General features: G+C 39.0%; 363 protein-coding genes, 2 tRNA genes, 1 pseudogene and 1 CRISPR repeat array (1 of these 367 only partly in view). Of the genes and pseudogenes, 180 read left to right on the top strand and 186 right to left on the bottom strand.

Annotation, left to right across the window (positions count from 1 at the left end; all coding sequences use genetic code 11):
* Window positions 1-73 precede the first annotated feature (73 nt).
* The 12 genes from WAE64_RS03570 to WAE64_RS03625 form a co-directional block, all read right to left on the bottom strand.
* Window positions 74-1,510, bottom strand: a complete 1,437-nt coding sequence (locus WAE64_RS03570; RefSeq protein WP_340234690.1) for a TolC family protein — start codon at window positions 1,508-1,510, stop codon at window positions 74-76.
* Between the two features lie 3 nt (window positions 1,511-1,513).
* Entirely contained in the window at window positions 1,514-4,672 is a 3,159-nt protein-coding gene (locus WAE64_RS03575; RefSeq protein ID WP_340234692.1) for an efflux RND transporter permease subunit, read from the bottom strand.
* A gap of 12 nt (window positions 4,673-4,684) precedes the next feature.
* Complete coding sequence (locus tag WAE64_RS03580; protein WP_340234694.1) at window positions 4,685-5,770, bottom strand: efflux RND transporter periplasmic adaptor subunit; 1,086 nt, start codon at window positions 5,768-5,770, stop codon at window positions 4,685-4,687.
* 209 nt (window positions 5,771-5,979) lie between these two features.
* Window positions 5,980-6,384, bottom strand: a complete 405-nt coding sequence (locus WAE64_RS03585; protein ID WP_340234696.1) for a hypothetical protein — start codon at window positions 6,382-6,384, stop codon at window positions 5,980-5,982.
* A gap of 198 nt (window positions 6,385-6,582) precedes the next feature.
* The gene (accC, locus tag WAE64_RS03590) at window positions 6,583-7,926 is read right to left on the bottom strand and encodes an acetyl-CoA carboxylase biotin carboxylase subunit (protein WP_340234698.1); all 1,344 of its coding nucleotides are present in this window, start codon (window positions 7,924-7,926) and stop codon (window positions 6,583-6,585) included.
* 97 nt (window positions 7,927-8,023) lie between these two features.
* Entirely contained in the window at window positions 8,024-8,500 is a 477-nt protein-coding gene (gene accB / locus WAE64_RS03595; protein ID WP_340234700.1) for an acetyl-CoA carboxylase biotin carboxyl carrier protein, read from the bottom strand.
* 197 nt (window positions 8,501-8,697) lie between these two features.
* Window positions 8,698-9,267, bottom strand: coding sequence for an elongation factor P (gene efp, locus WAE64_RS03600; RefSeq protein WP_340234702.1), 570 nt, complete (start codon window positions 9,265-9,267; stop codon window positions 8,698-8,700).
* Window positions 9,268-9,311: 44 nt separating this feature from the next.
* Complete coding sequence (locus tag WAE64_RS03605; protein ID WP_340234704.1) at window positions 9,312-9,980, bottom strand: hypothetical protein; 669 nt, start codon at window positions 9,978-9,980, stop codon at window positions 9,312-9,314.
* A gap of 39 nt (window positions 9,981-10,019) precedes the next feature.
* Window positions 10,020-11,006, bottom strand: a complete 987-nt coding sequence (locus WAE64_RS03610) for a beta-ketoacyl-ACP synthase III (RefSeq protein WP_340234706.1) — start codon at window positions 11,004-11,006, stop codon at window positions 10,020-10,022.
* 144 nt (window positions 11,007-11,150) lie between these two features.
* On the bottom strand, window positions 11,151-12,095 hold the full coding sequence (gene plsX, locus WAE64_RS03615; protein WP_340234708.1) for a phosphate acyltransferase PlsX: 945 nt from the start codon (window positions 12,093-12,095) through the stop codon (window positions 11,151-11,153).
* 91 nt (window positions 12,096-12,186) lie between these two features.
* Entirely contained in the window at window positions 12,187-12,378 is a 192-nt protein-coding gene (gene rpmF / locus WAE64_RS03620) for a 50S ribosomal protein L32 (protein WP_101726835.1), read from the bottom strand.
* 64 nt (window positions 12,379-12,442) lie between these two features.
* On the bottom strand, window positions 12,443-12,997 hold the full coding sequence (locus WAE64_RS03625; protein WP_340234722.1) for a YceD family protein: 555 nt from the start codon (window positions 12,995-12,997) through the stop codon (window positions 12,443-12,445).
* Window positions 12,998-13,059: 62 nt separating this feature from the next.
* Between WAE64_RS03625 and WAE64_RS03630 the strand changes: the two genes are divergently transcribed.
* Window positions 13,060-13,698 carry a phosphatase PAP2 family protein gene (locus WAE64_RS03630; RefSeq protein WP_340234724.1) on the top strand — a complete coding sequence of 213 codons (639 nt, stop codon included), beginning with the start codon at window positions 13,060-13,062 and terminating at the stop codon, window positions 13,696-13,698.
* 44 nt (window positions 13,699-13,742) lie between these two features.
* Here WAE64_RS03630 and rsgA read toward each other — a convergent pair whose 3' ends face one another.
* The gene (rsgA, locus tag WAE64_RS03635) at window positions 13,743-14,651 is read right to left on the bottom strand and encodes a ribosome small subunit-dependent GTPase A (protein ID WP_340235283.1); all 909 of its coding nucleotides are present in this window, start codon (window positions 14,649-14,651) and stop codon (window positions 13,743-13,745) included.
* 600 nt (window positions 14,652-15,251) lie between these two features.
* The gene (locus tag WAE64_RS03640; protein WP_340234726.1) at window positions 15,252-16,232 is read right to left on the bottom strand and encodes a bifunctional heptose 7-phosphate kinase/heptose 1-phosphate adenyltransferase; all 981 of its coding nucleotides are present in this window, start codon (window positions 16,230-16,232) and stop codon (window positions 15,252-15,254) included.
* Between the two features lie 230 nt (window positions 16,233-16,462).
* Here WAE64_RS03640 and WAE64_RS03645 point away from each other — a divergent pair, with 230 nt between their 5' ends.
* A complete protein-coding gene (locus tag WAE64_RS03645) occupies window positions 16,463-18,088 on the top strand; it encodes an OmpA family protein (RefSeq protein WP_340234728.1) in 1,626 nt (541 codons plus the stop codon).
* A 127-nt stretch (window positions 18,089-18,215) separates the two neighbouring features.
* Here WAE64_RS03645 and purU read toward each other — a convergent pair whose 3' ends face one another.
* The 6 genes from purU to WAE64_RS03675 all read right to left on the bottom strand — a co-directional run bounded on the left by purU (window position 18,216) and on the right by WAE64_RS03675 (window position 22,552).
* A complete protein-coding gene (gene purU, locus WAE64_RS03650) occupies window positions 18,216-19,055 on the bottom strand; it encodes a formyltetrahydrofolate deformylase (RefSeq protein WP_340234730.1) in 840 nt (279 codons plus the stop codon).
* Window positions 19,056-19,100: 45 nt separating this feature from the next.
* On the bottom strand, window positions 19,101-19,508 hold the full coding sequence (gene ruvX / locus WAE64_RS03655; protein WP_340234732.1) for a Holliday junction resolvase RuvX: 408 nt from the start codon (window positions 19,506-19,508) through the stop codon (window positions 19,101-19,103).
* A gap of 22 nt (window positions 19,509-19,530) precedes the next feature.
* Complete coding sequence (mazG, locus tag WAE64_RS03660) at window positions 19,531-20,346, bottom strand: nucleoside triphosphate pyrophosphohydrolase (protein WP_340234734.1); 816 nt, start codon at window positions 20,344-20,346, stop codon at window positions 19,531-19,533.
* A 101-nt stretch (window positions 20,347-20,447) separates the two neighbouring features.
* Window positions 20,448-21,101 carry a thioredoxin family protein gene (locus tag WAE64_RS03665; protein WP_340234736.1) on the bottom strand — a complete coding sequence of 218 codons (654 nt, stop codon included), beginning with the start codon at window positions 21,099-21,101 and terminating at the stop codon, window positions 20,448-20,450.
* Window positions 21,102-21,312: 211 nt separating this feature from the next.
* Complete coding sequence (locus WAE64_RS03670) at window positions 21,313-21,831, bottom strand: DinB family protein (RefSeq protein WP_340234740.1); 519 nt, start codon at window positions 21,829-21,831, stop codon at window positions 21,313-21,315.
* Between the two features lie 163 nt (window positions 21,832-21,994).
* On the bottom strand, window positions 21,995-22,552 hold the full coding sequence (locus tag WAE64_RS03675; RefSeq protein ID WP_340234743.1) for a TetR/AcrR family transcriptional regulator: 558 nt from the start codon (window positions 22,550-22,552) through the stop codon (window positions 21,995-21,997).
* A gap of 299 nt (window positions 22,553-22,851) precedes the next feature.
* Between WAE64_RS03675 and WAE64_RS03680 the strand changes: the two genes are divergently transcribed.
* Window positions 22,852-24,132 carry a metallophosphoesterase gene (locus WAE64_RS03680; RefSeq protein ID WP_340234745.1) on the top strand — a complete coding sequence of 427 codons (1,281 nt, stop codon included), beginning with the start codon at window positions 22,852-22,854 and terminating at the stop codon, window positions 24,130-24,132.
* Window positions 24,133-24,188: 56 nt separating this feature from the next.
* On the opposite strand, the gene WAE64_RS03685 is transcribed toward WAE64_RS03680, so the two are convergent.
* The gene (locus WAE64_RS03685; RefSeq protein WP_340234747.1) at window positions 24,189-24,929 is read right to left on the bottom strand and encodes a glycosyltransferase family 2 protein; all 741 of its coding nucleotides are present in this window, start codon (window positions 24,927-24,929) and stop codon (window positions 24,189-24,191) included.
* 201 nt (window positions 24,930-25,130) lie between these two features.
* Between WAE64_RS03685 and WAE64_RS03690 the strand changes: the two genes are divergently transcribed.
* Together WAE64_RS03690 and WAE64_RS03695 are read left to right on the top strand one after the other, a co-directional pair.
* Window positions 25,131-26,195: a TerC/Alx family metal homeostasis membrane protein gene (locus tag WAE64_RS03690; RefSeq protein WP_340234749.1), complete on the top strand. Its 1,065-nt coding sequence runs from the start codon at window positions 25,131-25,133 to the stop codon at window positions 26,193-26,195.
* A 43-nt stretch (window positions 26,196-26,238) separates the two neighbouring features.
* Complete coding sequence (locus tag WAE64_RS03695) at window positions 26,239-26,880, top strand: transposase (protein WP_340234752.1); 642 nt, start codon at window positions 26,239-26,241, stop codon at window positions 26,878-26,880.
* Between the two features lie 49 nt (window positions 26,881-26,929).
* Here the strand turns inward: WAE64_RS03695 and WAE64_RS03700 are convergent, their stop codons facing one another.
* Both WAE64_RS03700 and WAE64_RS03705 read right to left on the bottom strand, forming a co-directional pair.
* A complete protein-coding gene (locus tag WAE64_RS03700) occupies window positions 26,930-30,763 on the bottom strand; it encodes an AAA domain-containing protein (protein ID WP_340234754.1) in 3,834 nt (1,277 codons plus the stop codon).
* 79 nt (window positions 30,764-30,842) lie between these two features.
* Complete coding sequence (locus tag WAE64_RS03705) at window positions 30,843-31,640, bottom strand: hypothetical protein (protein WP_340234756.1); 798 nt, start codon at window positions 31,638-31,640, stop codon at window positions 30,843-30,845.
* Window positions 31,641-31,870: 230 nt separating this feature from the next.
* Between WAE64_RS03705 and WAE64_RS03710 the strand changes: the two genes are divergently transcribed.
* A complete protein-coding gene (locus WAE64_RS03710; RefSeq protein WP_340234758.1) occupies window positions 31,871-34,723 on the top strand; it encodes a M16 family metallopeptidase in 2,853 nt (950 codons plus the stop codon).
* A 100-nt stretch (window positions 34,724-34,823) separates the two neighbouring features.
* On the opposite strand, the gene WAE64_RS03715 is transcribed toward WAE64_RS03710, so the two are convergent.
* Window positions 34,824-35,465, bottom strand: coding sequence for a TetR/AcrR family transcriptional regulator (locus tag WAE64_RS03715; RefSeq protein WP_340234760.1), 642 nt, complete (start codon window positions 35,463-35,465; stop codon window positions 34,824-34,826).
* 105 nt (window positions 35,466-35,570) lie between these two features.
* Entirely contained in the window at window positions 35,571-36,812 is a 1,242-nt protein-coding gene (locus tag WAE64_RS03720) for a PQQ-dependent sugar dehydrogenase (protein ID WP_340234762.1), read from the bottom strand.
* 260 nt (window positions 36,813-37,072) lie between these two features.
* On the opposite strand from WAE64_RS03720, the gene WAE64_RS03725 reads away from it, so the two are divergent.
* Window positions 37,073-37,417, top strand: a complete 345-nt coding sequence (locus WAE64_RS03725; protein WP_340234764.1) for a hypothetical protein — start codon at window positions 37,073-37,075, stop codon at window positions 37,415-37,417.
* Between the two features lie 224 nt (window positions 37,418-37,641).
* Window positions 37,642-40,665 carry a PVC-type heme-binding CxxCH protein gene (locus WAE64_RS03730; RefSeq protein WP_340234768.1) on the top strand — a complete coding sequence of 1,008 codons (3,024 nt, stop codon included), beginning with the start codon at window positions 37,642-37,644 and terminating at the stop codon, window positions 40,663-40,665.
* Between the two features lie 45 nt (window positions 40,666-40,710).
* Here the strand turns inward: WAE64_RS03730 and WAE64_RS03735 are convergent, their stop codons facing one another.
* Both WAE64_RS03735 and smpB read right to left on the bottom strand, forming a co-directional pair.
* Window positions 40,711-41,514, bottom strand: a complete 804-nt coding sequence (locus WAE64_RS03735; protein ID WP_340234771.1) for an HpcH/HpaI aldolase family protein — start codon at window positions 41,512-41,514, stop codon at window positions 40,711-40,713.
* A 48-nt stretch (window positions 41,515-41,562) separates the two neighbouring features.
* Entirely contained in the window at window positions 41,563-42,018 is a 456-nt protein-coding gene (smpB, locus tag WAE64_RS03740) for an SsrA-binding protein SmpB (RefSeq protein WP_340234773.1), read from the bottom strand.
* A gap of 858 nt (window positions 42,019-42,876) precedes the next feature.
* On the opposite strand from smpB, the gene hflX reads away from it, so the two are divergent.
* The 3 genes from hflX to WAE64_RS03755 all read left to right on the top strand — a co-directional run bounded on the left by hflX (window position 42,877) and on the right by WAE64_RS03755 (window position 48,414).
* On the top strand, window positions 42,877-44,112 hold the full coding sequence (hflX, locus tag WAE64_RS03745; protein WP_340234775.1) for a GTPase HflX: 1,236 nt from the start codon (window positions 42,877-42,879) through the stop codon (window positions 44,110-44,112).
* A gap of 98 nt (window positions 44,113-44,210) precedes the next feature.
* Window positions 44,211-46,622: a ribonuclease R gene (rnr, locus tag WAE64_RS03750; protein WP_340234777.1), complete on the top strand. Its 2,412-nt coding sequence runs from the start codon at window positions 44,211-44,213 to the stop codon at window positions 46,620-46,622.
* Between the two features lies 1 nt (window position 46,623).
* Window positions 46,624-48,414, top strand: a complete 1,791-nt coding sequence (locus WAE64_RS03755; RefSeq protein WP_340234779.1) for an acyl-CoA dehydrogenase — start codon at window positions 46,624-46,626, stop codon at window positions 48,412-48,414.
* Window positions 48,415-48,442: 28 nt separating this feature from the next.
* On the opposite strand, the gene WAE64_RS03760 is transcribed toward WAE64_RS03755, so the two are convergent.
* The gene (locus WAE64_RS03760) at window positions 48,443-48,859 is read right to left on the bottom strand and encodes a DoxX family protein (protein ID WP_340234782.1); all 417 of its coding nucleotides are present in this window, start codon (window positions 48,857-48,859) and stop codon (window positions 48,443-48,445) included.
* 301 nt (window positions 48,860-49,160) lie between these two features.
* Here WAE64_RS03760 and WAE64_RS03765 point away from each other — a divergent pair, with 301 nt between their 5' ends.
* Window positions 49,161-49,613: a hypothetical protein gene (locus WAE64_RS03765; RefSeq protein WP_340234784.1), complete on the top strand. Its 453-nt coding sequence runs from the start codon at window positions 49,161-49,163 to the stop codon at window positions 49,611-49,613.
* An 83-nt stretch (window positions 49,614-49,696) separates the two neighbouring features.
* Here WAE64_RS03765 and WAE64_RS03770 read toward each other — a convergent pair whose 3' ends face one another.
* Entirely contained in the window at window positions 49,697-50,443 is a 747-nt protein-coding gene (locus WAE64_RS03770; protein WP_340234786.1) for a porin family protein, read from the bottom strand.
* A gap of 240 nt (window positions 50,444-50,683) precedes the next feature.
* Between WAE64_RS03770 and WAE64_RS03775 the strand changes: the two genes are divergently transcribed.
* Window positions 50,684-52,057: a TlpA family protein disulfide reductase gene (locus WAE64_RS03775; RefSeq protein WP_340234789.1), complete on the top strand. Its 1,374-nt coding sequence runs from the start codon at window positions 50,684-50,686 to the stop codon at window positions 52,055-52,057.
* Here WAE64_RS03775 and murB read toward each other — a convergent pair.
* Complete coding sequence (murB, locus tag WAE64_RS03780; protein WP_340234791.1) at window positions 52,054-53,070, bottom strand: UDP-N-acetylmuramate dehydrogenase; 1,017 nt, start codon at window positions 53,068-53,070, stop codon at window positions 52,054-52,056. The genes WAE64_RS03775 and murB overlap by 4 nt on opposite strands.
* A gap of 602 nt (window positions 53,071-53,672) precedes the next feature.
* Between murB and sucD the strand changes: the two genes are divergently transcribed.
* The 9 genes from sucD (at window position 53,673) to WAE64_RS03825 (ending at window position 63,850) form a co-directional block, all read left to right on the top strand.
* Window positions 53,673-54,548, top strand: coding sequence for a succinate--CoA ligase subunit alpha (gene sucD, locus WAE64_RS03785; protein ID WP_340234793.1), 876 nt, complete (start codon window positions 53,673-53,675; stop codon window positions 54,546-54,548).
* A gap of 87 nt (window positions 54,549-54,635) precedes the next feature.
* Window positions 54,636-55,790: a DUF4271 domain-containing protein gene (locus WAE64_RS03790; protein ID WP_340234795.1), complete on the top strand. Its 1,155-nt coding sequence runs from the start codon at window positions 54,636-54,638 to the stop codon at window positions 55,788-55,790.
* Between the two features lie 94 nt (window positions 55,791-55,884).
* Entirely contained in the window at window positions 55,885-56,673 is a 789-nt protein-coding gene (locus tag WAE64_RS03795; protein ID WP_340234797.1) for a uroporphyrinogen-III synthase, read from the top strand.
* Window positions 56,674-56,784: 111 nt separating this feature from the next.
* A complete protein-coding gene (locus WAE64_RS03800; protein WP_340234799.1) occupies window positions 56,785-57,738 on the top strand; it encodes a PorP/SprF family type IX secretion system membrane protein in 954 nt (317 codons plus the stop codon).
* Window positions 57,739-58,343: 605 nt separating this feature from the next.
* Window positions 58,344-59,435, top strand: coding sequence for a T9SS ring complex lipoprotein PorK/GldK (gene porK, locus WAE64_RS03805; protein WP_452124570.1), 1,092 nt, complete (start codon window positions 58,344-58,346; stop codon window positions 59,433-59,435).
* A gap of 264 nt (window positions 59,436-59,699) precedes the next feature.
* A complete protein-coding gene (porL, locus tag WAE64_RS03810) occupies window positions 59,700-60,518 on the top strand; it encodes a type IX secretion system motor protein PorL/GldL (RefSeq protein ID WP_340234803.1) in 819 nt (272 codons plus the stop codon).
* 98 nt (window positions 60,519-60,616) lie between these two features.
* Window positions 60,617-62,218, top strand: coding sequence for a type IX secretion system motor protein PorM/GldM (porM, locus tag WAE64_RS03815; RefSeq protein ID WP_340234805.1), 1,602 nt, complete (start codon window positions 60,617-60,619; stop codon window positions 62,216-62,218).
* A 21-nt stretch (window positions 62,219-62,239) separates the two neighbouring features.
* The gene (gene porN / locus WAE64_RS03820; protein WP_340234807.1) at window positions 62,240-63,139 is read left to right on the top strand and encodes a type IX secretion system ring subunit PorN/GldN; all 900 of its coding nucleotides are present in this window, start codon (window positions 62,240-62,242) and stop codon (window positions 63,137-63,139) included.
* A gap of 357 nt (window positions 63,140-63,496) precedes the next feature.
* Window positions 63,497-63,850, top strand: a complete 354-nt coding sequence (locus tag WAE64_RS03825) for a hypothetical protein (protein ID WP_340234809.1) — start codon at window positions 63,497-63,499, stop codon at window positions 63,848-63,850.
* Between the two features lie 103 nt (window positions 63,851-63,953).
* Here the strand turns inward: WAE64_RS03825 and WAE64_RS03830 are convergent, their stop codons facing one another.
* The 6 genes from WAE64_RS03830 to WAE64_RS03855 all read right to left on the bottom strand — a co-directional run bounded on the left by WAE64_RS03830 (window position 63,954) and on the right by WAE64_RS03855 (window position 69,182).
* Window positions 63,954-65,246, bottom strand: a complete 1,293-nt coding sequence (locus WAE64_RS03830; protein WP_340234811.1) for a serine hydroxymethyltransferase — start codon at window positions 65,244-65,246, stop codon at window positions 63,954-63,956.
* 147 nt (window positions 65,247-65,393) lie between these two features.
* Window positions 65,394-66,605, bottom strand: coding sequence for a hypothetical protein (locus WAE64_RS03835; RefSeq protein ID WP_340234813.1), 1,212 nt, complete (start codon window positions 66,603-66,605; stop codon window positions 65,394-65,396).
* 108 nt (window positions 66,606-66,713) lie between these two features.
* On the bottom strand, window positions 66,714-67,214 hold the full coding sequence (locus WAE64_RS03840; RefSeq protein ID WP_340234815.1) for a hypothetical protein: 501 nt from the start codon (window positions 67,212-67,214) through the stop codon (window positions 66,714-66,716).
* A gap of 23 nt (window positions 67,215-67,237) precedes the next feature.
* Window positions 67,238-67,489, bottom strand: coding sequence for a phosphoribosylformylglycinamidine synthase subunit PurS (gene purS / locus WAE64_RS03845; RefSeq protein WP_101726793.1), 252 nt, complete (start codon window positions 67,487-67,489; stop codon window positions 67,238-67,240).
* Window positions 67,490-67,534: 45 nt separating this feature from the next.
* Window positions 67,535-68,290, bottom strand: coding sequence for a CDP-alcohol phosphatidyltransferase family protein (locus WAE64_RS03850; RefSeq protein WP_340234817.1), 756 nt, complete (start codon window positions 68,288-68,290; stop codon window positions 67,535-67,537).
* A 169-nt stretch (window positions 68,291-68,459) separates the two neighbouring features.
* Window positions 68,460-69,182 (bottom strand): GNAT family N-acetyltransferase, encoded by a 723-nt coding sequence (locus WAE64_RS03855; protein ID WP_340234819.1) that lies wholly within the window; start codon window positions 69,180-69,182, stop codon window positions 68,460-68,462.
* Between the two features lie 330 nt (window positions 69,183-69,512).
* On the opposite strand from WAE64_RS03855, the gene WAE64_RS03860 reads away from it, so the two are divergent.
* The 6 genes from WAE64_RS03860 to WAE64_RS03885 all read left to right on the top strand — a co-directional run bounded on the left by WAE64_RS03860 (window position 69,513) and on the right by WAE64_RS03885 (window position 74,178).
* Window positions 69,513-70,139 carry a hypothetical protein gene (locus WAE64_RS03860; RefSeq protein WP_340234821.1) on the top strand — a complete coding sequence of 209 codons (627 nt, stop codon included), beginning with the start codon at window positions 69,513-69,515 and terminating at the stop codon, window positions 70,137-70,139.
* An 89-nt stretch (window positions 70,140-70,228) separates the two neighbouring features.
* Window positions 70,229-70,837 (top strand): RNA polymerase sigma factor, encoded by a 609-nt coding sequence (locus tag WAE64_RS03865; RefSeq protein ID WP_379976944.1) that lies wholly within the window; start codon window positions 70,229-70,231, stop codon window positions 70,835-70,837.
* Window positions 70,838-70,886: 49 nt separating this feature from the next.
* Window positions 70,887-71,474 carry a hypothetical protein gene (locus tag WAE64_RS03870; protein WP_340234823.1) on the top strand — a complete coding sequence of 196 codons (588 nt, stop codon included), beginning with the start codon at window positions 70,887-70,889 and terminating at the stop codon, window positions 71,472-71,474.
* The gene (locus tag WAE64_RS03875) at window positions 71,449-72,534 is read left to right on the top strand and encodes a DUF4097 family beta strand repeat-containing protein (protein WP_340234825.1); all 1,086 of its coding nucleotides are present in this window, start codon (window positions 71,449-71,451) and stop codon (window positions 72,532-72,534) included. The genes WAE64_RS03870 and WAE64_RS03875 overlap by 26 nt, the downstream gene beginning before the upstream one ends.
* A 227-nt stretch (window positions 72,535-72,761) precedes the next feature.
* Window positions 72,762-73,280, top strand: a complete 519-nt coding sequence (locus tag WAE64_RS03880) for a cupin domain-containing protein (RefSeq protein ID WP_340234827.1) — start codon at window positions 72,762-72,764, stop codon at window positions 73,278-73,280.
* 85 nt (window positions 73,281-73,365) lie between these two features.
* On the top strand, window positions 73,366-74,178 hold the full coding sequence (locus tag WAE64_RS03885; protein WP_340234833.1) for an SDR family NAD(P)-dependent oxidoreductase: 813 nt from the start codon (window positions 73,366-73,368) through the stop codon (window positions 74,176-74,178).
* Here WAE64_RS03885 and WAE64_RS03890 read toward each other — a convergent pair whose 3' ends face one another.
* The 5 genes from WAE64_RS03890 to WAE64_RS03910 all read right to left on the bottom strand — a co-directional run bounded on the left by WAE64_RS03890 (window position 74,179) and on the right by WAE64_RS03910 (window position 79,799).
* Window positions 74,179-75,333 (bottom strand): endonuclease/exonuclease/phosphatase family protein, encoded by a 1,155-nt coding sequence (locus WAE64_RS03890; protein ID WP_340234837.1) that lies wholly within the window; start codon window positions 75,331-75,333, stop codon window positions 74,179-74,181. It abuts the gene before it with no gap.
* 56 nt (window positions 75,334-75,389) lie between these two features.
* Window positions 75,390-76,343 (bottom strand): hypothetical protein, encoded by a 954-nt coding sequence (locus WAE64_RS03895; RefSeq protein ID WP_340234838.1) that lies wholly within the window; start codon window positions 76,341-76,343, stop codon window positions 75,390-75,392.
* Window positions 76,344-76,496: 153 nt separating this feature from the next.
* Entirely contained in the window at window positions 76,497-77,867 is a 1,371-nt protein-coding gene (locus tag WAE64_RS03900) for a HAMP domain-containing sensor histidine kinase (protein WP_340234839.1), read from the bottom strand.
* Window positions 77,867-78,547, bottom strand: a complete 681-nt coding sequence (locus tag WAE64_RS03905; RefSeq protein ID WP_340234840.1) for a response regulator — start codon at window positions 78,545-78,547, stop codon at window positions 77,867-77,869. The genes WAE64_RS03900 and WAE64_RS03905 overlap by 1 nt, the downstream gene beginning before the upstream one ends.
* Window positions 78,548-78,665: 118 nt before the next feature.
* The gene (locus WAE64_RS03910; protein ID WP_340234841.1) at window positions 78,666-79,799 is read right to left on the bottom strand and encodes a glycoside hydrolase family 88/105 protein; all 1,134 of its coding nucleotides are present in this window, start codon (window positions 79,797-79,799) and stop codon (window positions 78,666-78,668) included.
* Between the two features lie 250 nt (window positions 79,800-80,049).
* Between WAE64_RS03910 and trxA the strand changes: the two genes are divergently transcribed.
* Window positions 80,050-80,349, top strand: a complete 300-nt coding sequence (trxA, locus tag WAE64_RS03915) for a thioredoxin (protein ID WP_340234842.1) — start codon at window positions 80,050-80,052, stop codon at window positions 80,347-80,349.
* Between the two features lie 83 nt (window positions 80,350-80,432).
* On the opposite strand, the gene WAE64_RS03920 is transcribed toward trxA, so the two are convergent.
* Together WAE64_RS03920 and WAE64_RS03925 are read right to left on the bottom strand one after the other, a co-directional pair.
* Window positions 80,433-80,585: a hypothetical protein gene (locus WAE64_RS03920; RefSeq protein ID WP_340234843.1), complete on the bottom strand. Its 153-nt coding sequence runs from the start codon at window positions 80,583-80,585 to the stop codon at window positions 80,433-80,435.
* A gap of 215 nt (window positions 80,586-80,800) precedes the next feature.
* Complete coding sequence (locus tag WAE64_RS03925) at window positions 80,801-82,129, bottom strand: 4Fe-4S dicluster domain-containing protein (protein WP_340234845.1); 1,329 nt, start codon at window positions 82,127-82,129, stop codon at window positions 80,801-80,803.
* Window positions 82,130-82,328: 199 nt separating this feature from the next.
* Between WAE64_RS03925 and WAE64_RS03930 the strand changes: the two genes are divergently transcribed.
* Together WAE64_RS03930 and WAE64_RS03935 are read left to right on the top strand one after the other, a co-directional pair.
* Window positions 82,329-82,404: transfer RNA gene (locus WAE64_RS03930), tRNA-Phe, on the top strand.
* 515 nt (window positions 82,405-82,919) lie between these two features.
* Window positions 82,920-83,303 (top strand): NHL repeat-containing protein, encoded by a 384-nt coding sequence (locus WAE64_RS03935; protein WP_340234846.1) that lies wholly within the window; start codon window positions 82,920-82,922, stop codon window positions 83,301-83,303.
* Between the two features lie 73 nt (window positions 83,304-83,376).
* On the opposite strand, the gene WAE64_RS03940 is transcribed toward WAE64_RS03935, so the two are convergent.
* From WAE64_RS03940 to WAE64_RS03965, 6 genes are all read right to left on the bottom strand, one after another.
* Complete coding sequence (locus tag WAE64_RS03940) at window positions 83,377-84,075, bottom strand: M15 family metallopeptidase (RefSeq protein WP_340234847.1); 699 nt, start codon at window positions 84,073-84,075, stop codon at window positions 83,377-83,379.
* A gap of 25 nt (window positions 84,076-84,100) precedes the next feature.
* Window positions 84,101-84,796 (bottom strand): ABC transporter ATP-binding protein, encoded by a 696-nt coding sequence (locus tag WAE64_RS03945; protein WP_340234848.1) that lies wholly within the window; start codon window positions 84,794-84,796, stop codon window positions 84,101-84,103.
* 14 nt (window positions 84,797-84,810) lie between these two features.
* Window positions 84,811-86,172, bottom strand: a complete 1,362-nt coding sequence (locus WAE64_RS03950) for a DUF3526 domain-containing protein (protein ID WP_340234849.1) — start codon at window positions 86,170-86,172, stop codon at window positions 84,811-84,813.
* Window position 86,173: 1 nt separating this feature from the next.
* Entirely contained in the window at window positions 86,174-87,622 is a 1,449-nt protein-coding gene (locus WAE64_RS03955) for an ABC transporter permease (RefSeq protein ID WP_340234850.1), read from the bottom strand.
* Window positions 87,623-87,659: 37 nt separating this feature from the next.
* The gene (locus WAE64_RS03960) at window positions 87,660-90,164 is read right to left on the bottom strand and encodes a TonB-dependent siderophore receptor (RefSeq protein WP_340234851.1); all 2,505 of its coding nucleotides are present in this window, start codon (window positions 90,162-90,164) and stop codon (window positions 87,660-87,662) included.
* 126 nt (window positions 90,165-90,290) lie between these two features.
* Entirely contained in the window at window positions 90,291-91,502 is a 1,212-nt protein-coding gene (locus WAE64_RS03965) for a GTP-binding protein (RefSeq protein WP_340234852.1), read from the bottom strand.
* A gap of 465 nt (window positions 91,503-91,967) precedes the next feature.
* Here WAE64_RS03965 and WAE64_RS03970 point away from each other — a divergent pair, with 465 nt between their 5' ends.
* Together WAE64_RS03970 and WAE64_RS03975 are read left to right on the top strand one after the other, a co-directional pair.
* The gene (locus tag WAE64_RS03970; RefSeq protein ID WP_340234853.1) at window positions 91,968-92,696 is read left to right on the top strand and encodes a DoxX family protein; all 729 of its coding nucleotides are present in this window, start codon (window positions 91,968-91,970) and stop codon (window positions 92,694-92,696) included.
* A 168-nt stretch (window positions 92,697-92,864) separates the two neighbouring features.
* Window positions 92,865-94,367, top strand: coding sequence for a cytochrome c peroxidase (locus WAE64_RS03975; protein WP_340234854.1), 1,503 nt, complete (start codon window positions 92,865-92,867; stop codon window positions 94,365-94,367).
* A gap of 79 nt (window positions 94,368-94,446) precedes the next feature.
* On the opposite strand, the gene WAE64_RS03980 is transcribed toward WAE64_RS03975, so the two are convergent.
* Window positions 94,447-95,277, bottom strand: coding sequence for a fumarylacetoacetate hydrolase family protein (locus tag WAE64_RS03980; RefSeq protein ID WP_340234855.1), 831 nt, complete (start codon window positions 95,275-95,277; stop codon window positions 94,447-94,449).
* 328 nt (window positions 95,278-95,605) lie between these two features.
* Between WAE64_RS03980 and WAE64_RS03985 the strand changes: the two genes are divergently transcribed.
* On the top strand, window positions 95,606-97,588 hold the full coding sequence (locus WAE64_RS03985) for an ATP-binding protein (RefSeq protein ID WP_340234856.1): 1,983 nt from the start codon (window positions 95,606-95,608) through the stop codon (window positions 97,586-97,588).
* Window positions 97,585-98,208 (top strand): response regulator, encoded by a 624-nt coding sequence (locus tag WAE64_RS03990; protein ID WP_340234857.1) that lies wholly within the window; start codon window positions 97,585-97,587, stop codon window positions 98,206-98,208. Before WAE64_RS03985 ends, WAE64_RS03990 begins: the two co-directional genes overlap by 4 nt.
* A 3-nt stretch (window positions 98,209-98,211) precedes the next feature.
* Window positions 98,212-107,453: a CRISPR direct-repeat array (repeat unit 30 nt; unit sequence GTTTCAATTCCTAAATGGTGCGATTGAGAG).
* Between the two features lie 192 nt (window positions 107,454-107,645).
* Here the strand turns inward: WAE64_RS03990 and cas2 are convergent.
* From cas2 to WAE64_RS04060, 14 genes are all read right to left on the bottom strand, one after another.
* Entirely contained in the window at window positions 107,646-107,909 is a 264-nt protein-coding gene (gene cas2 / locus WAE64_RS03995) for a CRISPR-associated endonuclease Cas2 (RefSeq protein WP_340234858.1), read from the bottom strand.
* A gap of 50 nt (window positions 107,910-107,959) precedes the next feature.
* Window positions 107,960-108,964 carry a type I-B CRISPR-associated endonuclease Cas1b gene (cas1b, locus tag WAE64_RS04000; protein WP_340234859.1) on the bottom strand — a complete coding sequence of 335 codons (1,005 nt, stop codon included), beginning with the start codon at window positions 108,962-108,964 and terminating at the stop codon, window positions 107,960-107,962.
* 8 nt (window positions 108,965-108,972) lie between these two features.
* Complete coding sequence (cas4, locus tag WAE64_RS04005) at window positions 108,973-109,515, bottom strand: CRISPR-associated protein Cas4 (protein WP_340234860.1); 543 nt, start codon at window positions 109,513-109,515, stop codon at window positions 108,973-108,975.
* Between the two features lie 3 nt (window positions 109,516-109,518).
* The gene (gene cas3, locus WAE64_RS04010) at window positions 109,519-111,765 is read right to left on the bottom strand and encodes a CRISPR-associated helicase Cas3' (RefSeq protein WP_340234862.1); all 2,247 of its coding nucleotides are present in this window, start codon (window positions 111,763-111,765) and stop codon (window positions 109,519-109,521) included.
* A gap of 35 nt (window positions 111,766-111,800) precedes the next feature.
* Entirely contained in the window at window positions 111,801-112,478 is a 678-nt protein-coding gene (locus WAE64_RS04015; RefSeq protein ID WP_340234864.1) for a Cas5 family CRISPR-associated protein, read from the bottom strand.
* On the bottom strand, window positions 112,471-113,493 hold the full coding sequence (cas7i, locus tag WAE64_RS04020; RefSeq protein WP_340234866.1) for a type I-B CRISPR-associated protein Cas7/Cst2/DevR: 1,023 nt from the start codon (window positions 113,491-113,493) through the stop codon (window positions 112,471-112,473). The genes WAE64_RS04015 and cas7i overlap by 8 nt, the downstream gene beginning before the upstream one ends.
* Before the next feature lie 9 nt (window positions 113,494-113,502).
* Window positions 113,503-115,521, bottom strand: coding sequence for a hypothetical protein (locus WAE64_RS04025; protein ID WP_340234868.1), 2,019 nt, complete (start codon window positions 115,519-115,521; stop codon window positions 113,503-113,505).
* A 391-nt stretch (window positions 115,522-115,912) separates the two neighbouring features.
* A complete protein-coding gene (locus tag WAE64_RS04030; RefSeq protein WP_340234870.1) occupies window positions 115,913-116,836 on the bottom strand; it encodes a helix-turn-helix transcriptional regulator in 924 nt (307 codons plus the stop codon).
* Between the two features lie 12 nt (window positions 116,837-116,848).
* The gene (gene cas6, locus WAE64_RS04035; RefSeq protein WP_340234872.1) at window positions 116,849-117,658 is read right to left on the bottom strand and encodes a CRISPR-associated endoribonuclease Cas6; all 810 of its coding nucleotides are present in this window, start codon (window positions 117,656-117,658) and stop codon (window positions 116,849-116,851) included.
* A 175-nt stretch (window positions 117,659-117,833) separates the two neighbouring features.
* Complete coding sequence (locus WAE64_RS04040) at window positions 117,834-118,070, bottom strand: hypothetical protein (protein ID WP_340234874.1); 237 nt, start codon at window positions 118,068-118,070, stop codon at window positions 117,834-117,836.
* 520 nt (window positions 118,071-118,590) lie between these two features.
* Entirely contained in the window at window positions 118,591-119,202 is a 612-nt protein-coding gene (locus WAE64_RS04045) for a TetR/AcrR family transcriptional regulator (protein WP_340234876.1), read from the bottom strand.
* A gap of 132 nt (window positions 119,203-119,334) precedes the next feature.
* Window positions 119,335-120,495: a Gfo/Idh/MocA family protein gene (locus tag WAE64_RS04050; protein ID WP_340234878.1), complete on the bottom strand. Its 1,161-nt coding sequence runs from the start codon at window positions 120,493-120,495 to the stop codon at window positions 119,335-119,337.
* Between the two features lie 16 nt (window positions 120,496-120,511).
* Window positions 120,512-121,885 (bottom strand): putative oxidoreductase C-terminal domain-containing protein, encoded by a 1,374-nt coding sequence (locus WAE64_RS04055; RefSeq protein ID WP_379976931.1) that lies wholly within the window; start codon window positions 121,883-121,885, stop codon window positions 120,512-120,514.
* A gap of 16 nt (window positions 121,886-121,901) precedes the next feature.
* Complete coding sequence (locus tag WAE64_RS04060; protein ID WP_340234882.1) at window positions 121,902-123,308, bottom strand: Gfo/Idh/MocA family protein; 1,407 nt, start codon at window positions 123,306-123,308, stop codon at window positions 121,902-121,904.
* A 716-nt stretch (window positions 123,309-124,024) separates the two neighbouring features.
* Here WAE64_RS04060 and WAE64_RS04065 point away from each other — a divergent pair.
* From WAE64_RS04065 to WAE64_RS04075, 3 genes are all read left to right on the top strand, one after another.
* Entirely contained in the window at window positions 124,025-125,932 is a 1,908-nt protein-coding gene (locus WAE64_RS04065) for a YgiQ family radical SAM protein (RefSeq protein ID WP_340234884.1), read from the top strand.
* 189 nt (window positions 125,933-126,121) lie between these two features.
* Window positions 126,122-126,631 carry a hypothetical protein gene (locus WAE64_RS04070; RefSeq protein ID WP_340234886.1) on the top strand — a complete coding sequence of 170 codons (510 nt, stop codon included), beginning with the start codon at window positions 126,122-126,124 and terminating at the stop codon, window positions 126,629-126,631.
* Between the two features lie 144 nt (window positions 126,632-126,775).
* A complete protein-coding gene (locus tag WAE64_RS04075; RefSeq protein ID WP_340234888.1) occupies window positions 126,776-127,417 on the top strand; it encodes an MBL fold metallo-hydrolase in 642 nt (213 codons plus the stop codon).
* 1 nt (window position 127,418) lies between these two features.
* Here WAE64_RS04075 and WAE64_RS04080 read toward each other — a convergent pair whose 3' ends face one another.
* Both WAE64_RS04080 and WAE64_RS04085 read right to left on the bottom strand, forming a co-directional pair.
* Complete coding sequence (locus WAE64_RS04080; RefSeq protein WP_340234890.1) at window positions 127,419-127,808, bottom strand: iron chaperone; 390 nt, start codon at window positions 127,806-127,808, stop codon at window positions 127,419-127,421.
* A gap of 97 nt (window positions 127,809-127,905) precedes the next feature.
* The gene (locus WAE64_RS04085) at window positions 127,906-128,553 is read right to left on the bottom strand and encodes a YIP1 family protein (protein ID WP_340234892.1); all 648 of its coding nucleotides are present in this window, start codon (window positions 128,551-128,553) and stop codon (window positions 127,906-127,908) included.
* Between the two features lie 223 nt (window positions 128,554-128,776).
* On the opposite strand from WAE64_RS04085, the gene WAE64_RS04090 reads away from it, so the two are divergent.
* Window positions 128,777-131,233 (top strand): TonB-dependent receptor, encoded by a 2,457-nt coding sequence (locus tag WAE64_RS04090; RefSeq protein WP_340234894.1) that lies wholly within the window; start codon window positions 128,777-128,779, stop codon window positions 131,231-131,233.
* A 100-nt stretch (window positions 131,234-131,333) separates the two neighbouring features.
* Window positions 131,334-131,720, top strand: coding sequence for a DoxX family protein (locus WAE64_RS04095; RefSeq protein WP_340234896.1), 387 nt, complete (start codon window positions 131,334-131,336; stop codon window positions 131,718-131,720).
* 95 nt (window positions 131,721-131,815) lie between these two features.
* Here the strand turns inward: WAE64_RS04095 and WAE64_RS04100 are convergent, their stop codons facing one another.
* Complete coding sequence (locus WAE64_RS04100) at window positions 131,816-132,898, bottom strand: aminotransferase class V-fold PLP-dependent enzyme (RefSeq protein ID WP_340234902.1); 1,083 nt, start codon at window positions 132,896-132,898, stop codon at window positions 131,816-131,818.
* A gap of 105 nt (window positions 132,899-133,003) precedes the next feature.
* On the bottom strand, window positions 133,004-134,233 hold the full coding sequence (locus WAE64_RS04105) for a M16 family metallopeptidase (protein WP_340234906.1): 1,230 nt from the start codon (window positions 134,231-134,233) through the stop codon (window positions 133,004-133,006).
* Between the two features lie 97 nt (window positions 134,234-134,330).
* Here WAE64_RS04105 and WAE64_RS04110 point away from each other — a divergent pair, with 97 nt between their 5' ends.
* Entirely contained in the window at window positions 134,331-135,458 is a 1,128-nt protein-coding gene (locus tag WAE64_RS04110) for a glycosyltransferase family 4 protein (RefSeq protein WP_340234908.1), read from the top strand.
* A gap of 90 nt (window positions 135,459-135,548) precedes the next feature.
* Here WAE64_RS04110 and WAE64_RS04115 read toward each other — a convergent pair whose 3' ends face one another.
* Window positions 135,549-136,535: a ribonucleotide-diphosphate reductase subunit beta gene (locus WAE64_RS04115; RefSeq protein ID WP_340234910.1), complete on the bottom strand. Its 987-nt coding sequence runs from the start codon at window positions 136,533-136,535 to the stop codon at window positions 135,549-135,551.
* A 263-nt stretch (window positions 136,536-136,798) separates the two neighbouring features.
* Between WAE64_RS04115 and WAE64_RS04120 the strand changes: the two genes are divergently transcribed.
* From WAE64_RS04120 to WAE64_RS04140, 5 genes are all read left to right on the top strand, one after another.
* Entirely contained in the window at window positions 136,799-137,947 is a 1,149-nt protein-coding gene (locus WAE64_RS04120) for a serine hydrolase domain-containing protein (protein WP_340234912.1), read from the top strand.
* 118 nt (window positions 137,948-138,065) lie between these two features.
* Window positions 138,066-138,878, top strand: coding sequence for a M48 family metalloprotease (locus WAE64_RS04125; protein WP_340234914.1), 813 nt, complete (start codon window positions 138,066-138,068; stop codon window positions 138,876-138,878).
* A gap of 167 nt (window positions 138,879-139,045) precedes the next feature.
* Complete coding sequence (locus WAE64_RS04130) at window positions 139,046-139,573, top strand: CvpA family protein (RefSeq protein ID WP_340234916.1); 528 nt, start codon at window positions 139,046-139,048, stop codon at window positions 139,571-139,573.
* Between the two features lie 267 nt (window positions 139,574-139,840).
* Entirely contained in the window at window positions 139,841-140,311 is a 471-nt protein-coding gene (locus tag WAE64_RS04135; protein ID WP_340234918.1) for a YbjN domain-containing protein, read from the top strand.
* Between the two features lie 107 nt (window positions 140,312-140,418).
* Complete coding sequence (locus tag WAE64_RS04140; RefSeq protein ID WP_340234919.1) at window positions 140,419-140,901, top strand: hypothetical protein; 483 nt, start codon at window positions 140,419-140,421, stop codon at window positions 140,899-140,901.
* 184 nt (window positions 140,902-141,085) lie between these two features.
* Here the strand turns inward: WAE64_RS04140 and WAE64_RS04145 are convergent, their stop codons facing one another.
* Window positions 141,086-142,681, bottom strand: coding sequence for a SusD/RagB family nutrient-binding outer membrane lipoprotein (locus WAE64_RS04145; protein ID WP_340234920.1), 1,596 nt, complete (start codon window positions 142,679-142,681; stop codon window positions 141,086-141,088).
* Between the two features lie 18 nt (window positions 142,682-142,699).
* Window positions 142,700-146,092, bottom strand: a complete 3,393-nt coding sequence (locus WAE64_RS04150; protein WP_340234921.1) for a SusC/RagA family TonB-linked outer membrane protein — start codon at window positions 146,090-146,092, stop codon at window positions 142,700-142,702.
* A gap of 686 nt (window positions 146,093-146,778) precedes the next feature.
* On the opposite strand from WAE64_RS04150, the gene WAE64_RS04155 reads away from it, so the two are divergent.
* From WAE64_RS04155 to WAE64_RS04185, 7 genes are all read left to right on the top strand, one after another.
* Window positions 146,779-148,014: an ROK family protein gene (locus WAE64_RS04155; protein WP_340234922.1), complete on the top strand. Its 1,236-nt coding sequence runs from the start codon at window positions 146,779-146,781 to the stop codon at window positions 148,012-148,014.
* A gap of 46 nt (window positions 148,015-148,060) precedes the next feature.
* The gene (locus WAE64_RS04160; protein ID WP_340234923.1) at window positions 148,061-149,482 is read left to right on the top strand and encodes a glycoside hydrolase family 125 protein; all 1,422 of its coding nucleotides are present in this window, start codon (window positions 148,061-148,063) and stop codon (window positions 149,480-149,482) included.
* Window positions 149,483-149,575: 93 nt separating this feature from the next.
* Window positions 149,576-151,009, top strand: a complete 1,434-nt coding sequence (locus WAE64_RS04165) for an alpha-L-fucosidase (RefSeq protein WP_340234925.1) — start codon at window positions 149,576-149,578, stop codon at window positions 151,007-151,009.
* Between the two features lie 122 nt (window positions 151,010-151,131).
* Window positions 151,132-152,175 carry an isoaspartyl peptidase/L-asparaginase family protein gene (locus WAE64_RS04170; protein WP_340234927.1) on the top strand — a complete coding sequence of 348 codons (1,044 nt, stop codon included), beginning with the start codon at window positions 151,132-151,134 and terminating at the stop codon, window positions 152,173-152,175.
* Between the two features lie 90 nt (window positions 152,176-152,265).
* Window positions 152,266-153,642, top strand: a complete 1,377-nt coding sequence (locus WAE64_RS04175) for an alpha-L-fucosidase (protein WP_340234929.1) — start codon at window positions 152,266-152,268, stop codon at window positions 153,640-153,642.
* Between the two features lies 1 nt (window position 153,643).
* Window positions 153,644-155,812 carry an alpha-galactosidase gene (locus WAE64_RS04180; RefSeq protein ID WP_379976922.1) on the top strand — a complete coding sequence of 723 codons (2,169 nt, stop codon included), beginning with the start codon at window positions 153,644-153,646 and terminating at the stop codon, window positions 155,810-155,812.
* A gap of 24 nt (window positions 155,813-155,836) precedes the next feature.
* Window positions 155,837-156,796, top strand: a complete 960-nt coding sequence (locus WAE64_RS04185; RefSeq protein WP_340234931.1) for a glycosyl hydrolase family 18 protein — start codon at window positions 155,837-155,839, stop codon at window positions 156,794-156,796.
* 63 nt (window positions 156,797-156,859) lie between these two features.
* On the opposite strand, the gene WAE64_RS04190 is transcribed toward WAE64_RS04185, so the two are convergent.
* Together WAE64_RS04190 and WAE64_RS04195 are read right to left on the bottom strand one after the other, a co-directional pair.
* Entirely contained in the window at window positions 156,860-158,038 is a 1,179-nt protein-coding gene (locus WAE64_RS04190; RefSeq protein WP_340234932.1) for a DUF5009 domain-containing protein, read from the bottom strand.
* A gap of 46 nt (window positions 158,039-158,084) precedes the next feature.
* Window positions 158,085-159,200: a family 20 glycosylhydrolase gene (locus WAE64_RS04195; protein ID WP_340234933.1), complete on the bottom strand. Its 1,116-nt coding sequence runs from the start codon at window positions 159,198-159,200 to the stop codon at window positions 158,085-158,087.
* A gap of 218 nt (window positions 159,201-159,418) precedes the next feature.
* On the opposite strand from WAE64_RS04195, the gene WAE64_RS04200 reads away from it, so the two are divergent.
* The 3 genes from WAE64_RS04200 to WAE64_RS04210 all read left to right on the top strand — a co-directional run bounded on the left by WAE64_RS04200 (window position 159,419) and on the right by WAE64_RS04210 (window position 161,943).
* The gene (locus tag WAE64_RS04200) at window positions 159,419-159,973 is read left to right on the top strand and encodes an RNA polymerase sigma factor (RefSeq protein WP_340234934.1); all 555 of its coding nucleotides are present in this window, start codon (window positions 159,419-159,421) and stop codon (window positions 159,971-159,973) included.
* On the top strand, window positions 159,951-160,733 hold the full coding sequence (locus tag WAE64_RS04205) for a hypothetical protein (RefSeq protein WP_340234936.1): 783 nt from the start codon (window positions 159,951-159,953) through the stop codon (window positions 160,731-160,733). Before WAE64_RS04200 ends, WAE64_RS04205 begins: the two co-directional genes overlap by 23 nt.
* A gap of 109 nt (window positions 160,734-160,842) precedes the next feature.
* Window positions 160,843-161,943: a hypothetical protein gene (locus WAE64_RS04210; RefSeq protein ID WP_340234937.1), complete on the top strand. Its 1,101-nt coding sequence runs from the start codon at window positions 160,843-160,845 to the stop codon at window positions 161,941-161,943.
* Window positions 161,944-161,997: 54 nt separating this feature from the next.
* On the opposite strand, the gene WAE64_RS04215 is transcribed toward WAE64_RS04210, so the two are convergent.
* The 4 genes from WAE64_RS04215 to WAE64_RS04225 all read right to left on the bottom strand — a co-directional run bounded on the left by WAE64_RS04215 (window position 161,998) and on the right by WAE64_RS04225 (window position 166,396).
* A complete protein-coding gene (locus tag WAE64_RS04215) occupies window positions 161,998-162,981 on the bottom strand; it encodes a pyruvate dehydrogenase complex E1 component subunit beta (protein WP_340234938.1) in 984 nt (327 codons plus the stop codon).
* Window positions 162,982-163,463: 482 nt separating this feature from the next.
* Window positions 163,464-164,138: a hypothetical protein gene (locus WAE64_RS04220; RefSeq protein WP_340234939.1), complete on the bottom strand. Its 675-nt coding sequence runs from the start codon at window positions 164,136-164,138 to the stop codon at window positions 163,464-163,466.
* 67 nt (window positions 164,139-164,205) lie between these two features.
* On the bottom strand, window positions 164,206-164,526 hold the full coding sequence (locus WAE64_RS24770) for a LytR/AlgR family response regulator transcription factor (protein WP_379976917.1): 321 nt from the start codon (window positions 164,524-164,526) through the stop codon (window positions 164,206-164,208).
* 259 nt (window positions 164,527-164,785) lie between these two features.
* Window positions 164,786-166,396 (bottom strand): CsgG/HfaB family protein, encoded by a 1,611-nt coding sequence (locus WAE64_RS04225; RefSeq protein ID WP_340234940.1) that lies wholly within the window; start codon window positions 166,394-166,396, stop codon window positions 164,786-164,788.
* A 387-nt stretch (window positions 166,397-166,783) separates the two neighbouring features.
* Between WAE64_RS04225 and WAE64_RS04230 the strand changes: the two genes are divergently transcribed.
* On the top strand, window positions 166,784-168,022 hold the full coding sequence (locus WAE64_RS04230) for a hypothetical protein (protein ID WP_340234941.1): 1,239 nt from the start codon (window positions 166,784-166,786) through the stop codon (window positions 168,020-168,022).
* A 6-nt stretch (window positions 168,023-168,028) separates the two neighbouring features.
* Here the strand turns inward: WAE64_RS04230 and WAE64_RS04235 are convergent, their stop codons facing one another.
* The gene (locus WAE64_RS04235) at window positions 168,029-168,622 is read right to left on the bottom strand and encodes a hypothetical protein (RefSeq protein ID WP_340234942.1); all 594 of its coding nucleotides are present in this window, start codon (window positions 168,620-168,622) and stop codon (window positions 168,029-168,031) included.
* 539 nt (window positions 168,623-169,161) lie between these two features.
* On the opposite strand from WAE64_RS04235, the gene WAE64_RS04240 reads away from it, so the two are divergent.
* The gene (locus WAE64_RS04240; protein ID WP_340234943.1) at window positions 169,162-169,821 is read left to right on the top strand and encodes an ATP-binding cassette domain-containing protein; all 660 of its coding nucleotides are present in this window, start codon (window positions 169,162-169,164) and stop codon (window positions 169,819-169,821) included.
* 16 nt (window positions 169,822-169,837) lie between these two features.
* Here WAE64_RS04240 and WAE64_RS04245 read toward each other — a convergent pair whose 3' ends face one another.
* The 5 genes from WAE64_RS04245 to rseP all read right to left on the bottom strand — a co-directional run bounded on the left by WAE64_RS04245 (window position 169,838) and on the right by rseP (window position 174,972).
* The gene (locus WAE64_RS04245) at window positions 169,838-170,527 is read right to left on the bottom strand and encodes an SAM-dependent methyltransferase (protein ID WP_340234945.1); all 690 of its coding nucleotides are present in this window, start codon (window positions 170,525-170,527) and stop codon (window positions 169,838-169,840) included.
* 64 nt (window positions 170,528-170,591) lie between these two features.
* Window positions 170,592-171,866 (bottom strand): DUF5690 family protein, encoded by a 1,275-nt coding sequence (locus tag WAE64_RS04250; protein ID WP_340234947.1) that lies wholly within the window; start codon window positions 171,864-171,866, stop codon window positions 170,592-170,594.
* 230 nt (window positions 171,867-172,096) lie between these two features.
* On the bottom strand, window positions 172,097-172,996 hold the full coding sequence (locus tag WAE64_RS04255; RefSeq protein ID WP_340234951.1) for a 3-keto-disaccharide hydrolase: 900 nt from the start codon (window positions 172,994-172,996) through the stop codon (window positions 172,097-172,099).
* Between the two features lie 57 nt (window positions 172,997-173,053).
* Window positions 173,054-173,575: a DUF6702 family protein gene (locus WAE64_RS04260; RefSeq protein WP_340234952.1), complete on the bottom strand. Its 522-nt coding sequence runs from the start codon at window positions 173,573-173,575 to the stop codon at window positions 173,054-173,056.
* A gap of 62 nt (window positions 173,576-173,637) precedes the next feature.
* Entirely contained in the window at window positions 173,638-174,972 is a 1,335-nt protein-coding gene (gene rseP / locus WAE64_RS04265; RefSeq protein WP_340234953.1) for an RIP metalloprotease RseP, read from the bottom strand.
* Between the two features lie 251 nt (window positions 174,973-175,223).
* On the opposite strand from rseP, the gene WAE64_RS04270 reads away from it, so the two are divergent.
* Window positions 175,224-176,207: a YpdA family putative bacillithiol disulfide reductase gene (locus WAE64_RS04270; protein WP_340234954.1), complete on the top strand. Its 984-nt coding sequence runs from the start codon at window positions 175,224-175,226 to the stop codon at window positions 176,205-176,207.
* A gap of 42 nt (window positions 176,208-176,249) precedes the next feature.
* Here the strand turns inward: WAE64_RS04270 and WAE64_RS04275 are convergent, their stop codons facing one another.
* From WAE64_RS04275 to WAE64_RS04375, 21 genes and pseudogenes are all read right to left on the bottom strand, one after another.
* Window positions 176,250-178,346, bottom strand: a complete 2,097-nt coding sequence (locus WAE64_RS04275; RefSeq protein WP_340234955.1) for a penicillin-binding transpeptidase domain-containing protein — start codon at window positions 178,344-178,346, stop codon at window positions 176,250-176,252.
* A 30-nt stretch (window positions 178,347-178,376) separates the two neighbouring features.
* Complete coding sequence (locus WAE64_RS04280) at window positions 178,377-178,769, bottom strand: FtsL-like putative cell division protein (protein WP_340234956.1); 393 nt, start codon at window positions 178,767-178,769, stop codon at window positions 178,377-178,379.
* A 198-nt stretch (window positions 178,770-178,967) separates the two neighbouring features.
* A complete protein-coding gene (locus WAE64_RS04285) occupies window positions 178,968-179,783 on the bottom strand; it encodes a phytanoyl-CoA dioxygenase family protein (protein WP_340234957.1) in 816 nt (271 codons plus the stop codon).
* Between the two features lie 86 nt (window positions 179,784-179,869).
* Entirely contained in the window at window positions 179,870-180,847 is a 978-nt protein-coding gene (locus tag WAE64_RS04290; protein ID WP_340235286.1) for a glycoside hydrolase family protein, read from the bottom strand.
* Between the two features lie 6 nt (window positions 180,848-180,853).
* Window positions 180,854-181,222: pseudogene (locus tag WAE64_RS04295) on the bottom strand (endonuclease domain-containing protein); the annotation flags it as partial.
* A 45-nt stretch (window positions 181,223-181,267) separates the two neighbouring features.
* The gene (locus tag WAE64_RS04300; protein ID WP_340234958.1) at window positions 181,268-182,155 is read right to left on the bottom strand and encodes a class I SAM-dependent methyltransferase; all 888 of its coding nucleotides are present in this window, start codon (window positions 182,153-182,155) and stop codon (window positions 181,268-181,270) included.
* Between the two features lie 133 nt (window positions 182,156-182,288).
* On the bottom strand, window positions 182,289-182,651 hold the full coding sequence (locus WAE64_RS04305) for a helix-turn-helix domain-containing protein (protein ID WP_340234959.1): 363 nt from the start codon (window positions 182,649-182,651) through the stop codon (window positions 182,289-182,291).
* Window positions 182,652-182,662: 11 nt separating this feature from the next.
* Complete coding sequence (locus tag WAE64_RS04310; RefSeq protein ID WP_340234960.1) at window positions 182,663-182,962, bottom strand: type II toxin-antitoxin system HigB family toxin; 300 nt, start codon at window positions 182,960-182,962, stop codon at window positions 182,663-182,665.
* A gap of 85 nt (window positions 182,963-183,047) precedes the next feature.
* Window positions 183,048-183,713: an acetyltransferase gene (locus WAE64_RS04315; protein ID WP_340234961.1), complete on the bottom strand. Its 666-nt coding sequence runs from the start codon at window positions 183,711-183,713 to the stop codon at window positions 183,048-183,050.
* A gap of 17 nt (window positions 183,714-183,730) precedes the next feature.
* Window positions 183,731-184,429, bottom strand: coding sequence for a WbqC family protein (locus WAE64_RS04320; protein WP_340234962.1), 699 nt, complete (start codon window positions 184,427-184,429; stop codon window positions 183,731-183,733).
* A gap of 7 nt (window positions 184,430-184,436) precedes the next feature.
* Window positions 184,437-186,476, bottom strand: coding sequence for a hypothetical protein (locus tag WAE64_RS04325; protein WP_340234964.1), 2,040 nt, complete (start codon window positions 186,474-186,476; stop codon window positions 184,437-184,439).
* A gap of 60 nt (window positions 186,477-186,536) precedes the next feature.
* Window positions 186,537-187,763 carry a threonine ammonia-lyase gene (gene ilvA, locus WAE64_RS04330; protein ID WP_340235287.1) on the bottom strand — a complete coding sequence of 409 codons (1,227 nt, stop codon included), beginning with the start codon at window positions 187,761-187,763 and terminating at the stop codon, window positions 186,537-186,539.
* A gap of 375 nt (window positions 187,764-188,138) precedes the next feature.
* Entirely contained in the window at window positions 188,139-189,182 is a 1,044-nt protein-coding gene (gene ilvC / locus WAE64_RS04335) for a ketol-acid reductoisomerase (protein ID WP_340234966.1), read from the bottom strand.
* A gap of 171 nt (window positions 189,183-189,353) precedes the next feature.
* Window positions 189,354-189,749, bottom strand: coding sequence for a GxxExxY protein (locus WAE64_RS04340; protein WP_340234968.1), 396 nt, complete (start codon window positions 189,747-189,749; stop codon window positions 189,354-189,356).
* 170 nt (window positions 189,750-189,919) lie between these two features.
* Window positions 189,920-190,459 (bottom strand): acetolactate synthase small subunit, encoded by a 540-nt coding sequence (gene ilvN / locus WAE64_RS04345; protein ID WP_340234970.1) that lies wholly within the window; start codon window positions 190,457-190,459, stop codon window positions 189,920-189,922.
* Window positions 190,460-190,628: 169 nt separating this feature from the next.
* Window positions 190,629-192,389 carry a biosynthetic-type acetolactate synthase large subunit gene (gene ilvB / locus WAE64_RS04350; protein WP_340234972.1) on the bottom strand — a complete coding sequence of 587 codons (1,761 nt, stop codon included), beginning with the start codon at window positions 192,387-192,389 and terminating at the stop codon, window positions 190,629-190,631.
* Window positions 192,390-192,434: 45 nt separating this feature from the next.
* A complete protein-coding gene (locus tag WAE64_RS04355; RefSeq protein WP_340234974.1) occupies window positions 192,435-193,163 on the bottom strand; it encodes an FkbM family methyltransferase in 729 nt (242 codons plus the stop codon).
* A gap of 9 nt (window positions 193,164-193,172) precedes the next feature.
* Window positions 193,173-194,852: a dihydroxy-acid dehydratase gene (gene ilvD, locus WAE64_RS04360; RefSeq protein ID WP_340234976.1), complete on the bottom strand. Its 1,680-nt coding sequence runs from the start codon at window positions 194,850-194,852 to the stop codon at window positions 193,173-193,175.
* Between the two features lie 319 nt (window positions 194,853-195,171).
* The gene (locus tag WAE64_RS04365) at window positions 195,172-196,071 is read right to left on the bottom strand and encodes an MBL fold metallo-hydrolase (RefSeq protein ID WP_340234978.1); all 900 of its coding nucleotides are present in this window, start codon (window positions 196,069-196,071) and stop codon (window positions 195,172-195,174) included.
* Between the two features lie 35 nt (window positions 196,072-196,106).
* Window positions 196,107-196,919, bottom strand: a complete 813-nt coding sequence (locus WAE64_RS04370; protein WP_340234980.1) for an MBL fold metallo-hydrolase — start codon at window positions 196,917-196,919, stop codon at window positions 196,107-196,109.
* 45 nt (window positions 196,920-196,964) lie between these two features.
* Window positions 196,965-200,168: a serine hydrolase domain-containing protein gene (locus WAE64_RS04375; protein ID WP_340234983.1), complete on the bottom strand. Its 3,204-nt coding sequence runs from the start codon at window positions 200,166-200,168 to the stop codon at window positions 196,965-196,967.
* Between the two features lie 361 nt (window positions 200,169-200,529).
* Here WAE64_RS04375 and lon point away from each other — a divergent pair, with 361 nt between their 5' ends.
* On the top strand, window positions 200,530-203,016 hold the full coding sequence (lon, locus tag WAE64_RS04380; RefSeq protein WP_340234985.1) for an endopeptidase La: 2,487 nt from the start codon (window positions 200,530-200,532) through the stop codon (window positions 203,014-203,016).
* Between the two features lie 58 nt (window positions 203,017-203,074).
* Here lon and WAE64_RS04385 read toward each other — a convergent pair whose 3' ends face one another.
* A complete protein-coding gene (locus WAE64_RS04385) occupies window positions 203,075-203,953 on the bottom strand; it encodes a DNA-3-methyladenine glycosylase family protein (protein WP_340234987.1) in 879 nt (292 codons plus the stop codon).
* 338 nt (window positions 203,954-204,291) lie between these two features.
* Between WAE64_RS04385 and WAE64_RS04390 the strand changes: the two genes are divergently transcribed.
* Window positions 204,292-206,541, top strand: coding sequence for a GEVED domain-containing protein (locus tag WAE64_RS04390; RefSeq protein WP_340234989.1), 2,250 nt, complete (start codon window positions 204,292-204,294; stop codon window positions 206,539-206,541).
* An 87-nt stretch (window positions 206,542-206,628) separates the two neighbouring features.
* On the opposite strand, the gene WAE64_RS04395 is transcribed toward WAE64_RS04390, so the two are convergent.
* Entirely contained in the window at window positions 206,629-207,900 is a 1,272-nt protein-coding gene (locus tag WAE64_RS04395; protein WP_340234991.1) for a hypothetical protein, read from the bottom strand.
* Between the two features lie 127 nt (window positions 207,901-208,027).
* On the opposite strand from WAE64_RS04395, the gene WAE64_RS04400 reads away from it, so the two are divergent.
* The gene (locus tag WAE64_RS04400; protein WP_340234993.1) at window positions 208,028-209,092 is read left to right on the top strand and encodes a 3-keto-alpha-glucoside-1,2-lyase-like domain-containing protein; all 1,065 of its coding nucleotides are present in this window, start codon (window positions 208,028-208,030) and stop codon (window positions 209,090-209,092) included.
* 82 nt (window positions 209,093-209,174) lie between these two features.
* Here WAE64_RS04400 and WAE64_RS04405 read toward each other — a convergent pair whose 3' ends face one another.
* From WAE64_RS04405 to WAE64_RS04420, 4 genes are all read right to left on the bottom strand, one after another.
* Window positions 209,175-209,681 (bottom strand): hypothetical protein, encoded by a 507-nt coding sequence (locus WAE64_RS04405; protein WP_340234998.1) that lies wholly within the window; start codon window positions 209,679-209,681, stop codon window positions 209,175-209,177.
* Window positions 209,682-209,916: 235 nt separating this feature from the next.
* Entirely contained in the window at window positions 209,917-210,621 is a 705-nt protein-coding gene (locus WAE64_RS04410) for an outer membrane lipoprotein-sorting protein (RefSeq protein ID WP_340235004.1), read from the bottom strand.
* A 106-nt stretch (window positions 210,622-210,727) separates the two neighbouring features.
* On the bottom strand, window positions 210,728-213,301 hold the full coding sequence (locus tag WAE64_RS04415; RefSeq protein ID WP_340235007.1) for a TonB-dependent receptor: 2,574 nt from the start codon (window positions 213,299-213,301) through the stop codon (window positions 210,728-210,730).
* A gap of 979 nt (window positions 213,302-214,280) precedes the next feature.
* Window positions 214,281-214,913: a hypothetical protein gene (locus tag WAE64_RS04420; protein ID WP_340235009.1), complete on the bottom strand. Its 633-nt coding sequence runs from the start codon at window positions 214,911-214,913 to the stop codon at window positions 214,281-214,283.
* A gap of 144 nt (window positions 214,914-215,057) precedes the next feature.
* On the opposite strand from WAE64_RS04420, the gene WAE64_RS04425 reads away from it, so the two are divergent.
* Both WAE64_RS04425 and WAE64_RS04430 read left to right on the top strand, forming a co-directional pair.
* Window positions 215,058-216,362 carry a hypothetical protein gene (locus WAE64_RS04425; RefSeq protein ID WP_340235011.1) on the top strand — a complete coding sequence of 435 codons (1,305 nt, stop codon included), beginning with the start codon at window positions 215,058-215,060 and terminating at the stop codon, window positions 216,360-216,362.
* A gap of 20 nt (window positions 216,363-216,382) precedes the next feature.
* On the top strand, window positions 216,383-216,685 hold the full coding sequence (locus WAE64_RS04430; protein ID WP_340235013.1) for a DUF1330 domain-containing protein: 303 nt from the start codon (window positions 216,383-216,385) through the stop codon (window positions 216,683-216,685).
* Window positions 216,686-216,756: 71 nt separating this feature from the next.
* Here WAE64_RS04430 and WAE64_RS04435 read toward each other — a convergent pair whose 3' ends face one another.
* Window positions 216,757-217,626 carry an alpha/beta hydrolase gene (locus WAE64_RS04435; RefSeq protein ID WP_340235015.1) on the bottom strand — a complete coding sequence of 290 codons (870 nt, stop codon included), beginning with the start codon at window positions 217,624-217,626 and terminating at the stop codon, window positions 216,757-216,759.
* 146 nt (window positions 217,627-217,772) lie between these two features.
* Between WAE64_RS04435 and WAE64_RS04440 the strand changes: the two genes are divergently transcribed.
* The gene (locus WAE64_RS04440; RefSeq protein WP_340235017.1) at window positions 217,773-218,618 is read left to right on the top strand and encodes a UbiA family prenyltransferase; all 846 of its coding nucleotides are present in this window, start codon (window positions 217,773-217,775) and stop codon (window positions 218,616-218,618) included.
* 186 nt (window positions 218,619-218,804) lie between these two features.
* On the opposite strand, the gene fusA is transcribed toward WAE64_RS04440, so the two are convergent.
* Window positions 218,805-220,892: an elongation factor G gene (gene fusA / locus WAE64_RS04445; RefSeq protein ID WP_340235019.1), complete on the bottom strand. Its 2,088-nt coding sequence runs from the start codon at window positions 220,890-220,892 to the stop codon at window positions 218,805-218,807.
* A 453-nt stretch (window positions 220,893-221,345) separates the two neighbouring features.
* Here fusA and WAE64_RS04450 point away from each other — a divergent pair, with 453 nt between their 5' ends.
* A complete protein-coding gene (locus tag WAE64_RS04450) occupies window positions 221,346-222,407 on the top strand; it encodes a serine hydrolase domain-containing protein (RefSeq protein ID WP_340235021.1) in 1,062 nt (353 codons plus the stop codon).
* 205 nt (window positions 222,408-222,612) lie between these two features.
* Here the strand turns inward: WAE64_RS04450 and WAE64_RS04455 are convergent, their stop codons facing one another.
* Window positions 222,613-223,701 carry a carboxypeptidase-like regulatory domain-containing protein gene (locus tag WAE64_RS04455; protein ID WP_340235023.1) on the bottom strand — a complete coding sequence of 363 codons (1,089 nt, stop codon included), beginning with the start codon at window positions 223,699-223,701 and terminating at the stop codon, window positions 222,613-222,615.
* 129 nt (window positions 223,702-223,830) lie between these two features.
* Here WAE64_RS04455 and WAE64_RS04460 point away from each other — a divergent pair, with 129 nt between their 5' ends.
* The 9 genes from WAE64_RS04460 to WAE64_RS04500 all read left to right on the top strand — a co-directional run bounded on the left by WAE64_RS04460 (window position 223,831) and on the right by WAE64_RS04500 (window position 230,615).
* Window positions 223,831-225,174: a flavin monoamine oxidase family protein gene (locus WAE64_RS04460; RefSeq protein WP_340235024.1), complete on the top strand. Its 1,344-nt coding sequence runs from the start codon at window positions 223,831-223,833 to the stop codon at window positions 225,172-225,174.
* Window positions 225,175-225,668: 494 nt separating this feature from the next.
* Window positions 225,669-225,917, top strand: a complete 249-nt coding sequence (locus tag WAE64_RS04465) for a hypothetical protein (RefSeq protein WP_340235025.1) — start codon at window positions 225,669-225,671, stop codon at window positions 225,915-225,917.
* Between the two features lie 159 nt (window positions 225,918-226,076).
* On the top strand, window positions 226,077-226,718 hold the full coding sequence (locus tag WAE64_RS04470) for a Crp/Fnr family transcriptional regulator (protein WP_340235026.1): 642 nt from the start codon (window positions 226,077-226,079) through the stop codon (window positions 226,716-226,718).
* Between the two features lie 241 nt (window positions 226,719-226,959).
* The gene (locus WAE64_RS04475; RefSeq protein ID WP_340235027.1) at window positions 226,960-228,384 is read left to right on the top strand and encodes an MBL fold metallo-hydrolase; all 1,425 of its coding nucleotides are present in this window, start codon (window positions 226,960-226,962) and stop codon (window positions 228,382-228,384) included.
* A gap of 97 nt (window positions 228,385-228,481) precedes the next feature.
* Window positions 228,482-228,808, top strand: a complete 327-nt coding sequence (locus WAE64_RS04480) for a rhodanese-like domain-containing protein (protein WP_340235028.1) — start codon at window positions 228,482-228,484, stop codon at window positions 228,806-228,808.
* 12 nt (window positions 228,809-228,820) lie between these two features.
* Window positions 228,821-229,027 (top strand): YgaP-like transmembrane domain, encoded by a 207-nt coding sequence (locus WAE64_RS04485; protein ID WP_340235029.1) that lies wholly within the window; start codon window positions 228,821-228,823, stop codon window positions 229,025-229,027.
* 12 nt (window positions 229,028-229,039) lie between these two features.
* Entirely contained in the window at window positions 229,040-229,255 is a 216-nt protein-coding gene (locus tag WAE64_RS04490) for a hypothetical protein (RefSeq protein WP_340235030.1), read from the top strand.
* Between the two features lie 44 nt (window positions 229,256-229,299).
* Entirely contained in the window at window positions 229,300-229,500 is a 201-nt protein-coding gene (locus WAE64_RS04495) for a YgaP family membrane protein (protein ID WP_340235031.1), read from the top strand.
* Window positions 229,501-229,844: 344 nt separating this feature from the next.
* The gene (locus WAE64_RS04500) at window positions 229,845-230,615 is read left to right on the top strand and encodes a serine aminopeptidase domain-containing protein (RefSeq protein ID WP_340235032.1); all 771 of its coding nucleotides are present in this window, start codon (window positions 229,845-229,847) and stop codon (window positions 230,613-230,615) included.
* A 13-nt stretch (window positions 230,616-230,628) separates the two neighbouring features.
* Here WAE64_RS04500 and WAE64_RS04505 read toward each other — a convergent pair whose 3' ends face one another.
* Window positions 230,629-231,492: an alpha/beta hydrolase gene (locus WAE64_RS04505; RefSeq protein WP_340235033.1), complete on the bottom strand. Its 864-nt coding sequence runs from the start codon at window positions 231,490-231,492 to the stop codon at window positions 230,629-230,631.
* Window positions 231,493-232,102: 610 nt separating this feature from the next.
* Between WAE64_RS04505 and WAE64_RS04510 the strand changes: the two genes are divergently transcribed.
* From WAE64_RS04510 to WAE64_RS04520, 3 genes are all read left to right on the top strand, one after another.
* Window positions 232,103-235,075, top strand: a complete 2,973-nt coding sequence (locus WAE64_RS04510; RefSeq protein ID WP_340235034.1) for a 3-coathanger stack domain-containing protein — start codon at window positions 232,103-232,105, stop codon at window positions 235,073-235,075.
* A gap of 624 nt (window positions 235,076-235,699) precedes the next feature.
* Entirely contained in the window at window positions 235,700-238,801 is a 3,102-nt protein-coding gene (locus WAE64_RS04515; RefSeq protein WP_340235288.1) for a SusC/RagA family TonB-linked outer membrane protein, read from the top strand.
* A 73-nt stretch (window positions 238,802-238,874) separates the two neighbouring features.
* A complete protein-coding gene (locus tag WAE64_RS04520; protein ID WP_379976965.1) occupies window positions 238,875-240,386 on the top strand; it encodes a RagB/SusD family nutrient uptake outer membrane protein in 1,512 nt (503 codons plus the stop codon).
* A gap of 92 nt (window positions 240,387-240,478) precedes the next feature.
* Here WAE64_RS04520 and WAE64_RS04525 read toward each other — a convergent pair whose 3' ends face one another.
* Together WAE64_RS04525 and WAE64_RS04530 are read right to left on the bottom strand one after the other, a co-directional pair.
* A complete protein-coding gene (locus WAE64_RS04525; protein ID WP_340235036.1) occupies window positions 240,479-241,534 on the bottom strand; it encodes a serine hydrolase domain-containing protein in 1,056 nt (351 codons plus the stop codon).
* Between the two features lie 195 nt (window positions 241,535-241,729).
* Window positions 241,730-242,386 (bottom strand): class I SAM-dependent methyltransferase, encoded by a 657-nt coding sequence (locus tag WAE64_RS04530; RefSeq protein ID WP_340235037.1) that lies wholly within the window; start codon window positions 242,384-242,386, stop codon window positions 241,730-241,732.
* A 176-nt stretch (window positions 242,387-242,562) separates the two neighbouring features.
* Between WAE64_RS04530 and WAE64_RS04535 the strand changes: the two genes are divergently transcribed.
* Window positions 242,563-243,009: a GNAT family N-acetyltransferase gene (locus WAE64_RS04535; RefSeq protein ID WP_340235038.1), complete on the top strand. Its 447-nt coding sequence runs from the start codon at window positions 242,563-242,565 to the stop codon at window positions 243,007-243,009.
* 57 nt (window positions 243,010-243,066) lie between these two features.
* On the opposite strand, the gene WAE64_RS04540 is transcribed toward WAE64_RS04535, so the two are convergent.
* On the bottom strand, window positions 243,067-245,811 hold the full coding sequence (locus WAE64_RS04540) for an Ig-like domain-containing protein (protein ID WP_340235039.1): 2,745 nt from the start codon (window positions 245,809-245,811) through the stop codon (window positions 243,067-243,069).
* A 206-nt stretch (window positions 245,812-246,017) separates the two neighbouring features.
* Between WAE64_RS04540 and WAE64_RS04545 the strand changes: the two genes are divergently transcribed.
* The 3 genes from WAE64_RS04545 to WAE64_RS04555 are packed head-to-tail and all read left to right on the top strand — an operon-like array spanning window position 246,018 to window position 248,021.
* Window positions 246,018-246,536: a 3'-5' exoribonuclease domain-containing protein gene (locus WAE64_RS04545; RefSeq protein ID WP_340235040.1), complete on the top strand. Its 519-nt coding sequence runs from the start codon at window positions 246,018-246,020 to the stop codon at window positions 246,534-246,536.
* Between the two features lie 32 nt (window positions 246,537-246,568).
* The gene (locus WAE64_RS04550; protein ID WP_340235041.1) at window positions 246,569-247,444 is read left to right on the top strand and encodes a WGR domain-containing protein; all 876 of its coding nucleotides are present in this window, start codon (window positions 246,569-246,571) and stop codon (window positions 247,442-247,444) included.
* Between the two features lie 10 nt (window positions 247,445-247,454).
* Window positions 247,455-248,021, top strand: a complete 567-nt coding sequence (locus tag WAE64_RS04555) for a DUF1572 domain-containing protein (protein ID WP_340235042.1) — start codon at window positions 247,455-247,457, stop codon at window positions 248,019-248,021.
* Window positions 248,022-248,049: 28 nt separating this feature from the next.
* Here the strand turns inward: WAE64_RS04555 and WAE64_RS04560 are convergent, their stop codons facing one another.
* A complete protein-coding gene (locus WAE64_RS04560) occupies window positions 248,050-250,458 on the bottom strand; it encodes an ABC transporter permease (RefSeq protein ID WP_340235043.1) in 2,409 nt (802 codons plus the stop codon).
* 375 nt (window positions 250,459-250,833) lie between these two features.
* On the opposite strand from WAE64_RS04560, the gene WAE64_RS04565 reads away from it, so the two are divergent.
* The gene (locus WAE64_RS04565) at window positions 250,834-251,397 is read left to right on the top strand and encodes a DUF4136 domain-containing protein (protein WP_340235044.1); all 564 of its coding nucleotides are present in this window, start codon (window positions 250,834-250,836) and stop codon (window positions 251,395-251,397) included.
* A gap of 192 nt (window positions 251,398-251,589) precedes the next feature.
* A complete protein-coding gene (locus WAE64_RS04570; protein ID WP_340235045.1) occupies window positions 251,590-252,486 on the top strand; it encodes a UbiA prenyltransferase family protein in 897 nt (298 codons plus the stop codon).
* Between the two features lie 21 nt (window positions 252,487-252,507).
* Here the strand turns inward: WAE64_RS04570 and WAE64_RS04575 are convergent, their stop codons facing one another.
* Window positions 252,508-252,906, bottom strand: a complete 399-nt coding sequence (locus WAE64_RS04575; RefSeq protein WP_340235046.1) for a GNAT family N-acetyltransferase — start codon at window positions 252,904-252,906, stop codon at window positions 252,508-252,510.
* A gap of 483 nt (window positions 252,907-253,389) precedes the next feature.
* Between WAE64_RS04575 and WAE64_RS04580 the strand changes: the two genes are divergently transcribed.
* The 17 genes from WAE64_RS04580 to WAE64_RS04660 all read left to right on the top strand — a co-directional run bounded on the left by WAE64_RS04580 (window position 253,390) and on the right by WAE64_RS04660 (window position 271,720).
* Complete coding sequence (locus WAE64_RS04580; RefSeq protein ID WP_340235047.1) at window positions 253,390-254,634, top strand: c-type cytochrome; 1,245 nt, start codon at window positions 253,390-253,392, stop codon at window positions 254,632-254,634.
* A 101-nt stretch (window positions 254,635-254,735) separates the two neighbouring features.
* On the top strand, window positions 254,736-257,792 hold the full coding sequence (locus WAE64_RS04585; protein WP_340235048.1) for a TAT-variant-translocated molybdopterin oxidoreductase: 3,057 nt from the start codon (window positions 254,736-254,738) through the stop codon (window positions 257,790-257,792).
* A gap of 61 nt (window positions 257,793-257,853) precedes the next feature.
* Window positions 257,854-259,233, top strand: a complete 1,380-nt coding sequence (nrfD, locus tag WAE64_RS04590) for an NrfD/PsrC family molybdoenzyme membrane anchor subunit (protein ID WP_340235049.1) — start codon at window positions 257,854-257,856, stop codon at window positions 259,231-259,233.
* A 29-nt stretch (window positions 259,234-259,262) separates the two neighbouring features.
* A complete protein-coding gene (locus tag WAE64_RS04595) occupies window positions 259,263-259,784 on the top strand; it encodes a DUF3341 domain-containing protein (RefSeq protein WP_340235050.1) in 522 nt (173 codons plus the stop codon).
* Window positions 259,785-259,896: 112 nt separating this feature from the next.
* Window positions 259,897-260,511 carry a c-type cytochrome gene (locus WAE64_RS04600; protein WP_340235051.1) on the top strand — a complete coding sequence of 205 codons (615 nt, stop codon included), beginning with the start codon at window positions 259,897-259,899 and terminating at the stop codon, window positions 260,509-260,511.
* 88 nt (window positions 260,512-260,599) lie between these two features.
* Entirely contained in the window at window positions 260,600-261,940 is a 1,341-nt protein-coding gene (locus WAE64_RS04605; RefSeq protein WP_340235052.1) for a quinol:cytochrome C oxidoreductase, read from the top strand.
* Between the two features lie 90 nt (window positions 261,941-262,030).
* Window positions 262,031-263,155 (top strand): cytochrome c oxidase subunit II, encoded by a 1,125-nt coding sequence (locus WAE64_RS04610; protein WP_340235053.1) that lies wholly within the window; start codon window positions 262,031-262,033, stop codon window positions 263,153-263,155.
* A gap of 40 nt (window positions 263,156-263,195) precedes the next feature.
* A complete protein-coding gene (locus WAE64_RS04615; protein ID WP_340235054.1) occupies window positions 263,196-265,073 on the top strand; it encodes a cytochrome c oxidase subunit I in 1,878 nt (625 codons plus the stop codon).
* A gap of 64 nt (window positions 265,074-265,137) precedes the next feature.
* A complete protein-coding gene (locus tag WAE64_RS04620) occupies window positions 265,138-266,115 on the top strand; it encodes a COX15/CtaA family protein (RefSeq protein WP_340235055.1) in 978 nt (325 codons plus the stop codon).
* Window positions 266,115-266,996, top strand: coding sequence for a heme o synthase (cyoE, locus tag WAE64_RS04625; protein ID WP_340235056.1), 882 nt, complete (start codon window positions 266,115-266,117; stop codon window positions 266,994-266,996). Before WAE64_RS04620 ends, cyoE begins: the two co-directional genes overlap by 1 nt.
* Window positions 266,997-267,019: 23 nt before the next feature.
* Entirely contained in the window at window positions 267,020-267,619 is a 600-nt protein-coding gene (locus WAE64_RS04630) for a cytochrome c oxidase subunit 3 (RefSeq protein ID WP_340235057.1), read from the top strand.
* A 67-nt stretch (window positions 267,620-267,686) separates the two neighbouring features.
* Window positions 267,687-268,433: a cytochrome c oxidase subunit 3 gene (locus WAE64_RS04635; RefSeq protein WP_340235058.1), complete on the top strand. Its 747-nt coding sequence runs from the start codon at window positions 267,687-267,689 to the stop codon at window positions 268,431-268,433.
* Between the two features lie 68 nt (window positions 268,434-268,501).
* Entirely contained in the window at window positions 268,502-268,834 is a 333-nt protein-coding gene (locus WAE64_RS04640; protein WP_340235059.1) for a cytochrome C oxidase subunit IV family protein, read from the top strand.
* The gene (locus WAE64_RS04645; RefSeq protein ID WP_340235060.1) at window positions 268,831-269,535 is read left to right on the top strand and encodes an SCO family protein; all 705 of its coding nucleotides are present in this window, start codon (window positions 268,831-268,833) and stop codon (window positions 269,533-269,535) included. Before WAE64_RS04640 ends, WAE64_RS04645 begins: the two co-directional genes overlap by 4 nt.
* A 39-nt stretch (window positions 269,536-269,574) precedes the next feature.
* Window positions 269,575-270,078 carry a DUF420 domain-containing protein gene (locus WAE64_RS04650; RefSeq protein ID WP_340235061.1) on the top strand — a complete coding sequence of 168 codons (504 nt, stop codon included), beginning with the start codon at window positions 269,575-269,577 and terminating at the stop codon, window positions 270,076-270,078.
* Window positions 270,079-270,082: 4 nt separating this feature from the next.
* Window positions 270,083-270,340, top strand: a complete 258-nt coding sequence (locus WAE64_RS04655; protein WP_340235062.1) for a hypothetical protein — start codon at window positions 270,083-270,085, stop codon at window positions 270,338-270,340.
* 177 nt (window positions 270,341-270,517) lie between these two features.
* Window positions 270,518-271,720: a Gfo/Idh/MocA family protein gene (locus tag WAE64_RS04660; protein WP_340235063.1), complete on the top strand. Its 1,203-nt coding sequence runs from the start codon at window positions 270,518-270,520 to the stop codon at window positions 271,718-271,720.
* Window positions 271,721-271,759: 39 nt separating this feature from the next.
* Here the strand turns inward: WAE64_RS04660 and WAE64_RS04665 are convergent, their stop codons facing one another.
* Together WAE64_RS04665 and WAE64_RS04670 are read right to left on the bottom strand one after the other, a co-directional pair.
* Window positions 271,760-272,800 carry a DNA/RNA non-specific endonuclease gene (locus WAE64_RS04665; RefSeq protein ID WP_340235064.1) on the bottom strand — a complete coding sequence of 347 codons (1,041 nt, stop codon included), beginning with the start codon at window positions 272,798-272,800 and terminating at the stop codon, window positions 271,760-271,762.
* A 144-nt stretch (window positions 272,801-272,944) separates the two neighbouring features.
* Window positions 272,945-273,298, bottom strand: a complete 354-nt coding sequence (locus WAE64_RS04670; RefSeq protein WP_340235065.1) for a low molecular weight protein tyrosine phosphatase family protein — start codon at window positions 273,296-273,298, stop codon at window positions 272,945-272,947.
* Window positions 273,299-273,586: 288 nt separating this feature from the next.
* Here WAE64_RS04670 and WAE64_RS04675 point away from each other — a divergent pair, with 288 nt between their 5' ends.
* Window positions 273,587-275,428 (top strand): 3-keto-alpha-glucoside-1,2-lyase-like domain-containing protein, encoded by a 1,842-nt coding sequence (locus WAE64_RS04675; protein ID WP_340235066.1) that lies wholly within the window; start codon window positions 273,587-273,589, stop codon window positions 275,426-275,428.
* A gap of 26 nt (window positions 275,429-275,454) precedes the next feature.
* The gene (locus WAE64_RS04680; RefSeq protein WP_340235067.1) at window positions 275,455-277,380 is read left to right on the top strand and encodes a c-type cytochrome; all 1,926 of its coding nucleotides are present in this window, start codon (window positions 275,455-275,457) and stop codon (window positions 277,378-277,380) included.
* 6 nt (window positions 277,381-277,386) lie between these two features.
* Here the strand turns inward: WAE64_RS04680 and WAE64_RS04685 are convergent, their stop codons facing one another.
* On the bottom strand, window positions 277,387-278,265 hold the full coding sequence (locus WAE64_RS04685) for an AraC family transcriptional regulator (protein ID WP_340235068.1): 879 nt from the start codon (window positions 278,263-278,265) through the stop codon (window positions 277,387-277,389).
* Window positions 278,266-278,404: 139 nt separating this feature from the next.
* Here WAE64_RS04685 and WAE64_RS04690 point away from each other — a divergent pair, with 139 nt between their 5' ends.
* The 11 genes from WAE64_RS04690 to WAE64_RS04740 all read left to right on the top strand — a co-directional run bounded on the left by WAE64_RS04690 (window position 278,405) and on the right by WAE64_RS04740 (window position 294,194).
* Window positions 278,405-280,057: a UxaA family hydrolase gene (locus WAE64_RS04690; RefSeq protein ID WP_340235069.1), complete on the top strand. Its 1,653-nt coding sequence runs from the start codon at window positions 278,405-278,407 to the stop codon at window positions 280,055-280,057.
* 40 nt (window positions 280,058-280,097) lie between these two features.
* Entirely contained in the window at window positions 280,098-280,958 is an 861-nt protein-coding gene (locus WAE64_RS04695; protein WP_340235070.1) for a fumarylacetoacetate hydrolase family protein, read from the top strand.
* A 5-nt stretch (window positions 280,959-280,963) separates the two neighbouring features.
* Window positions 280,964-281,737 (top strand): L-fucose dehydrogenase, encoded by a 774-nt coding sequence (locus WAE64_RS04700; RefSeq protein ID WP_340235071.1) that lies wholly within the window; start codon window positions 280,964-280,966, stop codon window positions 281,735-281,737.
* Window positions 281,738-281,747: 10 nt separating this feature from the next.
* Window positions 281,748-282,086 (top strand): L-rhamnose mutarotase, encoded by a 339-nt coding sequence (locus WAE64_RS04705; RefSeq protein WP_340235072.1) that lies wholly within the window; start codon window positions 281,748-281,750, stop codon window positions 282,084-282,086.
* 95 nt (window positions 282,087-282,181) lie between these two features.
* Window positions 282,182-283,642 carry a sulfatase family protein gene (locus WAE64_RS04710; protein ID WP_340235073.1) on the top strand — a complete coding sequence of 487 codons (1,461 nt, stop codon included), beginning with the start codon at window positions 282,182-282,184 and terminating at the stop codon, window positions 283,640-283,642.
* A gap of 277 nt (window positions 283,643-283,919) precedes the next feature.
* On the top strand, window positions 283,920-285,293 hold the full coding sequence (locus WAE64_RS04715) for an SWIM zinc finger family protein (protein WP_340235074.1): 1,374 nt from the start codon (window positions 283,920-283,922) through the stop codon (window positions 285,291-285,293).
* A gap of 12 nt (window positions 285,294-285,305) precedes the next feature.
* A complete protein-coding gene (locus WAE64_RS04720; RefSeq protein ID WP_340235075.1) occupies window positions 285,306-286,514 on the top strand; it encodes a DUF5691 domain-containing protein in 1,209 nt (402 codons plus the stop codon).
* Window positions 286,515-286,559: 45 nt separating this feature from the next.
* Window positions 286,560-287,654: an ATP-binding protein gene (locus WAE64_RS04725; protein WP_340235076.1), complete on the top strand. Its 1,095-nt coding sequence runs from the start codon at window positions 286,560-286,562 to the stop codon at window positions 287,652-287,654.
* A 7-nt stretch (window positions 287,655-287,661) separates the two neighbouring features.
* Entirely contained in the window at window positions 287,662-289,989 is a 2,328-nt protein-coding gene (locus WAE64_RS04730) for a DUF5682 family protein (protein ID WP_340235077.1), read from the top strand.
* Between the two features lie 16 nt (window positions 289,990-290,005).
* Window positions 290,006-292,996, top strand: coding sequence for a DUF4132 domain-containing protein (locus WAE64_RS04735; protein ID WP_340235078.1), 2,991 nt, complete (start codon window positions 290,006-290,008; stop codon window positions 292,994-292,996).
* Between the two features lies 1 nt (window position 292,997).
* Complete coding sequence (locus WAE64_RS04740) at window positions 292,998-294,194, top strand: VWA domain-containing protein (RefSeq protein ID WP_340235079.1); 1,197 nt, start codon at window positions 292,998-293,000, stop codon at window positions 294,192-294,194.
* Window positions 294,195-294,280: 86 nt separating this feature from the next.
* Here WAE64_RS04740 and WAE64_RS04745 read toward each other — a convergent pair whose 3' ends face one another.
* The 10 genes from WAE64_RS04745 to WAE64_RS04790 form a co-directional block, all read right to left on the bottom strand.
* Window positions 294,281-297,109: a hypothetical protein gene (locus WAE64_RS04745; RefSeq protein WP_340235080.1), complete on the bottom strand. Its 2,829-nt coding sequence runs from the start codon at window positions 297,107-297,109 to the stop codon at window positions 294,281-294,283.
* 137 nt (window positions 297,110-297,246) lie between these two features.
* Window positions 297,247-297,774 carry an ABC transporter permease gene (locus WAE64_RS04750; protein WP_340235081.1) on the bottom strand — a complete coding sequence of 176 codons (528 nt, stop codon included), beginning with the start codon at window positions 297,772-297,774 and terminating at the stop codon, window positions 297,247-297,249.
* Window positions 297,775-298,008: 234 nt separating this feature from the next.
* Window positions 298,009-299,493, bottom strand: a complete 1,485-nt coding sequence (locus WAE64_RS04755) for a tetratricopeptide repeat protein (protein ID WP_340235082.1) — start codon at window positions 299,491-299,493, stop codon at window positions 298,009-298,011.
* A gap of 198 nt (window positions 299,494-299,691) precedes the next feature.
* Entirely contained in the window at window positions 299,692-302,430 is a 2,739-nt protein-coding gene (locus tag WAE64_RS04760; RefSeq protein ID WP_340235083.1) for a family 78 glycoside hydrolase catalytic domain, read from the bottom strand.
* 162 nt (window positions 302,431-302,592) lie between these two features.
* Entirely contained in the window at window positions 302,593-303,189 is a 597-nt protein-coding gene (locus WAE64_RS04765) for a hypothetical protein (RefSeq protein ID WP_340235084.1), read from the bottom strand.
* Between the two features lie 135 nt (window positions 303,190-303,324).
* Window positions 303,325-304,953: an FAD-dependent oxidoreductase gene (locus WAE64_RS04770; protein ID WP_340235289.1), complete on the bottom strand. Its 1,629-nt coding sequence runs from the start codon at window positions 304,951-304,953 to the stop codon at window positions 303,325-303,327.
* Window positions 304,954-305,154: 201 nt separating this feature from the next.
* Window positions 305,155-306,006 carry a carboxylating nicotinate-nucleotide diphosphorylase gene (gene nadC / locus WAE64_RS04775; RefSeq protein WP_340235085.1) on the bottom strand — a complete coding sequence of 284 codons (852 nt, stop codon included), beginning with the start codon at window positions 306,004-306,006 and terminating at the stop codon, window positions 305,155-305,157.
* Window positions 306,007-306,041: 35 nt separating this feature from the next.
* The gene (locus WAE64_RS04780; protein ID WP_340235086.1) at window positions 306,042-306,815 is read right to left on the bottom strand and encodes a type III pantothenate kinase; all 774 of its coding nucleotides are present in this window, start codon (window positions 306,813-306,815) and stop codon (window positions 306,042-306,044) included.
* Between the two features lie 128 nt (window positions 306,816-306,943).
* On the bottom strand, window positions 306,944-307,318 hold the full coding sequence (locus WAE64_RS04785) for a VOC family protein (protein WP_340235087.1): 375 nt from the start codon (window positions 307,316-307,318) through the stop codon (window positions 306,944-306,946).
* A 5-nt stretch (window positions 307,319-307,323) separates the two neighbouring features.
* Window positions 307,324-308,961 (bottom strand): ArnT family glycosyltransferase, encoded by a 1,638-nt coding sequence (locus WAE64_RS04790; RefSeq protein WP_340235088.1) that lies wholly within the window; start codon window positions 308,959-308,961, stop codon window positions 307,324-307,326.
* Window positions 308,962-309,098: 137 nt separating this feature from the next.
* Here WAE64_RS04790 and WAE64_RS04795 point away from each other — a divergent pair, with 137 nt between their 5' ends.
* Window positions 309,099-309,890 carry a response regulator transcription factor gene (locus tag WAE64_RS04795; RefSeq protein WP_340235089.1) on the top strand — a complete coding sequence of 264 codons (792 nt, stop codon included), beginning with the start codon at window positions 309,099-309,101 and terminating at the stop codon, window positions 309,888-309,890.
* A gap of 305 nt (window positions 309,891-310,195) precedes the next feature.
* Here WAE64_RS04795 and WAE64_RS04800 read toward each other — a convergent pair whose 3' ends face one another.
* Complete coding sequence (locus tag WAE64_RS04800; RefSeq protein ID WP_340235090.1) at window positions 310,196-312,613, bottom strand: alpha-ketoacid dehydrogenase subunit alpha/beta; 2,418 nt, start codon at window positions 312,611-312,613, stop codon at window positions 310,196-310,198.
* A gap of 468 nt (window positions 312,614-313,081) precedes the next feature.
* On the bottom strand, window positions 313,082-313,822 hold the full coding sequence (locus WAE64_RS04805) for an SDR family oxidoreductase (RefSeq protein ID WP_340235091.1): 741 nt from the start codon (window positions 313,820-313,822) through the stop codon (window positions 313,082-313,084).
* Between the two features lie 188 nt (window positions 313,823-314,010).
* Here WAE64_RS04805 and WAE64_RS04810 point away from each other — a divergent pair, with 188 nt between their 5' ends.
* The 6 genes from WAE64_RS04810 (at window position 314,011) to WAE64_RS04835 (ending at window position 321,178) form a co-directional block, all read left to right on the top strand.
* Complete coding sequence (locus WAE64_RS04810) at window positions 314,011-315,495, top strand: aminotransferase-like domain-containing protein (protein WP_340235092.1); 1,485 nt, start codon at window positions 314,011-314,013, stop codon at window positions 315,493-315,495.
* A gap of 199 nt (window positions 315,496-315,694) precedes the next feature.
* Window positions 315,695-316,120: a DUF1573 domain-containing protein gene (locus WAE64_RS04815; protein WP_340235093.1), complete on the top strand. Its 426-nt coding sequence runs from the start codon at window positions 315,695-315,697 to the stop codon at window positions 316,118-316,120.
* 312 nt (window positions 316,121-316,432) lie between these two features.
* Entirely contained in the window at window positions 316,433-317,638 is a 1,206-nt protein-coding gene (locus tag WAE64_RS04820; protein WP_340235094.1) for an ATP-grasp domain-containing protein, read from the top strand.
* A 75-nt stretch (window positions 317,639-317,713) separates the two neighbouring features.
* On the top strand, window positions 317,714-319,063 hold the full coding sequence (locus tag WAE64_RS04825; protein WP_340235095.1) for a glutamine synthetase family protein: 1,350 nt from the start codon (window positions 317,714-317,716) through the stop codon (window positions 319,061-319,063).
* 12 nt (window positions 319,064-319,075) lie between these two features.
* A complete protein-coding gene (locus WAE64_RS04830; protein WP_340235096.1) occupies window positions 319,076-320,410 on the top strand; it encodes a GntP family permease in 1,335 nt (444 codons plus the stop codon).
* A 75-nt stretch (window positions 320,411-320,485) separates the two neighbouring features.
* Complete coding sequence (locus tag WAE64_RS04835; RefSeq protein ID WP_340235097.1) at window positions 320,486-321,178, top strand: molybdopterin-dependent oxidoreductase; 693 nt, start codon at window positions 320,486-320,488, stop codon at window positions 321,176-321,178.
* 81 nt (window positions 321,179-321,259) lie between these two features.
* Here WAE64_RS04835 and WAE64_RS04840 read toward each other — a convergent pair whose 3' ends face one another.
* Window positions 321,260-322,132 carry a T9SS type A sorting domain-containing protein gene (locus WAE64_RS04840; RefSeq protein WP_340235098.1) on the bottom strand — a complete coding sequence of 291 codons (873 nt, stop codon included), beginning with the start codon at window positions 322,130-322,132 and terminating at the stop codon, window positions 321,260-321,262.
* A gap of 123 nt (window positions 322,133-322,255) precedes the next feature.
* On the bottom strand, window positions 322,256-322,972 hold the full coding sequence (locus WAE64_RS04845) for a pyridoxine 5'-phosphate synthase (RefSeq protein WP_340235099.1): 717 nt from the start codon (window positions 322,970-322,972) through the stop codon (window positions 322,256-322,258).
* Between the two features lie 251 nt (window positions 322,973-323,223).
* Here WAE64_RS04845 and WAE64_RS04850 point away from each other — a divergent pair, with 251 nt between their 5' ends.
* Both WAE64_RS04850 and WAE64_RS04855 read left to right on the top strand, forming a co-directional pair.
* The gene (locus tag WAE64_RS04850) at window positions 323,224-323,673 is read left to right on the top strand and encodes a GatB/YqeY domain-containing protein (RefSeq protein ID WP_340235100.1); all 450 of its coding nucleotides are present in this window, start codon (window positions 323,224-323,226) and stop codon (window positions 323,671-323,673) included.
* A gap of 74 nt (window positions 323,674-323,747) precedes the next feature.
* Window positions 323,748-324,905 carry an iron-containing alcohol dehydrogenase gene (locus tag WAE64_RS04855; RefSeq protein ID WP_340235101.1) on the top strand — a complete coding sequence of 386 codons (1,158 nt, stop codon included), beginning with the start codon at window positions 323,748-323,750 and terminating at the stop codon, window positions 324,903-324,905.
* 74 nt (window positions 324,906-324,979) lie between these two features.
* On the opposite strand, the gene WAE64_RS04860 is transcribed toward WAE64_RS04855, so the two are convergent.
* From WAE64_RS04860 to WAE64_RS04875, 4 genes are all read right to left on the bottom strand, one after another.
* Window positions 324,980-327,514 carry a S8 family serine peptidase gene (locus WAE64_RS04860; protein WP_340235102.1) on the bottom strand — a complete coding sequence of 845 codons (2,535 nt, stop codon included), beginning with the start codon at window positions 327,512-327,514 and terminating at the stop codon, window positions 324,980-324,982.
* Window positions 327,515-327,766: 252 nt separating this feature from the next.
* Window positions 327,767-331,456, bottom strand: coding sequence for a PVC-type heme-binding CxxCH protein (locus WAE64_RS04865; RefSeq protein ID WP_340235103.1), 3,690 nt, complete (start codon window positions 331,454-331,456; stop codon window positions 327,767-327,769).
* A gap of 77 nt (window positions 331,457-331,533) precedes the next feature.
* Window positions 331,534-332,658, bottom strand: coding sequence for a Gfo/Idh/MocA family protein (locus WAE64_RS04870; protein WP_340235104.1), 1,125 nt, complete (start codon window positions 332,656-332,658; stop codon window positions 331,534-331,536).
* Between the two features lie 40 nt (window positions 332,659-332,698).
* Window positions 332,699-333,544: a sugar phosphate isomerase/epimerase family protein gene (locus WAE64_RS04875; protein ID WP_340235105.1), complete on the bottom strand. Its 846-nt coding sequence runs from the start codon at window positions 333,542-333,544 to the stop codon at window positions 332,699-332,701.
* Between the two features lie 154 nt (window positions 333,545-333,698).
* Here WAE64_RS04875 and WAE64_RS04880 point away from each other — a divergent pair, with 154 nt between their 5' ends.
* Together WAE64_RS04880 and WAE64_RS04885 are read left to right on the top strand one after the other, a co-directional pair.
* The gene (locus WAE64_RS04880) at window positions 333,699-334,574 is read left to right on the top strand and encodes an AraC family transcriptional regulator (RefSeq protein ID WP_340235106.1); all 876 of its coding nucleotides are present in this window, start codon (window positions 333,699-333,701) and stop codon (window positions 334,572-334,574) included.
* A 151-nt stretch (window positions 334,575-334,725) separates the two neighbouring features.
* Window positions 334,726-336,069 (top strand): flavin monoamine oxidase family protein, encoded by a 1,344-nt coding sequence (locus WAE64_RS04885; RefSeq protein WP_340235107.1) that lies wholly within the window; start codon window positions 334,726-334,728, stop codon window positions 336,067-336,069.
* On the opposite strand, the gene WAE64_RS04890 is transcribed toward WAE64_RS04885, so the two are convergent.
* The 3 genes from WAE64_RS04890 to WAE64_RS04900 all read right to left on the bottom strand — a co-directional run bounded on the left by WAE64_RS04890 (window position 336,066) and on the right by WAE64_RS04900 (window position 338,020).
* Window positions 336,066-336,854 carry an SDR family oxidoreductase gene (locus WAE64_RS04890; RefSeq protein WP_340235108.1) on the bottom strand — a complete coding sequence of 263 codons (789 nt, stop codon included), beginning with the start codon at window positions 336,852-336,854 and terminating at the stop codon, window positions 336,066-336,068. The two genes, WAE64_RS04885 and WAE64_RS04890, sit on opposite strands and share 4 nt — an antisense overlap.
* A gap of 81 nt (window positions 336,855-336,935) precedes the next feature.
* Entirely contained in the window at window positions 336,936-337,541 is a 606-nt protein-coding gene (locus tag WAE64_RS04895; RefSeq protein WP_340235109.1) for a YceI family protein, read from the bottom strand.
* 80 nt (window positions 337,542-337,621) lie between these two features.
* Window positions 337,622-338,020 carry a hypothetical protein gene (locus tag WAE64_RS04900; protein WP_340235110.1) on the bottom strand — a complete coding sequence of 133 codons (399 nt, stop codon included), beginning with the start codon at window positions 338,018-338,020 and terminating at the stop codon, window positions 337,622-337,624.
* Window positions 338,021-338,162: 142 nt separating this feature from the next.
* Between WAE64_RS04900 and WAE64_RS04905 the strand changes: the two genes are divergently transcribed.
* The 4 genes from WAE64_RS04905 to gmk all read left to right on the top strand — a co-directional run bounded on the left by WAE64_RS04905 (window position 338,163) and on the right by gmk (window position 341,057).
* Window positions 338,163-339,050 (top strand): winged helix-turn-helix domain-containing protein, encoded by an 888-nt coding sequence (locus WAE64_RS04905; protein WP_340235111.1) that lies wholly within the window; start codon window positions 338,163-338,165, stop codon window positions 339,048-339,050.
* Window positions 339,051-339,301: 251 nt separating this feature from the next.
* Window positions 339,302-339,913: a sigma-70 family RNA polymerase sigma factor gene (locus WAE64_RS04910; protein WP_340235112.1), complete on the top strand. Its 612-nt coding sequence runs from the start codon at window positions 339,302-339,304 to the stop codon at window positions 339,911-339,913.
* A gap of 163 nt (window positions 339,914-340,076) precedes the next feature.
* Window positions 340,077-340,343, top strand: coding sequence for a hypothetical protein (locus tag WAE64_RS04915; RefSeq protein WP_340235113.1), 267 nt, complete (start codon window positions 340,077-340,079; stop codon window positions 340,341-340,343).
* 111 nt (window positions 340,344-340,454) lie between these two features.
* Window positions 340,455-341,057, top strand: a complete 603-nt coding sequence (gmk, locus tag WAE64_RS04920) for a guanylate kinase (RefSeq protein WP_340235114.1) — start codon at window positions 340,455-340,457, stop codon at window positions 341,055-341,057.
* An 81-nt stretch (window positions 341,058-341,138) separates the two neighbouring features.
* Here gmk and purH read toward each other — a convergent pair whose 3' ends face one another.
* The 4 genes from purH to WAE64_RS04940 form a co-directional block, all read right to left on the bottom strand.
* Window positions 341,139-342,659 carry a bifunctional phosphoribosylaminoimidazolecarboxamide formyltransferase/IMP cyclohydrolase gene (gene purH / locus WAE64_RS04925; protein WP_340235115.1) on the bottom strand — a complete coding sequence of 507 codons (1,521 nt, stop codon included), beginning with the start codon at window positions 342,657-342,659 and terminating at the stop codon, window positions 341,139-341,141.
* 367 nt (window positions 342,660-343,026) lie between these two features.
* Complete coding sequence (locus WAE64_RS04930; protein ID WP_340235116.1) at window positions 343,027-343,578, bottom strand: cob(I)yrinic acid a,c-diamide adenosyltransferase; 552 nt, start codon at window positions 343,576-343,578, stop codon at window positions 343,027-343,029.
* Window positions 343,578-346,091: a hypothetical protein gene (locus tag WAE64_RS04935; protein ID WP_340235117.1), complete on the bottom strand. Its 2,514-nt coding sequence runs from the start codon at window positions 346,089-346,091 to the stop codon at window positions 343,578-343,580. Before WAE64_RS04935 ends, WAE64_RS04930 begins: the two co-directional genes overlap by 1 nt.
* Window positions 346,045-347,067, bottom strand: coding sequence for a hypothetical protein (locus WAE64_RS04940; RefSeq protein WP_340235118.1), 1,023 nt, complete (start codon window positions 347,065-347,067; stop codon window positions 346,045-346,047). The genes WAE64_RS04935 and WAE64_RS04940 overlap by 47 nt, the downstream gene beginning before the upstream one ends.
* 168 nt (window positions 347,068-347,235) lie before the next feature.
* Between WAE64_RS04940 and WAE64_RS04945 the strand changes: the two genes are divergently transcribed.
* The 7 genes from WAE64_RS04945 (at window position 347,236) to nusG (ending at window position 352,187) form a co-directional block, all read left to right on the top strand.
* A complete protein-coding gene (locus tag WAE64_RS04945; RefSeq protein WP_340235119.1) occupies window positions 347,236-347,742 on the top strand; it encodes a hypothetical protein in 507 nt (168 codons plus the stop codon).
* Between the two features lie 26 nt (window positions 347,743-347,768).
* Window positions 347,769-348,962: an S-adenosylmethionine:tRNA ribosyltransferase-isomerase gene (locus WAE64_RS04950; RefSeq protein WP_340235120.1), complete on the top strand. Its 1,194-nt coding sequence runs from the start codon at window positions 347,769-347,771 to the stop codon at window positions 348,960-348,962.
* Between the two features lie 66 nt (window positions 348,963-349,028).
* On the top strand, window positions 349,029-349,733 hold the full coding sequence (locus tag WAE64_RS04955) for a porin family protein (protein ID WP_340235121.1): 705 nt from the start codon (window positions 349,029-349,031) through the stop codon (window positions 349,731-349,733).
* A 149-nt stretch (window positions 349,734-349,882) separates the two neighbouring features.
* On the top strand, window positions 349,883-351,202 hold the full coding sequence (tyrS, locus tag WAE64_RS04960; RefSeq protein WP_340235122.1) for a tyrosine--tRNA ligase: 1,320 nt from the start codon (window positions 349,883-349,885) through the stop codon (window positions 351,200-351,202).
* Window positions 351,203-351,332: 130 nt separating this feature from the next.
* Window positions 351,333-351,403, top strand: a tRNA-Trp gene (locus WAE64_RS04965).
* A gap of 26 nt (window positions 351,404-351,429) precedes the next feature.
* Window positions 351,430-351,612 (top strand): preprotein translocase subunit SecE, encoded by a 183-nt coding sequence (gene secE, locus WAE64_RS04970; RefSeq protein ID WP_340235123.1) that lies wholly within the window; start codon window positions 351,430-351,432, stop codon window positions 351,610-351,612.
* A gap of 23 nt (window positions 351,613-351,635) precedes the next feature.
* Window positions 351,636-352,187: a transcription termination/antitermination protein NusG gene (gene nusG / locus WAE64_RS04975; protein WP_340235124.1), complete on the top strand. Its 552-nt coding sequence runs from the start codon at window positions 351,636-351,638 to the stop codon at window positions 352,185-352,187.
* A 55-nt stretch (window positions 352,188-352,242) separates the two neighbouring features.
* Here the strand turns inward: nusG and WAE64_RS04980 are convergent, their stop codons facing one another.
* The 6 genes from WAE64_RS04980 to WAE64_RS05005 all read right to left on the bottom strand — a co-directional run bounded on the left by WAE64_RS04980 (window position 352,243) and on the right by WAE64_RS05005 (window position 358,600).
* Window positions 352,243-353,484: an RNA polymerase sigma factor gene (locus WAE64_RS04980; RefSeq protein ID WP_340235125.1), complete on the bottom strand. Its 1,242-nt coding sequence runs from the start codon at window positions 353,482-353,484 to the stop codon at window positions 352,243-352,245.
* 50 nt (window positions 353,485-353,534) lie between these two features.
* Window positions 353,535-353,888 carry a YciI family protein gene (locus tag WAE64_RS04985; protein ID WP_340235126.1) on the bottom strand — a complete coding sequence of 118 codons (354 nt, stop codon included), beginning with the start codon at window positions 353,886-353,888 and terminating at the stop codon, window positions 353,535-353,537.
* Window positions 353,889-354,001: 113 nt separating this feature from the next.
* Window positions 354,002-354,703, bottom strand: a complete 702-nt coding sequence (locus WAE64_RS04990; RefSeq protein WP_340235127.1) for a hypothetical protein — start codon at window positions 354,701-354,703, stop codon at window positions 354,002-354,004.
* Between the two features lie 327 nt (window positions 354,704-355,030).
* Entirely contained in the window at window positions 355,031-355,426 is a 396-nt protein-coding gene (locus tag WAE64_RS04995) for a hypothetical protein (protein ID WP_340235128.1), read from the bottom strand.
* A gap of 6 nt (window positions 355,427-355,432) precedes the next feature.
* Window positions 355,433-357,553, bottom strand: a complete 2,121-nt coding sequence (locus WAE64_RS05000) for a hypothetical protein (protein ID WP_340235129.1) — start codon at window positions 357,551-357,553, stop codon at window positions 355,433-355,435.
* A gap of 126 nt (window positions 357,554-357,679) precedes the next feature.
* Window positions 357,680-358,600 (bottom strand): alpha/beta hydrolase fold domain-containing protein, encoded by a 921-nt coding sequence (locus tag WAE64_RS05005; RefSeq protein WP_340235130.1) that lies wholly within the window; start codon window positions 358,598-358,600, stop codon window positions 357,680-357,682.
* Window positions 358,601-358,830: 230 nt separating this feature from the next.
* Between WAE64_RS05005 and WAE64_RS05010 the strand changes: the two genes are divergently transcribed.
* The 4 genes from WAE64_RS05010 to WAE64_RS05025 all read left to right on the top strand — a co-directional run bounded on the left by WAE64_RS05010 (window position 358,831) and on the right by WAE64_RS05025 (window position 366,642).
* Window positions 358,831-361,551, top strand: a complete 2,721-nt coding sequence (locus WAE64_RS05010) for a DUF1553 domain-containing protein (RefSeq protein WP_340235131.1) — start codon at window positions 358,831-358,833, stop codon at window positions 361,549-361,551.
* A 12-nt stretch (window positions 361,552-361,563) separates the two neighbouring features.
* A complete protein-coding gene (locus tag WAE64_RS05015) occupies window positions 361,564-363,030 on the top strand; it encodes a DUF1501 domain-containing protein (protein WP_340235132.1) in 1,467 nt (488 codons plus the stop codon).
* A 96-nt stretch (window positions 363,031-363,126) separates the two neighbouring features.
* On the top strand, window positions 363,127-365,127 hold the full coding sequence (locus tag WAE64_RS05020) for a TIM barrel protein (protein ID WP_340235133.1): 2,001 nt from the start codon (window positions 363,127-363,129) through the stop codon (window positions 365,125-365,127).
* Between the two features lie 21 nt (window positions 365,128-365,148).
* Window positions 365,149-366,642, top strand: a complete 1,494-nt coding sequence (locus WAE64_RS05025) for a T9SS type A sorting domain-containing protein (RefSeq protein ID WP_340235134.1) — start codon at window positions 365,149-365,151, stop codon at window positions 366,640-366,642.
* Window positions 366,643-366,668: 26 nt separating this feature from the next.
* On the opposite strand, the gene WAE64_RS05030 is transcribed toward WAE64_RS05025, so the two are convergent.
* Complete coding sequence (locus tag WAE64_RS05030; RefSeq protein WP_340235135.1) at window positions 366,669-367,838, bottom strand: glutathionylspermidine synthase family protein; 1,170 nt, start codon at window positions 367,836-367,838, stop codon at window positions 366,669-366,671.
* Between the two features lie 53 nt (window positions 367,839-367,891).
* Window positions 367,892-368,572 (bottom strand): Cj0371 family chemotaxis-regulating polar lipoprotein, encoded by a 681-nt coding sequence (locus tag WAE64_RS05035; RefSeq protein ID WP_340235136.1) that lies wholly within the window; start codon window positions 368,570-368,572, stop codon window positions 367,892-367,894.
* A gap of 200 nt (window positions 368,573-368,772) precedes the next feature.
* Here WAE64_RS05035 and WAE64_RS05040 point away from each other — a divergent pair, with 200 nt between their 5' ends.
* The gene (locus WAE64_RS05040) at window positions 368,773-370,533 is read left to right on the top strand and encodes an ABC transporter ATP-binding protein (protein ID WP_340235137.1); all 1,761 of its coding nucleotides are present in this window, start codon (window positions 368,773-368,775) and stop codon (window positions 370,531-370,533) included.
* A 232-nt stretch (window positions 370,534-370,765) separates the two neighbouring features.
* On the opposite strand, the gene WAE64_RS05045 is transcribed toward WAE64_RS05040, so the two are convergent.
* The 5 genes from WAE64_RS05045 to WAE64_RS05065 all read right to left on the bottom strand — a co-directional run bounded on the left by WAE64_RS05045 (window position 370,766) and on the right by WAE64_RS05065 (window position 374,284).
* A complete protein-coding gene (locus WAE64_RS05045; protein ID WP_340235138.1) occupies window positions 370,766-371,335 on the bottom strand; it encodes a precorrin-2 dehydrogenase/sirohydrochlorin ferrochelatase family protein in 570 nt (189 codons plus the stop codon).
* Window positions 371,336-371,338: 3 nt separating this feature from the next.
* The gene (locus WAE64_RS05050; protein WP_340235139.1) at window positions 371,339-371,830 is read right to left on the bottom strand and encodes a GAF domain-containing protein; all 492 of its coding nucleotides are present in this window, start codon (window positions 371,828-371,830) and stop codon (window positions 371,339-371,341) included.
* Window positions 371,831-371,851: 21 nt separating this feature from the next.
* Window positions 371,852-372,892 carry an Atu2307/SP_0267 family LLM class monooxygenase gene (locus WAE64_RS05055; protein WP_340235140.1) on the bottom strand — a complete coding sequence of 347 codons (1,041 nt, stop codon included), beginning with the start codon at window positions 372,890-372,892 and terminating at the stop codon, window positions 371,852-371,854.
* A gap of 25 nt (window positions 372,893-372,917) precedes the next feature.
* Window positions 372,918-373,424, bottom strand: a complete 507-nt coding sequence (locus tag WAE64_RS05060; RefSeq protein ID WP_340235141.1) for a hypothetical protein — start codon at window positions 373,422-373,424, stop codon at window positions 372,918-372,920.
* 65 nt (window positions 373,425-373,489) lie between these two features.
* Window positions 373,490-374,284 carry a (Fe-S)-binding protein gene (locus tag WAE64_RS05065; RefSeq protein WP_340235142.1) on the bottom strand — a complete coding sequence of 265 codons (795 nt, stop codon included), beginning with the start codon at window positions 374,282-374,284 and terminating at the stop codon, window positions 373,490-373,492.
* Between the two features lie 222 nt (window positions 374,285-374,506).
* Here WAE64_RS05065 and WAE64_RS05070 point away from each other — a divergent pair, with 222 nt between their 5' ends.
* The 5 genes from WAE64_RS05070 (at window position 374,507) to WAE64_RS05090 (ending at window position 379,974) form a co-directional block, all read left to right on the top strand.
* Window positions 374,507-375,250: a LytR/AlgR family response regulator transcription factor gene (locus tag WAE64_RS05070; protein ID WP_340235143.1), complete on the top strand. Its 744-nt coding sequence runs from the start codon at window positions 374,507-374,509 to the stop codon at window positions 375,248-375,250.
* Between the two features lie 23 nt (window positions 375,251-375,273).
* On the top strand, window positions 375,274-377,172 hold the full coding sequence (locus WAE64_RS05075; RefSeq protein ID WP_340235144.1) for a histidine kinase: 1,899 nt from the start codon (window positions 375,274-375,276) through the stop codon (window positions 377,170-377,172).
* Window positions 377,173-377,293: 121 nt separating this feature from the next.
* Window positions 377,294-378,181 carry a hypothetical protein gene (locus tag WAE64_RS05080; protein WP_340235145.1) on the top strand — a complete coding sequence of 296 codons (888 nt, stop codon included), beginning with the start codon at window positions 377,294-377,296 and terminating at the stop codon, window positions 378,179-378,181.
* A gap of 58 nt (window positions 378,182-378,239) precedes the next feature.
* Window positions 378,240-379,076, top strand: coding sequence for a C1q-like domain-containing protein (locus WAE64_RS05085; RefSeq protein ID WP_340235146.1), 837 nt, complete (start codon window positions 378,240-378,242; stop codon window positions 379,074-379,076).
* 4 nt (window positions 379,077-379,080) lie between these two features.
* Window positions 379,081-379,974: a hypothetical protein gene (locus tag WAE64_RS05090; protein ID WP_340235147.1), complete on the top strand. Its 894-nt coding sequence runs from the start codon at window positions 379,081-379,083 to the stop codon at window positions 379,972-379,974.
* Here WAE64_RS05090 and WAE64_RS05095 read toward each other — a convergent pair.
* Complete coding sequence (locus WAE64_RS05095; protein ID WP_340235148.1) at window positions 379,964-380,608, bottom strand: deoxyribose-phosphate aldolase; 645 nt, start codon at window positions 380,606-380,608, stop codon at window positions 379,964-379,966. The two genes, WAE64_RS05090 and WAE64_RS05095, sit on opposite strands and share 11 nt — an antisense overlap.
* A 151-nt stretch (window positions 380,609-380,759) precedes the next feature.
* On the opposite strand from WAE64_RS05095, the gene WAE64_RS05100 reads away from it, so the two are divergent.
* From WAE64_RS05100 to WAE64_RS05110, 3 genes are all read left to right on the top strand, one after another.
* Window positions 380,760-381,650, top strand: a complete 891-nt coding sequence (locus WAE64_RS05100) for a helix-turn-helix domain-containing protein (RefSeq protein ID WP_340235149.1) — start codon at window positions 380,760-380,762, stop codon at window positions 381,648-381,650.
* Window positions 381,651-381,781: 131 nt separating this feature from the next.
* The gene (locus WAE64_RS05105) at window positions 381,782-381,913 is read left to right on the top strand and encodes a hypothetical protein (protein WP_340235150.1); all 132 of its coding nucleotides are present in this window, start codon (window positions 381,782-381,784) and stop codon (window positions 381,911-381,913) included.
* 53 nt (window positions 381,914-381,966) lie between these two features.
* Window positions 381,967-384,399 (top strand): TonB-dependent receptor, encoded by a 2,433-nt coding sequence (locus WAE64_RS05110; protein WP_340235151.1) that lies wholly within the window; start codon window positions 381,967-381,969, stop codon window positions 384,397-384,399.
* A 68-nt stretch (window positions 384,400-384,467) separates the two neighbouring features.
* Here WAE64_RS05110 and WAE64_RS05115 read toward each other — a convergent pair whose 3' ends face one another.
* From WAE64_RS05115 to WAE64_RS05140, 6 genes are all read right to left on the bottom strand, one after another.
* Window positions 384,468-385,913, bottom strand: a complete 1,446-nt coding sequence (locus tag WAE64_RS05115; RefSeq protein ID WP_340235152.1) for an efflux transporter outer membrane subunit — start codon at window positions 385,911-385,913, stop codon at window positions 384,468-384,470.
* Entirely contained in the window at window positions 385,900-389,052 is a 3,153-nt protein-coding gene (locus WAE64_RS05120; RefSeq protein WP_340235153.1) for an efflux RND transporter permease subunit, read from the bottom strand. The genes WAE64_RS05115 and WAE64_RS05120 overlap by 14 nt, the downstream gene beginning before the upstream one ends.
* 11 nt (window positions 389,053-389,063) lie before the next feature.
* Window positions 389,064-390,203, bottom strand: a complete 1,140-nt coding sequence (locus WAE64_RS05125) for an efflux RND transporter periplasmic adaptor subunit (RefSeq protein ID WP_340235154.1) — start codon at window positions 390,201-390,203, stop codon at window positions 389,064-389,066.
* Between the two features lie 270 nt (window positions 390,204-390,473).
* Window positions 390,474-390,821, bottom strand: a complete 348-nt coding sequence (locus tag WAE64_RS05130; RefSeq protein ID WP_340235155.1) for a hypothetical protein — start codon at window positions 390,819-390,821, stop codon at window positions 390,474-390,476.
* A 224-nt stretch (window positions 390,822-391,045) separates the two neighbouring features.
* Window positions 391,046-392,692: an alpha-glucan family phosphorylase gene (gene glgP, locus WAE64_RS05135; protein ID WP_340235156.1), complete on the bottom strand. Its 1,647-nt coding sequence runs from the start codon at window positions 392,690-392,692 to the stop codon at window positions 391,046-391,048.
* A gap of 113 nt (window positions 392,693-392,805) precedes the next feature.
* Window positions 392,806-394,056 (bottom strand): glutamate-5-semialdehyde dehydrogenase, encoded by a 1,251-nt coding sequence (locus WAE64_RS05140; RefSeq protein WP_340235157.1) that lies wholly within the window; start codon window positions 394,054-394,056, stop codon window positions 392,806-392,808.
* A gap of 102 nt (window positions 394,057-394,158) precedes the next feature.
* On the opposite strand from WAE64_RS05140, the gene WAE64_RS05145 reads away from it, so the two are divergent.
* Complete coding sequence (locus WAE64_RS05145; protein WP_340235158.1) at window positions 394,159-395,643, top strand: DUF4301 family protein; 1,485 nt, start codon at window positions 394,159-394,161, stop codon at window positions 395,641-395,643.
* A gap of 4 nt (window positions 395,644-395,647) precedes the next feature.
* Window positions 395,648-396,742 (top strand): phosphotransferase family protein, encoded by a 1,095-nt coding sequence (locus WAE64_RS05150; protein WP_340235159.1) that lies wholly within the window; start codon window positions 395,648-395,650, stop codon window positions 396,740-396,742.
* A 119-nt stretch (window positions 396,743-396,861) separates the two neighbouring features.
* Here the strand turns inward: WAE64_RS05150 and WAE64_RS05155 are convergent, their stop codons facing one another.
* The 3 genes from WAE64_RS05155 to WAE64_RS05165 all read right to left on the bottom strand — a co-directional run bounded on the left by WAE64_RS05155 (window position 396,862) and on the right by WAE64_RS05165 (window position 400,017).
* Entirely contained in the window at window positions 396,862-397,959 is a 1,098-nt protein-coding gene (locus WAE64_RS05155; RefSeq protein ID WP_340235160.1) for an SO2930 family diheme c-type cytochrome, read from the bottom strand.
* Between the two features lie 14 nt (window positions 397,960-397,973).
* Window positions 397,974-399,155 carry a parallel beta-helix domain-containing protein gene (locus WAE64_RS05160; protein WP_340235161.1) on the bottom strand — a complete coding sequence of 394 codons (1,182 nt, stop codon included), beginning with the start codon at window positions 399,153-399,155 and terminating at the stop codon, window positions 397,974-397,976.
* 283 nt (window positions 399,156-399,438) lie between these two features.
* Window positions 399,439-400,017: a Crp/Fnr family transcriptional regulator gene (locus tag WAE64_RS05165; protein WP_340235162.1), complete on the bottom strand. Its 579-nt coding sequence runs from the start codon at window positions 400,015-400,017 to the stop codon at window positions 399,439-399,441.
* A gap of 109 nt (window positions 400,018-400,126) precedes the next feature.
* On the opposite strand from WAE64_RS05165, the gene WAE64_RS05170 reads away from it, so the two are divergent.
* From WAE64_RS05170 to WAE64_RS05180, 3 genes are all read left to right on the top strand, one after another.
* The gene (locus WAE64_RS05170; RefSeq protein ID WP_340235163.1) at window positions 400,127-401,044 is read left to right on the top strand and encodes an alpha/beta hydrolase; all 918 of its coding nucleotides are present in this window, start codon (window positions 400,127-400,129) and stop codon (window positions 401,042-401,044) included.
* A gap of 127 nt (window positions 401,045-401,171) precedes the next feature.
* Window positions 401,172-401,393, top strand: a complete 222-nt coding sequence (locus tag WAE64_RS05175; protein ID WP_340235164.1) for a hypothetical protein — start codon at window positions 401,172-401,174, stop codon at window positions 401,391-401,393.
* The gene (locus WAE64_RS05180; protein ID WP_340235165.1) at window positions 401,390-401,683 is read left to right on the top strand and encodes a type II toxin-antitoxin system RelE/ParE family toxin; all 294 of its coding nucleotides are present in this window, start codon (window positions 401,390-401,392) and stop codon (window positions 401,681-401,683) included. The genes WAE64_RS05175 and WAE64_RS05180 overlap by 4 nt, the downstream gene beginning before the upstream one ends.
* A gap of 10 nt (window positions 401,684-401,693) precedes the next feature.
* On the opposite strand, the gene WAE64_RS05185 is transcribed toward WAE64_RS05180, so the two are convergent.
* The 5 genes from WAE64_RS05185 to WAE64_RS05205 all read right to left on the bottom strand — a co-directional run bounded on the left by WAE64_RS05185 (window position 401,694) and on the right by WAE64_RS05205 (window position 405,905).
* Window positions 401,694-402,260: a hypothetical protein gene (locus WAE64_RS05185; RefSeq protein WP_340235166.1), complete on the bottom strand. Its 567-nt coding sequence runs from the start codon at window positions 402,258-402,260 to the stop codon at window positions 401,694-401,696.
* Between the two features lie 68 nt (window positions 402,261-402,328).
* Entirely contained in the window at window positions 402,329-402,502 is a 174-nt protein-coding gene (locus WAE64_RS05190) for a hypothetical protein (RefSeq protein WP_340235167.1), read from the bottom strand.
* A 109-nt stretch (window positions 402,503-402,611) separates the two neighbouring features.
* Window positions 402,612-403,757, bottom strand: coding sequence for a MalY/PatB family protein (locus WAE64_RS05195; protein ID WP_340235168.1), 1,146 nt, complete (start codon window positions 403,755-403,757; stop codon window positions 402,612-402,614).
* Window positions 403,758-403,773: 16 nt separating this feature from the next.
* Window positions 403,774-404,586 (bottom strand): 5'-methylthioadenosine/adenosylhomocysteine nucleosidase, encoded by an 813-nt coding sequence (locus tag WAE64_RS05200; RefSeq protein WP_340235169.1) that lies wholly within the window; start codon window positions 404,584-404,586, stop codon window positions 403,774-403,776.
* 11 nt (window positions 404,587-404,597) lie between these two features.
* Entirely contained in the window at window positions 404,598-405,905 is a 1,308-nt protein-coding gene (locus WAE64_RS05205; RefSeq protein ID WP_340235170.1) for an NCS2 family permease, read from the bottom strand.
* 86 nt (window positions 405,906-405,991) lie between these two features.
* On the opposite strand from WAE64_RS05205, the gene WAE64_RS05210 reads away from it, so the two are divergent.
* The 3 genes from WAE64_RS05210 to WAE64_RS05220 all read left to right on the top strand — a co-directional run bounded on the left by WAE64_RS05210 (window position 405,992) and on the right by WAE64_RS05220 (window position 409,449).
* On the top strand, window positions 405,992-407,284 hold the full coding sequence (locus WAE64_RS05210) for a Gfo/Idh/MocA family protein (protein ID WP_340235171.1): 1,293 nt from the start codon (window positions 405,992-405,994) through the stop codon (window positions 407,282-407,284).
* Between the two features lie 180 nt (window positions 407,285-407,464).
* Window positions 407,465-408,865 carry an AAA family ATPase gene (locus WAE64_RS05215; RefSeq protein ID WP_340235172.1) on the top strand — a complete coding sequence of 467 codons (1,401 nt, stop codon included), beginning with the start codon at window positions 407,465-407,467 and terminating at the stop codon, window positions 408,863-408,865.
* Window positions 408,866-408,966: 101 nt separating this feature from the next.
* On the top strand, window positions 408,967-409,449 hold the full coding sequence (locus tag WAE64_RS05220) for an LURP-one-related family protein (protein ID WP_340235173.1): 483 nt from the start codon (window positions 408,967-408,969) through the stop codon (window positions 409,447-409,449).
* Between the two features lie 96 nt (window positions 409,450-409,545).
* On the opposite strand, the gene WAE64_RS05225 is transcribed toward WAE64_RS05220, so the two are convergent.
* The 3 genes from WAE64_RS05225 to WAE64_RS05235 form a co-directional block, all read right to left on the bottom strand.
* Window positions 409,546-410,403 carry a helix-turn-helix domain-containing protein gene (locus WAE64_RS05225; RefSeq protein ID WP_340235174.1) on the bottom strand — a complete coding sequence of 286 codons (858 nt, stop codon included), beginning with the start codon at window positions 410,401-410,403 and terminating at the stop codon, window positions 409,546-409,548.
* 109 nt (window positions 410,404-410,512) lie between these two features.
* Window positions 410,513-411,421 (bottom strand): alpha/beta fold hydrolase, encoded by a 909-nt coding sequence (locus WAE64_RS05230; RefSeq protein WP_340235175.1) that lies wholly within the window; start codon window positions 411,419-411,421, stop codon window positions 410,513-410,515.
* 45 nt (window positions 411,422-411,466) lie between these two features.
* Window positions 411,467-411,877, bottom strand: coding sequence for an OsmC family protein (locus WAE64_RS05235; RefSeq protein ID WP_340235176.1), 411 nt, complete (start codon window positions 411,875-411,877; stop codon window positions 411,467-411,469).
* A 367-nt stretch (window positions 411,878-412,244) separates the two neighbouring features.
* On the opposite strand from WAE64_RS05235, the gene WAE64_RS05240 reads away from it, so the two are divergent.
* Window positions 412,245-414,227: an autotransporter outer membrane beta-barrel domain-containing protein gene (locus tag WAE64_RS05240; protein ID WP_340235177.1), complete on the top strand. Its 1,983-nt coding sequence runs from the start codon at window positions 412,245-412,247 to the stop codon at window positions 414,225-414,227.
* Window positions 414,228-414,229: 2 nt separating this feature from the next.
* Here the strand turns inward: WAE64_RS05240 and WAE64_RS05245 are convergent, their stop codons facing one another.
* Window positions 414,230-414,937 (bottom strand): NUDIX hydrolase, encoded by a 708-nt coding sequence (locus tag WAE64_RS05245; RefSeq protein WP_340235178.1) that lies wholly within the window; start codon window positions 414,935-414,937, stop codon window positions 414,230-414,232.
* A 146-nt stretch (window positions 414,938-415,083) separates the two neighbouring features.
* Here WAE64_RS05245 and WAE64_RS05250 point away from each other — a divergent pair, with 146 nt between their 5' ends.
* The 3 genes from WAE64_RS05250 (at window position 415,084) to WAE64_RS05260 (ending at window position 418,089) form a co-directional block, all read left to right on the top strand.
* Window positions 415,084-416,040 (top strand): ABC transporter ATP-binding protein, encoded by a 957-nt coding sequence (locus WAE64_RS05250; protein ID WP_340235179.1) that lies wholly within the window; start codon window positions 415,084-415,086, stop codon window positions 416,038-416,040.
* Window positions 416,041-416,130: 90 nt separating this feature from the next.
* Window positions 416,131-417,246, top strand: coding sequence for a bifunctional histidinol-phosphatase/imidazoleglycerol-phosphate dehydratase HisB (gene hisB, locus WAE64_RS05255; RefSeq protein ID WP_340235180.1), 1,116 nt, complete (start codon window positions 416,131-416,133; stop codon window positions 417,244-417,246).
* A 21-nt stretch (window positions 417,247-417,267) separates the two neighbouring features.
* Window positions 417,268-418,089 (top strand): polysaccharide deacetylase family protein, encoded by an 822-nt coding sequence (locus WAE64_RS05260; RefSeq protein WP_340235181.1) that lies wholly within the window; start codon window positions 417,268-417,270, stop codon window positions 418,087-418,089.
* A 57-nt stretch (window positions 418,090-418,146) separates the two neighbouring features.
* Here the strand turns inward: WAE64_RS05260 and ruvC are convergent, their stop codons facing one another.
* Window positions 418,147-418,707, bottom strand: coding sequence for a crossover junction endodeoxyribonuclease RuvC (gene ruvC / locus WAE64_RS05265; protein ID WP_340235182.1), 561 nt, complete (start codon window positions 418,705-418,707; stop codon window positions 418,147-418,149).
* Between the two features lie 2 nt (window positions 418,708-418,709).
* Between ruvC and WAE64_RS05270 the strand changes: the two genes are divergently transcribed.
* From WAE64_RS05270 to WAE64_RS05295, 6 genes are all read left to right on the top strand, one after another.
* Window positions 418,710-419,702, top strand: coding sequence for a lysylphosphatidylglycerol synthase domain-containing protein (locus WAE64_RS05270; protein ID WP_340235183.1), 993 nt, complete (start codon window positions 418,710-418,712; stop codon window positions 419,700-419,702).
* Between the two features lie 31 nt (window positions 419,703-419,733).
* Window positions 419,734-420,885: a glycosyltransferase gene (locus tag WAE64_RS05275; RefSeq protein ID WP_340235184.1), complete on the top strand. Its 1,152-nt coding sequence runs from the start codon at window positions 419,734-419,736 to the stop codon at window positions 420,883-420,885.
* Window positions 420,886-420,908: 23 nt separating this feature from the next.
* Window positions 420,909-422,135, top strand: coding sequence for a dipeptidase (locus WAE64_RS05280; protein ID WP_340235185.1), 1,227 nt, complete (start codon window positions 420,909-420,911; stop codon window positions 422,133-422,135).
* 789 nt (window positions 422,136-422,924) lie between these two features.
* Entirely contained in the window at window positions 422,925-426,182 is a 3,258-nt protein-coding gene (locus WAE64_RS05285) for a SusC/RagA family TonB-linked outer membrane protein (protein WP_340235186.1), read from the top strand.
* A gap of 24 nt (window positions 426,183-426,206) precedes the next feature.
* The gene (locus WAE64_RS05290) at window positions 426,207-427,928 is read left to right on the top strand and encodes a RagB/SusD family nutrient uptake outer membrane protein (RefSeq protein ID WP_340235187.1); all 1,722 of its coding nucleotides are present in this window, start codon (window positions 426,207-426,209) and stop codon (window positions 427,926-427,928) included.
* 81 nt (window positions 427,929-428,009) lie between these two features.
* Complete coding sequence (locus WAE64_RS05295; protein ID WP_340235188.1) at window positions 428,010-431,564, top strand: VCBS repeat-containing protein; 3,555 nt, start codon at window positions 428,010-428,012, stop codon at window positions 431,562-431,564.
* A 131-nt stretch (window positions 431,565-431,695) separates the two neighbouring features.
* On the opposite strand, the gene WAE64_RS05300 is transcribed toward WAE64_RS05295, so the two are convergent.
* Window positions 431,696-432,055, bottom strand: coding sequence for a winged helix-turn-helix transcriptional regulator (locus tag WAE64_RS05300; protein WP_340235189.1), 360 nt, complete (start codon window positions 432,053-432,055; stop codon window positions 431,696-431,698).
* An 83-nt stretch (window positions 432,056-432,138) separates the two neighbouring features.
* On the opposite strand from WAE64_RS05300, the gene WAE64_RS05305 reads away from it, so the two are divergent.
* From WAE64_RS05305 to WAE64_RS05355, 11 genes are all read left to right on the top strand, one after another.
* Window positions 432,139-433,017, top strand: coding sequence for an NmrA family NAD(P)-binding protein (locus WAE64_RS05305; RefSeq protein ID WP_340235190.1), 879 nt, complete (start codon window positions 432,139-432,141; stop codon window positions 433,015-433,017).
* 850 nt (window positions 433,018-433,867) lie between these two features.
* Entirely contained in the window at window positions 433,868-437,044 is a 3,177-nt protein-coding gene (locus tag WAE64_RS05310; protein WP_340235191.1) for a SusC/RagA family TonB-linked outer membrane protein, read from the top strand.
* A gap of 48 nt (window positions 437,045-437,092) precedes the next feature.
* A complete protein-coding gene (locus WAE64_RS05315; protein WP_340235193.1) occupies window positions 437,093-438,889 on the top strand; it encodes a RagB/SusD family nutrient uptake outer membrane protein in 1,797 nt (598 codons plus the stop codon).
* 97 nt (window positions 438,890-438,986) lie between these two features.
* A complete protein-coding gene (locus tag WAE64_RS05320) occupies window positions 438,987-442,592 on the top strand; it encodes a CRTAC1 family protein (RefSeq protein ID WP_340235194.1) in 3,606 nt (1,201 codons plus the stop codon).
* Between the two features lie 834 nt (window positions 442,593-443,426).
* Complete coding sequence (locus WAE64_RS05325) at window positions 443,427-445,088, top strand: carboxylesterase/lipase family protein (RefSeq protein ID WP_340235195.1); 1,662 nt, start codon at window positions 443,427-443,429, stop codon at window positions 445,086-445,088.
* 258 nt (window positions 445,089-445,346) lie between these two features.
* Window positions 445,347-446,222 (top strand): alpha/beta hydrolase, encoded by an 876-nt coding sequence (locus WAE64_RS05330; RefSeq protein ID WP_340235196.1) that lies wholly within the window; start codon window positions 445,347-445,349, stop codon window positions 446,220-446,222.
* Between the two features lie 12 nt (window positions 446,223-446,234).
* The gene (locus tag WAE64_RS05335; RefSeq protein WP_340235197.1) at window positions 446,235-447,113 is read left to right on the top strand and encodes an alpha/beta hydrolase; all 879 of its coding nucleotides are present in this window, start codon (window positions 446,235-446,237) and stop codon (window positions 447,111-447,113) included.
* A 221-nt stretch (window positions 447,114-447,334) separates the two neighbouring features.
* Window positions 447,335-447,865: a gluconate 2-dehydrogenase subunit 3 family protein gene (locus WAE64_RS05340; protein WP_340235198.1), complete on the top strand. Its 531-nt coding sequence runs from the start codon at window positions 447,335-447,337 to the stop codon at window positions 447,863-447,865.
* 38 nt (window positions 447,866-447,903) lie between these two features.
* A complete protein-coding gene (locus tag WAE64_RS05345; protein ID WP_340235199.1) occupies window positions 447,904-449,622 on the top strand; it encodes a GMC oxidoreductase in 1,719 nt (572 codons plus the stop codon).
* Window positions 449,623-449,872: 250 nt separating this feature from the next.
* Window positions 449,873-451,405: an FG-GAP repeat domain-containing protein gene (locus WAE64_RS05350; RefSeq protein ID WP_340235200.1), complete on the top strand. Its 1,533-nt coding sequence runs from the start codon at window positions 449,873-449,875 to the stop codon at window positions 451,403-451,405.
* Window positions 451,406-451,411: 6 nt separating this feature from the next.
* A complete protein-coding gene (locus WAE64_RS05355) occupies window positions 451,412-452,950 on the top strand; it encodes a carboxylesterase/lipase family protein (protein ID WP_340235201.1) in 1,539 nt (512 codons plus the stop codon).
* 249 nt (window positions 452,951-453,199) lie between these two features.
* On the opposite strand, the gene WAE64_RS05360 is transcribed toward WAE64_RS05355, so the two are convergent.
* The 5 genes from WAE64_RS05360 to WAE64_RS05380 form a co-directional block, all read right to left on the bottom strand.
* Complete coding sequence (locus WAE64_RS05360) at window positions 453,200-453,907, bottom strand: hypothetical protein (protein WP_340235202.1); 708 nt, start codon at window positions 453,905-453,907, stop codon at window positions 453,200-453,202.
* 217 nt (window positions 453,908-454,124) lie between these two features.
* A complete protein-coding gene (locus WAE64_RS05365; protein ID WP_340235203.1) occupies window positions 454,125-454,829 on the bottom strand; it encodes a hypothetical protein in 705 nt (234 codons plus the stop codon).
* 130 nt (window positions 454,830-454,959) lie between these two features.
* Complete coding sequence (locus WAE64_RS05370) at window positions 454,960-456,678, bottom strand: GMC oxidoreductase (RefSeq protein ID WP_340235204.1); 1,719 nt, start codon at window positions 456,676-456,678, stop codon at window positions 454,960-454,962.
* A 188-nt stretch (window positions 456,679-456,866) separates the two neighbouring features.
* Window positions 456,867-457,988: a DmpA family aminopeptidase gene (locus WAE64_RS05375; RefSeq protein WP_340235205.1), complete on the bottom strand. Its 1,122-nt coding sequence runs from the start codon at window positions 457,986-457,988 to the stop codon at window positions 456,867-456,869.
* Between the two features lie 29 nt (window positions 457,989-458,017).
* A complete protein-coding gene (locus tag WAE64_RS05380) occupies window positions 458,018-459,316 on the bottom strand; it encodes a hypothetical protein (protein WP_340235206.1) in 1,299 nt (432 codons plus the stop codon).
* 143 nt (window positions 459,317-459,459) lie between these two features.
* Between WAE64_RS05380 and WAE64_RS05385 the strand changes: the two genes are divergently transcribed.
* Both WAE64_RS05385 and WAE64_RS05390 read left to right on the top strand, forming a co-directional pair.
* Window positions 459,460-459,984, top strand: a complete 525-nt coding sequence (locus tag WAE64_RS05385; RefSeq protein WP_340235207.1) for a DUF2911 domain-containing protein — start codon at window positions 459,460-459,462, stop codon at window positions 459,982-459,984.
* Between the two features lie 355 nt (window positions 459,985-460,339).
* Window positions 460,340-461,373, top strand: partial view of an ELWxxDGT repeat protein gene (locus WAE64_RS05390; protein ID WP_340235208.1) — the 5' portion only. It continues 3,985 nt past the right edge of the window; 1,034 of the gene's 5,019 nt are visible here — the first part of the coding sequence; its start codon is at window positions 460,340-460,342; the stop codon falls past the right edge of the window.

Below are 461,373 nucleotides of genomic sequence, written 5' to 3' on the forward strand. Positions count from 1 at the left end.
GAGTCTTGGTAAACCCATTTTACAAATCTTTTGGCTCTTATCAAACTTTTGACATATACTCAGGGTCAGCATATTACTTCCAACCACCACCAAGTGCTCGATAGGTATTTACCAAAGCATTCATTTGTTTCATTCGGGTTTCTACAAGCTCTATTCTTGAATCTAATACATCACGTTGGGTCAGCAATACTTCCATATAGTCGGCACGGGCTGATGTAAATAATTTAAGCGATATATCGTTCGATTTTGTCAGTGCTTCAACCTGTTTGCTTTTCATTGCATAGTTTTTTTCCAGATTATCAATGTTCGATAACTGATTAGTAACCTCAATGTAAGCATTCAGAATGGTGCGCTCATAATCATAAACGGCTTGTATCTGTTTGGCGCTGGCATTTTTGTAAGTAGCCGTAATAGCTCTTTTGTTTACTAATGGGCCAATCATATCTCCTGCCAAGGAAGAAACCAAAGCTGCTGGAATATTTGCCAGAAGCAAAGGGTTAAAAGCTCTGATACCCACAAAAGCAGATAAGCCCAAAGACGGATAAAAATTTGCTCTGGCTACGCTTATATCTAGCTTAGCAGCCTCTAGCTTTAATTCAGCCTGACGTACATCGGGGCGATTTTCTAACAATTGAGACGGAAGCCCTGCAAGAATTTTATTAGGTACCAGGCTGTGAAATTGTTGAGAATCTCTCTGAACTCTTTGTGGAAATCTACCAACCAGAAAATTAATACGGTTTTCGGTTTCAACAATTTTCTGCTGAATTTCGTATTGAAGGCTTTGCGCTTTAAATACCTCAGCTTCAAATCTACGTACAGCTAGCTCAGTTACCTTTGCAGCTTCTTTTTCTTGTTTAATGATAGACAAGGCACTATTCAGAATCCCGATATTCTTCTGCACTATTTCTAACTGATTATCGAGTGCCATTAATTCATAATAAGAATTGGCTATTTCAGATACAATGTTCGTGACCAGAAAATTCTTCCCTTCAATACTAGCCAGATAGTTCATTACTGCTACTTTTCGGGCATTGCGCAATTTATGCCAGATGTCAACTTCCCAACTGGCCGAAGCACCAAAATATACATCGGGTAAAATCTCAGGTGTTCGTTTGCCGGGTTTTATTTCTGACATATCGTCGCTGGCGCCTTTGCTGGTGTATCTTGATACTTTCTCTACGCCTGCACCACCACCCAAGCGCACAAAAGGCAGGTATTCTCCTTCTCTGGCTTTGATTTCATTTTGTGAAATCTCAATTTCCTGTAAGGTAATATTTAACTCCTGATTATTGCTTAAAGCCGTTTCGATAAGGCTAGCCAGATTCGGGTCGGTAAAATAATCTTTCCACTTGGTTTTAGCGGTATTAGTAGAATCCTGAGAGTTGTTGAAACTCTCAGGTGTATTTTTACTAGCGTTTTTCTCAACTACTTTAACCGGAACAACACAAGCCGAAAGACATGATGCCAGGAAAGCTACTCCTAAGCATTGATATATTATTCGTTTAGACATATACTAATGGATTTCTTCAGTTAATGGTTCAAAATCTTCGCCTTTTATTAACTTCCGGCCTTCTGCCAACTTAGCGAAAATGTAATACAAACCGGGTACTACAATTACCCCGAATATTGTTCCGAGAAGCATACCTCCTAAAGCAGAAGCCCCGATAGTACGGTTACCAATGGCACCCGGACCAGTAGCAAATACCAATGGTACTAAGCCTGCAACAAAAGCAAAAGAGGTCATTAAAATAGGGCGGAAACGCACTTTAGCTCCTTCGATGGCCGCTTCAAGGATTGTTGCTCCCTGCTGATTTTTCTGCACTGCAAATTCAACAATCAACACGGCGTTTTTCCCTAGCAAGCCCACAAGCATTACCAAACCTACCTGTGCATAAATATCATTTGCCAAACCCATTGATTTAAGCAACAAAAACGAACCGAATACCCCGGCAGGTAATGAAAGAATAACCGCCAAAGGAATAATGAAACTCTCGTATTGGGCAGCTAATACCATGTAAGCAAAGATTAATACAATAATGAAAATGAAAATGGCTTCATTTCCACGGGCAACTTCATCTTTTGATAAACCTGCCCAGTCTATATCAAACCCACGTGGAAGTGTTTTTTTAGCTACTTCTTTGATAATCTCAATGGCTTGTCCACTACTGTAACCTTTAGCAGGAGCCCCTCTGATGGCGGCTGTAGAGTACATATTATAGCGGTTGATTTCGTTTGGCCCTTGGGTTTTCTTGATTTTCATGAAGGCCGAGTACGGAACCATTTCGCCGTGGTCGTTTTTCACATAAAGATTTAATATATCTTCAGGTAATTTTCTGTATTCTGGCGAAGACTGCACAAATACTTTAAAGAAACGCCCGAAACGGATAAAGCCCAGCTCATAACTACTACCAATCAGAATAGAGAGGTTGTCCATGGCTTTACCAATCGAAACCCCCTTCTGCATAGCTACGGCATTATCAATTTCCAGCTCATATTGAGGATAGTTAGCACTAAAGAAAGTAAACAAACCAGTAAGTTCTTTGCGCTTGCCAAGTTCTTTCATAAACTCTTCGTTTACCTCTTCCAATTGTCGGTAGTCGCCTGAGTTGGTTTTATCTAACAATTGTAGTGAGAATCCACCAGCAGCACCATAACCTGGTACAGCCGGAGGGTCGAAGAATTCTATGACAGCACCCGGAATTTCATGGCTTTTTTCTTCTAACTCCATAATAATATCCTGCACATTATGCTTCCTTTCCGACCAGTCTTTTAGGTTAATCAAACAGGTTCCGGCATTTGAGCCACGACCTTCAGTAAGAACTTCATAACCTGCTAGTGCTGATACCGATTTTACACCTTCAACGTGCTCGCATATTTCTTGTAATTTAATTGCTACATCATTGGTTCTTTCTAGCGTTGAGCCCGGAGGTGTCTGAATAATGGCGTAAATCATACCTTGGTCTTCAGAAGGAATAAAGCCTGATGGTAGTATTTTGGTTATGCCAAATATACCTGCACAAAAACCTATGAGCATAGCAAACGTAACTACCCTGCGGTTAACAATGAGCCTCAGTAAACCTGCATATTTGCCTGTTACTTTTTCAAAACCTCTGTTAAAGGCATCAATGCCTTTGTTCAACCATGTTTTCTTCTTCGGATGCTCATGTGGATTCCTCAGAATCATGATACAAAGTACCGGTGTAAGTGTAAGCGCAACAAGCCCCGATAATACGATAGAGGTTGCCATTGTGATAGAGAATTGTCGGTAGAATACCCCCACAGGCCCGGTCATAAAGGCAACCGGAACAAACACCGCTGTCATTAATAAAGTAATAGCAATTACAGCACCGCTGATTTCATTCAATACTTTCTTAACGGCATTGTAGGGCGAGAGGTGTTCTTCTTCCATTTTGGCATGCACGGCTTCTACTACTACAATAGCGTTGTCGACCACGATACCAATAGCCAACACGAGTGCAAAGAGAGTAATAAGGTTAACCGTGAGGCCAAATAACTGCATAAATATAAACGCACCAACCAACGACACCGGAACCGCCAACGTCGGAATAAGTGTCGAGCGCCAATCGCCTAAGAAAATAAATACTACCAAGGCCACTAACACAAAGGCTTCAACTAAGGTGTGTAATACTTTTTCTATCGAGGCATCAAGGAAGTTAGATACGTCATAACTGATTTCGTAATCCATACCCGGAGGAAACGAACTCTCTTTTAATTGGTCGAGTTTTTCCTTTACTTCTTTAATTACATCGGTTGCATTACTACCATAAGTTTGTTTTAAGACAATAGCCGCCGACGGATAACCATTCAGATTGGAATAAATATCATAGTATTCACTTCCCAGCTTTATGTCGGCTACATCTTTCAGATGCACTATTTCACCATTTGAATTGGCTTTTACGATAACGTTTTCGTATTGCTCAGGTGTGCTGAACCGCCCCTGATAAGTAAGCACGTATTCGAGCGACTGCGAGCGCATACCATCACCCCGACCAATACGCCCGGGCGACCCAATCACACTTTGCTCGTTCAGTGCTTCCATTACATCTTCTGTGCCTATGTTGTAGGCACGCATTCTATCTGGTTTAAGCCATATACGCATAGCATATTGTCTACTACCAAGAATACTTGCTTGCCCTACACCATTGATACGCTGTAACTCTGGTATCATGTTAACCCCTGCAAAGTTGAACAAAAACTTCATGTCGGCGTTTTTGTCTTTGCTATAAAGGTTAACATACATAAGCATGTTAGGCATTTGTCGATTCACGATAACCCCTTCTCGTTGAACCAGAAGCGGGAGCCGGTTAAGCACCTGAGCAATCCGGTTATTTACGTTTACAACGGCCTGATCGGGGTCGGTGCCTAGGTTAAATACAATCTGTATGTTGGCTTCTCCGGCACTGGTGGCGTCAGAAGTCATATATTTCATGCCCGGTACACCATTGATGGCCTGTTCCATCGGAATCAGAACTGAGGTAACTAAAACGTGCGCACTAGCACCGGGGTATGATGCCCTAACGATTACCATCGGGGGCGATATTTCAGGGAATTGCGATTTAGGTAGGGTGTTTATTACTAAAGCACCCATGAAGACGATGGCCAGTGATAGTATGATAGCTAACACAGGCCTCTGTATGAATTTATTAAACATATTCTATTCGATTTATTCAGCGTAAACTTTTAAATGTGCCAATACTGACTCAGGTTTTTCGAAATGATAAGTTATCTTATCATTGTTGTGTACTTTTCGAATACCTTCAAGTAGTATTTTCTCATTTTCTGCCAGCCCTTCGCTGATAGCATATAAATCCTGCATCTCGGCCGCTATAGTTACTTGTCTTTGGTGTACTACATTTTTATCGTCTACAACAAATACATATTTTTTATCCAGAATTTCGAAAGTAGCTTTCTGAGGAATAATCAAGGCGTTTTTCAAAGGCTTATCAACAATGATATTGCCGGTTTCGCCATGTCTTAAGAGTCGGGCCGGATTCGGGAAAGTAGCCCTGAAAGCGATATTTCCAGTTTCGTTATTAAAGTCGGCTTCTATTGTTTCAACTATACCCGGAAACTGAAACATTTCGTGGTTAGCCATTCTAAGCTTTACTTTCAATGGTGCATTTGCCGCACTACCTGTTTTATAATTCAGGTATTCGGCCTCTGGCACATTAAAGTATATCCACATTTTGCTGTTGTCTGATAGAATCGTTAGCAAATCGCCTTCTGATAAAAGGCTACCTTCTCGAACATAGAAATGGTCCATGATACCATCAAAAGGTGCTCTTATTTCTGTAAAGCCAAGATGCACCTGTGCTACTTGCACTTCGGCTTTTGCTTTATCTAATTTTGCTTTAGCCAGAGCTAATTCATTGCGAGATACAATGTTGCTATCAGCCAACGACTTGGTGTTTTTGTATTCAAGCTCAGCATAATTGGCTTCTGCTTGTGCTTTTTGAAGCTCTGCCTGATATTGTACCGGAAGAATCTGGAACATTAATTGTCCCTTTTTAACGAGTTGCCCCTCATCTACATAGATTTTGCTTAGATAGCCACGCTCCAAAGCTCTTAGCTCGATGTGCTGAATTGAGCGAATCTGGCACACGTAGTCACTTGCAATAGTGGTGTCTCTCCTTATTGGGTTTGTAACCAGAAGTTTAACATCTTCTTTTTTTTCTTCTTTTTCTTCTGATTTACAGCCTGCGTTGTAGAGCAAAGCGCACAGGCTCGCAAGCATGATAATTTTCTTCATTTTCTTTAGAGTTAATAATACCTAAAACTTTAGAGTAGTGGATAAGGTATGCCAATACCAGACCCAAAGAGGCAGTTGCCTGTTAGCCGAATTTAATATTTGATTTGGATACGCCAGAAGTACTACCATAAACAGACTGATAGCTACTTGGTGAGTATTTGAGATTGAGGCAAAACAAAAATAAACACTGCCTCAAAAGGAGTGGGGTGTCATATTATATAGACACAGAATACAATAAATAACTTATTGTGAAAAAGCTTTAAAGAGTGATTATCAAAAAGTGAGGATTGAGAGGATTCAAAGTGGAGTCCTTTAAAAAAAAGAAGATGAGCGTTGTTGTTTTCTAAATATTTATTGTGCTTGTCGGTATCATCTTCTTCTTCTATTTCTGCTTCTCGCGAATCGAGTAAGGTATTTTCTTCATCAGATAAAGAATAAAAACAGGCAGTATTGTGGCGTTCTTGTTGGGTATATGTGCTTGTATGTTCTACTGCGCTAGTCCTTTCTAAAACAGAAACATAATTTGTGCTGTAGCTGTGCGCAAGTAATTGACCGCTGGCGCCCAGTAAGATAATCCACAGAAGTAGAAGATATTTTTTTAGTCGTTTTATCATTCTAATACAAATGTATTCGAGAACATCTATTAAAATAAAAAAAAAGTCTTAAAATGTGATTAAAATAATAGAACAAACTTTTTGTTTTTATCAATATGTGCTTTTAAAGGTATGAAAATGAGCACATTTAACTATTTTTTTGAAAAATAATATTATAACTTTTCCAATAAAAAAAGCCCTCGTTTTGAGGGCTTTTCATTATAAATCACTGAAATCGAAGGTTTCTAAGAATTTTGTCGTGAAATGACCTGATTTGAATTGCTCGTCTTCCATTAGTTTAATGTGGAAAGGAATAGTGGTTTTTACTCCTTCAATTACAAACTCTTGCAAGGCGCGTTTCATACGGGTAATCACTTCTTCTCTCGATTGCCCTGTTACAATTAATTTGGCAATCATAGAGTCGTAGTTTGGCGGAATAGTATAGCCTGCATACACGTGGCTATCAACCCTTACACCATGCCCACCCGGTAAGTGCAGATTAGTGATTCTACCTGGTGACGGACGGAAACCATTGCGTGGGTCTTCGGCGTTGATACGGCACTCCATTGCATATAGTTTCGGGAAATAGTTTTTGCCTGAAATAGGCACGCCCGCTGCTACTTTTATTTGCTCTTTTATAAGGTCAAAGTCAGTAACTTCTTCAGTAATAGGGTGCTCAACCTGAATACGGGTGTTCATTTCCATAAAGTAGAACTTTCCGTATTTGTCTACCAGAAACTCAATAGTACCTGCGCCTTCGTATCCGATGGCAGCAGCTCCTTTGATAGCCGCTTCACCCATTTTCTCACGCAATTCCTGCGTAACAATAGGAGATGGGGTTTCTTCAACCAATTTCTGGTGGCGGCGTTGAATAGAGCAGTCACGCTCTGATAAATGGCATACTTTGCCGTATTGGTCGCCTACTACCTGTATTTCAATATGACGAGGCTCTTCTACAAATTTTTCAAGGTATAAACCATCATTACCAAAAGCTGCGCCTGATTCCATCTTGGCATCATCCCATGCTTTTTCAAACTCGCTTTCGTCTTTAATGATACGCATACCACGGCCACCGCCGCCGGCTGTTGCCTTAACAATAACCGGATAGCCGATTTCTTTAGCTATTTTTTTGCCTTGTTCAACCGACTCTAACAAGCCTTCTGAACCCGGAATAACCGGTACGCCAGAGTTTTTCATGGTAGCTTTTGCCGTAGCTTTATCGCCCATGTAGTTGATTTGCTCGGCTGTTGCTCCAATAAATTTGATACCGTATTCGGCACAAATTCTTGAAAACTCGGCATTTTCTGATAAGAAACCATAACCCGGATGTATTGCATCGGCATTAGTGATTTCGGCAGCAGAAATAATATTTGGTATATTCAGATACGATTGCTTGCTTATAGCGGGCCCAATACAAACGGCCTCGTCAGCAAAACGTACATGTAAACTATCGCGGTCGGCAGTTGAATAAACAGCCACCGTTTTTATGCCCATCTCACGACAAGTTCTGATGATTCGAAGGGCAATTTCGCCACGGTTGGCTATGAGTATTTTCTTGAACATATAGTTTCAATTAGGTATTATAAGCGTTTCGGCTATTGAATCAAATAACAATTTTCTGTAAAAATTGTTATGAATTGCATTTGGTCAATAATGCTTCTTAAGGTTCTACCAAGAACAACGGTTGGTCGAACTCAACAGGTGTAGCATTCTCAACTAATACTTTCACGATTTTTCCAGAAATTTCTGATTCAATTTCATTGAAGAGTTTCATTGCTTCAATAATACAAACTACTTTGCCTGGTGCAATTTCATCGCCTACCTCTACAAACGACGCCTTATCCGGGCCTGCAGAACGATAGAATGTACCAATCATCGGAGACTTAATAGTGATAAGATTGCTTGCAGCAGGTTGGGCAGCAGGAGTAGCAGGTTGCGCCGCAGGAGCTACAGCCGCAGGAGCCGGAGCAGCAACCGGAGCCTGAGCAACCGGAGCTGGTGCTTGTTGAACCGCTACAGGTGCTACATTTGAATATCGTTTAATGGCTAGTTTTAACTCCGAGGTTTCGATATTAACTTCATCTAATCCTGATTGAGCAATAAAGTCTATCAGTTTTTGAATGTCTTTTGTTTCCATGAAAGGTAAAAATTTGTCGTTTGTAATTGAGTATTTATTTGGTTTCGGGCTTATTAAGCTACAAAATTAACGCATAAAGACGACACCCACAAAGAAACCGGGAACGGATACGCTTGACTTGAGAATTAAAAAACTCTTAAATCAATTTATTTCACTCCATATTTCTGCACAAATGCGATGTCGTCTTTACTAATATTTTATTTCTCTTTTACTCTTGAATCGTACTCATAAGAAGTCGTGTTTACACGAATCAACTCGTCGTTTTCAATAAAAAGAGGCACTTTTATAGTTGCTCCGGTTTCAACAGTAGCTGGTTTCGAAGGGCTGTTTGCAGTATCGCCTCTTACACCTGGCTCTGTATAAGTTACTCTTAATTCAACATAAGCAGGTAACTCTACGCTCAGAATCGTTTCTGTTTCGGCGTGTACCAAAATATCCACTTGTTGGCCTTCTTTCATTAAATCAGCCTGCGGAACCAGTTTATCTTCTATGTTTACCTGTTCGAATGTTTCGGTTTCCATAAAGTTGAAACCTGTTTCGTCTTTATAAAGAAACTGATATTGTCTTTTTTCTATTCTGGCAGTAGTAACTGTTACGCCAGAGTTAAAAGTATTATCTATAACTCTGCCTGTACGTAGGTTTCTGAGTTTTGTTCTAACAAAAGCCGGGCCTTTACCAGGTTTTACGTGTTGAAACTCTACGATAGAATAAAGGTCATTATTCCAATCTAAACAAAGGCCGTTTCTAAAATCTGCTGTTGTTGCCATTACTAATTAGTATTAACTAAAATAAAGCTTAATTATCAAATATATTATTTCTCAAAATTAAAGATTATGCTCACAAAAGGCATAATCGGCGCATCGTACTTAAAGCGACCGAAGTCAACATCCTTATTGTTTCTACGATAGCGTGCATTATACTGTGTAAACAAAAAGCTTATGCCAACTTTCACGGTTAGTTCTTCCTGAGGCCTGAAGCCAACATACACTTCGTTGTTGGTGAGGCCACGGCCACCAAAAGCCAGATTGAGGCGTGGTGGAGTAAAGCTTAGTGAATCTAAACGCTGTGTTGTTGTATTATTTACAGTAAGCGAATCTCTTTTTCCGCCAAAAGCAAAACCAATTAAATCAATGTTTGCACCTATTAACACTTTTTTGCTTTTAAATTCGACGATAAGCGGAATATTGATTGCATTTATGTTTGCTCTCGGATGCGGAATCACGCTCACACCTTTATTTTGCGACGTTGCACCTGTATAGGATTTATCTTTAGCAAAGAAAGTAGTTAATCTGAAACCTGTTCCGATAGCAAAATTACTCTTTTTGCCCATTACCAGAGTCTGGCTATACATAAACGATGGCACCGAGGTTTTTTTATCAAACCCATAACCTAACGAATAATGTTCAATTACACGCATTTGCTGTGCAAATGAGGTATTGAGCCCAAATAGAGTTAATGCTAAAATCAGTAATTTTTTCATTTTACTGCGTTGTATAGATAATGTTTTATGTTTACTTTTTTAGTAGGCCCACTTAATATAAGCCGACCCCCACGTGAAACCACCACCAAAAGCAGCCAGAATCAGGTTGTCACCTTTTTTTAGCTGTTTTTCGTAGTCGAACAAACAAAGAGGGATAGTTCCGGCAGTGGTATTGCCGTAGTTCTGAATATTAAGCATTACTTTTTCGTCGCCAATGCCCATACGGCGAGCCGTAGCATCAATAATACGTTTATTGGCCTGGTGCGGTACCAACCACGAAATGTCGTCACCGCTAAGGCTATTACGTTCCATGATTTCAGCCGATATATCAGCCATATTGGTTACTGCAAATTTGAATACAGATGGTCCTTCCTGATGAATATAGTGTAGGCGTTGGTCAACTGTTTCATGCGATGCAGGGAAGCGGCTTCCGCCACCTTTCATGATTAAGTGGTTTTCTCCTGTTCCGTCTGAACGCAACAGAAAATCCATCAATCCGTTTTCTTCGGTAGTAGGTTCTAGCATTACTGCACCTGCACCATCACCAAACAATACACAAGTGGTGCGGTCGGTATAATCAATAATGGCCGACATCTTATCTGCGCCAATAACAATTACTTTTTTGTATCTGCCTGATTCAATAAACTGCGAACCGGTAGATAAAGCATATAAAAAGCCAGAACAAGCAGCCAGAATATCGAAGCTGCCAATAGACGGAATACCGCATTGGGTACATACCAGATTGGCTGTTGAGGGAAACATGTAGTCGGGGGTTACCGTCGCACATATTACTAAATCTACTTCTTCGGGCTGTGTGTTTGTTTTTTTAAGGAGACCCTTTACGGCTTCAGCTGCCATGTGAGATGTAGCAAGACCTTCTCCTCGTTGAATATGGCGTTGTTTGATACCTGTTCGGGTGGTTATCCACTCATCACTGGTTTCCACGATTTTAGATAAGTCGTCGTTTGTCAAAATATCTTCAGGCACGTAGCCATGAACACCTGTGATAGCTGCTCTGAGTTTCATTTTACAATTTTTTCCAACCCCTTAAACAGATAGGAGAAATTAAGTTTTCTTTTCTATTACTGGGGTTAGTTTATCAGTAAGAAAAGTATTGATTATTAACAAAAATAAGCCCGTAATGTTGTTTTGAGGCTTTACATTACAGGCTTATCTATTTTCGTATGCTTCTACAATTTGTTCTGTTACCTTTGATTCAACCTGGCGTTTTGCCAAGAAAATCATGTTTTTGATGGCTTCAGGACTAGATATGCCATGCGCAACAATTACGTTGCCTTTGATACCGATAATCGGGCTACCGCCGCCTACTTCGTAGTTCATGCGGTCAATCAAAGGGTCTTGTATACCTTGCTCTGCAGCATATTCATACAGCGATTCACCCATTTTAAAAATTACGTTTCCTGTAAACCCTTCTGTAACAATTACGTCGGCTTTGCCATCAAACAAATCACGACCTTCAACGTTACCGATAAAGTTTATTTTCTTGTTGATTTTTAACAACTGGTAAGCTGCCTGTGCAACAGTTGAGCCTTTTTGTTCTTCTTCGCCAATGTTAAGCAAAGCTACTTTCGGGCGTTCAATGCCAAACGAAAACTTGGCGTAAAGCGAGCCTAACTCGGCAAACTCGGCCAATACCTCTGGTTTACAGTCGGCATTTGCGCCTATGTCGAGCATAAGGCTGTATCCGCCATTTTTTAAAGGGAAAAAACCGGCAATGGGTGGGCGTTGAATATTGCCTACGGTTTTAAGCGTAAACAACGAGCCAACCATCATAGCACCTGTGTTTCCGGCACTACAAAAGGCATCTACTTGCTTTTCTTTTAAAAGTTTAAACCCAACTCCAATGCTGGAATTGGGTTTTTGAGAAAATGCCCTAGTAGGATGCTCACTCATCTCGATAATGTCATCTGCATTAACCATTTCAATAGCATGGGCAGGATATTTTAACGTTCGTAAAATATCTAACATTACTCCCTGCTTACCCACCAATACAATTTTTGTACCTTCAGGCAAATGGTTAGCAGCTAATACGGCACCTTCGACAATGGCTTTGGGAGCATAATCGCCTCCCATAGCATCAACGGCAATTTTCATACAAGGAATGGCTTTAGTGAATAAATATGGTCTTGTTTCTGAGTACTTAACTTACACAAGAGCAAATCAGAACCAAGTATTTACTTGAGTATTAAGCTTTTTCGTAGCTTTCAACCACTAATTTACCTTTGTAATACAAATTTCCTTCGAATACGTGCGCGCGGTGACGTAGGTGAATCTCACCTGTTGTTGCATCTACCGACAATGCTTTTGTTGACAAAGCATCGTGCGTTCTACGTTTATCTCTTCTTGTTGTCGAATGTCTTCGTTTTGGATGTGCCATCTTTAAATCTAATTTAACTAATACCTACTTCCCGGTATTAATATTTTTTGTACTTATGTTTGTCTTAATTTTGTCCGTCTTTTAAGTTCTTCAGCGATAGTAGAGCTGCCCAACGTGGGTCTATAACCTCATTCTCTTTTTCTTCTTCTACTGTGTCTTCGTCTGTCGAGTATATAAACTTATCATCTTCTTCCTGCTCTTCTTCATTTCTGAATCGTGGGTGGAGCTTCTTCATCGGAAGCGAAACCGCGATAAAGTCATAAATGTGTTGAGCGAGATTAATAGTTGCGGTATTTTGTGGAATCATCTCTATTTCGTCGGTGATTTCTTCATGTCGGTCACCAAACTTATAGATATATCTTTCTTTTACATGAATAGGTTCATCGAAGGGTTCCAGGCTTCGGTCACAAGTTAATCCTATTACGCCTTCAATGTCAAAAAACAATTGCAATAGTGCCGAGTTTTTGTCAAGAATTACTTCAGCCTTAAACTGGCCGCTTGTAATAATATCTTGTTCAAAAAACTCAAAAAATTCATTACCTCCTTCAAATTCATAAGTATAACGCTTATTTTCGAGGCCCTGAATGTGAATGTCATATTTTGATACTACCTTGCTCACGTTTTTACAGAAAGGTTGCAAATTTACTGCTAATTTTGGAATTAAGAAAGTTTTTAGAGAAAATGCTTAAAATTCTTACAAATCACCGAATATTTTTTAGTTTATTCTTTTTATGGTTCATCATTCTGGCTTGTTTACAGATAGCTTTTACACCAACCGAAATGATGTTTTGGGTAAACGAGCACAATAATCCGATTCTTGATACTGCTTTTGGTTTAATTACCCTCCTCGGCGAAGATGGTATCTGGTTGGTGCCGCTACTGGTTTATTTGTACCAATACTTTAAGCAGCGGAAAGATGTGAAAAACAAAGCAATAATGCTCATAATTATTTGGATTACCAAAGGAATTATATCTATTGCCCTGAAAAATCTTTTTAACCTGCCCCGACCAATGGAAGTTTATGAGTTGTCAGGCAGGTTTATTCATGTTATTAAAGGGCTTGAAATACACCACTGGCAGAGCTTTCCGTCGGGGCATACATTTACTGCTTTTGCTTTTGCCTGTTTTTTTATGTTGGTAGCCCGCAACAATGCGCTTGGTTTTTTATGGTTGGGGCTGGCTATGCTGGTGGGGTACTCAAGAGTATATTTATTTCAACATTTCCCGAGAGATGTTTTCACCGGAAGCATACTAGGCGTGGCAGTGGTGCTTGGGGTTGTGCTATTTAGTAAGGGTAAAAAATGGGAAGTTGCTTTCTGAAAATAAAGCATTGAAAAAGAAAAAAATTGTATAAAGCTAACAGCCTACTTTCTGTTGTCTTCTCCCAAGGCCATGCTCAGGTAACTTGCGTAACGGCTTTCAGCAATGGTGCCTTCTACTACGGCTTCTTTTACGGCACATTTGGGCTCATCTATGTGCATGCAGTTATGAAAGCGGCATTCGCCTAGCAATTCTCTCATTTCGGGGAAATAATGGCTAATTTCTTCTTTTTCGATGTCGGCTAACCCTAGTTCTTTGATACCTGGTGAATCGATAATGAAAGTGCCGGTAGAGATTTCAAACATTTCGGCAAATGTAGTGGTGTGTACACCTTTATTGGCGAAAGTAGAGATTTCGGAAGTAGGCAAATCTAAATCAGGTGCAATGGTATTCACTAAAGTTGATTTGCCAACGCCTGAATGCCCTGCTATTAGAGACACTTTCCCTTCAAGTATTTCTTTAAAGGCTGCTACGCCTATGTTGTTGGTAGCCGATGTGAACAAACAGCGGTAACCCATGCTTTCGTATAGGTCGGCAAGTTCTTCCTGATATGCTACTTGCTCTTCGGTAAGTACATCTAATTTATTAAATACCAGAACGGTTGGGATTCGGAACGATTCGGCTGAAACTAAAAAACGGTCGATAAACCCAAGCGAGGTTCTCGGAAAAGTAAGTGTTACAATTAATACGGCTTGGTCTATATTCGATGCTAATAAGTGTCCATGCGCTGTTTTATGCACCGATTTTCTGATAATATAGTTGTCTCGGGGCAGAATATCATAGATAATGCCCGTGTTTTCGGTCTCATTTTCTATGTCATACGCTACTTTGTCGCCTACGGCAATAGGGTTGGTTACCTTTAAATCTTTGATTTTAAATTTCCCCTTTAAACGACACTGCAAAATGCTCCCTTCGGTAGTACGAACCTCATACCACGAGCCTGTAGAACGCATAACTAAGCCGATTGTCTGACTCAAAATTTATTGATTTTTAGTGAATTTAATGTTTTCTTAAAAATTTAAGATTAATCTTAAATTAATCTTAAAAATATTATATAAATGTCTGTACTAGTCTTAAATATAACACTATAAGAGATTTGTACAAATCGTAGAACCAAATTTAGTATTTATGTGTTTTTATTTGCTGATTCTTAATTATTGCTACAAAAGAAAAATAATTTACCGTTTAATAAAAAATTAAGATTTTTTTAAGTATTTGTCGCAACATTTTACTCAATTCTTACGTTTATTAGGTATCAAACAATCTCTATTATTTAAACAAATCTGATACAACAATGAAAAAGGGAGTATTATTCGGACTAGCCGCTGTAGCTGTGGGAGTTGTAGTTATTTCTTTGACTAAGAAAACCAAACCAACATTACCTTATTACAGACCTTATGTAAGATAATTTTGCAACATGAATTGTAGCCAAAAAAGTTTTACTCACATATCAGATTCTCTTTATTGCTTGTATTTACGTGAAACAAGTACAGAGGCTCTGTTGTCTATAAAATATTGCTAGTAGGGCGTATTAGCTGCGCCCTACGTATTTTTTATTTGTTGTTTTTCTGGTACTCTGCTCTAAGCTTTTCTTTTTCAATAGGTACTACCCCTACGTATTCGCAAACAAGACCACCGCCCAGATTTGATAACTCTGCAATAGCTTTTGGCGATAGTTTTAAGCCTAAACAAATGGCTGCAATACTTACTACTGTATCGCCGGCGCCCGATACATCGGTTATGCTTCTAAGGTGCGCAGCTATGTGGTGTACTTCGTTCTGAAAATCGATAAAAACGCCTCTTTCAGAAAGCGTCAGAAAAATACCGTTTACACCTAGTGTTTTTTTAGCTTCAGCAACTACTTTTTTTAAGTCTTCCAGGTTATCGGCATTAAAATCTATTTTTAAGCCCTCTTTTAACTCTTTCAGATTCGGTTTGAATAAATCGGTGCCCTGATAATGCGTAAAATTACGCTTTTTAGGGTCAACAATTGTTGGAATATTATGCTGCTTGGCAAATGCCACAATTTGCTGAATACTCTGTTGGTCTAAAACACCTTTGTCGTAATCTTCAAATATTACTACCTGACACGACGGAATCAGCGATTTCGCTTTTTCAATCAATGAAGTTCTTTCATCAGCATTGATAGGCGTATCCATTTCTGAGTCTATTCTTACTACATGCTGCGAGCCCGCCATAATACGTTGCTTTACTGTTGTTACACGGTTTGGGCTTTGTATGATACCCTCAACAGGTAAAGTATTATTATTCAATAACTCGATTAAATCTTTTGCTTCGGGGTCGGTGCCTACAACCGAACACAAAACGGGTGTGGCACCAAGCGATTTTATATTCATGGCCACGTTTCCGGCACCTCCAAGGCGTATCTCCTTACGTTTTACATTTACAACAGGTATGGGAGCTTCAGGCGAAATTCTTTCTACTTTTCCGAATATGTAAGAGTCAATCATTACATCGCCTATGATTAAGACCCGAAGATTATCGAAAGAATCGAAAATTTGATTTACAGTCATTCAAAAATGGATTTCTTATTATCGAATGGATTATTTATTGCTTGTTTCTAGTCTGAAGATGCAAAACTACGGATTATTAAACGATTTTTTTAAAAAATCATACATTTTGGCAGAGCGATTGCGTTATCAATAAGCAGATATTTTTTTACATCAGCCGGATTTAGTATCAATGAAACGCAATAATCTGACAGATAAAGATTACATTTGCCATACCGACTACCAACAAAACTATGCGTTATAGTATCTTTTTATTAGCTGTATTTACTTCCTTTTTTGCAAAGTCGCAAACAATTGAGCAACTTGGCTCGGCTATTAATACTGAGTTTAGCGAGTTGAACCCTATTATTTCGCCTGATGAAAAGACCTTGTATTTTATAAGAGTGAGCCATCCGTCAAATAATTTTGGTACAAAAAACAGCCAGGATGTATGGTATTCAGAGCAGCGGGATAATGGCAACTGGACGATTGCCCGCCGTATGCCTAATACCATTAATAAAGACCAGTACAACGACCTATTCAGTATCACGCCTGATGGCAATAAGATTCTGATTTCGGGCGTGTATCATAATGGCCGTAGAGAAGATATGGTTGGGATTTCTATCTGCAAAAGAACCAAAACCGGTTGGTCGGAGCCTGAGCAAGTGGTGATTCCGAAGTTTGATGATATTTGTAAAGGACAGTATCTGACGGCTTGTTTGTCGAACGATGGCAAGACTTTGATATTGGCTTTCAGTGAAAAGAAAAACTCGAAAGAAGATAATTTGTATGTGAGCTTTTTAGGTAGAGACGGTAAGTGGTCAAAACCCGAAAGCCTTGGGTCTGATATTAATACATCAAGCACAGAAACAACGCCCTTTCTGGCGTCAGATAATTATACTTTATATTTTGCCTCAGACCGGAAAGATGGCCTGGGCGGTACTGATATTTGGGTAACCAAACGCAAAGACAGAAGCTGGACGAAATGGTCAAAGCCTGTAAATCTGGGCGATAAAGTAAATAGCGATGCCAATGAGTATTCGTTTTCGGTAGCGGCCTCGGGTGAATATGCCTATATGAGCACCAAGAAAAACTCGGTAGGAAAAAATGATATAGTACGCCTTAAATTGCGTGATACAAAGAAAGAAGCCCCAACTACGGCAGCTTTGCAAACGTCAACCGATAAATCGGAAGAACAGAAGAGTCTGGATAGTGGCGGCACACCAATTGATGCCAACAGCATAGCTCCCACGCCTGTAGTAATTATGAGTGGGAGAGTAGTTGACGATAAAACAGGAAAGCCGATTCCTGATGCCAAAATTATCTATAAGTCTTTATCGAACGGTGAAGAAGGTGAAGCTTATACGAATCCATCGACTGGAGAATGGAAAATTGTATTGCCTTATGGTGCTAAATATAGCTATAGAGCCGAGGCAAAAGAGTTTATTGGTATCGAAAAATCGCTTGACCTTACAGAGATTAAAGAATATAAAGAATACAAAAACGATTTGCTGAAACTGGCACCAATAGAAGTTGGGGTTGATGTTCCGCTAAACAATATCTTCTTTGAGTATGCTAAAGCTGTTTTACAGCCAACGTCTTTTCCGGAGCTAGACAGAATTGCCGATACGATGAAAGAAAACCCTAATCTGGTAATAGAGATTCAGGGGCATACAGATAATGTAGGGTCTGACGAAAGCAACCAGAAACTATCGCAGGATAGGGCAGAGGCTGTAAGGAAATATTTACTTTCGAAGAAAATTCAAACCGCACGCATAACAAGCGTAGGCTATGGAGAAACCAAACCAATTGCTACTAACGATACCGAAGAGGGCAGGGCTCAAAACCGCCGGGTGCAATTGGCTATTGTAAGAAAATAGGTTTTTCGTCTTGAACTTTGCCGGGGCGGCGTACCGTTTTAACTGATTAACCTGATTTTTATGATTTTCACTTACAAGTCAGCGCAATCACATAAATCAGTTAAATCAAAGTTCAAGATAAAATACTCTACAATATCACAGTCCTATTTCCATAGATAAACACCCTATCATTAAATACAAGTTTCAGAGCTTGGGTCAGTACAGATTTTTCTACTTCCTTGCCGTCTCGTGCCATATCCTGATATGTGTATCGGTGGTCGACATTCTTTATATTCTGGGCAATTATTGGGCCTTCATCTAAATTGTTATTCACAAAATGGGCGGTTGCACCTATTATTTTCACACCTCTTTCATAGGCTTGTCGGTATGGGTTTGCGCCTATAAAAGCAGGTAAAAAAGAGTGATGAATATTAACAATTTTGCTCGGATAATGTGCCACAAACTCAGGCGACAAAATGCGCATATATTTGGCCAACACTACATATTCGGGCTGGTAAATCTCTAACGTTCGTAGAATAGCCTCTTCATGCTGCTCACGGGTTTTGTGTTCGTGGCTCACATAATGAAACGGGATACCAAACTTGCTTACCAGTGGTTGAAGAATGTTATAATTGCTTACCACAGCCAGAATATTGGCATCGAGCTCATCGAAATTATAGCGGATAAGCAAATCAGATAAACAATGATGCTCTTTGGTACAAAGCACTATAACATCTTTTTTCTTCTTAGGGCTGATACGTAGGTTGATAGCCGTAGAAAGAATATTCTCTCTCAGGTCTTTCAATACTTTTTCTGGGTCTAAGTGCTCAGGCGCTTCAAACTCTGTACGCATAAAAAACTGCCTGTCGGGGCTTACGTATTCGTCTTGCGCCAGAATATTACATTCGTTTTTATACAATACACTCGTAACATGAAAAATAAGCCCTTTGGCATCAGGCCCGTCCATTAAAAGAATATGTTTTATCATGGTGTTATCTCTGCTGAAAATACTCGAAAACTAAACTATAGAGGCTTAGATGCCCATAAAACCCTGCAATATAATTACTGCGCTTATTTTATCAACATTGCCTTTTATCTGGCGGTCTTTTTTCTTCATTCCTCCGGCAATCATGGTTTGTACGGCCATTTTTGAAGTAAACCTTTCGTCTTGTAGGTGTACGGGTATGGTCGGGAAATTGGCTTTGAGTTCTTCAAGCAATCGTTTAACATAAACGGTGCCGTCGGTCTCAGAGCCATCCAGGTTTTTAGGCATCCCCACAATAAATGCCTCTACAGGCTCTGACTGAATGTATTTTTTCAGATACTCAATCAGTGTATTGCTTGGTACTGTTTCCAATGCCGAGGCTATAATTTGAAGAGGATCGCTTACAGCTATGCCCGTGCGTTTGGCTCCGTAGTCGATGGCAAGTAATCTTGGCAATGGCTTATAATTTTAGGTTTAATTAAATACGTTTGGCTTCTTCCCAATAAACATCCATTTCGGCCAATGTCATATCTTTCAGGTTTTTATTGGCCTCTTTGGCTTTTTGTTCAAGGTACTGAAAACGCTTGATAAACTTTTTGTTGGTACGCTCTAAAGCCGTTTCAGGATTCAGATGAATGAATCGGGCATAATTTACCAAAGAGAATAGCAAATCGCCAAATTCAGCTTCGGCTTTTTCGGCATCAATCACTTCTTCGTTTTCGGCATTAAACAACTCTCTGAACTCCTGCATTTCTTCTTCTACCTTGCCCCAAACCTGGCTTTTCTCTTCCCAGTCGAAACCCACGCCACGGGCCTTTTCCTGTATACGCATGGCTTTTACCAAAGCAGGTAATGATTGAGGTACGCCTCCTAAAACTGATTTATTCCCTTCTTTTAGCTTGAGTTGTTCCCAGTTTTGTTTTACCTGTTCCTCGTTTTCTACCTTTACATCGCCATAAATATGCGGGTGGCGAGAAATTAATTTATCACAAATGCCGTTCAGTACGTCAGCTATGTCAAAATCTCCGGTTTCAGAGGCAATGCGGGCATAAAACACCAAATGAAGCATTACGTCTCCTAATTCTTTCTTTACTTCTGGTAGATTTTTCTCCAGAATAGCATCAGATAACTCATAAGTTTCCTCAATAGTCAGGTGTCGAAGCGTATCCATTGTCTGTTTTTTATCCCACGGACATTGTTCTCTTAGCTCATCCATAATAGTAAGCAAGCGGTCAAAAGCCATGAGTTTCTCCATACGTTCGGGAGGAAATACTAAAGGGAGTTTATTGCTCATAAGTTTCTTATCTCTTGAAATTTTTGTAAAGGTCGCTAATAAAAAACAAAAAAGCCACCTGAAATAGCAGATGGCAAAATATTACTTAATCGAAATCTTTATCAGGTTTTCCATTTTATGGCACAGCCAATAGCCTTGGTGCTAGGGGTTACTACGGGCTTGCCAAGCAACAAACTATTTACGGCATCGGCTACATAATGTTTGGTTACATTTACAGGGTCTTGGGCATTGTCGTCAATAGCGCCAATGTATTGTACAATAATTTTACCGTTTTCTTTATTCAGCACAAAGGCGTGAGGCGTGCGTGCCGCACCAAATAATTTCGTAACAGCCTGGGTGTTGTCGGTCAGATAGGGGTAAGTATAGCCTTTATCTTTGGCTCTTGCCTGCATATTTACAAACGAATCTTCTTCATAAGCTTCGGGGTCGTTTGGGTTGATAGCAATAACCGGATACCCTTGTGAGGCATATTTTTTATCGAGGGATATCACCCGGTCTTCGTAAGATTTCGAAAACGGACAATGGTTTGAAATGAAAATAACAATGAAACCCTTAGCCGATTGAAAATCTTTTAAAGATACCATTTTTCCATCTACATTTTTAAGCTTGAAATCAGCCACGGCATCACCAACGCCATAGCCAGCTACTCTGCTTCGGGTTAACTCAGGAAACTCATCATTCATAGCTGTTGCATGGAAAGAACAAATGCTCAACCCTGCCAACAAACTCAAAATAAACCCAATTTTCTTCATCATGTCATGTGATTTTTGTCTAAAATCTGCTGAATTAAACGCACGTATATTAGATTTATTTTAATACTGATAGTTTAATTTTAATCAGCAAACAAATATAAAGAACTTTTGGCAGATAAGCACTTAGTTATGTCATATAGTGTTTTAACGGTTAAATTTTATGAAAAATGAAAAAAAATAACCGGATTGCTACCTAAAACTGCCGAAAATTATTTCACATTGCCCGATGAATAGCTTTCTGGTGATGCTCCAGATGATAGTACATAAAATAATACATTTCTCTGGTGCTGAGTAATTTTAAAACAGGGTGAGGAATCGTAACTTGGTCTAGTTCTATTTCAGAAAACTCGTTGAGATAATTAACTAGTGTTTTGTGGTGTTTCATAAAACTGTTGAGCAGCATTTCTTTCGACGGGTTTTCTGGTAACACTGGCACAAAAGCACCTCTTGCTTTAAGACCTGTCGCTAAAACAGCCAGATAGTTGCTAACTATTTCATCGTATTCCATTATGGGCCGCTCAAGCTTTTTAAATTGTGTAATGAGCACATCTTTGGGCATAGCAAGTGCCTGGTTGAGAACTTTAGCCGATTGTGTAAGGTGTAGTAAATTTTCGGCAATAGACCATTTTTCTCCAATAGGAGCAAAAAACAGGCTCTCGTCGATACCTTCAATTTCTTGCGCAATATTCATGAAACGTGCTTGTAATGCTGATTCGAGTTCTGGTTTTCTCATGATTTTGTGATTTAATGATGGATAAAAATCATGGGAACGTACATGGCACGTTCCCTGACCTGTTACCTGTTAACGCACTATTAAAATTCTTTGAATTGTATATTATACCAAACGTTCGTTTTTTAATTAATAATACTATTTTCTATCATTTCGACTTTGCTAATTATTGTAATCTTGAAATGGTACGGGTGAAGGCATCGTAGAGAAACTGCTTGTTGCCATATAGTTTCGAAAACATAACTGCTCCTTCAAACTCCATTATGGTTTGCTGTGCTAGTTTAAACGATATTTCAGGGGTATTCAGGGTCATGAAAATCTGCTGAAGTGCCGCTGTCCAATCGTTCATGATGGTTTTTAGTACTTCATGAAATTCGGGTATTACACCTACCGTTTCGAGTGTTGTATTACCAACCAGACATCCACCTTCTTTTTCTAGCAATAGCCTGCCCATTTTTTTCAAGAGTTTATCCATACGCTCCTGGGGGCTAAGACTAAGGTCATCAGCAATCGGAAAAACTCTTTCTTTCAGATAAGTATGAATCCAAAGCAAGAGGTCTTTCATCAACATTTCTTTACTCGAGAAATAATGATAAAGGCTTCCTTTCAGCAAACCACAGCTTTTGGCAAGGTCTTGCATTGAAGTATTGTGGTATCCCTTGGTGCGGAAAATATCTGACGATTTAATTAGTATTTCCTCTTTTGTAACTTTCTGAATTGGCATTTAAAATCGGGTATGTGAACACAAATTATTGCTAGCCTTACAAATGTACAAAGGTTTTTTGTTTTACCAAACGGTTGGTTGGTAAAATTGATGTAGATTTTAGAGTAATTGTGCTAGCATAGCTCACTTGTTAGCACTACTAAAAGCATGGAATAATGTTGTTTTGCAATAAATATACTGTTCTTACTCAAAATCAGCCTTTCATCATATAAGCAGATTAAAAAATTGCCTGATGAAACCATCTTTTTAATAAAACCGTTTTGTCTTCATGCAGTTTTTACAAACACTATCATAACGATATGAACAGAATTTTTGGACTTGCCTTAGGGGCAGTTGTAATGGTGCTGATAGACTTATATGTCTGGCAGGCCGTTAAGCTTGTGATGCGTTCGTCGAGTGCGCTTACGCAACGAATAGTTGGAATTGGCTATTGGGGCTTAACTATCTTTTCAATAATAGCATTAATTGGAGTCTTCACTTATACGCCTGCTACTGCACCTGTTAAAGCGAGTTTTCGTACTTTTTTAATGGCGGGCATTTTTATGTTCTATATATCAAAGGTATTTTCGGTATTGGTATTATTTATTGATGATATTATCCGCTTTTTTAAATGGATTGGGCCGTTTTTTCAGAGTGCTCAAACGCCAACATCGCCTGCTGTTACCGACAACCTAGAGCCTGTAGCTACGGGTATTAGTCGCTCTGATTTTTTGGCTAAATCGGCCTTGGCTTTAGGTGGTTTGCATCTGGGTGGTATGACCTGGGGAATTTTGTCAGGTGCACACGATTATCATGTAAGACACGTAACACTTCGCCTGAAAAATCTACCGAAACAGTTTGACGGGATGAAGATTGCTCAGCTTTCTGATATTCACTCGGGCAGTTTCTTTAATAAAACTGCCGTGAAAGGTGGCGTGGAGATGTTAATGAAAGAAAAACCGGATATGTTTTTCTTTACCGGAGACTTGGTGAATAACATTGCACCCGAGGTGAAAGATTACATTGATATTTTCTCTAAAATAAAGGCCCCCCTGGGTACTTTCTCTACACTAGGTAACCATGATTATGGTGATTATACAGAATGGATATCGGCAGAGAAAAAACGTCAGAATCTGGCCGACCTGATGGGTGCTCATAAAACAATGGGCTGGGATTTATTGATGGACGAGCATCGTGAGATAAAAGTTGACGGCGAAAAACTGGCGATTCTGGGTATTCAGAACTGGGGTGCAGGTGGATTTGCCAAATATGGTAATCTGGAAAAAGCCCATGCTAATACACAGGATTACCCGGTTAAATTATTGCTTTCGCATGACCCAAGTCATTGGCGTAACCAGGTACTGCCCAAATATAAAGATATTGATGTGGCTTTTGCCGGCCATACACATGGTATGCAATATGGGGTAGAGTTGGGCAGTTTCAAGTGGTCGCCGGTACAGTTACGTTATAAAGAATGGGCGGGGCTTTATGAACAAGACGACCAGAAGCTATACGTTAACCGTGGATTTGGCTACATCGGTTATCCGGGACGCTTAGGAATATATCCTGAAATCAGTATTTTTGAACTGAAATCGGTGTAAAATAAAAGGGCGGGTATTTATCAGATACCCGCCCTGCTTATATACTAAGGGTTGTTTTAGTGTAGTAAATCCCACTTGTAAATGCCAATTTTGTTCAGCATATATAGCGTAGAAACTCTTAATACGCCTAAACCATATTTTGAGCTTCTGGTAAAGTTGATAGACGAAGCTTCTTCAAAATATTTGGTAGGGCAGGTAACTTCTGCTATCTCGAAATTTTTCCAGAATATCTGGGCTATCATTTCGTTGTCGAAAATAAAATCATCATCACATTTCTTAAAAGGTACAGTTTCAAGTACTTGTTTAGAGAACGCTCTGTAACCTGTATGATACTCAGAGAGTTTTTGGCCAATAAGCAAGTTTTGTGTAAATGTCAGAAAACGGTTAGCAATGTATTTATACATAGGCATGCCACCTTTCAATGCGCCTTTGCCTAAAATTCTTGAACCAAACACCACAGGATAAAGGTCTTCGCCAATGATACTTACCATAGCTCTGATTAATTTCGGGGTATATTGGTAGTCAGGATGAACCATCACCACTATATCTGCTCCTATTTCGAGTGCTTTTGTATAGCAGGTTTTTTGGTTACCGCCATAGCCTTTATTTACGTCATGTCTGATAACGTGCTGAATCCCCAGCCGCTTAGCAACTTCTGCTGTATCGTCGGGGCTATAGTCATCTACTAAAATTACTTCATCAACAATATCAAATGGAATTTCTTTGTAAGTTCGTTCAAGTGTTTGCGATGCCCTATAGGCTGGCATGACAATTACTACTTTTTTATCATTATACATAAATTATTCGAGTTTTCGGTGCAAATTTGCAACCGATTTGCGGTGGGGTAAAGCCCATTTTAGAATTTGGCTGTAAAATAGGGTATGTTTCTTTTGATTTCCAAGAATAAATTATTTTATACCTTATAATAAACGGGTAAACAATTGCCCAATAGCAACAATTAACATTCGAGATACAATTTCAAATTAGCAATTTTTATCATGTCATTATCAAGTGAGACTATATTTTTTATAGGATTTTCGATTTTCGTAGCGTTCGTGATGGCTCTTGATTTGGGTGCATTCAGCAAATCAAAAAGCCATGTAGTAAGTTTTAAAGAAGCAGGTATCTGGAGTGCCATCTGGGTTACTTTGGCTATTGGCTTTTTCTTTTTCTTACGCCAGTATGGATACCTGATTCATGATATTAGTGACATGGCGCATTTGCAACATGTAAAGTCGCAATATTATGAAGCCCTGAAACTGCCACCTAATTTTGAGGCGGCCCTGAGAGCATTTCAGAATAGCATGGCTATCGATTACCTGACGGGGTATCTGACCGAGTATTCGTTGTCTGTTGATAATATCTTTGTATTTATCCTTATCTTCAATTCTTTTGGTGTGCAACCACGCTACTACAAAAAAGTATTGGTATGGGGTATTTTAGGCTCTATTATTCTGCGTTTTATCTTCATTTTCGTAGGTGCGGCACTTATCCAAGAGTTTGAGTGGATTTTGTACATTTTTGGCGCTTTCTTGATTTACACAGGGGTTAATATCTTACGTAATAAAGAGGAAGATGAAGAAATAGACCCGGCGCACCACCCGATTGTGAGGTTTGCTTCAAAATATTTTAATGTTTATAAACGTAATGTAATAGATCACTTTCTGGTATATCATCGCCGATATAAAAAATGGTACATTACGCCCTTATTTCTGGTAATGTTGGTTATTGCAGGTACCGACGTAGTTTTTGCGGTTGACTCTATTCCGGCTATTTTCTCTATTACCAAAGATCCTTACATCGTTTTCTTCTCTAACGTATTTGCTATTATGGGGCTACGCTCTATGTTTTTCTTCCTGGCAAGTATCATGGGGCTTTTCCGCTTCCTGAAAATCGGTTTGGGTATTTTGTTGACATTTATTGGTGTAAAAATGCTTTTGCATCACCAACTTGCAGCAGTTGGCTTTACAAATGTGCATTCATTAATAGTAATTGTGGGTATTCTGGTTGTGAGTATCGGAGCAAGTGTGGCCTTCCCTGAGAAGAAAGGTAGCACGGAGTGATACTCCGTGTGATGTTTCACGGAATGCTATTCCGTGTTTCACTATGAAAACACATTATAAAAGATATTTACCGCATATTCTTCCGCCAGATGAAAGGCTTTTTATAACCTTTCGTCTGGCGGATTCTTTGCCTAAAGACGCAATATTTAAGCTAAAAGTCGAGAAAAATAAGGCAGATGAGCTGATAATGAAAACCATTTTTGATGAAACAATCAGAAAGGTAGAGCTATATAAAAACCATAAAAGATACTTCGCTAAGTTTGATACTTACTTACACCAGTGCTTAAATGGTGTTCAACACCTAGGCATAGATGCTGTGGCAGAAGTGCTAGCTGAGGCACTTCATTATCGTGACACTAAATACTATCACCTACATGCTTTTTGTATTATGCCTAATCATGTGCATGTGTTATTAACTTCAACAATTCATAAAGACGGGTTTTTCAGAGTTCTTCAATCTTTAAAAAGGCATACTGCACGCAAATCGAACGAGTTACTGGATTTAACAGGCAAGGCTTTCTGGGGTGAAGAAAGCTATGACCACGTTGTGCGTGATGACGAGGAATTTGTACGAATTATAGATTACATTGTTGAGAATCCGGTGAAAGCTGGTTTAGTTGATAAATGGCAGGGGTGGAAGTTTACTTATCTTTCGAAAGAAATTCAGAGTTGGTATTTGATGTAGTCAATATAGAACCCCGGAGTGCCACTCCGGGGGACTTTTTCACGGAATATCATTCCGTGTTACGGTTACGGCTCCAAAGTCTTTTAAAGTTCCAGCCTTTTGCTTTCAGGCTTATTGGTAAGTAAGCGTGCGCATCTTTGGGTGAGATACTTTCGTAGTATAAATCATCATCAGTTAATATTAACGATTCATAGCTGCCCGCTTCTTTTACTGTAATATCTGCAAAAGGTAATTCCAGATAAAAGCCACTATTATTGCTTACCAATTGATGTTTTAATAGCCATCGGGTATTAAATTTTTCGGTTGAATGCGGCTCAGGCAAGTAATTCCCTTGTGATACCTCAAGTGCGTATTCCAGATATTTTTTCAGTAATTTAGGCCCCAGATTCTGCGCTTGCTCTACCTGTAATTGATAAGGTAAAATACTACTCACAATATAAATAAACTCCCGGGCACGAGTAACAGCCACATTCAGGCGGTTTTCACCACCCTGCTGGTTCAGGGTGCCAAAGTTCATCAGCAATTTGCCATGGATGTTAGGGGCATAGCCTACCGAAAAAATCACGATGTCAAATTCATCGCCTTGTATATTTTCGATGTTCTTAATCACACCCCAACCTTCGCCCAAAATAGGAGAGACCGTCTGATAAATTAAGTCGGCTTGCTTGAAGTTGAACGTAACAACCCCGATAGTTTTATTTGGTGCTTTCTGCTTTAAATCCTGTACAATTTCAAGCACTTTCTGCGCCTCAGTAGGATTTGTATTATTCTCCCAGAAACCATCGAGTTTTATGTAACTGATAGCAGGTTTATTTTGACGAATTTCGGCAAAATGCGGCAGTAATTGAAGTGAATTTTTGTAGAAATGCTGATTAGAAAAATCAATAAGGTCTAGCGAATGACTACGGTAATGCCCTTTCAGCCAAGCCTGTGGCAGGTACTGTGCTGCTAAATCGAGCAAAGAATCAATTTCTAATATTGGTTCGTCTTCTACCTCTTCATCATACCTAATCTGGTACAGGTCGGTTGGTTGTAGCTGTTTCGAATCTCCGGCAATTACTATCTGTTTACCTCTATATATAGCCGGAATCCCGTTTTCGGCAAAGCATTGTGAGGCCTCATCGAAAATCACCAAATCAAAAAGCGAATCTGTCGGGTTCTCACCTGATAAAGGGAAAATGGCAGAAACCGATTCAGGCGAAGCCATCCAGCAAGGAATAAGTTTGAATATTTCTTCCGAATGATTCTCGAGTACTTTACGAACCGACCATAACTTCCGTTTCTTGGTGGTCTGGTGTTGTAATTCACGGTAGGTAACCACATTTTGCAGACGGTTAACAACCAGTTCTTGATACGTTTGTTCACGCAATTTCAGCAACAATATTTCCTGACTTAATTCCTGTTTTTTTATCACGCTTTCCTGTAGTTCGGCCTCTAGTTGTTCTACTTTTAAAGAACTTACTCCTCGCAAAATCGGATATATTGTTTCGATATATTCTCTCCATGCTAAACGCAGCGAATTTTGGAAGACATCTGCTAAGTCAGTAATACTAAGGTTTGAGTTTTTGTAACTTAATAATCGTTGTACTACTTCTAATTCTATTGAGCGGAAAGATTCTTTCAGCTCGTCTGCTTCTACCAGCAAATCAAAGTTTTGTTTCAGATAAGTAATTATCTCTTGCTTTGCGTCTGGCGCAGCAACTAGGCTTCCTATTTGTGGGTAAGATAAATACGCTTGCCATTGTACAAACATTCGTTTAGTTTCAGCAATTGATTTTTCTAATTCTTTAAAAGGTTTGAGAGAGAATGATTTTGTGCCACTAATTATATCATCTGTCTGGCGTTGGATAAACTCTTCTTTCTGATAAACTGAATAGGCTTTATTAGCTGAAATATAATTTTGTAAATGCCCTTTGGTAGTTTCCCAATTATCTTTTTCATCAATTTCAATTCCTTTTTTGCCTAGTTTTTCTTTAATATCTTCAAAAACAATGCGCTGATCAATTTTTTTACTCAGTAAACTCAAACCTGTTTCATTGAGGGGCAGTTGGTTTTGAGCTAATAATAATTCAATTTCTTTTTTATCTTTTGAGAAGAGTTTCCAGAAAAACCAGTTTATGCCAGATTGGCTTGCTGAATGTGCTTTTTCTATTTGTGCTTTTCTATACAACAAATCCCGGGTTGCAATGCTCTGTTCAATACCATCATTTGCAAAGAGTTGTTCAATCTCGGCATAGATTTTCTCTAAATCGAACTGGCGATTGCTAATAAATTTTTTGTCCTGAACAATTGCTTTAAAAATCTCTCCAACCTCTGAATTAGTAAAGAATTGAATAAAGCGTTGAACAGTAGCCTCATCAAATTGATTAAGTTCAACGATAGAAAATAAACTGCCATGTTTTTGCTGAAAAGCAATAACTGCCTCTATGGTATCGGTAATTTTTGTAAGGTCGGTAAAAGTTTTTTTGCTAAACGAATTGCGTAACTGCCAAAACTCATAGCTTGCGCTAGCTTGTAGTTTAGCCTCATATTGCAGATAACGGCTTAGTTTTCCTTCAAATTCAGACAGCTCATCAAGCCGAAAAGAACGATATAGGTCTTGTAAGTTAATAGTCGGTTTATTAAGGCTACTACTCAGATACAACTCTTTTACTGACACACCAGCTATAGACTCATCAAAAAGAGCATCTTTCAAACTCTGTAATTCTTCCGAAATTTTATCAATTCTACGGCTGATTTGAGTAAAATTTCTTTCCAGGAAAATAGCATCAAGCCCTTTGTTCTTTTTCTGATAATCCTCAATGCGCTCTATCTGTCCGGCAATTTTTTCAAATAAGGCTTTTCTATCATTTTTAAAATCATGAATCAGTGCCACAAAATCGGTCATCTGTACTTTTTGTAAGCGTTGATAAACAGTATCTAAAGCTACCCGTTTCTGACAAACTACCAGTACTTTTTTACCTCGTGCCGTAAAATCGGCAATCAAATTAGCAATTAATTGAGACTTGCCCGTGCCCGGAGGACCCTGCACTACAATCGAATAACCCTCTTTTACTTGTTTAATGGCTTCTTCCTGCGAGGCATCAATGGCAAAAGGCAAGAAAGCGGTTTCTTCCTTAAACGAAGGCTGGTTTGTAGGCGGTGTTGCATGTTGAAACAACTCCTCGAAAGTATCTAATTCATAATGCCCTTCTTCGGCGTTTTTAATGAGTTCTTCGTAATCAGGTACAAGGTATGAGCCTGCCTGCGGAAAAATACCTAATACAGCCTGAGGATACAATTTTAACTCGCCATTCCGTTCGGTAGTTTCCAAATCAGCTTTAGCCAACTTTTCAAAATCAATTAATTGGTTCTGGAAAAGGTCCTGATTGAAATTAATCTCAAACGGACTGTCTTTCAGTAATTCATACAATTGTGTACGAAAAGCCAGACTATCTTTGTCAAAATCTTCAAACGATTTCTCAAGCCATTCGTCCGGTAATTTTATATGATTAAAATAAGAATAAGCCAGTAAAAAACTCCTGTTCAAACTCACAGGTTCGTCTCGTTGTTCCAGAATCCACTTTTTACCATTGGTTTTTAACGTAACCGGAAAGAAAAGCAAAGGACAACGCACCGCAGTGCCGTCAGAAAACTTGCCTTTTACAAACGGATAGGCCACGTATAAATCCTTAGCCCCTCGTTCTTCTTCAATAAAGCCTTCGGTGCGTGCCACTTTCCGCAGGCGTTTGCTAACCTCGTTTACTTTTTCGAAGCGGCTATCCTGCACATCGCACAAAGGAATCTGGTTTTTCTGGCTAATTAATTGCAGAATATAGTCGAACGAGGGTTTGTTGTCTAAAAAATTCAGACTATGTAAGTCAATAAACTGTTCTTGTGACAAACTTAACAGTAAAAGAGACCTGTTACGTGAAGTGAGGTTCGTCAGCCGACGAAGATATGTTTTTAGTAATTTTTGCAATTTATTTCGTAATCCCAGGTATTTCTTCTATAATTTTTTTCGTCTTTTCTGAAACGATTTTTACCGCATTTATAGTATCTGCATTTAAATCATTCCAAGTTAATGAAGACCAGTGATTATTATCTTTAAAATAAATTCGATAATGTTCGTGGTCATCGACTCCACCTGCTTCTCTGACAAAGCCTTGTGTATGAATAATTCTTGAAATATCATTATAATTATAGCTAACATTTTTCCAAGTCGGAAAGTCAAAAAACTCAACCCTGTCAGGGTAAAAATAAGCTTGTGATTTTATCTGTAAAAATAATATGCCAACAGTGATAATTGATAGAAAAACAAACAATCCATTATTGAATTTTTTGTAATTAATACCAGATTCATATTCTCTATAAGCAATCAGCTTTTGGTATTCATTGTACCGATTCTTTAGAATAGTTTTTAAGAACGAATCTGATGGCTTACAAGCAAGAGTATATACTATAAGCAGAGTTGAAGAGTAGAAAGTTATAAAAGGAGGGAAAAGCACTATTTGTGCATCTGAAAAATAATTTTCAGTAAATAAAACTAGTTTTTCGAAAAGTATAGCAAAAGGGTAAGCAATAGCAGGAAGTATTATTAGCATATAAAGCAAAAATAAGAAATCCCATTTTGAAGCTTTTTTAGGGTTATCAATAAATTCTTCAAAATCTATTTCTTTAGGCCTTGATTTGGCAGGTATAAATTTAGTTAATAAATGTACAACAATAGCCAGTACTGTTGCTTCAGTAATTTTTATTAATGCATCAAATAACCAATCCATATTTTCTTTTTTAATGTCACAAGCAATTATCAATGCTAAATTGTATAAGACAAATATACAACCATTCATCAACGTTTAACACTCCTTAACATTTTCTGTTTGGTTTAAATTATTTGTTTGAGTTATTTCGTTTTAACAAAATTAAAGCGAGAAAATAAGCATAAGTTAAAGACTTATGCTTATTTTGGCGTTTATTAGTATGTAAATATTCCTTAATACACCTCAAAATTATGTTAAAAACCTACCGAAATTTACCGTTCAGGCAAATTGCTATTACTTTGCTTGTGGGGCTTTTCTTGTTTGGTGGCGATGCTTTTGCCCAGAAAAAAGAAAAGAAAAAAAAGAAGAAAAAAGGCGATGTTTCGGCCGTAGCACCCGTGATTCCGGATCCGGTGAAAGTTACCTCAGTAGAAGGTATTACAGAATATCTGTTAGGTAATGGTTTAAGAGTATTGATGTTTCCTGATGCATCAAAGCAGACCATTACAGTAAACATTACTTATTTGGTTGGTTCACGCCACGAGGGTTATGGCGAAACAGGTATGGCTCACTTACTAGAGCACATGGTGTTTAAAGGCTCAACCAAACACCCGAATATTCCGCAGGAGCTAACCGACCACGGCGCTCGCCCGAACGGTACTACATGGCTTGACCGTACCAATTATTTTGAAACTTTCTCGGCTACAGAAGAAAACCTTAAATGGGCTTTAGACTTAGAGGCCGACCGTATGGTAAATTCATTCATCAAAAAAGAAGACCTTGAAAAAGAGTTTTCGGTAGTAAGAAATGAGTTTGAAATGGGGGAAAATGACCCTGAAAGCGTATTGAGCGAAAGAGTAATTGCAACAGCCTATTTGTGGCATAACTATGGTAACTCTACTATTGGTTCACGCGAAGACATTGAGCGTGTGCCTATCGAAAATCTACAGGCATTCTATAAAAAATATTATCAGCCAGATAACGCTGTTTTGTTGGTAGCCGGAAAGATTGACGAGGCAAGTACACTTAAATTGATAAACGAATATTTTGGTGCTATTCCTCGCCCGACACGTGTATTACAACCTACTTATACAGTTGAACCTGTGCAAGACGGTGAGCGTTCGGTAGTATTACGTCGTGTAGGCGATGTACAGGCCGTTGGTGCAGCTTACCATATATGTGGCAATGCTCACCCAGATTACCCTGCATTAGACATTCTTCAAGGTATTCTTACCAGTGAACCTTCAGGTACAATTTATAAAGCATTGGTTGAAACCAAAAAAGCTTCGGGTCAATATGCTTATTCGTTCACAAACAAAGACCCTACGTTCTTGTATTTTGGTGCTTCAGTACTAAAAGATAAAGATTTAGAAGATGCTAAAAAGACCCTGTTGGCTACGCTAGATGCCGTACCAACGATGCAAATTACCAAAGAAGACGTAGAGCGTGCGAAAAACGAAGTATTGAAAAACCTTGAACTGACTTTACGCAATTCTGAGAGAACAGGTATGCAGTTAAGTGAGTACATTGGCGCAGGCGACTGGCGTTTGGTGTATATCTATCGTGATGCTATCGAGAAGGTAAAACCGGAAGATGTGGTGCGTGTAGCGAAATTTTATTTCAAGCCATCTAACCGTACGGTTGGTACTTTCATACCGGAAGAAGCACCTGACCGTGTAAGAGTACCTGAATCACCGAATGTTGATGAACTGGTTAAAAACTACAAAGGCCGTGCTGTAATAGCACAAGGCGAAGTATTTGACCCGTCGCCGGCTAATATTGAAAGCCGCACAAAACGTGGACAAGAACCTAATGGTTTAGAGTATGCTTTGTTACAAAAATCGACACGTGGTAATACTGTAAGAGCTAATATTACGCTAAGAATTGGTGACGAGCAAAGTTTGCAAAACAAACAAACGATTGCCTCGTTTACTGCTTCAATGTTGAATAAAGGAACTAAAAACCTGACACGTCAACAAATTAAAGATACGCTCGATAAACTTAAATCACAGGTATTTGTTGGTGGTGGCGGTAACTCAATTGTTATAAATATCGAATCAAGCAAAGATAATTTACCTAAGGCTTTGGCTGTGGTAAACGATATTCTGAAAAATCCGACATTTGATAGCAACGAGTTTGAGAAACTAAGACAAGAAAGCATTGCACAGATAGAAGCACAAAAAAGCGACCCACAAGGCCTAGCATTTACGGCATTCCAACGTACAATGAACCCATATCCGAAAAGTGATGTGCGCTATGTAGGTACGCTTGATGAGCAATTAGAAAATGCAAAAAATGTGAAGCTGGAAGATGTAAAGAAATTCTATACTGATTTCTATGGTGCTTCTGCAGCTACAATTTCGGTAGTAGGTGATTTTGATGAACCAACTGTTAAAAACATTATCAGCACGTCGTTCGGTACCTGGAAAAGCCCGATTCCGTTCAAGCGTATTAAGGCAGTTTACCAGGAAATTGCACCAAGTGCCAATGCTATCAAAACGCCAGATAAAGCAAATGCACTGTTTTTGGCTGGTGTAAACTTGCCATTACAAGATACTGATGTTGATTACCCTGCGCTTATCTTGGGTAACTATATGTTAGGCGGTGGCTTCCTGAGCTCACGTCTGGCTGTAAGAATCCGTCAGAAAGAGGGTATCAGCTATGGTGTAGGTTCGCAGCTATCAGGTGCGCCATTTGATAAGTCAGGTAGTTTCATGACTTACGCTATCTATGCCCCTGAAAACGCCGAAAAACTTGAAAAAGCTTTCTACGAAGAGATGGAGAAAGTAGTTACAGAAGGCTTTACAGAAGAAGAGCTAAAAGCCGCTAAAACAGGTTGGTTACAAAGCCGTAGTGTATCTCGTTCGCAAGATAACGAGTTATCAAGCCGCTTGAACAACTACTTGTATTACGACAGAACTTTGGCTTTTGATGCAGACTTCGAGAAAAAAGTAGAAGCTTTAACGGCAGCACAGGTTAATGCAGCTATGAAGAAGCATGTTGACCCTAAGAAAATCACAATCGTAAAAGCAGGCGATTTCGATAAAAAAGCAGCAACCGGTACAGGCTCAGCAGCTGGGGTATCAGGCAGCGGAAAGAATTAATATTTGTAGGGTGAACTAAGTTCACCTACCATATATTTCTTTAGTAGTAAAAACGAACAGAGGCTTTGGAAACATAGCCTCTGTTTGTTTTTATATCAGGTTATAGATAGTTGTTTGTCTGTTTTATGGCTAATAACTCTTTGTACTCATTAAGTCCCTTTTCAGTCAGGTAAGGTACAATTAGTGTAAAAGCTGTATTAAGATATGTGGGTAGTTTATCTTCTTCTTGGCCTTCATACAAGATTTCGGCACTTGCCAGCCAGAAATCGCCGATAATAAAAAGTTGATTGAAAAAGTTTTCGTATTGCCCTTCAATAATATCTGGTTTTAAAAATCCTGCCTGTATACCTGCTTCAATGCTTATCTTGAAAAATACCCTACGGCTTCTTATCAGGTTACGGTGTTTGTGCTTGAGGTTTTCATTTCTGCGTGTAAGACTCGTGAAATCTTGTATGATAAATTTATATTTATAAAGTTTCCCGAAAACAAAGGCACAAAGCTTATAAAATGCTTGCAGATTTATATCTGTAAGTACTGCGGGTTCGCCAAGTACAAAGTTCATTTCTTCTATCAATTGTTCATAAAGGGTTTCGGCAATGGCATCGGTATTCGGAAAGTGATAACACAAATTACCATGACTCATGCCGAGTTCTTTGGCAATTTGCCGAACCGTAACCGCATCAACTCCGTGTTGATTAAATAATTGTAGCGATGTTTGAAGAATCCTTTGTTTAGTGGTCATGAAGAATCAAGAAAATTTTAGCGAAGATACAAAAAACCTCAATTAGAACAAGTGTTCTAATTGAGGTTTTGATCTGAATAAATCTCCGTATGTTTTATTCAAAAACTATTTCTTATCTATTCTGTATAATCTGCCTTCGTCGGTAACGGCATATAAAGCACCATCAGCGCCTTGAGCAATATCACGGAAACGTTGTTTTTCCGTTGCTAACAGACGTTCTTCTCCTGTTACTTTATTGTTTTCAATTACTAATCGTGCGATATGTTGAGAACTCAAACAAGCAAGAAACAAATTGTTTTTCCACTCGGGTACACCGTTACCTGTGTAGAAAGTCATACCACTGGCTGACACAACAGGGTCCCAATAATACACTGGTTGCTCGAGCCCCTCTTTTTGTTGAATGCCATCGCCAATCACGCCACCTTTGTACTCAATACCATAGGTAATAGTTGGCCATCCGTAGTTTTTTCCGGTTTGAATAATATTCACTTCATCGCCACCTCTAGGGCCAAATTCATTTTCCCATAATTCGCCCGTTGTTGGGTGCAATGCCAGCCCTTGCACGTTTCTGTTACCATAAGCATAAATTTCAGGTTTACTGTCGGCCTTTCCTACAAAAGGGTTACCACTTGCCGCTTGACCGTCTTTCGTAATTTTTAATATTTTACCCAATGCCGAGTTTAATTGCTGTGCCTGCGGTCTGGTTTCGAGGTCAGAGCGTTCTCCGGTACTTACAAACAAATCACCGTTTTTATCAAATACAATTCTTCCGCCAAAATGTTTGTCTCCATCATAGGCAGGCAAGGCTCTGTAAATAACTTTAGCGCCTTCAATTCTTTTCTCATCGGCCGATAGTTTTCCTTTGGCTACGGCGGTCAGGTTACCATTAGAGAGTTTTTCAGAGAAAACCCAGTAAATCATGCGGTTGATTTTAAAATCAGGGTCGATAGTTAAACCCAGTAAGCCACCTTGGCCTTTATCATCTACTTTCGGCACACCCGTTATTGCATCGCTCAATGTGCCTGAGGCTGTGGCAATGCGCATTGTGCCTTCTTTTTCTGTAATAAGCAAGCGGCCATCAGGTAGCCCTACAATTCCCCAAGGTTTTTTCAGGTCTTTAGACAGAATTGTTCCTTGGTAAGGCGTTTGTGTTTGCACGGCTGCTATCCTTGTTTGTCCGGCAAATGCCGGTTTATAGTCGGTATTAGGTTTTTCGGTTTCTACCGAAGCTGCCGTTGAGATGCTATCTCCGTCGGCAGTAGTTTCGGGTGCTTTGTTCGAACTGTTTTTGCATGAAGAGAGGCCAAGCAGTACAATTGCAAGGCTAGCAAGAATTTCTTTTTTCATTGTTGTGTTATTATTTGTGTGATTAATTTATATCTATCTCTAAAATTTAATGCCAGCTAATAGAAAGCATACATTTAAGACGATTAGAGTTTATAACTAAATTGAACATATGAAAGTTTTCAAGTATTATCTGATTAGACTGTAGTAGTAGACTGATAGCTGTCTTTAGTTTTGAAACTTTTTTTAAAGATTTCAATTAGAACATTTGTTCTAATTGAAATCTGCTAGTACATTTGTTCTAAATTTCAACGATTACTCAAATGACGGCCAAAACAAATAAATCGTATCTGGTTTTAATAAGAAATATAGGTATTACTATCTGTACAGCATCTTTTATTGCATACATAAATTTTAATGTTGAGAATGGGTACTATTCTATGTCAGTGATTGCATTATCAAGTTTTCTTATTGGTTTTCTTGAGCCTCGCAGAGGTTGGATTCTAGCTTTAGTACAAGGAGCTATTGTGCTTGGTTTTTATTTAATTAAACCAATAAAACCAGTGAGCGAAGACCTGGCTATGTTTGCGTCATATCTAACTCTGGGAATTTCATTGGTATTTGGTTTTGTGGCAGGCGGATTAGGAAGACTATTTGAAAAAAAATAAGGCATAACATATTAAAATGTGTATTTATAAGGGCTAGGAATAGCCCTTTTTTTGTGCTTTAGTGTATATAAAAAAATAGGCAGGGGCGTAAGAGACAGATTGAAATTCAGTAGTGACAATAATTTATACTATCGTAACCCAAAATTCTGATTTCTATCTACACATATAAGAACTTAATTTTTATTAATTTACCGACAGACTCTAACATCCTGAATATTGCTTCTATGCGTTACCTTTCTCTCATTCCGCTATTATTGCTTTTTTCATGTCAGCAACAATCAAAGCAGGTATTATCTGCCGAGCACCAGAAGGCACTTGAGTCACTGTCGGTGATGGATGGCTTTAAAGTTGAAATGGTAGCCGCTGAACCATTGGTTGCTGACCCCGTAGCAATGGAGGTAGACGAAGACGGAAATATGTATGTAGTTGAAATGCACGGCTATCCGCTTGATTTGAGCAACAGCGGAAAAATAAAACTGCTTAAAGATACCAATAACGATGGTCTGCCTGATACAAGCATTGTATTTGCTGATAGCCTTAAATTACCCACAGGTATAATGCGTTGGAAAAACGGCTTTCTCGTTACCGATACTCCCGACGTAATTTATCTCGAAGACACCAACAACGATGGCAAGGCAGATATTAGAAAAGTAATGCTAACAGGCTTTGCGCTTTCAAATCCCCAGCATAACCTCAACACCCCGCGTTTTGAATTAGACAACTGGATTTATCTGGCACACGAGGCCGTAGTTACGCCTTTTGTGTATAAAAAAGAATTTGGTGACGAAGGCCGAAACATTCATTTTCCTGATAGACCTAATGGACAGCAATTAGGCAAAAATGCCAATGGCCGTGCTGTAAGATTTAAGCCAGATAGTTATGAAGTAGAAGAAGTATCGGGCGAAACACAGTTTGGCCATACAATTGATGCCTGGGGGCACCGATTGTACACCAGCAATGCCGACCACCTGTTTCATGAAGTATTGGCTAGTCAGTATCAGAAAAACAACCCGAATTTACTACTCTCAAATGCTAGTCAGGATATTTCTGACCACGGCAATGCTGCGGAGATTTACCCGATTACCGAAAATCCCAACCACCAATTATTGACTGACGTTGGCGTAATAACTTCTTCTTGTGGAGTTACATGGTATCTGGGTGGAGCGTTCGGTGATAAGTTTAAAGATGTAACCTTTGTGGGTGAGCCGGTTCATAACCTTGTGCATGCAGATGTGATTAAGCAAGCAGGTGCAAGCTTTACAGCTAGTCGACTGAACGAAAAATCGGAGTTTTTGGCATCAAAAGATGATTGGTTTCGCCCAGTGAATTTCTATGTTGGGCCTGATGGTGCTTTATATATGATTGATTATTACCGCCAGATTGTTGAGCATCCCGAATGGATGTCAGACGAAATCAATCAGTCGGGTGCTTTGTATAATGGCACAGATAAGGGTCGAATTTATCGGGTTGTTCCTAAAGATGGTTTAGCTATGGATTGGCTTGGTAAACTGAACCTCTCAAAGCAATCTGATGCTGAGTTGGTAAAATTACTTGAAAACGAAAATATCTGGTATCGCCGCACCGCACAAAGACTATTGTTACAACGCCAGGCAAAAGGAATAGCAAATAATTTAAGAGATATTATCGGTAAAAGTAGTTTGCCCGAAGCCAAAGTTCATGCTTTATGGTTGTTAGATGGCCTGAAAAGCATCGAAGTACAGGATATTCTTGAAGCCTTTCGTGATGAAGAAGCGGGAGTGAGAGAAAACGGTATCAGAGTCGCCGAAAATTATATCAATCAATTGCCCGCTAAACCCGATGCTGAAAAACTGAAAAAAGAGCTGATTAGCTTGCAGAATGATGGTAACAGTAAAGTAAGATTTCAGTTGTTAAATACGCTAGGATTCGTGAAAATACATGAGTCAGAACAGGCTCGTTTGGCTATTCTGAAAAGAGATTTTCATGATAAATGGGCTGGTATTGCTTGTATTGCCTCGTTTGCAGGTAAAGAAAATCAGGTATTTGATTTTGCCGTAAAAGAATTGGCCAAAGAGAAATCAGACGAAACGGCTGAGTTTTTCTCTAATATAGGCGCCACTATTGCCAACAGTGCTAATAAAGAAGTTTTTGCGGCTGTGCTTACACAGGTAAGTGCAACAGGTGAAGATACCAGCAGCGATTGGTGGAAAGCGGCAACTTTGAGCGGTATTTCTAAGCTATGGCATTATAAAGGTATTACGGTTCAATTGGCTGATGCTGATAAAGAACGCTTGTTGTTGGCGTTTTCGGATAAAAGTTCGCCTGAGTTCAGAGGTGCTTGTTTAGATTTGCTAGATGCAACAGGCTTGCCTAAAAGCAGTAGCGCAACTGCAAAAATAAAGGAAGCCAAAGAAATATTAGGCGATAAGGGAAGAGACGAAAAGCTACGAGCCGATGCAGTAAAACTGCTTTCTATTGCCAATTCAAATGCCTACAAAAAAGATTTTCTACAACTATTAAGCACAAAAGAGCCTGAAATAGTGCAGGCCAGAATACTAAGAACGCTAAGCAAAGTTGGAGATAAATCAACCTGGGATTTCTTGTTGAAAGAGTTCAAGACATTTTCGGTACCGATTCAGCAACGAGTAGTGGAATTGTTTATGGCAAAGCCTGAAAGGATTCCCTTATTGCTAACAGCACTTGAAGAAAAAAGAATCGATAAGGCGGCGATAGGCTGGCGCCAGATGGTTGACCTCATGAATTACGAAGAAACCAATATTCGTGCATTTGCCCGTAAGGTATTGGCTGTAAACGAAGACCGCAAGGCTGTTTTACAGACTTATCTGAAAGCATTGGATATGAAAGGTGTGCAAGCTAACGGAAAACAAGTGTTTGAGAAAAACTGTGCTACCTGCCACCAGATTGAGGGTGTAAACGGAATAAACTTTGGCCCTAATCTGTCAACACTAAGAAGCCGCAACGCTAATTCGATTCTGACCGAGATTATTAATCCGAATAATTCGATTGCTGATAAATATGATTTCTGGACCTTGACTTTTAAAAACGGTAATGCAATGGGCGGCCTGATAATACAGGAAAACTCAAATGTGATTACGCTCAGAGAAGTAGGAGGGAAAGAGAGTGTGATTCAGAAAAAAGATATTGCTAAAATGGTGAAGGCGGAGAGTTCTATTATGCCTAATGGCTTAGAAAACGCCATTAGTGTAAAAGAAATGGCCGATTTAATAGCCTTTATACAAAACAAATAGGAGAGTGGTTGCTCTCCTATTTATAATTAGATGTATGCTATAATTTTAAGCGTAAGGATTACTTACGTTCTTCGGTGCGCTGGTTTCTTTATTATTAAAACGTTTTACGGCATCAACAGCCCCATGTTTAAGTAAAGTGGTATCGCTGGCTGCTGTTACAAATCTAAAACCCATTTCCGACATTTTTATAGCTGCCTCAGGCGAAGGACATTGGATTCCGGCAATGATGTTGTTTTTTGCACAGGCGTTCAGTACTTTCTCAAAAGCTTTCAGTAGTTCAATATCATCAAAATCGCCTTGACGAGGGCGGCGCATTGATATACTTAAATCCCAGGGGCCTACATACAGGCCAGTCATGGTAGCAGTTTTGGCAATATCGTCTACATTTTTTAATGCTTCTGCTGTTTCAATCATCGACATTGTTACTATTTCCTCTGCTGATTTCTCGAAATAGCCCTCACCACCATATACACTCGCTCTTACAGGGCCAAAACTTCTGTAGCCATGTGGTACATATCGGCATGCACCTACAAAACTTTCCGACTCTTCACGGGTGTTAATCATAGGGCATATAATGCCATAAGCACCCATATCAAGCATTTTCATGTGTGTAGCGGGGTCATTCCATTGAACTCTCACTAAAGGCACAGTATCAGTAGTAGAAATAGCTTGCAACATGGTCAGAATCGTCATGTGGTCGCTTGCCAGCCCATGCTGTGCGTCAATAGTCATGGCATCAAAGCCCGAATGAGCCAGAACTTCGGCTGTCCATGACGACGGAATCGTTACCCAGGCATTTACTACGGTTTTATCTTCTTTCCAGAGTTGTTTCAATCGGTTAGGGCGCATCTGTTTTGTAAGTTTTTGTGGTTAATACTGGCTTGGTGCAAGTAAATACTATTCGTCTCTCATGCGTTCACGAGAAACATCTCTTTCTTTAATGCTCTCACGCTTATCATAGAGTTTTTTACCTTTTGCCAGCGCGATTTCTAATTTAGCTAATCCGCCATCATTAATAAACAAGCGTGTCGGAATCACCGTTAAACCTTTATCTGTCAGTTTATTATCAAGGCGTTTCAATTCTCTTTTCTTTAATAAGAGTTTTCTGTCACGCAGCGGCTCGTGGTTATAGTGTGTGCCTTGGTCGTATTTAGATATATTCAGGTTTTTTACAAACAGCTCACCATCTACAAAAAAACAATAGGCATCGGTCATATTAAATTTATTCATCCGAATCGACTTAATCTCTGTGCCTGTCAATACCATTCCCGCATCATATTTCTCCAGGAAGAAATACTCAAACCCTGCTTTTTTATTAAATACATCAATCTTTTTTGCAATTTTCTCTTTCATATGCTTTTAAACTATTGAGTAGAGTATATATAGTATACTCTTATAAACTGAACTTTGTTATAACAAATGCACTAAATGCGAAGCGCTTTGTTGGTAAAAGTTTAATGAGTAATACAAATTTAAGAATAAAAAAAATCCCTGCCTCAAAAATAGTGACAGGGATTCCGACTTACGTGCTTTCCTAATAATCCATGTATAAGCTCTATCTGGATTCGATTCCAAGTGAGAAATTTCAAAATCATAATGAAATCTCTCTGAGCAAAGTTAAATAGTTTTGTGATACTCAAATAATCCTCACTTTCCGCATGCAATTCCTCAAATTGTGTATCTGTATTTAAACTTTGCGGGTACTCCGGTTAAGTAGCGCAATTTATGATATAAAACATGAAAACGCAATTAAAATAGAAATTTTCTTAAAGGAACACCCAATAAAATAACTGTTTTACTTTTTTTCATGCTTAGTAACGCTGAAATTAACATTCTAAAACTATGCCAAGTTTATTGTTTTATTTATTAAGGGGATATATTTTTTTGCAAATAATTGATAGTCAATAAATTATTTTTGTATCCCTTTATTATACGTACTTCAAATCTGTGCGTAAATTTATTCAAAAAAAAATGTAATTAATTTATTTTTTTTTGTTATATTTATATACTTGCCAAAAAAAGCCCGTTTTTTTGGCAAAAACAAAGGTAAACAGGAAAAAGTCGCTTACTCTTCTCCACTTTCGGCTTTTCTGTATTGCTTTTAAGTAAGATACTCTATGGAATATAATCTGCTCAGAACGTGTAATTTAGGGTAGAAACTTTTCATATAGTTTAGTAGTTATTTTTAAGGAAATCAAATATTAGTTAAAATTGCTTAATTCACCCATTTTTTCTACTGCAAAACATCAGGAAACCGCTGTATTGGTTGGTTTGATTACGCAGAAACAAAACGCTGAGCGTACGTACGACTACCTCAACGAATTAGAGTTTTTGGCTACCACAGCCGGAGTTGTTACTAAAAAAACATTTGTACAAAGGCTGGATAGAGCCGACCAGAAAACGTTTGTCGGTAAAGGTAAACTTGAAGAAATTGAAACCTGGATTATCGACAATCCGGTTGATACGATAATTTTTGACGACGACCTAACGCCTTCTCAGGTACGTAACCTAGAGGCGGCTTTTAAGGATATAAAGATTCTTGACAGAAGTTTATTAATTCTGAATATTTTCTCGCAACGTGCCAGAACAGACCAGGCCAAGCGGCAGGTAGAGCTGGCGCAATACCAGTATTTGCTTCCTCGCCTTACCCGTATGTGGTCTCACTTAAGCCGCCAGAAAGGGGGTATTGGTATGCGTGGTCCGGGAGAAAAAGAATTAGAAACCGATAAACGGATTGTGCAGGATAGAATTGCTTTTCTGAAAGATAAATTAGATAAGATAGATAAGCAAAGTGTTACTCGTCGTAAAGAACGTAGCCGCTTGGTGCGTGTTGCTTTGGTAGGTTATACCAACGTGGGCAAATCTACTTTGATGCGCCGACTGGCAAAAGCCGAGGTATTTGCCGAAAACAAATTATTTGCCACTATCGACTCTACTGTTAGAAAGGTAGTATTAGGAAATATTCCATTTCTATTGACCGATACAGTAGGGTTTATCAGAAAACTACCTACAACGCTTATTGAATCGTTTAAATCTACCTTAGATGAAATTCGTGAAGCCGATGTCTTGATTCATGTAGTAGATATTTCGCATCCTGCTTTTGAAGAGCAGATTGAGGTAGTAAACTCAACATTGGCCGAAATCGGTGCTGCTGAGAAACCTACCGTGTTGGTATTTAATAAGCTAGACCTCTTTAAACCTGAGTCGGAAGAGAACCTTGATGAGCATCTGGAAACAATAACAGAAGATGACTTGCAACGGAATCTGGAAAAATTGAAAAAGAGTTATCTGACTAAAAACACCGAGAATGTGGTGTTTGTCTCGGCTGAGCACAAAGAAAATATCAGCGAGTTGCGTGATATTCTCTTAGATAAAGTTCAGAAAAAACATTTTAAGATTTATCCAAACTGGGACCCTACGCTTAATCCGATGTATGAGTGGCAGTAAACCAGATTATTATAGACACACAACTTGATTACCATCATTCAACCAAACTAAATAATAAAATTTATAACAGGCGGATAATGAATTCGCCACACAACAAAATGGCAAAGAATAAACATCAATCATATTATGACCAACAAAAGGCCGAGATTCTGGCTTTTTTGTCGGTTAATACCACACAACCTTATACACTGCAAGATCTTTTTCAGCATTATGATGTGCGCAATAAGCAGGAAAAACAGCTTTTTGGTATGGTAATAGAAGACTTGCAGCAAGAAGGTAAGATATATGAGGTAGAAAAAGGAAAATACACTGTCGATGCCGAAGCTAATGCGGTTGTTGGTCGTCTCGACCACGTCAATCAACGCTTTGGTTTTATCAGACATGAAGAAGGCAAACCCGATATATGGGTAAGTGCCGACGACCTGAATGGCGCCATAGATGGCGATTTAGTAAAAGTAGCAACATTCGGAGAGTTTTACCGCAAAGGCGATAACCCCGAAGGAAAAGTAATAGAAATTTTAGAGAGAGGAAGGAGTGAGATAGTAGGAAAAGTACAGGTATTTGGCAACTATGCCCTTGTAAAACCCGACCACAAAAGCCTGCACGAAGATATTTTTATTCCGAAAGATAAAATTAATGGGGCTACTAAAAATGACCTCGTTATTGTAAAAATTCATTCGTATCCTACCAATACCCAACAGGCAGTAGGCGAAATAATAGAAATTTTAGGTAAAGCAGGTGAAAATAACGCTGAAATGCACGCCATTTTAGCAGAGTTTGGCTTGCCTATCAGATTCCCGAAAGAAATTGAAGAAGAAGCTGAGGGAATTTCGGAGGCTATCGAAGAGGCAGAAATTAAAAAAAGAAGAGATTTCAGAGATATTCTTACTTTTACGATTGACCCTCATGATGCCAAAGATTTTGACGATGCACTGAGTTTCAAAGAGCTAGAGAACGGAAACTACGAAATAGGTGTACATATTGCTGACGTAACGCATTATGTAAAACCAAATACAAGATTAGAAGAAGAGGCTCTGAATCGTGCTACTTCGGTCTATCTGGTAGATAGAACAATTCCGATGTTACCAGAGAAACTATCAAATAACCTTTGTTCGCTTCGCCCAAATGAAGATAAACTTACGTTTTCGGCAGTTTTTGAAATGAGCCACGATGGACGTGTAGTAGGAGAGTGGTTTGGCCGTACGGTAATTCATTCTGACAAAAGGTTTACCTACGAAGAGGCACAGGAGATTCTGGAAATAGAAGACGAGCAGGTATGGACAGATGAAATAACATCAAAATACGGTAAGCCTTTACATACGCTTAATCATATTGCAAAAATTCTGAAAAAAGAACGTTTCAAAAAAGGAGCTATCAACTTTGAAACCAATGAGGTAAAATTCAGATTAGATGAGAAAGGCAAGCCGCTTGGCGTAGTACTGAAAATCAGAAAAGACTCGCATAAATTGATTGAAGAATTTATGCTATTGGCCAATAAAAAAGTGGCTGAGTTTGTCTTTAATTTGGGCAAAAAGAAAGGTAAAGAAAAAGAGGGCGAAGAACAAGAGAGCGGCAATACGATGGTATATCGCACGCACGAACCACCAAATCCGGAAAAATTGCAGAATTTTGCCAATTTTGCCGCACGTCTTGGTTTTACTATTAAAACTGATTCGGAGAAAGGGCTATCGACTACCATGAATAAAATGATGGAAGAGGTAGAAGGTACAGGCGTGCAAAATGTGCTGGAGCAACTGGCCGTAAGAACCATGTCTAAGGCACGCTATACAACTGAGCCGCTTGGGCACTTTGGTCTGGCTTTTGAGCATTATAGCCACTTTACGTCTCCAATCCGTCGTTATCCTGACATGATGGCGCACCGCTTGTTGCAAAATTACCTTGATAAGAAAAAAGCCCCAAGTCTGGAAGAATACGAAAAGAAATCGAAGCATTCGTCAGACCGTGAGAAACTGGCTGCTGAAGCAGAACGTGCCTCAATTAAATATAAGCAAGTGGAGTACATGAGTATGCAAGACCACCAGACTATTTTTGATGGGGTTGTAACAGGTGTAACCGACTTCGGAATTTTTGTTGAAATTACAAGCACCAGTTGCGAAGGCATGGTACGTCTGGCTGATTTGAACGATGATTTCTATGAATTAGATAAAGAGAATTTCAGAATTGTAGGTAAACGCACCGGACGAATCATTACTTTTGGCGAGGCTGTAAAAGTACGTGTAAAAGCTACTGACCTTGAGCGCCGAAGCATGGACTTAGAACTGGTAGGCGTAGCTGGAAAAGCCTTTAAATCATCGTCAGGCATGACTTCTAAATCGAGAAGAGGTTCATCTAACGGGCGTGGCGGAAGAGGTGCTTCATCAAGAAGCGATGGAGGTAGAGGCGGCTCATCAAGGAGTGATGGAGGTAGAAGTGGTTCAAAAAGAAGTTCTACGAGTAGTTCAGATAAAAGCAGTTCGAACAAAGATAAAGGCAAACGAAGAAGAAGATAGTATGTTTTTTTCAAAGCGAGATATTCAGTTTAACCTATATGAAGTGCTTCATAGCGAAGCACTTACGCAATATCCATACTTTCAGGACCATAATCGTGAATCGTTCGATATGGTGCTGGATGCCGCCCAGCAGATAGCCGAAAAAATGCTGTATCCGCTCCTGACACAAATGGACCGTAAAGAGCCGCAGTTAGTAGATGGTAAGATAAGGGTACACCCCGGCATGAAACCAATTGTAAAGCAATTCGGGCAAGATGGCTGGATTAACGCTGGTTTCTCGTATGATGAAGGCGGACAACAACTCCCTGCAACAATACTTAATGCAGCAGGTTTTATCTTTCAGACTGCCAATTATTCGGCAAGTGTTTTTCCGTTTCTAACAACCGGAGCCGCTAATCTGATTCGTAGCTTTGGTTCTAAGGCTTTAATAGAGACCTTTACCCCAAAAATGTATTCCGGCGAGTGGCAAGGCACTATGGCGCTAACCGAACCTAATGCCGGAAGTTCATTATCTGATATTACAACACTGGCAGAGCCTACCGAACAAGAGGGTGTTTATAAACTAAAAGGACAGAAAATATTTATCTCGTGCGGAGACCATGATGCCTGCGATAATGTAGTGCACCTGATGCTGGCTAAAATCAAAGGAGCACCGCTGGGTGCAAAGGGTATTTCTTTGTTTGTAGTACCTCAGCAAAGGCTTGATAAAGATGGCGAATTGACACCTAACGATGTAATTACTGCCGGTGTGTATCATAAAATGGGCTACAAAGGCGCGCCTATTGCGCATCTGATGGTTGGCTCAAACGATGATTGTGAGGGCTATCTGGTAGGTGAACCGCATAAAGGCTTGGGTTATATGTTTCAGATGATGAACGAAGCCCGCATAGGTGTTGGTTTAAATGCGGTTTCTATTGGTACGGCAGCTTATCAGGCTTCTTTGGCTTATGCAAAAGAGCGCCCACAAGGTCGAAAAATTTCGGAGAAAGACCCTACTAAACCTCAGACAAACATCATTAACCATGCTGATGTGAAGCGGATGTTGCTTTTCCAGAAAGCTGTTACCGAAGGCGCTTTTGCTTTATTGATGTATTGTAGTAAGCTGGCAGATATTGCACATGTAGCCGAAGGCGAAACCAAAGAAAGAGCACAGTTATTATTAGACTTACTAACGCCTATTGCCAAATCGTATCCGTCTGAAATGTGTTGCTTATCTACAAGTGCCGCAGTTCAGATTCTGGGTGGTGCGGGTTATACAACCGATTTTCCGGTAGAGCAATATTATCGTGAGGCACGTATCCACCCGATACACGAAGGTACTACGGCCATACATGGGCTTGATTTACTGGGTCGAAAAATTACAATACATCAGGGCAAAGCCGCACAGATTTTCTTTGAAGAAGTAAGAAAAACGCTTGCAGAAGCTTTAGAAATAAGCGAATTAAAGCCTTTGGCTGAGCAATTACAAAAAACTTTGGGCAAAGCTCAGCAGGTTACAGCACATTTGCTGGGTTTGGCACAAAAAGGCGAAATCGAAAAATATTTATCTGATGCTACACTATATCTGGAGTTGTTTGGCGTCATTACCATTGGCTGGCAGTGGCTTAAGCAAGCAATTATTGCTCAACAAAGCCTTGCTCAAGCCCATGCTGCAGACCATGATTTTTATCAGGGGAAAGTAATGACGGCTCGTTATTTTTATGAATACGAACTCGTAAAAGCCGATTCATTAATGAAACGCCTTTTAAGTGCAGACCAGGTAACTATAGATATGCAAAGCGAATGGTTCTAAGCATAGTTTTTATGCTTAAAACTGTTTTTTAACCCTGCAAAGTATGTAGGTAAAGCCCAAACACCATCAATAAGAAATAACTAACCAAAGAAGCTGCCCCTGCATAATCTTTAGCAATGCGCTGCCCCGTAAAAAGGCATAAAATAGCAAGCATTGATAACTCCAGACCTAACACCGCAAAATCGGCCTGCCCTTCAATAAAATAGAAAATACCACCCAGAAAGCTTGTAGCACCTGCTGCCACCTCAAGAATAGTGATTGTAATAAACAAAACAGTAGAAACACTATTGAGAAAAGTCTTGGCAAATACACTTTGTATATAAGATTTGTTACCGCCGAAATCAAACACTTTATCAAGCCCCGACTGCAGAAAAAGTACACCAGCGAAAAGGGAAATGGCTACTTGTATAACTTTAAGTAAAGTATGGTCAAAAATATCGCTCATAGTATGTTAGTTTTTTGGCAAATATAGATAAAATACTTTCTTAAAAAAGAATGCCGAATCAATGAAGTTGTTTAGTATTATTTCTTTCGTTTAAAAATGTGTTGTTTTGTCTGCGACTTCATCAAATAATTTCAATCATAGCCCTGCTATGGAATTCCATTCGGGCTTTCATTATTTGATTTGTCTCGCTCAAAACACCCCTATTTTTAAAAAGAAATTAAAATACTAAACAACTTCAATATTTTGAAATCAATATTATTAAAGTGAATTTTGTGAGTTATTCAGAATATAATTTGCTATTATGTACTATCCTATTCCTTCTACTCAACAAGAATTCAATCATATTGTTGAGGGCTTCCGAGCCAGAACACTTCCTGCCAAAGAGTGGACACACGAGGCGCATCTGATTACAGGCTTATGGCATGTAGCTGAATTAGGATACGAAAATGCTTTGGCTGAAATGCGATTAAATATTCCGGTCTATAATGAATCAACTGGAGGTATGAATACCGATTCGAGTGGGTATCATGATACCATTACGGTTTTCTGGTTATGGTTATTGAATGAGTTCTGGGAGAAATATTCAGTTGGTGCACGCTCGTTCGAGCAGGTATGTAACCAATTCTTGCAAAGCAAATACGCTGATAGAACAAACGCTTTTATTTTTTATTCTAAGGATTATCTTTTTACAACAAAAGCTCGTTTAGCAAACGTTGAGCCTGATATTCAGCCTTTAGATTTTTCAAAAATCTAAGAGTGCAATCAAGCAGAAAAAAAGAGCCTCTGTGTAACCTTAGTGGATATACGAGAGACTCTTTTAGCTTTATTCAAGAATGCTTACAAACGGATACCAAACATGATACTGTTGCCATTTACAGGGTTTGGCTCTTTAAACATTGGTGTCATTTGATAACGGGCAAATAAGGTAAAGTTTTTGTGACCAAGCTCGGCAGCAAAGCCATAGTGAAACTTGTTCATGTTATAGGCTCCATGCACACGTTTCGTGCCGTTTTCTCCTTTTACTTTGGTATAGCTGTCAATTCTTGCACCACCATAAGCTCCTAAACCTAATACCCAATGGCTTTCTTTGAAGCCAAACTGTAACATAACAGGTATATTGAAATTGGTAACTACTAATTTAGATTTTTGTACTTGCCCTTTTATCTCTACAAAATCGGCTCCTACGGTTTGGTTAGCTAATGTGAAATTATCTTTCATCATATAGTTGTTCCAGGCAAACTCAAATCCGGTACCTAAAGCTACATCAACTTGTTTTCCGGTAATCAAGCGGTGGTTTTTCTTCCAGCTTAAACCTATATAGCGAGAGTTCCAATTGTCTAACTCAGGCATACTTTTGGTTTCGTAGGTGTTCAAACCTAAATATAAACCGAAGTCTTTGCGAGAAAACATATTACGATTGCTGTATTTTCTTTCGTAATGTTTTTCTGTATTGTCATCGTCATAGCTTTTGCTATGTTCTTTATTTTCTGAAGGGCTGAAGTGGTCTTCTTCTTGTGCTGTAGCTCCTAAACTCACGGTCATGGCAACAGCTAAAGCGGCGATTGTTTTTACAAGCGTTTTCATAATTGTAATCATTTAAAAGGTCTGTACTTGATATATTTAGAAAAACTGCCGCGGAGTTTTTAAAAAGTCTTTTTTGTTGCTTTTCATAAACAAGATGCAGAAAGTTGTCAGCAGGGTTGCGTAGAAATTTAAAAAAAGTTTTGAGCAGTGATAAATGGCCGAAATTTATAGATTAGCGGTTGCATATCTGTACAAAGACTCCTATTTTTATATCAACTTAAGCTTTGACACAATTTTGCTATGACTAAATCTTCTAGAAACTCCTTATTTATCCTTTTCTGGGCTGTTACAAACTTTTGTTCTGCTCAAGTATCACTGAATGTATATCAGCATAAAGCAGAGTCTACTTTTTATATACCACACTTTGATTATTTTCTGCAAGTAGATACAATGGTGTATAAGAGCAGAGGAGTAGAAAATATTCAGGCTTCTCTAAATCTTGCCAGCTCAATACCTTTTCAGCTTAAGAATAAAATGTTTTTTTTAGATAAGACCGATAGCCTGAGCATTGTAATCGACTCATTGAATAATATGACTTTTACAAGCAAGTACCCAGGCAATTACATTTTCTACGATTCGCTCAAAGCTGTTTATAACTTACCTGTGCTTAGGTCAACTCCAGACATTAACTTGCTAATTTCAATCAGACAAAACACTTTTCATGATAATCTGCAATTGCTTGAGAACTTTCAGCGTACGCATAAAACATCTCCCGATTTTGACGAGTACATAAAATCAGAAGTTTATTTTCTGAATTATCAGAATGTATATACCCCAATTTTTAACAAAAAACTGCAAGGTGCCAGTATACCTGATGATTATTTAAGTGAGGTAAATCAAGCTTATATTTTTACTAATAAGGCTTTTAGTTCAAGGGCTTATCAGGATTTTATGCAAAAATTTGTTGAGTTCTATGCTGATACTTCAGGCACTCAAGTCGGATTACAGAAACTTGTCAGCATAATAGCCTTTATAGATTCAAAATTTGATAAGCCACATCAGGAGTGGCTGAAAACAGGATTTTTAAAGTCTTATTCACGGCGCATTAAGCCGCAAGAGACAGTTGCTTTTTATGAAATTGTTGACAAAACAGAAGCCGGTTTGTCAGATGCTGGATATAAGCGTTTATGTAAAAAAATAATGTCATTTATTAATAGGCATCCTGTTAGTATTCCTGATGAAGTGCTGAATTATAAATTATTGACCACAAGTAATAACGAAATAAGCCTGCAGCAAATACTAGATGCTAATAAAGGAAAGATTATTTACGTCGATTTCTGGGCAACCTGGTGTGGACCTTGTGTTGAAATGCTACCTTATTCAAAAAAACTAAAATTGACACCAACGGGAAAAGACATTAAGGTAGTCTATATCTCATTAGATTATACTGCAGATGCCTGGCAGAAGGGGCTAAAGAAATATGAGCTTACGGCTGAGCAGAATTTTTTATTAAGCAAAGTAGGGGAGCCTTCGCTTATTGAAAAATACTTTAATGTAGATTCAATTCCGAGATACCTTATTATTGATAAAGAAGGTAAATTAATTAATGCAAGTGCCCCCAGACCCGATAGAGTGAGTTTACTTGAGGGCATAATTGGGCTTTTGAATAACTAAACAAAATTCACTTCAGCATGTAGCTGAATTCCGAATTTCTCTTTGATAGAGTCCTGTATTTTTTGAGATAGCTCTTTTATATCGTTCCCCTTACCATCGCCAAAGTTTACCAAAACCAAGGCTTGTTTGGCGTGCACGCCAATATTGCCAAAGCGTTGGCCTTTCCAACCTGCTTGTTCAATAAGCCAGCCCGCAGGTACTTTCACAGTTGTTTCATTGACAGGATAAGAAGGAATAGTTGGATACTTTTCTTTCAATACATCAAACTGTGCTTTCGGAATCTCAGGGTTTTTGAAGAAACTACCCGCATTGCCAATTTCGGCAGGGTTTGGCAATTTGCTCTGGCGAATGCTGATAACTGCATCACTTATGGCTTTTATACTCAGGTTTTCTATGCCTCTTTCGGCTAATGTATCTTTAATAGCACCATATTCTACATGATACACAGGTGTTTTGTTAAGCTTGAAACGTACGTTTACAATTACATATTCACCTTTTACTGCATGTTTAAAGATACTTTCACGGTAGCCAAATGCGCACTCATCTTTCGTAAAGATTCTGCTTTTTCCGGTTTTTATCTCAATGGCTTCAAGGCTTTCAAATACTTCTTTTATTTCTATGCCATAAGCACCTATATTCTGCATAGGGGCGGCACCTACAGTGCCCGGTATCAACGATAAGTTTTCTATACCTGCATAATCATGGTCTACGCAATACATCACTAAATCGTGCCATACTTCGCCGGCACCTACATTTAGCCATATATGTTGCGCATCTTCTTTAATTTTTTCAATGCCCTTAATGGCAATTTTTATCACAAGGCCCTCAAAATCTTTCGTCAACAACAAATTACTACCCCCGCCTAATATTAAGCGTTCTATACTTTGGTATTCAGGGTTTTGAAGAATAGACTGTAATTGTTCGATATTCGACACTTCTACAAAGTATCTGGCAGTAGCTTCTATTCCGAAAGTATTATAAGGCTTAAGAGAAACGTTGGTTTGAACGGTCATTGAGAAGATAAAAGAAATATTGTTAATTCAAGAAGCTACAAATTTAGTGGTTTTTGAATGAAAGCGATTGATGATTCAAAATTATCTTTAAATACGGTAGTCTGAAACATAAAATTTGCCAGAAAAAAAGTTTTTTTTGAAGCTATAAACCACTGACTGTAAGAGTGTTAAAGCCAGATTTGTATCCGCTAAAACAAGTTTCTGTAAAGTTTTCTTTCATAGTTTATATTTTTTATGAGAAATATGCTATATTTGCATCATCTATTCAAGCTTATTCATCATGTGTTTGTTTTTACAAACCATCTTTTCGACCCTATCTTTAAACTTTTCGTTTCTGCATCTATTCAGCCCATTTTTTATCCAATTGTAAAGAATTTGAGGGTATTTGAATTTTAACAGATAATTTTTATTCTGTAATAGTCTGACTATCAGTTTTTTATGTTTTTTGTGCGCAACGATGATATTTTTGGATTAAAAAAACTTTTGCACTTCTGCCAATTCAAGCTACTTTTACGTAAAAATGAGGTTAGCATAAGTTTTGCTTATACAACACCCTATTTTTGAGTGTAAAAAATTCTACTAATCATCTAATCAATGATATAATGAGCGTTTTAGTCAATAAAAATTCTAAAATAATTGTACAAGGTTTTACTGGCTCTGAAGGAACTTTCCATGCCGGTCAAATGATTGAATACGGTACTAATGTAGTAGGTGGTGTAACTCCCGGAAAAGGCGGCCAACTTCACCTGGACAAACCAGTATTCAATACAGTTGAACAAGCCGTATTAGCCACCGGAGCAGATGTTTCAATTATTTTTGTGCCACCGGCTTTTGCAGCAGATGCTATCATGGAAGCGGCTGATGCGGGTATCAAAGTAATCGTTTGTATTACTGAGGGTATTCCTACTAAAGACATGGTTGTGGCAAAATCTTATATTCAAGGCAAAAACGTTCGTTTGATTGGCCCTAACTGCCCAGGTGTTATTACAGCCGAAGAATGTAAAGTAGGTATCATGCCTGGCTTTATCTTCAAAAAAGGAAGCATCGGTGTAGTTTCAAAATCGGGTACGCTTACTTACGAAGCAGTTGACCAGTTAACTAAAGCTGGTTTAGGACAAACTACCGCTATCGGTATCGGTGGTGACCCAATCATTGGTACTACTACTAAAGAAGCAGTAGAACTATTGATGAACGACCCTGAAACAGAAGGTATTGTTATGATAGGTGAGATTGGTGGTGGTATGGAAGCAGAAGCAGCTCATTGGATCAAAGAGCACGGTACTAAACCAGTAGTAGGCTTTATTGCTGGCCAAACAGCCCCTAAAGGCCGTCGTATGGGTCATGCAGGAGCAATTATCGGTGGTGCTGATGATACTGCAGCTGCAAAAATGAAAATCATGGCTGAGTGTGGTATCCACGTTGTAGCTTCTCCGGCTGATATTGGTGCTACTATGCTAAAAGCCCTTGGTAAAGCATAATTGAAAAAAATTAATAGATGATAAAGGTCAGATGTAGCAATCTGACCTTTTTTTTGTTAATTTTGCGGAAAAATTCTTCGTAATAGATTGAAAAAGGGCCTTTATATACTTTTCCTGTTGATTTCTTTTAATTCGTTTGCTGGAACTGTTGGGCCAAACGGAGGATATTATCTGGTACACGATTACCACGATGACTGGCAGGTATATAACGACCGCCACAAGGCTTATGTTCCTTATATAGCCGAGCAACACCTTAATTACCCTTCACACACGGTTTTCTGTGATATTGAAAGCAATAGAGGATACAACCTGCTGATTCATGCTCAGAAAGAAGATAACTTCTTGTTTATCAATGGCTCTTTACGGCAGAAAATCCCCGTTAATCAATGGTTAGTACTCAATATAGATAGTTTGTATAAAGTATATGAGCAACCACAGATATACATTACACTCTATGGTTCGCCTAATATTGATGATAAAAAGATGTATCTGGGCTATAAGCGCCAGTTAAACCAAAAAACGATTGTTCTTGACCAATCAACTATTAAAGCGCAGCCTCGTACACCCACACCATACAAAAACTATTTTGTTTTGGTGTCGGTATTTATACTTGTGATATTCACCTATTTGTCAAACTCTTACGTAAGAGCATTTGAGCGGTACTATAATATAAGAGATTTATTTAATACCCTGCTCCGAGACCAGACCTTTTTAATAAGTAAGCCCCTGAGTCGCATGAACATCATGTTTATTGTCATGCTGGCCATGATTATAAGTTTCTTGTGTATGTTGCTGCAAAGCAAAGGTATTTATCTGTTTGGTGCACGAGCGTTTTTGCAAGAGGGCGAAACCCTCGGCGTATTGGCCTCTAATTATTTCAGAATATGCCTTGCCGTATTTATGGCACTTATTTTCAAGTACTTTTTTATTAGCCTTATTGGGCAGCTATTTAACCTTGAAAAGGTAGTAGATTTGCACTATTTCAAAATCATACAATCGTCTATTATATTCTTTACTTTCTTTTCATTGGCCTTGTTGATTTTGTTTTTAGAGTATTTTCCGATAGATTTAGACTGGGCCTCATATCTGTTTACGCCAGTCATTTTATTCTATCTTATCAGGTTCTTAATCCTGTATTTTACGATAAATCGAAGTATTCCTATACAAAGTCTATATTTAATTTCGTACCTTTGCATCGTAGAACTTTTGCCGATTATACTTGGAATCAGGTTCGCTATTTAACTTTTTAGTGAATAAAATTGTTAAATAGTTATTCAATAGATTGTTGAAAATTAATATCAGAAATAAACTCTGTACTTGAAACCCCGCAATTTGGATGAGTGAAATCACAGATAAACTTCTTCAAGAACGCCTCCGTAAAGTTGAGAGCATTTTAGTAACACAGGCAAGGCCGACTGATGAAAAGTCTCCTTATTTTGAACTCGCAAAAAAATACAACCTTACTGTAGATTTTCGCCCGTTTATTGAGGTTAATGGCTTGGATCATCGTGATTTCCGCCGTCAGAAAGTTGATATTTTAGCACATACTGCTATTATTCTGACAAGCCGGAATGCCGTGGACAATTTTTTCAGAATAGCCAAAGAATTACGCATCGAAATACCGATTGATATGAAGTATTTCTGTATTTCGGAGCAAACGGCTAATTATTTACAGAAATATATTGTTATAAGAAAGCGTAAAATTTTTGTAGGGCAGAAAACAGCGGCTGATTTAGAATCATTGATTCTGAAACACAAAAATGAGAAATTCTTATTTCCGTGTTCAAATATCAGAAGCAACGAGATCCCTAATCTCATGAACCGTAATGACCTTCATTTAACCGAAGCAATTATGTATGAAACTGTACCTGCCGATTTATCTGATTTGACAGAAGTTTTCTATGATATTATATGTTTCTTCAGCCCTTCAGGAATCACGTCGTTAGACCATAACTTCCCGAACTGGCAACAGAACCATACCCGACTGGCAGCTTTTGGCCCAACAACAGCCAAGGCCATTCGTGATGCGGGCTATATACTTGATATTGAAGCACCGCTGCCTAATGCTCCATCAATGACCGGAGCACTAGAGCTTTACATCAAAAAAGCGAATCATCTAGGATAGAATTTATTAGGCTAAACTACAAGTTTAGCCTAATTTTTTTCGTTATAATATTACAAATAGTATATTTGCTTATATTGCTCAAGGAAAAACAGAAATATCCCCTGGCCTACTATGAAAAAAATTTACATTGTAATATTGTCATTGACACTTTTTACAGCTTCTGCTCAACAAGATACGCAATTTACCCACTATTATTTTAATCAGTTATTCTTCAATCCGGCCACTGCTGGGTCAGAGAATGTTACACGTTTTCAGGCTATTTACCGAACACAATACGCAGGTTATCAAGGAACAGCCAATGATGGCGGTGCGCCCGTATCGCAGGTAATATCGGCCAATATGCCACTGAAAATGATAAAAAGCGGTGTAGGGCTTACTTTCGTAAATGATAAAATAGGAGCAACTATTCAGCGGGATTTAAAACTTTCGTATGCCTATCATATCCCGGTAGGAGGTAGCCAATTGGCTTTAGGTGTAAACGGAGGGCTTTATACCGGAGGCCTTGATTATGGACGCCTACGGGCAAGAGACGAGAATGACCCTAATATTCCTACTACGGGTTCAATAACTGAGTCGGTTTTTGACTTTGGCGCAGGTGCATATTTATATAGCCCCAATTACTCACTCGGTCTTTCTGTAAATCATATTAATCAACCTCAATTTGCCCTTGGTGCGCAAACTGCAAAACATCAGCTTGACCGTAGTGCTTATTTAACAGGTTCAATGCTTTTTGGTGTATCGTATATGATTGATGTAACTCCGATGTTTATTGTGCAGTCAAACCTGAGCAATATGAGTATCACCACTTTTTCGGCAGGGGCTATTGCAACTTACGATAATACATACTGGGTAGGAGCAAACTACCGTACGGGTGATGCCGTATCGGCGCTTTTAGGAGCTAATATTTTGAATGGAAGCCTTAGAGTAGGCTATGCTCTAGACATTATTGTAGGCGGCGCACAGGCCAAAAGTGCTACTTCGCACGAAATATTGCTTAGCTATGCTTTATCACCACCAAGAGCAGGTAAAAAGTCAATTATTCGCACACCAAGATACCGGTATTGATAAAAACTCTATGCTTAAAACGAGCATTAATTCGCCTTACAGGCAAGAATAGCTCATTTTGATAAAAATATATAATTGAGCTATATAATGAAATGCATATTTTAGCGTTTATAAACTAGAGAAACGATATTTACTAAACTTGTATAAACATAACTGTTTTTTGCAATCATTGTAACCTTATATACATATCAGCGCATAAACAGTATAGTATTTCAGGCAGGAAAAAATTGAAGAATAGTTCAGGAAAAAAATGCTATTGGTAGACGTAGGCAAATTTTCATTTGTCTTCTCATTATTGGGGCTTTCAGATTATCATTCTGGCATAATTTATGCCACTTAATAATAAAAAAGGCTTGTCTTTTACCTTTCTTTAAGGATTGATTAAATTTTCAATATAGACTTTGTAAAATTAACCGAGATGGTTCAATAATGCATTGAATTACCGCTTTTTGGCTTAATAATTGCTATACTGGTTGAAGGTTATCCGAAAAATCCGATTTTTTTTATAACTTTGTCTGTTAGTACAATAATATTTTCATAAGCCTCGTTTTTACAAAAAATAGAGTAAGTACCCCAAAATATAGATTATTAACTTGTTTTACGCTATGAACAAGCAAATGCTTAAGACCTTATTTAAAAGTCTGTTAATCGTTGCCCCAATTATTATAATGCAAGGCTGTGGTTCTGGAAAGAGCCCACTTGGTGGTTTATTTGGTGGAAAGAAAGGAAAAGATGGTAGTAAAGAAGCTGGGATGGACGGTATCCGTAATGGGCAAATTAATGCTTTTGCCCGTAAAGGTTACAAACAGGTTTCTCCAGATGGCATGGTGTTGATTCCCTCGGGGTCTTTAATGATGGGACAAGCAGATGAAGATGTATTGTCGGCGCGTGTTTCTATGAACAAGAGAGTAACAATTGTGCCTTTCTATATGGACGACACAGAGATTACTAACCATGAGTATCGTCAGTTCATGAACAGAATGATTGAAGACTCAGTATCGGTACTTGGCGAAGAATTTATTATGTCTCAGTTGTATCCTGATACATCAGTTTGGACAAAAGATTTTACTTACCATAACGGCGACCAGATGACAGAATATTATTATTCGTCTCCTGCTTTCGATATGTATCCGGTAGTAGGTGTAAGCTGGGATGCCGCTAAATATTTCTGCGATTGGCGTTCAAAATTATACAATACTTATTTAACAGAGCATAAGTCTTTCCGTTCTCCACGTTTCCGCTTGCCTTCAGAAGCTGAGTGGGAGTGGGCTGCACGTGGCGGCAAAGAAGGTGCGAAGTATCCTTGGGGTAACCCTTATGTAGCTAATGGTAAAGGCTGCTTCTTGGCAAACTTTAAACCGTATCGTGGTAATTACCGGGCCGATGGCTATCCGTACACGGCTCCGTCAAATGCCTTCAACCCGAACGACTACGGTCTTTATAACATGGCCGGAAACGTAGCAGAGTGGTGTGAAGATGCTTACGCAGAATCGTATATGCCGGTTACATGGGACTTAAACCCTGTGTATAATGATGAAAACGAGCCAAGAAAAGTAATTAAAGGTGGTTCGTGGAAAGATGTAGCTTATTTCCTTGAAACAGGTACAAATACTTACGAATATCGTAACGAGCGTCGTTCTTATATCGGTTTCCGTTGTGTAATGGACCGTCTGGGAAGCGTTCCTGGAAGAGAATAATATGAATAATTGATTGCGAAGTATGAAGGTTGTGTATTCTTTATAGAATGCTATGCTTCATATTTCGCAATTTTTTTGATGGCATACATAAAAAACATGATTCTTTCAAAATACAGGATTCAAATATGCGTTAAATAAAATACCATAATCCTTTGAATAAAATTTGTTGCTTTAATTTTTTTATTAGAACAACAAATTCTTTATTTCGTGACTGAATAACCTTTTTATTGATAACATAATAAAACTCTTAATTTATTTAAACAAATGGCAGCAAAGAATAGTAGTACAAGTTTCTTTTGGGATAGATTCATACCAACAATTTATGCATTGGGTGCGGCAGTTGTAATCTTGGGTGCAATGGGTAAAATCATGCACTACGATGTACTAGCGCCTTTACTTCCCATCGGACTCGCAGTAGAAGCCTTAATCTTCGTTATATATGGTATTCAATCTTTCCTTTTCCCTCCGGTAGAATATCAATGGGAAAGAGCTTATCCTGAACTAGCTGATGATTACACAGGTGAACCTGTAAAAAGAAGTGCCCCGGTTTCAACACAAGGTGCTGGTTTAACTGCTAAAATGGACGATATGTTGGCAAATGCCAGAATAACACCTGATGTATTTGATAACCTTAAAACAGGTATCCAGAACTTAACAGGCCAGGTAGCTAAAATGTCTGATTTGAGCGATGCTACCGTAGCTACAAGCGAATACGCTAAAAATGTAAAAACAGCCGCCGGACAAGTAACAGCTATGAACAGTGCTTATGGAACAGCCGTAACAGCAATGAACAGCATGGCCGATGCTACCAAAGATGCACAAGAATACAGAGCACAATTTGGTAAAATTACACAAAACATGGGTGCCCTTAACGCCGTATATGAGTTAGAATTGCAAGATACCAACAAGCACCTGAAAGCAATGAATGCTTTCTACAGCAACTTGACTACCGCTATGCAAGATATGGCCGAAGCCTCTAAGGAAACACAACAATTTAAGTCTGAAATGACTAAATTGACAAACAACCTTAGCTCGTTGAACAATGTTTACGGCAGTATGTTGACAGCAATGAGAGGTAACTAATCTTTACAGATTTTATCATTTCAGGGTTTGTTAGCAAGCCTTGAGAGATAAAGCAATTCAAATTAAATTTTTACTAACCGTATAATACTACTATATATATGGCAGGCGGAAAAGAGTCACCACGTCAGAAGATGATCAACATGATGTATCTGGTTCTGACGGCAATGTTGGCACTCCAGATAAGTAATGCTATTTTACAGAAATTTCAACTATTGAATAATAGTATAGAAAGATCAAATGCAGCAGCAAACGAAACTAATGAAAGGTCAGTAGGCGCAATCAGAAAGGAAATTGCCGAGAATCCCGGTGGTGCTAAATATGCAGATGTGTTGCGCCAAGCAAATGATGTAAGAAAAATAACTAGTGAACTGGATAATTATATTGCTGGTTTAAAACAAGAAGTTATTAATGCAGGAGGAGGGTTAGACCCAGTAACAGGCGGAGTGAAAAACCCTTCGGAAGAAGAAAAAGTGGCAATTTTGATGGTTGGGGCTAATAAAAATGGTAAAGGCTATGAGTTAAAGAAAAGACTTAATGATTTTGCTACGCAACTAGAGAAATTTGCTGCTCCTAATTCTAAGTTTCCTGAATTAGCTATTGACGCTTCTAAAGATCCGGCACTTTCTAAAACAGATGCATCAACAAGAAACAAAGATTTTGCGGAATTGTATTTTGCTCAGACACCGGTTCCGGCTGCTTTGGCGGTATTAAGCCAGAAACAATCGGAAGTTCGTCGTATAGAAAGTCAAGTATTAGAATACTTAGCAACCCAGGTGGGTATCAAAGAAATTAAGTTTGATGAAATCTTTGCTGTGGTTATTCCTGATGCCCGTGCCGTTGTGGCTGGCCAGAAATACCATGCAGAGGTAGCCATCGGAGCTTATTCAAAATCTATTACTCCACGTATCAGCATCAATGGTAGTGCAGTGCCTGTAAAAGACGGTAAAGGTATCTACGAACTTACAGCACAAGGCGGTGAGTTTGATAAAAACGGACAATTGAAACGCTCTTATACAGCAAGTGTATCTTATCCTGCGCCTGATGGAAGCATGAAAACAGTTACCAGAGAAGAATCTTATACAGTATTACAGCCTTCTGTTCAGTTAGAGTCGGCTTCCTTACCTGCTTTGTATTTCAAATGTGCTAACGAATTGCAAACTTCTTCGCCGGGTCTTGGTGCATTGTATTCTCCTACTTTCGGAGGTTCTGGCGCTGAGTTTATTCCGGGTGGTGGCGGAAAAGTAACCGTTGTACCTAACTCGGCACAGGTAGTGCTAAGCGTTACTAATGGTGGTTATAAACTGAAAGATTTCCCTTTCAAAGTACGTCGTGTACCTAAGCCAACTGTTTATTTCACTAATCAGTCGGGTACAAGATTAAACGAGAAAAAAGGAGAGTCGGCAGCAGGTTTACGTGTAATCAATGCAGTGGCAGCAGCTGATGAAAACTTTAAGACTACTAACCCGAAAGATGCTGCTTACCGTGTAGCTGAGTTTGAAATCAGCCTTGCTCGTGGTAGTAAGCGTGTAAACAGTATGGTAGCAAGTGGTAATGGTGCAAATATCGCCAGCCTTGCACAACAAGCGCAAGCAGGAGACCGTTATGTAATTGAAGTAAAAAGAGTAGAACGTAGAAACTTCAAAGGTGAGATTGAATCGGTTGACGTAGGAAGCGTAATTGCGACAATCAATTTGAATTAAAAATAATTAATAAATCAGCTAATGGGAAAATTACAAGGCTTGGCTTTGGGAATTGCATTGATAACCAGCCAGTTTGCAGTAGCTCAGGAAAAAACAAACAACCAACTGAATCCGCTGTCGGTTCGTCCGATTCATGAGGGGAACGTTGCGTACAAAACAACCCTTTGGAGGAAAATTGATTTAAGAGAAAAAATTAATCAACCTCTTTTTGCCAAAGGTAGCGAGATTACCAAGCATTTAATTGATGCTGTAAAAGCAGGATTGCTTGATGCTTATACCAGCGACTCTTTAACTACTAAATTGACGTTGGAGCAATTCAGCGAACGTTTACAAATGAAAGAAGAAGGTGGTGGGTTATCACAAGAAGAGAAAGATGCAGGTTTTTCTGATGCTCCGGGTGGTGACGATGGTTGGGGTGGCGGCGGTAACGCTGGTGCTGCTAATACAGCAGGTGGCGATAGCACAGGTGCCGGTTTTGGTGGCCCGTCTAACATAACTAGCGGTGCAACAGAATATTTCCCAAGCCAGTTGACTACTATTGAGCTGAAAGAAGATTGGATATTTGACAAACAACGTTCACGCCAGTATTTTGATATTCAATCACTTGGAATCATTATTCCGGCAGCGCAAACTACTTTAGGTTTCGACCGTCCGGTTGCGTACTTCAAATACAAAGATTTAGAACGTTATTTCCGTTCTAACCCGAAATGTATCTGGTACAATGCGGCTAACGTTGCGCAGCATAAAAACCTTGCTGATGCCTTTGAGTTACGCTTGTTTCATGGTAGAATCACGAAAAAATCGAATGCCTCTGATAGAGACCTAGATGATATCTATAAATCAGCTCGTGAAGGTATGCTTCAATCGGAGAGACTAGAGCATGAATTGATGGAATTCGAACATAATTTGTGGGAATATTAAGAGTAATCTTAATAACCCGAAGAGAGGGAGGAGCTTAATTGCTTCTCCCTTTTTTATTGCCCAATATGATTCACATAAAAAAATCAGCATTTCACGGATGTTTTAACACTCTTTAACGTTTTTTAGCTTAAAAAATCTTTACTAAAGTGCAACTTTGTATTAGAGTTTTGCATCTTATGAGTGTAAGAAAAACAAATACAAATCTGGGGAATTTAAAACCAGCCGTTTATCAGGTAATATAACCGCTCATCCAATACTAAGAAAAATAATAGTACTATGTATTGCATAATACTAATCAAAACATATATCTTTGTATTGTCAATGAAGCAGAACAAACGCTCTCCAAAAATTAAAATTATGAAAAAGCTATTATTACTATTCGCAACGATACTTATCAGCCTCAATTCGATGGCTTTGAGTTTCCCTCATAATACTTACGGGCAGAAGCGCACACTTAACCAAGTGGCAAGTAAATCGATAGGGGTTTCAGAAATAAAAACATTGGAAGCATCGTTGACACAAACGCTTGAAGCAGGAGTTGAGGAAATTACAAATCAGGAGTCGTTTTTAGAAATGTTTGCAAACTATGTTATCAGTTTGTTTACAGAGAAATTATTACACGGTAAAAGCATGGCCATCAACTCTTTCGAGAAAGTAAAATGCGAATACCTTGCTATTAAACAAGATTTTGATTGCCAATTAATTGGCTAATAATAAAGATTCTTATTTTCATACGGTTTAGTTAAGGTTTAGACAAAAAGCGTGGCTCATTGAACCACGCTTTTCTTATTATAAACCCGTATGGGAGTAAATATTAGAACTGAAATAAAGGATAATCCTGCATCCAGGTATTAATCTCTTGTCTCACACCCGCAATAGTTGTTGCATTGCTATGATTCATCAATACATCGTCAATCAAGTTCACAATTCTTACCATATCAGCTTCAACTAATCCACGAGATGTCATGGCGGCTGTTCCTACACGCATTCCTGAGGTTGTCATGGCCGTTTTATCATCAAATGGTACCATGTTCTTGTTTACAGTAATATCGGCCTGAATCAAGGCGTTTTCAGCGATTTTACCAGTTAATCCTTTCGGACGTAAATCAATCAACATCAAGTGGTTGTCTGTACCGCCTGAAATCACCTGATAACCACGGCTGATAAATTCTGCCGCCATTACTTTAGCGTTTTTCTGAACTTGTACAGCGTAGTTATAGAAATTATCTGTAAGTGCTTCGCCAAAAGCAATAGCTTTAGCTGCAATGATATGCTCTAATGGCCCACCTTGTGTACCCGGAAATACGCCTGAATCAAGCAATGAAGACATCATTCTAACTTCACCTTTTTGCGTAGTGATTCCAAAAGGATTCGGGAAATCTTTACGCATCATGATTACACCACCACGTGTACCACGAAGGGTTTTATGCGTAGTAGTAGTAACAATATGACAATGGTCGAATGGGTCGTTTAATAAACCTTTAGCGATTAAACCAGCAGGGTGCGAAATATCAGCTAAAAGAATAGCGCCTACTGAGTCGGCGATCTGACGAAGACGTACGTAGTCCCAGTCACGAGAGTAAGCCGATGCACCACAAATAATCAATTTTGGTTTTTCTTTGTGTGCTGTTTCTTCAACTTTGTTCCAGTCAATCAAGCCTGTTTCCTGCTCAACACCATAAAAGAATGGCTGGAAGTATTTGCCAGAGATATTTACAGGTGAACCATGCGAAAGGTGACCACCGTGAGATAGATTAAAACCTAAGATTTTATCGCCTGGTTGTAAACATGCTAAGAAAACAGCCATATTGGCTTGTGCTCCTGAATGTGGTTGTACGTTAGCCCAAGTAAGGTTAAATAAAGCTTTTAGGCGATCGATAGCTATTTGCTCTATCTGGTCAACTACCTCACAGCCACCATAATAGCGTTTGCCCGGAAGCCCCTCGGCATATTTGTTGGTAAGTACACTACCCGCAGCTTCCATTACTTGTGGTGAAACAAAGTTTTCAGAAGCTATCAACTCAATACCATGTAACTGGCGATTGTTTTCTTTCGTGATTAAATCGAAGATTTCGGTATCACGAGAGAGCGATGTTTGGACAGACATATTGATTATTTGATGTACGATTTAAGAAGTACGATTGGTAAAAGATGAGTACAAATTTAATGGAATGTTGGAATAACAAGAATCATGTACCAAATAATCTTTTGTCAAAATCGTAATAAACAGGTATTTTCTTAAAATAATACTATTTTATCTGAGAACAACCGCACCTTTAATCATTTTGTCAATCAATTCGCAACTAGGTATATAGGCAAGTTCGGCCTGATAGCTACCGCCGTTGATTATAAAATGAGTAGGGCGTGCTTTGAAAAAAGCTTTGCGGTAAGCATCTTCTAGTTTTTCTAAACCCAGGTTTTGCCTGTATTCGTTTATTTCTATATCACTTAGGGTAGAGGATCTTTCTTTTTTCCAATAGAACTTTTCTTGCTTTGCCTGCCAGTCTTTATCAGGGCAATTTACGTTATCTTCCAGGCGTACCTGAACAATCAAAACACGACCCATCGTAGAGGGTTCTTCGGTAGAGTATTCGAGCAATGATTTAAGGATAGACGGATTGGTCTTTCCTTCTCTTATTGCCTTTTTTATAATAGGTAAAACATCAAAATTATCTACTTTTCGTTGGAAAGAACTATAGGTAAGAATTTCATCTATAAGTGTGCTCTTGAATAAATAATTGGGACTGCTACTGGTTTGATAAGGCCCGTATGTATTTTCTTTAGTAATTTGATTCAATCCTAAGGTGTTTTCATCAAGAAAACCATTGATTTCTAACACTTTCTGAAAGCCGAGCAGCGCTTCTCTTGCAACAACAGACGCAGTCATATTTATTTGTTTCAAGCTATCTACCTGTTTTTTTAAAAGCTCTGGCATTTTATTAACAAAAGCCAGGCTGTCAAAAACTATCTGATAGTTTACTTTTCCTTGTTCTTTCATATAATCTCTTAACTCTGGTGTAAGCCATCCAGTAGATGGTAATACGATTGAGCGACGCATATTTAATAGCGAATCACGCAGTTTAGTATCTGTATGAGGCTTAATTTGTAATGCTTGCTTTTCAAAATTAGCCCATAGTTTAGAGGTGTCAGCCACAGCCTTGAAAAAAGGGTCTTTCTTGAAATTGCTAACCTGATAGCCCTTAGCTACTATTTTCTCCAGGAAATCAAAAGCTACGGGCATTTTACCTACTAATGTGGCACAGATAGCGGCATTATAATAATCTTTAGCAAAGGGTTTTTCTACGTTTGCAAAGGCTTCGTTGTAAAACGATAGTGCTTCGTGATAGTTGGTGTCTACAATAGCCAGTTCAGCCTCGTTGATAATAGGGTGGTAGATTCGGGTAAAATCTAGCTGAGCATAACTAATAGAGCTATAAAATAGCAGTAGCAGTAATAGTTTTTTCATAGTTTAAGGGTAGATGGACGCAGTAAATGCTTAAAGCAGGTATAAAATTAAAAAACCAACTCATATTTGAGTTGGTTTCGGTTGTCGTTAACAAATGCTTAACAAGTACTAAGAAAGATACTTTAAATGTATAGCATAGAGGCTGCTAAAGAATGCTGCGTTTAAAAGCGATGCTATTCCGATAGACCAACCAATGGTACCGCCAAGAATAATAATAGGAGCCAGCACGCCAACGGCGTTTCCGGCAATGTATACATAAAATCCTTTTTTACGCAATCCCCACATCCAAATACCCCCCAGAATCAATAGTGCGCTTGAAATAAAGCTTGCTACGCCGGCTGCTATCAGGTTGTTTTCTTCAAAAAGCTTACTTGTCTCTTTCTGGCCTTCTTCCATCTTTTCAAGGTCTTTTTCTGACATGTACTTCGACATCATCTCCATCATCATTTCGTTGGCTTGCTCTTGCGTTACCATTACTTTTTCTGGGGTAAATATCCTCGGAATTGCATCATAAAACTTATAAGCATTCCACAAAAAAGTGAGCATACACAAGATAGTCAGAAACGTAGGCCGAAGAGGCACCGTATTTTCTTCAAATGGGTTTTGCATAAAATGTATTAATAATTATCTACTTAGATAGCAGTTAGTTCAAAACTATATTCTTCCATAATAAGGTTGGCCAATAGTTTTTTGCAGGCATCTTCCACAATGCTTTCTGCAGTTGCTTTATCGGCAGCCTCTATTTCCATATTAATGTGTTTGCCAATACGGCAGTCGCTAAAGCCTTGAATATCAAGGTTTTTTAATCCCAATAATACTGCTTTTCCTTGAGGGTCAAGGATTTCTTTGATAGGCATTACGTCAATCGAAGCGAGGAATTTCATAAGTATCAACCCCCATTCCCGATATGGGGGATTTTGTTTAAAAATTTACTCCCCTTTGGGAACAGGGGCTGATTTATTATTAATAAGAGATAAAGCTATATATAAGAATATAACCAGCGGAATGCCTAAGAATTGCAAAACCACAAGCAAAATTACAGAAAGAATTATAAATATGTACTTGATTTTATTATCAACCCACGAAAAATTTTTAAACTTCAACGCAAATAGCGGAATTTCGGACACTAAGAGGTAGCTCATCAATAGCGAATAGCCTATCAGAAACACATTATTGTGAACAATGAAAGCATAATTGGGATTGAATTCGAGTATTAAAGGAAATGCCGCTACCACAAAAGCATTGGCAGGTGTAGGCACGCCTATGAATGAGTCTGACTGGCGGGTATCTACATTAAACTTGGCCAAACGCAAGGCAGAAAACAATGCCAGAATAAAAGCTACATAAGATAATGGGTGAAAAGATATTTGAGACACAAGCGATGAGGATACAAAATTAGACAGAAAAGAGTCTTTGTGCATAGTATCGCTGATGAGCCTGGCTACAATAAATGCTGGCAATACGCCAAAAGTAGCCATATCGGCTAGTGAGTCAAGCTCTTTGCCAATGGCAGAGTGTTGCTTAAGCAGACGAGCCACAAAGCCATCAAGGAAATCGAGAATACCTGCAACAAATATAAGATAGGCGGCATAGGTAAGCTCGCCCTGAAAAACAAAAACAATCCCGAAGCACCCACAAAGCAAATTGCCGAGGGTCATGAGATTAGGAACAGTAAAAAGTTTCATGTGTTGGTGTCTAGGTAGTTTATACTAAACCGCTGAAAATTACGATATTCATTTGTTTATTCCATGCTATTTAAGAATAATCTGAATTAAGTAGCCGGATGTAAATAAAAAAGCCTCGTTCATACAAACGAGGCCGTGGTTTATTCTATGACTCCATTAATGTTGTTATCTATAACTCCACTAATTCCCTTGTTGTTGCCAATTTTTTTTTTCTACGTTCTTCGCGTCTTAATAAGATTCTTTGTTTGAAACGCATCCAGCGTTCATACAAAGGCATCTCTTTCAGAAAATCCCAGTTATCATCTTCTTTTCCGGCTTCTTCTTTCTTCTTGGCTTCTACAGGGTCAAAAAGCATACCTGTACATAAGCAATGCTTACGGTTGGTACGTGTAAGAATATCATAATTTACACAGCTCGAACACCCTTTCCAGAATGAATCGTCGGCTGGTAACTCACTAAAAGTTGTTGGCTCATAACCCAAATCAGAGTTGATTTTCATTACGGCCAGGCTCGTTGTTAAACCGATGATTTTGGCATCGGGGTATTTTTTACGAGAAAGCTCAAATGCTTTTTGTTTAATACGTGTAGCAATACCACTCTTACGGAAGTCAGGATTTACAATCAGACCTGAGTTTGCTACAAACTTACCGTGTTCCCAGGTTTCAACATAGCAAAAGCCAACCCACTTTCCGGTAGTAGTAAGGGCAATAATAGCCTTACCTTCACGCATTTTTTCACGCAAATAATCAGGAGAACGTTTCGCAATCCCTGTACCACGGGCTTTAGCACTTTCTGCCATCTCCTCACAAATAGTTTCTGCTAAATCGTAGTGGCTTTCGTTAGCTATTTGTACAATGTATTGGTCGTCGGAAGTTATTTCTGTATTATTCATCGTCATTTATTGGGCTTTTCCACAAATGGAGACGCTGTATCCTAAAGATTGTTAAAATGAAATAAAGAGAAAAAATATAAGAGAGGGGGTGTTCTACCACGCAGGCAAAACGGTTACAGTCGAGTCCTTTCGGACCTGAAACATCGAACTGGCGTTATGGGAAGACGAATATTCATTTTTCTTAAAAACAGATGCAAAGATGTTAGGTTTAAAATTTATATCCAAGATATAAGCCCAATATTTTTACTTGCCCCTGAATAACGACACAGTTTGCGATTTAGTTCGTGCATTGCAAAAAATCTGATAACTTTGAAAAAAAATTAATTTACGTTGAATACCAGATTAGCTACTTTCTTGTCGGGGGCGTTTCATCCGCTGATAATGCCGACTATATTATTTATGGTTCTCTTTTTTCTGGCGCCTGTTTCGCTCGGCATTGAAGGAATAGACATGACCTTTAAATGGATAGTCATTGGCTTTGTATTCATCTATACTTTTGCTATACCCGCTTATCTTGTATATCTGCTTAAGCGTTGGGGCTATATCAGCAGCCTTAAGCTCGAAAAACTGCACGAACGCCGCATACCTTATTTGCTTACTGCTATTATTTATGCTGTGCTAGGCTACTTTATGTACACCAAAAATTCGGCTCTTTTTGCTTGCGCCTATATCTTATGGAGCATCAGCCTTGTGATATTATTTGTTGCGCTGATTAGTTTTTGGTGGCAGATAAGTGCTCATGCCGCAGGTGTTGGCGGGGTAGTAGGTGCTATGGCAGGGGTTATGGTAAAATTTGGCGAAACTACCCTTTTCATGCCGCTTTTGTTCTCAATGATTCTGGCCGGATACGTAATAGGTGCCCGCTTACAACTCAATGCGCATACACCAAAACAAGTCTGGGCAGGGCTGTTGTTAGGTGTTTTAATAAGTTTAGGAGCGGTGTCTTATTTTTTTTAATCGTTTAATCTTCTCATTATCAGTGTATTACCAGGGATTTTTAAAAATCTTTGGTAATTCGTGCAACATTCTGTTTTTAAAGGCGTCTTTTGTTTGAAACCATAAAACAGCATACCCCTCTGGCAAATACAGTATTCATTAACAAGCATGCCGACTTGGTCGAGCAGTGTAAGCGTGGCGAGAGTAAAGCGCAATACGAATTGTATAAGCATTACTCAAAGGCGATGTTCAATGTCTGTATGCGCATAGTAAACCACGTGGGTGAGGCCGAAGATGTGTTGCAGGATTCGTTTATTGATGCCTTTGCTAAAATAGGTGATTTTCGTCAGCAGGCCACTTTTGGGGTGTGGCTTAAGCAAATTGTGGTTAATAAGGCTATTAATCATCTGAGGTCTCGTAAAGTAGAATTAGTGAATATTGATGATTATAATTTTGGTGGAGAAGAATATGATATAGCCGATTATGCCGAAACAGATACGTATAACGAAGAAAATACAAAGCTGGAAGTAGAACGCATACGCAGGGCAATGGAACAATTGCCTGAGGGCTTTAGGGTTGTGTTATCATTATATTTATTTGAAGGATACGACCACGAAGAGATTGGGAATATATTAGGTATAAACGAGACAACCTCTCGTACACAATATATGCGAGCCAAAAAAAGGCTTTTAGAAATAGTGAGCAGACAAATGTTTTAACTAAACTGACAATTTACAATTAAAAAAATCCCGATTAAGGGTGAGTGATATGAAAGACCGTTTAGAAAGATTCGTGAGAGACAACCAAGACGACTTTGATAGCTACGAGCCATCGAAAGCCCTGTGGAAGAAGATAGAAACTGAGGTTGCTAAACAACAACCCGCAGGCAAACGCCTGAACGGAAAAGTAGTGAAATTTGGAGGTGCCAAATGGGGAATAAGTATTGCCGCAGGTATTGCTATATTATTAACAGTGGGCTACGGTATTATAACCTACCGTACAATACCTAACGATTTAGCGAGTTTTAACCCTGGGCCTGTGCCATCTGCCTACAAAAGCACTTATGGTAAAGAAATAGTAGAATTTGCCTCTTTGGTAGAGCAAAAGAGAGAGGAGTTAAAGTCTTTAGAAAAAGAAGACCCTCAACTCTACCACCAGTTTGATGCCGAATTGCAGGCATTAGACAAAAGTTACCAGAACCTGAAAAATGAATTGCCGCAAAATCCGAATCCGGAAGATTTGCTGAAGGCTATGGTACAAAACTTAACTATGCAGATCGATCTGTTAAACCAACAGTTACAAATAATTCAAAAAATTAAAGAAGTTAAAAATGGAAAGATTAAAACGATGGTGTAGTGCCTCCACCGAAAAACGAGGTGTGTTGTGGGTATTGTTCTTTCTTAGTGCTGTGCAAGTTTTTGCCATGCCTGATGATAAAGAATGGATTGAGAAGAAAAAGAACGTGAACTTATCTTACTCGGTTTCTTCGGCTGATAGAGTTGCTTTGCATAACCAGTTCGGCGATGTGAAAGTGAGTTTCTGGGATAAAAAAGAGGTGCGTGTAGAGGTACTTATTGTAGCCAATGCGTCGTCAGAAGACCGTGCCGCTGAGTTTTTAAATTCGGTTGATGTGGTAGGCCGAAAAGACGATGGACAAGTAAGTATTAAAACAATAATTGAGCGCCAAAACAACAGAAACTGGAGTAATAAAGGAGATAAACACTCTTTAAAGATTGATTATATGGTGTATATGCCTAAATCGAATGCGCTTCAATTGAAAAACTCTTTTGGTAATGTGTATTTGCCTACGTTTACAATGCCTCTGAAGGTTGACCAAAGTTACGGAAAACTTATAGCTGAGGATATTCTAAACTCTGAATCAGAGATTAACCTAGCTTTTTGCCAGAACTCTTATATTAAATCGATGTCGGGAGGGAAACTAAAAGCATCGTATTCGGGTATTAAGATGGAAAAGGCTGATGACTTTGATTTCAATAATAGCTTTGGTGATATTGATATTAAAGAGGTGGGGCGTATTGATGCTAAAATCAGTTATTCGAGCGGTAAAATTGGCTTGCTGAAAGAATCGGGTAATCTGAAACTCGATTTCTCAGGTGATTTCAAACTGGGCGGGCTTGGTAAGAATGTAAAAGAACTTGATATTAAAGCTAATTACTCGCCTGTTGCACTGGTATTAGACGATAACGTAAGCTACGACTTTGATGTAAAAGCGCACTATGGTGACTTTGAATATCCGAAAGACAGAGGTGTATCTTTTACCAGAAATACCGAAACCGAGAAGAAAGAAAGCTATAGCTTTAATCCTACCAAATACTATAGTGGTAAGGTTGGTAAGGGCTCTAATACTTGTAGAATTACAGTAAACGGTAATTTTAGTAGTGTTAAATTGAAATAAATTAAGTGTTTTGAATGCAGACAGGATAAGCTCTAAGAGTTTATCCTGTTTTTTGTTTATGAAGTACTTGTATGCATTGTTTCTGAAATAAAGGCATCTGAAAAATAAATCTGAGAAGCCAGCTTAACAATTAGCATGGGTTTTGTGTTTTATACATGCCTAAAGCTACCATATATGAAAATTACTGATTCGATAGAATCAGTAAACACTTTACAACAAATACTACAATGGAAAAGGTAGCATCAATCAAAGAATCGGTAAAGAGCAACAACGGTAAGCGCACTGTGATAGAATCTGTATTTGAAGCAGGCGCAAGTATTCCTCCGCACTATCATCGAAAATTTAATAAAACTTTTGAGGTGTTAGAAGGAGAAATCAGCATATGGTATGGCAGCGACGAAATAGTATTAAAAGCAGGAGAGTCGGCTACGGTTAAAAAAGACATTGTACACAATTATCAGGTAGGAAATACAAAAGTAGTGTTAAAAACAACCTTAGAGCCTGGGAGCCTTTGTTTTGAAAACGCCATAAAGGTAATGCAGGGTATCAATAAAGACGGAGAAGATGGAGAATTGAACACCATTGAAAATAACAATATGGTTTACAAGGCCATTATCTCTAAACTAACAGATGCGAACTTTATGGGTGAAGCAGGTGCTACGCTTGATACTTTTTTGCAAAGCGAAGAGGGCAAGCAGGTAATGTATGTACAAAATACGTTGTTGGAGAAGTATTGTGAGATTTAGGTATTGAGTACGAATAATAAACATTGGTAAAACAGGATAAATTTTATCCTGTTTTTTTATTTTTGTATAAACCTCCTCAGAAGAAATGAGTCAGATAAAAGACAGTGTATTTATAGTAACAGGTGCGGCGTCGGGCATTGGCCGAGAATTAGCTATACAAGCCGCAGCAGCCGGAGCAAAAGTAATAGCAACAGATATAAACGAAGCAGGGCTGAATGAAACCGTGAATATGGCTGTGGGGCGTATCGAGAAACATATACTTGATGTTTCAGATGCTGAACAAATCAAGAACTTTGCTAGCGAAACTATCAAGCGGCATTTTCATGAGCGCTTTATATTGGTGAATAATGCAGGAGTAGCTCTGTTCTCAGGGAGTTTCCTGGAAACTTCGTTGACAGACTTTGAGTGGCTGCTGAACATTAATCTGTGGGGTGTAGTAAGAATGACCAAAGCTTTTGTAAGGCATTTTGTAAAACAAAACCAAGGGCATATCGTAAATGTATCAAGCATTTTTGGCATTACAGGTATGCCCGAAAATTCGGCGTATTCTACAGCTAAATTTGCCGTGAAAGGCTTTTCTGATGTATTGAAGTTTGAATTACTACGCACTAACGTGAAGATTTCGACCGTTCACCCCGGAGGTATCAAAACAAATATTGCTCGAGACTCACGTAAGGGGCAAACTAAAAACAACGAAGAAGGAAAAAAAGCCGTGGCTAATTTTGAAAGGGCTGTTTTGAAAATGTCAGCCAAGAAAGCGGCCGCTATTATACTTGACGGCATTACGAAAGATAAGCCCCGTATATTGGTTGGTAATGATGCCAGAACCATGGATATGATTGCCAGGGTTTTTCCGAACAATTATCACAAGGTTCTGGCAAAAATGTTTAAATTGTAATTAACGATTCGCCACCAGATTATTTGGTTTATCCAGCGATTTTTTGAGTACATACTGGGCTACGACAGGAAAATGGTCTGAAAACGTGATTCCTTTCATGGTTTGGCAAGATTGCACTTTCCAGTCGGAGCTAAAAAACTGTTGGTCAATCCGCACCCAATAAGGGCGACGGTTCAATGTAAATCCAAGGCCTTTTCCGGCTTCTTCAAAAGCATTATTAAAACTTAAACTTAGTTTTCCATAAACGTATCCGAACGGTATTTCGTTGAAATCACCACAGATGATAACCGGATACTTACTACCCGAAACATAAGACTCAATCTCTTTGATTTGCCCGTCTCTGGCCTCAAAGCCTTCTTTTAAACGGCGGAAAGTATCAAAAATCTCCCAGGCAAATTCTTTAATATTACCTTCTTTCAACGCATCGGTTGCTTGATTAATCCGAACACCCATCGACCATAAGTGCGCATTTACTACACGCACAGTGTCTTGTTTATAAACTATATCGGCACAGATAAAACCATTTATATTTGGCTGCCCTTTACGGTCCCAGATTTTGCTGTATTCGTTTATGATAGGATACTGCGAAAACAAAGCCAAACCAATGTGTCTGTTGTTATCAAATTCGGTAAGTTTTACCAATTGGTCATTATACAGTGCTTCAATGTTTTCGTTAGGCATATATTCCTGAAAACAAGCTATATCAGCTTTTAACGAAGACCAGTTTACAGGCGTATTCCCTTCGCCAAAACTTTCGCTGTTAAAACTCAATACTTTTAATGAGTTAGCCGTGCCTGCTTCTGGCGTTCCGTTTCCTATGCCTACAAAACGTTTAATGATTGGGAATGTCATCAATACCCATATCAAACCTGCCGATGCCATCAGTTTTTGCCCTTTATAGAGCAAATAGCAACTTGCTATTAAGCCGGCCAATACGGCCACCGGAAGGCTCATCATGATAAATCCTGTTAACCAGTGGTCGAAAATAGGATAATAGCAAAAAGCCATTGTGATAAACAAGTAGAACACAGCTATATATGAGCGTGGGAATTTTTTAAAGGCTCTAACAGTGATCTTCAATCCCTCTATTGCTATTTCTCCGAAGGTCTGGATAATAGCATATATAAATATTTTAAAACCATTCAATACAACCATATCATTAATAATTTATGGGTTTTCACTAAATCTGGCAAGGAAATATTGCTGCTTGCTTACTTCACTTCAAATCCACCTTTGCCGATTTTGAATCCTTCACAGTAAAGTTCAATCTCATATTTACCTGAACTATATGGCGTTTCTTGTGCATAAATAATATCTACTTTCTGGTCGTTGTTTTCAAACAAAACGCCTTGTCTTATGCTGTAGCCTATTTCGTTTCCTTCGTATTCTAGCACACCGGCATTTGCATTATCTATCAGGCCTCCGTTTGCATCAAGAATTCTTACATAAATATCTTTTCTGTTTTTAACAGCAATAGCATTTGAAGGCATAATAAACGATATTCTTAGTTTATGTATCCGTGAGGCTTTAAAAGAGTTGCCTTCACGAGCTTTGCCGTTTGACGAGAGCGCAGCTACCTGCACATTAATAGCTTTCATTGACGAAGCTAATGTTACTTGGCGCTGCAGGTTATAATTTTCGGCCGAGTACTCAGCTACTGTTTGAGACAACGATTCTTTATCGTTTTTCAGTGTAGTATTTTCTTGAACTACTACTTCTTTTTCCATCTCTAATATATCAGTACGTGCTTTTAGCTGTGTATTTTCTTCTTTAAGCGTATTAAACTCCTTTTCTTTTACAGTCAGAAAGTTTTCATAGTCTTTTATTTTGGTACTATATTTCTGGATAGAAAAGTTTAAATCAGATTTAAGCAGTTTTTTATCATTTTCCAATTGCGCTTTTATGCGTTTCAGTTCTACGATATTACCGCCTAATTTCTTAATACTTGCTATTTTTTCATCAAGAATCTTCGATATAGAGTCTAGTTTTACTTGTGTAGACGAAAGTTGTTCTACTTTTTCGGTCAACGATTTCTGTAATTCAAAAGTATCGTTGCGAGCACCCATAAAAAGGTAGCCCAGCAAAGCTAGGATGCCTATTAGCACTCCAAATGAAACTTTGAAAATGCCTTGGTTACTGTTTGACTTTGTATTAGTAATTTCCATACTGCAAACTAATTATACCCAACTTAAACAGCCGTTAAATTGACTTTAAATTTACCTTAAAATGTAAATTAAAGAGGTTTAATAAAACCTGTAAAAAAATGTACCAGCTGTTTTTCTTATACGGAATATTGTTTTTGAGAAATTAAAACAACGTTATCGGGTAAATACAAGGGTAAAAGTTGTACCTGTGGTATCAGACTTTACGTTTATTTCGCCTTGATGCAGGCGAGTTATTTGAGCTACAATAGCCAGCCCAACGCCATGCCCCTGAACAGCTTGTGCCGATGCATTGCTTCTGTAGAAAGGTTGAAAGATATAAGGAATATCGCTTTTAGGAATAATCGGACCTTTGTTAAAAAAAGAAATTATTATTTCTGATTCATTGCACGCAAAGTTTACAATGGCGGTATTATCTGTAGAAAACTTACAAGCATTATCCATCAAATTCATAAAAACCACTTTTATGGCTGCTTCATTGCCTTGTATAATTAAGGCTTCTTCGTCGTCTGGGAAATCGCCGAAATTTAATTGTATGTGGCAGGTTTCGTGCCATTTTTGTAACTGGCTTTTGGCTTCCCAAAGCAGCTCGTCTAAACGAATTGGTGTATATTTAATACCTTCGGCATTGGCTACCACATTGGCCAGATTCAGTAAAGTATTCGTGAGTTGCGTAAGTGTTCGGGTGTCTTCCTGTAGTGCTTTAAGGCTTTTTTCGTAGGCCTCCGGCGAGCGTTTCTGCAAGAGTGTTATCTCAATTTGTGAGTAGATTTTGGTTAATGGGTTTTTTAACTCGTGCGAAACGTTGGCAATAAACATTTTCTGAGTTATAAGGGCTTCTTCAATCCGGTCGAGCAACTGGTTAAAGGTGGCTACAAGTTCGCCAATCTCGTCGTCGGGGGTAGGGTACTCAACACGCTTTTTCACATTGCGAGGAAAAATCTGATTTACCTGCCTTATAATACCCGATACCGGAGCTAAGGCTCTATTGGCAAAAATCCAACCTGATATGCCTAGTAATAAAATGCCTGCGCCTACCATTACAATCAAGATTTTCTTTAAATCCTGCAAGGCATCTTTACCATTCTGGTCGATAGCACTTACAATTACCCAGTTACCTTTGCCTTCGTTGGTAAGATGAATCCCCAGAACCTGATAGCCATTATAGCTTGTGTAGATAGTGAGTTTATTTTTAATAATTAACGGTAAAAGCTGTTGATGAAAACTGGTATCAGACGGGTGAGTGAAGAAGATAAATTGCTCTAGTGATTCGTTATAAACCGAAATACTTTCGTTGGTGAGCAACTCACGGTCTGATACATTTACTAATTTTAAAACAGTAGTATCGGCGGCCTGAATATCAAATAGAAGTGTGGTTGTGGTAATGGCACGGTCTTGCAGGCGTTTGTAGAAACGCTTTTCGAGATATAGTTTACTGAAAAAATAAACCCCGAATGAAAAGAACAAAAGAATGGCAGTTACTAACACTATAAACTGATAGGTTAGCCTGGAGCGAATAGTTACCATCAGGAAATTACTTTAAGCACATAACCCATACCAATTTGCGTATGTAGTAATTTAGGCTCAAAATCTTTATCTATTTTTTTTCGTAAAAAATTCACGTACACTTCTATTACATTGGTGCCAGTATCAAAAGTTACATCCCATATTTTTTCGGCCAATTCGGCTTTTGATATGACCCTTCCCTGATTGCGGATAAAATACTCGAGCAAGCTGAACTCTTTGGCCGTCAGTATAATTTCCTGGCCGCCACGAGTTACGGTTTTGGTGTCTAAATCCATCTCCAAGTCGGCTACTTTCAATGCATTGGCTGTATGAATAATGCCGATATTTCGGCGGGTAAGTGCCCTTACTCTTGCCATGAGCTCTTTAAACTCGAATGGTTTTGTGAGATAATCGTCGGCGCCTGCATCTAAGCCCTCAATTTTGTCGTCGGTAGTTCCTAAGGCAGTTAATAATAAAATAGGAGAGGAGACGCCTACTTCCCGCAGTTTACGGCAAAGCTCAAGGCCATTCATGCCGGGTAATATAATATCAGAGATAATCAGGGCGTAGGCCTGGCGTGTAGCTAACTGAAAACCCATTGCCCCATCATAGGCTATGTCAACTTCCCATTGCTGTTCTTCAAGACCTTGTCTGATTAGTTGAATAGTTCTGACTTCGTCTTCAATTACCAAGATTTTCATAGTTAGGTGGCTTTGGATTTTACCAAAATTATGAAATTAAATGCAAAACGCAGTTAAGTTGATAGAAACATAGCTGCGTTTTATAAAAAATTTAATAAAAAAAACAGAAAAATTAGCATTAACGCTTCATTTTGTAGACTTCGGTAGCCGCCAGAAGAAAACAACCTAGCCCGAAATCTTCAAAGTCAGGTACTTTATCATACGTAACTGGTTGACCATCTTTGGGTTCTTTTCCGGTGCCTTGTACAAAGCCCAGAAAACCATTCGGATGAATACAGTTGTTCATGATTGCATGAATAGCTTTTGCCAAAGGTGCATAGAATTTTTTCTTGTCTAATACGCCTTTATTGATACCCCACGCCATGCCATATACAAACAACGATGTTCCTGTGAGTTCTTTGCCGCCGAAGTCGGTTGCATCAGTAAGGCTTGCATTCCAGAATCCGTCGGCTCTTTGCAATGGCACAAGGGCATTCATCATTTCAAGAAATGTTTTTTCGTATTCCTCACGGTGCGGCGCATCTTTTGGTAAAATATCAAGTACTCGTACCAACGCCGCAACTACCCAACCATTGCCACGAGACCAATAGCAATTTTTACCGGCGGGTGTTACATAGGGTGGATCAAAGTCTTTATCACGCCACCATAAGCCCTCGGCAGGGTTATATAAACCTTTATCGCCGTGTTTGGTTTTGGTGTACATATACATTTCGTACATTTTCTCGAAGTAGCGATTATCCTCATAAATAACGCCTAGTTGCGCAAATACGGGCATAGCCATCTGAATAGCATCAACCCACGACCAATCGTCTACTTTAGGGCTATTCAACAAGCTATCCATCGATGCCTTGATGTCGTGGATACGCTCAGGCTTAGGGTCAATCAGGTATAGGTCTATATAGGTTTGTCCGCAACACTGGTCGTCGGCATTACGGGTTTTGATGCCGTTTCTCAAGCCCCATTTGTGAGCTTCGCCCCAGTCTACTGCATAATCAATGTAGCGCTTTTGCTGATCAATTTTATAGAGTGCCATGAGCCCTTCGTAATATACGCCCCTCGTCCAGATATTGCTTGGGCGGGTGCGGTCGGGTCTTACAATGGGTTTAGCTACGTCGGGCCATTTAAGCATAAAATAATCATTTGCCAGATTCATAGCTTTCAGAAGGTCTTGATTTTTAGGAAGACTTTGTGCAAAAACTGTACTAAAAGATAATAGAATGAATGTTGTTAAGATAGAGGTGTGTTTTTTCATACGTACTTTATTAATCATGGGTGCTATCTCAAAGACGTTGCCAAAGCAAAAATGGCTGCCTAGGCGTGCAAATATATAGCCTAAAGTATTAAAAACTCTCCTGTGGTGTTGTGGCAGTAGATAATTTAATGATTCTGAGCTCCCGAAAATCAGCAAGCAGAGCCTAAACTTTAAGAGTGATAACCGGCCTGAGAAATGTTTCTGAAACCTACAAGGGATATTATTTGTTAAAAAGAAAAAAGATAGAACAATGACAGGAACATTTGAAGAATTAATAGACTCGGAGACACCAATCTTGATTGATTTTTTTGCAGAATGGTGTGGGCCATGCAAAACCTTATCACCTACATTACAGCAATTAGCGCAGGAAGTAGGAGATGATTTAAAAATTGTAAAAATTGATGTGGACAGAAATCCTAAGTTGGCCACTAAATACAAAATTTCAGGCGTACCAACCTTGATGCTGTTTAAGAAAAGTGAGTTGAAGTGGAGACAATCGGGAGTATTATCACTACCACAACTGAAAAGTGTTGTTCAGAAGTTTTCCTGACAAGAAAAACAAAGATTAGCGTCTTAAAGAGATATTCTTTAAGCCAGAAATGCTTTTATAGGATTTTGGAAAGAGTATGCTATTCAAGATATTACCTCTTTTTCGATAATATCAGAGTTAGCTTGCTCAAAAACACGCTTAATGCCATCAAACGCCCCGCTTACAATGGCCAACGGTAATAACAAGGGCATAAAAATTACCCATTGCAAAAACATGGATGAATTAAATTTTTTCATGAGAGGTTAGAGGCAAAAATGCACTTTAGGCTAATTAAAACTTACAATTTTTAAGGGCTAACTCTGTATACTTTATCAGTATATTTTAAAGAAGCCTATGTAAAGTTAAAAAAAATATTTTCTAAGTACAAAATGTTTTGGCATTAAAATAATTCAATAATAGAAAAAAGCTATTTCGTTGCAAACAAAATAGCTTTTTTTTATTTAACGGTTAATTATTTTAGTCCATCTGCCCAATTGAACCTATCGCCCGGTGAAAGCTTCCAGGGAGCCATGTTATTTTCCATATTTGAGAACATTGCATTCCATGAACCAGGGGCCGACGACTCTTCCATGACCTTATAACGGCGTAGTTCTATGATAATATCGAGCGGAGAAATATTAACGGGGCATTCCTGCACACAAGCGTTGCAGGTGGTACATGCCAGAATCTCTTCTTCCAGAATATAATCGCCTAATAGTGTTTTGCCATCGTCATAATCTTCGCCGTTTTTCAGCCAGCCTTTCTGAATATCTTCAAGGCGGTCACGGGTATCCATCATAATTTTACGCGGCGAAAGTTTCTTACCAGTAATATTGGCCGGACAAGCCGATGTACAACGCCCGCACTCGGTACAACTATAGGCATCCATCAGGTTTTTCCAACTTAAATCTCTTACATCTTTTGCGCCAAACCGTCCTACTTCGGCAGGTGTAGCATCTGGCTCTTCGAGACCAAGCATAATTTTTACCTCTTTGGTTACAGCAGGCATATTAGCCATCTGGCCTTTAGGCTTGAGGTTTGAAAAGTAGGTGTTCGGAAACGCCAGAAAAATATGCAAGTGTTTTGAGTAAGTAACATATAAAGCAAAACCCATAATACCCAGAATATGAAACCACCAGGCAGAGCGTTCGTAAACAACCAATGCAGTATCGCTCCAAGAATTGAAAATAGGTTGTAGCCACTGACTTATGGCAAAATTACCTGTTAGGGCTTCGGCATAATGCCCAATACCTCTTGCTTGCAAGAGTGTATCAACGGCGTTCATGCTTAAGAAAGCCCACATTAATAGTATTTCGATAGTTAAGATAATATTGGCATCGTTGCGAGGCCATGTTTTCATTTCTCGATGGCGGCTTTCTTGAAAACGCTGTACTTTAAGTACATTACGACGAAGCAAAAACACCACGCAGACTGATAATACGCCGATAGCCAGTATTTCGAAGAAATTAATCAGGAAATTATAAAAGCTGCCCAAAAAAGGAGCAAATAAGCGATGCGTACCAAATATACCATCTAATACAATTTCGAGTACCTCGATATTGATAATCAGGAAACCAGCATAAATGATAAAATGCATAAGGCCTATCAGCGGTCGGTTAAACATCTTTTTTTGTCCGAAAGCAACAAGAAGCATGGTTTTAAAGCGTTCGGCAGGTCTGTCGGTGCGATTTTCGGCACGGCCTAGCTGAATTGTTTTTTTTATGAGCAGTACTCTGCGGGTGATAAAGTAGCCCGCCACTCCTAAAGCTAAGATGAATAAGATTTGTGATAGGATTTGCATAATATTCAGTTTTGTTGAATACTGATAAGTCTTTTATAATCTGTCATATTAGTATGCAAGCATACCATTACAAATATAATCAAATTTTGTATAATGCAAGAGTAAAGAAAAATTTTAAGATTTTTTTTGTTAGAAATTTGTAATTGATTTTTTTTTGTCTACTTTTGCAGTCCCAAACAACGGGAAATGGTGGTAATAAGGTAATGTAGCTCAGTTGGTAGAGCAAAGGACTGAAAATCCTTGTGTCGGCGGTTCGATCCCGTCCATTACCACCAGATAATCAAGGCTTTATGAAGAAATTCGTAAAGCCTTTTTTTCATTAATAAAATACACAATTCCGTTACAAACTTGCAGTTTATCGCTTTCTATGTATGATTTTCTATTTCTTCAGAAAGCATAGATGAATACGGCAGCAAGGTAAGGTAAAAACAAACAATAGCTACATAAGACCTGCCGCCCAGTAAAAAAACTTGCTATAAGCAACGCTAATCTATCAAAAAAACAAAATTCATAAACTACATTTAAGCCTTTAAAATGCTTACTTACTGATTCATTTTCAGATAGATACCTATGTTAAATATACAACAATGATAAAAAGATTGCTTCTTATATTCCTCTTCGCAGTGTGTACATTTTCAGGCTTTTCGCAAGATGCTTCAAGTTTTGTTCAGCTCCCGGAGCAGATAGCTATTGATAGTAAGGATAATATCTATGTATTGTCTTTGGGTAATATAACAGTATTTACACCAGATGGTAAAAGAAAAATACTTGCCGAAAGAGGCTTTAGCCGGTGTATGTTACTGGTGATACAAGCAAGGCAGAGTTATTTGACCCCGGTTTTTTGCTTCTTGACAAAAAAGGGAACCTTGTTTTTTCAGATAACCGAAATCATCGAATAATAAGAGTCTCAAACAATGTTGTTGAATACTTAGCTGGTAATGGCAAAATTGACCCTTGTGGACAAAATATCGGAGGCCGGGCATGGGAAGGTCATAAAGATGGCAAGGCAGCTACTGCCTTATTCAGTTTCCCGAAGGGGATAGCGTACGATAGTAAAGGCAATCTGTATATTACCGATAATAAAAACCATTGTATCGGAAAACTAACACCTGATGGCAATGTGAGCAACTTTACTTATTTTGATAGGTCGAAGGCTTATATAAATACTTATTAAGCCTAGCTCATTCGGTATTTCTCTACTGTTTTTAAAGTAGCTGATTAAGGCGAATATTCAGGCTTATTGTCGTTTATTCCAATGCTTCAAACGGAATGTCTAGTAGTTCGAATGTTGTGGCGCTTACGTAATTATAATGCCACCATTCCACAGGATCTACTTTAAAGCCATGCTTCTGCATCACCGCTTTTAACAGTTCTCTGTTTTCAATGATTTTAGCAGGAAGCTGCATAAATTCAGGGTGAGAAGCATATACCAGTGCATCGAATGGCGTAGGCATTCGTAACTCTTGTTTTGTTTTCAAATCAACCAATGTGAGGTCTAGTGCTATGCCTCGGTTATGCCTGCTCCCTTGCCACGGAAGCCCCATATAAATTGTATCGGGCAACATCTCAAACATGCGGCAGGTAACCGAGTAGGGGCGGTAGGCATCGTATATCTTGAGGCTCAAACCTTGTTTGTTTAGGTCTTCTTGTACGCTGGCCAAAGCCTTTGCTACAGGTAGGCGCACAAAGGCGGCAGGAATTTTATATAATTGCGTATAGAATACGTTCTGGCTGGTAGCATATTTAATATCAAGCATTATGTTGGGCACATAGTCCTGGATTTTAACTAATGCGTGTTGCGCATCGGCTTCAACCGTTTTTTTATAGTGGGCTACGCTGTTTATTACTTTAAGACCATATTGGTTAGCCGCATATTGCGCATTAGCACTACTAAGGCCAACAAAAAGAAATAATTGAACAAGTACTTTAAAGAGTTGTTTATTCATGTTTGATGATTTGAGTGCGATATGTTTAGACTGTCTGAAGGTATAATTGCTCCAACTCATTGGCCGAAATATCTTTTGCATTAATGATTGAGACAAGGTTTCCTTCTTTCATTATCCCGATACGATTGGCTACTTCTTTGGCTCTGAAAATATCGTGTGTAGCCATCAGAATGGCAGTTCCGTTTGCTGAAAGTTCTTTCAGTATTTCCGAAAACTCATTAGAGGCTTTAGGGTCAAGTCCGCTGGTGGGTTCGTCGAGCAAAAGTGCCTTGGCTTTTTTTGCTATGGCTATGGCAATGCCTACTTTTTGGCGCATACCCTTAGAGTAGCCGCCAACTCTTTGCTGGTGTGCTGTGCTCTGCAAACCTGCTTTGCTCAGAAAAGAAGTCAACTCCTCTTTCGAGTAACTGAAGCCGGCCAGAGAAGAGAAAAATTCAAGATTTTCAACGCCCGTCAGATTGGGGTAGAGCATTACGGTTTCGGGTATATAAGCCAGGTGTTTTTTTGTTTCAAGCGCATGGTCTTTCACCGATACACCGTTTATATTGGCTGTGCCGCTACTCGGCTCAATAAAACCCAGAAAACAATTGATAGTAGTAGTTTTACCTGCGCCATTTTGCCCAAGTAAAGCAAATATTTCGCCAGGTTCAATGTTTAGGTTCAGGCTGTTGAGTGCTGTATTTTCGCCGTATTTTTTGGTTAAGTTCGTAGCTGTAAGCATGGTAAGTTTTATGATTATAGATGACGATTAAGTGTATTGTTTTTGATGAAATTCTTTTGTGCCCATAGTACGCAAAGCATGCTGATTATAAGAAGCGGCAGAATTGCCCTTAACCACTGCACATCAGCTTTATCCTGAAAATACTCTAGCGGAAAAATCTTCCAGTTTTCTTGCAGAATCGGAACATTACTGAACATTTTAGGGAAGAAGTATAGTTTTTTTCGCTCATGAAACTCCTGTAGCTTTTCATTAAAATTCAGGTAGTTTCTCATGTCTGACAGGCTCAGTGAGTTAAGCATCAATTGTGTATGAATAGTTGGAATTACTAAACCGATTGTAGTGCTTAGTGCATCTCGCTTTCTGAGTTTTTCTTTCAATGCATTTGCTTGCGTAGCTGCCTCGTCGTCTCCTGCCTGTTGCATGGCATAGTACCAAAGTGTGCTATAGTCGGCTTCGTCAGGATGTTTGAATTGGGCGAATTGTGGATAACGCTGATAAAATTTCTGAATGGTAGGTTCTTTGGGTTTATCCCATTTTGTATGATAGCCATCGCGGCTTTCAAGCACTGTGCTGAAAGCCTCGGGTGCGGGATACAGATGGACAATAGCAGCATTGACCGACGCCGGAATGACGATCGTTAAAAGTACCCACGATGTAAGTAGGATAAGGGCATTCTGGCTAGAGTTTTTATGAAACGATACTACCAACCAAACTGCACAAAACCAGAAGCTAACGTATAACAGCGAATTTACGATATAAGCTATAAAGGCGACATCAAATGAAATTTGCAGGTAAAGTTTAGCAATAAAAAATAGCAACAGTAAAACCGCAAGTACACTTACATAACGGATACCCATTTTTATCAGTAACATTTTTAACGGTGATATAGCTTGGCTTAATACTAGACTCCAGGTGCCTTCTTCTTTTTCTTCCGAAACCAGATTGAACCCAAAAGCGATAATAATCAGCGGAAAAAGGTATAACAAAACAAAACTGAAGTCGAGATTCCCGATTAGCTGATACATGGGGTTCATGAGGTCGGTGTTATATTTCTGTTCTTGCAGGTTGCGGATGGTAACACTCATTACAGCAGGATTGATGTCTCTTTGACCTATGGAAAGGCCCGCCAGATTAGAAGCTTGATTGCTTAAACCAAAGCGGATATAATACAGCAGTGAACCCATTTCTTTGGTATTTTGCACGTAGCGGTCAATGTTTTCTTGCTGAAAGTGCGCTGTTTTCTTAACAATCTCATGGTTCTTTTCAAGAAAATGCTTGCCGATATATAGGCTCGTTAGGCCCGAAAGAAATAAGATCAAAAGACCAAAAATAAAGCCTTTTGTACGCAGAAAGTTTTTAATTAAGAGTGCTGCCATATCAAAATGCTTTTAGGTGGGTAGAAGTTGTTTTTATTAAAAAGAATAGCCCGACAACCCAGATGATTAAGGAAATAATAGCAATGATTTCTTTGCCGAACACTTGAGTAAAGGACAAAAAATGATAGTCAAAATCGGGAAAATCTTTCCAGTATTGGCTGCTAACGGCGCTACTTTTATCTGACGAACTTTTGATTTTATTGCTGATGAGTTTTATCTGCAATTCGTTCATAGCCTGTGCCTGCTTGTAGCGATAGGCTTCAACCTGATTCTGAAAATCATTGTATGTGTTATAGTCTGTTCCTGCCAGCGCCATTGAAAGATTTTTAATCGCTAAAAAAGGATTTATGAGAGCTGTCAGACGAACAGCATTTTGTTGTTGCTGATAGATAGATACAAGTTTTTCCTGATGGCGATTATATACTTCTGCACTTAACCTCTCTCCTTCACGCATCACATATCCGCCATAATTAAAGGGAAGTTTATGTGTTGAATCTACATTATAAGCCCTAAGTAACGAGTCTTTTAAGGCTTTATAATGTGGATCATTAGGATTATGGCTGTCTCCTTGGCTAATTAATTCTTCTTCTACTTTGGTATCAAACGCTATCTTAGATGGCGAAGGGAAAAGGCTTTGCCCTGCCACTTGCGAAATCTTCGGAAGTATAAGCGTAAACACCAACCAGCAGCCAATAAGCTTAATAAGTGCAGCTTTAGAACTGCTACTTTGCGCCGATACATAAACTGCAAGTAGTGAAATAATAGATAAATAAACCAGATAACTGGTAATTAAGACAGAAAACTGACCAAAAGCCTGTGAATTATGTAAACCAGAATTGTTACTTGCCAGTAAAATAAACCCGATAACAATGGCCGGAGTAAAAATGCTAAGTGATAAGTAAAACAAGCCTAGTGCCTTGCCAACAATGAGTTCTGGCCAGCTAATGCCTTGGGTAAGTAAAATGCGCAATGTTCCATTTTCTCTTTCTCTGGCAATCAAATCAAAACCCCAGAAGAATAGGAGTAGGGGCAGTAGTACCTGTAAGATCATACCTGCCGAAATTTCGCCAAAACGCAGCAAACCATTAGACAAACTAGCCTCCGAAAAATTGACAGTATTCTGGCGGTGTGCTTCTAAAAACACCGCATTGCCCAGGTAGCTGTCCATGCCGAAGTCGAAGAAACTTAATGGGAATTTCTGACGGAAAACCACATAGCCATAGTGGGCCATGCGGTGTGGGTGTTTATCGGGGTTATTTTCCCAGCGTTCACGCACTTCGTGGCTATGGTCTTTTACCGAAGCTTGCTGCTGCCTGAAAGCACTATAACCAGAAAACAGAGCCGCTATGATTAGTATATTAAAAATGCCTATCAGCACAATAGTACTTTTATTTTTGAGCGTACTAATTAAGACTTGCCTCGAAAGTATTTTTAGAATAGTAAATCGCATAATAAGTGGTAGAAATCTATTTTTTATGTACTATTTATCAGAATTTGTATGTGGCCGTGAGTATAAAGTTACGTGGTGCTCCCGGAAATAAGCGGGTGTAGTTCTGTGCGCCAATCCAATAGGTTTTGTCAAAAATATTGTTGATGTTGAGCGCCATCTGCACATTGCTTTTACTAGGGGTATAATAAATTGCTGCATCAAGAGTTGCAAAAGCAGGTACCTCAAAAGCTCTGCTAAACCACGGTATACGGCTGCTTTGTGCCTGCAAACCCAGCCCAACGCCGAGGTCATCTAAAGCTGATGAGTTGCCGAAATTGTAGCGTGTCCACAAATTACCACTATGTTTTGGCGTGTTTTCTTTGCGTTGGCCTACTAGTTTTTCGTCTCTATCCATCATAATTACGGCGTCAATAAAACTGTAAGAAGCATTAATTTGCCAGTTTGGGAGAATATAGCCTGCTAAATCAGTTTCAAAACCTCGGCTACGGTCTGCACCTCTCTGCACCAGTAAGTCGGGGTTCGTGGGGTCGTTGGCATTCATCAGAATATTCTTCTGATTGATTTCATAAAGCGCAGCACTCAGGGTAAACTGGCTTCCGCCTATTGTAGACTTCATGCCGATTTCTTTTAAATCACTAATCAAAGGCTTAAATTGTGCGGCTGACTGGTCGGCTCCAAAGTAATTACCTGTGCTTGGTAGCAACGAAACTGTATTAGATTGTGGCTGATAGCCCGTCAGATAAGTAGCATACACATTTACGCTTTTGCTGACTTCATAAGTAAGCCCGATGCGAGGAATAAGTGCTGTGTTTTTAAACGAGGCTTCTTTTGGAGCTTCGTAATTAGTAATGTCTTCAAACCATTCGTTTCTTAAACTTAGTAGTGCTGAAAACTTTCCTATTTTGAGTTGCTCTTGTAAATAAATGGCATTGGTGCTAGTAAGCGCCGAAGGCAATACCGAGCGCACATTCATCACATAATCGTTCAGGTTACGAATGGTATAAGCAGGATTTTTTAAATCGAAGTAGTTGGCATTTGGTTTGGGTAATACTTTGCCATCAACCGTAATTGTCTGATAATTGGCAGCATTGGCCACCACAAAACTATTGGCTACTGTGCCATCTTTAAGCAAAAAACCACGAGCAGCATTTTGGCCACCACCTTTCAGTTTCTGCCAGTTTTGTAAGTCGTAGCCCACTAAAAATTTGTGTGAGGTTTTACCCAAATTGAAGTTAAAATTAAAATAGGCATTCAGGTTATCGGTATTCCAGTTTTGTTTGCGTTGTACCAATTGCATCATAACCAAACTTGTAACGGGCACGCCTGTAATATCAGTAGCAAAGGCATTGGTGGTGCGGTGTTCTTGTAAATCTTCTGTCCAGGTTTGCTTCATGTAAGAAGCATTAAAGGTGATATTCTGCGTGAATTTATGAGAAAGACTAGCCGTCAGAATTAGCTCTTTCGACTTAAAGAAATCGTTTGAAGCCCCTAAATTAAGGCTGATGGGTGTACTGTTGAGGTCAGTTTTTCCTGCTATTGCTCCGAAAATAGGTTGCCCACGGTCAAGATTTCCAATCATATTGCTGAAAATCAACTCTGTATTAATGGCGGTTTTGTTATTTGGAATGTAGCTAAAAGATGGTGAAACGAGAACCGATTTATTGCCTACCAAATCTCTGAAAGAACTAGCTTCCTGATAAGCCCCATTGATGCGATATAATAAAGTTTTGGATTCATTTAGTGGCCCTGTAAAATCGAGTGTACCACGTAGCGTACTGAAGCTACCCGCACTCAGGCTTACTTCTCTGCGAGTTTCAGCCAGTGGTTTTTTGGTAATCATGTTTATACTCCCTCCAGGGTCAACGCTTGAAAATGTAACAGAAGCAGGCCCTTTCAGTACCTCTACACGCTCAATATTTGTTGTAAGTGGTTGCAGAAAATAATATTGACGGGTACGCATACCATTAATAATCTGTCCTTCTTCGTTCTGGCTTATGCCCCTGATAGCGTATTGGTTATAATAACTCGAAGGAATAACCCCACTGGCAATTTTTACGGCATCGGCTAGTTGAAACGCTTGTCGGTCAGTTATGAGTTCTTTTGTAACAGTACTCATGGCCTGTGGCAGTTCTTTATTTTTAATAGCAATTTTAGTAGCAGAAAAACTGTAATCACTCGAATAATCCTTACGGGCACGGCCAACTATTTCTACATCTTGCAATTGATTTGCCGCAGGTATCAATAAAATATTAACCTTTTTTTCTTCTTCTTTAAGGTTTCCTTCTAAAACAAAGTTTTCGTAACCTATAGAGCTAATTATCAATTTAAACTTCCCTGTTGGCAGGTTTTCGAATAGAAATTCGCCATTATTTCCGGTTGTTGTTCCTTTTTTCAAGGCATCTGTTTCCAGGTTTACTGTTGCTCCCACCGCATTTGTCTGGTCTTCATATTTTACAATACCCTTGAGTTTATACTGAGCATAAGTAATGCTGGAGGTTATTGTAAACAGACCAATTAGAAAAAGTAAAGATTTTTTGTTCATTGAATGATTAATGTTTGTGAGGGTAGGTTAATTCAATAATGTTGCTTGTGCAATATTGTTGCAAAATTAAAAAAATATCCTTGCTATTGCAATAGTGTTGCATATATAAAAATATTAAAAGAAGATTTAGCTCAGTAATGGGAATGGGTCTTTGAACTTTCCGCTTGCTTCCATGTGTTTTATTTCTGCTTCGGTACAGAGGCAAGATTCTAGTTCGGCTTTAATCATATCCTGATTCAAATCCTGACCAATAAAGACTAATTCATTCTGGCGGTCTCCGAATCTTCTATCCCAACGGTTTTCAATCTGTTTTTGATTCTGAATAAATGAACTGTAGCGGATTCGATGATTGAAAGGCATACTTGCCCACCATACACCAGCATTTTCTGCTCTTACAGAACCACCTGCTTGGCTCCAGTTCAATGCTTCATCGGGGCGTGAGGCTATCCAGAATAAACCTTTCGAGCGGATAATACCTGCGTGCCAGTTTTCAGATAAGTAATTCCAGAATCTTTCGGGGTGGAAAGGTCGTTTATCTCGGAAAACAAAACTACCAATGCCGTATTCTTCAGTTTCAGGCGTATGTCCCTTACCGTTTTTACGGTTCTCTAATTCCTGAATCCACCCTGCTGATGATTCTGCTTTCTCATAATCAAACAAGCCAGTATTTATAATTTTATCAAGATTTACCTTGCTGAAAGAAGATTCGATGATTTTTGCACCGGGGTTCAGTGAATGAATTACAGCTTTTAATTCACCTAACTGATACGGGCTTACAAGGTCGGTCTTATTTAAAATAATAACATCAGCAAACTCTATCTGGTCAGTTAGCAGATTTACAATTGTGCGGTAATCTTGTTCATCATCGTTCAAACTGCGGCTTTTAACAGTATCTGCCGAACCAAAGTCTTTACCAAAATTGAAAGCGTCTACTACCGTTACCATACAATCAATATAAGCCCATTTGGCTAAATCAATACCGTTTGCATCGTCTGTAAAACTGAAAGTCTGCGCAACAGGCACAGGCTCCGAAATACCCGTAGATTCAATGAGCAGGTAATCAAAGCGTTTTTCTTTGGCTAATTTTTCAACTTCAATCATCAGGTCTTCTCGCAGTGTGCAGCAAATACACCCGTTCGACATCTCAACCAGGCGTTCTTCTGTACGAGACAAGGTATTCTCTTTTTCAACCAATTGGGCATCAATGTTTACTTCGCTCATATCGTTCACAATCACAGCTACTTTCAAGCCATCTTTATTATGGAGAATATGATTGAGTAAAGTGGTTTTTCCGGCACCCAGAAAACCCGAAAGAACAGTTACTGGTAATTTTTTCATTTTAAATTTATATTTGCATCGTTGTTGCAAATATAAATTCATCATTTTAATTATGCAACATTGTTGCATTTTAATATTATTAAATAATAGAGCTATTGCATTTCTTTAAAAGCTAATTCTGAAGTTGTTTAGGATTTTAATTATAATTTAAAAATCGGGGTGTTTTGAGCGAGCCAAATCAAATGATGAAATCATAGTAGCGCTATGGTTGAAATCATTTGATGAAGGCGCAGCCAAAACAACACATTTTTAAATGTAAGGAATAATCCTAAACAACTTCTCTATATAAAAACAGTTTTTAACATTTATAGTAGGGGCTTGATAGCAAGTAGCAGAGTAGCTAAAGAATAAATAGGCATTGGATAAGGTAGTGTAAAATAATACAACCGTACTCAAGCTAAAAATTAAAAATATTCTTTAGCTTTAAAACGTTCAATACAGTTTCAGTATTTATTACTACAACCTATGAGCTTTTATTCTAAACTTGACCAGATTCATGCAGGGCTCAGAAAAAACATCTGGCTACAGTACTTTTCTATTTTTTGCAGAGTAGCACTTGCCGCAGGCTTTATACCTTCGGGTTTGGTAAAAATCTTCAATGAACGTTTTACTTCGCTTTCAGTTAATCATCCGATGGGGCACTATCTGGAGGCATTGTATTACACCGAGTATTACTATCCATTTATTGGTGTTTTGCAGGTAACAGCCGCCATTCTATTACTCATACCCCGAACAGCTACACTTGGGGCGCTTATTTATTTCCCTATTATCCTTAATATCACAATCTTATCATTGGCAGTTCGGTTTGTTGGCTCACACATAACTTCTCCTTTAATGGTGTTGGCTAATTTATTTCTGATTCTGTGGGACTACCACAAAATCAAATACATTTTGCCTTTTAATGAGCCACCTGAGCATAAGGTTTTAAGAGATAAAAATGAGCGAATCAAGCGTTTTCCTGTAAGGTTTGCCATAAGCTCTGTTGCTGTGTTGGTTGTGCTTATGGTAATACTGCTAAATATGTATAACATTGAACCTTATAATTCTTTGAAAGACTGTGAGCGACAAGCCAAGAAGAGCAAAAATCCTAAAGCTGTAGACGATTTCTGTAATTGTATTCATATAGAGGGTAAGCCTCTGGGAAAATGTTTAGATACATATAATAAAGCTTTGGAAGCCAATAAAAATCAATAAGTTTTTTATTGTTTATGAGGTGATACGCACTTAAGCTCTCAATAACTCAAAATAAGGGTGTCAGGAAAGAATTTTTCTTATACACAGACGTTTCTGATATAGGTTTATTAGCTATTGTATGAGGTTAGAAGGCCATGAAATTTGCTTTTGTGCCAAAAAATAATCAGAATGAAAGTCAAACTAAAAATAGCGATACTATTACTCACCATTACCTTTTTATCTTTCAAGAGTATTCAGGAACCTGTACTTTTTTCTGTTCCTGCTAATTTTCCGAAGCCTGATTATCCGTTTGAAAATAACCCGATTACAGTAGCAGGCGTAGAATTAGGAAAAACCTTGTTTTATGATGCTGCGCTATCGTCTGACAATACCATAAGTTGTGGTAGCTGCCATCAACAATCAGCAGGTTTTACGCAACATGGGCATATACTGAGCCACGGTGTGAACGACAGATTAAGCAAGCGTAATGCCATGCCGCTGTTTAATCTGGCTTGGGCCAGTAATTTTGGATGGGACGGCATTGCGCCTCATCTGGATTTGTTTGCGGTTTCACCAATTACGAATCCTGTCGAAATGGACGAATCGCTCGAAAACATACTTGAGAAGCTAAGAGCTACACCACTATATGCCGATTTATTTGAAAAAGCCTTCGGAAGCAGAGAAATTAATAACGATAGATTATTGAAAGCTCTTTCACAGTTTATGCTCACAATGGTGTCGGCTAATGCCAAGTATGACCGTTATGTGCGTAAAGAGGGCCTAAAGCTGAGCGATATTGAATCAGAAGGCTTAGTGTTATTTAAACAAAAGTGCGCTTCGTGCCATTCGGGAGAGCTTTTTACCGATTTTTCGTTCAGAAACAATGGTTTGGCTTTGAGAGAAAGAGATAAAGGGAGGTTTGAAATAAGCCAAAACGATGCCGATATATATAAGTTTAAAGTACCCAGCCTACGGAATTTGACTTATACCACACCCTATATGCACGACGGCAGGTTTGCAACATTAGAACAGGTATTGGAACATTATGCAGCTAAGGTTGAAAAAACAGATTACCTTGACCCGATTCTGAATAAAGATGGGAAGGTAGGTATTGAGATGAATACCGACGAGCAAAAAAAGATTATTGCTTTTTTGAAAACACTTGATGATGAAGACTTTGTTAAGAACCCGATGTTTTCTGAGAGTACTTTAATAAGTGATATTCCGAAAAAAAACATTGATGTTGAAATAAAAAACTTTACAATAAACGATGCCGATACAAGGGCCTTGTTTAAACAAGGTATTGAGACTTATTTTAAGATTAAAGCAGCCATTGCAAAGAAAAATACGCTAGAAGCCGCCGAAGGTGCAAGAGTGCTTATTAAGACCTTGAACAGGGTTCGTATTACAGAGGCAGCGCAGAAAAGTTTCTTTGAAAACTATCAGGAAAAATTGTTTTTAGATGCCAAACGGATTATTGAAGGAGAACGCTTCTTCGCCCATCAGTTTGACCACTTCGATGAGCTATCAGAACATTTGTATATTCTATTGGCCTCTTTTAAAGTAAATGATAGGGTATTGTATTTTAATGAATGTAAAAGGTCGGATATGAAATGGATAAGTGATTCGGCGACAGATAGCTTTGTGCCTGATAATTGCAATGATGTGCATACTAAAACTTTGAATTTATAGCAGTTTTTAGTAAATATTTTGCTAATAATAAACGCCTAAGACTCTGTGGAATCTTAGGCGTTTTACAATGCTAGCGTAATTATTCTACTGTATTGCTTAACGTACCAATGTTATCAATAGAAATGTGCACGGTATCACCTTTGATAAGTGAAAAGTCATCAGGTGGAACAATGCCTGTTCCTGTCATCAGGAAACAACCAAATGGAAAAGTGCAATCGAAAGTAAGGTATTTTACAAGTTCGGGTAATTCTCTTTTCATCTGGCTTAGGTGTGTAGTCTGTGAGAATACCGTTTCGCCTGCTCTTTCAATATTGAGTTGTATAGCTGTTTCTTTTGCAATAGGGTCTTTCAGAATTAGGATTCCCGGGCCAATGGCTGCACTTTTATCATAAGATTTTGCCTGTGGAAGATACAAAGGGTTTTCGCCTTCAATATCGCGCGAGCTTACATCATTCCCAACAGTATAACCTACTATTTCGCTTCTTGAATTAATAAAAAGTGTAAGTTCTGGCTCTGGCACATTCCATTTTGAGTCTCTTCTTATTTTAATATCCTGCTTGTGCCCAACAGTACGGGCAGCAGTGGCTTTAAAGAATATTTCAGGCCTATCGGCCGAATAAACCCTATCATAGAAATCTCCGCCGCCAGCATCTTTCGATTCTTCCATACGGGCGTTTTTGCTTCTCAGATAAGTTACACCCGATGCCCATACCTCTTGCGAAACAATAGGAGGGAGCAGAGAAGCGTCTAACTGAAAGCCTTCTTCTGCTGATTTAGTACTTAGTGATTCTTTAAGATAATCGTATAGATCAGGATAATTTACCAGTGTATCAAAAGTATGTTCTTTAAAAGAGTAGAAATTGTCTTCATGTTCGAGCACAGGCCCTAGGGTGGTATTATAGATTTTCATCAATCAAAAAATTTTAGTATTTTAAACAAAATAGTATTAATCGGTAATATAGACAAAAGGCATCGTTTATGTGCCTTGCTTTAGAAGTTTTATATATTACTCATCAAGTCAATAAAAGGGTGTATCAGAAATTATATATTTTTATTCACTTTATATCCTTAATATTTGAATACTGATTTAAGTTTCGGAAAACATTCATCATGGGCTAAAAGACTCAAGTAGGGGGAAACCCCTGTTTTGTGGCTTAGATGAAATAATTAGGGGAAAATGCGTTATTTTTGGTTATAAATTCTTAAAGCTCCAAGTTATAGCTGCTAAAATAAAAACTATGCCGAGAATACTTTTTGCTGTAATAGCCTCTATAATAATACTACTGTCTTGTTCGGAGAACAAAACTAACGATTTGCTTTATCAAAAGCCTTCTGAGGAGGTATTGGATCAATATTCGACTTATCTGAGCGATGAGAGAAACTTTCAGGATAGTACTTATCTGCCTTTTTTTTATAACCGATATTATCAGCTAATTACCGAAAATAAAATTGATTCGGCAGCACAGGTGGTATTCTGGGCCGGCAAAACTATTTCAAGGAATTATAAGTACAATGCTGCCTTTGAACGCTTGACTCTTGATTTTGTGTCTAAGTATGGTTCTCAAATTCCTAAACGTTACTATTCTGGTATTTATACCAACATCGGTAATACCTATTGCGATAATGGGAAGTTTGATAGTTGTGCCTATTACCTCAACAAAGGCCTTGTTGAGCCTGAAGATTATTATACGTATCAGAACATAGCTACTCTGAACTATAACCTGATATTTGCTTATCTGAATACGGGTAAGCTGGAGCACTCTTTAAAGTCGGCTTTTGATGGCTTGGAGATGTTTGAAAAACAAAATGATAGTACTTTTCAGGCTGCGACTTATTCGGGTATTGCCTGTATCTATCGTTATCAGGACGATTACCCTGAAGCTGAAAAATATGAAAACAAGGGCTTTGAGATTGTTAAGCAAACCAAAGATACGAATGTACTTTTGGTAGTTTCATTAAATAAAATATCACTTTACTCCCAGATGGATCATCCTAATTTATATCCGTTTATAGATTCTACTATGAACGTATATAGACAATGGAGTAAAAAAACAGAAGAAAAGACTTTATCAATTAAGAGTTGGTATGCCTTCAAACTAGTTCGTGAAAATAAACTAGCCGAGGCAAAGAAAATTCTTGACAACATAAAGCCCTTAACTCTATCAATGAGTGATTATACCACACTAGATTATTATTATAATGCGGCCACAGAGTATGATTTAAAAGCAGGGAAACCATCGGAAGAAGTTGATTTTTATATTGGAAAAATTCCGGAATTTAAAGAGAACGAAGATTATCTACGATTGGTACTATTTAACCAGATACTACATGATGATGCGCTTGTGAAAGGAGATTATAAAGCCGCCCGGGAATATCTGGCGGCTCAAAAGATTGCACAGGATAGTCTTTCTAATAGAAATCTGAGAATAAAAGTAAAAGAACTCGACAAGAAGTATCAGACCGAGAAAAAAGAGCAACAAATAGCACTTCAAGAAAAGGAAATTACACAAAAAAATACCTTTATTGCACTTTTGATAATGTCACTTGTTGGGATTCTGGCTGCTATAGTGGCTTATTATTTATGGCAAAGGCAAAAGACTTTGAAACAAGAAAAGGAGGTTAGTATGAACTTTACAAAGCAACTTTTAGAAAGCACAGAAGAAGAAAGAAAACGGATTGCAGGCGACTTGCATGATAGCATAAGCCACGAACTGCTGGCTTTAAAAACGACTTTAAGCCAGGATATTAAGGTTGTGAGCAGTAAAATTGATACAATCATAAACGACATCAGAGGTATCAGTCGAAATCTGCATCCTGTAATGTTTGATAAAATAGGTCTGATTCCGAATATTGAACAATTGATTGAGCGTATACAGAATCAGAATAATTTCTTTATAAGTACCGAACTCAACTATTCAGGCTCTTTGAGCTCGGCCAATGAGTTACAAATTTATAGGGTGATTCAGGAGGCATTAAGTAATATTATTAAATATGCTAATGCGCATGCAGCTAAAATTACGATAGAAGAGCAGGCAAGCCGCATATTAGTAGAAATAAAAGATAATGGAAAAGGCTTTAATGTAAAAGAGGCCATTACTAGTGGCAAGGCGTTTGGCCTTCATAATATTATTGAGAGAAGTAGAGTAATTGGTGGAGAAGCGCAAATCAATTCGTCGGCTGAAGGTACTGTTATCACAATTAATATCCCTACGAAAATATGAGAATACTTCTTGCTGATGATCACCCTCTTACGCTGATGGGGACTAAGGCTTTTGTAGAGGCTTTGGGTTATATGGTAGAAGATGTATGTTCGAACGGGATAACTGCGTTTAACCTGATTTCGACACATAAACCAAATATTGCCATTCTGGATATTAATATGCCCGGAATGGACGGGCTTGAAGTATTGGAGAAAGTGAATCGGCATAAACTACCTACCCGAGTTATTCTGCTAACAATGCATAAAGAAATGACTATCTTCAATAAAGCCAATCAGTGGGGAGTAGCGGGTTATATCTTGAAAGAGCATGCTCAAGAAGAGCTACAGAAATGTCTGGAAGTAGTGAAAAGAGGGGAGCAGTATGTAAGTAAGAACCTTGAAAGTGATTTAGTGATTGATGCCCCTACCTCAGACCAGAATTATACTATTGAAAAGCTTACTTTTACAGAGAAGAAAATTTTAGAATTGATAGCTCAGCAAAAAACTTCTAGGCAGATAGCAGATATGCTCTTTATTTCTGAGAAGACAGTTGAGGGCCATAGGAGCAGTATTATTCAGAAACTCGAGTTACCCAAAGAAAAAAACACTCTGCTCATATGGGCTACGAAACATTTTAAATAGCGGTCTTCAATCCCTGGATGGTGCGATTGAGATTCACGTTCTGCTTCATCCGCATAATCGGGAAAATCGGGTTTCAATTCCTAAATGGTGCGATTGGGAGAATTTGACCTTTGTCGGTTCTGACTACGTTTGGATTAGTTTCAATTCCTAAATGGTGCGATTGGGAGACTCGTTTGAATATTTAAAAAAGCAGAAAAAACGAAAGTTTCAATTCCTAAATGGTGCGATTGGGAGGGTGATAATTTGCCTAAAGATTGCGGCGTGGATAGAGTTTCAATTCCTAAATGGTGCGATTGGGAGGTACGTTTGAAAAAACATATCTAGGCGCATACAGCAGTTTCAATTCCTAAATGGTGCGATTGGGAGCTCCTCAGCCAGTACGGGCCTGGCAAAACAATTACAGTACGTTTCAGTTCCTAAATGGTGCGATTGGGAGAGCGACCAAATAGTGTTTACGATTGATGGCGACAGTAGTTTCAATTCCTAAATGGTGCGATTGAGAGGTTGCCGATAATAACCATCTTCGAACTACCAAACGAGTTTCAATTCCTAAATGGTGCGATTGAGAGTAAAACTTGGAAAGGATACTTGGATGGCAAAAAAGTAGTTTCAATTCCTAAATGGTGCGATTGAGAGTTGCAGCTTATCTGCTTTTTGTTCTCCTGTGTTCAGTTTCAATTCCTAAATGGTGCGATTGAGAGTTACCCCACTTCTGGACAAATATGATAAGCTTTCAAGTTTCAATTCCTAAATGGTGCGATTGAGAGTATGGGAAACAAGGTATATTAAAAGAAGCATGGATGTTTCAATTCCTAAATGGTGCGATTGAGAGGATAATATGTGTGTCGGGTATAATATGAATTATGGTGTTTCAATTCCTAAATGGTGCGATTGAGAGCCAATATCTACGCTTTAATTTTTGCCACGGGTGAAATGTTTCAATTCCTAAATGGTGCGATTGAGAGAAAAATTCCAGAAAAGGGCGAGACAAATAATCCAAAGTTTCAATTCCTAAATGGTGCGATTGAGAGAATTTAAACTCCAATCGTACCATTGCCACTTTCGGGGTTTCAATTCCTAAATGGTGCGATTGAGAGTTGAGGACCTCTAAATTTAGTATTAAGTAGTTTACCTGTTTCAATTCCTAAATGGTGCGATTGAGAGTATTGCAATCAGTCCGGGTAAATTTACCCCTCCAGTAGTTTCAATTCCTAAATGGTGCGATTGAGAGAATGCATGGATAGCTACACAAACAGGTACAATTTTGTTTCAATTCCTAAATGGTGCGATTGAGAGTTCGGCCGCTGTGGGTACTGCTATTGCTGATATTTTGTTTCAATTCCTAAATGGTGCGATTGAGAGTGTTGTAGACTATGAGATAAAAGGTGATGACATTGATGTTTCAATTCCTAAATGGTGCGATTGAGAGGATTTATATGCGTTATCTATTGGACGTTGAAGAGATGTTTCAATTCCTAAATGGTGCGATTGAGAGAGATATTAAAAGAGAAGAGCTTAAGAAGATAAAAAAGTTTCAATTCCTAAATGGTGCGATTGAGAGATACCCCGCCATTTGCGCTTCTATTTTCGCAACGTCGTTTCAATTCCTAAATGGTGCGATTGAGAGCAACTTCAAATATCGACCTTGCAGCCTGCCGACTATGTTTCAATTCCTAAATGGTGCGATTGAGAGAACAACTGGAAACAGACAGGTAACACGGGGTCGATGGTTTCAATTCCTAAATGGTGCGATTGAGAGCTTACAGTTATAAGAACACCAAACAATATGAAAACTGTTTCAATTCCTAAATGGTGCGATTGAGAGACCCGTGTTGACAGGTGATAATCTTTTTGCGTTTACGGTTTCAATTCCTAAATGGTGCGATTGAGAGTGTTGAATTTGAGACTAATACAGTTGTCAAAGTTCTGTTTCAATTCCTAAATGGTGCGATTGAGAGTAGTACTGTTTTATCCTGAATAGCACCGATTGCACCTGTTTCAATTCCTAAATGGTGCGATTGAGAGCATATAGGCCGATGGATAGGATTACTAGCGATTTTAGTTTCAATTCCTAAATGGTGCGATTGAGAGCTATTGACTCTACAAGGCAACAAAACGCCAAATACTTGTTTCAATTCCTAAATGGTGCGATTGGGAGTATTTTTTCGCCAACCAATCTTCATCTACTTCTATAGTTTCAATTCCTAAATGGTGCGATTGGGAGGGTAGCTTCGTGTCCGGGTGCTGCTGTGCCATGTCTCGTTTCAATTCCTAAATGGTGCGATTGGGAGATTGTAGGAGCTTATTTGCAGCTCTCAATCATAGTAGTTTCAATTCCTAAATGGTGCGATTGAGAGACTAGACCAATACATACACTACAAGAGCGAAGCCAGTTTCAATTCCTAAATGGTGCGATTGAGAGATTCACAGCTCAGTTGCCTGGTATTGCCGGGCACATGTTTCAATTCCTAAATGGTGCGATTGAGAGTATTTTGGTGCTAATAACCATCCGGCCGAGTTTGATAGTTTCAATTCCTAAATGGTGCGATTGAGAGCTTGAGCCGGCACGCTTGAAGTACTTGCCCGGCAGATGTTTCAATTCCTAAATGGTGCGATTGAGAGTGAACGGGAAATTGTGCCTGCGAGATGTGGAAAGTGGTTTCAATTCCTAAATGGTGCGATTGAGAGGCAACGAGAAGAAGACAAAAGACTAGATACATGTTTCAATTCCTAAATGGTGCGATTGAGAGAGCAAAAGGGGTAAAAGATAGTGTCCTGTATTTTAAGTTTCAATTCCTAAATGGTGCGATTGAGAGTTCCGAGCACAAATAGAATGCCTATTAGCGGAAAAAGTTTCAATTCCTAAATGGTGCGATTGAGAGACCGCTATGAGCTCACCTTTACCCGGACACGGGTACTGTTTCAATTCCTAAATGGTGCGATTGAGAGACAGGATACTATCAAAAATGTTATCAAATCCACAAAGTTTCAATTCCTAAATGGTGCGATTGAGAGAAATAGCAGCCGCAAATAAAAAGCGGGCGCAATTAAGTTTCAATTCCTAAATGGTGCGATTGAGAGCATTGTTGAGTTTCAGGCTTGTGTGCCTGTTGCATTGTTTCAATTCCTAAATGGTGCGATTGAGAGATTAGGAAAGGAATTATCCGAGGTTGTTTTAGTATAGTTTCAATTCCTAAATGGTGCGATTGAGAGAGTGAATTTTGCCAGCCTATTAATTGTGCCCGAAATGTTTCAATTCCTAAATGGTGCGATTGAGAGTAACGGGTACGCATTGCGTATGTACACGAGAGGTGTTGTTTCAATTCCTAAATGGTGCGATTGAGAGAGAAAATGCAAAGGAAAAGAAAACAGGGATAGCAGAGTTTCAATTCCTAAATGGTGCGATTGAGAGTTCGGATGGAGTAAACAGCGAGATGCATACATCTATGTTTCAATTCCTAAATGGTGCGATTGAGAGATCTTAGCTAAAACACAAAAGCCGGAAACCTACAAAGGTTTCAATTCCTAAATGGTGCGATTGAGAGAAACTTATAATCAGATACCCGAACACTTTCGAAAACGTTTCAATTCCTAAATGGTGCGATTGAGAGTGGGGCTTGAAACGGCGTTGGATAATCTGCGCAAGAGTTTCAATTCCTAAATGGTGCGATTGAGAGTGGGGCTTGAAACGGCGTTGGATAATCTGCGCAAGAGTTTCAATTCCTAAATGGTGCGATTGAGAGTGGGGCTTGAAACGGCGTTGGATAATCTGCGCAAGAGTTTCAATTCCTAAATGGTGCGATTGAGAGTGGGGCTTGAAACGGCGTTGGATAATCTGCGCAAGAGTTTCAATTCCTAAATGGTGCGATTGAGAGGCCTCAGCCTTGGCTTTCCACTCATCACGCTCTTTTAGTTTCAATTCCTAAATGGTGCGATTGAGAGGCAAGTACGCCCAGCAGTATTTTCAGCAAATATTTTAGTTTCAATTCCTAAATGGTGCGATTGAGAGGTTCCTCCAAAAATATTTCCTGAACTTGTTGAAATATAGTTTCAATTCCTAAATGGTGCGATTGAGAGTTTGACATTTTTCCATAATTTGTACCGTTAGTTGTTGTTTCAATTCCTAAATGGTGCGATTGAGAGCGTCTTCTGCCGCTATTGCTGTAAGTAAGTTAGCTAAGTTTCAATTCCTAAATGGTGCGATTGAGAGTTGGCAAAAACCCGGCATTCCCTGATATAAGTCAAATGTTTCAATTCCTAAATGGTGCGATTGAGAGGAAAAAGTATTAGTTCGAGACTCCGAAAACGATGAAGTTTCAATTCCTAAATGGTGCGATTGAGAGATAAGGCTTGCCTTTGCCTTTTCCCCACTCCTCAATGTTTCAATTCCTAAATGGTGCGATTGAGAGCAAATGTTTACAGAAACCCTTAAGAACATTAATACTGTTTCAATTCCTAAATGGTGCGATTGAGAGAACCGGCTGCGCCATGTCGTAGACGGTCTTCACCTTAAGTTTCAATTCCTAAATGGTGCGATTGAGAGTACAAGTGAGACAATCAGGCTGATGCGCACACAAATGTTTCAATTCCTAAATGGTGCGATTGAGAGTACAATTGGCGGAAAACAAGGCTATTGGGTGGTAATGTTTCAATTCCTAAATGGTGCGATTGAGAGCGCTAAAATAGCCCTACGTAAAGGTCAGTTTGAGATGTTTCAATTCCTAAATGGTGCGATTGAGAGTTTCTAGGATTAAATTGCTTAACCTCTATAATTGCAGTTTCAATTCCTAAATGGTGCGATTGAGAGGGACAATCCATCGTTTGCGGCCAATTTTTCAACAGTGTTTCAATTCCTAAATGGTGCGATTGAGAGAGCAGCAAACCCAGACGCAAAACTCGTGGTTAGCTTGTTTCAATTCCTAAATGGTGCGATTGAGAGAAAGTCCATCCCATTTCCTAACAACTTCGCTTCAGGGTTTCAATTCCTAAATGGTGCGATTGAGAGTGTTTTACAAAACGTTTGGGGTTATAGCAGTTCCGTAGTTTCAATTCCTAAATGGTGCGATTGAGAGTATAGATATTTTCGGCCTGCTCAAAGATTCTTTCTAGTTTCAATTCCTAAATGGTGCGATTGAGAGTATTACCCAAGCCCCATAACTTATCAAATCAAAATTGTTTCAATTCCTAAATGGTGCGATTGAGAGATTTCTTTAATTGATGATTTACAGTTAGCCTTAGCTGTTTCAATTCCTAAATGGTGCGATTGAGAGATTATCTCTATGGATTGAGAAATATCTACTTTCTCTTGTTTCAATTCCTAAATGGTGCGATTGAGAGTTATTACCCAAGCCCCATAACTTATCAAATCAAAATTGTTTCAATTCCTAAATGGTGCGATTGAGAGATTTCTTTAATTGATGATTTACAGTTAGCCTTAGCTGTTTCAATTCCTAAATGGTGCGATTGAGAGATTATCTCTATGGATTGAGAAATATCTACTTTCTCTTGTTTCAATTCCTAAATGGTGCGATTGAGAGTTATTACCCAAGCCCCATAACTTATCAAATCAAAATTGTTTCAATTCCTAAATGGTGCGATTGAGAGGGTTGTAAAAAGTTATTAAGTCGGTAGAATAGCCAAGTTTCAATTCCTAAATGGTGCGATTGAGAGACGGCAACAGGCGTGCCAGCTGCAAATCGCTATAAAGTTTCAATTCCTAAATGGTGCGATTGAGAGTCGAATGATTGAGAGCGGACGAAAAGCTATTGAAAAGTTTCAATTCCTAAATGGTGCGATTGAGAGTACGCTTGCGTCTGCTAACCCGAACGTTAAGGCATCGGTTTCAATTCCTAAATGGTGCGATTGAGAGTAAAGATAAGGCTCGTCTTTATCACTCTTGATAAGTGTTTCAATTCCTAAATGGTGCGATTGAGAGGCTTTTACAATACTATTTATCTATCGGATAGGTTTTGGTTTCAATTCCTAAATGGTGCGATTGAGAGTTACTTATGTAGTAAACATAATTATCTTCTGATTCAGTTTCAATTCCTAAATGGTGCGATTGAGAGCCCGGAGCCTCCACCGCCGACATTATCATTTACGAATGTTTCAATTCCTAAATGGTGCGATTGAGAGAGAAACCTTTATGATTCCAAAACACATTTTTTTAATGTTTCAATTCCTAAATGGTGCGATTGAGAGTCGAATGATTGAGAGCGGACGAAAAGCTATTGAAAAGTTTCAATTCCTAAATGGTGCGATTGAGAGAATTAATGAAAGGCGCTGCAATTGTACCCTCAACCGGGTTTCAATTCCTAAATGGTGCGATTGAGAGGCTTCTGTGCGGGCCGCAATCAACTCTTTGGCTTTTGTTTCAATTCCTAAATGGTGCGATTGAGAGGGCCGATGTGATAGGTATTGCCACATTTTCGCCATGTTTCAATTCCTAAATGGTGCGATTGAGAGGGCTTGTACTGCCATTATGCTTTAATTTCTACTGCGTTTCAATTCCTAAATGGTGCGATTGAGAGTCCAATTTAGCTTGTACCTTTTGCGCTTCTTCATCAAGTTTCAATTCCTAAATGGTGCGATTGAGAGAATGCTACAATCGAGGGAAATGTAGGTATAGGAGCGTTTCAATTCCTAAATGGTGCGATTGAGAGTATGTGAGCAAGGTGCTTACTGCTAATGTTTCAGATAGTTTCAATTCCTAAATGGTGCGATTGAGAGAAAGAGTTTGAAGGAAATTAGCTTGAAAGATACTAGTTTCAATTCCTAAATGGTGCGATTGAGAGTTTTTTTCAAATTTAACCCTGCATCCCAACAGGTTTGTTTCAATTCCTAAATGGTGCGATTGAGAGACCAAAACAACACCCAATACTTTTTTCTACAACAAGTTTCAATTCCTAAATGGTGCGATTGAGAGCAGGCCTTTTTCACCCAGTGCTCTGAGGCAGGCCTTTGTTTCAATTCCTAAATGGTGCGATTGAGAGGGCTTCTGTATCGGCTGTAAAACAGGTGCTTTGCATGTTTCAATTCCTAAATGGTGCGATTGAGAGTTGAAAATGGCGCAAAAGATATTCTATTTATCACTAGTTTCAATTCCTAAATGGTGCGATTGAGAGGACTTAATACCATGTCGCTCACCTGCTATCATCGTAGTTTCAATTCCTAAATGGTGCGATTGAGAGTTGAAGATATGATTGTGTTAACTGTTTCTCTTTCAGAGTTTCAATTCCTAAATGGTGCGATTGAGAGTTTCTACGGACAAATTTCCGTTAATTAAAAACAGTTGTTTCAATTCCTAAATGGTGCGATTGAGAGATAATACCCCACTACCATTGTAGTAGGCTATTGCATGTTTCAATTCCTAAATGGTGCGATTGAGAGAATTTTATTGAAGAAGCTGCTTTTAAGCCTCTTCCTTGGTTTCAATTCCTAAATGGTGCGATTGAGAGAAACTACGGAAGTTTCTAATTAAATTCCCTATTTTCGTTTCAATTCCTAAATGGTGCGATTGAGAGTGAGATTCTGCCACATTAGCCCAATTATTTTCGGTTGGTTTCAATTCCTAAATGGTGCGATTGAGAGTGGGTTATAAAATATCACGGGCTTTGCAAGTCGCAAGTTTCAATTCCTAAATGGTGCGATTGAGAGAATCTGCTTTGCCTGACCAATTTACTAAGTGGTCTTGTTTCAATTCCTAAATGGTGCGATTGAGAGTCATGTGATTGCTAAGGTTGAAATAGACAGTTCTTGTTTCAATTCCTAAATGGTGCGATTGAGAGTATGTATCCGGCATTCGGTAGATTATAACAAGGTTGTTTCAATTCCTAAATGGTGCGATTGAGAGTAAGCGTCTGTAATTTCTCCGGTAGGTGCATCTTCAAGTTTCAATTCCTAAATGGTGCGATTGAGAGTTCTACAACAAGTTCATAGGTTTTTTCAAAAACATCGTTTCAATTCCTAAATGGTGCGATTGAGAGTTTTAGATATTCTAACAACCCAACTGTTTTTAATTAAGTTTCAATTCCTAAATGGTGCGATTGAGAGTAGGGCCTCAGCTAATAACTCAAGGCCCTGAAAACCTGTTTCAATTCCTAAATGGTGCGATTGAGAGAGGGTGTCCCCCGCTTCCGTTATGTGGGTTGCATGAAGTTTCAATTCCTAAATGGTGCGATTGAGAGCCCCAAAACCTGACTGAGCGACGGGCGTAAAACCATGTTTCAATTCCTAAATGGTGCGATTGAGAGGGAAAAATACTCGCCATCGTGACGTTATTAGGAACGTTTCAATTCCTAAATGGTGCGATTGAGAGTATCAGTTAGGTTACAGCTCTAAGTTAGAATCAGAGCGTTTCAATTCCTAAATGGTGCGATTGAGAGACCAAAACAATCAAATACAATACTTAAAAGTTTCGACGTTTCAATTCCTAAATGGTGCGATTGAGAGCTTCGTTATTCAATTTAACCTTATTCAGCCCCCCTGAGTTTCAATTCCTAAATGGTGCGATTGAGAGTAAGGTCGAGAGGCTCGGTAAACTCTGCCATAGTAGGTTTCAATTCCTAAATGGTGCGATTGAGAGGTCGAAGGCCTGTAAGCACGTTCCCAGCCTTGCGGGTTTCAATTCCTAAATGGTGCGATTGAGAGGCCCAGGGCTTTGTATGTTTTCATTCCTGAAAATCGTTTCAATTCCTAAATGGTGCGATTGAGAGATTGCTCCCGAAATCGCCGCAGGAACTTCCATTTTGAGTTTCAATTCCTAAATGGTGCGATTGAGAGTAGGGTATATCCTGATTATCCAAAAAGTAAAAAATAAGTTTCAATTCCTAAATGGTGCGATTGAGAGATACGAAGCGAACGGATATGATGTTATTATCAACCCGTTTCAATTCCTAAATGGTGCGATTGAGAGAGCGTAATTGATAAACTAACCGCACCAGTGCCACTTTAGTTTCAATTCCTAAATGGTGCGATTGAGAGGATTGTTGAAAAAACTTCTGACTTAGAAGATGAAGGTTTCAATTCCTAAATGGTGCGATTGAGAGAACCAATGCATTCATCAAATCAAAAGAACTTATCACGTTTCAATTCCTAAATGGTGCGATTGAGAGTACTGCTTGTTCTGAAAGTAGGGTGTCCGTCAGAACGTTTCAATTCCTAAATGGTGCGATTGAGAGCTCAAGCCCGTTCATCATGCGTTTTGCTTTGTTGGCGTTTCAATTCCTAAATGGTGCGATTGAGAGCCGTTTGAAAAACGGCTTGTAGTGCGTAAAATAAAGGTTTTTTGTGATAAAAATCAAACCAAAAGTCGTCGATGTGTAATAATATGATTTTACTAGGACATCGACGACCATTGATAATCAGCGAGTTATGGTTAATGTGTTGTTTGTTCAGTATGTCAAAGAACATTTTTTGTGGTGTCCGACGACCACAGCCTACAAAAAATTGTCGGTCGTCATGCGCTCTATCCCTATAATTTCTTTTGCTAACCAGCGTTCTTGCCGACTTTTAAATATAATAATGCTGTCATTATCTTCGTCGATTATTTTCTTTGCTCCGGCAAGCATTTCTTTTAGCTTGATTTCAGTTATTTCGCCCTCAAATACCGAATTCTGTATCCAATTTAAGTATTTTCGGCAGTGCTTTAGCATCTTGCCGACACGCTTTTCACCAATATCATAAACCAAAATTACATACATTTGCTAAAAATTTATATCCGAAATCAAAAAATAGTAGTCCCGATAGTAAATCACCATAGCATCTTGAATGGTTTGTATTCTTCTATTCCTAACAGATGCTTTTGTAGCTTATAGCATTCGAGTTTTATCAGATGCTTGTAAGATACATTCCGGCTCAATTTCCTGTGTTTGAATGTCTCTTTCAGCTTCTCCTCAAAGGTCTGCACGAATAACTTTCTGGCCGAATCTTTCATTACACAAGCATTCAACTCTTTTCTGAAATCATTGGCTTTTATCTGACGTTTATTCAATACCGTAAATATAATTCTATCGATTAATATAGGTTTGAAAATCTCGGCCATATCAAGTGCTAAAGAATATCGTCTGTAACCTGGCTCGTGCAGAAAACTAATAGTTGGATTTAGCTGTGTATGATAAATCTGGCTGAGGCAGGCCGAATAACACAACATGTTACCAAACGAAATCAGTGTATTTATCTCGTTATTGGGTGGTTGCTTGGTTCTGCTACCCATTTCAAAATCATTAATTATTTTGTCGAATCCGGCGTAATATGCCTGTCGGATATTTCCTTCTATACCCATCAATTCATCGATTCGGGTAGTAGTACTAACCAACAACTGATAATTTGTAATACGCTCGATACTATCACCAACGTCTTTGCCTCTGTTGGCATAATAACTCAGATTCTTAAGCATATTAAAAGCAGCCCCCTCAATAAATTTACGGGCAATTATCAGTCGTTTTTTATCTGAAGTATAATACTTCGTTTGTTCAATCTGCATTTTTCCGGCCAATAGATAATCTTTCGACATAAACGAGCCTGTATAATGTTCGTAATAGTCGAAAAAGTGTACCGATACATGATTTTTCCCTAAGAAATTATACAAGGCCGAATTCGCATCTAAACTCCCAAAACAATAGATGTTATCTACGGTCTCGATAGGAATATAGCGGGTTTGTCCCTCAACGTTATTCTCGTCGACAGGTGTAAAACTGAGGGTGTTATCTCGGCGTGACATCCTGCCGGGATTAAACAAATAGTATGTCTTTTTCATGATATAATTTATTCTTCTCCAACCCAGCAAAACTCAAAAAAACTACAAGATTTACATTTGCTGACAGGCAGTCGCTCGGGACAAGCCTCTTGATTTACAATTTCGTGGGTCTTTAGAATCTGATCTTCTATCAGCAGTTGATCTTCGGGTGTCAGGCTAACCTTCTCCGTTAAACGTAACCTCGGATACTCTATTAAGCCATACTCTGCTTTGATGTCGTTGAGGCGTAGTACATATAAATAAAACTGAACCTGCGCAATGTGGGCTTGCTCTTTGGCCGCCGATTTCTTGACCTCATGCACAATGCCTCGTTGCGCATCAAAAAAGTCTATTTTTGCTGCTAGTTGAATTGAATTAGCGGAAGAAGGAAGCGTACCCGAAGCCTCAACCTCTGTCCAGCGTTCGGCACGTTGAGGGTAACTCTCCTGACCGATTAACTTACCCTCAGCAACTATCTCTGAAGTATGCTCCATCCTGATGCCATGCGCATGCAGCCAAACCTTCCGAGGGCAAAGCATAAGATAGTTGATGAGGGTAGCGGTGATGGGCATGGTTTAAAAACTTATACTATCAAAAGTGTCACCTAATTGTGTATACCCAACTATATTGTGGTAGAATAAATTTTGGGCGACTATAACATTATTTTCTTCATCAATAAATTTCTCTTTTACTTCATAAAAATATACAGATACGAGTAGTTGGTTCGCTTCTATATACTCTTTATTTTTAATGTGTTGTTTGAATGGAGTAATTAAGTTATAACACAAAACATCAATTTTCTTATTATTGCTTTCAATAGCATCTTCTACCCAATCTCGCCAGTCACCAGCAATCCAGTTTTCTTCATAGTCTTTGATAGTAGAGTTTGAAAGTCCTTTTTCAAAATCTTCGTTTTGTGTTTTATTATAACCATTAGTATATACATCATTACAAACTTCTATTAAATCTTGCTCTGATAGAGATTGCTTATCTAATTTATATAAAGAAGTCCAAGTTTGTGAAAGAACCTCAATATCATAAAAAGGAGTATTGCCAGTAATATTTTCAAATAGAAAAACAGGAGCTTGGCCTTTTTTACCTGCTCTATTTACACGCCCAAACCGTTGAATAAGAGCATCAATTGGTGCATTCTCGATAAAAGCTATGTCATAATCAATATCTAGACTAACTTCAACAGCTTGCGTGGCTATAAGCAATTGAGGCCGTTCTTGTTCATTTTCATGAGTTATGGATTCCTCAATTTTACTCCTGTCTCTTTTATGAAAGCCACTATGGAGTAATCTTACTGACTTGTTAAAGCCAATAGTTTTGTATAAGTCCTGGGCTGTTTTTACGTTATTTACAATTACTAAAACACTTTTGCCTTTTGCTAAATATTCTCTTATTAATTCAACACTATCTGAAATATATTTATCAGGCTGACAAAATAAGATATGTCTTTTTCTGTCCAGAATAGCTTTATCACTTTCTATTTGTGGATTTGGTCTTATTAGTTTTGTATAATCTCCTTCAAAAATTTCTTTAATGATTATGTCTAACATGAAATTTGGAATGGTTGCCGACATAAATAAGAATTTCGCATTAAACAACTTTCTGAATAGTTTAATACTTGCTAAAAGTAGACCTGTCAGAAGAGCATCATAAGTATGAAATTCATCAATGATAAAAATTGCATTTTTATAATCATAAAGTGATAACTCCCATCCTTTTCCTTTTAAAGAAGTCCTTAAAATCTGATGTAGAGTTGCGACTTTCACAGGGTAAAAAAGTTCAGCTGAAAGTGCCTTTTTACTTCTCGCTTCTTGCGCTATTTCAACTGATGTTTTGTCTACGTTTGAATCTTCATTGGCAAGTTGTTGATAAAAGAAATCTAAGGTCTTGGAATGAAGTGCCGTTACTTTATCTGCACCATAAATAATAGATAGTCTTTTTACCATTGCATTAATACTTGCGGTATATGGCAATAAGTAGAATAAACGTGCATTCTCTGTTTGATTCACCAATACCCAACTTAAAGCTGCTTCGGTTTTTCCGGAGCCGGTAGGTGCATGAAGAATCGCATCTGAAATAATATCTTGCATTTTCTGTTGAAATGCACGAAACTCAAAAAAACGCCCATTCTTTTGCGGTTGAAAGTCTTTTAAATTAATTTTTTTATAAGTAGGGATATTTTCTTCCTTTCTTGCAGAGCCAATATGATCAGACGCAATCAACAATGCCCTCATAAAAGATAGGTTTTTCCTCTCTTCTTTGATATTAATTACTTTATGCTGGTGTGATGCCCGAAGTATTTTAATACGTTCCTTATGTATTTGAGAATTAGGTTGATTCTGAAATGTATCTATATCATAATCAAATACTTTTAACCAACTTACAAGAGTTTCATAATTAAGTAGATGCCGGGCATTTGAAAAATGATATTCCATATCATCTTTTAATACCGCATCTTCTAATCGTTTCGTACTTCTCTCATTAATAATTCCTTTATGATGGGTGGCAATCGCAAAAAGTTCGTCTTCTGGTAAATTGAGAAAGTTTTCACAAAACCATAGAGATATGATTTCATGACGAATGTTTACATCTTTATCTCCATTGAGTCTGCGCTGAAAATCCGAATGTAGTTTTCCTAAATCATGTAAAATAGCACAGCGTAGAAGTTTTTCTTTCCAATAAGTCTTTTCAGCGGCTGTAAAAGGTAACCTTTCAATTAGATTCATACCTGCCGTAATTACATGACGTGTATGCATTTCTAAAGTAGTAACCTCATCACTCTTTGCAAATATTTTATCCCAGTCAATCATATATTTTTAATTCCAGTTTTAGAAAAGGAATTTATTTAGGACGAAAATTGATGTAAATAGAAACCAACAGGCTCTTTTTCAATTGTTTGAAATAAGTTAGGCATTGTTAAGAATTGTACGCTATCAGAAGGAATTGCCATAAAGATGCTTGTTTTTGTAGGCTTCCTTCCTCCCCCTATTTCTTCATTTTCTGAAAATGCTTCTGCTAACTGTATTAATTGTCCCCCAAGTTGAAGCTTGGGAGTAAATGGTAGCATACAGCCAAAAACCTTGGTTGTTTGTACTGGCTGAGCATCGATTTGTTTGGTATACTCAATTTTAAGAATATCTTGTGATCTTCCTAGAGATGGTGTGCCAATTGGGTTTTTAAAGTAGACTTCCCAATCCAGTCGGTCTATCCAGATTTTCAGTTTAGGCATTACATGAAACTCTCTGGCATATGCATCAGAGCCTTTTGAGTGAGACTTCAATTTCTTTCCATCAAATTCTAATCGTTGCCGAGTTTCAAGGTCAGTTCCTATTGTATCAAATGAATATTGATACCCTATAGAAACTTCATGAGCGTCAACGACTCTGCCCAAACAACAACCAATAATACCTAAAAGAATAGAGTATGTAGGTACTGGTAAACAAATAGCATTCCCTGACAAAATAAAAGGCATTCGAGGGGTTGCAGTCCAACCAGTAAAATAAACTTCTAAAAATTTATTCATTGATAAGGAATTTTTGGTTGAATTGATTTACAATACCAATTGGAGAATCAATAATAAAACCCTCACCTAAGGCTTTTACCTCTGTCTCATTTTGTAAATAACCGGAACGAATCCCTATATGAATTGGAGTAGCTAATTTATCTTTGTAATCACTAGCTATTTGCTGAATAGCTTCAATATTTAAAATCGGCTTTTCTCCAGTGCCAATAAATAGATTATTGAAAACCGGATTGGCAGATTCTAAACCAGCTAGAATTAAAACCTTAGGAGCAACATCAGACCCAAAAGCTGATTGTTTAGCTCCACCACGTAAAAAAGCCAACCCTTTTAGTAAACCTGAAGCATGATTTCTACGAATTTTTTCAGCATCTTTTAATGTATATCTCTTGAATTTCCCATTTAAATCGGATACGTCGAAGTTATCGGCATTTTTTTCTACTAAGTCCTTTGATAATTCTTGATGGCTACCTAAATTATCAAATACTCCTAAACGATAATATTCTAAATTGAAGAAGCCCTCTAAATGTGTTGAATAAAATCTGGTTGAGTAGGGTAGAGGAGTACCTTCCTTCAAATGCACAAAAGCTTCATCTGTCGACAATACCCGCATATTTTTAATTCCCTTTAGTATTGAGGTTTTAAAAGGAGAAGTTCTTTGAATGCTTTCTTCGTCTTTGCCTCCACTTTTCATGTATCCAAATAAATCGTCTTCAGGGAAATCAATTGGATTTAGTTCAGTCGCAATTTTAGTAGTTGTACCTTTTTCAGATTCCTTAATACTTTTGAGGTCACTTGGTTGCCAGTTGTTCTCTTCATTAGTGGTATTTCTAAGCCAACGACGCCAAGATTGAGCAGAAACATAAGGAACTTCTTCTAAACGGCCATTAACTTTTTCTTTAAATGTTTTAGGAATTACCTTGTTTTTATCTTCACCTACGCCTAAACCAGCACCATTCAAAAATGCAGCGGTAGCATCAATAAGTAATGCACCAGTAATATTATTTAATTGTCCCATAGAATTTAATTAGTTTATATTTAATAATGATTCTTCATTTATTTTTTTGAGAATAGAAAACTTAAAAATGAATCGGGCTAATGAGGGAGAAAATTCTCCATATGGATTATACAACAAGTTGTCAGACCATTGCTTTGTTGGTTCTTTTTCAATTAAGTATGCGTTAGTTTTTTCAATCGCTTCTTCGAACCAACTTAAAAATTGAGAGGTGCTATCAGGAATACTATTTATCTGCTGTTCTAACTTTTTAGTGCTGTTGTATTTGAATAAATAATAATCTTTATAATCCTTACTGAAATTTTGTGTCGTTTCTACCCATGTTTGGATTTTATTTTCCATGTTATATTCAGAAGATATAGCTAAAGGCTTATATGATAAAGATTCCGTACTACTCGGTTGAAGAAAATATAGATGTAAAATTTCGTTGATAGCAAAGCGTGCAGGTCTCAATTCATCATCATATAAAGCATATAGAATGTTTTCAATATTGATGTCAACAGAGTTTCTCAAAAATACTCCTTGGTAATTAACAGATTTATATTCTTGAATACTTACCAAGTCTTTTATTATACTTGATTGTCTTATATCATTTTGGATAAGTGCAATAAGCCATTGACAAATTTTTGAAGTCTCAGATGATTCTTCTTTAATGTCAGGTAGTAGAGTATCAAAGATCTTTTTCTGATAGTAGAAATGAATAAGTTTATTTAGTTTGTAAAAATGGTTTTTAATAGGTACTTCATTATTATCGTCCAGAATCTGTAAATGATGGCTGAAGTTCCATTCCCCATTCTTAGTAGCTTCTATTAATACTACGTATAAATCTGATTTATACTCTCTTTCATTCCATGCACTAGTATCTGATAAGTATTTTTCAAAAGCCTTTGTTTTATATTTGTTTACTAAGTAAGCTAAATAACGAGCATATTTAATGCTTTTTGGGCTTTCAATAATATTAAAGTAACTCTCTAAAAAATCTACAGATACACCATCATATTGAGTTGCTTTTTTACCAGAACCAAACTTATTTGGATATAAGAGCCACCATTCTTTATTATCTTCCAGAGATTCTAAAAAACTGTAAGCAGATTCACTTTTACTAAGAATATTTCTGACTTCAATTCTAACACTTGGATTTCTACATAATTTGAGGAGTTTTTTAATTAATGAGTTTGGGATTCTATCTATCTCACAACTGGCCCCTGTTCCAGAATTTGAAAAACTCCATAGATTCAAATCGGAATACTCATCATCTACCTCTTTCCTTTCAAGAATTTGTATTGCTTTCAACAAATAATTCCCTTTAGAGTAGTCTCTTACGTTTTCTATCGAAGCAGTATTACTAACTAAAGCTATTCTATCTTGCAAATCCTTTACATTGTCAGCAATGAATTCTTTCGCAAATTCAAAGTTTGAAGAATCAATAAGTAAAATGCCACCTTTATAAAGTAAAGAAGCTAAAGGTAAAAACTGCATAATAACTATGCAAATAGGATGAATTTGTATAGTAAATTTTGCTTGTGGAAGTGCTTGAGCATCAGAGCCTAACCCACCAATTAAAGGAAACCAACTTCTATTAAGTGTTAAATCTGTATTTTCTAAATTACCGATGTGTTTCTTTTCTTCTTTAGCCTCTAATTTCTTTAGTTTAAGCGCATTTTTTTGTCTTTCTAATTCATCTTTGTAGAAATCTTCAAAAGATTTTTCAAAATGTAATCCTGATATTTCACAAATCTTTGTGCCTTGGTTCTCAAAATTATTTAGTATATTTATCAATAGGTGATGATAAGCTTTTTCCCCAGCATCATCTTGTTTTTTAGCAGGATTAACTAAAGGATTGTTTAGGCTAAAGAGCATTGTATAACTTTTTAGTCTCTTATTAATAGCCCTTAAATCTTGCTTCTTGTATAAGTCGAGCAAAAGAGCAGGGGTGATTTCTGATACATTTTCTAGCTTTCCTAATGCTTCAATTGTCATCAAGGCATTATTGAGCATGGCATTCCCAGTATATGTGTTAAATATTGTCATCTTTGAAGTAATGTATGTTATTACAAATGTTGCAATCAAATGGAATTAATTCTATTAGTAAACAACAATGCTTACAGTGTGGTCGATTTATTAGCTTTTCTTGATTTTTCATTTCTTTTAAATTAGATACACTCAAACTTAAAAGAAAATATTTATTTGTCAAAACATTTAGATATATATATAATAGGAGTAAAATAGTTTTTCGTGTTTTTTTTTTACATTCTTGGAAAAAGCTATATTTATCTGCACTTTTACAGAGGCTTTGTAAATTAAAGGAATAGAAAAATTATATATATGTCTAATCAATAGTACCATATTTACAAAGCCATTTTTCTTTCTCCAAAAATACTTAGGCTACTAGGGCAATATCTGCCCCACCACTAAAAATCTCCTAAAATTTTATCTCCCCACTCTTCTTCCTGATATGCTCAATCAATGATTCTGGCTCAATGATAGCCTTTATATACTCAAAATGACCCAAAATAAAATTGGTTAATCCCAAAAACTTATCATTCACTTTGCACGCAAAATCATACAAATCATCTTGCTCGGCGCAGGGGTGTATATATGCCTGAGCTAAAGGGAAGCGTTCAATAAGTTCGTTCAAAGCACCTGTCTTTAGTTTCAGATGCACAAATACCTGTTGGTCGCTCACAATTCTAAATGGGTCTGTAGCGGCAGAATGGTGTTTTGTTTCGTATTGCCAGGGCTGGTCTTGTACTTTTACTTTCTCAATTCTTGAGATTCGGAAGTGTCGTATTACCTTTTTTTCTACATCAAAGGCATGAAGAATATCGTCTTTGGTACTCACATTAAAGGGCTCTACCAATCGGTTACTTACTTTACTGCTCATAGTTGAGCGATAGTTAACCAACTGCACTACCCGCTTTTGCTTTTTAGCCTGTTCAAGCAGATTAGCTTTGTTGAGAAAGGTCTTTGAGAATAAACTACTTCCCAGTTTTGATACATCATAAATGGTTTCGAGCTTAGCTCTGATTTTCTCTAAGCGTTTATCTGAGGCATCAGCTTTAGTCAAGGCTTCTAATAAAAATTCTTTTTCTGACTCCGTAAAAAACAAAATATCCTGCAGGTATTCTAACGATTTATTAGAGGCAATAAAATACCTGTTTTTATGAGCCACTTTTATCATAAAATCGGCGTCCCGTAGCTCTCCTATATCTCGTTTAATAGAATCGGTGCTCACGCCATATTTAGCAGCCAACATACTAAGTGTATAGTAAGAGGGCTGTTCCAGTAAATTTTTTAGAACACCTAATAGCCTGTTCTTGTGGCTATTATCATGAAAAACGTTCATCAGTAATTTATTTTATAAAATGTCACAATAGCCCATGCCGGCCGAAGAAGTAAACTTGCCGAAACCACCGTAAAAGCCTACTTCTACTATTTTAGAAGGGGCATTTAGTTCAAAAACAAAGTTTTCGTAGCCTTTTATCTTCGTTTCCTCTTCTCGGTTTTGCTTGATTGAGATGAGTTTAGACCGCATCTTATTGGTGTCGGTCAGTTTGAAATTTATGAGTTTTTCAAGTGTAGAGTCGTCCATCGTTATGCCTTTGCCATAGACTGATTCATATTTACTAAGCAGATTAAGCGCAAAATAACGGGCAAATCGAGGGTCGGTTGGGTGCAGATAATCGTCGTTGCCATCGGCTCGTTTTTCGGCAATTACCATTGGTGAGGCAGCTTTGTATTGTAAACGGGTAGTGTTTCCTAGCGGAGCAGAAAGAGATTCTACCGATTCTATCAGAAAATCGGCCTGATATTTCCTGTTGTATATCCCGATACGCTGATTTTTAAAAAGACCCACAATAAAATCTTCGGCGGCTTTATCAATAAAAAAAGAAACGGTTATATATATAGGTCGGTCAGAGAGCAGTATAAAATCCTCGCCCTTTTCGATAGGCTTGGCTTTGTGCGGTATGTCAAACTTTGAGAACGTAAAATGTTTGAAATTTTTGGTAGAATCGCTCATTTTATATCCTTTTTGATGCAGAAAGGTAGCATATTCGGCATCGGCTTCTTTAATACGTGAGTATATCCAGCTCGAAAAGGGGTGATTATAATTCAGTGTCAGTTTTTGGTACGGTGTATATGGGCGCAGGGTTAGTTTAAATCTCATAGCAATGGTTGTTTGGCACAATAATAAGCCTAATGTTTAATTTAAACAATATTCTGTAGGATTATTTATTTTTCGGTTACTTGTTTGGCCTTGGCAATGCTTTGTTTTTGAAAAAAAGTAAAGGCCACTTTTCCGAGTGGCCTTCAGTGATATATATAAATTATCTGTTGTATAATTATAAACTTTGTGTTGCATTCGTTTGCGCTTGCAACTTTCTTTCTTTATTGCGTTTCCGGCGTTCTACTTCGTAGGCATCAAGGCGCTCTTTATTGCGTTTTCTATATTCACGGCAATAGATTTTCATTTCTTCCCTGTGGTTTTCGGCATATTCACGTGAGCGCTGATTTAGCTTCTCCCGATTTTTTTCTCTGTATAGTTTCTGATACGCTTTTTGGTATTCTGATGTTTTCATAAGATGCAAAAGTTAAGTTTCCGTTTTCAAAAATAGTAGATTTTCTGAATTCTCATAGTTTTTTTTCGTTTTTTATTAAGTGGACTTATTTAACGTAATCAAAACTGTATCCGGAAACTCATAAAACTTATGATTTATTATGAAAAAAGACAGTCGCTAGTAGCAACTGCCTTTCTGGTGTTTACACGTTGTAAATATTTTAAACTTTCTTTCTTATTTTAATTTATTGTTATGAATCCTTTGATGCTTCCTTAGTAATGCTTTAGATTCTAAGGAGTAATCAACAGCAGGGAATCATAAACTATTTTCTTAATCAACAGATATGTAAGTTTTCAAAGCAAAAATGACTATTTTTTGAATTTCAAAAATTCTCAGAATCAGCAGTTTTCCCTACATTTTATAGAAACCCCTACTGATGCAATTCTAATTTTTAAAGGTAATAAAATTTTACACAAATTTGTTCAACAAAATTGTTTAATGCAAATTAAAAAAATATAACCGAGAGGTAGTAAGTCAAAAATTAAGGTCTGATACCATTAATCACAAAGCTTTTAATATTGTCTCGTCGTTGTCTGAAAAAGGCTTTCATTGCTTCATCGTCTCTGTTTTCTTTAGCTTTTATATAATTCATGGCAAGATAAGGGAAGCTACATAAGCTATATATATGCAGAATCAGGTCTTCGCCTCTTACATTTTCAGCTACCACACCTTTTTGTTTTTCGTTTCTGAGAATGGCATCTAATTGCGCAGGAATAGTATCTTCTTGCGAACCTGCCAGAAAATGGATTAGCTCTTCTGATTCATTAAACAAATTAATAACAAAATTCGGTAAGCCCGGTTTGGCTTCAAACAAGTCGCTTATTACATCAACTATACCCCCTATCAGTGTTTCTAAATCGGTTTGCCGACCAATCATGCGTTTCATGTGCACAAAAACAATGGCTATTGTACCTTCAAGTACTTCTTTAAAGAGCGATTCTTTGGTACGGAAATAGTAATGCAACATTGTGCGGCTAATACCTGCTTCTTCGGCAATCTGATTAGTACGAGTGCCTTTAAAGCCATTCCGGTGAAAAACCTTTTCAGCAGCTAGCAGTATTTTTTGCTTGGTGTCGTGGTCTATTTTTGGCATAAAAAAACTTCTAATGGAAACATTTAACAAATTTATCTAACATTTTGGATAAAAATAATAGCCATAGCTACTTAAAGTGATTTCTAAGTAGCTATGGCTATTAAACGGTAACAAAACGCTAACGCAAATATCTTATCCCATTGGTTCCAGCTTTTTAGCAAATTTCTGCGCTTTCAAAGATAATTCTGTTGCCAAAAAGCAGTGTGCTTGTGTCATGGCTGTTTCGGTACGGTTTACAATGTCGCTTACTAGCTGGCTGCCGAATGGTAGAGGGTCTTTGCTGCAATCGATGTACTTGGTTTCTTTGTTATTTACCAGATACAAATTGTTGCCGCTATCTTTAATAGCAATATCAATATTTTTACGAATCTCGATAAAACCTTCAGTGCCTAAAATAGTCAATCGGCCATCGCCCCAGGTTTTTAGTCCATCAGGGGTAAACCAATCTACACGGATATACCCTGTGCCGCCGTTGCCTCTTACCATCGCATCGCCGAAGTCTTCAAACAACGGAAACTCAGGATGGTTAAGATTTCCTATCTGCGAGCTTACAACTTCGCCTTTAGTGGAGCCTGTAAAAAACAAAAACTGGTCGAACTGGTGCGAAGCAATATCTGTAATAATACCACCAAATTTGTTACGGTCGAAAAACCACTCGGGGCGGGTCTTGGTGTTCATGCGGTGTGGCCCTAAGCCAATTGTTTGTACAACCTTGCCGATAGCACCTTCTTTTATCAATTCTCCTGCTTTTACAGTTGCCCTGTTTTCGAAGCGCTCGCTATACATGATAGAGTAAATACGCTTGGTATCTTTCTGTACCTTTCTTACTTGCGCCAATTGCTCAAGGCTTGTAATACCGGGCTTATCGGCCATAAAATCTTTGCCATGTTGCATAGCTTTTATGCCTATTGGGGCACGTTCGCTGGCAATGGCAGCACTTAATATTAGTTGTATCGATTTATCTTCCAGTATTTCCTGCTCGCTTTTGGCTTGTTTTACGTTGGGGTATCTTTTTACATAACCTGCCATCAAATCGGGTTCTTTGGCGTATACTGCTACCAGCTCGCCACCACCACGAATAATGGCCTCTGTCATGCCATAAATATGCCCGTGATTAAGCCCTATTACCGAAAAACGGATACTTGGTTCAGCATTTTTATAAATATATGGTGCTTCTATCGAAGCTGTTTTTGCTGCAATTTCTGTCACAAGACCCGACGAAAGTACCAGCCCTGCTGTGCTTGCCAAGCTATTTTTTAGAAAATTGCGGCGGTTGTTATTACTGTTTTCCATAGTTTAATCAGGTTGTTTATTGGGTTTTGGTCGCCAGTTTTAAGGCTTGGGTAGTTGTATAATATTTGGCAATCATGTTGGGTACTTCCCATGCAGGTAATTTGCCTTGTTTCAGAAACTCGAGGTATTTTTCGGTTACTCGTCCAAAGTGTGCCTCATGACCTTCTTTGTATTTTTCCGGAATCTCCACTTCCCAACCTTTGTCGTTTTTCTTCAAACTAACACCCGGGTACTTTTTCTGAACTATTGCCAAGGCTTGGTTTAAACCTGTTTCATAGGCTTTGTCGTTACTAATAGGTTCAATATATAGCGTAGGTTTATAGTTTTGTTCTGCGCCTTGTCTGATAATCAGATTTGCTTTAGTGCCTCTCATAATCGAATAATGGGTGTCGCCACCACCTTCAGGTGCCTGATAAGCCCATATAACAGAAGCCTTTGCATGCACACCTTTTAGCTGATAATTGATTTCACCGTTCGAAAACACCTTCAATAAAGTATCGTTCACTACGTCTTTTTTCAGATAGTCAGGAAAACCCTGCGTTTTCGTGATAGTTTTAAACTGGCTCAGCGTCATATCGGTTGTCCAGCGGCGGGCATCATTTATCTTGATGTCTTTTTTATAATCAATGATTTGCTCAGGAAAACACTCCCATTGAATGAGGTCTACCAAGTGGGTGTTTACATCTACAATTCCTTCGCCTTGTTGAGATACATCCATAAACCACGAAGGGCGGGTGAGTACACTACCCGAAACATATTTGTAAAAATGATGCACACTTTCTTTGGTTACTGCCGGATTTTCGGGTGTTCCTTTTTCCAGATTTCCGAATGCTGATGCTAACATTGAAAACTCTCGCTGCAACATGGTAGAAATTTCGTAGCGCTCGGTCATTATATCATAAAGCAAAACCTTCTTCTGAGCCGCCGATGCAAAGGTTCTTTTGAGTTTCTCAAAATCCTTTTCGTTGATAATCATAGGTTTGTCGGCCAGTACATTAAATCCGGCATTGATTGATTTCTCCAGATAATCGGCTTTTATACGGTTATTACCAGCAATTACAACCACATTACCTGCTTTTTCGACCAGCATTTTTTCAAAATAATCACTACCTGTATATACCTGTTCGTCCCATTTTGTAGGGCTATCGGTACGGGTGTTGTAGCCTTTAATTCGTTGCAGATGAAAATCAAGGTCGGCACCTACAGGTGCATATACCCTTACTTCAGGGCTTACTTCAGGATACATATTTTTCTGTACCAAAGCTGCATGAAAATGGCCGGGGTCAAGAGTAATCAGTTTGATTTCTTTTGAGGTCTGGGCAGATGCTTCTTTATTCAATAACATACCTAGTGCTAGGGCGAATACTGTTGCTACGAGTTTTTTTCTCATCAGATATTATATATGGTTATTTATTCACTTTTATGGCATAGGCACTTCTTTGCTCTCTGCTCAATAGTGCGTTCGCCTCATTATCGTTCTTAAAACGCTCGGTTTTAGGATCCCAGTATAGTTTTCGGTTGAGCTTCATGGCGGCATGATGCAACAAGCAAGCACTACACGAACGATGTCCGATTTCGGCAGGAGCAATAGGGTCTTTGCGTGAGGCAATACTTTCAAGCCAATTGCCGTGGTGGTCGTTACTTACGGTCATGTGAATTTCGTTCGGGCCGATTTCTGAGGTAATAATTTTCGGGTCGCTGGCATCTAGTTTTTTAGCGGCATTTTGTTTGGCTACCGGGTCGCTAGAGGTAACAGCACCATCACCACGAGAAACAAAAATCCAGCCATCTGTTCCCTCAAACTTTATTCCGTTCGGAATCTCATTGCTGATAATCATCTCTACACCGTTTTCGTACATGGCATGCGTAGTAAATATGCCGTGCACATTCCATAAACCACTGGTCGGAAAATCGGCTTTACCCCATATTTCAGTAGGTCCCGAGTATTCGGTATCCATTCCCCAGTGCGCAATATCAATGTGGTGTGCGCCCCAGCCTGTAATCATGCCTGCCCCAAACTGCTCACAACGCAACCAACCTGGGCGGTCGAACCCTACTTGCGGGTGAACCCGTTTTTCGGTATAATATACATCGGGTGTTGTGCCGAGCCACATATCATAGTTCAGGTTTTTAGGTATTGGCATTTCAGGCTCTTCGTTGCCCGATGGATCGCCGGGTAAACCTACATATACCTTTTGCAATTTACCTATTCTTCCGTTTCTTACCAACTCTACGGCATACCTGAACTGCGACGTTGAGCGTTGCTGGCTACCAATCTGCAATATTCTGCCCGATTTCTTTACAGCATCGGCCATCATTCTCCCTTCTGCTATCGTCAACGAAGCTGGTTTTTGCACATATACATCTTTACCTACTTCTACGGCATGTATCACAATAGGCGCATGCCAGTGGTCGGGTGTACTTACAATAACGGCGTCAATATCTTTATTAAGCAATAGCTCTCTGTAATCGCCATAACCTTTTACACCATTAAACTCTTTTCCGTTCTTTTTGGAATAGTAGCCATTTACTAATTTCTGAGCTCCTTCTACACGGTTGCTGTCCAGGTCGCACACGGCCATAATCTGGGCAGTATCATGTTTCCATACACCCGGCATATCGTGCCCGCGCGAAATGCGCCCAACGCCAATAGCGCCAACATTGATTCGGTTACTTGGCGCATTTTTGCCAAATACAGAAGCTGGTACGATAGACGGGAAACCTGCTAATAAAGTACTGCCGGCTAAGACTCCTTTACTACCCAAGTCAAGGAATTTTCTTCTCGAGATGCTATTGTTTTTTTCGGTAGTCATAATTGTTGTTTGTAATGGTTAAATAGAATGAGGAATGGTATGGCTGTATTTTTATTGTTTATGCCTAATATACAGCCATAAGCACGGAGTACTGTCCTGTTATAAGTAGAATTGTTTCATGATAGCAGACTCTGGATTTAAGGTAGAACGATGCAGATAAATCTGAATACATAGTTCAGCTAATCATTTATTCTAAAAAAAATACAATTATAGTGCTTTTTCTTTAGCTTAAATCACTTTCCTGAATCATTACCTCCAAATCAAATCCAATAGAAAACTAAGGTTATTTTTGTATTTAACAAAGACTTTTTTGTCTATTTTTTGTAATTTATACATACTGTCTCTCGGTTTCGTTTTCGGAAACGTTACCGATAGTTTTTGTAAACTTGTAATAATTATAGATTTTTGTTGATAATTGCTTGTAATAAAAAGGAAGGCTTTGCTTAGATAGTGATAGTAGAAAAGATGTGGCTTAGAAAAGTATAATTTCAGCTATTTTGTCTTGAACTATGATTTAGCTGATAAAACTGATTTTATTGTTTTAGGTAAAGAAGTGAGGCTAATTATTCCTTTTAGCCGTTTATATGTTAATCAAATTGTTAAACCAACCCATTGATTTTAAGCTAATGCGACTTTTTTACTCTTTTTTTTGTTGAGTAATGGCGGAAAAGGGGAATAATGACAGTTTTCTCATAAAAACCCGTTAATTTTGTAGTATGATTATAAGACCGGAAAGACCCATAACAGATTGGCTGCCTCTTACTTTGAAAGAAGTAGAGAAAAGAGGCTGGGACGAAGTAGATGTAGTACTCGTTTCAGGCGATGCCTATGTTGACCATCCAGCCTTTGGAACGGCCGTTATTGGGCGTATTATAGAAAGCGAGGGTTTCAGAACTGCCATTATTGCCCAGCCAAACTGGAAAGATGATTTGCGGGACTTTAAGAAATATGGCCGTCCGAAGTACTTCTTTGGTGTAACGGCTGGTTGTATGGACTCAATGGTGAACCATTATACTGCCAACAAACGCTTGCGTTCGAATGATTCTTACACGCCGGGTGGTGAAGCAGGTTACCGACCTGACTACGCAACTACAGTTTATACCAAAATATTAAAAGAACTTTACCCGGATGTACCTGTTCTGATTGGTGGTATTGAAGCATCGTTAAGACGGGTAACGCACTACGATTATTGGAAAGACCAGCTAATGCCTTCGATTCTGGCTGATTCGGGTGCTGACTTGTTGGTTTACGGTATGGGTGAGCAACCATTGCGAGAGATATTGAAATTGGTGAAGAAAGGTGTGCCGCTTAATACCATTAAAAATGTGAATCAGGTGGCTTACATGCAAGATAGCTCTGAGGCTTTGCCTGATGATAGAGGCTGGAACACAGTTGAGCTGGCAAGCCATGAGGTGTGTCTGAAAGATAAACTCAAATACGCTTCTAATTTCAAGATAGTAGAAGTAGAATCGAACAAATGGCAGGCGAATCGTATCATTCAGAAAATAGGAAGCGATACCTTGGTGATTAACCCGCCATTTAAGATTATGGACGAAAAGGAAATCGACCAATCATTCGATTTGCCTTATACCCGCTTACCTCACCCCAAATACAAAAAACGTGGCCCGATTCCAGCCTATGAAATGATTAAGTTCTCGATAAACATGCATCGGGGTTGTTTTGGAGGTTGTAGTTTCTGTACTATTTCGGCGCACCAGGGTAAATTCATTGCTTCAAGAAGCGAAGAGTCTATCATGAAAGAGGTAAACGAAATTGTGCAACACCCTGAGTTTAAAGGTTACATTTCTGATTTGGGTGGGCCATCGGCCAATATGTATCGCATGAAGGGTAAAGATGAGTCTATCTGTGCCCGTTGTCAGGCACCGAGCTGTATTCATCCGGTTATTTGTTCTAACCTTGATACATCACATAAACCTTTAACCAAAATATATCAGAAAGTAGATGCACACCCCGAAGTGAAAAAGGCTTTTGTGGGTTCGGGTATTCGCTACGATTTATTGGTAGACGATTTCAATAAAAATAATCAGGATGGTAACCACGACGAGTACATGGAGCAATTGGTTACACGCCATGTATCAGGCCGCTTGAAAGTTGCCCCTGAGCATACCTCTGACGATACCCTACGTGTGATGCGTAAGCCATCGTTTAAGTATTTCAAGAAATTCAAGCAGAAATATGATAAAATACAGGATAAGCACGAGCTAAAGCAACCGCTGATTCCTTATTTCATTTCGTCTCACCCGGGTTGTGAAGAGGCCGACATGGCTAATCTGGCTGCTGAAACCAAAGACTTAGGTTTTCAGCTAGAGCAGGTGCAGGACTTTACGCCAACGCCTATGACAGTAGCTGAGGTTATCTATTATTCGGGCGTACATCCTTATACTTTGCAGCCAATTAAAACGGCTAAAACCCGTGAGGAAAAACTGGCACAAAACCGTTTCTTTTTCTGGTATAAACCCGAGTTTAAAAACTGGATTCGCAGCCGACTGCACAAACTCAACCGTGCCGATTTGGCCGACCGTTTATTGGCTAGCCCTAAAAAGAAAATACAGGGAAATGAACCAGTAGGAGCGGTGAAGAATAAAAAGAAGAGATTTAGGTAGTTAATATTTATAAAGAGTTTTAGTAAAGACGCCCATTTTTATAGAAGAGGGGCGTCTTTGTATTTAAAACGTAGAATGGCAAATATATTTTAATGATGAACAATTAGCAGATAACAATTTAAATTGTGATGCTAACAAAACAATTAGCGTCTGAATCAGTATGTACTATACATACACACATATAACACCATGCAAGAAAAATATAAACTCAAGGCTAAAATAAACTTTCTGGCGTATTACCAGATAGTTGGCGGAGCTATCGGAATTATTTTTTTGGTCTGGCTTTTAGTGAGCACATTGCCGGTGCAAGGTTTGAATAGTATCCTTTTCTTAATGATGGCTGTTTTCTTTGCTTTATCTATTTGTGCCGGATGGCTATTGCTTGAGAAACGAACTGAAGCAGGACTTACGCTTTCAAAAATCAATCAAATCTTACAGATAATAGGCTTTGGTTTTGGTGGATTTGGTTTTAAATACGTTGCGGGAATAATGCTATCGCTGGGAATTGACTTAAAAGATGACGCCAATTTTATTTTTAATTTTTCAATAACCAAGCTTGAGTTTTTTATAAATAGTAGCAAAGACCTCGCAAAAGTAGAAGTAAATCTGGTAGCCATATATCTGGTTTATTTTATCATAAAAATTCAGGATACTATTTTGTATCGTAGAAAAATAGGTGTGGTTAATGAGGATGATTAAAATAATATTTGAGCATGATGTTATAAAGCTAAGATGAAGTAAAATCTTAGAATCAATCTCAGCATTGTATCAAAAAGCCTTTCTCTTATTCTGAAATTACACCCAAAATCTTCCTACCTTTGGGTATTGAATTTCTGATAACTTATGATCCATATCCATTATTTTACATTTTCGCCTTTTGCAGAAAATACCTACATTTTGTGGGACGAAACCAAAGAGGCCGTTATTATTGACCCGGGTTGTCTGGCTCAATATGAGAAAGAAGAACTCGCCGATTTCGTTGCCGATAACCAACTGACGGTAAAGCATCTGTTGCAAACCCATACGCACCTCGACCACGTTTTTGGTAGTGCTTTTGTGAAACGCAAATTTGGCGTAAAGATGCTTATGCACAAAAACGAAATTCCGGTGCTGGATAATGTGGAGAGTCGATGCCAAATGTGGGGTGTTAAAGGTTATGAGCCTGTTGAAGCCGACGGTTTTATTGATGAAGGAGATGTTATCAAGTTCGGTAATTCTGAATTAGAGATTCTGTTTGTGCCCGGTCATGCCCCTGGTCACCTGGCTTTTGTTAACCATGCACAAAAGTTTGTGATTGGTGGCGATGTGCTTTTTAGAGGCAGTGTTGGGCGAACTGATTTCCCGCTTTGTAGCTATACCGACCTCATGAACAGTATCAAAACCAAATTCATGACACTAGACGACGATTATAAAGTATATGCAGGCCACAACGACCCAACCACCATTGGTTTGGAGCGTCGCACGAATCCTTTTATCAATCAATAAATCAGGCTGGTTTCTTCTTGGTAGATTTGACTTTGGCCTTTTTTAGGTTTTCTTCTACTCTGAACAATACAATTTTTCGTATAAGTTCGTAAGGTATAGGCTCATTTAATTGAAATTGAATAGAGCCTTTCCGTGTTTTATAAGGTGCAAGTTCTTCTGTAAAGCCATCGTTACCTGTTGGTGTAGCATAAAACCCAATATGGTTTTTGAATGCCGCAAAATATACCAGATTACCGTTTAGTATATAAGCAGGCATGGCATATTTTATATCTTCTTTTGCCTCAGGCGCAGCCGCCTGAATAGTAGCCCGTACTTTATCCAGAATTTTCTGAACGTCTTCCGGAAAACTACCAATGTACTCGTCTATGTTTTTTGCTTTATTCTGAACCATGAGTTGAGTTTTTTAGTAATAGGTTGAAAATAATCTATTCAAAAATAGTGGTTTTTAGAATACAATCAGTAGAATAGTAATTAGGTTAAAGGATATATCAAGCCGTATTTCCCTTCAATAAATAAAAACCCATCACCAGTAAAACTAAAGGAATTACTAGAAGTAAAATAGCTAATACTATATTGAGTATGGCCTTACCTACAGAAAACTGCTGCGCAATAGAAATACCTATAATTAACAGTCTTAATGAAATAAAACTCAGAACAATCTGAATAATTGCAAAGAAATAGCCTAAATACTCAGAAAACTCATTGTCTTCATAGGTAGATTCACTTCTAAAAACGTTGTCACTAAAGGCAATGATTCTTAATAGAAAGACAATTATTAAAAAAATACTTGGGATACTCGCCCACGCAACCACGTTTCTTATCTCTTTCTTTCTTGCTTTGCCATCAATCCATTTTCCAGAGAAATCAATAGCAAAGGAATAAAGATGCATAAATACATAACCTGAGATTCCTCCTATTAGGATGGCTGATATAATAATACTTTGCAAGGTTTCTCTATCTCCAAAACTATTTAATTCAGCTCTTTCAAAAGCTTTTTCTATACTGACAAGAAAGAATGTAATATGAACTACTTCGGCTCTATTCCATAAGATTATATCTTGGAAAGCTGCTTTAGGATTTATAAAAAGATATTGAATCAGTTCAGATACGCTATACTTGTTGTTGTTGACTTCCATTAATTTGTTAGAGTAGGTATTATTTGTCAAATATATTTTATTTAGTGGAGTTATTGGCAGTTATCTCTAATGAATTATTCAAACGCCTTTGCAGAGGTAGGTGTTAAATCTTCCTTATTTAAAATAATTCTAAATAAGCTTCGACTTTATCGCTTTTCATCCTTACCTTTGCGCTTCGTTAATAACCTTTGTACAACAAACACATAACCTACCATCCACTTTTATGCAATTAAAAACTATTCTCAGATATACATTTTTCTTCATTTGTTTTATTGTGTGTCGGCAAGTTACTCAGGCGCAAAACCAGCCTGTGGGTAAGTATCAGATTAAGGGCATTATCGCCGATTCGCTTGATAAAAAGCCTGTAGAGTTTGTAACTGTCAATCTGCTTGATGTATCAACCACCAAAAGCGCAGGCGCTACCTATACCAACGATAAAGGCTTTTTTGAGCTAGGCCTCAACAAAAAAGGAGATTATAAATTAGAGTTGATACTGGTCGGTTATCATCCGAAAACAATCTCTGTTACAATTGATGACCAAGCCCCTGTTATAAATATTCCGCTTATTGTGCTTACGTCTAATGTGCAACAATTGGCCGATGTGGTTGTAGTAGGTACAAGACAATTGGTAGAACAAAAATCAGGAATGTTGGTCTACCATGCTGAAAGAGATGTAACCAACCTTGGCGGAACCGCTGCCGATGTATTACGTAAAACACCAGTATTGAAAGTTGATGCCGATGGTAACGTAAGTATGCGTGGGAGCAGCAATCTGAAAATATTAATCAATGGCAAATACTCTGGCCAGATGGCACGTAGCCCTGCCGATGCCCTGAATATGATTCCGGCCGATATGATTAAGTCGGTTGAGGTTATCACGAGCCCGTCGTCTCGTTATGATGCCGAAGGCGCAGCAGGTGTTATTAACATCATTACCAAAAAAGGTACCGATAGCCTCAATGGAGCACTTGAAATAGTAGCCTCTAACTGGGAGCAGGCATTTAACCCACGCCTGGCTTTTTCGAAAGGTAAGTGGAATGTTAATTTCTTTGCCCATGCACACCGCTTGCAGCAAAAAAGAGAGACAAATTTGTTGCGGTCGTCTTTTACAGATAATGGCGAACCTTATCAATTGCAGCAGCAGGCATTTATGAACAACGTAATGCCTCATGGTATGTCAGAGATTTCGGTCGATTATCAGGCTGACTCTAGTACGCTTATCAGTTTATCGGCTACAGGTTGGTTGGGTAATTGGCCTTCTGATAGAAGACAAAACAATACAACTTTGCAGTCGGGGGCTGTTGTACAGCAGTTTGAACAACAGACAATTACTAACAATGCTGCAAATCAGGGCTATTTTTTAAGTCTTGGGTATTCGAAAAAATTCAGAAGAGTGGGGCAGGAGCTATTTGTAATTGCCTTGTATGAAGATAACCTAAAAGACGATTTTGACTATGATACATGGCACCGAAACACCGAAGGCGTAATATTGTACCGTGAGCAGAACAACAACCACATGCGTTCGAAAGAATCGACACTTCAGATAGATTATACACATCCTATTTCAAAAGATGGTAAAAATCAGCTTGAAATAGGAGCAAAAGCTATATTAAGAGATGTGTCGAGCGACTATACCACACTGGCAAGTGCCGATAATCAACCATCGGTTTTAGTGCCTGTTAGCAGTAGAACCAATGTTTTTGATTACGGACAAGATATTTTTGCCGGATACGTGCAAACAAAGTTTAACTTACCCAATAAATGGTTTTTGCAGGTAGGTGTAAGGCTGGAAGAAACATTGATTGAAGGCCGTTTCAAAACGCAGTTTCAACCATTCAAAAACAACTTCCGTAATTTTGTGCCTAGCGCAACACTTACCAAAACCCTTAACGAAGCCAATAGCTTCAACCTAAGATATACACAACGTATTTCTCGCCCATCAATTATCGATTTGAATCCAAATATAGATGCCCGTGATTCACGTAACCTTGAATCGGGGAATCCTGATTTAAGACCGGAGGCTTCGCATCAGGTTGAACTATCACACACTTTATCTACCGAAGCAGGTTTCTTCTTCAATACTTCATTATATGGTAAGCAAACCAATAATTCGATAGAAAACATTATACAGGTAAACAGCGAAGGGGTATCATTGTCGACCAAGCAAAACCTTGCCTCTAATCACCAGTATGGTGTTAACCTGTCTACATCTTTCAGCTTAACAAAGGGAATTGTACTTGAAAGTAATGCCCGACTAGGTTATATGGACTTTAAAAGTCAGGCACTTAACATTGAACGCAAAGGCTGGGGAGGTGGAATAAATGTTAATACTACCTTTAAACTAAGAAATAATTATACCCTACAAGCCTTTGGTGATTATGATTCACAAGCTGTAACCTTACAAGGCCACGAAACTGACTGGTTTTATTATAGTTTTGCTTTGAAGAAAGAATGGCCAAAGAGCAAAATTACGGCGGGTCTTTCAACAGTCAACCCTTTCAGTAATACAATGAGCCGTAGCCGTGTGATTGTTGCCTCAGGTTTCACGTCTGACAACGTTACCCGTTATTATAACCGTGCTGTGAAACTAACCTTAGTGTGGAAATTCGGTGGACAAGGTAAGCAAGTCAACCGCAAGTCAGCATCAAATGATGATTTGAAGAGTAGTAGCGAGAGATAAACCCTAAAAGATATTGTTTATGGCAGGCATACAACAGCTTAATACAACTTGTTGTACGCCTGTTTTTTATTATATTTGGTAAAACCTAAACAGCCTCTCAATGAAACTCAACAGTACTTTCCTCTTGCGTATAACAGTAGTAGTTATACTGTTTATGCACAGTATTCCGGGGATATTTAATAATGGTATCAACGATTTTGGGAATTTGTATCTTAATCAGGTAGGATTTGCGCCTGTTGGGCTTGTGTTAGCCTGGGCTATTAAGATTTCTCATATAGCGGCTGCCATTTGTTTCCTGTTCGAAAAATACGTGAAATGGGCTGGTATTGTTACAATAATTATTCTGATTGCCGGCATCTTCATGGTTCACCTGAAAGATGGCTGGTTTGTAGTAGGAGGGGGCAGAAACGGAGTAGAATTTAATGTACTGCTGATAGTGGTGATACTGACAATTATGTATCCGAATGGGTTGAAGAAATTAGTCTGAACTTTGATTTACCTGATTGATTTGATTAAAGTGATTCAGTATACAAGTCAGGTAAATCACTAAATCAGGTAAATCAAAGTTCGAGACAAGTATTATTACTCCAAATTTTTCAACTCCTTCAATAAAATATCTATTTGCTCAGGCGTATTTGAAGGGAAGTTTGAGATTCTGATTTGAGAATCTTTGTTTGGGCCGTAACCTGCACCCAAAATCATATTTTTCTCTTTTAGCGCATCAATAATAACTTTTGATGGCTTGGTAGTATTGGCCACTATTACAGTTCTTGAACGGTGCTCAGGATTTGCAACAGCTATGCTACAAAGGCTGCTACTTTCAAGATACTTATATATTTTACGGGCTTTTTCGTCGGTCTCTTTTCTTATGTTTTCAATACCTGTTTTGTTCATGTCTTCGGCTACTTTGCCTAAGAGATAAATACCAAGTACGTTTGGCGTTGCAGGTGTTTCAAAGGTCTCAAAGTTTTTCCAGAGTGTAGGCAATGTATGATGTGCACCTATATGCAAGCCATCTTGTTTTGCCAGTTTTTTGGCTTTATCAAGACACTTCTCATTGGCAATCCATACCCCCAAACCTGCAGGCAAACCAAAAGCCTTTTGTACTGAAAAGAAAGCCGTATCTATTAAATCTAAATCAAGTTCTGGAATAGGAGCCGACGAAACCATATCAACTGCCACGAATTTTTTCTGGTTGCTGCGTTTTAGTTTATGAATATCAGCCTCACGCATTTGTACACCACTACTGGTTTCGTTTTGGGTTGTACAAATTAACTCAGCATATTCGGGTACTTCTACTTCGGCATAGCTAAAGCCTTCGCCAATAGGTTTTTCTTGCTTATGGGCAAACTTATTGAGGCTTCCGGCATATTTATAGAATTTTTCAGAGAAAGAACCATTTACCAGGTGGAAACTTTCGTGTTCTACCATATTAAGTAAAATACGTTCCCATACTTCAGAGGCTGACCCTGTGAAGAAAATTCCCGAAGTTTCAGGAATCCGCATCAACGTTCGAAGGTTTTCGGCACAATGTTGGTAAATTTTTCTGAATTGTCCGCTTCTATGTGAAATAGAGCCTATTTGTTCATCAACAGCTTGTTTAAGAAATTCCTCAAATTTGGGATATAATTCAGCTGGACCGGCAGTAAAATATATATTCTTCATCGCACCAAGGGTTTCAAGAGAAATCAAAAATAAAAAAAGTCCATGAAAGGCTCACCCCGCTTAAAGTAAATGCTTTAAAAAGTCTAATTCTTTCTTGGTATGTTTTTATTCGGGTATAAAAGTAAGGTAGCTCAACTGGTTTTCGTCAAACATTTCCTGTGTAATGTTTTGCAGTTCGTCGGCTTCTATCTTCTTTATTTCAGTAAATATACTTTCTAATGACTCTACACGGCCTACATCTAATATACTCTTGGCCATCATGAGCATATAGCTCTGGTTGCTTTCTTCAGCCATAGCCAATTGGCCCATCAATTGTTCCTTAGCCGTGTGCAATTGCAGTTTGCCCAGCGGTTTATCTTTCAACAATTGCATTTCTTTCACAATAAGTGCATTGGCTTTGTCGAGATTGGCCTTATCGGTAGCAAAGTAAATACCCAGAAAACCAGTGTCAACATAGGGCGAGTAAGTGGCATCAATGCTATAAACTAAACCATATTTTTCTCGCAGAGTCATATTGAGGCGTGAGTTCATGCCCGGGCCACCAAACAGATTAACCAACATAAAGAATGGCAAACGACGCTCGTCTTTAAGAGCATAAGCTGGGCGACCAATGGCACAATGCGCTTGCGTGATGGTTTTGGTAATACTTACCCTTTGGGGTAAATAGCTTTGCGGAGGCGTACGTTTTACGTCGGTTTTGCGTGCCGGGATATCTTTCAAATACTTTTCGGCTATATGAATGGCACGCTTAAACGGAATATTACCAACAATAGAAAACACGATTTTTTCGGTATCCATGTTTTCGGTGATAAACTCCTGTAAACTATTACGTGTAAAAGATTTTACGCTTTCTTGCGTGCCTAGAATATTAGCCCCTAATTGGTGATTAGCAAACAGAATAGTGTCGAAATCGTCTTGAATAGCATCTTCTGGTGCATCCTGATACATCGACATCTCCTCAAGAATCACACCTCTTTCTTTTTCAATCTGGTTTTCAGGGAAAATAGAATGAAAGGTAATATCAGCCAGTAATTCAACCGATTTTTCGAAATGATTGTCTAAAACTGATGCGTAAAAACAGATTTTCTCTTTGGTAGTATAGGCGTTTAATTCGCCACCTACTGATTCTAATCTATTAATTATATGATAAGATTTACGCTTTTTTGTACCTTTGAAAGCCATGTGTTCCCAGAAGTGGGCTAAACCTACCTGATCAGGTTTTTCATCACGGCTACCCATGTCGAGCATTAGTCCGCAGTGCACTATTTGTGTATAAGGCACCTGACGGTGCGCAATGCGAATGCCATTGGGTAATGTATAAATTTGATATTCCATAAAACCCCTTGTAGGGAAAAAATATTGAATGTGTAAATGGGGCTTATAAAACAGAATCCCCAATATTTATTTACAAAATTAATGAAAAGATAGTTCAATGAGAATAGGTTTTGATGCAAAGCGGGCTTTTAATAATTACACAGGTTTGGGTAATTATAGCAGATATATCATAGAGGCTTTGTTAGAATATGCCCCTGAGCATCAGTATTTTGCTTATACTCCTAAACTAAAAGGTAATTGGTATTCTTCACTGGCCGATTTTCCGAGCAAATTACAGGTGCAATTACCTGTGGCTTATGCCCAACTACCTGCTGCTTTGTGGCGAAGCTGGTTTATAGCTAAAGATTTGCAACATGATAAAATTGATGTATTTCATGGCCTAAGCAACGAGATACCTTATGGCTTAAAAAAAGCAGGTGTAAAATCAGTAGTAAGTATTCATGATTTGATATTCTTACGATACCCCGAGCAGTATCCGACACTTGACCGTTTTTTTTATGAACGTAAGTTTAAATATGCCTGCCATAATGCCGATGCCATAGTGGCCGTAAGCGAACAAACCAAACGAGATATTATAGATTTTTATGGTACACCTGCCGAGAGAATCCATGTGATTTATCAGGGCTGTCAACCTTTTTTTTGCCAGCGAATAGCCGATACAACAGTAATTGATCAGGTAAAGCAAAAATATAACATTCGCAGACCTTATATTTTGTGTGTTGCTTCTTTTACCGAACGGAAAAATCAGTTGAGGTTAATCAAAGCTTTTCAGCAATTAGCTACAAAAGACCATGATTTGGTATTGGTTGGTGGAAAATCTAAATATTTAGAGGAACTTAAAAGTTATGTAGTGCAAGCTGGTATTCAGAATCAGGTTTATTTTCTGAGTGGTGTGCCTGCCGAAGATTTACCAGCCTTATATCAGGGAAGTTCGCTGTTTGTGTATCCTTCTTTGTTTGAAGGTTTCGGTATCCCTATTATAGAGGCGCTCCATAGTGGTGTGCCTGTGGTGGCAGCAACAGGCTCTTGTCTGGAAGAAGCCGGAGGCGGAGGTGCGCTTTATGCCAATCCGCTGGATGTAGCCGATTTGGCTGACAAAATTCAACAGGTATTAAGCAACGAAGCCTTGCAAAACAAACTTGTTAATAAAGGGCAGGAACACGTGAAACAATTTGCCGCCAAACCTATTGCTGAGCAATTGACACAAGTTTACCAGAGCCTTTGAGTGATTTTGAAATGGATAGAAATAAAATAGGGACAAAATATCTTTTGCCCCTATTAATTACCAAACTACTGTAACAAAATATTTTGTGTCTTAAAATTCTTCATCAAGCGAGAAAGACATTTGCTCTTTCTGAGACATAACGCCGGCTTTTTGGTATTCGCCTACACGTTTTTCGAAGAAATTGGTTTTACCTTGTAGTGAAATCATATCCATAAAATCGAAAGGATTGGTAGCATTGTATATTTTCTGTACCCCTAACGATTCCAAAAGGTGATCGGCCACAAACTCAATGTATTGACACATTAGTTCGGCATTCATACCAATCAACGAAACAGGTAATGCATCAGTTACGAACTCTTTTTCGATTTCTACTGCATCCTTCACTAAATCGTAGATTTTCTGAGGGTCGTACTTGTTCTGAATATATTGCGTATATAGCAAGCAGGCAAAGTCACGGTGTAAGCCTTCATCGCGAGAAATCAACTCATTAGAGAAGGTAAGGCCCGGCATTAAACCACGTTTTTTCAACCAGAATATTGAGCAGAACGAACCTGAGAAGAAAATACCTTCTACAACGGCAAACGCTAACAGGCGGTCAATAAAGTTTCCGTTATCAATCCAACGCAAAGCCCAATCGGCTTTTTTCTTCACACACGGAATATGATCTATGGCGTTAAGCATTTTATCACGCTCAACAGGGTCTTTGATATAAGAATCAATCAGAAGCGAGTACGTTTCTGAGTGAATGTTTTCCATCATAATCTGGAAACCATAGAAACATTTTGCTTCGGCAAATTGTACACGAGAAATAAAATTGACTGCTAAGTTTTCATTAACGATACCATCAGAAGCAGCAAAAAACGCCAATACATGCGAAATAAAATGACGCTCACCATCGCTCAGGCTCTCCCAGTCTTTCAAATCCGGTGATAGGTCTATTTCTTCGGCTGTCCAGAAAGAAGCCTCGTGTTTTTTATAAAATTGCCATATATCATCGTGCTTGATAGGAAAAAGCACAAATCTTGTTTTATCCTCAATAAGCAGGGGTTCTACCGCTAATAATTGCTCGTCAGTCATACTTTTATATTTTTGGTTTATTCAATCGTTTTCATGAACGTTAATCAAACTTACTTATTTTAACAGCAGTTTCCAATAATTGGTTTTATAATTTTTCTGAATATTCTCTAAATTACTGATAATCAACCAAAATTTTTTGAAATAAATTTTCCACACCAAAACCTTGTTCAATTCAGTAGAATTAACGTAAATTTCAAGACCCTAATGTACACACTATAAGCACATTTTAAGTGCAAATTTCAAATCTCTAAGCTATATAGTATATGTTAAAAAAAACTGCTGTTGCCATTGCGGCAATCATTATTCTATTATTCGGTCTCTTGTTTCTGGCGCCTTTTGAGCATATCCGCAATTATCTTTCGTGGGGTAAACATAGTATTTTCGATTTCAGAACACATCCTACACGTGTAGTAGAAAACGGAGATGCACCACAGCCTTGGCCGCTCGACTCGGCTTATAATCAATTGCAGATTCCTGATTCTTTACTGGCTCAGATTGATTCTAACAATACACACGCTTTTCTGGTGATTCAGAATGGGAAATTGCTCTACGAACGCTACTGGGATGATTATAAAAAAGATAGTATCAGTGGGTCTTTTTCGGCTGCCAAGAGTATTATATCTATGCTGGTAGGCATTGGTGTGGGCGAAGGCAAAATAAAGTCTGTTGATGAACCCGTGGGTAATTATGTGCCGCATTTTAAAGAAGGCGATTTAGCAAAGGTTCGTATCAAAGATTTACTAACTATGAGTTCCGGCAGTAACTACAAAGAATCTGACCAGAGTTATCTGGGCTTGTCAGCAAAAATGTATTATGCCGATGACCTCGAATACGTAGTTGATTTAATGGAGCCTAAAGAAGCACCGGGCCTTAGTTGGGAGTATAGAAGTGGCGATACACAGGTGCTAGGGTTTGTTGTGGAAAAAGCATTCGGCAAAAATATTTCTACATTGGTTTCAGAGTATTTTATGAAACCAATGGGGGCTGAACGTGATGCGCTGTGGTTATTAGACGGTGAACGAAAACATGAAAAGGCTTTTTGTTGTTTTAACGGTATTTCACGTGATTATGCACGTTTTGGTGAATTGATGCTGACCGATGGTAACTGGAAAGGTAAGCAAATAGTGCCTGAACAGTATATGAAAGAGGCTTTGAAACCAGCCACTTACCTGAAAGACCCAACAGAAGGAGGAAAGGCCGTAGATTATTATGGGTATCAGTTCTGGATTCTGAATCATAGAGGAATGGCAATTCCTAGTATGAATGGGCTATTTGGGCAATATGTGTTTGCCATCAAAGAAAAAAATGCCATTGTGGTACGTTTGGGAGAAACTAAGGTAGTGAAGCCTATCCATCATTTTCAGCCAGAAAACTTTACTTATATAGATGCAGCGTTATCTATATTAAAGTAGTGGTCAAAGAGAGAGTAACTCGGTAAAGGATTGATAGATTTTTGATAAATTCTGTTACTTTATCAAAACAATTGCTTCTAATTTTAGTATAAACAGATTATTATAAATACAAAAACCTATGAGATCATCAGGATTTAAACTCAGGCTTGTTATTGGGGTTATAATGGCTATTGTAGCTTTGATTGGCTATTATGGCAAAAATCAGGTAAACCCATTTACAGGCGAAGAACAACACATTGCTTTAACACCTGAGCAGGAGGTAGCTATAGGTTTGCAAAGTGCGCCACAAATGGCACAAGAATACGGCGGGCTTTACTCTGACAACGAAGTACAACAAGAGGTAAAAGCTGTTGGCTATAAGATTGTGAGCCAATTGGAAAAAGAAGCCAAAGAAAAAGGCATTCAAATACCTTATCAGTTTGATTTTCATGTACTGGCCGACGACCAGACCGTGAATGCTTTTGCATTGCCAGGTGGGCAGATGTTTATTACGGTAGGTTTACTGAAACGCCTGAAAAGCGAAGACCAACTGGCAGGGGTACTCGGGCACGAAGTAGGCCATGTAGTACACAGGCACTCGGCACAGCAAATGGCCAAGTCAGATTTTTATCAGGGGCTTGTAGGTGCTGTGGCTACCGCTACTACCGACCCGAATTCGGGCATGGGTGCTGGGCAGATAGCGCAATATGTAGCACAGATTCAGCAAATGAAATTTGGCCGTGAAGACGAACTACAATCTGATGATTTTGGCGTAAAATATATGATTGAAGCAGGTTATAACCCCAATGCCATGATTGAAGTAATGAAGATACTGGAAGAAGCAAGCGGTGGTGCCCGCCAGGAAGAGTTTATGAGTACGCACCCAAGCCCTGAAAACCGTATTGCAAAAATAAAAGAGCACATTGCTAAATATGGCGGTGGTAAATATTAAGAAATTAAATATCAGAGTGCACTTAACCAAAGGGGTAGTTTTGAAAAAGACTCCCCTTTTTTATATTTTTTTGCCTTTAAAAAGGTATATATTTGTAAGTAATATAGGATTGGAAAGAAATATTTCCGGGAATTTTACGTATTAATCCTGATAATCCTGTTTGATATATGAACGTGCTTGACTTAGTTATTATCGTTATTCTTTTTTATGGTGCCTATCAGGGCTATAACAAAGGGCTGTTTATTGAAATCATAGGCGTAGTGGCCTTTATTGTAGCTATTGTGGTTGGCTTTAAGTTTCTGGGCTATGGCATGAATATGCTGGCACCTACTATTGGCGAGAGCTTGGCTAATCGTTTTCTGCCTTATCTGAGTTTTTCAATCATATTTTTTCCTACTATTTTCTTAATTAATAAACTAGGCTGGATGATGCGACGGGCATTAAGATTCACTATCTTAGGCACAATTGATGGCTTTGCAGGGGCTATGGTAGGCGTGTTTACATGGGTGTTTGGCATCAGTACTTTCTTGTGGCTGATGAGTGCTATTGATATATTTTTACCAAAAGACCTTACGAAAGATTCTATTACGTATGCTACTGTTACTAAAGTTGCGCCTACGGTTATTTCTAAGGTTTCAGACTGGATTCCGACCGGAGGAAATATCATCAGACAATTAACAGAACAGAATAAATAGGGTTATAGATATGTCAGGCACTATTGAATGTAGAATGTACTACCTATAATGGAGCAGTGCTTCTTTGTGCCGATTATCAGATATAGTTTTGTACTGTTGAACACATTAGCAAAGCAGGTGGTTTAGGGGGCGGCTCGGCTGTGGGCACCGAAAACATTACCACATAAAATTTTAAACATTTATAAGACCTGGCTGGTTATTTTACCGAATCAACGATTACAAAGATTTAAACATACTCTTAACACAAAACAATACTTAACTGTAGTTATGGATAACTCTGAAAATATTTCTGAAAATGCTTTTGATGTTCATTATAACCGTGTGTCGGAAATGATTCACTGTTATGCTGAATCGGTGGGGCTTAGTCGTGAGGAGGTATATAATGCCGACAAAAATAACTGGCAATGGAAAAACGGTTCGGCTAATATTGAAGTGCTGATTCAGAAGTTAAACTTTGCCAACGGCACGCGTCGTGATTTTCTAAGGGTTTTTTGTCCGATAATGGATATCCCTCTTACTAACCCGATGGCGTTCTATCGCCGATTGCTTGAATTAAACGATATTAAGTTAGGTATTAAGTTTACGCTAGTGCCTAATTCGCCTAAGGTATGGGCAAGTTTTGAAAGAGACATAAAAGGTATTGATTATAACGAATTATCGACATTTATTTCTGACTTTGAGTACTGGGCCGATAAGCTGGACGATGAACTAAAAGCAGAATTCCCGATTTTAAATTAACGCTTGTTTATTTATATTGCCAAAAGCCATCAGATGTTTTCTGATGGCTTTTTTTGTTTTTGGCTTAAACTAATTTTTCTAAGTTTGTGAATATAAATAATATAAAAATGAGTCAGAGCGATGATATTGATTTAATGCTCACACTTAATCCTGATGGATGGAGCACTTGTATATTATTAATAAACGGACGTATAATAGAAACCTTTATAACTCATGTTTTTGGAGACCCATATTATGATCTTATCCGTGCAATAATAGATTTGCTAAAAGGGCAAGAGACCGTTACTCTTTTTTGGTTTTCAGAACCCGGCGGAGAAAAAATTGAAATTACCAGACATAAGACACAACAACATAAAGTTAATGTAACTATAAATGGATTTTCGGAAAGCTGGAGTAAAAGCCCTAAAGAGTTACATTTAATAGTAGCCTTTGAAATTCAATTTAAGCAACTTATTAGTCTTTTCTATTTTCAATTAAAAAAGACATCTTTATTAATGCAGGAAAAAGACTTTGCCAAAGCAAGAGATTATTTTCCCTATAAAGACTTTTATGAGCTTGAAAGCCTAATCAAGGAATATTTGAATGTATAAGAAACTTTGTAAAGTACAAAATCAATATTTAATACATTGTAATACTCCAATCAATAAATTGTTCATTACTCCCAACAAGAAAAAAGCCCTCAAGAGAGGGCCTTTTCTGGAAAAACTATGATGAAACAATTCTACTTAATATTTTTACTATATTAGTTCAAATATAATGGTTTCTTTTCTGAAATTATTGCGTTATCCACAATTTTGTTGAATTTACATTCGCTCCACCGGTTGCTGTTTTAAAGTTATCACCGTTGTAGTTGATTTCATTATCAGGGTAGATAAAACGATTAAAACCACCAAAGTTTCCTGTATAATATTGTGTATTTGATGTAGACATTGGCGTTTTGTTACCAGTTCTTCTTTTCAAAGTCCATGCATCAAATGGTTGTCTGAATTGGTCAATCCACAACTGAGCATAGATTTGGTTTAGCGCAGTAGCTGGGTCTGCCGAGTAAGCTACTTTTGCGTTAGTCAACAAGGTGTTTAGTTCGGCTTGAGTTGCAGTAGCAGAAGCCGGTTTGCCGACTACCCAAACAGGTGAGCTAACAGCAATACCTTTCCACATATTTACTGATGCTTTGATACCCGCTTCGTATTCAGCTTTAGCGCTGGCAGCATTAGCGGCTACACCCATACCTCTGTTATATACCTCAGCTTTAATGAAGTGTACTTGTGCCGCTGTTAAGATTAACTCAGGAATAGAAGTTAAATCTTGTGCGAAATAAAGGTTAACAGGCGAGAAAAGGTTGCTTGCACCTTTGTCGCTCCATGCTGTATAGCGTTTTCTGTCGTATGGCAAACCACCTTCTGTTGGGGTAACACCCGATACAGGGTTTTGTGGGTATGCTGCCCATTCTCCGGCATTGTTTGGCTCGTAGAAAATTTTAACACGTGGGTCAAAAATACCGCTACCGTCTTTATTATCGTTTGCCGACATCAGGTTCCACATAGTAGAGCCTAATCTTAAGTAACAGTTTGCATTAAACGACCACTCACGCCATTGTAACGAAAGGTTCAATGGTGTAGGCCAGATACCAACGTTATCAGCATCAGTCAACAATGGTTTGCTCATTGCTTCTGTAATGTGCGCAGTTGCCAATGTTTTGTCTTTGTCATATATCGTAGCAGCGATATATAAACGAAGGCTGTTAGCAAATTTAGTCCACATAGCCACATCACCTTTGAAAAGTGTTTCGTAGTTACCTAACGAAACCTGCGATGCATCTACTTTCAGGTTATCAACTGCCCATTTAAGGTTAGTCAATATATCGGTGTATATCTCTTGTTGCGTATTGTATTTCGCTTTATACACACCTGTACCTTTCGTAGCTGCTAAAGCTGCATAACCAGCTTCTTTATAAGGCATTGCACCAAAGTAGTTGGTAGCTTTGAAGCTCTTATAAGCCATGATGGTTTTCAACATAGCCGATACGTTGTTCATTGAGCTTGGGTTTTCACTTTTTTCAATGCGGTCTTCTATAATACGTGCGTTAGCTAGCGTATAGTAGTAGTTGTCCCAAACGGCATCTCTGGCGTTATCGAACGGATAAGAACCCGATGTAATAGCCGCCTGTTGGGTAATAGGGTATATCCAGGCATTCATTACCGATTGCTCTCCGGCTGTTAGTGGCAACGAGCTCACCACTGCATTGAACATTTCAGGGGTAGAAGCGCTATTAGGTTTATCCCAAGGCGCATTGATTTCTTCAAAATCATTCTTACATGATGCTGTCGCAATCAGTAAGGCAACGATAGATATTTTTGATAGATATTTCATGATTCTGTGTTAAATAGATTATAGCCTTGCTTTTAATGAAAAACCTAAATCACGCGTACCCGGATATTGCGACCATTGGAAACCTTGTGCGTTACCAATACCGTTGATAGCCTCTGGGTTCATTCTGTCAGGCAAGGTTGTGAATAAATAGAACAGGTTACGACCAACAAACGAGATGTCTAATCCTTGTAAGAATCCGGTACGTTTTACGATAGCCGACGGAACAGAGTAAGTAAGGTTAACCTCACGTAGTTTTGCCCATGAGTTTTCGAAAACCAAGTTGCTTCTAGGCATTTTGATGTTCGACCAGCCCATATACTGACCTGCATATTTATACATATAATGTACTACATCTGTGTTTTTAGTACCATCGCCAAATACACCTTCTAAAATCACACCGTGGTTAGCTGTGCTACCATCTGGGTAAGTATAAGGTAATCCACCACCGTTTCTTTCAAGCAATGTGCTTGGCGACAAACCGTGTCCCATAGAAGCACCGTAGTCAGCAGAATAAATATCACCACCGATTTTAAAGTCGGTCATTACATACAAGCTGAAGTTTTTGTAACGGAAGTTGTTGCTCAAACCACCCGTTAATTTCGGCGTAGTGTTACCAATAGCTACAGGGTCGGCAGTGGTTACGTATTGTGTACCTACTACAGCACCAGTAGTTTTATCTAATACTTTTTGTACAACTTTTTGTCCGTTAAGGTAAGTGTAGTCATAACCATAGATAGTACCATAGTTTTCACCTGCTCTTACATACATCAAGCCACCGTTTGTTCCCCAAAGGTCACCTAATGGGTAACGATCGATACCTTCAGCTAATGAAATAACTTTGTTTTGGTTGTGCGCACCGTTCAAAGCTAAGTCCCATTTGAATGAACCTGAGCTGATAGGAGTAGCTCTGATAATAAACTCGAAACCTTTGTTAGCAAGCTCTCCGGTGTTGAATGTAACCGCAGTTGCACCCGACGAAGTAGCCAACGAAGAACTTAAAATCTGGCTGGTTGCTCTTGTTTGGTAGTAAGTCAACTCCATGCTTAATTTACCTGCCAAGAAACCTAACTCAGTACCAATTTCAAACGACTTGTTACGTTGTGGTTGCAACAAAGCAGCCGGAGGCAAAGTAGTTTGTAAGCTACGCACTGGTAAACCACCGAATGAAGTAGCAGCAGTACCGTTGATAGTATTGGTAATGGTAGATGTATTGTAAGTATATTGCGTCAAGTACGGGTTAGTACCATTTGCACTTTCTGCCAACGACAATTTCAATTTACCATAGCTTAGGAAGTTCTGGTTTTTGAATGCATCAATAGCCTCAGTGAATACAAAGCTTAAGCTTCCTGATGGGAAGAAGTAAGAAGAAGTAGCAATTGGTAAAGTAGACGACCAGTCGTTTCTTCCTGTTAATTGCAAGTATAAATAGTTGTTATACGAGATGTCGAAGATACCAAACAATGAGTTCAGGTTTAAATCGTAACGAGTTTCACCAGTCGTGATTTTGGTTTTATCAAGGTTGTTGTTCAAGTAGTATTTGAACGGAACGTCGAAGTTACCAGCATTCCAAGTGTTTACACCGTGGCTTCTGCTACGCAATGCCGAGTTACCAATCAATAAACTAGTATTGAATTTAGAACCAAACAAACCATCTTTATGCAAAGTTGTAAATGCTTCAAAGTTCAAATCCTGGTTAGCAATGTTTTCAACACCGTATGCACCCTGAATACCCGCTACATCTACTGGCGTATTTTTGCTTTCGATACTAGTAGTAGAGTTGTTGATAGAGGCACGTCCTGCAAGGTTCAACCAAGGAGTAATATCAGCCGATAAACGTAATGAACCTAACAATTGGTTACGTGACAAACGTTGGTTGTTTTCGTAGAATTTCCAGAACATATCCTTAAACGCATTGTTGTTGTAAGGATAGTATTTGAATGGAGACGATTGGTCGAAAAGGTTTTTGCTTCCATCAGCGTTTTTGTAAGTATCTAACTCTAACGGAATATAATCGCGCGACATACCGTGAATCATGAAGTTAGCCCAACCATTATCGTTAGCCGACTCAGGCGTGTTCAAACGGTTGTAGTTAGTATAACTTGTATTGATTTCAGCTTTTACTTTTTTCGAGATATTTAACGACGAGCCTAAGTTTACGTTAGTTTGGTCGTAGTTACTGTTAGGTACAATCGCTTTGTTGTCTAATCTGGTTAAACCAACACGTAGCGTACCGTAGTCGCCACCACCGCTGAACGATAGGTTGTGCGTATTTGTCATACCAGTTCTGAAATACGCTTTTCTGTTATCTGGTTGTGCTTCCCATTTACGTTTTGTGCCATCCCACCAGATTAACTCTGTGCCATCTAGTTTATGTCCCCAAGAAGAAGCAGGGCCATACCAGCTGAAAATATCCCATGATGAATAACCACCCGGAATCGGGCCACCACTGCGGTAATTGTTGTTTACATCTTGTGCATCCCAAGGATAATTACCTGGGTAACGAAGCTCGCCAGAAGCAGTAGTAGGGAATGGTTGCGTAGCCGACCAAAGTGCAGAAGCTGCACCATAACCGTACTCATTTTGCATATCCATGTAGCGGTAAGCAGTAGTTGATAAAGACGAGAAGTTATAGTCTAAACCGAAACCTTCTCTTTTTCCACCTTTTTTGCTTGTAATCATGATAACCCCATTGGCACCACGTGCACCATAAAGTGCAGCTGCGTTAGCACCTTTCAAAACCGTAATGTCTTCAACCTCATCACTATTCACAAAGTTCAGGAACGAACCCCAGTCTTTAGGGCTGGTTAGGTCACCGCTTTTACCTTGTGTACCGCCTACAGGGTCATTTTGTACCTGAATACCATCAATAACGATTAGCGGTTGGTTGCTTCCTAAGATACTGTTGTTACCTCTGATAACGATTCTTTGTGAGCTACCTTGTACACCATTTGGTGTTGAGATATTCAAACCGGCTGATTTACCCATCAAACCCGAAGCGATATCAGGCGGAGCGGCTTGTACTAATTCTTTTGAAGCGATTTTCTGAGCAGAATAACCGATTGATTTTGACTCTCTTTTGATACCAAGAGCGGTTACTACAACCTCGTTTAATTGTTGAGCGTCTTCTACTAATTCAACATCAACAATCGAGCGGCCATTTATGTTAACATTTTGAGTTGTAAAACCAATAAACGAAACAACAACTGTGCTGTTTAGGTTAGGTACGCTCAAAGAGTATTTCCCTTCAGGGTCTGTTATGGTTCCGTTGGCTGTACCTTTTACAGTTACCGAAACACCAGGTAGGGGTTCTCCGCCATTTGAAGTCACCTTACCTGTAATCGTTTGAGCTAATACTGGCAGGCTAAAGCCCATCAATAATACCAGCACCAACTTTGGTAAAAAATTTCTCATATAATTTGACTTGGGTTAAAAATGATTGCTTTAAAAATTCTGGTGGTTTTCTCGGCTAAGCCCTTTTATAGTATATATAAACCTAAGAAAACCCATGAAAGCCGCTTCTATAAAACTATCATACAGAAGCTTAAAATAATTGATAATACGAATTACCTACTATATACTTTGCTTCAATAGTAGGGTGAGACTTTAATGTGATTTTAGCTATATTTTGACGATTTTAGGTTAAACATTCTTATTGATATTAATAACATACGCCTCTTTTACTCATAAATAAGAATAAAGAGTTTAGGGCAAATAAAGACTGTTAGTTGTGAGTGGATTTAGGAATGCGGATTAAAAGCTGTTTTCTGAAATTAAATATTGTTAGGTTAGGCTTGTTAAGATTTTTTTAAAAAAATGTTAAATATGATTACAAACATAAATAAAAATTATTTAATAAAAACTAATTATTAAATTTTTTTAAAAATATATGATATGTTATTAAATTTTATATGATATTTAGGCTCAATTTGCAAAAAAACGCCCGATGATGTTAAGTCAAGTTGTTTTTTTAATAAATTGCTTAATAGATTTTTAAAATTTTGCCCTAAACTAAACCCAAACTCTTCTTGCGTACCTTTTCTTTTGCTCGCTAGGTATGTCAATGTATGGGCCTAACCTTACTTTAACTATAAAAAACAATGTCTGAAATTACTCTCGATAGCGAGATTGAAATGACCAATAAAGAGTCGGTCATTGACATCAAGAAAAACAAACAAAAAAAAGGGATTGTAACCGAACTGTACTTTAACGAAACAAATACCATATCGGAGCTATCTCACTCTTTACACATCAGTATTCCATCTATCACTGCTCTTATTGAAGAATTAGTTGAAGAAAAATGGGTTGTTGAAACCGGCTTTGGTGTTTCTAAGCAAGGGCGCCGTCCGGCTATCTATGGGATCAACCCCAAAGAAAAGTTTGTATTGATACTCGATATTAATACACACGATACCAAAGTGCTGATTCTGAATCTGCGGAATCAGGTAATTTTTACACAAGTATTTGACTTACAACTAAAAAACAATCCCGTATTTCTTGAAACACTTTTTACATTAGTTGATACAGTAGTAGAGCAGAAAATAACAAAAGGTAAAAAACTTATTGCTTGTGGCGTGTCTATCCCCGGTTTGGTGAATAAGAATACGGGTATCAATTACACCTACAAGAGCCTTAATAGTGAGAATAAATCATTAGGTAAGTCAATAGAAGAGCATTTTAAGCTACCAGCCTTTGTTATCAACGACTCTAAAGCAACAGCCTTTGGCGAATATCGCTTTGGTTTGGCTAAAGGTAAACACCATGTACTATCTATTAATGTTGACTGGGGTATTGGTTTAGGAATAGTAGTAAATGGTGAGATTTTTGATGGTGCTTCGGGCTTTGCAGGTGAGTTGGGGCATATTCAGGTAAACCCTGACGGGGTACTGTGTACTTGCGGAAAAGTAGGCTGTCTGGATACTATTACCTCAGCTTCTTCGCTGCTTAAAAACATAAAAGATGGCCTGCGCCAGGGCAAAGTGTCGAAGCTGGGAGAGTACAAAGACCGTGTTGAAGATATAAACCTTGAAATGGTGATTGAAGCCGCCCAACAAGGCGACGCCTTTGCTATTGATATTATTCATAATATTGGCTTGGAGCTAGGCAAGGGGCTTTCGATAGCTGTGCATTTATTCAATCCGCAGATTATCATTATCGATGGTGTACTTTCAAAGGCGCAAAAACTGATTGTTAATCCTATTGAGCACGCTATTAACAAGTACTGCCTGACCGACTTCAAAGAAGACCTCAGTATAGAGATTTCGCAATTGGGCGAAAACGCCAAAATATATGGCGTGCATACCTATGTAGTAGAAAATCTATTGAAAGCAGTATAAATTTTATGCCCGTTTAGGGTATTCTTTCCATAATATTTTCTTTTCAATGCAAAACCTGAATCGAAGAACTTTTATTAAAACTACTTCTCTTGCCGGAATCGGCCTGATGGCAGGTAATAGTGTTTTTGCTGCCGATTTTCCAACAGTGCGTGTTGCACCAGAGAAGAGAAACTTTAGTAGTGAGGCTATTGAAGCCACAATTCAACGTATGAAGTCGGCAATTAAAGACAAAGAGCTGGCTTGGTTGTTTGAAAACTGTTTCCCGAATACATTGGACACTACGGTTATTTTTAAAACCAAAAACGAGCGGCCTGATACTTTTGTAATTACGGGCGATATTCATGCCATGTGGTTGCGTGATAGCACTGCGCAAGTGTGGCCTTATTTGCCTTTAATTAAACAAGATGCTCGCCTGAAAGATTTAATTGCAGGTGTTATCAACCGCCAGACGGAGTGTATCTTGATTGACCCTTATGCCAATGCCTTTAACGATGGTCCGGGTAAATCGGAATGGGTAACAGACCATACTGATATGAAACCAGAGCTACACGAACGCAAATGGGAATTGGATTCTCTTTGCTATACTGTTCGTTTAGCTTATCATTACTGGAAGACATCTGGTGATACGAGCGTCTTCGATGCAAAATGGTTTGAAGCTGCTAAACTGATTATAGCCACTTGCAAAGAACAACAACGCTTGACCAACAGGGGCAAATACCGCTTTGGACGCACCACCTCATGGTCGACAGATACTGTGCCGGGTAATGGCTATGGCAACAATACCAAACCAAACGGCTTGATTCACAGTGTTTTTCGTCCGTCTGACGATGCCACTGTTTATCCGTTCCTGATTCCTTCCAATCTGTTTGCTGTACTTTCTTTCCGTCAGTTAGCCGAAATATCAGAGAAAGTAATTAAAGATGCGGCTTTTGCCAAAGAATGTACAGCCTTGGCAAATCAGGTAGAAGCAGCTATTAAGAAATACGCTATTATCAAACACCCTGTTTATGGGCCAATATATGCCATGGAGGTTGATGGCTTCGGTAATTGTTTGTTGCAAGACGATGCCAACGTACCTAATCTATTAAGCCAGCCGTATTTAGGCTCTCTGAAAACAACAGACCCGATTTATCAGAATACTCGTCGGTTTGTGTTGAGCGATAGCAACCCTTATTTCTTCAAGGGTAAAGCTGCCGAAGGTATTGGTAGCCCGCATACACTTGTTGACCAGATATGGCCAATGAGCATTATTATGCGTGCCATGACCTCGAATAACGACCAGGAGATTTTGTCGCAATTACGCTTCCTCAAGAATACACATGCAGGCACAGGCTTTATGCACGAGTCGTTCGATAAAGATGATGCCAGCAAGTTTACCCGCAAATGGTTTGCATGGGCTAATACACTATTTGGCGAGATGCTTTTGAAAGTAGAACGTGAGCGCCCGCATCTGTTGAAGAATGTATAATTAGTAAACAATAATTCAGAATAATACAGAGAATCAGAAAGTAGAAGAAACACATTCTTCTTGTTTCTTTCTGCATTCTCCATCAGCAAAAAAATGAAAAAAACACTTATCACTATCCTGATAGCGATTATCGGCCAAACGCTTTCTGCCCAGCAACATGCTGAGCAGAATCATGATAAATATGTAGTGCCAAGCGACCCACAGGTAAAAGCCAAACTTAGCCAATGGCAAAATGTAAAATTTGGTTTAATGATGCACTGGGGTACCTATAGTAAATGGGGTATTGTAGAAAGCTGGAGCCTTTGCCCTGAAGACGAAGGCTGGTGTGAGCGCAAAGGCCCGTACAAAGACAATTGGTATGAGTACAAAAAAGCCTACGAAGACCTGCCTAAAACCTTTAATCCGGTGCAGTTTAATCCTGAAAAATGGGCTGCTGCGGCAAAAAATGCAGGCATGAAATACCTGGTTTTCACAACAAAGCACCATGATGGTTTTGCTATGTTTGATACCAAACAAAGCGACTATAAAATTACAAATACACCTTTTGCTTCTAACCCGAAGAGCAATATTGCTAAAGAGGTTTTCGGTGCTTTCCGTAATAACGATTTCATGATTGGTGCCTATTTCTCAAAACCAGACTGGCATTCAAACGATTATTGGTGGTCTTATTTCCCACCGAAAGACCGTAACCCATCGTATCATCCTGAGAAATATCCTGAGAAATGGAAAAACTTTAAACAGTTTACCTACAATCAGATAGAAGAACTGATGAGCGATTATGGTAAAATGGATATTCTTTGGCTTGATGGTGGTTGGGTGCGTCCGTTCAGCACAATCGATTCATCTGTTTCGTGGCAAAGAACTATTCCTTTCGACCAGGACATTGACATGCCTCGCATTGCTAAAATGGCAAGAGGGCATCAGCCTGGCTTGCTGGTAGTAGACAGAACTGTGAGTGGTGAATTTGAAAACTATGTTACGCCTGAGCAACAGATACCAGACCACTATATGCCTATACCTTGGGAAACGTGTATGACAATGGGCGAGTCGTGGAGCTATGTACCTAAAGATAATTTTAAACCTGCCCGAAAATTAATCCATATTCTGACCGACGTAGTATCAAAAAATGGTAACTTGCTCTTGAATATTCCTCCAAGTCCAGACGGAGATTATCATCCGGATGCGTACCAACGTTTGGAAGAAATTGGCAAGTGGATGAAGGTAAACAGCGAGGCTATCTATAACACAAGAGGTGATAATGAGATAGGCCAGCAAAACAAATTGGTGTTTACACACAATGCCAATACAACTTATGCCATTTATAGAGCAGATGAAGGCGAGGCGCTTCCGGCTAGCATTGAAATCAGCAAACTTACATTAGCCAAAAATGCAGTAGTTACTTTAGTAGGTCGTACCGAGAAACTGAAATGGGCTGCAAAAGATGGAAAAGTGGTAGTAGAGATTCCGGAAAAAGTGAGAAAAACTGCAGGCGATAGCTATGCATGGGTATTGAAAATTGTAAGATAATATTTTCGTCGGGGTGGTTTCCGGCTGAAAAACATCTTTCAATAACCGGAAACCAGTAGATGATATAACATTAGAATAAAAAACGTTTACTTACATAAACATAACCTAAAAGCAACAAACTAATGCAATCAAGAAGAAAATTTATACGCTGGTCGGCCTTAAGCTTACCCTTTATGTCGGTAACGAAGGCTTTTTCTAACAAAAACACAATAGCTAACAAACCCATTGTAGTGTCTACCTGGGACAGTGGCTTGGCCGTAAACGCCGAAGCATGGAAGGTGCTAAAGAAAAACGGCCGTGCACTAGATGCCGTAGAAGTAGCCGCTAATTCGATTGAAGATACCATTAATTGTTGCGTAGGTTTAGGCGGAAACCCTGACCGTGACGGAAAGGTAACGCTAGATGCGTGTATAATGGACGAAAAAGCCAATTGTGGTTCGGTGGCCTTTTTGCAGCACATTAAACACCCTATTTCCGTGGCTCGTAAATTAATGGAAACTACGCCACACGTAATGCTTGTGGGTGATGGTGCCTTACAATTTGCGCTGGAAAACGGTTTCAAAAGAGAACCAGACAAGCTATCGGACGATGCCGCAAAAACCTATAAAGAATGGTTGAAGAAGTCGGAATACAAGCCTGTAATCAATATTGAGCAGCAACAAATTAAAGCCAAGAAGTCGGGTAGTGGGCCATTTGCACCAAGTTATTTTGACGATGGCACTGCCAACCACGATACCATGGGTACTATCGCCTTAGATGCCGCTAGCAATCTTTCGGGTGCTTGTACAACAAGTGGTATGGCGTTTAAATTGCATGGCCGTGTAGGTGATTCGCCTATTATTGGTGCAGGTTTGTTTGTTGATAACGAAATTGGCGCGGCTACCTCATCAGGCCAGGGCGAAGAAGTAATCAGAGTAGCCGGAACCCATTTGGTTGTAGAAATGATGCGTTTGGGCAAAACACCCGAAGAAGCCTGCAAAATAGCAGTTGAGCGTATCGTGAAAATAAACCCTGAAAAAGCCAAAGGCTTTCAGGTAGGTTTTATTGCCATTAACAAACAAGGCGAATACGGTGCTTATTCTATTCAGCATGGTTTTAGTTATTCGGTTACCCTTGCCGACGATGGCGGTAAAGTATATATGGCAAAGAGCCATTTCCCTAAGTAAACTTATATCCTATAATAATTAGTACAGTAGGCGTGTCACGATTCAAAAACGCGGCACGCCTTTCTACTAAGTCAATCTTAACCTATTCACATGAAAAAATACCTTCTAATCCTTACAACGTTGGTATGTTTACAAACATACGCACAATATCAACCCAACTGGCAGAGCCTTGACCAACGCCAAACCCCTGCTTGGTTCGAAGACGCCAAATTTGGTATTTTTATTCACTGGGGTATCTACTCTGTGCCTGCATGGGCAACCAACTCAAATGCCGATGGTTTTGGTAGCGGCTATTCCGAATGGTACTGGCAACGCCTTTTTGCACCAAATCTTAAAATTCATAAGGAATTTGTAGCATTTCATGAGAAAAACTATGGCAAAAGCTCATACCAGGATTTTGTACAAGGTTTCAAAGCCGAACTATTTCAACCCGACGATTGGGCAAAGATATTTGAGCAAGCCGGAGCAAAATATGTAGTGCTTACCTCAAAACACCACGAAGGTTTCACACTATGGCCAAGTGCGCAATCATGGAACTGGAATGCTGTAGATGTTGGCCCGCACCGAGATTTAGCCGGAGATTTATCAAAGGCTGTAAAGGCTAAGAACCTACACATGGGTTACTACTATTCATTATACGAGTGGTTTAATCCAAACTATAAAAGCGATGTAAACAGCTATGTAGACCAGCACATGATTCCACAGATGAAAGACCTCGTTACAAAATACGAGCCTGATATTTTGTGGACAGACGGCGAGTGGGACCACCCTGCCAAAACATGGAAGAGCGAAGAATTTCTGTCGTGGCTTTACAACGAATCTCCGGTAAAAAACAGTGTAGTTGTAAATGACCGATGGGGGAATGATACCAAAAGCAAACATGGTAGCTTTTATACATCTGAATATGGGCATGGCGGTACTGATAATTCACTAACCAATGGTTTTGCAAGACCTTGGGAAGAATGCCGTGGTATTGGTGAATCATTCGGTTATAATCGTAATGAAAACTTAGATGTGTACCAAACAGGCGAGCAATTGGTGCATCAATTAGTAGATATAGTAGCACGTGGTGGTAATTTCTTATTAAATATCGGGCCAACGGCCGACGGGCGTATTCCGGTTATTATGCAACAACGCCTGCGAGAAATAGGCAACTGGATGAAGGTAAACGGCAATGCAATTTATGGCACACGCAAGTGGGATAAAGCTCCGGCTTATACAAAAGAGTCGAAGTTGCATTTTACGCAAAAAGGTAAGAGCATTTACGCTATAGCCAGTAAATGGCAAGAGACCATTACAGTTGAAAACGTAGAAAAACCTGCTAAAATAAAATTGCTGGGTTTTGATGGCGACATAAAATTTAGCTATAAAAACAAAGTGCTTACTATTATGGCACCGCAGGTGAATCCGAATACTATTCCGTGCCAATATGCCTGGACTTACGAACTCACAGACGCCCTGAAATAATATGCTATACCATAAGACCCTACACTATCTGTTAATTATTAGCTTATTAGCAGTGAATACTGTATTTGCCCAAACAAGCGGCAAGGACTGGTTGATTGAGCCTTTTACCCAAAAAAGTGAGGTAAAAGTATTGCAGAATGGCAAATTACTCGAAATTACCAACGGACTCATTAGCCGACAAATAAGAATTAGCCCGAATGCCGCTACGGTAAGTTTCAAAAACTTGACTACTAACGAGCAATTTGTGCGTTCGGTGAGACCCGAAGCCCGTATTGTGATTGATGGTAAGGCTTATTATATCGGAGGTTTATATGGGCAGAAAGAACATGGCTATCTATTGGAAGAATGGATAGGACAACTAACCGCAAAGCCAGACGATTTTCAGTTTGTGCGCTACGAAACAGGTGAAGTAAAACCACATTTTGATTGGAAAACTACTACCTGGACAGCCAATCGAAACCAACCTACGGGCAAAAGCCTTGTGCTATTCTTTAAATCTGACTTACCTGCGCTGAAAGGCATTGAGGTAGCAGTGCATTACGAGGTATTTGATGGAATTCCGCTTTTAAGCAAATGGGTGAGTGTCAGTAATAAATCGACGAGTACTTTTAAACTAACACAGGTAGTGAATGAAATATTGGCTACACCCGAAGAAGAATCGGCTGTAGTAGGCAAGCCCGAAAAGATGAAAAAGCCTCAGAAACTTTACATCGAAAACAATTTTGCTTACAATAACGCTATGCGCTATGAACTATCAGACCAGGCTACCCATTGGAAAATTGACAGCTCGTACACATCACAGGTGAATTATGATTACGGAACGCCATGTGTAGTAGAAGTTTACCCGACGCTTGGCGTTGGTGTAGACCTTCCTGTAAATGATACCTACAAGTCTATACGTTCGTATGAATTGCTTTTAGATAGTTATGATAGAGAACGAAATGGACTGGCAAGACGCAAGATGTATCGTACCATTGCGCCTTGGACAACCCAGAACCCAATCTTCATGCACCTTATCAGCACCGACCCTGCTACAGTAAAAAACGTAATAGACCAGTGTGCCGAAACGGGCTACGAAATGGTGATTTTAAGTTTTGGCAGTGGCCTGAATATGGAAGATGCCTCTGATGCCAATATCAGAAAATTCAAAGAACTGGCCGATTATGCCCATAGTAAAGGAATTAAATTGGGTGGATATTCATTATTCAGCAGCCGAAGAATTGACGACGAAAATGATGTAATAGACCCCGTAACAGGCTTGCCCGATAAAGGTGCCTTCTTTGGGCATGCGCCTTGTTTAGCCAGTAAATGGGGTATTAACTATATTGCAAGCTTAAAGAAATTTATCAGCGAAACAGGCTTCGACCTGCTTGAGCATGATGGCCCTTATCCCGGCGATGTGTGTGCGTCTACCAAACACCCTGGCCACAAAGGCCTAGATGATTCGCAATGGGTACAAATGCAAATGCAAAAAGAGTTTTATCAATGGCTTAATGCCCGTGGCGTTTATATCAATGCGCCTGACTGGTATTTTCTGGATGGCTCGCACAAAATAGCTTTGGGTTATAGAGAGGTAAATTTTTCTTTATCGAGAGAGCAACAGAAGATTCTGAATCGCCAGAATATTTATGATGGCACATGGGATAAAATACCGTCGATGGGCTGGGGCTTTGTGCCACTCACCAAATATCAGGGTGGGGGAGCAGAGGCGGTACTTGAACCTCTAAGTGAGCATCTGAAAGATTATAAACAATTAATGATGCAATACTACGGGGCAGGTATACAGGCGTGTTATCGTGGGCCACGCCTATACGATACCGATGCTACCAAGAAAGTTGTAATAGAAACCATTAACTGGTATAAGCAATACAGAGATATTCTGAATGCCGACATTATCCACCTACGTCGCCCTGATGGCAGAGACTGGGACGGAATCATGCACGTGAATCCGGCACTATCTACGAAAGGACTTGTCATGCTTTACAATCCGTTGAAAGAGAGTATCAAACGCACTATCAAATTACCCCTTTATTATACAGGTTTAAGTAAAGAAGCTAAAGTCAGAATTGAAAATGGCAAGTCTACTACTTACCAGCTTAATAGAGATTATTCAATAGAAATTACTGTTCAGTTACCTGCCGAAGGTTATACATGGCTGGTGGTAGAGTAAATTTAAAACCAAATCCAAAGAAAAATGAAAATCAAATCATTGTTGTTTGCTCTGTTTATCGTTCATTTAAGTATCACTTCATTATCCGCACAAAAAAAGGAGTTTAAGGTGGTAGGGTATTACACCCCGTCTATGCCACCTGAAAAACTCCCGATGGATTTACTGACCCACATCAATTATTCGTTTGCTATTCCTGCCAAAACGGGTGATACTTTATTGCCGATTGGTCAGCCTGAAAATCTGAAAAGTTTAGTAAAAATTGCCCATCAACATAAAAAATCGGTGTTTATCTCTATCGGTGGCTGGGGTATTGGCGACGAAGGTGGTGATGATACCCGTTTCCACAAAATGGCTGAGCGTGTCGAAGGTCGTCATACATTTGTTTGTAACGTGATGCAATTTGTAAGAACTTACCAAGTTGATGGTGTAGATTTAGACTGGGAATATCCAGACGAAAACAGCCCTTCTGCTGACCATTATGTGAGTCTGGTTTCGGAACTAGCTGATTCATTACACAGAAAAGGTAAAAAACTAACAGCAGCTGTTATCTCTTATGGTGCCAAAGGCGGTGGTGTTAAAAAAGAGGCATTCGATAAAATGGACTGGTTGAACCTGATGGCCTATGATGCCGATTATGGTCCTGATTACGTTGTAGCGCATTCGCCTTATTCGTTAGCTGTAAAAAGCCTTGATTATTGGATAAAAGAGCGTGGCTTACCTGCACATAAAGCCGTATTAGGCTTACCTTTCTATGCTAAAAAAGGCATGGGCAATTATGGGCCGGGTTATAGCGATTTAATAAAAGATGGTGCAAGCTCTTATGATGATTATTGGAAAGGCTCATTCTATAACGGAACTATTACGATAGAAAACAAAACGAAATTAGCCAAACAGCGGGGTTGTGGTGGCGTAATGATTTGGGAAATTGTACTTGATACTACCGACGAAACTTCTTTGCTAAAAGCAATTCAAAGAAGTAAATAATTATAGAAATATTTAACCTTTATCCCCCTCTCCACTGTTGGAGAGGGGCTAGGGATGAGGTTCTTATATCTTCAATTTAATACCAATCTTCCTGAGTAACGCTGTAATACCAATCACTACTAAAGAAAATATCATAGATTTAATTAAACCTACAAAGCCAAAAGTAAGACCTACCGGCAGGCTAAGAGGAATAAAATAAACAACGTATGGTATCAGATAACAAGTAAGCGTGCTTGTACCTGCTGGCTTTATAAAGCTAAACCAGTGCGCTTTGTGCTGCAAATCTACGAGCCAATAAATAAAGGCATAGGTAATAAAAGCAATGCCGCAACAGATAAACACCCACGTAGGTGTTGCATATATTTTCGATATGATAAAGAAGTTTCTCAGGAACATACCCATCACCACCATCACAATTCCTAAGCTAGTGTAAATATACACAAGCTTAACTTTATTGGTAGGAGTATAAAAACGCTCTAGTAGCAAAGTGGTTAATATACCCGAGAATGTAAAAACGGCGAAGGCCCCGTTTGCCAGAATCCAGTCATGAGGGCCGCTTGACCATATTGCACTTAACCAGTTTGCATGGCCTGCAATACACAACAAATTGAAAAATATCCAAGAAGCTATCAGCAAAGTATTGTTTCGGTGCAGGAATAGATACAGAATAGCGCAGGTAAGGTAAGTCCAGCCGATAAGGCCCAGAATACCCCACCATTGTGGTTTCATAATCTCAGCTTTCTCTCCACCTCTGAACTTATAGGCTAGAAAAACCAAGATAACTACGCCAAGTATTTGCAAACCATTGAAAAGATACTTTTTACTGCCTTCGCTTTTAGGATATACATTCCAGATAAGAAAGAATGCCACAACGGCACTTATTTGAAACGTCATTTGGCTCATGCCAGTAGCTTCGGCGTTTATCTCGGGAATATTTACTGTAAAAAGTCCCATTACCAATAAGGCGATAGAACGTAGTACAATATGCTGAATTATCTGAAAATTGTTTTCGCCTTTTCCGATTCTGGCTTTAATAGCAAATGGTATCGACATACCAACAATAAACAAAAAACAAGGAAAGATAATATCTGAAAAACCAAGGAAATCAACGTGTGCTTCTGAGTGTTGCAGCCAGTCAGGAATCCCCGTCAGCGTCCAGAAATCATTCACAAAAATCATCAGGAGCATAGTAATTGCCCGAAATACATCAATAGAAGCAATACGTTTTAAAGAGGTTTCCATAAAAGGGGGGGGGAGATGAGTGTGTTTTCAAATATCTATTTAAAATTTATTTCCCTTCTTCAATTTTCTTGATCTCATCAAACATCGCCTTGAAACAAGCTGATTGTGTGTTTTCTCCGGCTTCCGGGTTTGTTTTTACACCATAAAATTCGTCCAGAAACTGCCCGGCACCCGACCATATCGTTTGCATCATACCCTGAAAACGCTCTTTCATTACAGGTGTAACCGATTGTCTGAATCTTGCCATATCCTGCGTTTGTATCACCGCATTTTTGGGGTTACGCCAAGGGCAGGTTATTACACTAAATCCTTTAGTTGCAAAGTAAACTGCCGTTTGGTCGGGTCTTTCATAGTGCCAGTCACAAATCATGATGTCTTTTTCCAGCATATCTATGGCACGGTGGGTGTTGTTAAAGCTGCCTTCCCACATACCAATGCCTGTGGTTTTACCATCAATCAGGCGATCACCCCAAATCCATAGTTTTCTGTTTTTTAGTGCCAGATGATTCCTGATTTTATTTACTTCTCCGGCAAATAATTCAGCTTTATCTCTGCCGCCGCATCTCGGGCATTTATCATCACCTATATAAAATACTTCATCCATCCCTGCATGAAAAGCATCTGCTTCAAATACCTCACATATTTCGTCTACCAATGCAAAAACTATCTTGTGTACATCTGGGTGTAGTGGGCAATAGCTTTTGCAATAAAGGCCGTCTTCATTTGGCCAAACGTACTTCTCAGGCATTTTTACATGCGGTGTTTCATCAAACTGCGGATAAACTCTCAATAAATTATGGGTAGTCTTAGCCCATGACTGATGCCCTAGTAAATTAATCTGCGGAATAATACGGATATTGTTTTTCTGGCAGGCTTTTACCATTTTCTTTACGTCTTGCTTTGAGAGCGCAATGCTATCACGCAATTCGGGGTGGCTTTCAAACTTGTAGTTCCAATCAACACGTAGTATAAGTGTGTTTACCTTTCTTGAAGCTAGTTCTTCATTGATAAATTTTACGAAAGTATCGACTTGCTTAGGCTGTGGAGCAGCTATACAAAAGCCTCGTACAGGGAAAAGAGTATCGATTTTTGATTGTGCAATGAGTGATTTCGAAAAAATCAGGCAGGTTAGCACAAGCAACAAAGAGATTTGCTTAATCATAAAGTGTAGGTTTTTATAGAGTTGAATTGATTGACAAGTTAGGGATTATTTAAAGAAAATCAAATCAGCGAGTAGGTGTAGGGCTTGAATTAAAAAGCAGAATGTGTATGTTAAAACTCTTTACATAATTATTGAAAGGCACTTTTTCTAAATTTTTTATAGCTCGATACAACTTTTTGAGTGCTTTCTGCATTTAGTCTAAAAAGCCCCGTTTAAACTTGGTTCTAACCTCTACAATCGAACGTCTGCGACAGAAAGACGCTGCTGCTCAAAAGGAAATTTTTGAGCACTATGGCAGTTTCTTGTATCGTATTGCGTATCGGTATGTACGTGAGCGTATGTTGGCCGAGGATTTAATGGTAGAGTCTTTTTTGAAAATTTTTGACGGGATTATCAATTTCAGATTTGATAACCTGAGGTCGTTTGAAGCCTGGATGCGAAAAATTGTAGTAAATGAAGCGCTCATGTTACTACGTAAGCAATCTAGTTTTCATCTGATGCCTGAGAGTGAGGCAATCGAAGTACCGGTTGATGATAATATATTGGATAAGATTTCGACGGAAGAGATTTATCGGCTGATAGCTGAATTGCCCGATGGCTATCGTACGGTTTTTAACCTTTTTGCCATTGAGGGCTACACGCATAAGGAAATTGCTGAACAACTGCAAATAAGTGAAGGTACTTCAAAGTCGCAGTTGAATCATGCCCGAAAATTATTACAAAAGAAAATATTAATGACCGACGAAAGTCATGCAAGCAGAGGAATTCTATAATAAAATCCGAGAAAATCTCGACAATTCTGACTTTACTCCAGAGTGGAATAAAAGTGAGGTTTGGCAGCGTATTGAGCGGAAAGACCAAAAGAAAGCAATGCCTTTGTGGTGGAAAGCCGTGGCTGCAGGTATTGTTATGGCAAGTGCATTGGGTGGCTATTTATTTTTTGATAATAAGGCTCCGCTTGCAGATAAAACAGCTATAAAAAAGCAAGTTATAGCCAAGCCGACACAACAAGTTTCGGCTGAAACAAGTACGCCATTAGCCGAAGCACCCGAAAGTAATACCAGAAATAAGATTAGCCGCCCTGCGCATAAAGCAATTGTTCAACCTGTTGAAAATGCAGAGCCTGAACCAATAGTAGCCAACGAAATAGCCAACGAAGAGTTTGATAATATGGTAACCACAGAAGGTGGCGAGCAAGAGTTTAGTTATAATAATGTAACGTCAAGAAACGAGCCTGCTTTTGTTCGTCCGATGCCTATTCTTTTCAGGCCTAACAATAATACAAGCAGAGCAAGCGAAAAACCTGCCGAGCCTGTTAAACGTGAGCGTGTGGCTATTCTGGAGATTCCGGAAGAACAGGAGGATTTTGTGATAGTTCCTAAGGACAAAAAGAAAAACCGGAATGCTCGTTTGGCTAAACAAACCGAGAAAATACCTGAGGCTACAGACCCTAATAAGCCCAATAAAATATGGGCATTTGTAAAGCAAAGTTTCAAAAACGAAACAATGCCTGCCGATTCTACGCTTAAGTAGTATATCTTTACATTGATTGAAACTAGATTTACGAAATCAATCTTTGCTTTCGTAAATCTATTGCCATGCAGTATATTTTTGATTACTGACCTTTAATGGATATTTCCACATGAGAAAGATTTTTTTACTCCTGCTGCTTACTATAAGTTTGGATACTTTGGGGCTTGTTGTGCCAGATGAAAACTATATGGATTCGATTGTAGTAAATATAGGGAAGAGGAAAAAAATCGTTTTGTGGGGAGCAACTAAAGAAGACCTGAAAGCATTGGAAAAGTACGATTTGAATAGAATTGTAAAACAAATGAATCAGGACTTGGAAGAAATGCCCAGTAATGTGCGTAGGAGTATCAGGCAAGATTATGAAGGAAACACTTACACAAAAGAAACTACTCGGCAGCAAGAATTAGAAGGGCTTACTCCCTGGCAAAGACTCACCCGAAACACCTATCTGAATCTTTCTTTAGGCTTTACATCTGCCAAATTCTTACAGAGGGCAGGTAGTGCTTTTAGCGCTTACCAAAACGCAGGTGAGCTTTTTAGTAATGAACTTTTTGAGCAAAGAACATTTCGTTCGCCCAATATTAACATAGGGCTTATCAGGCAAGAGAGTTTCATCAGAACAGGCCACAAAGAATTTTTATTAAGATATGGGTTTGATATAAGTTGGTATTATCTCAATAGTGTGAGTAAGAATAATATCTCATACCTTTTGCGGGTAAACAATGCCAATAGTAGTATGTTTGATACATTAGCCATTTATCGGCCTGCGCCTAATGGCAATTATTATACTGTTGAAAACTACTTGAGTTCAGATACTAAAAAACGAAACCCCGAGAGTACCTATAATCAGTCTTTGTTTTATGCCAATTTCAAGATTATTCCAACTATTAATTTTTATGGCTCAGATAACCAGAAAACATTTCACTTTGGTTTTGGAGCCTATATAGGCAGGCTGATAGGCGGGAGCCAGATATATTCTGAAATTAAGCAGATTGGTCAGATTGAATCAAAAGTGCCTATCAGAAGCAGAGACAACCCTTATAGATATGGGTTGGTAGTAAATATAGGCTACAAGGCATTTAGTTTTTTTCTGGAGAGCGATGCAAATAATTATTTTCAGAGAAGAACCGCCCGTATTAATCCCGTCAGTTACGAAAACACCAGTGCATCACAGAACCTCACAACATTTGGAATCAGAATAGGCAGATAACAATAATCCCCGAATTGCTTCGGGGATTATCTGTTCTACAAATACATGTAAATCTTATTTTTTATACAAAACGCTTTTCACTGCATCAATTGTGCGCTTTACGTTAGGTAAAGTAGCCTCAATTAAAGTTGGTGCGTAGTGTAGAGGTATATCCATATTGTTTACACGAATAACCGGAGCATCAAGATAATCGAATGCGTAACGTTGTAAGTGATAAGTAATTTCAGATGAAATAGCAGCTAACGGCCATGCTTCTTCTACTACTACACAACGGTTGGTTTTCTTCACAGAGTTAATAACAGTAGCGTAATCGATAGGTCTTACTGTGCGTAAGTCAATCAATTCTGCTTTGATACCATCTTTCTCTAATTCTGCAATGGCAGGTAACACAACCCTTGGAATCATTTTACCAAAAGAAACGATGGTTACGTCAGAACCCTCACGCATTACATTTGCTTGCCCTAGTGGAATCAAGTATTCTTCCTCAGGTACATTGCCTTTATCACCATACATAACTTCTGACTCCATAAATATAACAGGGTCGTTGTCTCTGATTGACGATTTCAATAAACCTTTGGCATCATAAGGGCTATGAGGCACAACTACTTTAAGACCAGGCGTATTAGCAAACCAGTTTTCGAAGTTTTGTGAGTGCTGGGCACCTAATTGGCCGGCGTTACCGGTTGGTCCACGAAATACTATCGGACAGCTATATTGACCTGCTGACATAGCCAGCATTTTTGCTGCAGAGTTGATAATCTGGTCAATAGCAACCAAAGAGAAATTGAAGGTCATAAACTCTATAATCGGGCGCAGGCCATTGGCTGCTGCTCCTACACCTATACCTGCAAAACCAAGCTCTGCAATAGGGGTATCAATTACACGTTTAGGGCCAAATTCGTCCAACATTCCTTGGCTCACTTTATATGCACCGTTGTATTCGGCTACTTCTTCACCCATAAGAAAAACGTTTTCGTCACGTCTCATCTCTTCAGATAGGGCTTCGCGCAGGGCTTCTCTAAATTGTATCTCTCTCATTTTGGCTTAGAATAAAAGCTTTTTAAGGGTAAAATTAGAAGGTTTTATGCAGTTTTCTAACTATCACCATTAATCGTTATTTGGTAATTTTTTTGATGAACAAAAATTGTTGATACAAAATAAGTACAACAAATTTGAACTTGCTTAGATTTAAACAATTTTGCTTCTCTTGCAAAGTTACCTGTATTAGAACTTTTTTAATAGTTTAGCAGGAAATATTTTTTCAAAAAAGCTATTTACTTTGAAGATGGATTGGGCTTGGTGTAGGTTGATGACCAATTTATATCCCTTTGAATTATCAATCAAAATTCTTAGAAATAATACTGATGAGATATGCTGAAAGAAAAGAAGCCTATAAAATGAATGTTATTTTGAAGGGAAATTGTGCGGTAGCTAGGTATAATAATAATTGACTGAAAAAATAATAACATCGGGTTTTCTACAAATACTTCTTCATAGAAACCCGATGTGTACTAAAATGTTTATTTGCTAGTGCCTACCAAACCACCTTTGTTACTCAATCGGGTGGCTGGTCTTAACATTCCATAATAAGTACTTGTTCTTTCGCTTATTTTATCACCATCAATCCAGATGCGTCCGGCATTTAAAGGCATTAATATACCAGATGGGTCGTTTTTCTCTTTCAAATAGAGGGCTATCTGGAAGTTTTTAATTTCTTTATTTGCAGTTAACTCTCCTGAAAACATTTGCAGCGATACGTATTGTATACCTGATTCAACTCCTGATGTTTCAGAGAAAATCGTAAAACTATTACCATTACCCGATACAAAAGAGCCAATTCCTGAGCCTTGGTCACCTGAGCCATTGCCATAATTAATAACTACTTTTTTCTTATCTGAACTCTGGCCTGAGAACTTATAGTAGTAGTCATCTATAATCAAGCCTTTTTCATAAGGATCATCATCTCCGAATGGGCTTAATAATTCAAAAGGCGTAACTACATAATTACCTTCAATATTAGGCGGTACTTTACCTTCGTTGATAACCATACCTTTAGCACGCACATCCTTGAGTATTTCATCAGGCACAATTTTCTGAATCTCTTCTGAAAATCCTGTAGTAGGGTCGTCCTTTTTATTGCAAGAACTTAACTCTATTGCTAAAAAAGCAACTAAGCAGAAAATAAGTTTTTTCATATTTTTAATATTCATTTTAGTAACAATAGTTGTTTAAAAACCATAGTAAATAGCCATATATGCTTAATTACAATTCACTTATTCGCTTTTTTAGTAAACGTCGGAACATGACAATTTTTCTTCGGGAAATAGATAAAGAACGATTATTTATCATTTCAACTTCATATTTATCAATCCGGTTTGAGATATAGTTTAGGTTAATAAGGTAAGACTTATGAATCCTATAAAACGGAAATGATTTTAGTTGTTGTTCTACTTTTTTCAAAGAAATAGCCACTATTTCACTATGATCTTGATAATGAATTCGTGTATAATTAACGTCGGCTTCAAAAAAGATTATTTCCGAAGGTGATATTGAGGTTCTAACACCAAGTTTTACCGCTTCCATAGTTTAATTCGATTATTTGATTTGTAGATTCTGACAAACTTCTCTGCGTTGAAATACCCAGCCGACTCTCAGTATTTACTGTTAATAAAAGTTTAGCTCTGTTTCTGACATTCTACCAGAATGTAAAAGCCCCCTTTTTTATACTGATATAAAAGTGGTTTTGAAGCCTATCCTAATGCATAGTAGCCCTATAGTGCCGTAATAAGCCACACTTATTTTTGGATAGTACTCGGCAGATAGATTAAATATCTTTAGCCACTTATTTTATTTTGGCTTCAATTCTTTCTCCTTCCAGACCGGTAATCTCAACAGCTACTGTTTTGCAGGCAGAGAGAAGCTCTGCAATTTGGTCGGTCGATAATTTATGGCTTACTACTAAGCTCCCATTTGACCCAGAAAGTGTTTTCTTAATTTCGCCCACCTTGTTATTAGTCTTTAAATGGGTCATGAGTGATTGTAACTGAGTAAAGCTCACGTTTGAAATTTTTATTTCAGTGCCGCCTGCTGTTGCCTGTACGGGGCTTGACGAAGAACCTGTCTCAGCAAAAACAAGATTTCTGCTACACAATTGTTCAAAAAGGTAAGTTGCCATTTTATCACTAGCGTTTTGTAATGATTTTTTAGACGCAACCGATTCGGCAACATCAACAGCACCTGCCTGAGCAGTATGTGTAGCTAAAATAGTAGCATCGTCGGTAGTGAGAGCTCGTAACTCGACCCGACCTCTAAACGAGAAAAGGCCATCGTTATTTGCGGTTCGTTCGCTTAGGGCAGTTCCGGTTATAATTATATTAGCTCCCATTTTTAATCCTAATGAAGCCATTTTAGAAATGTCACTCCCCAAATCTGCGTTTTCTTTACGCATTTGGTCATATACCTTTGGATCAATTACTCTGAATCCGGCTTCAATAAAGCGTTTAATTAAAGCATTTTCAGACGTAGATTGTTCTATTACAACAGGCTTAGTTATTGCATTAGCATTAGCAGATTGTTGTTGGGGTTGTTCTGTGGCTACAGTTTGTTTATTTCTTGACGATCTCACTAGGTCTCTCAAAAGCCCTATGCTTTCTTTTCTTAATTCGTGCTCACGTTCAGCTTCGGTTTTCTGGCGTTCATATTGTTGATTGCTGATCGGGCCTCCTACGGTTTGGGCTTCGGTAAGCAATATCATTATTTTGGGGCCTCGTCCATTTTTTAAAGGCAAACAATTACTAGCATCAAATCTTTTAACAGGTACAGATACAGGAGCTATCATTTTATGTTTTTCAGTCACTAAAACATCAACAGCTTTTATGATGGCTTTCTCGATAGCATCTTGTAAGGCTTTGTTTTCGGTTGTGCCTGCTGTTTCAACACCAAAGAGTTTCAGACCTTTAAATCCTGACGAGGTGCCTTCCATATTTACAGACTTCGAAAATAAAATCTCACTATTTTGCGGATTCAATACTTTCAGTACAAAGCCAACTTTAGCTTTATTAGATCCTACCGAAACACCAGCAAATTTAGTTGTAGAGTTTCCTTCAGCAAATTCTGTTATTTCGGCTGTAACCGTAAGAGCAGCAGTTTCTATATCTCCGCCTTCGTCGGTTGCATCGCTCATATTACGATTCATTTCTATTACTCTGAAACAGCTTGTTTCCTGAAGAGCATTACTTAACATAGTTGCCAGCTCACCACCGAAACGCCCTTGTGCCTGAGGAACGGCAGTTGTGAATCGTGCAACTTTTAAAGTAACTCTGCTGGCAGGGTCTGCACCTTTGCATCTCTCACTAATACTCTCCATAGTTATGGTAGGTTGCTTATCTTTCTGAGAAAATGATTTTGTATTTAGCAGAAGCAGGGCCAGGCTAGAAAGTATAATTTTTTTCATGTAACATCTAGGGGGGATAAGGTATAAAAACGCTTTTTAGTTGTTAATGCGTCGTGTACATGAAAGGTTACAACTTGTGTGCAATATTTTTATGCTTCCAGCTACTGCCACGTATTTTAGGCTTATATTTACTGATTTACTTTGATTGTAAAAGACTTTAGTTTTTGAATGATAACCTTAACGGCTAAATCTGGCGTTTTTTAGAAATATCTATTCGATTTTGTTTACAGAATAACGTATACTTATAAGCATTTAACCATATAAGAATCAGCTATTTAGTTGTTAAAATGTAAAATTTTACGTTTATTCGCTACGGAATAAATTTTACTTCGACCTGAAGTAATAAAATATTATTTCAATACTTTTGAATAAGGGATTGCTGGTTTTATGAAAAATAAACAAACCGCTACACTCTTGTTTATTTTTATTGCCAATTTTTGCCTTGCTCAACGAAATTTCATCAAAGGGAAATTAATAACGGCAGATAAAGATACCCTGAGTGGCTACATTGATTATAAAGAATGGGTTAAAAGCCCCCTTGAGATTTATTTCAAAAGAGAAATGAGTCAACCCAGTTTTGTGTATAGCAGTACTGAGTTAAGTGGGTTTATCATAGACTTTAATCAGGAAACCTATACTTCTTTGAGCTTTTCTATTGAAAAACTACCCAGAAACGGTAGTAAGACTGTATTTCAGAGTTTAGGTGCGTACTTTAATCGGGGTAAAAGATTTATACAGAAAAACGCCTTTGTAAGAGTATTATCGGCAGGTAAAGCAATGCTCTATCATTTTGTAGATAAAGACTCAGAGGAACATTTTTTACTTAAGCATGGCAATATTTTAGAACCCTTGGTTTACCATATTATAGAAACCGGAAGCCAGACTGCCAAAATCAAACAATATCAACTGCAATTATCTGAAACACTTTCTGACGCCTGCAAAAAACTTCCTTTTCAGAATACTGATTACTACGCTAGAGACATGAAGAAGCTGATAGATAGCTACAATGATTGCTTCAAGATAATAGTTAAGCCCGAATATGCGCATACAAACAAAGGTAAATGGGAATATGGCGTTCTGGCCGGAGCGGGTTACTCACGAATCAAACATATTGTCTCTACTTCGGTTCCACCTAATTATATATATGTAAGAGGCAACGGTAATATTACCCCTGCCGGCGGAATATTTCTGAACTATGTGTTTGCCCGAAGCCGTGGCAAGTTTGCCATCCTGAACGAGTTACATACCTATGCGCTGAAAAGCACCGCCGCCGATATTGAAAGCCGTTTTAGATACGATATACGCTATATAGGGCTACAGAACCTGTTCAGATACACATTTTACTTAGGCAAGCCCTCTATCTATGCCCTTGCAGGTATAGCAAACGCAATTATTGTGAGCGATAGAAGCATGATTGAAAATGTAGACGGTGGCACATCAGAACTTATCTCGGCTTTTGATAGAAAAAGCGAACAAGGTATAATAGCCGGCCTTGGCTTACGAAACGATAGGCTTATGCTGGAAGGTAGAGCTTGCGTGGGCAATGGTTTTTCGGCAGATATACTAAGTATTGCGCCAACCAGCCGATACGAGCTATTGGTCAAATGGAATTTTGGAGCAAAGTAAACATCTTTACGCTATCAAACCCTCTGTAAAACTTTTCCATTGAATTCTGCTACCTCCTAAAATTCCGCCAAAAGCCACAAACGTATTTCTTATTTTATCTATCAGGCTCACATCCTCCAGATTCGGTTTTTCGTTTCTTCCGTGTACTTCGGCACTTATCTGATTACCCTCTCTTTTTATTACAAATGTACTTGTGGCGGCATCAGCAAAAAAATGAGCTGTTTCACCTTTGTGTTTCTCTGGGTTTGAGGAAGGTCTTACCCGTATGGAAATAAATTCCTCATGGATTTCCTCATCTTCGGCAATTTCTTCAATCTGTACCCAGTCGAATCCATCTCCCGAATGATTCATCGGCCCCGGAATATCAATTCTTATAAAATCACCAATGGCAGGCGTACGCTCTATTTGCTCTCCACGGCCATCAGCCAAAGCAAACTCTGCTTTCTCTTCACCGGCTATTTTATGCCAGTGATTTATAGCCAGAAGCCTTTTTCGAGCTACCTGAAACTGAGCCCTAGCCAATTTTTCGGTAGTAAAAAAGCGTTCTGTAATGGTATCATAGGCATTACCTTCTCGTTGTGCAGGAACAATAGTTTTCATGATTTATTTTGATTTATTATCTATAATCTTACAGCATAATCTTCTACCCTGAACAGTTAGATTCATTAAGCCAATACGTTTATTTAATCAATTAAAACTTTATGCCAGAAAACTCGACTTTGGATATTGTTAAAATATATTAAATCAATGCCTGTTTTTTTGATAATCAATTATTAAAAGAGACTTTTATAGAAGTAATGTTAAATATCAGTTTAGGGTAGAATATAAGCGTAACAGATTATGGTGAGAATAAAAACACAAGCACTTTGGATTTATTATAAGAGTATATGCCCTTTTACCTTGTTGGTAAGTTTTGGGCTTTTTTATACTTATCATCAATTTCATGATGGTAAATCCTTATTTATTTTTTCTAAGTTACTCACTTTGATTTTAACTGCTATCATGCTAAAGTTTTATCATAGAGTAGATGAATTTCCGTTTTATGAAAATTTGGGTATTAAACAAAATCGCCTTATTGTGCTTATGCTAGGTTTTGATTTTGCAATATTTATCATTATCCTAAACCTTCTCGATTTGCTATGACACAAAATATACTTGAGGCCGACAGCGTGTATCTTGAATATAATAACCGGGCTATTCTTTCGGATGTGTATGTGAAAGCAGAAACAGGCAAAGTAACAGGCTTTTTGGGTAGAAATGGCTGTGGTAAAAGTAGCTTAATGAAAGTTATTTTTGGTTCGTTGAAAGGTAATTTTCAGTCGGTCAGGCTTAATAAACAGTATCAACCATCTTTACTATTAGTTTCTGGGGCCATAAGATACTTACCTCAGAAAAGCTTTATTCCGAAACACCTTAGAATTGAACAGATATGCGAGCTTTTTCAGGTGCCGTTTATTAATATTGTTAATGAATTTCCGGTTTTTGAAAAGTATCAGCAACAAAAACTAGGTGCGCTGTCGGGTGGAGAGATTCGTTTGTTTGAGGCTGTGATTATACTCCTCTCAGATGTTAAATTTATTATTTTAGATGAGCCTTTCTCACATATTATGCCCCTGCATGTTGAAAAACTGAAAGAGATGATAAACAGAGAAAAGCACCAGAAAGGAATTATTATAACCGACCACCTGTACAAACATATTATGGATGTAAGCGATGATTTATACCTGATAAGAGACGGAAAAACCTTCAAAATAAATACCCACGACGACCTGATACGGCATGGGTATATATTAGAATAGTCTGATAGATAAAATGCTAAAACATTAAGAATATAGTAGGTTTTTTATGTAAATCCGGCTTTTGTTTTTTCCACTCCCGAATGGGTAAAGTTTTAATCAGTTCGTCTTCGGCTGTTATGTTGGCAGCAATGCAAAGCAAGGTTTCTATATGTACATTCTGCAATATATCTTCCAGCAATTGATTATTCCGGTAAGGTGTTTCCATAAAAATCTGTGTTTGACTCTTGCTTTTTGCGGCTTGTTCTAAGCTTTTAATTGCTTTTATTTTAGCCGCTTTTTCAATAGGCAAGTAGCCATGAAAAACAAAACTCTGTCCATTAAAGCCAGAGCCCATTAAAGCCAATAAAATAGAACTTGGGCCTACCAATGGCCTTACTTTATACCCAAGCTGGTGCGCAAAACCAATGGCTACTGCGCCGGGGTCGGCAATGCCCGGGCACCCGGCTTCGCTAATAATTCCGGCATCGCCCTTTAGTTTTTTTAGTTGTGCTAGTGTCTGTTCCTTCGGAGTATCCTTATTAAGTTCAAAGAAAGTCAGTTCATCAATTACTTTACCTATTTTTAAACTACTGATAAACCGACGTGCAGTACGCAGGTCTTCTACAAAGAAAACATTCAGGTTCTTTACCACTTCTATAATCTGAGGCGATAGTACATCATTCTGTGTATCAGGAGCTAGTATTGTTGGTATTAAAAAAATAGTCATATCAATATATCACGATACTGAAATCGTGCTAAAGTAAACGATTTAAATAAGATAAATAAAATTGCTAGGCTGTCTTGTGTCTATCATGATATACCTTGAGATTCCACATTGATAAAAGCATCAGAAGTATATAAATAACTGATATAGCGTAAGATAAATAAATGAAAAACTCAAGATAATTGATGCTTTTCTGGAAAAAGTTTTTGTATAATAACACTAATATACTTCCCAGATAAGCATAATAATCGGCAAAGGTAATCATAAATCCCACCGTTCCTACCTGTTTGAAAGCGGCAATCATCCGCTCAAAGTATAAACTATTGCACATAGCATAAGCCATATATAAGCCCAGACCCAGAAGTGTTAACCAACTAACTGGTGATAAAAGCCCTTGCTGGTATAATAGCGTGCTGATACCTATCAGAAACCCTCCTGCAAGCATGAGACACTCAATGATAAAAAATGCCTTGTAATTATTTTGCACCCAACGCATAGCTGCCATCATGAGTAAAACCACAATAGCAATCGGAATTTCGGTCTGTGTAAAAATAGCCGAGTTATTACCATGCCCCAAGGCTTTCCAAAGCTCAGGTGCAAAGTTATCTCGAAACTCCCGGAAAGTAGTAAGCAAAATATAAGAAACAACAAAAATGCTAAGGCTCAATGCAAATTGTTTGATAAAAGCCTTACGGTCTGCTTTCTGCATGGGCTTTCGCTCCGACCGATTCGCCTCATCAGCAGCACTTGGAGGTGGTATCTGCCCCATTAACCATGTACAAAAACTAAAGGGAATAAGCATAATAGCGCATGCTACAAATGGCATCCAGAATTCGCTTACTTCCAAACTTGTCATTACCCATTTACCGATACTCTTGGCAAACCCTGACCCCATAATAAAAGAAGCGGTAAGCACGGCTACCAATAAATCGGTTACTCGTCGGCCTTCCAGAAAACCCAGCATAATACCATAAACCATGCCTAAAGGCAGGCTTGCCAGAAAAATAAACGCCAGATTATAAGGTGCAGGTACCAGAGCAAAGAATAAATAACATACCCAAGAAAGCAGAATAATAAAAATCAGATTACGAGCCCGATTTGCGGGCTGCATTTCGGATACATACTTAATACCCAAACCCTTAGAAACAGCAAAACCTAATACTTGTGCCGTAATAATAAGGATTTTGTAGTGAATACCAAAATAGAAGAGGTCGTCGTAAGTAGCAGCAGTATATGCACGCCGAAACGGATAGAAACACAAATAAGTAAAAAAGGCAGCTAGCGAAGTAAATAGCGTAAAAGCTAAAGAATTAGTGGCCAGATAGGCTTTTAGTTTCTGCATAATGATTGAAGTGTAGGGCGTATCAATATGTTTCTGAGATAATAGCCAAGAAGCATATTGAGTTTTTCAATAGATGTATATTATTACAAATATGATGATTCTGCTGAAATTAACTACTAAATCAGTCTATTATTTATCGATGTAGCCTTGTTTACAGTAATATCTTTAAACAATAAATCGGTACCAAGAGTATTGAAACCGATTTATGCGCTAATTCTAAATATGTTTTACTATTTCTTATACTTGCATAAAGAATTATCTGCCTTCATGTAATATGATTTGAAATTAAGGGCCTTCGGATCCATGCAGCCTTGTAAGTTCAGTATCTCTACTTTTTTGAAATCTATCGGGTGGCTTTCGGCTTGTAGTGCTATATAACCCTCGGTTAGTGGCGTGCCATCTTTCTTTATCCACTCTTGCGCGGCATCATCATCTATATGTGCTTCTTTCCAGCTATGGTCTTTGCTCACAAAGCCTCCGCCAACTTGTGGTTTTTCGTAGGCAAATACTACTTTATTATCAATGATGTGTTGTATCAATGAATCGCCCAAAACAAGTGCTTCAATGGTTACCCATTGGTCGCCATCATAAGTTTTAGACCATGAGTCAATGCAATGTTGCGTGTTTAGCTTGCCATTGATATGTACTTGTGTGCCGGGCGTACAAAGATTAGCCGTGTGACGCTCTCCTTTACCCAAACCGCCTAACATTTGTAGTTCTAGAGAAACCGGAAAATCCTGCCCTTTTGATAAACTGGCAGCCGATTGTGAATGCAGCATTACACCGCTGTTTCGTACATTCCACGAAGCTCCGCCCTTGGTTTGATTACCTACAAAACGATATGTAAAACGAAGTTTATAATAAGAAAAAGGCTTGTTGTAATAAAGATGCCCGAATTTTTCGTTGAACTCTTCGTACTCGTCATAGGATATGCGAAGTATGCCATCTTCAACACGAAAGGTATTTTTATAGTTATCGTTTAGCTCTTGTCCGGCTATTTTAATATCCCAGCCCGTCAGGTCTTTGCCATTAAAAAGCTGTTGCCATTCTTCTTTCTTTGGATTGTTTTTTTGTGCCTGTGAAACGAAACAAAAGGCCATAAGCATAAGGCTCAAAAGTGGATTCTTCATAGTCTCTTAATATAGATAAGGTTGATTCCCTAAAGGTATTAAACTATGACCGAAAAATCAAAACTCAATGGCTGTACTCTTGACTTTAGAGTTAAAAAGAAAGGTTTTTTTTGTACCTGCATAGAAGAAATTAACCAGATTGGTTTGGTCGTCGAATAACTCCTGCATGATGTCGTTGTAGAGAATATGACCTTTTACTACCTGGCTTTCGGGTACTTCAACGTATACCCAAGTGGCATCGCCTTCTAGCTCTTTGCCCAGATAATTAAGCGTTTTTTTCTGTTTCTGAGGGGTGAGAATCGCAAAATGTTGTTGAATATACTTGCTCAATACGGCATCGCTGTTATCGTTTTTACCACCAACCATTATTTTTTGCCCATTATTAAGTTTAGTAAGAGCATTTTCTAAATCATCGGTAAAAAGACGGATAGTTATTTCGAGTGATTTGTCTTTGGCATTATATTGTATTTCGGTAAGCGAAGTATGAAAAGCATGCAAAGCCGCCGGCTTTTCTGCCTGTTGATGCTTCGATGGAGAAATGAAAAACGAAAGCAGAAGTATGAAGTGTAATAATTGCATTAGAACAAGCAATATAAAAAATCGGGATAGAATAAGTACTTATTCTATCCCGATAAAATTATTTATTTAAACAATGCCTTGAAAGTATCGTTGAATAATACCAATACCATAAGTGTCAATAAAATGAATGTACCTACTTGTTGGGTACGCTCCATGAATTTCTCTGATGGTTTACGGCGTGTAATCATTTCGTATAGTAAAACCAATACGTGGCCACCATCTAATGCCGGAATCGGAAGAGCATTCATAAATGCCAGACCCATAGACAACAGACCCGTTAAGCCCCAGAATCTTTCCCAGTCCCAATAGCCACCAAACCATTGCGCCAAACCTACAGGGCCGCTTACAGCATTACCTGCCGAAATATGACCTTTAAAAATACGGCCAAAACCTTTAATCTGATTAGGTATAACCGAAAGCGCTTCTTTAGCCCCAACACCGAAGGCTTCGCCGATGTTATATTTTTGTGTACTAGATTCTAATTCTGATTGCGCTCTGAAACCAAGTTTTGATTCGCTAGAAATAACGGGATACAATTTCACTTGTTGGCCGCCTCTTTCTACTAGCAATTCTACTTTTTTGTTCTTGAATTTATCAAGCTCAGTCTGGAACTGCTGAAAATAAGTAACAGGTATGCTATCAATTCTGATAATCTTATCACCATTTTTCAGCCCTGCTTTTTCAGCCGGCGAATCTTTAGTTACTTCACCGACATGGAAAGGCATAATTGGCTCAATGAACGGAACTTTAGAAGCTACTTTATCAATTAAATCATTCGGAACAGGTATCTGTTTGATTTCTCCGGCTCTTTCAACTGTAAACTCAGTGTTTTCTTGCATTAAAGCAGCACGAACATCGCTAAAATCAGCATAGTCGGCGTTGTTTACTTTTACAATTCTATCGCCGCTTTTCAGACCAATCTCTTGTGCTAATGGGTAAGCATAGATACCCGCTTTGTTTACTTCAGCTTTTGAATAATACTCATCGCCCCATACAAACTTCACACCCCAGAATATCAAAACACCCAAGATAATGTTTACAATGATACCGCCTAGCATTACAAACAGTCGTTGCCATGCTGGTTTCGAACGGAATTCGTCAGGTTGAGGTTCAGACGAAAGCTGCGAAGCATCTTTGGTTTCGTCAATCATACCCGCAATGTCTACATAGCCCCCTAGCGGAAACCAACCTAAACCATACTCGGTATCACCTTTTTTCTTTTTCCACAATGCAAAATTCAAAACATTAGGTAAAGGGAAAAGGAAATCGAAGAATATATAAAATTTATTTACCCGAATACCAAAAATACGAGCAAATATAAAGTGTCCAAACTCATGTAACCCGACCAAAATTGTTAAGGCAAGCAAAAGTTGCCCAATCATTGTTAATACTGCCATTAGAAAATTGAATAAATTTTAAAGATAATGTATAGGTTATTTAGCCATAAAATATCCTCCTTTGCAAACGCAAATGCTTGGGTGTTCGTTCCATTGTCATTAAATCGGCACCTAAGCCAGCATATCTATGCCACTATTAACGAAAATACATTCAAAATTAGCATACTTATTAATGAAAAGAACGTTTTTTAAATAAAACTTTGTTAATAAAGAGAGTATCTTATTTCAACACCCACAATGGAATTGCTTCAATGAATTCAATAAAGTACGATGTAATTATAATAGGCGGAGGTCCAATAGGGCTTGCGTGCGGTTTAGAAGCTCAGAAAGCGGGCTTAAATTATGTAATTTTAGAAAAGGGCTGCTTGGTTAATTCTTTATACAATTATCCGGCAAACATGACTTTTTTCAGTACTTCCGAACGACTAGAGATAGGAGAGGTACCTTTTGTATCAAACAATGCCAAGCCTACCCGTAGCGAAGCACTGGAATATTACCGAAGAGTGGCAGCACACAAGCACCTGAATGTAAAGCTTTTTGAAGAAGTATTGCAAGTAATGCCCAAAACAGATGAAGGCTATGAAGTAATCAGCAAAAAGAATACCTACGAAACCGACCATATTATTATAGCCTCGGGCTTTTATGATATTCCACAAAAATTGGGTGTGAAAGGGGAGGAGTTGCCTAAAGTAACGCACTATTATACAGAGCCTCATTTTTATGCTTTCCAGAAAGTGCTGGTAGTAGGAGCTAACAACTCGGCAGTAGATGCAGCTTTGGAAACCTGGCGAAAAGGGGCAGAGGTAACGATGGTTATCAGAGGCGGAGAAGTTGGAAGAAGAGTAAAGTATTGGGCTAAACCTGATATTGAGAACAGGATTAAAGAAGGTTCTATCAAGGCGTTTTTTAATTCAGTAATTACAGAGATAAGAGAAAACGAGGTAGACATACAAACACCTGAAGGTATTGTAACAATAGAAAACGACTGGGTTATTTCGATGACAGGCTACCAGCCTAATCTGGCATTCTTGAAGAAGATAGGGATTAATCTATCAGAAGATGAAATAATGAAACCGCAGTATGATGATGACACAATGGAGACAAATCTACCGAATGTGTATCTGGCAGGGGTGATTTGTGGAGGAATGGATACCCATAGTTTGTTTATTGAAAACTCACGGATACATGCCGAAAAGATTATACAGAAGATAATAAAAACCCCACAAACGGTCTGATTGTGGGGTTTTCTATTGCGATATACAGTTACTCTTGAATGCTTATTGGAGTGTCAAAGAAACTGTTTTCGACGACTCTACGGCAAAGTTAGCTACTTTACCTAAACCCGAATATTTTACTTTATACCCTTTGTTCTCTAATAAGTATATGGCATCACGTAGGGTCATGCCTTCTACATTAGGTACATCGGTTGTTTCATTTACTTTGCGCCACGCAATGCTATTGCCATTTTTAACTGCTTTGGCCCAGCCTGCATTGTTAGGCACGTTTTGCAAGCCTAATGCTTCGGCTACAGTCCGGAAATCTTCTGCATAACCACTTTGTTCGTGGGTTTCTATTTTCTGTATATTACTATTCTTGTTATTTGCAGGGTGAATGGCTACATCATAAGCAAAAACCTTATCGGCAATGGTACGAAACACCGGAGCCGCTACATCACGGGCATAAAGGTTAGCACCGTGTGGCTCGTCTATAATTACAGCACAACTATACTTAGGATTATCAGCCGGAAAAAAGCCTATAAACGCCGTATAATACTGGCCTCTTACATAACCATTCTCTCTTTTCTGTGACGTTCCGGTTTTACCCGCTACTTTGCAGAATCCTGTGTTGATGTTTCGGGCAGTACCATTCTCAACTACGCCTTTCATCATTTCGTGTGCCATTTTAATGGTACGGTCTGAGCAAATCTGTCCTTCCTCTTTGCGCCCTTCAAACTTTTCTATTACTCTGTCGGCTTCACGTATTTCTTTTACAATATAGGGTTGTACCCAATGACCATTGTTCGCAATAGCATTATAGAAAGTAAGCATTTGTAACGGTGTCAGGCGGCTCTCATAACCTATCGACATCCAAGGGATGGTGGTTGAGCTGAAAGTTGAGCTTTTATTGTCTTTAATAATAGGGTCTGTTTCACCTTTTAACTGAAAGCCAACAGGTTTGTCGAGTCTGAAGTTTTTCATATATGCCACAAAGTTATCAGCCTTAGTGAAACCAAAGTATTTTTTTACCAATGCATACACACCGATATTACATGAGTGCTCAAATACTTGTTTTACAGTCTGGTTGCCGTGTTCTTCCGAGCATTTCATTTCTATATTATTGTGCATGATAGTGCCGTTGCAGGTAGCAGCAAAATCATCTAAGCCTAACTTGCTTTTCTCTAACACAGCCACCATTGTAGCGAGCTTGAAAGTAGAGCCGGGGTCGGTTCCGCCCTTTACAGCATAGTTAAAATCTTCGGTGTAGTATACCTGGTCGTTTTTTGTTCTGCGTGATAGGTTTGTAATGGCTTTGATTTGCCCTGTGGCTACTTCCATCACTATGGCAGAACCATACTTGGCATTGGTGCTTACAACCTGATTACGTAAAGAACTCTCGACAATATCCTGAAAATTAACGTCGATGGTTGTTACTACATCTTGCCCTGATTCAGGTCGAACCTCTGGGGTATCTTCCAGTGGTTTCCATACTCCTCCGGCTAGACGTTGAAAGAAACCTACGCCGTCTCGTCCAGCCAGATAATTGTTAAAGCTAAATTCAATACCAAAATCACCTTTGGTTTGGGTATCACGGTCGAGCTTACCAATTGAGCGCAAAGCCATATCATCGAAAGGCATTACCCGACGATTCAATTGTTCAAACTTGCCGCCACCTTTCATTGGCCCTTCACGAAAGAAAGGGTAGCTCTTGATTTCTTCCATTTCCTGAAAGTCAACCAGACGATTACCAAAAGCAACAAATTTTACTTTGCCTCCTCTACGGGCATTCAGAATCAGTTCTTTGTATTGTGCCGCCGAACGGTCTTCAAAAAAATCGGCAATTAAATGCGCTAACGAATCGAGTTTTGTATCAAGGTATTTGGTTTTGGCTCTTGTTACATCTAAACCAACCCTGTATTGAGGCACCGATGTGGCCAGTAAACTACTACCATCGGTAGCATAAATGTTACCTCTTGTAGCTTTTATTTTCATAGGCTTGCGTTGAACTTTCTCAACCTTAGCCATCCATTTCTTTTTCTGGAATACCTGCACAACAAATATCTGGGCAACTATTAAGGTGCCTATCAGAAAAACTAGACCAAAAGTAAGTTTTGCTCGCCATTGAATTTCATCACGAATTGATGGTTTTGATGACATGACTTTAAAGTTTGACGGATTAATAGGGATTTACTCTTTTACAACTATTTTGTTCGGAGGCGTAATATTTTCTTCCAGACCTTTATCTGTTAGCTTTTTAGCTATTTCAGATTGCTTGCTGGCAAACATATAGCGTGATTTCTGTGAGATATACTCGGCACGTTTTTCTTCCATATCGGTACGAGATTTTTCAATTTTCTTGATGAAACCTTCGTAACTATGTTGAATGTAGATATAGAAAATGCAAAGAATACCTAACCACACAATACGTTTGAGGGTTTCGGTTGGAAGCGTATCACCTAAATTGAGGCGGCTGGTAAGCCATTGGTTGATGCGTTCGAAAAGACTGGCTTTGCTTGGGGCCTTAGCTTTGGCTTTGGGCATAGCAGGTGCAGAACGGTGGCGAAAAGTATTTGTTGCCATTCCGATAGAAGTTTATGAGTTTATTATAAAAGCACGATTGTAAAACAAATGTATGAATTATCTGCAAAATCTGTAAAATTTGCATCAATTTTTTTGTAAAATTTAATAGGGTGGAAGTGCCTAAAACAAAAAAAATCGCTCTTGTTAAAAGAACGATTTTTCTTATATATTCTTATGCTATCAGTGCATTAATTCATATCATGAGAATACAGCCTCCAAATGCTGTTTTTGCGGAAAATCAGGTGTTACTAAATCGGCCTCCGGCTTATAGATATAAGGCATCGGGAAACCTCTTTCCTGAAACGTCTGCTCGGCCATGTTGTTGTAACGAAGCTGAATAGACCAACGGATATTTTTGGTAACGTTTTCGCCTGAACGATGTACCAAAAACGCCGAGAAAACCAGTAAATCACCTACTTCAAACTCAGTTTGAACATAGCTGTCTTCTGAAAGGTCTTCTTGAATACTTCCTAAATAGCCCGATGTATCGGCTTTTAATAAGCCATCTTTGTGGCTGGCTGGTATAATTTGTAACGAGCCAAGGGCTTCGCCACAATCAACCATAGGAAACCACATAACAATGCTATCTAAAGAACCCTGGCCAGTGCGCCAGTCTTGATGCGCTCCCAATTTCCAGTGGCTACCACCTTTCGACAAATAGCGGCTATTGAACTGCATAGCAGGGCGCACACCAATTGCCGGGAAATCGTATCCTAAAGATTTCAATAAGTTAATAAGCTTCGGTTCTGTACCAAGTCTGTGTAGAGATATAAGATGCTGTGCTTGTTTACCTGTGCTTACGAAAGTATTGAAGTCGGCCTCGAATAGCTCAAACATAGCTGGCTCAAACTCATCTTTATTATTAATGTCTACACTTTTGCCCAACACTCTCTCAATCTGCAAAGCAAAAAGATTACGAGCCTCGGTATATATCTGGTTGATTTCTTCTTTATTAAAGAAGTTTTTCAGAATAATATAACCATCTTTATTGAATTGTTCTTTCTGTGTTACCATAGCTTATAATCTATTCAAAAATTAAATAATAGGGCAAATCTAAAACTGTAAATAGGTCATAAAAATGATATTTATCAGTAAAGCTTTTATTTCTCTAAAATAGCATAACCGAAGCCTGCTCTTCCGAACCCATTGCCATTATATAACAGATATTTTTTGTTATTATGTTCATAACAGTAAGCATAATCTATCATTTCATAATCAAAATCGTTCGGATTATCTGATTTATGAATGCCTACCAAATCGTCTTTACGTTCCCACTTGAAACCGTCTTTCGATTCGGCATAGCCTAAACGATAGCTTTGGTTACGGTCGGTGCGGTAATCTCTTGTGTGGCGATAAGAGTAATACATTTTGAAAATACCATCTTCAAAAAATACACTTGGTCGACCTACTGCGTGCAAGAAATCATCAAAAGGCAGAGCAACATCACCTGTCGGTGTCCATTTAATGCCATCTTCTGATACTGCTACACGGCAGTCGTAATAAGGCTCAGGATAACCATGAATGTATTCACATTTCTGGCCAGAGATATACCACATCATCCAGCGGCCATTTACATACATTACCGAAGGTTGCGCTGCCCAAAGAGGGTTATCAATTGAGCGATCCATGATAGGGCCACGGAACATTTTCTTGAAAGTAATACCGCCATCGGTGCTGACAGATAAGCCCATCGACAGACGGTAAGAGTTATGCGTACGATTCCAACCTGTGTAATACAACCAGATGTCGCCATTTGCTTGTGGTACAAACCACGATGGCATAGCACCGGTTTCATCGTATTCACCCGGACCACCTAAATCCAATACGAAAGTATCGTGGATATAGAGAATCTTGGTTGGGTCGTCATAATCAACATCAATAAATGTCGGACGAGACTGCCCGTAGTCGTCTCTTGATGAAAAATAAACTCTTAAGAAATCTTTATGTTTGTAGGCATACGGCACTTGTGCATGTGAGCGGCTATGTGCTAGTGTACCATCTGGTTTATAGATTACTCCTTTTTTTTGCCAAGACCCCCCCGCCCCTAAAGGGGAGCTTTTATCTTCAGTAGTTAACATTCGTTTTATCTGATTTAAGACCTCTTCAGTGGAATTGTTTAGGGTTTTGTTTGTAATTCTTATAACCCTAATGCCTACTGATTGGTAAAATTCGTCTTTTTCTTTGTCTATTAATTGTTGCTCATAACTGTTGTGGATACTGCCATCAATCTCAATTACAAGTTTGAGCGTATGGCAGTAAAAATCAGCTATGTAATTGCCAATAGGATGTTGTCTTTTAAACCTAATACCTAATTGACTTTTTGAAAGAAAATGCCACAGATGCTCTTCCATTGGTGTCGGATTCGCCCTAAGTTTCGCAGCTCTTTCAAATATAATATCCGCAGCCCCATAAAACATATTCTCTTTCATACAGACTATTTTTTGTGTGTACATCAATAGAATATTGTAGAAAATGTGTCTTAAGTTCCCCTTTAGGGGCTAGGGGTTCTTTTTCCTGTTTTTCTCTGCTCTCAGTTTCCAGTTATCTTTAAAATCTTTTCCAGGAATCTGTAGATTTACGTTTACTGTTGGTGCTTTTTTGGTTTTCTTAAAATCTAATACATAATAACCGTTACCGAAAATCCATTGTAGCTTTACATCTTTTACATTTTTAGGCAAGTCTTGCAAAGGTACTTGGTCGGCAAACATTGGGTTGGCGTCCATCAATATCTGGTAAGTTTTTTGGTCTCTTAGCCATGCACCTACGCTTTCGTCGCCTACTACTACACGGCCACCTACTTTTACTACACGGTTAAACTCTTCAAAAGCCTTAGCTCTTTCTGAGAATGTATTGATACCACCAAAATGGAAAACCGCATCGAAATAATTGTCTTCAAATGGTAAATAAGCGCCATTACCAATGAAATAATCTATTTGCACATCTTTTTTATCGGCAAATTTTTCTTTGGCATGACCAAGCATCGCTGGCGATAAATCAGATAACACCGCATGACCACCCGGAGTAACTTTTTCAATAATATAAGCCGAATCTTTTCCTGTACCTGCGCCTACTTCCAGCACCTTCATGCCCGGCTTTAGTTTCAATAAACCAATCATGGCTTTGCGTGTAGCTGCCTCGTTGGCATGTAAAGACTCAAATACCCAAGAAACTCCACGGTCGTAGCGTAGGTGAGCATCGTTATAAGCTACTTGCTCCTTACGGTCTTGCTCGAAAAGTTCTTTCGGGTAAACTAAATCTACAATGTTATTTATATCGTAAGAGATGGGTTCTTCTTGTGAGCTGTTGTGAAGCGTTTTGCCATCGGCCGACAGAACAAGTTTAGTTCTGGTTTTTGGGCAAATAAGTTGGTCAAAAAATTGAGTCATTATTTGATATATATCTATGTTAAAGCGTCAAAGTTCAAGATTTTTGCTGAAAAAACCATAGGAAAAAAGCTATATTCTAATACGAATGATTAGTTTTCTTTAATGATTTTGAAGCGTAAGAAGAAAGAGTCCTCTATATTGCCAAAAGGCTATCGGCAGAAATTCCTAAATCATGATATAGGTTTTTTATCATTCTGAGGGTAAGAGGTCTTTTTTTGCTTAGAACTTCCGATACACGTTCTTTGCTGCCAAAGTATTTTACTAGGTCTTTTTGGTGTAATCCTTCCTCTTCCATTTTATATTTGATAGCTTCAATAGGGTCAAGTGGGGCTATTGAGTAATGCTTCTTCTCATAATCTTCTACCAGAATAGAAAGAACCTCTAGTAAGTCAGCCTCTTTGCTATTTTCAGGGCAATCCCAGAGTTTTCGGATATTATCCATTGCAGCAGTGTATTGTTCTTCTGTTTTGATAGGAGCAATAGTGATATTTTCCATATATAAAATCATTAAAATTCGATGGTTTTTGCATCAATCTTATCATATTCTGTATGAGTTCCGATAAACTTTATCCAACATATCTGTTTATCGTATCGAAATGCTACAACCATTCTATATTTGTTTCTTGCAATGTTAAATATGATACGAGAATTACCAACAAAATCAGCACCTTTATAATCAGAAACGACTTCTTGCGGTGTTTTATAACTAGCTTTTGACATTTTTTTTATCCACTCCTGAATACTAGCCTGTGAGTCAGGATATTTGTCGATAAATTCTTTTAATGTTTTAATCGCAATGATTCTCATATCAATATATTAACAAAACAAAAATACAAAAAGTTACCATTTAGGTAACTTTTATGCATGAATCTATTTTTAATATTCTTAGTGCTTACAAATTAATATCCTTACTAGAAACCTCTGCTTTTACGGCAGGGTTGCCTTTCCAGATGCTCCAAGGTTCGGTTTTGGTTTTGGTAAGGTTGGCGCCCATAGCAATCAGTGTGCCTTCGCCCAGTGTACAGCCATCACGAATGGTAGCATTTACACCAAAAAATGAATACTCACCTACTACACAACGACCAGATAATACCACATGAGACGTAAAATACACATGGTCTTTTATTTCGCCGTGGTGACCAATGTGGTTACCGCTCCACAACACTACATTGTTGCCGATTTTTACAAAAGGTTGAATGGTGTTATCTTCCAGAATAAAACAGTTTTCGCCAATCTGGTCGGTTAAAACTGTGGCTTTTGAGCTGATGTAAGAAATACACTCATAACCCAGTTTTTTTATTTCGCCATATACTTTTGCACGAATCTGGTTCATTTTACGCTCGCTTAGTGGCGCAAAAAACTTATATTCTGATGGAGGGAAAAGCTCAGGAACATCTTCAAACGCCACGAGTTGTATACCACAGAAAGATGTTTCGCCTTCTTTTATGTATGCTCTGTTTTTTGTGAATGCTACAATTTCGTGCTCTGAGTCATTTGTGAGATAATAATGGGCTAATTCTGCCACTAATTCGGTGCCGAAAACTACTACTTTTGCCATTGTGAAGCTATTTGTTTTTAAACCAACTCGAATTCTTTTAAATATTCATGGATTGCTTCAATTGAGCAAAACATCATTAGGTCAATTATTGAAAGCCAGGGTACAAATTCATTGTTGAATTGCTTGTACTGAATTGGCTTCGATTTGATAAAATTAAGCAAGATTTTGTTATCGGCAAAAAGTTGTTTGTCATAGATAGCCATCCCGCCGATTGGGTTAATATAATGATTGGCTTGCTCTTGTAGGCAAATATCTAAAATGCGCTCTTGTGCTTTCAGATGCTGGTTGTTGTACACAACCGAACTATCAACAAATTCGGTATCAATACCCAGATACTGACACGTAGATTTAAGACTTGTTGTACAAAGCTCAGCTATGTTTGCAGGGTTTGATTCAAAAACCTGTGTCAGCACGCCAAGTGTTTCGTTATAGAACGGTGCTTTTTTGTACGACTGCTCAATAGTCTTAAGAAATTTTTTGCTCCATGCTGCTAAGTTATCAACTTCAATGTCTCTTATAAGGCGATTCTGGCTTGCACTAATTAGCGAAAGCGTAAAAAGTGAAGCCTTGCCGTTTATCAGAATGTTGTTCCGGTTAATCCAGCCTTTGTTGATATAAGCTACGTCGTCATACACTATAAACTTATCAACGGCTTTTATTAGTTGAAAGTAGCCCACGTATGGGAAAATGTATGGCTGCATAATGCCGATTGTCATAGCCTATTTATTTATTGTTTTCAGTTTGAGGATTCAATTTGCGTAAAAAGAAAGCACTTTCTTCTACCGGAGTATCTTTGTGTTCATCGCCTTTACCTAAGGCAATATCTCCTTCTTGGTAAGGTAGAACTCCTTTAGAATAGAACAAGTATTGTGCTTCGGCCGGAATAGGTTTTACTCTACTACGGAACGGGTGAATCGGAATAAGTTTGCGTTTAAATTCTTTTCCCCAAAGCGGATACTCAAAATCTTCATGCTCTTGTTGAGTTCCTAGGGCTACAATGGCGTCTTTAGGTACTATTTCGTCGAAAGTCTTATAGGCTTCATAAATATCAGGGCGGGAAACCGTAAGTTGCTCCATTCGTGACATATTGAAGATATTTCTTTCGCTGAATACAGGATGGTTGCGTGTAAACAAAATAGTGCATACTGCCGAAACACCTATTAATACGCAGCAGATTAGCTGCCAGTATTGCCAAATTTTCTTTTTTTCGGATAATACATAAAAAGACGCCAGCAGAGGCATACACCAAACTGCCATATTCAGAAAATACCTAGCCTTGATAGGGTCGTAGGGGGCTGAGTAGCTCAACGACAAGAAATGTAAAACGGCCGCCGCTACAAGCACCAACATACTTTTATTAGTAACGCTGCTTGTACGGTAATTACGGGCAAAATGATAGCAAAGTAATAAAATGACCGGAAGCACCATACCAAAACTAATGATACCCCAGTAAGGCCGCTCTGCATAAAAACGAATCGGGTGGTCGAAAGAGAAGTAAGAAACTACTGTATATCTATCGCCTTCCAGATTTAAAGTTCTGAAAATCTTGTTGGGAATATAACGGAAGGCATTATTGATTTTTCTGCCCACTTCTGTGCTTCGGATACCGTCGAGATTTAAGAAATCAGAAGAGAAACGGCCGATATTCAGAGCCGTATTCTTGATTTTGTCTTTAGTTGTATAATCTTCAACGCCATGCCATTTCATTACTATTGGTGGCGCTGAGAGGTTTCCTAACCTGAATTTACCTACTTCTTGTATATTACCAATGTAGCCCGTAGGCAATACATATACAGCAACGCTAATCATGAAGCTGATTAAGAAGATATTGATATTGCGGTAAAATTCTTTTTTGAGTAGAACTGTGTATATAGCAACGGCAAAAGCAGCCGGAGCAATCAACATAAATGTAATCTTGTGGCCAATCCAGACGCCTGCTATGAGGCTTATCAGAATAAGATTCAGCGGTATTGGCCTTTGCTTGAATGAAAACAGGAAATAGGTCAGAATACCCAGATAAGCGCTTAACACAATATCTGTTTCGGTAGTAGTTGCCTGTACTAAAGCCGTTGGAAGCAAAAGGGTAACAAGCCCAACAAATATTGAAGCCGTAAAATTTTTAGAAATCTTATAAGCTATGGCGTAGCTCGATAAAGCAAATATCCAATATGAAAGATAGTGAATAAACTTAAAGCCATTTTCGCCAAATAGATGATAAAAGAACATCTGTAGCGTAGGCAATGAGTTCGGATAAAAATCAATCGTCCAGGTAGTGCCTTGCATACGGTTCATGTTACCATTTTGCAGATAATAAGCACATTTTACTAGGTGTCCTGTCATACTGTCCCACTCGTTAGGGAAAGTAATAAACGATATGATAAGGTTTATTGCGGCAGTAATAACTACTGCTATGAGCAATACGGCAAATGATAATTTATTAATAATTGATGCTTGCCTCCAGCTATTAATAAGCTCGGTTTTTAGCTTACCGGCATCAGCCAATAGACTGAAATGGTAATTATTAGCGATTTGTCGGAAAAGAATATAGAATAAAATCGCTATCAGATTGATAGAGATACCCCAGGCAATAGGTTGACCAATCAGGTTGAATTTAGATAACAGAAAACCCGTTGGAATAATACACGAAACTAAACCAAGAAACAGTTTGAGGCCGTAATCGCTCAAGCTTTCAGAAATGTAGGCTGCATTCCGATGGATTTGCCAGATGAAGAAAATAAAAAGTAGCAGAAATATCCAATACATTCAAATAATAAGGGCTTCTTGAACTACAAAGGTAAGACGGAATAGTGTTCCGTCCTACACTCATATCAAAAACTCAAATAAATCAGGTTTATTATTGATGTATTCAAACTGTATATTATGTTCTTCCATGCGTTGAATCAAAGGCTTATAATCTGATTTATGCTTTAATTCAATACCTACCAGAGCAGGTCCACGTTCACGAGAGGTTTTTTTGTTATATTCAAAAAATACAATATCATCAGTTGGCCCTAATACATCATTCAGAAACTCTTTAAATGCACCCGCACGCTGCGGAAAACGGATAATGAAGTAGTGTTTGAGTTCTTCATATAATAAAGAGCGTTCTTTTATTTCTTCAGTACGGGTAATGTCATTATTGCCACCACCTATAATACAAACTACGTTTTTGCCCTTTATTTCGTCTTTCAGAAAATCTAAAGCTGCAACCGATAACGCCCCTGCAGGCTCGGCAACAATGGCTTCTTCATTATAAAGCTGAAGAATAGTAGAGCACACTTTACCTTCGGGTATCAGAATGATTTCGTGATTGAGGTTTTGCTTACACACTTCAAAAGTTATGTCTCCTGCACGTTTTACAGCGGCGCCATCAACAAATTTATTGATTTCCTCAAGGGTTACGACTTTGTCAGCTTCCAGAGATTTTTTCATGGTTGGTGAACCAAGCGGCTCAACCGCAACCAGTTTAGTGCGTGGCGAAAGTTGTTTAAAAACCGTAGATACACCAGAAGCCAAACCACCACCACCGATAGCAAAAATGAGATAATCTATTTTAAAATTAGAGTCTTTAAATATTTCGAGCCCCACAGTGCCTTGTCCTTCTATTACCTGTAAATCATCAAACGGGTGTATAAAAGTAGCCTTTTGTTCTTCGCAGAAGGTTTTGGCAGCAAAGTAGGCATCGTCATAAGTGTCGCCCACTAATTCAATTTTTACGAACTCTTTACCAAACATACCCACTTGCTTTATTTTCTGAGCAGGGGTGGTAGTAGGCATAAAAATAGTGCCTGTTACCCCCAGTTTTTTGCAGGCATAAGCAAGCCCTTGAGCATGGTTACCTGCACTGGCGCAAACTACTCCTTTAGAAAGTTGTTCTTTGGTAAGACTCGCCATTTTGTTATAAGCACCTCTGATTTTATAAGAGCGCACTACCTGCAAATCTTCACGTTTGAGGTAAATATCGGCTCCGTAACGCTCTGAAAGGTTAAGATTATGCATTAATGGCGTATGCGTAGCTACATCTTCAAGCCTTTCGGCAGCTACATACATATTGTCTATATCCGGAAAAGTGAATTGTTTTTCTGGCACGGTTTTGTTGATGCTGGTTATAGGTTAAATGTGGTTTTAACCCGAAGTGTGATTTTACTAAGCTATCTGGTAAGGAAAATAACCCGATAGAATTTTTATCAAATGTAATAAAAAATAAAATGAGTAGGTAAAAAATACCTACTCAATCAAATGTTGAAGTTGTTTAGAATTTTAATTTCAGTTTAAAAATAGTGGTATTTTGAGCGAGACAAATCAAATGATGAAAGCATAGCAGAGCTATGATTGCAATTATTTGATGTAGACGTAGCCAAAATAACGCATTTTTAAACGAAAGAAATAATCCTAAACAACTTCTTACTCTATAAGAAATGAGAATTAGTTTCTCTCAGGTCTTAAGCTACGTACAGTAGCACCAGCTTGCCACATTTCAGAATCACGCAATTCTGCCAATTCGATTTCCAGTTTCTCACGGTAATCTTCTTGAGAGTTACGCTCGATAGACTGCGCAGCTTCTTTTTGTGTTTTTACGCTGTTATATAATTTCTTGAACACCGGTTTAGTTGCATCATGGAATGGTTTCCACCAGTCTAAAGCACCACGTTGCGCAGTAGTAGAACAGTTTGCGTACATCCAGTCCATACCGTTTTCTGCTACTAATGGCATCAACGATTGTGTTAATTCTTCTACTGTTTCGTTGAAAGCTTCTGATGGAGAGTGGCCGTTTTCACGCAATACTTCGTATTGAGCGGCAAAAATACCTTGAATAGCACCCATCAAAGTACCTCTTTCACCTGTAAGGTCAGAAGTTACTTCACGGTAGAAATCAGTTTCGAACAAGTAACCTGAACCTACACCAATACCCATAGCAATAGCTGTTTCACGAGCATGGCCAGAAGCATCTTGGTAAACTGCAAAGCTAGAGTTCAAACCTTTACCTTCTACGAACAAACGACGAAGAGATGTACCAGAACCTTTAGGAGCAACCAATACTACGTCAACGCTCTTAGGAGGTTTAATACCAGTCTTTTTGCTATAAGTAATGCCGAAACCGTGCGAGAAATACAAAGTTTTGCCTTTTTTAAGGTATTGTTTAACGGTTGGCCATAATTGAATTTGAGCTGCATCAGACAAAAGGAAACAGATAATAGTACCTTTTTTCAATGCATCTTCAATGTTGAAAAGCGTTTTGCCCGGTACCCAACCATCGGCTACTGCTTTGTCATAAGTTTTGCCAGGGCGTTGTCCAACAATTACGTTGAATCCGTTGTCACGCATGTTCATTGCCTGACCAGGACCTTGTACGCCGTAGCCAATCACAGCGATGGTTTGGTTACTCAAAAACTCTCTTGCTTTTTCAAGAGGGTACTCCTCGCGGGTTACTACTTCTTCTTCAACACCGCCAAAATTTAACTTTGCCATTTTTATTGTTTTGTTTTGTGTTATTACTATTGTCTGAACTTTGATTTACCTGATTTTTATGATTACACTGATTTTCATTTGGACTTAGAAATTGCTAAATGTTTTTATGATTTATAATTTCAAATAACCTATACTTTATCAATAAAATCATTTAATCGGGTAAACCATATTTCAAGATGATTTATATTTCGAATTTATTAATCGCTTAAATTCTAAACTCTCACTACCAAAATTTATTAGCAAACCTACCTCAAGATTATATGCTTCCAGATAATTAATGGCTTGCGCAAAATGCACATTTTCTAACTTTATGATAGCTTTTAGTTCAACACTTACTTTATCTTCTACTAGAAAATCTACCCTTCTTGTACCAATACACTCATTTTTATAAAATATTGGCATTTCGTGTTCTCTACTAAAGAAAACTTTATTCCTGCTAAACTCAACCTCTAAAGCTCTTTGATATATTACTTCCTGAAATCCATTTCCTAAAATTTTATGAACTTCAATTGCGCAACCAATGATTTTTGAGGTAATCGATGAATGCTTATATTTTTCGTTAATCATTTTGTCTGAACAGCATTTGACCTGATTTGATGATTACATTATGTATATACCACTATTCAAATCCAAAATAGAAACAATTCACTAAATCAATCTAAAACTCATTCAATTAAAAATCAGTTTTTCAGCGAAATCATTTAATCAGGTAAATCACAGTTCAAGACGAGACTGATTTACAAATAATACTCCCATTCAGTGATTTCTTCTGGTAAGTACTCTATTAAACCTTTAGGGGTTTTACCTACGGCTACTCTTCCAGAACGAACGAACTCTATGATACCGTGAGGTTTGATGTATCGGAAAAAGTCGAAAATCTCTCTTTCAGTACCTGTTTTTTCTATTACTACGTAGTCGAGCCCCCAGTAAACTACCCAAGCTTTGTGTACTTTATTGATGTTTTCGACATCGATAACCTTGCCATCAATAGGTGTTGAAATTTTGAATAGGGCGATTTCGTTGTACACGATGTCTTCGTTAAGATAGCCGAAAACAGCTAGTACTTCGACAATCTTACGAATCTGGCGTACTAGTTTTTCTACCTCTTCACGCTTGTCGTGTTTAATGACAATCGTAAAACGAGAGATACCCTTTCTTTCTGTTTCTGATACCGTCAAAGACTCGATATTGATTCTTCGGCGGGTAAAAATTATTGTGATTTTGTTGAGTAATCCGATGCTATTTTCGGTAAATACGCAAATAGTGTATGTTGTCATTGGTAAATCGAATCGAGATTTTTGAATTAGTGATTAAGGTTTATTGAGTGATTGAGCAGGCCGCCGCTGCGGTGGTTGAGTGATTGAGTGATAATCACTCAACTTCACAATAAAACTTTTGATTCAGTATTTTTTAATCACTAAATCGCTCATTCACTAAATCACCCAATTATTCCAGTCGTATTTCTGATACACTTGTACCAGCCGGAACCATCGGGAATACGTTTTCTTCTTTTTCTACTAATACCTCTAATAAATAAGCTTTATCAGATTTAAGTAAGGTATCAAGCGATGCACTAAGATTCTCTCTTTCTGAGCAAGTGTGCCCTTCAATACCAAAGCCTTTGGCAATAGTAATGAAATCAGGGTTTTTTAGCTCAACGAACGAGTAGCGATTATCGAAGAACAATTGCTGCCATTGCCGTACCATGCCCAGATAATTGTTGTTAAGGATAATCATCTTTACGGCAAGGCCACTCTGTGCAATAGTACCAAGTTCCTGAATGGTCATCTGGAAACAGCCATCACCAATGATACCTACTACTTCACGGTCTGGAGCACCCATCTTAGCACCAAACGAAGCCGGAATCGCAAAGCCCATAGTTCCTAAACCACCAGAGGCAATATAAGAATGAGGCTTACGGAATTGGTAATAACGTGCCGTTACCATTTGGTGTTGGCCTACGTCAACCACGATACAGGCTTCACCATTGGTTTTATCAGAGAGCATGGCTACAACTTCAGCCATTTTTATTTTGCCTTCGCCTTTTAAATCACGAAGTGTTACTTTCTCATGTTCTTTTGCATCAAGTTTTCTGAATTCGTTCTTCCATGCCGAAAAATCTCCTTTTTTAACCAAAGGCATAAGCAATTTCAAGGCTTCTTTCGCATCACCTACAACAGGGGCTTCGGTCTTCTTGATTTTCTCGATTTCAGAAGGGTCAATTTCTATATGAATAATTTTGGCTTGCTTAGCAAACTTAGTAGAATCACCTGTTACACGGTCATCGAAACGCATACCAATCGCAATCAAAACATCGCATTGGTCGGTCATAACGTTAGGTGCATACATACCGTGCATACCCAGCCAACCCATGTAATTCGGATGGTCAATAGGCATACCCGAAAGTCCTAATAAAGTACTTGCACACGGAATATCAGTTTTTTCTACAAATTCCAATAGCTCTGGTACTGCTTCGGCTATTAACACACCATGACCGAACAAGATGTATGGACGCTTTGCTTTATTAATCAGTTCGGCTGCCTTTTCTATCTGGTCTTGTTTCGGAACAATACGAGGGCGATAAGTAACCAGTTTGTTTATTTTTTTATACTCAAACTTTTCAGTCATTTTACTAGCCTGCGCATCACGGGTGAAATCAATCACTACCGGGCCAGGCTTACCAGCTTGAGCAATATAAAAAGCTTTGGCCATTACTTCAGGTACTTCGTCGGCGCTGGTAATCTGGTAGTTCCATTTACAAACAGGGGTTGTTACGCCAATCATGTCTGTTTCCTGAAAAGCATCAGTACCTAACAACGTTGATTTTACCTGACCTACAATACAAACCAATGGAGTACAATCAATGATAGCATCGGCAATAGGTGTAATAAGGTTGGTACCTCCCGGGCCTGAGGTTACCAGGCAAACCCCTGTACGGCCACTTACACGAGAATAGCCTTGTGCGGCGTGTCCAGCACCTTGTTCATGGCGAACCAGAATGTGGTTAAGGCGGTCGATGTAATCATAGAGGGCATCATAAGTTGGCATGATAGCCCCACCCGGATAACCAAAAATGGTATCTACTCCTTCGGCTAGCAAACACTCCATCATTGCTTGTGCACCAGAAAGGAAGTCTTTCTTTTGAGGTTGCTCAAGATTGATAGAAAAGGTTTCTTGTTTGGCTTCCACTTCTAATAAATTTCCCATGTCAGAATGGTTTTTAAAGTATCATTGATTGTTGTAAGTCTTCTATTAATGCTTTTGCTTTTTTATAAAGATTCCCTCGCCTTGCATCAGTCTTCCGTTTTTAGGGTCTTTCAGTTCGGGCAATATTGTAAAAAGCTCAAAACCTAATTCGTCTAATTTGCTGATAACCTCATTGTATAGCGGCCCTTGCTCATATAAAGGCACAAATGAGATTTCGGCCTGAATCACATTAATGTAAGGCAATACGGCGCTTGCGCCTGCCAGTACATTCAACTCATAACCCTGTACATCAATTTTCAGATAAATAGATTTATACTGTTGGGCTATTTCGGGCGTGATTACCTCGTCTAATCGTTTAATCTGAATTGTCTCAGTAGCCTGATATGCTGTGTCGGGTGCTAAATCTGTATGATTTTTATGCATCCCGAGCAAAGAGCTACTCGCAAAGTTCCCTGCAATGTTAATAGTCAGTTCTTCGTTTTTGATACCAAAACCCATATTATGGCATATCCATTTAGGGTCTTTGTCGGCATTAGCCTTAAGCTTTTCGAAACTGGCTTTAATGGGTTCGAACGATATAATCTCGCCTTTGTATCCCATCTCTCTGGCTTCTGCTCCGTAGGTTCCTACAAATCCGCCTACATCAACCAATAAATCAACTTTGTGGTTTTCTAATAATTGTTTGATTAAGGCGAATGGAGAGTTCATGACATTGAAGCGACGAATCTCCATATTCAAGTACTTACGGGCAAACTTCTTTATAAAATCATCCATATTTCTTAATTATAAGTCTGTTACGCAACCTTCGCTGGCCGAGCTAACATTCTTGATATATTTCCTTAGTACTCCTCTCTTAAATGGCGATTCTGTTGGTTGCCAAGCTGCTCTGCGCACTGCAAGTTCTTCGTCAGATACGTGCAGAACCAATTTATTTTCAATGGCATCAATCGTAATTTTATCGCCATCTTTTACCAAGGCAATAGTGCCACCATCATACGCTTCTGGTGTTACGTGACCTACCACAAAACCGTGTGTACCACCTGAGAAACGGCCGTCGGTAATCATGGCTACTGAGTCACCTAAGCCTGCACCCATTACGGCTGAAGTTGGTTTTAGCATTTCTGGCATTCCGGGGCCACCTTTAGGGCCTTCGTTACGAATTACCAATACATGGCCTGGTTTAACTTCGCCTTTGCTTAAAAATTCTATTACGTCTTCTTCACGCTCGCATACTTTGGCAATACCTTCAAATTTCTCACCTTCTTTACCTGTAATTTTAGCTACTGCGCCTTTTTCGGCAAGGTTACCATACAAAATCTGTAAGTGACCTGTTGCTTTAAGCGGGTTGGTAACCGGGCGAATCATGTTTTGTGTATCGAAATCTAAGTCAACTACATCTTCAAGATTTTCGGCTACTGTTTTACCTGTAATAGTCATACAATCGCCGTGTAATAATCCGCATTTCAACAAATACTTCATTACTGCAGGTACACCACCTATGGCAAGCATATCTTCCATGTAGTATTTACCAGATGGTTTCAAGTCGCCCAAAAGTGGAGTGCGGTCTGAAATAGCCTGCACATCGTCTAATGTAAACTCAATACCTGCCGACGAAGCAATTGCCAGATAGTGTAATACCGCATTAGTTGAACCACCAAGTGCCATTACTACTGCAAGTGCATTTTCGAAAGCCTTACGGGTCATGATGTCACGTGGGAGAATTTGTTTTTCTAGCAAGTTTTTCATCGCTGCGCCAATAGCCACACATTCTGCTTTTTTGCCTTCGTGTGTTGCAGGGTACGATGAGCTGTTTGGTAAACTCATGCCCATTGCCTCAATAGACGATGCCATTGTGTTGGCTGTGTACATACCACCACAAGCACCTTGACCCGGAATCGAGTTCTGGATAACTCCTTTGTAATCTTCGTCAGATATATTGTTGGCGAACTTCTTGCCTAATGCTTCGAAAGCCGAAACGATGTCAAGTTTTTGTCCGTGATAATGTCCTGATTTTACTGTACCGCCATATACCAATATAGCAGGGCGATTCAAACGGGCTATGGCCATCATGGCACCCGGCATATTTTTATCACAACCTACTACCGTAATCACACCATCGTACCATTGTGCCGAAACCACATCTTCAATCGAATCTGCAATAATATCACGGCTTGGTAACGAATAACTCATGCCATCGTTACCGTTGGTCATACCGTCAGATACGCCAATGGTATTAAAAATCAGCCCCACCATGTTGTTTTCCTGCACACCTTTCTTTACATGTACTGCAAGTCCGTTAAGGTGAATGTTACAAGGGTTACCTTCGTAGCCAGTGCTGGCAATTCCAATCTGAGGCTTTGCCATGTCTTCTTCTGTCAGGCCAATGGCATAAAGCATGGCTTGCGCAGCAGGATTTGTTACTTCTTGCGTGAGTGTTCGACTGAATTTGTTTAGAGTGGTCATTGTTGATTATTGATATATTATAGTCGTAAACCGTATTTTGTTCATAAAAAAGCCTTCTGCACTAAGTGAAGAAGGCTCAGGTCATGGTCGTGCGTCCTTCTTCACGGCTAGTCTAGCAGGAGAATAATTGGGACGATAATGACGTTATTATGATTCATAAATAAATTTCTCTAGTTGCGAATTTTCGCTATATGCGAATCATTTCTATACAAATGTAAGAGAAACGCTTTTTTAAATCCAAACTTTTTGAAATAAAATTTTGAAATTAGTTATTTATTGTACTTTTCCTAGGCTGATTTGTGGCATTCCCAAGAATTTATTACTGCCCGGTAATCTCTTCATAAGTCGATTGCAGGCTTCGTTGAATGCCATCGCCTTGCATTTCGCTTACACCCGGAATAGCCGTTGTCTTCAGAATTTCCTCTTTTGTTTTACCTGCTTTCACTTCGGCTTCTACAAAATTCCATAGTTTAGATAGGTAGTCCTGAAACACCCTTATGTCGTCTTTATTGCCTGTTATTTTCTCTGGGTCAAACGCATGACCGAATACAAAAAGCGTCTGATTATCGAAAGTAGCTAGTGCTTTGTCAAGCACCGAAACCCAGTTTTTTACAGAGGCACCTGCTGACCGGTCAACAAACGGATAGCGACGATTGAAGAGCAAGTCGCCCATGTGTACAATATTGGCATGTTCGAAATGAATCAGGCTATCGCCGTTGGTGTGGCCTGCGCCAAAGTAATGGGCTTTTATGCTTTCATTGCCCACTTTTTGCTTCCATGTATCTTTAAAAGTTACATCAGGATAAAGCTGTTTGTCTTCTGTTTTGCTTTTTTCGGCGCTTGCTTTCTGGTTTTTCAAAGAGTTTTCGTGAGCAACTACGTGTTCGGCAATGCCTTTAAATGAAATGTTACCGCCAGAATGGTCGCCATGATGATGGGTGTTGATTAAGAGTTGAATAGGTTTATCTGATAGCTTTTTCAGCTCACCAATCAGATGATTTGACTGTTCAGGGAATTGAGAATCTACTACGGCCAAGCCTTTTGGGGTGATGAGATAAGCTATTGTACCGCCTCTTTCAGTAAAAACACCTACGCCACCACGTAAGTCTTTCATTTTGTAAGGGTTTTCGGCAAGCATAGCAGCTAACAATTCTTTACCCGATAGAGTAAAGGCACCAAGGGTTAAGCCCGAAGCCTGAATAAAATTTCTACGATTCATGGTTTAAAAATTATGTTAAGTGTATAGAGGTATTGTTATTCGCTACTAATGGCCGCTTCTACCATGTGTTTTACCGAGACATCGTTCGATACCAGAATTCTAATCAGGTGTTTTTCACGCAAGTTCATGGCTTTAATGATTTCTTTTGCCGATAAGCCTTCCTGATGCAGATTCCGTACGGTTCCGCCAAAATCTTCAAAATACTGCAATTTAGCCTGCATTTGTTGCTTGCCATCTTTCAGCCGTGGGTGGTGCCCACAGAAAAGTACGTCGAAATCGTACTGCAATATCTTTTTAAAAGATTCTACCTGTTGCCAGAATTTCTCTCCTTTTCTGAAAATTCTGATTTTAATGCCTACGAATAAATCGCCGGAAAAAAGCCAGCCTTTGTCTGGTTCTAAAAAGACGGTGTGGTCGTCGGAGTGCCCGGGTGTATGAATGGGCACAAGTTTATGGTGTGAGGTTTCAATAGTTGATGGGAAAATGTGTATGTGCTTTGTATAAGGTGTTATGTGGCCAAAAAGTACTCTTTCGTATGGGTATAACTCAAATCCTGCTTTTACTTTTTCCTGTGTAATGGGGTGAGCAAGTACTTCTGCCTGATGCTCGTATGCAAGTTTTGCTACATTGCCTGAGTGGTCTTCGTGGAAATGTGTTAGCAGAATCTTTTCGATGTTTTTGTGCTGAAAACTGGTGCTTACTTTCTCCTGGCAACGAGCCTGTGCAGTATCGATTAATACATTGTCTAAAACAAAACAGTACACATTAAACCAAGGTTTGCCGATAGGAGCATATCCAAACCGGAACAGCTCTACATCGGCAAACTTTTTGTATTTAAGATATTGCATTTTTCTAAGAAATAAGCCCTTACGTATATAGCAAAATGAGCCATATTACTTCACTATTTTATAAATTTCGTCGCCTATGGCTGTTCTGAGATTCAAAGTGCTAATCTTGGTATTGTCACGAGTCGGGTAAACTCTGTTCGACAAAAACACGTAGGCAAAGTTGTATTTAGGGTCAACCCATACAAATGTACCGGTAAAGCCAGAGTGCCCGTAACTCTCGGGTGTAGCCAGCGTAGGGCCATTAGCAACCTTAGGGTTGAAGTCTATTTTATCAAAAGCAATAGCTCTGCGGTTTTTCAGTTCAGGGAACTGATATTTGGTGCATTCTTCTACTACTTCGGGCTTAATAAACTGTGTGCCGCCGTAGCTTCCTTTTTGCAGGTACATCTGCATGAGCTTCATTAAATCGTTGGCATTACCAAATAAACCCGCATGACCCGAAACACCATCAAGCATTCCTGCGCCTTCATCATGCACACGGCCATGTATCAGGGTTTTTCTGAATAGAGTATCTCTTTCACTAGGTACTATCTGTGATTTCGGATAAAAGCGCAGTGGATTATAAGTTAACGTAGTAGCACCTAATTGTTTATAGGTTTGTTTCAGGTAGTCTTCCCACGGCATACCTGTTATGCGAGGCATAAAAGTTGGGTAAGCATAATAATGCAAGTCGCTGTAAACATAGCCTTGTTCTGGTTTTACCGGAGAATCTTTGATTGCTTTAAAAATCGTCTCTCTGTAATCTTTATGTAGCCATAGACTATCGGTTACTTGTACCGTGAAATCAGCCGATGGTTTGGTTGAAAGTGTGTTTTTCTTCCATACCAATGTGGCAGGCGAGAGGGTTTCTTTCCACAAAGTTTTATCTTCTTTAATGGCTTTCATGAGCATAGCGTTGTATTTCTTTTTGCTCATCAAAAACCTCTTTTTGTATTTCTGTGCGTATTTTGCATCAAATACCGGACTGTTTTTTACACTTTTTACTGAATCAATAGCATCCATCCAGAACGGAATCCAGGCTTTTAAGCCAGACTTATGCGTGAGCATATCTCTGAATCGTAAATCAGCTTTGTTTGAATTATCAAATTCGGTGTAGTAATCTTTGAAAGTTTTATCTAAATCAAACTTATCAATACTCATCAACTGCATTACTGCCAATAAAGAGGTACTCACTTTGGTTACAGATGCTAAATCATATAGGTCTGTCAGCTTAACTTTGCCGCTTGATACCTTGTTGCTTGGGGCTGTCAGAACAAGGTTCGAGCTATTGCTTTTTACCTTTTCGTCCATCACATCGTTTTTGCTATCAGCTTTTAGCACCAAGTCATTATATTCGTTTCTGCCTGCTTTGGCTGCTTCGTAAGTATGGTATCCAAAGGCTTTATGATAAATCACACGGCCATCTTTGGCTACTTCTAATACTGCTCCCGGATACGCTTTTTCTTTTATGCCAAGATTTACTACTGAGTCCATTTTGGCATTGAATACTTCACTACTTAAACCAACCATTTCGGGCACGCCGTAAGCAAGGCGACCGATGGCTTTTGTCTGAATGCTCAACTCTAGTTTATAGCGTTCATTAACAGTTACGGGCAATTTACCAATAAACGGGATAGCTCCAAAAATGGCTTGGGCCGAAGCATCTTCCATATAATTGGTTAGTTGATATGCCATTACTACGGCTTTTGCTTTATCTAAATCTTCAAATTTATCAAGCGTATAAGGGTTGCCAAATAGTGTAACTACTGCTTTGCCAGTATTAGCAAAGGCTTTTACCGCTTTTTTGTTGGCATCGGTTACGCCATATTTAGCTGCAGGGCGAATGTTGTTGAGGTGAACACCAACTACTATCAAATCATGATTTTTGGTTTGCTCTAATACTCGGTTAATAGTAGAATCAGGTGCATTGGCCGGAATCAGAAAGTTATCAACACTTGTATAGTTGCTTGCCATTTTCTGGAAAACCGTTAGCTGGCTTGCATCTATTGAAACTACTGCAATTTTTTTGGTCAGGTCTTTTACAGGCAGAATACTCTCTTCGTTTTTTACCAGAGTAACCGAAGCCTCAGCAAACTGGCGGTTCAATACATCAGAATTAACAGTGTTAAGGTCTTTAATCAGGTTTTCGATTTGAATTGGTTTGTAGCGGTGGAGACCTACCCACGATTTAGCCATCAGGATTCTCTTAACCCGAAAATCAATTTCTTCCATCGAAATTTCTTTGTTCTGGATAGCAGCCTTAATAGCAGCTATGGCTGCGGGTACATCTTCAAAAGTTTCCAGAATATCGTTGCCTGCCAGAATGGCTTTAACATTGGCTTGTCCGTTCGGGAAATACTTTACTGCGCCTTGCATATCCATAGCATCGGTAAATACCAAGCCTTTAAACTTTAAATCTTTGCGCAGTAAATCGGTTACAATATTCTTCGATAGGGTAGAGGCCAGGTTTTTGGTGGAGTCTAACGACGGGATGCTCAGGTGGGCGGTCATAACACCACTTAGCCCGCTATTTATTAGGGTTTGATATGGAAATAACTCAATATCGTTCAAACGTTTTTTATCATGCGCAATCAATGGTAAATCATAGTGTGAATCAACACCTGTATCACCATGCCCCGGAAAATGCTTAGCCGATGTAAGAATGCGTTCGCTATTCATGCCTTGCATATAAGCCAATGCTTTGGTGGCTACATCATATTTATTTTCGCCAAAAGAGCGGAAGTTAATAACAGGGTTGTTGGGGTTGTTGTTTACGTCTACCACAGGCGCATAGTTTATATGAACCCCCATTCTGCGGCATTGGCGGCCTATTTCGGCACCCATCTCGCGTATATCTGCCTCTTTGCCTCGCATTGCTCCGAGTGTCATCTGATAAGGAAAGCGCACTGTGCTATCTAGCCTCATGGCTAAGCCCCATTCTAAGTCCATACCTATCAGCATAGGTACTTTCGATAGCTTCTGTAACTCATTTACAATACGTGCCTGTGTGGTAGGTTGGCCTGCAAAAAATACCAAGCCGCCCAGTTTATAGTCTTGCACCCATTTTTTGAGCTTATCAAAATTATATCCTTGCCCAGAGGTATTACCACGGGGCATCAGCAACTGGCCGATTTTTTCTTCCAAGGTCAGCGTATTAAAAACAGAATCCACCCAACGCTGGTTATAGTTAGTAAGGAAGTCGGGCGTTTTTTGTGCAAATGTGGATAAGGTGTTGATAAGTAGAAAAACGAGCAACAATACTTTTTTCATGAGTTTACATTTTTGTCAGAATATAAGTCAAAATAAATCAAAAAATGCCAATAATCCTTCAAGGTTTACTAAACGAGCCAATATTTAATGCGTTTGGGTTATTTTCATGCCATAATGCCATGTTAATTGAATTGGCATCAGGTTTGAAGTATAAAAAAAGCGAATAAATTTTTTTATTATTCAAAACGTTTAGTACTTTCACTCTGACAATCTGGCAGATACGTATATACTACAAATGGCCATTTTTAGATAATTTTAGAGGGTTAGTAAGCTTTTAAATAATAATCAGACTTTGCTGTACAGAATTAATGATTTCTTCGTCTAAAAAGAAATCGCATAAATGAACCTAAATTTGTGGTACATGAATCGTGAACTAATCTCTAGCCTAGTAATGGCACGCCAAGACGTAGAAAACGTTGAAATGATAGAAATCGCTTCACCCGATGAAGTGATGGAAAATGAAAATAATTTACCAACAGAATTATCGCTTCTTTCGCTAAGAAATACTGTTTTGTTTCCTGGTATTGTGATACCTGTTACGGTTACCAGGGCTAAATTTATTAAAATGGTTAAGAAAGCCTATCGCAACGATAAAACTATCGGTGTTGTAGCGCAAATACGCCATACGCCTAACGAACCGGCTCCTGAAGATTTATATAAAGTAGGTACAATTGCTACTATCTTAAAAATGATAGTGTTGCCTGATGGAAACGTAACCGTGATTATTCAGGGGCGTCGCCGTTTTGAGGTAATAAATTATACACAAACCGAACCACATTTAAGTGCTACGGTAAAATATATTCCCGATAATTTTCCGAGTGTTCGTAAGAAAGAAGTAAAAGCATTAATTCAGAGTCTGAAAGAAGCTGCGTATAAAATTCTGAGCCTTAATCCGGAAATTCCGAAAGATGCACAAATGGCTATCAGTAATATTGATAGTCCGAGCTTTCTAACGCACTTCTTGTCTTCTAACCTCAACATCGAAATCAGCGAAAAGCAATTGTTGCTCGAAACTTTCGATGGAAGCGAGCAAGCACATAAATTGCTTGAGCACATGATGAAGGAGATTCAGGTGTTGGAAATAAAACGTGATATACAAAGCAAAGCAAGCCTTGATATTGACCAGCAACAAAGAGAATACTACCTACGCCAGCAAATAAAGGTGTTGCAGGAAGAGCTAGGTTTGGAAACTCCTGACCAGGAAGTAGAAAAACTGCGAGCTAAAGGCGCAAAGAAAAAATGGAGCAAAGAAGCCAATGAGCATTTCAATAAAGAATTAAATAAAATTCTGCGGATGAACTCAATGGCACCTGAATACGGAGTATCGTTGACTTATGCCGAAACCATGATAGAATTGCCCTGGAACGAATATTCGAAGGATAATTTTGACTTGAAACGAGCTAAGAAAATATTAGATGCCGACCACTCAGGCTTAGAAAAAGTAAAAGAGCGTATCATTGAGTATTTGGCCGTATTGAAACTGCGCAGCGATATGAAAGCGCCTATTCTTTGCCTTTATGGCCCTCCGGGGGTAGGTAAAACCTCATTGGGTAAATCGATAGCTAAATCGTTAGGCCGCAACTATGTGCGTATGGCACTGGGTGGCTTGCACGATGAGGCAGAAATACGTGGACACAGAAAAACCTATATAGGCGCTATGCCTGGTAAAGTGATACAAAACTTACAAAAGGCCAAAGCATCGAACCCTGTATTTGTACTTGATGAAATTGATAAGGTTTCAAGAGATTTTCGTGGAGACCCATCTTCGGCTTTGCTTGAGGTGCTGGACCCAGAGCAAAACTCATCTTTCAAAGATAATTACCTTGAAGTTGATTACGACCTTTCGAAAATCTTGTTTATTGCCACAGCCAACTCTTTAGATAGCATTCAGCCGCCTTTAAGAGACAGGATGGAGATTATTGAGATTTCGGGTTATACGGTTGAGGAGAAAATAGAAATTGCTAAAAAGCACTTGGTGCCAAAGCAATTAGAACAACACGGTATTAAAGTAAAAGACCTGAAAATTGATGATAAGGCTATTCAGAAAGTAATTGAAGGCTATACAAGAGAGTCGGGTGTGCGTCGTCTGGAGCAACAAGTAGGTACTTTGGTGCGTAAAATAGCGAAGGCTATTGCCATGCAGGAAGAGTACCCTAAGCTTATAAAAGCAGACCATGTAGAAAAACTTCTGGGTGGGCCGATATTTGACCATGATTTGTATGAAGGCAATGAAACAGCAGGTGTAGTAACCGGCTTGGCCTGGACATCGGTAGGTGGAGATATTCTGTTTATTGAATCGAGCCTGAGCCGTGGCCGTGGACAATTGACTTTATCGGGGCAATTGGGTGATGTAATGAAAGAATCAGCAGTAACGGCACTTTCTTACCTTAAATCTCATGCCGAAGAAATAGGTATTGATTACCGTATTTTCCAGAATTACGATTTGCACGTGCACGTACCACAAGGTGCTGTGCCAAAAGATGGCCCATCGGCTGGTATTACTATGGTAGTTTCTATGGCTTCTATCTTTACACAAAGAAGATTGAAACCCAATCTGGCTATGACCGGTGAGATTACACTCCGTGGAAAAGTATTGCCAGTAGGTGGAATAAAAGAGAAAATTCTAGCCGCTAAGCGAGCAGGCATCAAGGAGATTGTAATGTGTTACAAAAACCGTAAAGATGTAGAGGAAGTTGGTGCTACTTATACACAAGGGCTCACTTTTCACTATGTAGATTATGTACAAGAGGTGCTTGACGTAGCCTTATTGCCAGAGCAAGTAGATAAACCAATGAAGTTTATATTGCCTGACGAAAAGAAAGAAGTGCAGCCGGCAGAAGTATTGTAACAAACCGTTTGAATAGATAATAGTATGATAGCAGATGTGTTGAGCATCTGCTATTTTTTTATCCTAACAGCGAATGCCAGAAGTAAAAAGTGGCATAGCCACGCCAGCCAGCCCAAGGTTCTGCCATTTGGTGCAGCTCGGCAATAGTAGGTTTGCCTCCTAAGCTATACTGCGTTTTTACGGCATTGTGCAGGCCAACATCTTCTACCGGAAAGGCATCATAACTTTTCAGACTTTTCATCATCGAGTAATTGGCCGTCCAATTGCCTACGCCTTTAATGGCTACTAATTGTTGTTTGATTTCGTCATAAGAAAGCAAAGCCAGTGCTTGCTGTGAGAGCGAGCCTTCTGCAAATGCATTTGAAATATTGATAATATATTGTGCTTTGGCCCGGCTGAACTGGTGCGGCTGAAAGTCTTCAATAGTCAGCTTTGCTAGTCTTTCAGGAGTAGGTAAGGCATAGAAAGTTTCGCCTTGAAATGTGATGCTTTTGCCAAATGTATGCACTAGCCTTTGTTTTAAAGCATAAGCAAAATTGAGGTTGATTTGTTGCCCGATAACCGACCATACCAACGACTCAAACAGATTGGGCATGCCAACCATTCTGAGACCATGATACTTCTGGCAAAGCTGGTGTAAAACAGGGTCTTGTTGGGCTATTGCATAAAAGGTTTTCAGGTCGGCGTTGAGGTCAAACCAATCTTCGATATAATTTCTGACTACTTCTTGAACAGCAGGCGACTGATTATCGGTATGAATAACTGCAATAAGCCCATTATCGAAACTGATCGAGAACAGAACCAATTCGTTTTCTATTTCTAAAACTTTATATATAATATCGTCTTTAATGCTATGTAGGCACTCTTTCTCGTTTCGAGATAAAAATTTCAATAACTCTTTGTAACTAAACTCCTCGGGTGTGGGAATGTGTATCATCTTAAAATTGATAAATGAAATACGGATAAATATACTTTAACGATACAAATATCTGATAAGTATTTATGCCAGATAAATGGTGCGCTTGCACGAGGCAAGAATACCTGAAAATAATATTTTGATAATATTAAAAATAATAAATAATATGCTATAACTTCGTGGTTTATAGTATGTTATGTACAACGCCATGATAAAATCCTGCCTCATTATACTGTGTTTTTGAATTACTAACCTATTAGCAGTAGATGATTCTTGCGTATAGTTATGACGGTTTGTTGCTGGAATTTTACGAGTGAATGTTTTAATTTTTAATTCATTTATTTTAACAAACCAATACAATGAAAAAGACCCGGCCTTTGCTGATAGTGTTTTTACTATTTGCTGTGTATAGCCATGCCCAAAAAAATGTATATCATGAAGTAAACCTTGCAAAAAAAACGCATGCGGCTCTAAAACTTTCATCGCTTTTCCGAACACCTATTGCGGCTTCAAATACACAGAAAGCATTAGTAAGCAATAATTCAGCTGTTGAATTTTCGGTAAATAAAACAGAGTTGAAAAAGTTGAGCCAGCAACAAATCCCTTTTCTGAGCCTTACTATTCCGGCCTCTACACAAAATGCATTTGAACTAGAATTAATTCCCATCAATATCTATGGTCCTCAGTTTAGATTACTCAACGCCGAAAATCAGGAAGTTCCTTTCGTTAAATCTACGCATTATAAGGGTGTTGTTAAAGGGGACCCTAAGTCTTTGGTGGCACTAAGCGTTGGTAATGGAGAGATAAGCGGCTTTATTTCAAACAAAGATGGTAATTATGTATTAGGTAAACTCAAGAAATCAGAAAATTATGTTTTGTATAATGATAAAGATTTGCTGGACAAAAAAGCTTTTAACTGCGAAGCAATTGAAGAAAAAATTGCACAGGCTGCTGAGGTTGGCTCTTGCAGCACTGCCCCCGTTCGGGATACTACTGCGGCATGTAATCCGGTACTGATTCATCTGGAAGCAGACTACCAGATATTTAAAGACCAGGACTCAAGCATGGTAACAGCCACTAATTTTGTTACCCATTTATTTGCTCAGGTTGTGGTTTTATATGACCGTGAATGGATAAATATGCAGATTGCTGAACTTAAAATCTGGAACAGAAATGAGCCTTTTATGTCTCCTTGGACGGCTACCTTCCAACAAGTGTATCATGCTTTTGGCTATTATATCGCCGATTCTCTGGGTGGAAATTTTAATGGGCATATTGCACATCTATTGTCAGGTAAGCCCTTAGGTGGCGGCATGGGAGAAATAGACGTGTTATGTAGCAAAGGGTGGTCTGTAACAACAAGTGTTGGAGATACAGTAATAGAACTACCCACGTACTCAAGGGCTGTAAAAGTGATTACGCATGAAATCGGGCATAACTTAGGGTCATCGCACACAAATAGTTGCCGATGGCCTTGTGGTGCGCTTGATAACTGCTGGACAATTGAACCACGACCAGATGGAGGGAGATGTACTATGAGCCCATTCCCTGAGGTGAGAGGTACTATCATGAGTTACTGCGATATAGGCGGTGCTAGTATTGATTTGTATAATGGTTTTGGAATCTTGCCCGGAAATCTGATAAGACAAAAGGTGCAGGCATGTATGGGTAATACAAAACCTGCTGTTAACCTTTCGGCTATCAATGTGTATAGAAATACAGCGCATCTTTTATGGGAGCATCCGGTAGGAGAGGGCGACTACACCATTGAGTATAAACCAGCTTCATCTAGCACATGGATAAGTAAAGCAACAAATATAGAAGGGCTTATTGTTACAGGGCTTCTGTCAAATACTGCATACGACTGGCGTGTAAAAGTTGATTGTTCTCCGTATACTACTTCTACTTTTACTACTAATAATCAGCCACCGGTAGAATATTGTAAAACCAATTATACTTATTCTTGTGATACCTGGCCGGTAAAGATGATTGCTTTTCAGATTAATGATGTTTACTTTAGTCAAGAGTACGAATGTCTGCCTGCAGGCCAGCAACCGTTTAATTTTAAACCCATACGTAATCTAAATAAAGGGCAGGTGCAGAATTTTATTATCCATCCGGGTAGTGTAGGAGGGTCTTTTGTGCATGCATCTATCTGGATAGATTTTAATAAAAATGGTAGTTTTGAAACGACAGACAAAGTTTTTGTTACACAGGACTCAACTAATAGCGGTACTATTTCAGGCTCGTTTACAATTCCTGATTCGGTTGTTACACAGAAATACACCCGTATGCGAGTAATGTTGACAATGGACGAAAAGCCACTGGCTACTTGCGGTAATTATATTACCGGAGAAACAGAAGATTATTTAATAAATATTGAAGGTAATTGCCCTACAATTGTCTCTCTTTACAATCCTGTAAATAACATTGTGGCAGGTGGGCAAATAATACAGGCATTAGCTACGGGCGGAACGATTAATGCCACTAATCATATAGATGCTATTGGAACAATGGCTACTTATCAATCAAATGTTATTAATCTCTCGCCCGGCTTTAAGGCTGAAAAAGGTACGATATTTAAGGCTGAAACAGGAGGATGCAATTAACTATTTAGTGAATTGGTGATTTTGTGAATGAGTGATTAAGCGTATGTCGCCCAGCGAATATTTAATCATTTTAACTTAATCAAAAATTTAGAGCTTATCAATTTTTGTTTCTTTGATAATGCCATTGCCTTTAAAGATGAAGCCTATTTCTTTCAGTTCTCCAAGAGACTTGGTATAAGTAGTTTTAAATATCTCTTTACCGTTTAATTCTATACTCATGGCTTGCTTGGCATTTATTACTTTGATATTTTGCCAATGGTATATATTTGTGCCAAAGGCTGTTAAATCGAGCTTTTTGCCATCAAATGTCTTTTCGCTGATGCTGGTTTTAAGTTCACTTTCACAGCCTTTTGCACCAAGATTGATATACATATATTCGTATTGGCCTTTTATTAGTAGCGCAATACCGGGGCATACAATACCGGTAGAATCCATTTTGAAGTCAGAACTAAAAACAAAATTATTACCATCGATATTAAAATCACGGCTATCATGGAAAGTCAGAAAGAACGGCTCGCCAATGTTAATTTTATTATCAAGCAAAGCCTCTTTTCCAACACCTACAATACCATCAGAAAGCCAAAGAGTAGAAGGCAGTATTTTGTTTTCTAAAGTATTCTGATGTGCGGCAATTACCCAATCTTTGGTTTTTATATGTACCGGAATCTCTTTTATGATAGAATCATCGGCTATTAGTTTAGCCATGTAATACCCCGGTAGGTAATAAATATCTGTTTGTTTATAATTTCGTTTTGCTACTTCAACCCTGCGCCTTTGGTCCCACGATTGTTGAATATAGAACTTATGTGCATCAACCGAATCTACATTATAAGTAAACACTACGGTATTTGGCACTGTGCCATTAACCGATGTTTTAGCCGAAAACTGAATAGCAGCATGCGCTATGGTTTTTTTTGCAGAAATGCCTTTCAACACAAAAAAAGCAGCCAGAAATATAAGTAGTGCGGCTGCTGTTACCCATATATATGCCGCTTGTTGTTTATTACGCTTTTTTGGCTGAACAGGCACCGCTTCTTTAAGCTCTTCTAGCGATTCAGTACTTATTACCTCAACAGGCTTTGTAGAATTTAATTTTAAGCTTAGCCAATCGGTTGCATAAGCAATATGGCTAAGGGCATCTAAAGTGGCTATATGTGGCAGGCGGTTGTATTCGTTTCGCCAGATACGCTTTATAGTAGTAAGGCTTATTTTTACGCCTGATTTCTCTTCAATAAAAAATACCAGAAACTCATAATCTTTCTGGCTCCAGTTTTCGTGCCGGGCAAGTCCTGCCTTTTTACTTACTTCTTTTTTTAAAGTTTCTAATAATTGTTCGTCTATGTGGTTTATGTCGCTCATAGTCAGGCTTTTATCAAAACAATCGTAAAACAGTTGGAAAACAATTCAATCTTGTGAGCATAAATTTCTGCAAGCGCACTCATCTTGCGGCGTAAAAAATTATTACTCAAAATTTAATATAATTATTATGAAAATGCTCAAAATCAAGTCATTTATTGTTGCTACATTATTTATTTTTTCTCTTAGCCTACAAGCACAAAATACCCTGAAAGACTGGCAGGCGTTCTCAGAAAACAACGAGCCTGTGAGTTTGGCAGAGCAAACATACAAAGAAAAAACCTGTGTAAAACTTGATGGTAAAAAAGAAGCAATAGTTATTAACAAAGCTAAGAACTACCAGAATTTCAGGATAGAGTTTGATGTAGCTAGCCAAGTAATGGCAGGGGTGGGCTTTCATGTAAAAAATGAGCAAAACTACCAGTTCTTGTATTTCAGACCTGGCTATGGCGGCACACAAGAGGCTATTCAGTATATACCTATTTACAATGGTGGTTTAAGCTGGGTACTTTACCATTACCCCATCTACGAGGCTAAAACAGATATTAAATCATTAGAGTGGTTTCATGCGACTATTGAGGTACGAAACAAGATTCTGAAAGTATTTGTGAATCATAAGAAAGAGGCTGACCTAACTCTTACACTGCTGGACACTGATACTGAAAGTGGCAACATTTTATTAAGAAGTATGTTTGGCGATTCTTATTTTGCCAACGTCTATATACAGGAGATTCCGAAAACTATTACCGACTGGAGTATATCGGAGCAATTGCCTCGTGATAAATCTTACGATTACTCGGATGTGAAAAAAATGAAGACGTGGACTAAAATTAATGATAAGCGTGATGAAATGGTAAACCTGAAAAGATATTTTGAATACCCCAATGGCACAGTATTTACCAAAAAAACAGTTAGCTCTGATGCCGACAAGCCTCACTTACTGTATTTTGATTTTACCGGAAAACTACAGATTTTTCTGAACGGGAAAGAAGTATTTAACTACGCTAAATACAAACTCGACCGACTGGATAATTACGAAAACTGTATTGTGCTTGACTTCAAAAAAGGCGAAAACGAATTGGTCTTTATCATAGAAGGCGATGCCTTTGTATTTGGTAAAGGCTTTAACTCAATGGGTAGATTTCAACACCAGAACTGGGGATTTGTGGCATCGTTGGTAGAGAAAAACCGATAAGGTTTCAGATTAGCCACAATAAGTAATAAAGTTTCAAGAAGCATATTTGCTTCTTGAAACTTTAATGTTGTACATGTTGTAATCATCTTAAAAAGATGATAGGTTTCAGTTCTTTCTCAAATTTGCTGATAATTTGTGCAAGTTGTCCCTTTTGGCGGCTTTCAGCCCAACCTATATTTTCGTATAAAATACCCTCGTAATTGTTATCTAGCACCAAGCCGCTTTTATAGACTGTCGAATCGTTTTTTAGAATGTAGATATGGCTATCAATCTTTAGCGACTCGTAACCTGTACTATTAAATTCGCAGTTGCGTAACTGATTCAATACCTTACAGTCAGAAGACTTCAGTACTCTACTATTGGGGAAATTCGAGCTCGAGCTCATCAGGTCGCTAAAACCTATAACTACATAAGCTCTATAACCACCTTTTAGAAAATCAAATTGTTGGAATGGCTTGTTTTCATTTTGAATGCTTGTTAAGCTGTCTGGAATATTTTCATTTACAATAAAAGGATATAAGCCCAGATTATACAAAATCAACAAGCCTATACCAAGTATAGTAAAGGAAAGAATGATTATCCTCTTCATAGAATCATACAGTAAAAGTTTAGCTTATTGAAATAGTGTATTTCGTCAGCGCAATTCTATTCATTTTTTGGGGCAATACAAAAATAAAATTATCCATCGGTACCCTGTTTTTTGACGTATCCACTTAATATAATTTATAAAATACGAGTAAGTAATACCTATAAATGCCAGCGGCCCACCTGTAACAGGCGGGCCGCTGAAATAATTAATTCAATTAACTATTACTTATAATTTATCATTTTGGTCTTTTGAAAGTGTTTTCATCAACCGGAGCATTAATCTTAATTTTGTTTGTAATGAAGGCTATCGCTCCCATTTGTGAAACTATGTCCATCGTATAAGCAAACTTAATGCCGTCTACATCTTTATAATCAGAGAAACTGATTTCTGCTTCTTGTCCGTTGGCTGATGCTTTCGTTTTGGTTAGCAAATAAGTTTTGGCATCAATGTACTGGTCTATTACATCACCATCAGCAGTAGTAACTTTCAGGTGATAATTGTCTTTTTTCTCTACTTTTTCAGTACCAACCAGCTCTACTTTGTTTCCTTTTTCTTTATAGTTATAAAGTGGACCGAATGGGTCAAGCTGACCTTTCAACTGTTTTAGTTCATTAGCAGGCATATCTTGTGGTTCGCCTGTGCCACCCATCATTGTCGGGCGAATCATCCAGGCAGAAGTACCATCATAAGCTTGTACCATAGAGTTACCCATTACTGTTGACTCTGCGCGCACAGCTTTGTTAACAAGTAAAGTACTTACACTCGGAATCTCCATCCCTTGTACCGACAATGAGCGGTCGATAACAATAGTATTAACAGATTTTAGCTTTTCGGCACCGCCCATAGCTTCAATGTGTTTGTCTACAATTTCATCTACAGTTTGTGCAAAACTGCTCACCGAAATAAAGGCCGCTACTGTTGTAGCAAAAATTTTGTTCATTTTCATGTTAAGTCTAATTAAAGTGTATTCATTAAGTTTATTAAGGGTCTTTTCTTAGGTGCTCACGCTATTGTTATGAGCAAAGCGTGAGCGTATTTATTGGGTATTATCTTGGTTGGCCACCGCCTTGCGTGCCTCCACCTTGCGTGCCTCCGCCTTGTCCGTCGCTTTTCACGTCATCGTTATTTACCGAGCGGGCTTTTTTCTTAGGTGCATCAACTGTCATTTTACCAATTTTGTAAGTAAATGTTAAACGCACACCTCTGTTGTACATATATATGTTACTTACCTGGTTAAACTGTGCTGATTTCAACTCAGAATTAATGGTAAAGCGTTTGTTGAAGAAGTTTTCTCCGGCAAGACCCAAGCTACCTTTTTTGTTTTTAAATTCTTTCTTGATACCCACAGTGTAGAAGGCAAATCCGCCTTGGTTACCCTGTAATTGTACCTGATTACCTTGCATAAAACCAAATGCTTGCGCTCCCCAACCATTTTTGAATGTTGCTTGCGAAAACAAACCACCACTTATATTAAAGCCTGAGTTTGTAACTTTCTGTGATACGTTATCTACTCCCAGTACTTCTCCTGATAAGGTATTATAGATGATATTAGTAAATAGACCTACGTTAATTTTAGAAGTTACTGCAACGTTAGCAAAAATATTAGTACCATAAGCATGTTGGCGACCAATGTTTTTGAACGTGGTAATGATAGCACCCTCTAGCGTATCAGAAGGTACACGTACCTGCGTGATAGCATTGTTGGTTACACGGCCAAAGAACGACGCATTGATAAAAGTCTTTTTAATGTTTTTGCTCAATGTCAACTCAAAGTTATCTGTTATCTCTGGTTTTAGTGTTGGGTCACCTACAGTAATATTCTGAGGGTTGGCAGAGTTAAAGTTTGGGTTCAACTGTTGTAAGCCCGGGCGTTGGATACGTTTGTTATAACCCAGTTTAATAGTTGTACCTTTAATAGTTTTAGAAGCGTTGATACTAGGTACTAATACGCCGTAGTCTGCTACGCCAATTGGGCCACCTTCTTTTGTGCTGGCATCAATAAATGTATGTTCATAGCGCAAGCCACCTTTTAATGTATAGCGTTTTTTAGTAGTATAAGTATATGAGCTATAAGCCGCAGCAATATTTTGGTGGTAGGTTAATGCACCTTGTGGTTGGTTAATTTCGATAGAATAATTACCACTATTACCTGCTGCCATTAAGAACTTGTAATCACTTGTTACCTCTCTCAAAATTCCTTTTGCACCAAATTCGAGCATCTGGTTTTTTCTGATAGGTGTCTGATAATCACTTTGTAGTGTAAACTCCTGATTAATATTGCTATTGAGGTTACGCTGACGCCCCGTTAGCTCTCCATTAGAATTTATAAGGTTGGCATCAAAGTTATTATCAAGGTCGTTACGGCTATATAAAGTTGAGATACTCCATTCTTGTTGAGGTTTCTTGAATGTATGTAAGTAGTCAAGATTCACATCAACAGTTCCTGATAAGTTTTTAGCATCTAAATCTCTTCTGGAGCTTAATTCAGAATTAAGCACACCATTATTATATAAATTTGTAATAAGGTCTTGTTTGGTTGTAAAGTTACGTACACCATAGCGCACCCCAGCCGTAAGGCTTTGGTTTTTAGCAAGGTCATAATCGAAACCTAAATTATATTGTCCGAATAAGCCTTCGCTTGAGCCATCACCAGTTTGTCTTGTTAAAGTAGAAACTCCGTTTACAATACTTGTCTGGTCAAGCGATGATTTAGTAATAGTATTGTAAATACCACGGCCGAAACCACCTAGTGTTACACCACCTTTACCTTTTCTGTAGCTACCATTCAGGCCTAGCATAGAGCCTCTGTTACCCACACCACCATCTATATTAAGGCTTAGACCTTGGAGGTTATTCTTTTTAGTGATAATGTTAATGATACCGCCCGAACCTTCAGCGTCGTATTTAGCTGATGGGCTAGTAATTACCTCAACAGTTTTAATCTGGTCGGCCGGAATTTGCTTCAATGCATCAGCAACACTGCTGGCAATAATCGTACTCGGTTTGTTATTGATTAAAACTCTGATATTCTGGCTACCTCTTAAAGAAACATTCCCATCAAGGTCAACTGTCAATAGAGGTACTTTACGTAAAACATCTGCGGCATCGCCACCTTTAGCTGTAATATCTTTATCAGCATTATATACCAAGCGGTCAACTTTTTCTTCAATCAGCGCTGCTTGTCCCGTTACTGTTACTTCGTTCAACATTTTGGCACTGCTCGTAATCAAAACATTGCCAAGGTCTAGTTCTTGTCCTTTAGTCAATGTAACATCTATAGATTTTGAATTGTAGCCGATAAAAGTAATCTGAAGCGAAAAAGAACCTGCCGCTACTTTGTTAAGTGTAAATTTGCCCTTTTCGTCGGCCATAGTGCCATCTACCGGCTTGTTTGTGTTTTTATCAATCAGTGCAACACTCGCAAATTCAACACTTTTGTTAGTTGTCGAGTCTACTACCGTACCCGATATTTTACTGTTTCCTTTAGGAGTCTGGTCGCCTGCTGTACCTGGCAATGCTTTTTGAGTTGTACCACCACCCATCGGAAACTGAGCCATAGCAGGACTTAATGATGTAAAAATAGAAGCAATAAGAATAATAATTAGTTTACCTTTTTTCATGATTTAGTTTTTAACGAAACAAAATTGCGTCAGAAAACTAAATACTGAAACTGAAAAAGGATAAGTGTCATATTTAGGCTGATGAACATAGCATATTCCCCGATGAATGTTTTTCAACTTATTGCAATACAGATGTGGCTATACAATACTATAGTCGGAGAGTATTTTAAGCAGGATGATAGTATAGCAATATTGTCAATGTGGTTTTATAACAATTTGAGGAAGTGGTTTAAAAAAAATATAAAGTTTTAAATCCAGAAAGAGCAGTACTGCGTATATGAGGTTATATAAAAAAAAATCGTAAGATAGTATCCTACGATTTTCCGAGTTTAATATAACTTTTGCTTGTCGATCTACATGCCCTAGATCGACAACAAATTTTACAAATTTTCTTCGCAAAAACCAATAAAAAATCGCACAAAACGAAGTTATTAGACATTTTAGGATAAAAAGCCCTTTAAATAAGGGCTTTTTGCATAAAATTCTCTAAATTATAGAGGCCAACTATTGATTAATAAATTTTTTTAAATAATAGTCCTCTATTTATAAAAGGTAAGTGTTGTATAAAAACTGTGTTTAAAGCAGATTTTAGTTGCTTATATTTTTCTGTTTTTCATCTAAAAAACAAGTTTGGCAACAGAATTTCAGAATACCTATGTAGGTAGCAAATTGGAAAGAAATAAAAGCAACGTAATAAAAATATAAAAGCTTTGTTACCTTAAAGTAGTAGACGAGTCTAATTATGCAGGCTTGTTATATTTCTAACAAACTTGCGTAACAGTACACAGATTTATTCTGGCTGTTATTAGGTTATCTAATGGTAAAACCGTCAAACTGCTTTAAATCACTGGCTTAAAACTGGACACTTTGAGCCAGTGATTAAATTAAAATTTCTGCCCGGCTTCTTCAAATAATACTGCCTAGTTGTTTTTTATAAATTGAATTAGGATTTTATTTATAATTAAAAATACCTGTGTTGTCAGAAAGGCTTTAATACCAGATTCGTAAAAGTGCCACGTGTTGAAGGGCCTGTCCATAAACCTATTTTGCCCGATGTGTTTGCTGCCAGACTTTCTACTACCAGACATGGCTCAGGGCTATTATTAACAAAGACTTTTATCAAGGGTTTTTCAATCATAATTCTGGCATGAAACCAGCCGTTAGGGTCGGGTACAGGATTTACTTTGTTTTCGTATTTGCCCGGAAACGTCTCACGCAGTTTAAACCAAGTTTCGTTTGGTAGATTAGCATATTGTACTGCTCTGCTTCGGCGAGCAGTATCTGCATTGATGAAGTTGAAGGGGCGAAAATAAATGTTTTCGTAGGTTTTATCGTCCTGGATATTAAAGGCAATGCCCACAAAACTTTGTTGCAAAAGATTTTCTCCTTTTACATCAAATTCTATAATACCGTTGCTCATCTCAAAGTTCCGTAGTACCATCATGCCTTCGTCGTCGGCTTTGTTTAAAACGATTGTATCTCTCCAAGCTGGCGTAAGGCGGTTGTAAACTGTCCATAAGTCAGGATTCTTTAAGTTTGCTTTCAGTGTTTTGTTCTGTCCGAAAAGCTGATTTGAAATAATAATTAGAAAGAAGATTGATAGCTTTTTCATGATTTTTTTTAATTAGTGCTAATGAGAAATATCTCGCTTCGATTGATTTTTTTTGACAAATTTGTAGGAAAGAAAAAGCTGTACGTGTTCAAAGGTGTATCAAGAGCGGTTCATTTTTGTTCAAACCTTAATCATAAGCAATAAATGAAGTATTCGGAGGTAGAAAATATTGAAAAATGCAAAAAGGCAATTGAAGATAAACTCAATTGGGGAAGTAGTGCTTTGTGGCTGAATTATGATTTTGAAAGACTAAACGAACAAATATTTGCCGAAACAAATGTACAGTTAAGCGTTTCGACATTGAAGAGAATATTCGGAAAAGCGAGCTATACTAGTTCTCCTTCTTTAACAACACTCAATACACTAGCCCAATTTATTGGCTTTGCCAATTGGCGAGATTTTACCAAAAACCTTGCGCCACAACCAACTATTATTGAACCTCAGGTTGTAGTACCTCCAATGGCTATTCCTGCAAAACCCTTGTTGAATACTAACAAGCGAAGGTATTTTATTTATGGCATTATTAGCACGCTGGCCATTATCAGCCTAATAGGTTTTATGACACAAATAGAAAAGCCGCCTTTAGACCCTGGCAAGTTTGTTTTTAGTGCTAATAAGGTTGTAACAGAGGGCTTGCCTAATTCGGTGGTGTTTACTTATGATGCAACAGCCGCCAAGCCCAACGACTCAGTTTTTATTGTACAAACCTGGGATACCCGCCGAAAGAAACAAGTAGATAGAAATCTGCATCATCATTCGGCTATTTACTATTATCCTGGTTATTTCAGAACAAAACTGCTTGTGAATAATGAAGTAGTAAAAAGGCATGATTTGCAGATTAAAACCGATAATTGGCTAGCCTTGCTAGAGCCGACGCAAGATGCTAAAATACCCTTGTATTTTACTAAGCAGGAAGTACTAAAAGGCCATGAAATAAGTGTTGATAAAGACTTGCTGAAAAAATATGGGCTTACTTTACAGCCCGAGCTGCCAAGAGTAAGGCTTTTTAATCAGACTGATTTAGGTGACCTGATGAGTGATAATTTTACTTTTGAAACTGTACTGAAAAATGATTTTGCAGAAGGCACAGGCGCTTGCCAGCAAGTACAGGTATTGATTCAGTGTAAAGACGATGTTATTATTATTCCGCTGTGTGCTAAAACCTGCATAGGTAATATTAGTTTATATGCTTGCGGCAAAAATACAGAAAGCAAAGATGCCGATTTATCGGGCTTTGGATGTGACCTAAGCCAGTGGACAAAGCTAAGAGTAGAAACGCAAAACAAAGAGATGACTTTTTTTGTGAACGATAAAAAAGTACATACACTTAATTTCCCGAATGATGCTACCGGAATAGTAGGGCTGCAATACCGATTCGGTGGAGTCGGGGCCGTAAAAGATACGTGGATAGAAGGGGCAGGTAAAAGGCATGAGTTTTTGATAAAGTGAATAATTTAACCCGATAAACTATGATTTACATTACTCAGCTAATTTTTGTAAAAGAGGGCAAAGAAGAAGTTTTTCATGAATTTGAAGACAATGTATTGCCACTAATTGAGCGTTTCAACGGTAAGTTACTATACCGGGTACGTCCTAGTGAGGCAGCCTATATACTAACCGATGGCGAGCAACCCTACGAAATACATTTTGTGAGTTTTGAGTCAGAAGACGATTTAAAAGCTTACATGAGAGACGATGGCCGCCTTAAATTTATCCATTTAAAAAATGAGTCGGTGCAGTCAATGCTTCTGGTAAAGGGAGAGAAAATGTAAATGAAGTGTTAACAAGAAAGCCTTGCAGACTATTCTGAAGGCTTTCTTGAAAAATGACTTAACAAAATGCCTTATGGTTTAAGCGAGCCGTTTTCTATAAAAACTTTTTTGAAGAATAGTACGTGATAGGGTAGAGAGTTCTGCCAGTATTCCCAAGTATGTGCACCGGGGCGTTCAGTATAATCATGTGGGGTTTTATTAAACACAAGCCTTTGGTGTAGTTCCCGATTTGCCCCAATCAAAAAATCATCAACACCACAGTCGAAAATGAGGCTTATGTTATTGGTTTTCATTTTATCGGCCATGTTGATTACTGAGGCATCGGCATAATTCTGAGCATTGGTTTCTAGTGGCCCCAAAATCCCTTCAAATGCCTTTTTTATTCCGGTAAATCTTTCGGGTGTAAGATTCCATGCCCACATGTCGGGGTTAAGTGCACCACTCATGCTGCCTGCTGCACAAAACAAATCGGGGTGCCTGTTCGATAAGTATAGCGACCCATAGCCGCCCATCGATAAGCCTGTAATAGCTCTTCCTTTCCGGTCTTTAATGGTTCGATACGTTTTGTCGATTTTCTCAATTACCTCTTTGCTAACGTGCGTTTCGAACTGACTAGCTTTATTCACCTTGCTATCAAGATAATAGCTGAAAATCTCGCCCTCTGGCATCACAATTATAATATTATGCTGGTCGGCCAACGCCTGTATTAGTGTTTTGTCTGGTAATTTCAGCAGCCAATCGCTAAAATGACCATAACCCCCATGCAACAAGTACATGACCGGGTACACTGCTTGATTAGTGGCATAAGATGCCGGAAGCACAACTGCTGCTTTGTAGGTTTTTTGCATAACTGCACTTGGTACTTCTAAGGTATCAACACGAGCAGCGAGTGCTATAAAGCTTTGTAGTAGTAAAATAAAAAGTAAACGGAGTTTCATCATGTTGTAAAAAACTTAGGTTGATTGAAAATAGTGATTTTACAAAAATAGAAAAACATAACATAGAATTAATAAAATAATTAACCGGAAAGAAAAACGATACAGCTAAAAAGTGACAGATTTTAATATCTTTACAAAAAAGATAGCCCATGACAACCAAAGATATTATTCTGCACCTGCGGATTCCGTTTTCTTTTTTTCTGATGCCTGTTTATTGGTTTGCCCTTAGTCAGGCATCAATCGTTGATAAGCCCAAGGCTATCTGGGTTTTTGTTATTCTGCATTTGCTTATCTATACCGCAAGTAATGCTTATAATAGTTATTTTGATAAAGACGAAGGAAGCATAGGTGGACTGGAGAAACCTCCGGCGGTTGATGAGAAACTCTTCTGGGTTGCCTGGGGGATTGATATTCTGGCTATTGTTTTAGGTTTCTTATTTGTGAACCCACTATTTGCGCTACTTATTTTTGTGTACAGCATGGTTTCTAAAGCATATAGCGACGATAAAGTGCGCTTGAAAAAATATGCAGTTTTAAGCTGGTTTATTGTAGGCTTGTTTCAGGGGGCTTTTACATATATCACGGTTATATTAGCTGTGAGCAATAATAATGAGCTACTACAACCGCATTTACTCCCTGCGCTTATCAGTACACTTATGCTTTGGGCTATTTATCCTGTTACACAGGTTTATCAGCACGATGAAGACCGCAAGCGAGGAGATAATACAATGAGTATGCTACTCGGCATAAGAGGCACCTTTGTTTTTACTGCGCTTGTGTTTACGGTGGCATTTGCTTTGTTCTTTCTTTACTTTCCCGAATCAGATTTTATCCTGTTACTTCTGTTTAATCTGCCAACCCTGGCTTATTTTAGTTGGTGGTTTTTAAAGGTATTAAAAGATGCCAACCAAGCTAATTTCAGACACGTGATGTGGCTTAATCTGCTGGCTTCTTTTTGTCTGAATGGCTTTTATATATGGTTGTATGTGAGGTAATATGATGCTAAAGAATGATAAAAATAGTGTTCATATTAGAGAGTACACTAATTGGCCTTCTTCAGGGGATTATTAAAGAAGCAATAATTTGAATATAGCTACTATCTATAAACCAAAAACACCTGCCTCAGGTTTGAAGCAGGTGTTTTGTTATAATAATATATTAATCTTACGATTGAAGTCTTATTATTTTGATTTCGCAATTACGCCTTCTGCAATGTTTTGCGGAACGATTTCGTAATGAGAGAAAGTCAAGTTAGCCGTTGCACGACCAGATGACATCGTACGAAGGTCAGTTACATAACCGAATAGTTCAGATAAAGGTACATCAGCTTTGATTACTTGTGAACCAGCTTTAGTATCCATACCTTTCATCATACCACGACGACGGTTTAAGTCACCAGTGATAGGACCAGTGTATTCGTCAGGTGTAACAACCTCTACTGCCATGATTGGTTCTAACAATTTAGGACCAGCCAGACGAGCAGCTTCTTTAAAGCCCATACGAGCAGCTAGTTCAAATGAAAGAGAGTCAGAGTCAACATCGTGGTAAGAACCATGAAATAAACGAACTTTCATTGAATCAACAGGGAAACCAGCTAATGGGCCATTTGACATAGCCGACTCGAAACCTTTTTGGATTGCAGGGATAAACTCTTTTGGAATAATACCACCTACAATGTTGTTAACGAACTCAAGACCTTGTTTTTCGTCTTCACGTGGCCCGATTTCGAATACGATATCAGCAAATTTACCACGACCACCCGATTGTTTTTTGTAAACCTCACGGTGTTCGATAGTTTTGGTGATAGTTTCTTTAAACGCTACCTGTGGCGCACCTTGGTTTACTTCTACTTTGAACTCACGACGCATACGGTCAATAATGATTTCAAGGTGAAGCTCACCCATACCACGGATGATCGTCTGACCTGTTTCTTCGTTTGATTCAACTTGAAGTGTTGGATCTTCTTCAATCAATTTAGTGATTGCTTTCGAGAAGTTATCTTGGTCGGCTGTTTTCTTAGGCTCAATTGCATAACCAATAACCGGATCAGGGAATACCATCGATTCTAATACAATCGGGTTTTTCTCGTCTGACAAAGTATCACCGGTTTTAATATCTTTGAAACCTACTACCGCACCGATATCACCAGCACCTAGGCGGTCGATAGAGTTTTGTTTGTTGGCGTGCATCTGGAAGATACGAGAGATACGCTCTTTGTTGCCCGAACGGTTGTTCAATACATAAGAACCTGCATCTAGTCCACCAGAGTAAGCACGAATGAAACACAAACGACCAACGTAAGGGTCAGTAGCAATTTTAAACGCCAAAGCAGCGAACGGATCGCTTTCTGAAGGTTTACGAATCACCTCAGCACCTGTGTTAGGGTCTGTTCCTTTAATCGCTTCTTTATCAAGAGGTGATGGTAACAATGCCATTACGTAGTCAAGCATAGTTTGTACACCTTTGTTTTTGAATGACGAACCACAAAGCATCGGAACGATTTTCATGCTGATAACCGCCTGACGAAGTGCCGCTAAAATTTCAGCCTCAGTAATTGAGTTTGGATCTTCGAAGTATTTCTCCATCAAAGTATCATCAAATTCAGCTACTGCTTCTAGTAATTTTTCACGGTATTCAGTTGCTTCATCCATCATATCGTCAGGAATAGGCACCTCAGTGAAAGTCATACCTTTATCGTGCTCGTTCCATATAAGACCACGGAAGTTTACTAAATCAACTACACCTTTGAAATTATCTTCAGCACCGATTGGCAATTGAAGCGGTACTGCATAGCTACCTAACATTTCCTTTACTTGTTTACACACGTTAAGGAAATCGGCACCTGAGCGGTCCATTTTGTTTACGAAGCCCAAACGAGCAACGTTATAGTTATTAGCTAAGCGCCAGTTAGTTTCTGATTGAGGCTCAACACCATCAACCGCACTAAATAAAAACACTAAGCCATCCAATACACGTAGTGAACGGTTTACTTCTACAGTAAAGTCAACGTGACCCGGAGTATCAATAATATTGATGTGATATTTTTGGTCTCTGTAGTTCCAGCCAACGGTAGTAGCAGCTGATGTGATGGTGATACCTCTTTCCTGCTCTTGCTCCATCCAGTCCATCGTAGCAGCTCCATCGTGTACCTCACCAATTTTGTGGCTTACGCCGGCATAATAAAGGATACGCTCAGTGGTAGTTGTTTTACCTGCGTCAATGTGGGCAGCAATACCGATGTTTCTTGTAAATTTTAAATCGCGTGCCATTTTTTTAGATTTTTTTCAAAAATGTTTTTAAGAGTCTGATTATCAGACAATTTTGTTTAGAAACTTTATATCCAATTAAATTAGAAGTCCATTTCGGGGTGCAAAATTAAGAAGACTTTTTGATAAAATCAAAAACGTTTTATTATTTATAAATAAATCTTATGGGGTATATATGTCCTCGTTATCAGAATGTTATGAAATAACGAGCCTATTTGCCCTCAAGATACAAAAATGGGAGTTTTGCCTCCTGCTTTTCGAGCCAGCAAAAACTTTCGCATACGTTTTTATTTATGCTAATAATATTTTAACTTTTTAATTCGTAATAAATATAACCTCAAACGTAATTCTTAAACCTGATTTTACATACCTATTAATACCCCCACTAGCAAAACCTTATGTTTGGTAAAATTATACGCCAATACATTCATTTGACAAATAAAAACATACAAAATAATGAAAAGCCTGTTTTACATTTTCCTTGCCTCAACTATTCCGTTTGTGGCTTTGTCGCAAACCAAAAGTACTTTTCCGGGTACTGCAATGCTCGAAATCGAAAAAGGTAAGTATCCAAACATTGATGGTATTGTTGTTTCGCAACATAACAAAACCATCTATCAGCATTATTTTAATGCATTAAATGCGAACTCTCTGCATGATACCCGCTCGTCATTCAAATCTATTACAAGCTTGCTTATGGGTATTGCTATTGACAAAGGCTATATTAAAAGCGTGAATGAAAAAGCCTATTCGTTTTTCCCGCAGTATAGTTCGTTTAAGAATTTAGAGCATAATAAGCTGGATATGACAATAAAGGATTTGTTGGAAATGAAAGCCGGCTTTGATTGTGAAGAATGGAACAGCACCAAAGATTGTGAAGACGAGATGGAACAAACAAAAGACTGGCTTAAGTTTTCGTTAGACCTCCCGATGGCTCATAAACCTGGCACACACTGGGATTATAATTCATCGGCGCCGATGGTAATTGGCGGAATTATTGAATCAGTGACCAAAATGCCTCTTGATAAATTTGCAGAAATGTATTTGTTTAAACCATTGGGCATAAAAGAATATAGATGGACAAAAGACCCCGTAGGACATGCCATGACGGCCGGGTCGTTTTATATGAAACCAATTGATATGGCAAAAATAGGGCAGTTGGTTTTAAACAAAGGAATATGGCAGAATAAGCAAATTATTTCCAGAAAATGGATTGATGAATCTACCAAACCGATTACCAAGATTGAAGATTTTTCAAACGTAGCTATAGCCAAAACAAAAGATGTATTGCCACAACCAACTTACTATGGATACTATTGGTATAATGAAAAAATGCGTACTGATAAGTTTAGCTATAATGTTGTATTCGCCTCAGGAAATGGAGGGCAGTATATTATGATAATTGATGAACTTGACCTGGTTGTAGCCTTTACAGGTAATAGCTTTGGTTCATGGAAATCTAAATATCCTTTCGAAGTCTTAATTAAAAACATATTGCCATACGTAAGTAAGAAGTAAAATGTACTTACATAAAAATAGTGAGAGAACCAGTCTCTCACGTTTTTTAAATCAAAACAGCAAAACGAAAGTATTGTTATATTTCAGGTATTCACAGCATTTTTGCTTTGTATAGCGATAAGTTGTGTGGAGTTGATAGACCAAATTTTATACCCTCAAAATAAAACTTCGGTGCTACACATAGTTATTATTCGTCACAGTTTTGTTATCTCTCAATTAATACACGTGCTGTTGAAATCTCATGTTCAGTAGGGCTTCTTTCATTGTTATAAACAGCACGAACAATGTAAGCTCCTTGTGGAATGCCTCGCACATCAACACTAATCATACCGTCATTTAGCTTAGTAAAACTCTCCTGAAAAATTCGCCCTGAATAATCATACAATTGAACACTTGTTATTTCTTGAAAACCATTTTCTCTGAACCACCTTTCCTCGTTGTTACGCTCAAAAGAATTGCCGGTTGAGTCTGTTGAGGCTACTAACTCAGGTACCAGAATCAATTCGCCGTTTTGTACAGCATTGCCCCAGATTGTTATTTGGGTATTATACTTTTTTTGCTCTTGAATCTCTACACCAAGAATCCCAACACCCCCTGATATACAATATCTTCGTTCTGCACTGTAACCTACAACCGTAACCTCTAATAAACCCATGTAATCTGCTTCCAATGCGATTTTTGCAAAACCTTTATTGTCCGTTACTTTTTTCTCAATAGTTTTGAAACCCACAAATCCAAATATTAATGTATCTGCCTCAGAGGCTTCAATTTTATAGTTACCGTTGTTATCAGAAACAGTTCCTTTTGTTGTACCTTTAATGAAAATCGAGGTTCCTGGTAGTGCTTCCTTGCTTTCTGCATCTATAATTTGTCCCGAAATCATTCTTGTTTGCCCAATTCCCTGTTCTATACTTAATAAGGTTAAAACTGCTGCCGCCATATTACGGACTAGCTTTATATGCTGAATCAACGGTAGCCTTATCTGCTGCTTTTGTTTAATTACCCTTACCGGAATTTCGTACTGCAATTGCTCATTTTCTACACGCCATGTCGGAAACCACTCTTCTATGTTATATTTCCTCTTGAGTTGGTCTTCTCTGAAACGCCCACATAAACCTTGCGATGAATTTTGGCGGTCTCTGAAAAAAGCTACTAGTTCACTTTCAGACATACTGCTGAAATCTATTACGTTTTTCTGGCACGAGGCACAAAAACCGCCTGTTGATGTTGGCGTGAACGACTCCCATTGTTCATGACAGGGATTCTCGATATTTAGTTGGAAAGATTGTTTCATAAATTTAGAAAATTAGGTTTTGTTGTATTGATGCAGCCCTAAAGCTTTTTCCATAAAAGATTCCGGTTTTTTTTGTTGAGAAAAATAAAATACGCAAATTCGGGTCTGTTCTTCAACCTATTAACCTATATGCAAACCTACGATACCATCATTGTCGGAGCCGGTTATGCCGGACTCACCGCTACCCGAGAACTACTCAAAGCAGGTAAAAAAGTAATTTTATTAGAAGCTCGGGATAGAGTAGGAGGGCGGGTGCATACACAGCATTTTGAAGATGGAAGTTACGTAGACTTGGGAGCTGCATGGGTAGGGCCAACTCAGGATAAACTTTATGCTTTAGCTAAAGAGTTTGCTGTGGAGACCTTTCCGACTTATGATACAGGCAAGAGTACTTTATTTTATAACAATAAACTAAAACATTATAAAGGGCTTATTCCTCCTTTGCCCATTGGTTCTTTATTGAGCCTCGATATGGCCATTAAGCGGATAAACAAGTTATCTAAAACGGTAGATTTAAAAAGTCCGTGGAATACACCAGATGCCGCTTACTATGATTCGATGACGCTAGCTACCTGGATGAACAGGCAAATGCCTTTTAATTCGGCCAAAGTAATGTTTAAACTAGCTGCCGAGGCTATATGGGCGGCTGACCCTAATGAGATTTCGATGCTCCATGCCATGTTTTATACGAAATCATGCCGTGATTTTGATACACTCATGAATGTAAAGAACGGCGCACAAGAGGAAAGATTTGTTGGTGGTGCATCTTTACCTGCTTTAAGGCTGGCTGAAACGTTCAAAGAACACATCAGGCTCAAAAGTGTTGTAAGAGCCATTACCCAGCAGGATAATCAGGTAATAGTAAAAGGCGATGGATTTGAGCTGACGGCATCAAAAGTGATTGTGGCCTTGCCACCAACACTTGCCGGGCGTATCGAGTATGCGCCGATAATGCCTGCCAACCGTGACCAACTCACCCAACGGATGCCTATGGGTACTGTCTGGAAAACCTATGCTATTTATGATACGCCATTCTGGCGAGAGGCCGGGTTAAACGGTCTATCGGCTACAAACGAAGGATATGTTACAGTTACTTTTGATAATTCTCCAAAAGATGCTAGCAAAGGTATCATGATGGGTTTTGTATTAGGTAATCAGGCTAAGGCGTTTAACCAACTTGCACCAGAAGAACGCAAGGCCTCAGCTTTAGATACTTTTGCCAGGTTTTATGGTGAAAAGGCACGTAAGCCCCTTAAATACCTTGACCATAGCTGGGCAGAAGAAGAGTTTACTCGTGGTTGTTATGCCGGGCTGATGCCCACAGGGGCATGGACATCGCTGGGGAAGGCGCTTCGTGAACCCGTAGGCAATATTCATTGGGCAGGGACCGAGACCTCTGACATCTGGAATGGGTATATAGAAGGTGCTATCCGCTCGGGCGAAAGAGTAGCACAGGAAATTTTAAAAAGCTGAATTTGCGGCACAAATTATAACTTTTAAATATGCTTGATTTTATTTGAATGTAACAAAGCAAGAGTGATAATGAAGCTAGTGCTCAATTGCCCCGCCAGATTTGTGAGAAATTATATGAGGGAACCAAACAACTGCAATAATTGTTTTAACAAATATAGATGATAGTATCATATTAGTATTGTATTGACAAATTACCTTAATGCCTAAATATACCTGAAGCCCCTGTAAAGGGGCTTTTTACATTTTGTTTAAAGCGATATTCGTTTACTTTACTACATCAGCTTATAGCAAAAAAGTGCTTAACTGAATAACGTTTATGTATTTTACGTTACTAGCCAATTAACAGATTATACCAATATAATACCTTTGAATAAGAAAACTCTAGTTTATTAATAGATTTATCAGAGTTACCTTGGTTTTTATGCATTTCTTTTTACCTTTACTTACATATAAAAGGTGAAAAGTTTTATATATAGCCATTAGAAAACACTACCATGAAACAAGAAACTTTAAACGAGAGCTTCCAACTCCAGATACTAGAGGCATTGGAGCAAAGCGAAATCAGCCCGCAAGAAATTGTTGAGAGCGGCGATTGTAAGATTTGCCTCATAATCAAAATTTGTGGAGACCTTATCCACGACAAACTAAAACGCTTCGTTAACTTACTCGACAGATCAAAACTAAAATACAATTCCTCATTTTCTCCTAAAGTAGGTATCATGAATATCTCTGTTTTTAAATAGCAGGTTGATTGCCTGATAGGGGAATTGCTAATCATTAAGAAACTTTTACGGTAAGGTTAAGATAATTCTGGACCGAATGTGACTTTTGTTACACATTCAGCGTTTATTTATTGTCTATTTTGTTAATGAATGATAATTATATAAGTTTATTGATGCCTTATGAAGCCGGATATTGTATTGTTGCAAGAGAATTTTACAGGAATATTTGAATTTGAACTACTCCAGGAATTAGCACAAATAGGTACTTTACTGAATGTTGACGAAGGTCATATATTGATGAACGTGGGTAGTTATATAAAGTCGGTGCCTATTATTCTGAAAGGTTCTATTAAGATACTACGGCCCGATACTGAGGGCCGTGAAGCACTATTGTATTATCTTGGTGGGATGGACTCCTGTGCTATGTCGCTTACCTGTTGTTTGGGGCATCGGCAGAGTGAAATACAGGCCGTTGCCGAAGAAAAAACAACGCTGATTAGTGTGCCGATAGAAAAAGTAGAAGAATGGATGACCAAATATAATTCGTGGAAACAATTTGTTTTTATGACTTATCAACGTCGGTTCGAAGATTTACTTAATACCATCGACCAGATAGCATTTCATAAGCTCGACGACCGTCTGCTAATGCTTTTAAAAAGAAAGGCTAAAGCCTGTAATTGTAAAGTATTTGTAATTACACACGAAGAGCTAGCCAGTGAACTGGCAACATCAAGAGAAGTTGTATCGAGATTATTGAAACAACTAGAGAAAATTGGTAAAGTGAAACTTTCGAGAAACAAAATAGAATTACTCCTTAAATAAATACATTTATATTTTATGCTGCACGAGGCTTGTACATACACTGTACAAGCCTCGTGCTTTATATAAAGTACCAGTGTGCTTTGATATGACGAAAATCATTACTTAAATACCCGGGCTCTTATACCTTTAAACAAAAAATGCCGAAAAAAACAGCACTGTGAGTAATGTTACAGAAAAGCTTACGTACAGCAAATAGTTTTGTGGTATTAATTAAGATTGAAACTTAAACACATTTACAGTTATGAAAGTAGAGCAAATTTATACTGGTTGTTTAGCAGAGGCTGCTTATTATATTGAATCAGAAGGCGAAGCAGTTGTGATTGACCCTTTACGAGAAAGCCAACCATATATTGAACGTGCAGCACGAGATAATGCAAAAATAAAATATGTTTTTGAAACACATTTTCATGCCGATTTTGTATCGGGGCATATTGACTTAGCTCAAAAAACCGGAGCTACTATTGTATTTGGACCAACCGCAAAGCCATCTTATGAGGCATATATTGCACAAGATAATGATGAGTTTCAGATTGGTAAGGTGCGTATCAGACTGTTACATACGCCTGGTCATACATTAGAGTCATCATGCTATTTATTAATTGATGAACATGGAGAAGAAGTAGCTTTGTTCTCGGGTGATACCCTGTTTATTAATGATGTAGGCCGCCCAGATCTGGCTCAACACGTTATAGCCGATTTAACACAGGAAAAACTAGCCTCTTACTTGTTTGATTCGCTTCGGAATAAAATTATGCCTTTAAATGATAACATTATCATTTATCCGAACCACGGAGCAGGGAGTGCCTGCGGTAAAAATATGAGTAAGGAAACCACCGATACGCTTGGGCATCAGAAAAAAGTGAATTATGCACTTGATACAAGCCTTACAAAAGAGCAATTTATTAAGGAAGTGCTTACAGGCCTGGTACCACCTCCCGGCTATTTCCCTTTCAATGTACTCATGAATCTCAGAGGCTACGAGAGCTTAGATAAAGTAATAGACAGAGGAACCAGAGCATTAAGTGTACTCGAATTTGAAGTGGCTATGCATGAAACCGAGGCCTTGGTGCTAGATGTGAGAAAAGCCGAGACCTTTGCCAAAGGGTTTGTACCGGGTGCTATCAATATTGGTCTTGAGGGGCAATTTGCAACTTGGGTGGGTACTTTAATACCTGATTTGAAACAGCCTATATTATTGATAAGCGATACAGGCAAAGAAGAAGAGGCAGTATTGCGTATGGCTAGAGTTGGCTATGATAATTGCATAGGATTTTTAAAAGGCGGTTTTGAAGCATGGAAACAGGCCGATAAAGAAACAGATAAAATAGAAACAATAAGTGCTGAAACTTTTGCCGAATTATGGAAGAACCATAAAAAAGAGCTAGATGTAATAGATGTTAGAAAGAAAAGCGAGCATGATGCCGAGCATATTATAGGAAGCGAAAATATGCCACTTGATTTTCTGAATAATTATATGGCGCAATTTAAACCAGATAAAATATATTATTTACATTGTGCTGGTGGGTATCGTTCTATGATAGCAGCTTCAATACTAAAGGCGCGGGGCGTTAAACATTTAATAGATGTTACGGGTGGTTTTAGCGCTATTAAAGCCACAAATAAGGTAGGCATAAGTGAGTATATATGCCCAACAACCTTGTTATAAGTTTCTAAAATTATGTTTCTTATGTAACAATAATCACAGTATAAGTGAGAATGATTAATGAAATTTGTTATCATTAATCATTTTAAACAACATAGAAATGTTCGATTTTTTTAAAACTAAGAAACAGTACCAAGATTTGGCGGGTCAGGCCTTTAAACAGATGCTGACTGATAATAAAGATTCTGTATTGCTTGATGTGCGTACGGCAGGCGAATACCGTCAAGGTGCAATAAAAGGAGCTATTAATATAGATATAATGGGGGCTGATTTTCATGCTAAAATAGCGAAACTTGACCCACATAAAACTTATCTGATTTATTGCCGAAGCGGTAACCGCAGTGCACAGGCCTGTAAATATATGGCAAGCCTTGGCTTTAAAGATGTCTATAATCTTTCGGGAGGTATAGGAAGTTTTCCACTTTAAAAAATAAAGAAGATGAATACATTACTTAAAAACTGGGATTTGCTCCGAATTGTAAGGTTGGTGGCTGGTTTAGTGATAATTTTCATGTCTATTGCTGAAAATCAGATAATTTTAAGTATTATTGGTGTTTTATTGCTAATTCAGGCTGTATTAAACTTTGGTTGTGGCCCAAATGGCTGCGATATTAATTCTAACAGAAGATACAAACGAAGGAGCTAAACAGGTAAAGACATGAAATATGTAAAGTTTTTAGCGTGGATAGGTACAGGTATAGGCGCCATTGGAGGGTATTTATACTGGAAAGAAATAGGATGTATTACAGGTACGTGCCCGCTTAAATCTCAATGGCAAACAATGATTCCTATCGGAGCATACTTTGGTTTTGTGGCAGGCGATGTGCTGAAAGGTTTTTTTATGCCCAGTAAAAAAGATGGAGATAAGCAGTAATAGGAAACTTAGCTAAATAATCATAGAATCTAAACTATCTTAACATGAAAAACCTTGGCAGAATCGACCGTGTCATTCGGGTAATTGTTACGCTCATTGTAATCAGCCTTTACTATACCGATGTACTAAATGGAATATGGGGCATTTTAGCTGTAGCATTAGCCAGTATCACCTTAGTTACCAGTCTTGTAAGTTTTTGTCCTATCTATTCTGTGATTGGCATTAATACTTCAAATAAACGATAATAAGATATTTGTTATATATTAGAGAATCCTATCGATTTAAGCGGTAGGATTTTTTGTTTTATAACCCTAAACTTATCATTTCTGGTTTTAATCTGGTAGCTGAAATGAAAGGTAAATTCAGAACCTCAATTGGTGAGCTATAGATGCGTAAAAGATATAGGTGTTTTAATATTAATTAAGCAAATAAATTCTATCCAGTCAAAAAATCTGAGTTATATGCGATACCATGTCATTCATTTCAAAATCCCTTTTACAACAGGCAATTTTTGTATCTGATGAATAAGAATCGGTTTATTGTTTTTCAGTAAATTGCATCATCAAAAACGTGCTTAATTATAATACTGATGAAAACCACTCGCAACTCACAAATCCTGAGCCTTCTTTTTGCATTTATTTGCTTATTCAATTCACAAACAAAAGTACTTGCCCAGTCTGGCGTAAAGTTAGATAGTGTTCGTTGGCTCGATAAATCTCGTAATCGTGTTATTCCTGTAGCTTTTTATACACCTGAAACAAACAAAAAAATTAAGAGTCAGCCATTAGTGATATTTAGTCATGGTTATGATGCAAATGTGGGCAGGGCTAATTTGGAGTACTCTTACATTAATGAGAATTTAGCAGCAAACGGGTATTTTGTAGCCAGTATCCAACACGAATTGCCTACTGATAGCCTGTTGCCCATGACAGGCAAACCACAGATTGTGCGACGCTCTAATTGGGAGCGAGGTGTAGCAAATATTTTATTTGTACTGAACGAAATCAAAAAGACTCACCCATCCCTTGACTACAAGCATGTAATTTTAATTGGGCACTCAAATGGTGGCGATATGACGGCTTTATTTGGGCAAAAATATCCAGGTTTAGTCAGCAAAATTATTACCTTAGATAACCGTAGAGTAGCTTTACCCCGAACTAAAAGACCTCTGGTTTATTCGTTGCGCTCAAGCGACCAACCTGCTGACGAAGATGTGCTACCCACAGAAGAAGAACAGAAAAAGCTAGGAATAACTGTTATTAAACTGCCTGATACTATACACAACCACATGGATAACGATGCAAATGAACGCCAACGAAAAGAGATTAACGATTATATAATGAAATTCTTAGGCAAATAAATGTTTATCCCCATTAATCGTTTGCAGGAGTAGGATTCAGTAACCTGAGCGCATTAAAAATTGCCTGATGTGTAACGGTAGCATGGTCTTCTGCCGGCAGATAATCGAAATAGATTTTCAGATTTTTACTTTTGGTTTTATTGAGCTTTTCCACAAGTAAGTTTGCATCTACTTCCATTACTCTCGGAATTTCTGTTGGGGTTAAGCCTTCTTTGCCAACACCTATATAAACTTTAGTAGCTTGGCTGAAATTTTCTTGTAATACAGCTGAATCAAAGTTTAGTAAAGAGCCATTATCCCACCAGATGCTGGGGCTGATAATGATGTATTGGTTGAATAATGTAGGCTTTTTTAATAAGATTTCTGTAGCCAGCAAACCGCCTAAGGACTGCCCGATAATTGTTTTAGAATTATTTACTTTATAGTTTTTCTCGATATAAGGTTGTAATTCTTTCTCGATAAAGCCTATAAACTTATCTGATTTTCCGGCAGTTTTAAATCTATCCTTGTCTTTCTGAATTGTAGTAGGGTAGGTGAAGTCTCTTCGTCTATCAACATTGGCAATACCTACAACAATTGATTTGGGCACACGATTAATCCAGGAGAATGTATTGAACTGATACAAACCCGTTACATGAATAAAATCTTCGTCTTGCGAGCCATCGAGCAAGTAAACAACAGCGTAACGGGTTGTGTCTTCTTGGTTGTACCCCTCAGGAAGATAAATATTCAGTATCCTTTTTTCGGATAATTGAACTGATTGTATTTCATCGATGCGCCCCAATACGAAAGGTTTACTATTACTTATCGAATGGGTATTTTGCCCAAGACTAATCAATGGAAGAAATAACAAGAAGCAGATTTTCAGGATTTTCATTTATAAGTCTTTGTTTTTAAGTCGTGAATTTAAGTATGATTCTTTAACAACAACAAATTTATACCTTAAACCTATTTATTCGGTTAAAGAGACAATTAAAATATAAAACTCCCGAGTTGATTATGAACTCGGGAGTTTTGGTATATATGCACTTATTGCGTCTTATTTATCTTCAGGCCTTTTTAGGCGATAAAAGTATGAGATACCCTACTTTGTGCCATTTTTTGTTTGTTTGGGGTAAGGTTAGCTTCTTTAAGAAGACTATGAGGGGTGGGTGTCAAGGAAATCTTAAATCACGGTTTACCGTGATTGTTTTTTTATAGCAGATATTGTTCCTTTGGCTAAAAATTCAGCCATGAAAAAATAATGAGTCTGCAATTTTTACAAAGGCCTTAGTTTAAATAAAGGTTCTGAAAACCAGTGAGTTAGCTGTTTTTAGTGAATTATTGTTTGTATAAAGCAGTACAAAAAGTTTTTTGAGTGGATACGTTTTTTCAATACTTACCACTCAGTAAAAAACCAGCATGAATAAGGGGTATTTATTGAAAAACTTCGTACAAAAACAGTAAAATTGATACCGATTTTTCCTAAGCATTCAATAAAATAAGCCATGAAAAGAATTTTTACGTTTAGCCTGTTATTTTTTTATACTTTGCTGCTTAAAGCACAAACATTGCCGAATCCGATACTGTTTTGTACGCAAATACCTGAGCCCGATGGCTTTGGTACTTCGCTTGAAACTTTTGGTAATCATCTTGGTAGCACTTCGGCTGCGCCAAGAGGTGGCGACCTCTACATTCGTTACCCAAACGGGACACTCAAAAACCTTACGCAAACAGCGGGTTATGGGCAAACCGGCATGCAGGGGGCTACATCAATTGCTGTGCGTGACCCTTCTGTACACTGGGACGGCACAAAGGCGCTGTTCAGTATGGTAATTGGTTCGGCTACGGCTCAGTATCAGTTAAATACCTATTACTGGCAGCTTTACGAGATTACGGGTTTAGGAGAAAACGAAACTCCTGTAATTACTAAAGTGCCTAATCAACCAGCTAACTATAATAATGTGCAACCTATTTATGGTACTGACGACCGCATCTTGTTTATCTCAGACCGCCCTAGAAATGGTGAGGCTCATTTGTACCCACAGCATGATGAGTACGAGTCTTCGCCGATTGTAACGGGTATCTGGCGGCTTGACCCCAAAGCCTGCTCTATGGCCGATGGTTTACAGATGCTTACTCACTCACCATCAGGCGATTTTACACCTTTTATCGACAACGCGGGGCGTGTGATATTTACCCGCTGGGATCACCTACAACGTGACCAGCAGGCTGATGCCGATGCCACCGAAGCCCCTATATATGGTACATTCAATTTTTCGGATGAAACAGCCGTAGCTATTAAAACTGCTAATGCCCCCGAAATCGAAGTTTTTCCAGAGCCACGCCCCGGCCGTGATGATTTATTGGCACTACCGCAATGGGCCAATACCAATCCGCAGAACTTCAACATATTTAACCCCTGGATGATGAATGAAGATGGTACCGAACTGGAAATACTCAACCACTTGGGCAGGCATGAAATGGGAAACTACATGACACAGAATTTTACTAATGACCCCAACTTGCACGATTTTTATACGCCTATCAGCCCAACGCCTATTCGTGGTATGTTTCATATTCATGAGTCTGTTACTAACCCCGGCGTGTATTATGGCATAGAAGCTCCTGAGTTTGGTACGCATGGCTCGGGCATGGTAGTAAAGGTACACGCTGCACCCGGTATGCACCCTGAACAAATAACGTTTCAGTATATTACACATCCGGCAACCCGTACGCCTGACGATAATAACCCACCATCACCTAACCATTCGGGTATGTATCGTAATCCGATTCCGCTTACTGATGGCCGCCTGATAGCCTCTCATTCACAATCGCCCAGATATGATGCTAATATCGGAACACCAACGGCTCATATCAGCCGATACAATTACCGTATCCGTTTGTTAGATTCTACCGCAAGTGGGTATTTTGTAGCTAACAATACTGCACTTACTGGCGCAGGTATTTCAAAGACAGTATCGTGGTGGAATCCTGATATAATGATGACTTTCAGCGGTGTATTGTGGGAAACATATCCGGTTGAAGTGCGGGCAAGACCTCGCCCAGCTACGCCAACTACCAACCCTGCTACGGTAGCTCCTTCAGAGCAGGCACTTTTTACTGCTGCCGGAGTTAACCTGCATGATTTCAGAAAGTTTCTTCGCCGAAACAACCTGGCTGTGCTGGCTATCCGTGACGTAACAAGCCGTGATGATGAAGACGAACAACAACCTTTTAATCTGAAAGTATCGGGTAGTGCCCATCAAACCGTTAATCCGAGCTACCCTACACCATTATATGAAGTAAAACACATGCAGTTTTTGCAGGCCGACCAGATTAGGGGCATCGGGGGAATTGATTCGCCAAGGGCAGGCAGAAGAGGAATTGCTCAGTTTTTGCACGACCCAACAGCTATGTTATACAATATGCCTTCTACAGGCGCACAAGGCAGTGCCAATATTCATGCCGATGGCTCGGTAGCTATGGTAGTACCAGCCAAGCGCGCCATTACGTGGCAACTAACCGACGAAAACAACAAAGGCATTGTACGTGAACGTTTATGGTTAAGTGCCATTCCGGGCGAAGTAAGAACCTGTACATCGTGCCACGGTGAAAGTACACTAAACCAGGCAGGGCAACCTTCGCCTACTAATGCGCCACAGGCACTTAGCACTTTGCTGAATCACATAAAAATGATAGATACAGATAACGATGGTGTGAAGGATATTTATGACGCTTATCCGAACGACCCCACTAAGCATATTGCCGAGCCTGTCAATGAGCAGTTTGTATCGAATCTGGCTAGCTGGATGAACGAAAATCTTAATAACGATGCTGTTGCCTGGACTACTACAAACACCTCCTGTAATGCTAATTCGGCTATGATTGATAACCATGCTGCTGATAATACCGGAAGAATAGACCGCTTGAGAAGAGTAATTGATTTATCGAATATGGATGTAGCCACGCTTACTTTTGATGTAGCTTACGCACGCTACAATGCCAGCAGAGCCGACCGTTTAAGAGTATGGGTTGTAACGTGCAACGGTACTCAGCAATTGGTGTATGATAAAGCCGGAAGCGCGTTGGCTACTGTACCCGACCAGACTTCGGTGTTTATCCCCGCCGCCTGTAATCAATGGCGAAAAGAAACCGTTAATTTATCTTCTTTTGCCGGGCGAACAGTTCAACTTGTTTTTGAAGATGTAGGTGGCTATGGTAACAGGCTATATCTGGATAACATACTGATTCAGGAAACTGGAAACACCTGCCCGGATAGCCGGACAATATCAGGGAATATTCTGGCAGGTAAATATGATGCCGCCACTACTATTGTAACCCAAATTAATACCCCAACCAGAGTTTTGTCGGCATCAAGTGTAACCATGAATGCAGGAAATTCAATTACATTGCAAGCTGGTTTTGAGGCTCAAAGCGGAAGTATATTTAGGGCATATATAGGCGGATGTGGATACTGATCTGACCTGAAAAGTTCTTTAAGCCGTTTAGCTAAACTATTTAGCTAAACGGCTTTTGCATTGTAAAATACTTCTATTATAGTACCTTTGAATACCTTCGGCGTCTACTGCCGATTAATAGCAAAAAATGATTAGCAAATAATTATTAACCTACTTGTCGATAAAATGAGCCTAATGGTATAATATTTATTTGAGTATGTGTTTTTAGAAAGCTATTTAGCAGACTATTTCAAAACCTATTAAATTTGGGCTGCCGATATTTCTTAGTCAACAGCTTTTTAGTATATCCTGTCTTTTAGTTTTAGTTCAGAATTTAAAGTGCTAACGTTTAATCATGTTTTTTTAATATTTTTTAATAAATATCGTACCAATAGAAATTTTTTTAATAAACAATATTGCATTTTGCTGACATTTTATGTTGTTTTACGGGCAAATTATAAGCCCCGAACTAAATAACACAAATGCAAAGCCTTAACCTAATGACTTTGGTATCTACCAGAACGCTAAGTTCTACATTGAATAAGAGCATCTATGCTTTTATCTGAATCTTTGACCCTCTAAAGTTAATTTTATATTTTTTTTCTAAACCTCAATTCTATTATGACAAAAAAGTACCTATTGAGTATGCTCCTGCTTTTTGCAAGTTTGAGCATAATCTACGCGCAAGAGCGACAAGTCAAAGGCAAGGTGACTGATGCCAGTGATAACTCTGGTATGCCCGGAGTAACCGTTGGTGTGAAAGGAACAACAAAAGGTGTAATTACAGATGGCGATGGTGCGTTTACAATTAGTGTAGCTAGTGGCGCTACGCTTGTATTCTCTTACATTGGTTATGAAACACAAGAAGTGGTAGTTGGTAATCAAACAGAAATCAATGCAGCGTTAACAGCTTCTTCAACAACTTTGAACGAAACCGTTGTAATTGGTTATGGTACGTTGAAAAAATCTGACTTAACCGGTGCCGTTGGTAGTGTAAGAGAAGCACAGTTGAAAGAACGCCCTACGGCTTCTCTTAACCAGGCTTTATCGGGCAGAATGGCCGGTGTACAGGTTAATACTAACTCTGGTCGTCCGGGTGGTAGAGCAAATATCCGTATTCGTGGCTTTAGCTCAATCAACTCTTCAAACAACCCATTATATGTGGTTGATGGTGTAATGCTTCCACAAGGAAATCAGGCACAATTCAGCTCGGCTATTGACTACATCAGCCCAGATGATATCGTATCGGTAGAGGTATTGAAAGATGCATCTTCTACTGCTATCTATGGTGCCAGAGGTGCCAATGGTGTAATCTTGGTTACAACCAAAAAGGGAAAAGCAGGCCAAAGCACGGTAACTTATAGCACCGACCTAAGCGTGAACACAATTGGCCCGAACAGACCACGTGTATTGAATGCGAAGGAATATCTTGCTACTGAAGACCTTGCATGGGCTAACATGGAAAAATTTGACCCAGTAGGTTGGGCAGCAGGCAGATGGGCATACCTTAATCCTAAATTGCGTCGTACAGACCCAAGAATTTTTGATGCACAAGGTAACCCGTTATATGATACAGACTGGTTTAAAGAAACTACGCAAAACAAACTTTCGCAAAACCATCAGTTAGGTATTAGCGGAGGTAACGAGCGTACACAATATTCACTTTCGTTAGGTTACCGTGATGACCAAGGTTTAATCAAAACTTCATATCTGCAACGTTATTCAGCTCGTTTCACGGTTGATGATCAGGTTAAATCATGGTTGAAAATTGGTGGTACTTTGGCTTACAACAACCAAACAGAAAGACTTGTTGATATTAATGATGCAGTAGCAAGACAAATTGTAGAGGATTTCCCGTTTTTGCCTGTAAAATATGCTGATGGTACTTATGCCAACAACAGAGATTATCCGTTTGCTGAAGGTACAATGAGCTCAGTGCACCGCTTGATGGGTCGTAAGTATATTCTGAACACACAAACTACCACAGGTAGCTTGTACTCAAATATTACCTTTGCTAAAGGTCTTGAAATGCGTACGGTACTTGGTATCAACGTAATGACTCAAGAACAAAACGAGTCAAGCACAAGAACATTGGAGATTGGTGCACAAGGTACAGCATCAGCACGTAACAGAAAAGAGGGTTTCTGGTCATTAGAAAACTATTTGACTTATACCAAGCAGTTCAACGAAAATCACTCATTGACAGCTTTAGCGGGTCTTTCGTGGCAAGAAACAAACTTCTTTAGAATTGCTGCACTTGTACGTGGTTTCGCAACCGACTACTTTGGTTTTAATAACTTAGGTGCAGGTAGTACAAATCCACAAGTTGAGTCTGATGCCTCAAGAAATGCATTTAACTCATACTTTGGTCGTATCAACTATGCTTTCCGTAACAAGTACTTGTTCACTGTTACAGGACGTGCCGATGGTTCATCGAAATTCGGTGAAAACCACAAATTTGCATTCTTCCCATCTGCTGCCGTAGCATGGAAAGTATCAGATGAAGAGTTTATGAAAACTAACTCTGTAATCTCTAACTTGAAATTACGTGCCAGCTTTGGTTTAACAGGTAACTCTGAAATTCCTGCATACTCTTCGTTGTCTCTTTTGAGCTCTACTTATGCTACTGTTTTCAACGATGTAAGAGTATCAGGTACAGGTATTACTCGTTTGGCTAACCCTGATTTGAAATGGGAAAAAACTGCACAAAGTGATGTAGGTGTTGAAATTGGTTTGTTTAAAGGTAGAATCTCGATCGAAGCAGATTACTATTACAGAAAAACAACTGACATGTTATTGGATGCACCAGTACCGCGTACAAGTGGTTATGCAACTATCAGAAGAAACGTAGGTTCAATGCAAAACCAAGGTATTGAATTAGGTATCAATACTGTAAACATTGAAAGAGCTGGTTTCCAATGGACAAGTAACTTTAACATTTCGATGAACCGTAACAAGGTTCTTTCGTTGGCAACGCCATCTGATATTTTCGGGGTGGGTGGTCCTAACTTTACAAACCAAACGAACATTATTCGTATAGGTGAGCCAGTTGGTTCATTCTGGGGTTTAACTCGTTTGGGTGTATGGAGCGAAGCAGAAAGAGAAGAAGCTGCAAAATACACTAGCTACAGAAACGGTTTGACTATGTTACCGGGTGATATTAAATACCTTGACGTAAATGGTGATAAAGCAATTACTGATGCTGACCGCTCTATTATTGGTAATGGTAGCCCATTGGCTTGGGGTGCTTTCACCAACTCATTCCGTTATAACAACTTCGATTTAACATTGGAATTGCAATATTCTTACGGAAACGATGTAATGATGATGAACCTTCATGCTAGTGAAGACCGCCAGGCACTTGCCAACAGCTACACATCTGTATTAAATGCCTGGACACCAACTAACCAGAATACACCTATTGCACAAATACGTGACACAAGAGCAGGATACGTTACAAACGTTGACTCACATTGGATTAAAGATGGTTCTTTCCTACGTGGTAGAAACCTATTGTTAGGTTATAACTTCCCAAGTAGCGTAACCAGCAAACTAAAACTTAGCCGTTTGAGAGTATATGCTTCTGCTCAGAACTTCTTCTTGTTAGTAACAGATAAGATTATTGGCGACCCAGAAGTTACTCCAACCAACCAAGGTGATGGTAGCAGTGCATTCTCACAAGGTATGATGTGGCACAACTATCCGAAACCAACAACTTATATGGCAGGTTTACAGATTGCATTTTAATTAATTTAAAGAACTTTCGATTATGAAATTGAATATAACAAAAACATTTAGTAAAATATTCGTCTTCGGAGCAATGTTCTTTGGCTCTGTAGGCTGCTCCGATTTCCTTAAGGAGAATGCTCCTTCGAACTTAACACCGACTAGTTTCTATACCATACCTGACCACGCTGAAGCGGCTATTGCAGCTGTTTACGCTGATATGCGTTTCATGGGTGAAGGTGCCGGAATCTTTTCATCGAACTGGCAATTGTTAGAAGCCATTACTGGTACTTCTACTACTGAAACCGCTCAGAACTCAGACCTTAACAACTTGTATGGTCTGGTATATGACGGTAATACGCAACACGTAGTTAACTACTGGAACGGTTTGTACAAAATAGTAGCACAAGCCAACCAAGTACTTGAGAAAGTTCCGCCTATTACGCCTATGGATGCTGCTCAGAAAAACAAAATTTTGGGTGAAGCAAAATTCCTTCGTGCATGGGCATACTTTTATATCGTAAGACTTTGGGGCGATGCGCCATTGGTTACTAAACCGCAAACAGCTTCTTCAGAAGATTTCAGACCTGCACGTGCTTCGCAAGAAGATATCTACAAACTAATTGTAGAAGACCTAACTGCGGCTGAAGGTGCTGGCTTACCTTGGATGAACTCAAACGGACGTGTTTCTCAGGCGGCTGTAAAATCATTGTTGTCGAAAGTTTATTTGACAATGGCTGGTTTCCCGCTGAACAAAGGTGCTGCACATTATAAACTTGCAGCAGATAAAGCATTTGAAGTAATTACTTATGCAAATGCTAACCCTGCAAGCATCAATCTTTTTCCTACTTACTACGATGTACACAAGGAAAGCTTGAAAAATGTTGTTGAGCATATCTTCATGATTCAGTACAACACATTGGTAGCATCAAACCCTATGGATAACATGTATCCTAACTTTAAACCGGTTACATACAATGGTCCATCAGGTACAGGTAGTACAGTACCTACTATTCAGTTCTACAACTCGTATGAAAAAGGCGACCTTCGTGCGAAAGACCAAGAGGGATATTTCTATACAAGCTACTATACCAATGGTAGTGGTGCTCCGTTTGAGTTAGGTGCTCCTTATATCTTCAAGCACTTCAACATGACTGCAAACGGAAGCCCGGGTGTAGCAGGTACACGTCTCAACAATCTGAACGTACCTTTGATTCGTTATGCTGAAGTATTGTTGATTTATGCAGAAGCACAAAACGAAGTTGGTGGCCCTACACAAGCGGCTTACGATGCTTTCAAGAGAATCAGAGACAGAGCGAAGTTAACTACGCCTGAATTAGGTTCTTATTCGCAAGCTTCTTTCAGAGAGGCTGTATGGAAAGAGCGTTGGCATGAACTATGCTACGAAGGTATCACTTGGTTTGACATGGTACGTTTGAGAAAAGTTTACAACGAACAAACTAACGGTTTCGATAACTTTGTAGGACACGTAAACCTAAGTTCGAATAGAACATTGGCTGAGAAACACTTATTGTTGCCACTTGGAAGACAAGAGATGTTGAACAATCCGAACCTTAAACCACAGAATCCGGGTTATCCGAACTAATAGTGATTTACAGGTTTAAATAATATAAACAGCTTATGGCAGTGCCATAAGCTGTTTATGTTTTGAGGGTATTTCTGAATTCCAAAGGTTGATTAATTGTTCTTTTGTTCTACAATATTCCTTATTTTTTCTCTGATTTGCAGACTTATCTGATTACTAATCTGAGGGTCAGTTTTAGTGAATATAATACCTGCCAGATTATTCTTACTGTCTTGCCAAGGATGCGTTCCGAAAAGCCCCGGGCTGCTCGATTCCAGCACTTTACCACTGTTATCTACTACATCAAGCCAGTTACCTATGCCATACCTGATGTTGGTATTTTTGTAGGCTGAATATGGATTTGTCAGATAAGGCGTGCCTTCAATTCGGGCATTATTGGTTTGGTCTTTAAGCATTTCGGCAATGGCGTTTTCGCTCAATACCCGGTTAGAACCATACATACCTTTGTTGACTATCATTTCGAGAAAATGCAGGTAGTCGCCGGCAGATGTAAAGCCACCTCCGGCTATAATCGGATTTCGGATTGGAAGATAGGCAACAGACATATTGCAGGGTGTTGCAATTTTCTCGTTAAAAAGCGCCTGCCATGATTTGCCCGATACAATTTCGGCTATTCTTCCTGCAATATGCATGCCTATGCTGCCGTAGTTAAACACTGTGCCGGGCGTATGCAGCATAGCTGTACGAACAGCCAGTGAATCGACAGCCTCAGCAAGTGAGAGAGTTGGCCTGTATTCGTAACCTTGCGGAGAATCACCCGGAAAGCCTGATGTGTGTGAAAACAATTGCCTGATAGTGATATTCCCTTTGTGGTGCTGAGTAAAAATAGGGAGGTATTTACCAACACTATCATTGAGTGAAAGTTTACCCTCATCAACCAGCGACATAATAACTGCACCCGAGAGCCATTTGCTTGCAGAGGCAATGGGACGGGCGTCGTTAGCGGTAAGCTGGTGCTGTTTTTGGTAAATCATTTTTCCGTTTTGAGATACAAGCACAATTACCTGATTGGCATACACGGAAGCGTTTTGTTCTATAAAGGCATCAACCGCTGAGAAATCGTAAGTGTCTGCAGAGGGCTCATTAGTCTGGCAAGAGAAAAAAGTAATAATTACAAACAACAGGGTTGCGGTAATCAGCTGTTTCATAATATTAAGGATGATTTAGTTTTGTACAAGAGTGATAGCGACAAGAACACTCATTTTAGACTATTAATGATACCTTAAGTTTAATGATTACACCAGATTTATATATTTTTTTATGGGGGGGTATGAAGGAGAATTTATTTAAAGAGCACTTTTTAAGATGCTCTTTAAATAAAGAATATACAGATATGGATTCTTCTACGCCCTCTCGGCACAAACAATTAGAGAAGCAACTTTTACGGTTTCTCCATTTATCTCTTGGTCGGGTTCTTGTTCTTCTGAAATCTGGATTATTTTAAAGCCATTCTCCGAAAGTAGCGTGAGTAATTCGGCTTTATTATACATTGTGAAACCATATTGAGTAAATGGATATTGCTCCATAATTTCTTTAGGCCGTATAGCTATAAAGAATTGCCCATCGGGCTTTAAAACCCGTTTTATTTCATCTAAAACCAAAATAGGATTATCCCAGAAATAAAGCGTATTTACTGTTAGAGCTTTATTAAAAGTAGGTAGTTCGAAAGGCAACTGGTCGGCAGGAGCCAGAAAGAATTTAGCCTGACTATTATCAATCAATTCTTTATTATAAGTAATTGCAGCTTTTACCATTTCTTCCGAAAAATCACAACCGATATAATGAATGGCAGGTGCCAGAGCCAGAATATCTTTTACAAAGAAACCATTGCCCATTCCTATTTCAAGAATCACATCGTTGGCTTGTGCATTGAGCATGTTTATGGCTAAAAGGTTCATCTCCTGATTCCCCTTATTCATTCTGTCGCCTACTTCTGTGGCATGTTCTCCATGAGGTTGTCTAAGCTGGCGGGCTATTTCTTTCAGTGCTTCTTCGTGCATGTTTTGTTGTGTGTTTTTGGGTAGCTAATATACGAAAAATAAATAAAAACGAAAAAGTACGCTTATTTTGCCATCCTTGTTATGGTCTTGATATATCACATTTGGCAAATTAATAAAAGCATAATAGATTTGCCCTACACTTAATCACCCCTTTTAGCAACCAAACAAGTAGTATTTTGACAGTAAGAATTACAACATTACAATCAAATGATTTACCTGCCTTGCGAGAGTTATATTTGAATGTTCGACAGGCAACTTTTGCATGGTTTGATACCAGTCATTATCAACTAGCTGATTTCGATACCGATACAATAGATGAATTTATATTGGTAGCTTATGTTGGCAATAAACTAGCAGGCTTTGTTTCGGCCTATATGCCCGATAACTTTATACATCACCTATATGTTGATGCCATTTATCAAAAACAAGGTGTTGGAACGGCGCTTTTGAACGCAATACTCGAAAAACTGAAATTTCCGGTAAGACTTAAATGCCTTGAGAACAATACAAGTGCAGTAGCTTTTTATGAAAAGCATGGTTTCAGGTATGTAGAAAAAGGTGTATCGATGGAGGGAATTTATATATTGTTTAAGTATGAAGAGATTCTGGTCTCTCAGCACTAACCAAGGACTGAGTATTTTTCGGGGCTTTGATTTTACCTCAAAGCCCCGATATAAATTTTATTGACAGTTTTGTATTCGGGCAGTAAATGTTTCGTTAGTGCCAGCCTGGAATCCTGGAGAAAGGGTAATGGATTTTCCGGCAGAATAGCTGGTAGGATTACCTACATTAGCAGCACTTGTGATGGTCTGAGAACTTGCGTATGTTCCGGCACTCTGGTTGATTTTGCCAAAAGCAAGGTTTATATTAATTGTAGCAATAACCGATGCTCTGGTAGATGTACAGGTTCCGACGGTACAGCCTGCGTAATAAGTAGTTGAAGCCGAAAGGCTTGGGGTTGTAAAACTCCCACCGACACCCAAAGAACTCCCACCTGATGATGCCGAATACCAATTGATTGTACCACCACTACAGCCGGTAGCAGTTAAGACCACCGTACCCGTTCCACATCTGCTTTTATCAGTAAGTGTAGGTGCTGCCGGATTTGTACCAATAATAGCTTTTACAGCAGTTCTGGCCGATGTGCAAGAACCTACTGTACAAGCAGTATAATAGGTAGTTGTTGCCGAGAGACTCGGGGTTGTAAAACTACCACCTGTAGCTATCGTAGTTCCTCCTGTTGAAGCTGCATACCAGTTAATAGTGCCTCCAGAGCAACCCGTTGCAGTTAAAACTAAAGTGCCTGCTCCACATCTGTTTTTGTCGCTTACTGTTGGTATGGCAGGGAGAGCAGTAATACTGGCAATAACACTTGTTCTGGTAGTTGATGTGCAAGACCCAACAGTACAAGCAACATAATAAGTAGTATTACCAGAAATACTAGGTGTGGTAAAACTTGTACCTGTGCCTACAGAAGTACCTCCGGTAGAAGCAGTATACCAGTTAATTGTTCCGCCTATACAGCCACCTGCATTTAGGATTACTGTACCAGTTCCACATCTACTTGCTGGAGTGGTTGTTGGTGCAGTAGGAGCCGTAGTAACGGTAGCAACTACACTAGTTCTGGAGGCTGAGGCGCAAGAGCCAACAGTACAACCTACATAGTAGGTGGCATTTTCTGAAATGGTTGGTGTAATAAAACTTGTACCTGTGCCTAATGAACTGCCCCCTGTAGCACCACCATACCAGTGAATTGTTCCTCCGGCACAACCGGCGGCACTAAGTGTTACTGTACCTGTACCACATCTGCTTCTTGAAGTAGTTGTTGGTGCAACAGGTGTAGAAGTAATAGTAGCTGTAACTGAAATTCTGCTCGATGAACAAACCCGAACAGTACAATCAACATAGTAAGTAGCATTTGAAGTGAGTGTGGGTGTAGTGAAACTCGTGCCTGTATTTATGATAGTAGTACCTGCCGATGATGCATACCAATTTAGTGTACCTCCTGTACAACCTGATGCATTTAACGTTACGGTTCCAGTGCCACATCTGCTGTTTGCTGTTGTGGTAGGAGGGGTAAGAGTTGTTTGACCTAAACAACCTGCTGCAGCAACCTCGGCTCTCATTTTATCGCCGGGTTTAGGGCCAAATCCATAGGCAAAGTTCATTCCAAAGTTGAGATGACAATAACTCATAACTGTACCAGTATTAGAAGGAATACTAGGTGGGTTACACGAACCCTCATAATAACCATAAGAAGGGCCACAATTATCAATTGCTCCGCCCGGCCATGTGCAGGAGTGCGTATGAGGTAAACCAAAATTATGCCCTAACTCATGCGCTATCACATTCACATTCCACGAATAAGTAGGTATATTTACAACACTCGTCCATAAACTACCACTTACGCCATAAGCTGCACTTTTTGAGCAGTCTTTAAATACGGCTCGTGTGGTCATTCCACCGTAAACCGATGGCGAATTGATATAATAATAGGCTATTCCTCCACCTAAACCTCTTGTACTTATCAAGTGTGCAATATCACCATCGGTGAAAGAATAATCATCAAATATATATAGTGCTTGCTGGCTATTATTAGCTCCTCTGTAACGGTCTGCTGTTGTCCAGATGGATAATTTTGATAAAACAATACTTACACCTTCGTTCATGTAAAGTTTTGCTACGTTGTTAAATATTGCCGTAACATAATTAAGCACATTTGTTGTATTACTACCTAAATCCAGATAGGTCTGGTAGTCTGCCTCCATATATATACGAATTATTCTACAACCATTCTCAGCATTATTTATCGGGTTATTACCAGAATTATCAGGTAATACTTTATCAATCTGTTTTACCGTGTTCTCTTCTACACCAATTGGCTCATGTGTTTCTATAGGTGTATCAATCGGTATATCGTTGGTTTCGTATACAATATGTAAATCGGTATTCTGGCCTTTTATTTTTCCTAAAGTAAACTTATAATTATCGGCCTCAATTATACCTTCAATCCCATTATCTGTCACAGTAAGTGCAACAAACGATTTTTCGGCACCTACTACTTTACCCCAATAGAAAGTTGGTAAAGTAAATGGTATGTCACCATCTTGTGTTTTTAGTTTAAAATCAGCAGACGTGATATTAGCCGGGCTTAATTCTAATTCTAAATTGCCTCTGTTTTGTGTAGGAATATTTATTTGATAAGCATTTTTTTTATTTAGCAGCACACTATGGATAGGCTTGTTGATTGCCAGCAGCCGGGCACTTGCTAAATTATCGACAAACTGTTTGGTTTCGCTGCTTAGTGCGTTAACATTTGTAAGGGCAGGGCTTGTGAATAAATCTGTGAGTTTTTCTTGAGCAAGCAAAGAGTTGTTTTTCAGGCATAGTATTAACAATAACAGCAATGGTAGTGTTTTTTTCATGATGCAACTAAGGTTAGTAAATTAAGCTTTAAATATATACACAAAAAAAGCTACTATTTCAAGAGAGGGCTAAATTTTATTTTTCGATGCATTTTTAGAGTAAATTCTATGAGGATAATAGAAAACATTTAATTTTACACACTGATGATAATGTTGTGATAAGAGGGTTCTTCTTTGGGTGTTATTAATAAAAGAGCGATAAACCTATGGCATATATAATGGTTGATATAGAGAGCGATGGCCCGATTCCGGGCGATTACTCTATGATTTCATTTGGGGCTGTTCTGGTTAATGAGCAGCTTGATAAAACTTTTTATGGTAAATTAAAACCTATATCAGATAAATTCATTCCAGAGGCTTTGGCTGTTTCGGGTTATACACGAGAAGAAACTTTAGCTTTTGAAGAGCCGGCACAGGTAATTACAGATTTTGCGCAATGGATAAAGGATACCTGTAAAGACAGACCGATATTTATCAGCGATAATAACGGTTTCGACTGGATGTTTATCTGTTGGTATTTTCATCATTTTACAGGTGCAAATCCTTTTGGTTTTAGTTCGCAGAATTTAGGGAGTTTATACAAGGGTATCGAGCGAGATACTTTCAAGACCTTTAAGCATCTGCGACAAACGGCTCATACGCATAATCCGGTAGATGATGCCCGAGGTAATGCCGAAGCATTGTTAACCATGAAAAAAGAATTTGGGTTGAAGATTAAGTTTTGAGTTCTCTATTTAATTAATAACATCGACTAAAAATGACTAAATACTTTACTTTTCAAGATAGTGTCTCTCATAAATTCTGGCAAATAGAAATAATAGGTAATAAACAAATCATAAGTTTTGGCAGAGTTGGGTCTTTGGGAACAATTAAAGAGAAACTATTCGAATCAATTGAATTATGTATTTCTGATAGTATTAAATTAATTAAAGAAAAACAAAAAAAGGGCTATTTAGAATCTCAGACTTCACTGAAAGTGGGAGATATTAGCGACCCTAATCTAAAAATCGGACAATACCTTAAAGCACAATATAATAGCTACAAGGCTAAATTTTTAGGATTGAAAAATGTACACTCTGCCTTTAGTGATTTATATGAATCTCTAGAGAAATTTGATATAGGTGCTTATAAGGCTAAAGTAGCTCATGAAATAGAAGTGCATTTAAAAGATTGGTGGATTAATCCAGAAAAAGGAATTAATCCTAACGAAGTAGTTTATTCAATACTTTTTGAATATAATTATTTCCGTCAAAAAGATGTTCAAGCTGATGCTTATGGAATAGTGGCTTGGGAGAATTTTAAGTTGCACACGAAAAGTTTTTATATAGATGATTACGACTTTGCAGAAGGCTTTTATGCAATGCCGGGCATTACTTTAAATTTTTTCGATGAATTAGAAAAGCTTAGTTGGCAGCATAATCCAGATAGTACGCTAAGTGAAGAAATTGGTTTTGAGGAAATACAGAAAGTATATGTTTTCTATGGCTTTGTTATATTGAACGAAGTGTTCTATGAATTAGGACAAAAAGGAATTTTTAAAACTATTAATGCTAAAAAAGGATTTATGTTTATGATTGGAGAGCATGATATGGGAGACATATTTCCAATTTACACATTAGCAGCGAATACATAAAAAATACTTCATGACCGATTACCTCAGCAGTATCCGCAAACAATTTGAATACTACAAAATGCTTGGTGAAAAAACTTTTGCTCAAGTATCAGACGAACAATTGTTCTGGCTGTATAACGAAGAAAGTAATAGCATTGCCATGATTGTAAAACACTTGTGGGGCAATATGCTTTCTCGCTGGACAGATTTCTTGACAAGTGATGGTGAGAAAGAATGGCGCAAGCGAGATGAAGAATTTGAAAACGATATAAAAACCAGAGAAGAGTTACTCAATAAATGGAATGAGGGTTGGAATTGCCTTTTTAAAGCCTTAGATGGATTGACGGACGAAGATTTGAGCAAAGAAATTTATATCCGTAATCAAGGGCATTCGGTTATTGAGGCTATTAATCGACAATTGGCACATTATCCATATCATATCGGACAGATTGTGTTTATCGGCAAAATGCTTTGTGATAACAGTTGGGATTCTCTTTCTATACCTAGAGGTAATTCTAAAACCTATAATGAAGATAAGTTTGCCAAACCTAAGCAAAAACAACATTTTACTGATGAGATGCTAAAGCCTGAAAACTAGACTTTAGCATCTTATTATTAGAGACTTTTTACTCTATTTTTAATGATTTTACAGGGTTCATCAGCGCTGATTTGATGCTATGGAAACTAATGGTCAGTATCGCAATCAAAACCGCCGTTAGGCCCGCCACAACAAATACCCACCATTGAATAGCTATTCTATAAGCAAAGCTCTGTAGCCACCAATCAATAGCATACCACGCAAGGGGAGCGGCGATTAGCATTGCCCAAAAAACAGGTTTCAGAAAATCTTTCGAAAGTAATATAACAATACTGCTTACGGTAGCCCCTAATACTTTACGGACACCAATTTCTTTAGTACGGTTGCGAGCCGTAAACATAGCTAAGCCTAATAAACCTAAACAGGCAATATAAATTGCTAAGCCGGCAAACCAGTTAAAGAGTTTGGCTAATCGTTCGTCTGATTCGTATTGCTGTTGAAAGTAAGCATCAAGGAAAAAATATTCAAAGGCATTGTTGGGGAAAGCATTTTTATAGATTTCCTCAATCATAAATAGCGTGTTCTTTATATCCTTGTTTTGCAAGCTAAGTGTCATAAAATTACTGTTCCATGGGATATGATAAAATACAACAGGTTGTGTACTGCTTTTGAGCGATTCCTGATGAAAATCTTTTACTACACCTACAATCTTTTTGGGTAAAACATCGCCTATTTCCTTATTCAAAGCACTCTCCGGCGTTAAGAAACCAAAAGCCCGCATAGCTGTTTCGTTAATCACTATCGCATTATCGTCTAAAATCATTTCTTTAGTGAAGTTTCTTCCGGCAAGCAATTTTATCTGATAGGCAGGAATAAAATCTTCGTCAATAGCCACTACATGGCAAAGCGTAAACTTATCGGCATCTTGGTGCAATCGCTGAAATTCTGCTGTCCAGAAAATTTCTTTGCCCGGCACAGCTGATGAAGCCGTTACGCTTTTCACACCTGTGTTAGCCAATATTCTATCTTTAAAAAAGGCTATGTCATTGGTGAAACTTCCTGTTCTTAGTACTCTAGGCGTATTGATAATCAGTTTTTGTTCGATACTCATGCCTAAATCCTGCTTTTGCATAAAATTTATCTGCTGATTGATAACAATCGTTGAAATAATGAGTATGATAGAAGCTGAAAACTGAAAAATAACTAGACCCTTACGAAGCGATTTGCCTGATGCATTTGTAGATAAACGCCCTTTTAGAACGGCTATTGGTTTAAACGACGACAACACAAATGCCGGATAAAAACCTGACAGAATAAAACCTATGCATGATACGCCTAGAATAGTTAAATAAAATACAGGTTGAGTAAGAATGGTAAAATCGGCTTGCGTAATAAATTTGGTAGCAATCAGAAACAAACCTGTACCTATGGCTAATGCCAGAAAATTAAAAATAAAGGATTCGAATAAAAATTGCCCAATCAATTGCCCTTTGCCAGAGCCCAATGCTTTTCTGACTCCCACTTCTTTGGCTCTTTCCATGCCCATTACGGTTGAGAGATTTATATAATTGAGCAAGCCTATCACAAGAATCAGTATGGCAACCACTATCAGTACATAAATTATCTCAATATTGCCTCCGGGCTCTATCTCTGAATTACTTAATGGATTCAGATGAATATCGGTAATTGCTTGTAAGGCCATGGTTTGAGATATATTGTATCTTTGCCAGATGCGAGCAAGCGGCTTTTCGATTACGCTAGGTAGGAGATCTTCTACTGATTTTGCTTTAGCTTCGGGCTTTAGCAATAAATAAGTATAGAAATTTGCCCAATACCAGCCACCATTGGCAAACTGTTCGTTTTTAAGCAGGTTTTGTATAGAGAAAATAAAATCGAAGTGAAAGTGGCTATTGGCAGGTACATCAGCAAATACGCCACTTACCAGATAATTACCGCCTTGCCACTCTGATTGAAGCTGAAGTATTTTGCCGATGGGATTTTCGTTACCAAAATATTTTCTGGCCATAGATGCCGACACAACTACCGACTCGGGACTTTTCAGTACTTGGTCAGCAGCGCCTTTTATTAAAGGAAATGAAAATATATTAAAGAAAGATGCATCGGCATAAAAGCCGTTTTTTTCTTGAAAACTTACTACCTCACCATTAGGTTTTCTATGGCTTAGCATACCGTCGGCACGGTGTACACGCACAAAGTCTTCTACATCGGGTATTGATTCTTTAATAGCAACACCTTGTGCATAATAGCCTAAAGCGCTGCTGTTTGTCAGTACTTTATTTTTATAATCATTTAATTGGATGCGATAAATTCTATCAGCATGCTGGTGAAATTTATCAAAGCTGAGTTCGTCGAACACATATCGGTTAATGAGCATAAAAGCAGCCATGCTTAATGAAAGTCCGATAATCATGATTAGAGAAATAGACTTATGTTTAAGTAAGGTTCTCCAAACGATAGTTAGATAGATTTTTAACATAATAGGGGTTTTTAGAATAGAAACAAATTTAAAACTAAAATTTTAGTTTTAAAACGAATTTATTAGTTTTTATTTGTTTGAGCCTAAACGAATCAGAAACTACTTACTAAGCGAAAGGTACTGGCTGTAAATTTTGAATTACCTATGAAAGATGCTTATAATCAATTTATCAGTGATTTAATTGAAAGTAATTTAGTTAAGATTTAGACTACTTTTCTTCCTAATAGATGGCTATCCATCGTCTTTTATAGCTTATTATTTTAACACTATTTAACACATCAAGCCGCTGATTTTGTAAACGGAATTAGCCGCAATATCGTTAATATTGTGTGGTCAGAATTATAAGGTAAGACTAGATTTAAAGCATAAAATAAGATGAAAGGACTATTAAAAAAAGCCTTGCTTATCGGGATGATTGGGCTAGGCATTTCAGGCGCAAAAGCACAGGTAAGTACACATAAAGACCCAACTGCTAATTTCAGCGATTATCGTACATTTGCATGGGTTCGGCCTGATATTCAGGTAAGAAATCCGCAATATAATAATGACCTGATTACGAGGAATATTCAGGCAAATGTTGATGGAATTTTATTGAAAAAAGGTATGAGCATCAACACAAAGCAACCTGATTTGTTGTTGAGATTCCATACCGACACAGAAAAACAAACAACACGAGGTAGTTTCGGACCGACATATCCGATGATTGGCTATGCACGTATTGGTAGAATGCTGGTACCCTATAACATGGGTTATTGGGGTGGAGGCTATAACGCACCTTACACATATACCGAAGGTACTTTGGTGATTGATGCCATCGATGCTAAAACCAATAAACTGGTTTGGCAGGGAAGTATATCATCTGCACTGAATGTACGTAAAATTGATAGACAGATTGAGAAAGGTGTAAATAAAATCATGAAACGCTATCCGACTTCATAATAAGTTTTGCAAAGCGTATATCATGAACAAGAGGGAATGTGCCAAAGGGTATATTCCCTCTTGTTGTTATTCAGTAAGTCAAATAAATTAACAACAATAAAAGAAATTGAGCACACACTTAAAAAAAGGACACATTGTGATAGAAAACTTATTGCGAAGCCATACATTAGCATAAGAATTAAAATAGGGTAGATGTTTAAATCAATTACAAAGGCATTTTTCTTTGGCAACTATTTTTATGGTGTGTGTGCTGTGGCACTTTCCATAGAGGCGGCTTTACAACAGCAATATCCGCTCAATAATACCTATTATTATATACTCGTTTTTACACTCACAGTTTGGTTTTATACGTTAGCCTATCAAACAGACCCATCTTTAGTAGCATCTAAAAACCCACGAACTAATTGGTATATTCAGAATAAAAGCTTTGTAAGCTATAGCCAATTCATAAATTTAGCCATAAGTGCTATCATAAGTGCCTATATTGCCTATACGTATTTCTCAGAATTAATACATATTCATATCAAGCAATTGTTGCCTTTGTTGCTTACACCTTTGGCGGCGGTGCTTTATTATGGTATTAGTTTTTTACCTAGGTATAATCTAAGAAAAGTAGGTTGGCTCAAGCCTTTTGTGATAGGCTTCACCTGGGCCGGGCTTATTACAATAGTTCCTGTTGTTTTTTATAATATCACACACCAGAGCGAGCACGGAATTAGCCCGATAGGGTGGTGGTTGCTACTGAAAAACTTTATGTTTGTGTCGGTCTTGTGTATTATGTTTGATATTAAAGATTACGCTACCGACTCTAACCATAACCTGAAGACCTTTGTCGTAAAGAAGGGGCTCAGGTTTACCATATTCAGCATTATTCTTCCATTAAGCATAGCAGGGCTTATCAGCTTTCTGATTTTTGGTACACTCAATCAATTTTCACGGGCAAGGCTCATCTTCAACGTATTCCCGTTTATAGCCATGATAAGCGTAGCCTATGCTTTACAGACAAGAAGAAGTATATTTTTCTACCTTATTATTATAGATGGTCTAATGTTTTTTAAGGCTGCGTGCGGTATTATTGCGTCTTTGTAAAAAACTATGCCAAGCGGTAAATCACTCTTCTCTGAAAATGATAAAGCCATTATCAACCTTTTGCATACCTATTTTCGGATAATATTCCATAGCCGTAGGAACCGATAGTAACAATACCATTGATTGTTCTCCGGCCTTTTCTTTAGTAATCTTCACTAATTCTTTCCCTATTCCTGATGCCTGACAATCTTTTCTGACAGCCAAATCGGCTAAGTAACAACACCATACCCAATCAGTAATAGACCGAGAAACGCCTATCAGTTTTTCGTTTTTCCAAGCAGAAACTATCAGATTAGCATTTGCATACATTTTGCCAATTCTTCCACTATCGTGTGTAGGGCGAGGTAACCCGGCATTTTCATATAGTTCAATTATTTGCTCAGCAGTAGGTATAATGTCGGTTTTGTAGATGATAGCCATATTATTTTTTTCTTAAAATTACACTGAAATTCTGTGCGTTTATATATTTCGGTAAATATACAAAATGTTAATATTGAGATAGTTAAAGTTAATTCAGAACAAAAATAAAAGCTTTAAGACAAAACAGCAGCAGCCATAATCATAGAAAATTAATCTAAAAGTTTGTAATACAGAGGGCTTGGGCGTATATTTGCACTTGCAATAAACCCTTACCTAAACGAAAAAAAATTAACAACATTAGATGAATATACGTTTCAAGGGCGTATATAATCTTGCAAAAATACCATTCTAGTCATATCACCAAAGGTGTATCACAGAATGGTATTTTTTGTTAAATGACTCATAGTCAATGAGTTACATATTTATTTAAAATAATTCTAAATTACACTAAAAAATAAAAAAAGTTAAAAGACCTATTTGATTGAAAACAAACGTGGCGTAGTTTTGCAGTCAGAAAATTAGGTTATACTACTTACATATAATATGATTCGTAATTTTTATAAATCACTTTTAGCACTTGCTGTTGTTGTTACAATTTCTTTCAGCAACGCATTTGCACAAGATTCTACAGCTACCGCAGCACCTGCTGGGGGAGGCGACGCAGCAAAAGGAGAGAAACTATTCAAGGACAATTGTGCGCAATGTCATGCTGCTACTAGCGAACAAATAGTAGGTCCTGGTTTAGCAGGTATCGAGTCTCGTAAGGATATCGCCTGGCTTAAGAAATGGATTAACAATCCGATGGGTGTTATTGCAAGTGGTGATAAATACGCCAACGAACTCTTTAACAAGTTCAATAAAACCCAGATGACTGCCTTTCCTAACTTCACAGAAGACGATGTGAAAGCAATCGTATCTTATGTGAATCAGGTAAATGCGGCCCCTGCAGCTCCATCTGGTGAAGGTACTGCTGTTGCTACTACTGCAACTGCTGGTGATACCGGAAGCGGCAAGTTTGTTAATGTTATCTTGGTTACATTATTAGTGATTATGGGTCTGGTTTTAGTAGCCTTACTCGGAATCATACAATTATTAAACAAGCTGACAGACAAAGCAGAGGGTACGCCTGCAAAAGGTGTTTCTTTTGGCCAAAGATTCCAGAATGGTCTGAAAGATGTAGTTGCTAACAAAACTGTTCGCACGGCTATAATCTGGGTATTTGTTCTTTTGGCTACCAAAGCTACTTTCGACGGTCTTTATGGCATAGGTGTTCATCAAGGATACGCTCCTAAACAACCTATTTCGTTCTCTCATAAATTGCACGCAGGCGAAATGAAAATCAATTGTGCGTATTGCCACACAGGTGTGTACAAAGGAAAACAATCTGGTATTCCTTCGGCAAACATCTGTATGAACTGCCACAACACTATCAAACGTGAGTCGCCTGAAATTCAGAAGATTTATACAGCAATCGAAACAAACAAGCCAATTGAGTGGGTACGTGTACACAACCTGCCTGACCTGGCTTACTTCAACCACGCACAACACACAAATGTTGGTGGATTGGATTGTAAAAATTGCCACGGCGATATCGACAAAATGGAAGTTGTACAACAACGCGCTACTTTAACAATGGGCTGGTGTGTTGACTGTCACCGTAAAACTGACGTAAACGGTAAAGATAACGCTTACTACGACAAGTTAATGGAAGCACACAACGCAGTGAGCAAAGGCTCAATGAAAGTTGAAGACATTGGTGGATTAGAGTGTGCAAGATGCCACTATTAATCTTGAATAATACAATAGTTTTAGAATTATAATAATCAAAGAACTTAAGTCCCTTTAAAAAAGGATTTAATATATAAATACTTAAATCAGCAGTTATGCTCATGGAGAATACTAATAAAAGGTATTGGAAAGGGGTTGAAGAATTAAAAAACGATATCGAGTTTGTAAAAAACGCAGATCGTGAATTTAATTTAGACGAAATTGACACAGTCGAACCTACGCACCGCCGTGATTTCTTAAAAGTGTTAGGTTTTGGTTTAGCAGCCGTTTCATTGGCCGCTTGCGACGCACCAGTGCGTAAAGCTATTCCTTATCTTAACAAACCTGAAGACGTTGAGCCTGGTATTCCGAACTGGTATGCCTCAACTTACGCTGAAGGTGGCGATTACTCAAGCATCTTGGTAAAAACCCGTGAGGGACGTCCGATCAAAATTGAAGGAAACAAGATGTCGAGCCTTACAAAAGGTGGAGTAGGCGCAAGAGTTCATGCTTCGGTTTTGAGCCTTTATGACAACGAAAAATTGAAAGGTCCTAAAAAAGGAAATAGCGATATTTCTTGGGAAGACCTTGACAAAGAAGTTGTAGCAGGTTTAGCAAAAGGTGGTAACATTCGTATTGTATCAAACACCATTCTTTCTCCGACTTTCAAGAAAGTTATTGCTGATTTTACTACAAAATACCCATCTGCAAAACACGTTACTTACGATGCCAATTCTGCTTCAGGATTAATTCAGGCAAATAGCGAGTCGTTTGGCCAAGCAGTTGTTCCAAGCTACGATTTCGGTAAAGCTAAAGTAATGGTTGGTATCAACGCCGACTTCTTAGGCACCTGGATTGCGCCAGATGTTTATGCAGTACAATGGGCTGAGACTCGTCGTTTGAGCTCTGCAAAAGAAGGTGGTAAAAGAGAAATGTCACGTCATTACCAGTTTGAAACCGGAATGACTATCACAGGAGCTTCATCTGACTATCGTTCAATGATTAAACCTTCGCAAGAAGGAGCGGTAGCCATAGCTCTATATAATAAAGTAGCAGCGATTTTAGGCGGAAGCCCAATCTCAGGTGCTGCTGTTAATGTACCGAACCTTGATAATTGCGCAAAAGAGCTAGCAGCAGCAAAAGGTGCAGCTTTAGTAGTGGCAGGTTCAAATAATCCGGCTGTTCAGGTTGTAGTAAATGCTTTGAATAGCCTATTAGGAAGCTACGGAACAACTATTGACTTAGGAAATCCGGTTTACTTCCGCCAAGGAAATGATACTGAAATGAACGCTTTCATCAACGAAGTGAAAGGCGGACAAGTAAGTTCAGTAATATTCCTTTCAAACCCTGTTTATGACCACATCAGAGGTGCCGAATTAGGCGAAGCACTTGCTAAAGTTGCTACTTCTGTATCTTTTGCAGCTGGTGCAGATGAAACAGCCTCTAAATGTAAATATATTGCTCCTGCTCCTCATTACTTAGAATCATGGGGTGATGCAGAACCTAAGAAAGGGTTCTACTCATTGATGCAGCCAACTATCTCATTAATATACAACACTCGCCAGGCTGAATCTAGCTTATTGACTTGGGCTGGTGCGCCAAGCGATTATCAGGCTTATCTGAAATCGAACTGGACTAAGAATATCTTGAGTGGTGGTAAATCTTGGGTACAAGCTCTACACGATGGTGTATATGAGCCGGGTGCAAGCGCAACTGCTTCTTCGGGTGCTAGCTTCGGTGGCAACCTTGCAGGTGCAGCAACAGCTATTGCAGGTATTAAAGGTTCGGGTATTGAACTTTCAGCGTTTGAAACTATCGCTATCGGAACAGGTAATCAGGCTAACAACCCTTGGTTACAAGAAATGCCAGATCCAATCTCTAAAGTAACCTGGGAAAACACGATTGCTATTTCGCAAACAACTGCGAAAGAAGTAGGTATTGACCAAGGCGACTGGGCGAAACTAACAGTAGGCGGTAAAACTATCGAGCTACCCGTGTTGATTCAACCAGGACAGGCTCACAATACAGTTTCTGTAGCCATTGGTTACGGACGTACAGCAGCAGGTAAAGCTGGTAATGTTGGTGCTAACGTATTCCCGTTGGTATCAAACGGACAATACTGGGCTGGCGATGTAAAATTAGAAAAAACAAAGAGTGGTTATACATTAGCTCAAACACAAACACATAATACTGTAATGGGCCGTCAGGCTGTTATTCAGGAGTCAGTGTTGAGCGAGTACGTGAAGAATGTAAAAGCGGGTCGTTTTGAACCTCAATTACAAACTTCAGAAGGTTTCAAGAAACCAGGTCAGATTACACTTTGGAATGGACACGAAAAGAAAAACCATAGCTGGGGAATGGTGATTGACCTGAACCTTTGCCACGGTTGCGGTTCGTGTATCGTGAGTTGCCAGGCAGAAAACAACGTTGCAGTTGTTGGTAAAGCTGAGGTAGCTCGTGCCAGAGAGATGCACTGGATTCGCCTTGACCGTTACTATTCTTCTGATGCACCACACGAAGAGGGCTATAGCCCAAGTGGTTTCAGAGCGATGGAGATTGCCGCTGAAAATCCTGATGTAGTGTTCCAACCGATGATGTGCCAACACTGTTCGAACGCTCCTTGCGAAACAGTATGTCCGGTTCTTGCAACTACTCACAGTTCAGAAGGCCTAAACCAAATGACATATAACCGTTGTATCGGTACTCGTTATTGTGCCAACAACTGTCCATATAAAGTACGTCGTTTCAACTGGTTTAAATACTTTGAAAACGATAGCTTCGATTACCACATGAACAACGACCTTGGTCGTATGGTATTGAATCCAGATGTAACAGTTCGTTCAAGAGGGGTAATCGAGAAATGTTCAATGTGTGTACAACGTATTCAGTCTGGTAAACTTGTTGCCAAGAAAGAAAAACGTCGTCCGGTTGATGGAGAAATCCAAACAGCTTGTTCTCAGTCTTGTCCTACAAACGCAATTGTGTTTGGCGATATGTTAGACCCAGAATCACAAATCTCGAAGATTTTGGCAGTTGAAAAAGAAGGAAGAGCATTCAATGTGTTGGAAGAAATCAATGTTCAACCTCAAATGACTTATCTGACTAAGATTCGTAACAAAGAGGGTGTTGCAAAAACTGAAGCTAAAGCTGCAGAACACGCACACGGAGAACATTCATAATTTTGACTGGATAAGTCGGTATTTAATAAGATAATAGCATATTCAATAAACAAAAAAAACTATGCACGTAGTTTCACCTATAAGAGAGAAACTGGTATTGAGTGGTAAGTCTTACCATGATGTAACAGAAGACATTTGCAAGCAGGTTGAGGGAGAGCCTACTAAAGAATGGAAAATAGTATTCGGAATCTCAGTGTTGGTATTATTGTATGGTACTGCATGGGTATTATGGACTTGGTGGGAAGGTCTTGGCGTATGGGGTCTTAACAAGACAGTAGGTTGGGCATGGGACATCACCAACTTCGTATGGTGGGTTGGTATCGGTCACGCTGGTACACTTATCTCGGCCGTACTGTTATTATTCCGTCAGAAGTGGAGAACATCTATCAACCGTGCTGCTGAAGCGATGACAATCTTTGCCGTAATTTGTGCGGCGTCGTTTATCGTGATGCACATGGGCCGCCCTTGGTTAGCTTATTTTGCCTTACCGTTACCAAATACTTTTGGTTCTTTATGGGTAAACTTCAACTCTCCATTGGTTTGGGACGTATTTGCAATCTCAACATATTTCTCAGTATCTTGTTTGTTCTGGTATATCGGTTTGATTCCTGACTTGGCAACCATCCGTGACCGTGCAACAGGTATGCGTAAAAAAGTATATGGTGCTTTAGCAATCGGCTGGACAGGCGGTGCAAAAAGCTGGGCAAGATATGAAGATGTTTCTTTGATTCTTGCAGGTCTTTCTACTCCTCTGGTACTTTCTGTACACACCATTGTATCGTTCGACTTTGCAACTTCGGTTATTCCGGGCTGGCATACAACAATCTTCCCTCCATACTTCGTGGCAGGTGCGATTTTCTCAGGTTTCGCAATGGTACAAAACCTTATGCTTATCACGCGTGTAGTATATAAATTAGAAGATTATGTGACATTAGATCACATCTCTTTGATGAACAAAATCATCACGCTTACTGGTTCGGTTGTAGGTATTGCTTATATTACAGAGTTCTTTATTGCAGCTTATTCGGGTGTTGAATACGAAAAATATGCTTTCATTAACCGTGCTACTGGTCCACTTTGGTGGTCTTATGCAGCCATGATGTTCTGTAACGTTGTATCGCCGCAGTTGTTCTGGTTCGAGAAAATCCGTAGAAATATCGTAGTATCGTTCTTTATGGCGGTTGTGGTAAATATCGGTATGTGGTTTGAGCGTTTCGTAATCATCGTAACATCTCTTCACAGAGATTATCTTCCATCAAGCTGGACTTATTTTACTCCTCGTATGGGAGATATTTCAGACTATATTTTCTCATTTGGTTTCTTCTTTACAGCATTCTTGTTATTTGCCAAATTCTTACCAGTTATTAATATGGCAGAGGTAAAATCTGTACTGAAATCATCATCAGAGAAATTCCCTGAAAAAGTAAAGAAAAAAGCATAATCATTAGAATTAAGAAACCATTTCAGACAATGGCAGATAACAAATATTTAGTTGGTGTTTTTGACGACGAAGATGAAGTATTACATGCAGTCGGAGAAGTAAGACACAGTGGTGTGAAAATCCACGAGGTATATACTCCTTTTGCAATCCACGGCCTCGACCGTGCGCTAGGATATGACCGCCCAAGAATGGGGGTTCCTGCATTCTTGTTTGGTATTACCGGAACAGTTTGCGCCCTATTGTTGACCTTCTGGACAATGGGTATCGACTGGCCAATCAATGTTGGTGGTAAGAACTTTTTTCCATTCCCAACCAACATTCCTATCGTATTTGAGTTGACGGTTCTTTTGGCTGCATTTGGTATGTCGTTTACTTTCTTTATTATGGAAGGTATGGGCCCAACTGCTAAACCAATCATCTTTGATGTAAGAAGTACCGACGATAAATTCGTTATGGCAATTGATTTGTCAAGCAATAAATTGTCAGAAGGAGAAATCACTGACATTTTGAAGCAATCAGGCGCTTCTGAAGTGAATGTGAAAGAAGTTTAGTAGAAGAAAACAATGAATAGGCCCTTAGCGGCTATTCAAACCAATATACAAACAGAACATTGATGAGTACCAGGTAGCTGGCTCATACAATAATACATTAATTTGTTTTCAAATGAAATTTTCAGTCCGAAATATCACGCTTGCGGTAGCAGTAGCAACTTTTTCAGCAGTTGTTTTGTCATCATGCCATGATAATAACAGTACAGGTTGGGAGTTTGCTCCTAATATGTATAATTCTCGTGCCTACGAACCATTGACACAGTGGCGTGAAAATACTATCAACCCTGATGGCAAAAATATGCGCCAACCGGTTGCAGGTACTATAGCTCGTACAAATTACCATACTGCATTTTTACAAGATGATAGTACTGTAATCAACGATCTTATGGTATACAACCTGCCCGCAGATAGTATTGCAGTAGCAGAAGCAACTTTAAAGAACCCTATTCCGTGGTCGGAAGAGGCAGAAAACGAAGGCCAAGCATTGTATGAAAGAAACTGTGCGCACTGCCATGGTGAAACAGGCGCAGGCGATGGCCCGGTTGGAAAAGTCTACAAAGGTGTTCCGAACTATGCTAGCGATGCCTATAAAAACATGAACGATGGACACATCTACCATGTAATTACTTACGGTAAAGGCCGTATGTGGCCTCATGCTTCGCAGGTAAACCCTGAAGAGCGTTGGAAAATCGTACATTACGTACACAGATTACAATTAGGAAATTAATAACGCACCCCCATCCCTAAAGGGGCGTGTTAGGAAATATTATATAAGATTACCTTGCTTTAGGGGCGGGGTTCAAATTTCAAGAATAATGGCTCATAATACTCACGGAATTCCTTCAACAGAAGAAAGATTTGAGTTTACATCCGAATCGAAAAGCAAATTATTAATTGCTGCAGCCATAGGTGTGGTTTTGGTTGCACTTGGGATGTTTCTTTTACATAAAGGCTGGTCAATAGGTGTTTGGGAATCGCATGGTGCTGAACACGGAGCTGCTGCCGGGCATGGAGACGCACATGGTGCACATGGCGGAGGCGAGCACGGTGCAACCCTGTTACATCGCCTTATTGCTAACATATGGATGAATAGTGTATATTTTCTTGGAATTTCAGTAGTTGGAATGTTCTTCATTTCATATAACTATGTAGCAAAAGCAGGTTGGTCGGCTTCAATCAAACGTGTAGCTGAAGCTTTCCCTTCATTCATTATTGTACCAGGTATTATCTTAATCATTTTGTTTTTGGTGCCTTCTACACGCCACATGATTCTTCACTGGACACACGACGGAATTATGGAAAAAGGTAGTGAAAACTATGATAAAATCATTGCTACAAAATCTTGGTACTTGAATACACCTTTTTACACTATCCGATTAATTGCCTATGTAGGGGTATGGTATTTCTTGTGGACATTGGTACGTAAATACTCTATTGCAGAAGACCAAGAAGGCGGATTGGATAATTATTACAGAAGCCGTAATACATCTAAGATATTCTTATTGTTCTTTGCTGTAACTTCTTCAACATCAGCTTGGGACTTGTCGATGTCAATCGATACACACTGGTTCTCAACTATGTTTGGTTGGTACCACTTAGCTAGCTGGCACGTAGCAGGTCTTGCGGCCTTGATGTATGCTATCTTGATTTTGAAAGATAAAGGATATTTGCAAGCTGTAAATGATAGCCACCTACACGATTTAGGTAAATTCATTTTCGGTTTCTCTATCTTCTGGACATACGTATGGTTTGCACAATACTTGTTGATTTTTTATGCAAATTTACCTGAGGAAACTATCTATTTCCGTGAGCGTTTCACAGGTCATGACGGGCGTTATTGGTGGCCATTCCATATCAATTTTGTGTTGAACTTCTTCTTCCCGATTTTGATTTTGATGGCAAGAGATTCAAAAAGAAGAAAAACATTCCTTAAATTGGCTTGTGGTGCGATTTTGATAGGACACTGGTTTGATTTCTACCAGATGCATATGCCAGGTATTGCTAAAAACCAAGGTGGTATCGGTATCATTGAGTGGGGTACAACTTTAACTTTTGCATCATTGTTTATCTACTTCGTAGGAAACCAGTTGTCAAAAGCGAATCTTTATCCGAAAAAACACCCATTCCTGGAAGAAAGTTTACACCACGATATCTAATAGATACGTAGGGATTTAAAAGAAGTTTATTGAATTAAATTTTAAAGCATACAAGGATTAAGCACTTATAACTTGTAAATTTTTAGTAACATGACCTTATTAATTGTTATTTTAGCTGTTGTGTTTTTGGTCTTAACCATTATGGTTATCTCCAAAACCCAAACTCTATTGAAAGGTGTTAAAGGTAGTTCAGAGTCAGAAGTAGAAGATGCGATGACTGATGGAGCAAATAATGCAAATGCTATTGGCTTATTTGTTTTCTGGATTGTGAGTGTAATCGGTATGGTTTGGTCATTTAATTATGCTAAGAAAGATTTCTTGATGGCTTTTGGTGATTTGCCAACGGCATCATCTACTCATGGTAAAGAAACTGATTATTGGTTCTGGTTCGGAATGGCAGTAATTACCATAGCTTTTGTGCTTGTAAACACCGTTTTATTCTATTTTCCTTTAAAATACCGTTATAACAAAGATAGAAAAGCATATTTCTACCCTCATAACAACACCCTTGAAATAGTTTGGACTCTAATTCCGGCAATCGTAATGGCAGGTTTAGTATTTACAGGCTTAAGAGTGTGGAACCGTGTAATGTCTGATGCACCGAAAGATGCAGAAGTGATAGAGATAATGGGTAAACAATTTGGCTGGCAGGTGCGTTATGGTGGTAATGATGATGGCAAATTGGGTAACTATAGCTATAAGTTAATCAATGACGCAGAAGGAAACGAATTCGGCCTTGATTTTACAGACGAAAACTCTTTTGATGACTTTACAAGTAATACCGAAATACACATACCAAAAGGTAAACCGGTATTATTGAAAATCAGAGCAAGAGATGTATTGCATAGTGTGTTTATTCCACACATGCGTGTTAAAATGGATGCAGTACCAGGTATGCCAACCAAATTCTGGTTTGTTGCTGAGAAAAGTACAGCTGATATGCGTGCTGAATTGGGGAATCCTGATTTCAAATATGAGATTGCTTGTACTGAGGTTTGTGGACGTAGCCACTTTGCTATGAAACTTACTTTGATTGTAGATGAACCAGCAGATTACGAAAAGTGGAAAAAAGAGCAAAAATCATTGCTTGCTACTAAGCCTGAGTTTATTGAGAAAGTACCTGCTAATTTGAAAGCTAAGGCAATGAAGTATATCATGCCTGAGTCAGCAACTACGGCAAGTAATGATACTACAACGACGGCAGCATCTTTGTGATAATTTTTAACAACAGAACATTCTTAAAAATAGTAATATTATGGCAGCAGTAGCACACGCAGACGTACATGCCAACGAACATGATCACGCTCACGAGCACCATGAACAAAGTTTTATCAGAAAGTATATCTTTTCTGAAGACCACAAAGTAATTGCAAAACAATACTTGATTTCTGGTATTGTATGGGCTTTAATTGGAGGTTTCTTGTCGTTAGTATTTCGTTTACAATTAGGTTATCCCGGAATTGATTTAGGCTGGTTAAAGCCTATTCTTGGAGAAAGATGGTTTGATGACGCTGGTAAGCTAGATCCTAACTATTACCTTGCTCTTGTAACAATGCACGGAACCATCATGGTATTCTTTGTATTAACAGCCGGTTTAAGTGGTACTTTCTCAAATTTCCTTATTCCTTTACAAATTGGTGCAAGAGATATGGCATCAGGATTTATCAATATGCTGTCATATTGGTTCTTCTTCTTGTCGAGTGTTATTATGTTCGCCTCTTTGTTTGTGCAAGATGGTCCTGCCGGTGGTGGCTGGGTTATTTATCCGCCATTAAGTGCATTACCAGATGCTGCACCGGGTTCAGGTACAGGTATGACCTTGTGGTTGATAGCAATGGCAATATTTATCGTATCAAGTTTATTGGGTAGTGTAAACTATGTTTCTACCGTAATCAACTTGCGTACAAGAGGGATGACCTTCGATAAGATGCCTCTTACAATATGGTCATTTACATTTACAGCAATATTAGGTATCTTATCGTTCCCGGTATTGTTATCTGCCGCATTATTATTGATTTTTGACCGTAGTTTCGGAACAAGTTTCTACTTGTCTGACATTTATATCAACGGACAAGCATTGCCAAACCAAGGTGGTAGCCCGATTTTGTTTCAGCACTTATTCTGGTTCTTGGGCCACCCAGAGGTATATATCGTAATCCTTCCGGCATTGGGTATGACTTCTGAGATCATCGCTACAAACTCAAGAAAACCAATCTTTGGTTACAGAGCCATGATTTTCTCAATGTTAGGTATCATGTTCCTTGCCTTCATCGTATGGGCTCACCATATGTTCATGTCGGGTATGAATCCTTTCTTAGGTTCGGTGTTTATGCTCTTAACCTTGATTATTGCGGTTCCATCAGCTGTCAAAGGGTTTAACTATATTACAACAATGTGGAGAGGAAACATCGTGTTTACTCCTGCAATGATGTTCGCAATCGGTCTTGTATCATTCTTCGTATCAGGTGGTGTTACGGGTATCATTTTAGGTAATAGTGCCCTTGATATTCAGTTGCACGATACCTACTTTGTAGTTGCTCACTTCCACCTTGTAATGGGTTCTGCGGCCTTCTTCGGAATGGTAGCAGGTGTATATCACTGGTTCCCTAAAATGTTTGGCAGAATGATGAACTCAACCCTAGGGTATATTCACTTCTGGATTACATTTGCAGGTGTATATGTTGTATTCTTCCCGCAGCACTATTTAGGTATTGCAGGTTTTCCAAGAAGATACTATTCTTATACAGGTTTTGACTTTACAAACAAATACCAAGATTTAGCAGAGTTGAGTACTGTTGCAGCTATTGTAGTTTTTGCAGCTAACTTGATTTTCTTATATAACTTCTTCTATTCAATATTCTGGGGTAAAAAAGCAACTGCAAATCCTTGGAAATCGAATACTTTGGAGTGGACAACACCTGTTAATCCTGGTCATGGTAACTGGGAAGGAGAGATTCCGGCAGTGTACCGTTGGCCATATGATTATAGCAAACCAGGTGCTGCAGAAGACTTTATTCCGCAAAACGTTCCGTTCTCGGCTACTCCTGAGTCTAACTTAGAAGACGAAAACGAATTGGTTAAACAAGAAAAAGAAATCGAGGGTATCCAGTTTGACCACAATATCCCTGATTGATATAAAGATTTTTAGATGAGTAGCTTTGCTTTCAAAGCTACTCACAATATAAATCAATAAAGTAATGGTAACTTTTAGAAAGCTGGGTGTTTGGACAATTAGTGCGGTATATGTGCTGATATTGGTAGGAGGGATTGTTCGGGCAACAGGTTCTGGTATGGGTTGCCCCGACTGGCCAAAATGTTTTGGTAGTTGGGTGCCACCAACAGATATTTCGCAATTACCAAGTAACTATAAAGAAATTTTCGGTGCAAAACTAAAAGGAGAGGTTGAATTCAATGCTATTAAAACGTGGGTTGAGTACATAAATCGACTGGTGGGAGTAGCAATAGGAATCTTTATTTTTGCAACATTTATTACAGCTGTACGTTCTTTCTGGAGTAAAGATAGAGCAATAGTTTGGTTAAGTTTCAGTGCTTTTGTATTGGTACTTTTCGAGGGTTGGTTAGGGTCTAAAGTAGTGTCTACCGAGTTACACCCTGTAATGATTACGCTACATATGTTGTTGTCGGTCATTATTGTGTTTATCTTGTTGTATGCAGTGGCAAGGTCTTACACCGGAGTAGTTGAAGTAGAAGATATTAAAGATGCGAGCTCGATAAGTTTTCTTTTAACAACTCTTATTTTTATTACCCTTGGCCAAGTACTATTAGGTACACAAGTAAGAGAAATGGTTGACCAAGTAGCATTAGCGATGGGAGGATTAGCAAGAAGTGAATGGGTGGCTAATCTGGGCGGAAAATACGAAATGCATAGATGGTTTTCGTTAATTGTAGTCGGATTACACATTTTATTTCTATACAGAATACTTAAAAACAACAGCCAAAAAGGAATTGTCTATCAGTTTTCGATTGGTTTGATAATTCTGATAGCAATTGAAATGGCTTCAGGTTTGATTTTAGGGTATCTAGGTCTTCCGGCTTTTTCACAGCCTATTCATTTAACAATTGCCATATTAATGCTTGGAGTACAGTTTATTATATATCTGTTATTGAATAAAGAAAGAGTATTTAGAGGGGTTCCGGAATTTTCATTAAAGTAATGAGTCAATCAGTTAGTCAAAATATAACAAGTATAAAGCTTAGAGCTTTATACGATATTACCAAGTTTAGGTTATCGGCAACCGTAGTTTTTTCTGGGGCGTTTGGCTTCATATTGGCTTCTGATACGATAGATTGGTTAAAGTTAGTTCTTTTCTGTATTGCAGCATTTTCAACAACAGCAGCGGCTAATGTTATTAACCAGATTATTGAGAAAGATCTGGATATACACATGAAACGCACGCAAGACCGCCCGCTTCCAAGTGGCAGGCTATCGGTAAAAGAAGCCGCATTATTTGGTTGGGGTTTAGCGGCAATAGCGATGTATATTCTGTTTTATGAGTTTAATTCAAGAGCAGGTTTATTAGCATTGTTGTCGATGGTTTTGTATGGCTTTGTTTATACACCACTAAAGCGTGTAGGACCTGTGGCAGTAGCTGTAGGAGCATTGCCGGGAGCATTCCCTCCGATGATTGGTTGGATAGCAGCCAGCAATCACTTTGGTTTAGAACCAGGTATTTTGTTTGCTATTCAGTTTTTCTGGCAGTTTCCTCATTTCTGGGCTATCGCATGGGTTTTGAACGACGATTATAACAAAGCAGGATTCAAATTATTACCATCAAAAGGTGGCCAGAATCAGAGTTCTGCTATTCAGATAATGATTTATACCGTGTTTTTGTTGCCCCTTTGCTGGGTGCCTCATTACATGGGTATGACAGGTATCAATTCAGCTATAGTAGCAACTATTTGCGGTACGCTTTTCTTGGCACAAACTTTTTATCTGATTAGAAAAGTTGACAGAAGAGCAGCATTACAATTAATGTTCGGGTCGTTTATTTATCTTCCGGTTGTGCAAATAGCCTATCTTTTAGATAAACTATAAGAACCTTTAGATTTAGAAGTACAATGAGAGAGAAAGAGTTAAAAGTATCAATAAATAAAATAGCAGAGGAACCAAAACCGGTACTATCGGTTAACAAATGGAAGTTTATGCTATGGCTCTTCATTATTACCATTATTATGCTGTTTGCTTCACAAACAAGTGCGTATCTGGTAAGAAGAGCAGAAGGAAACTGGGTTGAGTTTAATATTCCGCAGATTTTCTGGTATAGTACAGTTGTGTTGCTGATTAGTAGTATTTCGATGCACTTTTCGTTGCAAGCAGCAAAAAAGAATAATCAGCAAATATTGAAACTGGCAGTAGCCATAACCTTTGTTTTTGGAATCGCATTTTTATGCATGCAATACTTTGGCTGGCAAGATTTGCAACAGCAGGGCATATTTTTAAAAGGAAACCCATCAGGCTCGTTTTTCTATGTATTTACGGGTTTACACATGGCTCACCTTTTAATAGGGTTAGGGATTCTGGTGGCAACTTTTATAATGACATTCAGAATGAAAATCGATTCAAACAATACATTGCTTGTTGAAATATGTGCAACAGCATGGCATTTCCTCGATTTACTTTGGGTATATTTATTTGTATTTTTATTGTATTTTAGATAAACTTTTTACAATTTCAAGATTTAAACAGGTAGCTAAACGCCTGTTTGAAATTCAGAAACTATCAGCTATGGCAAGTGCAAATACCTCAACAACCGCTGAACATTTGATGTGGAAGGGTGGAATCCAACCTATGAAAGTTGGATACGGAAAATTAATGATGTGGTTTTTCCTTCTTTCCGATACCTTTACTTTTTCAGCTTTACTGATTTCTTATGGGTTGGTACGTTTTAGTTTCCCGACCTTTGAAGGACTAAGACACAATTTCGAGTTCTCGAATGCCTGGTGGCCAATACCAGAAAGAGTATTTGAAGCAGTGCCGTTTTTGCATGGTGTACAAGCTCCGCTGGTATTCGTTGGTATCATGACATTTATTCTAATCATGAGCTCTGTTACAATGGTATTAGCTGTTGAAGCTGGTCACCGTCGTGATAAAGCAGATGTAGAAAAATATATGCTTTGGACAATCTTAGGTGGTTTTGCTTTCTTAGGCTCACAGGCTTGGGAGTGGGGTCACTTTATCCACGGTACAGAGCATGGCTTAACTTTGGCCAACGGTACAAAGATTTTTGGTGCAAACTTGGCACAGAATGAATATGGCCCGGCTGCCTTTGCCGACTTCTTCTTCTTTATTACTGGTTTCCATGGTACGCACGTACTTTCGGGAGTCGTACTTAATGTTTTGGTTTTCTATAATGCTGCTAATGGCGTTTATGAGAAAAGAGGACATTATGAAATGGTAGAGAAAGTAGGCTTATACTGGCACTTTGTAGATTTAGTTTGGGTATTCGTATTTACCTTCTTCTACCTTGTGTAGTCAGATTAAATAAAGATTTCAGACGTTTCAATCGTCAGATTGGATAAACTTAAAATATTGAATTAAAAATGGCTCAACATACCGAACACCACGGAGAGAAACTTCCAGCACAAACTAAAGAAATCTGGAAAACATTCTGGATTCTTTTAGGAATTACGGCACTAGAATTTGTTATTGCTTTTGTCGTAGATCCAGACCATTATAAATGGACAAAAATCGGTCTTTTCATTATCTTGACTATCGTTAAGGCATATTATATAGTAGGTATTTTTATGCACTTAAAACACGAAGTGAAATCTTTGATATGGTCAGTCGTATTGCCTTGTATATTTGTTGTGTGGTTGATTGTTGCGTTGATTGTTGAGGGTGGATACATTGGATTTGAACGCTTTTTAAAATGAGTAAAAATACTACCAAAGCCGGAATACTAGTAGTGATATTAGTAGTTCCGGCTTTAATGTTTGTGTTTCTGAAATTATTCGGAAACAATTATTATAAGCTCCCCTATTTAATGCCGGAAATAGACGAGCATGGGCAGGTGTTGATGAACGGTGCTGATACTGTTTTTCATAAAATACCCGATTTTGAGCTTTTAGACCAAAATGGTAATAAGTTTTCTTCTCAACAAACAAAAGGCAAAATTTATGTTGCCGATTTCTTCTTCACTCGTTGTGGTACTATCTGCCCAAAATTAAGTTCTGCAATGCTAAGAGTGCAAGATGTGTTTGGCGATAACCCTGATGTGCTTATGGTTTCTCACTCGGTTGACCCTAACCACGATACCCCGGCTGTATTGAAAGAATATGCTAAAAAGTATGAAGCACAAGACGGGAAATGGTTTTTTCTGACGGGAGATAAAAAGGCCATATATGATTTGGCTATTAAAGGTTATAAACTGCCTGTGGCCGATGCATCAGAATATGACAAAAACATAAAGGATGTTGATGAAATGTTTATCCACTCTGAGAAGTTGATGCTGATTGACAAAGAAGGCTATATAAGAGGAATTTACGATGGTACTGTTAACGTAGACATTGAGCGATTACAGGCCGAAATAAAAGTTTTGCAGGAAATATATAAGGATAAAAACAGTGCTCGTTAGAGCTTTTAAAGAATGGAAGCAAGATTGGAAAAAAAATCCATGGTATGGATTAATTTGCTATCGGTGGTGATACCGGTGGTAGTTGCATTGATGTTAGGTATTCGTCAGAAATTTGACTTAGGTGCCTGGACACGAACTTTGCCGCATGCTATTGGCGTAATTAATACGCTTACAAGTATTTTGTTAATTTATGGTTTCTTACTTATTAAGCAAGGAAAAATAGAGCAACACAAAAAAGCCATGACAGGTGCATTTTTGTTAGGTGGCTTGTTTTTGGTATGTTATGTTGGTTACCATATCTCTAACCAAAGCACAAAATTTGGTGGAGAGGGTTTTATGCGTTATCTTTATTTCTTTGTATTGATAAGCCACATTGGCTTGTCGTTTGTAGTTTTGCCTTTGGTACTAAGAACCTATTACTTCTCTTGGACAAACCAGATGGCACGCCATAGAAAAATGGCTAAGATAGCGTTTCCTATTTGGTTATATGTGTCAATTACAGGAGTAATTGCTTATTTAATGATAAGACCTTATTACGCTTAAGACAATGAAAGCATTCAGATTAATACTTACTACAACAGTTTTCTTGTTAATAAGCTGTACTTTTTCGATGGCCCAATGTGCCATGTGCCGTGCAACTGTGGGGAGCAATCTGAGCGAAGGACGTGGTGTGATAGGCACCGGTATTAATGATGGTATTCTGTATTTATTAGTGATTACCTATCTTTCGATACCAACCCTGATTTTTATCTGGTTCAGAGCTGCCAAGAAAGAAATGAGGTTAAAATTGAATTTAAACAGATAATTGGTGCACTGTTGGTAATTTTCTGTTTCTGAATACACATTTGAAAGAATCTGCTATGCAAAATGGCAGATTCTTTTTTGTTTCTGCCTATTGGGTTTTCTATTTCTTTAGTATCTTGCATTGTGCTTGTATAGACAAGACGTATACTTTATATCAACCTTAATATCATTCATAATCATGAGTAATCAACCTCATAAAATCGCCATGCTCGGTACAGGGCTCATTGGCTGGTTTTATACAAAATCTCTTCATGAACATCGCCGCCCAGATCGTGTACAAGTAGTTTATTCAAGAAGCGAAGAACGTGGAAAAGCATTTGCCGAAGAATGGGATATTCCGAAACATACAACCAGTATGGAGGAAGCCATAAAAGATAAAAATGTCAATGTGGTAATTATTGGTTTGCCGAATGATTTACATTTTGAAGCAATTAAATTATGTTGTAAACATAAAAAGAGTGTATTGTGTACCAAACCCTTGGCACGTACAGGAGCAGAAGCAAAGAAAATCCTTGATATGGTAGAAAAAGCCGGAATATATCATGGCTACCTTGAAGACTTAGCTTATACTCCTAAAACCCTTCATGCTTTACAATCGGTGAAGAATGGTGTGATTGGCCGTGTAACATGGGCAAGGTCAAGAGAAGCACATCCTGGGCCACACTCAAGCTGGTTCTGGGACTTGAAAAAAGCTGGGGGTGGGGCTATTGTAGATTTAGGCTGCCATTGTATCGAAATTGCCCGTAACTATATCGGCAAAGACATTCGCCCCGTAGAAGTAATGTGCTGGGCTGCCACGCAGGTAAAACCAATTGAAGCAGAAGACAACGCCATTGCACTGGTAAAATACGCTAACGGTGCAGTAGCACAATTTGAGGTGAGTTGGTCGTTTAGAGGAGGTATGGATTTAAGAGACGAAGTAGCAGGTACAGAAGGAGTAATAAGAACCGACCATTTTATGCGCACCGGCTTTGAAATGTTTACAGCAGCACAAGAAGCCAGCTATGTAGCCGAAAAAGCAGAAAGTGCCTCGGGCTGGTTGTTTCCAGTAGGGGATGAGGTAAACTCACTGGGTTATACCCACATGTTTACCGATATGTTTGATAACCTCGATAAGGGTACTACGCCAATGGAAAGTTTTTATGATGGTTACATCGTAAATTCAGTAATAGATGCTTGTTATAAATCGGCAAAAACCAAGAAATGGGAGCCTGTTATTATAAAAGACTGGAGAGGCCGCACCGATGTAACAGAGCCATCGCCGTTTGTAGAGTACGACGCCGAACACTGGCACATTAAAGATGAGTTTTTACCAGATGGCCGCAAGAAAGTAATCTTAAAAGAAAAATCAACCGGAAATATTATTCAGAGAGTTTTGTAATAAAAAAGGTGTGGGAGAATATTTCCCACACCTTATAATTTATTGAACTCTCGTCCATGCTTCCCAATCGCTGTTGGCTTCGAGTTTGTTTTCAATGTCGTCAGGTAGTTTGGCAAAGAAATCTAGCCCTGTTGCTTTTTCAACTTCATCAATCGAAACCACATAGTTATTCATTCTCTTGCCAAATAAGCCCTCGTTAGGTAGCAGAAAAGCTATCGCTCTTGCTTTTTTAGGGTTGTTTGCCTGATAATACAAAGCTATCTTGTAAAAAGCTTTAGGCACGGCCACTTTATTATAACGCCCAATCGTTTCCATACCTTTGCTTAAGACCGGACCCGTTACCACAATTAACTCTTCGTCACGAACAGCCCATCCTCTGATGCGACTCTCAATATTCTCCCAAATACCTCTGTTAAAATCAGGTACTTGCGGGCATATATTGCTCATATAAAAGGTTTCATTCATTAAATCCTGACAGCATTTGAAATCTCCTGCCGGTACCATGTGCCCACGGTCGTAGCCTGAGTTGCTGTAATCGGTCGATAAAGCAGAATTGCCTTCTACTTTTTTATCTGGTATAAACTGGTTGCCACTTCTATCAGCTCGGCCTTTAGTAAATTCGCCTCTAAGCTTGTGCACTACCCATGCAGGTACTTCATATTTTTCTTCGTAGCGAAGTGTATAGTTTTTGTGCTTAATAATTTCATCTCCTTTATTGATAGCAGGCAGAGCAAAACTTGGAATCTCGTGGTCAGCAACCGTGTTTTCTTTTTGTTCGTCCGGGCCTAATACTTTGTCTTTCAACTTATCGAATAGAGAACCTTCATCTTCATTTTTACTATCTTCTGTTTTTTTCTTGCCGCTTGCGCTTGCTTCACTATCATTGTTAGTAGCAGTAGCTTCGTTGTCAGGCTCGGGTGCTTTGTAAGGATTTGTTTTGTCAGCCGAAGAGCCTTTGGGGTTGAAAACGCCTGATACGGTTTCCCATAGTTTGCTGATAGGACCAGGTTTGTCTTTGTAGTAAAGAAAGTAACCAACAGCGAAAAAAATCAGAATAAGAATAATACGATTGGATTTCATTAAAGAGCTAAGGTGTTTAATAATTATTGCAAGTTTACGATAAAACGAACAAGTATGCTTGTTTCTGCTAGGTTTTATTAAAACTATTCAGTCATTATGGAAATTTGGAAAGTTACCAAATCAATAATTTTAGATGAATTTTAATTAATTTAATAGCCCTCTTGCATAAGCACTTTCAAATTTATCTTTAAGTAAATCAATGAGCTCAGCTTGCATGTAATCATATTCATCTGGAATATATAAACATACAATTCTTTTGGTTTGATAAATATCGGGGAAGTGCTTACGAATATAATTTCTGTGATGTTTTTCCATTACCACAATAGTATCGGCCCATTCTAATAGCGTTAACGATACGACATTACGAGCCGATTCATGTGTGCCTGCTGATGCTACTTCAAACCTTGCATCAGTCTTATATATTTCATGAGCCGTTGCACTACGCATACGGTTAATGGTACAGATAAATATGATTTTAAGTTTTTGAGCAGTTTCCATACTATGTAGAGAATCGTGAAAGTTAAGCTTAAAACTCGGTGTGCAATCCCATATGATAATGGCAATGCATAAGGCATGAATCTAAAAAAACTTATATTTCTTTTTAATGCTCACTGGCACAAATTTCTGATTTTATAAAATAATTGTAAAAATTACACTTATGCTAAATAGCTATGCATGTCTATTTTATTAGGTAAAATAGTACAAATATGTTCGTTTTCTATACAAATATGCTTTCAATTACTGACAATTGCTATTACATTTGCCCTTTCAAATCAAAATGTACTAATGAAAAGAAAAATCCTAAAAAATCTCATTTTCTGTGGATTGCTTGCTAATGCAGTATCAGCACAGCAAATGATTCCATTGAATAACATGGATGCTTTCAGACCGACGCAAGGCCAATGGAGCGTTGTGAATGCGGTGGAAGCAGATTTTACAAAACCCAACGACCTACACAAAAAAGATGTCTCGACAGGACTTAATGGTGGTATTTTATTATGTGAGCATCCTCCTGGAAAATATGGAATCGAAATGGACTTGCTCACCAAAATGGAGCATGGCGACCTAGACCTTGATTTAGATTTCATGATGGCCAAAGGCTCAAACTCTGGTATCTATCTGCAAGGCCGTTACGAAATCCAGTTATTTGATAGCTGGGGTAAAAAATCACCTAAATATGGTGACCTAGGTGGTATCTACGAACGTTGGGACGATTCGAAACCAGAAGGTTCAAAAGGCTATCAGGGTGTTGCGCCACGTATCAACGTAGCAAAAGCGCCGGGTTTGTGGCAAAATATTAAAATTTCTTTTCAAGCACCAAGATTTGATGCCAATGGCAAAAAAATAGCCAATGCAAGAATTTTGTCTATTTACGTAAATAATGTGTTGATGCACGAAAACGTAGAGCTAACAGGCGAAACTCGTGGTGCTTGGGAGCCTAACGAGGTTACTATGGGGCCGCTTCGTTTTCAAGGCGACCACGGTAATGTGGCTTTCAGAAACATTAAATACAAAAGCTATAACCAAAAAGTATTGTCATTCAAAGACTTGAAATATGGTGTTTATAAAGGCAATTTCAGAACTATTGGAGATATAGAAAAAATAAAACCAGAACTCAGCGGTAACCTTAATGCCTTAAACTGGGCAGTAACTAACGCTGAAAATGAGTTTGCGGTAAAATATGCAGGTAAAATTGTAGTGCCGGAAGCCGGAACATACACTTTTACTACTACGCACGGTGGTAACACCGAAGCTAAAATTAATGGGCAACAGTTATTTAAAAATGCATGGTTGCAGTCAGACCCTACAGGTAGAAAAGCAACTATTGAACTACCTGCAGGCGAAGTGCCATTTGAATTATACTACTGGAAAGCTGATGGCTGGTTACAACCATCGTTGGGTTTATATGCTGAGTCGGCAACGGTGCGTAAACACCCATTGCACACAGCTAACTCTACAATGGTTAATAACCCGTCGTCTCCTATTTTATTAGGTACAGCAGTTGAGCCAGTTTTGTTGCGTTCGTTCATGGATATTAAAGAAGGTGATAAAAACAAAAGAATTGTGCACGCAATTTCGGTAGGTAATAAAGAAAACGTACACTTTACTTATAATCTTGACAACGGTTCTTTGTTTCAGGTATGGAAAGGTAACTTCCTGAATGCTACACCAATGTGGCAGGATAGAGGTGATGGTAGCTCAAGACCAATGGGTAGCCTTATGCCACTTGGCGATGCACCAGTGGTTGCAGTTTTAGATACGCCAGATAAATCGTGGGGTGGAGTAGATGCTACATTCCGCACACGTGGCTATGAACTTGATGATAATGGTCAGCCGACTTTCAAATATGATGTTTACGGAGCCAAAGTTTCAGATAAAATAGTGCCTGTTGAAGATGGCAAAATATTGAAACGTGATATTGCGGTAAGCGGTGCTGTAAGTAATCTATATGCCCGATTAGCAAGTGCTGATACTATTAGCAAAAATGCTGATGGAACCTACAACGTTGGTGATGGCAGCTATATGATTAAAGTAGAGGAAGGAAACGCTAGTATCAGAACCATAAGTGGTAAGCAAGAATTGATTGCACCACTTGGCGGAAAAATCAGCTATTCGATTATTTGGTAAAACAGAGGCTTTAAAATTCTATCAGAATGAAAAAAATATTTCAAACAATCCTTTTTTCGGTAGGTATAGTTACTGCTGCTTTGGCGCAGAATACTGCCGAAAATGACTATTATCGTATTATTACACTACCCGTACCCGAGAATATGTTGCTTGAGGTAGGAGGTATTACTACGCTACCTAATGGTGATATAGCTCTTGCTACTCGTAGAGGCGATATCTGGGTGGTGAGTAACCCATCTTTGGCAGGTACGGCACAGCCGTATTACAAAAAGTTTGCCAGTGGTTTACACGAAATTCTGGGGCTTGCATACAGAAATGGTGCTTTCTATTGCGCACAACGTGGAGAATTAACAAAGTTGATTGACAAAAATGGTGACGGCAAAGCCGATGTGTACGAAACAATTGCTACACTGCCTATCTCAGGTCATTACCACGAATATAGCTATGGCCCTAAGTTTTTACCTGATGGTTCAATGATTGTAACGGGTAACGTAGCCTTTGGAGATGAAGAATGGTGGAGAGGTGAAAGTAGAGTGCCGTGGAGAGGCTGGGCTATCAGAATTACAGAAGACGGTAAAATTGAGCCTTACGCAACAGGTATGCGTTCTCCTTGTGGTATCGGTATGATTGATGGCGAGTTCTGGTATGGTGATAACCAAGGTGACTGGATGGGATCTGGCTTTATTGCACAGGTGAACAAAGGTGATTTTATGGGCCACCCTGCCGGATTACGTTGGACAGGCGAACCTAATTCACCATTGAAATTAACAGCCGAGCAATTGTATGCAAAGATAAACCCAAGAAGAGATAAAGATGCCAATGGTTATTACATAAAACCTGAGAACATCGAAAACGAAAGAGGAACGTACCTTTTTGAATTGAAAAAAGACATTCCTGAGCTTAAAACTCCAGCTGTGTGGCTTCCGCATGGTGTATTGGGTATTTCTACGTCAGAAATTCTTAAAGACGAAACCAACGGTGCTTTCGGTCCATTTGCAGGGCAACTATTAGTTGGCGACCAAGGAAAAAGTAATATCTCACGTGTATTCATAGAAAAAGTAAATGGCGAATACCAAGGTGCATCTTTCATGTTCCGTGAAGGATTTCAGTCAGGTATTTTACGTATGACATGGGGACAAGATGGCTCTTTGTACCTTGGTGAAACCAACCGTGGTTGGGGTTCGGCAGGTACTACTACCGCAGGTCTTGAAAGATTGGTTTGGACAGGCAAAATGCCGTTCGAAATGAAAGCTGTAAGAGCTACGCCAGATGGTTTTGAAATTGAGTTTACAAAACCTATCAATAAAACTACTGCTGCCGATTTCAAAAACTACCAGATTCGTAGCTTTATCTACAAATACCATTCGGTATATGGTAGCCCAACCGTAGGCGAGAAATTCTTGAATGTAAAAGGCTTGAAACTATCAGCAGATGGCTTGAAAGTACGCTTGTTGGTTGAAGGTTTAAGAGACCATTTTATTCATGAAATAAAAGCTGATGGCGTAAAAGACAGAGACGGTAAAGGCTTATTACATAGCACTGCTTTCTATACTTTAAACAATATTCCGGCAGGAGATAAACTAACAGACTATACCCCTCGTCCGGCGAATTTGCCTGTAACAGGTACTGCTACAAAAGCAGAAAAATTGACAACACCTGACGACAGAACTGCCAAAGCCCCTGCCAAAAAAGTAGTACCTACTTATGATGAAATCAAGCCATTGTTGCAAAAACATACTTGTACTGCTTGTCATCAGACAGAGAAACGCCAGGTAGGCCCGGCATTTAAAGATATTGCCAAACGTAATTATTCAGATGATAAAATTCAGGGTCTAATCTACAAGCCAAATCCTAAAAACTGGCCTGATTATGCAACTGAAATGCCTCCGATGCCACAAGTACCAAAAGCAGATGCTTTGAAAATTGCGGCCTGGATAAACTCACTGAAATAATTTCGCTTAAGATTTTAGTCCCCCAAAAACCTGCCGATACTCGGTGGGTTTTTGTTTTTTGAGTAGGCGGAACGAGCGGTTGAAATTAGAGAGGTTATGAAAACCACATTCGAAAGCAATTTGCTGTATACTCTTGCGGTTCTCTATCAGCATACGGCAAGCGTAACCAATACGTACTTCGGTCAGAAACTGCACATAGGTTTTTTGTGTACGATTCTTGAAATACCTGCAAAAATTAGGTACCGACATATTGGCGATAGTTGCGGCCTCTTCGATAAGAATCTTACGGTTGAAATGAGAAAGCGTAAATTCATAAATGCGGTTTATGGTGTCGGCATCAAATCTGTGATACGATTCCACAAAACCCTCACTACTCAGAAAACTTAACTCGGTAGATGTTGCGAGTGTTTCTAAGATTTGTAACAAAACACTAATACGATACACGCCATTCTCGTTAGCCAATAATTTATTTAGCAGCCGCAGCACTTCTATTTTGGTATCGCCCGAAATACGTAAACCTCGTTTGGCTTTCTCAAACAACCACCTGATGTTTTCCATTTCTTTCAGGTTTAGAAAATCTTTCCCGAAGCAATCGGGCAAAAACTGAATTACTTGCGCTTCGGCTTTTAACCCCGAATAGTCGGCAAAATAAATAGCATCGTTTTTCCAGACATGGGGCAGGTACGCACCTAGTAGTACCAAATCGCCTTCTTCAAATTCTTCAATATTGTCGCCCACAAATCGGGTGCCTTTGCTTTGTTGAATATGGGTAAGTTCTAGTTCGGGATGAAAATGCCATTTATCGTAAAGAAAAGGCAGTGTATCTTTACGGGCAACAAACGAGTAGTTGTCTGATATATTAACTTTACGGAGTACTGCCTGCACGAATTATTGATATAATGTTATATAGAAATACTTCTTTTTGTAAAGTTGATAATATTTCATCAAAAGTGTATAATATTTCATAAAAAAGCTAAAAGAATGAATTGTACTTTTGTAAGATGTTTTTTAATTCCATTGATATATGCAACATAAAGTTTTAAAAGTAAATCCTTCTGATAATGTGATAGTAGCGCTTCGGAATCTGGAAGCAGGAGAGAATATAGAATTTGAAGGCGAAAATTATATTTTACCAAGGTCAATTGCGGCTAAGCATAAATTTGTAACAGAAGATTTAAACACAGGCGACCACGTAACTATGTATGGCGTTTTGGTTGGTAAAGCAACGCAGCCAATTCAGCGTGGAGAGCAAATTACGACTTTTAACCTTAAACACGAGTCAGAAGAGTATTCGGTAAGCAAGAGAGTACCTGAAACCAACTGGCAGGCACCAGACGTATCGAAGTGGGAGGGAAGAACTTTTATGGGGTATCATCGTTCTGATGGCCGTGTGGGTACAGCAAACTACTGGTTGGTAGTACCTTTGGTATTCTGCGAAAACCGTAATATTCTTAAATTAAAAGAAGCTTTTGATAAAGCATTGGGCTATGCTTTTCCTGATGTTTATTTGCGTCAGGTAGAAGATTTGGTGCAATTACACCAGAAAGGTGGCGCAAATAATATAGATTCTTACAATCAGGAAACACAGGGAGCTTCGGCAGACAACCGTCTGTTTCCTAACCTTGATGGTATTAAGTTTTTGACTCACGAGTCGGGTTGTGGCGAAAACAATCAGGATTCTGAGCTATTAGCAGCATTATTTGCAGCTTATGCCAACAATCCTAATGTTGCGGGTATAACCGTTCTTAGCTTAGGTTGTGAAAAAACACAGTTTACCGATTTGATGAACGAAATCAAAAAACGTAATCCTGAGTTTGATAAGCCTGTTTTGTTATTTGAGCAACAGACTTACGGAACAGAGTTCGGTATGATGTCGGCGGCTATCAAAGAAACCTTCAAAGGCTTAATTGAAGCCAATAAACTGACACGCCAGCCTGCTCCTCTATCAAAACTGAACATCGGTTTAAAATGTGGTGGTTCTGATGGTTTCTCGGGTATTTCTGCCAATCCGGTTTTAGGTCATTTGTCAGACTTAGTAGTGGGTTTAAACGGAACAACCTATCTGGCCGAATTCCCTGAATTGTGTGGTGTTGAGCAGGAATTAATCAACCGTTGTGTAACAACAGAAAAAGCTGAGAAGTTTGAATACCTGATGCGTGATTACGCTGCCAAAGCCGAGGCCGTAGGTGCAGGTTTTGACATGAATCCATCAGCAGGTAATATCAAAGATGGCTTGATTACCGATGCCATCAAGTCGGCTGGTGCTGCCAAAAAAGGTGGCTATGCACCAATAGTTGATGTATTAAACTATACAGAATTGGCTAAAGGGCCGGGTCTGCATCTGGTTTGTACACCAGGGAATGACGTGTTAGCAACTACAGGTAAAGCCGCTGCGGGTTGTACCATCATATTGTTTACTACAGGTTTGGGTACACCAACCGGAAATCCGGTTTGCCCTGTGGTAAAGGTATCAACTAATACACAATTGGCTAAAAAGATGCCTGATATTATAGATTTTGATTGCGGCGAGATTATTACCGGAGAAAAAACCATTGAGCAAACGGCAGAAGACCTTTTGGAGTACTGCATAGACCTGGCAAGTGGTAAAATTAAAACAAAAGCCCAAGAATTAGGACAAGATGATTTTATGCCCTGGAAAAGAGGTGTAAATTTATAACGATTAACGATTATCCAGATTTAGATAAAAAATATAGCTTATGAGATTATTACGTTTTGGTGAGTTTGAACAAGAAAAACCAGCCGTTGAATTACTAGACGGCACACGCATAGATGTTTCGGCTTTTGAAGAAGATTATACCGAGAAATTCTTCGCTACTGATGGTCTGGCTCGTTTGGCTGCATGGGTAGAGGTAAACTCAGAGACTTGCCCTAAAGTACCTGCTGATGCCAGAATAGGCTCATGTATTGCACGTCCGTCTAAGATTGTTTGTATTGGCTTGAACTATGCCAAACATGCCGAAGAAACCAACGCAGCAATTCCGAAAGAACCAATTATTTTCTTTAAATCTACTACGGCGCTTTGTGGCCCTTACGATAATGTGATTATCCCGAAAAACTCTGTAAAAACAGACTGGGAAGTAGAACTGGCTGTGGTAATAGGCAAAAAGGCTTCTTACGTAACAGAAGAAGAAGCAATGGATTACGTAGCAGGCTATGCGTTGCACAACGATTACTCAGAAAGAGAGTTTCAGATAGAGCGTGGCGGACAATGGGTAAAAGGCAAAAGCGCCGATACCTTTGCGCCACTAGGGCCTTTCCTGGCTACTAAAGACGAAATAGAAGACCCACACAATTTACCTTTATGGCTGACGGTAAACGGAGAAAAACTACAAAACTCTAGTACCGACGACATGATTTTTAAAATCCCGTTCCTGATTCATTACCTGAGCCATTTCATGACTTTGTTACCGGGCGATGTGATTTCTACAGGTACACCTTTTGGTGTAGGTTTAGGCTTTAAACCACCTCGTTACCTGAATGCAGGCGACATAGTAGAACTAGGTATTGATGGCTTAGGCACGCAAAAACAACAGGCAGTTGCTTATTCAAAAAACTAACGAGTATGAACTTAAATTTAGGCGACAAAGTAATCATCGTAACAGGTGGCGCTAAGGGTATTGGCGAAGGTATTGTAAAAGTATTGGTAAACGAAGGTGCCATACCTGTAATTATTGGCAGAAATGAGGCTGATAACTTAAAAACACTTGAAGCACTGGGTGCTAATGGTTTTCAGGTAGCAGCCGAATTGAGCGACCCTGAAGAGTGCCGCAAAGCAGTAGCGCAGGTAGTAGAAAAATACGGACGTATAGATGGTTTAGTAAACAATGCCGGAGTAAACGATGGGGTAAACCTTGAAAACGGCAGTTACGAGGCGTTTATGTCGTCGTTGCACAAAAACTTGGTGCACTATTACCTGATAGCACATTATGCTTTGCCTGAGCTTAAGAAAAGCAAAGGAAGCATTGTAAACATTGGCTCAAAAACAGGTGAAACAGGGCAAGGCGGAACATCGGCCTATGCTGCTGCCAACGGAGGCCGCAATGCCTTGACACGTGAGTGGGCTATTGAATTGCTGAAATATGGTATCCGTGTAAATGCCGTAATAGTAGCAGAGTGTTATACACCATTGTACGAAAAATGGGTGAAGACTTTGCCGAATCCGGAAGAAACATTGCAGAAGATTACTGAAAAAATACCTTTGGGTAACCGTATGACTACTGCCGAAGAAATTGCTAATATGGTGGTTTTCTTGCTTTCAGATCGTTCGAGCCACACCACAGGGCAGTTGGTTCATGTAGATGGTGGATACGTGCATTTAGATAGAGCTTTGATATAAATTGAAGAGTATGAAAAGATATTGTCTGGCATTAGATTTAGTAGATGACGCTACACTGATAGCCGAATACGAGAAATACCATGAGCAAATATGGCCCGAAATAGCCGAGAGCATCAAAGGGGCAGGCGTTGAAGATATGGAGATTTATCGTATCAGTAATCGCTTATTTATGATTATGGAAACCAACGACGACTTTTCGTTTGAAAGAAAAGCCGAAATGGATGCCAATAATCCGAAGGTGCAAGAATGGGAAACCCTGATGTGGAAATATCAGCAGGCTTTACCAATTGCTAAGCCCGGTGAAAAATGGATATTTATGGATAAGATTTTCGATTTGAAACAGCAATAAATTCCTCTTTCTCCCCTATACCTATAACAGCCGCTTGAAAAAGTGGCTGTTATTTTTTTATTTGCATTACCGAAAAACATTCAACCTCAATATACATGAGAATCAACGCCCTTCTACTATTAGCTATCACCTTTCTGGTAGGTGCCAGTTCATGGAAAAAACCTGCTGCGCAAGCTAAACCTAACATCATTCTGATTTTTATGGACGATATGGGTTATGGCGATTTAAGTTGCACCGGAGCACTAGACTACCAAACCCCCAATATTGATAAATTAGGTTTTGAGGGTATTCGTTTTACCAATTTCTTGGCAGCACAAGCTGTTTGCAGTGCGTCTAGGGCTGCTTTGATGACAGGCTGTTATCCGAATAGAGTAGGTATTGCCGGAGCTTTAAATCCTGCGCAAAAAATCGGGCTAAATACCGATGAAGTTACCATTGCCGAAATGCTCAAACAAAAGGGGTACGCAACAGGCATTTTTGGTAAATGGCACCTTGGGCATCATAAGCAATTCTTGCCCCTACAACAAGGTTTTGATGAATACCTCGGAGTTCCGTATTCGAATGATATGTGGCCTGTGGATTATGACGGCAAACCTATCACTGACGAAAACGATTATCGCAAGAAGACTTATCCTACTTTGCCGTTGATAGAAGGCAATGAGCAAAAAGAAACCATTACCGATTTATCGGGTCAAGATAAACTCACGACACTTTACACCGAAAGAGCAGTGGGTTTTATTAAGAAAAACCGTAACAAGCCTTTCTTTTTGTACCTGCCTCAATCAATGGTGCACGTGCCGCTTGGTGTGTCAGCAAAATTTAAAGGGAAAAGTAAACAAGGTCTGTATGGTGATGTGATGATGGAAATAGATTGGTCGGTTGGGCAAATAATGAAAACGCTAAAAGAAAACGGGTTAGATAAAAACACTTTAGTGATTTTTACGAGTGACAATGGCCCTTGGATTAACTTTGGAAATCATGCAGGCTCAACAGGTGGACTGAGAGAAGGCAAAGGAACAGTGTTTGAAGGTGGCCAACGAGTGCCTTGTCTTATGCGCTGGAAAGGCACAATTCCTGAGGGTTTAATTTGTAATCAGCTTACATCTACCATTGATATTCTACCTACTTTAGCTCGTATTTGTGGTACAAAATTGCCTGATAATAAAATTGATGGTGTAGAGATTTTGTCATTAATGAAAGGCAATATAAATGACACGCCACGTAAGTATTTTTATTATTATTATGCACAAAACGAACTCAGGGCTGTTAGACGTGACAACTGGAAGCTAATGCTGCCACACAAAGTTGAGCGTACTTACGAAAGTGTCTTGCCGGGCAACAATGGTTTTGCAGGTAAATATGGTAATATAGAAGTACCACTTGCACTTTATGATTTAAGAAGAGATGCCGGCGAAGAATATGATGTAAAAGAACAACACCCCGAAATTGTTGCCGAGCTACAAAAAGTAGCCGATATAGCTCGTGAAGATTTGGGCGATGCACTACAACAAAAACAAGGTAAAAATGTAAGGCCCGTAGGTGTTTTGAAAGAATAAATAAGTATATAAGCATCAGTTAAAATGGCTTAAAAATCGGCCATTTTAACTGATAAAAAACCGTTTTTTTAGTGGCTAATGTCATCAAAAAATGGTATCTTTGAGTTAGATGTTTTGCTAGAACTAATAAGTATTTCATGTCTGCTTATATCAGAAGTCCAACAAAAAAATCATAATAATTTCAACCCTGAGTTATACCTGATACCCTTGGTTGTGCGTTATACCGAAACACATTTTATCAAATTTAAAGCTACTAAATTTAGTATTACGATCACTGATGAGTCAATTTACAGAAGACCAAGTAACACAACTTGCGCCTGATGCTGCTTCTCTGAAATCGGGAAAAGATTTAGCTAATGAACGAAAATGGGTATCTTTTCATCAGAATGAACGGGTTCTGTGGGGAGAAGTTCAAGGCAGCGGCAAAGACCCTTACCGCACCCAAGTAGACCTGCAAAATATTGCCTTCAAATGCTCTTGTCCGAGCCGTAAATTCCCTTGTAAACATGGCCTAGGCCTATTATTCATAGCTGCCCGCAACCCGAGTGCCATTAAACAAGGCATAGCCGAACCTGCTTGGGTAAGCGACTGGATTAGCAAGCGGGTCGACAAGGCAGAAAGCAAGGTTGAAAAGGATAATCACCAAGAAGAAGACCCGAAGAAAGCCGAAAAACAAGCCAAAGACAAAGAAAAACGCCAGAAAGAACGTCAACAGAAAGTAGAGGCAGGCGTAGCAGAGCTAGACCTCTGGCTCAAGGATTTGGTGCGCACAGGCTTATTGACCTTGCCGGAACGAGGCCATACTTTTTTTGAAAAAACAGCCGCCCGTATGGTCGATGCACAGGCTACTGGTCTGGCAAATATGGTGCGGAGTTTTAACAAGATTAATTTCTACAACGGCAACGCCTGGCATACGGAAGCACTGGCTTTATCGACCAATATTTATCTGTTGCTTGAGTCGTTCAAAAATCTTGAGAAACTCCCTCAGCTTTGGCAGGAAGATGTCAGAAATATGATAGGCCGAACGGTGGCGCAGAAAGATTTACTGGCCGAAAGCAACGATAATAATACTATAAAAGATACATGGCTGGTAATAGGTAGGCAAACCGAAACAGAAGACGATATTACGATTCAGCGTAATTGGTTGTATGGTTGTCAGTCAGGGCAATATGCCTTGATTCTGAATTTTGCTTACAAAAATACCCCAATGACCAACTTGCTTATGGTTGGTAGTTTTGTAGACGCAACGCTGGTATTTTATCCGTCTAATTCTCCTTTCAGGGCTATTCTGAAAGAACAAAGTCTTAATACAAACACAACTGACACATTTTCTTCTAAAGGTGCTTTTGCTACTTGGGATGCCATGCAGGAAACCTTCGCCGGGCAACTCGCTAAAAACCCGTGGTTTGATGATATTCCTTACATGGTTGAGCAACTTGTATTAGTTAATAATAATGCTCAATGGTTTCTAAAAGATTCAGCGGGGGCATTTCTGCCCTTAAATTCGGCTTTTAGCGATAAGCAAATCTGGCATTTATTAGCCATCACAGGCGGAAAACCCGTAGACTTATTTCTGATAAAAACCAACAATACCGTTTTGCCACTCGGCATCATGAATCAATCTGACCGAACCTATCAGCTATTGAGATAAACCTCATTTACTATGGATGCTTGGAAACAACTTGTAAATACAGCTTTACTGGGAACAGAAAAATTGCCTTTAAACCCAGAGGCATTACCATCCAGAATTCAGGAAAAACTTATAAATGCTGATAAAACAGACCCGGAAAGCTACTTCATGAAAGCGGCCACGCTGATGCTCGCTTACCAAAAAGCGGGCGAACAGGCAGACACTAGCGTAATGCCAGCCATTGTTCCGGCCGAAGAAGAAACACTGCCTTATTGTAGCCCTAATGCCTTGGTTGTGTTAAAAAAACTACTCAGCCAGCAAAACCAACATTTGTCGTTAATCTCTTTCTGGGCTGAAACCTGCATAGCCAATAACTGGATTATACCACCTGATATACTGGTGGCTGTACTTGACTTAGGCGCCGACAAAAAAGCCAGATTTATAAGAGACAAAATCAGAAAAATAATTGGCAAAAGAGGCGAATGGATGGTACAGTTTAATGAAAACTGGCAATATGCGCTGCCGCTCTATGAAGATAAACTATGGCAGGAAGGCCGAATAGCAGAGCGTCGAGAGGCTTTTGCCGTAATAAGACACCTTGAGCCGAGCAAGGCATTTGAATGGCTCAAAGCCGTATGGGCAGAAGAAACAGCCAAAGATAGAAAAGACTTTCTATTGATGTTTGAAAAAAACATTAGTCTGGGTGAAGAAGATTTTCTGCAAGAGGTAAAAGCAGCATTAATGGCTGATAAAAACCTAGAAAAAGCCATTAATAAAGAGATATTGGGCATTGTAGAAATGCTTTTGCAAAGAATAGAAAAACTAAAGCAGAAAAACCAAACAGTAGCCGAGAAGTCGGGCTTTTTGAGTGGCTTGTTTAAGAAAATAGTGCCATCGGCAATGTCGGATATTGAAAAAGAGTTTCTGGCTGAGGTAAAGTGGCAGAATTACGACGAAACCAATAAGAAACTCGAACAACTCGGGCATCTGTCGTGGTCGGCTGAGTTTAGTCAACGAGTATTGGAAGGAATCAAGCCTGACCAGACCAATTATTATCAGGTAAACTATTATGCGCCACTCATATTAGAACTTTGCCGATGCCTTCATCCGCAAACAGCCAATTACCTTAATGGTATTACACAAAGCAATTCAAACGATTGGCAATTTAACCAATACAAAGAAAGAGTAGTAAACCCTTTGTTAGGTGCTTTTGATACCATCGCCGAAATTGAGCAGCTTTAAACAATACAACTTTATAAAATTCTATTAAACAAAACCGAAAACAGAATGAATGCTTTACGTCAATATGCCGAAGTTCAGTTTGCTGAAGAATTAGAAGAATTAAAAAAACAAGAAGCTAGCGCCGGTAGCACTACTAAACTTCCACCCAACTGGCTGCTTTCGCCTCAATCAGTAGTAACGTATCTGATAGGCGGAAAACTCAAAAATGGTTTCGAAATCAGTCCTAAATATATTGGTAGCCGTCGTTTAATGGAAATCGCCGTGGCTACTCTCACTACCGATAGAGCTTTGTTATTATATGGCTTGCCCGGAACAGCCAAATCGTGGGTTGCCGAGCATTTAGCAGCCGCTATCTCTGGTAATTCTACTTTGTTGGTGCAAGGTACGGCCGGTACAGGCGAAGAGGCGATTCGCTATGGTTGGAACTACGCCCGATTACTGGCCGAAGGCCCAAGCGAAAACGCCTTGGTGGTTACGCCAATGATGCGCGCCATGAAAGATGGTAAAATTGCCCGCATCGAAGAGCTTACCCGTATCACGGCCGATGTTCAGGATACACTCATTACGGTTTTGTCAGAAAAAATGATGCCGATTCCTGAATTGAATACCGAAGTACAGGCCGTTAAAGGATTCAACGTAATTGCTACTGCCAACAACCGTGACAAAGGCGTAAACGAATTATCAGGCGCGTTAAAACGCCGTTTCAATACGGTTATATTGCCCGTGCCCGATTCTATGGAAGAAGAGATTGAGATTGTGCAACGTCGGGTAAGCAGTTTATCAAAAGCCCTGGAACTTCCGGCAGAAGCACCTGCGCTGAAAGAAATACAGAGAATCGTGACGATTTTCAGAGAACTACGTGCAGGAGTAACCGCTGATGGCAAAGTAAAAATCAAAACGCCAACGGGTACCATGAGTACCGCCGAGGCTATTTCGGTGGTAAATAGTGGTTTGGCATTAGCTGCTCACTTTGGCGATGGCCGATTAAACTCACAAGACCTTGCCGCAGGTTTGGTAGGGGCCGTAGTAAAAGACCCTGTACAAGACAAAGTTGTATGGAACGAGTACCTGGAAACTGTAGTAAAAACCCGCGAAGAGTGGAAAGATGTGTATAGAGCATGTAAGGAAATAACCCTGTGATAAAATCATGGTGACTATATTAGGAATCCGACATCATGGGGTTGGTTCGGCTAAAAACGTATTGGCTATGCTCGAGAAGCTATCGCCCGATATTGTCTTGGTCGAAGGCCCCCCAGAATTAGACAATGTTGTATCGTGGATAGGCAACAAGACCCTGAAACCTCCGGTATCGGTATTAGGCTATAATATCAATAACCCCAAGCAGGCAACTTTCTATCCATTCTCTGAGTTTTCGCCCGAGTGGCAGGCTGTGCTGTATGCTAATACAAAGCAGATTCCTGTTCGTATGCTCGATTTACCTCTGGCAATCAGCTATCAGCTTGATTTAGATAAAGAACAAGAACGCCAGAAAACAGAGGCCGAAAAAGAGCAAACCCGAATTGAGCAAAACGAAGAAGAGCAGGATAAGGAAAAACAAAGCAAAGAAGAACTCACGGCCGAAATTACTGAGCAGTTTCTGGCTATACCTCGTAAAGAACCCATTGCTTATTTTTCAGAATTAGCAGGTTATACCGATAGTGAATTATGGTGGGAACACCAGTTTGAGCAAAAGTATCAGGCAAGCAACCCCGAAGACCACTTTGATAGTATTATGCTGATGATGGAAAACCTGCGGGAGGCACAGATTTCTTCATCCTTAGAAGCTGAAAACGTGTTTCGTGAGGCATATATGCGTGAAATTATCCGTAAGGCTCAGAATGAGTTTTTTACCAACATTGTGGTTATTTGCGGTGCTTGGCATGCGCCTGTTTTGCGAGACCTTGAGAGCACTGCTAAGGGAGATACTAAAATATTAAAGAGTCTGCCCAAAACCAAAATAAAAATTGGCACAACCTGGGTACCCTGGACCAACGCTCGCCTATCTATGTTCAGTGGCTACGGGGCAGGTATTACCTCGCCGGGTTGGTACAGACATTTATGGAAGTATCCTGAAGATAAGGGCATTCGCTGGCTTACGAAAGTAGCCCGATTGTTCAGAAACAAGAAAATGGATATTTCAACAGCGCACGTTATCGAGACCTTTCGTTTAGCAGAATCGCTGGCGGCTTTAAGAAATCTTTCTCGTGCCGGATTATATGAAATGACCGAGGCCACACTATCAGTGATGTGTATGGGCGATGCTATCTTGCTCGAATTGGTAAGGCAAGAACTCATAGTGGCCAATGTAATGGGCAAAGTGCCAAGAGAATTACCCAAACACCCACTACAAGAAAACTTTGAGGAGATTAGCCGCAAACTGCGATTACCCCTAACTGCCGAACGCAAAGATTTTGAGCTTGATTTAAGAAAAGAACTAGACCTTAACCGAAGTATATTTCTGTATCGTCTTGAGGCGATGGATATACCTTGGGGTAAGCGAATGTATGCCCGCTCGAAAGGGACTTTTAAAGAAGCATGGCAACTGAAATGGGAGCCGGAAATGCTCATCGATTTGATTGAGAAAAGTATCTGGGGCAATGGTGTTGAAATAGCAGCCACAACTTATCTGCTCGATAAAGCGCAAAAAACGCAATCAATTGCCGAATTGGCGGTGCTTATACAGCAGGCTATTCCGGCTGAGTTGTTTGTTGGTATAGAAAAACTACTCTTTAAACTCAATGAAATAGCCAGCATTTCGGCCGATATTGCCGAGCTGATGAAAACCGTTGTGCCACTGGCAAGTGTAAGCCGCTATGGTAATGTGCGCAAGACCGACCTTTCTACCATAAATTCACTTGTCGAAGGTTTTATCACACGTATTTCTATAGGTTTGGCAAATGCTTGTTATGGGCTTGATGAAGAAAACTCAACACAGATGTTTGAGAATATCAAGCAGGTAAATGAGGCTGTACGCTTGCTAGAAACCGATACCCTTACACAGGTTTGGCATAAAGCACTGTTTGAATTGCTTGATAAACAAGGGGTGCACCCGATTATCACGGGCTGTACCTGCCGCTTGTTGTTTGATGTAAAACAACTAGACGAACAACAAACAGCCAAGCAATTTGGGCTGGCATTATCAACAGGGCAGTCGGCTATTTATTCTGCCGGGTGGCTTGAAGGCTTCCTGAAAGGTAGCAGTATGATTTTGCTGCTTGACAACGTACTCTGGAATTTACTCTATAAATGGGTAGCCGAGCTACAAGGCGATTCGTTTATTGAATTATTGCCTATTCTGCGCCGTACTTTCTCGAAGTTTGAAGTAGGCGAACGCAGACAATTAGGCGAAAAAGCAAAAAAAGGAGTTGCAACAGCCAATGTTGTAGTTGAAGACCACGAAGAAGCCAAAAATTTCAGGGTTGAGCGTACAGAAGGCGTATTGAATACTATTGCTGAATTATTGGGTATCAACTAAAAAAGTAAAACAAGAAATGAGACTAACAGAAAGACAAGAAAGAATAGAAGTAGTTAAAGAGGAAATAAGAAAAGTTTCCTGGAATGCACAGGAACTAGAATTAGGAAACCAAATATTAGCGTATGCCTCTGATAAGCAAGCACCCTTCCCTACAGCACCTTTACCCTTTAATATGTATAAAATTGGGAACAGTGTTTTTATACTTAATAATATTGATGAGTGGGATAGTGAAGATGAACATCTGTTAGCATTTTTTACACATCCTGATTATTGGAAAATACCCCCCTCTTACGGTTTTTACAAAGTTTTCTTTCTGTTTATAAACAGTAATATTGATAACGAACACTTAAATTCAGTAAATGTAATAGATAGATTACTAGAATACTGGCACAAATATCAATTAAACGAGGAAGAAATTTTAGAGGGTATTGTTAAACACATCCCTGCTTATAATTGGTTTAAAAACGGGAAAATGACTTCGGCAGGCAAGTATCTCCTAGAAAGAACTGAGAAGGATTTTACTCATGTTATTAAATTATTTAATTCATCTAATGAACATCAACTGCTTGATTTTTTAGCAAAAACTGATGCCGAGTTTATAGATAAACTGGTATCATATTTTTTGTCTATCCGTCAATATGCTAATGGGCCAAAGTTTATTTCCTGGGTATGTGCTGATATACTTCTGACAAAAAATGCATCAAAGTATGAACCTTATATTCTCGAAAAATTTAATGAAGTAGATTCACCTGAATGTATACATCATTTATCCGAATTGCTTTTAAAACACTTCCCGGAAAAATATAAATCAGATATTTCAAAATTCTCATACAGATTTCTGGAAACTACTAAGTTTCAGATAGAGACTCAGAAGAATAGTTATGACGAACCTTATATGAGAATACAGTATGAATCACCAAAGAGTTATAAATATGTGTCATTTACGGAATTTCATATAAAGAAATTGTTCGATCTTGAGGGTGAGGAGACTTTGGCTTATATGGGAGAGTTATTTGGGTATCGTGAACAAATGAGGATAAAAATAGATCTTCTTAAATTATTCTTAGGTTATTATAAGGAAAAATTCCTGCCGTATCTCGCCGCAAATGGCTTTAGTATTGAGGATGTGTATATGATAGAAGCGTATTATAAAGAATTATTTAAAAGTTTAAAAGATATTGATTTTGCACTTTATGAGGCCAAAATCTGGGAACTCTGCCGCCACAAATCTAAAAAAATAAGAGAGATGACGGCTGTCTTAGTAGCAAAGCAAGGAGAGAAAGCCATTCAAGGAGCAACAAAACTATTGAATGATAAAAAAGGAGAAGCCCGCCAGATAGGAGCCTTGATATTATCTCTTATTAAAACAGATAAAGCACAAGCAATTTTATTAGAAACCATAGATAGCGAAAAAAATGATGATGCCCGTGATGTAATGCTTGAAAGCTTAGCTGGTATATTACCTGTGCCAAATGATGAAAACAAAATAAAATTAACTATTGAAAAAGCAGCGAAACGAAGTAAATTAAATCAGCCACTTGAAATATGGTTAGATGAAACCCAACTATCTAAACTTTACTGGCTATCAGGTGAAGAATGTACAGTAGAAACTATTCGGTTCTTACTCTATCGTCAGAGTCGCGTAAAAGACATCAGGATAGATATAGAAGCTAAATTTCTGTTAGACTTTATTGATAAAACTAAAAGCCAGCCTTTCGCTAAAGCGCTTCTTAGCTCTTATGTTACTAATAGCGCAGATGCTAAATATAAATTTTGTTTGACTTTATCTTCAATTTTGGGTACGGATGAAGAGATAGATGTACTAAAAAATAAAGTGGTAGAGTGGTCAGATGCAGGTCGTGGGAAAATGGGCGAATATGCCGTAAAGGCATTGGCGCTCAATGGCTCAAACAAGGCTTTACGTGCTGTAGAATTTTTCTCGCGCAAATACAAAAACAAGTATAAAAACATAGGTGCTGCTGCCAACGAGTCTTTTGCACTGGTTGCCGAAGAGCTTAATATTCACCCTTATGAATTAGCCGATTCAATTATTCCTGATTTCGGGTTTACGGGGCTTTTCAAGGAGTTTGAAGTGAATGGCGAACCTTACAGAGCCTTTGTGAACAACGATTTTAAGATGGCTTTTCTGAATGAAGATAGCAAATTGTTGAAGTCGCTGCCGAAAGGTACTTCAAAAGAACTACAGGACGAATTTAAGGAAATAGCTAAAGAAATACGTGACATAGTAAAATCTCAGTCGAGCCGTTTGGAACAGTATCTGGTGATTCAACGGAAATGGGCGGCCGAAAAATGGCAAGCCTTTTTCCTGGAAAATCCTGTTATGTTTGCTTATGCTATTCGCCTGATTTGGGGTGTTTATCAAGACAATAAATTGGTGTCTACCTTCCGTTGCCAGGAAGACCAAACGCTTGTAAACGAAGATGGTGATGAAATAAGCCTTGACAATGATACACAGATTGGTATTGTGCACCCAATATCATTGAATGATCAGCAGATTAATTATTGGAGTGAAAACCTGGCTGATGCTGATATAGAGCCAATCTTCCCACAATTAGACCGCCCTGTTATATTACTTCCCGATTCTCAGAAATCAACCAGAATGAGCAATGAATTTGAAGGTGTACAATACGCAGGTTTTGGTTTTGTAAGTAAAATGGAAAAACTGGGCTGGAATCGTGGCTCAATAGTAGATGGTGGTGGCATAGCCAGTTATTACAAAGATTTCTCGGCTTTGGGTATAACGGCCATTATTATGCAAGAAGGAGTATTAGGCATTGGGTATTATGAAGAAAATGCCGAACTGGGTAGCCTGATGTTTGTCAGAAACAAGTCGGTTAGTTTTGGTAGTTATGTGTATGACGAGCCTAGTAAAGAAGCCGATGAGCGTTTGATTCCGTTCGGTGATGTGCCGCCGATTGTGTACTCAGAAGTAGTGGCAGATATGCAGTTTTTTAGAGATAACGACGCAAAAAAACAAAGCAACTAATATGCAAAATCAGGAAATATTAACTCGCTGGAGACTTATTTTAGGTGGTGATGAAGCCGACGGAACAGGTTGCACGCTATCGGGTAGAGATGCCCAGATTGATGCTGCGCTGGCTGCTTTGTATGAGTTTGAGCGCAAAAAAGGCTTTAAATATAGTCAGGGTGAGAAAGATAGGAGAGGGGGGCGCGAATCTTCCAACCCATCGGTAGCTCGTTGGCTGGGCGATATCAGAAATTATTTTCCGAATACGGTTGTGCAGGTAATGCAAAACGATGCATTGAAACAACCGGAGTTGAAGCAAAAACTGATGCTCGAACCAGAAATTTTAGAACTGGCAACGCCTGATGTAAAGCTGGTGGCTACGCTTATGGAATTAGGTAAGCTAATACCGTCTAAAACTAAAGATACAGCCCGTAGGGTAGTGCAAAAGGTAGTAGACGAGCTTATAGAAAAGCTACAACAAAAGACTATTCAGTCTATTTCTGGGGCATTGAATCGTAGCATACGTAATCGCCGACCAAGATATAATGAGATTGACTGGAACACGACTATCCGTAAAAACCTGAAACATTATCAGGCCGATTATAAAACGATTATTCCGGAAGAGCGAGTGGGGTATGGGCGCAAAACCAAACGCTCACTGAAAGACGTTGTACTTTGCCTTGACCAAAGTGGTTCAATGGGTGAATCGGTGGTTTATTCAGGTATTTTTGGTGCAGTAATGGCTTCGTTGCCTATGATAAAAACACAGATGGTTGTGTTTGATACAGAAGTAGTAGACCTATCAGAAGACCTCAAAGACCCTGTTGAACTCTTGTTTGGGGTGCAGTTGGGCGGAGGAACCGATATAAACAAAGCACTGAATTATTGCCAGCAGATTATCACCAAGCCTGATGACACTATTCTGGTAATGATTACCGATTTGTGCGAAGGTGGAAACGAGCAGCAAATGCGGAAGCGGATTGAAGAGTTAATTGCCTCAGGTGTACAGGTGATTTGCTTGTTAGCATTAGACGATTCGGGAGCACCGTATTTCGATGCTCAGAATGCTAAATTCTTGGGCAATCTGGGGATTCCGGTTTTTGCCTGCACACCCGATTTGTTCCCTGAGATGATGGCGGCAGCTATTTCAAAACAAGACATGACCCAATGGGCAGGCGACAACGAAATTGTATTGAAAGGGCAAAAAACGGCTTAAAAGCGTTGTGGAGATGGCTATAAATAAAAATTCTGATAAAGCAATGCTCTATCAGAATCCAGTTAGCCTTATGTATCTAACCCTCATTACAAATTAGATGCAACAAAAAATTCAAAACGTTGTTTCGAAGTAGGGTTCAAAGGGTCGGTATCAAGTAAAACAGAGTTTCTTAAACCAAAACCTAATGGCCCTACTGTGTTAAAGAGTTTGATGTCAAATATTAACTCGCCGCCATAAGAGCGTTGTAATGTACTGAAGTTGATGAAATTTCTTTCAATGCGGCCATAATCATAAAACACATTGGCTCGTGCACGGTTTATAAAAAACAAGCCTAAAAGACCTCGGTCGATATTAAACAATGGCAAGCTATAAGTAGTACTTATTACTGTTTCGAGGTCGCCTGGAGCGGCTGCATAGCCTCTGGCATGTAAAAACTGGTCTTCAAAAAGATAGTTGTTGTTCAGGAATTCTTTTTTACCTCTGAATGCCACTTCTATACCATGATTTTTGCCAAAACCAGCCGTTGTAAATCCTACAGCACCCATCAGGCGTTCAGCTGATATTCCGTCTGTGATAGATTTCTGATAAGAGAGAGAGGCATTCTGCGACCATTTGTTAACCAGATTCTGACGGGCTTTTCTACGGATATTCGAGAAGTTTAAACCAACTTGTACTGCATTGAAATTTAAACTGTAGTTCTGAGGCGTATCCTGTATTTTATATGCTGACGTATTTATATGAGAGAATGTAGAAGCCAGACGGAAACTGGTTGTATAATTACCTTTTATCCAGCTAAGCGGTAGCGATAAGCCTACACTAACATCGTTTTGTTTGTACGACAATGTGCCCAGAAAATCAGGTGCTAAGAAAACCGCATTGGCTCTATCGCCGGTACTTGCTCTGAAAGATAGAGGTAAGAAAAACTTACCATAGTCGAAACCACCAGAAAAACGTACTTTTTTCTCATTGTAATTATATCTGGCACCAATTATCCCCGAAAAGTCATTCAATATATTACCTAATTGTACCGAAAGATTGATGTTACGGCTATCGCTACTACCAAAGTTCCAGCTATGTAGTTTTACACCTCTTAAAAGCCCTTTATAATTTTTTACCTCATAGTCGTTTCCAGTTGCCTCATTTTGAATGTTATGTTCAATGTCGGTAGTTTTTACATGAAAACGCTCCATAGTAACAGGCTCTGTCAGGTTTATAGGGGCAGTAGATTTCACCTCAAGTTGTGTTAGCTGGCGGCCCATTGCTGTCATTTCTACCATTGCCAGTTTTTTCTCATCTTTCGATATAGCAGGTAAAGTAGCGCCTATTCTTACCGAACTCAATTGTGAAATTTGTTTATCTCCATTCAGGTTTACGGCATAAATATTATTGATTCCACTAAAAGATGCGCCAAAAATTACACGTTTGTCACTCACCGAAATACCACTTATTACATGGGTAGTCCAAGGTGTAAGTTCGGTTGTTTGTTTGCTTGATAAATCATATTTCAACAAAGCAATTTTCGATTTTCTTTTTGCCAGATATACAATAGAAGCATCGTCGTTCGTCCATTTGGGGTACGAAATAAAATCATTTTCCGGATTAGGAATTGAACTGATAATACTGCCATTGTTAGGCGAAATAATACATATTTCGTTAGATATTTCTTCGTCAGCTTTTACTGCTACAATTCTATCGCCGCTTGAAGAAAACTGAGGACTAAAGAATTTACTCTTTTGCGTTACTTCTGTTTTATGGCCTGTTTGTAGGTCATAGCTCATAATTACGCTATAAATAACGGCGTCTCTTCGTGCATCTTTACGCATTTCCGTCCACGAAACTTTGTTTTTATTCACACCCAAATAGTTTTCGGTAGCCAAACCAATAGAAGTAATAAATTCTTGTCTACCGTCTTTGATACGATACAAACCAGAAATTTGCTTGAAGCTACTTTTGATATAAAGCAAACTACCATCATCAAGCCAATGCGGGAATGTATAGTTGGTAACAGTTCTTTTGGGTAATGGTGTTACAGCAGTAGTTGGTGTGAGTTCAAGGGTTTTAAGTTCATTCTCCCAGTTTTCTTTCATTTCCTTGTAGGCGAGTTTGTACATTTTATTTACGCCTATGCCTGTGTGCCTGCGTAAAGCTCCTGCAAAAGGATATAGAATTGTACGGTATCTACCTGCATCGGCCAATACTTTAGGCCACATTTCTGGTCCGAAATGGTTACGCCCGTAGTTCAATATGGCATAACCTAATGGATAATGATTGGGTAATAACTTTTTGTATGAACCATTACGCGCCTGTAAATAAGTGTAGTTTTTATTACTTAATAATAATGCACGTTGTTCGTCAAAAAAACTTGGAGTTCTGCCTCTTCCGGCATCACTTAATACAGTTTCAGCTAATACGGCATCACCTTCAAAATACCAGTCAGGAACTGAAAAGTTTACCCCTAAACCCCATCCGGCTTGGCCTTGCAATAAGTACAAAAACTTGGTAAAACCTCTGTTGGCATTGGTATATTGCAGGGCATGCCGGTATTCGTGAATGGCTAGGGCATCGAGCCAGTCCATAGAACCTAAATCATTAAAGTCCTGAAAACCGGTAGCATAAAATTCGCTTCGGTAAGGCGACAAGGCCACATAACCATTGCCTTGCGCATTGTTGGTATTTAACAGAATATCTAGTTTCTTACTTTTAGTGCCGACTGATACGGTAGCATTTTTGTTAATGTACGTAACTAAATCGGCAATACGAGTAGCTTCAGCCTGGTTATTTTCGGGAAATATTACTTTTACTTTATCATTTTCAACATATTTCCATTTCACAGAAGATGGTTGAGGCCCAATTTGGGCTTTCAGTTGAAAACCAGTAAATAGCAATGAGGCAAATAATAATTGTTTTAATTTCATAAGGCACTTTTAGGTGGAAGATGATTTTTTAATAAAAAATATAGGGTAATTATTCGCTTGATGGTTTTCAGAACGAGGTTCTTACCCTATACATACTTTTTATGGAGAGGTGATGTAAATATGACAATCAACAGAGGTTATTCAGTAGTAAGCTCAGAGAAATTCTGAATATTGATTTTAAAACGGGGCTTTTCGCCTTTAGGAACAATTACAATAAGGTCGTTTGATACACTACTTCCATTTTTTAACAAGAAGCCTCCTTGAACTCTCACCGTACGGAAAACGGTCTTACCCTCAGCATTTTTTTCAGGTTGGTTGTATGGCACTGTAAATGGGCGTGCTTTCAGGTTTGCTCCTTTTGATGTAAGGCGTTTTCCGGTAGCATTTAAGCATTCAAAACGAGCTATAACAGATGGGTCACCATCGAAAATATTGGTAATGTTATCGTTTTTAAGATAAATCAACTGGCAGCCGCTTTTATTCTGGGCTTTAATGGTTACTTCGTAGCGGGAGTAAGTTTCTTCGTCACGTTCGTTGGTAATAGCATAGCTATATTCTATACCATTGCTTGTAACAGTTTTTCCGTGTTCAATATCAATTGCACTTTGTGCTTTACTTGCAAATAAGCTTAGAGAAAAAAAGGTAGCTAGGACAATCTTTTTCATTGTTTTCATTTTTAGGCGTTTGTAATGTTTATATTTAGATACAAGCTTGTGAGACAATTGCCGCCAGAAAATCTGCTATGTAATCCGGATTCGATAGAAGAATATTAAAGGGCTCGCTCAATAGGCTTTATAAGAATTTGATTGAATGAGGGCGCAATCAAAATTCTGTATCAAACTTACGCTTGAAACAACAAAATGACTAAAAATGTATATGGACAAAAAATGGACAATTGTCTAAATTGCTGATAGGTAGGTATTTAAATCGCTCTGGTCGATTTTTTTACGCAGGCGATATCTGTTCTTTGTAACACTTTCGTTAGAGATGCCCAACATGCCGGCTACCTGAGTATTGGTAAAATTGAGGCGAATCATGCATGCCATTTGTATTTCAGTATCGGTCAGGTTAGGATTTTGTTGATGTAAACGGGTAATAAATTGTGGGTGAAGTTTCTCAAATTTCAGTCTGAAATCCCGCCATTGCTCATCGGTTAGAATACGTGCCTGATTAATCTGGTCAAGTAGGGTGTGAGTAGAAACAGTATCTTTTAGCCTTAGGTCTTTAATTTCATTTTCGAACTGACTAATCAGTTTATTCTTTTCGCTGACAGTGTCGGCAAAAGATTCGAGTTGATTCTGCACCAAAGATAGTTCGGCTTCTGAGAGCTTATGCCTTGCTTGTAGTAAATCATGTTTCTGAGCAAGGCTTTTCCTTTGCAAATAAAATATGATAACTAACAGCCCCAATACAATAGCACCACCTATAAAAAGCCATTTTTGCTGAGCTAGTTTATTCTGCAAATTGGTGTTTTCAAGTTCTTTTTCATTCATGCGTAGCCTGGTTTCTAATGCACTTACTTTTTCTTTATTTTGTGTATTAGCCATCAGGGTATCTAGCTCATAAAATTTTTGCTGATACTTAAAAGCTTCTTTGTAATTGCCTTGTAGTGAAGCCCATTCTGTACGGATAAAGGCCATTTGCCGGTCATAATATGGCGATTTTATAGCAGGCAATAAGGCTTCAGCTTTTTTAAAATGTTCGTCAGCCTCAACAAATCTCTTTTTTCTGATTAAGGCTGCTCCCAAAATCGCTTCTCCTCTCAAAATACCGCCAATATCGTTAGTTTTTTCAGATAATTCGAGCCCTATTTTGACCGGATGAAATATTTTGTCGTAGTCTCCGCCATCATAATAGGCACTTGCAATGTTGAGGTAGATATACCTGATTAGCGTTGTATCTTTTATTTCGATGGCCATTTTTAAAGCATCGTTGAAAACCTTAATAGATTCCTGATGTTTTTTTTCATCGCTCAGGCTTACTCCATAATTCATGGTGGTTGAAATAATGCGATGCTTGTCTTGCGTAAGTTTTATCACCTGTAATGCTTTTTCGGCATAATAAGAGGTTTTGGCGAAATTGTTCTGGTACTGAAATACCTGACCAAGAGCTGAATAAGTTCTGGCCAGTTTCTCGTAATTTTTAGCTTTTTCAAGAAGCGGAATTGCTTCGGTTGCGGACTCCATCGCATTTTCAAAATCTCCGTTTTCGCTATAAAACCATGTAAGCATAGCTAGGTTTATGCCTCTTTCTTCTGGCTTTGTCTGAACTGCCAATCGCTCCTGATAATATTTGATTGAATCCTGGGTTCCGGTCTGTGCGAAAGCCGTACCGAAAGCAAAAGTAATAAAGAAGAAACTAAGGAAATAAAATGGATAACGCATAAACAAAAATAAGCATTGATGCCTTAAAAGGCAAGTATTAGGGTTTCCTGACAGAGAAAAATGTTTAGTAAGGTGTAGTTTAAAGACATAAACTACACCTTATTTAATCAAAAAAAACAGTAAAGAATACAAGTAAGAAGCTGATTATGAGGCAAATAATGTCCAAAATCAGCTTTTATTGAAATGTTTTGAGGCTTTCTATTTGATTACTTTAAATGAATATTTTCCGCTTCCGATTTTTACTAGCTGATACCCCGACTCATATTGCAAAGTTTCCACATCTTTTCGACTAGCCAAAGGTTGATTAGTTTCTGTAATTTTTTGTTCAGCACTTGCCGGAATATATACAATGGCGGTACTACCAACAGGTACTTGGATGCTCATATCGAAAGATTTTTTGGAGCTTTTCCAGCTGATACCTGCTTTGCCTTGCACTGTTTCTGTAAAGTATTGCGCCGATGTCAGGTCGGCTACTGGCATTGGTTTAAAGATTATTTCTCTGTACCCTACTTTTGAGTCAGATGTTTGCATGCCAGCCAATCTGGTATAAAACCAACTCAAAGCTCCACCAAACATCGGGTGATTATGCGAGCCTTCGTTGTTCCATTGCTCACGTGTGGTGGTGCTTCCGAGGCTTATCCAATTGCCAAAACTTGGCGCAGTAGTTTTGTTCATAGCTGCATAGGCCAAGTCATTCAAGCCGTTATCGGCCAATACTTCAAAGAAAAAGCGAGTGCCAAATATTCCTGTATCCAGATGTCCGCCGGCGGCGGCAATGTCTTTTTTCAGGGCTTCTATTACATTGCTGTACTGGTCTTTGTTTACCCCCATTTTCAGCGCAAAAATATTGGCGCCGTATTTGCCGAAAGTACCTTGTTGCTTGTCATAAAATTCAGACAAGAACACTTCACGGGTTTTATCGGCCAAAGTCTGATATACTACTACATCTTGCGGTTTGTTTAGTACAGCCGCTACTTTAGCCGTAATATCGGCACAATACCACAGATAAAAAGTATGCACCAGTTCGTCAGGCGGTAGTGTGCCTACACCAGCCCACTCGCCCAGATTCCACCATTGTAGTGGTTTGCCGTCTTTACCTGTGCGTTTTGAGTGCATAATTCCCTTCTCGTTTACCCACGTTTGCATATATCTTATGTAGCCGGTCATGCCATCATAGTTTTCGGCTAATACGCCTGCATCGTTGTATTGGCGGTAAAACTCCCAGGGAATAATATTAATAGCTGCGCCCCAAGCTACACCACCACCGCACCCCGGCTGCCAAGGCGCACCGTTTGGAATATAGCCCGTAGCCGGAATCTGCGCATCTAGCATATCACGAACCCATTTTTTATAGAAAGCTTTTACCTCAAAATTGCTCATAACCGTATGGCAGGCAACTTGTGCATCGCCTGTATAGCCTGAGCGCTCCCGATGCGGACAGTCAGAGGCTATGCCTCCGTGCATATTGTCGAGCTGTGAGCGTTTCCAGATATGGTTAATCTGGTTGAAGAGTTTATTAGATGTTTCAAAAGTAGCCGATTCTTTTGCCTCGGTATTCACTGCCTCGGCCTGAATGTTTTCAGGTTTGAGTTCTCCTTTCCAGTTACTTATTTCAACCCCACTAAACACAAACCAATTGAAACGAGGCGCATAAGTAGCATTGGGCTTGCCGCTGAAAGTATAAGTGTTTTCGCCAGAGTACAGATTTGCATTGAATGTGATTTTGATAGTATGCCCAGCCGGAGCCCACACGTTTTTTAGCCGTACCCAACCCGAAATCTCTTCGGGGAAAGAAACTTTATAGTTGCCATTGGCTAGCTTTTCAATTTTGCTTGGCTGATATACTTTCGTGATTTTGTCGGTAGGAGCGGTATGCGCACTCATTTTGCCAAATGGCGCATTTCTGTTGATGACATTTTCCCATTGGCTATCATTAAAGTTGGCCTTGCTCCAGTTGGGTTGTTCTTGTCGGGCATCATAAATTTCACCATCATACACTAAATCAGATATAATAGCCGATTTAGCTGCTTTCCAACTTTTATCCGAAACTATGGTTTCTTCGGTGTTATCATCATACACAATATGCAATTGTGCAATAAAACGAGGGGAACCATAAGAGGCCGTCCAGAATTTAGGAGCATTATAAAAGCCATTACCTAAAATAGCTCCAATGGTATTATTTCCTGTTTGAAGTTTATTGGTAATATCATAAGCCAGATACATGACCCGATACTCACGAAATTCGTCAGGCAATGAGATATAGGCATCAGGTAATTGAGGGCGTTTACCATAATTGGTCTGGTTGGGCACTAAATAATCGTCAGACGCTTTCTGGCCATTTACATAAAATTCAAAGTAGCCTAAACCTGTTGTGTAAGCAATGGCACTCTTGATTTTCTTGGTAGCCTTAAAGGTTTTTCTTAATAGCGGTGCGGGCGGAGGAAGTATTTCTGTGCGTTGGTTAGGGCCACCTTTAGGTTTTGGTATGGCTTCTTCGTTTTGCCACGGCGCACCTATCCACTCAGCTTTCCAATCAGTCGGGTTTAGTAGACCCATGTGCCATTTGGCAATTTTGCTCCAGGCCGATGGCTTTCCGTTTTTATCCCATACACGTACCTGCCAATAGCAAGTCTTGCGGGAAAGTAAATTCCGACCTGCGTACTTGATAGAATGTGCATCATCATTCATTACCTTGCCAGTATCCCATAAATCGGGCCTTGCCAGTAGAGTAGGGCTTGAAGCCACTCGTATCTGGTAAGCCGTTTGCGTCTGATTTCTTTCGTTGGTTTTTGATACATTTATCCACGAAAGCCGAGGATTTAATTCATCAACTACCGCCGGATTACTCATGTACTCGCAGGTGAGGTCTTGCACTTCCAATTGTGCAAACGCCAACGTTGATGATAAAAACAGTAAAGTAAAAAATAGGTATTTCATGAACAGTGGAAGCAAGTTAGTTACACTTGCTTTGTTTAATGAGATTGAAAGATTGGTTTATAAAAATAGCTATTTTTTTGATGAATGATTGAAATTGGAGGGAATGTTTTTGGCTGAATGACCTTAGTAGTTTGTGTAAAGTCATTTTATAAAAGTGTTTCTTTATAAAGAATCAATATGTGCTATCTTATGAATTAAATCTCTTTCTTCTTTTTTTCGAAATAGAGAAAACTTCGATGCTAATTTAATACTTTTCAAAAACATACTTTTTCTAGTATTTGGCAAATCACTAAAGTCATTACACTCACAAAATTCTACTTCTTGACAAGACTGGATGTAAAACAAACTATTGGTATGATTCATTTTTTGCCATTGTTTTCTATTTACTTTTTTATAAAAATTGGCTAAATCATTTGCAGGTCTATCATATCTGTTTATTAATGAGTCAGCTTTACCACTACCAAATTTCTTTTCGTAATTTGTCAATGGCATTAAAAATCTATCCCACAGGAATAATTCGCAACAAGTAGATAAATTCTCTTTATCGCTGCTAAATAGAATTGGATAAAGGAAAAAAGATTTGCCAGCAACTTCTATTTTTGTATGATTTTGTAAAGGGTCTTTTCTCAATAAAGAATCATTAGAAATGTAATATGTGCCTGTTAATTCTTTTTCATACCTAACAAAAACTATATATGAAGACTTTTGAGCAATAGTAATTCTGCTTATAAATATTAGAATTATAATTAAAAATCTCATATCAGAATCTTGATTTTATAATGTATTCGGAAGTTCTCTTTAATGGATCGGCCGACTGTTGCCGACCTTATGTCTCAGATACATTTCGAGACGTCCTTAGCCAAGAACGTCTCGAAACGTATGCTTTCAATACCCTTATTTTACATACTCCAAACGTTGCTTATCTTTCAGTAATTCAGCTCTAAGCGTAGCATAAGGCAAGGCTTGAGGCGTTACTTTGTTGTTAATTGCCAATACTGCTGCTGTTGCGGCTGACTGTCCCAGAATCATGAATACAGGCTCCATACGGATAGAACCAAATGCAATATGTGAACTCGACACACAAACGGGTACGAGTAAGTTTGTGCACTCATTGGCTTTAGGTAATATGGCACCATAAGCAATAGAATAAGGTTTATCTGGGTGTACGCCAATGTCTCCTTCGTTTTGCACGTAGCCGTCTTCTTTCACATAGCGTTGAATATTGTGTGAGTCTAAAGAGTAAGAACCCATACCAACCGAGTTAGGTACTTGTGTTTTGCCAAGCGCATCGGCTTCTTTCATTACAAATTCGCCTACCATGCGTCGGGCTTCACGAATGTATAATTGGTGCGGCCAGCCGCCATTGTCTTTAAACTCGTCTTTAGGCAAGCCCCATTGCTGCATTTTTTCGTGTACATCGGCAGGTATGCTTGGGTCGTTCTGTAAAAAGTACATTAAGCCTTTCTGATATAATTCATGGTCTTTGATAATTTCCTTACGGCGCTCATAGCTTGCCTCTGGATAATCATAGTTTTGGCCGATATAGTCAGTACTAAATGGCCCATGATTATTGGTGTCAGTCTTACGGTTCGGAATCGGGTCATATTTATCGAAAGTCTCACGCCAACCCGATGTAAATACTCTGGCTAACAGTTCGTAACGGGCAGGGTCGTAGCCCTGTGGTTTTTCGAAAGGAATCCGGTTATCAGGGCTATTGCTTAAACACATTCTGAAACAATACGCCTGTATTTTATCATCGCCCGAGCCATATTCGCCCGGAGGTGCCGCTGAAACCTCTGGTAACAAACCACTATTGGGGTCATTAGGCACTTTATAAGGGCTTATTTTGCTTTTAAAGTGATGCCCATGTTGAAATACTTCTGTCTGTACGCCATTCCATTTTTCGCCGTAAACACTGTTAGCTTCACGACCTACGTGGTACGATACGCCTGCGGCTGCCATTAAGTCACCTTCGTAGGTAACATCAATAAACATTTTTCCTTCATAAGTATTGCCACTTAGCGTGCGGAACGAACGAATGTTAGTGCCTTGTTTGGTAACACCTTTTTTAGAGCGGTCGAGCCATTCGTTACGGTGTACGGTTAGCTGATACTCTTTTACAAAATCTTCAAAAACCTGCTCGGCTGCATGGGGTTCAAATATCCACATGGTGCGGTTGTTGCCATCAATGGCAGGTGTGCCTTGGCCTTTGTTGCCATATTCTTCTTTTTTCTGCCATTGCCATGCCTCCGGTTTTTGGTAATGGTTATACAAGCGGTGATAAAACTCACGAGATAAACCACCGATTACTTCTTTGTTACCCGTATCAGTAAAGCCTAAACCACCCGACGAAAGTCCGCCTAAATGAATATCTGGCGATACGATGATGACTGATTTACCCATTTTTTTTACTTGTACAGCCGCAGTAACCGCTGCCGAAGTGCCGCCATAAACAATTACATCGGCTTTATAGGTTTTGGCTGTTTGGGTTTGAGGTGGCGTATAAGCCGGAAAGACCATCATAGCCACTATAAGCCCAATAAAGAGCGAGAGTTTTTTCATAGAAGTTGAATAATTTAAATGCAAAATAGATGGATGTTGAATAAGATGGTAATTTATCAAATAAAAGCTTTAGAAAAAACAAGATTGTAGGTAACAAACAAAAAGCAGTTATACTTTGCGATACGTATAACTGCTTTTGGGGAAAATTATCGTGATTTGCTGCTATTTTACAGCTTTAAGGCTTAAATCTAAACTTTTGGCAGAATGTGTCAGATAACCTAGTGAAACGTAATCAACGCCACACTCGGCATATTTTCTGACATTAGATGGCGAAATACCACCCGATGCTTCAATCGGGAATCGGCCATCAACCATTTTTATGGCTTCTCTTATATTCTCATAACTGAAATTATCAACCATTATGCGTACTACACCACCTATAGCTAATACTTCTTGTAGCTCAGTGAGATTCCTTACCTCAATTTCAATTGGTAAGTTTTTATTAGTTGCTTTTAGATAATTATGGGCTGCATCTAAAGCATTTTTGATACCCCCTGCATAATCAACGTGATTGTCTTTTATCAGAATCATGTCAAATAATCCAAAACGATGGTTAACGCCACCGCCAATCTGCACGCCCCATTTTTCGAGCATACGGAAACCCGGTGTAGTTTTGCGGGTATCGAGCACTTTGGTTTTTGTACCTTCCAATAGCGTTACTACTTGGTGGGTAGTAGTGGCAATACCGCTCATGCGTTGCATACAGTTTAGTACCAAACGCTCGGCAGTAAGAATAGAGCGGTCGCTGCCTTCTACATAAAAGGCTATATCTCCATATTTAATAGGCTTGCCATCTTTTATTAAAACTTTAACCTGCAAGTTTTTATCAACAGCCTTAAAAATCATTTTAGCTAGCTCTACGCCGGCCAGAATACCGTTGTCTTTTACTAAAAGTCTTGCTTTTCCTACGGCATCGGCAGGTATTGTCGATAAAGATGTGTGGTCGCCATCGCCCACATCTTCGGCCAGTGCATTTTTAATAAATTTCGTAATCGCTCTTTTATCTATCTCCATAAGCTTAACCCAAAGGGCGTTTTTTGAAATACATTTTATGATGCTCGAGATTCCCCGATAATTCTTAATCCTTCTAATGTTAGTTCACGGTTTACCTCTACAAATTCACCGTGGAGTGTAGAGATAATAGACGAAAGTCCTCCGGTTGCAATAGCAATACAATCGCCATTGAGTTCGGCTCTTATCTTATGTATCATGTTGCGTACCAAACCCTCATAACCCCACAAAATACCAGCCTGAATGGCATGTACTGAGTTTTTGCCTAATACAGATGTTGGTAATTCTAGCGGCACATCGGGCAGTTGTGCTGTGTTAGCAAACAAGGCTTTAACGGCTGTCCGTAGACCCGGAGCTATCGAAACTCCCAATACTTTCCCTTTGCTCGATACTACCGTGAAAGTGAGGGCCGTACCGAAATCTACAATTACACAATTGCGTTTGTATTTAGTATAGGCTGCTACGGCATTTGCTACTAAGTCGCTCCCAATTTCGTTGGGGTTATCAATCGATACTTCGAGAGACGGGAAAATGTAAGCGTTTACAATGGTAGGTTCAATACCAAACATATTGTTGACCAATTGCTTGAAGATAGGCGTGAGCGGCGGAACGACACTACTCAGTACAACCTTTGTGATATCAGAAAAGCGTAGGCTGTTTTCTAAAAAATATTGTCGGAAACGGTATTCGAAAAAGACATAGTTCTCGTCTTTTAGCGACTTAATTCTAAAATTATGAAGTAATTGTTTATCTTCATAAATCCCGAAAACAGCATCGGTATTACCGACATCTATCACTAATAAATTATTCAAGAGGCAAATTTTAAAGTTTGGATTCCAAAGTTTGCAAAATCTTATCAATCTCTCAAAACTTTTCAGTAAGAATTAACAGGATTTTGAGATAATTGAAGCTGATGAATTGAGCAAATACGTTTTATAAATTAATCGATTCGCCAGGGTGGACTCTTCCGGTTTACTCCGGCATGATAAATAATCAGCAGATGATTATCTAAATCTTTTATTCGGGCTTCACGCCATAGCCATGTTTTATCGTCGGGCAGTTCTTCTATCACCATACCTTTCCGTATCAGTTCGCTTATTTTTTCGTCTACGTTATCTACTTCAAAGTAAATCCAGACACCTGAGTCTTGCACAGGCTTTTCTGCTTGATGGATAGAGAAAGTAGAATCTCCCTGCATACATTCAAAACGAGCATAATGCGGTGTTTTTACAATGAGCTTAAGCCCCAGTGTTTCGTAAAACTCTACCGATTGCTCTATGTTACTTACCGGAATGGTTATCTGATTTAAGTTCATTGGTGTTAGATATTTTTCCGTTTCAGAAATACAAACCCATTTTTTTCTTCAATTAATTCCAGATTCGGGTGATTCTTATATGCTTCGTATCTGTCAATTCGTGTAACAAAAAATGCGGGTTTATCTATTTTACCGGTCAACAGCCATTCTTCAAATTCTAGCGGAGTCATTTTTTCTGTAGAAGCCGGTTCGCTATCAGGTTGTTTCTGAAAATAAAACAGGTGTGCATAGCTTTTAAAACCAATCACGCTAATATACACATCTTGCCCACGTTTAGATTCATAAAAATCAATGGCGGCACCTTGTGTATAGCGTTCAATTTTGGGCACAATTGTAGCACCAACCAAAAACAGACATACAGCTGTTGATAGGGTGATGCCGCTGATAAACCACCATTTTTTGTGAAAAGAATCTTTTTTTACAAAAATTAAAACTAAAAGTATAATAAAGTACGTAAGTCCTATAAATACCTCAAAACCACTCCAGTGTACAATGGCGTCAAAGTTTTTTACGGCGAAGGGGTCTTTGATATAAGGAATAATTTTTGCGGTATTCATGCCAATAAGTGGTACAGCCACCAGCACAAGCGATAATACAAAACCTATGATGAGTAAACCGAATGTGATCCATTTGTTCCATTGTCTTTTGCCGCTCAGCCAATCGTATAAGAAACTGGCAGCCATAAAAGAAAGCGGAAAATAGGCCATAGAAGAGTAGTGGACAATTTTTGTGGTAACAATACTGAACAGAATCATAACTACCCAGAAAGTGATTTTCATCCAGGAGCCAAAACCTTCTTGTTTGCTGGCCAAAGCCGGAATACCAAATATTGACATTGGGAAGCATCCTATCAGCACCACCACAAAATGATAATAGAATGGCTGGCCGTGGCCGGCGTCGGGAGTGCTGAATAAGCGTATTTGGTATTCGATAAACTCTTGGAAAAACCAAAAGCCGTTGTCTATCAGTTCGTTAGCAAACCATAACGAAGCAACAGCGATACAGGAACTCGCAAAGATTAATATTTGTTTAAGTGTAAAAAGATTTTTAAATTTGTTAGGAAGTATCCAATATGAAACTGCTGTCAGTCCCCAGATTAACCCTCCTACAGGGCCTTTCGTGAGAATTGATAAGCCAATAAATATACCGGATAGTAATATATATTTTGAGTTGGTTTGGGCCTTAAAGGAAAAATAAATCCCCAGAAAAATGAATAAGTTGAATGTCGGGTCGATGATGCCGGATTTAAAATACAAATGGGGAGTAAAAGAGCCTAAATAAATAAGTGCCCATATTAAGCCAAAATTTGCATTTCGGATACTTCTCCCAATAGAGAATACAACCCAAAGAGTAATACATCCAACCACAGCGTTTGAGAAGCGTGCAGCAAACTCATTTACGCCCAATGCTTGCATTGCTCCAGCCTGCATCCAGAAAAAAAGCGGTGGCTTTTCCCAAAAGGGTTTATAGTCAATCTGAACTTTGCTGTAGTTTCCTGTGAGAATCATTTCTCTGGCTGATTCGGCAAAATTGATTTCGTCCCAGTCGAATAAGTGTACGTTTCCTAAGAAAGGAAAGAAAAAAAGGATTCCGAGAGCTAAAACAATATAAGGGAAATATTTTTGGTCTAATTGTGTACGCATTAAGTAACCTGAAATTTTTTCCAAAGGTATGAATAAAATATAAAAGACAGTAGCAATAGCCTATTTACACCAAACAACAAAACCAGCAGCTTATATGAAGAAAGATACATATACCTAAACTATAAATAATATGTAGCATGTTTTTGTCGAGGGAAATAGAAAACGAACTGTTAAGGTTAAGAGAAACAATTAACAAATACTATCCGGAACCAGTAGAGATAGATTACAAGAAATATGATGTACCGACAGGTCTTTTTAGCTTATTAGAGCATAATCAAGGCGTTCTGACATTAAAATTTGATTTAAAACACCTCAAGATAGTAGATATTAGTAAAAATATTATTAACTTTACAGGATATTTCAGGAAAGAATTTGGTGAAGACCTTATATTAGGCTTTGCTTCTTTGTTAGCTAAAGAGCATATCTCGCTAATCGGTGTATTTGGTAGCTGTATACAAGAGGTTTTAAAAAATCATTCAAAGGCTTTTATAGCAGATTACTTTTTAAATTCTTGGGGTGTAAAGTTCTATAATAAGGCCGGCGAAACCATGAAATGGTATATGAGTGCCTTTCCGCTAGAGTTAGATGCCAACGGGAAACCATTATTGCTATTTATCTCTATTCAGGATATTACTCATTTAATGAAAGGAGACGATTACTGGATAAGAGGAGTATTTGAAAAAGAAGAAAAGAAAGTTTTCGTTTATCACTCGTCGGAAAACCGAATTGTAGAACAGGAAATTTTATCAGAAAGGGAAAAAGAAGTTCTGAAATATATTAAGCAAGGCTTAAATACACGGCAAATAGCCGATATGTTAGCCATTAGCCCAAACACTGTAGATAATCATCGCCGGAATATGTTAGCCAGAACCGGCACTCGTGATACCACTGCACTTGTTCATTTATGTAAGATGATGGGCATCGTTTAAAAATATTTCATTTCAAAAGATATTTTAATATTTAGTAAGTGCTTAATAATAAGCGATTTAAAGAATGGTCTGCGGCTCAATAGTCAGAATGACTATTGTTATATCCGCAAAATTTTGCGAAATCGCACACTTATCTAAAAAACTCACTTTTTTAGTCACAGCAAAAGTTGTTTTGGGTTCATCGGGGGACAGATTCTGCCCCCTTTGCCTTTTTTAGGGGGTGTAGTGTTAAGCAATAAAAAAAACGCAAACATTAAATGCCTGCGTTTCTTCTTAATATTTTTCTTAAATTCTACTATCTATTTTTATTTATACAAATCAGGGAAATCGGCTGGGCGAGCTTCGTGCATCATTTCATAAACCGCATCAAAAATAGTTTCGGCATTAGGTTTCGAAAAATAATCGCCATCGGCTGCATAGGCAGGGCGGTGCGCTTGGGCTGCAATGGCTTTAGGCGCAGAGTCTAACCACCGATAAGCCTTTTGCTCGTCAAGTACTTGCTGCATCATAAACGCCGAAGCTCCACCGGGCACATCTTCATCGGCAAAAATTACTCTATTGGTTTTTTTGATGGATTCAACAATGCTATGGTTAATGTCAAATGGCAGTAAAGACTGCACATCTATTACTTCTACACGAATGCCTACCTGCTCAAGCTGGTGTGCTGCTTCCATCACAACTCTACACATAGAGCCATAGGTAACTATGGTTAAATCGTCGCCTGTTTTCAGTGTTTCCGGTATGCCTAGAGGTACACAAATCTCTGAAAGGTTGGTTGGAAGTTTCTCTTTGATACGATAGCCATTCAGACACTCGATAATAAGCGCAGGGTCGTCGCCCTTTAGAATTGTATTATAGAAGCCGGCTGCCTGTACAAAGTTGCGAGGAACTAAGATGTGTATGCCACGTAAACAGCCTAACATAGCCGACATCGGCGAGCCCGAATGCCAGATACCTTCAAGGCGGTGGCCTCGGGTACGTATAATAAGTGGGGCTAGTTGTCCTCCTACTGTTCGGTAACGAAGTGAGGCTAAATCGTCGGTAAGTGTGGCAAGAGCGTAATAAATATAGTCGAAGTACTGAATCTCTACAATTGGGCGTAAACCACGCATAGCGGCCCCAATACCTTGTCCTATAATGGTTGTTTCACGGATTCCGGTATCGGTTACCCTTATTTCGCCATATTTATCTTGCAAGCCTGCAAAGCCTTGGTTTACATCGCCAATTTTACCTACATCTTCACCAATAGCAAATACTTTAGGGTCTTTGCTAAACAAAAGGTCAAAATAGGTATTAATTATCTCACGGCCATCTACACCAATACTTCGTTCATCATATTCGGGCGCAACGCCTTTTACATGCATCGGTGAAGTCGGATATTCACTCAATAAATGCGTATTAAAGCGCTCTTTGTTTTCGATGGCTACTTTTTCGAGCCATTCAACAATGGCTTTTTTAGTACTACTTTCTTCCTGACGCATCAATATCAACGCTTTTTTTATAAGGCTGATAATCTCTCGGCGAACAGCGTTTTCAGTGTGCTCCAGCTCTTCTTTTAACTTACTTATGGCTGCTGCTTGTTTACTTTCGGCTGCTGCTTTTTTTAGTAATTGCTGCGCAAACTCTATATCAGGCTTAATTGATTCTCTATAAGCTGCCCAAGCAGCATTACGTGCTTTTTTGGCAGTGTCTTTGGCTTTGGTTTCAACCTCTTTTATTTCTTCTTCTGTGGCATAGCCATTAGATAGTATCCATTCTTTAAGGTGAAGGTTACAATCAAACTCATGCTCAAAGCTCAGGCGTTCTCTTGATTTATAACGCTCATGCGAGCCAGAAGTAGAGTGCCCCAGTTGTTGTGTTACTTCAGTAACGTGCACCAAAACAGGTACGTGCTGGTCTCGGGCATATAATGCCGCTTGTTGATACGCTTCTACAAGCTCTACATAATTCCAGGCACGGGCTACTATAATTTCGATACCATTAGAGCCATCTTTTCTTTGGAATCCGGCCAAAGCCTCTGATATACTCGATTTAGTAGTTTGGTATTCTATCGGAACCGAAATTCCGTAGCCATCATCCCATACCGAGAAAATAATAGGTATTTGTAAAACACCCGCAGCATTGATTGATTCGAAGAACATTCCCTGCGAGGTAGAGGCATCGCCAATGGTTGCAAAACAAACTTCGTTGCCGTTTTTAGAAAACTTGGTAAAGGCTTGTAAATCAGGATTATGTCTGAATAGTTTTGAGGCATAGGCCAGCCCTATTGCCCGGGGCATTTGCCCGGCTGTAGAAGAAACATCACTTACGGTATTGTATAATTCGGTTTGATTGAGCCATTCACCATTCTCATCAATCCAGCGGTTTCCATAGTGGGCATTCATAGAGCGTCCACCAGAAAACGGGTCATGCTTTATATCGGGGTGAGCATATAACTGCGCAAAGAATTGTTGCCAGTTAAGGCCTCCAACAGCAGCTAAAAATGTTTGATCTCGGTAATATCCTGAACGAAAATCGCCCTTTCTGAATACTTTCGACATGGCAATCTGAGCCAGTTCTTTGCCATCTCCAAATACTCCGAAATTAGCTCGGCCCATGAACACGTCTTTCCGGCCTATTATACTAACTTCACGGCTTTCGCAGGCAATCCGGTAGTCATTTAAAACTTCTTCTTTAGTTAATAAAACATCTGTTGAGGTGATTAGGTCTGATGCTCCAGTCATGCTTTAAATTTTGAATGGTTAAAATGGGAAGGCGAATCCATACAAAAAATGGTTAATGTACCTTACTCAACTAAAAAATAATACAAATTAGTTGTCATACTAACTAATTGTGTTGTAAAGTTAACTGAAAATATTTCATTTTTCAAAAAATTGACCTGCTAATGAAGCGGCTTAGGTTAAATATATGGCAAATAGAAGGCTATTAAGGATTGCATTATAGGAGCTATATGGTATCAACACATTTAAGATTTTTTACAATTATCAATCTAAATTATTATGGGTAATAAGTAAGAATCACTATAATTGCAAACTCCATTCAGTGGCTGCAATTATAGTGATTCGTAGTGTTATTAAAATGACTTACAAGAATGGTAAACTCTTTTTATCTTCTTAGTCTACTCAGTATAAATTCAAGGAATGAATGCGATATTTTAAACGAAAAAAATAACCCTAAGCAACTTCTTCGTTTTAATTTTTAGCCCAATCGTCAAAATAGATAGTTCCCGAGTGAAAGTCACCTACAGGCACTAGTCCAGACTTCGGAAGAACAAAAAACATATATTTATTTTCGTCGTCTGCCACTACCTCTTTATCTTGTTCATTGATAGAAAGATATCTTTTTACAAATTCATCCATTGGTGCACGTTCGGGGCCAGCAATCTCGACCGTACTATTTTTATGTTCCTCTAGTGCAAACCTAACAACATATTTAGCAACGTCTTCAGCAGCTATTGGTTGGTAGTCAAGTGTAGAAACATGTACTACATTATCATTTGATTGTACTGCGATAATAGTTGAAATATGTTCGTGAAACTGTGTAGAACGGATAATTGTATAAGCAATCCCAGAGTTTTTAATGGTATCTTCCTGGTCTTTTTTGGCACGAAGATAGCCTATATATTGGGCTCTATCAGTACCTACAATAGATAAGACAAGGTGATGCTTGACACCTGCTGCTTTTTCTGCAGTAATTAAATTCTTTCCTGCTGTTCTGAAGAAATTGAGCGCATTTTCCTCTTCAGGCGAAGACGAGTTCGAAAGATCAATAACAATGTCGGTGCCATTTAGGGCTTCAGTAAGGCCTTCACCAGTTATAACATCAATACCTGTTGAAGGTACACCAACAATTACTTCATGACCTGCCTCCTTCAATTTGCTTGTGACGTTTCTGCCTATAAGGCCAGTTCCGCCGATAACTAAAATTTTCATTTTTTAAATTTGTTTTATTAATACTACCAAAATCATATTGCTACTAATAAATCAATAGTATTGATAGAAAACCTATATGAGTAATTTATACTAATAATCGAAAAGACCAGCCAGAACTTTTTCGACACTAATAATTTAGTAAATTTACATGGCATTCTATTTGTCCTAGCCATCCAACAATCATATTCATGCCAGTCCAGACTTTGCCTTTTAGTACTTTAATTAAGATAGATAGAAAATCAATTGTGCCAATTTTTCAACAACTGGCAAAGGGTTTAATACAATTAATTCAAGATGGTAAGGTAAAACCGGGTTTTCGTTTACCATCAAGTAGGGAGTTGGCAATAACTATGGGGCTTAACAGAACAACAGTAGTAGCTGCCTATGACGAACTAAGTGTTCAAGGCTGGATTGAGGTTGTTCCTCGTAAGGGTGTTACTATTTCAAGTAAACTCCCGCTTCTAAAACCAAAGTCATTTCGTGATTCTACAAACGAAGAGGTAAGCCGTAAGCCAAGTTTTTACAAAAAACTTACAAGCAAGGATCAGAATATACAAAAAAACTCTTTTGATATAGTAGTAAATGACGGTTATCCTGACGCTCGTATTGCGCCTTTGCAAATGCTTAGTAGCCAATATAAAACTTTGCTAGGTCGACATTCCCGACACGTAATGCTGATTAATGAACGTTCAACTGGCGCAGCTTCACTGAGAACCGAGCTTTCATTATTTCTATCGCAGACACGTGGATTAAACGTTACAGCTGATAACATACTTACAACCAGAGGAGCTCAGGGAGCTATTTATATTGCGGCGCAAATGATTGTAAAGCCTGGAAGTAAAGTAATTGTTGGAGAACTTAATTATTCAATGGCTAACAAGGTTTTTCGCCAACTTGGGGCTACACTGATAAAAGTTAGCATAGACGAAAATGGTATTAATGTTGACGAGATAGAAGAGATTTGTAAAGTTGCAAAACCAGACCTACTCTACATTATCCCGCACCATCATCATCCTACAACCGTTACTTTGAGTGCAGAAAGAAGAATTAAATTATTGAATGTTATTCGTACTTATCAATTACCAGTGATAGAAGATGATTATGATTACGATTTTCATTATGAAAACAGCCCGATACTTCCGTTAGCAAGTGCAGACCACAACGGGCTTATACTTTATGTTGGTTCTATTTCAAAAACACTGGCACTAACAGTTCGGGCTGGTTATCTAGTTGCTGACACAGATATAGTTTTGCAGGCCAGTAAATTTAAAGAACTGATGGAAATCAGAGGCGATTACCTCATGGAAGATTCCATTGCAAACCTTTTTAAGTCAGGTGAAATGCAAAGGCATATATCCAAGTCAGTAAAGCTATACAAAAACCGGAGAGATATTTTTTGTGATTTGTTAAAAAGCAAGCTGTATGAGGTGCTTCAATTTAATGTTCCTTATGGAGGAATGGCTGTATGGGCATTATTTGACAAGAAACTTTCGCTTCCTAAAATATCTGCTGCGCTTGTAAAACATAGAATATATTTAAATGATGGCAGTTTATATAATCAAGAAGTGTCTGACATAAATGGCATTCGCTTAGGCTTTGCATCAATGAACGAGAAAGAGATAGAAAAATTCGTTTCTGCGCTTTTTATTGAAGCAAAAAAGTATTCCTCATAAACATTTTTAGGCAGACTGTTTTTTAGCAAATATTTTATAAAATAACCTGTAGCAAAATCAATTTTTGTAAATCAGAAGAGTTTTGTTAACAACTTGTTAAATATTTGGTATATATATGGTATTAGTATTTATTTGCGTTTAGAAATAAGCTTTAGTAATAAAACAGAATTTATTTTTAACTTTAAATTATTCAAATCTAATGAAAAAATTCTTATCAACAATTGCGGTGGTTTTTGCATTTGTAGCTTCAGTACAAGCGCAAGGCGTATTGAAATTCAATAAAGAAGTACACGATTTCGGTAAAGTATCGGAAGGCCCACTAGCAACTTATAGCTTCGAAGTAACAAATACAGGTACTGCTCCGGTTGTTATCTCAAATGCTGCTGCTTCATGTGGCTGTACTACACCTGAGTGGTCTAAAGACCCAATTATGCCAGGTGGTAAAGGAACTATCAAAGTAGGATATAACACATCGGGTCGTCCGGGTGCGTTTACAAAAACTATCACTGTTACCAGCAACGCTGAAAACGCAACAGTAGTTTTAACAATCAAAGGTGAAGTTACTGCTCCATCAGCATCACCTTCAGCTCCTGCTTCTGCACCAAACGGAAAGAAAAAAGTATAATTCAAACGAATATATCTTTTAACAAGAAGCCATCTGCTCATAAGCAGGTGGCTTTTTTGTGTTTCAGCACTAATGAACCATAATTTTTCAATTTCGTTTCTCTCTAGCTTGTCTAAATGAAAAAAAATATCGAATATCGAATAATAAACCATCAGGCAAAATAAAAACTTGTTTATACGTAAGTTTTGCCAGATTTATTCGGTGTCGGAAATAATAAAAGAAATATTTACAAAGTGCACCACAACAATGACTACTTTACCAAAGTAGTTCATTAAATTCGAACACTAAATCAAAAAACTAAAACCTTGACTTATGAATTTTCTCTGCATCTGTACTTATTTTAAAGGAGTAGAATTTCTGAAATCCTGCAAAGCCGAAGGGAATACCGTGTATTTGTTAACCAATAAAAAACTGGAAAATAAGGCTTGGCCGTGGGAATCAATAGACGAGACATTTTATTTAGAGAACATCGATAACACATTTGATACTTATAGCAATATAATAAAAGGTTTGGCGCACCTAATGCGCAGCAAAAAAATTGACCGCATTGTAGCGCTCGATGATTTTGATGTAGAGAAAGCCGCACTAGCCCGTGAGCATTTCAGGATACCGGGTATGGGACAAACCACCGCCCGCTATTTTCGTGATAAACTGGCTATGCGTGTACAAGCTGCCCATGCAGGTATTAATGTGCCACCATTCAGTGCGTTGTTTCATGATGTTGACATAACCGAATACCTTCAATCTACAACTGCGCCGTGGGTTATTAAACCTCGTTCTGAGGCCTCGGCAGCGGGTATCAAAAAAGTACATAGTTTTCAGGAGGCATGGGATACCATTCATAGTTTAGGCGAAGAAAGACACAATTATCTGATAGAGCAATTTAAACCCGGCGATGTATATCATGTAGATGCATTAACTGTTGATGGTAAAGTTATTTTTGCCAGATGCAGCCAATACCTGAACACGCCATTTGAAGTAGCACATGGCGGGGGAATTTTCCGCTCGGTTACAGTTGAGCACGATTCGAAAGACGAAAAAGCACTAGCAAAAGTAAATGCGCAAGTAATGAAAGCCTTTGGTATGAAGTTCAGTGCTTCGCACACCGAGGTAATCAAATGTTATGAAGATGGTAAATTCTATTTTCTGGAAACAGCTTCGAGGGTAGGAGGGGCTAATCTGGCCGAAATGGTTGAGTATTCGTCGAGCATTAATTTATGGCGTGAGTGGGCAAAAATAGAAACTGCCGTTGCCACGGGTGGCGTTTATGAATTGCCTCCGGTTGATGATTTTTATTCGGGGATTATTATCTCTCTGTCGTCTTACCAATGGCCAGACTATGCGCCATTCAACGACCCCGAAGTAATATGGAAAATGGACGAAGAATACCACGTGGGTTTAATTGTACGCTCAAGTAAACGTGAAAGAGTTTTAGAACTCATGGAGAAATATGCCCTCATGATTCGAGACTTAGGCTATCATGCGTCAGCCCCTGCGCCCGATAAACCTGTACATTAACAATAGTACGAATTGCCAATGTGTTGCGTATTATAGGATACCGAAACACCAAGCATTTATAACTCAAACCTAAATATGACTACTCAAGAAATAATCGATTACGTAAATTCACACCCATCAGGAAAAGTAAAACTGGCTGTTGCCGATATTGATGGTATTTTAAGAGGTAAATATATCAGCAAACAAAAATTTCAGTCGGTAATTGAGGGAGATTTAGGCTTTTGTGATGTGGTACTGGGTTGGGATATGGCCGATGTTTGTTATGATAATACCGATTTCACAGGATGGCACTCGGGTTACCCCGATGCCAAGGTAAAACTCGATTTATCGACATTCCGCAAAATTCCCTGGGAAAACGATATTCCGTTTTTCTTAGGAGAATTCATTGAAGAAGCGGCTGAAATATGCCCTAGAAATATATTGAAAAAAGTAATAGCCGAAACCGAGGAGGCAGGCTTTAAACCTTTTTTCTCGCAAGAGTTTGAATGGTTCAATTTTGAAGAAACGCCTGTTTCGGCCAATGCGAAGGGTTTTCAGAATCTTACACCTATTACGCCGGGTATGTTTGGGTATTCGATTCTCAGAAGTACGTTGAAAAATGATTACATGAGTGCTCTATTTGAGCAATTGACCAAATTCGACGTACCGCTCGAAGGGCTGCACACCGAAACTGGCCCGGGTGTATATGAAGCGGCCATTACTTATTCTGATGTGCTAAGTGCTGCCGACAGAGCTTTGCTTTTTAAAACTTCGGTAAAAGAAATCGCCTATCAGCAAGGTATTCTGGCAACATTCATGGCAAAAATCAATGAAAACCTACCGGGTTGTAGCGGGCACGTGCACCAGAGCCTTTGGGATAGCGATGCCAAAACTAATCTGTTTTATGATGAAAAATCGCCGAATCATATAAGTGAGCTAATGCAGAGCTACATGGCAGGGCAATTGTATTGCCTGCCTCATATTCTACCTATGGTTGCGCCTACTATTAACAGCTACAAACGCTTGGTTGAAGGCGCATGGGCACCAACTACGCTCACATGGGCGGTCGATAACCGCACAGTAGCTTTGCGGGCCTTGCCAATCAGTAAAAAATCTTGTCGTCTTGAAACCCGTGTGGTAGGTTCGGATACCAATCCGTATCTGGCTTTAGCAGCTTGTCTGGCGGCTGGTTTATATGGCATCCGTAATAATCTGAAACTCAATCAACCTGCTACTATTGGAAATGGGTATCAGGATATAAGCAATGGTGTATTACCCCGAAACCTTGATGAGGCTACCAAGACCATGAAAAACTCGGAGGTAGCAAAAGAACTTTTCGGCGAAAAATTCGTAGCTCACTTTACTCAAACCCGTGACTGGGAATGGCGCCAATATGCCAAAGTTGTAACCGATTGGGAGTTAAAAAGGTATTTTGAGATTGTTTAACCTAAGCCTTGCATGATAATACTCGTTGTTTTTCTGGCCATTGTTTTTATTATCTTATCTTCAACCTGGTTTAAGTTACATCCTCTGGTGGGCTTGCTTCTGGCTGCTTTAGGCGTTGGTATTTTTGCCGGCTTACCTATTGATAAGTTAGCCGATACCATTGGCAAAGGCTTTGGTGAGTTGATGTCGAAAATTGGATTGATGGTTATTCTGGGTTGTGTGATAGGGGCTATACTCGATAAATCGGGGGCAGCTATTAAAGTGGCCGATATTATTCTAAAACTCTTTGGCGAAAGATACCCATCGTTTGCCATGTCGGTAATTGGGGCAATTGTGGGTATTCCTGTTTTTTGTGATTCTGGCTTTATCATTCTGGCAAAACTCAACAAGATTGTAGCCAAAAAGATCAAAAAGCCTTTAGGCACTATAGCCATTGCGCTATCTGGTGGGCTTTTTGCTACGCATACTTTGGTGCCGCCTACACCGGGGCCACTATCGGCTGCTGGTAACTTGAATCTATCACATGGTATTGGGCTGGTTATTCTGATTGGTTTGATAGTATCAATTCCAAGTTTGTTTTTATCAACCTGGTTTGCCGAGAAATATGCCAAGAATTTGGCGATTATTGAAGACAACGAAGATAAGCAAAATGATACCCAACACCGCACTTTACCCTCTGGTTGGAAGGCATTCATGCCAATTTTGCTGCCTATTATTTTGATTACCATAGCATCATTTGCCAAAATATTTGCGCTGAATGAAACCCTTACCAAGTGGCTCAATTTTTTGGGTAGCCCTTTAGTTTCGTTTCTGATAGCCATCTTTTTTTCTTTCAGTTTATTTCCCGAAAAACCTTTCGAGAAAATCTTTGCCTGTTTTAAAAGTGGCATAGAGCATTGCGGTACAACCTTAGTACTGGTTGGTGCAGGCGGTGCTTTTGGAGCAGTGCTGAAAGAAACACAATTGAAAGATATTGTAAGCGATTGGCTGGTAGCTAACCAGACGTCAGGGGTCGCATTTTTGTTGATTGCTTTTCTGGTCGCAGCGTTTTTTAAAACAGCGCAAGGCTCCACCACTACCTCAATGGTATTAACCTCAGGTATTCTAGCACCATTGCTTGTATCAATGGGCTTTACCGAGCCGCTTGATTTGACCTTATTGGTAATGGCAATTGGTAGCGGCGCCATGACGGTTTCGCATGCCAACGATGCCTGGTTTTGGGTTGTATCACAGTTTACGGGACTTACACAAGGCGATGCCTATCGTACGCATACCGTTCTTACAGGCTTGCAGGGTATTGTGAGCATTATTACGGTTTGTTTGATTTATTTTATTATTCATCTTTGATTAAAAGTCTTTGGAAGTAACTAAATGCCATAAAAGTATGTTATGTTGTTTTACTTTCTGCAAATACATTAACAGATGGAAGAGGTAAGCAAACTAGATAAGATTATTGATGCGAGAATGAAACTGAAAGCTCGCTTTGAAGAAAAAATGAAAATTACCCCATCAATGGCGGATGACCGCCCGATGGGAAAAGGAAAAATAAACAGGCACGGCATGCCTGAATTACCAGTTGGACAAACCCAGACAAATAAATGGCCTGTGTTAGACTTGGGCTATCATCCAGATATTTCACTCGACCGCTGGCGTTTGACTGTTGATGGCGAGGTAGAGAACCCAGTAGTATTGAAGTGGGAAGACTTTATGGACTTGCCTCAGGTAGAAGACACCAGTGATTTTCATTGTGTAACCACGTGGTCTAAAATGGATATGGTTTGGAAAGGTGTAAGGCTGATGGATATTGCTGCTTTAGTGCAACCCAAAGAAACTGCCACGCATATTATGTGTTATGGTTATGATACTTATACTACTAACGTATCAATGGAAGAAGCCTTAAAACCTGATGTGTTGCTGGCACATACTGTTTATGGTGAGCCTCTTGCAAAAGAACATGGTGGTCCTGCACGTATGATAACCCCGCAATTATATGCCTGGAAAGGCTCAAAGTGGATAAAACGCATACAATTTTTGCCTAAAAACAAGTTGGGCTTCTGGGAAGAAAGAGGTTATTCTAATACCGCTTACCCTTGGCGAAATGATAGATATAGTTGATGGACTCAACATGTTGAGATATAAAAAAGGAGCTACATATATTTATGCGGCTCCTTTTACGTTTCTTACCTTATTCAAATCTTATTCTTTTCCGTCTGGTAGGCTAACTCTTTTCACGGTTCCATCTTCACCTTGCGTTACCATCACAAATACAACGCCTTTTTGTTTACCAATATTAATCTGGCCTACGTAATCACCGCTGAAATCTTTGATTTCGTCTTTGGCTATTACATTGCCTTTCAAATCCATTACTTTAATCGATACATCGCCTTTTTGTTGGCTGCTGAAACGAAGATTCAATATATCGGTTTTAGGATTGTTAGGATAAACGCTTAGCCCACGAACTGTTTTGCTTGACGAACTGCCATCGAAAGCAAAAACATCAGGTAATGCTTTGAACTCAAACTGTAAGTCTTTACCCATTTTGCTAAGTTCTTCATTCAGGCCTTTCATGTCGATATTAAAATCGTCTGAGAAATCCCTATGTTGGCCATCACGACGATAAATCCTTGTACGAGGTTTGTCTCTGATAACTATGTCGTCGTCATCACTACGAAGCTCAAAATGCTCATTCCCATTGCTATTCCTATTACGGCTATAAGACCTTACACGTGGTCTTTCTGAGTCAAAATTTCTTTCAAAATGGTCTTCGTTTTCATGAAGTTCACCTGAAAAACTTTCTACTTCAACCTTAGTACCACGCACTTTGTCTTTATTGGTAGCCATTACAGAGTCTTGATACTCCTGAACCAGCTTTTCTTGTTGCTTATCTGTCAGACCTGCGGCATCAAAAGTTTTTTCGTGCACTTTAGTTTTTCCATCAATATCCTGTTCGATTCTGACACGTACGGTGCTTTTTTTATCTTTCTTATCCTGAGCAAATGATGCGAAAGAACTAAGGGCAAACAAAGCCAAGAGGCTTACTTTTAGTGAATTACTGAGTGTAGCTTTCATAATTTTATTAAATTTTGTAAAAAACTTTAAAGAAATAATATTTACTGTTGGCGCAATGTTGCACAAACTTAGTAAACAGTAGAATATCAGGCTGTTAAAGTTTCTTAAAAATTGTTAAGAAGCCTATTGTAATTGCCTTAAATACAGTTGAATAGTGTTTTCTAAGCCAAAATAAAGTGCATCAGAAATGAGCGCATGCCCAATAGAAACCTCCAGTAAATTCGGAATATTCTGTTTGAAATAAGCAAGGTTTTCAAGGCTTAAATCGTGCCCGGCATTTACACCTAAACCAACTTGCTCGGCCACCTTTGCTGCTCTTGCATAATCTCTGATAGCCTCTTCTTTATTTTCAGGATACACGTGTGCGTAGCGTTCAGTATATAATTCAATACGGTCGGTACCTGTTTCGGCTGCTCCTTCAACCATTCGCTCAATAGGGTCAACAAAGATAGATACCCTGCAACCTACACTTTTGAAAGTGGCCACTAATTCTTTCAGGCGGTCACGGTGGGTAGTTGTATCCCAACCGGCGTTTGATGTAATGGCATTCAGCGCATCAGGCACTAAAGTAACTTGCGTTGGTTTATTAGCCAGAACCAAATCAATAAACTTAGCTTCGGTCGGATTCCCCTCTATATTAAATTCAGTAGTTACTATTTCCTTTAAGTCATATACATCCTGATAACGGATATGTCTTTCGTCAGGGCGTGGGTGAACTGTGATTCCCTGTGCCCCAAATCTTTCGCAATCAATGGCTGTTTTTACCACATTTGGCATATTCCCTCCACGAGAATTTCTTAAAGTTGCTATTTTATTAATATTTACTGATAATTTTGTCATTGTAATTTCTTTATAGTGGAGAAAGGATGATGGAGACAGGAATAAGAAGAAAAAGGAATATTGTTTTCTTCGTTTTCCATTTTCCAGAATTTAAATTAATAACTGTTTCTCATTACTTATGAGTTCCCAAATTTGGGAGCTAAAATAATATTTCTCTAATTTCTTTGAACGCTTCGAAACGAATATATTCAATCGCTTGTTCAAAAGAGATTAGATATAATCTATCTAATGTATAATAAACTACCAACAAAATGGCATTAAAAACAGAAATTGACGCACAGATTAAAGCAGCAATGCTCGCTCGTGACTCAGTAAGGCTTACAGCTTTACGAGACATTAAAAAAGTAATTTTATTAGAAGAAACTAAAGAGGGCAAATCAGGCGATTTAACGGCTGATGATGAATTGAAATTACTTACAAAAGCTGCCAAACAAAGAAGAGAATCGGCTGATATTTATCGCCAACAAAATCGTCCTGATTTGTTAGATAAAGAATTAGCAGAGTTAGCTATTATCGAAGAATTTTTACCAAAACAATTGTCAGAAGAAGAGTTGAAGGCAAAACTACAAGAGATTATTGCTCGTGTAGGAGCGTCGGCACCTTCAGACATGGGAAAGGTAATGGGAGTTGCTTCAAAAGAACTAGCCGGCTTAGCCGATGGTAAGGCAATATCAGCTACAGTAAAATCACTTTTAGCATAATATATTTTTCTTATACTTTGTAGCGATGCCATGTTTTTTAAAAGCATGGCATCGCTATTTTAAAAATAATCGCCATGTTTAATAATTTTGTTTATCAGAATCCTGTCCGAATACTTTTTGGTAAAGGACAAATTGCTCAACTTGACAGACAAATACCTAAGGACGCTAAGATTTTGCTTACTTATGGCGGAGGTAGCATCTTTAAAAATGGTGTATACGAGCAAGTAAAGGAAGCCTTAAGCGGCAGAAACGTAATTGAGTTTGGCGGTATAGAAGCCAACCCGACTTACGAAACATTAATGAAAGCTGTAGAACTTGCCAAAAAAGAAAACATTGATTTCTTGTTGGCAGTAGGCGGTGGGTCGGTCTTAGATGGCACCAAATTTATTGCTGCCGCAATACCTTATGAGGGCGACGATGCCTGGCAATTGGTAACAGGTAAAGCCAGAATCAGAGAAGCAACGCCTATTGGCGCAGTGCTTACCTTGCCTGCAACGGGTTCGGAGATGAACTTTTTTGCAGTTATTAGCCGTAAAGAGACCCATGAAAAGAAAGGAATGGGACATCCGTTATTGTATCCTGTCTTTTCGGTACTTGACCCTGAAACAACCTATTCTTTACCTAAGCAACAGATAGCTAATGGTATTGCTGATGCTTTTACGCACGTGATGGAGCAATACATGACATACCCTGTAAACGCCGAAATACAAGACCGCATGGCAGAGTCTATAATCCAGACCTTGATTGCTGTTGCGCCAAAAACACTTGAAAATCCGACAGATTATGAGGCTCGTGCCAATTTTATGTGGGCAGCTACTGTGGCATTGAATGGCTTTATAGGAGTAGGCGTACCGCAAGATTGGGCTACGCATGATATAGGTCATGAATTGACGGCTTCTCATGGCATAGACCACGCCCGCACTTTAGCAGTAGTATTGCCACATTTATTAAAACTAAAGAAAAAAGATAAACGTGGAAAACTGATTCAGTACGCTAAACGAGTGTGGAATTTGAGTGGTACTGATGATGAACTGGTAGAAGGAGCTATTCAGAAAACAATTGATTTTTACGAATCATTAGATATACCAACCAAGGCTAGTGCTTATGGGGTAGGTCAGGAAACGATTGATAAGATTGTATCACGTTTTAAAGAGCGTGAAATTGTTTTAGGCGAAAGAGCCGATATTACACCGGAGGTAGTAGGAGAGATTTTGGAAATGAGTATTAAATAATAGAATTTAGTGTTTACCTCAAGAAAAGCCGCTAGCAATTTACTACTAGCGGCTTTTCTTTTTAGATAGATTACTTAAGGGCAATTTTGTATTGAAGCAAGGAATACTTCGTTTTTACCTGACTGAAAACCTGGAATCAATGTAATTGCTTTTGCAGCATAATAATTTGTTTGATTTGGTACATTGCTAGCACTTGTAATGCTTTCTGAAGCATGATAAGTACCTGCGTCATGTGTTGCTTCGTTGAATGCAAGGGCAGCATTGACTGCGGCCGTAACAGTAGTTCTTATACTGGTGCAATCACCAACTGTACATCCTACATAGTAAGTAGTGTTTGCACTTATACTTGGTGTGGTGAAAGTTCCACCAGTAGCCAGTGTTGTAGTGGCCGTAGCATTGGCAAACCATTTAATTGTTCCGCCAGCGCAACCTGTGGCACTTAAAGTAACAGTACCCGAACCGCAACGGCTTACGGGTGCAGCCGAGGGAGCAGTTGGAATAGCTGCTATAGTTATGGCAATTTCATTACTACCTTTGGTGGGCAGAGAGCCAATTATTCTTATTTTGTAATTTGCTCCCAGAGTTGTGCCAGATGGAATAACTCCATTGATGCTTCCTGTATTGTCGGTGCTTGCTAGTGTTCCGATATTTGTCGGGCTGCTGAAACTACCATTTGCATCCGATAATTGAAGTTTATAGATATTTCCGGTTCCAAATTTTCCAACAGAATTGAATGGAATACTTATGCTAGACTCTATACATAAGGTGGTAATAGCAGGTGCTGTAGCATTAATTGAATAGAGAGAAAGAATGGCACTATCAGCTTTTATTAAACCATAGCCGCTTATGAAGTCAAAACCTAGGGTTTCCATGTCTGTACACGAATTAATGAGTGCTTCTCTTACTTCAGCAGGTGTAAGGCTTGGTCTGGCTTGTCTCATAAGTGCAGCTACTGCAGCGGCATGAGGTGCGGCTGCAGAAGTACCTGCAAAATTAGGATTCCCATCTCCTTCATAATCATATCCATCAATAAAAAATGAAGTATTTGCATTATCTGGGGCTACTATTTCAGGCTTTTGTCTAATAATTGGGGAAGGTAATAATGCTCCCGAAGTTGAGCGGTAAATAGGAGTGCCACCATGTGAAGAATATGACTCTAAAGCAGGAGGGTTTGTGCCGTATGCGGGTGTGCCATCATAGCTGGCAGCACCTACCGCTATTGCACCAGTTGCATTATGGTGTCCCATAATAGTCGATGCCTTAATACCTGTAATGCCATTTGAGGCAGCTGGCCAACTTAGTCCACGAAATCCGATAAACTTCAGATTGCGAGGGTCTGGCCCTGCAAATTTAGTGATAAGAACATAAAAAGTACCTGTTCCATAAACTTGAAGAATTTCATAAGGGTCGCTACCTTGATTAGAATCGATGCTATATGATACCAATTCTAAGCCGTTTGCTGTATTACGATATACAAAGAAATCCATGTCAGTAACTGCGCCAGTTGAGCCATTCCCTGTGCTAAAATAGGGGTCGTCCCATTGTAAAGTTGCAACCATATAACCATTTACCTGAATCGGTAAAAAATAGACAGGACTTGCGCTTGTGCCAAAGTTATGAGCCACATCTGGATAGCCATCGAAGGGCATGAAAGTAGATGATTTATAAGGCGCTTCATAAGAACTATTTGTTGAATTACCAGCAGAAGAGAAGTAGGATACTCCATTGTTATTGGTCACGTCATCTACAGCTTGCGCAACTATACCATCCTGAAAAAAGGGTTCTGCGAAATAACTGATATCATCTACTATAACCTTACAGCCAGCTTGTGCAAGTGCTCTGATACCATTGGCAAAATCAGCTTCACCGTTAAAAGCAGAGTAATAGTATAATTGAGTTCCGGGTGCTACGTCGTGTACAATCTCGGCCATTGCTCGCCCTTCATCAGCACCACTGGTAGTTTCGCTTAATACTGTTACCGGAGTTGTGTATCCATTCGGATTACCTACACCCGGAAGTTCTCCAGAACTTACACCTGCTGCAGCCCCACCTAATAAGTCGTAAGAGTCAGATAATATACCAACTTTTACCCCTGCGCCATTGAGTCCTGTTAACATTCTTGCTATATCTGAGCGTTGTGCGCTGTCTCCTTGCGACAACACAGGCCCTGAATTATTGATTGGTTTGGTAGTGGGCCTAACCCAACTGCATGATTTCAGATTAGCTATCTCGTTTAGTTTATCAAATGCAACCCAACATGTAACAATCTTATTGGAATATGCTTTTATTTTGACGTTGATTGATTTCAGGTCATTAATTAACTCGGGTACTTCTCTTTGGGCAATTACATCAACCAGGATAGAGTCTTTTGATAAATTATAAAGAGATTGGCTGGCTTTTAGCAATGAGTCGCCATTAACAAGACCGTTTTTTGAATCTTGCTGCTTTTTTTGTAGTGCTTTAAGTCCATATTTTAGTTTACTAGTGTCTTTTGTTAATACTAAGTTAGTATTGCTTAGCTTAGGGAACTGAGCAAAAGAAAAATTTACAGAAATACTTAAAAGAATGAGTATCCCTAACCTTCGTAGGGAAATGGTAGAAGAATTCATGGTTCTTTAGTGGTTTAATGTTCAGTGGAAAATCTCACTAAAAATATGGCGAATTGCGATTGCAAACAATGAATATTTATCTAACGGTATATTAGCAATGATACTTTTTTATTAAGTCAAGAAACACTATTGAAGAGTTTGTGGAAGCTGTTTATGAATATGGGATACTTGAGTAAAACAAAACAGCCCCTCAAAGAGGAGCTGTTTGCCAATTAATTACAATCTATTGTAACGTATTCTTTTGTCAAAATCTTATTTCACCACTTTCATTGTGCCAAACATTAAGCGCCAGTGACCCGGGAATGTACAGATATATGGGTAGTTACCTACTTCGGCAGGGGCTGTGAATTTTAAACGGAAAGTTTCGTTCGGATTCACCAATGGCGTAGCTGCTAATACTTGTGGTATGCTTGGTACATAATGTTTTTCGGCAGCATCTTTCTGAGTAATCATTTTATCGGCAGCATTACCGATAATCTCCATACTTTTTTGCTTACCAATTACGATATTATGCTGCATCGCATCAGGGTTTTCGAATACCAGTATCACAGGTTTTCCGGCTTTTACGGTAAATTCTTTTTTATCAAATTTCATCTCTTCTTTGATTGATTTGATAGTGATAACAATGGCATCTTTATCATCATCGGCAGTACTGCTTTTCAAGCCCCAAGCTACCAATAGTTTATTCAATCTATCGGCATTGGTTTCGGTAAGTTTTGTGCTTAAAGATGTTAAGTATTTCTGATTTGCAGCCGTTACAGTTCCTTTTCTACGAGGGTTCCAGCCATTTGATGCACCTTTCAACAAGGCTACATTTTCAGTACTTGGTATTTTATCCCAATATTTAAGCAAATTGGCTACTGTATCGGCAGGCATAACAGAGGCATAACTTCTACTGGCTCTTTCGAGTGCAAACGTCGAAAGTTTTTGTGCTTGCTGGAAAGTAATCTTTTTGTTGTAGGAGTTATTCTGTTCGTTGTTTTCCGCTATTTTATTGTCATAGTCAAGCGAAACATTGAAGTTATAGTCTCCGGCTATATCAGTTGAGAAATAGAAGTCGCCAACCCAAGGTCCATTTGTAGTTTTTGAAATAGTAACGGTCTCACCCGGTCCTATACCAGTATTGTGGAATGAGCTCCAGGTAGTAAACTTCTGTCCATTGCCTGTAATATCAACTTTCAAATCAACAACAACGCCTTTTTTCAAAGAATCCTTGCCATTGTTTTTTACTTCAAGCACATAGCGCATACCTTCACGCACATAAGGAGAGCTTGGCTCGGCACGTAAATTTGTGACAACCAAATCAATACCCGCAGTTGGCGCAGGTAATGCTTTAGCGGCTTCTTTAGTAGCCGAACTATTCATGCCGCCATGATTCATTGCTGAGTGGTTGTGGCCGGCAGGCATAGCTTTTGTAGCACTTGCCAGTTTATTAAGGTATTTTTTCAACAAAACTGACTTATGGCTTGTTAAAGCAACTGCAAAGGCATCTGGTAACCAACGGTCGTTGCCTTCTGTCGCTTGTTCCATGCGGGTAAGCAATGCTTGCTCAGAGGCTGGTGTAAGTGGCAATTCGCTTAAAGCTAAAACAGCATTCAATACAACAATTGGTTCTTTGCTATTTAATAAATCGTTTTGCAGAATAACTTCTACCGATTTATGTGTAGCAGGTAAAACCTGAATCGCATTTTTCTGAACCGCCCACGATGGGTGTTTTAAAGCACCAATTACGGCTTGCAATGCTTCATTGTTACTTTCGATAGCACCTAATCCTTTCAGCGTCCAGATGGCGTGTATAGCGGCTGTATTGAGTCCTATTTCATCAACTGACTGGTCTTTTACCAAGGCTATCAAAGCAGGCACTACATCAGTTTTGCCACGCTCTACTAATAATCTTTGTGCATGGCTTCTCCAGAACATATTTGTGTTTTTCAAAGCACTTAATAGTTCGTCAGGGCGGTCTTTGCTAAGCGAAAGCGGTGTATAAGCCGGAGCTTCTTTCCAACCTACTCTGTAAATACGGCCGTGAGTAAAATCACGTAAATCTGTTTGGTAGGCGTTACCTAAACCATTTTCAAAACCTTTCGGAACAGGATTGTGCTGAATAATGTAACTATACCAGTCAGCTACCCAAACGGCACCGTCAGGGCCAACCTCAGCAAATACCGGAGAAAACCACTCGTCGGCACCTGCCATCAGGTTAAACGATTCTTTATCTTCATAATTAGTACCATTTTTCTCCATTGAGTTCTGGTGAAGTATATGCCCGGTTGGCTCTGCTACAAAAGCAATCTTGTTCCAGTAATTTTTAGGGTAAGCCCTTGCAGTATAGAAATTATGACCTGCGGCGGCTGTAAAACCACCAAATACATCAACCTGTCTTATTTTTTCGGTAATAGGTTTCATGTCTTTGTGTGTATCCGTCGAGCGGCTTCCGTTATCAGTATTGAAACCCGGATTCAAGAAGTTTCTATGCGGAATCGCCATATACCAACCATGTGAGTTGTTGGCAGTAGAGCCAAATACATCACCTGCTTCATTAAAGCCCATACCCCAGGTATTGTTCGATGTACTTGTCATCCACTCTAGTTTCGAGCCATCAGGTTTGAAACGGAACAATGCCTGTCCAAATTTCAAGCTATCGGCTGAACCAACTTTACCGCTGAAACCAGAATAACCTACCGAACCCCAAATCCAGTTATCGAAACCATAGTGTAAGTTCGATGGCCCTGCGTGGGTATCACCTGTACCAAAACCTGTGAATAAGATTTTCTTTTCGTCGGCTTTGCCATCACCATCTGTATCTCTTAATAAGAGCATGTGAGGTGCTTGCGATACAATTAAACCACCGTTGGCAAATACCATTCCGGTCGGGATACTTAAACCATCGGCAAAACGAGTAAATTTATCAGCTTTACCGTCGTTGTCAGTGTCTTCACAAACCAAAATGTAGTCACTTCCGCCTGAATCTTTACGTTCGTTCGGATAATCTTTCGTTATCAACACATATAATCTTCCTTTTTCATCCCACGACATCGCAATCGGGTGCTGTACGTTCGGTTCTGAGGCAAACAGGTCTAGCGTAAAATCAGCAGGTACCTGAATGTGTTTCATTGACTCTTCCGGCGTAAGCGGGAATTGTTGCAACTGCACACCCGGACGTTTCTCGTAGTTCGGCAATTTGGCCTCTCTGTAAGTAAACGGTTTTGGGTTTAAAGCAGCATGTGCTGATCTTGCGCCTTCGTCAACCGCCCATACAATACCATTGTATAACAATTGTTGGAATGCCGCATTGCTCCATGTGTTGTCGTCGTGGCCATAAGCTGTGTAGAAAACACGTCCTTTACCATAAGTACGAGTCCATGTATAAGGCTCAATGTTTGTTTCCGGACGGTCAGCTTTCTGGTCAGCTTTAATCTCACGAACCATTAACACGTTGTTGTCTGGTTGCAAGTGGCTATGTAGATAAGTTTCGTCGTATGCCTTAATTTGTGGAAGGTCTTTTACTATCAGGTGGGTTGGTAAAACCGTTTTTGCCTGAATAGTATCCATTTTATGACGCCAGAATTGTCCACCTACTAACTTTACGTACTCAGGAGAGTTACGGAAACAAAACGAAGCACAGTGTACAGGAATAATACCTTTGCCCGAAGCTACGTAATCAAGCAAGGCTTTTTCTGCCGATGGGGTTATTTCGTCCCAATTAGCATAAATCATCAATGCATCGTATTTCGCCAGATTTTTAGGATTAATATCCTCTAGTTTGTCGGTATAAGTAAAGTTTACACCCTTTGCACCAAGAGCTGCCATCAATGTCGGGAGCCTTTCGATAGGGCGGTGATGCCCGTTATCGCCAAGAAATAAAATTTCTAGTCGGCGGGCTTTTTGGGCTTGAGCGCCTTGCCAGAGCAAAACAAACAAGAGTATTAAGATTTTTTTCATGAGAAAAAGCAGAATTTTATTACTCGTAGTGATAGGGAATTGCAGAAGGGCGAAACTCGGTTTCGCCCTAATATTTATTATGCGTTGTGAAAGTCTGGTAAATAGATAATCTTACCACCCTGCATAGCAGATTCGTGTGCTAAAATACCCACGCTAGTCCAGTTAGCTGATTGTACAGCATTCGGGAATGGGTCACGGTCTTCAACAAGAGCCGTCAGGAACTCATGTGCCAAATGTGGGTGCGAACCGCCGTGGCCAGAACCTTGTGTAAACGATAAGTGATTGTTTTCGCCAAGGTCGTACACACCTTTTGTCGTGAAATCCTGGATTCCTTCCGGTAATAAGTGTGCGTAATCTTTTACTGTTACTTTTTCCGGAATTTCGTGCTCAGGTTTTTTGGCTGTATGAATCACGTGTTCTTCGTTCTCAATCAAAGCCCACTCAAAAGATTTTTTTGAGCCGTATACTTCAAAACTTTCTCTGTATTGGCGAGCTACATCAAACAATGAGCGGTACACATAGGCACTCAAATCGCTGTCTTTGAACTTGATATGAGCCGATTCTACTGCAAACGGAGAGTTATGAATCTGTGCTAATTCTTCACGGATAGTACCCGAACCAAAACAAGAAACGTACTCAGCTTCTAGTTTCAATAAACCTGCCACGGGGCCTACACAGTGTGTTGCATAGTGCATCGGAGGTAAACCCGGCCAGTAGTCAGGCCAGCCGTCCATATCTTGTTGGTGGCTTGCTTTCAGAAACTGTACTTTTCCTAGCTCACCTTTTTCGTATAATTCTTTTACAAACAAAAACTCACGGGCATATACCACCGTTTCCATCATCATATACTTTTTACCTGTTTCTTTGCAGGCTTTTACAATAGCCATACAGTCTTCTACCGAAGTGGCCATTGGTACAGTACATGCTACGTGCTTGCCTGCATATAGTGCTTTCAGGCTTTGCTCAGCGTGGTTCGGAATTGGTGAGTTAATGTGTACTGCATCAATCTCAGGGTCTTTAAGCAATTCGTCATAGTCAGAGTAACGTTTTTCAATGCCGAAAGCATCACCAATCTGGTTGAGTTTCTCTACATTACGCTGACAAATAGCGTACATATTTGCATTTGGGTGGCGTTGATAGATAGGAATGAACTCAGCACCAAAGCCAAGCCCTACAATTGCAATATTGATTTTCTTTGACATAAGTTTAATTGTTTTAGGTTAGCGTTAAATCCCTTCAGCATTAATAAGGAATACTCGGTGTACCGGGATTTTCAGCAAGACTATTTTTTAAGAAACTAAGACTATCTTCCATTAATTGTGTTTCAGAGTCGAACATTTTTCGCCAGATATTGGCTACTGCCAGTTTCTGACTGAAGGCTTCTACCGACAACCAACCATCGTATTTGATTTCTTTCAATGCCTTGAAAACATCTTCCCAGTTTACATTTCCGGTGCCTACGGTGCTGCGGTCGTTTTCAGATACCTGCACGTGTACAAGGTGTTTAGAAAGTTTTCTGATAGCATCGCCCAGATTCTTTTCTTCGATATTAGCATGGAATGTATCAAACATAATTTTGCAGGCAGGGTGGTCAACGTCTTCTACCAGCTTTATTAATTCATCGCTCGACGAAACCAGATAGCTTTCGAAACGATTCAGGTATTCGAGCCCCAATGTTATGCCAAAACTATCGGCGTAATCGGCCAATTCTCTTAGGTTTTCTACTGCCCAGCGCCATTCTTGCTCGGTAGCCGGTTGGCCGGTAAACTGTCCTAAAGCTGAGTGATAAGGGCCATTGAGTAGGTTTGCACCTAAAACCAACGCACAATCAACTGCACTTTTATTACGCTCTAGTGTCGCTTTTCTCATGGCAGGGTCGGCACTTATCTGATTAAAATCAGGTCCGCAAATGGTAACGGCAATTCTGTCGAGTTCTAGCTCATCTAGTTTTTCTCGCCAGGCATACCAGTTTTTAGGGTCTGTATCAAAAATTGGTACTTCAACGCCATCAAAGCCAAGTGCTTTTATTTGTTCTAATACCGGAAAAAGGCTTTCGTTAATTTCTGTTCCCCATAAAAGGAGATTCATTCCAAACTTCATACAGATTTTTTTATTTTTTCACATTACAAAACTATCTTAAAAAAGTACAAAAAAATGAGCCTAACTTTACTAATGTTGACTGTATTTTGACTTTATTTATTTTTATTTCTTAATTTAGGGTTAAAATTGAGAATAGTCTGATATGAAACCTCTGCTTAAAAAATCGGTTGAAAGTGCCGTTTATTCGTTCACGTTAAAGGAACTGATAGAGCCCCATTTTGACCCTAACTGGCATTTTCATCCGCATTACCAACTCTTCACAGTGATGGAAGGAAGCGGTACCCGATTCATTGGCGACAGCATCAGGCACTTTGAAGCAGGCGATACCGTATTTCTTGGCCCTAATATCCCGCACCTCTGGCAGAGCGACCGTGCCTATTTTGAACATAGTTCAGACCTTCGTACACACGGCATTGTTATTTATTTTACCGAAGATTTTCTTGGTAATGGTTTCTTCGAAAAAAGTGAAATGCACGGACTAAAGCAATTACTGGAAAGAGGTGAGCGAGGAATGGAGATTTTTGGAGAAACAAGAGCGTACATCAGAGAAGGTTTGCAGAACTTGCATAACGTTGAGGGTTTTGAGCGGGTACTCAAATTTTTGTCGATGCTACATCATTTAGCCGAATCGACCGAGTATAATTATATTGCAAGCTTTGGTTATGTAAATACCCACAAGGTTTCGGAAACAGAGCGTATGCAAAAAGTACACGAATATGTAATGAAGCACTTTAAGGAAGAAGTACGCCTGAGCGAGTTGGCATCGTTGGTAAGCATGAGCGATTCGGCTTTTTGTAGATATTTTAAGAGTCGCACAAATAAACCTTTCTTCGATTTCATAGCCGAAATTCGTATTGGTCACGCTTGTAAACTTTTGCACGAAGGTACGCTGAGTATTACGCAGGTAGCCTACGAAAGCGGCTACAATACAATTTCTAATTTTAACAGGCAGTTTAAACAAATTATGGGCAAAACACCGCTTTTGTATCAGAAAGAATACACAAAGAGTATTAAATAGCTTTTACCACATAATAAAAAATTTAGCAAATACTGTTTTCATGCTTGGTGGTAGGGTATCTTTGTTAAGGTGAGTTGATGAATGCTGTTTTTCTAAGCCGGAAAACCATTAAACTAACATTTACTCACTTACAAACATCTATTATTTAACCATGAAACGACGCTCATTCCTCGGCCTTGCTGCTTCAGGAGCCATTCTACTCAATCAATCTACCTTTGCGCATAGCGTTAAACCATCTAAAGTTGTCATTCTAGGCGCAGGCTTTTCGGGGCTTTCAGCCGCTTTAACACTTTTTGATAAGAAAATTGACTTCGTGATTCTTGAATCCCGCAACAGGATTGGAGGCAGAGTTTTTACACATAAAATTGACGAACAGGCCGACCTTCGGGTTGAGTTAGGTGCCGAGTGGGTAGGGGAGTCACACGAAGAGGTAAAGAAACTTTGCGATAGATTCAAGATTCAATTGAATGATAACCGCTTCGATACCGACTTGTATTTTAGGGGCAAATACAGCAAGGTAAATAAATGGGATTTTGATGCTGACTGGAAGAAAAAACTAGATGGTTTGCTAGAATCTTTCAAAAACCTCAATTCGGAACAACAGAAATTATTCGATCGCCTGGATTGGTGGCGTTATCTGGTTAATAACGGTATTCCTGAAAACGACTTGTATTTCAGAGAATTGCTGGATAGTACTGACTTTGGCGAAAGTATCAGGCACGTATCAGCTTTTTCTGCTATCAGCGAATATGCTTATTCAAGCAAGAAAAACGAGATGGATTTGAAGATGGAAGGGGGTAATAGCACCCTAGCCAATAAAATTGCCGATTTGATAGGACGAGAAAAAATACTGACCGAGCACCACGTTGAAGCTATTGTGCAAAAAGGTAAAAGCATCAGCATAAAATGCGCTAATGGCAAAACTTTTGATGCCGACAGGGTTATTTGTACAGTGCCAACTTTTGCATTGAGCCAGATAAATTTTTCGCCTGCTTTACCTAAAGCAAAGATACATGCACTAGATGCACTACAATATGCTCGTATCAATAAATGCGTAGGCTTATTTAGCCAACGTTTCTGGAAACGGGAAGATTTTGATATGATAACCGATACGCCTGCGCACTATTTTTACCATGCTACCAAAAACCAGCATCATACAAAAGGTGCGCTTACGTCTTATAGCGTTGGCGAAAAAGCAGATATGTTTGGCTGGCACGGAGACGATTACCGCCGACAAACCATAATAGATTCTATCAGGCCAATAGGTGATGCCCGCAATTACCTGCAAAAAGTATTTAATTATAACTGGGGGCAAGACCGCTATTCTAAAGGTGCTTATGCTATTTATGGTACAGGCCAATGGTTTACCTTACAACCTGAACTGAAAAAGCCCCACCTGAACGTCCATTTTGCTGGTGAGCATCTGGCCGAATGGCAGGGCTTTATGGAAGGCGCAATTGTATCAGGCCGTGATGCTGCTTTTGAGGCTATCTAAAGGCCGCTTATACGTCCACCATCAACCGGAATACTCGTGCCATTAATAGAACTTGCCGCCGGCGAACATAAAAAGGCAATTACTGCGCCTGTTTCTTCTGGTGCAGTAAATCGCCCGATAGGAATATCTTTTAGTAAATCATTTTCAACAGCTTCTATACTCTTATTAGTTGCTTTGGCTTTGTTTTCGTTAAGCTTTTCTAAACGAGCCGTTGTTGTATAGCCGGGTAATACGTTGTTGGTTGTAATACCAAACTTGCCCAGTTCGTTTGCAATAGACTTAGCCCAACTGCCCATTGCTCCACGAATGGTGTTCGATACGCCCAAACCAACAATAGGCTGTTTCATGCCTACCGACGTAATGTTTACAATACGGCCAAAACCTGCGTTTTTCATACTTGGTACTACGGCCTGCGCCAGTGTTTGGGCGGCTACCACGTGCTCGTTAAAAGCTTGTGCAAATTGCTCAACATCGGCGTCTATAATGGCGCCACCTGCCGGGCCGCCAGTATTATTAACAAGGATATGTACTTCGGGATATTTTGCCAGATAACGTTCAATTTTAGGTTTTACCTGAGTGGTTTTTGAAAAATCAATCACCAGATAGCGGTGTTTCTGGTTCTTCTTTCTTGGAAGTTCGGCTGTTACTTCTTTCAGTTTCTCTTCGTTGCGGGCTATCAATGTAACATTTGCACCTAATAATGCTAATTCGATGGCTGCAGCTTTGCCAATGCCTTGTGTACTGCCACAAACCAATGCCGTTTTGCCTGTTAAGTCAAGATTCATGCGTATGTGTTTTTGCTCAAAGGTAAGCCATAAAATACACATAAAGCATCATATACGCAGAGAAATAAGAACGTCGAATCCTTAATTACTACGCTTAAATACCAGATTCAACGAAAGCTTAATGTCATTCGAAATCAAATCGTCTTTCATCTGGGCCAAGAAATTATAAGATTTATAGGTAATCCCCCATAGCGTGCGGTTAATGGTAAATGTAGCCTGCGCCTTTGCAGTGTCTTTATCTGCATTAATTACCGCCGGAAAAGTAACCACATTGCTGATGCCTTTTATGGTCATGTTTCCGGTAATAGTATATTCGTTTGGCTTTGCGCCGGGAGTAACTTTTGTAATATTAAAAGTAGCTATCGGAAAGCGCATAGTTGAGAAAAAATCATCATCGTTCAGGTGTTCTTCCAAACCTTTATTAGGCTTGCCGCTCTTTGGGCCAAGGCTGCTGATGCTTTTCATATTCATAACAAAGTTGCCTCCTTTTACTTTTCCGTTGGCAGCCGTTACCAAAGTGCCTGATGTTAGCTGAATTGTTCCGTCGTGGCCGCCACCGACCATTGTAGAACCTTCCCAGATTATCTGACTTTCTTTATTTACCACCTGATAAGTAATATCAACAGGTGGTTTTACCTGTGAAAACACAGACGAAGAAATCAAAAGAAGAAAAAAGAGCTTTTTCATAATAAATGTACATTTTGGGTTTTCTTTTCTCCAAGGAGTTCTGACTTGGAGAAAAGAAAATTGTAAGCATATTTCGGGCTTTATTTTACTAAAATTTCGTTGTGCGGCAAGGCATATTGTTTGTCAAGGGTAAGCAATACAATCTGGTCGCCTTTTTTGCATTCTGACAATACCTTTTTTACATCTACCTTCATAAAATCTTCCTTCGAAAACAACACAATAGTATTAGTGTCTTTTTCTTTGATGGCAACTTTGAAAGGGATTCTGGTTACAGCCTTGTTTTCTTTAGCCGATAATTCTACTGTGTTTACAGTTAAATCTCCGGTAGCATTAAGTGCAATTTCATTTTTGTAGCCCTCTTTGGTATATTGGTCTACTACCATTTTATTATTCAGAAAGGCCGCCGAGCAAACGTGCTGGCTAAAACCTACTTGTGCGAAAGCACAAAGAACAAATGCGGTTGCGATGAGTTTTATCATAATGTTTTTGTTTTTTGAAGATTGAACAATGGCTCAAATGTAGAGGCGAGAAAACCAGCAGAAGTAAAATGAATGTAAAAAAGTGTAAATTGTATGTAATTCTGATGTTTTTGCGTAATATTTACTATATTTTTGTCAGATTATGAAACCTAAGATTTATATCATTTTCCTTGCTGTATTTTCAGTAATTGCGCTCTCGGCAGGTGCTCTTTCCACCGATGCTTCAGAAGAGTTTTTAGAGAAGCGTGCTGTTCTGGTAGTTCGTGAAATCGGGCATCAGTTGCTACAGAAATCCGGCGATTTTACTTCACGTGTATTGCCCGTTAAAAAAAGCGATAAAAATACTTTTCTGCTCGAGTTTCAGAGTCGCTTTGCTTTTGTGCCCGACACGTTGGTGAAGATTGTTCACGAGCGCCTGAGCGCAGCTAATCTTCCCCTCGATTACATGGTGAACGTATATAAATGCGTTAGCCCCGAAGTTGTCTTCGGTTACGAGATTCGGAGTAAACAACCAGACATATTGGCTTGTATGGGCAGAACACAAGCCGAAGATTGTTACAAAATCGAGATTCAGTTTACAGGTAATTATCGGGCTGCAAAACCCATGAATCTCTGGTGGGCAGTTGGGTTTATTCTGGCAGGTGGTACACTTTTTTCATTATTTAATAAAAAATTTTTTAAGAAAAAAAATGATGCCGAGCCTGCCGTTGCAGTACTTGAAGATATACAATTTATCAATATTGGTAAGTATGCTTTTTACCCCGAAAGAGCCTTGCTGAAACAAGGAGAAGAACAGGTAGAATTATCGGACAAAGAAGCAAAATTACTGAATATTTTTGCAACGAATCAGAACCAGGTAATAGAGCGAGATAGACTATTAAAAGAGGTATGGGAAGACGAAGGGGTGTTTGTAGTAGGCCGAAGTTTAGATGTTTTTGTATCTAAACTAAGAAAAAAACTACAGGGAGACGAAGCCATCAAGATTACGAGTATCCACGGGAAGGGCTATAAACTTGAAGTGGTAGCCTAGCAAATTCGGGGAAAATGTTTAATAATTTGTTATTGTAAGGGTTTTAAAGGTATTTAATTGGTAAAGTTGGGGAAGTTTTTCCATTCATAGGCTTAATTCATCCTCCTACGTAATTTTCGTTTTCTGACAAGAATATTATATTTTTCTTGCTAAAATTCGTAACTTTACCGAAATTATGGAGGACTATACAATTGAGCTAAACAGTGCCTATAAAATGCTCTTTATAGGTTTTTTTTAAAGCCAATAAGCTTATGGAAGAAGAAATAGTAGAAATAGAAAGATATTCTGAAAAAGAAAAATACGCGGTCTTTGATAAAGAGTTTATGCCACACATAGACTCGATGTATAACTTTGCTTTTCGCTTAACAAACGACGAAGACGACGCCAACGACCTTGTACAAGACACGTATCTGAAAGCTTTTCGCTTTATCAATTCATTTGAACGTGGAACTAATGCAAAAGCATGGTTGTTTAGAATTCTGAAAAACAGTTTCATTAACGACTATCGCAAGAAGAGTAAGGAACCATCAAAGGTTGATTATCAGGACGTTGAAACTACATACAATTCGGTAGAAGATGCCGAAATGGATGCAACAACCGACTTGCGGACGGAGACTGTTCAGGACATGATTGGCGATGAAGTTGCCAATGCGCTAAACAGCTTGCCGGTTGATTTTCGTACGGTTATTATCCTTTGTGATATTGAAGGGTTTACCTACGAAGAGATGGCAAAGATTTTGGATATTCCGATAGGAACGGTGCGGTCGAGGTTGCATAGAGCAAGAAATTTGTTGAAAGAAAAGCTGAAAAGCTATGCCTCATCAATGGGTTATAAAACCGATGAGATGGCAGAGCAAGATTAAGCTAGTGGTCTAGGTTAGACTTTAATACTGAGAAAATTTATCAAAATACGCTTAATAGGTAAAAACCTATGGCATCATAAACAAAAAAATTAATAGGGAGTAGAATTGTTGTCCCCTAAACATTATACCAATGAAAGAAAGGTGTGAAAATCATCAAAAGTGTATGCAGATGATACAGGCTGTACTTGATGGATCGGCATCTGCCGCTGAGGTAGAACATTTTAAGTTACATATGGACGATTGTCTGCCTTGCATAGAAGGCTACAAACTTGAGAAAAGCATTAAAGATGCGCTTCAGGTTAAAATGGAGAAAAAGTGTTGTCCACAGTCTACCGTAGTAGATATAAGATCAAAAGTTGGCTTAGGATTAGCAGTATTAGGGCTCATATTAGTAGAAGTAAAACTGTATCACTTATTATTTAGTTGTTGATTTCATTATCTTTGCAAAATATTCAGCCATCAGGTTTCGTAAACTTGGTGGCTTTTTTTTAATAGTTTATTGTAGCACCCACCTTGCCAGGCAAGGTAAAAAATATACTCAATGAAAGGTAAGGCCATTATTTTTTGCGCTCCCTCAGGCTCGGGAAAAACAACTATAGTTAAGCATTTGCTTGATAAATATTCAAATCTGGGTTTTTCGATTTCGGCATGCACACGCGATAAACGTGGCCGTAACGAAGAAAACGGAAAAGATTATTATTTTTTAACTATTCATGATTTTAAAGAACGGATTGATAACGAAGAGTTTGTAGAATGGCAAGAAGTATATCCGGGTGCTTATTATGGTACTTTGAAAACAGAAATTGAGCGGCTATGGGCAGAAGGCAAAAATGTAATTTTTGATGTAGACGTACAAGGTGGTGTAAATCTGAAGAATTATTTCGGCGATGCCGCCCTGGCTATTTATGTAAAAGTACCCTCGATGGAAGAATTAGAAAGGCGATTGAGAGGCAGAGGTACAGATAGCGAAGATAGCATTTCGAGACGCTTATATAAAATGAAGTTTGAAATGGAGTTTCAGAACAGATTCGATGTGATTTTGCTGAATGATGATATTGATACCTCATGGCAAAAAGCAGAAGAACTCTACGAAAGCTTTGTGAAAGACGAATTGAAGATTGACAAGAAGCCTTTAGAAGTGTAACAGGCTGGCTGATAATAAACAGCGTGCCACGGTCGTATTCTTGCGAGTATAACCGTGGCACGCTGTTTTATAAGATATGTATTAATGTAAGAAGTGCCTTACACCTGTTAATACCATTGCAACACCATTGGCATTACAGAAATCAATTGATTCTTTATCACGGATAGAGCCACCCGGCTGAACAACCGATGTAATTCCTGCCTCGTGTGCAATCTCTACACAATCAGGGAAGGGGAAAAAGGCTTCTGATGCCATAGCTGCGCCTTTCAAATCAAATCCGAAAGTATTAGCTTTTTCTATGGCTTGTCTCAACGCATCAACACGTGAGGTCTGGCCTACACCACAGGCTAATAGCTGTCCGTCTTTGGCCAACACTACGTTGTTAGATTTCAGGTGTTTACATATTTTCAGTGCAAACTCCAGTGCTTTTACTTCTTCTTCGGTCGGCGCTTTTTCGGTAGCTACTTTAAAATCTTTGCCTGTTTCAATAGCATTGTCTTTATCTTGTTCCAAAACACCATTTAAAAGCGTACGGAATTGTTTTTTGCTTACTTCAACAGGTTTTCTGATAAGCAGACGGCGGTCTTTTTTCTTTTTCAATATCTCTAGTGCCTCTTCATCAAACGATGGCGCAATCAATATCTCAAAAAACAATTTGTGTAATTCTTCGGCAGTAGCTACATCAACATTGGCATTGGTAATAATTACCCCACCAAAAGCCGATACAGGGTCACAAGCTAGTGCATTTACATAAGCTTCTTTTACTGTCGGAGCTGATGCTACACCACAAGCGTTGTTATGTTTTATAATTACGAAAGATGTCTCTTCAAACTCATCAATCAAACGCACACAGGCTTCAACATCCATTAAGTTATTGTAAGATAACTCCTTGCCATGAATCTGGTCAAACATCTGGTCTAAATCACCATAGAATGTAGCTGCCTGGTGTGGGTTTTCGCCATAGCGAAGTGCCTTTTGTGGTAGCGCTGCAAAGTTTTGTGTTTTGGTGTATACATCACCACTGAAATACGCATGAATAGCCGTATCATATTGCGAACTCATGCCGAAACCTTCCATTGCATAGCGGCGGCGGTCTTCAAGGTCAGTACCGCATCCTTTGTTTTGCAATATTTCAAATACATCATCGTATTGGTTACGTGACGATACAATCAGTACATCGTTAAAGTTTTTGGCTGCTCCACGAATCAAAGAGATACCTCCGATGTCGATTTTTTCAATAATATCTTCTTCGCTTGCGCCAGAAGCAACGGTTTCCTGAAAAGGATATAAGTCTACAATCACTAAATCTATTGACGGGATTTCGAACTGAGCGGCAGTTTGTATATCTCCTTCGTTATCTCTGCGGTATAAAATCCCACCGAAAACTTTTGGGTGAAGTGTTTTCACACGTCCGCCAAAAATAGATGGGTAGCTTGTCAGGTCTTCTACTGCTGTTACAGGTATGCCAAGGTCTTCAATAAAGCTTTGCGTGCCACCTGTCGAGAAAATCTGCACGTTGTGTTCATGAAGGAGTTTAACTATTTTATCTAAGCCGTCTTTGTAGTAAACCGAAATTAGAGCCGATTGTATCTTCTTCGCCATTTTGGAATGATTTTTGCAATATATTATACGTTAATCTAAAGGTCTCGTGCCAAACTATTTAAGTGCTTGACAAAAAAACGAAAGTGCAAAATTAATGCTTTTTTGGAATACGACAGCATTTTTCGAAAAACATTAAAAAATACTGTGTATTGTGCATTAAATGATGGTTTTTCGGCGATTTACTATTACTGAAAATAGTTTTGTTAGAAGAATATTTCTCGAAAAAATACAAATTTTATTTTAGAACTAATATCTGGCAAAGTAGTGGAGGAACGATATCCTCGCTACTGAGCGTTTCTATACCGAATGCAAGTTTTCGAAAGGGGGCTTGCATCTCTTTTTAAACGGTACCAGAATTATATTTTTTCTACATTCTCGGCTTCCATGTAATTTCTTCACTGCCCAATTCTTGCGTCATTTTACGAGACAACACAAACAGATAATCCGAAAGGCGATTCAGATATTTTACAATCATCGGGTTTACCTCTTCTTCGGCTGACAGGCGAATTGCCAAACGCTCTGCTCTGCGGCACACAGTTCGGGCCAGATGCGCAAACGAAACAGATTGGTTGCCGCCCGGCAATACAAATGCACGTAGGGGCATGAGCTCAGTATCCATCTTATCCATTTCGTTTTCCAGCAATGTAATGTCGTCGTCTATCAAACTTGGCACAGGCTTCTTTCGTACCTGCTCCGGTTCAGAGGCTAAATCAGCACCGATGGTAAATAACCTATCCTGAATTTCTTTTAATAAATCTCGCCGAGACTCATTAATGGCCTGGTCTCTTACTAAACCTATCCACGAATTAAGTTCGTCAACTGTGCCATAGGCTTCAATCTTTAGGTCTCCCTTACTTACTCTTCGGCCGCCTACAAGTGCGGTTGTGCCTTTGTCGCCTGTTTTGGTGTATATTTTCATTATTTACCTGCTAAAAAATCGTTGTAAGTACTACATTCCTGAATCAATTGGTCTTGATAATCAGTCTGGCTATATTTCGTTTTCAGCAAATTGAAATAGGTAGAGTATTTGTCTTTTCTGAGTTTTTCAAGTGCCAGTTTTATTTCAGTTTCTTTTTTCTCTCGCTCAGCATCAGGAAGCAGATAAATGTCTGAATCTTGCATAGCATAGTATGCCAGCTCATATCTGATTTTCTGGCATGCAGCAGCTAAATAACAAGCCTTTGCAGCAGATTCAGTGTCAGGCGCTACATTCATGGCTTTATCAAAATAGAAAAGTGCTTTTTCGGAAGTATAGTAATCATCTGATTCATTTTTTTCTTCACTTCCGCTCCATGCCCTGCGAAGCAGAATCCAGCTATTGCCAAAGTAACCTATATTATAACTGGCACAACCCAACAAAATCCAACTTTGGTAATCTTTAGGGTTTTTGTTTACATTCTCTTGCAATTCAGCCATTCGTGTTGCAAAAGATAATGGCGTAAATTTTTGTTTCGGATTAGCGTCTCCAAGCCCGTTCAGATGAAAAGGGTTTACATCTAAATAGGTCTTGAACGGCTCGGCTTGCCATACGGCAGGCGAAATATTTTTCCATGCGTCACGGGCTTTGGCGTATTGCTGCTCAGACAAGGCTCTGCGGCCTAAAACCAAATAAAGATAATTATTATCAAAACCCCTAAGTTTCATCAAACGCTTATCAAAATCGCTTGGGTTATTTTTTGCAAAATAATTGAGCGTATAATTAATAGTCGCCGACGACGTAGAGTCTTCAATGGCATATTGGTCGGTGCTGCTCATAAAAGAGGCGGTTGAGGTCCAGCCATCATATTGTTTCGAGTAGCCTAACTGGTAAGAGGCCAACGTAGACATAATAAATGCCTTGGCTCTGTTTTCGGGTGTTGCTGCTGTAACAAAGGTTATTGTTGAGGTTGCTTCTTTTGTAGGTTTCTCTTCTTTGCCAAAACAACCTGAAAGCCAGCCTAAAGATTTGGTCTCTTTAGCCGCTGTTTCATTTTTGGCAGAAGCCTGATTTGTGCCTTCCGAAAACTCATCGGGTGCTTCGGTACCTAAGTATTTAGCCGCCATAATCTTACAGGCAGCATTGAAATTATTAGCAATACGGAATTTATCGGAGCGGGCAAGACGCTCTAGCAATGATATTACTTTTTGTTCCATCGCCGGTGTTACCTCGGGCGACTCGTTTACTGCCAGTATCATTTCTTGCATGGCTATCTGGTCTTGTACACCTTTATTGCTTGTCGGAATCGCCTTTGCTTTTTGTAATAATTGATTAGCTGTTTTGTAATCTTTGGCAATAAAAGTAAGATAAGCCGCTGCGGTGTACCAGAAAGGCGATTTTTTCAACTCAGGTTTCTCGGCCGACTCAAGCGAAAAGGCCAGTAACTTATGGAAATAGTCAGGAGCATTGGCTTTCAGATTTACTTTTTTCAGCGAATCCAATGCCCAAAGAGTATATTCCATGTCTTTCTGTGTAGTAAAGAAAAACTGTTCGTTCTTATTAATCTCACGCGCCATCACAAACTCAAGCATAGGATGCTGAGGGTCTAAACTCCGTATTTCTTCCAACATCGGCAGCGCATCCTGAAAAGGCAAAACAGCCGTTGCTGCATATACATTGGCTTTTTCGGTATTGGTTTTGCAGAGTTTCAGCGCTTCGTCTTTGAGTTTTGGTAAAAACAGTCGTAAACTCAGGTGAGCCGCATATCTGCGTGTAGAAGCATTGACAAAAATCTGAGAGAAATGATAATACGCCTGTACCGAATCTTTGGCGTGCCTGTAAGCCCCAGCCATGCGAGAGTAAGCCAAATCGCTGATAAAGGTTTTTTGAGCAAAAGGTCTTACCATTTTATTGTATAACTCAATACTCTTTTGCGGAGTTGCGGCCATATCAGCTACTTTTACAGCCTGATATGCCAAACGCTCTTTTATAAAATTATCATTGCTCTGCTTATATTTTGTTTCAATAGTTGTGAGCAATAAATCATAGTCGGTAGTGTTTACTTTTTGAGTATCCGGGCCATCATAACCTGCCAGATTCAGGTCGGCGCTCTCTATCTTTTTGGCGAGTGCTAAATACTCAGCTGCTTCGGTTTTACCTTTTTGTTGGAGCGCATTTGTTAAACCCATAGCAGCAGTAGCACCATAAGCTGGGTACAATTGCTCGGTTACGGTTTTTTCAGATACGCCTGCGTAACTCGCCCAGGCTTTTGTATTTTCTATTTGGTCTATTGGCAATGGAGCTTCTTCATTCCAATTCCAGTCGGTATCATATAAAAACTGTGCTGTGAAGTTATATGTATGAAACTGCGCTTCGTTAGCTGCACTCTCGGGTGAAAAAAAGCTCTTGAATTCATCAAAATCAAAAGGCATAGGCCCACAGGCCATCAGCAACAAAATGATGATAGATTTAGTACGGTAACTCAAACGAAGAGAAGATTTCTTGAAGTTGCTCATGGCCATAGTATGAAATAATATCTGGGTCTAAATAATAGAATGCAAAGGTAAGTTTTTGTGTGGATATTTGCTTGCGTAAAGCCTTTGTACCTTTTAAAAGTTCATCCTGATTAAGCTCTTCAGCCCGAATCATGTCTCCTTTGCGTAGCGATATACCAAAGGCTTGTATATCATGCTGTACGTAGTATTTATTATCTTCTTTTTTTAGGAATTTTTGTTCGTCCAGGGTGTTGGTATCGAGCTTATTAATAACAGTCATGAAACGGTTATTCCGATAAAAAATTGCCCATCTGAACAAGGGAAAAACTAAATCTAAGGCCAACGGATATTGGCTTAGGGTAGCAGTATATTGCGATGCTGCGTTGAGGTCGTAAATAGAGTTTTTAATCTGGGGTTTCTTCCAGTCCGACATATTATAGAACATCAACATCCCTCTGTCAACAGGTGGAATACCTGTTTTATGGGCAAACTTAATCTGGTGAAGCCTGATAGTAGCCGAAAGCGTTTTGCCCTGGCAATACTGGCGGTATAAATCAAGAAATTTAAAATACTTCAACCTTGTGCTTATAGTCCAGTCGCAATCAAACTGAATCTCGTTATAAGGTTTATTTGTCCATACATATTTTATCTGCTTTTGTATAAAATTGGCCAATGTATTAAGCGAAGTATCAGGAATATTTTTAAACGTTTGATTAGTAATAAAAACTACCGGAACACAGGCCATTTTTGCAGGTAAACTATCTTTGAAAACCGTTGGTGCTTTCAGCATGGGTTTTTTGGTGCTGAAATTCCAGTCTACATCAAAAGCCTTGATGTATAGCTTATTTACGCCACAAGTATCAAGCGTTTGTTTTTCGTAAGAGCTTATCTGAAAAGAAGATTTCCAGTAATAAAATGCCCTTGTTACCGCTTTAGGAGGTGTGTCGGCTCCGCAAGCCTGCATAAGTAAAACAATAAAGAACAGATAAAATCGCATGGAACTTGCCAGACAGAAAAATTTACCAAATATACAAATCTACCGAATGAAATAAGTTTTTTGATAAAAATCTAATTCTCTGCGTAACTTTGCAGCCTCGTGCTACACAATAGGTTTTGTTTTGTTAGTTGTTTATAAAGTAGCATATAAACAGAAAACTACCCACTAATGTCAATATCTCATATATTCTTTAATTTATTGCGCAGAGTATCAATGCCTTTACTGGCTATTACTTTAATTGCTTGTTATTTTATTTTTCCTGACGATGTGGCCGTTCATCATACTTCATCGGGCAGGCCAGATGATTTTATCAGTAAGCAAACACTTTTTTATGTGGCCTTCGGGATTATCATAGGCATGAATCTTCTACTGAATTTATTAAGAACACAGATACAAAAGATAAATTTTGCCAAACTCAATGCCAATAGCGTATGGGCTGCAAATCCGGTAGCTCTAAAGAATCTTTTAGATGCGTGGTTCAGTGCTTTGATTACCTTTATGAATGCCTTTATGATTGTGTTTCTAATAGCATTAAACCGTATCAACCGCACAGAAGACCAACACCTTGATATTAATTACGACTGGGTTACAGTTGGTGGAGCAATAGTATTGCTCATTATACTTTTTTATTTGCCTATCCGCTTACTTTATACTAATCCGGCTAAGGCAGAATAAGCCATTCAGATTAAGCTTTTTGATTTATGATAACTTTAGATTTAGAGAAATATACGTATCATTTGCCAGATGAACGCATAGCCCGATTTCCGGTAGAGCCGAGAGATACATCTAAGTTATTGGTTTATAAAAATGAAACTATTAAAGAAGATAGGTTTTACAGGTTGGTTGAGCACCTGCCGAAAGAATCTTTTCTGGTTTTTAATAATACAAAAGTAATACCCGCCCGTCTTTTTTTTCAGAAAGAAAGCGGAGCTATTATTGAAATATTTCTGCTGAATCCGGTTGAGCCATCAACGGTAATATCGCAGGTAATGGAAACCACCCGAACCTGCACATGGGCTTGTATGATTGGCAATAAGAAACGCCTGAAAGGTAAGCTGGTTGGAACGCACACCATTCACACAGCCAACGATTTAGAACTGGTAGCTGAGTTGGTTGACAGCGAAAAAAACTATGTACAGTTTTCATGGAATAACCCTACACTTACTTTTGCCGAAATTGTGAAGTATTTCGGGCAGATTCCACTACCGCCCTACCTGAAACGCCAGACAGAAGAGAAAGATTACCAGACTTACCAGACGGTTTATTCTAAAAATGATGGAGCCGTAGCTGCACCAACGGCAGGGCTACACTTTACCGAAAAAGTACTGTTTGATTTGGTCGAGCATGATATCAACTACGATTTCATAACTTTACATGTAGGTGCAGGCACTTTTCAGCCTATTAAAGTGCAAAATGTAGTTGAGCACCAGATGCACTCTGAGCAGATTGTTTTTGATAAGGCATTTATTGAGCAATTGGCCCGAAACCTTAGTTTTGTGATTCCGGTTGGTACAACTTCGATGCGCTCACTCGAAAGTTTGTATTGGTTTGGGGTAAAACTTTTACAAGGGCAGAATACTTTTTTTATAGAAAAATTATTTCCGTATCAGCAGTCAGAAGTCATCAGTGCAGAGGCATCGATAAAAGCGATTCTTGATTACATGGATGCCCAAAACATAGCGCAATTGGTTGGAGAAACCGAGATTTTTATATTTCCGGGGTATCAGTTCAGAATTTGTAAAGGCATAATTACAAATTTTCATCAGCCCGATTCAACTTTAATTCTGCTTGTAGCGGCATTAGTAGGCGATAATTGGCAAAAAATTTATGATTTTGCGCTAGAAAATAACTTTCGTTTCCTTAGTTATGGTGATTCTTCGCTATTGATTCCGTAATTTTGCCAATCAAAATTCGTTATGGTTAAAAACCACTATTCTAAAATATCATTTTACTATTCGCTGATGAAACAATTATTTAGTCAAAAGCATAAAAAAAATACTTTTTTCTGGGGATTCACCTCTTTGCTTCTTTTTGTTAGTTTGCTGTCTTCGGCTCAAATAAGACCTCTCAGCCAATATGGTTTTAAAGTAGGAACAGGCATTTCGAAAACTGTTATTATCGACAATCCATCGAACATTATTCCTAAACTTAGAAATGATTTTAACATAGGGGTATTTTATCGTCGTAATTTCAATAAATTCAGTATTCAGCCTGAGTTATACTATCAGGTAAGAGGTGGTAGCTTTAAGGCTTCAACCAACTTTGCCGAAACCGGTAATACAATTTTAAGAAACCACTACCGATACATAAGCATACCGCTTCTTTTTGGCTACGAAATAGCCAAAAATGTATCTCTTATAGCAGGGCCTGAATATGGCTATGCCGTAAACGCAGGTACAACCCGTGGGCCATACAATGCCAGCGACTTTAACCTTGTAGGTGGAGTAAGAATCGATATGCTTGACATAGCACATTTGTTTAGTATCAATATTCGCTATGTACATGGGCTTTCGAATACTACTAACAAGTCTTTTACCCCAACAGGAAGCACTACGCCTATTCCGATGACTTTCCAGAACCGTACGCTACAGATTTCGGCTACCTATAATTTCAGCGATTATTATAACTGGTGGAAAAAACACGGTGATCGCAAAAAAAAGAAATAAATTAAGAACGAGGAAACAATGATTTGTTAAATCGTTTGTAAGTTTGCAACGAAATTAGTGCCACGCCCATTAAACAGCGTGGCACGCTTATTAAATATACGTTTTAATATTTCCCGTCAGATGCGGGCGTGCCGACGAATCGGTTGAGTATGAACTTTATTGAAGAATTACGCTGGCGTGGAATGCTACACGATGCCATGCCCGGTACAGAAGAGCAACTGAACAAAGAAATGACAGCCGCCTATATTGGTTTCGACCCAACGGCTAAATCATTACATATTGGTAACCTTGCTACTATTATGTTGCTTAAGCATTTTCAGTTGGCAGGGCATAAGCCTTTTGCTTTGGTAGGAGGGGCAACCGGTATGATTGGCGACCCATCTTTCAAGGCTGCTGAGCGTCAGTTTTTATCAGAAGATACACTAAGAGAAAACCAGGAAGGTATTCGCAAACAATTATCTAAATTTTTAGATTTTGATTGTGGCGAAAACTCTGCCGAAATCGTAAACAACTACGATTGGTTTAAAGAGATAGGTTTCTTGCAGTTTTTGCGTGAAGTAGGAAAATACCTGAGCGTAAACTACATGATGTCGAAAGATTCGGTAAAGAATCGTATGGAGACAGGCATTTCTTTTACTGAGTTTTCGTACCAATTGTTACAAGGCTACGATTTTTATTGGTTATATAAAAATAAAAACATCCGTCTACAAATGGGTGGCTCTGACCAATGGGGGAATATTACTACCGGTACAGAGTTAATCCGTAGAAAAGAAGCAAAAACCGAAGTAGAAGAAACCGATACTGAAGGCACCGGCTCTAAAGCATTTGCTTTAACTACTCCGCTGGTAACAAAAGCTGACGGGACAAAATTTGGTAAGTCGGAAGGGGGCAATGTTTGGTTAGACCCTAACATGACATCGCCCTTTGAGTTTTACCAGTTCTGGCTTAACCAGACCGATGCCGATGTGGCTCGTTTGTTGAGAGTGTTTACACTTTATACAAAAGCCGAAATTGAAGAGATTGAAAAACAACATGCTGAAGCGCCGCATTTGCGCATTGCTCAAAAAGCATTGGGTAAAGACGTAACGATTCGTGTACATGGTGAAGAACAATACGACTTAGTAGTAAAGGCATCAGAGGTTTTGTTTGGCAAGGCTACGCTAGAAACATTACAGAGCCTTGATGAAGCTACCTTTACAAGTATTTTTGATGGAGTACCACAAACAGAAATTTCGAAAGAAGAGTGGGATACCTGTACAAATGTGTTAGATTTGATTTCGGTAGCTACTCGCAACGAGGTATATGCCTCTAAGGGCGAAGCACGCAGAGCAATACAAGGTAACGGTGTGAGTATCAATAAAGTAAAGATTTCGGACGAAAAACTGGCTTTATCAGAACTTCAACTTTTACAGGGCAAATATTTGCTTGTAGGTAAAGGTAAGAAAAATCATATTGTAAAAGTCAGCTAAGGATTTAAAGCAACTTGCAAAGAAATAATAAATATTGTTGAAGAATATTTTCTATTTTTGTTGCGTTGGGTTTGGGAAGATTAAAAAAACTGTCTATCTTTGCATCCCCAAAGAATTTTTGGCAGTGTACACGGGCATAGTATAAGGGTAGTACGAGGGTCTCCAAAACCTTTGGTCTGGGTTCGAATCCTGGTGCCCGTGCAAGTATTTTTTGAACATAAGATTTTATGCAACAATTTTTCAAAAACTCTTGGGAAGAAGTAACCAAAGAGGTAACATGGCCAAAGTGGAGTGAGTTACAGTCGAGTGCAACGCTTGTATTGGTAGCCTCTATTATTTTTGCTTTGGTTGTAGGCGTAATTGATTTTCTGATTGAGAACGGTCTCCGTTTGTTTTACCAATCAGTTTAAAACCTTTAATTTTTGCTAACGATATGAGCGAAATCAATTGGTATGTTGTAAGAGCAGTTTCGGGGCAGGAGAAGAAGATTAAATCCTACATCGAAAATGAAGCCATTCGTCGCAAATTAAATGAATTGGTTCCTACAATTTTAATTCCATCTGAGAAAATAACAGAAGTACGTAACGGTAAGAAGCGAGTACGTGAGAAAAGCTTTTTTCCGGGATATATTCTTATAAATGCTGACCTGAATAACGGGGAAGTATTGCACATGATAAAAAGTATGCCAGGTGTTATTGGCTTTTTGGGCCGTAACAATGGTACTTCAATGACTCCGGAGCCTCTTCGTCAGTCAGAAATAAATCGTATTTTAGGAGTACAGGAAGAAGTAATTGGAGAGGTGATTTCTCCGTCATTGAGTTTCACAAAAGGCGAGAACGTAAAAGTAATCGATGGTCCTTTTAGTGGATTCGATGGTACAGTAGAAGAAATCAACGAAGACAAGAAAAAACTAAGTGTAAGCGTAAAAATATTTGGCCGCAGCACACCTGTAGAACTAGGATACGTACAAGTAGAGAAGATGTAAATCAAAATATTATTCGAACTCGGTCCCTGTTGCGCAAGCAACGGGGATTTTTGTTTTACGGGGTTTTCTGCAGCGTCTCAATCTGTTTTTGTATTACTTGCTTATCAGCCTTTGTGCGTGCTAAATCATAGGCTTTCTTAAAGTTTTCTTTAGCTTTTAGTACGTCAATATCTTTGTACAATTCACCTAATAACGTAAAATAATAAGGGTTATCAAGAAGCTTGAGTTTTTCGGCTTTGGCAATAGCTATGGTTTTACCGTGTACTTTCGAGACTGCAAAGGTTCTGTTAAGCGCAGCAATAGGGGAGTACTCAAGTATAAGCAATTGATTATAAAGATGAAGGATGTTTTCCCATTTCTCGGGTGTATCGGCCTTAATTGTATGCCAATACCCAATGCTGGCTTCGATATGATATTTTGATAATTGACTGCCTTGTGAAGCCTTGTGCAAAAAATAAACTCCCTTTTCAATGAGTGCTTTGTTCCAGAGACTTTCGTCTTGGTCTTGATACAATATTATCTCACCATTTGTATCTTTTCGGGCTTCAAACCTTGATGCATGAAAACACATGAGGGCAAATAGTGCGTTTACTTCGGGCACATTAGTTGATTCATTTTCAATCAGTAAATAACTTAATCGCATGGCTTCCAGGCAAAGGTCGTTGCGGAGTATGGTATTCTGGCTTTCAGAATAATAGCCTTCGTTAAATAATAAATACAGTGTTCTTAAAACAGCGTCTAATCTTGGGCGTATAGCCGTTTCATCAGGAAATTCAATGGCTACTTTTTCGGTTCTTAGTTTTTCTTTAGCTCTGAACAAACGCTTATTAATAGTTTCTTTATTGCTCAGAAAAGCATTAGCGATTTCATCGATACCAAAACCGCATAAGATACGGAGAGCCAGACCGATTTGTGCTTCTACTGTAATAGTAGGGTGGCATATAGCAAACAACATTTGTAGCTGACTATCATTGATGTTTTTATCTGACAAATCAATTTCAATAGCTTGGCTTTCTTGTGTTTCATGTGTGATTTGCCTTGCTACTTTGTTGGCAAAAATATGGTTTCTTGTAATGTAGTTCCGGGCTTTGTTTTTGGCAACGTTGTATAGCCACGCTGTAGGATTTGGTGGTACACCATTATAAGGCCACGATTCGGCAGCAGCCAGAAAAGTATCAGAGGCAATATCTTCGGCTATTTCTATGTGCTCAATCCCCATCAGTTTCGACAAAACAGTCGTAATTTTTCTGAATTCGGTTCTGAACAAATGCGGTATAAGTTCTTGCTGTGAGTTCATAAAAAGCTAAAATAAAAGCCTCTATACAAGTGTTAGAGGCTTCTGAATTTTTAGTGAGCACCATCGCCTTTAGCAATTTTTCTGACTTCTACTGTATTACCTTCGCCTTGTAATACGGGCGAGCCTTTGGCAAATTCAACAGCTTCGTCAATAGATTCGGCCTTTACAATAATATACCCACCAATTGTTTCTTTAATATCACCAAATGGGCCATTGGTTACAATATTATTGTGCCCCACAACTCTGCTGCTTTCAAGTGGCAAGCCATTACCGCCTACATATTTATTTTGAGCAGCTATTCCGCCAATCCAGTCCATAGTTTGTTTCATCCAGCTTTGCATTTGTTCCGGCGATGCTACTTTGCCGCCATCTTCGTGTCTGAAAATCAACATGTATTCGTCCATTGCTTTAAAAAATTTAATGTGAGAGATTGTTTTTTAATAGCATATCAAATGAACTTCAATAGATTGGACAAGGTTTGGAAAAAAAATAATAAGTTTTCAGTACCTGATTAAGGTTACTTCTTATACTTACTCATTCTAAACTTGCGGATATTCTCACCGAATCGGATATTTTGTAGATTATTGGCCGTAAGAAAAAACTCTGACTCCACATAGCCCAGTATGGTCATAGCACTGCTGGGATTTATCTTGGCATTTACTCTATCAAAAGCGCAGTCAGAACCAATCATATAGTTGCAAGACTTGTTAGTGGTAAGGTCTAGTTGCTCAATTTCACAGGCGTTTAGTCTTATATAACTGCTTCGGCTATCTATTTTCATATATGGCGCACTGAAATTGGAGAAAAAAGTCTGAGTGGCTTCGCCCGTGTATGATTTTACCACAGGTGTATGAATATACATTTGCCTGTTAATAGGGTTTTCTTTGCTTGATTTGGGCGTTTTAAAACTATGGATTACAAGGGTATCGCCTCTATAACTCATTTCAACATATTTTATAAATGTATGGTGAATCTCAATCTGAGGTTTTTCGTCGGCTTCAAAATACACTTTTACGGGGCCAAGGTCACAATTTATTACAACATGCCTAAATGCCTGCAACGGTATTTTTTTGTAGGGCATCTTTGGCGCAATAGAATCATATTCGGCAACTCCTTCAATGTCTTTTGTTTGCTTGGTTAAGCCTGAATAGTACCAGGTACTAAGGGCAACTACTGCAATTCCTGCAACAATTAGTAACCATTTATATCTATTTGCCATTTTCTGTGTTTAAACTCAAATAACAAATAAAGAGATTTTTACCTAATAAAACTAGTAACAGTTGTTGGCTAGTATCTATTTTTAGCTTCAGGCTTAGTATAAGATAACTATTTCGATAAGCATGGTCTATGCCTTTTACAGAGTTAATTACCTTAAAAGTAGGCAGGTAGGCATCAACTTGTTTTACCAAGTTTGCATTTCTTCTGGTGTTAACTTCGGCAGACCACGCAGCTTTAGCATCTTTGAGGAGTATTATGCTAAGATGTGAAAAATAAAAAAAGCTACCCTAGCGGGAGTAGCTTTTCAAGCATAAAAGTAAACTATTTTTTATTCTTTTTGACCTTCTTGAGGAATATTCGGCTGTACTATGTTTGCTTGTGGTTCTTTGTCTCGTGCTGCTTTAGCCTCACTGGCACTCATTTCGCTGGCAAGACCTAATTTTGGTTTTGCATTAGCTATGCCAGTATTAGCCGCAGGAACAGGTGAAAAAAGAAATTTCATGCCTTCTACTGTCCCTTCTTTTAGTGCTTTTGCAAGGCTTGAACCTTCAAAGTTTTTCTTAGATATTGAATTGCCAACTTTAGGCGGTGCATATTGCCAGCCCGGAACTCTATTGTTTTTGATTTGACTGCTCAAACTCTCTCCAGATTCGGTTGTTTGTGCTTTCAGGTTTATAGAAAGCATGAGTATGGCTGCTAAAGTAATATAAAAATTCTTTTTCATGACTTCTTATTTAACGTTTACTAATACATTTATTTTACTAATGGTTTCAGAGTTAAACTCTTGTAAGGCTTTACCTAATACCTGGCCTACTTCTACTCTGCTTCTATCAGCTTTCATGGCTACGCCTGGTTTAGAAGAAGTAACCAGTAAATCACCTCTTTTAATAGGGCCGCCTTCAAGACAAACCTTGGTTGGAATAACACCAACAACACCCATAGGAACTTTACCTGATAAATCTGAATCAATATCTTCTTCGGTAAGTAGTACGCCCGGTTTAGTAGCATATACACCCGCTACCAGCGTAGAATAAGGTTCAGTTGATTTTTCTACCGTACGGTCTTTATCAACCGCAATTACCAGTACGTCGCCAGGTTCAAAATCATCCACCGAACTACTCACATCAAATGCTTCTGCAATATCAGCACCACTGTTTTGAGTACCACCATTAAAGAATCCTTTGCCGGCTTTATTGATACGAACTATGTTAGCACCTCCACTCTGAAAAATAGCCAGATTCCCACTTGAGCCTGTATGATTCACAAGTAGATTTGTGCCTGTACCTGCATTGCTTATTAATAGTGTTTCGCGTGAATTTGATGTATTAAAATTAGAAAAGCGGCCTGCTCTACTAAGAGCATAGTTAGGTGTCCAACCAAAAATAGCATTTCCGTTTCCATCAGCAGTAGCTTCTATACCATCACCTGAGCCTCCTGCACTGGCTGTTACTGCATTTCCATTACCCTCTGTAATAACTAATACTGCCGGACCATTACCAGATGGATTTGATGCGTGAAACAAACCTGCATATCCACCAGTACCCGAAGAAATTCCATAGACTCCTGCTGTGCCGAAGTTGGCAAAAATACTATTCACTTCTCCTTTCAAAGCTGGAGATGTACCTGTGGTTCGGTCAACTTTTGCATTGATAGCTGTACCATTACCTACAGTTTTTACTGAAACTACATCATTTTCATTATCTTCATTAAATATTTCAAATCTACCTGCCCTGCCTGTTGCAAAAGAAGGTACCCACGCATAAAGTGCATTACCCGCACCATCAATGTTAGCTTCTACCGCATTACCATCTTTGCCTGCGTTGGCAGTAATGGCGTTTCCATTACCATCTGTTAATGCTACAAGTGCCCGCCCGTTTCCCTGTGGATTTGAAGCATGAAATAAACCAGCAAACCCACCTGTCCCTGATGAAATACCAAATAAGCCTGCAGCGCCAAAATTACCAAAGATAGTCTTTACTTCAGACCTTACTCCGGCTGCTACGCTATATGTATTGTCTACTAAAAAAGAAGCGGCATTACCTTGCGTATTATCAGGGATATTTCCATTGCCATTGGTTTCTACTTCAAATGTATTGCCTGTGGTATTGTCTTGATTATAGTTCTGGAATCTACCAGCTCGGCCAGTACTGTTGTTTATACCTACCTGCCCAAATACCCCTATACCTGTACCTGAAGTACTACTAGCTACAAACCCTCTTACACCATAACCACCACCATCATTACGGCCTACTACTGCTCCGGCAATATTACTTGTGGTTCTACCTACCACAGCTTCTCCGGCACCATTATTATCGCCAACAATACCTGCCGAAGTTTGAGCGGTTGTAATACCATGTACCGAAAAGCCACCACCTGTATTACTAATTACTCCTACACCTGAGCCAAGGGCTTTAAGATTAGCAACCGGACCATTCCCTACTGTAGAAGCATTTATTACAGGATTATTGTTTGTATTAACACCAATACCGAAATTACCTGCAATGTTATTGGTAGAATAAGCAGAAAGCCCGATACCTGATGTACTTTGTGCATATACCCCAACGCCACCTGCACCTGTTGCATTGCCAAATATACCAATACCGGTTGGGCTTATGCCATAAACCCCCCAGCCACCTGAATTATGACTACCATAAACACCAATACCTGTACTATTTGTACTATTATTAATACCTCTGATTCCGGCTGAAAAGCCCCCTGCACTACTTGAAGACATAATACCTCTAATGGTAAAATCTGAGGCCGTAGTACTAGGATTCGTTGCTTCTATTCTTTGGGCATAAACAGCATAGGTGCTTATCGCGTAGATGAGCAAAAGCTTGATTTTTTTCATTGGCTATCTAAATTTTTTTTGGTAAAATTAGGGACTCATGATGCTAGCATACAATTATAAGTGTAGAAAAATTAAGCAATTTTTACTGAGTGGTCGTTTGTTGCTTATTTCGTGGTATAAAATGTTTTAACGTAGCTCAGTGTTTAAAAAAGCAATGATTTTATCTTTGATAGCGGCTTGGTCAAACATTTCGCCATAGTGAGGGGCATTTGCTACAATAATCACTTCATTTTTTACCTTACTTAAAGTAAGCCATGAACTCAGTAATTTAGATTGTGTAGGTGGTACAGATTCATCTTTCTCGCCATGAATAATAAGAAACGGAGGGTCGTTTTTATCGACATAGCTAGCGGGGCTGGCAATCTTAGCCAAATCTGGTCTATCTATGGGCGATGCACCTAATAATGTACTCACAGCATCTTTCTGAGTCACTTCTTGCTGTGGTTTCAGCATAGCTAAAAAATCGGCAGGGCCATAGAAATCAACCACTGCACTTATCTTAAATGATTTTTTGGTTTTAGGCGCATAAAACGAAGTTACCTGATTGTTGTGAGATAAAGCCAGAAGTGAAGCCAGATGGCCTCCGGCCGAAAAACCTATTAGGGCTATTTTGTTTTTATTATAACCGTATTTAGCAGCATGCTGGTAAAGAAACTCAAGTGCCTGGTTACAATCTTGTATCTGTGCCGGAAAAACAGCATCGGTGCTGAACCTATAATCGATAGAGGCGAGGGCAAAGCCATTGTTAAGTATAGCTCCGATAGTTTTTTTCATATAGCCCATGTCGGCATATTTATCGTTGTGTGTCCAGGCGCCACCATGTATCCACACAACCAGCGGCATATCTGCCTTGGCATTGACCGGAATATAAATATCTAGCAGATGCTTTTTGAGTGTATCGTTTGCATACGGCACATTGCCATATAGCTTTGTGTCAGGCGGGAAAAACGAGATTACCTTATTAGTAGCTTGGGCAAATGTTAGATGCGCCAAAAGAATGAAACAAAACGATAGCGTAATGCTTTTGCTGAACAAATGGAGGTTCATAAGTAAAGGTGAATAGATTGAATAGTAAATATAGCTTAAAATACTCATCAAATGCTTGTTTCTGGAATTTCTGACGCAAATTATTTACTATCTCCTTTAGATTATATCCAAAATCATTGCTTGTATATTTTACAAATAATATCAAAAAAGTACAAGAAAAAAACAGGAATGTAGTGGCTAATGGTAAGACTATAAACTAACTTTGTTAGATATTTATGGCTTAAACACACATGCGGATTCGCTTTTTTATTATATCAGCTCTTATTGTTGCTACACTTTCTATTGGTTGGAGCTATTTTAACGATGGTTCGGCTGATACCGTCGATTACAGTACACAAGTAAAGCCAATTCTCAACAAACATTGTATCTCGTGTCATGGAGGTGTAAAAAAGCAAGGCGATTTCAGCCTTTTGTTTCGTAGTGAAGCACTGGCTACAGCAAAATCAGGGAAACCTGCTATTATACCTTTTCACCCCGAGCAAAGCGAATTTATCAAACGTCTTACCCATACTGACCCCGACGAACGAATGCCTTATAAAGCAGCCCAGTTGAGCCAGGAAGATATAGCTATTCTTACGCAATGGGTAAAAGAAGGCGCTAAATGGGGCGACCATTGGGCTTATGTAGCTCCTAAAGATGTAAAAGTGCCTAACAAAGGGATTTTTGCCGGACTATTCAGCTTTGATAAATGGGAAAAAAACGATATTGACTATTTTGTAAAGGCAAAGCTCGAAGAAGAAGGTTTATCGCCAGCCAAAGAAGCTGATAAGGCAACGCTTGTAAGAAGAGTATGTCTGGATATTGTCGGGCTTCCGCCAACGGCAGAGCAAATAAAAAAATATGTAACAGGTGAGGGCAATTATGAGCAACTGGTTGATGAATTATTGGCATCAAAGCAATTTGGTGAGCGTTGGGCGTCTATGTGGCTCGATTTGGCTCGTTATTCAGATAGCAGGGGGTATCAGAAAGATAATGGACGGACTATCTGGCGTTATCGGGATTGGGTGATTGATGCGTTCAATGCCAACATGCCTTTCGACCAGTTTACTAAAGAGCAATTAGCAGGAGATTTGTTGCCATCGCCTACTAAAAATCAGTTAATTGCTACGGCTTTTCATCGGAATACGATGAATAACGATGAAACAGGCACAGTAGATGAAGAGTTCAGGGTTGCGGCTGTGATAGACAGAGTAAATACTACTTTTGATGTATGGCAGGGAACTACGTTTGCCTGTGTACAGTGCCATAGCCACCCTTATGACCCATTCCGCAATGAAGAATACTATAAGATTATGGCATTCTTCAACAATACCCGTGACGAAGACACACAAGACGAAGCACCTAATTACCGTGAGTTTTCGGACGAAGATGAGCAAAAACTAGATAGTCTTACACATTGGATAAAGAGCAATCTAGGTAATGAAAAAAGTAACTATTATAATAAGCTGGTAAGGAATCTGGAGCCTCGCCATCATGCACATTATGCCGATAATTACGTAAATGGGGCTTTGCTGGGCGATAGAAATATTGGTTTAAGACATACAGGTACTTGCCGATTGCCAGGTATAAAACTAGACAACAAAACCACTTTTTTGATTAGCTACGCCAATAAGAATGTAGGTGGCTGGCTTGAATTAAGAAAAGGGAGCCCTACCGGCGAAATTCTGACAAAGCTTAAATTGGATACTACCGCCAGAAATAAACTGCTTTTTATTCCGATTAAAGCTACTAAAGGAAGGCATGATTTATATCTGGTAGGCACAAACAGCCGCCTGAAACCTGAACAGGATGTATTTTCGATAAACTGGTTCACTTTTCTGGAGGATTTCCCGAAAGGAGAACCGAAAAAATTTGATGATTTTAAATATCTGCTCACAGCCAAAACGCAGAATACACCTATTATGCTCAAAAGTGATGATGATTATGAGCGTAAAACCCATGTTTTTGAAAGGGGTAACTGGTTAGTACATGGCAAGGAAGTTTACCCCGATGTACCTCGTTCGATGAACCCTTTCCCGAATGGTGCACCAAGAAACCGATTAGGTTTGGCAGAATGGCTGTTGGATAAAGATAATCCGCTGACGGCTCGTACAATGGTTAACCGTTTCTGGGAGCAGTTGTTTGGGATTGGCTTGGTAGAAACCCTCGAAGATTTTGGTACACAGGGCTCTAAGCCATCGCATACAGCATTGCTTGATTTTCTGGCTATCAAGTTCAGAGCCGACTACAAATGGCAAATGAAGCCATTAATTAAATATATGCTTATGTCGGCAACTTATCAGCAGGCATCGGTAGGCAGTGAAGGCTTAGCAGCTAAAGACCCACAAAACAGGCTATTGGCACATGGACCGAGAATCCGGATGAACTCTGAAATGGTAAGAGATCAGGCACTAGCAGTAAGTGGTTTGTTAAGTACCAAAATGTATGGTAAACCTGTAATGCCCTATCAGCCTGATGGTGTGTGGCAGGCGGTTAACAGTAACCTTAATTATAAACAAAGCGAGGGCGAAGACCAGTATCGCAGAGCCATTTATACTTTTGCACGCCGCACGGGGCCGTATCCGCAACAGATTACTTTTGATGCCCCAAGCCGTGAGATTTGTACACAAAGACGCATCAGGACAAACACGCCTCTGCAAGCTTTACAACTGCTCAACGACCCTGTGTTTGTCGAAGCTTCTAAAAGTATAGCTATACAGATGCAACATAATGCATCAACCATTGATGAACAAATTAACTGGGCGTATCGGCGTATTTTCATACACGATGCTCCTAAGCCAGACCGTGAGGCACTTAAAAGATTGTATCAGGTATCCTTAGAAGAATTTAAAGCAAAACCACAAAATAGTAAAGCTTTTCTGAAAGAAGAGAAGCAACAGGCAGAAACGGCAGCATTAACTATTGTAGCCAATGCAATTATGAACCTTGATGAATTTGTAACAAAGCAGTAAAACATAAAAACAATGAATCTCTTTCAGGAAGTAAGCGAAGCAAATTTACAGGCTATTAAACGTAGGCATTTTCTGAAACAATGCACTACCGGAATAGGTATGATGGCTCTGGGCTCGCTCACGAGTTGTTTTAATACTACCAAAGATTCGTTGATTGATAATCCACTATTGCCGAAGCTCCCACATTTTGCCCCAAAAGCCAAGAGTGTTATTTACCTGCACATGGCAGGGTCTCCATCACAATTAGAGTTATTTGATTATAAACCTGCTCTGGAAAAATGGCATGGCAAAGAATGCCCCGAAGAATACCTGAAAGGCAAAACCTTTGCGTTTATCAGAGGTGTACCCAAGATGCTCGGGCCACAAGGTAAATTTGCGCAGCATGGGCAGTCAGGTGCCTGGATTTCGGATTATCTGCCGTACTTTCAGAATATGGCCGATGAAGTATCTTTTCTGAAAGCCATGCACACCGACCAGTTTAACCATGCTCCGGCACAATTGTTTATGCAAACGGGTAGCCCGAGGTTAGGGCGACCGGGTATGGGCGCATGGGCCACCTATGGTTTAGGCTCCGAAAATCAGAACCTACCGGGTTACATTGTACTTACTTCTGGTGGTAAATATCCCGAGGGAGGCAAGAGTATCTGGGGTAGTGGTTTTCTGCCATCAGTGTATCAGGGCGTACAGTGCCGCTCGAACGGTGAGCCTGTTTTGTATGTCAACAACCCCGAAGGCATTAGCCGGGATTTGCGCCGAGAAGCCATTAATACAATTAATGAAATCAACCAGCGCCAGTACGAAGAGTTTAAAGACCCTGAGATTCTGACACGTATTTCACAATACGAACTGGCATTTAATATGCAAATGACCGTGCCCGAAACAATGGATATTTCGAAAGAACCGCAGAAAATCCATGAGTTGTATGGTACAAGCCCCGGACAAACCTCTTTTGCTAATAACTGTCTGTTAGCCAGAAAAATGGTAGAAAACGGCGTGCGTTTTGTTCAACTCTACGATTGGGGCTGGGATACGCACGGCTCTAGTAAATCTGAATCTATAGAAGGTGCTTTGTGGGAAAAATGCCGCCAGACCGACCAGGCTATGTCGGCACTCTTGCTTGATTTAAAACAAAGAGGTCTGTTAGAAGAAACATTGGTAGTTTGGAGCGGCGAATTCGGCAGAACGCCGATGCAGGAAAATAGAGATAATAAGCCTGCACCATTTTTAGGACGAGACCACCACGTAGAAGCTTACACAGTATGGATGGCCGGAGGAGGTATAAAGAAAGGCTTTACACACGGAGAAACCGACGAAATTGGCTATTATGGAGTGAAAGGCAAAACACATGTACACGATTTGCAAGCCACTATTCTGAACCAACTAGGGCTGAACCATGAAAAACTGACCTATGATTTTCAGGGGCGACCATTCAGACTAACAGATGTTGGCGGCAAAGTAATTAATGAAATAATTGCTTGATTCGCTCATACTCATTCCTATAAATAAGTAGCAGCACAATAGATGTGTTGCTATTTTTATGTTCTATCTTTGCAAAGATTGTATTCATGACACTATATGAAAAAACGTATTCTTTTCGCTGCATTTTGCTCGATATTCACTATTGCTACACAGGCACAAAAATGGGAAAAGATTTCTTCAACATCAGAAGAGATTCCGTTAAGTTGGAAAAACACGCAACAAACGGCTTCTTTGGTTGTAGATATTGATAATGATGGTATACAGGAGTTTGTGATGGCGGGTCAGGAAAAAGCACCTTCATTAATCTACCTTAAATATGAGTCTTCTATAGGTTGGCGAGAATTTGCCATTGAAAAAGAATTGCTTACAATAGAAGCCGGAGGTGCTTTTTTTGACATTGATAACGATGGAGATAAAGACCTTGTTTTTGGCGGCGACTCACAAAGTAATAAAGTATGGTGGTGGGAAAACCCATTTCCTTTCTATAATCCTAATGTACCTTGGAGACGCAAAGAGATTAAAAACGACGGTCAACCTCAACACCACGACCAGGCTTTTGGCGATTTCAAACAAACAGGAAAAGCCCAACTAGCTTTCTGGAATCAGGGAGCAAAAACACTATTTATAGCCGATATACCCGAAGACCTTTCAAGAAGCACAAAATGGGACTATCAACCGATATTTGCGGCAGATGATAAACAAAAGAAATCGTGGTATGCCGAAGGTTGCGTGGCTGCCGATGTGGATGGCGATGGCTTTACCGACTTAATAGCAGGCAATTACTGGTTTAAGTATGTTGATGGCAAGTTTAAAGCCATTAAGTTCGGCGAAGAAGGCGGGCGGGTAGTAGTAGCTAAATTCAGAGCAGGAAAAAAGATGCAGATAGTAGTTTCTCCCGGAGATGGCACAGGCAGACTTTTGTATTATGAATGTATAGGTAGCGCAGAAGAAACAGCTAACTGGAAAGCCAAAGATTTAATAGGCAGAGAATTAGTTCATGCACATACATTAGAGGCCGCCGATATTGATGATGATGGTAACTTAGATATTTTTTGTGCCGAAATGGCCAAGTGGACAGAGAGCAAAACAGAGCCTGATAATGCAAATGCCGAGGCATTTATTTTGTATGGTGATGGTAAGGGAGGATTCAGAAAGACGACTTTCCAGAAGGGAGTTGATTTTCATGAGGGGCGCGCCTACGATGTAGATGGCGATGGTGATATAGATATTGTATCGAAACCTTATAATTACAAAACACCAAGCGTAGATATGTGGTTGCAAAACGGCACAGGTCCTAAATTACCTAATATCAGCAGAGCACTTGACGGAAGAATAGGACTTGAACTCTATAGCCTGAGAGATTATTTCAAAATAGATGTACCAAAAACATTAGAATATGTTAAGGGTCTAGGCATAAAAGAGGTAGAAGTAGCAGGTACTTATGGTATGAAGCCCGAAGATTTTAGGAAAGAACTCGATAAAGTAGGCATCACACCTTATAGCACGCTATTAGATTTTCATTTGTTCAGAGATAGCCTTGATAAAGTAATTGCAATAGCCAAAGGGCTAGGTGTTACTTATGTTGGTACATCGTGGATTCCTCATAAACCTAATCAGTTTGGAAAAGCAGATGCCGATAAAGCCATTGCTATTTTTAACAAAGCAGGGGCAGAGCTAGCCAAAGCAGGTCTTCATTTCTTCTACCATTGCCACGGCTACGAGTTTAAAGCCAGCGAAGAAGGTACTATATTTGATTACATTGTTCAGAAAACCGATGCTAAAAACGTGAGTTTTGAGTGCGATGTTTACTGGGCTTTTCATGGCGGACAAGACCCTGCCTTATTGCTTAAAAAGCACAAAGGCCGATTCGTAGCTATTCATATCAAAGATATGAAACCAGGGCAAGAAACAGGTGAATTATCAGGTAATACACCGCTAACCTCTGATGTAGTAGTAGGCACAGGGCAATTGAATTTTCCTAAGATACTACGAGCTGCCATTCAGTCAGGTGTGAAATATTATTATATAGAAGACGAAAACGCAGAAGTAGAAAAGCACCTCCCTTTAAGTTTGAGATATTTAAAAAGTTTGAAATAGGATTCTGAATAATTATAATAAATGCGCTTACATTTTACGCTAAAAACTGCTGTGATAATTGGCTTATTTTTATCACTTACCAATACTTATGCACAGTCAACTGCCCCTTTTATTAGCCAGTTAGAAGGTATGAATGGTGGAAAAGAAGCAAGACTAACTATAACGGATGGTATTCTAAACACTGATTATGTAGTACAATATCGCTTGAAAAATGCGACTGATTGGATTGATTCTCCGTTTAAAATTAGAAAAAATGCTGATGTAATAGAAGACACTCTCACTGGACTAGAAAGCGATAAGAATTACTGCTTTAGGGTATTGCAAAAAGATTCAATTACTAAAGATGAAACTGTCTCAAACGAAGTATGTTCAGTTAGCTTGAAATCTACTTTAATTTCAGATACAGAAGTAAGACTTGAATGGGATAAGATTGAGCTAGATATGAATAAAGACAATCTTATTTCGATAGTTTATATGGAAGAAGACGGCGCCAATAAAAATTGGGCGTGGCTTTCTTCTTTATCAGATACTATTTTAAATATTGAAGGCTTAAACTGTTCAAAAAAGCACAGATTTTACATGTTAATCAGCACTTATTCAACAGAAACTGAGCCCCGAAGATTGACAGAAATAAAATCACAGGAGATACTGGTAGACCCAACTGTTATACAAATATTACCAGTTGTAAAAGAAAGCTTTGGCATAGTTTCTATTGGAAGTAACGGGAAAAATGAAATCAGGTATAATGTGTTTTCTGCTTTCAATTTACCAAAATATGAATACTATCGGTCTATCAATGGCGGAGAAATGATTAAGATAGGTGAAAGTCGGCTAAATCAATTTGATGATAGGGGTGTAGATACTGAAAAAAATCATTATTGTTACACATACAGATATATCAGTGAGTGTGGTAAGAAATCTGAATTATCAGGGAAAAGCTGTACTATTAAATTATTCTCGGAGACCACCGGGAAGTTTCAATGGAGCCCATTTATTATAGAAGCAGATAGTAGCTTTATAAAGAAAGAAAAAACAGAATATACTATTAATGTAATTGATAAGAAAGGAGACATTATTAAAGCCTGGTATAGTACTACTGATACTACCTTACAATTGCCTATCGATGAGTATTATAGATATGACTCAACTCATACGTTTAGAGTTTTGTCAACCATAATGGCTAATATGAGCTTAAACGATCAAGTTTTTTTATTTCATTTGTATGCATACTCTAATACTATCTCAATTAAGAGACCTAATGAAGTGTTTTTATATCCCAATCCTTCTGATAAAGAACTGAAAATTTATTCACCACAAGCTTCGTTTTCCTACATTGAAATAATTGATATGTCAGGAAAAAAAATTCTATATGATGATGTTAGATTTATAGAATTTTTTCCTGTAACTAACTTGATGACTATAAATATTTCAGACTTGATGAAAGGTAAATATATAGTAAGAATATACGATAATAAAAAGAATTTAGTAGATACTAAAACATTTATGAAGTGGTAATTACCACTTCATAAATGTTCAATGTCTTACTCTATAATATGCCCACAAAACTGGGCTTTGTTGTCAATGATTTTACCACCCTTGCGGAAGCCTAAGGCACAGGCTTCACCTGCAAAAAATACACCTGCCTGGTAATAGTTTCCTGTTTTGTCTTGTATAAATTCGGTGTACTCCTGAAAGACTGTGTTTTGTTCAAAATACTCTCCGTCGTTGTTTTCTAAGGCATAACCATCAGCAGAAAGAATCCTGACATTGGCACCTTCACGCCCAAATAGTACTTTTTCCACACTTTGTTTCCCTTGTAATGCTTTGCTTTCGGTTTGCAATAAAAGCGGGTGATTCGGGTATAATTCCCACAATACTTTCAAAATACCTTTCGATTGAAACAGTAAAGTATAAGCAGGATTCAGAACAATCGCTTTTTTATTGGTAACAATATTGGTCAGTATCTCTGCCAGTTCCGGCTCGTCCCAGCCAATGTATTCCCAAGGTACAAGTTTAAACCAATAATCATATTTAGTAAAACTACCGTCTGCCGGATTTTGCTTATAAATACCTTCAGTCGCCGAAAACTCTACTTCATCAATATATTCAAAAGCTACTTCAAAACCTGCTTCTTTGGCTGCTTCGCCGAGTACCTGCATATTCGTGTCGTCTTCTGGGTAATCTCTCATGGTAGAGATAAGCAAACTAGGCTGAAAGCCCGGATTCTGGCTTTGCAATTCTCTAAAATTCTCGACCAGTCTCTCATAAAGCGTATTAAATTGCTGGCTTTCGTCAAGGTTATTGGCTTTGAGCGAAGCCCATTGCACCACAGCCGTTTCAGGGATACAAGTGGCTGTATCGGCATTAAATTCAATGAGTTTAATGGGTTTTCCGTCAATACCGCCACTTAAATCGAAGCGCCCGTATAAATGCCATTGTTTATCGTTATCCCAAGAGTATTTTACTATTGGTACCAAATTTTCAGGAATACCCAATTCATCAAAGCGATTGTTATCAATTACGTGTTGAGCCGCTTCGATAAACATTTCATAAAGCTCGTTGGTGGCTTCATAATATTGTTCGGCCTCTTGTTCCGACACCACAACCATGTCGTCGGTAATATAAGGCAAAGTATCTTCTCCTAACATCCAGTCCCAACCTGCGTTTCTGAGCGATTGTTGCGGAGGTGTTATTAATTTTTTCAGTTTCATAAGATGGATTACAATTAAGAATTGGCTGAACGATTCTGAAATCGCTTAGCAAATTAAGAACGGTGGCTACTATGACTTGAGCTATGGAAAAAGCCTGTTTTTCCACCCACAGGTCTCGACATAGTAGTGCGTGAATGGCTGATATTCTGATGAATTCCGCTAGATTTCTGAAAAGCCGCTGCTGTAGCATAGTATCGCCACATACCACCGCCATAATAACCGTGGCTACGGCGACGGCTACTGTCTTTTTTCGATACTGCTCCCTGCGCAATACCACTATTAGGGCTTACATCAGGTCGATAACTAGAGTAGTTAGGGCTGATGGTTTTAGCCAGCAAATAGCCCATGCCACCAAACAAAAGTGCATTTGATAAATTATCACTTCTACCGATATTACTTGAGTTGGTACGTACTTCATCATCAATCAAAGCCTTTACAGCTTTGGGCGAAAGTGTATCTTTTTTACCATCAAGGTAAGTAACAATGGCTCTTGAGCTATCGGCGGGTACTTCTACTTCGTCAGTGATTTTGAAAACGCCTTTCGAAGTTTCAGAAATATAGGTTTTTACGCCTTTTGTATATACTTCTACTTCTTCGTATTCATAATCACTGTCAGAGTCGTTATTACAGCTCTGGAAAGTGAAACTACTGCCTAAAATAGCCAATGCAAGTGTACTGCCAATGGTAATATCTTTTACTTTTCTGATAAAAGTACTCTTACTAACGGGTGTCATATCGGTTCAGTTTTGTGTCACAAAGTTTTGTCAAAAATTAAAGATAAAAAAGAATCTTTATAAGAATGGTAATTTGCAAGATGATTTTGGGTGAAAATTGATTTAAACTGTAAGTTAAGAGGCCAAAAGTTTGGAATTATTTATAATAGCAGTTTGTTGTTTTATTTGTAACCTATACTTATTCCCAGGGAAAATCGTCGATGAAACTTCTTTTACACTATCTCAGCCGCTACCGTTGGCAGGTTGTTCTTGCATTGGTTTTAGCAGCTATTAATCAAACTTTTTCGTTGCTTGACCCTTACATCTTTGGAAAACTGATTGACAAATATGCCAATAGAGCCAAAGATTTTACCGAACCCGAATTTATGAAGGGTGTATTATTGATGCTAGGTGCTATTGTGGGCGTGGCTATGGTGAGCCGTATAGCCAAAACACTACAAGACTATGTAGTAAACATGGTTATTCAGAAACTAGGGGCTAATGTGTTTACCGATGGGCTAAAACACACGCTGAAAATGCCTTATCAGCAATTTGAAGACCAGAGAAGTGGCGAAACACTTTCGATTTTGCAGAAAGTACGCACTGACTCTGAGAAATTTATTACTTCATTTATTAATGTGGCTTTTACCTCGTTGGTGGGTATTGTTTTCCTTACAGTTTATTCGTTGAGCGTTAATTCTTGGTTAATTGGCATTTATTTTGTTGGTGCATTTGCATTGGCGGCATTGACAAGGGTGTTAAGTCGCAAAATAAAAGAGATTCAGAAAGTGATTGTGAAAGAAACAACCGCTTTAGCCGGAACAACCACAGAGTCTCTACGAAATATTGAATTGATAAAAAGCTTAGGGTTGACAGGGCAAGAAATTAAACGACTAAACCAGAATACTTTTAAGATTCTGCAACTAGAGCTTAAAAAGGTGCGAGGGGTGCGTAGTATCAGCTTTGTGCAGGGTACATTCGTTAATTTTCTTCGCCAGTGTATTTTGTTTGTCTTGTTGTTCCTGATATTCAGAGAGCAAATGACCGTAGGGCAGCTACTAAGTTTACAGTTCTATTCGTTCTTTGTTTTTGGCCCTATGCAGGAAATCGGAAACGTGATTATTGCGTATCGTGAAGCTGAGGCTTCGTTGAATAATTTTGATAATTTATTAAAGAAACCGATTGAGGTTACACCTGAGTTTCCGACTAAGTTGGGGGCAGTAAAACACCTGCAATTTGAGAATGTGAGCTTTAAGCACTTAACCGCTGCTACCAATGCTTTAGAGAAAGTAAACTTTGAAGTAAAAGAGGGCGAAACCGTTGCTTTCGTAGGCCCATCAGGCTCAGGGAAAACTACATTGGTGAAATTGCTAGTAGGTTTGTATAATCCGTCATACGGTACTATTTACTACAACAATCTACATTCTGATGAAATTAATATCGAAGAGTTACGCTCACAGATTGGCTTTGTAACACAGGATACGCAGTTGTTTTCGGGTACTATTAAAGAAAATCTACTTTTTGCACAGCCCAATGCTACGGATAAAGAGATAATGGATGCGCTGGAAAAATCAGCTTGCCAGACATTATTGGCCCGTGCCGAGAATGGTGTTGATTCTATTATAGGAGAAGGAGGGATTAAGATTTCGGGAGGAGAAAAACAACGTTTATCAATTGCCCGTGCTTTACTGAGAAACCCGAAAATATTTGTGTTTGATGAAGCTACCTCTGCGCTAGATTCGCTGACAGAGGAAGAAATCACCAATACAGTAAAAGCTGTAACGGCTCAAGGCGATTATATTACGGTAATGATTGCTCACCGCTTAAGCACAGTAATGCATGCCGATAGAATTTTTGTACTAGAGCAAGGGCAGATTGTAGAAGTAGGCAAACACGAAGAATTATTAGCTGAAAAAGGGTTGTACTATGCTATGTGGAGACAACAAATTGGCGAAAGAAAAAATACATTGGCTGTTGCCTGATATTCTGGTTAAGGTCTTATAGTATCAGCGAATGAAACGGGCGCCGTTGCGATTGCTGTCTAATATAACAAAGGTAGTTTTTCTTACATATGCGGACTTAAGTCCGCTTTACACCATAAAATAATTCCTTTGTTGTTTTAGTCACCGAATTTATTCGGTGAAAGTAATGTCGGATAGACTTCGTAAAGAAAAAACTCCTTTGCCAGAAACGACAAAGGAGTTTTTTTATGGCTTATTTCTCACGCATTACTTTCGTAATCTCGTTCAGTTTCTGAACTTTTTCTTGAAAATCGCCTTTTAGCTTATTTCTGATACTCTGCAGATTATCTAAGATTTCTTGCAAAGTATCTGGCAATATTTCTTCTAATACTTCACGGAAACGTTTGGCAAAGGTTGGCGATTTGCCATTGGTTGAGATAGCTATTTTTAAATCATCTTTCTGCACAACCGAGCTTAGGTAAAAATCACACAGGTCGGGGGTATCGGCTATGTTTACCAGTATTTTGTGTGCCTTACAATCTTCCTGCACTTGTTGATTTACGGCCTTGTCATCAGTTCCAGCAATTACAATATCTTTCCCTTGCAGGTATTTACTATCGTATTTTTCAAAGACTAAAGTAAGCTTATGGCTTTGCGCCAATGCCTTGATTTCGTCTCTTATTTCGGGTGCTACAAGTGTAACTGTTGCTTCGGGCGAGTTGCGTAGAACTGCCTCTAGTTTTTCTAAACCCACATTTCCACCACCTACAATCAGGGTGTGTAATTGCTCGAGTTTTAAAAATATAGGGAATAGGTTATTCATGCCTTATGCCTTAAAAGTTTTTTGTAGCAAAACCATCATTTGTTCTAAACCTGCTTTGTCTTCTTCCGAGAAATCGTCTAACTTATCGCTATCTACATCAAGCACCATTGTTACATCGCCATTATTATCAAAAACAGGCACTACAATTTCTGACTTTGAGGCCGAGCTACAAGCAATATGTCCCGGAAACTCATCAACATTAGGCACAATTACAGTTTCTTTTGTGCGGTAGCAATATCCACACACGCCTTTGTCGAAATTAATACGTGTGCAGGCAATGGGCCCCTGAAATGGCCCTAAAACCAATTGATTTTCTTTTTTGATATAAAAACCAACCCAGAAGAAACCAAAGGCTTCTTTTAGCACTGCTGCTATATTTGCCAGATTAGCTATTGTGTCAGGTTCTGTGCTTATTAAGCCTTCTACTTGTGGAAGCAAGCTATCATAAATTTCTTTGCGTGAGGCAGCTTGAGGTATATACAGGGTCTCGGCCATGATTCGTTGAAATAATAATACTTATTTTGTTACATGAAGGGCTTTGCGAACCACAGGGGCTACGGCTGTTCCAAACAACTCAATAGATTTCATGATTTTGGCATGTGGAATATCGCCCTTAACCATTTGTGCCAGAAAACGTGTATGCTTGAAAAGCTCTGCCTGATACAAAATCTTGTCGATAACCTGTTGCGGACTACCTACAAACAATGGTCCATCGGGCAAACATAGGTATTCAAAATGCTCACGTGTGATAGGCGACCAGCCACGCTCTTTCCCTACCCGGTTCATGAGTTTTTCGTAAGATGGCCAGAACTCATCTTCAGCTTCCTGAGAGGTGTCGGCAATATAAAACTGCGAATTGATACCTAGTTGGAATTTATCCATGTCGTGCCCGGCTTCTTTATATGATTGTCGGTAAAGATTCACAAAAGATACATACTGGCTAGGTCTGCCACCTAAAATGGCTAGAGTCATAGGCAGATTCATTTTGCCCGCTCTGATGGCCGAAGCCGGCGTGCCACCCACCGCCAGCCAGATTGGAATTGTAGGTTGGTAGGGGCGAGGATATACACCTAATTGATGAATAGGCGCTCTGAACTTACCTTTCCATGAGATAATTTCAGACTGATTAATTTTTGTGAGCAAATCTAGTTTTTCAACAAATAGCTCGTTGTAATCGTCGAGACTGTAGCCAAAAAGCGGAAATGATTCTATAAAAGAACCTCTACCCGCCAGAATCTCTGCCCGACCATTTGAAATTAGGTCTAGTGTAGAAAAATTCTGATACGTACGCACAGGGTCGGCCGAGCTTAGAACAGTAACAGAGCTCGACAAACGAATATTTTTAGTAACGGCAGCAATAGCTGCCAATGCTACTTCAGGTGCAGAAATAATAAAATCAGGGCGGTGGTGCTCACCTACGGCAAATACATCTAAGCCAACTTCATCGGCCAGCTTGCCTTCGGCTATTAACTCCTGCATGCGCTCATGCGCATTTAAAGCTTTACCTGCTACACCGTCTGGATTTACTTCTCCAAATGTACTGATACCTAATTCCATATAAATTGATTAAGAGAAGTTATGATTAAGCTAGAGAACCTACATTATTGAAAAATCTTTTCAGATAACTTTCCGAGGCTTTTACTTGCCAATTAGTTGATAAATCAGCCAGTGTATGAATATTGTTATTATTCACAAAAATGAGGGTGTCGGCAGAAACCAAGCCACTTTCAATAGCTTTTTTAGGCTGAAAAATCGAGAAAGTTTTGATTTCTTCTCCGTCAAGATAAGCCTGAGAGCGGTCAAAGAAATCGATATTTAATTGATTACCTAAATCTTTAAACCAGCGTGTAGAGGCATCAATTGAGCAACCACTGGCTTCGTTTTGGTTTTCGTCTAGCGCAATTACTACAAAACGATTAAATAATACTTTTACCGACGCCAGCAACGATGCCCCATGAGCGGCCCATTTGCTTACAGCAGGTTGTAAGGTTGTTTCTATTTGGCTGACCTCGGCATCGGTCATAGTGCGGTTAGCCTGATAAATCCAGACACGTGCACTTGCGGGGATTTGTTCAAAAGATATATACATAAACAGGTTTTATTCTCTTAGCTAAACATCGAATTCACCTGTAAAAGTTCTTTCCAATAATCAACTTAAAGTGTTTGTATGAGCAATTCTGCTAAATCATACACCTTTACTTCATGTTCTTTTTCTTTGTTCTTCACACCGTCGGCCATCATTGTCATACAGAAGGGGCAAGCCACTGCAATGGTTTTAGCACCTGTTGCCAATGCTTCTTCTACACGCTCAACGTTTACATCTTTATTGCCTTTTTCTGGTTCTTTAAACATTTGTCCACCTCCGGCACCGCAGCACAAACCATTGGTACGGCAGCGTTTCATTTCTACCAGTTCAGCATCCAGTATTTCCAGTACTTGCCGAGGGGCTTCGTAAACCTCATTGGCACGGCCTAAGTAACAAGAGTCATGGAAGGTGATTTTCTGGCCTTTAAAAGTTTCACCTCCGGCTACTTTTACTCGGCCATCGTTTATGAGTTGCTGCAAATATTGCGAATGATGAATAACCTCATAAGTACCACCTAGCTCGGGGTACTCGTTTTTTAGGGTATTGAAACAATGCGGGCAGGCAGTTACTATTTTCTTTACGCCGTAGCCATTAAGCACCTGAATGTTTTGCTGGGCTAGCATCTGAAACGTGAACTCGTTTCCGGCTCTGCGAGCGGGGTCGCCTGTGCAACTTTCTTCAGTACCCAAAACAGCGAAATTAACACCGATTTTGTTCAGAATTTTGGCGAATGCAATGGTTACTTTTTTATATCGGTCGTCAAACGAACCTGCACAACCTACCCAGAAAAGAATTTCAGGCGCTTGTCCGTTCATTGCCATTTCTGCCATAGTTGGTACTTTATATTCAATAGTATCTGCCATAGTTTTCTGATTTACGCTCATTAAGTGGATAAAGCAAAAATAGTATGCTTGCATAATATTTGCAATAGTATCGGTAAAATATTTGGACGAATTTTATCGGAGAGGTTTTAGGATACATCAATATCGCTTTGTGCAAACTAAGCTTAATTGCTTATTTTTGAAATTGGTTTGGTGAGAATATGAAAAAAAGATAAATTTGAGAGAAACCTATTATTAGCCCAAATGACTTCTGTAGTTTTAGTAGACGACGAAGATGAGTGTCTGGATGTTCTGGAAGCAGAGCTAACCAGATTTTGTCCTGATTTTCAAATTCTGCAAAAATTTAATAACCCTCTGGACGCAATCCCATACATTAACCAAAATAAGTTTGATGCTCTTTTTCTTGATATTTCGATGCCAGTCTTAAATGGGTTTGATTTATTAAAACAGGTTAATCAGATAGATTTTGACGTAGTTTTTGTAACTGCATACGAAAACTTTGCACTAAAAGCATTTGAGTTTTGTGCGGTTGATTATCTGGTAAAACCTACAAGTAAAGAAAGTATTATAAGAGCGGCAGACCGCCTCAGAAACAAAAAAAAAGACCACAGTATCAATCAGAATATAGCTCTTTTACTGGCAAATATGCAGAAAGATAGCCTGAAGAAAAAGCAGGTGGCTATTCCGACCTTCGAAGGTTATGAATTTGTGAACACACAGCAAATTGTTTATGCCAAGGCAGAAGGTAATTATACAACCATTGTATTACAAGGGCAAGAAAAAATTCTGATTTCAAAAACCCTGAAAGAGTTTGAAGGGCTCCTCAACGATGCGGTTTTTGCCCGTATTCATAATTCATATCTGGTAAATTTTAACTATGTAAAAAAGTATATTAAGGGGGAGTCTGGCTCAATAGTGCTCAATGACGGTACAGTTTTGCAGGTATCGCGCGCTAACAAAAATAAACTATTAAATCTGATCAAGTGAGATAGTTATGAAAAGATAACGCTATGAAAAAGACTATCTTATTATTTATATTCTGTAACATTTACCAGAGTTTAAGTGCACAAAAAGTAATAAATATTGATAGTTCTTTTTATAAAAAAGAATTACTTAGCCTGACTGAACATACAGCGTTTTTTCTTGATTCTACACATAATTTATCGATAGAAGCGATAAGAGAAAAAGAATTTCAAGCACTTAGTTATTTGCCGGAATTTGATCATTTTTCAAGATACGCCGCCGATATATGGTTGAGGTTCAGGTTAAAAAATACATCAGGCGACACCCTGAAAGGACTTTTTTCGGCTGGTGGCAGTTTTTACACTACCTTATATGTAACCCACAATTCAAAGATAATGAAAGTAGCCGACGCCAGTAGGCTAATGCCTGATTCAAGAAGACCATTCAGGTATGATGGTGCATATATTCCTATTGTTATTCCTTCACAAGCAACCTATACTTATTATGTCAGAATCAACCAGTTTTCGCTTAAGAAAGTAACTATTCAACCAAGTCTTGTTACGTATAAGCAGGAAGCTCTCAATAAAGAAAAAACATTGTACAATGACCGCTTCGCAATGGTAATTAATTATTCACTAATTGCCATACTATTGTTTTTAGGCGTCTTTACTTTGCTGCAATATGTGCTCAACAGGCAACAGTATATTTTGTACTATTCACTTTATTTATTTGCTATGTCGGCATTTGCCATTTGGGGGTTTGAGCATTCTCCGTTTGTTTCTTATGGCATTAAATACCTGCCGTTTTTTCTTACTTCGCTCAGGCAAAACTTTTATGTGCTTGTTGCACAATTATTTTATTTTCTCTTTATCAGTCATTTTTTGCTATATACGCATTCGCATAAATTCATTACGCAAACTATCAGGTTTTTGCTTAAAAGCATTGGTGTGCTTATAGTATTAGAACTGCTTCTGACAATTGTCTTACATCAATACGATTTGGAAATTTACCTGAGTATATTCACGCAGGTATATCTTTCGGTATTTGGTTGTTTGGTTTTATTTTATTTATACCAAATCAAAACTCAGCTGGCATTTTATATAAAAATTGGCAGCACATTTTTGTTGCTAGGCGGTATTTTTGGTTTTATTTCCAGTTGGTTGCAATGGATACCCCAAAGCTCTGATTTGCTTGAACACTACCCTAATGTGTTTTTTAATAGCTGTATTCTATTAGAGATTTTGTTTTTTTCTATGGGCTTAGTTTATAAATCTGTTGAGGTTATTAACCAGAAAAATGATTTAGAACAAGCTGTATCGGTTTCAGAACTTAATATTCTGCGTTTACAAATTAACCCACATTTTTTGTTCAACAGCCTGAATTCTATCAAGAGTTATATTATCAAAAATAAAATTGATGAGGCTGCGGATTATCTGACCGATTTTTCGACTTTGATTCGCTCAATCTTGCAAAAATCCAGAGAGCAGGTTGTTACACTCCACGAAGAGCTCACTACTGCCCAGCTCTACGTTAAACTTGAGCAATTACGGTTTCAGAAGAAATTTGATTTTGTATTTGAGCTATCATCTGATATAGATACCAAAAATATAATGATTCCGGCATTACTGCTTCAGCCTTATATTGAAAATGCAATTAAACATGGGTTGGCTAACAAACCAACAAAAGGCATCTTGCAACTGGTTGTAAATGATTTAGACCAGTATATTGAAATATTGATTGATGATGATGGTATTGGAAGAACGCAAGCCAGAGAATTAAAAAATAATTCTGATGGACATCGGTCAATGGGTTTAAAGCTTAATGAAGAAAGGCTGAAGTTACTCAACAAAATTCATGAATGGGATATCCAATACAAAATAGTTGATAAATTCGATACTAATAACCAGCCTGCTGGTACAAGAATCATACTTATTATACCTAAATAGTTACTACCAGTTTTCTGCTATTTTCTACAAGTTATTAACTCAAGGCTGCTAACTACTCATTGGCTCTTGTTTTCAGATACTTTTTTTTAAGATTTTTGGGTATCTAAAATTGTATAACAGGATGAAGAAACTTCTACTGTGTTTATTAATTACACAAATTTCATTGGCGCAAGTGAGTACCCTGCCTTATTCAATTGGTATTGGTTCAGGCACACTTTCTAATATTCCATTACACATTAATAAAAATGGTGAGCTAGCAAGGTTTCAGGGTACAACACCCTATATAAGCTTTTATGACAATGTTCTAATGAACGGATATATTCAGGCTATTAACAATACTTTTGAGTTGGGTTCAAAAAACAATTATGACATAACTTTTTATACGGGTGATACACAACGTTTAAAGATTTACGGCGATGGCTCGGGTATTACGGCTTTTTCCCGGATAAATGCAGGGGCGGGTATTAATCTGGTAGGGGCCTTCAGAGTTGCTAACAATCCCGGATTTCTTGGCGACGTACTCATGTCGCTGGGCGATGGAACCCCTGTCTGGAGTAGTATCAGTCAGAATCCGCAGATTGGTTTTCAGGCAAGTTTTTTTGCAGCAGGTGGGTATATAGTGCCAAATGCCACTGAAAACTTTCTTAGTGGTTTCAATGAGTTGTTTGACGATGGAAATAGTTTCGACAAAACCACAGGTATATTTACAGCTCCTTCAGCCGGTTTGTATGCTTTTGATTTGTCTTTTCCGATACCGATTTTACCTAGTAGCCCTGATGTAAGAGGATACCTACGATTATATCTGAACAATACATTATCACAGCAGCATAATTTTATTATTAGAAGTTCAGCTAGCTATGCTAATAATATTACTGCTGCATTCCGAATAAAATTACAGCAAAATGATACTGTTAAGTTTTCTATTTTACAGGCTACAGGTGGCAGCCTGGATATTGGAGACAATGGCAGCTTGACAAGTAGAGCACTAATTGGATACAAAATTTACTGATTTTTATATCATAGCCATGAAAACTAGCCTAATTATCCTTATTTTATTTTTCTTTATTATGAGTACATGCCTAAGCCAGGTAACAACAACACCTGTTTCGATAGGTATTGGCCCTGGAACAGTAGCAAGTGTTCCGTTTCATATAAATACGAGTGGTGAGGCTGCCCGCTTTCAGGGTACTTCGCCCTATGTTTCTCTTTATGATGGTATTTTAATGAATGGTTATATACAGGCTATCAACAATACTTTTGAGATTGGCTCAAAAAATAACTATGACATTAATTTTTATACAGGAGATACTCCAAGAATGAATATTAATGGAACAAGTGGTGTTGTTACGGTGAATCAGCAATTAATTGCACAGAGCGGTATTAAACTTACAGGGCCTCTGCAAGCCGCTAACGACCTTACTGGTAGCCCTGGTATGGTACTTGTTTCGAAAGGAAATGCGACACCTGCGTGGGAAGAACGAGGCATAGGCTTTGCGGCTTACATGAGCAATACTAAATTAATGAATAGTGGTACAGCGTATGTAATTGATGGGCTTACCGAACATTTTGATGATGGGTTTAATTTCAATCCTACAACCGGAGAGTTTACAGTGCCTATAACCGGGCTTTATCAGTTCAATGTAAATCCATTGTTTTTGTTTAATACCAATTTATCAAATGCACAGGTTATCGTTGGGCTTTATAATCATGGAACACTCATGTATCAATACTATCATTTTGTTGGTTTTTCTGCGGTTAGTTATACAAGTACTACCTCTATGTTTACAACTAAACTAACAGCCGGCGACGTGATAACATTTAAAGTAACTCAGAATACGGGTTATGACCAGACCTTGCTTAATTTTTCGAGTACAATTACCATTTCTGGTTATAAAATTTTTTAGTACAATGAGAATACTCGTTTTTCTTCTATTTATACATGGTTCTGCATTGGCTCAAGCATTTGTTGCCGAAACCGGAGATATTTATCTTGGCGAGTCTAAAGGTAATTATTATGGCATTTTGTCTGTTAAATCAGGGGTATTGAAAAAGTCAGAGCTTATAGAAATTTACTCTAATAATGGCTTTAAATATTTAGCTCGTATTACAAAAATCAAGAATTTGGATACCAAGCAGGAGTTGAATGAGCTTAAAGCAGGGCAAGATGGTTTCGTTGATTTTTATACTGCCGATGAGTCAAAGAGTTATGATGACGCCATTCGTAAAGGTTACAAAATTTATCCGAAGGGCTTCAATCCAGATGTTACAACTTTACACTCAGCAGAAAGCAAGCGAGCTGATTTTGTAAGCATGCTTGATGGTAAACCCTTCAAAGCCACTGTTACTTATAAGGGAGCTACATTTTGGCGTAAAGGTGTTAAAAACTTTGCTTACAATAAACCCTATTTGCTATTACAGTTTGCTTCAATTCAATCGCCTGACAACCGGGTTATGAGTATTCAGGTATTTAACCCTAAAGAAAGCCCTTCAAAATATAGTGTTAGAGATATGGAAGTGAATTTTTCGGGAGCGGTTGATGGCAAAAAAGAGAATACTACTATATATGGTTTTGTGAATGGCAAAGCCGATACTGATTTTATACTTGAAATTACAAAATGGCATAGGGAGACTGATACGAAAGCTATTATTTCAGGTAAAATTTATGGCGAGCTTCGAGAAGTGAAAATCTTGGGTGTGCCCAAAAAACTGAACAGGCTTGAAAACGGTTCTTTTGAAAACATTGAAGTAGAAATCATGAATACCCAACCTGATGTACATGAAATGATGAAAACTAAAAACTAAATGTTTGGCTAGAAGTAAAGTTATTTATACATATTCTTTCTACTCCGGCATTAATTAGCTTTTGCAATTCTTGCTGATTAGCCCCATCAGCACATACTTTTAAACCCACACTAGCAGGAATCCATTCCTTTATGCGTAGAGATTCGTTAATATCGAAAGGCTTATAAATTTTTATATAATCTACCCCTGCATCAATGGCTTCTTTTATAGCCTGTTGCAGATTAGGAGTATCAAAATAATTAGCATCAATAGCTACAGTAAAAAAGGCTTCCTGCTGATGTATGAGCTTGCCCAATTTAGCAAATTCTATTTTTACCCAATTGTTTTGTGTCGAAAACCATGCCGAGGTATTCAGCATTACTTCAATATCGGTGGCCCCATCTTTAAGCGCCAGTTCAGTTTCTAATTGCTTTACCTCAGTTCGCTGATACCCATTCGGAAAACCAATCACAGTGCCAAGCGTAGCTGTGTTTTCTGTACCCCAATCCCGGCGCATTTTCTTTACCCAGAAAGGTGGCACAATTAAACCTGCCAGCTTATTTTGTTGTACCGTACTTAGCGCACTATACATTTCTTCAATACTAAGTTTGGGGTTGCTTAGCTGAAGTTCAATGAAGTTGGAGAGATTTTGCATACCTCAAATGTAAAATATTGCTAATACCAACCTCAAATCGGAGGCTTTTTTCGCTCTTCATAAAAAATAACCTTTTATCAAAAACTACCTGACTGAAAGGCAAAATAGGTTTTATTTTGAATAAAATTATGAAAAAGCTATTTTCAATTCAATGATTCACTTATTCAACGAACATAAAAACTCACTTGATGTTATCAGAATAAATCAGAATTCATTGATTTTTTCTTCGCTACGAGAATACTATCAGCCCGTGAAGGCAGAAGGATTTGCCATTAAATATGTGGTTGAAGGTGTAGAAAGATACAAGCTGAATGATAAAAACTACCCGATAGAGACCGGGAAATACCTGCTTACAAACGATACCTACGAAGGCAATGTTGAGGTTGAAGCCAACAAAAATGTAAAAGGCATTTGCATAAATGTTACGCCTGCTATTATTGCCGAAGTATTGGCAAGCCAACGCCGCCCCGATACTGCTTATACTGATAGCGAACTTGGACAATTTTTTATATCAAGTCATTTTTTAGAAAATCAGTACTCTGATACACAAACACAGGTAGGGCGTTTGTTGCGAAACTTAACAAGCAAAGTTTATCAGAACGAGTTAAGCAAGCAAGATGTAGTAAAAGAGTTTTTCTATACAATTTCAGAGAGAATCATTGAAGACCAGATTCCGGTTTTTAAGCAGTTACAGGCAATTCCGGGTATAAAACCAACTACAAAAAAAGACCTATACCGCAGGCTTCAACGAGGCAAAGAGTTTATTGATTCTTACTTCTCTAAGCCACTTTCCATCGATACCATTGCGCAAGAAGCCTGCATGTCAGAGTATCATTTTTTCAGGCTTTTCAAATTGGTTTTCGGTATTTCACCTAATCAATACCTTATCCAGAAACGCCTTGAATCTGGGCGGAATATTTTGTTACAAGACAGGTACTCTGTTTCAACGGCTGCCATCGAATCAGGCTTTTCGGATATTCATACTTTCAGCAAAGCTTTCAAAAAACACTTTGGGGTTGCTCCATCGCATTTTATTAAATGAAATACTCCCAAAAGCTAACCAAAATTAGCAGGATTTGACAAATCGCTTTGTTGTGTATCTTATATTTTTGAACTTGAAAGGCTTAACAGCTTTTGTGCATTTTTATACTTCTAACATGAACATTTAAAATTATGAAAAAAGACAATTTCATTAATTCTAAACTATTCAGATTCATGCTTCCGATTATTATCGTTGGTAGCATCATTTCAATTTTCAGAGCCGGATATGAAACGGGTCAATGGTTATATGTTATTTTCCGTTGATACTGCATTTTATCCACAGTTTTTACACCTAAATTAAGCATACACACAAAATTATGTTCAAAAAGCTATTTCTTTTACTATTAATTACAACTGTAGCCAAAGCACAAAACGGGACTATCAAAGGGCTTGTAAAGAGCGATAAAAACGAAGCAATTGTTGGCGCTACAGTTATTTTGCTAAAAGGCCAGAAGGAAAACATCCTAAAATCTTCGTTTACCGATGTAGATGGTAAGTTTGAATTTGAGAGCCTGAAATACGATACCCTCACTCTTGCCATCAGTTATGTAGGTATGGATAAGTACACATCGGCTAAAATCATCTTGAATGCGCAAAATTCCAATATTGATTTAGGAACAATTACGCTTGCAAGTAATGCTACCGAACTGCAAGAGGTGGCCGTAAAAGCCCAGAAAGCCTTTGTAGTACAGAAGATTGACCGCACGGTTGTAAATCCTGAAGCGTTGATAAGCAACGCCGGAGTTACTTCTCTTGAGGTGCTTGAAAAGGCGCCAGGTGTAAGTGTAGATGTAAACGGGAATATATCGTTAAGAGGAAAGGGTGGAGTAGTAGTGTTTGTTGATGACAAACCTACCTATCTGTCGGCCGCTGATTTGGCTAATTATCTGCGTACTATTCCATCATCAAGCATCGAGTCTATCGAGATTATGACGAACCCACCTGCTAAATATGATGCAGCAGGTAACTCGGGCGTGATAAATATCCGACTAAAGAAAAACATTGCCCGTGGTATGAACGGCGGCTTGAATCTGTCTTATGGGCAGGGGCGTTTTATGCGTACTAATAATAGTTTCAACTTTAATTATCGTATCAATAAGCTTAACTTCTTTACCAACGCCAGCGTAAACCAGAATAATAGCTATCAGGATTTAACGATTACCCGTAAGTATTTTACACCAGAAGGCCAGTTGAGTTCAACTTTTATTCAGAATTCTTACATCAGACCTTCTAACGGAAGCCGGAACCTGAGATTAGGACTTGATTATTACGTAACTAAGAAAACAACTTTGGGTTTTGCTTTAAGCGGATTTATTAATCCAGCTAGCCGCAATGTGAAAAATACAGCTACTATTCGTAACGGTCAGAATGAAATAACGGGTCTGGTAGATGCTTACAACCCAATGGATATTTTGTTTAAGAATGGTAGTGTGAATATTAATATGACTCACCAGTTTGATACGAAAGGAAAAGAAATATCGGTAAATGTGGATAACATTATGTATAGGTCTACAATCGAGCAAAGCTTAGAAAATAAGAATCTGAATCCTGACGGGAGTTTATTAAACAAAAGCATTCTGGAATCGAATCTGCCTTCTGATATTAGTATCAGAGCTGCAAAAATTGATTACATTAACCCACTTACCAAAGGAGGACGCATTGAAGCAGGAGCCAAAACCAGCTTTGTAAATACAGGGAATATTGCTGATTTTTATGATGTAGTTGACAACAAAAGAGAACCTAATTATACATTCTCGAATAATTTTCAGTACAAAGAAAACATCAATGCCGCTTATGTGAATTATTCAAGAGATTTCAAGAAGGTCTCAATTCAGGCTGGGCTGCGTCTTGAAAATACTAACATAGTAGGTAATCAGTTAGGAAATGTGGTAGTGAAAGACTCTTCATTCAAAAGAAACTATACTAACTTTTTTCCGACTTTTTATGCTCAATACAGGGTTGATACGGCATCAAAACATGTATTAGGGTTCTCATTAGGTCGCCGAATTGACCGCCCTAATTATAAAGATATGAATCCGTTTACGTATCCGATGGACAGATTTACGTATTACGGTGGCAACCCGTTCTTGCAACCTACATTCTCGTATAATGCCGAGCTATCTTATACCTACAAGAGTTTTCTAACTACAACTTTGCAGTATAGCGAGGCCAACAATGTGATTTCAGAAACCAACGAGCAACGAGGTAATATTTACTATAGTCGCCCGGGTAATTTTGCCAAGCAGGTTTCGTGCGGCGTAGAAATAAACGGCACTTTTCAGGTGAGCAAATGGTGGACAATTCAGTTGTACACGGCTTATCTTAATAACAGATTCAAAAGCCCTATCTATACCGAAACCCTCGACGATTCACGTTGGTATTGGGTAGTAGTGCCAACCAACCAGTTTATTATTAATAAAAAATGGAGCGCTGAGCTGGCAGGTTCTTATCAGACAAAACTACTATCAGGACAATTTTTAGTAATACCAATTGGTTCGGTGCGTGCAGGGGTATCAACAAAAATCATGAAAGATAAGGGAACGCTTAAGTTGAACGTAAACGATATATTTTATACCAATCAGGTTGGTGGCGACATCAGAAATATCAAAAATGCAGCCGCTAGTTGGTTCAGTTATCTTGATACACGTGTAATAACTATTTCGTTTTCATACAGATTCAACAAAGGCCAAAACCTGAAAGTGCGCCAGAATGGTGGTTCAGAAAGTGAGCAGAGACGTGTGAAAGCGTAGATTTTAAACAGATTATGTCAATAAATAAGAGAAGGCTGCTCAATCGAACAGCCTTCTCTTATTTTTTATTAAATCGCTGAGCGCCAACCGCCGCCTAATGCTCTGTAAAGCCCGATAACGGCATTGAATTGATTCTTTCTTAAATTAATTAATTCCATTTGCGCCTGTAAGGCGTTTTTCTGTGCCGTTACTACTTCAAGATAAGTTGCCCGTCCAAAGCGGAACAATTCAATCGAAGTATTGATTGAGCCTTTGAGCATATCTGCTTCTCTGGCTTTCAACTCGTGCATTTCGTTGGTATTTTCGATTCGGTTCAGATAATTGTAAACCTCTGTAAAGCTGTTTACGATAGTACGCTGATAGTTGGTATAAGCAATTTTTTGTTCGGCTTCTGTGGCCATCAGGTCGGCAATCAATTGTCGTCTGTTCAATAGCGGTGCAAACAATCCACCGGCTATGTTATAAGCAAACGAACCCGGATTAAACAACACGGCTGCTCTAAACGCCTGCAAACCCATAGAACCATTGATATTGAGCGATGGATAAAACGCTGCTTTTGCTGAATAGATATTGGCGTCAGCCGCTATCAGTTCAAATTCTGCTTGCTTAATATCCGGGCGGTTTTCTAACAACTGAGAAGGTACACCACTTGCCAGTTTAGGCGGAATGATGCTTTCCCAAGCTACGGTTTTGCGTGCAATAGGTTGGGGGAATCGGCCCATCAAGAAGTTGATTTTGTTTTCGTTCTCAATTATCTGTTGTTTTACCTCTACTTTTAAAGCTTGCGAACTAAGCAACTGGGCATTCATTAACTCAACTGCTAACTGGTTAGCTTGGCCTGCCTGTTTCATTACAGATACAATATCTAAAGCAGATTGTTGCAAGCGGATATTATCTTCCAGAATTCTCTGTTCGTTGTCTAATATCAGCAACTGGAAATAAGCATCGGCAATTTCAGAAACCAAAGAGGTTACTACCAGATTACGGCCATGTTCGCTGGCAATAAAACGAGCCGCTGCTGCTTTCTTTTTGTGTTTAAGTTTGCCCCAAAGGTCAACTTCCCACGACGATTGTAAACCTATAAAATAATCGGGTACGTTGGGTGAAGGGAGCTTTTGTTTATCATCCAGATTGGTAGAAAACTGCGTATCGTAGTTACCCACACCATCAATAGTATAATTACCGAATTTACGTTGTGCAGTAGCCACGCTAACGCCCAAATCAGGCATATCGATGCCTTGCGTAAAACGCACTCCTGCACGAGCGTACTCGATGTTCTGTATCGCTACCTGCAGGTCGAAATTGTTTTTTAGGGCTGTGTCAATTAAGGCCATCAGGTCAGGGTCTGCAAAGAAATCCTGCATGCTGGCTAATTGCGTGTTTGTAGTGTCGGTTGTAACATTAAACTTTTGTGGAATGGCAACAGACTTATTCTGCGGTAAATTGTATTTGATTTTGCAACCACCCAAAAAAATGAGACAGACAATGAAATAAATATATTTATGCTTCGACATACGCTTCTTCAGTGATTTTTTTCGTGTTTTTCTTTCGTTTAGATTTTCCTGCAAAAATGATATATAGCCCAGGAATGACGATAACGCCAAAGATGGTTCCGAACAACATACCCCCGGCAGCGGCAGAACCGATAGTGCGGTTACCAATAGCACCTGCACCTGATGCAAACATCAGCGGAATCAAACCTGCAACGAAAGCGAATGAGGTCATCAGAATAGGTCTGAAACGAGCTACTGCACCACCTATGGCTGCATCGAGCACCGACTTTCCTTCTTTTTGTTGAAGTACGGCAAACTCCACAATCAGGATAGCGTTTTTACCCAAGAGACCTATGAGCATTACCATTGCCACCTGAGCATAAATGTTGTTTTCCAACCCAAATAGGTAAAGGAAAAACAATGAACCAAATATACCTACTGGTAACGATAAGATAACAGGCAATGGGAGCATGAAACTTTCGTACTGTGCTGCTAAGAGCAGGTAAACGAATAGGAGACAGATAATAAAAATATACACTACCTGGTCTCCTGAAAGAACCTCTTCACGTGTCATACCCGACCACTCATAAGTATAGCCTTTAGGTAGTTTCTCTTTGGCAACTTCTTGAATAGCTCTGATGGCATCACCACTACTGTAACCTTTAGCGGCATCTCCGTTAAGCATAGCCGAAAAATACATATTATAACGTGTTAGCTGCTCGGGGCCATATACACGTTCAATCTTACTGAATATAGCATAAGGCACCATTTCTCCGTTTTTGTTTTTGATACGAAGTTTCATGATGTCTTCCGGTTGTGCACGATACTTAGGGTCAGCCTGTATCATTACCTTATACATTTGCCCAAACAAAATAAAGTTAGTAGCATAAAAACTACCAATAAGCGATTGCAGATTACTCATGGCAGCATCAACAGAAATTCCTTTTTTAGCGGCCATATCCTGGTCAACGTGAATCAGGTATTGAGGGAAGTTAGGATTGAAACTCGAAAACACTTCCTTGATTTCAGGGCGTTTTCTGAGTTCTTCCATAAATTCATCGGCTACTGTTGCAATGCGTTGTAAGTTACCTGAACCGGTTTTGTCTAACAAACGAACCTCAAAACCACTGGCATTACCAAAACCCGGCACGGCCGGAGGCGGGAAAAACTGTATGTCGGCCCCTTTGATATGCTTGGTTTTTTCGTTCATCTGCGCAATAATATCATTGGCAGTAGCCTTACGGTCTTTCCATGCTTTCAGGTTAATGGTACTCATACCAAACGAAGCACCCACACCGTCGGTCATCATACTAAAGCCTGATAAGCTAGAGATAGATTCTACTTCCGGTAGTTTTTGTGCTATTCGGTCAATTTCGTTCATCACCTCTTCTGTACGCTCAAGCGTAGCGCCTACGGGTGTAGTTACGTTGGCGTAGATAGTCCCTTGGTCTTCGGTAGGAATGAAACTGGTAGGTAAAACTTTACCTACACCCCAAGTACCAAAACAGAAAGCACCAAGCACAAGTACAGTTACCAAACGACGGTTGGCAATAATGCCTAACAAACGCTTGTATCTATCAGATAATTTATCATAACCTTGGTTAAACTTATCGAAGAATCGGGTTAGTAAGTTGCTTTTCTTGGTTTCGGTATGCGGATTCTTAAGCATCAAGGCACATAAGGCTGGTGTAAGGGTTAAGGCGTTAACCCCTGAAATAACGATGGAAATCGCCATCGTGACGGAGAACTGCCTATAAAATACCCCAACCGGACCAGATAAGAACGCTACGGGTACAAATACCGCCGACATTACGAGGGTAATGGCAATAATGGCACTACTAATTTCACCTATCGATTCAATGGTTGCTTCTTTTGGCCCAAGATGTTTCTCTTCCATTTTGGCATGCACGCCCTCTACAACCACAATGGCATTATCTACCACAATACCAATTGCCAATACAAGGGCAAATAATGTAAGTAGGTTGATAGAGAAGCCAAACAACTGCATAAAAGCAAATGTGCCGACCAACGAAACAGGTACCGCTAACACCGGAATAAGTGTAGAGCGGAAATCTTGCAGAAATAAGAATACTACTATGGCAACTAATATAAAGGCCTCTATAAGGGTTTTGATTACCTCATGAATAGAGGCATCTAAGAAACGAGATACGTCATAACTAACTGTGTAAGTCATGCCGGGTGGGAAAGTGGTTTCTTTCAGAAAGTCCAAGCGGGTTTTTATGTTTTCAATTACTTCGCTGGCATTTGAACCCGGTCTTTGTTTCAACACAATGGCGGCCGAAGGCTTTCCATTTTCTTTCGATAGTACGTCGTAATCGAGTGATCCAAATTCTAAATCAGCTACATCTTTCAGACGAAGCAACTCGCCATTGTCGGATACTTTGATGACAATGTTTTCGTATTGCTCTTTCTGAGTCATTTTACCAGTGTAGCGCAATACATATTGTAAGGATTGTGGCTGGCGGCCAGAGCTTTCGCCGACTTTACCTGGAGCAGCCTCTACGTTTTGTGCCTTTAAGGCTTGAATAACATCTTCGGCTGAAATCTCGTAGGCATCCAATCTGGCTGGTTTTAACCATACACGCATGGCGTACTCACGAGAACCCATAATATCAACAAAACCTACACCATCAATACGTTTTAGCTCGGCTAAAACGTTGATGTCGGCAAAGTTATAAATGAATTTTTCGTCGAGAGAAGTATCTTCACTAATTAGGTTGATGTACATCAACATACTATTTACTTCTTTCTCGGTCGATACCCCTGCTTTGATAACCTCCTCTGGGAGCTCATCGAGTACGGTTGTAACCCTGTTCTGAACGTTTACTGCCGCAACGTCAGGGTCGGTACCTACCTGAAAGTAAACCTGAATGATACTCGTTCCGTCGTTACCAGAAACCGAGTTCATGTAGGTCATGCCGGGCACACCATTAATCGCTCTTTCAAGCGGCATAACAACCGCCTTTGCACAAACTTCGGCATTGGCACCTGTGTACTTGGTAATAACTGAAACGGCCGGAGGGGCGATGTCGGGATACTGGGTGATGGGCAAACCAATCATAGCCAACACCCCAAGTAGTACTATAAAGATGGATATAACCAACGATAGTACCGGTCGGTTGATAAAATTTGTAAACATGTTAATGAGGGTTATTTAGAAGTACTGTTGGCCGCTAATTCTTTAGATATTTCGTTCATTTCTATGAATTGAGGTTCTACAGTCATACCATCTTTAATATTCTGAATGCCTTCATAGATAATCTTATCATCAGGCGATAAGCCTGATTCTATGATATAAAAATGCGGCATACGGCTATTGGTAGTAATAGGTTTAGTTTTAACTTTATTACTTTTGTCGATTACATAGACATACATTTTGTCTTGTACCTCAAAAGTAGCTTTTTGCGGAATAATCAAGGCGTTTTTGTATTTTCTTAACAAACGCACCCTGCCACTGGCACCGTGTTTCAGAATTTTATCAGGATTACTGAATCTGGCACGGAACGCAATGTTACCTGTACTCTGCTCTATCTCGCCTTCGGTAGTTTCAATTTGCCCTTTAAAAGGATGCTCTTCACCATTGGCTAATATCAGAGTTACGTTTTTAGATTGCTCGGCATTGGTCTTTAAATTAGAAGCATAGTTCAGGTATTCTTTTTCTGAAACATCGAAATACGCAAATACTTCATCGTTTTTAGAAATACTTGTCAATAGTGTACCATCTTCAATCAAACTTCCGGTTTTGTTCGGAATCCTGTTTACAATGCCACTAAATGGTGCCTTAACCTGTGTATAAGTAAGCTGTATTTTGGCAAAAGATTCGTTGGCTTGTGCTTCTTCAACTTTTGCTTTAGCTAAGTCAACCTTGTTTTTTGCCATTTCAAGCTCGGTGTTCGAAACTACGTTTTTATCTACCAATTGCTTTACATTTTTCAGGTCTAGTTCAGCCGCTTTTAGCTCTGTAATAACGCTTTTCAAAACAGCCGCAGCCTTAATCACATTTTCTTTCAACTCAGGGTTATTGACTGTAAACAACAACTGCCCTTGTTTTACATATTTACCTTCGTCTATGTAAATATGATCCAAATATCCTTTTACACGTGCCCTGATTTCGACATTCTGAACGGCATTGATTTCGGCCACGTAGTCGATAGGCAATGTGGTATCGATGGCAATAGGTGAAGTTACCGGAAATTTTTCCGTTTCCTGTACTTTGTCTTTTCCGTCGTCTTTAGAGCAGGAAGATGCCACAAGTACAAGCATCGATAGTGAAAACGTAAGATTTTTCATAAGTTTCTTTGGTGATTCATAATTTATATATACTCTCATATACTTAAAATAAATTTATTGTTAATAAATCGCTTCTCCAAGCGAATCTTTGAAAGTCCAATTTCTTTATTGGAATCGTACAATGATATATAAAGCAATAGCCCGGCAAGGGTTTTTGCCTTAAAAAAATCATTATGATTAATGTGAGAAGCTAGCTAAGTGAGTTTTAAAAATGGCAATTTTTGCTGCAAAAATTACTTTGCAACAAACACTACAAATTGTAAAAAACACTTAAACGAGCAAAAACAATTGCTCGGGTGGGGGAGTGTTAAGACCTAAATATACTTCATGTATATTGGTGGTAAAAGAAATAGCTTCTTTACAAAGGGTGAGCTCAATAAGTACAGGTTTGAACATATTTGACATAATACATTCTTCTGCTGAATCAGTACTGAGCGATGTTGTTTCCAAAGAACAGCTATCCTCTAAGCTAATATCTAAACACTGCTCTGATTCATCTGCTGCTAAGTCATAAATTCGGATACCTTCATTAAGAAATTGCCTGCAAATAAAAGAGAACATCAGTATTAATAAAACACACACTTTTGTGCATATTTCTTTCTTATTAACTGATACCATGTTTTTCTACTAGAAATAGGATAATACAAATATAAGTATAAACAACTTAAGTTTAGAGAAGGGTTCAACTAAATAGCGAATTTTCTCTATCAAACAGCATATTTACTCGACCAAATTATTAGACGTATATAAGTGACGAAATTAAAATGATGTTAAAATTGCCTAAAAAAGAGATTAAAATATTTTAAATAATTCTTAAGTAGAAAATTAAAATAGTCTAAATATCAATACACTTTCTCATAATATTCGGTAGCCATTCGATCCGAATCAAAGAAAGCATTTACGTCGTTCATGCTTTGTAATACGGTGCTTTGCCAATCGGCTGGGCGGTCGTAATACATAGGTAGAATTTTTTGCTCCAACGCATCCATCAGATTATTTATATCCGTATTGTCTCTGTCCCATTCGGGGTAGTTTGGCGCTACGGGTACTACAAATGAGTTTTGCTCGGTAGCAAACTCACAAATCCATCCATCAAACGTCGAAAAGTTAAGAGCGGCATTCATAGCGGCTGTCATGCCACTGGTGCCCGATGCTTCTCTGGTTACAATCGGGGTATTTAACCACACATCAGCACCATCTTTCATGGTTTTTGACAGTGCCAGCTCATAGCCTGTCAGTACGGCCATATTCGGAAACAAATGGCTCAAGTAATATAACTGATTAAAATTGCTAATGGCACCTTCATCAAAAGGATAAGGCTTACCTGCCCAGATAAACTGTATTGGGTAACGCGTGTTGCGCATAAGCCTTTCAAATCGTTCTCTGTCTCTTGTCAGTAGGTCGGGGCGTTTATAGGCAGCAAAACGTCTTGCCCAAACAATTGTCAGCACATCGGGGCTAAACAATTTGCCACATTGGTCGGCTACTGTCTTGAATAGTACTTTTTTAAGTTCTTTTTTGCGTGCAGTAATCTTTTTTGTGTCAGATTTCCTGCGTGCTTTTTCTAATTCTTCATCGGCCCAATACAAATTATTCTGTGCATTGGTTACGTGAGTAATGGGGCACACGCCCGAATGCCCATTCCACATTGTACGAGACACATCGCCATGTAATTTTGAAACGGCATTGGCAATTTTACTGAAACGTAGGGCAACAAGCGAATGATTAAAGATATTATCTTTAATGCCCGTTATCTTGCGGATTTCTGTCAGCGGAATATCATTAAAGAAGTTCATGCTTTCAAGCAGGTTAATATCGTGCTTGTCGTTGCCGGCTTCTTCGGGTGTATGCGTAGTAAATACTAAGTGTTTTTTTATCTCGGCCAGTTTACCAAATTTCTTATATAAATGAAACACACCCGATACAGCGTGTGCTTCGTTGAAGTGATAAATATCCGGCTGGTAATTCAGTTCGTCTAGCAATTTCATGCCTCCAAGCCCAAGTATCATGCATTGTGCAATTTTTGTTGAAGCATCTTTATCATATAAATGATAGGAGAGCGAGCGAGCCCAGTTGTCGTTTCCTTCAGTATCACTTGTCAGAAAAAACATGGGTACAGAGCCGAATGTCTGTGGCGGCAGGAAATATGCTGCAATCCAGACCGGACGATTCTGGATAGTAAGCTGAAAACGGATACCTGTGTCTTTAACAAAACTATATATTTTCTCACGAAACTGTACTGCCATGCTATTGTCGGCATTGCGGGTTTGGTCATAATAACCGTATTTCCACAACATACCTATGCCAATTAAGTTTTGTTTTAATTGGTAGGCACTCCTCATGTGTGAGCCTGCCAAAAAACCAAGCCCGCCCGAATAAGTTTTAAGTGATTGGTCTATGGCAAATTCCATAGAGAAATAAACAACAGATTTTTTGAATTTTGGAGCGAAAGTATAGGGATGAGCAAATTGCTCAGGCAAGTTCTTCATAAATAATCACAAGTTTGTGTGGACAAATTAATAATATTTTACCTATTTATTCATTTATAACGAGTATCAATCTGTTTTTGTCTTTTATTTATAAAGAAATTTATTGCAAATGCTTACCACCTAACTTGTCCGCTACCTGTTACTACCCACTTTTCTGTAACTAATTTCTCTAAGGCAAATGGCCCTCGTGCGTGGAGTTTCTGGGTAGAAATGCCGATTTCGGCGCCTAAACCAAACTGCCCGCCATCAGTAAAACGTGTAGAGGCATTGTGGTAAACAGCCGCCGCATCAACTTCTGATAAAAACTGGTTTGCTAGTGTTTCATTTTCAGTAATGATAGCTTCTGAATGCCTTGATGAATATGCTTGAATATGCGCAAGGGCTTCGGTAATGCCACTTACGGTTTTGATTGAGATTTTATAATCTAGCCATTCTTTACCAAAATCTTCTGCTTGTGCTTCGTGTAGTTTTTCGTAACCTGCTTGTTTGAAAACCGCATAGGCTGGTGCATCGGCATATACTTCTACATTCCATTTGTTGAAATCTTCAATCAGGAGTGGTAAGAAATCTGCTAAGATAGCCTCATCAACAATGGCGCAATCAAGCGAATTGCAAACCGATGGGCGAGAAACTCGTGCATTCACAACAATGGCCTTTGCTTTAGCTAAATCGGCAGTTTTTTCTATATAGGTATGTACTACCCCCGCACCTGTTTCAATAGTAGGAATCAGGGAGTTCTGGCGTACATATTGTATGAGCGAATCGGAACCTCTCGGAATAATAATGTCTACAAAACGGGTAGCTTTCAATAGCTCTTCTGTAAACTTGCGGTCGGTTGGTAATAGCAATACAGCATCTTTAGCTACACCGGCTTCTGCTAAAGCCTGATGAATTAAACTTACCAGACACTGATTAGAAAAATTAGCCTCTTTGCCACCTTTTAATACACAGGCATTGCCTGAGCGCAAGCATAGCGAAGCAACATCAATAGTTACATTTGGGCGTGACTCATAAATTACGCCAACAACACCCATAGGTACGGCTATCTTTTTTATCGTCAGCCCGTTCTCAAGTTTACTGTCGAGCAGTATTTGTCCGGTTGGGTCGGGTAGTAGAGCAACTTCTCTCAACGAATCGGCTAAGCCCTGAATACGGCTTTCATTCAATAAAAGGCGGTCATATTTGGGGTCGGTTTTATCCATCAGGTCTAAATCTTTTTTATTTTCGACCATAATCTGGTTTTTTGACTGCTCGATAAGTACTGCTAATCGATTCAATAATTGACTTTTTTGTGTGTCAGATAAATTTCTGATACCTGCCGATGCCTGTTGCGTAGCTTGAAGGAGAGAAAGAATGCTATTCATGAATTTCGTAATAAATCAACCCAAAGTATTGCCTTAAGTATAAATTTTTGTAAAATTACATCGCAATAATCACAATCAAAAGTATAAATACCAACAAGTGATATGTTCATCGAAAAAGACCTTGACAAAATAAAACTACGTGGCGCAAGCCTGGAAACGATTCAGCAACAGATAGAAAACTTTAAAAAAGGTTTTCCGTATCTGAACGTAATAAAAGCTGCTACCATTGGCGATGGCATTATCGCACTTTCTGACTCACAAGCAGGTAAATATGCTAAATACTTTGATGCAAAAGCACCAAAACTGAAACTCTTAAAGTTTGTGCCTGCTTCAGGAGCGGCCACTCGTATGTTTAAATCTTTGTTCTCTGCCAAAGATGAGGGCAAACTTGATAAATCGGTTAATGAATTTCTGGAACGCCTCAAAGATTTTGCTTTTTATGATAAACTTGTAAAAGCCATAGGTACAGAATCAGCCGATTATCAGACTGTTTTAGAATACCTGCTTACCGACAAAGGGCTTGAGTATGGTACTTTGCCTAAAGGCTTGTTACATTTTCATAAATATGGCAAGATTGCTCGCACACCTGTAGAAGAACACTTGGTAGAAGGCGCAAAATATGCCAATAGCAATGGTAAAGTAAAATTACATTTTACGGTATCGCCTGAGCACCGTAAGAAATTCAAAGCCTTGATTGATTCGGTTCTTCCAAAATATGAAGCTAAATATGAGGTAAAATATAGCATCAGTTTTTCGGAGCAAAAGCCATCAACTGATACCATTGCGGTAAATATTGATAATACACCTTTCCGCACCGGTAATGATGAACTACTCTTCCGTCCGGCAGGGCATGGTGCTTTGCTTGAAAACCTGAATGAACAAGAGGCCGATATTATCTTCATTAAAAACGTAGATAACGTAGTGCCTGACCGCCTTAAAAAGAAAACCATCTTGTATAAAAAGGCATTGGCTGGCTTACTATTAGATTATCAGGAGAAGATATTCTCGTATCTTACCAAATTGTATAATGATGAAGTAGACGAAAAACTACTGAAAGAAATACTGAATTTATTGGAAACCAAACTTTGTACGCTGCCTCCTGATGGCTTTGCGAGTTACTCGGTTGATGCACAAATGGATTATTGTAAACGCAAACTCAACCGTCCGATTCGCCTGTGTGGTATGGTGAAAAATGTTGGTGAGCCGGGTGGTGGGCCATTCTGGGCAAAAGACCCTGACAGCTCAGTATCGTTGCAAGTAGTAGAGTCGGCACAGATTGATTTACAAAATGCGCAGCAAAAAGAGATTTTTGATAAAGCAACGCACTTCAATCCGGTTGATTTGATATGCTCAGTAAAAGATTATAAAGGCAATAAGTTCAATCTACTGAACTACCGTGACCCAATGACTGGCTTTATTACACAAAAATCGCAGAGTGGTAAAGACCTGAAAGCACAAGAGTTGCCGGGTTTGTGGAATGGTGCGATGTCAGACTGGAACACGCTTTTTGTAGAGGTGCCACTTATTACCTTTAATCCTGTTAAAACGGTTAATGATTTATTGAGGAACGAGCACCAACCTGCCTGAGCCTATGACTTCTATTAAAATAGATTCTGCATCAAGTGTAAGGCAGGGCGAAGAAATAGATTTGGTAAAGCTGAACGATTTTATGCGTTCGGCTTTACCTGACTTTGAACCAATTACCGAAATTGCGCAGTTTCCGGGCGGATATTCTAATCTTACTTATTTGCTTAAAACAGCTAGCCGAGCTTATGTATTACGCCGCCCCCCTTTTGGTGCTAAAGACATTAAAGGTGGGCACGATATGGGGCGGGAGTTCAAGATTCTGAAAGCCCTGCAAACCAGTGGCTACAGCAAAATACCGAAACCTGTTATATATACCGAAGACGAAGCCGTAATGGGCTGCCCGTTTTATGTGATGCAACGGGTAGAGGGTGTTATTCTCAGAGCAAAAGATGCGCCTAAACTACTGAACAATGTAAGCCCTGAAATGATGCGGAAAATGTCAGAAGCACTGTGCGATAATCTTGTAGCACTACACGCAATTGATATTGAAGCAAGTAATGGGCAACAACCCGCATTAATTAACATAGGCAAACCCGAAGGCTATATTCAAAGGCAGGTAGAAGGATGGTATAAACGCTATCTGGCCTCGCAGACAGACGAGATTCCGGCTATGGATAATCTGGCTAGCTGGCTAAAAGCAAATTTACCTGTTGAAGGTACGCCAACGCTGATTCATAACGATTACAAGTATGATAATCTGGTATTGAATGCCAACGACTGGGCTGATATTCTGGCTGTTTTAGATTGGGAAATGACAACCGTCGGCGACCCATTGATGGACCTTGGTACAACTTTGTCTTATTGGGCCGAAGCCAACGATGGACTATTCGAGAAAGGCTTTAACCTTTCGTGGTTGCCAGGTAACCTCAGCAGGCAGGAATTTGCCGAACGATATGCTCAAAAAAGCGGGCGTGATGTGTCAAATATACTCTATTTCTATGTATTTGGGCTGTTTAAGAATTCGGTTGTAATTCAACAGATATATGGCCGATACAAAAAAGGCTTAACAAAAGATGAGCGCTTTGCTGATTTGATTTTCGGTGTAAAAGCCTTATCGAAAAAAGGTGTAAAGTCGGTTGAAAGTGAGAAAATGTTATAGTAGAAGTAAAGCCATAAGGCTTCCTGAATTTAGGAAGAAAAAAGAACCTTCTGATTAAATCTGTGAATCACTACAAGCACAAATTTTCACCAGAAGGTTTTTTTATATTCACAATACTATCAAGGCTTTTGTATTTGTTTAATCCATTCTTTTACGAGTTCAATACCTTCTTTATGGGCAGTTTTTCTGCCTACTTCCGGCATCATTTCACCCGGGTCAACCGATTCTATACGGTAAAGCAAAATTGATTCTTCGGGTTTACCCGGTACAATATCAAACTTTTTATTGCCTGAACCTCTCCCTGCCGCTACCGGAGTTTTGAGAATACCAAACGCCAGCGGGTCTGCCTCATGAATGCTTAGGTTTAAGCCCGATGTTTGCGCAGGGCCACCTAAACGATGGCAATGTGCACAATTAATATCAAGCCAGATACGAGCTCTTTCGTCAATGCTCCCTGTTTCGGGTTTGTTCCATACAGGGGCTTTGGGTACTTGCTCAATGGCAGGCAAATCTTGCAAAATGCCCATCTTTTGCCAAGCAACAAGCTGGTTTTCGCTGCCTTGGTTTATTCCCCATGCGCTATAATAACCATTCAGTTGTCGGGCTGACGGGCCAATTGGGCGCATTTGCTCATTCAGGTTGTGGCAACCTTTGCACTGATTCAGGTTTGGAACGCTGTATTCGTGTTTTTTCTTTTTGCCGTTCAGGTCTATATAGCTCACCTGTGTGGTTTCGCCTGCAACTTCCAGATAGGCTTCTGTTTGCTCCTCATTCCATACATAGGCAAGCGCTTTCCAACCTTCAGCTTCATGAATCAACAAGCGGGTTTCCATTATTCTACGACCTTTTGCTGTATTTCTGAAATCGTTGGGGTAATAAAAGGTTTTAATAAGGGTGGTTCCTACCGGAAAATCCAACACTTCTTTAGCATTATATACTGCTTTTGTGCCCTCAGGTAATTTTACAAAGCGGAGTTTTTCGGCATAATCGCTGAAAAGCGGTGTATTCAGCGAATAAGGCGTTACGCCGTTAGCAGGTTTTTGCTCGGCTATATTTCCGTCAAAAAAATTATATTCCGAGAGCTTTTCCTTGGGCGCAGTTGCTTGATATTCTTGCTTTTTCTCTTGCTGATTAAAAGAAGACAAAACAAAAATGCCTAAGGCTATCAATAATAATATGAATCTTTGCATCGAAAATATCAGGTCACAGAATGTCATTCTGTGTTACGTTTTTAATCAATTTTTGCCATTTTCAGGCTTTCAAGGCTGCAATCATGTGCTGAGGCATCACGAGATACATTCTTGAAATTATGTTCTACATCCAGGTTGGCAAATGATGCATTCTTGTTGTTTTTTATACACAGCACTTTCTCAGGTTTTTTAGTATCAACAATACCGTCCCACTGAATGTGCGGTACATTCTTGCCAAAGCGTAGCTTAAACTTATACATCTGCCCGAAACGCCCTTTGCCAGTAGCTTTAACGTTCTCACGTTCAAAAACATTATCATGAATATTAATAGCCACAGGATACGGATAATAAGAAGGGTCTTTGATAGGGTTTTCTGTAGTAAAATAACTGATAATACCTGTACTTACTGACTTGTTGTTGATAATTTGATTATCGAAGATTTCTACATTGTTAGCCGCCAGAATTAAAATACCTGTTCCGTCTGGCACTTTGCCTACTATATTGCCTTTTGGTGCAAAATTAGGCAGGTTGTTATGGTGAATGTTGTTTTTAAACACACGGGTATAACCGCCTTTTTTCAGTACTAAGTCGGGTAGGTCAAAAACCAGAATGCCTCCGGTGTTTCCGGTTGCTTCGTTTTCATATACATCGGCATTCAACGAGTTTTCAATTTCAATACCTGCCACATTCTGAAAGGCTCTTGATTTACGCACAATAATATCTTTCGACTGCCCAACGTATATACCAGCGTCAGAAGCGCCAATGGCTTCGCAACCTTCAATTAAAACTTTTTCACATTGTACGGGATAAAGGCCATAAGAACCATTTTCTTTTTTCGGGCCGCCTGTCCATTCGGTTTTTACATTTCTGAACGTAATGCCTGTTACATTCATGGTTTTAACGGCATCACCCTTGCTATCCTGTACAGTCAGGTCTTCAATAGTGATATTTTCGGCGTTTGAGACGCGAATCCCCTCAGCTCCTTCGGTTTGGCCTTTGAATGATAAAATAGTTTTGTCTTTGCCTTTGCCTTTGATAGTGATATTTTTCTTGCCTTCCATAGAAAGGCTGGCAGAAAAAGTAAAAGAACCTTCATCAAGCTCAATAGTAGAGCCGTTTTCGGCCATGATAAACTGCGTCTGAATGCGTTTTTGTACATCTTTCTGTGCAAAACTTGCAGCGCTAATCAATAAAAAACTGATAAAAAGAGAGGTTTTTTTCATATAGGTAATAGGATTGAATGAACAGATTTCAAATCTGCTAGATTTTATTGAGATAAGTGTTTGATAAATGTCAAATAATTTACTTCTACAACCTGATTTTATTGTTAATAATCAGCCGTTTAGTAAAATTGTTAACCATTCAATAAAAGTATCGAATAAATTGAAAACTGATGATGTAAACTTTGCAATATTGAGGGTACCAGTCATAAGTTGTTGTAATACTTATTGCGATTAATTTTAGATGTGGGGTGTTTCCGATAGCAGGTTTACTTCTGTGAACCTGCTATTTTTGTCCACGTACCCTGCTCAGGGTTTCTAGTTTAATCCCCAGAAATGAGGCGAGGTATTTTAGCGGAATACGTTGAACTAACTCGGGCTTATGCTGTAAAATGTATTCGTAGCGTTGCTTGGCCGATAGGGTTTGGAGAATAATTTTTATTTCGTCAATCTGCACCAGGTATTGCTCGGCAAGCAGGCGGCCTAATCGCTCTATTTCATGAAACTCGTTAAAAAGCTTTTGTATATCTTCCTGTCTGATTACAATGGTCTCGGTATCTTCTAAAGCCTGAATATTGGTTAAACTTGGTTTTAGAGAAAAGAAACTATAGGTAGAAACTGCAATAGCATTTTCTATACCAAACCATGTGTTTATCTCATTGGCGTGGGCATCTTCAAAATATTCACGCACACAGCCCGACATAATTATGAATAATTCGTTTGAAATATCTCCTTGTTTTACCAGGTAATCTTTTTTTACAAAACTTTTGTGATTTAAAAAAGGTGCAAGTGCTTCGAGGCTTTCCTGCGAAAGTGGATAGATTTGCTGAATAAAATGGAGATACTTGTTTAACCCAGGAAGCATAAGAAAGAAATAGCTAATACAATATTAAGAGAAAAGTGTCAGAAACAATATTTTTTTTCAACTTTGTAAAATAACCATCCATTATCCAACCTCTCAAAAAGAACGTTCAATGAAAAAATTGTTTTTAACGTTATTCGCCCTGACTGTTATGTCGAATCTTTATGCCCAAAACCAAACTATTTTACTCTACACAGATACTGCACCAGGTTCAACAGGAAAACAAGTGCCCGAAGACTCAAAAACTTCTGATGGCATAACACGTGTAAAAGATGTAACGCAACCTGCACTGATTGTGTATCCGGCCAAGAAAAAAACTACCGATGCAACCGTGATAATCTGTCCGGGTGGTGGTTATGGTATTCTGGCTATCGACCACGAAGGTTACGACATTGCCAAGTGGTTTAATGAAAGAGGCATGACAGCCTTTGTATTGAAGTACCGTTTACCGCAAGAAGAATTATTCGACAACGACGAAATAAGACCTTTACAAGATGCACAGCAAGCGATTAGACTTGTGCGTAAAAATGCTGCTAAATATGGTATTTCGCCAGATAAAGTAGGTATTATGGGCTTTTCGGCAGGTGGACACCTAGCTTCAACAGCTTCTACGCATTTCAATACACAGGTAGGTGAAATAACAGACCCATCGGTAAGTGTAAGACCAGATTTTTCTTTGTTGATTTATCCTGTTATTACTTTTAATGACAGATTTACGCACTTCGGTTCAAGAGATAACCTTATTGGCAAAAATCCGGCGGTGGATAAAATTGAATTATATTCAAACGATAAACAAGTAACAAAAGATACACCACCTACATTTCTTATAAGTACAACAGATGATGGAGTACAACCTGAAAACAGTATTGCTTACTTTTTGGCCTGCAAGAAAAACAAAGTGCCTGTAGAAATGCACATCTACGAAAAAGGTGGCCACGGCTACGGGCTAAAAAAGAAAAACAGAGGCCCGGTAGAGACATGGGCTGCTCGCATGGAAGATTGGTTGAAAGACAGGAAGTTGATGAAGTAATGAAAACGGGGTCTTATGTTTTTTGAACATAAGACCCTGCTAAATTATGTTTTTCTTAAGAAATTAATAGCCAGATATTTTCGTTTTGTGCTTAGAGTGTTAAATTTGTTTACTAAATTTTTATATCATGTCTACATTAGTATTAGATGTAAATCAGGAGCAAGAGAAAGTATTAGAAGGATTGTTGAGATATATGAATATTTCATTTCAGAAAGTTACTTCTACAGAAGATTTCTGGGATACATTGTCTCCAGCTACTAAAAAGAGCATTGAACAAGGTCTTGCAGATGTTGATGCGGGCAGATATTCTTCTGCAAAATCGGTAATTGATAAATTAATGTCTGAATGAGAGAAGTTGTAATTACAGATAAAGCTACAGAAGAAATAGAGGCTATTGCTAGTTTTCTACAGAATACGTACTCGAATAAAGTAAAAGTTGATTTCCTTGTTCGGCTTTCTGAAAAATTACTTCTTATAGAGAAGATGCCTTTTATGTATCCTGCATCTGCTAAAAACCCAAGAGTTAGAAAATGTATTATACATAAAAACGCAGCGTGCTTTTACCAAATTGATGATGAAAAGGTTTATATTCTTGCCATTATTGATACAAGAACTGATTCTGAAAGTAGTAGATTTTAAACTCTTTCATCTACGTCAACCGCCGCATAATCAGCCCCTTTACAACATCATAAAACAAATGTGGTTTCATGGTTCGCCAGTTGTCTATCATTTGTAGGGTACCGCCGAAATTGATGTAAGAATCAATGTGGTAACGTTTGAATTCTTCCAGAATGAAATTCGGGAAGTTTATGGCGGCTATCCAGCCGTCTTCTACATCTTCATACCATTCTTCGTAATAATCTTCTTCGCCTCCGTGAAACTGGAAAATGTTTTCACCTATCAGTATGTATTGATTAATGCCTTGTTTGCTAAGATGGTCAATTACAGTTCTTTTCAGAAACATAATATCATTATGCAGCGTATCATTCCACTCGCCGAAAAGCTCGATTACTGCATATCGGAGGTCGTAATCAGCTATTAGTATTTTGCAGTAAAGTGTTTCTGAGCCGATAGAATCCCAGTTAGGGTCAATATAGTATCCATAAATGGTGTCTTCGTACTCTATACCATAAGTACGCTCATAGAAAGGCGACTTCTCATCGTCTTCTGATACATAATATCTTTGCCAATTGTAGAAAGGTTCAATTTCGTGCATGTGGATTTATGATTTAAGAGGAAATCAGCAAAATAAAATCGATAATCTATCAAAGATAACTGACAAGATTATTGTTTGTTTTCGTAGTTTTTTAGTAGTTCTTTTGCCGGTACTTCCTTTATATTTCCCTGCTTATCTCTTATAACAAGTGTATCATCAGTAAGGGCGCTTTTTTCAATAAGTCTTTTTATTGCAAGATTCAGCCCAAACATAAATTTCTCACTTAATTCAGTTGATTTCATCTTTTTGTTTATTTAAGAACGCTTGAAATTATGATTAATTATTTAGCCTACACTTCTCAAAAAAACTATAAGAAATCAACTGAATTAAGTGTTATATAGTTTTGAGAATCTACTTCACTTCCAAAATAGTTTTCATTCTCCTTACTGCCTCTATCAATTGGCTCATTTGGGTACCAAAGTTTAAGCGTATAAAACCTTTTCCATCAAAGAACATTTCACCTTCTGATATTCCGACGCCTGCTTCTTCCAATTTTTCAGCCAGATTTTCGATACCTGCTTCTCGTACATCAATCCAGGCCAGATAAGTAGCTTCTAATGGCAACATCTTAAAACCTTTAAATGCATTCATTTCTTTCAAAATATACTCATGGTTTTTGCGCAAATAAACCAGCAATTTCTCATGCCATTCTTCGCTGTCCCGATACGCCGCCAAAGCCGCCTGATAAGCATACGCCGACACCATAGGTTCTAGTATATAACGCATATTGGCATATTTAGCTCGGAGTCCATCATCGGGAATTACGGCAAGTGAGCAACCCAAACCTGCAATATTAAAGGTTTTGCTTGGCGCAATTAAGGTTACCGTATGTTTTGCGGCCTCAGGGCTTAGCGTTGCAATAGAAATATGCTTTTTGGTTTCGTCCAATATTAAGTCGCAGTGAATCTCATCGGCGCAAATCACAATATTATTGGCTACACAAATATCAAGCAGCGTTTGTAATTCTTCCTTAGTAAAAACCGTACCGCCCGGATTATAAGGATTACACAACATAAACACCTTTGTGCGAGGTGTAATAGCCGCTTTAATAGCCTCAAAATCAAACGTCCAGCGATTATTCTCTTCCTTCAAAGGTACTTTTACCAGTTTTTTTCTGGCCGCTAATGGCGCTTTCATGAATGGGCCATAAACTGGCACTGTTGTTATTACTTCGTCATCATCTTCGCCTACGCACATACAAGTAAGTGTAAGACCTGGCACCATGCCCGGTAACCACACAAGCCATTCTTTAGGTACTTTCCAGTTATGGCGTTCTTCCAATCGTTTCAGGGCTACTTCTACCAATGTATCAGGCACTTTCCAATAGCCTATAACTCCCTCCTTTGTTACTTTATCAAGTGCATCGAGTATCGGTGGCGCAGCCTTAAAATCCATATCAGCCACCCACAACGGAATCACGTCTTTATCACCATAACGGCTCCACTTTACGCTATCAGTTTGTGTGCGGTCTATTACTTCGTCAAAATCGTAGGTCATGTGTTCAAATCTTAGTTTATAATTTCTTAAGTATTTCTTTTACTAATGTGGCCGAATTATCAGAAGCAATCTTTTTGAATGTTTCAAAATCTACCGATGCCTTTTCGTTGGCTTTATCACTAATACACCTGATTACCAGAAACGGCACGTGCTGTTGGAAACAAACTTGTGCCACGGCCGCCCCTTCCATTTCTGTTGCATCGGCTTGCAGGGTTTTCTGAAAATGCCCAACGGCTGTGCTTGATGTTACGAATGTATCTCCAGTAACAATTGTTCCGACACTTATGTTCGGTTGGGCAGCCTCGGCTGACATTTTTTGTAAAGTCACATCTTTCGATGCTTTTATGGCAAGTGATACTAAACCCGAATCAGACGGAAAATAGAGTGGGTTACGCTCTTTGGTTATGGGGTTTCGGGTAGGGTTGGTGCTTAAACCCTCGTTGGTTAAATCGCCGTAGTCGTGGTAAGTCAGGCGGCTACCAATTACAATATCCCCTTGTTTCAAGTCTTGGCTGATACCTCCGGCTATTCCTGTAAAAATAACCGATTTTGGTTGAAATTCTTTTAGGACTAAAGTGGTTACCATAGCCGCATTTACTTTACCAATGCCTGTTTCACTAAGCACTATTTCCTGCCCATTGAGCTTACCTGTTTTAAACTGAAAACCCATGATAGTTTTGGTACGGGCCTGTGTCATTTGAGATTCCAACAACTGAATTTCTTCGGGCATGGCTCCTAAAATAGCAATTCGTTGTGCTATTGAGTTTAAAGGTAGCAAGCTATTGAGTAATAAACCCGCTAATAATAGGTAAATGTATTTTTGTTTCATTGATGAAATGATTAGTGCCCCAAATAGAGTGCCCAGAGAGCAAAAATATCAATAATTATAAGCATCCACGAAACTTCTTTCGATTGATTCGTAGCAATTTTAATAACAGTCCATGCCAGAAAACCCCAGATAATACCCTGTGTAATAGAATAAGTAAACGGAATAAGCACCATAGCCAGAAAAGCCGGAATGGCATCGTCTAGTTTATCCCAGTTGATTTTGGTAATGGGTTTTATCATCAATACGCCAACAACTATCAAGGCAGGGGCTGTAGCAATGGCAGGAATAATGCCGAGTAGGGGCGATAAAAACATAAAGGGTAAAAACAAAAGCCCAGCCGTAATAGCTGTAATACCTGTTCGGCCTCCTTGACTAATCCCGACTGCTGATTCGATATAAGCTGTGCCGGGGCTTGTGCCTAGCAAACCCGCCAAAGTAGTAGCTACGGCATCGGTCAGTAAGGATTGTTTGATATTGCGAGGTTCTCCGTCGGCATCATATAAGTTGGCGGCTTCGGCTACGCCCACAAATGTTGACAGACTATCGAACAAATCGGTGAATACAAATGCAAAAATGATGGGTATGAGACTTATTTTGAGTGAATTGACAATATCTAATTGAAATAAAAGGCTGAAATCTGGCGCAGCAAAAACACCTTGCCATGTTACCAATGTCTTTTGCCCGAAATTGACAGCAGAGGCATCGCCCCACAGCCTACCGATAGGAATAGCCAGAAAAGTAGTAAGCAAAATACCAATAATAATACCACCCTGCACACGCTTAACGAGTAATATCATGGTAACAGCCAAGCCAATCAGAAAAGTAATAATAATGGGGTCGTGCAGGCTGGTGATGCCTAGAATAGTAGCCGGATTGGCCACAATAAACTTGGCATTGGCAAATCCAATAAGGGTAATAAAAAGCCCAATACCTGCCGAAATTGCATAGCGCAGTGGTTTAGGAATAGCCTTGACGATTTGCGAACGGATATTAAAAACCGACAAAATCAAAAACAAAACACCTGCCCAGAAAACCGCACCTAAAGCCACCTGCCACGAAATACCCATGCCTTTTACAGCCGTAAAAGTAAAAAAGGCATTCATGCCCATACCTGGTGCTACTACAATAGGATTTTTGGCATAGATGCCCATCATAAGGCTGGAGAAAAACGAAAGCAGAACTGTGGCGGTAAGCACACCATTGAACGACATACCCGATTGGCTCAGGATTGCAGGGTTTACCACAATGATATACATCGTAGCCAGAAAAGTAGAAACACCTGCAAGGATTTCGGTTTTTAGCTGAGGTTTAGGTAGCATAAGGCTAATCTTTTGCAAATTGTTTTGCAAGATAAATGGATAAAACTTAATTTTCTGAAAATCTATTCAAAACACTAAATTAAATCATGAATCGTAAAGATTTTATTCGTACTTCTGCCTTAGCCACAGGGGCATTAGTTTCTCGTCCGTTTATAACGTATGCTTCACAAGCCAAATACAAAACCGCGTTGATAGGTTCAGGCTGGTGGGGAACCAATATTGTAAGAGAAGCCATTAAATCGGGCGAATGCCAGATTGTAGCTATTTGTGATGTTGACGACAGACAAATTAAACGATGCCAGGCTGAAATAGCAAAGTTGACTAACGACCAACCAAGAATTTATAAAAATTATCAGGAGCTATTACAGAAAGAAAAACCTGAAATAGTAATAAATGCTACGCCTGACCACTGGCATGCTTTGATTGCCATTGATGCCATGAAAGCCGGCGCACACGTGTATCTTGAAAAACCAATCGGGCATACAATCAACGAGGGTAAAGCTATTTTGAAAACTGCCCGTGATACACAGAAAATCTGTATTACAGGGTTTCACCGCCGTTACTCGCCGCATAATGTAAGCGGACAAGAATTTTTGAAGTCGGGTAAAGTAGGTAAAATAAAAGAAGTAAAAGCTTTTGTAACGTATAATTTCGGGCAAGGTAAAGTAACACCAGATGAGCCAACACCTGCCGAAATGGATTGGAATATGTGGTGTGGCCCAGGCCCATTAGTGCCTTACAATAGAGCTATTCACCCAAGAAACTGGCGTAATCAGGTCGATTTTGCCAATGGTATGGTTGGCGACTGGGGCCCACACTGGTTTGACCAGATATTGTGGTGGACAGACGAAATTGCTCCTAAAAAGGTGTTCTCGATGGCCAGTACTAAGTTTAACACCAACAACAACAATGCGCCCGAAAGCCAGGTAGTAGCTTATGAGTTTGAAGATTTTACCTGTACATGGGAGCATAGCGTATTGAACGGAAGACCAACCTCTAAAACCGAAGAGGTAGGCGTGTATTTTCATGGCACAGAGGGTACTTTCCACATGGGTTGGACAAAAGGCTGGACTTTCTTCCCGAGAGATACCAAGCAACAAATCATTCACCAAGATCCGGTTTTAAATCAGCCTGATTTACAGAACATTGATTTGGTTTTTGCTGATTTATTGAAATCAATCAAATCGAAACAATTGCCATTTGCCGATATTCTGAAAGGCCATAGAGCAACCAACATGAGTTTGTTAGGAATGGCCGCCCTGAAAGCAGGCCGAAGCCTTGAATGGGACAGAGAAAAAGAGGTATTTATAAATGATTCAGCCGCCAACAAATACCTGAGCCGCCAATATAGAAAAGGCTGGACGTATCCGAAAGCGTAAGCTTAAATCAATGGATGATATTTAATGAGAGGTGAGCATTGCGCTTGCCTCTTGTTATTTAAGGCTTACGCTCATCAAATAAATCATACGGTTATTCATGCTTTTCAGGTAGTTCATCATTTATGGGCTTGCTTTCTAGTAAAATATCGACTTAATTTATTTAAAAATTATTCAATTAAAATGCCAACTTACGGACAAATAAAGAGACAAATAGATTTAAATCCTTTTGCTATGTTGATGCTCCGCAACGAGCTGAAAGCACTACCGAGCATTATACAGGAAGATGAATACATTGATGCCTCTGTGCATGGTTATTGGCATAACCAGCATGTGTTGTTGTTGGCTACTACCAAGCGTATTTTATTGGTAGATAGCGATCAGTCAGGCGATGTAGAGGTGATTGAGTTTCCGTATAATGAAACGGTTACGGTGCGGTGTCCGACCCCTGATTCTGTTGTTTTTGGAACAGCCGAACGAAAGGTAAAAGTTGACAATACAATAGAAGAATACATAGCGGCTTTTTATAAAGTAGTGAATGACAGATTAGCTGGCAGAGAACCACAGATTTATAGAGAAAATGATATTTACTCAAAAACCGCTGAGGCGCAGGAAGAATATCCGCAAGGGCAAGCACAATATACCAGCAATCCGTTTCATGTGTTGCTAAGAGGTTTAGATGGGATTACCAAAATGATTAATCCTGACATAAAAGTAAATCAGCCTGAAAAAACTGCCAGTGTTCCTGCAAGCAAACAAACGCCTGTTGTACCGGAGCAAACTTTAGACGAATTGCTTGCTGAACTAAATGCGCTGATTGGATTACAAAATGTAAAAGACGAAGTAAGTAGCTTGGTGAATGTTTTGAAGATTGAAAAAATCAGAAAAGAACAAGGCATTAAAGTGCCGGAGCGTTCGCTTCACATGGTTTTTCATGGAAATCCGGGTACGGGTAAAACTACTATTGCCCGTTTATTGGCCAAGATATTCAAGGCTTTGGGCATACTTAGTAAAGGGCATTTATACGAAACCGACCGAAGCGGATTAGTGGCAGGGTATACGGGTCAGACATCCTTAAAAACCCGTGAAGTATGTGAAAAATCTACGGGTGGTATCTTATTTATTGACGAAGCCTATGCCCTCAATACCGACGATACTTATGGCCCTGAGGCAGTAAATACCATTGTAAAATACATGGAAGACCACCGCAATGATTTTGTGGTAATTGTGGCGGGTTATGAAGAAAAAATGACTGAATTTATCAATTCTAACCCAGGCCTGCATTCGAGATTTAACAAGTATATCGGCTTTAAAGATTATACACCTGAAGAGATTCTGGAAATTTATTTGATTCAAGCACAAAAGGTACAACTAAAGGTTGATGAAGCCGCCAAAAAGAAAGTGTATAAGCTATTTAAGAAACTATACGAAGATAGAGATTCATCGTTCGGTAATGGGCGTTTGGCACGTAATATCTTTGAGAAAACCTACGAAAAACAAGCAAATCGTCTGGTAAAAGAAGGTATTGAAAATGCAGATATAAGCCTGATAAAAGAGGTTGATATTCCGGTGGTGGAAGATTAAAAAAAACTGGGCTTGCTTTATCCTTGAAAATAGCCTGCTATCATAATGTTGAAGGAAAAGACACTCGAAATGTTATTTTTGTATTATAAAATGAAAATAAGATGAGAAATACGTTCAACTATTTAAAAAAAGCGCTCAGCAACAAGATTAATGTTTTGGAGAGAGATTCGGAAGTAGGTTATGTGGAGTTTGATAGCTTTAAAACCGATGTAGCCGGAGAGTTTAAGCAAAAGAAATATTTGTTTAAAAAGAAAAGTTTCTGGAAGAGTGATTTTCAGATTTACAGAGAGGATAACAAGCAACTAATTGGCGAAATAACGTTTTCGAACTGGAAAAGAAAGGCTGAAATTAACTTGATAAACGGCGAAAAGTTTACAATGGAAACCAGAAATTTCTGGGGTACTCAATGGCGTATTGATGATGTAAACAGAGAAGTACTGGAGTTTGAAAAAACCAAGCAATTCTGGAGCAACGAAGGCACAATTACCGCCAATATCAACGATAATGAAAAAATGGGCTTATTGGTACTTCTGGGTATTTTTGTGAATTTTGTATATGAGCGGAGGGCTGCAGCAGCAGCGTAATGCTAGGTATTTAAGAGTTTCCTTTAATAAAAATAGGCTGTAATTTACTGTTTTGTAAATACGGCCTATTATTTTATATCATAAGTCAGTTATTGCTTAATTCTCTGATAGATACTTTTTCTTAAAATTTGATGGACTTTCGCCAGTTTTTGATAAAAACTGGCGGCTGAAATAAGCGGGGTCTTCATAGCCCAAGTCATAGGCAATTTCTTTGGCTGTCATAGAGGTATGTATCAGTAGCCGTTTGGCTTCTAACATAATACGGTCTTTGATTACCTCGTTGGGTTGTGGCAGATTAAGCCGCTTAAATTTGTTAGTGATAGTTTTGGCGGCTATACATAGCAAATCGGCGTAGTCGGCTACACTGTGCTTTTCCTTGTAATAAGCATCAACCAGCACATTAAAGCGTCTGAAAAACTCCATCTCACTGTTGTTTTGTAGCATTTCCTTTCCGAAGTGTTCTTTCTTCCAGATTCTGGTTGATTTAATGAGCAATTGTTTCAGATACGTACGAATCATTTCTTCTTTCGAATTATCATCGCATCCGAATTCATCGTCGATGTATTTATAAAGCGCATTGATAAAGTCTACTTCTTCATCTACTACTAAAATCATTCGCATATTGTTGATGCTGTTGAATAGTAGGCCATCACACGCAACTTCTGCATCATGTATTTGTATACAGTAGAAATCACGGTTGTAAAAAATAAGCTGACCTTCTTCATTACCAACTTCTTCAATCTGAAAGAACTGATTCGGACTTATAAAAAACAAACTCTTTTGCGTGGTAACATGCACATTAAAATCGATAGTGATTTTGTAGCCTTCCGGGAGGTATAAAATCTTGATAAAAGTTTTAAAAGCACCATTATTAATGTGCTTGCTACTCTCTTTATTTACCGAAACCAAGCCCAGTTTTTTAAGACTTGCCTCAAATACATTTTGCTTCATCATAATCATCAACTTTAAGAAGGGAAACTGTCGTCAGAAATCCAAAATTAAGTAATCTTTAGCACATAAGCAGGGAAAAGACATTGTTGCCTTTACCTGCTTATTTTGTAGTTTATTGTCGGGCAAATTTTTCGAGTTCTGTGTTAAATTTTTCTAATTCTTCAATAAACAAGGCATGACCGCTATTTTCGAATCTTACAATGAACGAGTTTTTTAGTCCTTTATGTAATTGTTCGGCAAAGCTAAAATCACACAGTTTATCTTTTACTCCATGAAATATAGCCACTGGTATTGTTATTTTGCTTAATTCGGGGCGTAAATCTGTATCACGGAGAGCAAGCAAAGATTGAGTAGCTGCATAAGGCGATGCTTCTAAGTTGATAGTTTCAAGCCAATTTGCCAAGCCTGCCGAAATGCCGTTTTCTGTTGCTGCAAATCCTTTTCCGAAGTTCTCTAAAACCTGTGGTCTGTTGGTTCTGCTAAGGTTTATTAATGCTGCTGCATCTTCGTCCGAGGCACCGTAAAGATAATCAGGTTGTTTTTTCCACGATGGTGCTGCTGCGCCGAATAATGCAAGTTTAGAAACATGAGCCGAGTTGTATTTAGCTACGTAATGAATCACAACAGCACCACCCATCGAAAATCCTCCTAGCACAGCATTCTTTATTTTTAACTTGTTCAAAACAAACTTAATATCATCGGCAAATACATCGTAGTTGTACTTGCCATAAGGCTTATCTGATTTGCCAAAACCTCTGAGTGTGATACCAATGACTCTGAATCCTTTCTGAACTAAATATTGATATTGGTATTCATACATAGCATCGCTTAACGGCCAGCCATGAATAAGTACAATCGGTTGACCCTCTCCGAGGTCTGTTACATGAAGCCTTACATTTTTTTCAACCTCAATGTATTCTTCTCTCCCTGCTGATGCCGGCTCACGAAGATTTTGGGCTGATAATGAATTGTTTAAAACAGAACCTATTAATAGACTTACTACTAGATATATCGTTTTCATTTTCTTGTTAGTTTAATTATTAATATTTATTGAGTGTATGTATGATTAAAGCAGATGTGGGTCGAGTGTAATTTCTAAATTATATGCCTTGCTCACAGGGCAGGTTTCTTTAGAAATAGCTGCAATTTTTAAAAATTCAGCTTCGGTTATGCCGGGTATTTTGGCATGTAGCGTAAGTGCCGATTTTGAAATTACACCGTTCACAAGCGAAACCACTGCTTCTGTGCTGAGCTCTTCAGGCACAAAACCCGCTGTTGTGAGGTCGGCACTCAACTTCATCGTAAAACATCCGGCGTGGGCAGCAGCCATTAGTTCTTCCGGGTTAGTGCCTGACTGGTTTTCGAAGCGGGACACGAACGAATAAGGAGTTTGATTTAAGATTTGACTTTGTGAGGTAAGGTGTCCTTTGCCTTCTTTGATAGTGCCATTCCAGATGGCTTTTGCTGAACGATTCATGGTATTTTTTGATTTAAGTTTTTGTGTTATAATTTGATGATGCAAAGTTGGCCGAAAATAGCGCATGAGCCAATGCACAGTTTTCTATCTGTATTGTACTTTTTTCCTTTTGAAGATCTAATGTGTGTTAAGATTGAGGAAAAACTATTATTTTAGGATTAGTGACGGAAATATTGTATCAATTAGATACCTTTAAGAATGAGTAGAGTAATATAGATATGATGTAAAATGTACGTATACAGTTAGAAATACAGCTTTAAGCGTATTATGTGCCGCCCAGTAAATTTTTAGATAGGCTTTGGTTTAAACTTTTGTTTTTGTTTACGGCTTTACAAATTTTTGTAGACAGAATCCAAACGTTTATTCCATGAAATCTTACTTTCTAGGTGTTTTGTGTACCTTATCGGGCTACTGTTGTTTGGCGCAGTTATCGTCTGCTACAATTTTACCCAATACAGCCACATTCAAAACAAATATTAATAATGGCTATGCCGGCTATTTTGAAACCAATCATGCTTCAAATCCTGCGCCAGTTTTAGGGGCTTTCAGTAAGTCTATTGGCCCGGGTGGATGGTTTTCTATCGATAACACTAATAATTTTTCGCCGGCCATTTATGCAACCACAGTAGGTTCGGGTACTGTTATTCAAGGTAGAAATACCGGAACAGGTATTGGAGCTGGTTTTTCAATTGAAAACCCCTCAAATACAAACACGGTTTTGTATGCTGTTACCGATGGCACAGGCGGAAGTGCCTATTTTCAACAAAACAATAGCAATGCTACCATACATGCCTTAAATGTAACCACTATGGGTAAAGGCTTTGCCATTAATGGTGTAACAACAGGCACGGGTGGTGCGGGTAGGTTCGAGACTAATTCAGCAAATAATACCTCTCGAACATTAGCTGCTCTTAGTATTGGTAGAGGAAGAGCAGGGCATTTCCAGACAATGAATGTCAACAGCGATTCTACCACGCTGGTTGCCGTAACCAACGGAAAAGGAAACGCAATTGATGGAATTACAACCGGAAGTGGTAGAGCAGGCCATTTTCAAATAGCTAATACTTCTAGTAGCAGTAGTGCATTAAATGTTATCTCGAACGGTATCGGTGCGTCATTGTCATCTTATGCCAATGGTACAGGCAGGGCATCTGAGTTTTTTGTAAATGCACCAGGAAGCCAGGCACAGGCTATTTTTGCCTATGGTGCTGGTCTTGGAAGCACCATAGAGTCGCAAGCATTAGGAAATGGAACTGCAGTAAGAGCCATAAGTAGAGGCTCGGGGCCGGCGGGTGTTTTTGAAAACCAGAGTCCCAACTCAACCACCTCTTTATGGTCTTCAACCTATGGTTATGGTAATGCAGGAAATTTCCAGACCACCAACCCTGCAAATTCAGCCTCTACTATATTTTCGAGTGCTAGCGGTGGGGGTAATGCCATTGAAGCTGTAAATATAAGCACAGGTCGGGCAGGATATTTTTCAATTGATAGTCAGGGTAATACCGCAACTGCCGTTTTCGCAAGAACGAATGGAAGTGGTAATGTTTTCGAAAGCCAGACTACTGGTACAGGTAAAGCGGCACATTTTCAGATAGCTAATACAACCAACAATAGTTCAGGTGTTTATGTAACTACAAATGGTATAGGTAATGCGGGTGAGTTTTATACAACCAATATAAACAACACCAATAATACACTCTATGCTAAAACACAGGGTACAGGCAAAGCGGGGCACTTTGAGGTAGATAACGAATTTGGAGCAAGTCCTGCGTTATATGTCGTAAGCAATTCAAGTAGCAATACTGCTTTTATGGCTCAAACCAAGACAGGTACGGGCGATATAGCTATTTTCAAAGGACAAAATGACTTTATGAACGTAGCTCGTATTAATTACCAAGGAACAGGCTATTTCAATGGTGGTACTATGAACTTTGGTGCCGATTTAGCCGAGTCGTTTGAAGTAGAAGGTGAAAGAAAAGAATATGAGCCAGGTGATGTGTTGGTGATTTCAGAAAATAGTGACAGAACTGTCGAGAAATCGAGCAAGGCTTATTCTGCTTTAGTAGCTGGGGTATATGCTACTAAACCGGGGGTTTTATTAAGCGAAGCGCCTATCGATAGCGATATAAGTGCACAAGTACCTATGGGTGTTGTAGGGGTAATTCCAACAAAAGTTTGTAACGAGGGTGGGCCAATCAAACGTGGCGATTTGCTTGTAACCTCATCAAAAACCGGATACGCCATGAAAGCCGACCCTGCCAAATTAGGTTTCGGGCAGGTTTTAGGTAAAGCTCTACAAGGCTTTGATGGAACCGAGGGTAAAATTAAAGTATTGGTAAATGTGAAATAAATTTAAAGCATACCGTCGGGGTTTGGTACAAAGTTTAGAAAAGAATCAGAGTGCGTCTGGTATTTTTCTGTATCAAGTTTATATAAAAACGCACCTTTCTTCGAAAATCCTTTTTGCTTCTCTTTTAATTTAATTAAAAGACCAGTAGAAAGGATTTTTCTGCTAAAATTACGTTTATCAAAATTACTCCCATAGATAGCTTCATACAAATTCTGTATCTGAGGTATTGTGAAAGTTTCAGGCATTAATTCAAACCCGATAGGGTGAAAAGCCGCTTTATAGCGCAGGCGTTCAATCGCCATTTTTATCATCTGGGCGTGGTCAAATAGCAATTCAGGTAAATCATGCATCGAAAACCACTTGGCATGGTATGTGTCCGAAATCTTGGTTTCATAATCTTTCACATTCACCAGGGCATAATAAGCCACAGCCACTGTTCGTTCAACAGGGTCTCTTAAAGGATCTCCAAACGCTCCTAGTTGTTCCAGAAAAACACCCGTAAGATTAGTTAATTCAAATAAAATTCTGTCAGCCGCCTGGTCAAGGCTCTCGTTAGGTTTCAACCAACCACCCATTAGCGACCAAGTATCACGGTCGGTCTGTACACCACGTTTTACCAATAATAATTTTAGTTCTTCTCCATCAAACCCGAAAATAATCGAGTCGAGCGCTACCAGACACTTGGTCTGTTGTTTATAAAGGTCTAGCATCTAATCTGTTGAGCTTGCAGGTATTTTCGATTTCTGCTTGATAATTTAGGAACAATATTAGGAAAGTAGATGCCGATGCACAACAAAAAACGATTTTTTCTGTAAAAAAGACCTAGTTTTGTAAGCAAAATTGTAATTATAAAAGAATGTCGTTGCTCAAGATACAAAATCTATCCAGGTCTTTCGAAGATAAAAAAGCAGTTAGCCAGGTTTCCATCACATTAGAAAAAGGCGAGATTTTAGCAATCTTGGGTGAGAGCGGCTCAGGTAAAACAACTTTATTGCATTTAATAGCAGCTTTGAAAGAACCAGATGCCGGAGCGGTGTTACTTCTGGAAGATAAACGTATTACGCCTCCTTCTCAGAAACTAATAGCAGGCCACCCCGATATTAAATTGGTAAGGCAAGACTACGGGCTATTTCCGAATATCTCCATACGTGAAAACATTGCTTATGAGCTTCGTTACTATGAAGAAAACTACCGCAACAAGCGTGTCGATAAACTTTTAAAACTAAGCGGGCTCGATAAAGTACAAAAACATTTGCCCCGTGAGGTATCAGGCGGTGAGCAGCAAAGGGCTGTAATTGTAAAAGCCATTGCTGAGCAACCAAAGTTATTGCTCCTTGATGAACCCTTCAGCCACCTTGACGCTGTGAATAAACGTAAGCTGAAAGTTGAGATACTCCGCTTGATTAAGGCCGAAGAAGTAAGCTGTATATTTGTAACGCATGATGTAAGCGATGCTTACGGAATGGCCGATTATCTGGCTATTATGCGTAAGGGGAAAATGCTACAATTAGATGCGCCACAAAAAGTATATCAACAACCTTTGAACCAATATGTAGCCGAAATTACGGGCGAAGTAAACATAGTGAGCCACGAATGGCTTGAAAGCATTGGCTTGGGAACACATAGTGTATTTATCCGCCCTGAGCAAATTGCTGTTTCGCCTGAATCAGTTTTAAAAGCACAAATTTTATCAGTAAAATTTGTAGGTGCTTACCATGAAGTGCTCATTCAAATCGGAGCGCAAACATTAAAGATGTTTAGCTTTACGCCTTTAAAAACAGGAGAAGAAATAGGAATAGTGATTAATACTTAAACTTCATGCTATAGTTTCTCCATCAGTAAGCTACACTTTTCGAAAAACCTGTCTAACTTTGTTGAAAAATACTCTATTTATCTAAAAGCAATGCAGAAAATTCTTTTTATTGACCGAGACGGTACTATTATTGATGAGCCAAAGACTGATTTTCAAATAGATTCTCTCGAGAAATTATTCTTTCTTCCTAAAGCCCTTTCTAATCTTCGTAAAATAGCCGAAGAAACTGATTATAAACTGGTAATGGTTACAAATCAGGACGGTTTGGGTACAGATGCTTTCCCGGAGGATACTTTCTGGCCTGCGCATAACAAAATGCTGCAAGGTTTAGAAAACGAAAATATTCATTTTGAGGCTATTCATATAGACCGTAGTTTTCCGCATGAGAACCTGCCTACCCGTAAACCTGGTACAGGTTTGCTTACTGAGTATATAAATGGTGATTATGACCTGGCTAATTCGTATGTAATTGGCGATAGAATAACCGATATTCAATTAGCAGTTAACTTAGGCGCAAAAGCCATTTTCATAGGCGAAAGCCCAATAGTAAATGCAGAGCAGGAACAAGCTACTGCATTAGTGACAAATGATTGGGATGCTATTTATGAGTTTTTGAAACTTCCGCCAAGAATTGCGTCAATTGAACGTAATACAAAAGAAACCCAGATTAAGATTGAACTAAACCTTGATGGCAAGGGGAAATCGGATATACACACAGGGCTTGGTTTTTATGACCACATGCTCGACCAACTTGCTAAACACTCTGGCGCCGACCTGACGATACATGTAAAAGGTGATTTACATATCGACGAACACCATACAATTGAAGATACTGCGCTGGCTCTTGGCGAGGCTTATCTGAAAGCACTAGGTGATAAAAAAGGTATTTCTCGCTATGGATTCTTATTACCGATGGACGATGCCTTGGCACAAGTAGCTATCGATTTTTCTGGCCGTCCGTGGATAGTGTGGGACGCAGAGTTTAAACGTGAAAAAGTAGGAGAGATGCCAACAGAAATGTTCTACCACTTCTTTAAATCGTTTTCAGATACATCAAAATGTAATCTGAACATTAAATGCGAAGGACAGAACGAACACCATAAGATTGAAGCTATTTTCAAAGCATTTGCTAAATCAATCAAAATGGCTGTTAAGCGTGATTTAAAAGAATTAGACAGCTTGCCAAGTACGAAGGGTGTTTTGTAATACTTTACACTAGTCTATCAAATGAAATCAACCCTTGCTTCATGCCTCACCCTTGTTTTGCTTTTATTAGCAAACTTGAATAGCATAGCCCAAAGCCAGCCATTCAAATGGCCACAAGGTGCTCGTATGGCTATCAGCCTTACGTTTGATGATGGCAGGGGAAGCCAGGCAACAAAAGGGGCATCGTTGCTAGATGAATATGGGATAAAAGGTACTTTTTATGTTGTTCCTTCGGCAGTAAAGGGTCAATTAGAGGCATGGAAGAAGGTAGTTGATAAAGGGCATGAAATAGGAAACCATTCATTGCATCATTCATGCAGCGGTAATTTCGTTTGGTCAAGAAACAATGCACTTGAAAATTATACGATAGATAAGATGCGTGCTGAACTTCTGGAAGCTAATAAGCAGATAGGAACACTATTAGGAGTAAAAGCCGAATCTTACGCTTATCCGTGTGGACATACATTTGTTGGGCGGGGCAAAAATACGCAAAGCTTTGTGCCTGTAGTTTCGGAACTCTTCGTATCAGGCAGAGGTTGGCTCGATGAAGCACCCGTTGACCCAAGCTATTGCGATATGGCTCAACTCACAGGTATTGAAATGGATGGGAAGGATTTTGAGCAAATCCTTCCCATTATTGAAGCCGCCGGCAAAAGCGGCCAATGGCTTGTGCTGGCAGGCCATGAAACGGCCGATGCTGGTGCACAAACAACTAGGCTTAGCCTGCTTCGGAAAATCTGTGAATATGCTAAAGACCCAGCCAATGGAATCTGGATTGCTCCTGTTGACCAAGTGGCACGTTATGTAAAATCAGAACGTAAAAAGATGGGTTTGCCGGAGTAATCGTAAATCTATAGTATTAGCCTAATCACTCATTCAAACAATCACTAACTCACTCAATTACTTTAACCTATCAGGGTTTTCGCTCACAAAGGCTGACCAGCCCTTCTTTTTTGAGGCATTGCCCGTGAGTGCCTTAGTTTTGCCATGCATATAATGGCACACCGCTACACCAACGGCATCGGTAGCATCAAAAAACGGGGTATCTAATTTCATTTTGAATATCTGTTCGAGCATATAGGCTACTTGCTCTTTGCTTGCATTTCCGCTACCCGTAACCGATTGCTTAACTGTTTTGGGCAGATATTCAACAATGGGCACATCTCGGTTAAGTGCCGCAGCTATGGCTACACCCTGCGCACGGCCCAATTTAAGCATAGATTGCACGTTTACACCGTAAAATGGAGCTTCAATAGCCATTTCGTCGGGGAGGTACTCCTCAATGAGTTGTGTCATTCTTTCATAAATCTTCTTTAGTTTCAGCTCGTGTGTGCTATATTTGTCAAGTCTTAAAACGCCATATTGAATCAGGGAAAGCGCATTTCCTTCAACCGAAATAATTCCGTACCCCATGATTCTTGTACCAGGGTCAACACCTAAAATGATTTTCTCTTTATTCATATATGCAAATTAACTCAAAAATCTTTGACTTTACTGTTAAACAAGCCTTGTGGATAATAAAAAATATCCTCTTTGCAGCAGTATTGTTTTCGGTGTATCTTTTGCTGAAAGAAAAAGGAGAAAGTATTAATGAGGTACTCAGGCATTTAAGGCAAATACCTATTACAGCCAGTATCTGGGTAGTGCTACTTCTGATTCCTGTAAACTGGGCATTTGAAGCATGGAAGTGGCAAAGGTTAGCCCTAAAAGTAGAACAAATCAGTTTTTGGGAGGCATATCAGGGTGTGCTTGCAGGCTTAGCTTTGTCAACTTTTACCCCTATGATGATAGGCGATTATGCCGGAAAAATACTGATGCTTAAGACCCAAAAGCGCACAGCAAGCATAGGGGCTATTTTGCTAGGCAATGGTATGCAACTATACGTCTCGTTGTTGTTTGGGGCTTTAAGTTATGCTTACTTTATATATATAGCTCAGCCCAAACCTGTTGCACTGCATTGGTCTATTCTTGGCCTATTAGTTATTCTTCTACTACTAGGCATCTGGATAGCGTTTAGCCTGCAACGCATAAATTTTCTTGATTCAAGTCAAAAAATCATCCGAACAATAGGGCAGTACCTCGTTGTGTTGAAAACCTATAGACTAGTCGAAATCAGAGATATATTTCTGATAGCCACAGGCAGATACATTACTTTTTCTATTCAGTTTTTATTTGTATTGCAATTGTTTAAAATTGAGCTTCCTCTTGTGGTATTGCTGGCGGGTATTGGCATTGTGTTTCTTACCAAAACATTAGGCGCAGCTTTTAATTTTCTGGGCGACTTAAGTATGCGGGCTATTACCTCAGTTTATTATTTTAGTTATTTCGGAGTGCAACTTTCGTTAATCACTACCGCTACTTTTACTATCTGGCTTGTTAATGTATTGTTTCCGGTTTTTATCGGGAGCGTGTTTGTGTTAACTTTGAGATTTTCGAACCTAAAGGCTTCTGCATAGTCATAAGTCTTTGTAAATCTTTTCATTATACGTGCTTGCTACTATTCTTATATTAATTGTTTCTGTGTATTTCGTCATGAATTTGGGGCTTGTTTGGGTTTGGCTCAACCACAGGCCTTATCAACAGCAACGCTTTAATAATTCTTTACTTTCTATTACTGTAATTATTCCGGTGCGGAATGAAGCTCAGAATATTATTAGTTTGCTGAAAGACCTTGAAAAACAGAGTTATGCTAAAGATAAGTTTGAAGTAATAGTAGCCGACGACGATTCTACTGATAATACGCTAGCATTACTGAAAGAATATCAGAAAATAAGCTCTATTCGGCTGCTAATTAATCGGCTACCTCCTAAAGAAAACAATGCTTCTCCAAAAAAACGAGCCATTAACTCATCAATCCAACTAGCAAGCGGAGATTTGATAGTAACTACCGACGGAGATTGTAGGGTAGGTGAGCACTGGCTAGCAACTATTGCACAGTTTCAGGCAGAGAAAGGAGCCTATCTTGTTAGTTCATCTGTTACATTTATTAACGATGCCAATAGCTTTACCAAAAGTCTTTGGCAAAAAATACAAACCATTGAGTTTAGTAGTCTGATAGGTACAGGGGCTTGTGCCATGCTTGTCAATAAACCTAATATGTGCAATGGGGCAAATCTGGCCTACATGAAATGGGTGTTTCAGGAAGTAGGAGGCTTTGCTGGCAACGAAAATCTGGCATCGGGCGATGATGAGTTTCTGATGCACAAAATTGCCGCCCGACACCCCGATAAAGTGTATTTTCTGAAAAGCCAACAGGCTATTGTAGAAACACAAGCGCATGAGTCGCTCAAGTCGTTTTATTACCAGCGTAAAAGATGGGCAAGTAAATGGAGACATTACAATAACCCCATCACTACGGCACTGGCAGTTTTTATTTTTCTGGCAAATTTCTCCTTGGTTCTCACGGCAATATTACATTTGTTAAGCAAAATTAGCTTTGAAAACCTACTGATTATTTTTGCAATCAAATTTTCAGCAGAGCTTCTTTTTTTACTGTTGGTTCTTAGCTTTTTGCGCAAAAAAAGTTTAATTTGGCTCATTCCTTTTGTACAAATCATTTACCCATGCTACGTCACATTTTTTGGGTTCGTAGCTCAGGGGAAAAATGAATATGTATGGAAAGGCCGTAAACTTCAATAAGCACCCTCACTAAACTAGACTAAATGAAAAAATTATTATTGCTCCTCTTTTTACCTGCACTGGTTTTTGCACAAAGCAAAGAAGAACAACGTCTGCTGAAAAAAGCTGATAAAATTCATGCTCGTGCCTATACTGTAGATACCCATGCCGATGTGCCAATTAATATGATAGAGATGGAAGGCTTTGATATTGGTGTAAAGCACAATTACGATACAGATGGTACACAGATTGATTTTCCTAGAATGAAGGAAGGCGGAATGGATGCCATGTTTTTTGCAGTATATCTGGCACAAGGTAAACGCACACCCGAAGGAAATGCAAAAGCAAAAGAAGATGCATTGAAAATTTTTACGGCCATACATGATGCTGTGAAGAAATACCCCGACATGGCCGAACTGGTTACAAGTGCTAAAGAAGGCTATGCTACGCACAAAAAAGGAAAGCTAGGGGTATTTATAGGCATGGAAAACGGTTGGCCGGTAGGGCACGACCTTGCAAACTTGAAATTGTATTATGATTTAGGCTTACGTTACATTACGTTATCACACTCTTTCAATAATGATTTAAGCGATTCATCGGGCGACCCGGAAGGTGGCGAACATGGCGGTGTAAGCAAACTAGGCGAAGCGTGTATTGCCGAAATGAATAAACTAGGCATTGTAGTTGATGTATCTCATATATCTGACTCAGCGTTTTATGATGTTATGCGCCTGAGCAAGGCTCCTGTTTTTGCTTCACATTCTTCGTGCCGTGCGCTATGTGATGTAAAAAGAAACATGACCGACGACATGATAAAACTGATGGCATCCAAGGGTGGAGTGATTCAGATAAATTTTGTGGCCGATTTCTTGAAAAAAGCATCCCAAGAAGTAGAAGTTTCTATCAAGACTTTACGTATGCAGGCCATGAAAGCCGATGCAACGCCGGAAGATAAAAAGCGAATCAATGCAGAGCGCCGTCAATTAAAATATAAATATCCTGGTGATGTGCCAACAGTTAAAACAGTAGTTGACCATATAGACCATGTAGTAAAAATTGCAGGAATTGACCATGTAGGTATCGGAATGGATATGGATGGCGGAAGTGATGTAATGGGCTGCGAAGATGTAAGTAAAATAAAAAATGTAACCATAGAATTATTACGCCGTGGCTATTCAGAAAAAGATATACACAAAATATGGGGTGGTAATACTATGCGTGTATTGGCAGATGCCGAGAGAATTGCTAAATATTTAGCAGCAACTCGTTGATTACTAATCATTTGGTTTTTAAAAATTGACACTTTGCCTAGTACAATTTTATCAGAAAGCAGTAAAGGCTGATAATTTTGAATCAAAAAGTGATGATAAATTGACTTTTATTACCTAAAATTTTTATCTTTGCCAAAGTATAACATTTTTAATAATATTTATAATAAAATGAACTCTGAACGAGTTAATATATAAAAATACTTAGAAAAGTTTGGAAGGATTATTCAAAGTGTTTAATATTGTGTCTGATAGATACAATATTATCTTAGACTAAATATAACGATTAATTTTCTTAGGCGACTTTAATGACTGAACCGCGATTATTAACCTAATTTTGTAGCTTTTACATAGCTCTAAAGACTTCATCAAGTATTGACATTATTATAAAATCCTCACTAGTAAGATAATTAAGTTTTAAGTTTTTGCCCATTCGGGTTGCGCATAATTTAAATAAAATTGCAGGACATTAAAGATGAAATAAAACCTAATTTTTTTAAAAACATCTTAATTCCGAATATTCTATTATACACAGCTTCATAAATAAGTAGTAGGTTTTTCACAAAGTAAGTTTTTTTTATTTAGGCAGAATTTTATTTGGTATAAATAAGGTGATAGTTTAGTGTGGGTATTAAAATTTATAAAAAAAACGTGAAAAATTTGGAAAATTTAGAGAAGCCCTCTATAATTGTGTCAGATACACTTATTGCTATAAATCAAGAAATTCTTGATATAATATAAGAACTTTAATTACAATTTATTTTTTACTTTTTTTTTAACTAAAACAAAACTATGAAACAAAACTACTTTGTGCCCATAAGGGGTGCTCTGATTTGTGGACTACTTTGGATGATGTCTATCGTAGCGTTTGCACAAAAATCTGTCAGTGGTAAAGTAAGTGATTCGAAAGGAGAGGGTGTTCCGGGAGCCAGTATCTCTATCAAAGGAACTACTACAGGTACAATCTCAGATGCAGAAGGTAACTACAAAATCAATGCCCCTAGTGCTGGTGGTACATTAGTAATCAGTTCAATCGGTTACAAAACTGTTGAGATTAAACTAAACAATCAAAGTACTGTTGATGTTACGCTTGAAGATGATGCTTCTAGCCTTGATGAGGTTGTTGTAACTGGTTATTCAGTTGATAAAAGACGTGAATCAACAGGTGCGATTTCAACTGTAAAAACCAAAGACCTTACAACTGTTCCTTCAGCGAGTGTTGAACAACAATTACAAGGTAGAGTAGCTGGTTTAACAGTTGTAACAACTAGCCAGCCAGGTTCTGGTAGCCAGATTCGTGTACGTGGTTTTGGTGCATTCGGTGGTAACGAACCTCTAACTATCGTGGATGGTTTGCCAAGTGATGCAAGTTTCTTAAACCCGGAAGATATTGAGTCTACTACAGTATTGAAAGATGCTTCTGCGGCTTCTATCTATGGTGCAAGAGCTGCCAATGGTGTAATTATCTACACTACTAAAAAAGGTAAGAAAAATGCCAAAAAATTGAATATTACGTATGATGGCGTTTTTGGTTTTACTGATCCGGGCAAAGGTCAACAAATGATGAACCCACAAGACCAAGCAACCTGGACTTGGACTGCGCTAAGAAATTCGGGTGCACCTTTAACTCACCCACAATATGGTAGTGGCGCAACTCCTATCATTCCTGATTACCTTAAAGTAGGAAACAGAAGTGGTGTGGTTGGTACTATTGATTTGGAAGCAGAAAGAGCAAAATACAACATTACTGGACCAACAATCGGTGATTATTACCAAGTAATAAAAGCGAACAAAGAAGGTACAGACTGGTATAAAGCCTTGACTCAAACCGGAACCATCCAAAGACATTCATTAGGTTTTGAAGGTGGTGGTGATGCTTCACGTTTCTATGTTGGCTTATCATTACAAGACCAACAAGGTATTTTACCAAGCCAAAGAGCTAAACGTATTGCTATGCGTGTAAACTCTGAGTTTGATCTTTTCAAAAACGTAAGAATCGGTGAAAATATCCAGCTTACGTATCTTCAAATCTTAGGTCGCCAAGGTGGTAACAATGGTCTACAATCATCACAAGATGAAAACGATATCCTTGGTGCATTCAGATCTCCAACTATTCTTCCTGTTTATGATGAGTTTGGTGGATTCGCAGGTACAACTGCGCTAGGTTTTGGCCAAGGTTCAAACCCTGTTGCTAACCAACAAGCAGGAAAACTAAATAGAAACTTTAATGCTATTGCATCGGGTAACTTCTACATCGAGATCGACCCAATCAAGGATATGACATTCCGTTCTTCTATCGGTGGAACATATAACAACGCATATGGTTGGGGATATGGTCGTCCGATTTATGAAACTCTTGAAAACAAAAGTACAATCTGGTCTTATAACGAAAATGCTAGTTTCAGATTAGGCTGGACTTTCACAAATACGCTTACTTATAAGAAGAAATTTGGTATTCACAACCTAGATCTATTGGTTGGTCAAGAGGCTCTTAATACCGGACACGGTAAAAATATTTCGGCTGATGGTCGTGCTCCATTCTCTGGAGACCCTAACTACATTACCATTTCTACATTGGATATCAGAAACCCTGCAAACAGTGGTAAAGAAAATGGTGTTAACTTTAACTCATACTTTGCTAGAGCTATCTATAGCCTGAAAGATAAGTATATTATTACTGGGGTTATCAGACGTGACGGTTCATCTCGTTTCGGTTCAAACAACAGATATGGTGTATTCCCTGCGGTTTCTGCTGCATGGAGACTTTCAGACGAACCATTCATGAAAGGTCTTACTTGGGTAAACGACTTGAAAATCAGAGGGGGTTATGGTACAATGGGTAACTCAAATAACGTTGCACCTACCAACCAATTTAACCTTTATGAGCAAAACGTAGGAACTTCGGGTTATGACATTAATGGTACTAACGCAGGTATCGTAGGTGGTTTCAGACAATCACGTATCGGTAACCCTAATGCTAAATGGGAAACCAGTATCACCAAAAATATTGGTTTTGATGGATCATTCCTGAAAGGTAAATTGGATGTTATCTTAGATTTGTGGCAAAAAGATACTAAAGACTTATTGTATCAATTGCCGATTACACAAACCGTTGGTGGAGCCACTGCACCTTCAGTAAACGTGGGTACAATGGTTAATAAAGGTGTTGATATCCAGATTATCACAAGAGGTAAATGGGGTAAAGACCTAGGTTATACATTTGATGTAACTGGTAGTTTCCTTGATAACAAAATCACTGAAATCGGTGGCGGCCTTACATACTTGCCTGATGTTAATCCTAGCTTCAGAGGTGTATTCCCTATCCGTAACCAATTGGGTTATTCATTGTCTTCTTATTATGGTTATCAGGTAGTAGGTTTATTCCAGACACAAGAGCAAGTAAACCAGGCGTTAAGCTCAACGGTTACACCAGGTGCAGCAGTACCAGTTCAAGAAGGAGCAGGCTTGGGCCGTTTCCGTTATGCTGACTTAAATGGTGATGGTCAAGTTAATGCAGATGACCGTACTTATCTGGGTAGTCCGGTTCCTAAATTTACAGGTGGTTTAAACTTTAGTCTTTCTTACAAGAATTTTGAGTTATTAGCTTACTTCTATACTTCAATTGGTAACAAAATCTATAATATCTCTAAAAGATTTACAGATTTCTATCCTTTGTTTGCTGGTGCTGCTATCTCTGAGCGTGTTAAAAACTCTTGGAGCCCTGAAAATCCAAATACTGATATTCCTCGTTTTGAACAAAATGATGGTTTCAGCACAGGTTCTCAATCAAGCAGTTTCTATGTTGAAGATGGTTCATACCTAAGATTCCAAAACCTTTCTGTTGCTTACAATGTGCCAACGGCTATTGCAAACAAAATGAAATTGGGTAGAATTCGCTTGAACGCTGCAGTTAATAACTTATTCACGGTTACTAAATATGGCGGTCTTGACCCACAAGTTGCGGGTGCTACTGATACCAACTTTGGTGTTGATTTGGGTAACTTCCCAATGACTCGTCAGGTAACGTTTGGTTTAAATGTTGGATTCTAATCTAAGTCAAATTAAATTAAGACAATGAAAAAAATTAAAATATTAATTTCCAGCGTCGTTCTCTTTACAGGGATGTACGCTTGTAGTGATAGCTTCTTGGAAGTGCCCGCAACCGGTACACTTTCAAAGGATCAATTAACCGGTACTGCCGGCCTGGAGGGTTCTTTAATTGCAGCTTATGCACAGCTTAGTGCTTTAAGTCAAACTCACTCGGGTCCATCAAACTGGCTTATCGGTAGTATCAGAGGTGGAGATGCTAATAAAGGTACTGACCCTGGTGATGGTACCGAGATGATTCCTATTCAAAGATATGAGTACGTTTCTACCGACCAGGTAGCTGGTAACGTTTACCAAAGTTACTTTGATGGTGTAGCAAGAGCAAACGCTGTATTAGGCTTGTTAAAAGAAGCTCAGCCAAGCGTAAAAGAAGAAGATAAAGCCAGAATTGGAGCTGAAGCTCGTTTCATAAGAGGCCATTTTTACTTCCAATTGAAAAGAAATTTCAATATGGTTCCTTATGTGGATGAAACCAATACTGTAGCTAACGGAATTGAGAAAGTAAAAAATGATACTGACTTGTGGCCAAAAATTGAGGCTGACTTTAAAGCGGCTTATGATGTTCTACCAGAAACCTCTTCTTCGGTTGGTCGTGCAAACAAATGGGCAGCAGCATCTTACTTGGCAAAAGTATATTTATATCAAAAGAAATATACAGAAGCAAAAGCACTTTTTGATCTAATCATTGCTAATGGTAAAACAACCGGCGGTAAAAAATATGCGCTTTTACCTAAGTATTCTGACCTTTATAGAGTTGCTAACGATAATAACTCAGAGTCAATCTTTGCGGTTCAAGCAACTGTAAAATCAGGTAGTGGAAATAACGCCAATGGTGACTTGCAACTTAACTTTATACAAGGTGTTGACCCTGGTACATGTTGTGGGTTTTTCCAACCATCATTTGAGTTTGTAAACGCACACCGTACTGATGCTAATGGTTTGCCATTATTGGATAACTCATACAATAGCCCTGCCAATGCAGTTAAGAACGATATGGGTATCAAATCTGATGAACCTTTTACATTAGATGCAGGTCCGTTAGACCCAAGATTAGACCACTCTGTAGGTCGTAGAGGTATTCCTTTCTTAGATTGGGGTAAACATACAGGTTTCAGCATGATTCGTAACCAACCTAATGGTGGCCCTTATTCTCCTAAAAAGTATATATTTACTAAGGCAGAAAAAGATGCAGGCTTAACAGAAACAGGTGGTTGGGGACACCAGACTTACAACGCCTACAACGTAACAATTATCAGATACGCAGACGTTCTTCTGATGGCTGCAGAAGCTGAAATTGAGGTAGGTTCATTAGCAAAAGCACTTGAGTACACAAATATGGTAAGAGGTAGAGCTGCTAACCCTGCTGGCTTTGTAACGGTTGATGGTGCACCAGCGGCCAACTACAAAATCGGATTGTATACCTCTTTCCCTACAAAAGAATATGCAAGATCAGCGGTTGAATTTGAAAGAAGAATTGAGCTTGGAATGGAAGGATACCGTTTCTATGACCTAGTTCGTTGGGGTAAGGATGTAGAAGAGCTTAACCGTTACCTGAAATATGACCAGGCTTTATTGCCAGGTGCTTTGGGTGGAGCTACTTATAGAGCAAATAGAGCCATATTCCCTATTCCTCAAGGACAGATTGACCTAGTAGGTTCTGATGTATTAAAACAAAATCCTGGTTATTAATATTCTGAATGTCTAATATTTTTATTGAAAGAGATGGCAAACTCGCCATCTCTTTTGATTTATAATTCCCCTAAACTTATCATGAAAAAGGTATTATATTTCATTGTTAGCTATGTTTTGCTAGTTTCTTGTAAAAAAGAACAAAAAACTTTTACAGAACTAACAGTTGATGAAACCAATATTGCATTTTCGAATCGAATTGCCGAAAATGATACACTAAATATTCTTACTTACGAATACGTGTATAATGGCGGCGGTGTAGCATTAGGTGATTTTAATAATGATAAACTTACCGATGTATATTTTACAGGTAACACAACCCCTAATAAATTGTATCTCAATAAAGGAGATATGAAGTTTGAAGATGTTACAGAAAAAGCAGGTGTAAATGGCGAGGGACGATGGTCGTCTGGTGTAGCGATAGTTGATATTAATAATGATGGTTTATTAGATATGTATGTGTGTGCTACAGCTAAAAAAATGGCTGGGCAAAGAGCAAATTTATTATATGTGAATCAGGGTGTGGGAAAAGACGGTATCCCGTCGTTTAAAGAAATGGCAAAAGAATATGGGATCGCAGATACAACCCATACATCTAATGCCGCCTTTTTTGATTATGATAATGATGGTGATTTAGATTTATATGTGTTAGTAAACGAAATGGATGATACACGTTTTCCGAATCAGTTCCATGAAAAAGTAACAGATGGTTCTTCAAAACGTAACGACCGACTTTATAGAAATGATTTTGATAATGAAAAAAAACATCCTGTTTTTACTGATGTAACTACACAGGCAAAGATTTTTGAAGAGGGTTTTGGCCTCGGTATTAATATTACTGATATTAATAAGGATGGCTGGAAAGACATTTATGTAACTAATGACTTTCTGACTAATGATTTAATGTATATCAACAACCATGATGGTACATTTACCGACCAGGCAGGCAAATACTTTAAGCATACGTCATATTCAGCCATGGGTAATGATGTAGCCGATATTAATAACGACGGATTGGTAGATTTGGTTGCATTAGACATGATGCCTGCCAGCAACAACCGTAAAAAAATGATGACCCCTGCCAATAGCTATACTACGTATCAGAATAACGATAGATTCAATTATATTTATCAGTATGCACGTAATACTTTACAGGTAAATCAGGGTAAAAACCCAACCACAGGCGAGCCAATGTTTAGTGAAGTCGGCTTGTTGTCGGGCATAGCACAAACCGATTGGAGTTGGGCACCAATGGTAACCGATTTTGACAATGACGGTTTAAGGGATATTATTATTACGAATGGTTTCCCGAGAGACATTAACGACCACGATTTTCTAGCCTATCGCAATGAAGTCTATAGCCTGATGGCCAAGTCGATGCTTTTAGATTATGTGCCTGTTATCAAACTGACAAATTATGCTTACCGCAATAAAGGTAATTTTCAGTTCGAAGATGTAACTGATAAATGGGGTATTACCAAACTCACTACTGCAAACGGGGCAGCCTATGCTGATTTAGATAATGATGGCGACCTAGACTATATTGTCAATAATATCAACGATTCTGCTTCGGTATACCGTAACAATTCTATTCAGTTAAAACCACAGGAAAGTAATTATCTGAGAGTACAATTAAAAGGCACAGGTAATAACCTGATGGGCCTTGGTGCATGGGTTGAGATTCTGTACGACAACGGCCAAAAACAAGTATATGAGCATACGCCATACAGAGGATACCTGTCGTCGGTAGAGCCTATTGCTCATTTTGGTTTAGGGAAAATCCAGAAGATTGACCAGGTAAAAATAATATGGCAAGGCGGCAAGTCGCAGATACTGAAAGATGTGAAGGCTAATCAGGTAATTACTTTGAACGAAACCGATGCCACGCTACAACCCGCCATTGCAAACACTACTGATGAGACCTTATTTGTTGATATAAGTAATCAATTGAATGTGCCTTATAAACACGAGGAACCAGATTTTATTGATTTTAATGTTCAGAAGCTTATACCACATAAATTATCTCAGTTTGGGCCTGCCCTTGCAGTAGGAGATGTAAATGGTGATGGCCTGGAGGATGTATTTGTTGGTGGCTCCAACCAGCATAAGGGCAAGTTTCTGATACAGAGTAAAGATGGTAAATTTAGTGTACAGGATTTGCTCTCCGGCGAGGATGGCCCTGCAAAAATCACCGAAGACATGGGCGTATTGCTCTTTGATGCTGAAAACGACGGTGATTTAGATTTATATATTGTAAGTGGCAGTAATGAGTTTAACCCCGATTCGCCTTCGCTACAAGATATGTTTTATATTAATGATGGTAAAGGGAATTTTCAATTGAGCCCTCAGGCAATACCACAATTTCTGAAAAGTGGCTCATGCATAAAAGCCGCCGACTTTGACCATGATGGCGATTTAGATTTATTTGTGGGTGGCCGTGTAGAAACTAACAAATATCCTGTACCCGTATCGAGCTATATTTTGCGTAACGATTCATCGAATGGACAAGTGAAATTTACTGATGTAACTGCGCAGGTTGCTCCTAAATTGCAGAATATTGGTTTAATATGTGATGCTTTATGGAGTGATTACGATAATGATGGCTGGCAAGATTTACTATTAGTAGGCGAGTGGATGCCTGTTACGGTTCTGAAAAACAATAAAGGTAAACTTGAAGCACTTACACAAAATGGTTCTTTGAGTACTAAAATAGGCTGGTGGACAAGCATTGCTGCCGGAGATTTTGATAATGATGGCGACGTAGATTATATAGCCGGAAATCTGGGCTTAAACACTTTGATGCAAGCCAGTGATAGTGAACCTGTAAGTGTTTATGCTAAAGATTTTAATAATGATGGTTTTTATGATGCTATTCCTACGGTGTATTTCCCAAATACAAAAGGCGAAAAAAAAGAGTTTCCGTATAATACCCGTGACGATTTGGCGAAACAATTTATTCAGACTCGTCAGCGTTTTCAGAATTATGCCAAATTCTCAGAAGCTACTATTAATGAAATATTAAAGCCCGAAGAAATAAAAGACGCTTTGATATTGAAAGCTAATTGGATGAGAAGTAGCTATATCGAAAATAAGGGTAATGGTGTATTTGAAATAAAAGAATTACCTATACAAGCCCAGTTTGCTCCTTTTTTTGGTATGGTTACGGCTGATTTTGACCAAGATGGGAACCTGGATGTGCTGGTAGCAGGAAACGATTATGCTACAGAATTAACAGTAGGGCGTCTTGATGCTTTAAATGGCTTATTACTGAAAGGTGATGGCAAAGGCAATTTCGTTGCGGTACTTCCTGAAAATAGCGGATATTGTGTTGCAGGCGATGCAAAAAGCCTTGTAAGGCTTATCAGTGCTAAAGGAGAACCAGTATTTGTGGCATCGCAAAATAGAAATAACCTGAGATTCTTCTCGTATAAAAATCAGGTTAAGAATATTATGCTAGCCCCTAACGAAACAGCTATTTTATGGAAGTTTAACGACGGCAAAAGCCGCAAAGAAGAAGTAGGCTATGGCACATCGTTTCTATCTCAATCGTCACGCAGTGTAATAGTGCCTGCAAATGTGGCAAGCATCCAGATTATAGATAACACAGGCAAGAAAAGACAACTTGCACCACTTTAAACATAAATAAATTACATAATAAAATGAGAGATGTTTTATACGCATCTCTCATTTTTGTTATGCATGGCTGTCAAGTTAATTAGGCCTGTTTTCTTTACATCTATCTGCTAAATTTCTACCAAATGTTATTGTCAGTTCGGGTCTCCTATATGTTCAAATGCCCAGTTGGCCATTGCATCAATTACGGGAATGATTTTTTGCCCCGAATCGCTCAGGCGATAGGTCACAAACGGCGGCACAACCGGCTTTGCTTCCCGAATAACCAGCCCATCATTTTCTAGTTGCTTAAGATGCTGAATGAGCATTTTCTCTGTAATAGCAGGAATGGCTTTTTTCAGCTCGTTATAACGTTTGCTTTCTTTTGATAAATGATAGATAATAATAGGCTTCCAGTAGCCGCCAATCTTCTCCATTGTAAAGGTTACCGGGCACATTTCTAGTGCTGTTTTTTTATTTTGCTGAATTGTCGATGATTCTTTAATCGTTGTCATTGATACATACTTTAGGGTAAGTACTTGTAAAAAAGTAAGTACAAATATAGCTTTGCAACTGTAAACAAAAAAATAATTTAACAATGAATATTACAGTTACAGGTTCTTTAGGAAACATAGGGCAACACTTAGTAAAGAAATTAGTTGCAGCCGGCAATAGTGTTACAGTTATCAGCAGCAGCGAGGAAAGAAAAGCAGCTATTGAAAGCACAGGTGCAAAAGCCGCAATAGGCGCTATAACAGATGTAGCTTTTCTGGCAAGTACATTTGCCGGAGCAGATGCTGTATATCTTATGACACCGCCAAATATAGGTTTTCAGAATATTATTGAAAACACAACAAATGTTGGTAAGGCTTATGCCGAGGCTATCAAACAAGTAGGTGTGCAACGTGTAGTAATGTTAAGCAGCGTTGGTGCAGACTTTGACGGCGGCACCGGGCCAATTGCAGGGCTGCACAATATCGAAAAACTATATAGCAAATTGCAAAATGTAGCTATCACATTCTTACGGGCGGGGTATTTCTATACCAATTTTTATAAAGATGTTCCGCTTATTAAAAATGCAGGAATACAGGGTTCTAATTTCTCTGCTGCCACAAAATTGCCATTGGTTCATCCGCAAGATATTGCCGCTGCAGCAGCAGAAGAACTGCAAAAAACGGCAAGTGGACATGCTGTACGCTACATCGTTAGCGACTATGTAGCTGCTGCCGATGTTGCCAAAACTATTGGCAATGCTATTGGTAAACCCGAATTACCTTGGGTAGAATTTACTGACGACCAAGCCTTGCAAGGCATGACCGGAGCAGGTGTGCCACAAGAAATGGCAGAGCTATACACCGAAATGGGTGATGCTATTCGTGAAGGTAAACTTCAAGGTGATTTCGAAGCACAGGGTGCGCCATTAAATGGTGATGTTAAGATTGCCGATTTTGCCAAAGAGTTTGCATCTCGTTTCTAAAAGCATAAAATTATCAAAGCCGGAAGCAATATCTGAAAAGGTATTGCTTCTTTGGTTTATAATAAATTGGTAGTGTGATAAAGAGTTTTAGCTTCTAATTTTTAATGATAAAAGCCTTCGGAAACTGATTTGAAAATTTATCTTGAACATTACGTTTACTCAAAAAATTGAACGCAGATTAAAATTTATAAAAAAAAAAGAAAAATTTGGAAAAATTAAAGAATTCCTATAATTTGTGCCTGTTATAGCATGATAGAATAATAAAAACACCTATTTATGCTACAAAACGTACTAAACCTATGAAATATATCGATATTTTGCTTTCAAAGCACCCTAATAAACACTGATATACTTCTGTTTTTAATTAACCTAATTTTAAACTAATACTAAAAAAAGCCTATGAAGTATACTTCATTCTAATCTACTGTACATTAATTTCGTAGCAATACTTTCTACACATCTTATTCAGAATGTCTCGGTTGTTCTGATACACTATAACCTAATTTTATACTAATAACATAAAAGCGTATGAAAGATAATCTTATTCTTTCTTTATAACTATTTACATCATTCTGGTTAAGCCAGAGGTTACTTTACTATACCTATTATTACCTGATTTTATAAAGCGTATGAAAAATACTTTCTTATTGCAATTCTGTGTATATAAGTAACTCTGAGATAAACCGGAGTGAAATGAGTATGTATATACTCCCATTGCTGTTATCAGTTTTTTTATAAAAGCGTATGAAAGATTAATTTTTTCCTATCGGTATACACTATCGGTTTTATGGGTGTATGCCAGCATTTTTATTCTATAATTTATTTTATTAAAACCAAACAAAAAAAGCGTATGAAAGAAAACTACTTTGTACCTCTAAGGGGTACTCTGTTTTGTGGCATGCTTTGGCTGATGTCCATTGTAGCGTTTGCACAAAAATCTGTTAGTGGTAAAGTAAGTGATGCAAAAGGTGAGGCTATTCCCGGAGCCAGTATTACCGTAAAAGGGACAACAACCGGAACAATCTCAGATGCTAATGGAAATTACAAAATTAATGTTCCAAATAACGGAGCTATAATAGTTGTAAGTTCTATCGGTTTCAGAACTCAGGAGATTTCGGTTTCGAGCCAATCTACTCTAAATGTTATCTTAGAATCAGACGAAGCTGCGCTTGAAGAAGTGGTTGTAACCGGGTACGGAACTCAATCAAAAAGAGACATTACCGGCGCTGTAACAACCGTTAATGCAAAAGATTTACAGTCGGTGCCGGCCACTACATTTGCGCAACAATTGCAAGGCCGTGCCTCAGGGCTTAGTATCGTAAATGATGCTACACCTGGCGGTAATGCTACTGTGCGTATCCGTGGTTTTGGTACAATTGGTAATAACGACCCACTGTTTATTATTGATGGGGTTCCGACAGAAAACCAAGGAAACCTTAACCCTAATGATATTGAAACCATACAGATTCTGAAAGATGCTTCGGCTTCTTCTATCTATGGTTCTCGTGCTGCCAATGGCGTTGTGATTATCACAACTAAGAAAGGTAAAATAGGCCCTGCAAAAATTAATTTTTCTGCTTATTACGGCACCCAAAAAGTATCAGAAAATGTACAATCATTAAATGCGAAAGAATTAGGACAATATCTTTATCTGGCTGATAAATATGCCGGAAAAACACCTTCACACGGGCAATATACTTTTGGCCCTAATGGCGAAGTAACCATTCCTGACTACGTGTTTCCGAGTGCAGGTAAAGAAGGAGCAGCTAATACAAACCCTGCTTTGTATTCTTTAACGCCTGATAACATCTATGCCATTACAAAATCGGCCGATACTTATTGGTGGGGAGAAGTAACACAAACAGCACCGATTCAGAATTATCAACTTACAGCCAGTGGTGGTTCTGAAAACAGCCGCTATGCCTTATCGATAGGATATTTCTCGCAAGATGGGGTTGTTAAATTTATCGGGTACGACCGCTATACTTTGCGCTCAAATACCGAGTTTTCGGCTATCAACAAAAGATTGAGAGTTGGTGAAAACTTCACGGTATCGATAGATAACCGTAAAGGTGGCTTTAATAATAACGAAGAGCAAAATGCTGTTTCGGGTTCTTATAAGCACCATCCGTTATTGCCTTTATACGATATTGCAGGTTTCTTCTCGGGTTCTCGTGGTGCTAACCTGGGTAATAACTCAAACCCTTACGCAACACTTGCCCGTGCTGCCGACAACAGAAGATACCGCCTGAGAGGCTTTGGTAATATTTATGGCGAATATGACATTCTACCGTTTCTGACTTTCAAAACCAGCTTAGGTATTGATATTACTACCGAAAACGGCAAATACATTGGTCGTGCAAACCCAGAGTATATTGAAGGTAGTTTCAACAATGGTTCAGAGTCAAACACCAGCTACGATTACCAATGGGTATGGCAAAACACTTTATCGTTTAGCAAAACATTTAATACTGTGCATAAAGTTGATGCCTACGTAGGTACTGAAGCTATCAAGCAATTTGGCGAATACTTTGGTGCTACACGTAATGGTTATGCTTTTGAAACCTTACCAATCATCAGTTACCTTGACCTCGGAGACCCAACCAGAGTTGGTAACTATGGCAGAGTTGGTAACGACTACACTTTGTTCTCGCAGTTTGGTAAGTTCAACTATGCTTATAACGATAAATATTTGTTTCAGGCTATTGTGCGTAACGATGCTTCTTCTCGTTTCTTATCTGCTTCTCGTAATGCACTTTTCCCGGCATTTAGCTTAGGCTGGCGTTTATCTGAAGAGAAATTTATTTCTACCAATCTGACATTCATCAGTGATTTAAAACTTCGTTTTGGTTGGGGTAAAACAGGTAACCAGAAAATCGGTAACTATAATGCCTACACTACTTATCGTTCAGATATTTTTCATGCGGGGTATCCGATTGATGGTAGCCAGACAACCCCTACAATCGGTTATGATACGCAAGCATTTGGTAATCCTAATGCTAAGTGGGAGGCTACAACATCAACCAACTTTGGTATAGACGCTTCTTTGTTTAAAGGTAAACTAGGTTTCGAAATCGATTTCTGGAAACGTGTAACAACCGATATGTTGTTTACTACGCCATTGACATTTACTGTGGGTGATGCAAGTGCACCTGCCTTTAACGTAGGGCAAATGACCAACAAAGGGCTTGATTTAGGTGTGAACTACAAGAGTAACATTAATAATTTCCGTTATAGCATTGCTGCTAACTTATCGACCTACAAAAATAACGTTGATAAACTTGATGCAAGCCCTAATACGCGTTATTTCGGTTATGGCTCTCGTGTACCTGCTATTACACTTACACAGGCAGGTTTGCCAATTTCATCGTTTTATGGTTATCAGATACTTGGTATTTTCCAGTCACAAGCCGAGGCAGATGCATGGCCTAAATACGAAGATTATAACAAACCTGGTAAATTTAAAGTGGCTGATATTAATGGCGATGGCAAAATTACCGATGCCGACCGTACTATCATTGGAAACCCTCACCCTGACTTTGTATATGGTTTGAGCCTGAATTTTGGTTATAAAGCATTTGACCTTACCATTTTTGCCAATGGTTCACAAGGTAACGATGTGTTCAACTATACCCGTTATTTCTCCGATTTCAATACTTTCCAGGGTAACCGCTCAAAACGCGCTTTGTATGATGCATGGCAGCCTAATAATACGTCGGGTACTGTGCCTATTATGGATGCTAACGACCAGGTAAGTAGCCGTCCGTCGAGCTATTTTATTGAAGATGCTTCTTATTTCCGTATCAAAAACGTGCAGTTGACTTATAATCTGCCATCAAAAATTGCCAACAAAACGGCTCTTGATAATGCACAGATTTATCTGCAAGTACAAAATTTGGCTACGTTTACTAAATACACTGGTCTTAACCCTGAAATCCAGACAGGTGTAGACAATACTTTAGGTTTTGATGGTGGGTATATGCCTGTATCAAGAACAGTTATTGTGGGTATCAATTTTGGATTCTAAACACTATAATCCAGATAGCATTTACTATTAAACAAATACAATTCAAATATGAAAAGTAATAATTTGGTTAAAATATTTTTGGCTTCAGCACTCACCGTTGGCATTGCAATTGGTTGCAATGACAGCTTCCTGACCCGAGAGCCACAAGCGCAATATAGCCCAACAGCATTACAAACCGCCAAGGGCGTTGAAGGGGTTTTGTTGGGTGCTTATGGAATGGTTGATGGTGCCGGATTAGACGGACAGTCGGACTGGGAAAATGATATTCAGAACTGGGTTTTTGGTGGATTAACATCTGATGATGCCTATAAGGGTACAGATGCCGGTGACCAACCCGAAGAATCATTTTTGGAAAAATGGGATTTTCAGCCTACTAATGGGCATATCCGTAATAAATGGAGAGGCTTGTTTAAAGGTGTGGCACGTTCAAACGATGTAATTAATACATTGAAAAATGTAAAAGACATCAGCGAAGCCAGAAGAGCGCAGATTTTGGCCGAAGCTAAGTTTTTAAGAGGTCTTTTCCACTTTGAAGCTAAAAAAATGTGGAAAAACATTCCGTTTATTGATGATGCTACCTTTAACCTGAATGACCTTGAAAGTACAAAAGTACCTGTTGATGCTAACGCATGGGCAAAAATCGAGAAAGATTTTGCTGAGGCTGCTGCAGTATTACCTGCTACACAGGCACAGGTAGGCCGCCCAACCAAATGGGCTGCTAAGGCTTTTCAAGCTAAAGCTTTAATGTACCAGGGCTTTGACATGAACACAGGCGCAGCTAATGCTGCTAAATTAACAGCAGCAAAGGCGATTCTGGAAGAAATTGTTAATAGTGGCAAATACCGCTTGGTTGAACTTTATAGAGATAACCACGATGCCAGTACACGTAATAATTCAGAGTCAATTTTTGAAGTGCAATATGCGTCTTCAAGCTCAAGTGGTGATGCCGCCAACAGAGGTGTAGGTTTAGCTCACCCTTATGCTTCGCCTTGGGGTTGTTGCGGGTTCTACCAACCATCACAAAACCTTGTGAATGCCTTTAAAACAGGGGCTGATGGCCTGCCTTTAATTGATACCTTCAATGATTCGGATGTTAAAAACGACCAAGGCTTAAAGCTGGAAGATTCTTTTACACCGTATGAAGGTACACTTGACCCTCGCCTTGACCACACTGTGGGTCGTCGTGGTATTTTGTTTATCGATTACAAAATTCATAATGTAGACTTTATCCGTGACCAAACCTATGCAGGGCCTTATTCGCCGAAAAAACACATTCCGTCTAAAGCATTTACAGGTGTAAATGGTTGGGGTAACCTAACGAGCAACAACTATCGTATTATGCGTTATAGCATGATTCTGCTATGGTTGGCTGAGTGCGAAGTAGAAGTAGGAAGTCTGGAAAGAGCAAGAGAACTCGTAAATATGATAAGAACGCGCGCAGCGAATCCGGCTGGTTTTGTACAGAAAGCCATACAGGGCTCAACCCGTGATGCCTATACATTAGTGTTTGATGCACAAGGCAAACCTGTTCCGGCGGCTAACTATCTCATTAAAACTTATAGCACGCCTTGGGCTAGTAAAGATGCTGCACGCAAAGCCGTACGTTTTGAAACCCGCCTTGAGTTTGGTATGGAAGGCCACCGTTTCTTCGACCTTGCCAGATGGGGTGTTTCTGCCGATGTACTTAATAAGTACAATGAAATTGAGGCCAACAAACGTGTGTATAAAAAAGGTGCAAGATTTGTGAAAGGTAAAAACGAATTCTTCCCGATTCCTCAAGAGGCTATTGACCGTTCAGAAAAAGATGGTAAGGCTACTTTAGAGCAAGACCCATCTTACAAATAATTTTAAAGTAGAATTGTTTTAGAAAAAAAAGTTAACTTTACAGAGATGGTAGCTTTTACCATCTCTGTTTTTTTTCAGATACTACCTATTCTTTAAAATGAGACCTAATTTTATTTACTTCTATTTCAGGAAAGTTGCGCTCCTGATTACCATTCCTGTGCTCTTTTCTTGTAGCAAAAAATCAGAAACAGTCTTTACCAAATTGCCTTCAAATGAAACAGGTATCCAGTTTTCTAACAGAATTACAGAAAATGATACCATGAACATTGTGGCTTTTGAATACATATACAACGGTGGAGGCGTAGCCATTGGCGACTTCAACAACGATAATAAAGTAGATGTGTACTTTACAGGCAATCAGGTGCCTAATAGGTTATATTTGAATCAGGGTACTGACGAGAATAATGAACTGAAGTTTGTTGATGTTACCAAGCAAGCCAATGTAGACGGTGAGGGGCGCTGGTGCAATGGGGTATCGGTAGTTGATATAAATAATGATAATCTACTTGATATTTATGTTTCGGCTTCGGTAAAAAAAGCGGCAGGTTTGCGGGCAAATATGTTGTATATTAATCAAGGCGTTGGACGGGATGGTATCCCGTCGTTCAAAGAAATGGCGGCCGACTATGGTATTGCCGATACTACCCATACCACTAATTCGGTATTTTTTGATTATGACAACGATGGCGACCTCGATTTGTATGTGCTTGTAAACCAGATGGAAGACATAAACATACCTAATATGTATCGTGAGGCTCTAAAAGATGGTACTTCAAAACGTACACACAGGCTTTATCGTAATGATTGGGATGATACCAAAAAACATGCATATTTCACCAATGTATCGAAAGAAGAGGGTATTCTGGTAGAAGGCTTCGGGCTTGGTGTAAATATTACCGATATTAATCAGGATGGTTGGAAGGACATTTATGTAACGAACGACTTCCTGACAAACGACCTGATGTATATAAACCAGCATAAAGATGGTAAGCACATAGGCTTTGTAGAACAGGCTCGAGACTACTTCAAGCACACTTCCTATTCGGCAATGGGTAACGAGGTGTCTGATATTAATAACGATGGATTGGTAGATATTATAGCTTTAGACATGATGCCTTTCAGCAACAAACGGAAGAAGATGATGACAATGGCAAATAATTATCAGGCTTTCCAGAATAACGATAGATACAACTATACCTATCAATATGCACGCAATACGTTGCAAGTCAATCAAGGTAAAAACCCACTTACAGGGCAACCTGTTTTTAGCGAAATAGGACTACTTGCCGGAGTTGCCCAAACTGATTGGAGCTGGACACCCATGGTGGTTGACTTTGATAACGATGGTATGCGAGACATTATCATAACTAATGGTTTCCCGAAAGATATTACCGACCTCGATTTTATGGCTTATCGGCACGAGGTTCACAATTTAGCTTCTCCTACCTATCTTTTAGATTATATTCCGTCTGTTAAGATAAAAAACTTTGCTTTTCATAATAAAGGTAATTTCAAATTTGAAGATGTAACCGAAAAATGGGGTATGGCCGAGCCATCGTTTTCGAATGGTGCAGCATACGCCGACCTCGACAACGACGGAGACCTTGATTATATAGTCAACAACATCAACGATTCGGCTTCGGTTTACCGAAACAATTCAATACAACTAAAACCACAGGAAAGTAATTATTTGCGTATAAAGTTTAAAGGTAACCTGCCCAATATAATGGGCTTAGGCGCATGGGTTGAGATTAATTATAGTAATGGGCAAAAACAAGTGTATGAGCATACACCTTATAGAGGCTACTTATCGTCGGTAGAACCCGTAGCGCATTTTGGCTTAGGTAAAATACAGCAGATAGACCAACTGAAAGTAGTATGGCAAAGTGGCAAAACACAGGTAATCAAAAACATCAAAGCTAATCAGATTCTGAGTTTAAAAGAGAGCGATGCTACCCTGCAACCTGCTGCCGGGCAAACGCCAGCACCTACCTTATTTGCTGATATAAGCACCCAACTACAAGTGCCTTATGTGCACCAAGAAGACGATTACATCGATTTTAATATACAAAAACTATTACCCCATAAAATGTCTCAGTTTGGGCCTGCCCTTGCTGTTGGAGATGTAAATGGCGATGGATGGGAAGATATGTTTGTAGGCGGCGCTAAAAACAGAAAAGGGAAGTTTCTGATTCAGAATAAAGAGGGCAAATTCAGTGTACAGGATTTATTATCGGGAGAAGACGGATTCAGTAAGATTTCGGAAGATATGGGTGTTTTGCTTTTTGATGCTGATGCAGACAGAGACCTTGACCTTTATATTGTAAGTGGTAGTGCCGAGTTTAATGCCGGGTCTCCGGCATTTCAGGATAAACTATATATTAATGATGGCAAGGAGCATTTTCAATTAAGCGAGCAGGCGCTTCCGGCTTTTTTGAAAAGTGGCTCATGCGTAAAAGCCGCTGATTTTGACCATGACGGCGATTTAGACTTGTTTATAGGTGGGCGTGTTGAGCCCAATGCGTATCCTAAACCAGTATCGAGCTATATTCTTAGAAATGATACTGCCAATGGACAGGTGAAATTTACAGATGTAAGCACTCAGGTGGCTCCTCAGTTACAGAATATCGGCTTGGTGTGTGATGCTTTATGGAGCGATTATGACAACGACGGCTGGCAGGATTTAGTATTGGTGGGTGAATGGATGCCTGTTACGATTCTGAAAAATAACAAGGGAAAACTAGAGCAAGTAAAAGAAAATGGGACATTGAAGGCTAAGGTAGGTTGGTGGACGAGCATTACTGCCGGAGACTTTGACAATGATGGAGACATAGATTATATAGCAGGTAACTTGGGTTTAAATACGCTGCTGCAAGCCAATGATACCCAACCTGTGAGCATTTATGCCAAAGATTTTAACAATGATGGTTTTTTTGATGCTATTCCAACAGTATATTTTCCTAATCAGGAAGGAGTATTGCAAGAGTTTCCGTACAATACCCGTGACGATCTAGCGAAGCAGTTTATCCAGACCCGCCAGCGTTTTCAGAATTATGATAAATTCTCAGACGCAACTATTGATAAAATATTGAAACCGGAAGAGATGAAAGATGCTTTGATTTTACGCGCTAACTGGATGAAAAGCAGCTATATAGAGAATAAAGGCAATGGGCTATTTGCCATAAGTGAGTTGCCAATAGAAGCCCAATTTGCGCCGCTTTATGGCATGATTGCCGACGACTACGACCAGGATGGTAATCTTGATGTACTCATAGCAGGCAATGACTTTGGTACTGAGTTGCTGATAGGTAAGCATGACGCCCACAATGGCCTTTTATTAAAAGGCGATGGAAAAGGCAACTTTACGCCAATATTAGCATCGCAAAGTGGTTATTATGTATCAGGCGATGCCAAGAGTCTAGTACGGCTACAAGATGCAAAAGGAGGCTCTATATTAGTTACGTCGCAAAACAGAGGAGATTTGCGCTTTTTCTCTTACAATAAGCCTGTTAAGAATATTAGTCTATTGCCTGATGAAACCACCGCTATATTGCGTTGGAAGGGTGGCAAAAGCCGACGAGAGGAATTGAACTATGGTTCATCTTTTCTGTCACAATCATCACGCAGCTTAGTTTTGCCAGCTTATATCGAAAATGTAGAGTTGATAAATGCTTCGGGCAAGAAGCGAATTATTAAGCCCTAAATGTATTTTTTTATATTATTTAAAAGAGGCTGTCTCAAAAGAAAACGGCACAAAATATTATTTGGCAAGGTAGAGACCCCACTCCCCAACCCCTCTCCCCAACTGTGGGGAGAGGGGCTTTTTTGTCCCCTCCCCATTGTTGGGGAGGGTTAGGGTGGGGTCTTTTCCAAATATTATTTGGTATAAAAAACTTTTGAGACAGCCCCTTTTGGTATCAAAAACAATATAAATAAGGTGCTTTATGAGCACCACCTGTTTATCTTCTTATCAAGTCTTGTCAGAGTATCTAAGCCCAGCACTTTTCCTTGACAATTTGAGCGTGTTGTATTTTCTCACAAAATTGAATCTTATAGATTCTGAAACTCATTTATGGTAAAAATTTCGGGTACTCTTTCAAGTTGTGGGTAGGTATTATTTATGCAATGAGCTACAAAGAAAATATTCTTTAAAATTAGGTTTATGCAGAAACAAATAAAATTTGTGATAAATTAAGAATGTTTGTATTATTGTTACAAATTGATACAATAACATTGTTTGGTGTAATGCAATATTGAAAAAATTATATAATAGCTATTTTCTTCATCACAAACACCAAAAAATCGCCACAAAAAAGCAATATATAGGCTAATTTACACCATAAGTCGATTCTTAAAAAAGTAAATTCATAGCAGTAGTAGATTTAAGGGTAATTCACTTAAAATTACTCAAAATAAGAGGTTCAAGGCGGTGGTGGAAAGAGGTAAATTAGTAAAATAATTGACATTAAAATTTTACAAATAGCAATAGTGCTAAAGCTCAGATTATATACATCATTCAACCTTTCAATAAATTACTATGAAATCTAACAGACGAAACTTTATTCAAACCCTTGGCTTGGGTACAGCCGGGATAGGGATAGGTAGTTCAATACCATTAAGTGCTAATGCTAATACATTTGATACAAAAGAAAAAGATGATGAGCAAGTATTATTTGTTGGCGATAACATTGCCGTAGCCAATACAAGCTACGGAAAAATAAGAGGATATATATTAAGAGGAATCCATACTTTTCTGGGTGTGCCTTACGGAGCAGATACAGGCGGTAAAAACCGTTTTATGCCACCACAAAAACCAGAGCCTTGGACCGACATAAAACCAACCGTATGGTGGGGTAATACCGCACCACAGATTATGGAAAAACGCTATGCCGACCAATATGCCTCGTTTGTTGACCACTGGAATTATGACGATGTAAGCGAAGATTGTTTGAGACTTAATGTCTGGACTCCGGTGCTAGACAACAAAAAAAGACCTGTAATAGTATGGCTGCACGGTGGTGGCTTTGTGAATGGTAATGGCATAGAGCAAGATGGCTACTATGGCGAGAATATAAGCCGTTTGGGCGATGTTGTTTATGTGTCACTTAATCACCGTTTAGGTACACTTGGTTTTACGAATCTGGCTGGTGTAGGTGGCGATAAGTTTGCTGCTTCGGGTAATGTGGGTATGCTTGATATCGTAGCAGCCTTGGAGTGGGTAAAAGCAAATATTGGCAATTTTGGTGGCGATGCCAACAATGTAACCATCATTGGCCAATCGGGTGGGGGAGCAAAAGTATGCACCCTGATGGCGATGCCATCGGCTAAGGGGCTGTTCCATAAAGCAGTATCATTAAGTGGTTCAACTTTGAGTGGTGTGCCAAAAGAATATTCAGAAAAATTAGGCGCTGCGGTGTTGAAAGAAGCAGGTTTAGGACCAAACGATATTGATAAGTTACAGCAGATACCTTGGCGCCAATATATTGATATTGCTAATAAAGCTGTAGCTTCAATGGCTGAAGAAGCTAAGAAGATGAACCTTATGAGGGGTGGTTTTGCTCCGGTAGGCGATGGACATTACCTGAGCGATAAGCCATTTTTCTCTGATGCCAATCATTTCTCGGCCGATGTACCGCTCATTATTAGCAGTACCTTCAATGAGTTTTCACCAAGCCGTACCGATGCAAGAATCGAACAAGTATCTTTCAGTGATGTAAAAGAAAAACTGAAACCACGATTTGGTGACAAATCAGGTGAAATTACCGATGCGTATGCCAAGGTGTTCCCGAACAAAAAGCCTATCGAAATATGGTCGATGATTATGAGCAATCGTAAAAATGTAATTGCTGCCGCCGATGCCAAAGTAAAACAGAAAGCTCCTGTATATGTGGCATGGTTTGGCTGGCAACCACCATTATTCGACGGTAGAATGAGAGCCTTCCACTGCGATGATATTTGTTTCTGGTTCTATAATACCGACCTGATGCTGACACACACAGGTGGTGGTGCGCGACCACGCCGTTTGTCTGAAAAAATGGCGAAATCATTCCTGAACTTCGTACGCACGGGTAATCCGAACGGAGGAGGGCTTCCAAACTGGGCACCTTACACCACAGCTAATGGCGAAACGATGATTCTTGACGATGTGTGCGTGTTGAAAAACGACCCTGACCGTGAGGCACGCAAAGCAATTGTTTAATGCTTTGGTTTTAAAGACTGGTATTACATTGACTTCCGAAAATCAATCTACCAGTTTCACTAATCTGAAATAAATGCTGGGCTAATAAGATATATAACACCCCCGAACCCTAAAAAGCGACAGCTTGCTTTCTTCTGTTGAAGAAAGCGGCTGGAGCTATTTTTATGTAAGGGTTTTGTAAGCAGCCTTTAAATTTGGATTTAAAGGCTTAATGATTGTATATTTACTACTTATTCACCTTTAACCTGTACACCAGCAATGAAACGCATTTTTAATGTGTTGTTTTTATGCCTGTCTTTTAATGTGTTTGCACAGCAGGGCATTGTAAAAGAAAGCCTTACCATTAAAAGTTCTCTTTTAGGCAAAGATGTAAAGTATAATATCTATCTACCTGCCGACTACTCAACATCAAATCGTTCGTACCCGATTCTTTATTTATTGCATGGCTTTGGCGATGATGAAACAGGCTGGGTGCAATTTGGTGAAGCCAACAGCATTACCGATAAATTAATTCAGAATGGCGAAATTGCTCCTATGATAATTGCCATGCCTGACGGTGGTGTAAGTGGCTACGTAAATAGTTTTGATGGTAAGGTGCCTTACGAAGACTTCTTCATTAAAGAGTTTATCCCTCACATTGAGTCAACTTACAGAATCCGTGCGCAAAAACGCTACAGAGCTATTGCAGGGCTTTCGATGGGTGGTTATGGCACATTAGTGATGTCGACCAAGCACCCTGATTTATTTGCTGCCTCGGCTCCTTTAAGCGCAGGTGTACGTACCGACGAAGAAGTAATTGCTATGCCCGATGCACAATGGGCAAACTCTTATGCCCAACGCTATGGGAAAGATTTGGTAGGCAATGCCCGTATCAACGAACATTATAACAAAAATTCAATCCTGAAAATTATTGAAACGGCTAATCCGGATGATATTAAAAAAGTAAGGTACTACATTGATTGTGGCGACGATGATTTTCTGATTAAGGGCAACATGGCACTACATGCCTTGATGATAGACAAGAAAATTCCGCACGAGTTTCGTGTGCGTCAAGGTGGCCATACATGGTCATACTGGCGCTCGGCATTACCCGAAGTACTTAAGTTTGTAAGCGAAAGTTTCCATCAAAAATAAATCCTGTCATAAATGAAAAAGATTAGCCTGTTATTTTTCTTACTGGTTTCAGCACTCAGTTTTGCACAACAAGGTATTGTAAAAGAAAGTCTGAAAATAAAAAGTAGTACTTTAGGCAAAGAAGTAAAGTATAATATTTACCTGCCTGCCGATTACGAGAAAAACAATCGCCTGTATCCTGTTCTATATCTATTACATGGCTATACAGATAATGAAACAGGCTGGACACAGTTCGGTAAGACACCCGAAATTGCAGATAAAACAATCAACAGTGGCGAAGCCCCACCAATGATTATCGTGATGCCTGATGCAGGTGTAACCTGGTATATGAATACGTATGATGGAAAAACGAAATTTGAAGATTTCTTCATTAAAGAGTTCATTCCGTATATCGAAACCACCTATCGTATTCGTTCTAAAAAGGAATTCAGAGCCGTAGCAGGTCTTTCGATGGGAGGGCTCGGTACACTTCTGTACTCAACAAAACACCCCGAAATGTTTGCTGCTGCTGCGCCATTGAGTGCAGCTGTATGGACTGATGAAGAAATTGTAAGCGGAAACCAGGAACAGGAAAGATGGAATAACGTTTTCGGTGATTTATACGGTAAAAACCTGAAAGGCAAAGACCGCCTCACAGACCACTACTACAAAAATGCGCCAATCAAAATTGTAGAAACTGCTAATGCCGAAGATTTGAAAAAAGTAAGATTCTATATCGATTGTGGCGACGACGATTTCCTGATTAAAGGCAACATGGCACTACACGCCATGATGATTGACAAGAAAATTCCACACGAATTCAGGGTAAGAGACGGAGGCCATACGTGGTCATACTGGCGCACAGCTCTGCCTGAAGTATTGAAATTTGTAGGAGAGAGTTTTACGAGATAAGAATTTAGTGAATGTGTGAATTGTCTTGAACTTTGGTTTAACTGATTAATCTGATTGACAATGATTTGAATGTTGATTATTGTCTGATTTGTTTAATCAATGAAATCATAAAATCAAGTAAATCAAAGTTCAAGACCATTCGTAATTCACAATTAAAACTGCAACAACCAGCGTAATATATATAATTTAAAACATTATCCATTTTATTAACCTTATCAAGAATGAATCGTAGAGAAGCTGTTCAGAGAGTTGCCCTTTTAGTAGGAGGGGTGTTATCTCCGCCACTAATAGCTGGTGTAATGGGACAAGTACTTAATACAGGCCCTAGCGTAGCCACTACCGCTGCCCAAGAAACATTGTTGGCCGAAGTTGCCGACATCATTATTCCTACAACCGATACGCCTGGTGCCAAAGCTGCCGGAGCAGAGAAATTTATTGTAAGAGTAATGCGTGATTGTTTTGTGAAAGAAGACCAGGATAAGTTTTATGCAGGTCTGGCAAAACTAGATGCCGATAGCAAAACCAAATATGGTAAAGGCTTTATTGAATTAAGTACGCCTGAGAAAAACGAAATGGTAAAACAGACCATGACGGCTGACAAACCATTTTTCCTGAGAATGAAAGAGCTAACCACCGTAGGTTATTTTACTTCTGAAATTGGTGCTACACAAGCCTTAGAGTATTTACCGATTCCGGGTAGATTCGATGGTTCGGCTCCATATAAACCTGGTCAGAAAACCTGGGCTATTTAATTTTTTTAACCTATTCATGTTAACCTCACAGACAAAAAATGAACTTAAATATAGATGCAATTAAAGCTCAGACCTACGATGCCATTATTATTGGCTCGGGTGTAACCGGAGGTTGGGCAGCAAAAGAACTGACAGAAAAAGGATTGCGTGTAATAATGCTCGAAAAAGGAAAGCAATTAGAGCACGTAACCGGCTATGAAAATGCCATGAAAAATCCGTGGGAGACGCAATATAACGGACGATTAACGATTGCTCAGAAAGAATCGCATCCGAAATTGGCGCGTGATTACCCATATAATGAAATGACAGAGAAATACTGGATGAACGATTCAGATTCGCTCTACAAAGAAGATAAAAGATTTGACTGGTACCGTCCGGGGATTGTAGGTGGAAAATCAATTATGTGGGGACGCCAGTCGTATCGTTTGAGTGATATAGATTTTGAAGCAAACTTAAAAGATGGTATAGCAGTTGACTGGCCTATCCGTTATAAAGATATAGCGCCTTGGTACTCTTACGTTGAGAAATTTGTAGGTATATCAGGCGAGAAACTTAATTTACCTCAGTTGCCAGACAGTGAGTTTTTACCACCGATGGAAATGTACTGCGTTGAGAAAGAGGTACGTAAACGCATCGAGAAAAATTTCCCGGGCCGTGTAATGACTATTGGCCGTGTAGCTAACCTTTCGGAAGCGCAAAAGGCTCAATTAGGTGTTGGCCGTGCTGCGTGTCAGTATCGTAACAAATGTTCGTTGGGTTGTCCGTTTGGAGCTTATTTCAGTACACAATCTTGTACACTACCTCCGGCGGCTAAAACCGGCCGTTTGACTCTTCGTCCTGACTCAGTAGTTACTGAAATTATGTACGACGAAAACAAAAAACGTGCAACAGGTGTAAGAGTAATTGATGCCGTAACGCTTCAACCTACCGAGTACTTTGCCAAGATAGTGTTTGTTTGTGGTAGTGCATTGGGTTCTACGGCTATCATGCTTAACTCAAAATCAAACCGTTTCCCTAATGGCTTGGGTAATGATTCTCAACAATTAGGACATAATCTAATGGACCACCACTTCCGTACAGGAGCATCTGGCGTATGGGATGGCGACTTGGATAAATACTCTTACGGCCGCCGTGCTAATGGTATTTATGTGCCACGTTACCGTAATATTGGTAACGATAAACGTGATTATATCCGTGGTTTTGGTTACCAGGGTGGAGCAGGTGCGGGCCGTCAGGGCTGGCAACGTAATGTAGCAGAGTTGAGCTTCGGCGCTGACTACAAAAACGAGGTAACTACGCCAGGGTTGTGGACAATGGGCTTAGGTGGTTTTGGTGAAACTTTGCCGTACTACGAAAACCGTATGTATTTACACGCTACCGAAAAAGACAAATGGGGTATGCCATTGGTTGTTTTTGATGCTGAGTTGAAAGAAAACGAGAAGAAAATGCGTATCGACATGATGAACGATGCTAAAGAAATGTTGGAAAGCTCAGGCGTGAAAAACGTTCGTGCTTATGACAACGGTTCTTATCTTGGTATGGCGATTCACGAAATGGGTACTGCTCGTATGGGCCGTGATCCTAAAACATCGGTATTGAATGCCAATAACCAGATTCATGATGTGAAAAACGTGTTTGTAACTGATGGTGCTTGTATGACCTCGGCTTCATGCGTAAACCCATCGTTGACCTACATGGCACTTACTGCCCGTGCTGCTAATTTTGCAGTTAACGAATTGAAGAAAAAGAATATATAATTTTAGAGTGTGTTTAAAATTTATAAATCGACCTCCGAAGTAATCTTTTTTGACTACACTGCGTTGCATTTTTTCGATGTAGCTTCTGGCTACATCTGCAAAATGACGCCTTGTCTAGTCAAAAAACCTTTACTTCTCGGTCAGATTGACAAAGTTTAAACACACTCTTATTCAGATTATGCATAAGTCTTAACCTCTCTGGCGTAAAGCCGGAGAGGTTAATTTTATCAACAAACCCAAACTTTATACAATGAAATTGTTCAGGATAATAAGCTCTATTTCTTTCCTTAGTTTATTATTCATGATTGGCTGCCAGCAAAATCAAGAAAATCAGCAGCAGAGCGGCGAAGAACTTGCAAAAATTCATTGTGCTTCATGCCACCTTTTTCCAGAACCCGAATTATTAGATAAGTCAACATGGGAGAAAAATATACTACCAAACATGGCATTACAGTTGGGTTTTGTGGTAAATGGCGAAGCTGTGTATCTTAATATTCAGCAAGAGATGGTAGATGGTAAGCTTCAAATAGTTAATAAATCAGCTATCAGTATAGAAGAGTGGGAGCGTATGGTAGCCTACTATAAAGAAAAAGCTCCGCTGAAAATGGCACCGCAAAATCGCCCTCCGATTACTGAAATAAGCAACTTGTTTGATGTAACAGCCAAAAATGTACAAAAAAATGGTTTTCCGGCTACAACTTACCTGAAAATAGATGAAGGGAATCAGCAGATTTATGAAGGAAATCTTTTTGATAGCTCATTGAATGTATTTGATAAAAACCTCAAAGCTGTTTCTGCAAGAAAACTCAGTGCCACTATTGTAGATATTGATTTTGGCGAAGACCTGAAGAAACCCGGTAAGCGCACCGGATTTCTGACCAGTATCGGAATTATAAATCCTAATGATTTAAGAAAAGGAAAATTATTGGATTTTAATGCTACTTCCGCAAGCAAGCCACTCATTGATAGTTTGCAAAGACCAGTACAAAGCATAGCAGTAGACCTAGATAACGATGGCTACAAAGACCAGTTAATTTGCAGTTTTGGTAACAAAAATGGCGTATTGGCATGGTATAAAAACCTGCAAGGCAAAGGTTACCAGAAACAGCTAATAAGAGAACTGCCCGGTGCTATCAAAGCCTATATCACCGACGAAAATAAAGACGGTTTACCTGATATATGGGTACTTTTTGCACAGGCACAAGAAGGTGTTTTTCTGTTGATGAACAGAGGTGGCGGCAATTTTGATACGCAGGAGATATTACGTTTTCCTCCTATATACGGTTCTAGTTATTTTGAAATGGTTGACTTGAATAATGATGGTCATAAAGATATACTTTATACAAGTGGAGATAATGCCGATTTAACTCCTCACCTCATGAAAAACTATTATGGTGTGTATGGTTATCTGAACAATGGTAAGAACCAGTTTAAGCAAGCATTTTTCTTTCCTGTTAATGGCTGTTATAAAGCTATTGCCCGTGATTTTGATAAAGATGGCGATATTGATATTGCTGCTATTTCGTATTTCCCTGATACTAAAAATCAACCTCAGGAGGGTTTCGTTTATCTTGAAAACGAAGGTAAACTTAATTTCAAGCCTTATTCTATCAAAGAAGTAAATGTAGGAAAGTGGTTAACAATGGATGTGGGAGATGTAGATGGCGATGGTGATGAAGACATAATTATTGGAAGCCTTGATTTGAGCAAGCAAGGTATTAAAGATGTAGGCCAAAAGGATACAGCCTTTTTATTGCTGAAGAATCGTACAATCAAACCTTAATAAACCATGAAGAAAATTTTATTTTTGTGTCTGATAGTATTTCTGGCAAGGGCACAATCAAAAACGCCATTTGAAACGGTAAAAACACAGAATGGCCTTGTGTCGGGCATCTATAGCAATGGCGTTAATGTTTTTAAGGGTATTCCGTTTGCAGCTCCGCCTGTAGGTGAGTTACGTTGGAAAGCGCCACAAGCTGCGGCAAACTGGCAAGGTGTGCGCAAATGTGATACTTTTTCGGCTAGCGCCATGCAAGCAAAGCCTGCACCTTTTATGATGTACACGGCTGAGTTTCTGGCACCACCGGAGCCACTAAGCGAAGATTGCCTATACCTGAATGTTTGGACAGCGGCAAAATCGGCAAATGAGAAAAGACCTGTTGTTGTTTGGGTGCATGGTGGTGGTTTTACGGGTGGTTCGGGTTCTGTACCTCTATATGATGGCGAAGATTTAGCCAAAAAAGGTGTTGTATTTGTTACCATTAATTACCGTTTAGGGGTATTTGGTTTTCTGGCTCACCCAGAGTTAAGCAAGGAAGCTAACGGAAAAGAGGTAGGTAACTATGCTTTTCTTGACCAGATTGCGGCCTTTGAATGGGTGAAGAAAAATATAGCCGCCTTTGGTGGAGACCCTAACAATGTAACATTGGCAGGGCAGTCGGCAGGGGCATTTAGTGTCAATGTGCTAATGGCATCGCCTTTGGCAAAAGGTCTGTTTCATAAAGCTATTGCCGAGAGTGGCGGCATGTTTGGCTTTTCTTTACGCATGAAATCTGTAGCTGATGCCGAGCAAACGGGTGCAGCTTTTGCACAGAAATTACAGGCTAGCTCGATAGCAGATTTAAGAGCAAAGTCGGCAGAAGAAATATTGAAAGCAGGTGGTGGAATTTCGAGCCCGGTTCTCGATAAGTATGTGATTGTAGGCGATATGTATAGTTTATTTGCAAATAACAAACAAAACGATGTGCCTTTGCTTACAGGCTGGAATGCAGGTGACAGATTTCCTTCGCCTAAAACATTAACAGCCGAAGAGTTTAAAGCCGATGCTGAGAAAAAATACGGTGCTTTTGCCAACGATTTTCTGAAAGTATATCCATCAGCTACTGATGCCGAAGCCAAGGAGTCGCAACTGGAAGTAAGCGGGCATATGCTTTTTGGATGGCAGAATTATACATGGGCAAAATTGCAGTCGAAATATGGTAAAAATAAGGCGTATCTGTATTTCTTTAAACATGTACCGCCGCAGCATGCCGATAAGCCTGATTTCGGTGCATTTCACTCTGCCGAATTTGGCTATTTTTTGCATACATTACACAATTGGGATAGGCCTTTTACAGCCGTTGACAGAAAACTGGAAGACCAGATGTCATCTTATTGGGTGAATTTTGCCAAGACTGGCAACCCAAATGCAAAAGGCTTGCCCGAATGGAAAGCTTTTGATGCGGCTAAGCCACAAGCAATGATATTTGGTGATGTACCTCAAACAGAGATTCTTCCGTCTAAAGCTCAGTTTGAGTTTTGGGATAAATATCGGGAGAGTTTGAAATAGGGGAGGAAATTCATAAGCGTGTCACACTTATACTCGTAGGAGAATGAGTGTGGCACGCTTATTATGTTTTTTGATTATTTCAACTGTTAAAATGAGAGAAGGGTGCTAAAGTAACTGTGCCACGGCCTTTTGCTTGCGAGTATAGCCGTGACACAGAGAAGGGAAAATGGAGAACGAGCGTAAAATTTCATTTTATTACTTTTTTCCATTCTCCTTGTTCCATTCTCCCTTTTCCTTTCTCCATATACTTTAATTACACTCAGTTGAGTATGAATACAAATGCTCGTCGAATTTTGCCCAACGATGGTTGTTTTCTAGTTTTTTCAATAACGTAGGGCAATCTTTATATAAAGCTGCATAGGCATCGTCATAATCCTTTTTACGTAGCTTTATAGCCGTGGCATCGCCAACTTTTACGAAATAAGATTTGTTTTCATCATGCGTTATAGTAATGCCCGCTACCTCAGTACTTGTGCTTACTTTCGCTAACGGAATATCATATACTTTAATTTTCTCGCTGAAAGATGGGTTCAAAACCTGAAGCAATAACTCTTCAACGTCTTTGTTTTTCACTACCTTGGTTTTCTCGAAATAGGCATAACCTTTATCGATAATCTCAGTATTAATCCCTTTGTTGCGGCCTAATACATGTTTGTTGAAAGTACGGTTGATAGAATTATCAAGCTTGTTGAAACTACTGATAGGCAGATACATCTCCGAAATGGCATCAGACTTTAGCGTAATTTTTTTCTTTTCTCCGCTGGGCGTGATAGAAATTGATTTAATAAGCCCGTTTGTTTTATTAACTGAGCTAATGATACCTTTTACTTCGGTTCCGTCGTTAAGGTAAAGATAGGCTTCTTCTTTAATTGAGAAGAGATCGAAGGCCGGAGTAAAAAGTTGTGCCGAAACTGTTGTGTAAGCCAATACACAAAAAAGCAATGCTAGTTTTTTCATAATTTTCTTTAAGTTTTAATTATTAAATAAGAGGTAGTTGTGAGAGTTGAAACGTAGTAATAAAGGCAGTATTGTTTGTAAAGACGTTTTACGATTCTTAATTTTTGTTAAAATCGCTATTTGAGATAATTTTCGACAGTTTTAGAAAACAAACGAGCCACAGTTTTGGGCTGTAGCTCGTTTGAATGGTTTTGGAATTTTAGTGGTTTCCAGCGAATTACTTGCACTCAGTGGTATAAGCCCACAAATGCTCATCAAATTTCGACCAACGGTGGTCATCTTTTATTTTCTTTAGTAAATCAGGGCAATCTTTATATAAAGCCAAATAAGCTTTATCATAATCGGCTCTTTTGATTTTCACAGCCGTTGCATCACCTACTTTTACATAATAAGACTTATCGTCGCCACCGGCCATTGTAATGCCTGCCACACCAAAGCGCATACTTTCTTGCGCACGTGGGTCATGATATACCTTTATTTTCTGGCTGAACGATGGGTTTACCATCTGCATTAATAAAGTTTCAACATCTTTTTTGATACCTACTGTTGATTTCTCAAAATATGCGTAGCCTTTGTTAATGATTTCCATGTTTACATTATTGTCTTTCCACTTTTGAGCATTAAAACTTTGTTCAGAAGCATTTACAAGTTTGTTATAGCCACTAGCAGGCAAATACATGGTTTTGATTTCTTCGGCTTTTATTTTGCGCTTTTTCTTTTCACCTTTAGGAAGCAAAACTATTTCTTCAATAAGACCTTTTTTACGGTCAATATCATCAATGGTACCTTCAATTTCAGTACCATCTTCTAAAGTAATGTAGGCGATTTCTTTACCCGAAAAACGATCAAAAGCAGGAATAAACGATTGAGCAAAAGTAGTTGTACTACCAAATAAACAGCAAAACAGGACGATTTTTTTCATAAGGAGCATTTAGGTTTTAAATTATTTAAATAAAAGGTAATTATTTTTATTGGAGAAGGGAACAAGCAAAATGGAGAAAGAAAGAAAATAAAATCCTTTTTCCATTTTCCTTGCTCCCTTCTACTAAACATTAAAGATTGCCTCTTTTTAGTTCAGCAACGGCATAATCGGCGGCACGGGCCGAGAGTGCCATATAGGTAAGTGATGGATTCTGGCACGGCGACGAGGTCATACTTGCACCATCAGTACAGAAAACGTTTTTTACTATATGGTGCTGGTTATATTTGTTGAAAACAGAGTTTTTAGCGTCGGTACCCATGCGGGCAGTGCCCATTTCGTGTATACTCAAGCCGGGGTGGGCTTGTTGGTCAAAGGCTTCAATGTTTGAAAAGCCTGCTTTTTCCATCATAGCAACGGCCTGTTCTTTGGCATCTTTGCGCATTAGTGCTTCGTTTTCACGATAATGCACGTCCATTTTTAGCACAGGTTGTCCCCATTTATCTTTCTGCTCGTTGCTGAGTGTTACTTTATTATCATAATAAGGCATACACTCACCAAAAGCATCCAGTATCATTTTCCAGTCGCCAAAGGTAGCCACTTTTTCTTTGAATTCGGCTCCCATACCATCCATATCCATTGAGTGTTGCCAACCATCTCGCCAGGTATAAACTTCAAAACCATAGCCTCTGTTAAAAGCCTGTTTTTCGCCGCCGGGCAAATTACGGAAACGAGGCACATATAAACCCGCCGGATGGCGGCCATAATAAACTTTATCTAAATCTTTCTCATAATCGGCCGTTGCGCCTACATGAAAATGATGGTCCATCAGGTTATGGCCAAGCTGACCGCTGTCGTCCATACCATTCGGGAAACGATTAGAGGTTGAGTTCATCAGAATAAACGTAGAACCAAGCGCAGAGGCATTCAGGAAAATGATTTTTGCCGAAAACTCCAGCCATTCGTGCGTTTGCTCATCAATTACTCTTACCCCTGTAGCCTTACCCGATTTTTCGTCATAAATAATAGAATTGACAATAGAATGCGGGCGTATTGTGAGGTTATTGGTTCGGCGTGCGGCTGGTAGGGTAGATGATTGCGTACTGAAATAAGCGCCAAACGGACAGCCGCGCATACACCTATTACGATACTGGCATTTGGCTCGCCCAAGTGCCATTTGTTCTTCGGTAGGTTCTGTCAGATGCGCTGCACGGGCAGAAATTACCCTGCGGTCGTTGAAATTGGTATTTACAGTATTTCTGAAATGCGACTCAATGCAATTATCGGGCATAGCCGGCTGAAACTGCCCGTCAGGCAGGTGTGGAAGACCATCCCGGTCTCCGGCGATGCCTGCAAATTTCTCGACGTAATCGTACCAAGGCGCTAAATCTTTATAGCGAATAGGCCAATCGGTTGCAATGCCTTCTTTGGCATTTGCTTCGAAATCAAGGTCTGAGAAACGGAACGAATAACGCCCCCACATCAGCGAACGTCCACCTACATGGTAGCCACGAATCCAGTCGAAAGGTTTTTCTTCTATGTAGGGGTTCTCTAAATCATTAACGAAATGATGATGCGTAGACTCCATAATGGCAAACCCCGTACGATTTTGTACCGGATAATTTTTCAGTAAATCATTAGGCATTTGCAAGTCATGGTGCGGAAAATCCCAGGGGTCTTTTGTTGCAGTATGGTAGTCGGTTACGTGTTCAATCATTCGGCCACGTTCAAGCAGTAATACTTTTAGTCCTTTTTCGCATAGCTCTTTTGCAGACCAACCACCCGAAATACCCGAGCCTACCACAATAGCATCGTATTGCAGGTTTTCTTTTGTTTTTCCTTGAAAATTCATTGTATAGGTTAAAGTAGAATTGACTTTAAAGGTAGATAAAATAACTAAGCCAGCCAATTAAATTAGATATGAAAAAGGATGTCACGGCTATACTCGTTTGAATACGGCTGTGGCACCCATAAATAGCAAATTTCAGATTAAGTGTGCCACGCCCTTTTGCGAACGAGGATAGGCTTGACACACTCGGGTTATTTCAACTTATTATACTTCTTACTCAATTCCAATACTTTATCAACAGGTAATGCCTGAATAACACCATTAGCGCCTTTGGTAGTTTGGGCTGCAAACATCGAGTTGATGATGGCTTCTTCGGTAGCTTCTATAGCTGCCAGAAACAGAGGCGATACATCATCGTTGCGAAGTTCGGTAGCCTCATAAAACTTGGTATTTGCATTGTGTGCTACACGCAATTGTTTGGCTGTTGAAATGGCAATTACATAGTCGCCGCTGCCATTAGAGGCAATACCTCCGGTTTTGGCGAGCCCAAAAATAGCTCTTTTAGCTAATCTCTCCAGATTACGGGCAGTAAGTGGTGCATCGGTAGCGACTACTATCATACAAGAGCCATCGGCAGGGTCGTTGAGTTGGTCGTTCATAAAATACTGTTTCAACTCTTCGCCTACGGGTACGCCGTTTACCTGCAAAACGCCGCCGAAATTGGTTTGTACTATTACGCCAACCGTATATCCACCCGATTTAGCTGGCAATACCCTTGAGGCCGTTCCGATGCCACCTTTCCATGCAAAACAGATAGTGCCCGTGCCTGCGCCTACGTTGCCTTCTTCTACTTTGCCGCTACTTGCTATTTCTATGGCTCTTAACACATCTTCTTTCTTTACGTGTCGGCCTGTGATATCGTTCAGATAACTATCGTTGGTTTCGCCCACAACTGGATTCACCGACCGAACCTTCTCATTTCCTTTCTGAGCCAATGTATAATCAATTACTGCATTGGCCGCCGTAGGTACCGAAAGTGTATTTGTCAGAATAATAGGTGTTTCAATATTACCCAACTCTTGCACCTGGCTTATACCCGCCAGTTTGCCAAACCCATTGGCAATGAAAATAGCCGCAGGGACTTTCTCCTGAAACAGATTACCTTCATGCGGAATAATGGCTGTTACACCCGTGCGGATTTTCTCGCCTTCAATCAGGCTTACTTGCCCTACTTTTAGCCCGGCTACATCGGTAATGGCGTTGTTTTGTCCGGTTTTCAGGATCCCAATCTTGATGCCTAGCTCACGTGGACGTTTATTTTGTGCATGAGCTATTACACTTAACAGGGTAAGAGAAAAAAGAAGAAATTTCATAAGTTTAGTTTATTGATGATTATAACGATTTATTCTGCAAATGTATCTTCAAACATCACCTTGCCATCGCCTTTAGCCAGTTTTATGTCGTCAACCAACCCCGAGCCATGAAAACGGTATTTGATACCCACAATTTTACTCACAGGGCCTTCGTAAGGAAACTCATAAGCTAATTTGTTGTCGACAAATATCTTTACCTGCCCGTTTACGGATTCACAACGTACTTTTGCGAAGTCTTTAAAATCAGTACCAAAGCCTGATAAATCATGTTCTTTGCCCGAAATATTTTTCCCAATAAAAAATAGACTATTTTCAGAAATACACCCCTTGGCTGATAGCCGAATCATGATGGCAGCACCCTCGCAAAGCAGCGATATTTCGGTATATTGGCAAATAGAAGCACCTTCGCGATAAGTATTTTTTACTGAAGTTTCAAAGATGAAATCATTGGTTTTGACATCTCCAAAATCTTTCAGATTGCTATATTGTACAACCGGAGCAACTGGTTTTAGATTGATGTTCTGTTGCTGAATTTTTTCTAAAGACAAACCCAGTTTACCATCGTTTAGTGCTTCTTGCTGTTTGAAATAAACCGGAATCGGGCTTTGTTCAATAAATGGTAGCCAACCATCGGTTTGAATAAAGAGATTATGTTCTTTTACAACTTTTTTACCCACTATCAACTTGGCTTGGAATTGCCCCGGATAATAGTAAACCGAAGTATGTTGATGCTGATTAGTGCCCACTTTTATGCGCTTAGAAGGGTCCCAGTCTTGTTGTACAAATACCGAGTCGTCGGGCGCTTTAGATGCATCATAATCAAAAATAACAGAATTGGGCACACCGACCGATACCACTTTTTTGCTGCTGAACGAAAAATCTGAGGCATTTATCTGAGTACTTTTATGTTGCTCTTTCGATATAAAATACCAGCTTGCAATACCGAATACTAATAACAAAGGGAGAATAAACGAGAACAAGTAAGGCTGTTTTGTTCTTGGCTCAGCCTCAATTGTATTTACTATTGTAGGCTCGCTGGTATCATTTTTAGGGAAATGATTCTGCCTGAATCCTCGCCAGTGTTCAAAGCCTAGAAATTGTGCTAGTGTATTGAGTGTAGTTATGGTGGGAGCAGATTCATATTTGACTTTTCCCCAGATTCTTTTCAGAGTAGTGGGGCTGAGGGTAATGCTTGTTGCTTCAAAAATTCGCTGAGAAAGCTCTTCAAAATCCTGATTGGTCCATTTTTCACTGTTTCCCCAGCCTAATTTCTCTTCAATCAGATTTTTACAGTGTACTAATAATATGTCTTCCGATTCAACAATCACTTGGTAATCAATTATTTATAAATATGAATAAACTTGAATGAATTTGGAAAGACCTTGACCACCCATACCGCAAAGGTCTTTTTTAGTTTTGTGCTCTTAGTTCAATAGTCATTATTTTTAATCTAAAAGCATCTAACAAAGCTATGCAAAAGAACACAAAAACAAGGTTTCTGACAGCGATTTTTTTCGCTTTATCCTTACTGCCATTTGCTATTCTGGCACAAGATAATGCTCCACGCCCGTCGCCTCCTGCATCAGTTACAGGACAGATTAATGGTAAAAGTGTTAGTGTTAATTACGGACAACCTTCGGTAAAAGGTCGTGAGGTATGGGGTAAATTAGTGCCTTATGGGCAAGTATGGCGTGCCGGAGCCAACGAGGCTACAACTATCGAGTTTTCGAAAGATGTAACAATTGAAGGTAAGACGCTTCCGGCTGGCAAGTATGGTTTCTTTACGATTCCGAATGCTAACGAGTGGACTATCGTTTTCAATAAAGTACCTAACCAATGGGGTGCTTTTAAGTATGATGCTGCGCAAGATGCACTTCGGGTAAATGTGAAACCTAAGAAATCGAAAGCATTTAATGAGAAGCTATTGTATGCAGTTAACAAGAACTCAGTAAGTCTTGCCTGGGAAAATACAGAAGTAGCCTTTGCTGTAAAGTAAGGCTGAATGAAAAAGCTATTAATATCCCCTTTTATTCTGAGTTATGCCATCGGCATGGCTCAGAATATCTGTTCTTTTACTCTCTTCTGACCTATGGTTGTCAACAATCTGTTTTTGCTCAATATTGCCATGTTGGGCTTTTAGCGTAAAAAACGCCCTTTTCTTCCGCTTTTAGACCGGACAAAATATGGACAATTGGGTTTTTGGGTACGTATAGTGTTGGCGTTAGCTGATTGAGAAGTATAATTTTACCGACATAAGTAAATTATCTTCTTCAAAAATTAGACAAGTAAGCCTTCCAATGAAACAGTTTTTTACTAGCAAACACTGCCTTTTTTTAGCTTTGTTTTGGTGCTTGGCAAAACTAAGCTATGCACAAGTACCCTACATTGTCAAAGATATTGGCAAAGATTTTGGCAATGCCTATGTTAACAATTTGACCAACGCTAATGGTATCGTGTTTTTTACTGCTTTTGATAACAACCAGCATGGTGAAGAGTTATGGAGAAGCGATGGTACTGCTGCAGGAACTTATCTGGTAAAAGATATTAATCCGGGTGGAGCAAACGCTGATATAGCTGAAATGGTAAATGTAAACGGGACGGTATTTTTTAGAGCAACCGATGCTGTTAATGGTGTTAGATTATGGAAAAGTGATGGTACAACTTCGGGAACAGTAATGGTAAGCTCAGATGTTTCATGGCCTGCCTATATAACCAGTCTTAATGGAGTAGTTTACTTTTCTGGTAATGACTCTGCCAATGGTAATGAACTATGGAAAAGTGATGGCACACCAGAGGGCACTACATTAGTAAAAGATATTAACGTGGGCACAGGAGGGTCGTCTATCAACTATATGGCTAATATCAACGGTACTTTATATTTTAGCACTAATTATAATAGTACCGTTCAACTATGGAAAAGCGATGGTACAACAGAAGGTACAGAATTAGTGAAGCAATTTAATTCACCATATAGTGATATGCGTCAGTTCACTAATGTAAATGGAACTTTATTCCTTGTAATTAATGATCCAGTATATGGAAGAGAATTATGGAAAAGTGATGGTACCGACGAAGGCACCGTGATGGTAAAAGATATTAATCCAGACATAGATGATTCGTCTATTGGTGATATGATTGTCAAGGATAATATATTATATTTCACAGCTATAAATAATAATTTTGGCCGGGAATTATGGAAAAGTGATGGTACAGAGGCTGGAACAAAACTAGTAAAAGATATTTATCCGGGTGAAGGCTCTTCTGGTACGTCTGGATTTGTAAATGTGAATGGTACCTTTTATTTTTCGGCTGAGGATGGGGTTCATGGAAGAGAGCTCTGGAAAAGTGATGGTACTGCAGAAGGAACAGTGTTGGTAAAAGATAT

It is taken from the genome of Emticicia soli (genome assembly GCF_037860775.1).
Lineage (GTDB): Bacteria > Bacteroidota > Bacteroidia > Cytophagales > Spirosomataceae > Emticicia > Emticicia soli.

Bases quoted from the DNA above. Each gene is read 5' to 3' on its own strand.
- WAE64_RS04610 (WP_340235053.1), top strand. From the start codon at position 262,031: ATGACCTTATTAATTGTTATTTTAGCTGTTGTGTTTTTGGTCTTAACC.
- WAE64_RS04870 (WP_340235104.1), bottom strand. From the start codon at position 332,658: ATGTCAAAGAAAATCAATATTGCAATTGTAGGGCTTGGCTTTGGTGCT.
- ruvC (WP_340235182.1), bottom strand. From the start codon at position 418,707: ATGAATAAAGAGAAAATCATTTTAGGTGTTGACCCTGGTACAAGAATC.
- WAE64_RS04675 (WP_340235066.1), top strand. From the start codon at position 273,587: ATGAAAAGAAAAATCCTAAAAAATCTCATTTTCTGTGGATTGCTTGCT.
- WAE64_RS04900 (WP_340235110.1), bottom strand. From the start codon at position 338,020: ATGATAAAACTCATCGCAACCGCATTTGTTCTTTGTGCTTTCGCACAA.
- porK (WP_452124570.1), top strand. From the start codon at position 58,344: ATGAACAAGCAAATGCTTAAGACCTTATTTAAAAGTCTGTTAATCGTT.
- WAE64_RS04260 (WP_340234952.1), bottom strand. From the start codon at position 173,575: ATGCAATTATTACACTTCATACTTCTGCTTTCGTTTTTCATTTCTCCA.
- WAE64_RS04315 (WP_340234961.1), bottom strand. From the start codon at position 183,713: ATGGCAAAAGTAGTAGTTTTCGGCACCGAATTAGTGGCAGAATTAGCC.
- WAE64_RS04320 (WP_340234962.1), bottom strand. From the start codon at position 184,429: ATGACAATCGGCATTATGCAGCCATACATTTTCCCATACGTGGGCTAC.
- WAE64_RS04730 (WP_340235077.1), top strand. From the start codon at position 287,662: ATGGTGACTATATTAGGAATCCGACATCATGGGGTTGGTTCGGCTAAA.
- WAE64_RS04915 (WP_340235113.1), top strand. From the start codon at position 340,077: ATGCAGATGATACAGGCTGTACTTGATGGATCGGCATCTGCCGCTGAG.
- WAE64_RS04100 (WP_340234902.1), bottom strand. From the start codon at position 132,898: ATGAAGAATATATATTTTACTGCCGGTCCAGCTGAATTATATCCCAAA.
- WAE64_RS04250 (WP_340234947.1), bottom strand. From the start codon at position 171,866: ATGCAGAAACTAAAAGCCTATCTGGCCACTAATTCTTTAGCTTTTACG.
- accB (WP_340234700.1), bottom strand. From the start codon at position 8,500: ATGGAAACAAAAGACATTCAAAAACTGATAGACTTTATTGCTCAATCA.
- WAE64_RS04015 (WP_340234864.1), bottom strand. From the start codon at position 112,478: ATGAATAAATTTTTAGAAGTTTATTTTACTGGTTGGACTGCAACCCCT.
- WAE64_RS04595 (WP_340235050.1), top strand. From the start codon at position 259,263: ATGGCAGATAACAAATATTTAGTTGGTGTTTTTGACGACGAAGATGAA.
- WAE64_RS05295 (WP_340235188.1), top strand. From the start codon at position 428,010: ATGAAAAAGGTATTATATTTCATTGTTAGCTATGTTTTGCTAGTTTCT.
- WAE64_RS05075 (WP_340235144.1), top strand. From the start codon at position 375,274: ATGAAAAAGACTATCTTATTATTTATATTCTGTAACATTTACCAGAGT.
- WAE64_RS04305 (WP_340234959.1), bottom strand. From the start codon at position 182,651: ATGGAAAATATCACTATTGCTCCTATCAAAACAGAAGAACAATACACT.
- WAE64_RS03895 (WP_340234838.1), bottom strand. From the start codon at position 76,343: ATGGAAATTACTAATACAAAGTCAAACAGTAACCAAGGCATTTTCAAA.
- WAE64_RS04615 (WP_340235054.1), top strand. From the start codon at position 263,196: ATGGCAGCAGTAGCACACGCAGACGTACATGCCAACGAACATGATCAC.
- WAE64_RS03575 (WP_340234692.1), bottom strand. From the start codon at position 4,672: ATGTTTAATAAATTCATACAGAGGCCTGTGTTAGCTATCATACTATCA.
- WAE64_RS04875 (WP_340235105.1), bottom strand. From the start codon at position 333,544: ATGAATCTCCTTTTATGGGGAACAGAAATTAACGAAAGCCTTTTTCCG.
- WAE64_RS03675 (WP_340234743.1), bottom strand. From the start codon at position 22,552: ATGCCAATTCAGAAAGTTACAAAAGAGGAAATACTAATTAAATCGTCA.
- WAE64_RS04710 (WP_340235073.1), top strand. From the start codon at position 282,182: ATGAGAATCAACGCCCTTCTACTATTAGCTATCACCTTTCTGGTAGGT.
- WAE64_RS05240 (WP_340235177.1), top strand. From the start codon at position 412,245: ATGAAATCTTACTTTCTAGGTGTTTTGTGTACCTTATCGGGCTACTGT.
- purU (WP_340234730.1), bottom strand. From the start codon at position 19,055: ATGATAAAACATATTCTTTTAATGGACGGGCCTGATGCCAAAGGGCTT.
- WAE64_RS05330 (WP_340235196.1), top strand. From the start codon at position 445,347: ATGAAACGCATTTTTAATGTGTTGTTTTTATGCCTGTCTTTTAATGTG.
- WAE64_RS05385 (WP_340235207.1), top strand. From the start codon at position 459,460: ATGCAAAAGAACACAAAAACAAGGTTTCTGACAGCGATTTTTTTCGCT.
- WAE64_RS04570 (WP_340235045.1), top strand. From the start codon at position 251,590: ATGTTTAAATCAATTACAAAGGCATTTTTCTTTGGCAACTATTTTTAT.
- WAE64_RS05225 (WP_340235174.1), bottom strand. From the start codon at position 410,403: ATGATGAAGCAAAATGTATTTGAGGCAAGTCTTAAAAAACTGGGCTTG.
- WAE64_RS05325 (WP_340235195.1), top strand. From the start codon at position 443,427: ATGAAATCTAACAGACGAAACTTTATTCAAACCCTTGGCTTGGGTACA.
- rpmF (WP_101726835.1), bottom strand. From the start codon at position 12,378: ATGGCACATCCAAAACGAAGACATTCGACAACAAGAAGAGATAAACGT.
- WAE64_RS04395 (WP_340234991.1), bottom strand. From the start codon at position 207,900: ATGAGCGACATAAACCACATAGACGAACAATTATTAGAAACTTTAAAA.
- WAE64_RS03610 (WP_340234706.1), bottom strand. From the start codon at position 11,006: ATGAAACTCAGAGCAGCTATCACAGGTGTTCATGGCTACGTGCCTGAA.
- plsX (WP_340234708.1), bottom strand. From the start codon at position 12,095: ATGAAAATTGCCGTTGATGCTATGGGAGGCGATTATGCTCCCAAAGCC.
- WAE64_RS04995 (WP_340235128.1), bottom strand. From the start codon at position 355,426: ATGAAAAAGAATTTTTATATTACTTTAGCAGCCATACTCATGCTTTCT.
- WAE64_RS05235 (WP_340235176.1), bottom strand. From the start codon at position 411,877: ATGAATCGTTCAGCAAAAGCCATCTGGAATGGCACTATCAAAGAAGGC.
- hisB (WP_340235180.1), top strand. From the start codon at position 416,131: ATGCAGAAAATTCTTTTTATTGACCGAGACGGTACTATTATTGATGAG.
- WAE64_RS05280 (WP_340235185.1), top strand. From the start codon at position 420,909: ATGAAAAAATTATTATTGCTCCTCTTTTTACCTGCACTGGTTTTTGCA.
- WAE64_RS04825 (WP_340235095.1), top strand. From the start codon at position 317,714: ATGACTACTCAAGAAATAATCGATTACGTAAATTCACACCCATCAGGA.
- rnr (WP_340234777.1), top strand. From the start codon at position 44,211: ATGGCAAAGAATAAACATCAATCATATTATGACCAACAAAAGGCCGAG.
- WAE64_RS04220 (WP_340234939.1), bottom strand. From the start codon at position 164,138: ATGAAAAAACTTATTTTCTGCTTAGTTGCTTTTTTAGCAATAGAGTTA.
- WAE64_RS04245 (WP_340234945.1), bottom strand. From the start codon at position 170,527: ATGACTATTTTTTTAATACCAACAATACTAGCTCCTGATACACAGAAT.
- WAE64_RS04815 (WP_340235093.1), top strand. From the start codon at position 315,695: ATGAAAAAATTCTTATCAACAATTGCGGTGGTTTTTGCATTTGTAGCT.
- nadC (WP_340235085.1), bottom strand. From the start codon at position 306,006: ATGGAGATAGATAAAAGAGCGATTACGAAATTTATTAAAAATGCACTG.
- WAE64_RS03970 (WP_340234853.1), top strand. From the start codon at position 91,968: ATGAGCTTTTATTCTAAACTTGACCAGATTCATGCAGGGCTCAGAAAA.
- ilvC (WP_340234966.1), bottom strand. From the start codon at position 189,182: ATGGCAAAGTTAAATTTTGGCGGTGTTGAAGAAGAAGTAGTAACCCGC.
- WAE64_RS03965 (WP_340234852.1), bottom strand. From the start codon at position 91,502: ATGAAAAAATTACCAGTAACTGTTCTTTCGGGTTTTCTGGGTGCCGGA.
- WAE64_RS04170 (WP_340234927.1), top strand. From the start codon at position 151,132: ATGCAATCAAGAAGAAAATTTATACGCTGGTCGGCCTTAAGCTTACCC.
- WAE64_RS04215 (WP_340234938.1), bottom strand. From the start codon at position 162,981: ATGAGAGAGATACAATTTAGAGAAGCCCTGCGCGAAGCCCTATCTGAA.
- WAE64_RS04155 (WP_340234922.1), top strand. From the start codon at position 146,779: ATGTCTGAAATTACTCTCGATAGCGAGATTGAAATGACCAATAAAGAG.
- WAE64_RS04930 (WP_340235116.1), bottom strand. From the start codon at position 343,578: ATGAAAATATACACCAAAACAGGCGACAAAGGCACAACCGCACTTGTA.
- WAE64_RS05250 (WP_340235179.1), top strand. From the start codon at position 415,084: ATGTCGTTGCTCAAGATACAAAATCTATCCAGGTCTTTCGAAGATAAA.
- efp (WP_340234702.1), bottom strand. From the start codon at position 9,267: ATGGCAACAACAGCAGATTTTAGAAACGGCCTTTGTTTAGATTGGAAT.
- WAE64_RS05055 (WP_340235140.1), bottom strand. From the start codon at position 372,892: ATGGAATTAGGTATCAGTACATTTGGAGAAGTAAATCCAGACGGTGTA.
- WAE64_RS04375 (WP_340234983.1), bottom strand. From the start codon at position 200,168: ATGAAAAAAGTATTGTTGCTCGTTTTTCTACTTATCAACACCTTATCC.
- WAE64_RS04565 (WP_340235044.1), top strand. From the start codon at position 250,834: ATGAAAGGACTATTAAAAAAAGCCTTGCTTATCGGGATGATTGGGCTA.
- sucD (WP_340234793.1), top strand. From the start codon at position 53,673: ATGAGCGTTTTAGTCAATAAAAATTCTAAAATAATTGTACAAGGTTTT.
- WAE64_RS05285 (WP_340235186.1), top strand. From the start codon at position 422,925: ATGAAACAAAACTACTTTGTGCCCATAAGGGGTGCTCTGATTTGTGGA.
- WAE64_RS03680 (WP_340234745.1), top strand. From the start codon at position 22,852: ATGAACAGAATTTTTGGACTTGCCTTAGGGGCAGTTGTAATGGTGCTG.
- WAE64_RS03665 (WP_340234736.1), bottom strand. From the start codon at position 21,101: ATGATGAAGAAAATTGGGTTTATTTTGAGTTTGTTGGCAGGGTTGAGC.
- WAE64_RS04290 (WP_340235286.1), bottom strand. From the start codon at position 180,847: ATGTTAACTACTGAAGATAAAAGCTCCCCTTTAGGGGCGGGGGGGTCT.
- WAE64_RS03975 (WP_340234854.1), top strand. From the start codon at position 92,865: ATGAAAGTCAAACTAAAAATAGCGATACTATTACTCACCATTACCTTT.
- WAE64_RS04700 (WP_340235071.1), top strand. From the start codon at position 280,964: ATGAACTTAAATTTAGGCGACAAAGTAATCATCGTAACAGGTGGCGCT.
- WAE64_RS03645 (WP_340234728.1), top strand. From the start codon at position 16,463: ATGCGTTATAGTATCTTTTTATTAGCTGTATTTACTTCCTTTTTTGCA.
- WAE64_RS03695 (WP_340234752.1), top strand. From the start codon at position 26,239: ATGAAAACACATTATAAAAGATATTTACCGCATATTCTTCCGCCAGAT.
- WAE64_RS03855 (WP_340234819.1), bottom strand. From the start codon at position 69,182: ATGAATAATACAGAAATAACTTCCGACGACCAATACATTGTACAAATA.
- porM (WP_340234805.1), top strand. From the start codon at position 60,617: ATGGCAGGCGGAAAAGAGTCACCACGTCAGAAGATGATCAACATGATG.
- WAE64_RS04135 (WP_340234918.1), top strand. From the start codon at position 139,841: ATGGATAACTCTGAAAATATTTCTGAAAATGCTTTTGATGTTCATTAT.
- WAE64_RS05185 (WP_340235166.1), bottom strand. From the start codon at position 402,260: ATGCACGAAATTGAACCTTTCTACAATTGGCAAAGATATTATGTATCA.
- WAE64_RS04060 (WP_340234882.1), bottom strand. From the start codon at position 123,308: ATGACTACCGAAAAAAACAATAGCATCTCGAGAAGAAAATTCCTTGAC.
- WAE64_RS03945 (WP_340234848.1), bottom strand. From the start codon at position 84,796: ATGCTTACAGCTACGAACTTAACCAAAAAATACGGCGAAAATACAGCA.
- WAE64_RS04030 (WP_340234870.1), bottom strand. From the start codon at position 116,836: ATGAACGTTTTTCATGATAATAGCCACAAGAACAGGCTATTAGGTGTT.
- nusG (WP_340235124.1), top strand. From the start codon at position 351,636: ATGAGCGAAATCAATTGGTATGTTGTAAGAGCAGTTTCGGGGCAGGAG.
- WAE64_RS04525 (WP_340235036.1), bottom strand. From the start codon at position 241,534: ATGAAACAGCTGATTACCGCAACCCTGTTGTTTGTAATTATTACTTTT.
- WAE64_RS03890 (WP_340234837.1), bottom strand. From the start codon at position 75,333: ATGGTTGTATTGAATGGTTTTAAAATATTTATATATGCTATTATCCAG.
- WAE64_RS03775 (WP_340234789.1), top strand. From the start codon at position 50,684: ATGACTAAATCTTCTAGAAACTCCTTATTTATCCTTTTCTGGGCTGTT.
- WAE64_RS04160 (WP_340234923.1), top strand. From the start codon at position 148,061: ATGCAAAACCTGAATCGAAGAACTTTTATTAAAACTACTTCTCTTGCC.
- WAE64_RS03910 (WP_340234841.1), bottom strand. From the start codon at position 79,799: ATGAAAAAACACACCTCTATCTTAACAACATTCATTCTATTATCTTTT.
- WAE64_RS04180 (WP_379976922.1), top strand. From the start codon at position 153,644: ATGCTATACCATAAGACCCTACACTATCTGTTAATTATTAGCTTATTA.
- WAE64_RS04055 (WP_379976931.1), bottom strand. From the start codon at position 121,885: ATGAGAAAAAAACTCGTAGCAACAGTATTCGCCCTAGCACTAGGTATG.
- WAE64_RS04520 (WP_379976965.1), top strand. From the start codon at position 238,875: ATGTTCTTTGGCTCTGTAGGCTGCTCCGATTTCCTTAAGGAGAATGCT.
- WAE64_RS04640 (WP_340235059.1), top strand. From the start codon at position 268,502: ATGGCTCAACATACCGAACACCACGGAGAGAAACTTCCAGCACAAACT.
- WAE64_RS04255 (WP_340234951.1), bottom strand. From the start codon at position 172,996: ATGAAGAATCCACTTTTGAGCCTTATGCTTATGGCCTTTTGTTTCGTT.
- WAE64_RS05160 (WP_340235161.1), bottom strand. From the start codon at position 399,155: ATGAAAAAAACCTCTCTTTTTATCAGTTTTTTATTGATTAGCGCTGCA.
- WAE64_RS04955 (WP_340235121.1), top strand. From the start codon at position 349,029: ATGAAACAATTATTTAGTCAAAAGCATAAAAAAAATACTTTTTTCTGG.
- WAE64_RS04240 (WP_340234943.1), top strand. From the start codon at position 169,162: ATGACACAAAATATACTTGAGGCCGACAGCGTGTATCTTGAATATAAT.
- WAE64_RS04435 (WP_340235015.1), bottom strand. From the start codon at position 217,626: ATGATGAAACTCCGTTTACTTTTTATTTTACTACTACAAAGCTTTATA.
- WAE64_RS04340 (WP_340234968.1), bottom strand. From the start codon at position 189,749: ATGATTAACGAAAAATATAAGCATTCATCGATTACCTCAAAAATCATT.
- WAE64_RS04860 (WP_340235102.1), bottom strand. From the start codon at position 327,514: ATGAATTCTTCTACCATTTCCCTACGAAGGTTAGGGATACTCATTCTT.
- WAE64_RS05350 (WP_340235200.1), top strand. From the start codon at position 449,873: ATGAAATTGTTCAGGATAATAAGCTCTATTTCTTTCCTTAGTTTATTA.
- WAE64_RS04660 (WP_340235063.1), top strand. From the start codon at position 270,518: ATGAGTAATCAACCTCATAAAATCGCCATGCTCGGTACAGGGCTCATT.
- WAE64_RS04735 (WP_340235078.1), top strand. From the start codon at position 290,006: ATGAGACTAACAGAAAGACAAGAAAGAATAGAAGTAGTTAAAGAGGAA.
- WAE64_RS04940 (WP_340235118.1), bottom strand. From the start codon at position 347,067: ATGCGATTTTATCTGTTCTTTATTGTTTTACTTATGCAGGCTTGCGGA.
- WAE64_RS04045 (WP_340234876.1), bottom strand. From the start codon at position 119,202: ATGCCAAAAATAGACCACGACACCAAGCAAAAAATACTGCTAGCTGCT.
- WAE64_RS03920 (WP_340234843.1), bottom strand. From the start codon at position 80,585: ATGAAAAAATTTAATTCATCCATGTTTTTGCAATGGGTAATTTTTATG.
- WAE64_RS03800 (WP_340234799.1), top strand. From the start codon at position 56,785: ATGAAAAAAATTTACATTGTAATATTGTCATTGACACTTTTTACAGCT.
- WAE64_RS03765 (WP_340234784.1), top strand. From the start codon at position 49,161: ATGTACTATCCTATTCCTTCTACTCAACAAGAATTCAATCATATTGTT.
- WAE64_RS24770 (WP_379976917.1), bottom strand. From the start codon at position 164,526: ATGGAAGCGGTAAAACTTGGTGTTAGAACCTCAATATCACCTTCGGAA.
- WAE64_RS03795 (WP_340234797.1), top strand. From the start codon at position 55,885: ATGAGTGAAATCACAGATAAACTTCTTCAAGAACGCCTCCGTAAAGTT.
- WAE64_RS03835 (WP_340234813.1), bottom strand. From the start codon at position 66,605: ATGAAAAAACTATTACTGCTACTGCTATTTTATAGCTCTATTAGTTAT.
- WAE64_RS04850 (WP_340235100.1), top strand. From the start codon at position 323,224: ATGGCATTAAAAACAGAAATTGACGCACAGATTAAAGCAGCAATGCTC.
- WAE64_RS03850 (WP_340234817.1), bottom strand. From the start codon at position 68,290: ATGAAACTTTTTACTGTTCCTAATCTCATGACCCTCGGCAATTTGCTT.
- WAE64_RS04550 (WP_340235041.1), top strand. From the start codon at position 246,569: ATGACTAAATACTTTACTTTTCAAGATAGTGTCTCTCATAAATTCTGG.
- WAE64_RS04690 (WP_340235069.1), top strand. From the start codon at position 278,405: ATGCAACATAAAGTTTTAAAAGTAAATCCTTCTGATAATGTGATAGTA.
- WAE64_RS05320 (WP_340235194.1), top strand. From the start codon at position 438,987: ATGAGACCTAATTTTATTTACTTCTATTTCAGGAAAGTTGCGCTCCTG.
- WAE64_RS04835 (WP_340235097.1), top strand. From the start codon at position 320,486: ATGGAAGAGGTAAGCAAACTAGATAAGATTATTGATGCGAGAATGAAA.
- WAE64_RS05270 (WP_340235183.1), top strand. From the start codon at position 418,710: ATGCAAATTAACTCAAAAATCTTTGACTTTACTGTTAAACAAGCCTTG.
- WAE64_RS04325 (WP_340234964.1), bottom strand. From the start codon at position 186,476: ATGTATTGGATATTTCTGCTACTTTTTATTTTCTTCATCTGGCAAATC.
- ilvB (WP_340234972.1), bottom strand. From the start codon at position 192,389: ATGGGAAATTTATTAGAAGTGGAAGCCAAACAAGAAACCTTTTCTATC.
- WAE64_RS05005 (WP_340235130.1), bottom strand. From the start codon at position 358,600: ATGAACCTCCATTTGTTCAGCAAAAGCATTACGCTATCGTTTTGTTTC.
- WAE64_RS05370 (WP_340235204.1), bottom strand. From the start codon at position 456,678: ATGAATTTTCAAGGAAAAACAAAAGAAAACCTGCAATACGATGCTATT.
- WAE64_RS04530 (WP_340235037.1), bottom strand. From the start codon at position 242,386: ATGCACGAAGAAGCACTGAAAGAAATAGCCCGCCAGCTTAGACAACCT.
- gmk (WP_340235114.1), top strand. From the start codon at position 340,455: ATGAAAGGTAAGGCCATTATTTTTTGCGCTCCCTCAGGCTCGGGAAAA.
- WAE64_RS04140 (WP_340234919.1), top strand. From the start codon at position 140,419: ATGAGTCAGAGCGATGATATTGATTTAATGCTCACACTTAATCCTGAT.
- WAE64_RS04095 (WP_340234896.1), top strand. From the start codon at position 131,334: ATGAAACTCAACAGTACTTTCCTCTTGCGTATAACAGTAGTAGTTATA.
- WAE64_RS05150 (WP_340235159.1), top strand. From the start codon at position 395,648: ATGACTTCTATTAAAATAGATTCTGCATCAAGTGTAAGGCAGGGCGAA.
- mazG (WP_340234734.1), bottom strand. From the start codon at position 20,346: ATGAGCAATAAACTCCCTTTAGTATTTCCTCCCGAACGTATGGAGAAA.
- WAE64_RS05140 (WP_340235157.1), bottom strand. From the start codon at position 394,056: ATGAATAGCATTCTTTCTCTCCTTCAAGCTACGCAACAGGCATCGGCA.
- WAE64_RS04185 (WP_340234931.1), top strand. From the start codon at position 155,837: ATGAAAATCAAATCATTGTTGTTTGCTCTGTTTATCGTTCATTTAAGT.
- ilvN (WP_340234970.1), bottom strand. From the start codon at position 190,459: ATGACAACATACACTATTTGCGTATTTACCGAAAATAGCATCGGATTA.
- WAE64_RS04725 (WP_340235076.1), top strand. From the start codon at position 286,560: ATGAATGCTTTACGTCAATATGCCGAAGTTCAGTTTGCTGAAGAATTA.
- WAE64_RS04470 (WP_340235026.1), top strand. From the start codon at position 226,077: ATGAAGCCGGATATTGTATTGTTGCAAGAGAATTTTACAGGAATATTT.
- WAE64_RS03755 (WP_340234779.1), top strand. From the start codon at position 46,624: ATGTTTTTTTCAAAGCGAGATATTCAGTTTAACCTATATGAAGTGCTT.
- cas2 (WP_340234858.1), bottom strand. From the start codon at position 107,909: ATGTATGTAATTTTGGTTTATGATATTGGTGAAAAGCGTGTCGGCAAG.
- cas6 (WP_340234872.1), bottom strand. From the start codon at position 117,658: ATGAGATTTAAACTAACCCTGCGCCCATATACACCGTACCAAAAACTG.
- WAE64_RS04270 (WP_340234954.1), top strand. From the start codon at position 175,224: ATGAATTCAATAAAGTACGATGTAATTATAATAGGCGGAGGTCCAATA.
- WAE64_RS05100 (WP_340235149.1), top strand. From the start codon at position 380,760: ATGATTCACTTATTCAACGAACATAAAAACTCACTTGATGTTATCAGA.
- WAE64_RS05070 (WP_340235143.1), top strand. From the start codon at position 374,507: ATGACTTCTGTAGTTTTAGTAGACGACGAAGATGAGTGTCTGGATGTT.
- WAE64_RS03990 (WP_340234857.1), top strand. From the start codon at position 97,585: ATGAGAATACTTCTTGCTGATGATCACCCTCTTACGCTGATGGGGACT.
- WAE64_RS05060 (WP_340235141.1), bottom strand. From the start codon at position 373,424: ATGTATATATCTTTTGAACAAATCCCCGCAAGTGCACGTGTCTGGATT.
- cas1b (WP_340234859.1), bottom strand. From the start codon at position 108,964: ATGAAAAAGACATACTATTTGTTTAATCCCGGCAGGATGTCACGCCGA.
- WAE64_RS04090 (WP_340234894.1), top strand. From the start codon at position 128,777: ATGCAATTAAAAACTATTCTCAGATATACATTTTTCTTCATTTGTTTT.
- nrfD (WP_340235049.1), top strand. From the start codon at position 257,854: ATGCACGTAGTTTCACCTATAAGAGAGAAACTGGTATTGAGTGGTAAG.
- secE (WP_340235123.1), top strand. From the start codon at position 351,430: ATGCAACAATTTTTCAAAAACTCTTGGGAAGAAGTAACCAAAGAGGTA.
- WAE64_RS04755 (WP_340235082.1), bottom strand. From the start codon at position 299,493: ATGCGTTATCCATTTTATTTCCTTAGTTTCTTCTTTATTACTTTTGCT.
- WAE64_RS04865 (WP_340235103.1), bottom strand. From the start codon at position 331,456: ATGAAAAAAATCTTAATACTCTTGTTTGTTTTGCTCTGGCAAGGCGCT.
- cas7i (WP_340234866.1), bottom strand. From the start codon at position 113,493: ATGGGACAATTAAATAATATTACTGGTGCATTACTTATTGATGCTACC.
- WAE64_RS04490 (WP_340235030.1), top strand. From the start codon at position 229,040: ATGAAATATGTAAAGTTTTTAGCGTGGATAGGTACAGGTATAGGCGCC.
- WAE64_RS04365 (WP_340234978.1), bottom strand. From the start codon at position 196,071: ATGAATCGTAGAAATTTTATTCAGGCTTCGGGCTTAACCCTTGGTGCC.
- WAE64_RS04885 (WP_340235107.1), top strand. From the start codon at position 334,726: ATGAAACGACGCTCATTCCTCGGCCTTGCTGCTTCAGGAGCCATTCTA.
- WAE64_RS04840 (WP_340235098.1), bottom strand. From the start codon at position 322,132: ATGAAAGCTACACTCAGTAATTCACTAAAAGTAAGCCTCTTGGCTTTG.
- WAE64_RS03710 (WP_340234758.1), top strand. From the start codon at position 31,871: ATGTTAAAAACCTACCGAAATTTACCGTTCAGGCAAATTGCTATTACT.
- WAE64_RS05155 (WP_340235160.1), bottom strand. From the start codon at position 397,959: ATGACATTCTGTGACCTGATATTTTCGATGCAAAGATTCATATTATTA.
- WAE64_RS05365 (WP_340235203.1), bottom strand. From the start codon at position 454,829: ATGAAAAAAATCGTCCTGTTTTGCTGTTTATTTGGTAGTACAACTACT.
- WAE64_RS04760 (WP_340235083.1), bottom strand. From the start codon at position 302,430: ATGAAATACCTATTTTTTACTTTACTGTTTTTATCATCAACGTTGGCG.
- WAE64_RS03870 (WP_340234823.1), top strand. From the start codon at position 70,887: ATGAAAGACCGTTTAGAAAGATTCGTGAGAGACAACCAAGACGACTTT.
- WAE64_RS03770 (WP_340234786.1), bottom strand. From the start codon at position 50,443: ATGAAAACGCTTGTAAAAACAATCGCCGCTTTAGCTGTTGCCATGACC.
- WAE64_RS03725 (WP_340234764.1), top strand. From the start codon at position 37,073: ATGACGGCCAAAACAAATAAATCGTATCTGGTTTTAATAAGAAATATA.
- WAE64_RS05010 (WP_340235131.1), top strand. From the start codon at position 358,831: ATGCGGATTCGCTTTTTTATTATATCAGCTCTTATTGTTGCTACACTT.
- WAE64_RS05230 (WP_340235175.1), bottom strand. From the start codon at position 411,421: ATGAAAACGATATATCTAGTAGTAAGTCTATTAATAGGTTCTGTTTTA.
- WAE64_RS05110 (WP_340235151.1), top strand. From the start codon at position 381,967: ATGTTCAAAAAGCTATTTCTTTTACTATTAATTACAACTGTAGCCAAA.
- WAE64_RS05375 (WP_340235205.1), bottom strand. From the start codon at position 457,988: ATGAAATTTCTTCTTTTTTCTCTTACCCTGTTAAGTGTAATAGCTCAT.
- WAE64_RS03840 (WP_340234815.1), bottom strand. From the start codon at position 67,214: ATGCAAAACCCATTTGAAGAAAATACGGTGCCTCTTCGGCCTACGTTT.
- WAE64_RS04190 (WP_340234932.1), bottom strand. From the start codon at position 158,038: ATGGAAACCTCTTTAAAACGTATTGCTTCTATTGATGTATTTCGGGCA.
- WAE64_RS05080 (WP_340235145.1), top strand. From the start codon at position 377,294: ATGAAGAAACTTCTACTGTGTTTATTAATTACACAAATTTCATTGGCG.
- WAE64_RS04410 (WP_340235004.1), bottom strand. From the start codon at position 210,621: ATGAACAAAATTTTTGCTACAACAGTAGCGGCCTTTATTTCGGTGAGC.
- WAE64_RS04605 (WP_340235052.1), top strand. From the start codon at position 260,600: ATGGCTCATAATACTCACGGAATTCCTTCAACAGAAGAAAGATTTGAG.
- WAE64_RS04905 (WP_340235111.1), top strand. From the start codon at position 338,163: ATGAAACCTAAGATTTATATCATTTTCCTTGCTGTATTTTCAGTAATT.
- WAE64_RS03690 (WP_340234749.1), top strand. From the start codon at position 25,131: ATGTCATTATCAAGTGAGACTATATTTTTTATAGGATTTTCGATTTTC.
- WAE64_RS04105 (WP_340234906.1), bottom strand. From the start codon at position 134,233: ATGGAATATCAAATTTATACATTACCCAATGGCATTCGCATTGCGCAC.
- WAE64_RS03605 (WP_340234704.1), bottom strand. From the start codon at position 9,980: ATGAAAAAATTACTGATTTTAGCATTAACTCTATTTGGGCTCAATACC.
- WAE64_RS05025 (WP_340235134.1), top strand. From the start codon at position 365,149: ATGCGCTTACATTTTACGCTAAAAACTGCTGTGATAATTGGCTTATTT.
- WAE64_RS03715 (WP_340234760.1), bottom strand. From the start codon at position 35,465: ATGACCACTAAACAAAGGATTCTTCAAACATCGCTACAATTATTTAAT.
- WAE64_RS04165 (WP_340234925.1), top strand. From the start codon at position 149,576: ATGAAAAAAACACTTATCACTATCCTGATAGCGATTATCGGCCAAACG.
- WAE64_RS04515 (WP_340235288.1), top strand. From the start codon at position 235,700: ATGCTCCTGCTTTTTGCAAGTTTGAGCATAATCTACGCGCAAGAGCGA.
- WAE64_RS05355 (WP_340235201.1), top strand. From the start codon at position 451,412: ATGAAGAAAATTTTATTTTTGTGTCTGATAGTATTTCTGGCAAGGGCA.
- fusA (WP_340235019.1), bottom strand. From the start codon at position 220,892: ATGGCACGCGATTTAAAATTTACAAGAAACATCGGTATTGCTGCCCAC.
- WAE64_RS03950 (WP_340234849.1), bottom strand. From the start codon at position 86,172: ATGGCAGCACTCTTAATTAAAAACTTTCTGCGTACAAAAGGCTTTATT.
- ilvD (WP_340234976.1), bottom strand. From the start codon at position 194,852: ATGACCACTCTAAACAAATTCAGTCGAACACTCACGCAAGAAGTAACA.
- WAE64_RS05190 (WP_340235167.1), bottom strand. From the start codon at position 402,502: ATGAAATCAACTGAATTAAGTGAGAAATTTATGTTTGGGCTGAATCTT.
- WAE64_RS05000 (WP_340235129.1), bottom strand. From the start codon at position 357,553: ATGAAAAAAATCAAGCTTTTGCTCATCTACGCGATAAGCACCTATGCT.
- cyoE (WP_340235056.1), top strand. From the start codon at position 266,115: ATGAGTCAATCAGTTAGTCAAAATATAACAAGTATAAAGCTTAGAGCT.
- WAE64_RS03980 (WP_340234855.1), bottom strand. From the start codon at position 95,277: ATGAAAATCTATAATACCACCCTAGGGCCTGTGCTCGAACATGAAGAC.
- WAE64_RS04460 (WP_340235024.1), top strand. From the start codon at position 223,831: ATGCAAACCTACGATACCATCATTGTCGGAGCCGGTTATGCCGGACTC.
- WAE64_RS04855 (WP_340235101.1), top strand. From the start codon at position 323,748: ATGTTTAATAATTTTGTTTATCAGAATCCTGTCCGAATACTTTTTGGT.
- WAE64_RS04110 (WP_340234908.1), top strand. From the start codon at position 134,331: ATGAGAATAGGTTTTGATGCAAAGCGGGCTTTTAATAATTACACAGGT.
- WAE64_RS04985 (WP_340235126.1), bottom strand. From the start codon at position 353,888: ATGGACGAATACATGTTGATTTTCAGACACGAAGATGGCGGCAAAGTA.
- trxA (WP_340234842.1), top strand. From the start codon at position 80,050: ATGACAGGAACATTTGAAGAATTAATAGACTCGGAGACACCAATCTTG.
- WAE64_RS04695 (WP_340235070.1), top strand. From the start codon at position 280,098: ATGAGATTATTACGTTTTGGTGAGTTTGAACAAGAAAAACCAGCCGTT.
- WAE64_RS04065 (WP_340234884.1), top strand. From the start codon at position 124,025: ATGATTATAAGACCGGAAAGACCCATAACAGATTGGCTGCCTCTTACT.
- WAE64_RS04485 (WP_340235029.1), top strand. From the start codon at position 228,821: ATGAATACATTACTTAAAAACTGGGATTTGCTCCGAATTGTAAGGTTG.
- WAE64_RS04655 (WP_340235062.1), top strand. From the start codon at position 270,083: ATGAAAGCATTCAGATTAATACTTACTACAACAGTTTTCTTGTTAATA.
- WAE64_RS04650 (WP_340235061.1), top strand. From the start codon at position 269,575: ATGGTATGGATTAATTTGCTATCGGTGGTGATACCGGTGGTAGTTGCA.
- WAE64_RS04175 (WP_340234929.1), top strand. From the start codon at position 152,266: ATGAAAAAATACCTTCTAATCCTTACAACGTTGGTATGTTTACAAACA.
- WAE64_RS04050 (WP_340234878.1), bottom strand. From the start codon at position 120,495: ATGGAAAACAGTAATAACAACCGCCGCAATTTTCTAAAAAATAGCTTG.
- smpB (WP_340234773.1), bottom strand. From the start codon at position 42,018: ATGAAAGAGAAAATTGCAAAAAAGATTGATGTATTTAATAAAAAAGCA.
- WAE64_RS04400 (WP_340234993.1), top strand. From the start codon at position 208,028: ATGAAAATGCTCAAAATCAAGTCATTTATTGTTGCTACATTATTTATT.
- WAE64_RS04575 (WP_340235046.1), bottom strand. From the start codon at position 252,906: ATGGCTATCATCTACAAAACCGACATTATACCTACTGCTGAGCAAATA.
- WAE64_RS05220 (WP_340235173.1), top strand. From the start codon at position 408,967: ATGAGAAATACGTTCAACTATTTAAAAAAAGCGCTCAGCAACAAGATT.
- WAE64_RS05305 (WP_340235190.1), top strand. From the start codon at position 432,139: ATGAATATTACAGTTACAGGTTCTTTAGGAAACATAGGGCAACACTTA.
- WAE64_RS04040 (WP_340234874.1), bottom strand. From the start codon at position 118,070: ATGAAAACATCAGAATACCAAAAAGCGTATCAGAAACTATACAGAGAA.
- WAE64_RS04390 (WP_340234989.1), top strand. From the start codon at position 204,292: ATGAAAAAGACCCGGCCTTTGCTGATAGTGTTTTTACTATTTGCTGTG.
- WAE64_RS05040 (WP_340235137.1), top strand. From the start codon at position 368,773: ATGAAACTTCTTTTACACTATCTCAGCCGCTACCGTTGGCAGGTTGTT.
- lon (WP_340234985.1), top strand. From the start codon at position 200,530: ATGAATCGTGAACTAATCTCTAGCCTAGTAATGGCACGCCAAGACGTA.
- WAE64_RS03960 (WP_340234851.1), bottom strand. From the start codon at position 90,164: ATGAACAAAAAATCTTTACTTTTTCTAATTGGTCTGTTTACAATAACC.
- WAE64_RS04475 (WP_340235027.1), top strand. From the start codon at position 226,960: ATGAAAGTAGAGCAAATTTATACTGGTTGTTTAGCAGAGGCTGCTTAT.
- WAE64_RS05020 (WP_340235133.1), top strand. From the start codon at position 363,127: ATGAAAAAACGTATTCTTTTCGCTGCATTTTGCTCGATATTCACTATT.
- WAE64_RS04085 (WP_340234892.1), bottom strand. From the start codon at position 128,553: ATGGAAGTCAACAACAACAAGTATAGCGTATCTGAACTGATTCAATAT.
- WAE64_RS04465 (WP_340235025.1), top strand. From the start codon at position 225,669: ATGAAACAAGAAACTTTAAACGAGAGCTTCCAACTCCAGATACTAGAG.
- WAE64_RS04405 (WP_340234998.1), bottom strand. From the start codon at position 209,681: ATGAAGAGGATAATCATTCTTTCCTTTACTATACTTGGTATAGGCTTG.
- WAE64_RS05130 (WP_340235155.1), bottom strand. From the start codon at position 390,821: ATGGTATCAGTTAATAAGAAAGAAATATGCACAAAAGTGTGTGTTTTA.
- WAE64_RS04275 (WP_340234955.1), bottom strand. From the start codon at position 178,346: ATGTCATCAAAACCATCAATTCGTGATGAAATTCAATGGCGAGCAAAA.
- WAE64_RS03940 (WP_340234847.1), bottom strand. From the start codon at position 84,075: ATGAATAAACAACTCTTTAAAGTACTTGTTCAATTATTTCTTTTTGTT.
- WAE64_RS04950 (WP_340235120.1), top strand. From the start codon at position 347,769: ATGATAACTTTAGATTTAGAGAAATATACGTATCATTTGCCAGATGAA.
- WAE64_RS05210 (WP_340235171.1), top strand. From the start codon at position 405,992: ATGAATCGTAAAGATTTTATTCGTACTTCTGCCTTAGCCACAGGGGCA.
- WAE64_RS04560 (WP_340235043.1), bottom strand. From the start codon at position 250,458: ATGTTAAAAATCTATCTAACTATCGTTTGGAGAACCTTACTTAAACAT.
- WAE64_RS04125 (WP_340234914.1), top strand. From the start codon at position 138,066: ATGAGATCATCAGGATTTAAACTCAGGCTTGTTATTGGGGTTATAATG.
- WAE64_RS04280 (WP_340234956.1), bottom strand. From the start codon at position 178,769: ATGGCAACAAATACTTTTCGCCACCGTTCTGCACCTGCTATGCCCAAA.
- WAE64_RS05095 (WP_340235148.1), bottom strand. From the start codon at position 380,608: ATGCAAAATCTCTCCAACTTCATTGAACTTCAGCTAAGCAACCCCAAA.
- WAE64_RS04505 (WP_340235033.1), bottom strand. From the start codon at position 231,492: ATGAAAATCCTGAAAATCTGCTTCTTGTTATTTCTTCCATTGATTAGT.
- WAE64_RS04080 (WP_340234890.1), bottom strand. From the start codon at position 127,808: ATGGTTCAGAATAAAGCAAAAAACATAGACGAGTACATTGGTAGTTTT.
- WAE64_RS04890 (WP_340235108.1), bottom strand. From the start codon at position 336,854: ATGAATCTTGACTTAACAGGCAAAACGGCATTGGTTTGTGGCAGTACA.
- WAE64_RS04630 (WP_340235057.1), top strand. From the start codon at position 267,020: ATGAGAGAGAAAGAGTTAAAAGTATCAATAAATAAAATAGCAGAGGAA.
- WAE64_RS03825 (WP_340234809.1), top strand. From the start codon at position 63,497: ATGAAAAAGCTATTATTACTATTCGCAACGATACTTATCAGCCTCAAT.
- WAE64_RS04800 (WP_340235090.1), bottom strand. From the start codon at position 312,613: ATGACTGGAGCATCAGACCTAATCACCTCAACAGATGTTTTATTAACT.
- WAE64_RS05180 (WP_340235165.1), top strand. From the start codon at position 401,390: ATGAGAGAAGTTGTAATTACAGATAAAGCTACAGAAGAAATAGAGGCT.
- WAE64_RS04075 (WP_340234888.1), top strand. From the start codon at position 126,776: ATGATCCATATCCATTATTTTACATTTTCGCCTTTTGCAGAAAATACC.
- WAE64_RS04980 (WP_340235125.1), bottom strand. From the start codon at position 353,484: ATGAACTCACAGCAAGAACTTATACCGCATTTGTTCAGAACCGAATTC.
- purH (WP_340235115.1), bottom strand. From the start codon at position 342,659: ATGGCGAAGAAGATACAATCGGCTCTAATTTCGGTTTACTACAAAGAC.
- WAE64_RS04740 (WP_340235079.1), top strand. From the start codon at position 292,998: ATGCAAAATCAGGAAATATTAACTCGCTGGAGACTTATTTTAGGTGGT.
- WAE64_RS05125 (WP_340235154.1), bottom strand. From the start codon at position 390,203: ATGAAAAATCTTACGTTTTCACTATCGATGCTTGTACTTGTGGCATCT.
- WAE64_RS03685 (WP_340234747.1), bottom strand. From the start codon at position 24,929: ATGTATAATGATAAAAAAGTAGTAATTGTCATGCCAGCCTATAGGGCA.
- accC (WP_340234698.1), bottom strand. From the start codon at position 7,926: ATGTTCAAGAAAATACTCATAGCCAACCGTGGCGAAATTGCCCTTCGA.
- WAE64_RS03900 (WP_340234839.1), bottom strand. From the start codon at position 77,867: ATGGTAACTATTCGCTCCAGGCTAACCTATCAGTTTATAGTGTTAGTA.
- WAE64_RS03885 (WP_340234833.1), top strand. From the start codon at position 73,366: ATGAGTCAGATAAAAGACAGTGTATTTATAGTAACAGGTGCGGCGTCG.
- WAE64_RS04025 (WP_340234868.1), bottom strand. From the start codon at position 115,521: ATGACAATATTTAACACATATACTGGGAATGCCATGCTCAATAATGCC.
- WAE64_RS04300 (WP_340234958.1), bottom strand. From the start codon at position 182,155: ATGACTCAATTTTTTGACCAACTTATTTGCCCAAAAACCAGAACTAAA.
- purS (WP_101726793.1), bottom strand. From the start codon at position 67,489: ATGAAATTCCTCGCTTCGATTGACGTAATGCCTATCAAAGAAATCCTT.
- WAE64_RS04600 (WP_340235051.1), top strand. From the start codon at position 259,897: ATGAAATTTTCAGTCCGAAATATCACGCTTGCGGTAGCAGTAGCAACT.
- WAE64_RS04830 (WP_340235096.1), top strand. From the start codon at position 319,076: ATGATAATACTCGTTGTTTTTCTGGCCATTGTTTTTATTATCTTATCT.
- WAE64_RS04510 (WP_340235034.1), top strand. From the start codon at position 232,103: ATGAAAAGAATTTTTACGTTTAGCCTGTTATTTTTTTATACTTTGCTG.
- WAE64_RS04230 (WP_340234941.1), top strand. From the start codon at position 166,784: ATGAAAAATAAACAAACCGCTACACTCTTGTTTATTTTTATTGCCAAT.
- rsgA (WP_340235283.1), bottom strand. From the start codon at position 14,651: ATGCGTTCTACAGGCTCGTGGTATGAGGTTCGTACTACCGAAGGGAGC.
- WAE64_RS04580 (WP_340235047.1), top strand. From the start codon at position 253,390: ATGATTCGTAATTTTTATAAATCACTTTTAGCACTTGCTGTTGTTGTT.
- WAE64_RS03985 (WP_340234856.1), top strand. From the start codon at position 95,606: ATGCCGAGAATACTTTTTGCTGTAATAGCCTCTATAATAATACTACTG.
- WAE64_RS04805 (WP_340235091.1), bottom strand. From the start codon at position 313,822: ATGAAAATTTTAGTTATCGGCGGAACTGGCCTTATAGGCAGAAACGTC.
- WAE64_RS04795 (WP_340235089.1), top strand. From the start codon at position 309,099: ATGTTTTTGTCGAGGGAAATAGAAAACGAACTGTTAAGGTTAAGAGAA.
- WAE64_RS04070 (WP_340234886.1), top strand. From the start codon at position 126,122: ATGCAAGAAAAATATAAACTCAAGGCTAAAATAAACTTTCTGGCGTAT.
- WAE64_RS05335 (WP_340235197.1), top strand. From the start codon at position 446,235: ATGAAAAAGATTAGCCTGTTATTTTTCTTACTGGTTTCAGCACTCAGT.
- porN (WP_340234807.1), top strand. From the start codon at position 62,240: ATGGGAAAATTACAAGGCTTGGCTTTGGGAATTGCATTGATAACCAGC.
- WAE64_RS04935 (WP_340235117.1), bottom strand. From the start codon at position 346,091: ATGAGCAACTTCAAGAAATCTTCTCTTCGTTTGAGTTACCGTACTAAA.
- WAE64_RS05245 (WP_340235178.1), bottom strand. From the start codon at position 414,937: ATGCTAGACCTTTATAAACAACAGACCAAGTGTCTGGTAGCGCTCGAC.
- WAE64_RS04440 (WP_340235017.1), top strand. From the start codon at position 217,773: ATGACAACCAAAGATATTATTCTGCACCTGCGGATTCCGTTTTCTTTT.
- WAE64_RS04385 (WP_340234987.1), bottom strand. From the start codon at position 203,953: ATGATACACATTCCCACACCCGAGGAGTTTAGTTACAAAGAGTTATTG.
- WAE64_RS04770 (WP_340235289.1), bottom strand. From the start codon at position 304,953: ATGATGGTCTTTCCGGCTTATACGCCACCTCAAACCCAAACAGCCAAA.
- WAE64_RS04765 (WP_340235084.1), bottom strand. From the start codon at position 303,189: ATGAGATTTTTAATTATAATTCTAATATTTATAAGCAGAATTACTATT.
- murB (WP_340234791.1), bottom strand. From the start codon at position 53,070: ATGACCGTTCAAACCAACGTTTCTCTTAAGCCTTATAATACTTTCGGA.
- WAE64_RS03880 (WP_340234827.1), top strand. From the start codon at position 72,762: ATGGAAAAGGTAGCATCAATCAAAGAATCGGTAAAGAGCAACAACGGT.
- WAE64_RS05310 (WP_340235191.1), top strand. From the start codon at position 433,868: ATGAAAGAAAACTACTTTGTACCTCTAAGGGGTACTCTGTTTTGTGGC.
- WAE64_RS04130 (WP_340234916.1), top strand. From the start codon at position 139,046: ATGAACGTGCTTGACTTAGTTATTATCGTTATTCTTTTTTATGGTGCC.
- WAE64_RS05260 (WP_340235181.1), top strand. From the start codon at position 417,268: ATGAAATCAACCCTTGCTTCATGCCTCACCCTTGTTTTGCTTTTATTA.
- WAE64_RS05015 (WP_340235132.1), top strand. From the start codon at position 361,564: ATGAATCTCTTTCAGGAAGTAAGCGAAGCAAATTTACAGGCTATTAAA.
- WAE64_RS04310 (WP_340234960.1), bottom strand. From the start codon at position 182,962: ATGAGAATCATTGCGATTAAAACATTAAAAGAATTTATCGACAAATAT.
- WAE64_RS04665 (WP_340235064.1), bottom strand. From the start codon at position 272,800: ATGAAATCCAATCGTATTATTCTTATTCTGATTTTTTTCGCTGTTGGT.
- WAE64_RS05170 (WP_340235163.1), top strand. From the start codon at position 400,127: ATGAAAAAATTGTTTTTAACGTTATTCGCCCTGACTGTTATGTCGAAT.
- WAE64_RS04810 (WP_340235092.1), top strand. From the start codon at position 314,011: ATGCCAGTCCAGACTTTGCCTTTTAGTACTTTAATTAAGATAGATAGA.
- WAE64_RS03640 (WP_340234726.1), bottom strand. From the start codon at position 16,232: ATGACTGTAAATCAAATTTTCGATTCTTTCGATAATCTTCGGGTCTTA.
- WAE64_RS05030 (WP_340235135.1), bottom strand. From the start codon at position 367,838: ATGAAACTGAAAAAATTAATAACACCTCCGCAACAATCGCTCAGAAAC.
- WAE64_RS03735 (WP_340234771.1), bottom strand. From the start codon at position 41,514: ATGCGCCCTAACCGATTGAAACAACTCTGGAAAGAAGATAAAACCGTA.
- WAE64_RS04205 (WP_340234936.1), top strand. From the start codon at position 159,951: ATGCAAGCAGAGGAATTCTATAATAAAATCCGAGAAAATCTCGACAAT.
- WAE64_RS05315 (WP_340235193.1), top strand. From the start codon at position 437,093: ATGAAAAGTAATAATTTGGTTAAAATATTTTTGGCTTCAGCACTCACC.
- WAE64_RS05345 (WP_340235199.1), top strand. From the start codon at position 447,904: ATGAACTTAAATATAGATGCAATTAAAGCTCAGACCTACGATGCCATT.
- WAE64_RS04455 (WP_340235023.1), bottom strand. From the start codon at position 223,701: ATGAAACAATCTTTCCAACTAAATATCGAGAATCCCTGTCATGAACAA.
- WAE64_RS03875 (WP_340234825.1), top strand. From the start codon at position 71,449: ATGGAAAGATTAAAACGATGGTGTAGTGCCTCCACCGAAAAACGAGGT.
- WAE64_RS04210 (WP_340234937.1), top strand. From the start codon at position 160,843: ATGAGAAAGATTTTTTTACTCCTGCTGCTTACTATAAGTTTGGATACT.
- WAE64_RS03570 (WP_340234690.1), bottom strand. From the start codon at position 1,510: ATGTCTAAACGAATAATATATCAATGCTTAGGAGTAGCTTTCCTGGCA.
- WAE64_RS04820 (WP_340235094.1), top strand. From the start codon at position 316,433: ATGAATTTTCTCTGCATCTGTACTTATTTTAAAGGAGTAGAATTTCTG.
- WAE64_RS03585 (WP_340234696.1), bottom strand. From the start codon at position 6,384: ATGATAAAACGACTAAAAAAATATCTTCTACTTCTGTGGATTATCTTA.
- WAE64_RS03955 (WP_340234850.1), bottom strand. From the start codon at position 87,622: ATGCGATTTACTATTCTAAAAATACTTTCGAGGCAAGTCTTAATTAGT.
- WAE64_RS03730 (WP_340234768.1), top strand. From the start codon at position 37,642: ATGCGTTACCTTTCTCTCATTCCGCTATTATTGCTTTTTTCATGTCAG.
- WAE64_RS04355 (WP_340234974.1), bottom strand. From the start codon at position 193,163: ATGGATGATTTTATAAAGAAGTTTGCCCGTAAGTACTTGAATATGGAG.
- tyrS (WP_340235122.1), top strand. From the start codon at position 349,883: ATGAACTTTATTGAAGAATTACGCTGGCGTGGAATGCTACACGATGCC.
- WAE64_RS04785 (WP_340235087.1), bottom strand. From the start codon at position 307,318: ATGAACTTAAATCAGATAACCATTCCGGTAAGTAACATAGAGCAATCG.
- WAE64_RS04120 (WP_340234912.1), top strand. From the start codon at position 136,799: ATGTTAAAAAAAACTGCTGTTGCCATTGCGGCAATCATTATTCTATTA.
- WAE64_RS04370 (WP_340234980.1), bottom strand. From the start codon at position 196,919: ATGCAATATCTTAAATACAAAAAGTTTGCCGATGTAGAGCTGTTCCGG.
- WAE64_RS04990 (WP_340235127.1), bottom strand. From the start codon at position 354,703: ATGGCAAATAGATATAAATGGTTACTAATTGTTGCAGGAATTGCAGTA.
- WAE64_RS05115 (WP_340235152.1), bottom strand. From the start codon at position 385,913: ATGTCGAAGCATAAATATATTTATTTCATTGTCTGTCTCATTTTTTTG.
- WAE64_RS03720 (WP_340234762.1), bottom strand. From the start codon at position 36,812: ATGAAAAAAGAAATTCTTGCTAGCCTTGCAATTGTACTGCTTGGCCTC.
- WAE64_RS03830 (WP_340234811.1), bottom strand. From the start codon at position 65,246: ATGTCTGTCCAAACATCGCTCTCTCGTGATACCGAAATCTTCGATTTA.
- WAE64_RS05290 (WP_340235187.1), top strand. From the start codon at position 426,207: ATGAAAAAAATTAAAATATTAATTTCCAGCGTCGTTCTCTTTACAGGG.
- WAE64_RS04500 (WP_340235032.1), top strand. From the start codon at position 229,845: ATGAAAACCACTCGCAACTCACAAATCCTGAGCCTTCTTTTTGCATTT.
- WAE64_RS04225 (WP_340234940.1), bottom strand. From the start codon at position 166,396: ATGAAAAAAATTATACTTTCTAGCCTGGCCCTGCTTCTGCTAAATACA.
- WAE64_RS04680 (WP_340235067.1), top strand. From the start codon at position 275,455: ATGAAAAAAATATTTCAAACAATCCTTTTTTCGGTAGGTATAGTTACT.
- WAE64_RS04715 (WP_340235074.1), top strand. From the start codon at position 283,920: ATGAGTCAATTTACAGAAGACCAAGTAACACAACTTGCGCCTGATGCT.
- WAE64_RS03580 (WP_340234694.1), bottom strand. From the start codon at position 5,770: ATGAAGAAAATTATCATGCTTGCGAGCCTGTGCGCTTTGCTCTACAAC.
- WAE64_RS05120 (WP_340235153.1), bottom strand. From the start codon at position 389,052: ATGTTTACAAATTTTATCAACCGACCGGTACTATCGTTGGTTATATCC.
- WAE64_RS04480 (WP_340235028.1), top strand. From the start codon at position 228,482: ATGTTCGATTTTTTTAAAACTAAGAAACAGTACCAAGATTTGGCGGGT.
- WAE64_RS05035 (WP_340235136.1), bottom strand. From the start codon at position 368,572: ATGACACCCGTTAGTAAGAGTACTTTTATCAGAAAAGTAAAAGATATT.
- WAE64_RS04895 (WP_340235109.1), bottom strand. From the start codon at position 337,541: ATGAAAAAGCTCTTTTTTCTTCTTTTGATTTCTTCGTCTGTGTTTTCA.
- WAE64_RS04880 (WP_340235106.1), top strand. From the start codon at position 333,699: ATGAAACCTCTGCTTAAAAAATCGGTTGAAAGTGCCGTTTATTCGTTC.
- WAE64_RS04195 (WP_340234933.1), bottom strand. From the start codon at position 159,200: ATGATTAAGCAAATCTCTTTGTTGCTTGTGCTAACCTGCCTGATTTTT.
- WAE64_RS05090 (WP_340235147.1), top strand. From the start codon at position 379,081: ATGAGAATACTCGTTTTTCTTCTATTTATACATGGTTCTGCATTGGCT.
- WAE64_RS05165 (WP_340235162.1), bottom strand. From the start codon at position 400,017: ATGCTTCCTGGGTTAAACAAGTATCTCCATTTTATTCAGCAAATCTAT.
- WAE64_RS05085 (WP_340235146.1), top strand. From the start codon at position 378,240: ATGAGTACATGCCTAAGCCAGGTAACAACAACACCTGTTTCGATAGGT.
- WAE64_RS05050 (WP_340235139.1), bottom strand. From the start codon at position 371,830: ATGGCCGAGACCCTGTATATACCTCAAGCTGCCTCACGCAAAGAAATT.
- WAE64_RS04750 (WP_340235081.1), bottom strand. From the start codon at position 297,774: ATGAAAAAGATTGTCCTAGCTACCTTTTTTTCTCTAAGCTTATTTGCA.
- WAE64_RS04495 (WP_340235031.1), top strand. From the start codon at position 229,300: ATGAAAAACCTTGGCAGAATCGACCGTGTCATTCGGGTAATTGTTACG.
- WAE64_RS04285 (WP_340234957.1), bottom strand. From the start codon at position 179,783: ATGGTAACACAGAAAGAACAATTCAATAAAGATGGTTATATTATTCTG.
- WAE64_RS05200 (WP_340235169.1), bottom strand. From the start codon at position 404,586: ATGAAACAAAAATACATTTACCTATTATTAGCGGGTTTATTACTCAAT.
- WAE64_RS05065 (WP_340235142.1), bottom strand. From the start codon at position 374,284: ATGGCAGATACTATTGAATATAAAGTACCAACTATGGCAGAAATGGCA.
- WAE64_RS04585 (WP_340235048.1), top strand. From the start codon at position 254,736: ATGGAGAATACTAATAAAAGGTATTGGAAAGGGGTTGAAGAATTAAAA.
- WAE64_RS04945 (WP_340235119.1), top strand. From the start codon at position 347,236: ATGTCAATATCTCATATATTCTTTAATTTATTGCGCAGAGTATCAATG.
- WAE64_RS04720 (WP_340235075.1), top strand. From the start codon at position 285,306: ATGGATGCTTGGAAACAACTTGTAAATACAGCTTTACTGGGAACAGAA.
- WAE64_RS03670 (WP_340234740.1), bottom strand. From the start codon at position 21,831: ATGAGAAAACCAGAACTCGAATCAGCATTACAAGCACGTTTCATGAAT.
- WAE64_RS04540 (WP_340235039.1), bottom strand. From the start codon at position 245,811: ATGAAAAAAACACTACCATTGCTGTTATTGTTAATACTATGCCTGAAA.
- WAE64_RS04555 (WP_340235042.1), top strand. From the start codon at position 247,455: ATGACCGATTACCTCAGCAGTATCCGCAAACAATTTGAATACTACAAA.
- WAE64_RS03760 (WP_340234782.1), bottom strand. From the start codon at position 48,859: ATGAGCGATATTTTTGACCATACTTTACTTAAAGTTATACAAGTAGCC.
- ilvA (WP_340235287.1), bottom strand. From the start codon at position 187,763: ATGTATGTAGCTGCCGAAAGGCTTGAAGATGTAGCTACGCATACGCCA.
- WAE64_RS04545 (WP_340235040.1), top strand. From the start codon at position 246,018: ATGGCATATATAATGGTTGATATAGAGAGCGATGGCCCGATTCCGGGC.
- WAE64_RS04645 (WP_340235060.1), top strand. From the start codon at position 268,831: ATGAGTAAAAATACTACCAAAGCCGGAATACTAGTAGTGATATTAGTA.
- WAE64_RS04705 (WP_340235072.1), top strand. From the start codon at position 281,748: ATGAAAAGATATTGTCTGGCATTAGATTTAGTAGATGACGCTACACTG.
- WAE64_RS04115 (WP_340234910.1), bottom strand. From the start codon at position 136,535: ATGACTGACGAGCAATTATTAGCGGTAGAACCCCTGCTTATTGAGGAT.
- WAE64_RS04635 (WP_340235058.1), top strand. From the start codon at position 267,687: ATGGCAAGTGCAAATACCTCAACAACCGCTGAACATTTGATGTGGAAG.
- WAE64_RS05340 (WP_340235198.1), top strand. From the start codon at position 447,335: ATGAATCGTAGAGAAGCTGTTCAGAGAGTTGCCCTTTTAGTAGGAGGG.
- WAE64_RS04790 (WP_340235088.1), bottom strand. From the start codon at position 308,961: ATGCGTACACAATTAGACCAAAAATATTTCCCTTATATTGTTTTAGCT.
- WAE64_RS04420 (WP_340235009.1), bottom strand. From the start codon at position 214,913: ATGAAAAAGCTATCAATCTTCTTTCTAATTATTATTTCAAATCAGCTT.
- WAE64_RS05205 (WP_340235170.1), bottom strand. From the start codon at position 405,905: ATGCTACCTAAACCTCAGCTAAAAACCGAAATCCTTGCAGGTGTTTCT.
- WAE64_RS04845 (WP_340235099.1), bottom strand. From the start codon at position 322,972: ATGACAAAATTATCAGTAAATATTAATAAAATAGCAACTTTAAGAAAT.
- WAE64_RS05215 (WP_340235172.1), top strand. From the start codon at position 407,465: ATGCCAACTTACGGACAAATAAAGAGACAAATAGATTTAAATCCTTTT.
- WAE64_RS04145 (WP_340234920.1), bottom strand. From the start codon at position 142,681: ATGAAATATCTATCAAAAATATCTATCGTTGCCTTACTGATTGCGACA.
- WAE64_RS05045 (WP_340235138.1), bottom strand. From the start codon at position 371,335: ATGAATAACCTATTCCCTATATTTTTAAAACTCGAGCAATTACACACC.
- WAE64_RS04430 (WP_340235013.1), top strand. From the start codon at position 216,383: ATGATTTACATTACTCAGCTAATTTTTGTAAAAGAGGGCAAAGAAGAA.
- rseP (WP_340234953.1), bottom strand. From the start codon at position 174,972: ATGGCAGTATTAACAATGATTGGGCAACTTTTGCTTGCCTTAACAATT.
- cas3 (WP_340234862.1), bottom strand. From the start codon at position 111,765: ATGATTGACTGGGATAAAATATTTGCAAAGAGTGATGAGGTTACTACT.
- WAE64_RS04150 (WP_340234921.1), bottom strand. From the start codon at position 146,092: ATGAGAAATTTTTTACCAAAGTTGGTGCTGGTATTATTGATGGGCTTT.
- glgP (WP_340235156.1), bottom strand. From the start codon at position 392,692: ATGAAGAACTTGCCTGAGCAATTTGCTCATCCCTATACTTTCGCTCCA.
- WAE64_RS04450 (WP_340235021.1), top strand. From the start codon at position 221,346: ATGAAAAGCCTGTTTTACATTTTCCTTGCCTCAACTATTCCGTTTGTG.
- WAE64_RS04425 (WP_340235011.1), top strand. From the start codon at position 215,058: ATGAAGTATTCGGAGGTAGAAAATATTGAAAAATGCAAAAAGGCAATT.
- WAE64_RS05105 (WP_340235150.1), top strand. From the start codon at position 381,782: ATGAAAAAAGACAATTTCATTAATTCTAAACTATTCAGATTCATGCTT.
- WAE64_RS03905 (WP_340234840.1), bottom strand. From the start codon at position 78,547: ATGAAAATCTTGGTAATTGAAGACGAAGTCAGAACTATTCAACTAATC.
- WAE64_RS04415 (WP_340235007.1), bottom strand. From the start codon at position 213,301: ATGAAAAAAGGTAAACTAATTATTATTCTTATTGCTTCTATTTTTACA.
- WAE64_RS05300 (WP_340235189.1), bottom strand. From the start codon at position 432,055: ATGACAACGATTAAAGAATCATCGACAATTCAGCAAAATAAAAAAACA.
- WAE64_RS03925 (WP_340234845.1), bottom strand. From the start codon at position 82,129: ATGCAAATCCTATCACAAATCTTATTCATCTTAGCTTTAGGAGTGGCG.
- porL (WP_340234803.1), top strand. From the start codon at position 59,700: ATGGCAGCAAAGAATAGTAGTACAAGTTTCTTTTGGGATAGATTCATA.
- WAE64_RS04670 (WP_340235065.1), bottom strand. From the start codon at position 273,298: ATGGAAACTGCTCAAAAACTTAAAATCATATTTATCTGTACCATTAAC.
- WAE64_RS05175 (WP_340235164.1), top strand. From the start codon at position 401,172: ATGTCTACATTAGTATTAGATGTAAATCAGGAGCAAGAGAAAGTATTA.
- WAE64_RS05195 (WP_340235168.1), bottom strand. From the start codon at position 403,757: ATGACCTACGATTTTGACGAAGTAATAGACCGCACACAAACTGATAGC.
- WAE64_RS05145 (WP_340235158.1), top strand. From the start codon at position 394,159: ATGTTCATCGAAAAAGACCTTGACAAAATAAAACTACGTGGCGCAAGC.
- WAE64_RS03705 (WP_340234756.1), bottom strand. From the start codon at position 31,640: ATGGATTGGTTATTTGATGCATTAATAAAAATTACTGAAGCAACAGTA.
- WAE64_RS04910 (WP_340235112.1), top strand. From the start codon at position 339,302: ATGGAAGAAGAAATAGTAGAAATAGAAAGATATTCTGAAAAAGAAAAA.
- cas4 (WP_340234860.1), bottom strand. From the start codon at position 109,515: ATGCCCATCACCGCTACCCTCATCAACTATCTTATGCTTTGCCCTCGG.
- WAE64_RS04235 (WP_340234942.1), bottom strand. From the start codon at position 168,622: ATGAAAACTATTGTTCCTGCACAACGAGAAGGTAATGCCTATGATACC.
- WAE64_RS03630 (WP_340234724.1), top strand. From the start codon at position 13,060: ATGCTTAAAATTCTTACAAATCACCGAATATTTTTTAGTTTATTCTTT.
- WAE64_RS04620 (WP_340235055.1), top strand. From the start codon at position 265,138: ATGGTAACTTTTAGAAAGCTGGGTGTTTGGACAATTAGTGCGGTATAT.
- WAE64_RS04745 (WP_340235080.1), bottom strand. From the start codon at position 297,109: ATGAAATTAAAACAATTATTATTTGCCTCATTGCTATTTACTGGTTTT.
- WAE64_RS05360 (WP_340235202.1), bottom strand. From the start codon at position 453,907: ATGAAAAAACTAGCATTGCTTTTTTGTGTATTGGCTTACACAACAGTT.